Genomic DNA, 461,373 nt, shown 5'->3' on the forward strand with positions numbered 1-461,373 from the left:
ACCACCTTCACCAGACTCACTTTGCTCCAATCACCCACATTGAGTGTCAGGCTTTGCGAAGCGCTTACAGGGTTAGGGTAAGCCAATGCGAGCGCTTTGAAGTTCAGGTTTTCGATGCTGCTGTAAGAGTACGTTTCGTCGAGATCCACCATTTTCAGACGGTAGAGGTTCTGGCCTCTCAGTGGAGTTGCGTCCACGAATGAATAGTATTGATTCACGGTGCTCTCTTTGTGAGAAGCTAATGAACCGATCTTCGCCCAGTTTTTACCGTTCTGGCTGCGTTCGATATCAAAACGGTCGCTGTTGGTTTCTTCCGAAGTAGACCACGACAAAGAGGCTGTTTGGCCTTCCGCCAGGGCCTTGAAGCTAATCAGGGTTACTGGCAACGCTTTTTCGATCAACATTGTGAAAGATGCAACCGCGGTTTGGCCGAACTGGTTGGTGGCCTGTACGTCGAACGTATAAGTACCGTCTTGTCCGGTAGCAGGAGTACCTGCGAAATTACCGTCAGGATTAAGCGTAATAGTGTTTGGCAACGTACCGGCCAGGGTACGTCCGCCAGGTGCCGACACCTCGAACAAAGCATAAGTAAACTCCGTAGGCAGGCCGCACTGGATGCTGAAACTTGGTATGTCGTTGGTTTCTGCTTCAAATAGGTTGGATGCGACCGGGTCGAACACTCGGCCAGCGCTTACTGTTCCGCCTGTAAACGTTACAGGAGGGCGTGAGCTTAATTCGTGAATGCGCAAACCGTTAAATACCCCCGCAGTCGCAGTCGCCGTGATTACAATTCTGTCGAAGCTGCCACCCGGAACAAAGGACAACGTCACCAGATTGTTGTTCTCAAAGGGCGTGAGTAAGTTCAAACTCAACAGACCTCCACCTACGTTCTGCGTACTAACGAGCGTTGTGCCTAAATAGGCGCGGATATTAATGTTATTCAATAATGCCAAGTTTAAAAGTCCCCCTGGTCTGGAAATCGTCGCCAGAACCTGGTTCGTACCTGGGGATGGTGTGCCGAGGTAAACAGTTTGCGAAACTGACGATGCAACCCCTACGGTACCATTTTGCAAAAAGGCATAGTTGGTTGGCGTTACAACGCCGTCGATCGCCTTTTCAGGGTCTTGCAATGGATTGACCAACGAAAGATCGATACCCGTTGCATCCGGGTCGACGCCGGCAAAGGCGAATCCTGCCGCCTCGCATGGCGTGAACACCTGATTCGCATAGGTGGAAATAGCATCCACATCCATGTGAACCGTACCAATCGCTACCCCAAGGATTCCTGTGAAACCGGAGAAGTTCAGTCGGACGGTTACAGCATTATAACTTGCGGTCGACGTAACGGCCAGGTATAGATTGTTGTCCTTATCTTTCACTAATTCAGCCGATGCAGTACCCGCGTTGGTTGTCGTAACGATACCATCAGCTTGAAGAATTCCCAGCAAATTCACCAGACTTCCCAGATCCAGAGAAAGCCCTTCGGCAACTGGTGCTTTTATTTTTACATACGATTTCTGGCCCGCCGCAACATTCGCAGGCAAGTTTAGCGTCACGCTGGCCCAGCTCGCATACGTTACAACTGCAATTTTCAATCCAGAAGCATTGAGCCTTCCGTATTTCCCGTCTGGGGCACCGGTAACGCTGTCGATTTTTGTTACGGAAGCGGGTGCGAGGTTACTGGAGGTAGCACTGCTTGCTGACGTGGCATGTTCTGCCGCAAACGATAGCTGCGAAGATAGCACTGTCGCGGCAAGCACAGCGGCGACCTTCAGCGCACTGAGTTTTCTAATTAAAGAGCCGATAGAACTTTTCATAATGATAGAAATTTTAGAATAGTAACAAATCGTTATGTGAATAAAGGAACATGAATACTTGACAATCAATTAGTTATGATCAAACCAAAAATTCCGGAAACCCGCCGGCATGATTAATTCCTGAGTGGTGTCCCATTAGCGCGTTCGCTTACATATATACGCGAACACTCCCGACGGACTTCTGTGAAGGTGTCATTTAACGAATAACCGGGTGCCGGTCAAGAGAGATGAGTAAAAGTTTTTCTGTTACCGTACTATTAAAATTGGTTTAAATATGTTGATGAATGATGAAAGTGCGTCAAATTTAGCAGGTTAACTAGTTATACTATTTTACTCAAAGTAGATAGTACTTATTTGCAAATGTATTTATAAATGGATCAAAATAAACCCACATATTATTAGTATGAATATACCCCCCAAAAATTAGGGTAGTAAAATTAATTTTATCCACATAATAGTTGTAAATTCACCCAGGGTAGTCGCCGAAAAATAATCCATGCTTGACGTTTAATGGTAATTTTCAGCACTTTCCGAGTATTTAGCGCAGCACGATCCACTCTATCACACAACGGCGCATATGCCCCTGTTCCTTTGTTCATTACCCAAAAAAGCATGCTGGTGTAATTGTACAAAACAGGGCTCTTAAACTAGCCGTACAACCGTAAAAGTAATTCTATGAACATAGTTTTAGTCGACGAACAACTTCTTTTAGCCGATGCCCTCCAAAGCCTTCTGAGAATGTTGCCTGAAGTGCAAGCCGTGGAAACCTACATTGACGGCAAGCATTTTCTGAGTGAAAGAAGCACTACTCCGCCTGATATCCTCGTCATGGATCTCGCCCTGAACGGGCTGAACGGACTCGAACTGCTGGACGTCTGCCGTTCGACGCTACCCAGGGAAATGAAAGTGATCGTGCTATCGACAGTGACCGACGTGCAAACAATCAAACACACGGTCAGGAGGGGCGCCAATGGCTTCCTTTCTAAATCTACTCCCTTCGAAGAATTCAAGGAATCCATTTTCCAGGTTGCGCTGGGCAAGCAGTATATTAGCCGAGGCATTCGCGACAGCTTGATTAACAGCGTATTTACAGAAGAAGAAGTTGTAATGCACCTTTCCCCTCGCGAAAAGGAAGTACTGCAAAAGGTTTGTGGCGGCCATACGATCAAGGAAATCGCCTACGAATTGAAACTGAGCGCCCATACCGTTCAGTATTACCACCGCAGCGTGATGGACAAACTCAAAGTCCGGCGCACCACCGACCTCATCGTATATGCTATGCAGCACGGCCTCTATATCCCGTAGGCCGGGCCTTACCCGGCCTACGGCCGCTATTTATGGCCGGCCCGTGAGTCGTCCATAGAAGTCCGGAAGGGGATTCAGAACGGTATTCTTCCGTTGGTGCCAGTAAGGATACACAGGTGATTTTTCACTCGCTTCATCCAAACGTTTTACCTGTTCCAAAGTCAGGTTCCAGCCAACCGCGCCCAGATTTTGCTTCAATTGCTCCTCATTGCGCGCGCCTATCACAATGTTACTCACCGTAGGCCGTTGCAAAAGCCAGTTCAGCGCCACCTGTGCAACGGTTTTTTCAGTCTCGGCCGCCACTTCGTCCAGCACGTCGATCAGGTTAAAGAAGAAGTCCTCGGGTATGGCAGGCCCCTCGCCGCCGCCCTGCGCAATACGCCCCTCGGGCGGAAGCGGCTGGTTTCTGCGGTATTTACCTCCCAGGCGGCCAGCCGATAGCGGGCTCCAAACGATCGTACCCACCTTCTGGTCGACGCCGAGAGGCATCAGTTCCCATTCGAACTCCCTGCTCAGCAACGAATAATGCGCCTGGTGGGCAATGTATTTCGCCCAGCCGTACCGTTCCGAAACTGAAAGAGACTTCATCAGATGCCAGCCCGAAAAGTTGGAACAGGCAATGTACCGCACCTTTCCGTCGCGGATCAGGTCGTTCAATGCACTGAGCGTTTCTTCAACGGGCGTAGTGCCGTCGAAGCCATGCATATGGTAAACGTCGATATAATCTGTTTGCAGCCTACGCAAACTATCCTCGCAGGCCTTGATCAGGTGGAAACGGCCGGAGCCCGATTGGTTGGGCTTGTCGCCCATTCGGAACGTAGCTTTTGTGGAAAGAATGATCTTGTCACGCAGTCCGATAAGTGCTTTCCCCAGGATTTCTTCGGACAGGCCCTGCGAATAGACATTAGCTGTATCGAAGAAATTGAGGCCCGCATCCATGCACAAGCCTACCAGCCTTGCCGCCTCGTCCACTTGTGTATTGCCCCATGCCTTGAAGAAATCGCCGGTGCCGCCGAAAGTACCAGTTCCGAAACTAAGTACCGGCACCTTCAAGCCCGATCCTCCCAGTTGTCTGTATTCCATTTGCGTCTATGTTAAAAATGAACAGACCGAATTAAGGGATAAAATCCTCAAACATCAAGTCAGAAACGGTATTTGGGGCGCGGTCAGTACATAAAAAGGCCGGACGTATCCGGCCCTTTGCCTCAATCGTACAATCGGGAATCCGCCAGTCTCCCCAAATTGCCACAATCTCCGCAGTTCGTCTAGTTAGGTTATCTATACACTATGAAATTGTACTTTCTCTTTCATGTTTAGCTTCAAAAAAATATCTTCCCTGAAATTTCAGGGAAGATATCTGCATTATTTACTCAACGTTCCTCTATTACTTAACCTTCAAACCGCGCAACAGAAGCTCTAAATTGCTGTTGACTAGCCCCCAGTTTAATAATATGATTCAAATATCATCACTAGCATCGGACCTCACGAAATCTGATGTGCAAATGGTATTTTTGAGTGAATATTCGGAAAAAAGGGGCTGTTTTGATGCCCAAATCCGCCGTCTTAATTATCTTTAAAAGATATTTTTTATAGCTATTTGAATTTCCTGACTTAATAACCTAACCATGAACCGTAGAGAAGCTGTTCAAAGAATAACCTTCCTGCTTGGCGGCGCGATTTCTGCCCCGTTAATGGCCGGCATTGCAGGCGAACGTCTGAATTTCGGCCCGTCCCTCGCCGTGTCCGATCAGCAGGAAGCCCTGCTCGCAGAAGTTGCCGATGTGATTATCCCTACTACCGGCACACCAGGCGCCAAAGCAGCCGGGGCCGAGAAATTTATCGTGCGCGTCATGCGCGATTGCTATGTGATGGAAGATCAGAAAAAATTCTACGATGGTCTTGCCAAAGTAGATGCACTCGCTAAAGAAACCTATTCCAAAGACTTCGCCGCCCTGGACGCCACTCAGAAGAACGACATCATTAAAAAGACCACCGTTTCCGATAAGCCTTTTTTCCTGCAAATGAAAGGACTGACCGTCACCGGCTATTTTACCTCTGAAATCGGGGCAACACAGGCACTCGACTACCTGCCGATCCCCGGTCGGTTCGAAGGCAGCTGGCCCATGCCCAAAGGACAAAAAAGCTGGGCACTTTAATCCGGAAACATTCAAAGGGATAGCACCGGGCAATGCATGACCTCCTGGCTACTCCTGACAATCCCAAACTCTTTAAGAAAAATGGCGAACCTTAATATTGACGCAAAAAAAGATATCACTTACGACGCCATCGTGATCGGCTCTGGAGTTTCCGGCGGCTGGGCGGCGAAAGAACTGACCGAAAAAGGCCTGAAAGTGCTCATGCTCGAAAAGGGCAAGAACCTCGAACACGTTACAGGCTATGAAAATGCATTGAAGGCTCCCTGGGAGACCCAATACAATGGCCGCCTGACGGTCAAACAAAAGGAAACACACCCGTTCCTGTCACGCGATTATCCGTACAACGAAATGACTGAGAAGTACTGGATGAACGACATGGACCAGCCTTACGAAGAAAAAAAGCGCTTCGACTGGTTCCGCCCCAATATCGTAGGCGGAAAATCCATCATGTGGGGACGGCAGTCATACCGTTTAAGCGACCTCGATTTTGAGGCCAACCTCAAAGACGGCATCGCAGTCGATTGGCCGATCCGCTACAAAGACATTGCCCCCTGGTATTCTTACGTTGAAAAACACGTAGGTATTTCCGGTGAAAAACTGGGACTGCCGCAGTTGCCCGACAGCGATTTCATCCCGCCGATGGAAATGTATCATGTTGAAAAAGAAGTGCGCAAGCGGCTTGAAAAGGAATTCCCTGGCCGCACCATGACCATCGGGCGCGTCGCTAACCTTTCGCAACCCACAAAAATCCAGCTCGACGGCGGCCGCGGACCTTGCCAGTACCGCAACCGTTGTTCTTATGGCTGCCCTTACGGCGCCTATTTCAGCACCCAGTCGTCGACATTGCCACCTGCAATGAAAACCGGCCGGCTCACGCTCCGTCCCGATTCGGTTGTTCGCGAGATTATTTACGACGGCAAGAAACAAGGCGGGCGTGCTACCGGCGTGCGCGTGATCGATTCGGTAACCTTGCAGGAACGCGAGTTTTTTGCAAACATCATATTCGTATGTGCGAGCGCATTGGCGTCGACGGCATTGCTCCTCAACTCTACTTCCGATCGTTTCCCGAACGGCATGGGCAACGACTCAGGCGAGCTGGGCCATAACCTGATGGACCACCACTTCCGCACGGGCGCAAGCGGTACCTGGGAAGGCGACCTCGACAAATACTACTTCGGCCGCCGCGCGAACGGAATATATGTACCACGTTATCGCAACATTGGCTCCGACAAACGTGATTACCTGCGCGGCTTCGGTTACCAGGGTGGTGGTGGCCGCCAGGGCTGGCAGCGTAATGTAGCCGAACTCGCATTCGGCGCGGATTTCAAGGAAGAACTGACAACGCCGGGCAATTGGACAATGGGCTTCGGAGGTTTCGGCGAGACATTGCCTTACCACGAAAACCGCATGTACCTCAATAAGGACAATAAGGACAAATTCGGAATACCGGCAGTGGTGTTCGACGCAGACCTTCGCGAAAACGAGAAGAAAATGCGTAAGGATATGATGAACGACGCGGCTGAAATGCTCGAAAAGTCGGGCGTCAAAAATGTCCGGACCTACGATAATGGCTCATACCTGGGTATGGCAATCCACGAAATGGGTACCGCGCGCATGGGACGCGATCCCAAAACGTCGGTATTGAACGGAAACAACCAGCTCCACGCGGTGAAAAACGTATTCGTTACGGACGGCGCGGCAATGACTTCGGCCTCGTGCGTGAACCCGTCGCTCACCTATATGGCGCTTACTGCGCGAGCCGTAGATTTCGCCGTCAAGGAATCAAAAAAGAAAAGCATCTGATGGTAATTACCGAGGCCAGGTCGCAAAACCTGGCCTCTCTTTTTTTAGAGCAAGCGCATAACAGTTTGCAAAAAAGCTTTGCTATTTTTTGCAATATTTTGCAATTTTCTGCAAAACTGTATTTCTTTGCACAAAATTCACACCGACATTAATGGAAGAGAAACTGAGGATTAGCGCCGCCAGAAGGGCAACATTATTGATATTTCTTGTTTGCGGCATTGGCCTGTCCTGCTGGGCACCTATGGTACCTTTTGCCAAGATCAAACTGGGTCTCAACGACGCCGATCTGGGTGTGGTATTGCTTGCATTGGGTGCGGGTGCCATTCTTACGATGCCGCTTACCGGCCTGCTGATCAATAAATATGGCAGCCGCACGGTAGCAATTGTTTCGGCGCTCGTGATTGCCTCTCTCCTGCCGCTTCTGCTGCTTGCCAGCTCGCCCTACCAGCTTGCGGCTGCATTGTTCGTGTTTGGTGCAGGAATCGGATCTATTGATGTCTCCATGAATGCGCAGGCTGTGGTGGTGCAGGAACGGCACGGGAGCCATATCATGTCTTCTTTCCACGGGATGTTCAGCCTTGGCGGGCTCATCGGTTCGATGGGCCTTGGCTTCCTGATCAAGGCAGGGCTTTCACCAACCTACGCCGCGGTGGCGATTTCTGCATTGCTGGTATTTATCACCGTAACGCAGTCGCGGTACCTGCTGCCGCATTCGGAAGAAGCGAAAATGGATGGAACCAGCTTCGTACTGCCCAAGGGACCGGTTATACTGCTGGGTATTATGTGCTTCATTCTTTTCCTAGCCGAAGGTTCATTGTTGGATTGGAGCGCAGTTTTCCTGCAATTTTCGCGCGGCTTCGACCCTTCATTCTCCGGACTCGGCTATGCGGCATTTTCAGTGGCAATGGCCATCATGCGGCTTACCGGCGACGGTATCATCCATCGGCTGGGACCTGCGAAAGTGGTGTTTTACGGCACCATGCTTGCCGGTGCCGGGTTCCTCGTTGCGGTCATGATCCCTTCCGCCATCGCAGCACTGGTTGGTTTCGTCATGGTGGGACTGGGCGCTGCCAATGTGGTACCTATATTTTTCACCGCCGCGGGGCGGATTCCGAATATTCCACCGTCCATCGCATTGTCGGCAGTGACCATTCTGGGTTATTCCGGCCAGCTCGCAGGGCCCGCTGTGATTGGCGTACTTGCCGAAATCACCTCGCTGTCGTGGGCCCTCGGATTAGTTGGCTTACTGCTGTTCTTCGTCGCATTCGGCTACAAGCACCGCGATTAGAATGCCTCGCCTGTAAAGAGATAAAAGCCGGGTCCGTCCCCGGTAAAACCGACATCCAGCCGCAGGTAAATGTCTTTTTTGCGAAATAACAAATAACGGAGCCCCACGCCGCCCGAAAGTCTCGCGCGTGCAGGTACGAGCGAACTGATTTTAGGCCCTACGACCGCCGCTCCCGCAAATACCACGCCACCAAACCGCTTGCTGAATCCGAAAGGCAACCAACGATGCTCCACCTGCGTGGCCAGCATATTCTTGTCGCGGTACCGGCCATAATAATAGCCGCGCATGATCATTTCGCCACCCATCAGTGCCATTTGATTGAATGGCACATTGCCCGTGAAAAAGTTACCGTAAATCTGCCAGGCGAGCACGTTACGCCGGGTCAGCGGGTGCGAACTGCGTACGTCCAGGTTAAACCCCTGGAAGTTGTAGTGGCTGCCTACCGATTGATTGTATTTCAAAAAAGACAATTCCCCGAAAAGGCCCTTACGGACATTGAGCACATTATGCCGGTTATCGTAAACCAGTGCGGCTCCCAGCCCGATGTTCCGGGTGCCGTCGCTCCCGGCGGGCTCGTCGTAAAAATGGTCATCGGGCTGCCTGAACTCCGCATTATAAAGTTGCTGATAATCGATTTCAGGTCCTATGAAAAAGTTGGGCATGACCCGCCGTAAAACCCGCTGCCGGAAGAGCAGATAATTGGCGTCGATCAACGCCGGTTCTTTATCCGGTGTGGTATGCCCTATTCCATAATATAACAATGGAAAACGCTGAAAACGCGTCCTTCCGAGGAAAAACCACTTATCCTTATCACCATAGATCGCATTATCAAGCCAAATGCCGTACTGCCCTTCCAGTGTTACGAATGTAAATGCCGCTACCTCGCTCAGCCGGTTCAGGGTATCGCCTTTGGCCTGGAAAAGAAGGAGTGACGACAGCCCGATTTCAAGGCTGGTTTCCGGGGCATAACCCAATGTCGGGTATATGCGAAAACTGGACTTCCCTTCGCCGGTCGTGTCTGAAATCGTCTTTTGTACAAATCGTTTGAACCACCCGTTCTGCGCAGACACATGCGTAGCCCGCACGGTCACGATCAGGGCCAGCATGAAAACATATCTTCCGCTCAATATGCTACTGTGTTAGTTGAGAGTTTTATTTCAACCATTTATTAAAAAAATCAATCCGCGGGCATCAAGTAGATGCGGCGCAACCCGTCTCTTTTCCTTCAAACCATTAATTACGGAATGAGAACCCGCATTTTGCTCCTTTATCTTTTTTTTAATACCAGCTGTCTTCTGGCACAAAACAAACCGGAACTCTGGTGGAAGAGAAACAATCTGAGAGTTATCCAGATGAACCTTCCAGCCTACGAGGCCGCGACGATCAACGCCGATTCCATTGTGACCGACCTCGTTGCCTGCTCCGCTAACACACTACTGATCAATGCGGGGGGCATTATGGCTTTCTATCCTACCAAACTCGATTTTCATTACCGGAACCCATACCTCAAAGACAATAATGTACTAGCCGACGTAATCCGCAAGTGCCATGAGAAGGGGATTAAAGTAATCGTCCGCTTCGATTTCAGTCGCGTGAACGAGCGCATTTTTAAGGCACATCCCGACTGGTGCTACATTTCCCCAAAGGGCGAACGGATTATCAACACGGATATGTATGTCGTGTCAATCAACGCGCCATATGTCCAAGAAAAGGCGTTCAGGATCATCGAAGAAGTGATCGACACTTTCCCGATCGACGGAATTTTCCTGAATATGCCCGGTTACCAGGTTAATAATCCCTATGAAGGCAAATATCATGGGATAGATCAAAATGACTATGACAAAAAGCGTTTTGCGGAATTCAGCGGCGGCGACGCACTACCTACCGAGGAGAACAAGGCTGACCCGCTTTTTCAGAAATACCTCGAATTTAAAAAGGTAACCGTCGAAGACTGGTCGGAGCGGCTTCGCAAACTGGTGAAATCCAAAAATGAGCAAATCGCGATCTGTACTTACTCCGACAAGTTTGTGGACATCATCCGCCATGAATCGCAGAGCATGACTACCCTGCCCTATTGGCCTTATACTGCTTCGGACAACGTCGGCAATGCGGTCAATTCATTTCCGGAGCATATTATCAGCAATGCCAGCATTCAGCAAATCTCCTTCCAGTCACGATACAATGCCGTGGAGCCGGAAGAAACGCGGATCAGGCTATGCGAGAATATCGCCAACGGATCGGGACTGGATATGAGCATGATGGGCGATATGCGCGGGTATGAGGACGAACGAAGCTACCCCGTTTTCAGGAAGGTTTATGGTTTTCATAAAAACAATGAGGCCTATTTTGGCAAATACAAATCGGTTGCGAAAGTGGCCGTAATTGCACCCGGAGCCTGGCCAAATGGCGAACCGATGCAGGAATACCGCGGCATTCAGCTAATGCTCCGCGAGGCACATATTCCGTTCGATATCGTAGAGGACGGTCAAATTGCCCATTTAGAACAAAAAGTGAAAGGATATAAACTGATCATTCTGCCCGAAATCTCCTACCTGAAACCGGAAGCCCTTCGCGTGCTGAAAGAAGCCAGCCAGCAAGGCACCAACCTGATCGCCACCAACCGGACGTTTTTTGATAGCCCGGAGACATTGGAAACACTTTTCGGTGCAAAAATCGACAAGAAGGACAACGACGGCGCCGGTAACTACCTTGTGCCCGACGACCGGAGCGTTTTCAGGAGCTTTAAAGGGCAAAACATGCTTTTCTGGAAATTCAATCTTGGCCTTTACGACCTTTCTGGTGCCCACCGCCGACTGCTTCCCGTGCTCGCCAAAGGCCGTCCCGGTCCTCCCGAGATCATCGGCGGCCATGACGCCACCGGATATTATGCATTGGGCATCAAGAACCACCCGAAAAGTAAGGCAGCACTTTTTCCTATTAACCTGGGGAGGATCTATTACATGCACGGTTATGAGGAACACAAGTACCTCTTGCTGGATGTGATCTACCACATGCTACCCGAAATCGCACAAGATTTCGAGACAAACGCGCCCGCCAGGGTCGAAACCGTATTAAAGGAATTCACCAGGAATACCCACGAAAACCGGGCCAAAAACACCTCTGACGGCCAAATTCTGCACCTGATCAACCTCACCGGTTTCAGCGGGAACACCTATTTCGAACCGCTGCCCGTCCACGATTTGCAATTCAAAATCAGGCTGGCGAAAAAACCGCAAAAAGTATTTACATTAACGAATCACAAGCCTTTGAATTTCACCTGGAAAGACGGCACAATCAGTGTCTCGCTCACGCGCCTCGCGGAGTTCGAAAGCATTGTGATGGAATGGTAAATTAATCAAACGCTCCCTTATGAAACCCAGACTCTTCCTGCGCATTGCTGCGCTTTGCATCCTTGTTCACTTGATCGGCCATTTTTTCGGCCATTTCTCGTGGAGAGAAACCCCCGATCCCGTTAAGCAGGAGGTCATCAGGCAGATGACCGGGCCGAAGTTCGAATTTATGGGCGTAATGCGAAGTATGGGCGACTATTTTGAAGGTTACGGCCTGATCCTCTTCATCGTATATGGTATGTCGATAGCGCTTATCCTGTCAGCTATGCGGTATGCCGACAGTAATCACGACATTGCCCGCAAAGTGCTCACACCTATCGGAATCGGCTTCGTCGCAATGGGCGCCATCGAATTTGTTTATTTCTTTCCATTCGCCGCATCGCTGAGCCTCGGCGCGGGCATATTTATCATCCTCGCCATATTTTTGAACGGATAGGCTATAACCTGGGAGCGTCTGGCTTGTTGGGCGCTTCTCCTGGATTTATGCCGCGGGTTTTCAGTCTGCGGCCATAACTTTTACCATTGACTTTCACGTATAACACGTCAAAATTGCTTCCGCCAAATGTTAATTTGGTAGGATTACCATTTGGTAAAGGCAAAATAGCATTCACACGGCCAGTCTGATCGAGGACTTGTACACCCAAGTTCGTAGCAATATAAATCCGGCCATCACGGTCGCAAACAATGCCGGAGGCCCCCGCTTTATTTTCGGTATCAGACACATGCAACCATCCGAAGCGCTGCCTGTACGCCAATTTCCGATTCGATTGAATCTGGTAGGAATATACCCAATGTGAGGTCGAGTCAACGGTATAAACCAATGTCTGATCGGGAGAAAGCGCAGCGCCAACGGCTTTGAGTGTTTTCAAAGAATTCTCGCTTGACGGTGTCGGTTTTCCCTTAATTGGAAAAGCATCCGCTGCTTCCGTCCATTCCTCCCCCGGAACCAACAATGCCGACAGAAAAGCATTTTGCGATTGCCCTCTCTTGACTTCCCCGGGCCAGCCTTTCCACAAATAGCGCATCGCCTCAGGGAACAGCGAAGTGCCTTGTTTGCCATTATGGCCGCCCTCGCCCCATTGATGTTTCACCTCGTAACCGGCGAATGTCAAAGCACGAAGCATCGTTTGATTGGCCATCCACCAGTCGCCTGCGTAGATATTCAGATCGTTGGCGCCGTCCTGCATATAAATGCGGATGGGTTTGGGCTCATACTTCCTTATCAAAGTCGGGTAGCGATCTGCGCCGCGCAGGCCAACGTAAGTTCCTATGGCACTAAAAACGCGTGAGAATGCCTCAGGACGCTCCCATGCGGCAGTGAATGCGCATACGGCACCGCTGCTCGAACCACCGATGGCCCGGTCATTACCGTTTTTCGACAGCCGGATCTGCCGACCGTCGCTGGTTTTTTGCTTTTCCACCTCGGGCAGGATTTCATCCAGGATAAACCGCACATAGGCATCGCCCAGCCCGTCGTATTCAAAACTACGGTTGAAACGGTCATTCGCGGCACTAGGGTCCGCCGCTTTCACGCGGCCATGCATCACGAACACACCGATCGTTACGGGCATTTCCTTTTGGTGGATAAGGTTATCGAAAACCGTTGGCGCCTTCCATTGAATGCCGTCCTGATTCACATACACGCACGCCGGTGTATCGGGTTTATATTGCGCAGGCACATACACCCAGTACTCGCGCCATGTGCCGGGGAATATGCTGGATTTATCAAAAATAAATTTCAATACCTCGCCCTTGGGTACATCCGCGTGCTCTTCTGAGGCCGGGTCGACCGGATAGGCCTCTTCCGGGCTTTGGGCTGCTGTAAAAAACGGTGCAAAAAGGCAAAGCAAGAGCAAAAAACGCTTCATACTGGTGTGTATTTTAATTAAGAACAATCATTTACAAATAACTCAACCACCACGTCCGCTTCCGCGCCCGATACTCGCCGTACCATTTGCAGGGCCAATAAAGTGCTATGACAATCAATATCCAGATAATGTAAGTCTGCCCCAGGGAGTATCCGAAATCGTTCGGCCTGAACTTAAAAAACAGGCTGTCGTCCGTTGCTTGTTGCCAGGTGTAGCCGGAAAGGAACACTGCCACGAGGGTCATGATGTGAATGAGGTAGAAATGCACGATAAAAAAGAAAAACGGCACCCGACCGTACACCGTGCAAATGCGGCTGAATGCGTTGTCTGTCTGCTCGGTGAAGGCCAGCAGAATGAGTATCGGGCCTTGCGTCATGCAAGTAAAAAAAAGCGACGGCGGGTATTTGGTCACATTAAGGAAGGACATAAAAGTTTTGATACCCGTATCCTGAGCCGACCAGGGGGCCGGATCGCCGTAGCCATTAATCAATCTCAAAACCACAAAAAGAACCGTAAGCACCGACCCAATGAGCAACAACAGCTTCTTGCGCCGCGCGGGATCCGCATTGCGGTTAAAGAGCATGCCTAATCCGTAACCCGACATCATAATGCCCGCCCAGGGAAATAGCACATACAGGAAGATCACCGCCCCACCGTCGGGACGTGGCAGGAATGTTCCCCTACCGGTGAAGAATATGCGCAGCAGCGTGTCCGATAACGTGTTTTCCTGCAACTGCACATAATCCAGCAGGTTATGCCCCAGCACCAAGGCCAGTCCGAGGATCAGGATCGTTTTCGGCGAGACAAACCGCACGGCTATACCGAGCACGATCATCGCCCCACCCAAAGCCCAGAATACGGCAAAAAAGAGTGTTTTGTAATAAATATCAAATGTGAATGCGAACGTGATAAAGACCATTTCTACCAAAATAAGCCAGAAACCGCGCTTGATCAGGAAGGCCGACTTCTCGGCTGCGGTTTTGTTCACTCCGGACAAATAGGCCGATAAACCCGACAGCATCATGAACGACGGCGCGCAGTAATGCGTGATCCATCGCGTGAAAAACAATGCAGGTGTGGTGGTAGCAAGGTCGGTAGGATCGCCGGTGGCACCTGCGATATGGAAAAAATCACGCACATGGTCGAGCGCCATGATAATGATAATCAAACCGCGAACAGTGTCGATCGACCGGATCCGGCTGGTGAGGGTGGTGGTGGTCGTGTACATGACTAATAAGAGTTGAAAACAACTGACCTAAGAAGCCACATAAATTACTGATTTACTGCCTATATCCCTCAAACAAAAGGCAACAAAAATCCCGGCAATTTTCAACAAAACGCTGAGAAATACCGGGACCTAAAAGCGGAAAGCGGATTATAGCAATGCGGCACCGAAAACGCCGGCGCTATCGCCCAGCTTCGGCTTCACGATCGGTGTAGTAACGATTCCTTTATTGAAAATATACTTGCGGATGCGCTCGTAACCCGCGGTATAAAGCAGGTCGATGTTGCCGACGCCGCCCCCGATCACGATCAGATTCGGATCGATCACGTTGATAAGCGTAGAGATTGCCCGGCCGTAGTATTCCAGCAGGCGTTCGATCGTCGCTTTGGCATGCTCGTCGTTCCCTTCGTGGTAACGTTCCAGCACGATTTTCATCGACACCTTTTCTCCACTCAGTTTTTCGTAATGGCGTTCCAATGCGGGCCCGGCGATCACCTGCTCTACGCAGCCTGCTTTACCGCAATAGCATGCCTCACCGCCTTCTTCAAGGATATTGTGCCCCCACTCGCCGCCAATACCGTGGTGCCCGCCGATGATCTTGTTGTTCACGACCAGTCCGCCGCCTACACCGGTACCCATAATCACCCCGAAAACTACTTCGGCGCCGTGGTAATCCTTACCCGCACCCATCAACGCCTCAGCCAACGCAAAACAGTTCGCGTCGTTGGCCAACTGGCAGGGCACGCCAAGTATCTTTTCCAGATCGGCCTTCAACGGCATTCCGTTGAGGCAGGTCGTGTTAGAATTTTTCATTAATTGAGAATCCGGTTCGAGCACGCCCGGCGTGGCAAAACCAACCTTACGGGGTTGCTCTCCCACCTGCTCCGCCACCATGTCGATCAGCTTCTTGATTTGCGACAGAATGTGGTCATAGCCATTCACTGATTCCGTCGGCACGCGCATACGCACCACCACTTCCAGATTCCTTTCCGAATCCAGTACAGCACATTCTATTTTGGTACCTCCTAAGTCGATTCCCCAGAGTTTCATTATTGGTTTTTTGAACTTTGTTTTTGAATTGTTAAAATGACCGCCGACCATGGACCGCCGACCGCCGATTGTTGTCACTGCCGATCGCTGACGCTAATTGCCGATATTCTCAATGTGATTAATAAAATTTATAACCCAAAAAAACACGGCGGTCAGCGGTCGGCCGTCAATCAATGCGCCTTGTAAAATTTGTAGCCGAACAGGAAGATCACCGTGTAGCAAATGATCGGCAGGTAATAGGCATGCGCCACGTTGGTTTCTGCCACCGCGCCCATCAGGAACGGGAAGAATGCACCACCGGCAACCCCCATCGCGATGAACGACGAGCCCTGCTGCGTATGAGGGCCCAGGTTTTTAAGACCGAGACTGAAAATCGTCGGGAACATGATGCTGAAAAAGAAGTTGAGCATCATGAGTGCGATGAACGAGGGCCATCCCCATGCCTGTGCCACGATAAGGCACATGATGATGTTGCTAAATGCAAAGATTGCCAGCAATGTATGCGGAGCGATGAAGCGCATCAGGAAAGTACCAACGAAACGTCCGGCCAGCATGAGTGCCATAAAGGCGATCATATAGTTAGCTGCCACCGCGTCGGTAAAGCCCATTTTTTCGTGTCCGTAGTTAATGAAAAATGCCCAGGTGCCGCCTTGCGCTGCTACGTTGAACGTCTGCGCTAGGACCGCCCAAACGAAATGGCGATGCTGGAACAATGTCTTTCCGGGCTCCGAATCCACGTTTACCGCGTCGGGGTCCACATCAGCGGCATGCGGGTCAATAAGTGCCGGTACTTTCACAAAGGAAAATGCCAGGGCGATCAACGCAATCACCGAACCAATGGCGATATAGAGGTTCTTCACGGATGTAAGGTCAGTACTGCCTTCGGTATGGCCGCGGAACAGGAAATAGCCACCAATTGCAGGCCCCAAAATCGCGCCCAATGCATTAAATGCCTGTGCGAAGTTGATGCGCTGATCACTGGTACGCTGATCACCCAGCGACGCTACAAATGGGTGCGCTACGGTTTCAAGCGTAGCCAGTCCGCAACCCAGGATAAAGAGTGCCACACCGAAAAAAGGAAAAGAGGCTGTACTTGCCGCCGGAACGAAGAGGAATGCGCCCAATGCAAACAGCGACAAGCCGAGTAATACACCGTTTTTATATCCGAAGCGCTTCATGAACAAACCCGCCGGGATACCCATGATGAAGTAAGCGCCGAAAATCGCAAACTGTACGAATGCGGATTGTGTCTTAGTCAGGCTCAGTACGTGTTGGAAATGTTTGTTGAGCACGTCACCCATCGTAATAGCGATCCCCCAGCACATGAAAAGGGATGTTACGAAGACCAGGGTAACAAGGTATTTTTTGTCAGTAAACTTAGGCGGGGAGGCGTGGGTAGTGCCGGCAGACGGATGGTTGCTCATTTAGCTGAATAGTAAAATTAAATATTGGGTTCGGTCTATTTTTGCAAATGTATATCAGAGAAATTTAAAAACTGTATCCAGTCGAACATTTTAACGTCGTGCCCGCCCGGCCGGATATGAAAGCCTATTTGGCCCATCAGAGGCCGATTCAGTGCTGGGAAAGGCACATCGGGAAAACCGTTTGTCCCTAAAAACCGGTACACTGCATCCACAGCTCGCGCGGTGGCAAACTCACCCTGCGGATCCGCATTCTTGTCGTCCTCGGCCGTTGCCAGGTACACCGGTCGCGGGGCGATCAGCGCCAGGACGAAATGCTGGTCGAATGGCAGTTCCGTGTCTTTTCCCTTGTATTTGGCCAGACTACGTGCATACCAGTGCGGAAATACCGTACAAAGCCGGTTAATATCCTCTCCGACCCCGCGCCGGAACTGCTTCCCGCCACCTGCACCCGATTCATTGCTCAGTACGGCAGCAAACCGGCGATCTGTTGCACCAGCCCAAAGCGCCGCCTTTCCCAGCCTCGAAAAACCGAATACCGCTACGCGCCCGGCATCGATATCCTTGTCGGTTTCGAGGTAATCCATCCCGCGACTCAAAGCCCAGGCCCAGGCTGCGATGGTGCTAAAATTATCCTCACGCTGCTGCAATTCCGGGTACAAAGTGTGAACACCCGTTCGGAATGCCTGGTCTTTGCGGTCCGAGGCAATTTCTTCTCGGTAAAGCGTTACAAGTGCATACCCGCGTGCGAGAATGCTGTCCACCGCCCATTGCGAAGCGTTCACGCCCCGGCATGCATCGCCTGCTTTGCCGTCGGCCGAGCACGGAAACATACCGCTGTTCTCAACCCAGGCGGTCGTGAGTTTAATGCCCGGGTCGGCATGGATGGCCTGGTTACCAATGAAATTAATCCCGATAATGGCCGGCACCGGATGCTTGGTCTGATTTGGAATATAAATCAACAGGTCAAAACGGGCTTCCTTACCTTTTTCGGAGATGTGAACCGTTACCTGCTTACGCGTCGCCTTGCCGCCCAATGCATTCTTATCCAGGTCAAAAACTTCGAAACGCATATTCTGAGGGCGCTTCGGAGCCGTGCCATACATTTCGCGCGTCATCGTTTCAAGTATCTCCTTCCGTCTGCGTTCCCATTCCTTTACCGATTTCACCTTTTGCCCGCTGTTAAAGGTAAATGGATCGGGCAATGCCTGATTACCCTCCTGGGCATGTATTATTTGCGGCAAAACAGCCAGGCAAAACGTCAGCACGAAAAGAAAACACCTCATAATGAGCCGCATCATACAGGTTTTATTTATTTTTTATTGAAATAAGTATTCATAAAAAGCAGTTGGTGCTGCACTGCATTCTCCCAATACTGCCAGTTATGGGCACCCGGGCGGGCAATGTAATCGTGCGGGATCTTGCGGTATTCAAGCTGCTTGTGCAGGTTCTCGTTTACGCCGTAGAAGAAGTCTTCGGTACCACAATCGATAATGAGGGAAAGTGTATTGGGAGTTAGCAAATGGAGCATATTAATGACCGTATTCTTCTCCCATCTTTCGGGCTGGTCTGCATAGCTACCCAGGCGTTTGGCCATGTCCCAGTTGTTGGGGAAAGGGCGAATATCCACGCCACCGCTCATGCTTCCGGCTGTGCCGTATACATCCTGGTGCTTTAACGCGAGGTACAATGCGCCGTGCCCACCCATGCTCAGCCCGGTAATGCCACGTCCCTTCCGGTCCTTGATGGTTTTATAGTTTTTATCGACGTAGGAGACCAGTTCTTTGGAAACATAGGTCTCGAACTGCGACTGCGGGTCAACCGGACTATCCCAATACCAACTGCTGAAACCGCCGTCGGGGCAAACGATAATCATATTATACAAGTCGGCGGCTTGCTGTATACCGGGAGCTTTCGTGACCCAGTTGGAATGGTTGCCGCTGTAACCGTGCAGCAGGTACACTACCGGGAACTCCTTCCCCGAACTATACCCCGCAGGCCGTACCACGACCACTTTGAGGTTCCTTTTCATAACCGCGCTGTTGACCTCCACGGTATCGACCTGTGCGGCGGCAACTTGCGTAGCATTTACCTGACAGAGTGCAAACAGCGCAAATGCCAGTAGTGATAAAAATGATTTTTTCATTCTAAGAAACTCAAAACAGATTAGGAAAATGACGATAAAGAAGCAGCTCTTACCGTAGCTTTTGAGAAAATTTTCTACAACTGCACGGGGGAAAAGCCTTGAACCCCGCAAATATTGTGGAAACCGGGGAAATATCTCGTTTTAGCGCATGATAATATGCCTGGCATCTAAATTGATATACTCCTGATATCTCTAAAATAACTCTAACTCAAAATTTTACAACAATGGGAAATCTCCTGTATACCATAGCCGTGATCCTGGTGATTCTGTGGCTGATCGGCTATTTCGGCTTTGCAAGTTTTGGATTAGGAAATATCATTCATATTCTGCTGGTGATCGCCGTGGTCGCCATCATTCTCCGCCTGATACGTGGCGACAGGGTGGTGTAGCGCAAACTCCATCAGATGTACGAGGCCCGGTGCGTTTGTAAAACAACGTCCCGGGCTTTTGTTTGCCCGGCTCCGGGCACAGTTATTTCTGATCTCGCGCAAAGATTTTTAACCAAAACACGATTTCATGGAAACGGCAATTGAATATAACTACCCATCGCTAGTCAATGCAGCATTTACCAGCCGTGTTGATGCCCAAAAAGCCTACGACGAGCTGATTTACCGGGGTTACAAACCCGAAGACATCAACGTGATCGTCTCGGATGAAACGCGTCGGGTGCATCATGAAGAGTCGGCAAACGAAAAACCGGCCCACTCTACAATGGAAAACGCCGGCATAGGCTCGGCCATTGGCGGCACGGCCGGCGCGATTGCCGGGGCGATCATTGCGATTGGCACAACCGTTGCAATCCCCGGACTTGGGATCGCGGTGGCCGGTCCGTTGCTTGCGGCTCTTACTGGCGCGGGAGCGGGCGGGCTTACGGGCGGCATTGTAGGCGCTTTACATCACCGCGGCGTACCCAAAGAGCATGCGGAAATATTCGAATCCAGTATTCGCGAGGGCGGAGTCATCATCTCATTCACACCCCGCACCATTGAGGACCGGATGGAGATTATAGAGGCCTGGAACCGCTACGGCGCCCGGCAGCTGCACGGCAATGAAACATACTCGCCCTGAAACAAAAAGAACCCGCCATCGAGCGGGTTCTTTCATTACAATAAGTCTTTAATCCTTATCCAGACGTTCTCGGCGAGGATTTTATGCCCTTCGGCAGTGGGGTGGATGCCATCTGCCTGGTTCAGTCGGGATTCCCCCCCTACCCCTTCGAGCAGGAACGGAATGAGTGTCACATCATTCTTTTTAGCCAGATCGGCGTAAACGTCCTTGAATTCGGTAGCGTATTTCCGACCCATATTCGGCGGGATTTGCATTCCTGCGAGCACCCGCTTGGCATCCGGGTATTTGGCTTTCACCTTATCGAGAATTTCTTGCAGGTTCTTTCTGGTTTCGGAAACAGGAATGCCCCGCAGGCCGTCGTTTCCGCCCAATTCGAGGACAAAAACATCGAGGGGTTGTTTGAGCAACCAATCGATACGGCTGTTACCGCCCGAGGTGGTCTCGCCGCTCACCCCCGCGTTGACGACCTTGTAGCTAAGCCCCAGCGAATCGATCCGCTTCTGAATAAGCCCCGCAAAGCCCTGCGATGGGTCGTCTAGGCCGTAAGCCGCGGTAAGGCTGTTGCCGAAAAACACGATGATCTTCTTTTGAGCAGCGGGTTCTTTGGCTTCTTTATGTGTAGAATCGGCTTTTTGCCCCGATTCTTCCTTTTTCCCGCCGCTGCACGAGAACAGCGCGGCTGCCAGAAAGGACAATGTTAAAAATGTCTTGAAACAACGCATATCAATCATAATCAATATCGAAAGGGAACGAATTTTATGGTTATAAAACGCATACCGGGCCTTTCATTCTCATTTAAAAACCGTTTAAACTATATTTATGAGAAACAATAGCCGAAAAGAGCCAAATTAGGTCTTTCGCGATTGCCTGCACGGCACCACGCAAACATAAAAGAAAAACGATTGATGAATACCATACTCGATCTGCACGACGTCAGTAAAATATATAAAAGCGGCGACCGCACACTCAAAGTCCTCGACAATATCAGCTTTTCTATCGAAACAGGCTCCACAGTCTCGATCGTGGGCCCTTCCGGCAGCGGCAAAACGACGCTCCTCGGCCTCTGCGCCGGGCTCGACCGTTCGACGACCGGTACTGTGGAGCTGCACAGCACCCGGCTGAACGGCCTCACCGAAGATCAGCTCGCCGCCGTTCGCAATCAATACGTAGGCTTTATTTTCCAAAACTTCCAACTCCTGCCGACGCTCACCGCATTGGAAAATGTGATGGTACCTATGGAACTGCGTGGTGAAAAGAACGTAAAGTCCCGCGCGCTCGACCTGCTCGACAAAGTGGGCCTCGCCGAACGCAGCCACCACTACCCTACTCAGCTCAGCGGCGGCGAACAGCAGCGCGTATCACTGGCACGCGCGTTTTCCAACCAGCCCCAGATCCTGTTTGCCGACGAGCCAACCGGTAACCTCGACGCCGAAACGAGCGAGAAAGTTGTAAAACTGCTTTTCGACCTCAACCGCGAGGCAGGTACAACGCTTGTGGTCGTTACCCACGACCTTGAACTCGCTGCCAAAACCCAGCGCATTATCCGCATCAAAGGCGGCAAAATTGTGGAGGCCAGCTAACCATGAATTCCTGATGAACCCCAATACTTTCAATCTTTCGTGGTTACTGCAAATGGCCTGGCGCGACAGTCGCAAAAACCGCGCGCGGCTGGCCCTATTTATATCATCTATTATCCTGGGTATCGCCGCCCTTGTAGCCATTTACTCGCTCGGCGACAACCTGCGCGACAATATCGATAACCAGGCGGCCACGCTCATCGGCGCGGACCTTTCCATTTACAGCGGAAAAAAAATCGAAGGGAAAGCGATGACGTTCGTCGATTCGCTGGGCAAAGTGCGCTCCGAGGAGCGGGCATTTGCTTCGATGGTTTACTTTAACAAAGGAGGGGGCAGCCGCCTGACGCAGGTAAAAGCACTCTCCGGCGATTTTCCCTATTACGGAAAGTTGGAAACCATTCCTGTTACGGCTGAAAAGACATTCCGGGACCGGCAGGAAGCGTTGGTCGATCAGACGCTCATGCTGCAATACCGCGCGCAGGTCGGGGATTCGATCAGGATCGGTGAAGTAACCTTTGCCATAGCGGGTGTGCTCGAAAAAGCGCCGGGCGCAACAGGCATCGCCGCTTCGGTGGCGCCGGTTGTGTACATTCCAATGCGTTTTCTGGATCGGACGGGCCTCATGCAAAAAGGCAGCCGTGTCGGTTACAGGTACTATTTCAAATATCCCGCGAAAACGGATGTCGAAAAAATGGTTAAAACGCTGGAACCGAAGTTCGAGCGCTACGACCTCGATTATAACACCGTTCAAAGCCAGAAAGAGGATACCGGCCGGGAGTTCCGCGACCTTACGCGCTTCATGTCGCTGGTAGGTTTCGTCGCGCTCCTGCTCGGGTGCATCGGCGTGGCGAGCGCCATACATATATATGTGCGCGAAAAGCTGAATTCCATCGCGATACTCCGCTGCCTGGGCGTAAAAGCGTCTCAGGCGTTTTTGATCTACCTTATCCAGATAGCAGGCATAGGACTGATCGGCACTGTGCTCGGTACCATTCTTGGAACAATAATCCAGCAGTTTTTACCGGTGGTATTGAAAGACCTGCTGCCATTTGAACTTAATACAGACATTTCCTGGCAGGCTATCGGGCAAGGGCTGGCCATCGGGGTACTTATTTCCATACTTTTTGCTTTACCTCCACTCGTATCGATCCGCAAGGTGTCGCCGCTGAATGTGCTCCGTTCGGCCTCGGACGCTTCCCACCCCGAGCGCGACGCCGTAAGCTGGGCCTTATATGGGCTGATTGTTCTGTTCATTTTCGGCTTCTCGTTCCTGCAAATGCAAACCTGGTTGCAGGCATTGATTTTTACCGTCAGCATTTTGGCCTCATTCCTGATCCTGTACGGCATTGCCACCCTGCTGATGTGGCTCGTGCGCCGGTTCTTCCCTACTTCATGGAGTTACCTCTGGCGGCAGGGACTGGCGAATTTGTACCGACCCAATAATCAGACTACCATACTCATTGTATCTGTCGGCCTGGGTACTTCGCTGATCTGCACGCTCTTTTTTATACAAACCATCTTGCTCACCCGCGTCAAGTTGTCGAGCAGCGGCAACCAGCCCAATATGGTGCTTTTCGATATTCAAAGCCATCAAAAAGACGGTGTGCTGGCGATCGCGAAGGCGCAAAACGTGCCTATTAACCAGAGCGTACCTATTGTGAATATGCGTCTGGAAGAAATTAACGGTAAAACTGCCTCCGATTTCGAAGGCGACACGACAGCCGAGCAGTCGCGCCGCGTTTTCGGGCGGGAATACCGCGTTACATTCCGCGACTCGGTTACCTCTTCCGAGAAGATCACCAAAGGCAAATGGCAGGGCAAATACGACAAATCGGCCCAGCTGATCCCCGTTTCACTGGAACAGGGCTTTGCTGAAAGAAGTCGACTGGAACTGGGCGACACGCTCGTTTTCAACGTACAGGGCACCATTATGCCAACTACTATCACGAGTTTCCGGGAGGTAAACTGGAGTGAAGTGCGCACCAACTTCCTGGTCGTATTCCCTACCGGCGTACTCGAACAAGCCCCGCAGTTCCACGCAATGCTCACGCACGTGCCCAACCCGGCCGTTTCGGCCCGGTTTCAGCAGGCATTGGTGAGGCAATATCCCAATATTTCCATCATCGACCTGGCACTCGTGCTGCGCGTATTGGATGATATTTTCAACAAAATAGGCTTCGTAATTCGCTTCATGGCCGGTTTCAGCATTCTCACCGGGCTGATCGTCCTTATTGCGTCCGTCATGATCAGCAAATACCAGCGCATCCAGGAGAGCGTGCTCCTGCGGACTTTGGGCGCAAGCCGGAAACAGATATTTGTCATCACCGCTTTGGAATACTTCTTCCTCGGCGCGTTCGCCGCATTCACCGGCATCCTTATTGCCATGATTGGAAGCTTTTGCCTCGCAAAATTCAACTTCGAATCCGAATTCAACCCGGAGCCCGGGCCGGTAGTGCTGATTTTCCTTTTTGTCTCTTTGCTAACTGTAATCATCGGTTTGCTCAACAGCCGCGGCATCCTGTCCCGGCCGCCATTAGAGGTATTGCGGCAGGATGTTTAGCGTTTTATTTTTGGTATATTTAAACTAAAAATAAAACCGCACACGGGAAATTGACTTTCCACGAGACTATCAGCGAAATCACAAGACAGGAGTAGATGAGTATTTTGTAAAACAATATCCAGAAACGCACCGAAAGTACGCCTTCTATCACACAGATTTAGCCCATTGGCGCAATACATTCTCCACTTCGCGCGCCCGAAAATCAAAAGGCTTTATACAAATAAATTTTTAGATCATGGATACTAAAACATCAGCAGAACTCCACGAACTTCTGAAAGCCTATGGCTTAACCGTCAAACTTATGCCGGAAGAGAGCGTAGCCTGACCGGCCATGCATTTCACTTTCTTTCTTTTCGCCCCGTTTCCCTCTTCGGACCACTCCTCCGATCCTGCCCCTATCGCAATCCAACGCTACCTCTCCAATCGAGGATTTAACAATTCCTTAAAACCCATTCCTTCATTTATTCTTCTTCACAATGCCATTTTTGGCATGAAATGTCGCTTTAATGCAACTTTCCAGATCCCAATTAGACTTTGGGACGATTTAGAATCACTATTCCTACACCACAGAAAGCAATATTAATTTCATCCAATTTAATCTTCATATTTTTTCAAACGTTTGCACAGAATTTCAAACGTTTGCATTACCTATAAAGTTATTGCTATTAATTATTTTAAAAATACAACTGTAATCTTGTAACTTATTACTATCAAATTTTCCTCTATGATTAAAATTCCCTTCTGCTCCAACATTCTATTCACTGTAAAATCCAATAATCCACGACTATGAGAAAGACTTCGACTCTATCAGTCAGGACCGGGATAATCCGAAACTGCCTTATGCAGGTTACGGCCGTTTGCGGCCTTCATACCATTGCCGCAGCCGAAATACCGGTTCCCAAAGACCAGCCCAGAAAGCATGTTGAAACCAACATGAACACCATGCAGGAAGTTACCCTCATCGGAAAAGTCACCACAGAAGGTTCGTCCGAGGGGTTACCCGGTGTTACCGTCGTGATTTCCGATGCCAACGGCAATAACAAGCAAGGCGCAACTACCAATGAATCAGGATCATTCAGTTTCGCAAACTTGCAAACCGGCCAGCGGTACAATCTTGAATTCAGCTACATCGGCTTTGAAAAGCAATCGTTAAAAGACTTTCTTTTGACTGAAAGCAATGCCAGTTCAATCCAAATTAAGTTAAAAGAATCGGCATCGAACCTCAGCGAAGTGGTGGTTGTCGGTTACGGCAGCACTACCAAAAAGGACATCACGGGTTCGGTGAAGTCGCTGAAAAGTGCGGAATTCAACCAGGGGATCATCAACTCCCCCGAGCAATTGCTGCAAGGAAAGGTTTCCGGTGTGAATATTACGTCGGCGACAGGTGAGCCGGGCGGTAAGACCAACATTACTGTTCGCGGTCCGGGCGGTGTGCGTACCGGCAGTACACCATTGTTCGTCGTGGATGGTATGGCGCTCGATAACAGCGGTACCGGTGGCGACGCCAACCCGCTCAACTTCCTGAATCCGCAGGATATCGAGTCTATCGATGTTTTGAAAGACGCCTCTGCAACAGCCATTTATGGTGCACGGGGTGCAAATGGGGTCATTCTGATTACCACTAAAAAAGGCAAATCGGGCCAGGCGAGCGTTACGTACTCGGGAAGCCTGGGTATCTCTAATGTGGCCCGCCCGCTGGATGTGCTCTCCGGGCCAGAGTTCTTGACGGAGGCTGCCAAACTCGGCGCTACTGTGGCCGACGGCAAAGCCAACACAGACTGGCAAAAAGAAATCTTCCGGACCGCCACTACGCACAACCATAATGTATCGATTGGCGGCGGTAGCGAAAAAATGACCTATTACGCGTCGTTTGGTTCGCAGAAACAGCAAGGTATCCTGAAAAACAGTCAGCAGAACCGTTACACCGGTCGTGTAAACCTTTCTCAGAAATTATTTGAGGACCGCGTGACACTGGATTTCAACCTGAATGCTACGAATACCAAGAACCAACGCCCGAATATCCAGGGTGTGATCGGCAGTGCCCTGACAATCAACCCTACCTATGCGCCTTACGACGCAAACGGGAAACTGGTTCAATACCAGGATTTCACGAACCCGCTGTTCACTTTGCAGCAATACAAAGAAATCCTCACCACCAACAGGGTACTGGCAAGCATATCGCCATCGGTGAAGATTATCGACGGGCTCGTTTATAAGCTGAACTTCGGCATTGATAATTCAACGGCTACCCAGGATAAACAAACCTTGCCTAGCACTATTCCGGCCGAGGTAGGACGTTTGGAAAACTATGGCCTGCGCAATACCAACCGGCTGATCGAAAATTACCTGACCTACACGTTGAACACGAAAGTACACAGCCTCAATGCGTTGCTCGGTCATTCCTACCAGCGCATTTTCATTCAGAGCCGCAATTTCAGCATCAACAAATTCCCGATCTCTGACATCGAGCCGATTTACAATCCCGGCCTCGGACAAGATCTTTCGCTCGTGCTGAACCAGCCAGGCGGTTTCGCGACGATCAATGAGCTGCAATCGTTCTTCGGCCGCGCGAGCTACGGTTTCAAAGACAAGTACCTGCTCACCGCGACATTGCGTATCGACGGTTCTTCGAAATTCGGTTCTAACAACAAATACGGATCTTTCCCTTCATTCTCGGCAGGTTGGAGGATTTCCGAAGAACCTTTCATGAAGTCGTCGCCTTTCTCGGAGCTGAAACTTCGCGCAGGCTGGGGATTGACGGGTAACCAGGAGATCCCTTCGAAAATTACCCAGGCACGGTTTACGTCGGTCGTTTCAGGAACAGCCAGCTACCCCCTCGACGGCGGGACCACCTATCCGGGCGGAACTACCTATACGCGTCTGGCCAACCCCAACATTCAATGGGAGGTTTCCAAACAGACCGACTTAGGGCTTGATTTCGGTTTGTTCAAAGGCGCTTTGAGCGGAGAAATCGACTATTTCAGAAAGGTATCTGAAAAGATGCTGCTCGAAGTGATCCCCGCCGACCCCGTTCAGCCGGCCGGTACTTTCTGGACAAATGTCCCTGATATGCAAATCATTAACCAAGGTCTGGAATTTGACCTGAATTACCGCAAGACGCTCGAAAACGGTTTGAGATACGCGGTAGGCGGAAATATCACATTTATCAAGAACCGCGTGGAGCACTCGCCTTACACGGTAATCCCGTCGGGTTCGGCGCAAGGATCGGGTTTGACCTCGGCGACGATCAACGGTTATATCAATGGCGAAGCCATCGGCTCGTTCTATCTGAAAGAGTTCATCGGTTTTGACGAGAATGGCATCAGCAAGTTCCGCGACGTGGACGGCAATGGCATTGTCAACGACGCCGACCGCATCGTGGCCGGTACAGCATTGCCAACCCGCATGTACAACTTCAACGGAAACATCAGTTTCAAAGGCTTTGACCTGAGCGCCAACTTCAATGGGGTTGCTGGTAACAAGGTGTACGACAACACGGCGAACTCGAACTTCTACAAGCTGAAATTATCGAAAGGCGTGAACGTAACGCCGGAAGCACTTGAAGCGCCTTCGGAATCTGTGAACAACGCGGCGGGTGTATCCACGAGGTATCTCAAAAGCGGTGCTTATCTGAGGTTGAACAACCTGGTTTTAGGCTATAATCTCAATACGACGAAGTTGGGCATCAACAGATGGTTACCGACAGCCCGCATTTCGGTAACCGGCCAGAATCTGGCGTTGTGGACCAAGTACAATGGCTACGACCCGGAAGTTAACAACGACCGTTCGATCGCCGGCATTACCTCTTACGGTATCGATTACCTGAGCTATCCGAAAGCGAAAACTGTCATTTTCTCGATCAATCTTGGCTTTTAATTATTGACCCATGAAGAAGAAACTATCAACCATATTTACGGTCGCAGGCTTGCTCATGCTCAGCAACGCTTGTACCGACCTGAAAGAACAAGTGCTGGACGAAACGCTCACCGCAAATCTTTCGGAAGAAGAGACCGTCAACGGGCTGCTGGCACCTACTTATGCCTTGCTGCCCAACCTTTTCCAGCATACCACGTATTTTGCATTGCAGGAAATTTCTACTGACGAGGCGATTCTGCCGTACCGCGGCGGAACCGACTGGGGCGATAACGGCATTTACCTGGCGTTACACGCACACAACACCACCAGCACCGATCCGAACGTGAACAACACCTGGAACCAGCTGGTGCAGTCTATTTCGAGGTGTATCACGGCGATTGAAGGCCTAAAAAGCGCTAAGTCGCCCAACGCGGCACTTTACACCGCTGAGGCCCGCGGTATGCGCGCCTATTACAATATGGTGATGCTCGACCTGTTCGGTATTGTATTTGTAAAGGACGATCCCGGGACTACTTCGACGATCATCCGTGGCGACGAAGCGGTAAAATACATCGAAAGCGAACTGCTGGCTGTTGAACCAACTTTGCAGCCGAAGTCGGTAGTTGGCCCTGGCCGTCTTAACCAGGCTGCTGTATGGAGCTTGCTGGCCCGGCTGAACCTGAATGCCGCCGTGTATCGCAACATTTACGGTACTACATTCGATTTCAAAGCCGAGGATATGGATAAAGTGATCCAGTACACCGACAAGGTGATCAACTCAGGCCAGGCGAAGCTGTCGGCGGACTATTTCGCGATCTTCGGCAACGCCAACCATACCAACGAGGAAATCATTTTCGCGGTAGATCAGCGCGCCGAATTGAACGGGCATAACCGTATGGCCTACTTCTCGATCTCCGGCGACCAGTTCCCACTGGCCGAATTCCCTACGGCGAACGGTACCGACGGTCCTGGTATCACTTCCGATTTTTACCAGAGCTGGGTACAGGCCTACGGCGCTGTCGACCCATCGCGTGACCCGCGTTTTTATCAGCAGAACCTGTCTATTTACTCGAATGCAGCCGATACCTGCGTAGCCGACGCCGATTACAAAATCAACCGCGGTATCCTCAGAGGTCAGCAATATGGCGCATTGCGTGTGAATGGTGCATTCCTCCGCTGTCCCGACGGCAAGTTGAAAGTAGGAAAACTGAGTTACGTGACACGCAACCGCGCCGATTTGCCCGTAAGTTTCTCCGAACTGATCGACTTTACCACCGCGGGAAGCAACTACAATACCGGCTACCGTGTGGAAAAATACGAGTTCAGCAGCAAGTCGAACACGGGCCGTAACCGTGGCGAGGCGGATATCGTTATCGCACGTCTGGCGGACATTTACCTTATGCGCGCAGAAGCGAAACTCCGCAAAAGCAACGATGCCGCCGGTGCCCTCGCCGATGTAAACCTTGTGCGTGCTTCACGCACGAAAACGCTCGCGCCTCCCGCATTGAACAGCATCACCCTCGACCTGTTGTTCCGTGAGCGCGGCTTCGAATTCTACTGGGAAATGCTCCGCCGCCCGGACATGATCCGTTTCGGCAAGTATGAAGGCAAATGGACCGAAAAAACCAATTCCGACGTGAAGAAACGCATCTTCCCGATCCCGCAAACCGCCATCGACGGCGCATCAAACCTCCCGGGATATTTGAAGCAGAATGATGGATATTGATTTTTGAAATTTTAGATAAAAAAAGCCGGTCGGAGCATGTTCCGACCGGCTTTTTTATATCCACACACAACCTAAATCCGCAGCGACGACTCCCTGATCACCAGCTCGGATGGCAGCACAATGCTCTCGGGCGCGAAATCGCCCGAGCCATTCAACTGATTGAGAAACAGACGAGAAGCTTCCATACCGATCTTCCGGCCGGGTCGGTGGACGGTGGTGAGCGACGGGAATGTGTAAGCCGAAATAGGCGAGTTGTCAAACCCCACAAGCCCGATATCCTGGGGAATACGAAGGCCTTTATCCTTGGCCACGCGCATGGCACCGATGGCAACCTGGTCGTTCACGCCGAAGATCGCGTCGGGCGGCGATGCCAGTTCGAGCAGGCGCTTGGTAGGAAGAATGGCGCTTTCTACATTGAAATTGGTATTCAGAATCAGGTCCTCACGAATAGGCATATTGTATTTTTTGAGACAATTGATATACCCCTTGAAACGCTGTTCGGAAACGGTGAGGCCGTTAGGACCTTTCAAATGCGCTATTTGCTTATAACCTATTGAAATCAAATGCTCTACCGCCGCGAATGCCCCGTGGTAATCGTCGACCGTGGCGCGGCTTGTTTCAAAATCCTCATATTCGCGATCGATGAAGATCAGCGGCGTTTTACGCTGGATCACGTTTTCCAAATGCTCGTAGTAACCTGCGTCGTATGTCTCTTGCGAAACCGACAGAAATATCCCTTCTGTGCGGTTGGATAGGAGCTTTGAGAGCGATTCCTTTTCAAGCAGGTAACTTTCATTCGTCACGCAGATATTGAGCGTGTAACCCATTGGCTGTAACACCGTGTGAAGGCCTTCGATCACCGCGGTTTCGTAGTAATTGCTGATTGTCGGCACTACTACGCCCAGCGACGCAGTCTTTTTGTTCAGCAGGCTCAGCGAGACTTCGTTACGCTGGTAACCTACCTCTTTGGCATATTCCTGGATGTTTTTCCGGGTATCTTCATTGATGGCCGGATGGTCGTTCAGCGCGCGGGAAACCGTGGATGGAGAGCACCGGAAACGGCGTGCAATGTCTTTGATCGTAACAGGACGTGAGGAATTCATGAGTTGGAATATGGCAATTAAATCTTTGAAATTTTTTCAAACGTTTGCATTCAATATTAACATATTTACATTTTGTGTTTAATTTATACAACACTATCATTGTGCAAATGTAATGGATTTACCACAATGAGTGACCTGCTGATCAAGCCCCGAACACACGACAAGACCTATCATTCCCTCACCGCCGAACAGGCAGGCTGGACGTACCTGAACTTCGAAGCTAAAATACTGGAAGCGGGCGAACAAATTGTGGGTGATACGGGTGATTATGAATATTGCTTCGCATTACTGGGCGGAAATTTCAAGGTGGAGGCCGCCGGGCAGGTCTGGGAAACGGGTAATGGCCGCAAGGACGTGTTCAGCGGGATAGGCCATGCGATGTACCTCTCGCGCCGGACGCCGTTTATACTCACGGCCCAGTCGCCTGGTACCGACATTGCAATTTGCAAAGTGCTGTCCGACGAAGACCATCCGCCGCGCATGAAGCGCCCGGAGGAAGCTGCTATCGAATACCGCGGCGGCGATAACGCCAACCGCCAGATCAACAGCCTGCTGGAACCAGGCTTTGGCTGCCACAAGATCGTTTGCGTGGAAGTCTATACTCCTTCCGGAAATTGGAGCTCATTCCCCGCGCACAAGCACGACGAGCGCAAGGTAGATGCGGAAGGCAACCTGCTCGAAGCGAATCTAGAAGAAATCTATTTCTATAAAATCGACAAACCACAAGGCTACGCGATCCAGCAAGTTTATACAGAAGACCGTTCGCTGGATGAAATTGTTCGGGTGAAAAACAATGAGGCGGTATTGGTCCCCAAGGGCTATCACCCGGTGGTGGCCGGCCATGGTTACAATGTATATTACCTCAATTTCCTTGCCGGTAGCGACCAGTCGCTCGCCAACACATCCGATCCCGACCACGACTGGATTTACGGAAGCTGGAAAGGCACCGATCCCAGATTACCGATCGTCACCGCTGAAATGAACGGATAGGCGTTTCAAATAACCATTAACATGCGCAAATACGATCTTCTAACCCTTGGCCGCTCGTCCATTGACCTCTATTCGGCCAACGTGGGTAGCCCTTTTGAAAAAATCGAGGCATTCAATGCTTTTGTGGGCGGCTGTCCGCTCAATATCGCCACGGGTAGTCGGCGGCTTGGCCTGGAAACAGCTATCCTGACCGGCATAGGAAATGACCAGGTCGGAAATTTCATCAAACATTTCCTCGACAATGAAGGCATTGCTACCGAATGGGTTCCGGTCATCGAAGGCACCCGCAGCTCGGCCGTGGTGCTGGGAATCGAGCCACCCGACCGCTTCCCGCTCGTTTATTACCGCGAAAACTGCGCGGATATCAACTTGAATATCGATCACGTATCCGCGATACCGTTCCAGGATTTCAAAGCCGCGGCGTTTTCGGGAACCGCATTCAGCAAAGATCCAAGCCGGACGGCCATGTTCTATGCGCTGGAATTAGCGAAAAAGAGCGGTGTTACCCGGCTGCTGGACATCGATTTTCGCGCCGACCAGTGGTTCGACCCCCGTGCATTCGGGGTTACGATCCGCGCGGCTTTGGGAAGCTTCAATATTGTGGTAGGAACGGAGGAAGAAATTCTCGCCACATTCCTGACCGATAAGGAGCAGCTTTTAATCAAACACCAGCAAATATCAGCGCCGGAAATCCGGGGGAATATTGAGAATGCGATTAGCGAAATCCTGCATTCTGGGGTAGAAACGCTGGTCGTGAAACGGGGCAAGGACGGCGCGTCGATTTTCCAACCCGGTAAGGAGGAAGTAAAAGTACCCGGTTTCCCGGTCGAGGTTTTAAATGTATTAGGGGCGGGCGACGCATTCTGCGCTGGCTTCTCGTTCGGGCTGCTGCGTGGCTGGGATTTGTACCAGAGTGTGAGAATGGGCAATGCATGCGGTGCAATCATCGTCACCCGCGAAGGTTGCGCGAATTTCATGCCTACCTATGATGAAGTAATGGAGTTCGTGAAAGGATACGGAGGATTATAAGTTTAAAATACAAATGGAAAAATTACAGAATTACATCAACGGCCGCTGGGTCGACAGCCATTCCGACAACTACGTGGATGTGCTGAACCCCGCCAATCAGGAAGTGTTGGCGAAAGTACCGTATGGCACCGCACAAGACGTTGCCGATGCCGCAGCGGCTGCCCAGGAAGGTTTTCAGGAGTGGAGAAATACGCCCGTTTCGAAGCGCGTGCAATATTTGTTTAAGCTAAAAACAATCCTCGAAGACAACGCCGACGATATTGCACGGACTATCGTGCTGGAATCCGGAAAAACGTTCATCGAGGCGAGAGCTGAAATGGTACGCGCGATCGAGAACGTGGAGAATGCCTGCGGTATGCCCACGCTGATCCAGGGTGAATTTTCGGAGGATATTGCCAAAGGGATCGACGAATATATGATCCGCCAGCCGCTGGGCCCGTGCGCGTGCATTGCGCCGTTCAACTTCCCGGGCATGATTACGTTCTGGTTCCTCCCCTACGCACTCGCTTGCGGAAATAGCTACATTATCAAACCGTCGGAAAAAGTGCCGCTAACGATGACCAAGATCGTCGGATTGATGGAGCAGCTTGACCTTCCCAAAGGCGTGCTGAACCTCGTGCAAGGCGCTCGCGAGACGGTGGATGCCATTCTCGAACACCCGGTAATCAAGGGGATCAGCTTTGTAGGATCTTCCAATGTGGCCCGTTATGTGTATGCCAAAGGCTCGGCCAACGGCAAGCGCGTGCAAGCGCAGGGTGGTGCTAAAAACCCCGTGATCGTGCTCCCGGATGCGGATATCGATATGACTTCCCAAATCGTGATCGACAGCGTTTACGGCTGCGCGGGACAGCGCTGCCTCGCCGCTTCAACCATCATCACCGTGGGCGAGCACAAAGACATTACCGAAAGCCTGGTAGAATCAGCTAAAAATCGCAAAACCGGCTTCGGGCTCGACTCTGATGTGCTGATGGGGCCAGTAATCACCGCCGAAAGCAAAAACCGCGTCAATAGCCTGATTGAAAAGGGTTTGCACGAAGGAGGCCGCCTACTGGTGGATGGTAGAAACACCCAAGTCAGTGGCTACGAAAACGGTAACTTCATCGCCCCGACTATCATTGAAGATATTCCGCTTGACGGCGAACTGGCAGCGACCGAAATTTTCGGACCTGTATTAAGTCTGGTGCATATCAATACGATCGACGAGGCGATCCGCTTTATCAATTCGGGGAGATACGGCAATATGGCCTGCATTTTCACAAGCAGCGGTTTGAATGCGCGTCGCTTCCGTCACGAAGCCGAGGCTGGTAATATTGGTATTAACATCGGTGTAGCCGCCCCTGTGGCGCAGTTTCCGTTCTCGGGCTGGAAGGATAGCTTCTATGGCGACCTCCACGGCCAGGGCAAGCACGCAGTCGAATTCTTCACCCAAACGAAAGTGGTGATCGAGCGCTGGCTGAAAGAATGGAACAGGAAGTTTTAAAACTCAATATTTAATAATCTTTTCCCGTCGACTTAAGTCGACGGCTAGAAATTTAATCTTTTCTAAATCTTTTACCGTCGACTTGAGTCGACGGATGCAACTCGCTCGCAATACTATAAGATGACAAAAAAACTTAAAACCGGTGTGATCGGACTGGGCCGGATTGGCCAGATCCACCTTAGCAACCTTGTGCACCATATGCCTGACGCGGAAGTAATCATCGCCTCCGACCTCTCGCCTGCCGCACATGCATTCGCTCGTGACCTGGGAGTTCCGGAGGTCGTTACGGATGCTTATGACGTGATCAACCACCCCGATGTGGAAGCGGTGATCATTTGCTCTCCTACCCCTTTTCACGTGCCTTATACCGTGGCGGCGGCTGAAAAAGGGAAGCATATTTTCTGTGAAAAACCCCTTGATGTAACCCTGGAAGCCATCCAGGCAGCGGAAAAGGCAGTTTCTGACAACAATGTGAAGCTAATGCTCGGCTTTAACCGCCGGTTCGATGCCAACTTCAACAATGTAAGGCATCTGGTCGCAAACGATAAGATCGGTGAGCCGCATATCCTGCGCATTACCAGCCGCGACCCGGCGCCGCCGCCAGTGGAATACCTGAAAGTTTCGGGCGGAATTTTCCTCGACATGTCCATTCACGACTTCGATATGGCACGCTACATCGTAGGCAGCGAAGTGAAAGAGGTATTTGTGAAAGGCGATGCGCTAATTCACCCGGAGATTAAGGAATTCGGCGATATCGATACAGCTGTAATCGTGTTAACCTTCGAAAACGGCGCAATAGGCGTCATCGACAACAGCCGCAAGGCGGTGTACGGCTACGACCAGCGCCTGGAAATCTTTGGTTCGAAAGGAATGGCGAAAGCGGAAAACAATACAACGGACACCCTCATCCATTTCGACAGCAGTGGAGGCCACAGCTCGCTGCCACTGCATTTCTTCCTCGAAAGGTACGAAACAGCCTACCGCGTCTGCCTTAAAACGTTCATCGATTGCGTGTTGAAAGACACTCCGTCGCCTGTGGATGCGCATGACGGCCTGATGGCAACCGCTATCGGTATCGCGGCCATGAAGTCACTCACCGAAGGCAGGAACGTGAAGCTGGACGAGGTGCTGCAATATGCGACCGTTCAGGTGTAAGCAGGAACTGTTTAAAAATTCATAAGTTTGAGCCTTCTACAAACAGTTCGAATCCCGATCTAACCAACTAACCCTTTTTCAAGAATGTCCACAACCGGTCTGCAATCGCTGGATTATGTAGTTTTTTTCATCTATCTGATAGGCGTTTCCGCTTACGGTTACTGGATTTATAAAAAGAAAAGCTCGAAAGAGGTCAGTTCAACTGATTACTTCCTCGCAGAAGGCTCGCTGACGTTCTGGGCGATCGGAGCTTCGATCATCGCCTCGAACATTTCTGCCGAGCACTTTATCGGGATGTCGGGGTCGGGATTTGCGATTGGCCTGGCCATTTCTTCGTACGAATGGATGGCTGCGGCTTCGCTCATCGTCGTGGCGTTGTTTATTCTGCCGGTGTATCTGAAAAACAAGATCTACACCATGCCGCAATTCTTGCGGCAGCGGTACAACCCGACGGTCGCGACGATCATGGCGGTTTTCTGGCTCTTATTATATGTGTTTGTGAACCTGACATCGATCTTGTACCTCGGTGCGCTCGCACTGGAAGTGACGGCGGGGCTGGATTTCAATTACGGTATCGTGGGCCTGGGGATTTTCGCGGTTGTGATTACGATCGGCGGGATGAAAGTGATCGGATATACGGATGTCGTACAGGTAATTGTGCTTGTACTCGGGGGCTTGGCGACTACTTACCTTGCATTGGACCTTGTATCACAGCATTTCAACCGGCCGGGCCTTTTTAACGCGCTCGCATTGCTGAAAGAGCAAGCCGATTCGCATTTCCATATGATCCTGCCGAAAGATAACCCGTTCTATAAAGACCTGCCGGGATTATCGGTGATCATCGGCGCAATGTGGATCAATAACCTGGCCTATTTCGGTTGTAACCAGTATATTATCCAGCGCAGCCTCGGAGCCAGTTTGCCCACCGCCCGTAAAGGCATCCTTTTCGCTGCATTGCTCAAACTGCTCATCCCGATTATCGTGGTTATTCCGGGCATTGCCGCATTTGTTTTATACCAAAATGGCATGTTCCAACAGGAAATGCTCGACGGCGGTGTAGTGAAACCTGATCACGCTTATCCGGTTCTGCTCAATTTATTACCTGCCGGATTAAAAGGAATGGCATTTGCGGCGCTTACAGCTGCCATAGTTGCCTCGCTTGCTGGTAAAGCAAACAGTATCTCAACGATATTTACATTAGACATTTATAAACAGTACATTGCCCCGCACGCCTCAGAACGCCAGCTCGTACGCATAGGCCGCTACACGATCTACGTCGCGATGGGTATCGGTATTCTCATCGCCCCGCAGCTCCGCGTGCTCGACCAGGCCTACCAGTTCATTCAGGAATACAGCAGCTTTATTACCCCGGGTGTATTTGCGATATTCATTCTCGGTATGTTCTGGAAAAGGACCACATCGGCCGCTGCATTAACGGCTGCATTGCTGACGATCCCACTCTCGACGGCCGGCAAGTTTTTGTATCCCGAAGTCCCGTTCCTCGACCGGATGGGCTACATTTTCCTGATCCTCTGTGCCGTTATCGCCGCCATTTCCCTTGCCGATCCAAAAAGCGGAAACAATCCGAAGAGTCTCGATATCGAGGCTTCGATGTTCCAGCCCGGCAAGAGCTTTGTGGTAGGCTCGGTGCTGATATGCGGTGTGCTGGCAGCTTTATACACGATATTCTGGTAACCATTCCAATGCTACTGACAACTCGCCAACTCTTTGATAAATGCTATGGCCGCTATGCGATACCGGCTGTGAATGTGTTTTTCATGGAAGAAATCCATGGACTTTTCGCTGCTGCCCAAGAAGCTGATGCGCCATTTATCGTACAAACAACGCCCTTTGCACGCGATTATGCCAACGCAGACATGCTCCTGTCCATGATAGGCGCTGCGGCGCGCATTTACCCGCGGGTTACGTATGCGATCCATATGGACCATGGTTACGAAGAACATATTTTCGACGCCATCGGAAAAGGCGGCTATACTTCCGTGATGATCGATGCCTCGCACGACAGTTTTGAAAAAAATGTAGCCCGTACCAAAGCCGTGGTGACTGCCGCGCATGCCAAAGGGATGAGCGTGGAAGCCGAGCTCGGCGTACTGGCCGGGGTGGAAGACGACCTGACGGTGGATGCGGCTCATTCATTTTATACCAATCCACAGCAAGTCGAGGATTTTGTGAAAGCCACAGATTGCGACAGCCTGGCCATTGCGGTAGGAACCAGCCACGGAGCCTATAAATTTTCGGGCGGGCAAGGGTTACAATTTCATATTCTCGAAGAAATCCAGCAGCGCCTGCCAGGCTTCCCGCTCGTACTGCATGGTGGCTCGAATGTGGTTCCCGAAGTGATCGAACGCATTAACGCAGCCGGCGGCCAATTGAAAACCGATGCCAAAGGCGTACAGGAAGAAGAGGTAAAGAGAGCGATCCCGCTGGGTATTTGCAAGATCAACATTGCTACCGACACCCGGCTGCTTTGGACGATGGTGAACCGGGAGTTCTTTCGCGACCGCCCCGACGAATTTGCCCCAACAACCCCGGGGAAGATTTTTATGGAGGAATACAAAAAATTTATGCTGAAAAAGTTCGAACTGTTTGGTTGCACGGGCAAGGCGATCGACTTCAGCACCTTATCAGCTGACTCTGTTTCGAACAGTAAATAATCAAAGACATGACAAGACGACTCACGGTGGCGCAGGCTACCATCATGTTTCTAAAAAATCAATACATCGAGCGCGACGGCGTTGAGGAGCCCTATTTTGGCGGTTGCTTCGGCATTTTCGGGCACGGTAATGTGGCAGGACTTGGCCAGGCGTTGCAAGAAAACCCGGATTTCCGGTATTACCAATGCCGAAACGAGCAATCGATGGTGCATACTGCGGTGGCTTATGCCAAGGTCAAAAACCGGCTGGGCGCATTCGTTTGTACGACGTCGATCGGTCCGGGTGCTACCAATATGATCACCGGCGCCGCATTGGCGACCATTAACCGGTTACCTGTGCTGCTTCTGCCGGGCGATATCTTCGCTACCCGTGAGCCTAACCCGGTTTTGCAGCAGCTCGAAAGTGCTTCTACACAAGATATTTCAGTAAATGACTGTTTCAAACCGGTTTCCAAATACTGGGACCGTATTAACCGGCCGGAACAACTCATTTACTCGCTCCCCGAAGTTATGCGCGTACTCACCTCACAGGCGGAGATGGGCGCTGTAACGCTTTCGATGCCGCAGGATGTGCAGACGCACGCTTACGATTTTCCTGAATCATTATTCCAAAAACGTGTGTGGCATGTAGGCCGCCCCCGCCCGGATCTTGTAACATTACAAAAAGCGGCGGAGTGGATCAAAGCAGCTAAAAATCCCGTAATCGTGGCAGGCGGCGGGGCAATTTACAGCGGCGCATCCGAAACGCTCCACGAATTTGCTTCAAAAACGGGCATTCCGGTCGGCGAAACTTTCGCCGGCAAAGGAGCGGTGCGCTATGATGCGCCTTACAGCATTGGCGGTCTCGGGGCGACCGGTACAAAATATGCAATTGATGTTGCCAACCAGGCCGACCTCGTCATCGGAATCGGAACGCGATACAGCGATTTTACAACGGCCTCCAAGTCGATCTTCAAAAACCCGGATGTCCGTTTTGTCAATATTAATATCAGCGAATTTGATGCCTTCAAACACGCTGCCTTGCCGGTGATCGGGGATGCGAAGGCAGTATTGGAGGAACTGGCCGGACTTTTGGATAACCATGAAGTTGCGCCGGACTACCGCCAGCATATTGCCGGCATCAACAAGGCCTGGGACGACGAGGTAACGCAAATCTACGCAGAAGGCAACAGCACAGTCCCTCCGATCGACCAGGCGGTGGTGATCGGTACGCTAAACAGCTTTATGGACGACCGCGATGTGATGATCAATGCATCGGGCAGTGCTCCCGGCGATCTGCACAAACTCTGGCGTGCCACCGACCCGAAAAACTTCCACCTCGAATACGGCTTCTCCTGCATGGGCTACGAGATTGCCGCGGGCCTTGGTGCCAAAATTGCCGATCCAACGCGTGAAGTATATGTGCTCTGCGGTGACGGCGGTTATTTAATGAATAACCATGAGATCGTCACTGCGATCCAGGAGGGCGTCCGCTTTACGATCCTGCTTTTAAACAACAACGGCTACGCGAGTATCGGCGGGCTATCTGAAAGCATTGGTAGCGAGCGATTTGGTACCATGTACAAATACCGGGAAAATGAAACGGGCCAGCTATCGGGTGGATTCCTACCGGTGGACCTTGCCAAAAATGCCGAAAGCCTCGGCGCAAACGTCATTCGTGCTACCGACCGCCAATCGCTGGAAAATGCATTGGCACAAGCCAAAACTGCTGATCGCACCACCGTCATTTACATTGAAACAAGCCTGTACCGCACCGTGAAGGGCTACCACGCATGGTGGGAGGTGCCTGTGGCAGAGGTGTCGACCTCCGCATCAGTGCATAAGGCATTTGAAACTTATCGCGAGAACAAAAAAACACAACGTATTTTCTTATAGGGATGAAAGGGAGGAAGGAGAGAAGGGAGGAAAGGAAAAAGTTTAGCCCCCTTCCTCCCTCCTCCCCTTCTTCCCTTTTCTCCCTTCAATCCCTTTCAAAAAAATGAACTTCGAAAACATCAAACTGGGCGTTGCTCCTATTAACTGGACCAACGACGATATGCCGGAGCTCGGCGGCGAGAATACATTTGAGCAATGCGTGAGCGAAATGGCACTGGCCGGATTTACGGGTTGCGAGGTGGGCAACAAGTTTCCCCGCGATACCAATGTGTTGAAAAAAGCATTGGAACTTCGCGGGTTGCAGATTTGCAACCAGTGGAACAGCTATGAGCTGACGACCAAATCCTTCGCCGAAAACCGCGAAAATTTCAGCAAACTGCTCGATTTCCTGGAAATTATGGGTGCGAAAGTCATTGGCGGCGGTGAAACCGGGAATAGCTGCCAGGGAAAAATGGATGTACCTGTATTTGAAGGTAAGGGAATGCTGAACACCAAGGATGAATGGGACAGCTTCACCTTCGGCCTCAACGAATTGGGCAAAATCGCCAGCGACCGTGGTATGAAACTGGCTTTTCATCACCATATGGGCACTTGCATTCAAACTATCGAAGAGACAGACCGGCTGCTCAACGAAACAAACCCCGACCACGTGTATCTCAATTACGACTGCGGGCATTTCCACTTTGCAGGTGAAGACCCCGTGGCCGCATTGCAGAAATACATTGGCCGCACGGCTCATATTCACCTGAAAGACGTGCGTCCGAACGTGCTGCAACGTGTGCACGACGAGCGTCTGAGCTTCCTGACGGCCGTCAAAAACGGCGTATTCACCGTACCCGGCGATTCTGAGGGCTGTATTGATTTCCCATCACTTTTCGCCATCATCAAAGAAAGCAACTACGCCGGCTGGATCGTCCTCGAAGCAGAACAAGACCCTGCCAAAGCGAACCCGCTGGAATACGCGATTATCGCGAGGAATTTTTTCAGAGGATTAACGGGGATTTAAGCACCCATTCCATTGTAAATCGCCATTGGTCCGGCAGGTAGTTTTGGATTTTTCAGAACCCGCCGAATCAATGGCGAAAGTTTTGTTAGTTCAAAATAGGTATTGCTTGGCATATTCAGGATCAGAACTGTAATAGTTGAAATAGAAAAATTCTGTTGATACCGGATGTTTTTGTCAAATGTCAGTAGAACCCGGAATCCCGCAGTGTTTGCCAGAGAAAGCAACGCAAAGTCCTTCAAACCATTCTAACCCATTTCCCTCACCGTACGAACTTTGTGTTCTGGGGATCCTGCTTTAATCTTTTGGGCAAATTTTCATCCAGTAACAGCTTCAAACAACTGCTCGATGTGCTTCGATGACAGTAGCTTGTTCGCTGCTTCGAGTAACGCTACCGCTTGATCCCTCGTAACAGACGGGAAGTCATCCAGAAAATCATCGAGCGACACACCTGCTTCAAGGTGATCGAAAAGCGAGTCGATAGACACCCTGGTGCCGCTGAAAACGGGCTGCCCACTCAATATCTCCGGGTCGATCGTGACAATCTCATTGATTCCCATATTCTTTTTACGTTCCATCTTGAAAAAGGTAACGACGTTGTAGTAACAAATTAGCAAATTTTTCGCGTTAAGCATTCCCGCCACCGCCACATTTCCCTCCCTGCCAACGTAACAGCATTATATTACCGAGTAACCAATATTGAAATACGGCCTATGGCAAATCAGTTTACGCTTTACTTTTAAACTGAACACTATGTTAAATTTCAAACGATTATATCTTCTCTATGTCCTGATCTTTGCGGTGGTGGCGGTGGGTTGTAAGGACAAGGACGTCGCCCCGGCCGTCCAAACCCTCGATTCTACCACCACGGCGGATAATCCCGATATTAACAGCTGGCTTTACGACGTCATGGACGACGCCTATTTCTGGTACAAAAACCTTCCGGCCAAAACCAGCCTCGACAACAGCATTGATCCGCATGACTATTTTGAAAAACTGGTATACCAGCGTGCTACTGTCGACCGTTTTTCGGCGGTTACCGACGATATCGATGCATTGCAGGACGAGTTCGATGGTATCAGCAAGATTTTCGGGATCAGCTATTCGCTGTCTTTTACTGATAACGGCAAGTCCAACATTGCCGCTTTCCTGAATTACGTGGTCAAGGGCAGCCCGGCCGAAATTGCGGGGCTAAAACGCGGTGATATTCTCATGAAAGTAAATGGGACACAGCTCACTTCGACCAACTACACATCACTCCTTAGTGGTAACGAAACCGCCACATTCACGTTGGGAGAACTTTCCGGTTCGGCTATTGTGGCAGGTAGCAAGACTGTTACTATGACCAAGGCACAGGTAAGCGAAGACCCCGTCCTGTTCTCGACAGTCATTTCAAAGCCAGCTTTGGGAAAAACGGTTGGTTACCTGGTTTATACCCAGTTTGTACCTGGAACCGACACGGATAAGTCGAAATATGACAATGAATTGCGCCAGGTCTTTGCGGATTTCAAAAGCAAGGGAGTGAATGAGCTCGTACTCGATTTGCGGTTTAATCCGGGAGGTTATCTCAGTTCGGCCGAAACGCTCGCGTCGCTGATCGGCCCGGGTGTTTCGAGTTCCAAAGTATTTTACAAAGAACAATGGAACGACAAATACACCGCCTACTGGCAAAAAACGCAAGGGGCCGGTGCATTGAATTACACCTTTCTGAACGAGCCGAATAATATCGGTGGAAATTTAAGTCGGGTATTCGTGCTGACGTCCAATGGGACGGCATCTGCCAGTGAGTTGGTAATCAATGGCTTGAAGCCCTATACGAGTGTGATCAGGATCGGGGAGCATACTGCCGGCAAAAATTTATTCGGTCAGCTGATCAGCGATGACCAGAAACGTTGGAAATGGGGTGTTTACATCATGCTGGGTCAAACTGCCAATGCTAATGGCGAATCTGACTACGGCACTATAAACGGCATGACGCCCGATTATGAAGTCGAGGATTCGACCGTGCCCTATCTGCCTTTTGGTGATGAAAATGAAACACTGCTCCGCAAGGCATTGGACGTCATGGGCATTCCGGCCCCGGACGGCCAGCGCCTGGCTGCGACCACGAGCGTCGAGACGTTCCGCAAAATGCTTCACGACGACCTTCAAACGAAAGAAAACCGCATGATCCGCCGCGGAAACGTAAGAGCAATCCCTCAATAACTCTCACATACATATGGTTGTCTGGACCGGGCCTGCATTTGCGGGCCCGGTCCGTTTCGTGGCCGTTCCATCAAAAAAGCGGTCAGCTGGCATCGTTTTAGTTGCTTTTACTGTAATTTTGATTCCAATTTTTACTCACGTTCGGCACGCAGGCATGATATGAAGTTGAATGCTTTACATATCCTTTTAATTTTCTTCTCTTTCCTGCATTTTGCCCACGCGCAGACCGGCAGACACACTTATCGTTTTAAAAACGAATTCACCGTAGCGCAGCCCGAATGCGGCCCGAACCTTGTACAGGCGCAAGCGGCGGGCTCATGTGCAAGCGGGACCACGGCAGGCCGGTTTCTCGAAGAGGTGTTGCCTTGTGGCGGAAGACGGGCGGTGTATCACAACAATAGAAACTGGGGGCTGATGTATCCGAACACCGAAGGCCTCGTTTCCGAATCCTACACGATCCAGCTTTACCTGAGAGTAATAGACTGGGGTGAAAAGTGGGCCAGGATCATCGATTTCTCGAATGGTACCCGTGACGATGGTATCTATTTTAAAAATACTCCCGGAAGTACCGATCGCTGTCTGGGTTTTTATCCGAACGGCATCATCGGAACCTGTCCCTATTTCAACACTTCCACCTACTATTTGCTGACTTTCACCCGTGATGGCGCGACAGGGCAAATGGAGGTTTATGTTGGTAATAACCTTTTTGCAACGTATATCGACAATAACAAAAATTATGTCGGCAAAGCCGGGGTACCCATTTACCTCTTCCGTGATGATAATGCTGTGACCTGCGAGTCGGGGGAGGCAAATTTTGCCTACTTGGCCTTTCATGGCAAACACTTTTCAAAGGTCGATGTCGATAAGTCCGTCTCGGACATCTGCTTCGAGGCCAGTATCAACTCATATGCTGATTTTTCCATTTCCCCTAGTCCGGTCTGCGGCCCCGATAGAAATGTGGAAGTGAGATATACAGGGTCTATTCCTTCACCCGGCACAGGTTACGATTTTAAATGGGACTGGAATGGAGCAAGGGTTATTTCGGGCTCCGGGATGGGGCCCTATCTGTTGAACTGGGCGGATGGTGGTACGAAGAATGTTACGCTTACCGTCATCAGTCAGGCTTGCGGTAACAAGCTGGACAACCGCAAACAGATTGTCATTAGTAATCCTTCTCTCACGACCGAGGTCACCTCCGGCACCTGCGATACCGGGACTGACGGCACGATTACCCTTACAGCTTCGGATGGCGTCTTACCCTATCAGTATTCCATCGATTCGGTCAGTTACCAGGCATCCAACATATTTTATGCACCGGCAGGTCATTACAGGGTGTTTGTAAAAGATGGCAATGGCTGTACCACCGCGCAAAATGCCGATGTGTCGTTCACCAGCGATATTACCGTTCGGACAATGCCTGACACCACTATTTGTGTCGGCCAATCGGTGACGCTGGCCACTACGAGCAACGGTCGGACGTTTTCCTGGGTACCACAAAACGGACTGGATAATCCCGGCGCGCTGGAACCGGTTGCCGCACCGGAAGCTACCACGCAATATATCATTACCGCTACCAAAGGTTTTTGTACTCAGACGGACACCGTTCAGGTACGTGTTTCACCCAAAATTGACGTGAATGTGACGCCCGACGCTCTGATAGAGTATAATGTACCTTTTCAGCTGAATGCGACTTCACCTCAGATCCGCAATTACGCGGGCGCCACGTTCCTATGGACTCCAGCCGACGGACTCAGCGACGCCAGTATTCAAAGCCCTATCGCCGTTTTGAGGGAAAATCAGCAGTATACGGTCGACGTGACGTCCGAGCAGGGCTGCAAGGGCTCCGGCCAGGTGAAACTTTCCATCAAACGCCAGGAGAGTATTATTATTCCAACTGCATTTTCGCCCAATGGCGACGGCAAGAATGAAATGCTGGTACCGGTAGTGAACGATATCGCTACGATCCGGTATTTCCGTATTTACAATCGCTGGGGGCAGCTGGTGTTCTTCACCGACCAGCTAAACACCGGCTGGGATGGTACTTTCAAAGGCAGCACCGCCGTTTCAGGGACTTATGTGTGGCAAATCGAAGGTGTTTCGACAAAAGGGAAGGTGATCAGCAAGCAGGGGGCTGTGGCGTTGTTGCAGTAAAGAGGTGACGCCAAATGGTCCATGGTCTATGGTCATCTTGCAAATCGACCGCAGACCATGGACCATCGACCATGGATTGTATTGTATTGCTTTACCGACTTATCCAGCTAAACTCATATTCCAGATCCGGAATGCGGGTACGGTCGGCTATTCTTCTGAGACGTGCAGGAAGCGCCATGAGGTAATCTCTTGCTTTTTCCGCTTTTTCATTGATGTCACGCACAGAACCTATATTCCATTCGTTGAGCAGATCTTCGAGAATATCGATATAGTCCAGCGTTGTGTAAACGCCCAGGCGTTGCGCGGCGTCTGAGAAATGGGAGAATGTTTCGCCCATTTTCACACCGGTTTCCCGCATAAAATGCGCCGGCATCACGATTTTTTTCCTCATCATATCCTCCAAAGCCAGCAACAGCTCCGATGGATCGACTTCCAGAATCCGGTTTACAAAAGTTTTGTAAGCCTTTGCATGGCGCATTTCGTCGGAAGCAATTACCCCACATATTTTCGACAAATGCGGGTTACCAAATTTCTTCGCGAGTGTGGCCGTACGGCGGTGCGAGACATTGGTGGCAAGTTCCTGAAACGAAGTGTAAATGAAGTTTCGGTAAGGATCACGGTCGGTGCCGATATCGAAACCGTCGGCGATCAGGTATTGGGTAGAAACTTCCATAGCGCGCATGTTCACGCGGCCGGAAAGGTACAGGTATTTGTTGAGCAGGTCGCCGTGGCGATTTTCCTCGGCTGTCCAGGCACGTACCCATTTCACCCAGCCCGATTCAGGCTCGCCGACCTGGTTGACACCGATCACGTCCATCAGCCAGGATTCGTAAGTTGGCAATGCCTCTTCCGTAATCGTGTCCCCGATCAGCACGGCAATGTAGTCATAAGGCAGATCACGGCAACTTTCCTGCAAAAGCTTCACTTCATGTAAAAAACTCTCCCTTGTCGCATCAGGCAGAAAGTCAGAAGGTTGCCAGTTTTCATCGATCGGTTTCAGGTATTCCGCAATAAGGCCGTCGAGGTCCTTGCCTATATGTTTCATTACTTCAAGCCTTTCGGCTGAAAGCGTAATATCCATTTGTATGTTGATTTAAACACTATTGACTATTTTACAAATAACGTGAATTATACGTAAGTTTTGAATGACAATTGTCATTTCACGCCCTAGAATTTGGAGTAACCAAAACAGATTTCGACTATTTTTGCAAAAAAAATAAGAATGAAAAAAATCCTCGATTACGTTCTGAGTACCCTCTACCTGATCCATTTCGGCCTCACACTTTTAGTTTTTCATGTCATACAGGTCATCGCATTCAACGTCTTTGGCAAAAAGGCGCACAAAGTGTCGGTCGACTGGCTTAATTTTTCTCTCACTTTCGGGCTTTATCTGACCGGTGCAAGTATCAAGCTCAAAAACCTTGCCCGGCTACCCGACGGCCGGCCTCTGATATTCATCGCCAACCATCAGAGCAGTTACGACATCTCGCCTGTTTACTGGTATATGCGAAAATATAGCCCTCGATTTGTTTCCAAAATTGAGCTGGCTAATGGTGTTCCCAGCATTTCCTACAACCTGCGCAAAAGCGGCGCGGCGCTCATCAACCGCAAAGACGGGAAGCAGGCTATTACCGAAATCGCCCGCCTCGGCAAACTGATCCAGGATGAAAAGGCATCGGCAATCATATTCCCCGAGGGTACCCGCACCGCCAGTGGTAACATGAAACCATTTCAGCCTGGCGGCGTCGCTACGCTCTTGAAAAGAGCTCCCGATGCGCTCATCGTGCCCGTGGCCATTAACGGCACCGGCGCATTCAACCCCAAAGGGATATTCCCGCTGAAATCTTTCGCGAAGCTCAGTTTCACCGTGCTGCCGGGTATCGAGCCGGCTGGCAGGAAGGCGGAAGAAATATTGAATGAAGCTCAGGAAGCCATTCGTGTGGCGATCGCTGGCTGATTTTCAAATGGTTGAAAACACTTCATTTTCGCTTAACAATCGTTAACAATCCCCATTTAAACCTCTGCGCCAGGTAGCCCTCTAACCCACGAAACTTAAAACTTTTGGGTTATGAAAAAGATACTTTTTGCCGCAGTGGTTCTCGCATTAGGATTCACCAATGCTTCCGCCCAATATGGTCCGCGTTACGATCGTGACGGCTACCACGACGGTTACAGTCGTGAAAGAATGTCGGACATCAACAGACTTCAAAGAGAAGCACGACAAAATATAGCCAATGGTGTACAATGGGGCACGCTCACTTCCCGTGAGGCCAACATGCTCATGAACCGTTACGAGAACATCCAGGACAAAGAACGGCATTTCGCCCGTCGGGGCCACCTGTCGAACCGTGAGGAAAGAATACTTCGCAACGACCTGCACGAGCTGATGTCGGATACCCGCCGCCTCAGCCGCGACCGTGATCGCTGGTCACGCGATGGTCGTCACAGAGGCCGATTCTAAGATATTGAAGGTTATAGTTGAAGGTTTAGGGTAATGCAAAAAGCACCGGGACGTTGGCCCGGTGCTTTTTTATTCGTTTTTGAAATACCTTACCAGTTTCACATGCGATTTTTCGAACCCTTCGCGCTGGTAGAACCTGTGCGCCTGCTCACGTGTAGCGCGCGAAGTGACCTCCATTTGAATAGCCCCCTCCTTTTTCGCGAATGCGGTAACATGCTCCATTAATACATTTCCAACTTTTTGCGAGCGGTACTCGGGCTCTACATACATTTCCTGTATTTCTGAAACCAACGCGGCATGATGCAGCAGCGGCTGAATATGACAGCTCACCATGCCAATCGGCTTCCCCTCGTGTTCGGCAAGGAAATAGGTAATGTTCGGGCTTGCCATGTTACGGTTGAAGGCCGCATCGAATCCCAGCCGGTCGAGGATCATGTTTTCGAGGCTGCATATCATTTGATAAATGACCTCACGATCGGCCAGGGATGCGCGACGGATAATTACTGGTGCCTGCACGTGGATAACGGGTTGAGTTGAGCGGCGCAAATTACGCCGGGCGACGGGCAAAGGCAAGTGTATGGGTTATTTGACTGGTCATATTAGCGGCCCTCGATCATTTGCCCGATCCTGATATTTATATTATTTTAATATTCGGTTACAAAATTTAAATTAGATTTGAAAAAACATCAATCCAGATAACTATGAGGCAAATTGTGCTGGCATTTGCGCTGATCATTTCTTTTCAAAGCCACGGTCAAATTACATTCATCGACAGTAATACTTCGTGGAGCCAGCTTTCAAAACAAGCAAAAGAACAGGACAAGCTTGTTTTTATTCACTTTGAAAACAGCGAATGCGTTCAATGCAACGAGGTCGCTTCCATGGGTTTTGGTAAGGAAATTCTTAAAAAGACATTTGACGAAGAATTTATCGCTATCCGCTGCAATGTAGGCACTGCCAACGGGCGAAATCTTGCACAAAAATTTAGGATTATGAGCTCGCTAATGTCGCTGTATGTGGATTCGGACGGCAACATACTGCATGTAAATAATGGTTCCACCGGCGATTCCTATACCTATCTGAATGGCGCCAAACTTGCACTCGACCGGAAAGGTAAAAAGCAGTTGCCCGATTATGAAAGAGAATACAAAGCGGGCGTCCGTGCTTCGGCATTTATGAGGGAATATATGGTTAAAAAGCAGGAATCGTCTATGGCGATCGATGATTTGCTCGACGAATATGTCTCCTCGCTGCCCACCGATTCACTTAGTAATTTCCAGACTGTCAAAGGCATATTTGAGTTTTTTCCTGCTGTAAACAGTCTAGCCTATCAAACCATAAAAACCAAAACCCCGAAATCAATAACCGACAGCATATTCAACTCTGCCAAACCCAACGACCGCAAAGCAATGAATGAGGGTATCATTGAAAATTCTTTCCGGATTGCGGTGCAGAAGCGGGACAATGAAATGGCTCAACAAATCGCTGAGTTTGCGAGGGAATCACAAGGCAAAGACCGGTCGAAAGGTGAAATCGATTCTGCGAAATGGATGACTAAATATTACCACCGAACCGGCGACACGCGAAAGTATTTTGAAAGCGCTATAAAGCTCGTTGAAACCAAATACATGCCACTAACCATCGATTCGCTCGACGCAATGGACGACGCTGCATTTAAGGCGCAGCAGCACTTTTTCATATCCAAACGTGGCAAGTCGGACCGCGGCGCAGTGGTAAGATCCATGGCAATCGCGCCGCCTTCTCAGTTCATTTATCTCGAGATGAATGAACATGCCTATCAATTTTACGAATTAACACGAGACAAAGAATTGCTTGAAAAAGCATTGGCGTGGTCGAAAAGATCGATGGATTTATCAAACGAAAAAAGGAAAAACGGCCATACTCCATATCGGTTAGGCGACCCGAACTTTATTGACACTTACGCACACATCCTTTACAAACTGGGCAGAAAAGACGAGGCCATCGAGTGGCAAACCAAAGCCGTGGAAGCACAGAAAGTTTCCGGTATGGCCTATGAGTCCTTTGAAATACGCCTCAACAAAATGAAAGAGGGCAAATTGTAGGGCACGTGTACCTGTTTTTCACACTACACAAACGCACTTTCACCCGTAATAGCCCGCCCGACGATCAGCGAATTGATTTCTTTCGTGCCTTCGTAGGAATAAATGGCTTCGGCATCCGCTACGAAACGGGCAATGTCATATTCGAGTAATATACCGTTGCCCCCGAAAAGCTCGCGCGCATGATCGACGATCGAGCGCATGCGCAGGGTGCAGAACACTTTGGCGAGCGAAGCATGTTCATCGGCCAGATCGCCCGCGTCCTGTAATTGGGATAACCTGTAAACCATCGTTTGCATGGCGGTAAGGTCGCCCAGCATCGTTACCAACAGGTCTTGTACTAATTGAAAACCGGCAATCGGGCGTCCGAACTGTTTTCTTTCCATCGTATATTTCAAGGCCAGCTCATACGCGCCGCGCCCACATCCTACCGCCTGCCAAGCTACGCCCGCACGCGTCATCCGCAGAACGTTGGCGGTATCCTTGAAAGAATTCGCATTTTGAAGGCGGTCGGCCTCCGGTACCCGGCAATCCGTCAGGGTGATCAATGCATTCTGCACCGTGCGCAGCGCCATTTTATCCTCCATTTTCTCCGCTTTGAAACCCGAATTTTGCTTCCTAACGATAAAGCCTTTCACTTGGTTGTCGTCCAGATTCCGCGCCCAGATAATTGTAATATCCGAGAAGGTGGCATTACCGATCCATTTCTTCTGACCGTTGATCACCCATTCGTCTCCTTCCCGTTTGCAGGTGGTGGTGAGTCCGCCCGCAACGCCCGAGCCAACTTCCGGCTCGGTAAGCCCGAACGCACCGATCAGCTCCATACGTTGCATTACAGGTAACCATTGCTGTTTCTGTTCCTCCGACCCACAGAGATAGATAGAGCCCATCGCCAGGCCGCTGTGGACACCGAAGAATGTTGAGACAGAAGAATCGATACGTGCCATTTCCATCGCTATGAACCCTTCCAGCAATGCCGAACGTCCGGCGCAACCATATCCGTGGTAAGTAAGGCCGCAGATATTCAGCTTGGCCATCAACGGAATGATATGCATCGGAAACTGTGCATTGTTCCAGTAGTAGTTAGCGATCGGCTTGATTTCCGTTTCCATGAACTCCCGCACTTTGAGCTGTATTTCGCGTTCCTCCGGGCCGAGGGTCGATGTTAGTTCATAGAAATCTCCATTCACAACCGGCGGTGCTTTCTTCTTGCCTGAACCAGCCTGCATGAATTTCAGCATTTTACCAAGGTCCTCTTCACTCATTTTGGAAACGATACCCATCAGCTGGTTGAGATCAACTTTCCGGGACAACCTGGCAACGGCTTCGATATCGATGGATTGCAGGAGGTTGCGTATTTGTGAAATGGATTTGAAAAGGTTCATACCGTTTGCTGGATTGTGATTTGATAAAGAGTCGGCCCATGACGGGGTTCTACTGCACCAATCTAAAAAAGTAGAGCTGCCGGGAATGAAATTTGCAGGTATCGACCTAAACCTGAAAATCCATGAAAACACAACTCAATAATGTGGAAGGCGGCTCACCAAGCCAGGGCGGACCGAAAAGCAAATCGAAACAAAAAGATGATAGCCGGAAACCTTCCGGAGTCCTCAAACAGGAATCCATCGAGAAATCCGAAAAGGTTAACATGACCCAGAAGAAGGGCTACAACGAGACGCCGGAAACTGTTCCGGTGAAGGGCAAAAAGGCCTGATCGTACTTTATTTCATAGATGCTTCCAATGCGGCTGCCAGGTACACAAAAGGTGCATTCCAGTTGATGGCGATCTCATTGGAAGCGTAAGAGCATTCATTGTCGGTAAATGATTCGTCCGCAAACTTGTTGGGATAACCGGCGCATTTGTCCTGCTGCCCGGGGTTGGGCCCGCCGGAAAGCAAGCCGGGAATCGGGTCTACGATTCCATCGGCAATGGAGAGTCGCTGGTGTGGGTGCATTACCCTCTTAGATCCCGAACCTGTCAGGAAACAATAGCCTGTCGCATTGCGGCCGAGCAGGTAATCGAGGTTGCCGAGCGCTGCGTTAATATATTTCTGGTCTTTGGTCAATCGGTGGGCTTTCAGCAATGCAATACCCTGATTTGCAGCAACCGAGCTGCTACCCCAGGCATAGTCCTTTGCAATTTTGCCCATCACCGTGTTATAAGGCTGTTTTTCCAGATCGACGAGAAGCTGATCGGAATAATTCAAGACACTTTTCCGCAAAAGGCCAGACTGCTCAGCAGGCAACTTTAATTTTTTAGCGGAGCGAAGCAATGTATAGTAACCCAATGTTTTCACCTGACTCCAGGTAGGCAGCGCCATTGGTTGCTGTAATTCCAGGTCGATATCTTTGATATACTCCGGCTTGCCTGTGCTCGCATACATTTCACAGGCGGCCCAAATCCATTCGTCTTTTACCGAACGGTCACCATAGGCTCCCGTAACCACATCCGGATCGAACTGCTTGTTCATTGCATCCTGATTGTACATCACCGCCGGATGCTTTTCAGCCCATCGCCAACCCTTCACTGCGGCAGTGGTGCATGAATCGGACAGGCCGGGAAATTTATTGTTGAAATTTTTGAATATACGTGAAGCCTGCGCCATTACTGCCACCAGATCGAGCGTCGCTGCGGTGCCTTTCTGCACCACATAACGGGGATTTTTCGCAGCAACAGGCATTATCATTCCGTCAAAGCGAGGGTTGGTGAGCTTGTGATACACGCCTCCATCGACCGGGTCCTGCATCGTAAGCATCCAGCGTAGGTTCCAAACCACCTCGTCCAGCAAATCGGGAACACCATTGTCGCTCTCCGGGATATTCGTATTGAAATCTTCGAAATAAAGGGGATAATCCTCGTACAACGACAGCAGGGTACCCATGGTAATGCCCGAATTGACAATGTATTTATTATAGTCTCCGGCGTCGTACCAGCCCCGGGTGGAAGCTATCAAGGTATTTTCGGGCCGTCCATCCGAAACTGCCGAAGCGTGGACCAGCACTTTGTTGTCGGGATGGCCGGCTAGCCTCGCCCACTTTCCAGCATACTTTTCGGGGAGATCAATGGAAGCGCGCTGATAGTAGAAGCCTTTCAGGGCAGCCTTCGCTACATCCCTATGGACTTGCTTACCGATATTTAACCTGGCCGATCTCCCCAATCCCGCTATTTCAATAACATAGGAACCGGGCTTCCTAAGACCACTAAAATCAGCAAGGCGGGTGTGCTTCCCTGAATGCTGACTGGTACGAACATTGCCCAGCTTGCCTTTTAAAACCGTTTTCCCGGTTTTGGCGTCTTTCACTTCAAATGCATCGGCTTCATCCGACACAACAACAGCCACTTTCGGCGCTGCCGGGTAAAACCCGATCTGATTCAATCGTATGGCGTCCGAATGCTGCTGCGCCCGCACGGGCGAGAAATACAAACCAAAGGCCGCGAGCGACACGGCCACATGCAGGAATAACTTCATGTATTCTTTTAAATGTTTACCTCAATCCTGCAATTCTTTTACAGGATGTTCAATGTTGGTGCCAGTGATCACCAGGCGATGATACTCGCCCCACCGGCGGAGTTCCTCAATCAGCGGTTCAAGCGAATGGGCATGTCCCGTGCGCTCGTACTCGATTATCGGTGGAAACGAATCGTATACTTTTCGCTCCACCAGCAGGTTCATTTCCAATTCTTTCAGCTCCTTCGACAGCATCCGCGGCGTAATGTTCGGAATAGCATTCTGTAATTCCATAAACCGCTTGTGCCCGAGGCTCATCGCGATGAGGATCGAAATTTTCCATTTCCCGCTGATCACATCCAGTGCATCCCGCACCGGCAATATCATTTCCCGGCATTCCGGGTGATTTTCCTTGAAATTCTCTTTCATATTGTCACTCCTTCAAAACATAAACGATGTCCGTCAAAGGCATTTTAGCCGACGTTCTTCGGCCCCACGGCGTCGTAAACCACTACTTTTTCCCACAGATGGGAATATTGCTCAATGAATTCGAGATGGATCGGGTGCGTCTGGTAGATTTCTTCCTCAATGATATTTTTGAAAAAACACATCCAGGAAATCGTGTAATCTTTGACGATCACTGAGCGATTGGTAACCGCCGGCTTTCCGATATGTACATACTGTATCGTCGGAACCTTGGCCAGCTTGTGCAATCCTTCCAGTAACTGTGCCTCATGCTGGGCATTGTTAGGTTCTTTGAGGTAAAAGAAAACATGGTGGATAAACAGCTCCTTCACTCTTTCCGGCCCGGCGGTAATACCAGAAACAGAGGCGAATGAAGCCAATCCCGCATTTTGCAGGAACGTTCTTCTTGATTGTTCTTCCATGAATTGAGAGCAAAAACAGACAACGGAGGTTTTTCCGCATTTCAACTTCAAGGATAACGCTTATTTACCCATTATCAAAATAGTTAACATGTCCTAAAATCCATCTTGAACTAATCTAATAAAAGTTAAAATTATTTACACATTTCAGTTCAGGTAAACCATTTAAGTAAGAGTCTTTCTACTTGAAACTATTCCATTTGACCTATTATGAAAATCACAAAACGAGACCTTGTCGTCGCCTCAATATCTGTTTGCTGCACATTGAGTTGCATCGTTGCACGCCCTACGGCCAGTATGCTCGAATCATCAATTTTCGACTGGAACAACATCGCCGTCAGGGCGACGGCCACCGGATCCGTAAGAACCTTTTTTCGTTCTCAAACAGCTACGACAGACGAACTCGAATGCCACGTAACGACATTGAACCCCGGAGAAGCATCGCATCCGCCTCACAAACATCCGGAAGAAGAACTGATTATTGTTAAGGAAGGCACCGTAGAGGCGCTCGTAAACGGAGATAAAAAGAAGGTAGGGCCCGGCTCCGTCATTTTCCAGGCGTCCGATCAAATGCACTCGATACGCAACGCGGGCAAAACACCAGCGACTTACCATGTGATCAGTTGGCATTCGCCCGGGACGATGGTGAAGTAGTTATTTCTTTTTGAAGAGGTGCTCGGAGACGGGCTGTTTTTCGAGAAGCCAAATACGCCATTCGTACTTCTGCTGGAAAAGCGATAAGCCAATTCATCAAGCTGGTCATACTCATAACGTTCAAGATTCATACCGACAGATTTCAGGGTAAAAAAATAGCCAGCGAAAAGTCGCTGGCTACCCTTTCAATCTGCTATGATACAAACTATTCCGTCTTCGCGTACGCAGCTGCGAGGTCGTTCAGGGTTGCATCTTTCAAATGCTCTGACGCAATTACCAGGCGGTAACGGAACGTCGTCGATTCACCTTTTTTCAGTTTGAAATTGAGTGTTTCCTTTCCGTCACTGAGTGCTTTCATTCCCAGCGGATTCACGGCGAACAGTCCGTAACCTCTCGCATGCCAGTAAGCCGGGTAACCGACGTTCTTAGGATGGTCGATCATCGCGACGCTGATGTTTTCGTCCTTGATCTTGCCCGTGAGGTTACACCAGATCGCACGTTTGCCCCAAACTGTTTCACCTTCTATCCCATTGCTGTTGCGGTAGTTGCCGGTAATGCCCTCATTGTTCAATGCAGGTACTTTGGTAGCAATACCGCTCGCGTCGGTGAAGATTTCAGGCTTGTTCGAAGGCAGTTCGAGCTCGCGCGCTACGCGGATAGCGTACATCCCATCTTTCACGTCGGGCATGCTCACTTCCGGTAAAACAGCTGTCAACGTCGTCGAACGGTCGATAATGCGGGTTTCGCCTTTGCCGCTGAAAGTGTATTTGGTTACTTCTTTCAGGGTTAGCGTACCGTCTTTATCCACCCAGTCGGCGGTTACGGTGAGCTCACCTTTGTCTTTTCCGCTTTTTACGGAAGTAATGCCGGTATGGATAATCGTTCCGTAAGCACGTTTTTCGTGGTTCACGGCATCGGAATTGTTCCAATAGTCGTTCCCGTTCACATCTTCATAGTTGAGCCAGATACCCACGTGGTGCGGGTGATCTACGCGCTCGCCTGCACGAGGGTCCAGTGGCCAGCCACGGGTGATCACCGTGCCCCTGGCCGTCGCTACCGGGTACAGGACGGCCTTTTTCAGCGTTTTTTCGCCGGGGTAATAGTAAGCCGTAAATGGATTCCCGTCGATTTTCACTTCCACTTTTTTGTCCTTGTCATTCCGGACGAGATCAACCTTCTGCGCAAAAGCACTGCCAGTGCCTACAAATGCGGCAGCTGTCAATACCAAAGCAGTATGTTTTAAATTCACTGTCTGATCTTTTAAAATGTTAGCTAAGCACGATTTCCTTTTTCTTCGGATCCCAGTTCACACGTTTTCCGGTATGCAACGCCTGGGTAGCCATAATGTTCGCTACCGAGTGGTTGAAACCTACGCGGGCAGGTGCATTCGTTTCCTTGCGGCTGCGGATACACTCCATCCAGTTGCGCATGTGCAGCGACGTCATCGGATCGGCACCGGTGTTGGCGTCGGTCGCGATTTTATCGCCGGTTTTCAGGGACATTTCAGGAAGCAAGTTTGCCTGCAAGCCCATTCCTTTCGCATCTTTTTCCTTTAAGCCGCCTTCGGAAGTGATCTTGTTCGTGTCGAGGTTGATCATCCCGCCATTTGAGTAGTAGTATTCCTTCACGCCGCCTGCTTCGTTGTTGAAACGGGAAGAGTAGATCACCTGGAAACCTTTGCTCTTGTCGTCCACGGGACCGTACTCGAATGCCGCACTGAAAGTATCGACATTGGTGCGGCCGTCTTTCCAGGTGTAGATACCACCGTTGGCAACCACATTACGCGGCGCGTCAAGGCCTGAGAACCAGTGTACGGTGTCGATCTGGTGGGCCATCCATTGTCCCGGAATACCCGATGAATATGGGTAGAATAACCGGAATTCAAGGTAGTAGCGTGGGTTCCATCCTACTTTCGGACGGTTCATCAGGAAGCGGTCCCAGTCGGTATCCTCTTTGCGGATTTGTGAAACGAGCTCCTTCCGTCTCCAACGGCCTGGCTGGTTCACATTCCAGGTCATTTCAACCGTAGTAATATCCCCGAATTTACCCGATTTGATATATTCGTAAGCCGCCCAATAGTTGGGAGCACTGCGGCGCTGCGAACCTACCTGTACAATCTGTTTGGAACCTTCCACCGCTTTCAAAGCTACTTTTGCATCTTCAAGGGTTTCCGCAAACGGTTTTTCAACGTACACGTCACGCCCCGATTTTACAGCTTCCGCGCAATGCAAAGCATGCTGAAAATCGGCGGTACTGATGATCACCGCGTCCACATCCTTGCGTGCGAGCAGCTCTTCGTTGTTTCTTGCCTTTACAAATTCACTGGCTGCATAGGGTTTCCCCTTCATGAATGCCTCCGCTTCGTCGCGGCGACGGTTCCACAGGTCGGAAACGCCCATAAACTCAAAGTTCAGTTCCTTGGCGTGATCCGAGAAGGAAGGTGCCAGCGAGCTGCGGAAACGGTCCGAGAAACCGATGATACCTACCCTGACGCGATCATTAGCTCCCACGATACGGCGGTAGCTGGCCGCACTGAAAGCATTGGTGCCTACTGCGACACCCGCAGAAGCCAGTGCTGCATTTTTAAGAAAATCCCTTCTACTGGTCATGATATTGGATTTGAATAATGTTGACTTTTTGACTGCTTTTGAGGCCGATTTACGGGCAATCGTTTCTAAATGTCGAACGCCCGTCTATCTACTGTATTTTTTTACGCTTTTTCCGCCGATTCGGGCTATTTGATTTCCTTCACTTTCAAACTGCGGAAAAACACATTATCCCCGTGATCCTGCAACAGCAGGTTACCCTGTTGCGACAAGCCGAAACCCTCGAATTTCGCAAATTTCGACCCTGCCACGAATTCTTTAAACTGCGGGGAGCCACGCACATATTCCACTACTTTATAGCCGTTCAGAAAATGCTGCACGGTGCCATCTTTCTGCACGACAATACGGCCCTGGTTCCATTCGCCGATTTTTTTAACTGCATTCCTCGGCCGATCCGCCGGGATCACGTCGTAAAACGAAGCAATGGTACGGTTGCCATTTTTGCCGAGTTTCGCATCCGGGTGACGCTCGTCGTCGAGCACCTGATATTCGCAGCCGATACCCGATTTGCCATTGGAATTGAATTTCTGGTCTACAAAATATTTCACGCCGCTGTTGGCACCTTCGGTAAGCTTAAATTCAAATTCATATTCGAATGCGGGGCCATAGAGCTTGCGGGTAACAATATCGTTACCGGTTTCGGAGCCGTCCGACTTGGAAATCTGAATGGTACCGTCCTGATAGTTCCATCTTTTGGCAGGAAAATCGGTGCCACCGTAAGAACGCCACTGGTCCACCGATTTACCATCATACAGTAATGAATAGCCCTGTGCTTTTTCCGAAGCGTCGAGGTTGTTGGGGATCAGGTTCACAATGCGCACGCTCGTCGCCGGGCTCGGTTTAAGCTTAGTAGTTTTGATACGCACATTCTTCCAGCTCACCTGCGTGCCTTCCATTTCCTTGCTACCGATCGCGTGCACTTGCAGACAAATGAAACCCGAGGGTGTCATATCGTCGATTACATGTGCAACCGGAACACCATTCAGGAAAGTGCGTATCGAATTGCCGATCGCTTCGATGCGGTACTTGTTCCATGCGTCTCTTTTAAATGCTTTTTTGCCTTCCGGGTTCAAATCGAGCGGGTAAAGCCAACCGCGGCGTGCTTCGTCGTAAATCCCTGCTGAATATGCGCGGTCGCTCGGGTCGATCTCGACCTGGTAGCCATGCACGCGGCCATTCATGTATTCGGGTTTGGACAGGCTGCGGATCTGAATACCGGAGTTCAGTTTATTATCGACCTTTACATCCAGTTCCAGGATAAAATCGCCGTAATCTTTTTCGGTCGTCAGGAATGAGTTAGGTGTACCCATCACGGAAGTCCCCACGATAGCCCCATCTTTTACTTCATATTTGGCCTGGCCATTAAGCTGTTTCCAGCCGGTAAGGTCCTTGCCATTGAAGAGGTCCTGCCAGCCGTCTTTCGACTTCTGTGCTTGAAGCGGCGCGGTAAAGAGGAACGCGGCCATTGCGACCAGCGGTAATCGAAATTTTCTCATTGTGTTGAATAAAGATGATGAATAACTGAAAAATGCGAAAGGGCATCCTATCTAATATCAGCTATTGCCATAATAACGAAATATTAATAAGAATACCCTTACAAATCCAGTTGAGGCTACACCGGATATTTTAAAACCTCGGTGATGTACTTTTTATTGATTTCGGCACAGATCAATGGCGATTTCTCGGGATCGGGGACGCCGTCGAGTTCTACCACCGCCCATCCTTTGAACCTGATCTTGTCCAATGCCTTGAAAACCGCCGGCACATCCACCCTGCCCTGCCCCAGTTCCACAAATTTGTAACCGCTTTTGGTATCCGCCGGTTTGGTATCTTTCAAATGCAGTGAATGCAGAATGTCCTTGTATTTAACGATCGCCTCATGTGGCTCGCCTCCGCCCTGCTTGTAATGTGCAATGTCAAGCAGCAGTTTAATGTACCGCGGGTCCATTGCCTGTACGATCACGTCTACCTCCTCGGGCGTCTCACCGAGTTGGTTCATATGGTTGTGATAAACCACCTGCACACCCTGATCGGCCGTTTGCTTACCAATCTCGTTCATTACCTGCGCCAGCTTTTTCAGCTCTTCCACGGATGGTGCACGGTCTTTCGGGCGTAAACTATTGGTAAGCTGCATGGCGTTACCCCCCAGTGCTTTCACAAAACTCGCGTGCGCAACGTGCGTGTCCACGGTACTTTCAAATTTTGCAGGATCTATTTCTACATTCCCGCTCGAAAACATGCAGAGCGTCAAATTGTTCTTCAATAATGCATCTTTCAGTTCGGAAGGCTTATTGCGGTAAGGACCAAAGGTATTGGCCCGCAGTTGAATGCCTTTGAAGCCCAGCCCGGTCAGATCGGCCATGGCCTGTTCGTCCTTTCCGCCCCAGGTAATGGCCGAATAGCCGATTTTTATATCTCCTTTCTTTACTGCGGCTTCCAGCCAACCGGCGCCTGCGGCAGTAGCGGCCACAGCGACTGAAGTGTTTTGTAGAAAATTCCGTCTGTTCATTTCAGGTTTAGATTAATGTAAAATCTATAACTCCCAGACGATATAAAACAACAATGACCCGCTATCTACGGGCCATTGCGTGTAAATTTATTTCGGGATTTCCGTTAGCGGCGGTACATTTCGCTCATAGCCCGCATATCCCTTGTTCTGATTGATCCTCGCCTGTGTGTTCCCATCGATCGCCGATTGCGGAATAGGCCACAAAACATGGTACGGGCTCATGGTGTATTCGTCGGCGTGGCGCGTTTTTACACCTTTGTTATAAAAATCATTTTTCTCCATCACCCTGTCATAGAAGTAATTATCATCGGAAAACTTATCAAGACTGTATGTCTTGCCGTTGGGCGCCGGCTTTCCGGTTTGAGCAAAAATATAGGCAATGCGGGTCAGCTCGGTCTTACGAGGCTCTTCAAAATAAAGTTCACGCGCGCGCTCGTCGAGGATGGTGCCAATATTGATTTTACCGGCAGCAAGCGGCGCGCAATTGGCGCGGGTGCGGACAGCATTGACATCATCGGCGGCTTTGGCCAGATCACTTTTCCACGCGTAGGCTTCCGCACGCAGGAGGTAGGTTTCGGCCAACCTGAAAACATACCAATCCGAGTTCCCGCCCTGAGGTTGTACGCGCAACGGATCTTCAACGAAGAGCTTATAGTTCGGCCAGTCGAACCAGCAGCGTATGGTATCGATCGTCAGAACAACCCCTTCTGCGTTTTTGAGTTGCAGGTTTTTACCATAGTAGCTATCATCGCCTTTCAATGCAGGATTGTTGTACAAAATATCCTCCATGCGTGTCCAGTTGCCGGGCGCGTGGCGCAGGTCGTTTTTATCATCCCAGATCTGGTTCTGTGCGTAATCGGTTGGGCGCAAACGTCCGATCCCGCGGCCATACTTCACAACCTGGTCGATCTCAATCCCATAAGTGTCGATCGTGCCCCGTTTTCCATTCGGCGTGTTGATATTGTTGAACCAAAGCGGCACACAGTTCCGCATGATGAGCATCCCACCGTCGACATTGCCTTCGATATTCAGCCGGTCGATAACCAGCATTAACCCTTCGGTATTAGCCGCGATTGCCTTGTTCTGCGGCCGGTGCAAATCCCATACCACATTCCGGCTGGCGTCATTGGCATTCACGCCGAAACGAGAGGTCATCAGCTTGTGTGTACCGCCCTCAATCACATTTGTTGCCGATTTGATCGCATCGTCAAACAATCCCAACGCGAGGTTGACCTTTGTAAGCAAATGACTTACCGAACCTTTGTTCACCATTCCCTTGTCCGTCACGACAGGCACCCATTGCTCGGCAAATTCGAGGTCTTCCTTCATCTTTTTAAGGATTACTTCGCGTTTTGTAGTCTGAAAATCAAGTTTCGGGCCGTTGATTTCATTCAAAATTAATGGAACATCTCCAAACTGCTGCGTCAGCCGATAATAGCGTGCCGCACGATGGAAGTAAGCTGCGCCCAGCACTTCGTTCCTTTCCTGCTCATTTTTATAAGTAGGCAAATCAATACGGGAAATGGCTGTATTGGCATATTTAATACCCTTGTAGCCTTCCAGCCAATACCAGCCGATTCGGTTATAATCGATATGGTTCAATTGGGCATCGGGTGTGATGAGCAGATTCAGGTTCTGTGCCGGCCCCGATTTATCGGTCGTCCCCTCCACGGCAATGTCGGAAAAGACCGATTCGGTAATCATCGGCATCGCGTCTCCATACCATTCCAGTCGTAGATTGCGCTCACACGCAACGAGTGTTGCTTTCAACCCGGCTAGGTCTTTAAAGGTCAGGTCGGGTTCGTAAAATGAAAGTGGTTCGGGTTTCAACCACGTTTCCTTGCAGGAGGTAATCGCCCCCACTGTGCCGAGCAGACCCAATGCGAGTATATATTTTAATGTTTGGTTAAACATGATCCTTACAGTTTTGTGTGATAGTGATTACAAGGTGATATCCAGCCCGATCGTGTAAATCCGTGGGCTCGGTACCGATGTGGCTATGCTGGCATTCGTAGCGCCGTTTGTCCCGTTCTCTGGATCCCAATAGTTCCATTGCGGTGCCCAGAAGCCGATATTGCGGACATTACCATAGATCCGCAGGTTTTGCACGGCCACTTTTTGTGAAACGGCCTTGGGTACCGTGTAAGCCACCGACAAGTTTTCGAATCGCACGAAAGATTTGCTTCTGTAAACTGCATACCCCGTCGCCGACCCTTCGCTGGAATAGAGCCTCGCCCATTCATTCGAGCGGTTTCCTTCGGTCCAGTAAGGAAACACATACGAACTGGTGCGATCCACGAAACCGTCGCGATTCTTCATCTGGTTAAATGTCGCTTTCTGTCCCCAGTAGGAGTAGATCATGAACGATACGTCCAGGCCCTTAAAGAGTTTGAACTCATTCCGCAAAGTCCATCTGAAACGTGGTGAAGTGTATCCGAGAAACTCCTTGTCGTCATTGGTGAACTTGCCATCATTATTCACATCTTTCAATTTAAAATCACCCGGTTTGACACCGTACTTCGCAGCTTCGGCTTCCTCTTCTTTCTGCCAGACGCCCAGGATCCGGTAGTTCCATATTTCGTCGAGCGCATGACCGATAAACCATCGGTTGGTTACATCGTCGGCCTCTTTACGGCCTGTCACCTTACCTGAGCCGTCTTTGATATCGACATAGTTGCCATACAAATGCACGATTTTATTGCGGTTCATCTGGAAGTTGAATGTACTGCGCCACGTGAAGTTTTCGCGGCGCATATTGTTGGAATTCAAACTGATTTCGAGTCCCTTGTTCTGCACTTCGCCGAGGTTGTCCCAAACGTTGTCAAAACCCAGCACATTCGGAAGCGCGCGTTTCACCAGCAAATCCTTTGTCGTCGATTTGTAAAATTCAATACTGCCGTCCACCACATTGTTGAATAATCCAAAGTCAAGACCGACATTCAGCGCATTTGTTTTCTCCCATTTCAAATTCGGATTTGCCATACGGCTCACGTACAGCTGGCTTACCTGATACACGGTGCCGTCGGGTTTCACATGCAGGTATTTGCCGCTTGCAAGATCGGCCAGGGCGTCGTAGCGTGGGATATCGCGATTACCGTTGTTACCATACGAAACCCGTAACTTTCCATAATTCAGCCACTTGGAACTCAGAAAGCTTTCATCGGTAAACACCCAGCCCAATGCCGCCGATGAAAACACAGCCCGCGGGTTCTTCTGCCCGAAAGCGGAATAACCATCCCGCCGGCTCGATAGCGTGAGCATGTATTTGTCCTTGAATGAATAGAACAACCGGGCCATTAATGCGTCGGCGGTGCTGGTCTGGTCGTCGGTGTAGACCACCGGCAACCCGCCTGCCTGGATATTGTGGTAACCCAAAACGTCCGTAGGCGCGAAGCCCTTGTTAGAAATGCTGTCACGCCAGCTTTTAAAGCGTTCGGCATTGGCCAGGAAGGTGAGGTCAATCTGATGTTTTCCGGCAATGGTTTTGTTCCATTTCAGAATGTTATCGACCTGCCAGTTGAAAACAGTCGAATCCTTGCGTGAGGCCCGGCCGCCCTCAGCAGCCCATTCGGCGTGCTTGGCAGATTCGGCATTATAGCGGTGTGTATAGTCGAAACGGGGCGTAAAATTGATTTGATAAGTAAACCCAAGAGGCAAACTGACCTTGGCAAAAAGAACGGAATTCAATGTCTGGGCTCCCTGATCCCGTTTGATGAATTGGCGGGCATAATAGGGATGGTTACCACCGCTGGCTTCGCCGTTGGGCCGCCAGGCGTAGTTGCCGTTCGCATCGAACTCCGAGCCCCAGGGCGAAATGGTCCGCGCCAAATCGTAGTTTACCGGCACCTGGCTTTCATCTCGTCGGGCAAACTGCGTGTTCATGCCTACCGACAAATACTTGTTCACTTTACCTTCAAGATTCAGACGCGCGCGGACGGTGCTGTATTTGTCGCCTACCACGATCCCTTCGTTATTGAGGTATCCCAAAGACATATAATAGGAAATGCGGTCGTTACGCCCCGAAAGGCTTACCGTATGATCTTGCCTGAAACCTTTCTGGAATACTTTGGAATACCAATCCACACTCTTGCCGTCCTTGTAATTCTGAATCTCGGCGGGCTGCATACCCAGGCGTTGGAGCCAGACGGTCGTCGGGTCGCCCTTGGAACCGTCGAAGGCCAGCCACTGGTCAAGGGTTACGCCGGTAGGAAGGTGGTTGGGGTCGGCAAAGCGAGCAGGGTCGGCGGTGGCATTAATGTTTCGCATTACCTCTTGCCGCCAGCTGATGAAACCTTGCGGGCTGAGTACCGGCTGGTTTCTGGCCACTTCTGCCAAGCCGAAGTTACTGTTGATGTTGATAACCGGCTTACCTTCCTTACCTTTTTTAGTGGTAATCAAAATGACGCCGCTCGCTGCTTTGGCGCCGAAAACGGCCGACGAACTCGCGTCTTTTAGCACATCGATCGTCTCGATATCATTGGGATTGATATCTTCCATCCCGCCATAGTAGATCGTACCGTCGAGTACGATCAATGGGCTGGAACCTGCATTGATCGAGTTCTGCCCCCGCACAGAAACACTTCCCCCGCCCTTTGCGGAGGCTGAAAAACCGACATTCATTCCCGGCACGTTGCCGCGCAGCACATCTTGTACCGACTGAGGGTTTTCATTTTCTAGCCGGGTCGCATTCACCTGTGATACCGCGCCGGTGAGGTCACGTTTCTTTTGGGTTCCGTAGCCGACAACTACTACTTCATTGAGCGTTTTCAAGTCGGTTACAAGCAAAATATCGACTATACTCGCATTACCCATTTGCTGCTCCTGCGTGACATACCCGACGGCCGAAAATACCAGCACCCCTGTATCTCCGGGAATCTCGATGGTGAACTTGCCCTCCGCATTGGTTGTCGTACCCTGGTTTGTTCCTTTGACAACCACCGTTACACCCGGAACAGGCGTATTTCCGTCTTTGGCCAGTACGGTGCCGGTAATAGTTCTGTCGGCTTGCATTACATGGCCAACCCTTGCGAGCGGACTCGCGACGACACTGGCGGGCACCGGCGGGTGCAGGCATATCGCACATATGCATACCCCGCTCATGCGCCGCAAAGAGGTAAAAAGTCCTTTTGTGATGTGCATAGGTTAGTGAATTAAGATGATGTTTTAGGTGAAATATAACACCCTGACGCCACCCATTCCAGCCTGTCTACGCTCACAAGTAGTCCTAATTTTTAACCGGATAGTACCAATGATTCACCGGCAATATTTTTTTATTTTCCCCTCTCCTAAAACAAAAAAGGATGGCTGCACATGGCAACCATCCTCTTGATTTTATTACTCCGGGAACCGATCAGTACCCTGGGTTCTGCGGGAATACCGATTTACCATCGGATGTTTTCGCACTGCGGTCGATCTGTGTTTGAGGGATAGGTCTCACCACATGATGCGCCGCGATAGCCGAAGCCTGTGGGTTGTATTTTTTAACCCTTTCCACGAGGAGGCCCCAGCGTTTCAGGTCCAGCCAGCGGGTTTGCTCGCCGGCCAGCTCCCTTGCACGTTCCTCAATAATCGTCTCCATCGTAAGGTCTTTCGCGTCAATGAGCATTTTGTCCTTTTTACCAGGCCAGCCCGCACGGTATCTCACCATATTAATGGCTTCGGCAGCACCGGCTTTATCGCCCGATTGAAACAGCGCTTCTGCAAGCATCAGGTAGACATCCGCCAGACGCACCACGTAATAATCGCGGCTGCCCGGTTCGTAAGTCATATCAGGACGTTTTGAATCGAAAAACTTCTGCAAGGTCGGGAACAAAGCTTCCGAATACTTGCTAGGCACGAGTACCTGGTATTTTTTCGTCGCACGCACCTCTTTCGTCATTTCGTAACCTGGAATGAAGATGGCCGTATCGCCCGCCGCAAACGTCACTTTTGTTTTGGAATCATCAAACGAAGCCGCGTTATAAGTACCCGGGTTGTTGGAAAGCCACGTATCGCGGAATGTCTTTTTGTAACGCGAGTCGTTGACACGTTCAGCGAAAACGGTGTTGATCAGGTACTCGGTCGGTCTCAAGCGTTTGAAAGGCCGTCCCCAATAAGTATCCCGTTTCATACCCGGTTGTACGTCGTACTGCATCCCGAAATAGAGGTGCAAACTGTTACCGGTACCGTTCGTCAATGCATCGCTGGTGTATTGCACGGCAAAAACTACCTCGGAGTGGTTCTGGTTGTTTTCATCGAACACAGCCGAGAAATCGTCTAGCAACTTATAGCCATATTTGGTTGAAACTTCTTTCAGAAGATCGGCTGCTTTGGTGAAATCGTCCGCTGCTTTTTGAGTTGAATATCCTTTTGCCAGGTACACTTTCGCCAGCAACGCCTGCGCGTGAGGCTTGGTAGCGCGGCCGTAGTCGCTCGACTGTGCCTTTGCTTCAAGATCGGTAACCGCCTCGCTCAGGTCTTTGATGATCGCCGTGTACATTTCGGCATCGGTCGCACGTTTGGTTTCTTTGGTTGGTGTCAAAGTCTCGTTAAAGTAAAGGTCTACGCCACCGTACTGCTGATGCAGGAGATAGTAGTAATGACCACGCAAAAACTTGGCTTCTGCAATGCGCAGCTTTTTGACATTATCGGCAATACCCGTCACATTCGGTGCCCGCTCGATTACCGCATTACAGGTATTGATACCCCGATAGAGCTCGTCCCATGTTGTTGCCAGATAATCCACGGTCGGGTTCAGCTGGCCATCATAAAAATGGAAACCCTTGTAACCGCCATCTGCACCGGTAGCGTAAATATCAGTACCATATTCGGTTAGGGTCAAGCCCTGTTGGGTCGCATAGTAGAAGCGGAGCGATGAATAAGCTGCTTTCACGCCGTCTTCAAAACCTTTGGCGGTGTTCATGTAGTCGGTACCAACCCCCGAGATGATCTTTTCGTCCAGCACATCCTTGCACCCCTGCCCCGCGAGCATCAGCGCCGCCATGCCGTACACCACAATCGATTTTCTTATATTTTTCATTTGTCAGTATCTTTTAAAAAATTTCAAAACCAAGCCATTAGAATTTCGCGTTCAAGCCGAATGTGATCACCATCGTAGCTGGGGTTATACCTGTACCACCCGCTGCAAGGCCGGTAGTTTCTGGGTCAACACCGTTGTATTTGCTCCGGTATTTCGCCCAGATGAAAGGCTGCTGGATGCTCGAATACAAGCGCAATGATTCCATTCCCAGCTTTTTAGACAGTTCCGGTGTGAATGTGTAACCCACGTTCACGTTTCTCAGCTTCACAAATGTTCCGTCAAAATAAGTAAGCGTGCTTCCGTAAACCGGGAACTCCTGGTTGCTTTTCGGACGTGGGAACTCGTTGGTAGGGTTGTTTGGCGTCCAGTAATCTACTTTCATCTGCTGATAGCGGCCTGCCAATGCGTTGTTGTTTCTGTGGAACTCGCTGCGAATCAGGTTACCTACGCGGGCAAAGAAGAAGAATGAAAGGTCGAAGCCTTTGTAGCTGAGACGGTTGGTGATTCCACCGCTGAAATCAGGCACATCGGAACCGATGATCTCGCGGTCGTCCGCATTGATTTTTCCATCTCCGTTGTTATCCTTGATTTTGATCTGCCCCACTTCGCTGGCGAATGATTTCGCAGCATCAGCCTCATTGGTTTGCCAAATACCCACTTTTCTGTAATCGTACACCGTGCTAAGCGGGCGTCCGATAAACCAGCCGTTACCCAGGTCATCCACTTTTCCATTGTAGAGCGACAGGATAGCTTCTGTATTTTTGGTGAACGTGAAATCAGTGGTCCATTTGAAACCGCCGGCTGTGTTGACATTATTAGTAGTCAAACTCAACTCGATACCACGGTTGCGGGTTTCACCCACATTGCGGGTAACGGCCGCATAGCCCCTGGATCCAGGCAGCTGATCAGACAGCAGCAAATCAGTGGTATTGGTTTGATAAAATTCCAAAGAACCCTGAATCTTTCCACGGATAAAGCTGAAATCTAACCCTACGTTGGAAGTAGCGGACGATTCCCAACGCAAATCAGGGTTTCCAATCCTGTCGCCACGATAACCATAAGCCGGCGTCGTGTTCCATGCGTAGCTTGTACGTCCCAAAAACGCCTGTGTCTGATAAGGAGCCAAACCGGTATTACCCACTTTACCCCAGCCGGCGCGGATTTTAAGCAGGTCGATCCAGCTAACGCTTTTCAGAAAGTTTTCATTGGCCACGTTCCAACCTAACGCGATACCGGGGAAGTTACCGTACTTGCTGTTTTCCCCGAAACGGCTTGAACCATCACGACGCATCGTCACTGTTACCAGGTATTTGTCATTATAGTCGTAGTTCACACGAGCCATGTACGAGTTGATCTGCCATGGAATGTAGCCGCTTGTAGGAGAGAATATGGTCGTTGCCGCTCCGAGATTGTAAAACGATTGTGTCTCCACCGGAACACCCTGAACGCTCGCACCATAAATTTCTGCACGATCTTTCTGGAAGGAATGTAGTAATGTCACATTCAAATTATGCTTTCCTCCAAAGGTCTTACTATAATTGATAATATTCTCCAAAGTCCAATTGAAGGCGAACCCTTGCCATACTTTTGCCTGGGAATCTCCTCCTTTTCGAGCGTTCGTTTGGGAGCCAATAAACCGTCCATAACGGCTGAGGGTAAAATCAGGACCAAAGTTGACACGGTATTTTAACCCGGGCAGAATACTGAACTCTGTGTAAATGCTGTTGAAAATACGGTAACGTTTGAGCTCGGCAACCTGCGCGCCCGGAACCAGTTCCGCAAGCGGGTTGGTCAGCAACGCATCATTGGTAGGTGAAAAAATCAGCTTTCCATTATCGTCATAAGGTACGGCCAACGGATTTTGGTTAATCGTCATTCCGTAAGTGTTCAGGGAGTCACCGTTGCGGATGCTGTTCATCATATAGGACGACAAACCTACCTTCAACCATTTATTTACCTGATGATCAATGTTCGAACGCAGCGAAAGACGGGTAAAATTCGCTTCTTTTACTACACCCTTGTCGCGGAAAAAACCTCCCGAAATGTAAAACTGTGTGCGGTCGTTTCCGCCCTGGACACCCACCGAATGATTCTGCATCACGCCCGTTTTCACAATCAGGTCCTGCCAGTCGGTGCTGGTGCCGTTCGCGATACCTTTCGCAACATTGGGATCACCACCAAGGACAGCCACTTTGGCGTCGGCCTCTGCATTGATCACACCAGTGGGGATCGCGTTGCCGGCTGCATCTTTATACCCACCCGTGGCACGATAAGCCTCACGCACAAATTCCGCAAATTCGGGCCCACTGAATAACTCCACTTTATCGAGCGCTTTGGAAACACCTACATAACCGTCGTAGCTGATCGTCGTTTTACCTTTCGGGGCACCTCGCTTGGTCGTAACGAGCACAACCCCGTTGGCACCGCGCGAACCGTAGATCGCCGTAGCGGTAGCATCCTTCAAAACCTCCATCGACTGGATGTCGTTGGGGTTCATATCTTCATAACCGGCTGCCAACGGGATACCGTCCACTACATATAGCGGATCGTTACCTGCATTGAACGACCGACGGCCGCGGATCAGGATCTTCGGCACCGTTCCCGGCTTGGAGCCCGATTGCGTCACGTCTACCCCTGCGGCACGGCCCTGTAAGGCCTGCCCCAGGTTGGTAATAGGCATTTCATTAATTTCTTTCGAACCGACCGAAGAAATTGCGCCGGTCAGCTGGCTTTTCTTTTGCGTACCATAACCTACAACCACAACCTCCGTCAGTATTTTCTGATCGCTGGCGAGCACTATATCCACCACACTTTTATTACCAACAGCCACTTCCTGCGTCACGAAACCTACTGCTGAAAACACGAGGACCGCGTTATCTTCCGGAATGCTCATCTTGAAAGCGCCGTCGGCATCGGTATTGGTACCACTTTTGCTTCCTTTCAGTACTACCGAAACACCGGGAACCGGAAGGTTATCTTCCACTGAAGTCACCTTTCCTGAAACTGTCCTGTCGATAACCCTGATGGTCGGGTTTGAAGGCCTCATTGCATAGACCTGCCCTGTAAAACCCGTCATCACCGCACCAGCCATTGCCCAACGCATCATACAGTGGCTAATACTTGTAAAGTTTCTTTTCATACGCATTGATTGTTTAACCATTAATAGTTCACCATAAACTGTCAATTCTGACGACCACTTGATAGATCTCCCCTTACAAATAATTATATTTTTCCCATCAATAGTTATAATACACACGCAGTTACTTGGCGCAGATTTGTAACCAATCTGTTGAAATATTTTATCTGGAAAGAGGTTCAGGGATGATAAGTATTTTTGATTTCCTGTAGTATGCCTTTTTGAACAATTCCAATAAGCATATTTATTGTACTTATTATACCATTTGAAAATCAATTTGAGAATAGAGATTCGGGGAGAAAATTGAAAACGATCCGCGAAGTTTATTTATGCAATCGTTATCGGGAACGTTGCCAAAATAGACTCGTTCCAATATTTTATTATAAGATATTTACACAAAGAAATACAAAAATGCCATATCCACTAGGCAGGCACTCTCCGAATATTGTATTTAAACAATATTAAGTAAGAGCTATTCCCAGCAGATATGGCAAGGCAGGTTATTGATGAAGCAGTAATCTGACACTTATTTATAATGGTCCGGATTCTCGTCCTGCCACTCGTTGACACCGTCGCGGATACGGTTCCGGAAGGTCAGCGTGTCCTGGGCAAAAGAGGTTGTACCATCCTCATTTTCATATTTATAGCTTAAAAATAACTTACGATCCTGCAACAGTTTGGGCCGATTGAAAGTGCTGGGACCATCGGGTTTTACCTGGATCGCGGAGCCGTCGGCTTTGCTGATCCTGACGGCATTTCCATCGAGCGTAATCTTGAATGAGCCTTCCTGATCGCTGATCTTGTTGGTTACGAGTGCATCTGGAGCTACTGTTTTTAGCTTGAAAACCTTGGCTTCCGGCGACGGAATCGTGGTGTAGTACTTCACCGTTTTCACCACCTTGCCCGTAGCGTCCTTTACCGTCGTAACGCCACCGTGCCAGTAGTTCCCAAAAAGCATGTTCTCGTATTTGAGCGCCACCACAGCCGAGCGCTTCGCGTTAATGACCGAATCGGCGTCGGCGGAAGTGATGTAGAACGGTATGGCATATCCGGCGCGGATCGTGGCGGCGTCTTTCAGGAACCGCGCCGAATCGGCTTTGATCACCACGGCGCCCATGTGCGTACCGGCCTTGATCACCATCCTGGAATTGTCCGAGATGGTGAAATAGTCGGTCGGCAGCGGTTTGAGCGTATCGACGCCATTTACTGCCTCACGGATGTAGCCTGCACCGGCTTTCATCGCCTCCAATGCATCGCGATTGATCAGTGCGTCATCCAATTGGAAGCCTACGATGCGGTCCTGCCGGTTCTCGCGGACACCCGCGAGCGCAGCCCCTACCTCGATGCTCATCCCCTCACCCACCACGAAGGTCCGCACGTTGGTCTGGTACATAAAATACACCGAGGTATAGTCGAAATCCTTGATGTAGTCGTCATAGCAGGCGCTCAGGCCCATTGTCAGCCCAAGGGCCAAAGCAATTCTCTTTTTCATAGCATTCATGTTTATTTCCAGGCTTCCCAGCCATCGTTCTGTACCAGATTAGACATTCTCAGCATTTCGTCGTAGGGAATCGGCAGAAATGGCGAGGCGTACGACCGCGATTCCACTACTTTGTCGAGCTCGTATTGAAAACTACCGTCTGCATTACGGGTAATTTTCGCCATTCTTACCGGCTTGTTCAGGTCGGCGAGGTTGGTAGTCCAGCGTCGCAGATCGAAGAAGCGCTGGCCTTCGAAGCACATTTCGAGCCTTCTTTCATTTTTGATAAATTCGTTAAAGGCTGCCTTTCCCTTGCCGGCCACCTCGGTGAAATATGGGTCTGTGTCAAAGCCTTTTCCGCCGTCCGTATTTTCCTTTTTACGAAGATATTCCATCGCCTCTTTGGCCGACATACCATATTTACCTCCATCGGGGCCCTCCACCTGGTTGGCAGCCTCCGCGAACGTAAGCAGCATTTGCTCCCATCGTATAAAGAATTTCGAGTGCGGCTGACGGTTAATGGAGTTGTCCGACCAGTTGAGTCCCATAAACACCATTTTCTTGATGTGATAATTGGTACGGCTGTTCACCGCGGGCCCGGCGGCATCCTTTGCATTCTGCCAGTTTTCGAAGGTATACATCGTCTTGTCGCTGTTGATTTTCATGGCCTTCGCATTATTATGGAAGATCGTCGCATAAAAGCGAGGATCGCGGTCGGCATAAGGGTTGGCCGGGTCGTACTTGCTGCGCGGGTCGGTAATAGGATAACCATTCTTCATAGGGAACGCATCCACCAGGTCCTGCGTAGCCCCTACCGAGCCGGTTCCCTGAAAGCCGCCCGGATAGAACATCCGCTCCATCGCGTCGTTCGCATTGTTGTAGCGCGACGACCAGACAATGCCCGGAAAGTTGGGATCGAACCAGTTGACGGCCTTCTTCACATTGAAACCATTGGTAACGGCATCGGTCTTCATTTTAAAATCGATCACCTCCTTCGCATTCTGTGCAGCGAGGTCCCAGCGGCTCACATCGTTCGATGGATTGAAGCGCGGGCTGGCCCAGGTGAGGTACACCAACGCTTTGATTGCCCTGGTGGTGATGCCATCCATGCGTCCCCAGTACCGACCGCCGGCATATGCCCGATCGTTGACGTTCTTGACGAGAAAATCGCGGTGCGCGACAGGCAGGTATTTATAAGCCGAGTCACAATCGGCGACGATCTGTTTCACGCATTCGTTGTAGGTGTTCCGTTTGAGATTTGTTTCCGCTTTCACATCGAGTGGCTCCAGCACGATCGGAAAGCCAAGCAGCTGTCCGCCGGCCATTCCGCCGAATTTTTGCAGCAAATCCCATTGGAACCACGCCCGCAGCGCATAAGCTTCGCCCTGCAAACGGTTTTTGACCAGACTATCCAGGTGTTTATCCACCAGGAAACGGGTGTTGTAACCGCGGCGGTCTTTCAAAAACAGGTTTACGAGGTATATCGACCGGTAGTTTCGGTCCCAATAGGTACGGAAAGGGTCCTGGCTGGTGGGCAATGAGCCCAGGGCAAGGCGCGTCAATGCGTGCGTAGTGCTGGTAATGACCACGTCGTCGGTAGCGCCGTCGAGGTACACACCCTCGTTGTCGTTGTAATTACGGGGCATCACGTCGTAGCATTGCCCCACGAGGCCCTGCACCATGTCCTGGTATTTCCAGATGTCGTCGGTGGTCCTGTTACCGTTCGGGTAAGGTTCGAGGTAATCGACGCAGGAGGCCAATGCAAATGCGGCAAGCGCCAGCGACAGGATGTTTTTGATATAAAATGATTTCAAATGCATAGCTCTGGCTTTAAAATGTCAGTTTAACCCCTCCGGAAAAAGTACGGAACAGCGGATAGCTGGTAATCCCCGAATTGACCGACTCGGGATCGACGTTTTTGATCTTCGAGAAAGTGAGCACGTTGGCCCCGCGCACATACACACGGATACCGCGCGCGGCGATGATGTTACCCACACGCACCGGCACATTATAAGCCAGCTCCACATTCTGAATCTTGAAAAACCCACCATCGCGGAGCCAGAAATCCGACGCCACGAAATTGTTGTTTACTTTGTAGTAGGTCAGCCGCGGATATTGCCCTCCGACGTTTTCCTTCACGAAATCAGAATAATTGTTATCACCCCAGCCATTCCAGAAATACTTGTTGGTGAAAGGTATCTGGTAAAATGCACGGCCGTTTCCGATGGCGGTCAGTTCGAGGTTGCGGAATGCGAGTTTCAGGTTCAATGCGTAAATCAAACGCGGAGACCCGTACCCGATCTGGCTCTGGTCGTTGTCGTCGACGATGCCGTCGCCGTTCCGGTCCAGGTATTTGAGGTCGCCGGCTTTCAGCTCATCGTCGTATACCTGCGGGACGACACCGGTTTCGGCATCCGTAGCAAATTTGCCGAGGTAGGTCTGTCCCCAGAAAGCATCCGTAGGCCTTCCAACGCGGGATTGGTAGCCAAAGCGGTAATTGGATTCGTCCCATTTGAGGATTTTGCTGGTCTGCACGGTGGCATTACCGCCGATAGAAAATCGGACATCGCCCAAACGCTCGGTAAATTGCAATGCAGTCTCAACCCCCACATACCTGATTTTGTTATAGTTATACCATGGACGTGCAGTCGACACGCCTATTACCAACGGCAGCGTGTTCGCTAGCTGCGAGACGATGCCGTCGCGCAGGTTATTGAAATAGTTTATCTCAACGGACAACCTGCGTTTGAGGAACAATCCGTCGATCCCGATATTGAACTCTTTGCGTTTCTCCCAGGTCAGGTCCGGATTACCGATGCGCCCGGGCGTGGTGCGGTAAACCGAGTTGTCGGTATTACTGCCAAACCATTGTCCGGTCGAATACGGGCCGAATGCCGAACCCGTCGAATTCACGGCCCAGCGATCGAGGTAATAGAAAGGCGGAAGGAAGCTCTCATAGCCCAGCATACCCGCTTCGGCCCTGATTTTCAGGTAATCAATTCCCTTCAATCCAGAGAAAAAACCTTCTTCTGAAATCACCCAGCTAAACCCGGCGGCCGGAAAGAGCGCATAGCGCTTGCCTTTGTCGAAACTGTAAGTACCCGCATAGTTGAGCACGCCCTGGAACACATAGCGGTCTTTTAGCGAATACACGCCGTTAAAAACCGCATTCTGCTGCCGCTGTGGCTCTTCGATCCCGTTCCGTGACGATTTGCCTATATAATAAGTAAGGCCCGCCTGGATGCTGTGGACATTCCAGCTTTTTTCGTAGCTGAGGCTTTCATAGATCACGAATCGCTGCGAATAGTAATCATGCAGCTTCGCCTGCCCGGCCATATCCACGCCGTCGTGTACTTTGGAAAGCCTGATCGTGTCCTGGCCCCCATCGGTTTTCCCCGGGGTCGCAATGTAGGCAATGTAATCCTCGGCCTTACCGATCCGCAGGCTATTGAAAAGGTTAAACCCTGCATAGGTGGTCGATTTCAGCCCCGGTACCAGCTCTTTCAGGTCATAGTCAAAAGTCAGATTGGAAGCGCCCGTCCGCCCCGTTTCGGTGTAATAGCCATTGTGCATGAGGTTACCGATCGGATTGGTCTTGTAATTGGAACTTACCCCGTACCATGGCGCCACCGCATTGTCGCCGAAAGCCGCATACACCGGAAATGCAATCGGCGGTGTATTGGTAATGTCGTTGATAACGCTACTGAATTCCACGAGATCCAATGCGGTGTTTGTGTTACCATCATCACTGGAGAAGTTGGAATTGTAACCATAGTTTGGCGACCGGCGCAAGGTAAGCCCACCGAAAAAGTCGAACTTCACTTTAATGAGCGGGTTGATCCTGATATCGATGTTCGACCGCACATTAACCCGGTTGTAATCCGATTTCGCCCCGATATTGTAAATGTCCCCTTCCCCGTTGTAGCCCAGGTAGGCATTGTATTGCACCGTTTCGTTCCCGCCCGTCGACGACAGGTTTACCCGTGTGAAAGGTTTGGAATTTTTCAGCATCATCCGCCGGAAATCCACGCTCGAGCGATAGAGATTATACGGGTCGTTCTTTCCGTATTCGGCAATGTCGTTTTCGTTGTAAAGGGGCGACAGGGCGCTGTTCGTTCGCGCGACGTTATTGAGCTGGGCATATTCCCTGCCCGACGCCCAGCCCGGGAACCTGTCGACCACGCTTACACCTTGCTCGGCATTCACGCTCATTACCCGTTCGTGGACCTTCCCTCTTTTTGTTTTAATGTAAATAATGCCATCCGCTCCTCTCGGCCCGAGCATCGCTTTACCCACAATATCTTTAATGATCGTCACCGACTCGATTTCCTGCGGGTCTATCGGCATTTCCGTGATGTCGGTCGGAATATCGTCGATAATAAAGATAGGATTGCGCCCGCGTGTGGCTATACCGATCTTTTCGGTTATTCTGAAATTCCCCAGTTCCTCTTCTGCGGTAAGGCCCGGGGAACCATCATGTTCCACTACTTCCAGACCGTTAACGAGCCCGGCAAATGCATTACGGAGGTCGTTGGTGGGGTATTTTTCAAGATCGGCGGTTTTCAAAGTCACATAGCTGCCTGTCGCCAGCCGCTTTGGCAAACTCATAAACGGCAAGGGAACGGCATCGTCGGACGTGGCAAAGAGCTTCGCTTTTTTCAGTTCCACCACGCTATTGGTTACGATATCGCCCACCAGCGATACCGATTTACTGTAACCATACGACGAAACCGTCACGAAGTCTCCCGGCAGCGCTTCAAAATCGAAATCACCGGTTGCATTGGTCTCTGCGTGGATCTGCCCCTCACCTACAATCACCGAGGCGTTGGGGATCGGGTTGCCGTTTTCGTCGGTCACTTTCAGGCTCACATTCACCGGTTTCGGCTTTGTGGCCGGTTTGTCCTGGGCCAGTGTGTCACCGCCCCACAGCAGGCAAAGCATTATCACTCCGATAATCGCCTGCCCTATATAATGGATAATTTTGTTCATCATTCGTTTGAGCGTTACGGTCACCAGACTTCGTTAGGGACGAAATTTTTCATTTTGTACATATCCTCGGTATTGAACGGCAGATAGTACATGGCTTCTTTCCAGCGTGTCTGGCGATCGGCCGAGAGTGGCATGCGCGTATACTTGAAGCCCGTCGGGTAGGCGGTGCTCACCGGCACTTTTTCTACATCCATACGGTAAAGCGTGCCGCCCATTACTTTCGGGGCATCTTTCCAGCGGCGGATATCGTGGTAATAATGCCCGCCCTCGAAGCACAACTCGATGGTGCGCTCATTCTTGATTCGTTCGCGGAGCTTGTCCTTCGAGCCCGCGTACGCCTGCATCACATTGGGCATGCCCGCACGCGTACGTATGCGGTTTAGCGCCTGCAAGGCAGTCATGGACGCGCCCGGAGCCATACCGTTCGGGCCATATGCTTCGTTGGCGGCCTCGGCGTAGTTCAGGTACAGTTCCCCCAGCCGGATCAGTGGATCGGTGTATTGGGGGGAGGTTTTGTTATTGACACTCTGCTCACCCCAGGTTTTACGTTCGTAGTAGCCGGTGCGCGTAATACCCGCATACGACTGGTCCAGAAGCTGCCCGTACGTGGCGACGCCGTCTTTGGTTTCGTAGTAAATTTTGGCATTGCCGTAACCCGGCACCGGCGCGCTGTTGTAAATAATATCAATATAAAAGCGCGGGTCACGGTCTTTGTAAGGATCTTGCTCACTGTAATGGCCTGCCGCAGCAGCGGCCTGGCGATCGGCAGGTGTATTTAAAGGTTCGCCCCATTTGGTTTCAAATTTGTCCACGGTATTCTGCGTGGGACATTCACCCGACCAGCCTGTTTTACCCCCACCGAAAACGCCATTCATCTGACCATTCAGATCGCCGTTGTTATAGACCTTTGTGCCCGCATACCAGGCCCAGAGTTGTTCATTCGAATAGGTTGTACCGATGTAATTCTTCTTGTAGTCGGCCAGTGAAAGTAAATCGTAGCCATATTTTTCAGCAATCTGAATGGCTTCCCAATTGGCTTTTGCGGCCGCTTCCCAGTCGGTATTACCTTGCTCGTTGTTTAGCGGGCTGGCAGCATACAGCAATGCCCGCGCCTTGAACGCCTTCGCAGCAACGCCGGTAGGGCGCTTTTGCTCGGGGTTATTGAGGTGCCCTGTCACACCCGGCCCGGGGTCACGGCGCATGAGGTCGGCCTTGTCGAAATAGGCGGCGGCGGAGTCCATATCCATAGCGATCCGGATCAGCGTTTCGCGCTTCGAAAGCCTTGGAATGTCCCATTCATCGCCCTGGCCAAGCACTTTGTTGATATAAGGCATGGGGCCCCACAGCCTGAACAGTTCGAAATGCGCGAAAGCACGGATGAAATGCGCCTGTCCTTTGAAATCGTTGATATCCACCGGACTGGCATCTTTGAGCATCCCGATGTTTTTCAGGGTCATATTACATTTCCGAATGATAGAAAACATGGCACCCAAAATAGGCCGACGGGCCGGATCATAGGTCATTTTATTAATAATGGCCGAAATCTGACCACTTTTAATCACCTGTGCATCCATCACCCGCCCCATATCGCTCATATCCGTGAGCGACTCCATCGTATATTTCTGGTCCCAGAAATCGAAGTAGAGCGAATAGCCCGTTTTAATATTGTAAGGGCGCCAGTTGGTACCGTCCAGCTTGTTCCCTTCGTAAATGCCATCGAAAAAATTTTTGAAGTTCTCGTATTTCGAAAAAACATCCGCATCCGTCAGCCCCGACTCCGGCGCCTTGTCGAGATAATCTTCCACGCACGAAGCCAAAAGCAAAATGAACAGCACCGGTACACAGAGTATCGTAATTAATCTTTTCATCGTCTGTTGGTTTGGGTTAGAATGCAGCCCTGATGGCAAACTTTACACTGGTCATTTGGGGATAGAATCCCTGGTTGAAATCTTTCCTTTCCGGGTCGCCCTCAATGAGTTTTGTAAAGGTCCAGAGGTTATTGCCGGTCACGAAGAACACCAGGTTGGAGGTGCCGATCACACGCCGCAGAAATTTGGAATTGAATGTATACGACGCATATACTTCCCTCAATCTCAAATAATTGGACTTGCGCCAGAACCGGTTTTCGATCATGATATCAAACCCTCTGTCGGCCTCGCCTCCGCCCCAGAAAAGATTGTCGGTACTGCCGCCGCCGGAGTAATGCAAAGTAGCATGGTTCGCACCCGGATTGGTCGGTGTCCAGTAGTCGAGCTGCGATGCATGGACCCGCCAGTCACCCTTGATGAATTCCACTTCATAGGGCTGGTTGAATTCCACATATTTGCCCATATTGCCCTGGAACATGAGGTTGAAATCGAACTTTTTCCAGGAGAAACCGGCTGAAAATGAATAGGTAATGGGCGGGTAATCCGAGCCGGGAATCGGGTATTTGTCGAGGTTGGTCACCTTTCCGTCACCGTTGAAGTCCAGGAATTTGTAATCGCCTACATTCAGTTTTTGCAGGTCGATGGCCGCGACATTGTTATGAATGTCGTCTACCGAGGTGTAATATCCGCTCCCCGTCAATTCCACTCCGCTCAGCTGTGCGCCCAATGGCTTGCCGGCCGATTTCTGATAATCGGAAGCGTAAGGCAGGTCATCTTTGAAAAGAATACGGTTTTCATTGAACCCGAACAGCCCTTTTACAAAATAGTTGAGACCCGACGCAGTGTTGTTGCGATACTCCGCTTCCAGCTCGATACCATGCTTTTTAAGGCGACCAAGGTTGAGCTCCTTAAATGAATTACCTACAACCATCGTCACGCTTCGCGGGTCGAGCAGCATTTTCTTACGGTTTTCGTCGAAAAGATCGACACCGAATGTGAAAGTGTCATTCCAAAAGCCGAGTTCAATACCAAAGTCCCGTTTCCGTGCTTCTTCCCACTGTGACACGAGGTTCGGGCCGAGATCCTCGTGAATGTATCCGGAATTATCTTTAAAATAGTCGCTCAGGTACAGCCACCGGTTCGTAGCGATATCGCTTCCCACCTTGCCATCCGAGTACCGCAGTTTCAACTTGCTGATCCAGGGAAGGCGGTCTTTAAAAAATTTCTCCTCCGATACGACCCAGCCAATGGCCCCCGACGGAAAGAAGCCATACCTTTTGCCCGGCGCGAACCGTTCCGAACCCGTGTATCCTACATTCACTTCAAGCAGATATTTCCCCGAATAATCGTAAGTACCCCGGCTCACCAACCCCTGGTTGAAATAGGGAAAACTGACTTCCCTGTCGCGTTGCTGGCGGTTCACCAGCACCAGCCCGGAGATGTTGTGTTTTCCGAACGAACGGTTATAGCTCGCCGACAATTCATAATATAAGTCTTTATAATAGCCCCCTTCCAGTGCACCGACGTTGATATCCAACGGCGCTTGCTCGAATACCTCATTCCCCTGCCCTGCCCTGAACCACGGATTTTCCTCGGTTCCTATTTTATCATAATTCAACTGATATTCAGGAAACGTGTACCGGCCCGTCAGCGACTGGTTTTTATAATACGTACTCAGCGAAACCTTTCCTTTCATGGCCAATCCCTGCGTTACAAAATCCAGTTTCTGATCGAGGATCAGGTCGGTAAAGAGCTTCGAATCCAGATAACGATCGAAGGAACCCTGGTTCATGGAGGTGTAAGGGTTACCTGTAAACTCACCGAAGTTCATCGCCAGGCGGTCGCCCTGGGCGTTGGGATAATCGGGATCTGGCACCTGTGCGAGCACCCAGGCCGGGAAATAGGCCGGGTAGCGCGACGGCCCCGTCGAATAAAGATTGCGCCAGGGACTGCCGCTGGGCTGGTTTTTGATACCGGTCTCGCCGCCTACGTTCAACGACAACGTCGTAGAGCGGGTGAGGTTAAAATCGATATTGGTACGGTAGTTGAACCGGTTGTACCAATAGCGGGTGTCGTCGTAGCCTTCGTGGTAAGCTTTGAAAAAATCGCCCTGGTAGGAATAGCCCAGCGACGTAAAATACTTGATGAAATTCGTCCCGCCCGATACGTTGAAATTAGCATTGGCATTGGAAGCGAACGGTTTGGTCATCAGATCGAACCAGTTTACATCCGGGTAACGCAGACTGTTCAGCGGCGTGGACGGGCTCCTGTATTCATTCAGCGCGTATTGCGGGATAAGGTCGGTAAACTGCTGGCCATTCATCAGTGCCTGGTTGTACATCGACATCGTTTGGTAGGAGCTAATGTGATCCGGAATGCGCGTGGCCTTCGCCAGACCGTAGGAGGCCGTGAAGTCAAGCTTTGGTTTACCGATCGCGCCGCGTTTGGTCGTGACGATAATCACCCCATTCGCTCCTTTTGCACCAAAAACCGCCGTGGCAGATGCATCTTTCAATACCGATATCGTCGCGATTTCATTCGGGTCCATATCGCGGAAATCGCGCTCCACGCCGTCGACCATTACCAGCGGCTGCGAACCATTCCAGCTCGAAAGCCCGCGTATGACGATCTCCGAATGATCGCTGCCCGGCTCGCCGCTTTGCTGCATTGTGAGCACGCCCGAGAGCTTGCCCGCGAGCGCATTGGTGACGTTGGACGTACCCGAGCGCATGAGCGCCTTATTGTCGACCTGCGAAATGGCGCCGACTACGCTCTCCTTCCGCTGGGTGCCGTAGCCTACCACCACTACCTCTTCCAACGCTTTGTTTTCGGGTATCAGCTTTACGTCCAATGACCGGCGGCCTACCACTTGTATTTCCTGAGAAATATATCCTATATAACTGAATACCAGTACCGAAGCATTATTGGTAACCGTAATTTTGTATTTACCGTCGGTATCGGTCGAGAGCCCGTTAAGTGTTCCTTTCTCGACTACGTTCACCCCCGGCAGGCCATTGCCGTTTTCATCTTTGATCACCCCGGTTACCGTCACCGTAAGCGAAGCGATCGCATTTTCCATTACCTCGCGCAGGCGCCGGGCATGATAAGCCTCCGCCGATCCGGTGAATGCTTCCGGTTTGCCGGTAGCCGATGCCTTAAATACCGAAGTGCCGTTCAGTACCTCGGTGACAGCATGCTTTTTGGCATTGGAAACGTAAATGGTTTCGTTGACTCTGCTGAAACTGAGGCTTGTTTCCCGCGAAATGTGCCTGAGCAATTTGCCCACGCTTGCCTGCGGGAAGCTGAGGTCCACGGTCTTATCCCGCACGAGTTTGTGATCGTACTGGAAATTAAAATTGGTTTTGTCGTTGATCACCACAAAGGCATCTTCCAGCGGCACGTTGTGCAGATCGATGGAAATGTAGATTTTCTCAATGCTCTGTTCCTGGGCTTTGCCGTCGGAAGCCGATAGCAAACCAGCAAAAATGCATTGCAAAACCGTCCCGATAAGCGCATACCTAGACATCGCTACAATTTGTCGTAGTAGTTTATATTGCATATTTTTGATCGTTTTGAATTTCACGTTCATTACACGTGGCTTTCTCCGTTACCTGATTGAGCGCCAACTCTTAGCACGGGAAAGTCACACGGACCGGTAATCAGCGATGGTTACCGGTTCTTTTTTAGCTGGTGTCAGACTGCATAGGCTGCTTTGGTTATTGAAGGTTTACAATGCTGTTGTTGACTTTGTATGAAAACCGGTTGGGGTAGCTCATTACGCCGAGAATATAATCCAGCGGCTTGTCCTGGAACTTGCCGCTGAACCGCCAGTCGGTATCCATGCGTACGCCCGGCGCGACCTCGAATTTCACACCATACCAGCGTTCCAGTTTGAGGATGGTTGAATGAAAATCTGATTTCTGGAAGTAAAGCATACCGTCCTTCCAGCCAATCTGCTCCTTTTCGTCGTAGATACTCACAATGAGCTCGCCGGCCTCCTTCTGAAAGGTTGCCATTTCGCTTTTGCTCAGGAAAACACACGCATTCTGGTCTTCCGAGCCTATTTTGGCGTTCACCTTTACTTTCCCCTCCACCACCGCCACTTGTACCGCCTTGTTTTCGGGATAGGCGCGGATGTTGAACGAGGTGCCCAGTACCTTCGTCACCACTTCACCGGTAGTGATCACGAACGGGGCTTTTTCGTTTCTGGTTACGTCGAAAAACGCCTCGCCGGACAGGCTTACTTTCCGGATTTTTTCTTCAAATTCTTCGGGATAAGAAATCGACGACCCGGCATTGAGCGTTACGCGGGTGCCGTCAGGGAGCACGAGTTTCCGCTGCTGCCCGTTCGCCGCCTTGTGCTCCACTGGTACAAAAGCCGAAGCCGGGGCATGGTGATAGGCCAGGTAGCGATTTACCAGGAAAAAAGCGCCCACGAGCACACAGGCTGCGGCCAGCAACCTGAACACCCTACGAAGCGCAATGCGCCGGGGCTGGTCAACGGAAGGGCTCCTGACGTCAGGCGCAGCAATGGACGATTCCAACCGTTTCCATTGTTGTTCGATGTCATAGCTGGGCACCGGTCTCCCCTGGAAATGCAGGGCATAGACGATCTTCCGGGCTTTTTCGATTTCGGGGCGGTGGGACGGGTTGGCGAGGAGCCATTTTTCCCACAAATGATCATTTTCGGGGGCGGTGCCGTTGAGCCACGCACGGAAATCGTCGTCGAGAACGAAATCCTTGTAGCCGAACCGGTCGTATTTATGCGCTTCCAATAGGATAATATTTATTCTTTACTTTGATAAAGCCAGAACAAATACCAAGTGACCCTCGACCAGTCAATTTTTTTATAAAAATTTTTACATTTATTTCAAATACCTTCTAATCAGCCCCGGATCAAATCATTAATAACTTCTACACCCTCTACCATCGTCCCACCGGAGGCCAAGAGCGACAGGTAAACACCGAGTACGAACCGCACATCCTTTCCTTGCGGCGCGAGTTCTTCATTGAGTGCGTCCAACGCTTTGTAAATAAGCTTATAAACGGCCCGTGTAGAGATATTCATGATCAGGGCGATCTCGCCAAACGACTGATCGTTGTAGAATCTGAGATACAATGCCTCTTTCTGGCGGGCGGGGAGATTTTGAATGGCTCTTTGAAGCGAAATCACATTTTCTTTCAGCGTCTGATCATGGATCATCTTCGTTTCCGTGGATAGTTCGACATGGAACAGCGAATCGTCGTCGTCCAATGCGATCGTTAACAGGCTTGCTTTCGCCCTTTTAAGGACCAGCCTGCGGAGCGAAGCGAGCAGGTAATTCCGGATGGAATCTGAACTGCCCAGGAATGCTTTTCGCTCCCAGATATTCATGAACAGGATCTGAATGCAGTCCTTAACCTCCTCCTGATCCTTATTGAAGCGCAGGCCGTAATTGAGCAGCGAGGGATAGTAATGCCGGAATATCTGTTCAAAAGCTTCGCCGCTTCCCGCTCGCAGCATGTTCCAGAGTGGTGAGGCCGACCCAGGCACGGCCGGTCCTGTCCCTTGCGGTTTCTGGTTGTTCGTCAGGTCAATAGCTTCCATGTTCGCTGAGATTGGCTAATTTCGGTCCGGGAAAAGCCATTGGCAGTATGTCACCGCACAATGATTTTTAGGTGACGCAGAATATGCCGATCACCCTTAAAAAGTCAATATTTTTCACGAAATAATAAAATCAGCGGCGGGGCAGTGGGCTCAATGGTTGCCCAATATAAAGTAAAAGATAAATAGCAGAAATGTAACCGACATCAGGATCAGGACTATATTGCCTGCCGAAAGTCTGCTAGCCGGCTGATCCAGGGCATTTTTTCTCGAATCGCGGTCGCCCATTATATCCAGCGAGCTCATAATGCGGCCCCAGATAGAGTTCACTTCCTGACTGGAAAGGTTGTCGGGCTTCCAGTCAGAGGCGATCAGCACCAGTTCACGCGCTTTGGCGACGGTGTCCTTCCGAGCGGGATATTTAAGGATCCAGTTTTCCCAAAAAGAGCGGATAGGCGGATCATCAGGAAACCGGACCCATCTTATGAAGAGGTTTTCCATTGCCAACTCCTCAGCCGATAACTCTGAAAACGGTTTCATCGATATTAGTAGATTGAATTTTAGGGCTCTTCACATTTAAACCGGGATTCTGACCATCTCCGGTATTATATGTTTGTTAAGCTTTATGTGTAAAAAAGGAGGCGTTTGCGGGTTTATACTCACTTTGCCGGCATCGAAGGAATTATTTCAAAAATAGCCATCCTGTACTATGGGGTATCCCGAAATTTGGAATATGCACAGGCGTAGTAACTTAATTTCAAAGCAACTGTGTACCTTTGCGGCAAATTTCATGATGATATAAGTACCAAAACAGACACAATGACCTCGCATCAAATACGTCAGGCTTTTCTTGATTTTTTCCGCAGCAAAGAACATTTAATAGTACCCTCGGCCCCGCTGGTAGCCAAGAACGACCCCACGCTGATGTTCAACAACTCGGGGATGGCGCAGTTCAAGGACTTTTTCCTCGGGAACGGCACGCCGCCATCGCGCCGGATCGCGGATACCCAGAAATGTCTGCGCGTTTCAGGAAAGCACAACGACCTGGAAGATGTGGGTTTTGATACCTATCACCACACGATGTTCGAAATGCTCGGCAACTGGTCGTTTGGTGATTACTTCAAAAAAGAGGCGATCGCCTGGGCTTGGGAGTTGCTGACAGACGTTTACAAACTGCCGAAAGACAGACTGTATGTGTCGGTATTTGAAGGAAATGAGGCCGATGGTGTGCCGTTCGACCAGGAGGCGTGGGATCTATGGAAGGGCATCGTTGGCGAAGACCGCATTATCCTCGGAAACAAAAAAGACAACTTCTGGGAAATGGGCGATACAGGCCCTTGTGGCCCTTGTTCCGAAATACACGTCGACCTCCGCACACCTGCGGAAGTGGCAGCAGTTTCGGGTAAATCGCTCGTGAACAACGACCACCCGCAAGTGGTGGAAATATGGAACCTGGTATTCATGCAGTTCGAGCGCAAGGCCGATGGTTCACTGATCCCGCTCCCATCGACGCACGTCGATACCGGAATGGGTTTCGAGCGCCTTTGCATGGCTATCCAGCAAAAAACATCGAACTACGATACCGACGTTTTCCAAAACACAATTCAGGTGCTGGAAACGCTTTCGGGCAAAAAATACGGACAGAACGACGAGCCGTTCGCCGACATCGCCATGCGTGTGATCTCCGACCACATCCGCGCGGTTTCGTTCGCGATCACCGATGGTCAGCTGCCTTCGAACGTAAAGGCCGGCTATGTGATCCGTCGCATTCTCCGCCGCGCTGTGCGTTACGGATATTCCTACCTGGGCTTTCAGGAGCCATTCTTCCACAAGCTGGTGCCGGTATTGGCCGAGCAGTTTAAGGATGTGTTTACCGAACTGAGAGATCAGGAAGAATTTGTGACCCGCGTGATCCTGGAAGAAGAAAAGAGCTTCCTCCGCACACTCGAATCGGGTTTGAAAAGATTGGACAGCATTACTTCCGGCTTAAAAGAGAAAGGTATCAATACCATCCCTGGGGATGAGGTATTCGAACTGAGCGACACTTTTGGTTTCCCGGTGGACCTTACCGCGCTGATCGCCCGCGAGAAAAACTTCCAGATCGATGAAACCGGTTACCAGGATGCATTGGCCGAGCAGAAAAAACGCTCGCGCCAGGACGCTGCCAAAGAGGCTACCGACTGGATCGAGCTTCGCGAGTACGACGGCGTTGAATTCCTGGGCTATGATTTTGAAGAAACACACAGCCACATTGTCAAATACCGCAAGGTGAAAACCAAAACTGGCGAAGAATACCACATCGTACTCGACCGTACGCCTTTCTATGCCGAAATGGGCGGACAAGTCGGGGACACTGGCGAACTTCTTTTAAATGGGGAGAAAAAGGAGGAAGGAGGAAGGAGGATTGCGATTGTTGATACTAAGAAGGAAAATGACCTTTTTGTACATGTTTCCCGTGATAAGGATTTGGACGAGGCATTGTCCGGAGCAGGCATTATTACTGCCAAAATTGATATCGACCGGCGCAATAAAATCAAATCGAACCACACGGCTACGCACCTGATGCTCTCGTCTATGCGCGAGGTGCTGGGCACGCACGTGAGCCAGAAAGGTTCTTTTCTGAACGACGAAGTACTGCGTTTCGACTTTGCCCATTTCTCGAAAGTGACCGACGAGGAACTGCGGAAGATCGAAGACCGCGTGAACGAAAAGATCCGCGAAAATATCGCACTCGACGAAAGAAGAAACGTACCCATTCAGCAGGCGCTGGATGCAGGTGCTACGGCTACATTTGGTGAGAAATATGGTGATTTTGTCCGTCTGATTATCTTCGATCCTCAATTCTCTTTTGAGCTTTGCGGGGGTACGCACGTACCTTCAACGGGGGAGATCGGCGTGTTCAAGTTTATTTCCGAAGGCTCGGTGTCAGCCGGCGTTCGTCGTGTTGAAGCTGTGACAGGTGAAAAAGCCCTCGAACTGATGCGCCAGCAGGAAGAGACTTTAAATAAAATTAAAGACCTGCTCAAAAGCCCGACCGACCTGATCAAAGCCGTTGAAGGCCTGATCGAAGAACGTTCGGCATTGCAGAAGAAGATTGCAGCACTCGAAAACGAGAAGATCCAGGCATTGAAAACGATATTGATGGAGAATATGGAAACCCACAGCACATTCAATCTGATCGTGCAGAAAGTGGACGTGCCGAGTGCCGATTCTTTGAAACAGCTCTCCTACGAGCTTCGCGACCAGGTCGAGAACCTGATCGCCGTATTTGGCGCTGAAATCGGCGGTAAGCCACAACTTTCGGTGTTCATTGCCGAGAATATCGTTCAGGAAACCGGACTGAATGCCGGCAAGATCGTGAAAGACCTGGCGAAAGATATCCGCGGCGGCGGTGGCGGGCAGCCTTTCTTTGCCACAGCGGGTGGTTCCGATGCAAGCGGACTGGATACTGCGCTGGAAAAAGCCAAAGACCTGTTTTAAACGGCCATCACTGCTTCTTATATAAAAAACAAGAGCGGCATCCTCCCGGAGCCGCTCTTGTTTTTTGCACTTCGTAAGTGCCAAATCAGTAGGTTATTCCTCAGCTTTCAACTGTCCTCTGATCTCACCGGTCGGATACTTGGCTGTATGAATGTTTACATAATACAAACCTGCCTTCAGATCGGCCACTTGTGCCTCGGTAAGGGTGTCTTTAAATGCGAAGGGTGTTTTGAAATCGGTGCCGAAGTCGATTACCACTGCACCTGTCGAATCGGGCGACCCCTTGTGGATGTGCCAGCCCGTTGGTAAGAACAAAGAGTCTGTCGACGCCGAATCTGACGCCGCCGAGTCGCTGTAAACGATGTTGAGACTCAAAATCCTCGACTCCTGGTCTAATGTACCATCTACTGAACCAGTAGCTGTTGATGGATTAGCGGGTACTTCGTTTGCTCCGGAAAGCGTTGTGGACACTTTCAGTTCGGGCAATACGGGAGTTGGGTCTGCTGTCTCGTCGTCGTCATTACATGCAGCCACCATCCCGGCGATCACAAACACACCCATGAATGCTAATTTTCTCATAATGCTTTGTTTTAGTAAATAATTGGTTTGACCGCGCCGCCGTAAAATTATGGTTCCCGGCAAAACCAACCTTACCCAAAACACTCATCTTCAATTATTTACAAAAACCATTTAAAGATCGCGGTTTGGGGAAAAGACCTACCCTTTGCTGAATATTACAACAATTTCAGGGCATTGACCGGCTTTTGGCCGTCCCGCGAGTGGAACTTCCAGCGGTTATGCGACCACAGCCAGAGCTCCGGCTGCCGTTCTATCGTGTTTTCCAGGGCCTTATAATAATGTTCCATAATCCCCGCTTCGCCGAGCTCCCGCGCCTGTGAGGTAATGAGCCGGAATCTAAAATCGTATGAGTTCCGTTCCTTTTTGGTCACATCGAGGTACACGACCGGACAATTTCGCTGGACGGCAATGCGCGCCGCACCCGACTGCACGAAGGTTTTCCGGTTCATGAAATTGAGATAATATTTGCCCGACTCCGGGGGCCGTTGATCGGCAATGGTGACGAAAATGGCCGAAGAATCGGTATTCCAGCCCAATGTCCGGCGGTACCATTCCGATTTGGGGATCAGCACTACTCCGAAACGGCCTCTCAATTTCAACAACCAGCTATTCAACCATCTATTCGATACCGGTGAATAAGCGGCCAGTATCTGGCTCTCGGTTTGAAGGGGAAGCGAAAGCAGGTATTCCCAGCTTCCGTAATGCGACGCCATGAGTACAATGTGTTTATTTTCTTGCAAAAGCCGGTCGATCAATGCGGTGTTCTCGAAGTTGACCAGTTTCCCGAGGCTCCCCCGTGTTATTCCGCTGATTATGAACGGCTCGACGATCAGGTCGGCCAGGTGGCGGAAATAGGCTGTGACCATTTGGCGGATCTCCTTTTCGGAGCGTGTCGGGAAGCAGCGGGCCATATTCAGCAGCACCATATGGCGGCGATAGGGCCATAGTTTGAACAGTACCAGGAAAATCAGGTCCGAAAGGGAACGCCAGCCCCATAGGGCCAGCCTGAACCGCAGCGCTCGCATCAGAACAAGAACTGCACGCCTGCGTTAACCCCTACGAAAAGCCCCTGAAAATCTTTGGAACTGTTGTTTTTCCAGATATACTTTTTGATAAAATCATAGTCATTCTCGCGCTCGTAGGATACATAATTGAGCGTCGGTCCTGCGAATGCTTCGAAGCCGTTACCTAACTTCAATGCAGGCAGGATGCGTAGTGAATTCTTGTTGTAATGCCCTCCGTCAAAGTCGGTAAGCGTATGGCTTATGGCTTCCAGGTTAATGCGTAAGGGACCGCCCAACCGGATGTGTGCGCCCAGGCCCCCTTCGGCAGCGTACATCGCTTTGGCATTGTTCCTGAAATTGTATCCTATGCCTGCGATCCCGTAAAGCACACGCCCTCCCGAGCGGAAGGAAACAATGCCGGTCATCGTTTCGTCGATCGTGACGGCAACCGATTTTTCCCCGTTTTTGATAAAGTTGAAGATTGCGATCGGGTAATCGCTGCTATCGGCAATGTTGATGAGCCCTGCGAGCTGGACTCCCCTCACCTTTTTCGCTACGTTGGCAAAACCGCCGATCTGGACATTTACATCGCCGGCTTTGTTCAGAAACCCGGCCACCTGGGCTCCTTTCACGTTTTTACGGGCAATGTTGGTAAAGCCGGCAAGCTGGACCGCACCTGCGTTTTCGGCCAGGTTCATAAATCCTGCCACCTGCGCGCCTTTGGCCTCATGCCCTACAATATTCGCAAAGCCCGCCAGTTGCGCACCGTCCGCGTTGTTGCCTGTTACGTTGGCCAGCCCAGCCAGCTGCGCCCCACCGGCATCGTTGCCGATTACATTCGCTACGCCGGCCATGTGTACACCGTGGGCATTTTCCTTTACTACGTTGGCGACACCCGCCAGAGCAACGCCCGTCTCTCCCTTTGAAAGTCCGGCAATTACGTGAAGGGAAAACCGGTTGGTAATTGAAGCGGCCTGTTTACCATTAGAACTTATCGGGTAGATAAAACCAATATGCGCCGGAGCTGTATCGCGCTGGGCGGCACCCTGCTGGGCGACAGAACGGAACGAAAGGGCTAGTAACAGTATGCTGAGGATGGCTAGTCTGGATGGAATAAAGCGCAAATTTTTCATGGGTAATGCATTTAAAAGAATTGGAAGTTGAATTGCACACGCTCCCGGCTTCCCTGCAGGCCTTCAATTCGACCGGTTCAATCCGTATGCATCTAACCGACAACCAGAATGCTGCTTACCCTAATTTTTTGCCAAAAAAATAAACACCCATAGCGCCGTTTCGACATATCAACATACCTCTACAAACTACATTCGCCATCTAGACAGATTTATAGAAATAATTTTAATGAAATACCCGTAACTCTTTAAATATTTATATACATTTAGCCAAATTGTCACATTTCTCACACTCAACCCCAATCTCTATGACTAAACGTTATCTGCTTTTTTGTCAGTTGGCATTACTTCCAACTCTGGCCGCACAAGCTCAGTTTACAGTAGGAGCCGATGGTTTCTTTATTGGACAGAATACTCAGGTCTTTATCGACAGCCTTACGCTAAACCCGAGCGTCGACTTTTCGCTTGTGTCGCAAACACTCACGATCACGCCGACACCCATTCCCGGAGCCCCGCCCAGCATCGCGAGAGTTTACAACCTTACCACACCTGTTAATTTCACAGGCGTGGCAGGCTTCTTCTACCGGGCTTCGGAGCTCAATGGTAACACCGAGAGCACATTGCAGGTCAACCACGGCAATGCAAATTTCGTTTCGACCACCGGAAGCACCGTCAACGTAATTCAGCACTACATTTCCAACACCCTGCCGCTCACCAATTTTACATCACTCACCGCCGCGCAGGAAGGTGCATTACCGGTAAACCTGGTAGACTTCAAGGTAAAACGTGTGGAGAATGCGACAGTGCTTTACTGGCAAACTTCGGAGGAAAAAAACAGCGATCATTTCGAAGTCCAGCAAAGCGAAGATTTACGAAAATGGAATGCATTGGGTACTGTCAACGCGGCGAACGAGAGCTCGCAGCAGAAAGATTACTCCTTCCCGGATATCGCGGAGCGGTACGGAACGCAGTATTACCGGCTGAAAATGGTGGATGCTGACGGCAGCTTTGCTTTCAGCAAAATCGAGTCCATCCGGCTGGGTTCTTCCGGGCTGATCAGTGCTTATCCCAATCCTGTGGTGGACAAACTTCGTATTGGTTCCAAAGAAGCGCTCGCGAGCGTGAAAGTGACCGATCTGGCGGGCCGTTCGTTCCTGGAACTATCGAAGCCTAAGCCCGGGCAGGAGTTCAGCATGAAAAACTATCCGGCCGGTACCTATTTCGTGAAGGTTGAAACGGCGGACGGTAAAGTTCAGGTTGTAAAAATCATTAAACAGTAAACCTCGCATCCTTATGAAAAACATATATTTAGTCCCTATCTCTTTCCAAAGCATCAAAAGAGGCCTGCTAAGTTGCCTCCTGGCCCTGTTTGCATTCACTGTTCAAGCACAGGTAGGTATTGGAACCATCAGTCCTCATCCCAGCGCACAACTTGAAATTCAAGCCCCGCTCAAAGGTTTATTGATTCCCAGAATGCCCGAAGCCTTCCGTATACTTATCCCAACCCCAGCCACGGGTCTATTAGTGTATCAAACAGACGGAGCAGCACCTGGCTTCTATTATTTTGACGGGGTTATCTGGCAGCCTTTGAAATCCGCAGCCTCGTCTGGCGGAGGTGCGATCATTCCTTACGCATCCGGTGCACCGATCGTGATGACCACCATTCTGGGAGGTCTGGTTGGTACAACCTCGGTACTTGGTTTCGGAACGTCTGCAACAGGCATATCGCTGATTGGAGGCACAATCGACGCGACAGCGCTTACCAACTTTGCGTATTCGGTACCACGTAACGGAACCATCACGTCTATCTCGGGCTTCTTTAGTAATACCGTAGCTCTGGCACTTATAGGTTCCACGCTGACCATCCAGGCGGAGTTGTATGCCGCCCCCGCAGGAAGTAATGTGTTTTTGCCTGTGCCGGGAGCAGTTGTGACCCTCGCACCGGGCCTTACCGGTATTGCGTCGATCGGAACCACTGCTACCGGAACTACTACCGGGCTTAGTATCCCGGTACTTGCGGGTTCGAGATTATTGTTGGTTTACTCCACGACAGCAACAGGAATTGGCCTGATTAACACCGTGACAGGCTACGCCAGCGCCGGTGTAGGTATCGATTAACCAAATCGCAAAACGAACACAGAAAGGCCCGGAACCTATGTTCCGGGCCTTTCTCATTCCCCGCACTCGGCGCATTTACAGCTTACCGTATCGCCAGCTGATGCCCGCCTGAAAGCCGATCCAGGACGAAACTTTGTTGCTACCCAGATCGATTTTCGGGTAGCCCGATGGTGGAAATTGCTTGTAACCTCTTCCGGTTTCAACACCGTCATGGTCATAAATCGAGTAGGAAGGCCCGCCGAAAAGCATGAAATGTTTATTGAACTTGTAAGTAGCAGCAATCTGCAAGCGGTACAACGACGGCATGGTCTCCCAATTCCCCAGATAAAGATTCTGATTGAGTATCTCTACGAAGAAACCTGCCTTTTTGAAAGGAAAAAACTCACGACCGAAACCGGCACCGAAGGTTCGTATTTTTTTATCGCCGTTCAAACCCGTACCGGCCATCAGCAGGCTGTAAAAACGGTGCGTCCCCATTTTCCAGGCCACATTAAACGGCGCCACGTCGGTCGCATACACCGAAATATTGGAAGTACTTTTCCTGACGATATTGACAAGGCCGATACTTGCGCCGGAAGAGCTGTCGGCGATATTGACAATGCCTATTTGTACGCCCCGCATTATTTTGGCATAATTGAATGGCGCAAGCTGCACTCCCCTGATATTCCTGGCCATGTTGAGCCCGCCGGAAATCTGCGTCGCACGGACCGAATCGCGCGCGTTGTTGGCTGCACCGGCAATTTGTACTCCCTCAAAAATACCGCGTACCTGGTTGTAGCCACCGGATATCTGCGCGCCGTGGCCTCCGTTGCGGATCAGGCTGATAGTCCCTGAAACCTGTGCTCCTGCAATCCCGCCTCCGGCCCTGCTCAAAAAACCGCTTATCTGCACACCGTCGACGCGTTTTCGCACCATCCCGCTAAAACCGGAGATTTGCACGCCATTCAGCGAATCCAGCACATTATTGCTAAAACCGGCTATCTGCACACCATTGACATGCCCCGATACCACATTGAATGCTCCCGCAAGCTGCACATAGCGCACGTTCTCTTTTGAAATATTAAATCCACCCGCAATCTCGACCCCATTTACCCCCGCCGTATAGCCACCCGCGACATTTAGCGAAAACTTGTTGACCACCTGCGCACTCATACGCCCGTGCGTGCCCAGCCCGGGCGTAAGCGATGCCTGGTAGGGCAATGCGACAAAAAACTGGCCGATATTACGGCTCTGCGCGCGGAGGCGCTGAGAAAGGAAAAGGCGCCCCAGCCAGGTAGATTCGCCTTCGGAATAACGAACGATAAGCGGGTCGAGGTCCACGGCCTTTTGCTGGATACGCATTGTCCGCGCCGATTCGTCGGTGCTGTTGATGACCATGGTCGTATCGCCGTAACCTACCTTACTGACGGTCAGATAAATGGGAAAGGACCGTTCTTTAATACGCAGCCTGAAACCGCCGTCATCTTCCGAAAGCGTCGACACAAGCAGTTGCCGCGAGTAGACGCTCGCGTAATCGACCGGCTTCCCGGTTTCATCGTCCAGAATGAGCCCGCTGATATGAAAGGATTTTTCCCTGGGCACCGGCAGGATGATCAGGTAATCGCCTTTTTCCTTGTACTGAAATCTGTTTTGAAAAAGTTGGTCGAGCACTTGCCGTACAGGTTCCCGGGCGGCATTTAATGTAACAAGGCTGTCGCCCGCGATCAGGTTACTATTGTAGGAAAAATAGAATTTCCCTTGCTCGCTTATGGATTTCAAAACAGCAGAAACCGGCTGCCCCTTTACAGAGATATCAACCGGTTTATTCAAAATTTGCTGCGCAAAACATCCGCTCGGGACCACTACCAATATCACAGCCAGCCTTAAAATACTTCGTAATATAGAATTCTGATTCATCCCGAAAGATAAGGCTATTTCAAAATGATCTGGTCGCCATGGTGTTCAACTTTGAGTGAAAGGGTTTCGCTGACGACACCGAGGATACTTTCAAGTGAATGCTGGTCAAAAGTAGTATTGATCGGCAGGTTCTTCAATCGCTGGTTGCCGATCACGATGTCCGCATCGTAGGCTTCATTCAGGATTTCAACCAGTCGCCAGAGGGGTGTACCGTCGCAAAACAGCCTGCGGGTTCGGTAGTAATTATGGAATTGGTCCGCGGCAATACCTTTGCGCATCTCAGCATTAGCCTTCACGATCGTCGCTTCCTCGCGGGGTGTAATGCGTACCCGCTGCGTGTCCCTCGAAACCTCGACAACGCCCGTCTCCACGATCACCTCCGTTTTCTCGGCATTATCCTTCACATTAAAAGAAGTACCCACCACTTTCACCGTCACATCATTGACTGAAATCAGAAACGGCTTCGATTTATCAGGTTTTACGTCAAAAAATGCTTCTCCTGTAAGTGTTACCGGGCGAGTTGTTCCTGCAAATTCCTGCGGGTAGCTAATGCTCGATTTTCGGTTCAGGGTTACGATCGAACCATCCGGCAGTGTGTCGGTGAGCGTCTGCATCCCGGAACTGATCGTCAGCATTTCATGGGAAGAACTACGCGTCGCAAGGAGATAGCTCAGCCAGCCTACGCCGGCTGTCATGAGCACCATCGCCACCATCCGCAAGACCCGGAATACCGGTTTGGGGTACATCGGTATTACCTCTGTTTCCCGCTGTTTGACCGTACGGGCTTTGAACCGTTCCCAGGCCGCATTTTCGTCCACGGTACTCCTGCGCGCGAGGCGTTTGCTCTCCGTCCAGATGAGTTCGAAATGCTCGAAATACCGCTGGTTATCATCATCGTCGAGCAGCCATTGTTTGATCTCGATCTGCTCCGCAACGCTGGCCTCGTCTAGCATCGACTTCACCAGCAATTCATCTATGTTCGGGTTGTGTTCTGTTTTCATGACTGATCAGCTGAGGAAAAAAAGTAAAAAGGAAGCCGGAAGAAAATCGGCCAGTTTGCCCCGCAATAGCCGCAATGCTTTGCCCATTTGGTTCTCGACCGTTTTGACGGGCATTTGAAGTCGGTCTGCGATTTCCTGGTATTTCAATTCTTCGAACCGGCTCATCTGGAAAATCGTCCGGCATTTCTCGGGCAGCTCCCGCAATGCAATGTCCAGGCGCGTTTCGAGCTCCGACAGTTCGAGGGCATGGGAAGCGCTGGCAGTCTGCTGCTCCTGATGCATCGTATAATCGCGGTGGGCCTCACGCACTTTCAGGTGTTTGAGATAATTCAAACTTTCGTGGTATACCGACCGGTAGAGGTATCCGCTGACCGACTCGCGGATATCGATATGGTCTGTTTTCTCCCACAACCTGCAAAACACATTCTGGACCATCTCCTCGGCCATGATATCGTCCTTCAAAATGGTGCAGGCATAGGCGTGCAGTCCTTTGAAATGCTTTTTGAAAACTTTCTCGAACTCCGATTCCCTGTCCCTGCTCAAAACCGTTACGTGGTCATCCGCGAAGGCTGCATTCATTGCATCGACTGGTTTATGTAAAAAATAAGCGCCCGACTCGGGTTGTACAATGAATTGACAACCGGCCGGGCGCTTACCCTAAATTTTCCCCAAAAAATATTCGGGCTTATGTTCTCAGCTTGTTACTTTTTCTTCGCTGCCTTGGTGGTATCTGCTTTGCTTGTTTTATAACGTTTGTCGGGTGTACCGTCTTTTTTGAGGTGTTTGTTTTCCTTATAACGTTTGTCGGGCGTACCATCCTTTTTCAGTTTCGCTTCTGTCTTCTGTTTTTCTGCCGTCGTTTGCGCAAAAATCGGCGTCGCCACCGCCATCAACGCCAGCAACATCCAAGCTTTCAGGTTTTTCATAGTTGACCGTATTTATGTGATTGATAGTTTAAAGTGGGTCTAAGTTACAATTCCTGAGGAAAATGCAAGCGGCAAAAGTCTCGAAAAAAGGAAGTTTAATGAGGATTTAATACTACTACAAGCTGTTACCTTTTTAGGAAGAGTACGTACCAAGAGGAATGTTAACGCAAAACATTCTTCAAAATGAAAAATCAAAGACTTATTGTTAGTGATCAGGAGATTAGCGTGCTGGGCAAGGAGAACGGGGATTTTATTTCCCTGACGGACATCGCACGACAGAAAAATGCGGCGACGGGGCTTGTGATCTCGCACTGGCTCAGTACGAGGTTTACCGTCGAGTTCATCGGGTTATGGGAGCAGCTGTACAATCCCGATTTTAATGTTACTGAATTCGGTAACATTAAAAATACGGCTGGGGCTAACGGATTTGTTTTGAGCGCCAAACAGTGGATCGAGAAGACCAATTCGATAGGGCTGGTCTCTAAGCCGGGTCGATACAACGGCGGTACATTCGCACACCGGGACATTGCCTTCGAATTTGCGTCCTGGATCTCAGCATCCTTCAAGCTTTACCTGATTAAAGAATTTCAACGACTTAAAGAAGAGGAAAACAAACGACTGGAGCTCGACTGGAACTTGCGGCGGAGCCTTGCGAAAATCAATTACACCATTCACACAGATGCCGTCAAAGAGAATCTGATCCCCAAAGAGCTTGATCCTATTGCAATAAGCAAGATTTATGCGGAAGAAGCTGATATTCTGAATCTGGCATTGTTCGGTATCACTGCGCGAGATTGGGCTAAAATCAATCCGGCGCGAGGTAATCTGCGCGATTCGGCGACGCTGGAACAGCTCGTTGTGCTCTCCAACCTGGAAAGTATTAATGCCATGCCGATTGGCCAGAGCAAGCTGGCCACAGAGCGGGTGATAGCGCTCAACCGGGTTGCAATTATTCAGATGAAATCGCTGGTCGGAAATCAGTCATTGCAAAAAGCCGCTCCGTTATTAAATCAACCAAAATGATAATTATTACTTTTGCATAAATGAAATTTATACAACATTCAAAATGAACATCCAGCAACTGGAATATATCGTCGCCGTCGACAACCACCGCCACTTCATCCAGGCCGCCGAGCATTGCAATGTCACCCAGCCTACCCTCTCGATGATGATCCGGAAACTGGAAGAAGAATTATCCGTTAAAATCTTTGATAGGACAAAGCAGCCAATTGTCCCTACCGGCATCGGGCGCGAGATCATCGACCAAGCCAAAACGATTTTACGCGAAACGTCCCGGATCAATGAAATAGCGAAGCATTTCAACGGCGACCTGTCAGGAGCATTGCACGTCGGCGTGATACCAACCATTGCGCCCTATTTGCTTCCGCATTTTGTGAATCCGTTTATTTCAAACTTCCCGGATATCAAGCTCCACGTCTCGGAAATGATCACCGACCGGATCATTACCGAGCTTAAAATGGGCAACCTCGATGTAGGTATTATCGCTTCCCTTTCAGAGGAGAACAGTTTACAGGAAATTCCGCTGTACAAGGAACGGTTTTACGCCTACGTTTCGGAAAAAACGGATTTGTATTCCAAACAATACATTCTCCCCACAGATATCGAGCCTAACGAGCTCTGGCTTCTGGAAGAGGGCCATTGCTTCCGGACGCAAATCCAAAAGCTGTGCGAACTAAGCCGCAGCAGCCAGTTCGGCAGCAGTTTTAGTTACCGTTCGGGCAGCATTGAAACGCTCATCCGAATGGTCGAACGGAACGGTGGCATCACCATTTTGCCCGAAATGGCGGTGATGGAGCTATCCGAGGAGCGGCAGAAGCATATCCGCCACTTTCGCTTCCCCGAGCCCGCGCGCGAGGTATGCCTGGTCGTCAACCGCGAGCAGATGAAAGCACGGCTCATCGATGCGTTGCGTGAAGGCATTACGGCGCATTTACCGGAAGGGATATTGAATAAGGAGGTGGAAGTGAAGGTTTTGTGATCGCAAACGTTACTATTTTGCAAGTGCGCTACTGAAATAGTTATACTATTTTACTAGCGCACCCTCAAAATAGTATAGCCACTTTAAAAGTACATTTTAAGAACAGTTAACTTTTTTTACTTGCCCGCCCTCTCAAATACTCCTCCATCTGCCCCAAATTCAGCGCATTAAAGGTCATATCCTTCGTCAAACCGCCCTTCCTTGCATTCGCTACACCATAATGCATATCCAGGTAGCCTTCCATTGCGTGCGCGTCAGGGTTAATGCTGAGCAAAACGCCCTTTTCCATGCAGTAGGCAATCCAGCGCCAGTCGAGGTCGAGGCGCCAGGGAGAGGCGTTGATTTCGATAACGACACCGTTGGCGGCGCAGGCGTCGATGATCACCTGGTGGTCGATAGGGTAACCTTCGCGGGAAAGAAGCAAACGACCGGTCGGGTGGCCTAAAATGGTTGTGTAGGGGTTCTCGATCGCTTTCAACAGGCGTGTGGTTGCCTTTTCGAGCGTCATCGTGAGGTTGCTGTGCACGGAAGCCACAATATAGTCGAACGAAGCCAGTACATCCGTTGGATAATCGAGCGAACCGTCGCCGAGGATGTCCGATTCTATTCCTTTGAGTATTTTGAATGGCTTTTCCGGGTTTTCTGTGGCGAAGCGTGCATTGAGTCTTGCAATTTCTTCGTGCTGGCGGATCACATCCTCCACTTTCAGTCCCTGCGCGTAAGTGGCGGTTTGGGAATGGTCGGCGATGCCGAGGTACTCGAAACCGAGGTCACGGCAGTGGAGCGCCATTTGTTCAAGGGTATGCTGCCCATCGGAATAGGTGCTGTGGTTATGCAAAATCCCCCTGAGATCATCCCAGGTAACGAGCTGGTCGGGCGTGCGGGTTTCGGCCCAGACAAGCTCTCCTGCACCCTCGCGCATTTCAGGAACTATATAAGGCAAGCCCGCTTTTTCGTAGATGGCGTGCTCGGTAACCGCATTCTCATAATAGGCATGTCGCCAGATGGTACTGCCCGATGTCCCCGCCAGGCCCAGGTGGTCTTCACCCGCTGTTTCGAGGAAAAGCTCATTTACCAACCGCTCGGGCTTTACGGCCACAATTTCAATGGCAACAGCGACATCCTGCACATGACCGCGCCATACGAACGGCGACGATATTTTCTCATCCTGGACCAGCAGCTCTATTTCCCCAATCGTATTTTGTAAAAGCGCCGGAGAATCCGTGCCGACAACGATACGGATCGTTTCCACAACCTCCGATTTCCTTCGTATCTCACCGGCCGCTTCCACCTGATCGAATGTCTTCTTCAATTCATTTACAATCAATCCCGCTACCGCCTCGGCTTTGTCCATACGCAGTTTCCCGGCCTGGTCTTTCAGGAACGCCAGCGAGTCGAGGATCTTTTGCTGGGTGTTTCCACCAAAGCCTTTGACTTTGGCCACAGTACCGTTCAAACATGCCAGTTCCAGTTCATGCAGGTTATCAATACCCAGTTCCTGCCATAAAACAGCGATCTTTTTAGGCCCGATACCTTTGATATTGAACATTTCCATCACCCCTAGCGGCGTGTTGGCGATCAGTTCTTCCAGCTCCGGGAATGTTCCGGTTTTCGCAATCTGCGCGATTTTTGCGGCGGTACTTTTCCCAACCCCCTGCAATTTGGTCAGCTCCTGCTCGGTCATGAACTGCAGTTCGCCTTCCTTGTATTTATCCAGGTAAAAAGCAGCCACGGAGTATCCCTTGATTTTAAAAGGGTCGGCATTGTGCAGTTCCAGCAGCTTGGCAGTTAGTTCGAGGACTTCTACGATTTCAGAATTACTCATGGGGATCGGGATTGATGAATTCATTGCGAATTACGAAGTATGGATCAGCATTTGCAAATCACACGCCCTTGCTGGGGGTGCCCAGAGAGTAAATATTCCAGAAAAAAATATTTATAGTGATAATGGCCCTGCCGATAGTCGGGACGGCGACCGGCGAAGTAATATCCAACAACCATTTCAAAAACTCTGACCATATTATAATCCAATGAATGTAGATCAATTGAAAAGCTACCGCGAAGAGATCCGCCAGCATTTGACCAACGAATTACTCCCATTCTGGGAAAATCGCGCTGTGGATAAGGAAAACGGCGGTTTTATAACTCATTTCGACAATGCAGGCAACGATTCGGGCGAGGACGAAAAGTCGCTGATTGCGCAGACGCGCACGGTTTATACTTTCTCCTCCGCGCACCGCGCGGGCTATGGCGAAGGCCGCTATGCCGAAATTGCCCGGCACGGGGTAGATTTTCTGATCAACAGGATGTGGGACAACGAGTATGGTGGGTTTTACTGGCTGATGGATCGCAAAGGCGACGTCAAAATCGATGAAAAGATCGTCTACGGACACAGTTTCGCGATTTACAGTCTGGCAGAATACACGTTGGCCACCGGCGATCCCCGCGGTTTGGAATACGCGGAAAAGGTTTTTGATTTGCTACAAAAACACGGTGCGGACACCTATTATGGTGGCTATTTCGAAATGTTCCACCGCAACTGGGACCTCAAAGGCCCAGGCGCTGCCGGAGGCGACCGCAAGACGCTCGACGCCCATATGCACCTCATGGAAGCGTTCACTACATTATATGAAGCATCGGGCAAGCAGGTTCACCGTCGCAAACTCGTTGAAATAATCAATTTGCTGATTAACAAAATCATGCACCCGCAATACAGAACGGGTATCCCGCAGTTCTGGGAAGACTGGACCGTGGCTCCGCAGATCAAATTCGATATTATCTGGGGTTGGGACCGTTTCACCGAAGATGGACTGAAAAGTGCTGCCGAAGACAATACCAGCTACGGCCACAACGTCGAGTTCGCGTGGTTGCTCATGCATGCGCTCGATATCGCGGGCATCCCCTACGACGAATACCATGACCAATTGAAAGCATCTTATGACCACGCCGTAGCGTACGGCATCGACTGGGAGTTTGGGGGCGTGTACGTGGAAGGCTCACATGCAGGCGAAGTGTACGACCGCGAGAAGGAATTCTGGCAACAGGCCGAGGTCATCATCGGGATGCTCGACGCTTACCGGGTTTATGGCGATGAAAAGTATTTGAAAGCCTATGACGCCACCCATCGTTTCGTATTTGATAAAATGATCCACCATTCGGTAGGTGAATGGCTGCCGCTGCTCACGCGCCAGGGCGAACCGATCTGGAAGCATATGAGCCATTCGTGGAAGGTAAATTACCACTCGGTGCGTTCGATGGTGCAGGGTGTGGTGCGGCTGAACAAACTGATTGCGTGATGTCAGTCTGAGCGCACGTTTTTGGACGTTTCGTGTAAATTTTTGCTCATGGGTTAATACCAAATGCGGCCAGAGAGCCGGTTTTCGCGTTGGAATGGTTGTTTAAATTGATCATGTACCAAGCGCTTGAAAAAAGCGCCATTATCAAACTAAAAACCACACAATCATGAGCTCATTCACACAGCAAGTAAAAGGTAACTGGAACGAACTCAAAGGAAAGTTCAAGCAACAATACGCTGACTTGACCGACGACGACCTGCTTTATGAAGAAGGAAAAGAAGACGAACTTCTTGGAAAAATTCAGAAGAAGATCGGCAAAACCAGAGAAGAGGTGGAAAGTGAAGTTGAAAGCTGGTCCCGCTAGATCTTAAAACAGGTCGATATAAGCCCCGTAACCATTGGTTTCGGGGCTTTTTTTGTAGTAACCGGCCTTCGCGATGCGCTTTTAACATTATATTACCCGCATCAAATCCTAAATCCGTTTTCTGAAATGAATCCAAATGAAATCCCTGTCGGCATTGTTGGCCTTGGCTTAATGGGTTGCAGCATCGTAACCTGCCTGCTCATCGCCGGACATCCGGTGGCGGCCGTAGCGCCCATCCCCGCCGACCTCGACCACGCCGAGCGCCGCATTCGCGAACATTTGCAAAATGCCTGGGAAAACGGCATGATCGATAACGAACCGGAGTTTTACCTTCGGAAACTGATCATTACAGAAGATTATTCAGTGCTCTATCCATGCAAGCTCGTGAACGAATGCACGATCGAAAACATCGATATTAAGAAGGCAGTATACCAAAAGATCGAAAAGGAGATTGCTCCGGACGCGCTGCTGACCAGCAATACTTCCGCTATTCCCATCAGCCAGCTTCAAAAACTCACGCAGTACCCATCGCGCTTCCTCGGCCTGCACTGGACCGAGCCCGCGCATACGACCCGCTTTCTGGAAATCATTTGCGGAGACGACACAGATATTCAAAACGGCGAATACCTGTACGAACTTTCGCATTTGTGGGGCAAAGAGCCTATTCTGGTACGAAAAGACATCGCCGGGTTTATCACCAACCGCCTGATGTACGCCATGTACCGCGAGGCGATCAGCCTCGTCGAGAATGGTTATGCGACTATCGAGGATGTCGACCGATCGTGCCGCAACAATGCGGGCTACTTCATGACGCTCGTCGGCATATTCCGCTGGATGGACCTCACCGGCGTCCCGGCCTATCATACCGTGATGAAAAACCTCCTTCCTACCCTCAACAACAGCACCGAAGTACCTGAGCTGATCGACAAAGTGGTGCGGGAAGGTGGCAAAGGCGTGCTCAACTCACATGGTTTTTATGAATATGAGCCCGGCGAAGCAGAGGTTTGGGAGGAGACTTTCAAGGAATTCACCTACGATATTCGTGAGCTGGCACTGAAATATCCGGGGAATATCGTGAAACAGCGGCTAGCTGAGAAGCGGGAGGCGGGTTCTTCGGAAAACAGCTGACGAGCTTTGAGGCATTAAGTGTAACCGTTCAAAAAAAATTAGCAAAAAACCGCGAAAGCGTGATCATTTTGCGGGAAATGATGGTTGTTCTGGAAAGCGTTCGTTAGTTTTGAAATATCCTTTGGCAGGCTGTTCCTAACCCGGAAAATGGTATTTTTTCAGTAAATCTATTCCCATGAACGACTTCATAGCCGCCAGATCCCAAATGGCCCTCTCGCTGGGCTTTCACATCATATTTTCCTGCATCGGAATGGTCATGCCTTTCTTTATGGCCGTTGCCCATTACTACTATCTCAAAACCGGACAAACGGTCTATAAAAACGTTACCCAGGCATGGAGCAAAGGTGTTGCCATTTTTTTCGCGACGGGCGCGGTATCGGGCACGGTGCTTTCGTTTGAGCTTGGGCTTTTATGGCCGGAGTTTATGAAACATGCCGGACCGATTTTCGGAATGCCGTTTTCCCTCGAAGGAACGGCATTTTTTATTGAAGCGATCGCACTGGGCTTCTTCCTCTACGGTTGGGACCGGTTCAATCCGTGGTTTCACTGGTTCACGGGTGTGGTCGTGGGTGTGAGCGGGCTCGCGTCGGGCATACTTGTGGTCGCTGCCAATGCATGGATGAACAGCCCGGCAGGTTTTGAATATATAAATGGTCAATACGTTAATATCGACCCTATTGCGGCGATGTTCAACGAGGCTTGGTTCTCCCAGGCATTGCACATGACGATCGCCGCATTCGCCGCCACCGGGTTTGCGGTTGCTGGCGTACACGCGCTCATGATCCTGCACGGGAGCAATGTGGCTTTCCATACCAAATCCTTCACCATCGCGGCGGTCTTCGGCTGCGTGGCGGCGCTGGTGCAGCCATTGAGCGGGGACATTTCCGCAAAGGACGTCGCCATTCGCCAGCCGGCCAAATTAGCAGCGATGGAAGCCCATTTTCTCACCGAAAAATCGGCGTCGCTGATTGTAGGCGGTATCCCGAATGTGAAAGAGAAAAAGGTCGATTTCGCGCTCAAACTACCCGGATTCCTCAGTTTTCTGGCGCATGGCGACTTTAAATCCGAAGTTACTGGCCTCGACCGCATTCCGGAAGAAAACCATCCGCCCGTGGCAATAACCCATTACGCATTTCAGATCATGGTGGGGATGGGCATGGCGATGATGGCGGTTTCAGTACTCTACTTCGCAGCATTGTGGAAAAAACGAAAGTGGCTGCAAGAACCCTGGCTCCTCAAAATCTTTGCATTAGCGACGCCGCTCGGCTTTATCGCCGTGGAAGCCGGCTGGACCGTCACCGAAGTTGGCCGCCAGCCCTGGATCATATACGGCGTCATGCGGACCGCCGACGCCGTAACCCCTATGCCGGGCATTGCCTATTCATTTTACCTTTTTACCGCCATCTACGCCTCCCTGGCCGCATTTGTAGCTTTCATGCTTTACCGGCAGATTAAGATGGTTGGGAAGTTGTACGATGTTCAATCATTCAATCATTAAAAATGCTCTACATCGTCATCACATACCTCTGGGCGTCGATTCTACTTTACCTGCTGCTGGGCGGAGCGGATTTTGGTGCGGGGATTATCGAACTTTTTACCTCGCAAAAGAACAAGCAAGTTACCCGAAAGACGCTTTACTCGGCCATCGGGCCTATTTGGGAGGCTAATCACATGTGGCTTATTATCGCCATTGTGATCCTGTTCGTCGGTTTCCCCGTCATTTATTCGACCATGTCGGTGAATATGCACATCCCGCTCACCGTCATGCTGATCGGCATTATTGCACGCGGTACGGCATTCACGTTCCGGCATTACGATGCGGTTGTGGACGATATGCAGCATCTTTACAATTCCATATTCGCGATTTCCAGCTTCACGACGCCCCTTTTTCTGGGTATTATCGCAGGAAGCGCGGTTTCCGGGCGTATCGATCCGCAGGCCGATACCTTCGCCGACGCCTATATTTTCAGCTGGCTGCATTGGTTCGCCATCACGGTCGGGCTGTTTACGGTTTCGATATGCGGCTTTCTGGCGTCGGTTTACCTCATTGGCGAAACCCAGGTCGAGCACGAGCGGCTCCGCTTTGCGCACAAAGCGCAGTTTTTTAACATCGCCGCCGTGGTATGCGGCTCGCTGGTGTTTGTGGCGGCCTGGTTCGAACATATCCCGCTGTTCGACTGGGTATTCGGTAATTGGGTCGGGCGCATTGCCATTCTTTCGGCTACGCTCTCGCTTATCTGGATGTGGACGTTGCTTTACAAGGGGAAAATCGGCCTGCTAAGACCGCTGGCTGGTTTCCAGGTGACGATGATCCTCCTTACCACAACTTTCAAACACTTTCCGAACATCGTGATCCTGAAAGGCGGCGGCTATTTGTCCCTCACCGAACATGCCGGCCACGAAAAAACCATCGGAGCGCTGGGCTGGGCGCTGCTTTTGGGCAGTATTCTCATATTACCGACCCTTTTCTACCTCATTTACAGCTTCCAGAAAAAGCCATTGTCTTACGGAGGCGAAACGCATTAGACCAACCTCCCTTACCAGTACGAAACAGGGTTCATTCGGCGCTCCCACTCCTTTCAATAACCGTTTGGTACCACACGGACATTGGAATGAGTTGGGTTGTGCCCATTATCATACTTTGTGAAAAAATCGCAGCCGGGTTAGCTGCCATTCACAAGGGATTTTAACACTATACCCACTATGATAAAAGCGCTGATCATCGACGACGAGCCACGAGCCCGTAATGTTTTGCACCAGTTTATCATCAGTTTCGCGCCCGAAATCTCGGAGGTACGAACTGCCGCATCGGTAGAAGAAGCCAAAGAAGTGCTGGAATTCTTTCAGCCAGACCTTGTTTTCCTCGACGTGGAAATGCCCCATCAGAACGGATTTGACTTCCTGCTGCTCCCCAACAATCCCGATTTCGATGTCATTTTCACCACGGCCCATAATCAGTACGCCATCCAGGCGATACGGTTCAGTGCGTTGGACTACCTGCTGAAACCCATTAATCCGGATGAACTCCGCGACGCGGTGAAACGGCATTTCACGAAAAGTGAGAGTTTCAAGCAACGCAAAATGCTTTTTGACAATCTCGCCGTGAACATCGACAAACGGGACATTAAAGATTTCCGCCTGGCGGTGCCTTCGAGTGAGGGGGTTTTCTTTTTTATGATACACGAAATCCTCCGCCTCGAAGCAGACCGCAACTACACGATCATCCACCTGATCAATAAACGGCCGTTTATCGCGAGCAAGACATTGAAACATTTCGAGGACATGCTGGATAAGTTCCGCTTTGTTCGAACACACAAATCCCACCTGGTCAATCTCGACCATATTATACGGATCAGCAACAACAACGAGTTCATTATCCTCTCGGACGGGTCACGTATAGAGGTGTCGCGTAGGAAAAAAGATGAAGTCCAGCGGCAACTGAATATCTGAAAGCCAGGCTTCGCAAAACAATGTATTGGAATATTTTAGGAGGCAAGAAGCATTTCCCCCTAAAAAAATATTATTCCTTTGCATTGTTTTGTTTTACTTTACAGCCGTTCCTGAATCTACTAATATTTAACCTTTATGACCGATCGTAAGACGCGGCTGGCTGTCATCCTCATCACGTCACTGTTTTTTCTCTGGGGTTTTGCCCTCAATCTCAACCCAATCCTGATCCCGCATTTAAAGAAAGCCTGTCAGCTCAGCGACTTTCAATCCGCGCTGATCGATTCCGCCTCCTACATCGCCTACTTCCTGATCGCATTACCGGCCGGGCTTTTCATGAAAAAGTATGGATACAAGGCCGGTATCGCCTTTGGCCTATTACTTTTTGCCACCGGCTCATTTCTATTTTACCCAGCGGCCGAAATGCGGCATTTCGGATTCTTTTTATTCGCATTGTTTGTCATCGCAAGCGGGCTGACTATGCTTGAAACAGCTGCTAACCCGTATATTACTGTACTTGGCGACGCCGATTCCGCTACACAGCGGCTCAATTTTGCGCAGTCTTTCAATGGACTAGCGGCATTTCTGGCACCGTTAATGGGAGGAAAATTCATTCTTTCAGGCAAAACGCTTAGCGAAGCCGAGCACCAGGCCATGTCTCCCGACCAGCTGAATGCCTATCTGAATGAAGAAGCATCTTCGGTACAAATTCCGTTTATTCTCATCGGTTTGGTGGTGTTGCTCGTTGCCGTGATGATCTGGCGAACTTCTTTGCCGGAAATCAAGGAGGAAGAAGAAGAAGTTGAACAAAAACCGAGCGGCTCCATCTGGGGCGAAAAAAACCTTATTCTGGGCACTACCGCCCAGTTCTTCTATGTGGGCGCGCAGGTATGCATCAGAAGCTTCTTCATCCGTTTCGCCGACCATGTGGCGGGTATTGATGAAAAAACGGCTGCCTACTTACTGTCGGGGGCATTGCTTGCCTTCATGGTCGGCCGGTTCATTGGTACCTATCTGATGCGTTTCGTAGCGCCGCCGCGTTTGCTGGCCATTTATAGCATTGCCAACATTGTATTGCTCATCATTGCCGTGATTACAGATGGAATGTTCTCGGTTTACGCGCTGGTAGGCGTCGAATTTTTCATGTCGATCATGTTCCCGACCATATTCGCATTGAGTATCCGCGGATTGGGTGAAAAAACCAAAATTGGATCATCGCTGGTCATTATGTCGATCGTGGGCGGCGCTTTTTTCCCCGTGATTATGGGTCAGGTGTCGGATATTTCGTCCATTCAAACGGCTTACATAGTCCCTGCGGTGTGTTTCCTTGTAGTATTATACTTCGCGATCCGTAACAGCTCGGTGAAGAGCGTGACATTGGGCACTTCGCATTAATAGGAAAGCAATTCATTTATAAGCATTTATTAAATTAATAATGGATTTAAAACTTCAAAATAAGGTAATCGTCGTGACTGGCGGGGCGAAAGGTATTGGCGAGGGAATCGTGCAAGTGCTGGCATCAGAAGGCGCAATACCGGTGATCGTCGGCAGAAATGCAGATGACAACCAAAAAGTAGTTGACGCGCTGGCGGCGCAAGGAAAAGAATCATTTCAGGTAGCGGCTGAGCTTACCCGCCCCGAAGAGTCGGAAAAAGCGGTGAATGCGGTGCTCGAAAAATATGGCCGGATCGACGGTCTGATCAATAATGCAGGGGTAAATGATGGTGTAGGGCTTGAAAACGGCACGTATGACGGCTTTATCGCTTCACTGCACAAGAATGTGGTACATTACTACCTGATGGCGCATTATGCATTGCCGGCATTGAAGGTTTCCAAAGGTTCCATCGTTAATATCAGTTCAAAAACGGCCGATACCGGCCAGGGCGGAACCTCCGCTTATGCTGCTTCCAATGGCGGACGCAATGCATTGACACGCGAATGGGCCGTGGAATTACTGAAATATGGCATCCGCGTGAATTCGGTGATTGTAGCCGAATGCTGGACGCCGCTTTATGAAAAATGGATTGAAACCCTACCCAATCCGCAGGAAAAACTGGCATCGATCACGGCGAATATTCCATTGGAAAACCGCATGACAACAGCCGAGGAAATCGCTAACATGACTGTTTTCCTACTTTCTGAAAAATCCAGTCACACTACCGGGCAGCTTATTTACGTCGACGGCGGGTATGTCCACCTCGACCGTGCGCTGGCCAATTCCTGATAACGATCAATGGAAATACTAGTTTGTACCACACCCGGCTCATTCTCCTACGAACAGGCCGATGCGCCCGTAGCGACACCAGGCCATAGTATACTGAAAATCAAAAGAATAGGTATTTGCGGAACCGACTTGCACGCCTTCGAGGGAACCCAACCTTTCTTTAATTATCCAAGAATCCTCGGTCACGAGCTGGCCGGGGAGATCGTCGAAACCGACGCGCCGGGTTTTGTGAAGGGCGAGGCGGTAACGTTTGTTCCCTACTTCAATTGCGGCAAATGTGTGGCCTGCCGCAATGGCAAGCCCAACTGCTGTACCACCCTGAAAGTATCGGGCGTGCACATCGACGGCGGGATGGTGGAGTACCTGTCTGTCCCCTCCTACTCGCTCGTGCACGGCGATGGCCTGAGCTTCGACGAGCTTGCGCTGGTGGAACCGCTTGCGATAGGCGCCCATGGCGTGCGCCGTGCGGATGTACGCAAGGACGAGTTCGTGCTCGTGGTAGGTGCCGGCCCCATCGGACTTGGTGCGATGGAATTTGCCCGTATTGCCGGCGGCAAGGTTATAGCGCTGGATATCAACGACCAGCGTCTTGCATTTTGCCGCGATCGCATTGGTGTGGAGCATACCATTAACGGGCTGACAGAAAACGTTACCGAACGCCTGGCCGAAATCACCAACGGCGATATGCCGACAACCGTCATCGATGCAACGGGCAACCTGCGGGCCATTAATACGGCATTCGCTTACCTCGCGCACGGTGGCAAATATGTGCTGGTAGGCCTGCAAAAAGGTGAAATCGCATTCAGCCATCCCGAATTCCACAAACGGGAAGCGACATTGATGAGCAGCCGCAACGCAACCCGCGCCGATTTCGAACATGTGATCCACAGCATGAAAAACGGGTTGGTTGACCCAAAAACATACATCACCCACCGCGTCGCATTCGGGCAGGTGAAGGATGAATTCGAAAGTTGGCTCGACCCGGCGAATGGGGTTATCAAGGCGATGGTGGAGCTGGATTGACCGACGCGATCCCCTAATTCGTTTTTTTGTAGTTCAAAATGGCCCAACCGTTCAGTACGACGGCCATTAATGATACTATTCCTACATGGGGCAGGACATCGATGAAACTGCTGCCTTTGAGAATGACCATTCGCATCACCTCGATCATATAACGCACCGGATTGACGCGCGTGATCAGCTTGGCCCACTCGGGCATGCTGTCGATCGAAGTGAACAGACCGCCCAGCAGTATGAAAAGCATCATAAAAAAGAACATGATGAACATGGCCTGCTGCTGGGTGTCGCAAAACGTCGATACGAGTAAACCGAAACCTAAAACGGCCAGTAAATACACCGAAATAAAGGCGTAGAGCGTCAGCAAACTCCCTAACGGCACGATCCCGTACATAAACCGCGCCACGAGCAGCCCTATTGTGAAAACAATATTGGCCAGCACCCAGAAGGGGATCAGTTTACCCAAAATAAATATGTGCTTCTTAATAGGCGTCACGTTGATTTGCTCAATCGTGCCTATCTCCTTTTCCCTGACAATATTCAACGCCGACAAAAAGCCTCCCACCATCGTTACGAGGATGGCAAGAATGCCGGGCACGATAAATACCTTATAATTCAAAACCGGGTTGAACCAGTTTGAAGCTACCACCTCGATCACGGGAAACTGACTCTGCCGCGGCGGGGTGACGAGCTGCATGCGAACGTCCGCATTAAAATCGCCGATAATGCTGCCCAGATACGAACCGCCGAGACTGGCCTTCGTACCATTGATGGCATTCACAGCCACATAAAGCTGTTCGTGGTCTTCACGGATCAGGTTTCTTTCAAAATGATGCGGGATTTCGAGGATCAAATCCGCTTTGTCGGCTTCAATAAGGCCGAACGCCTCTTTGAACGACGCATTGTAGCCCGTAAGCCGGAAATAGCCCGATGCCACGATCTTCGAGATCAGTTTCTGCGAATAGGGCGATTTATCGTGGTCGACAACCGATAAATTGATGTTCCTCACCTCATAATCGGCGGCGAGCGGCATGAGTATCAGCTGCACCATCGGCATGAAAAAGATCATCGCTACGATGGCTTTGTCCCTAAAAATCTGCCGGAATTCTTTGCGTAACAAAAATCGTAATATCCTCATTGCAAACGGATTTTAAAGCTTTTCAAACTCACAAGCAACAGAAACAGGGTCATTCCCAGCAAAATCAGCGTTTCTTTCCAAAGCGCAGTGATCCCTAACCCTTTGATCATTATCGACTTTACGATAATGTAAAACCATTTGGAGGGAACGATGTTCGAGATGATCTGCAACGGTATGGGCATATTTTCGATCGGGAACAGAAAGCCGCTGAACATCATCGTCGGAAGCAGCATACCCATCAATGAAATGAGCATCGCTATTTGTTGGGAATCTGTTTTAATGGATATAAAAATACCCAGTGCCAAACAAGTGATGATGAACAATGTGCTTTCGGCAAATAGCAGCACAACGCTCCCTTTCACAGGCAAATCGAGCACAAAAACGCTTAGCAGCAATATCGCCGTCACATTCACCAGCGACAATGCGAGGTAGGGGAATGCTTTCGCAAAAATCACCAGCACCGGTTTGAACGGTGATACGAGTAGGATTTCCATGGTGCCGGATTCTTTTTCACGCACGATGGAAATAGCAGTCATCATCACCGAAACAAGCAATAGCACCAGTGCCATCACGCCCGGCACGAAGCCGTGCGCACCTTTGAGCTGAGGATTATAGAGCATGCGGACTTCCGGCGTAATGCGGTAAGGGATTTCCAGATTTTGGTTGATCTGATTCTGATAATCCACGATGATCGACGACAGGTAATTCGTGATCATATTCGCAGTATTCACATCGGTGGCATCGGTAATGATCTGAATCTGGGCCTTGTTCTGATGAAGCAGGTCCTCATTAAAATCTGCCGGAAATACCACCACCGCCTTGATTTTCCCCTTCTTAAATGCCCCCAATATTTCACTGTGGCTCAGTGCTGCCTGCCGGATGTTGAAATACCGGCTGGAACCGATCTTCGTCAGCAACTCCTGCGAAGCATTATCTCTGGCATAATCGACGACCAAGATTTCGGAGTCTTTCACCTCGTTGGTCAATGCGAAACCGAAGATCAATATCTGCGCGATGGGCATTCCAAAGAGAATCAGCAGCGTACGCCGGTCGCGCAGCACGTGGTAAAATTCCTTTCTGACAAATGCGAGAAATTGTTTCATGGCTAATCCCCTCTTTTTGCGCCGCGCGCAAGTTGGTAAAACACTTCGTCCATCGACCGCGCGCGAAAGCTGCTTTTCAGGTTGGTAGGCGTGTCGAGGACCTCCATTCTGCCATCCACCATAATGGATATACGGTTGCAATACTCGGCCTCATCCATATAATGCGTGGTCACGAAAACGGTAATGCCGCTGTCGGCCGCCTGGTAAATCATATCCCAAAACTGTCTCCGCGTCACCGGGTCTACCCCGCCGGTAGGCTCGTCGAGAAATACGATTTTCGGCTCGTGCAGTACGGCTACGGAAAAAGACAGCTTCTGTTTCCAGCCCAAAGGCAAGGACCCTACGAGCTTGTTAGCTTCGGTTTTCAAGCCCAGCCTTTGGAGCAGCTCCTCGGTTTTGGATTGAATACGCTCATCGGAAAGGCCGTAAATGCCTCCGAAAAACTCGATATTTTCCCGTACCGTCAGGTTTTCATAAAGCGAAAATTTCTGGCTCATGTAACCGATATTCTTCTTGATCTGCTCGGTTTGCGTGTACACATCGTAACCTGCGATAGTCGCTTTGCCCGAACTGGGCGACGAAAGGCCGCAGAGCATCCGCATGGCGGTGGTTTTCCCGGCGCCATTCGCGCCGAGGAAGCCGAAAATCTCCCCTCTGTGAACGTCGAATGTAATTTCGTTGGTGGCTATAAAATCTCCGAACCGCTTGGTGAGCTTTTCGCAGACAATCACTTTGTCGTCCTGCATCATGGCTATGACGGTTTTAATGTAATAATTTAATAAATGAATCCTCGATCGTCACCTCGGCGTCCTTCACTTCCACGCCCGTGAGGCCGTGTTCGCGCAAGTAGACCTGCAGTGCGTGCGTATCCGTGTGTGCGTCGCGAAACGTGGCGTGTGCGTACTCGCCAAATGCGTAGCTGTTCAGAATGCCTGGGTGGCCTTCCAGGACTTTCAGCAGCTTATACATTTCATTGGCTTTAATGGCCAGCAGCCGGTCGGGATAGGTATTTACAATGTTTTGCGGCGTGTCGATCGACAGTATTTTGCCGCTCTGGATCAATGCAATGCGGTCGCAGAGCGAAGCTTCGTCCATGTAAGGCGTCGAAACGAGAATCGTAATATGCTGCTCCCTCAGTCTTCTGAGCATTTCCCAAAACTCCTTCCGCGAAACCGGGTCGACGCCCGTTGTAGGCTCGTCGAGAAACAGCGTGGTCGGTTTATGGATCAATGCGCAGCACAATGCGAGTTTCTGCTTCATACCGCCCGACAGCTTTCCCGCCCGCCGGTTTTTGAACGGCTCGATCTGCACGTAAATGTCTTTGATCAAATGGTAGTTCTCGTCTATCGTCGTACCGAAAACGGTGGCGAAGAAATGCAGGTTTTCTTCAATGGTAAGATCCTGATACAGCGAGAACTTACCGGGCATATACCCTACCGAACTACGTATGGCCCTGAAATCCTGCACAATGTCATGCCCGTCTACGTGCGCGGAACCGCCATCCGGCAGGAGCAGCGTGGTGAGCATCCTAAAAATGCTCGTCTTGCCCGCCCCGTCCGGCCCTATCAACCCAAAAAGCTCGCCCTGGTTTACGGAAAACGATACATTGTCTACCGCCACGGTCTTCTCTTTGCCGTAGGTTTTGGTCAGATTTTTGACAACAACCGCTTCCATTATCTCAGCGCTACTTCACCGTACATGCCTATTTTCAGATATCCGTCATTCTTCACCCTGATCTTCACGGCGTACACCAGGTTGGCGCGCTCGTCTTTTGTCTGGATGGTTTTGGGAGTAAATTCCGCCTTGTTGCTGATCCACTCGATAATGCCCGGCAGCTGGCGGTATTGGCTGTCGGCACTGTCTACCAGCACTTTAACTTGCTGATTCAGCTTGATGCCCGTCAGTTGATCACCAGTAACATAAGCACGGAGGATGATTGTCGACAAGTCGGCGATTTTATACAATGGCTTGCCCGCGGCTGTCACTTCGTTGGCCTCGGCATATTTGGTAAGCACAGTGCCATTCACTTCGTTAACAATCCTCGACTTCGAGATCTGGTCATTAATCTGCTCGATCTGAACAACTAATGGCTGTACATCTGCCCGTAAGCCGGAAGTTTGCGTCTTCAAAACCGAGGTCTGCGCGGCGTCTTGTTTACGTATTACATCCAGTTGCTTTTGCAGCTCCTCGACCTGCGCATTAATATCGTCGAGTTGTTTCGGCGTCGCGGCATCGGCTTTCAGCAGATTTTGGACCCGTTTCTGCTCGTGGAGCAGGTTGTCGAGGCGTACTTGCGAAACCGCGATCTGCTGTTTGTAAACATTTGTCTGCGCTACAATGTCAGGTACGCGGCTTCCCGTGGCCCTAATCTGTGCTTCAAGTTGCTTTCGGCGCAGCGAAAGTTGCAAACTATCGATGTAACCTACCGTCTGCCCGGCTTTTAACAGCTGGCCTTCTTGCAGGTCCAGCGCCATAATGCGACCCGTCGCCTCGGCGGACACGATCGTTTCTACGGCCTCGAAAGTGCCGGAAGCGTCATAAGGGTTCTTTTTTCCATCGCATGCCGCTACCGCCACGGCCAATAGGATCAGATAAGAATATGTTTTCATGTGTTTGTATTTAAATGCTTATTCGATGTCGCTTGCCAGGGTGTTGTCGAGGTTATATTCCGACATCAGCAGCTGTATGCCATGCAGGATCTTGTTCTGCCGCGCCTGATCTTCTGCATTCACCTCACGCAGGAAATCGTTGGTATTGATCACGCCGTTTTCGAGCTGTGCCGCCGAGCTGGTCTTAATGCTTTCCCGGAGCATAATTATCTCGTCATCGGTCCTCAGCAATTGCCGGAAACGATCGAGTTCTGCATTTTGCTGCCTGGCTACGAGGTTGGTGTTGAAAAGAAATGTCTCTTTTTGGAGCTGAATGGCTTCCCGGTTGTTCCGTATCAGTTCACGGTCTTTCTTCACAGTATACAACCCTGAAAGTGACCAGTTAAGCCGCACACCGGTAATGTAATACGGGTCAAAGCCGTTGCTGAGAATGTTCAGTGCCGGCCTGCCGTAACCTCCCTGGAAGAAAAAGTTGAGTTTCGGGCGATTGCGAACGTCGATCAGCTGCGATTGAATATCCAGACTGCGGTTCTGGGCATCGTAAAGTTTCAGCTCCGGGCGGTTAATGTCCCTCCCAGTCGCCAATTCCACCGGCTTTTCCAGCATAGCCGAATCCCCCATCGGCTGCCCCGTCAGCAAACCCAGCATTTCCAGGTAAGCTTTCCGGCTGGCATTCAGGTCGATGGTACGCTGGTCGGCTTTCAACAGTTCCGCTTTCAGGGTATTAGCATTGCTTTTGAATGCAGTGCCATTGGCTACGAGCGCCTGTACCTTTTGGATCCCCAGGCTAATATCTTTTTTCAGCAACTCGCTCTGTATCAACTGTTCTTCCAGCATTAAAACTCCAAAAAACAGTTGGTTGACCCGCTCATTCAGCTTATAAAGTTCCACTTCCAGCTTCTGTACCTCCACCTGCGCATTCGCTTCGTGCGAGCGTACCTGTGTGCGGATGCTGCCACCGTCGTAGATAGTCTGGTTCACCTCACCATAAACCTTGTACTGATCCTTATTGATAGTCGGAAATTCCACGCCGGGGATCGACACAGGCAGTTTAAACTCCGTCACCGCCGACTGGTACGTAGCCTGTCCCTGCACTGTGAGTTGCGGCAGATATCCCTTTGCCGCATTGGCCACCGAATAATCGCGTGTCTTTTCAATCAGTCCTTGCTGCCGGATCATAGGATAGTTTTTCCGCGCGAGCCGATAAGCCTCCCCGATCGTCAGCGGTTTGGTCTGCGCCAGCAGTTGCGCCGTCGGGAACGCCAAACAGCTGATTATCATTATTATTTTCAATCCATTAATCATTTTATTTATTCGTTTTATTTAATCATTTGATTAATTTATGAGTAAAAAAATAGGGCTGTTAACCATGATCCAGCATTAGCTTCATCCAGACCGGGATGAGTTTCTTGCGCTGCTCCATCAGTTGCCGGTATTGTTCCTCATTCCCCAGAATCGGTTGCAGAACCGGTTTAGCGACAAATGGAAACAGGTTCATTCCCAGCAAATTCATCAAAAAATGAAACGGATTAATATCGCTCCTGCGCTCCGCGATTTGTTTCACAAAAACGGATTCTTTCAAAAGCTTCGGCGCTTGCAGGCGGTTGGAAAGCTGATCAGGGTTGTTGCGGATCTCGCTGAGCACGAAAATCGGCAAGTCCGGATGTTCGAGAAGCATATCGATGTAGTTCTCCGTGATCTTTTCCAGCTTTCCCTCCAATGTAGTCGACGCATCATTCAGGATCGGCGCCAGCACGCCGAACAGCTTGTCGATCCGATCCGCCATGACGATCTGGAAAAGTTTTTCCTTGCTGCGGAAATAATAGTTCAGCAACGCCAGGTTAATGCCCGCTTCCTCCGCAATGTCCCTCGTACGTGCGTTGCCGTACCCCTTTTTAGTAAATACAATGCTCGCCGCCTCTTTGATCTTTTCCTCCGTGCTCAGATCCAACTCCGCTTTTTTCACTTTCGCCATTAGCCAATTTACTTTTGATGCGTCAAAGATAAAGGCGATTTTCGGTTTAACCAAAATATTTAATCAAATGATTAAATATTTTGGTTAACACATTCAAAAAACTTACTCTATTTACAATTTCCAATCAACCGTTTTTTTTGCCGGTCCATTTTTTTCTTAACTTTTACAAAAAAACGATTACCCCGTGACAGCGATGTGATTTTGTAAATTTACCAGGCACCAGTGACCTCCCTATTCCTCCGAAAATGGCTTCCAGGGCTGCTTTTTTTGTCGGCTCAGGTTATTAACACGCTGTACGAACTTACGCAAGACACCCGGACACTCTCCTGGGCGCCGCATACCACGCAGGTATTTTACCGGATCGAAGCCTTTGACAATGGGCTGACTTGGGAAAGAAAGGCCGTCGAAGCACGTTACGGGATAGCCCAAGCCCACTGGGAGGCCCATGCGCCGGGCAATTTACTGCGACTGGTTGCATCGGTCGAAGCAAAAACGCCTGGCGGTCCCGATAGCGTCAGAATCTCCTATCGGCGCAATGCGGCGCCGGAACGAACTTATTTGTGGAAAGCCAGCCGTTAACGCCTATGCGTCACCTCAATCCTTTCTATGTTACCGGAAAGGCCATCGTTCCCGAACTCGTGCTGGCGGTGAGGCTATTGGCCGTGTACCTGCTATTAACCCGGGAATCCCCTTTCTACGGTATCCAGGGTGGCGGCAGGTTCTACCCTGTCTTTGACCTGGTCGACCAGCTGGGCACCGACGAGCAGTTCAATATGACCGTCAGGTTGTTGTTCCTGACCGGCATCGGCATGCTCCTATTTTCCCGCTTTGTACGGCTTGGCGCACTGTTTGCGGGCCTGGCGTTTATTGCCGGGCCGATTTCCTGTCAAATATGCATTTCCGTAGCCCACCTTTTTACCGGCTGTATTTTCCTTTGCACTGCACTCAGCAACCACGTCACCGGGACCGACATTATCCGGTTCCAACTCGTTGTGCTCTACATCGGTGCCGATCTGAACAAGATATCCGACACCGATTGGTGGACCGGCGCCAGCATCGAAACGCTACTTGTGACCAAGCACCATATAGCACACTACATGCGCGCAGCCAGCCTTTTTAGCCCCGGTTTTTTATCCCAAATGACGGGTATAGGGGTAATTGTACTGCAAATGGGCATCCCGGTCCTTCTGCTCAAACGCAGGACAATCGTTTATGCAATGCTGCTGGCTGTGGCCTTGCATTTGCCTATGGTGGTGTTAATGCGCATGACCTTCGGGCCTTTTCTTTTCGCGCTTGTTGCAGCCTATGGTTCACTGCTTGGGTGGCCGAAGCATTTGGTTTGCGACAGTCGGTTGCACAGCAGCCTGCTCGTCAAATGGCTGCGACGGCTGGATTTTAATGGACAGGTGAGTCTCTGTGCAGGTAGCGAAAGGGGCTCACCCATGCGCTGGCTAAGAACCGTACTCCACTTTTTGCCTCATCCCGCCATCCTGCTATTACTGACCATCCTAACCGCCGCCATGGTCAATTACGGCAAATTACGGCCTCTGACAATGCTGACGATCGCGACATTCACGCTCCACGTCTGGCCACAGCGAAAGGACACCGGAAGGGTACCCCGCCTGGGAGCTGATGGACAGGCTTCTCATTTTTAGTTTGAAGTTCTGTTTGAAAACATCTTGAAATATTAATTACCCTCGTAATTTTGTGGTTGCTTTGACCTGAACTATATATTCAAAGCATTTGAATAGGAACTACCTTCATGAAGAAAATCCGTAATTTTTGCATTATTGCCCATATTGACCACGGGAAAAGTACCCTGGCGGACCGTCTGCTGGAATTTACAAAAACTGTATCGCAGCGCGAAATGCAAGCGCAATTGCTCGATAATATGGATCTGGAACGTGAACGCGGCATTACCATCAAGAGCCACGCGATCCAGATGAACTACATTTATAAAGGAGAAGAATATATACTGAACCTGATCGACACCCCGGGGCACGTGGACTTTTCCTACGAGGTATCCCGCTCGATCGCCGCCTGCGAGGGCGCGTTGCTGCTCGTGGACGCCTCACAAGGTACCGAAGCACAAACGATCTCCAACCTTTACCTGGCGATCAATCACGATCTGGTAATTATCCCCGTTTTAAACAAAATCGACCTTCCCGGGGCTATGCCCGAGGAGATTAAGGATGAAATGGTGGATCTGCTGGGCTGCGAGCGGGCAGATATTATCCCTGCCAGCGGTAAGGAAGGTATCGGTATCGAAGATATCCTGAATGCAATCGTGGAGCGTATCCCTGCCCCTGTCGGCAACCCGGAAGGACCGCTGCAAGCGCTGATCTTCGACTCGGTTTTCAACTCCTACCGGGGTATCGAAGTTATCTTCCGAGTAAAAAACGGCAGTATCAGGAAAGGCGACAGGGTTAAGTTCATGGCGACCGGCAAGGAATACATCGCCGACGAAATCGGTACGCTCGGTTTGCAGCAAATACCCAAACAAGTGGTGGAATGCGGCGACGTAGGTTACCTGATTTCCGGTATCAAGGTTGCCAAAGAAGTGAAGGTGGGTGATACTTTTACGCATATCGACCGTCCTGCGAGCGAAGCGATCGTGGGTTTCTCCGAGGTTAAACCCATGGTTTTTGCAGGCATTTACCCTGTGGACACGAGCGAGTTCGAAGAGCTTCGCGAGGCTATGGAAAAGCTGCAACTGAACGACGCGGCACTGGTTTGGGAACCCGAAACGTCGGCGGCACTTGGTTTCGGTTTCCGTTGCGGATTCCTTGGAATGCTGCATATGGAGATTGTCCAGGAACGCCTGGAGCGCGAATTCGATATGACCGTGATTACGACGGTGCCATCAGTACAGTTCCGTGTTTTGACTACCAAAGACAAGCTGCTCAATATCAGTGCTCCTTCGGAAATGCCGGAGCCTAACCATATCAAATACATCGAGGAACCTTATATCAACGCGCAGATCATCACCAAATCGGACTACATCGGCCCGATCCTGAACCTGTGTATGGACAAGCGTGGTATCCTTAAAAACCAAATATACCTTACTTCCGAGCGCGTGGAGCTGCAATTCGTGATCCCGCTCGCCGAAGTAGTATTTGACTTTTTTGACAAACTCAAAACTATATCAAGAGGTTACGCTTCGCTCGACTACGAACTGGCAGGTTACCAGGAGTCGGATATGGTGAAGCTCGACGTCATGCTGAATGGGGAAGCGGTGGATGCGTTGTCGGCCATCGTGCACCGTTCGAAGTCCTATGAATGGGGCAAAAAACTTTGCGAAAAGCTCCGCGAACTGATTCCGCGGCAAATGTTCGAGATCGCTATCCAGGCCGCCATCGGTCAGAAAATCATTGCCCGCGAGACCGTAAAAGCCATGCGAAAAGACGTTTTGGCCAAATGTTACGGGGGGGATATTTCCCGTAAGCGCAAGCTCCTCGAAAAACAGAAGAAAGGTAAGAAACGGATGCGCCAGGTGGGTAATGTAGAAATCCCCCAGGAAGCATTTATGGCTGTTTTGAAGATCAACTAATCATAATTTCATGGGCGCGAAATACCGGCAATATTGCCTTCCAGGGATGTTGTCGGTATTTTTTCTTTATCATGCGCCTGTCATTTTTCTGGGCCAGCGCGCATTTTTCAACGCGTTCGATTCGCTGGACTCCTTTGTTGTTTGGTACCGGGTCGTTACACGTCAGGGCTATGCCTGGGCTCCCCCTTACGCCATAGTAGAACCCTTCCTGGGCGGAGTTCCAAAGTTTACGCTGGTAACTTCCTATAACATTTATTATTGGTTAAACCTCGTTCTGCCGACCTTCGAGGCTTACCAGTTCTACATCATATTTATCAGTGCTTTTGCGCTGATCGGTATGTGGCTGCTTTGCAGGCACCACCTTGCGCTAAATGAGTGGGCATCAGCCTTTCTGGCACTTTCATTTGCATTCACGCCTTTTTTACCCACCTGGGGCCTTAGCATTGCCGGGCAACCGTTATTGCTCTTTGCCCTTCTCAATATCCGTAACGGCAAACCTGCCAAATGGAACTGGCTGATCGTTGGCGCATTTCCGTTTGCGTCCAATTTCCAGTCGGCAGGTGTTTTCATTCTTTTCGCGTTGGGCGCTCTGATAGCGCATGATATGGTATTGAAGTTACCATATCGCCGCCTGTTGCTTGCTTTCTGCGTTTTGTTAGCGGTTTATATCGTAACGAAAATAGATCTGGTCCAAAATCTCCTGGGAGGCGAGGGCTTTGAATCGCACCGAATGGAAATGCGTCGGTTCCCGGCTTCCCGTTTGAAAGTATTTGCAAGATATTTTTTGCTGGGCAACGTCGATGTTGCATTGTCGCTGCACACATTGGTGCTGCTGCCGCTCGTCTGCACAGCCTTCACAATCTTTGCTATACGCGAAAAGCGTCTTCCCAAAGGCCTGACCGGCACCTTGGCCGCCATCACACTAATTTGCCTGTACATAGCCGCATTACAATGCGAATTTATTGTAAACCTGCGCAATCAATCAGACCTGCTGCGGATGTTTAGTATGGACAGGTTTCATATTTTCCTGCAATTGCTGTGGCATATCGCGGCAGCACAGGCAATCCTTCTGATTTCAACCCGCTATCGTAATCGCGTTATTGCCGTCGTCGCCTTTGCGCAGCTTATCGTCTGCTTTGCCTACCAGCCTACTTACTACGAGCGGCTCATAAAGCCATTCGTGAAGATTGTGCCCTACCATTATATCTTTACATACGAAGATTACTATGCCGAACGCATGTTCGGCGAAATTAAATCGTACATTAAAAAACCGGTGCAATCTTACCGCGTGGCGAGCATTGGCATGCCTCCCGCAATTGCTCAATACAACGGGATGTGGACCATCGATGGCTATTCCAGTAACTACCCTCTTTCCTATAAGAGGAAATTCAGGAAGATCATCGCAGCAGAACTTGAAAAAAGCGATGGTAATCGGGGGTTCTTTGACTTTTGGGGTAGTTTGTGCGCGATCTTGTACGACCAGGGACTTTCCTACTATGAACCGTATATTACCCGCGGCACGGCGCCACTTACCCGCAATATCGTCCTTTCGCACCAGGCTTTGAAAGACATGCATTGCGACTACATTTTATCAACCGAAAACATTCTCAACCCCGAAAAATCGGGTTTGAAAAAGCTGGCGATATTCAGCTCCACGATTTGGCGCGTCAATTTATACGAAGTTACTAGCAATCAATGACGTGCGCCTAACCGTTATTTTTAACGGCCGGCAGAAAAAGTCGATGCCTGCCGGTTGCTCACTAGGGACATTTTTGCGTATATTCACCACCAAAAGGAACCCCATTGTTTATGAGCATCGTCGTCTCCAATATCAAATTCCACAACAACCAGCAACTCGACTACTTCGGGCAGAAAATCAAAAAAACGATGATCCCGGTTTCTTCGCCTTATGTGCGCAGGCATGTAAAAGAGGTGATCGACTTTGCGGGGATCAAAAAATCCGACCGGATCATCGATGTGGCCTGTGGTATGGGGAAATACACCCTGAATTTCCTCGCGCAGGGTTACCGGGTGGAAGGGCTCGATCTCTCACCCTTTCTGTTGCAGCAGTTGTTGGTGTACAACGACAACAAGTTTCCCGTAAAGCTCCATGCCGCCGACATTCTGGATGCACCTGAGGAGCTCAACGACCAGTTCGATGTGGTGATGGGCTTCATGGCTTTGCATCATTTCCACAGCTTACACGCTTGCTTCCAGGCCATGTACCGGATAGCGAAACCAGGCGGAAAACTGGTGTTTCTCGAACCAAACGCATACAACCCGCTCTATTACCTTCAAATTGCGCTGACGCCAGGGATGTCGTGGGAGGGAGATAAAGGAGTGGCGGACATGACCAAAAAGAAGCTGTTCGACGCGATGGATTACGCCGGTTGGAAGAATTTAAAAATTAAAAGATTTGGCTTTTACCCGCCTTTCCTGTCCAATACGGCATTAGGCCAGAAAAGTGAACCTGTCCTCGAAAAAATTCCGGGATTGAACACGTTTCTGCCTTTCCAGATCATCACAGCGGAAAAAAGATGATAGGAGAAAAAAGAGAGAAGTGGCTTGTTTCCTATCCCGACGACGGGAATTCGGTGTGCTTTGAGATGGAAGACATGTCGTTCTGGTATCAGCACCGGAATGAATGCCTTGTAGCAACCATGAAGGCCAACGCTTTTCCCAAAGAATTTCTCGATATCGGCGGTGGAAACGGCATTACCGCGTTGGCCATGCAAAACGCAGGCTACGAAGTAACGTTGGTGGAACCCTACCCCAGCGGAATCGAAAACGCAAAGAAAAGAGGGATACGGTCGACGATTCAAAGCACGCTGGAAGAATATGTGGTGCAAGGAATTGGAACGGCCCCCGCGGCCGGATTCTTCGACGTAATGGAACATATTGAAGACGACAAGTCTTTCCTCAACAATATCAACCGGCTACTTACCCCTGACGGACAAATCATGCTGACCGTACCCGCTTTCCAGAGCTTATGGTCCGAAAACGACGTTCAGCTCGGGCATTTCAGGCGCTATACACTCGCACAGCTTTCCGGCCGGCTCGCAGAAGCGGGTTTCAAGGTTACCTATGCCACCTATTTCTTTTCGCTCGTGTGGGCACCAATGTGGTTTGCGCGGGTATTGCCGGAAAAATTCGGGATTAAAAAAGATAACACCCCGAACAAAAAACGGAACGAGCATATGGCCGGTCGCCCAACCACTGCGCGTTTACTGAGACGTTTGCTCGGCTGGGAGATAAATGCCATTCGAAGCAAAACAAAAATCCCTTTTGGTACCAGCTGCCTGATCGTTGCACAGAAAACAAGAGCCTTGTGAATCAAAATTTACCCGTTACCAACCATTTTCAGCTCTTTTTATTCTCGAATGACCCGACGGTCGTCCGAACGGCCATCGCGGCAGGCGTGGACGGGATCATTGTCGACTGGGAAAATCAGGGGAAGAAGCTCAGGCAGGAAAACTTTGATACGCAGGTCAATTACGACACCTACGAAGACCTCTGCCGGATACGCGAAGTGACGCCGGAAGGCAAACTCATATGCAGGATCAACGGTTTCTCAGTTGAATATACACGGGAAGAAGTAGAGCTCGCGCTGCGTGCCGGTGCCGATGAAATTTTTCTCCCGATGGTCCGGACCGTTGCCGAGGCGCGCGACACGCTGCAAATGATCAACGGGCGGGCCGGGTTCAATATACTGATTGAAACGACCTCGGCCCTCGACTGCTTGGCAGAACTCGGCAAACTGCCGCTCCGCCGGGCTTATATCGGGCTGAACGACCTCCATATTCAACAAAACAGCAGGAACATTTTCGTTCCGCTTATGAACGAAACAGTAACCGACATCCGCAGACATTTCGAAATACCGCTCGGCGCCGGCGGTGTGACCTACCCGCCCAACGGCTTCCCTATCGCCAGCAAATACCTGATTAACGAATACGCCCGCCTGGGTATCGATTTCAGCTTTCTCCGGCGCACGTTCATCAAAGACCACGCCAACCACAGTATGGAGCACATGGTGTACCACATCAGGAACGCCTACGACGAAGCCCGCAGGCGATCGCACGAACAAGTATCCGCAGATTTCCGGGCATTCCGCGAGCAAGTCGAAAGCTGGACCACCAATCCGCATCACGCATGATCCTTTTGATGTATGAACCGGTACCAGCACATTTGCAGCGCCTGCAAAAAGCCGCACCGGATCGCGAAATAGCAATTGCACACTCACTGGAAGAAGCTTGCCGACTGATCGAAAAGGCCGAAATAGTTTTGGGTAACCGCTATTTCATTCAGAGTCTGCCGTTTGCAGAAAGGCTTCGCTGGATGCAGTCCAATTCTGTGGGTGTGGATATCATACTGGAAGAAAAGCAGCGGCTTCTCGACAAAGGCATTATCCTTACCTGCGCCCGTGGCGTATATGACGCAGAGCTGGCCGAGCACACCGTCACATTGCTCCTCACGCTGTTCCGCGGTATTCATCTGCTTCGGGACGAACAGCGGGAACGCTCCTGGCAGCGGCACAGGTTGCGCACGTTAAACGGCAGTCGCTGCCTGATCCTGGGATGGGGCAGCCTCGCCCAGGCGATCGCACGGTTGATCACCGCTCTGGGAGGCCGCGTTTCGGCGGTAAGGAATAGTCCCGACGATTCGGTTGACCATGGTATCGCCCTGTTCGGGCAGCAAAACTGGCAGTTGCAATTACCCGAAACAGATGCATTGATCAATTGCCTCCCTAAAACCGTGGAAACGCGGCACTTGGTAAACAGCCATGTCCTGGATCAACTTCCCCACGACGCATTTGTGGTCAACATCGGCAGGGGCGGAACGCTCGATGACCAGGCATTGCTGGAAAGGGTACAGGCAGGTCGTTTGGCAGGGGCCGCCCTGGATGTGTTCGAAGAAGAGCCATTGCCCCTTTCCCACCCGATGTGGTCCGAGCCGCGGATCATGATCACCCCACACGTAGGCCGCAGCCTCGAAGGGCCTGAATACAAGTGGCAATCTCTATTTGAAGAGAACCTCGCACGCTATGTGCGCGGGGAAACGCTGTTGAATATCGTCAATTATGAAAAGGGTTATTGATGCTCAGTATCGTTATTCCCGTATATAAAAGTGCTTCGACACTCGTGGCTTTGCACGAGCGGATCACCCACGTGGCAGCATCGCTCTCTATTCCGTGCGAGGTCGTGTATGTCAACGATGCTTCTCCCGACCATTCACTGGCCATTCTGCGCGAACTTCCGGCCAGCATTTCTTTTCATATTGTTAATTTGAAAAAGAATACCGGCCAAAGCAATGCGCTGATAGCCGGCATGACATTCGCCAGAGGAGAACTCATCGCCACGATGGACGCCGATTTACAGGACGAGCCGGAAAACCTGGCAGCGATGATCGGGGCGATGAAGCCGGGCATTGACGTTGTTTTTGCAAAACGGCAAGGGCAATATGAATCGCCCGGGCGACTGCTTACTTCCTTTCTTTTCAAAGGTATGGTGCATTGGTTTTCGGCCAGGAAAATACCGATGAATGCAGGCTTGTTTATGGTGCTGCGAAGCGACGCTACTGCCGGTTTTATCCCCTATTTACCACATTACCCCTATCTGATCGGCCTGATCGCCAAAACCGGCTTACGATGTGCGACTGTAACGGTGGAGCGGCAAGGCAATGCCTTTGGTGAGACCTCATATACATTCCGGAAGCGGTTGCGCGTCGCAAGGAGTTTTTTTCGGACGCTTCGCCTCCCATCTCCAAAATCACATCAGGAAGCTGCCGGATGGCTTAATTCACATCTTTTGGCCGATCATTCATATATCGCCGGAAAACAATGAAAGCGTCCTTTTGGTATGGCGTTTCGCCCGCCGTATCCTGATAAACCCACTACAAATACCTATACAACACTGATTATCAAGCATTACAAGAAAGGTTCCTACCCAAAACCGGGAACGCACCGATAGCAGGGGGCAATTTTATAATGTCAAACACCTCTCCTATTCACCTTTTATTGTAATTTTGACCAAAGTCTGAATTTCGACCAAGAACAAAAATACCTTAACAAGCGATATGGCAGAAGTAATTCGTATGCCCAAGATGAGCGACACCATGGAAGAAGGTGTTATCGCGGAATGGCACAAAAAAGTAGGTGATAAAATTAAATCCGGTGAAGTGATTGCTGAGGTGGAAACCGACAAGGCAACCATGGACCTTGAATCTTACTGGGACGGTACCCTTCTTTATATAGGCGTTAAAAAAGGCGACGCAGTACCTATCGATGGCGTTATGGCGATCGTTGGCGCTGAGGGTGAGGATTACCAGTCGCTGCTTGATGGTGCCAGCAACGGAAATGGCGCTCCGTCTGCCGGAGCTCCGAAGGAAGCCCCCGCTGTGGCAGCCAACGCTGCGGCAGCCCCCGCTGTTGAAACAGTCACTCCCGCAACAGCTGCGAAACCTGCTTCGGCAGCCGCTGCTACCGAGAAAATCAATGCTGCGGTAGTCCGCATGCCGAAAATGAGCGATACCATGGAAGAAGGGACGCTGGTTTCATGGCAGAAAAAAGTAGGCGATAAAGTAAAATCAGGCGATATCCTGGCCGAAGTCGAAACCGACAAGGCTACAATGGAACTGGAAGCATACGAAGACGGTACGCTGCTTTATGTAGGCATTAAAGAAGGCGACGCGGTTCCTGTTGACGCGATCATCGCAGTAATAGGTGAAGAAGGCGCTAATGTAGAAGGCCTACTTGCACGTGAAAACGGCGAGGCTCCAGCTGAGGCGGCCGCTCCATCGGCACAAGCGGCACCAACGCCGGCTGTGAATGGTTCCGAGAAAGCCGTTTCAGTGGCAGATTCCGGCGACCGCGTAAAAGCATCCCCATTGGCAAAACGCCTGGCCGACGAAAAAGGCATTAACCTGAGCGAAGTGGCCGGAAGCGGCGACAACGGACGCATCGTAAAACGTGATGTGGACGAGTTCAAACCAGCTGCTCAGGCATCGGCTACCTCTGCTGCTCAGCCTGCACCCGCTGCCAAAGCAGAACCGGCTCCCGCAGTGGGAGCTCCTGCACAAGCGGCACCAGCCTCCGGCGATTTCGTCGACACGCCAATTTCGCAAATGCGTAAAACCATCGCGCGCCGCCTGAGCGAAAGCTTGTTCACTGCGCCTCACTTCTACGTGACGATGGAAATCACAATGGACAAAGCGATGGCATTGCGCCCGCAGCTGAATGAAGTGGCTACTGCTAAGATTTCGTTCAACGACATGGTGATCAAAGCCTGCGCCATAGCATTGAAGCAACATCCTGCCGTGAACTCCGCATGGCTGGGCGACAAAATCAGAAAATACAATTATGTCAATATTGGCGTCGCGGTAGCGGTAGACGAAGGTCTGCTCGTGCCTGTGATCCGTGAGGCTGATAAGAAAACGCTTTCTGCCATTTCGGGTGAGGTAAAAGACCTGGCTGGCAAAGCGAAAGATAAAAAACTGCAACCGAAAGACTGGGAAGGCAACACATTCTCGGTATCCAACCTGGGTATGTTCGGTGTAGACGAGTTTACAGCGATCATCAACCCGCCGGATTCTTGTATCCTCGCGATCGGTACGATCAAAAAAGTAGCTGCTTTCAAGGAAGATGGAACGGTTTACCCGACCAACATCATGAAAGTAACGCTTTCGGCTGACCACCGCGTGGTAGACGGCGCAACCGCAGCACAATTCCTGCTGACAGTGAAAAAGCTGTTGGAAGAGCCAATGAGCATGCTGGTTTAAGCAAAACACAAATACATGAAAAAGTGTCAGGCCCGCAAGGTCTGGCACTTTTGTTTTCAAAGGGTTTTTGTTTCAAACGCGACTAACATTTGCATTAAAATATCAATATGGAGAAAATACACGCTACTACCGTCCTCGGGGTACTACACAACGGAACTGTCGCCCTGGGCGCGGACGGTCAGGCTACAATGGGCAACACGGTTGCCAAGAGCAATGTCAAAAAGATCCGGACGCTGCAAGGCGGCAAAATCCTGGTCGGCTTTGCCGGTTCGACGGCCGATGCATTTACATTGCTGGATCGTTTTGAGGAGAAACTGAATGGCTACGGCGGCAATATGAAACGTGCCGCCATTGAACTGGCCAAGGACTGGCGTACGGACCGCTATCTGCGCAAGCTGGAAGCCATGATGATTACCGCCAATAAGGATGAAATCCTGGTTATCTCAGGAACCGGCGATGTTTTGGAGCCGGAGAACGGCATTGCATCAATTGGTTCGGGCGGGAACTTTGCATTATCGGCAGCACAGGCGTTGAAGAAACATGCTGCGCATTTGAGTGCCGAGGAAATGGTGCGGGAAGGGCTGACAATCGCGGCCGACCTTTGCATTTATACCAACCATAATCTGGTGATCGAGAAAGTGGTTCAGTAGTGAAACGAATGGCGCGAAGCTCTGGCTTCGCGCTATCCTACTCACAACTCCGCCATCAGCGTCATCAGCTTCACTAGCGAATCAGAAATCACCCGGTTACTCCCCGGCACGTATTTATTCGCAATGATCGTAAAGCTCAGCAACGCGCCCGATTTGGCATTCACATAACCTGCAAACGCCCGTGTGCCTTCAATAGACCCGCTCTTCGCGTGCACATTGCCCGCCGCGCGCGAGCCTTTCCCCAGATTACGGACAGTCCCGTTTTGCCCCAGCGTGGCAATGCTTTGGTAAAAATCCTTAAAACTGACATCCCTATTCGTCAGATTCAAAATATCAGTCAGGCTACCCGCGGTGATGGAGCCGGAGGGCGACAAGCCGCTCCCGTCTTTGATATAAAAACCCCGCAAATCGGCTCCCCTCCCCGACCAGTAGCCTGTAATGGCCGTAGCGGCGGTGTCAAACCCGGAACTGCCTGAAAGCCGCTTGCCAGACTGCTTGAAAAAGGCATCTGCAAAGAGGTTAATGCTCCAAAAATTGGCTTGCTGGCACAGTTCGCGCAATGGCGGCGATTTGTATTCGTCGATGATCTTCTTCGGGTTCGTTGTCATAACGATAGAACTTCCGTCAAGCTGATCGGCTTCCGCCACCACCACGCCATTCCCCGATAATGAATTTTTCAATGCGTAGGCCGTGTACCATGCGGGGTCCGGGATGGAGCCTTTTACCGTAAAAACCGCATTACCAGCCGGTACAGTGCCGGTAAGCAGCACATTATTCCCGAGTGGGCTACTGTAAATGATCGTTTTGTCGCCCGAGCCGCGTTCGCCGGTGGTGACCTGGTTGGTAAAGGACAAATACGGAATCGCAGGCTCAGTACCGAGCACCGTTGTAGGATCTCCGGGATCGGCGCCAGGCTTGAATTTAATGCGATAGAGGTTTTCATTGAAGTTGAGCCCCTGCACACCGGCGCCGTAGTAATTGCCCATATCGCCCCAAATCCAAGTGCTGGCGATGGCTTCTTTATCGAAAAACGAAGCGTCGGCGATGACCTTCCCTTTGATGTATTTGATACCCGTCCGCTTCACGGCGGCCACCCACCGGCTGATCATTTCCGGGGCCGTTGGATAACCTTTGAACCGGTCGCTTCCGAGTGACGGATCCCCCGTACCGTGAATATAAAGGTTACCCGCGAGCGTATCCCCGCGAAGGGTGCCGTCGTATTCGAGGAAAGTCTGGAATTTAAAATCACCGCCAAAAAGCGCAAGGACGGTTGCGGTGGAGACGAGTTTTAATGTAGACGCTGAAGGCAACGAACGCTCCGCATTCAATGCAAATACTTTTGTGCCTTCCTTTACGGCCTTGACACTCACTGCCAGCGAGCCGCTGCGCATGAATTCGTTGTTTTGCAGTTCGAGCACGGCATCGCTGAAACGCACCAGCCCCGTACTATCGATGGTTTGCGCCGACACCATGCAGCCCGTCAGGAGTATACAAAAGAAAAGAAGGGTGGTTCTCATCATATTAAATATTCGCCGGGCACAAAATTCATGCCGCTTTGCCTAAACTAGTAACTAATGTCCGCATCTCAGGCTGTTTTTTGGTACTTTTGTAAGATATTAGACAATTGATTAGTAGTTTACAAAGAAAAGATACAATAGTGATATTGATTTTTCCGCCAGACGAAAAATACAATATAGCTTTCACCCCATACTATTTATATGAAATTGACATTTTGGGGGGCTTCACAGCAGGTCACAGGTAGTATGTTCCTTTTAGAATCGGACGACTATCGCATCCTGATCGACTGTGGCTCCGATTTTGATCTGGATGAGATCGGCAAGAAAACAAGATACGAACAGCAGAAAAGCGTTTTCCCGTTTGAACCCAGCCTGATCAACACCGTACTGCTCACACACGCGCACATCGACCACTCTGGTAACATTCCCAACCTGTACAAGGAGGGTTTCGAAGGACGGGTGGTTTGTACCGAGCCTACCATGGCGCTGACCTCGCTTTTGCTGAAAGACGCGGCCAATCTGCACCAGAAGCGACTTAATTCGCGGGTTAACTCCAAGAAACGAAGCGGTAAGAAAAAGCGCGAAGTGCCCATGGATTATTATGTTGAAAAACATGTGATCGAGGCATTGGACAACTTCGTGCCCGTGGCATTCGGACAGCGTTACCGTATTGCCGACAATGTGACGGTCATTTATTATGCCGCCGGCCACTTGCTTGGTGCTGCACATATTGTACTGGAAGTGTACGAAGATGGCGAGAAAAAGCGGCTCTGCTTCTCGGGTGACATTGGCCGGAAGAACTATCCGCTGCTGACCGACCCCCAGGAAATCCCTCAGGTGGATTACCTGATTTGTGAATCTACTTATGGAAACCGCCTGCACGAAGACCAGCGCGGGACTGTGGAAACGCTGGCCGACGTCATCAAACGTACCTGCATCGATATTCCGGGCAGGCTCATTATCCCATCGTTCAGCGTTGGACGCACACAGGCATTGCTTTATACGCTCAATAAGCTTTACCTCGATCGCTCATTCCCTTATATTAAAGTATTCTCCGACAGCCCTTTGGCACATAGCAGCACCAAGGTTTACCAGAAACATTCCCGGATGCTCAACAAGGAGGCGCGCGACTTTAAGGAAGAAAATGACATGCTTTTCGACTTCGAAAACCTGATCTACCTCGAAAGCTCCGAAGCCAGCCGCGCCGTTTCGAACTATAACGAGCCTTGCATTATCATTTCCTCGTCGGGCATGGTACAGGGCGGACGCGTGGAGGCGCACGTGGAGGCTAATATCGGCAATCCTTATGCTACGATCCTGATGATCGGCTATGCCTCGGAAGGGACCCTCGGCTGGCGGCTTTTGAACGGCCAGGACACGATCTCTATTCGCGGAAAGCAGTATCCGGTCTTGGCTAATATTGAAAAAATTGACGTATTTAGCGGCCACGGAGACCAAAACGACTTAATTAATTTTGTAAAAATGCAGGATCCGGAAAAACTGAAACGCATTTTCCTCGTCCACGGAGAGCAGCAAAGTATGGCTGAATTCCAAAGTAAAATTCAAGAAATCGGCTATCATTCGGTGGAAACGCCGTTAAGGGGCACTACGTACGAACTCTGACTGCCCCCGATTCCCGCCCACTAATCACCAGAACCTGAATTATGAGAACATACCTGGATTTTGAAAAGCCTATGGCCGAGCTCGAACGCAAGCTCGAAGAAATGAAAGCGCTGGCGCAAGAAAACAATGTAGATTTTTCGGATGCCATTGCGTTGCTGGAAGGCAACATCACCAACCTTCGAAAAGAAATATTTGAAAACCTCACGCGCTGGCAGCGTGTGCAGCTTTCACGTCACCCCGACCGTCCCTACACGCTTGACTACATCGAACTGATCTGCGACGAATTTATCGAACTGCACGGCGACCGCCAGGTTCGCGACGATCCGGCTATTATCGGTGGCTTGGCCAATGTCGGCGGACAGTCGTTCATGCTGATCGGGCAACAAAAAGGCCGCAACACCAAGCAACGCCAGCACCGGAATTTCGGTATGCCTAACCCGGAAGGTTATCGCAAGGCATTACGCCTGATGAAACTGGCTGAAAAGTTCAACAAGCCTATCGTAACCCTGATCGACACACCGGGTGCATTCCCAGGCATGGAAGCAGAAGAGCGCGGACAAGGCGAGGCGATCGCGCGCAACCTGAAAGAAATGTTTATGCTGAAAGTGCCTGTGATCTGTATCGTGATCGGCGAAGGCGCTTCCGGCGGTGCATTGGGGATTGCTATCGGCGACCGCGTACTGATGCTTGAGAACACCTGGTATTCTGTAATTTCCCCCGAAAACTGCTCTGCGATCCTTTGGAGAAGCTGGGATTTCAAAGAGCAGGCTGCCGAAGCGATGAAGATCACGGCCAAGGATATGACCAACTACAAACTGGTAGACGGTATCATCGCCGAGCCGCTGGGTGGTGCCCACCTCGACCACAAGTGGATGGCCGACGAGCTGAAAAGAACAATTCTCGAAAATATTGCCGAACTGGCAGCAATCGGTGAGCAAGACCGGATCGATCAGCGTATCGATAAATTCTGTGCAATGGGTGTGGTAGTTGAAGCGTAACAATATCCATGAAAAACGACAAGATCAAGAATATCATTTTCGACCTCGGTGACGTCATTCTCAATATCGACGTGCCCATTGCCTCCAAGTCATTCGCCGATTTGAGCGGGCTGGAACAGAGCGAGATCATCACCATATTCAAAGAGAATGAACTTTTCCGCCAGTTTGAAACCGGATCGATGGACGAATCCACCTTCCGGAATTATGTGCGCGAAATTTTGAACTTTCCTGATCTATCGGACGAAGCCATCGACACCGCATGGAACAGTCTCCTGCTCGACCTCCCGCCCGAGCGCGTGGAGCTGCTCAGAAAGCTGGCTACCCAATACCGGCTGTTCCTGCTCAGCAACACGAGTTCGATCCACATTACCCAGGTCAACAAGATCCTGGAAGCATCGACGGGCGTCGAAAAGCTTGAAGATTTGTTCGAAACCGTCTTTCTTTCTTACGAAATGGGCTTGATGAAGCCCGATACCCGTATTTACCAGGACGTACTCGATCAAGCCGGGCTGAAAGCGGAGGAAACGCTTTTCCTCGACGACAACGCGGATAATATCCGCGGCGCGGCACAACTCGGTATCGAAACCATCCACGTCCAAAAGCCGGTCACCATTCTGGAATACCTCAAAGACTATGCAGTCTAACACACGGACCCACATCATTCAGGCAGCATTATTTATCATCACCATCATCACCACGACGATGGCCGGTGCCGAATGGATGTTCGGGAACATTTTTGGTTTTGTTTACGACATTTTCTTTTTCCTGATCGGCAAGCAGGAAGGCAAGGAAGTACCTATTCCCACCAAGCCAATGGGCTGGACGGAGTTTGTGCAGGGCTTTCATTTTTCGATCCCTTTCTTGCTGATCCTGACGATACACGAATTCGGGCATTATTTTGTGGCTAAGGCGCATAAAGTGAAGGTCACACTGCCATTCTACATTCCGCTCTGGTTTGGTATTTCGCAAAGCATTGGAACACTCGGCGCGTTTATCAGGATTAAAGAGGCTGTTAAATCACGTGTGAAATTCTTCGACATCGGCATTGCGGGGCCGCTGGCGGGCTTTGTGGCAGCACTCGCTGTGCTTTGGTACGGCTTCACCCATTTGCCTCCGCCGGATTATATTTTCAAAATACATCCCGAGTATGAGCGCTTTGGGCTGAATTACCCGCAATTCGCCTACGAAAATCCAGCCGGTAACCTGATACTTGGCGACAATATCCTGTTCTGGTTTTTCAAAAACTACGTAGCCGATCCCGCCCGCCTGCCGCATGCCTACGAGATTATCCATTATCCATACCTTTTCGCAGGTTACCTCGCATTGTTTTTCACTTCGCTGAACCTGATCCCCATCGGCCAGCTGGATGGAGGGCACATTCTCTACGGTATGATCGGCAAGAAACGCTTTAACTTCGTTGCTCCGGTACTGTTCGGAATTTTCGCGTTTTACGCAGGATTGGGGATGTTCCGCACCGAATCCTTCGCTACCGGCAGTGATGCTGTGTTTTACGAGCGGCTGTTCTACCTTGCGATCTACGTTTATTTCCTCTATATCTGTTTCAAACGCGCATTCGATAACTCCTCGACGGCGCTGATGATCAGTCTGCTGATCGTAGTCGGCCAGTTCGCCGTGACCTACATTCGCCCGGATTGGGACGGCTCGGTCAATTTGCTACCGTTTGTACTCATCCTCGGCCGCTTCCTCGGCATCCGCCATCCTGATACGGAAGACAACACCCCGCTGGACTCCCGCCGGATGATTTTGGGGGTAATCGCGTTTATTATTTTCGTGATTTCGTTTAGTCCTACGCCGTTTGTTATCATTGAGTAAAGGAGATAGGCCGTTGCCAGCCCTTTTAGGTTGACTATGGCCATCCACATCTCACGCCGACATTTCCTGGCAACACTAGGAGCAGCCCCCATTATAACGGGCGTCGCCCTCGCCGAGCCTCCCTACACGTATTCCGTCCAGGGCAAAATCGCCGTTTCCAAACTCGGTCCTGCATTAGTCCACGAACACGTGTTAGTCGATTTCATCGGTGCAGACAAAATTTCACCAGATCGATGGAGGCACGATGAGGTAATACGGAAGGTCCTGCCCTATTTGCTGAAAATCAAACAGCGAGGCATTCAAACGCTTGTTGAATGCACGCCCGCATTCATTGGCAGGGATGTAATTTTGCTGAAAAAGCTTTCCGAGCTATCCGGGCTGAATATTCTGACCAATACCGGATATTACGGCGCTTCGGATAATAAGTATTTACCTAAGTGGGCATTCACAGAAACAGCAGAACAACTCGCGGCACGCTGGATCACGGAGTTTGAAAAAGGAATTGAAGGAACTGGCATTCGCCCCGGGTTTATCAAAACCGGCGTCAATAACGGCAAGTTGTCGGAGCTTCATCAAAAGCTGATCAGGGCGGCAGCGCTTACGCATCTGAAAACCGGGCTTACCATATGCTCGCATACGGGTCCCGCATTACCTGCGCGTGAGGAAATTGAGATATTAATGCAATCGGGCGTGCATCCGTCCGCGTTCGTGTGGGTACACGCGAGCGGGAGCGCAGAAGAGCTGGAAAATGTAGGCCAAAGTGGCTGTTGGATCAGCCTCGATGGCGTGAATACGGAGAATATCGGCAAACATGTGGAATGGATTTCTTTCCTAAAAAACAAGCGCAGGCTGGGCCAGGTGCTGATTTCACACGACGCCGGCTGGTACCGACCCGGAGAGCCTGATGGCGGAGCGTTTCGCGGCTTCACGACGATTTCCGACAAGCTGGTTCCCGCATTGAAAGAACACGGATTTACCGACACCGATATTCACACATTAATGGTCACTAACCCGGCGAAAGCTTTTGCCATTCGCATTCGCAAGCGCTAATTGCCTATTTCTCGATAAGGAACTCCGTCCAGCCGTCGGGACCTGTTTCCAATGCAAAATCAAAGCCGTGGTTACCGAGTATTTCACGGGTTAACGTGAGACCGATGCCCTGACCGTCGCGTTTGGTGCTGAAAAAAGGGTTAAATAGCTTGGAACTCACCTCCTGATCGATCGGCTTACCGTTGTTTCGTATCACAACACGGGAAGAGGTTGCGGAGATATGCACTTCCTGCCCGCTTTCGCAAGCCTCCACCGCATTCTTGATCACGTTGATCAGTACCTGCTCCATTTGGCCTTTGTCGACCATCCAAAACACATTTTCCTGCGATTCGCTCATCACTTTTACATTGCGGACGGAAGCCGCATTCTGCATAAACACGGTCACATCACGCACGAGCGCACCCATATCCGTGCGTTCGGGCATAGGCGACGGCAGGCGCACTACATCCGCGAAGTTGCGCATGAAGCGCGTGAGCTGCTGGTTTCGCTCCGACGCGATATGCAATGCGTCCTTAATGTCGCCGTAATCGGCATCGGGCAGCAGATGCGTCGTAGTCTGCAAAATCGAATCAGTGGCGCCCAGGGTGTTATTCACCTCATGGGCCATCATTCTGATCACCTTACCATAAGCATTCTTCTCCGATTCCAGAATCTCATTGGTTAACTCCTCAATCATCAAAAATGAACGCCGGAAGCCACGGTCCATGAAATGCGAGCGCTGTGCCTTGAATGTGGTAATACCGTTGGTCTTGACCATCCTGGACTCTCCATCGAGAATCCCCGCCAGTTCGGTGAGCAGCGGAAGGTCGGTTTCTGTCAGCTTTTTACCGATCAACGCGTTGTTATCCTGCTCTAACTGGCTCTTCCCTTTGCTATTGAGCGACTCGATCCGGTCGTCGTAGTCGAGGATAATGATGGAAATGGGTGATGCTTCAATGAGTTTTTCCAAAAAGAAATGCTGCTCGTTGAGCTTGATACGTTCCTCTCGCAACTGATCGATCATCATATTGTAAACCTCGATCAGCACATCGACTTCCCCTTTGCCCGTCGGGACGAACTTGATCGAAAAGTCTTTGTCCTTAATGGCCTCGATTCCGGACTTCACAAATTGGATAGGTTGCATAAAATTGTTGTAAAGAACGACTGACGCACCCGCCGACAGCAGCAGAAAAACTTCTGACGCAATAAAAAGCGCCTTGTTTTCAAAAAGTAATTTGTAAACCAGCAGGATCAGCACCAGGTGCAGGATCGCGATGTAGGCAATGTATTTCGTCCTGGTAGATAACCTCATACCTCTTCCGAATCAAAGGATATGCCAAATTTCTCCAACCGCCTGTACAATGCAAAACGGGTGATGCCCAGCGAGCGGGCAACCTTGCTTACCTTGTTCTGATGGTGTTGCATCGCCCTGACGATCATCTGATACTCCATTTCTTCCAATGTTATGCTGCCTACTTCCGGGACCTGCTTCTGCGCCGAGGCGGCATTACCTGCGTTGAGGTTGCGCTGGAAATCGTCGACGTCGAGTACGCTGTTTCCGGCCAGCAGTACCGTGCGTTCCACCAAGTTTTTGAGCTGACGGATATTACCTTGTAACGGCAGTGTTCCAAGCCATTTCAAAGCTGCATTGCTGATTTTCAGCTCGGGCCGGTTGTAAATCGTTTTCAGGTTATTTGCAAAAAACGCCGACAATAATGGAATATCGTCCGGCCGCTCTCGCAACGCGGGAAGTTTGACGGTAATAAGGTTAATGCGGTAATAAAGATCCTCCCGGAACGTCCCTTGCGCCACCATTTCTTCCAGGTTACGGTTGGTAGCACAGATAACCCGCACATCCACGGTGCGGCTTTTGCTGCTGCCCAACGGCTCGAATGTACGCTCCTGCAACACGCGCAACAACTTCACCTGGCTAGCAAGATCCAGCTCCCCGATCTCATCCAGGAAAATCGTCCCCCTGTGGGCCATTTCAAAACGGCCCATGCGGTCGGTTTTGGCATCCGTGAATGCACCCCGTACGTGGCCGAACAGCTCGCTCTCAAACAATGTCGAAGAAATCCCGCCGAGGTTCACTTTTACAAATGGCCGCACTTTCCGTCGGCTATTCAAATGGATGGCTTCGGCGACCAGCTCCTTTCCCGTGCCGCTCTCGCCCGTAATGAGTACTGGTGCATCCGTAGGCGCAACCCGGCCTATTGTTTCAAGGATATCAAGCAGCTTCGGATCTTCTCCTACAATGTTTTCAAAATGATATTGCTGGTCTAATTTCCGCCGGCTTCCCGCCTGCTGAGCTGGTTTGGCCAGGTTGAGGATCGTACGGATGGACTGGATCAGGTAATCGTTCTGCCAGGGTTTGGTCACGAAATCGGCGGCGCCTTCCTTCATACCCCGCACAGCCAGGTCGATCGTCCCCCATCCGGTAATCAAAATCACTGGAATCGTTGCATTATGCTTCTTAATGCGCTGCAACAGGTGCATTCCCTCCTTTCCTGATGTTTCGATCGAAAAATTAAGGTCGAGCAAAACAAGTTCGGGAGTTGCCGCTTTCAGTATTTCAAAAGTTTCCTCCGGTGAACCGGCCCCGCGCACCTCAAACCCTTCCTTCTTCAAAAGGAGCATCAGGGAAGTGCGGATAGCAAGGTCGTCGTCTACGATAAGGAGCATTGGCGGTGTTAATTTTGAATGACTGAATCATTACTCCTCATGCAATGCCACCGCCGGATGTATCTTCGCGGCTTGCTTGCTGGGGAACCAGGCGCATAGGGTTACAATGATATAAATTACTGCGACGGCGGCCAAGATCGCTATGATGTAAATTTCTTTATCGAGGTCAAAAACGTTCATGAGCGGGAACTGGACGGCAAACATAAGGCCAATAACAAGGCTGAAAGTAGCCAGTACCCATATTTCGCCCAGAAACTGGCCGGTAACCTTGGCTTCCGTGGCTCCCATGGCGCGGCGCAGCCCGATTTCGCCTTTGCGTTTCGAGATATTCAGGTTGAGCACACCGAAGAGGCCCAATGCAACATTTGTCAGCAAAAACCCGCTGACTATCAGAAATATCAGCACCGGCACGAGCGTCAAGTTCTCCCGATTTTTACGCGAATCTTTGAGGTAACCTACTTCCACACCCCAGCCGGGTAACATCATCGCGACGTCCTTCACGAGCCGCGCTTCGAAGTTCGCGTCCGTACCCGCTTTGGTTTTGATAAGGATATTCGAATTCCAGCGGTCGTTTTTTTCCAGGAGCTGAAAAAGCCCGGGTGTATCCGACATAAACTGCCCCTTAGCCTTGAACCTATCGACAACGCCTACCACCTTATAGAAAGTCTTATCGTCACGTTTGACGACCTTATTCAGCCCCGATTCATTTTGAAACAGCTTGTCTTCCATCGCCTGGTTAATCACGATCGGGACATATTTTCCTACCAGGTCGGCGTCGGTATACCACCGGCCTTTTTTAAGCGGCAGATTCAGCACTTTGGCAAGCTCACTGTCGGTATAGTAAAAATCAGCGCCCACATCGACCTTATTATAAGTTACCGAATTGCCGATCTGATTGGCCGAGAAGGGTGTATTGCTGCTCATACGGCTGGCCACCGTTACTTCGGAATACGACCGCACGCGTTGTAGGACACGTTGTAACTTTGGAGCCAGTTCGGTAGTATCCTGGTTGGAGGATAGTTCAAGGTTCCATACCTGTTCGTATTGGAAGCCGATGGGTTGCAGGTAGTTGCGCAGGTTGAAAACAATGAGCGTGAGCACGCCGAAAAGCACCATAAAGGCAGCCCATATCTCGATGATAAGCAGGGAATGCGTGCCTTTTTTATTCCATATCAATTTAAAAAGATGTCGTAGCATGGCTATTGCAGGGTTAAAATGAGAGAATCAACGTCACGCTTTCAGCGCTTCCGCTATTTTCAGTCGCGACATTCTGAAAGCCGGTAAAACGCCCGACAGTAACCCGAAAACAAGGCATACTAAAATGCTGATCAGGAACACCGGCAGATTGATCGTGAGATCCGCATAGGCGATCCAGCCGCTGGAATTGATGAATTGGATGACCAGGAAAGTGAGTATCAGGGCAAATGCGCCTCCGATGAAGGTAATGAACACGTTTTCGATGATAAACTGCCACAAAAGCGCTTTCGAAGGCGCCCCGAATGCCTTCCTGACGCCGATCTCCGACGCGCGTTCGAGAATGCGACTTACATTGACATTGACCAGGTTCACAGCCGGCAATCCCATGATCATCAGCAGCACCAGCCCAACGATCGCATAAAGTGTAATGCGGTCTTTGTCGCTGCGTGTGAACATAGTAACGAAATGATCGAAATAGGTATCAGCCTTGACGATCAGGACGTTGAACTGATTATTGTTGGAATAATCGGAGCGCGGAATGCGGGCAATGTAGCTATCGAATTCTGCCTGCACGGTCGGAAGATCGGACGGTTTTTTGGCCAGCACAATAGCCACGAACCGTCCACGCATACCCTTTCCTTCGTAATTGCTTTTAGGGGCGGTATAAGGGAAATACACATCCGAATAGGTGTAAACCCGCGTCGGAGGACTGCCCTTCACGACCCCGATCACCCGGAAGTTAATATTCTCGATGTCAATCGTCTTTCCCACCACCGTTTCCGCATCATTTCCAAAATATTGGTCGCGCAACGCATCTGTAATAACCGCCACATGGTCGGCATTTCGGATATTTGTTTCATCATAAGGCTTACCTTCGAGGAATTCAAAGTCGGTCACGGACCAGAAATCGACATCGGTGTATTTGGTATTCAACTTGATCCGCTTTCCATTCGCGTAAGCGTTGGAGAAGCTAAAATTGCTCATTATCGCCACGCGTTCCACCGATTTGAGCGACTTTGCATACTTCATCAGAAACTCGAAGGAAGCGGGCCCCGACGACATCGTTGTATTGGCCGAATCGGTCTGTATTACGGAGGCAATGTATAACGACCGTGCGCGTTTGTTCTCGGGATAATGCGGGCCGAAAAGGTGGTCGAGGAACGAGGTGACTACCATCAGCACCGTCAGCGTTAGCGTAATGCCGAAAAGCGTGATGAAAGTATAGAAAGGATGCCGCAGCAGTACCTTCCAGGCGATTTTGATGTAGTTTGATAGCATTGTTCAATGATTGAATGAGTGAATGAGTGAATGACTGAGTGACCAGGTCGCCGGAGCGATCATTCATAATTTAACTCACCTGCGTCCCGTCAAACAGCCTGATGAGCCTGTCCGTCTTTTTCGCCATCGCTTCGTCGTGGGTCACCATGACGATCGTTGCGCCGTCGGTGTTCAGCTTTTGCAGGATGCCGAGAATTTCGTTGCCCATGGCGCTGTCGAGGTTACCCGTAGGTTCGTCGGCGAGTATGATTTCGGGCTTGCCTACAATCGCCCGCGCGATAGCGACGCGCTGCTTCTGCCCGCCCGAGAGTTGCTTCGGAAAATGCTTCATCCGGTTGCTCAACCCCACCTTTTCCAATGCTTCCTGCGCCAACTCGCGGCGTTGCTTAGCCGACGTATTCCTGTAAAGCAGCGGAATTTCGACGTTATCTATCACCGATAGATCGTTTATCAGGTGAAAGCTCTGAAAAATGAAGCCCAGCTTGCGGTTGCGTAGTTCGGCCAGATGCTTGTCGGTATATCGCTCCACCGGGGAGCCGTCAATCTCGATCTGTCCCTTCGAAGGCGCGTCGAGCAGGCCAATAATGTTCAGCAATGTACTCTTCCCGCACCCTGACGGTCCCATGATCGAAACAAACTCTCCTTTCCTGACATCGATATTGATGTTGTTCAAAGCCAGCGTCTCGATGGAACTGGTACGGTAAACTTTTTCTACGTTTTGTAATTTGATCATGGCGCGTTGCTTGTATGTTGGACGTTTTGTTTTTTTGACGGCCGATGACCGACCACCGACTGGTTGTTTACGATGAGACTGAGTCTCTTGTTTTATATTTATATGCAATCAAAATCAATAACATTAATCGGCGTTCCGCGGTCGGCGGTCCGCGGTCAATAGCTAATCTTTCGCCCCCGCTCAAAATCATAAAGCGTCAGCAGCCGCAGGCTGTAATACGCCTGCCAGTAATCCCGCAATGCGAGGATATAATCGCGTCGGGCGATGTCTTTTTCCTGGGTGGCAATGCCGAGGTCGGTTACGCTGAGGTCGCTGAGAATGAAACGCTCCTTGGCGATCTGATAGCGGTCGGCGGCAATGCCGTCGGCCACCCGCGTGAGTTTTACCTGCTTTTGCAGCATTTGTAAAAGGGTTACCTGTGTGAATATTTCCTGTTCAAAAGTAAGCTTATCCTGTTCTACCGACTGCTGGGCAAACTCCCGGGCCGCGCGGGCTACCTCTGTCCGTGCCTTGTTGCGGCCCCATGTCATAATAGGTAATGTGAGTTGCAGCTCCACAAACTCGCGATCCTGCGGGCTCACGTACACATCGCGCGGGAGGTTTCCCTGGTTCGACAGCCCGAACGTGGCATTCAAAGTTGCATTCAAGCCGTTGTTTTTCCTCGCCTCCTGCACATCGCGTTCGGCTTCGAGCAGCCTGCGCCGGAATGCTACCGATGCCGATCGGTTCGCAAACGCTTCGTCGAGCGCCATTTGCGGATCGATCGCAAACTCTCCGGCTTCGGAAGGAATACCCAATTCCAGCTCACGCTCGTCACGCGAGCTCATGTACATTTTCAGTTTCAGCGATGCCACAGCGGCACTTTGCTGGGCCGACGCCAGGTCTTTTTGCGCAGTAAGCAGCCCCATTTGCAGTTGCAAAAGGTCGTTTTGAGAGATTTTACCCAATTCCAGCTTATGCCTTGCGATCTTGAACAAAGTATCGTTGTTACTCCGGTTCTTCTCCGCGATCTGCAAATTCACCTGTGCCACCAGCAGGTCAAAATAGAAGCCTGTCGCATCCAATGCAATCTGTTCAAGCGACTGGATGTATTGCTGGTTGCCTTCCTGGTATTTCAATGGTGATATTTTTCTGTCCCATTTCAGCGGATTGTACTGAAATAACGGCTGCTTGATGCCTATCTCAAAAGGGATGCCATTGTAACGCGTCACATCGCGCTGAAAATCATCAAAGCGCTGCATTTGCTGCTGCACATACACGGTACCGCCTGTCATCGCGATACTCTGGCTGAGCGACAGGTTAAGCGTCGAGTTGTTATTCGAAACCGGCTGGAACGAAACGGTACCGTCGGGCTGCACGACCTGAATGTACGAGCGCGTAAATCCAGGAACTGTGCCCAGCAGGCTCAATTGCGGCTTATAGTCGGCCTGGAACGAGCGGTACTGCCAGTAATTAGTCTTTTTCTGCGTCACGGCCTGTTTGGAGGCAATGGATTGTTCTTTAGATTGCTGCACCACTTCTTCGAGCGTCAGCTTGCGGATTTGCGCTGAAACAGTACCGGAAAGTATGACGAAAATCCAGATGAAAAGCTTTCTCATAGTCATTGAATGGTAAGCTCTTCGAGGTGTTCGTAATCATTCATGTTGATCAGGATAACCTTTTCACCCGGTTTCAACCCGCTTTTAATCTCAACATAATCAAAATTGGAAAGGCCGGTCTCTATCGCCCGCCTGCGCGCCGATCCGTTTTCGAGGACGTATACATACTGTTTCCGCTTACCCGTAAACGCAGGACCATTGGCGACCCGCAATGTTTTGGCGCTTTTGCTCGTCACCACGTACACTTCCACCTTCATATTGGGCCTGAGCGATTCATTACGCGCATTATCGAGTTGGATCGTGAAGCCGATCACACCATCCTTCACAGCCGGCTTCACCTGCGTGATCACGCCGCGCAACTGGGCATCATTGATTTTGATAATAGCTTCAAGCCCGGCCTTTACCTGTTCGGCATACACGTCCGAGCAACTCCCTTCTACCCGAAAACTACCGAGGTCGGCCACTTTCGCCAGCATTTCCCCCTCGTTCACCGATGAACCGATATTCTCATTGACCCACGTGAGCACACCCGGGCGATCGGCGATGATGTCGGCCATTTTGAGTTTATGCTGCAATTCCTGCAAATTCTTGCCCTCGATCTGTGCGCCCAGCTCGGTTTCGCGCAAGCTTGCGCTCATCGATTCGCGGTTGTATTTCAGGTCGTTTTCGAGTTGTTGCTTTTCAAGTTCCGCGATTTTCAATGCATTCTCTGCACGGGTAATGTCCTCGACTGTGCCCCCTCCGACCTTTTGCAGCCTTTTGGCGTCCTCAAAATCGGCTTTCAGCTTATTGATATTCAGCGATTTAATTTTGTCGCTAATTTCGGCATCATACAAGTCCTTATTGAGCTTCATCCGCAACTGATCGATGCTGTTCTTTTTCAGTTCGAGCTGGTCTTCATAACGTTCGGATTCGATCTCAGTCAGGGATTTATCGAGCTCTATAATGGCCTGCCCGGGCCGAACGCGGGTGCCCGGTGTGAGCAGAATGCGTTTGATACTCGCGCGGATAGGGCTGGTGAAAATCTGCTCATAGGCCGGGATGATCTCCCCCGAAGCCGTGAGCGTGTTTTCAACATCGCCGGTTTCGACAGTCCCCGTTCTAACGCGTGCGCTTTCAAGCGTGCTGGAAAGCGATTTTTTGAAAAAATAAAACAGGGATGCCAGCACCAATACCACGGCGCCGATGATCAGCCATCGGCGGTTTCTGGTTTGCTTGACATATTCCGGTGCGATTTCCCGATCCATGTGGGTTTGATTGGAGGTTTTCAATGGAAAAAATTCATGGCTAATACACCACTATTTATCCGAAACCCGTGCCAATACTTAACCAGCTATATATCAATCATTTACATTAAAATACAAAAACAAAAAACCGTGCGATAACGCACGGTCGGTGTGATTTCAAACGTATTTCTTCCGCTGTTAACTTTCCGGTCAGGTCTTCAATTTTTTCTTTTTCGCGGCTGGAAAAAGGATGTTGTTCAGAATCAAACGGTACCCTGCTGAATTCGGGTGGAGGTTCAGATCGGTGGGCTCCTCGCCTACCCGGTGCTGGTAATCCTCCGGATCATGCCCGCCGTAGAATGTAAAGAAGCCTTTGCCATGCGTACTGTGAATGTAGCGCGCCTCTTTGGCATTTTTGTTCTCTGCGAGGATAATTACCTCCGGTTTGATGAGGCGGTTTTTAAATGCAGTAGTTTGTCCCAGAAAACCTTTGATCATGGTCTGATGGTTCTGTGTCAGCATGCTGGGTACCGGGTCCCATTTGGCCGAAAACTGGAACAGCGAGAAAAAATCATTTGCTTCGATCATCCCCCGCTCGTCGGGCTGGTTATCGATATCCGAGAACTCGATTTCATAGGGATATGGAATCGTTTTGAAGTCCTGGAATGCAAATGAATTATTGTAGTTCAGCTTTCCGTTCGCAGAGGGGTCGGCGGGTGTACCGTCGTACATTGCGTCCACAATATCGACGCCGTCGGCCGCGAGTGCGATATCGAATGTATCCGTAGCATTGCACATCGCGAACATGTACCCGCCCCCGGATACAAACTCGGAGATCCTTTTCGCTACCGCCAGTTTCATTTGCGGCACGTTATTAAACTGGAATTTAGCAGCGGTTTCTTCCGCCTCCTTTTTCTGCTCGCGGTACCAGGGATAATCTTTATACTGGAAGAATTTACCAAACTGACCGGTAAAGTCCTCGTGATGTAGGTGCAGCCAATCGTATTCCGGGAGCTTGTTATTCAATACCTCATCATCATAAACAACGTCGTATGGAATCTCGGCATAGGTAAGCACGAGCGTCACGGCATCGTCCCACGGAAGTTTGGATTTGGGAGAATACACCGCAATCCGGGGTGCTTTTTGTAGCTTCACAGCGTCCATGTTCACGTCCGGCGCACTGATCTGGTTCAGAATCTGTCCGGCCTGGCCCTCCGAGATGACCTCGAAACTCACGCCGCGCACCGTCATTTCCGATGCAAACTGCTGATTGTACGCAACCATAAAACTGCCGCCCCGGTAATTGAGGAGCCAGTCCATTTCCATTTCATAATTTTTCAGTATCCAGTAAGATATGCCGTAAGCCTTCAAATGGTTTTTTTGCGACTCGTCCATCGGGATCAGCAGGCGGTTTGCCATAGCATTCAATGAGCCGATCAAAAAAATGACGAGCGGGATGTAGAGGCGTATCACTGGTTTGATTCTTTCGACTTTCATGCGCAGTTTTACATTCAGGTAAAGATTAAAGATAATAAAGAAACCGTCACGTTCCGAAATCTACCACAAAACCCGTACCGGTTTCCGACGTACGGTGCTCTTCGGACTCCATAACTAACGACCAAAACTTGTTTCTGGTGCACCAGCTCTAAATGCCATGATAATACGCGAAAATATCGAAGAAGGCCTGCGTTCGATCCAGAGTAACCTGCTCCGGACGGTGCTTACTGCTATGATCATCGCCATCGGCATTACTTCCCTGGTGGGAATACTCACGGCCATCGATGGCATTCAGGGGTCTGTCAACAGCAGCTTCGCCGACCTGGGCGCCAATACATTCACGGTCCGCAACCGCGACGACGACAACTTTCGCCGGGGAGGCCGCCGGAGTAAACAATACCCGGCCGTTACCTACCGCCAGGCACAAACCTTTGCCGAGAAATTTAAAGCCTCTTATGCGGCCACCGCGTCACTTTCAGCTGACATTGCCGGCGCAGTACAGGTCAATTACCGGAGCGTTAAAACCAACCCGAACAGCAACGTCGTCGGCTCCGATGATCAATACCTGGGCATTAACGGCTACAAGATCGACCTCGGCCGTAATCTTGACAAGAATGACCTCGAAAAATCGCTCAATGTTGCAGTATTGGGCCAAGAAATAGCGCGCAAACTTTTCCAGCAAAACGACCCGCTCAACAAGGAGATCACGTTCATGGGCAGCCGGTATAAGGTAATAGGTGTTTTGGGCAAAAAAGGCTCGCTTGGCGGCGACAGTAACTCCGACAGACTCATCCTCATCCCGCTTGAAAGCGGTCGTGGCCTGGCCGCCAACCGCACGCTTACCTACAATATCACCGCCTCGGCACCTAACGCCACCGACGGCGATCTGATCGTGGAAGAAGCCCGCGGCATGATGCGCCGCATCCGCAACGACGAGCTTGGCAAGGAGGATTCGTTTACCATCGATCGCGCCGATGCTATGGTGAAAGATTTTGCGGAAGTCAGCGGTTACCTCCGCGTCGGCGGCTTTGTGATCGGCACCGTTACACTGCTCGGCGCTGCCATTGCATTGATGAACATCATGCTGGTATCAGTTACCGAACGGACGCGCGAAATAGGCATACGGAAATCACTTGGCGCCACCCCGCGCGTGATCCGCATGCAATTCTTGATCGAAGCCATCGTGGTATGCATCCTGGGCGGCATTGGCGGTTTGATCCTGGGAATCATTGTCGGCAATTCCATTACCGGCGTCATCAGCGAAAACAGCACTTTCGTGGTCCCATGGCTATGGATGGCAGTGGGTATTGCAATATGCGTGATGGTAGGCGTGCTCTCGGGGATCTACCCTGCCATCAAAGCCTCGCGTCTCGACCCGATCGAAGCATTGCGTTATGAATAAGCCGGTTAGCACTTGCTCACTCATTTTCCATTAAAAATCTATCGAAATTTTGCATGTAACGCTTGCTTAATACCTTTTTCTGCCTACTTTTGCACTCCCAACAAGTAAGAGAATGCCCAGATGGCGGAATCGGTAGACGCGTTGGTCTCAAACACCAATGAGGTTACACTCGTGCCGGTTCGACTCCGGCTCTGGGTACGGAAGCCCTTCAACGCAAGTTGAAGGGCTTTTTTTGTTTTTAGATCTTTCGAAAAAGCCCTTTCCGGTGTTTTTTCAGTACATTACTGGTACGACTTCGGCTTAGCCAACAGAGCCGGACTTTTGAATGATACCGCCAAAAATCCAACACACAAAATACTTAGAAACAACTGAATGACAATTACTTAATTAACAGAAATCCTTCACATTTACCTACTGGAGATTCACTGTGATTAAATTTCACGTACCACCGAACTCTACTGCTAACGGGCCGATTTCAGTATGGGAGTGACAGTCAGGGCAGTTGTAATCAGTCGGCCGCTGCAAACGTCGACGAGTGCTTTGGCCTTGATAACGGTTAATTTGTCTTGGGCACTGACATCCACAAGGACGGTCAAGCAAATCAAAATTGTGTAGATGCGAATTGTCATGAAAAAAATTTAGTGTGATCCCTCCGAAAGGAAGTCAACTATCATACCAAGGGTAGAAACCGGCTCTGCTGCTCATAATGGCCCCTTTTTTTGGACTTTGTCGTGCTATTCACTACGTAAACTTTTGACAGGATTCATCATAGCAGCTTTAATGCTCTGAAAACTCACAGTCAGCAAGGCAATCCCAATCGCCAGCAACCCTGCCAGGGCGAAAATCCACCAGTCGATTGTGATCTTGTACGCAAAATCATTCAGCCATTGGGTCAAACTCCACCAGGCGATCGGGGAAGCCAGCACCAGGGCTATCAGAATGAGTTTGATAAAGTCCTTTGAGAGCAATGCCACCACACTGCTAATGGATGCGCCCAGCACCTTCCGGACACCAATCTCTTTTGTACGTTGTTCGGCGGTGTAGGTAGCCAATCCAAATAATCCTAAACAAGCGATGAAGATAGTCAGGCTTGAAAAAAGGGTTAATACCTTTTCTATTTTTTGCTCGCTGACATAGACCTGCTCAAACCGGTCATCTAAAAACGAATAGCTGAAAGGGGCTGCGGGAGAAAACGACTCCCACTTCTGCTTCAGCGAAGCGAGAAACTGCGGAAGCTTATTAGTACGGGTTTTGATCAGGATATTGCCTGAATTCCGCCCCAAAAACATGACTAGAGGCCCGATCTTCTGCTTCAGGGATTCAAAATGAAAGTCTTCCACAACACCAATTACCCGGTAATAGGTCTTTACACCATTGTCATCCGTGTGGCCGATCAGCTCTCTTCCAATCGGATTCTTTTGCCAGCCTAACGTCCGTACTGCCGTCTCATTGAGAATAACGGCGGAGGCATCGGTAGAAAAGCTCTTTGAAAAATTACGACCCTGCACCACACGCATCCCTAGGGTAGGGATATACGCATCATCCACATAATAAAAACGGCTCATGACGCTTTGATCAGGATTTTCTTTGGACATGATAGGGGAAGTATCCATGGCTGAATTTCCAACGGGTACCTGGCCCGAAATACTACCCATGACGATCAGCGGAGACTGAATGATATTGCCGCGAAATACGGCTTCGTTGTTGCGAAGCATATGCGTATCGTGGATAACCAGCACCTGTTCGCGGTCATAGCCCAGTTTCTGGCTTCGCATATAACGCAACTGCCGATCCGCGGTAATGGTAGCAATGATCATTGCAATAGTGACAAAAAATTGGAACACCACTAAACCACTTCGGAGGTTAAGGCTTCCACGTCCGGCTGTAACACGCCCTTTTAATACCAAAACAGGCTTGAAGGAAGACAGGTAAAAAGCCGGGTAACTGCCTGCCAGCACCCCTACCAACACAGTACCCGCTACTAAACCGGCCGCTATAAGTGAATTGGCCAATAAGTTTAAGGTAAGAAACTTGCCTGTCAACTGATTAAAGAATGGCAGGGCCACGCCCACCAATAGCAATCCAACCATCAATGCCACAACCGCCAGCAAGACCGACTCAATTAGAAACTGCTGCTGCAATTGACCTTTTACCGAACCCAGCACTTTTCGTACCCCAACCTCTCGCGACCGCCCAACCGCAGTGGCCGTCGAAAGGTTCATGAAGTTCACACAGGCTATCAGCAACATAAATGCAGCAATAGCCGCAAGCACATATACATATCGAATATCTCCCCCCGGCATTAATTCGCCCCTGCTGGACAGGGGATACAAATGAATATCGGTGAGCGGCTGGAGAAAAACCCCGAAATCATCGCCCTTCTCACGAAACTGTTTCGGGGTGAGTTTCAGCCAACTCTGCAATTCACCTCCAATCTGGTTCTCAGCGAGTCGGGTAATTTTAGCCTCCAATTTTTTGTAATCGTATTTCTCGGGCAGAAGCAGATAGGTATAGAAGTTTATGCTATATATCCATCCGGTATGCTGCTCGTCATAACCGGCTAACGAAGTCAGCATATTGAACCGAAAATGAGAGTTCACTGGTACATTTCTGACCACTCCGGTAATCCGATAGGGAGTTTTTTCACTACCAAATACCAATACTTTCCCGATCGGCTCTTGATCACCGAAGTATTTCCGGGCGGTTTCCTCGGTCAATACCAAGGTGTTTGGCTCGGTCAGCGCCCGCTTCGGGTCCCCTTTCAGAAACGGAATGGTGAATATTTCAAAAAAAGAGGAGTCGACACTCAGCAGATACTCTTCTTTAAATGAGGTAGTTCCGTAGCTGACAAACTCACCTCCCTGATTCCGGATACGCGTTGCTTTTAATACTTCCGGAAACTCCTGCTGTAAGTCCCGGGCAGCACTAATGCCTAACATAGGTCCGCCAACGTCCTCACCGTTTAGCCGCACCTTGAGTCCGACCCGGAAAATCCGGTCCGCTTTCTCATTATAGCGATCAAACGACAATTCATCCTGCACATACAGCATGATCAGTATGCAGGTAGCCAATCCGATGGCTAAACCAATTACATTAATGCTGGTGGAGACTTTTTGTCTCCTCAGGTTGCGAAGCGCGATTTTGAAATAGTTTCGTATCATATCATGGCTATAAATAGAAGCGGATCGCCGCCCGGTTGAAGGATATTCCGTTTTTTTTCTCTTGATAAACGCCGGGCGCATGTAGGCCAGCGATTCCAGCCAGTACCTTCTCCTGGCTTTTGAGGCTCCCTGCAGCTGCACCCGCCGCGCATAGCGCTCCTGCAAATCACCTAATATTTCTTCACGCTGGTGTGGAGCAACAAGCATTTTTATAACGCTTGTAAGATACCGGGGTGGCTGATCTGTCGTAGACTGTTCTGATTTCATGGCAATAGAGGATGATCAGTTCCATTCCAGACGGATCGTAGGCAGGATCCGGTCCCATAACCGGTTGCGGACCGCCCTTGCCTCTTCCAGAATTCGGCCGCCCAGGCCTGTTACTGCATACAGCCGCTTCCTCCGACCTCCCCTTTCCGCAGTTGCTTCGCCCCAGACAGATTTTAGATAGCCTTTTTGTTCAAGGCGCTGCATGGCTGCGTGCACGGCACCGGATGTCACCATATTACCCGTTTCGCGTTCCAGTTCCTCCGCAATGGCGACCGTGTAAGCGTTTGGCGACAATGCTGCAACCGCTAGCAGAACGACCTCTTCAAATTCACCCAGATCACTCCTTCTCATTTATAAAACAGGGCTTAATCAGTTCCAATATATAATCTGTTTCGGTATAACAAATTGAGTGCCAAAAAAGTGAATAAGCCCAAAACCAGTAGGATCAGTCATTTAACAAACAAGACCGAACCGTAATCGTCCGAATTTGGACAATCAGTGTTCAGCCCTGGACAGCGGATGAAAATAGAAGACATGATCACCTTTGAAAGCTCATTGAAGTTTGTTGCATTCAAGAAATTGCCCCTGCTAGGCATCATCTCGTAATAATTGTTGTATGTTGATAGTAAAAACAATCCTTTTCACGGCAGAGCAATGTCGAAATCAAGTCTGAGAAATTCCTCGTTCTGGGATACCTTTTATAAGTCCAAACAACAGAACTTAAATCACTGATAGACAGAAATCAATCAACAAATTGCATCCCACCCCTGTTGACATCTTAGGACAATCCGTAAAATATCACAGGCTTGCCAATTCCGACAATCTTTGCAAATCAACAAGCAACCGGTTCGACATTTGTTCCGTTGCGGGAACCAAAGCTCCTCAGCTTGCGCTAAGGAGCTTTTTTTGTGTTTGGGAGTAAAAAAAAACAATTTTAACTCGATTTCGTATTATTCTATCGACATTTGGGTTGGCTAAGAGCCTAATATTACCTGTGTATTGGCTTCCTAACATTTGGCTTAACTCGGGCATGCCAGTGTAAAAAACCTTTGATGTTAGTAGTTTGGAAAGCTGTGCCAAGTTATTCACTGCGTTAATTCTCACAAAACCCTCCCATCTAAGACAAAGGCAGAAGTACCGCACCGGATATTTTTGCTTCCGAACGAATACCAGCAGTATAATCTCAAAGATTAACGCTTGACTTTAACACCATCCCATCACAAGGATGTATTAACTTCATTTCATTTAAACTAATCAAACAGTTATGGTAAAATTGGCAATTCTGGCAAGGCTTGAAGCTAAGCCAGGTAAAGAACAAGACGTCGCGGACTTTCTCAAAGGTGCCTTGCCTTTGGCGATGGAGGAAGCAGGTACCATCAACTGGTTTGCCCTGCAAATAGGTCCTTCCACATTCGGAATTTTCGATACATTCGAAACTCAGGAAGGCAGGGCGGCACATTTGGGAGGCGAGATCGCCAAAGCATTGATGGCAAATGCGCCGGACCTGCTTGCAGTTGATCCGGTCCTTGAAATGGTCGACTTACTGGCAGTCAAGTAGACATTGAGTACTACTACCCTTCATAATAATTGTGTTTAGGCTCTTCATCGAAAATCTAGACGCGGCAGTGATCCTATTTTTAAAATAAATAATTTGTAAGCATGTCCACTTTCAAGAATCTGTTAATCCTTGCTACACTCCTCTTTGGCGGTCTCGTTCACGCACAATCCAATTTTACAAGTAAATCCATCGGAGTCGGCGTAGTGGTAGCAGACATGCAACGTTCGTTGGATTTCTATATAAAAGGGATCGGCATGGTCAAAACCGGTAATTTCACAATCAATGCAGAATTCGGTAAACGAGGCGGTTTAACAGGTAGTGAAGCGGTCGACGTAAACATTCTTAAACTTGAAAACAACCCCGAAAGCACCGATTGGAAACTGATGAGTTTTGGCAAAAAGGCAGGTCATCCAAAGCCAAAATTCATTCAGGACGATACTGGTCTGCAGTATATCACCATTCAGGTCAAATCCTTACAGCCCATCATTGACAGGCTAAAGGAGCAAAACGTGACTTTCCTGGGCAACACACCTACGCCTCTGACAAAAGATTCACACTTCGTACTGGTCCAGGATCCGGACGGAACATTTGTGGAGCTGATCGGGCCCATGTAATCGTGAAGTTTTTCACGAAACGAACCCAAAAACTTTCATCCCTAATTCAGAAACAGCCCTTGGTTTTTACCGAAATGATTATTAATCAATGGTAAAAGAGGTTAGTTTCGATATTGATTTTAAATCATCAAGCAACCGGTTCGACATTTCTTTGATCTTTTAAATGGCGTTTTCTCATTAAAATGACCTGCCAAGATATTTTCCCGTTTGACTTGCTGGTTCACCGGCAACAGTTGCTGCCGGACCGCTTACAACGATTTGCCCACCTTCATCTCCGGCACCTGGTCCAACGTCGATCACCCAATCGCTGTTTGCGACAACGTGCATATCGTGTTCGATTACAATGACCGTATTTCCCTGATCAACCAACTTATTGAGCTGGACAAGTAAATTGTCCACATCGGAAGGATGCAGTCCTGTTGTGGGCTCATCAAGAATATATAACGTATTGCCATTCTGAGCCCGTTGCAACTCGGTGGCCAGCTTTATTCGCTGCGCCTCACCTCCTGAAAGTTCAGTAGCCGGTTGACCAAGACGCAAATATCCCAGACCAACCTGACGGACGACATCCAGCGCCCGGTTGATTTGAGGTTCAGACTCAAAAAAGTCAAATGCTTCATCCACCGTCAGGGCAAGTACCTGGGCAATATTTTTGTCGTGATATGTAATTTCCAGCGTCTTTTCATTGTAACGACTCCCATGACAGGTCGGGCAGGGTGTATAAACGCTTGGAAGAAACAAAAGCTCAACCATTACAAAGCCTTCGCCTTCGCAGTTCGGACAGCGTCCCTTTGCGACATTGAAAGAAAAACGACCTGCGTCGTACTTCCTTCCCTTTGCCATTTTGGTATTTGCAAACAATTTACGGACATAGTCAAACAGGCCTGTGTAGGTTGCCAGGTTTGACCGAGGCGTTCGTCCGATCGGTTTCTGATCGACTGGTATTAACCTGCGGATATGACTCATTCCTTCCAGGATATAGCCCGTCGTTGTTTTTGGGCTTTCTGTCTGAAGAAGATTATCATCCTGATCCTCTGTGCCAGGTATTTGTTGTCCTAATTTCTCCAAAACAAGCGCTACAAGCGCCTGACTGATCAAACTACTTTTCCCCGAACCCGATATGCCGGTGACACTGGTCAATACGCCCAATGGAAAGTCGGCATCAACGTGCTTTAAATTATTTCGGCTTACGTCCCTTAGCCGCAGCCATCCTTTCGCCTGTCTTTCAGACCTTTGGCTCCGATCCATATTAAACAGATATCGCCTTGTAACGGATCTGTCTATTTTTTCCAATCCCTGCAAGGGGCCACTGTAAAGTATTTCACCCCCCTTTTCACCCGCGCCCGGTCCTACATCGACAATCCAGTCCGCATGGCGTATGATTTCGACCTCATGTTCGACAACAAAAAGCGAATTTCCAGCTGCTTTTAACCGGCCCAGTGCCCGGAGCAATGATTGCGTATCTGCCGGATGAAGACCTGCCGATGGTTCGTCGAGCACATAGACGACGCCAAAAAGATTGGAATGTATCTGAGTCCCCAGCCGCAGGCGTTGCAATTCTCCCGGCGAAAGTGTGGGGGTACTCCTTTCAAGGGTCAGATACCCAAGCCCCAGATCGATAAGTACATCCAGGCGGGATAAAAGATCATGACCTATGCGTTGAAGCACCAATGCCTTTTCCGGATGTTTCTGGTCTAAGCTATCATTTTTGGTGTTTAGGCATGAAGATATAATATCACGTAAACTCTTGATATTTAGTTGATAAAATTCCGCAATATCCATCCCGGCAAATTTTACAGATAAAGGCTCAGGACGCAGGCGCTTTCCATGGCAGACGGGACATTGCGCGCTCAGCATAAATTTTGACACGCGCTTTTTCATTGCCTGGCTCTGCGAATTCGCGAATGTTTGCATCACATACCTTTTAACGCCGGTGAAGGTGCCCATATAGCTAGGTTCCATTTTTCGCGCCAGGGCTTGTTGGACTTGTGCCATAGTAAGTCCGGAATAAACCGGAACAACCGGCTGCTCCTCCGTAAACAAGATCCAATCCCTGTCTTTCTGCGGCAGATCACGCCAGGGTATGTCCACGTTGTAACCAAGTGTCATCAATATTTCCCGCAGGTTCTGCCCCTGCCAGGCGGTGGGCCAGGCTGCGATGGCTTTCTCCCTGATCGAGCGTGAATCATCGGGCACCATCGAATGCTCTGTCACTTCATAGACAACCCCCAGGCCGTGGCATTCCGGACAGGCGCCTTCCGGGGTATTTGGTGAAAACGATTCTGCATATACGATCGACTGACCCGCAGGATAGTCTCCCGCCCTCGAATACAGCATCCTGATCAGATTTGAAATCGTTGTGACGCTGCCCACTGAAGAGCGCGTGCTTGTGGCTCCCCGCTGCTGCTGCAGAGCGATAGCCGGAGGAAGACCATCTATACTGTCGACCTGAGGAATAGACATTTGATTAAAAAGCCGTCTTGCGTACGGAGAGACTGACTCCAGGTAACGACGTTGCGCTTCGGCATACAACGTCCCGAAAGCAAGTGATGATTTACCAGAACCCGAGACACCGGTAAATACTACCAGTGCACCTCTGGGAACTTCCAGATCGACATTCTTAAGATTATTCTCTTTGGCTCCTCGTACTTTAACGAAGTCAGAAGCAGGTAGCGATGGTGATTCTTTTGACATTAGATCTGGGATAAAAATTGACCATAAAAAATAGTCCCAGAGCTTTGGCAATAGTTTTCTGGAAGTTCGTGTTAAGCAAATCTCGTAACTTTATTTGATCCCTCGCAATCAAATCTTAAAGTCGTGAAGGTTGTGCGCAAATTGAAGAATGTGAAAGACCTGAAAAATTTAACATAAAAGGGAGAACGAAGAATAGGAATGAGAACCAACTTAAATTGAAAACGGTCACAATGGTTATTAGAATCATACCATTCACCGAGATTGCCCAACGCAATACTTGATAACCGCGAATATCTACCCTACTAACTTCAAATCTCCCGGTACCATTTTCTTCCGCCATATCTTACTTCATGCCAAAATTTTCCGCTCAGGTATTGGGTAATCCTGACCAAACCCCTGGCGTTGCACTCCCCAAGGTAAAGAGATTCCAAGGAATCGGCTCGTTTTGGGATACCTTTTATAAGTCCAAACAACGGAACTTAAATCACTGATAGACAGAAATCAATCACCAAAATTGCCTCCTACCCCTGTTGACATCCTAGGACAATCCGTAAAATATCATAGGCTTGCCAATTCCGACCGGCACCGGTTAGCATTAAAATTTAATGGTGGAAAAAAAAACAGAAGTTTTGTTAGAAAAATAAACTATTTGGTATATTTTTGTCAAAATAAATTCTTGCCAAGACATGCTTAGCAAAGCGGAAAGGACCAAACAATTCATATTAGAAACAGCAGCACCCCTTTACAATGAAAAAGGCATATCAGGTGTAAATATAGATGACGTGCTGGCAGCGACCCGGTTGACGAAGGGTTGTCTATACGGGCATTTTGAAAACAAGGAAGACCTTTCCGGACAAGTAGTTGATCTGTTATTGAAGAAAATATCTGACAAAATCCACTTGGCAGTAGCGGAAAAGAAAACGTCAAAAGGAAAAATTTTCGCGTTTCTGGACTTCTACAAAGACCCAATAGACACCTATATATCAGGCGGTTGCCCAATTTTCAATACTGCGGTGGATGCAGACGACAATTACCCGCTTATCAAAAAGAAGATAGCTGGCGTGTTCCGGGCTGGCCAGCAGGATCTTATAAATGTACTTACCGAAGGAATCAGTAACGGAGAATTCTCTTCGAATCTCGATGCCCCGGTGTTTGCTTTTAAATTAATGGCATCCATAGAAGGTGGTATCGTTATGTGCAGAACGATGGATACTGCAAAGCCGATGCAGTCACTAATTAAAAGCCTGAAGGCCGAACTGGAACAATACGAAATCTAATTTTTTTTGATATAAAATAGACCAAAAAGTATATTTATGCCGAGCATTAGATGAGAAATTCGTTAGCAGCTCGCACCCACAATCTCAAACTTTTAGTACTATGAATCTGAACAACAAAACAATCCTGATAACCGGCGGTGCATCAGGTATAGGTCTGGAAGCGGCAAAGCAGTTTTTGGACCTCGGGGCCAGGGTGATTATTACGGGCAGAAGCCAGCAGAAACTGGATACAGCAAAAAAATTGTATCCGAAACTAATTGCCATCCGAAGCGATGTGGGCAATGCCGCAGATTCCGCACTTCTCCTCGACAGGGTTAAAGAGCTGGGTGGTATTGATATCCTCTACAATAATGCAGCTGTCCTTGTCCCACCCTCAAATCTGGGGATCGCAAACGACAAGCATGCAGAAGGTGCAGCCTACGAAATGGAAGTTAATTACCTGGGTGTCATAAGGCTGAATAATCTCTTTATAGATATGCTGCAATCGAGAAAAGAAGCTGCGATTATAAATACAACATCGATATTGAGCGAAGCACCTTCCTTAATTGAGGCGACTTATTCGTCGTCCAAAACTGCGCTGGCCTTTTACACGACATCGCTTCGCGAGCACTTGAAGATTATCGGGAGCAACATAAAAATATTTGAACTTATCCCGCCGCTAGTCGCAACGGAAATGACAGCGGACAGAAACGACAAAAAAATATCTGCGGAAGAAATGGTCAAAGGCCTCATCGAAGGTTTACGAAAAGAGCACCGAACCATCCGCGTGGGCGACGCAAAAATCTTCAATCTAGTTAACAGGCTCTTCCCGAAAATTGGTTTTGGGATACTTAATCCGAAGAAAAGCCATCAGCTTTTGAGAAATTAAAGGTCTTACGTAAGACGATTCAAAGAACTCAGTCTCCTGAAAAAACATGAAAGCATTTCAAATCAAAAAATACGATAAAAAAGCAGCGCTTCTACTTGCGGAGGTACCCAGGCCATCTGTGAAAGACAATGAAGTTTTGGTAGAGGTACACGCCAGTGGCTTGAACCTTCTGGACTCGAAGATCAAGTCAGGTGAGCTTAAAACGATACTACCTTACCAGTTTCCATTAATCCTTGGGCATGATGCCGCCGGGACGGTGATCCAGGTTGGTAAAAATGTAAAACACTTCAAAGTCGGTGACCCCGTTTATGCACGTCCGGCCGATTTTTACATCGGAACATTTGCCGAATACATTGCCATCAATGAAAACGACCTGGCTTTAAAACCAAAGAACATTTCAATGGAAGAAGCGGCATCTATCCCACTCGTCGCTTTAACCGCCTGGCAGGCACTGGTTGAAATCGGCAATGTACAGAAAGGTCAGAAAGTCTTTATCCAGGCAGGATCCGGAGGTGTCGGCACGATTGCTATTCAGCTGGCTAAATACCTGGGAGCAACTGTGGCGACAACAGCCAGTGAAAAAAGCTTTGACATACTAAAAAGTCTTGGTGCGGATGTACTGATCGATTATAAGAAACAGGATTTTGAAAATGTATTGCAAGATTATGATCTTGTGCTTAACAGCCAGGACACGGCTACACTTAAAAAATCGCTCCATGTACTCAAACCGGGAGGCAAGCTAATTTCAATATCCGGGCCGCCAACACCTGATTTTGCAAGAGCGATCGGTGCTCCCTGGTACATAAAAATGATTCTCTCCCTAACCAGTTCAAGCGTACGGAAAAAAGCGGAAAAACTCGGTGTACAGTATTCGTTCTTGTTCATGAGCGCAAATGGTAAACAGCTGCACGAGATAACAAAACTGATCGAATCGGGAGATATCAAACCTGTTGTGGACAAGGTCTTTCCGTTCGCCCAAACCAATGAGGCACTTTCCTATGTAGAGAGCGGACGGGCGAAAGGGAAAATTGTGGTTAAGGTCAGGTAGAGGCGTGGCGATACCGCGCGGAACGTTACCCAGGCCTGCTCAACCGAAATGGTGTCATTGAAAGATAAGGTATATGTTTCCCGGCATCTTCACACTCCCAATCCGTATGAATTCAAAATCCATTTCAAAACCTTATCCCGCTCCTTCTCGGTTTCGAACCGCCACCGGCCTATCTCGACCAGTCCTCCCGCGCTTGCATTCGTTGGCAAGCGCTCGAAGATAATTTCAAAGCCGCTTGCATTGTCTTTGTTGATACTATCGATAAAATCCAGGTTGATCGCGCGCTGCTGTTTTTCGTTGTGTATGAAGGTTGGCATAGCTGAATAGTTTGAGTTTGTAATAGTTACCCAACATACCCCAATCCCCACATACATCCAAGCGATTGTCATGGAAGGAAGTTTATCCGGGATGAACCGTTCAAATCCATGATGGTATTAACCCAAAAAATTCACCAGTACCAACGGCGATTCCTGGTATTTAATTCGACCCGGCTGTTATCGGTCAACATCGCAACGCCGTTTTTCACCGGTTTATGCTAAAAACCCTGGCCGCGGCACAAGCTGGAGCCGGGTCGGTATCCGTAAAGTTGAGTAGCTGTTTCACTGCGTACACCCGGATGCAAGATAATAAGTGCGCTGCCTATGGGAGGTATTGCTGGAAGAGCAATGCCGTGCGACGGATCGCACGGCGCCCGGTACTTCACTTTAACAGCCCTTCGACCAGCGCTTGCCATTGAATTTTGGAAAACACTTTTTCACCAAACAGCCCTGTGATGGCATTTCTAACCTTGTCGATCAACGAGTCTGATTCGGTGTTAGGATTGATATTGCGGTCGTAAATGGCCGCTGTTACGAGCGTGTCCTCCCGTGTAATAGTGAATGTGCTGGTCGAATTTTCGTCGTAGAAATGGGTAGGCTTATCCTCCCCCGACCCCGGCGCTGCAATCGGGCGTACCCGCAGCGCTGTGCTTTGTGCCTCTGTGGAATTAACCCTTTTGATTTCCTCAATTTTCACCCAGTCGTACCCCTCGCCCGATTTTGAGCCAGGACCGGGGATATCGATTTTAATCAGTAATCCCTGCTGCGCCATACCGTCGACAGGGTTCCCGGCAGAATCGGCCAAGATGAAGCGGGCAAGCGCCTCTCCGGCCTCGTCATGCCATTGATTGACGTTGAGCAACCTTCCTTCGGCTTGAAAAAAGAAGGCCTTCGCTGTGGTAATATCATCAAAATCGCGGCTTCCCTCGGCTGTTACCGATTCGCCGTGATGCTGTCCGGGTACAGTGCCCGTATAAGTTTTGTCCTCCATGATTGTGTACGGTTAAAGTCGATTGGCATTGAAATTTAAAAGACGTAACAACAGCCAGGCAGCGTCGCCATTCGAAAACATGCGCGTCAAAATAAATAAACATGCCAGACCAAATCTGCCGCGAAACTTTAACCGAGCGCATTTGTGGAAAAACCTCAACTAGGCGCGTGTTTTGATGCTGGTTCGGTTTTTTCGTGTCAATAGCTCATCACAAGCAGCCTGCAAGGCTGCTGATGTATTTCTTCATCCAAACCATAAACATCTATGAAACCAGAGATCAGAAACATGCTGGGAGGGATCACAGGGGCTGTCGTGCTTAACCTGGTCCATGAAGTGGCCAAACGCGTTTCCCATAAAGCCCCGCGGGTTGACCTGCTCGGGGAAGAGGCCGTTACTAAAACCGTCGAGGCGATGGGCCTGGAAGCCCCCACCGGCGAGGTCCTGACCGCCTCCACATTTGTGGCCGACCTTGCCAGTAATGCGGGTTATTATGCCATGATCGGTAAAGGTGATGACGACACCATCCTGCTCCGCGGCGCTGGGTATGGCCTTATTGCCGGATTGGGCGCAATAGGGCTCGCCAAGCCGCTGGGTCTCAATGAAAGCACGGTCGCCAGAACCGGTGAAACCAAGTTGCTCACAGTAACCTTCTATCTGCTGGGCGGGCTGGCGGCGGCGCTGGCGATGAAGAGCCTTCGGTAAGGAACGCCATCGCGCCGTGCCATTGCGGCAATTCATTGAGGCAATCCTATTGCGATAAGGCGGCCCATCAGATGAATAAGCAGCAAAAAACTGGTGAAAAGGCGGTGCGCTCCGCTAATCGCTTAGCGGAAATAATTACAAATAGCACATAGAACAACCTAGGAGAAATTGGGGAGCGAGAGTATTTCGTTCCGCGAACGCTGACGCGAAAAATACACACATCCTAATGCGATCACAGCCACACTGCTCAACAATGCCCGGCGCCCTGCTTTTTCGGGACCATGGGTAGCGACACTACACCATCGCGGTTCGTCACTACCGGTTCGGCTACATACCGGCCGTAGCGCGGCACAGCGCGATCAGCAAAATTGAGGGCCAGGTCTGCTGGCGCATTTCCCGCCCCTCCATCAGTTTCCCATGCCCTGTGGCGACGATTTCAGGAGAAAGATCGGCAAGTGCATTGACCGACTTATCGGCCTGGTACCAGTTGTAAGTGAAATATTTAGGCGGCCCGGAAATCACCTTCCGTTCGTTTTTGATTTTGAGTTTCTGGCGTTAAAAATTATGCCATCCGCCTTCCCTGGCATGGATTTGTTTGCCTTTTAATATCTACGATTTCTATTAGCCATTAGCAGACAAAATGAAGACTATTTATCTTGCCGATGACGACGAAGACGACCGCATGCTGATCCGTCTTGCGGTGCAGGAGGTCATCGCCCCGGTGCGGATCGTCGAGCTGGACTCGGGCGACGACCTTATCAAACTTATCGGGAATCAAGGCATATCGGATGACCCCACGGTGATCATCATGGACATGAACATGCCCCGGTTGAGTGGGCTCGAAACGCTCGGCATCCTGAAACTGAGCGATGCCTCCCGCCATATTCCGGTCGTAATGCTATCGACAACTTCAAACCGCGCGCTGGTGCGCGATGCTTATGAGCGCGGGGTCAACGCGTTTCTTGAAAAACCGGTGCACGAAGCGGATTTTGTGAAGCTGGCTAAGGCGGTCGATACCTGTTTTATGAATGCGAGCCACGTCACCGATGAAACGCCTGCTCACGCTGGATTTGCTCGTAAATATCCATCAGCTCCTGGTGGGTAAAATTTGTCGACATTTTCTCTACTGCCCATGACACGACCGGCGAGGAGATGCACGGAAAACAACACACATTCTAACAATTACCATGAGCAAAAAAGAAATTTACCTTGTCGAAGATTCAAGCGACTTTCGCCAACTCCTAAGGGGGATTTTCACCAAATTCCTGCCTGAATACCACGTCAGATTTTTCCAGGGTGGCCAGGAACTTTATCAGTATATGGTATTCCAATCGGCCGAGCAGTTCCAGGGCCGACGCCCCGCACTGATTATTCTCGACCTGCAATTGCCTAATATCAATGGGGTTGAACTCCTGAAACTCATCCGGCAGACGCCGGGTAATAGCGAAACAGAGTGGAAAACGATCCCGGCTGTGATCCTCAGCGGCAGCACCAGTCAGGACGACATCAACCATTGTTACCAGGCCGGTGCCAATTCATATTTTGTTAAACCGATTGATTTTGAAGAGCTTCAAACCTTGCTGAAAACGCTGTGCCGCTACTGGATCGACTATAACCGTCTTGCTAAGGCTGGTGTTCCCAAGCAGATCCTGCGTTAATTATGTAAGCTTCGGTTCATTTGTTCGGGGTCTGTACAAAAAAATCCACAGTGCCCAAAACGGCACTATGCAGCCTATACCAACAACCTTGCCGCTTCTTACTCCTCAATTCCTTCTCCCGCGGGTGCCCGATCTGCAAAGTCCTGCAATACTACTTCCCGGTCGGCCAGGTCACGCCGCATGGTCTCGTCGACTACGAAGCTTATTTTACTTCCAAACAGGCGCTCTCCCGTGTAGAAACGGCTGTCCTGGTAAACATTCTGATCCGAAGGCAGATAGCCGTACGCCAGGTTGTAGCGCTCTATAAATGAAACGAGCGCATGGAACATTCGCTCCCACCAGGCAATGTCCTCTTGGGGACTTCCCATTCCGGGGACGTGTGTACCCGTATATTTTTGCTTGGTAATGTGAACCCGGTACACATAGAGCCGGCCGGACTCTATGTGAAGCATTTTAAAGCGTCCCGAAAAACCGGCGGGCACGCCGTCCAATGCAACTTTCGTTGAAAAAACCAAAGTTTTAATCGTCTCTGACATCGCATTATTGTGGTAGTTGGTGAGGTTGTGCAATAACGCCGCCCTCTGAAACCGATGCGACAGCAACTTGTATACCAGTCTTAAATGCGCTGGAACATGTTTTGCTGAAATGCTCCGATTTTAAACCATGTAACTATGAAAGAGCAAACAAACTCAGAACCTAAATTCAAGACAAAAACCTCGACTACCGCTGAACCGGCCCTATATGAATTATTTCTGGACTGCCTCCGGGATATTTACTGGGCTGAAAACCACCTGGTGAAAACCCTACCCAAAATGAGCCAGGCCGCCAGCTCGAAACAGCTGGTGGGTGCGATTGAACAGCACCTTGCCGAAACAGTGGGACACGTGTCGCGTATTGAGCAGATTTTCGGGCTTTTGGAACAGAAAACCATTGCCAAGAAATGCGACGCGATGGAAGGGCTTACCAAAGAAGGGGAAGGGGTGATCGAAGGTACCGATGCCGGTACTGCCACGCGGGATGTGGGCATAATCCTTTCATCACAAAAAGTTGAGCATTATGAAATTGCCTCCTACCTGGGCCTGATACAGCTCGCAACCACCCTCGGATTAGAAGAAGTGGCTGATATCCTGGCACAAACCCTTGCAGAAGAGCAGGCTAGCGACGAGCTGCTGGCTTCGATCGCGGAAAATGACATTGCATACCAGGCTTCGCAGGAAGCTTAATTTAACCATCAACAACTATGGCGAAAAGAAAAGCGCAACAAAATCCGGAAGTTGACCAGCCGGAAAACGACAAGGTCAGGAGCCTTGCCCAGCATATGGAAGATTCCACAGGCGAGCTGATGAATACCAATACGGGCGTCCGTGTCAACGACGACCAGAATTCCCTTAAAGCAGGCGACCGTGGCGCTTCCCTGCTCGAAGATTTCATTCTCCGCGAAAAAATAACCCATTTCGACCACGAGCGGATACCCGAGCGGGTAGTACACGCACGTGGCTCGGGCGCGCACGGGGTTTTCAAACTCTATGAACCGCTCGCGCAATATACCAAAGCGCAATTTCTCAACGATGCCTCCATTGAAACACCGGTTTTTGTCCGGTTTTCAACCGTTGCGGGGTCGAGGGGCTCTACTGACCTCGCCCGCGATGTGCGGGGGTTCGCTGTTAAATTTTATACACAGGAAGGCAATTTCGACCTCGTCGGGAACAACATGCCAGTGTTCTTCATCCAGGATGCCATCAAGTTCCCCGACCTTGTACATGCCGTAAAGCCCGAACCCGACAACGAGATCCCGCAGGCCGCCTCCGCGCACGACACTTTCTGGGATTTCATATCGGTTATGCCCGAGTCGGCTCACATGATCATGTGGTTAATGAGCGACCGAGCCATTCCGCGCAGCTACCGCATGATGGAGGGTTTCGGTGTTCACACATTCAGGCTCATTAATGCGGAGGGGGTGAGTCATTTTATAAAATTCCATTGGAAACCGTTACTGGGAGTCCACTCGGTGGCATGGGACGAGGCTCAGAATATTTCGGGTAAAGACCCCGACTTCCACCGCCGCGACCTTTGGGACGCGATCGAGCGTGGTAACTTTCCTGAATGGGAGCTGGGCTTGCAGATTGTGCCGGAAGAAGACGAATTTAAATTTGAATTCGATCTGCTTGATCCCACGAAAATCATCCCCGAAGAGCTCGTTCCGGTTGTCAGGATCGGAAAAATGACGCTCAACCGTAATCCCGAGAACTTCTTCGCCGAAACCGAACAGTCGGCCTTCCATATCGGACATGTGGTACCGGGTATTGATTTTACCAATGACCCATTGCTGCAAGGCAGGCTGTTTTCCTACACCGATACCCAGCTGATCCGCCTCGGTGGGCCCAACTTTCAGGAAATCCCTATTAACCGGCCTATTGTTCCCGTTCACAACAACCAGCGCGACGGCTATATGCGCCAGACGATCAACCGCGGCAAGGTCAGCTACGGGCCCAACTCCCTGGGTGATAACTATCCGTTGCAGGCCAAAGCGTCGGAAGGCGGGTTTACTTCCTACCCCGAAAGGATCGATGCGAGGAAAATAAGGGCACGGAGCAAAAGCTTCCTGGATCATTTCAGTCAGGCAAAACTGTTCTTCAACAGCCAGTCTGACCCGGAAAAGAACCATATAATTGAAGCATTCAGCTTTGAATTAGGTAAAGTGCAGTCTAACGATGTACGCCGCCGGATGCTCGGTATTCTTTCAATGGTTGACAAAAGCCTGGCAGCGGCAGTAGCATTTGCACTTCGGCTTTCCGTTCCCGAAGATCCAGAGCTCCCTATGAACCGCAGCATTCCCGCCGACGCCGACCCGGCCGATTACGACCCTATTATTGTCGAAGGCTCGCTCACTGCCTCATCCGCGTTGAGTATGGCTAACAGCCCGAAAGACAGCATTAAAACACGGAAAATAGCATTTCTGGCGGCTGATGGCGTGGATAGCAATTCCCTTAATTCAGTAAAAACGGCCTTGGAAGCAGAAGGCGCTATTGTGGAAGTGATCGCCCCAAGGCTGAATTACATCTTGTCCACAACCGATGAGGAAATCCATGTGCACCACAGCTTCCTCACGGCTGCGTCCGTGCTTTATGACGCAGTGTATGTGCCGGGAGGCACCAATAGTGTGGCAACCGTAGAGGCCGATGCGGACGCCGTCCATTTCCTGAACGAGGCATTCAAGCATTGCAAGGCCATTGCGGCGGATGCCGGCGCAATGCAGGTAATCGAATCGACCTACTTCGCCAGAAAAATTCCGGCGGATTTCTCGGACGATTCGGTGCTGTTGGACGGCATCGTCATCAGCGATGATACGGCTAAACTCGCAAAGCAATTTATCACCGCTATTGCCCAACACAGGTTCTGGGAGCGGGAGAAACCCAGAAAAATCCCTGCATAAAGGAGCTTGGAATCAAATCAGTTTGCCGTCGGTTCAAACCGACGGCATTTTTTTATGCAAGTAAGGTGATGGCTTCCTGGTTGCCTTGTTGCATCGCCAGGTCGAATGCGGATTGGCCCCTGACATCCAGAACACCAGCATCCGCTCCGCTTTCGAGCAGCAATTTCACCAATTCATTACGGCCAAACATCGTAGCGAACATCAGTGCCGTGCCGCCGTTACCGTGCTGGCTGTTCAGGTTTGCGCCATGGCGGATCAACAGGGACGCCACGTCCGGAAGTCCTTTGAATGCGGCGCCCATCAATGCGGTGTTTCCGCCATTATCTCCCGCGTTCACATCCGCACCCGATTCCAGCAGGAGCTCCGCGGCTTCCGGGCGGTTGTTATAACATGCTATCAGCAATGGCGTAAAGCCCTTTTCATCCCGCACATTTACGTCGACACCCCGGCTAAGCAGCTCACGGATCACTTCCAGGTTCCCTACCCGCGCCGCATGTATCAATACATTTGTGTAGTCTTCCATTATCAACTGGTTTTGGTTTCAATGCGCTTGCTACGGATCTAAATCTATACCAGCGATGAAGTCAGGATATTTCGAAGCGCGGGCTCTGCCGTTTTTTCGCTGGATGGGGGCGTAAATTCCACAAGCATTTTCAGGATAAGGGAAATGAACGGGAAACAGAAAAAGCAAGCCTCCCGTAAGATTGTCAATGTTCCGAAACCATTTTCAACCCGGCGATGGAGAGGATTAATGAGGAAATAAAAAATATCCGCCAGAAGCTGACCGGATCTTTAAATACCAATATACCCACAAGCACAGTTCCCACGGCGCCGATACCCGTCCAAACCGCATAAGCAGTACCGATCGGAAGCGTTTGGGTCGCTTTGAGCAGCAACGCCATGCTCACAGTCATGGAAATGAGAAATCCTGTAAACCATAAATACATTTCGTTTCCGCTTGTTTCACGGACTTTTCCTAAACAAGAGGCGAATACGACCTCGAACAGGCCTGCAACGATCAAAATAATCCAGTTCATAACATTTTGTTTTTTTAACAAAGGTCCCGCTCCGGATCGACAAAAAATTTTACAAATGATAAAAAACAAACCTTTACCTGATATCCGCACGGATCCGGCTAAGGCTGACCTGCGTGATCCCCAGGAAGGAGGCGATATGGCACAATTGCACGCGGTGAAGCAAATCGGGGGTGGCCGACATTAAATCGAGATACCTTTCCTGTGCTGTTTTGAACTGCATGGAAATGAGCCGCTCCTCGGTTTTGATCAGCTCCTGCCCTATCAGCTTGCGGCCCCAGTTGGCAATGTGAATATCGTTCGCGAAAAGTTCTTCCAGGTCCTGCGCTCTCATCTGGTAGAGCTCGCAGGCTTCCAGCGTTTCGATGTGCTCGTAACCCGGCTGTCCCGAAACGTAGCTTTTCATCGAAACCACCACATCGCCTTCTTTTCCAAACCAGAACGTGACATCGCCACGGTCCGCGTCCGAATATGCGCGAACAATGCCGCTGCGGATGAAATAGAGCATCTTTTCGACCCTGCCTGTGCGCATGAGCATATGACCTTTGGGATACCGGACTTCGGAGATGCGTGCTTTCAAAGCCTCTCTCGACTGCGGCGGTAGCGGGTGGAAGTGTTCCAGGATTTCATCTATTTCCATCACGCATCATATTGATAGTTTCGCGACAGCTTCCTCTACCGAAGACAAAAAGTTGATTTGCCTTCCTTTATTGCTTTCAAAAATGAAATCGCGGAGGCTTTTGCTTTCATAGCGGGCAAAATCACCTACAATGGCGAGCCGGACGCGGTATGTGGCAAATTTTTGTAAAATTTCGCCCGCCATACCGGTTTTGAGATCGAAGAAGTCCGGCGTGATGTTGGGTTCGTGCAGGATCATCTCACCGTAGCCCTGGTAATACAAGTCTACCATTAGTTGCAGGCTGTCGTCGGGTGTGCGGATGAGAACTTTTTCAGAAGTGACCTCTGCAATCGTAGTTCCGTTCTGTTGATGGAGTTGAATATTCATAACGAAAATATAGCCATGCGGTTTATACGTGGCGGTGTGCTAAGATAGTCAAAAAGCACTCCGTGAGGCATATTTAGCAATTGAACTTTTTCTACATTGAAAAATATTTATTCTATTCGTCGTTTTGTTTTAAAGCGATGAATAATACAAGTAGCGCTTACAATCAGCATTGGCTCGCTGCTCTGTATCTGATGCACCGAAGGCATTATTACCATACAATCGGCCATTAATTGCGGCCTCAATCTCAGGACAACCCACAGCCCCAAATCCACACCGCGGGGGCTTCGCGACAACCTCTCCGATACATTAAAACTATTTTTACAAACTAGACCGAATAGTATTTTTACGGCACTGGCCGGGCTAATTTGCAAAACAAATCAGCGGTTGTTTAGCACGAAATTTATCATTAATATTCGAATTACACCCCCCGCTAATAATGATTCATGACCCTCGAAGATGCAAACCTGCAAGCAATTTCAAATGACCGTATTCCGCTTTGCCGTACGGGCACGGGACCGCTGAAAGCAAACCAGGCAGGGCTGGCCGAGCAGGTGCAGGAGTTTTTCCGGGGACTATTCAACAAATCTGAATGGCCTGCCCGCTGGTACTGCGGTTCCTGGTCGGATTTTCACGGCTGGCTTTACATTATCTCGGACATTCTCATCTGGACAGCCTATTTCCTGATACCTATTTTCCTTATCCGGTTCATTCAGAGCCGAAAAGATTTCCCTTTCCCAAAAACGATCTGGCTTTTCGTCGCATTCATCCTCTTGTGCGGCACCACGCATTTGATCGACGCACTCATATTCTGGCTGCCCGTGTACCGTGTCAGCGCGTTGGTCAGGTTCGGCACGGCCATCATATCGCTGATAACCGTTTATTATTTATTCAAAATATTTCCCAATGTGCTGTTACTAAGGTCTGTGTCTGATCTGCAACGGGAAATAGACGAGCGGACTTCGGTGGAAGAAAAGATGGCACAGAAGAATAGTCAACTGCAAAGTTTTACCCACATTTTGTCCCATAATCTGCGCAACCATTCAAGCAATATTGCGCTGCTCGCGGATTTTGTCGATGAATCCACGCTTACCAAAGACAATGAGGAGCTGTTCCAGAAGATCAAAATCGTGTCGAAACACCTGAATGGAACGCTCGACGATCTTTCGCAAGTGATCAAAATCCGCGATAACCATCTGGAAGGCGAATTATTGAATATCAGAGAGGTTACCCAGCAGGTGCTGGGTGTGCTCGACGAGAGCCTTCACGCGAGTCAGGCGCAGATCGAGATGGACTTTCAGGAAACGGAGATTACATTCCCGCACATTTACCTGGAAAGCATTCTGATGAACCTGATATCCAACGGTATTAAATACAAGAAAGATGGTGAGCACCCGGTAATCAAACTTCGGTTCTACCGCGATGAAAGGGGTTTTAAAACACTGGAATATAGCGATGAGGGTAAGGGTATTGACCTGACCCTGCATGCCGACAAGGTTTTCGGCTTATACAAAACTTTCCATAAACACGAAGATGCTCATGGAGTTGGCTTGTTTTTAATTAAAAATCAAATAGAAGCCCAGGGCGGAGACATTCAGGTTTTCAGTGAGGTCGACGCGGGAATTACATTTAAAATTACTTTCAACGAAAATGCTTGAAATCCTCTGCGTAATTGATGACGACAAAATCTTCACTTACCTGCTAAAACGAATTATTGAAAAAGCCAAAATAGCCCGGGAGATCATTTTTTTCGAGAATGGCCGTGATGCCCTCGATTACATTTCCCTCAACCGCGAAAACACGCTGAAACTCCCGCAATTGATATTGCTCGACATTAATATGCCTATTCTCGACGGTTGGCAATTTCTGAACGAATATGGAAAACTGAAACCGGACGTGCCTCAGCCAATATCGATTTGCATGATGAGTTCTTCGGTCGAGGTGGACGATTACAACCGGGCGATGGGTTCGGGACATGTGATGGATTACCTGCAAAAGCCTGTCCAGATACCTTCGCTGAAACAAGTTACCGATCGCGTACTGCTATTCCTTGGCCCGAAATAGCGGCAGACTTGCTACTTTTGCCTTATTACTAAAAATCTACCGAACTGCCATTCCGTATCCTTATAGCGCCGCTGGACTGGGGACTGGGACATGCCACGCGCTGCATCCCTGTCATCCGGTACCTTATTGACGAAGGATGCGAGGTCACCATTGCCGCTTCGGGTGCTACGGCGGCATTATTGCAAAGCAATTTTCCCGATCTGCCGCAGTTGCCCCTTGCCGGTTACAACATCACGTACAGTCGTAGCGGCGGCACTTTCGTTGCGAAAATAGTAGCTCAAATCCCCAAAATCCTGGGAGCGATCGGGCGCGAGCGCCAGTGGCTTCGCGAAATGCAAGCCAGGCACCGGTTCGATCTGGTCATCTCCGACAACCGGTACGGATTGAAAATAAAAGGGTTGAGATCGATTATCATGACCCATCAGCTGAATATTATTACCGGTTTAGGGATGGGCACCGACTGGCTGATGCGGAAACTGCATTACCGCATCCTCGAAAAATTCGACGCATGCTGGATCGTTGATGTACAGGAAAACGGCGGACTGGCCGGCAAGCTATCGCACCCGCCTCGCATTCCCTCGAATGCACGTTATATTGGCCTGCTATCGCAATTGCGGTCTTCGGCTACGCCCCCGCCAGTTCAAAATAACAGCATACTGATCTTGCTATCAGGGCCGGAACCCATGCGGGAGATGTTGGAAGAAAAGTTGTTTCGGCAAGCCGCGTCTGCCACCGATTACCATTTTCACATCGTGGCCGGTAATCCCTCGGGCGCGGCACGAACCAGGCTGCCTGCGCACATTACGTACGTTACGCACGCCAACGCGGAGGAACTTGCAACAACACTCGCTGACGCCCGACTTGTCATTTGCCGAAGCGGTTATTCCACGTTGATGGATCTGGCGATGCTCGGAAAAAAGGCATTGCTGATCCCTACACCCGGGCAGTCGGAGCAGGAATATCTGGCTCGGCATTTACAGTCGCAGGGAATCGCTTTGAGCAGGCAGCAAGCCGCTCTCGATCTAAAACAGGATATTCCGGAAGCATTGGGTTACAATGGTTTCAGACTGCAAGGCTATCAGAGCCAACCCAATGAGCTGCGAGAGGCGATCGATAGCATACTCAGGCAGCCGGGACACCAGTCGGCCTAGTGCCCCGGCTTGCTGTTAACGGGTACCAGCCACTGCAGAACCGGCTCTGTGCGCCCGCATTACGTGCAGCATTTGCAATACCACCGATAATATGATCAGGGCCAGGCCGAGGTAAAACGACCAGCGGAGTTCCTTGTTCTCATGATAGATGAGTATGGCCAGTATAATCGTGTAAACGGGTTCCAGGTTCAGGCTAAGGTTGACTGTGAATGCCGAAATGCGGCGCAGCACCTGGGTTTGCAACATATACAACACCACCGTGCAGAAAAAAGCCAGCAATAGCAGGTAACCCAGGTCCGACCATGAAGGTATGAGTGTTTCGACCGGAAAAAAATAGCCATACAGCGGCATTAGCGGAGTCAGCGCAATGCCTCCGCCGAGCATCGCATACATAGTGGCAGTCTCGCTTTTGAAAGAATGCGCCAGCCGCTCGTTGGAGATCATATAGAGTGACCCGAGCGCCGAAGAAATCACGCCGAGTGTGATACCGATGCGGTACCGGGCATCGAAACTAAAAATCAAAGCAATGCCCAGAAGCGTGAGCAGGCTAAGCAGCAACTCGGAAAGCACGAAGGCCCTACGGTTGATCAGCGGCGAAAAAATAGCCGTGAAAAAACCAGCCAGCGAGAAGCAAACCACACCTACCGAAATATTGGAATACTTGATACTACCGTAAAAGAAGATCCAGTGCATTCCGAGAAAAAGCCCAGTCAATGAAATGCGGGCAAAGTCGCGGAATGCTATGCGTTCGAGCTTTTTGGTTGCGGCGAGGATCAGCAGCATCAGAATTCCCGCGAGCCAAATGCGGTACCACGACAGCAGGCCCTCATTGACGGTGATCAGTTTTCCGAAAATACCGGTAAATCCGGCGAGCACGATGGCTATATGCAGCTTGATGAAAGCTTGTTTCATTGTAATGCTTGTTCAAAAGGTATAAAATGGACATCGGACGCTGCGAAAACAGCGCAAACCGGTTAAGCGTAACCCACAACGGGGCTAAGGCTCAACAACCCTCATGAACAATGGTAATAGCAACATTGCCTCCCGAAGAAACGGGAAGTACCAAAATAGATTCCGGTCGTTAAGCCGTTCAGGCTACCGGAGGAGGCGAAATGCAGAAAAGAAGTCTGTTCTCGGACATGGTATTTGAAATTATCCTGCAAAAATAGGGCAATTTATATGAAGACCAACCCCGGGCTTCATTTTCCTTTTCAACCGGGAAATATTGTACGATATTCTCATTTTTTTACACTTATTTTACCATTCAGGAAAATTCACCAAATCACTTATGAAAAGACAATTACAACTATCAATCGCATTGTTATTGGCACTTTGCGTTGCTCAACGTACATTTTCTCAAGGCTGCGTGGCCATTCGTGGCACGGGTAACGCCTGCATGATCGCCCATGCCGACAGCAACGACCATGCACAATGGGTAGTCACGACGAGCGGACGCTATTTCAAGTCGTTCCGCCATTTTTCAGGTAAAACTGAGAATAAGGAGCGCCTCGTACAGCACACCGAGGTGATTAACCACACGGCTTCGATCGACATTAACATCATGCGCGTTCTCAACGATCGCTGGTCATTAATGGTCGACCTCCCGATCATTTCAAATGCGCGTTCGTCACTCTACGAGCACGGCCTGGTCGCTGGTGCCAATAAATTCAACGAGCGGCACAGCATGCATTCTTTCGGCATCGGCGACCTGCGTATTGCAGCCTACCGCTGGCTTTTAGATCCCAAGAAGAGCACTCGCGGGAATATTCAACTGGGTCTGGGCATTAAATTACCGACCGGGGACTATGACTACCAGGATTATTGGTACAATGTCGGCCCGAATGGTGCGAAAGAGCTTCGTACCGTCGACCAGTCGATTCAGCTCGGCGACGGCGGAACCGGCGTTACAGTGGAATTGAATACATTTTATAACATATTCCACAATTTCGGCGTGTATGGCAATTTCTATTACCTCGTAAACCCACGCGAGCAGAATGGCGTACGTACCTACCGTGAGACCTTGTCGCCCCGCCTGGCCAACGAGGCCATCATGAGCGTTCCCGACCAGTACATGGCACGCGGCGGTTTCAGTTATTCCCTTAACCCGGTGTTGAAAGGCTGGGCTGTTGCGGTGGGAGCGCGTCTGGAAGGTATTCCGGTACACGACCTCGTAGGCGGCAGCGGCGATTTCCGCCGACCTGGCTACGTGTGGGCCGCAGAGCCTGGCATCACTTATTCCGGCGAGAAATTCAGTTTCTTCGCGACGGTACCGGTTGCATTCGTCAGAAACCGCACACAAAGCGTGACCGACAAGGAGTATTCCGACAAATCGGGCACATTTGTACGTGGCGATGCCGCATTTGCAGATTACTCGGTCAATGCGGGCGTTTCGTTTAAATTCTAATTCGTTTTTGAATACAAAATAAAATGGCCAGACCTGCGAATCGCATAGGTCTGGCCATTTTATTTTTAAATACAACCTTTCTTAAAGGCCGCTGATCTGAACGCCCAGCAACTTGTAAAACTCTTTCAGAATTGCCGGGTGGCCGGGCCATGCAGGTGAAGTAACGAGGTTACCATCCACAACGGCCTGATCGGCCGGGATATTCTTCCAGGTACCGCCAGCCAGCTCGATGTCCGGCCCTATCGCGACATAGGCCGTCAGTGTGCGGCCCTCCAATACTCTCGCGGCGGTCAATATCTGGATTCCATGACAGATCGCGGCTACCGGTTTGTTTGCTTCAAAGAAATGCCGGGTGATTTCGAGCACCCGCTTGTTGAGGCGCGTGTACTCGGGCGCACGGCCGCCCGCGATGTACAATCCGTCGTATTCTACCGGGTTAATACCTTCAAAATCAGCAGTAATTGCGAAACGGTGACCTGGGGTTTCCTTGTACGTCTGATCGCCAACGAAATCATGGACGGCCGTTGGCACGGTGTCGCCTTTCTTGCGGTCAGGCGCCAGGGTATCGACCTCAAATCCAACGGAAAGCAAAGCCTGGTATGGCACCATAGCTTCATAATCTTCGACATAATCCCCTGCCAGCAACAGAATTTTCTTTGACATAACGGTTTAAGTTTAGTGATTTAAGAATTGCTTAAAGCTACGCGAAAAACGGCCTTCTGGTTCCTGCCAAGAGCCATTTCTCTATTCATATTCTTTGAGCAAAGTCCGGATATCGCGGATGAGCTCGTAGGTCCCTTCGTCGGTGGTGCCGTCGTACATACCGCGGATGTGGCGATCCTTGTCGAGCAGCACGAAATGTCCGCTGTGGAGAAATCCGCCGGGCGATTTGGCATCTTCGGCCGCGGTAATGAGGTAATGCTTTTGTCCAATTTCGTAAATCTTCCCGCGGTCGCCTGTTACAAACTGCCATGTTGCATTGCGCACGCCAAGGTCGTTTGCATAGGTTTTGAGCACTGCGGGCGTGTCGTGTTCCGGGTCAATGGTATGGGATAGAATGCGTACGGTCGGATTGTCCTTCACTTCGTCGTACACTTTGAGCATGTTCTTTTTCATAACGGGACAAATCGTCGGGCAGGTGGTAAAAAAGAAATCGGCGATGTAGATTTTGTCTTTAAAATCCAGCTCGGTTACCGGCCGGTTATCCTGGTTGGTAAACGAAAAGGCGGGGATCGAAGGGTAGCTCTTTTCTCTGATGGATTTTCCCGCAACCGTCCTGGTAATGGTTTCGGGTTCGCCCAGGTAGGGCAGTTTACGGTCTTCGCAGGCAAGCAGCAATGCCGCTGCCAGCAGACCGGCGATCAATCGTCGGGTATGCATGGTAATTGTGATATTAGAATAAAGGAAATAGAATTGAAGGCGCTGCAACAGAGAGCGCATAGAGATTGACCCGGCTCAAAAACCCCGTATTAAGCCGGAATTCGAGCCTGAAAACGTCGCTAATTAGCCCAAAGGTGGATGAAATATCTCCGAAGCAACGGAGGGCGGAAGGAACGGCGAAATATAGCTGAATGTGACCGCCAAATTCGTTTCAAAGTACTCAGGCGATTGGAAAATGAACGGCTTGCCCGTATCCATTACCTGGAAGAGCAGGTTAGCCATATAGCTTTGCTCCGCCCGGCGCTCTTCCTGTTTTTTAGCCTCGACCACCTTTTCGGCAAGGTAGCATTTGCCCTCGCAGACCACGATAGGATTGTCGCGGTTTATGCAGAGGTTGGCAATAATATATTCCTTCCGCAGCTCGTAGTCGAGGTAAACCAAAGGAATAACCCACGCTTTGACAAGCATAAGGAGCACAAAGCCCAGGGTGATCCATTGTTTAACAGAGGCCTTCAAGCGTAAGGAAAGCGATTTTGATACAAACGAACTGCCCGGCAAAGCTAACGCCCAATCACTGAGATAACAAATCCGAGCGTATTCATTCCCCTTCCTCCCCTTCTCCCACCTCATTCCTTCAAAAAAAATCTCAAAAAAAAATCACTTTTATTTTGTACCAATTAGTAAAGTATTATACATTTGTAACATCAAACAAAAAGAGCAATGGCAGGCAGACCCAAAATATATGACGAAACAACGATCCTCGACAAGGCGGTGGAAGTCTTTTGGGAGAAAGGGTACACCAACGCCACTGCCGACGACCTGCTCCTGGCTATGGGCATCGGCAAAGGAAGTTTCTATTTCGCATTCAAAGGCGGGAAAGAAGAATTGTTCCGGAAGTCGATGGAACGGGTTGTCGAACTGAATTTTAATGCGATCCGCGAGTCGCTGGCGACTTGTGAAAATCCGGTCCAATTCATTAGGGATTTCTTTTTGTCGCTTGCTGGCAACGATTCGCCGGTCGGCAATAAGGGCTGCTACTTTGGTAACGCATTGATACAGGTATCCGCCGACGATTCAGGCTTGAAAATGATTGCAGCAAAGTACCTGCATCTGCTCGAAGAAATATTTACCGAAGCCATTCAGAAAAGCAAGGATCTGGGATTGCTTCAAACAAATGAACCAGCCGGGGCACTCGGTACTTACCTTGTAAATCTTTGGAACGGCCTCAACGTAACGCGCAGAATGGAACCCGACCAGCGAAAACTTGCCGAACTGGTGCGGATGAATCTCAATATCCTTAACTAATTTTTTTGACCAATTTTGTACTATTTAGTACAGTTTATTTAAATCATTTTCAATTTCAAACTCCAAGATCATGAAACGCAAAGCAACAGCAGTATGGAATGGTGACATCAAAACAGGCGCAGGACATATCACAACCGGAAGCACCGTCCTAAACAAAACACAATATTCGTTCAACAGCCGCTTCGCCGACGGCATCGGCACTAATCCTGAGGAGCTGCTTGCCGCGGCTCACGCAGGCTGTTTCACCATGAAACTCGACCTCGACCTGACCCAGGCCGGCTACACCGTCGAATCACTCGAAACGCAATCCGTTGTTACACTGGATAATGGTAAAATCACGAAATCGGAACTGACGCTAGTAGCCAAAGTGCCTAACATTTCGGACGAAGAATTTCAGGTCATCGCCAAAGGTGCCGAAGAAACATGTCCCGTCAGCCAGGGATTTAGTTTTGAAATCGTTTTGACTGCGACTTTGGTGTAGCCCGAAGCGACACAAACGAACGGCATCCTGGCCTCAGTCCGGATGCCGTTCGTTACGTAGCAGCAATAGTCAGAACCAATAAAATCCATTTTTTTGTTGCTAGGTGACAACATGCAGCGAATCATGGATATTTTCTTTAAAAGAATGGCTTCGCCGACAGGCACACTGACGCTGATTGCCTCAGACAATGGTCTAAGAGCTGTGCTTTGGGATTATGACGATACGGAAAAGTCGAGCATCGACAGTGGCATCGAAAATCCGGATCATCCGTTACTGCTCGAAGCCGAGAAACAATTAAACGAGTATTTTGCCAGGAAACGCAAAACTTTTTCCCTGCCACTCGATTTTATCGGCAGCGACTTTCAAAAACAGGTCTGGGAAGCTTTACTAACCATTCCATTTGGTGAAACGCGGTCGTATGGCCAGATAGCCCGCCAGATTGGCAACCCCGATTCCGTGAGGGCCGTGGGCGGGGCAGCTAACAAGAATCCGATCCCTATTATCGCTCCCTGCCATCGCATGGTAGGAGCCAATGGCAAGCTCGTGGGCTTTGGGGGCGGATTGGCAAACAAAGCACTGCTGCTGGAACTAGAAGCGCCATTCCGTCAGACCACGCTCTTCGAGTGAGGCGGCGAAAACAGGTAACCGAAAGTTAACCTATTTCACTTTCGGGATTTATTCTTACCTTTGCAACATTAATCACCAACCGGAACACCAGGTGTAAGAAACCATTTCTTTCAGGAAAATAGACGCACGCGGCCGTTATGGCGGCTGCTATTATTCATTCTTAAAAGAAAGTTTCTATGCTTTTTCTTCAAGGTGTTACCTATGCACACCCCAACCGGGATGTGCTATTCTCCGATATTAATTTAACTGTAAATAAGCAGGACAAAATCGCGCTCATCGGCAATAATGGCGCGGGGAAATCTACATTGCTGGCGATCCTCGCCGGAAAGCTGAAACCAGCATCCGGAGCGGCCGGGGCAGATTCCAGACCCTATTTCGTACCGCAGCATTTCGGACAATATAACGGGCGAACCGTTGCGGAAGCGTTGGGTATCCACGACAAGTTGCTGGCCCTGAAAGAGATCCTGGAAGGACATTTGACGGACATTAACCTCGAATTGCTCGACGATGACTGGGGTATCGAAGAACGTTGCCAGGAGGCTTTCGCGCATTGGCAACTGAATGGGATAGCCCTCTGCCAGCCTATGGCTATGCTGAGCGGCGGGCAAAAGACGAAGGTTTTCCTCGCAGGAATCCTCATCCATGAACCACAAATTGTGTTGCTTGACGAGCCCAGCAACCACCTGGATGCGGCCGGCAGGGCATTGCTGTACGACTACATACGGTCGACGGGCAATACGCTGGTTATCGTAAGCCACGACAGGGCGCTGCTAAACCTCCTCGATACCGTCTGCGAGCTGGGTAAGCGCGGAATAACCATCTACGGCGGTAACTATGACTTTTACGCCGAACAAAAAGCGATTGAAAATGAGGCATTGAACCTCGATGTGAAAGCGAAGGAAAAAGCGCTTCGCAAGGCCAGAGAAATCGAGCGGGAATCGGTGGAGCGGCAACATAAACTGGATGCGCGTGGGAAAAAGAAGCAGGAAAAGGCGGGGCTTCCGGCGATCGTCCAGCATGCGTTCAGAAACAATGCGGAACGAAGCACGGCTCGAATGAAGGGAGTGCATGCCGAGAAAGTGGGGGGGTATTGCACAGGAACTAAGTCATTTGCGCGGCGAATTACCTTCGTTAGACAAAATGAAAGTCGATTTCGACAATTCATTGCTTCACAAAGGGAAGATTCTCGTAACCGCCTCCCGGGCTAACTTTGCTTACAGTGACCAACAGCTTTGGCGTGAAACCCTCGATTTTCAGATCACGAGCGGAGAACGCATTGCGATCAAGGGCGCCAATGGATCGGGCAAGACGACGTTGATACGCATGATCCTGGGAGATTTGCAACCCAGCGCGGGATCCATCGAGCGAGCCGATTTCAAGTCTATTTACATCGATCAGGATTATTCCCTGATCGATAACAGTTCCACCGTCTATTCCCAGGCCTGGAAATACAACTCCGGCGGGTTGCCGGAGCATGATATCAAAACCCGCCTGAACCGTTTTTTGTTTACCCGGGAATATTGGGACAAACCGTGCATTAACCTCAGCGGGGGTGAAAAAATGCGGCTGGCGCTGTGCTCATTGGCGATAGCTACCCAGGCGCCCGACATGATTATACTCGACGAACCTACCAACAACCTCGATATCCAGAACATCGGCATACTTACCGCAGCGATCAACGAATACCGGGGAACATTGCTGGTCATCTCGCACGACTTGCATTTTTTACAGGAGATTGGTGTTGACAGGGAGTTGACGCTGGGATGATTGCCTATATTTAACCCAAAAATTTGCTCCATGCTGGATATCGTAATCGAAGCCCGGAAGGCTGCTATCAGTGAATCGGTGATGGTGAAGCGGATTCTTCCTTTCCGTCTCAGAAGAATGGTCGGCCCGTTCATATTTATGGATCACGCCGGACCGCTGGGCACTGTGCCGGTCAACCCGTCGGCGATGGATGTGCTGCCGCACCCGCATATCGGGCTTTCTACGGTCAGTTATCTGTTTGATGGCCAGGTTACGCACCGCGATAGCACAGGTGTGCAGCAGATCATACGTCCCGGAGAAGTGAATTGGATGACGGCCGGCAGCGGGATTGCGCATTCGGAGCGTTTCGAAGATCCTGCCGCCTTGGCAGGTGGCCTAGAAATGATCCAGACCTGGGTCGCTCTTCCCGAAAAGGACGAAGAAGCCACGCCTTCTTTCAGAAATTATGCTAAAAATGAACTGCCGGTGTTTACCGACAAGGGGGTATGGATGCGGCTCATAGCTGGCGATGCGTTTGGGTTATCCAACGGCGTCGAAACTCTTTCTCCCCTGTTTTATCTGCACGCGGTCGTCGAAGCCGGAGCGACGTTCAGGATTCCCGATGGTTATTCCGAACGCGCCGTTTACCTGGTGAAAGGATCTGTTGAAACAGGCGGTCATTTCTACCAGCCTGGCCAGATGCTTGTTTTTAACAAAAATGCAGAGCCAACTATCAAAGCCACGGAAAACACGACATTAATGCTCCTGGGTGGCGAACCGCTGAGTGAACGATTTATCTGGTGGAACTTCGTGTCGTCGAGGAAAGAACGTATCGAACAGGCGAAAGAAGATTGGAAACAAGGCCGCATTCAGCTCCCGCCTGCCGATGATCATGAGTTTATCCCATTGCCCGAGGACTACTCACGGCCAGCCGGAACCCCTCCCCGGCCGGAACCGCTGTCCTGAGCCGCTTAGCCGGCGAGCCTGGACGGCGGTATGCCAAATGCTTTTTTAAATGCGAATGAGAAATGTGAAAGGTCTTCGAAGCCGATTTCCAGATACACATCTGAAGGTGCCCGGCCTTTTTCCTTAATCAGGTAATGCGCCTCCTGCAAGCGCCTCTGCTGCAACCAGCGGCTGGGCGATGTGTGGAATATGTGTTCAAAATCACGTTTGAATGTCGCCAGGCTGCGTCCGGTCAGGTAAGCGAAACGGTTTATCTGCACATTGAAATGAAAGTTCTCATTCATAAATGCTTCCAGATCGATCTTCCCCGGCTCGCTAAAATCGAACAATATGTCTTTCATAACCGATGACGAGCGCAGCAGGATCATAATGGCCTCCCGCACTTTCAATGCCTGTAAATTAGCATCTATCATTTGGTCGTCCTCACTATATGGCATCAACGAATCCATAAAGCCCTTTACCAGACTTCCGCCTTTCAATGCGATAATGGACCCGGCATCCTTACTTTGCGAATGATCTGCATGATAACCATGCTCCATCGCGAAACTTCGCAGGGTTCCCTGGTCCAGGTAAACCGAAATAGATTTAAAAACACCATTTACCGGCGGCTGCTTGATGAATTTGAGCAGCTGATTGCGCCGGGTAAACCGGAAATCCCCTTCCTTGAAAACATACTCTTTTTCCCCATTGTTGATCGTGAGCGTCCCGGAGATCTGGTAACTGAACACGTGCTCGGATGAAAACTGCTCCCCCTCGCGGTTCCGCGTGAAATAGCACGAATACGCGATGGGAGATGCTTGCTTCTTGGATTTCAGATCAGCCATGAACAAAGTTAGAAATTATGCGTCCTTTTTGCCGCGTGTGTACCATTTGCCCATTGATGTTTCGAGAAAATCTTCCGATTCGTGATGGTCGGTAGAGATACTCACATGCTCCCATTCCTCCATTTCCGCCTTGCGGGCTTGGTCGGCATTTTTGAGTATTCCAATGGCCTCGCTGCCGAGCACGAGATGTATCGGCGGTGCGGGATGAGCGGCCAATGCCACCATCACATCCGCAGCTTTTTCAGGATCACCCACAGGCACGAATTTGCCGGATTTGAAATAATCGGTACGCTGATTGACCATCTCGTAACCCTCGATCTCACGGGCGTAGGTCATCGAAGCACCGGCCCAGTCGGTGCGAAAACCACCCGGTTCAACGCTGGTAACGTAAATACCCAGCGACGCTACTTCTTTGGCTAACGCCTCGGTGAAACCGGCCAGACCGAACTTGGCTGCCTGGTACATTGTCAACCCGGCATTGCCAACGCGGCCGCCAATCGAGCTGATCTGCAAAATGCGACCACTACCCTGCTTGCGCATATAAGGCAATACGGCGCGGGTAATTTCGATCGGGGCGGAAAGGTTTGTATCCAACTGGCTGCGTACCTGCTCTTCGGTGTATGCCTCCGCCGCGCCGATGATGCCAAAACCTGCATTATTGACCAGCACATCGATACTTCCGAAATGCGCTACGGCGTCGGCTACCACATAATAGACCTGTTCGTAATTGGTGACGTCGAGCGCTACCGGGTAAATCTGCTCCCCAAATTCGTTGACCAGATCTTCCAGCTGACCAATATTCCGGGCGGTTGCGACTACCTTATCTCCACTTTTTAAAACCGCTTCTGTAAGGCTGCGTCCTAATCCGCGGGCACTGCCTGTAATAAACCATACTTTTGTCATTGTCTTTGTGTTTTAAGTACAATACAAAAGTACCCGCTCCCAGTCTGCCCAGCTTTGTTGAAAAGCTCAAAGTTAATTTGTTGAAAAGCTCATTTCTTCAATACATAAAAGAAAATCTGGGTGCGGATCTTAAAACCCAGCGACTCATACACGCCTATTGCACGCGCATTATCCGCTTTCACGTGCAGGAAAGGCTGTTCACCGTTCTGCTGAATGCGATTTACCTGACGAAGCAGCAAATGCCGCGCATAGCCCTTGCCCAGATGATCGGGATGGGTACAAACAGCGCTGATTTCGGCGTAATCACCGGGATGCATGCGCTGGCCAGCCATGGCGACGAGCTTGTTATTGTCAAAAATCCCTTCATAATGACCGAAACGGATCGTTTCAGTCGAAAACGGCCCGGGAACGGTTAGGCTCGTCAATGCGATCATTTCAGGAACGTGCTCCGTTGTAAGCGGGGTGATTACCGCGCCATCCGACCCTGGGTGCACGGGGCCGTTGTAAATCATCTGGTAACCGGGTATTGCCGCTAAAAGTTGCCAGGGACGAGGGATTTCAACGTTTTCGTTGCTTACAAATATGACGTTATGGTCGAATGGTATAGCTTCATGCAATGCCGGCAGGCCCGCGAGCGCTTCGCCTTCCACTGCTGCAAAGGGCGAAACTTCCGGCAGAAAATACGCACATTCTCCCTGCACGGTCCCGAGCGCGCGGTTGTGCGTGCGTAGCGCATGCCAGGCGGGGTTGTCAAGGATTTCTTTCATCTCAGATAGTCAGTGTTTCTGCTTGTTATGTCAACGCGCCGGGGGATCCCCATGCACATTGCGCAAATCTACATATGAGAAACTGCTCCGCCACTTTTTGACCATTACTTTATAGCCCATTATGGCATATTTGCATGGCATGGTTTTCGTAATAGTGATTGGCGATTTTAACACCTGTATAAGCCATGTCAAAAAATAAAACTGATCGCTTTTTCTACCGCAACAGTCTCTCAATCGTCTTCATATCGTTGTTTGTAGTGGCGTTGATCGCTCAGATCGTTTTCGGTTTGAAAAAGCACAACCAAGAGCTTGAAGAGCTGGGCGGTTCGCCACTCGCATTGGGCGAGTACCTTACCAGCGGTCACTTTTTCTCTGCAACATTCGAAAACTTCCAAAGCGAGTTTCTCCAAATGGCGCTCTACGTCGTGTTGACTATTTCACTGCGGCAAATCGGGTCAGCGGAATCCAAAGATCTGATCAAACCGGAGGAAGTGGACCGCGAACCGGACCCTGGCAAGAAGGATGCGCCGGGCCCGGTGAAGCGCGGCGGGTGGCGGCTGCGGCTTTACCAGCATTCGCTTTCTATCGCATTCGTGATGTTATTCCTGCTAAGCTGGATTGGCCACCTCTATGGCAGTTTCACAGACTTCAACGACCAGCAAATGCTCCACGGACAACCGCAAAAAGATCTGGCCGCATTTCTTACGGAGCCCGACTTTTGGTTCGAAACCTTTCAAAACTGGCAGAGTGAATTTTTGTCCGTCGCTTCGATAGTGGTTCTGTCTATTTTCCTAAGACAAAAAGGCTCTCCCGAATCGAAACCCGTGGATGCACCGCATATGGAAACCGGCAAGTAGGTTTATCACTATCATCTTACTTCTGATCGAACTTTTGATATGACTGATCAACGACTATACCTTGGAACCAGCGGCCTGGTCCTGCCCTACAAAAACAGCCAGGCCTATCCCGCGGCATTTGAAGGATGGAGCCGGCTGCGCATTTACGGCACACTTTTTAACTCCATCGAGATCAATTCTACTTTTTACAAGCTTCCAAAGGCCTCTACCATCACCCAATGGAGCAGTTCTGTGGGCGACCATTTCCAGTTCACATTCAAGCTCTGGAAACAAATCACGCACAACAAGTCGCTCCAATTTGAACAACCCGATCTTGAAAAATTTTTCGAGGTTATCGACGGAGCCAACGACAAACAGGGATGCATTCTCGTGCAGTTTCCGGCGTCTGTCAAGCAGGTATTATTCGGGAAGGTCGAATCGCTGCTGAACGGTATACAGAAAGTTAACCAACGCAATTGGCCGATAGCTGTCGAATTCAGGGATCATTCCTGGTACAACGAGCAGACATATGAACTATTGAATGCATACAGCGCTACGATCGTGTATCATGATAAGGCCGGTAGCACGTCGCCACAGCCCACGCTGGATGCGGGACACATATATTTGCGTTTTCACGGACCCGGGGGCAACTACAAGGGGAGCTACGATCAAGGTCTGCTGTTCGAATATGCCGGTTATATATCCGAATGGCTAAATGAGGGAAAAACTGTTTATGTATATTTCAATAATACGATGGGAGCTGCGCTGGAAAATTTGAGGACACTGGAAAAATTCCTGAAAGAGGAGTTTCTCACTGATCAACTTACTGTTTCCACTAATTAAGGTTCAGGCCGACCGTCAAACCTATATAAGGCTTACCCTGGTAAATCCAGTATTGTCTGTTGTGATCAAGCAAATGGTCTATACCCAGCGCCAGTCCGAAATTCAGTTTCTCGATGGCCATCAGAATGCAAGCGGCCTTCGACCAGATAAAGCCATCGTATTCTACACTGATATTGTCGTCCGTTACCCAGGGGTTCATCGGTGTGACGCCTATGCCTGTTGCCAAACCAGCTGAAAATCCCAGATGCGTCACCCTTTGACTGACTTTCCCGATCGGGTTCCTTTGGTAAGACAACTCGTAGGTATCATTTCGGTAACCTACGTACACTGCTCCGTTGAGGTGATTGCTCAACTGGGGTGTGAACGAGTTGGTGGAAGGACGGTATTTGAAGGGCACTGTAAGTATGTCCAGATCGAACGTGTTCTTCCAGTATTTGCTCGCAGCGATTTCCTTCTCAACAGCACCCGACGGATATACTTTGGGTTTGAGGTCCTTTCGGTCCGGCTTGGCCGTTTTCCAGCCGGCTTGTAGGCGGTACACAAGCACTGAATCTTCCGCATTCTCGATATAGACCAAGGCGCTCCGGTCGCCCTCCTTCGTTTTGTAAATGCCGTCGGTCAGCTTGTATTTGGGGCTATCTTTCAACGCATGACAGGAAGATAGCATCACCAATGCGAGTAAGTACGGTAGCGTTTTGTTCATGCGATGGGTTCCGGATGAAAATTGTTCAGCTAAATTCGGACAAACGTGTCCGAAAGTGTACACCAAAAAACGGATTTCCTTCGAGTAACGGGCCAAACGGATATGTTTTTAAACTGGCATATTAATTTGGCAATAGCGATTGATCACGCAAATAGCGTCACTCTATGCTCCAAAACTACTTCAAAATTGCCTGGCGGAATCTTATTCGCAATAAAACTTACAGCCTGCTGATACTATCCGGCCTCGCCACTGGCATGACCTGCGCGCTCGCGTTATGGCTCTACGTGCACGATGAGCTGAGCTTTGACCGCTATCATCGTAATACCGACCGCATTTACCGGCTCAACCTTCATATTAAATGGAGCGAAAACGAATACAAGCTTAGCATGGCTTCGGCACCATTCGGACCCGTTTTGCGTGATGAATATCCTGAGATTGAAAAGACTTTGCGAGTAAAAAAAGGCGCTCAATTATTCAGGGTGGGCGAAAAGTCATTAAATGTGAAGGAGCTTATCTGTGCAGATTCTACGTTATTCACGTTTTTTGACTACGAGTTTGTTGAAGGTAGTGCGCAAAATGCGCTGAAAGGCAAAAACAGTGTGGTACTCACCGAGAAACTGGCCATGAACCTATTTGGCCGTACTACCGGCATCATCGGGAACTTCGTAACTGTAAAGGACAGCATTCCTTTTAGCGTTACCGGTGTAATCAGGGAAGCCCCTACGAATCATCATCTGAAATTTGAAGCCATCCTGCCTTACACCAACGAGGCCGTGAGCCGGGTACAGCTCGATAAATGGGACGGCTTCAATACGTTCACGTACCTTCTTCTAAACGATGCAAAGGCAGCAGCGAAACTGGAAGATAAACTACCGGCATTTTATAAAAAATACATTGCAGAGCGAATCGGCGACACAGACGGGACCAAGGTGAAGTTTGCGATCAGCTTGCAGCCACTTGGCGACATCCACCTGCATTCATCCCATCTGATGGGAGAAGAAAATGGTAGCACCATGGCCTACGTGTACACATTTTCAATCATCGGGCTTTTCATCCTGCTTATAGCGATCGTCAACTACATCAACCTCGCGACGGCCAGATCGGCTGGCAGGGCGACGGAAATCGGTATCAGGAAAGCCGTCGGCTCACAGTGGTCGCAACTCATTGGTCAGTTTTTGTCAGAGTCGTTGCTCATGGCATTTTTAGCTCTGTTGACGAGCATACTGCTTTTGAATTTGCTCCTTCCATTCTTTAACGACATCTCCGGAAAATCGCTGACGATCAAGTTTTTCGACTTTAAGACATGGACTTTTTGCTTAGGCTTCACATTGTTGACCGGGCTGGCGAGCGGTGTGTATCCGGCATTTATTTTGTCGCGCTTCCGTCCGGAGCAAGTATTAAAAGGTACACCCGGCCGCAATTCCTCGGGTGTGATATTCCGGCAGTCTCTGGTTGTTTTACAGTTTTTTATTTCAATGGTGATGATCGCCGGAACCATTACCGTGTATCGGCAGCTGAATTTTATGCGTACAACACAGCTGGGTTTTAACCAACGGCTAGTAATTAGAATGCCATTGCAAAGTCCATTGCTGCAAGAAAATGCAAATGTGTTGAAAGAAAGGATTTTACAAAATCCACTTGTCGAGAACGCAGCATTGACCAACGGCTCCATTGGCGATCAGCTCAATAATAAAACGACTTTCAGCTTTTACAAAAATGGCTCCGAGGAGTCTGTTAGTGCTGAATATTTTAATGTGGACGCCGACTTCACCGACGTGCTGCAAATCCCCATCGCCGACGGCAGGAGCTTTTCCGACAGACTGGACCACGACAGTTCCAATGCAGTCCTGATCAACCAGGCAATGCTGGAACGCCTGGGATGGAAAAGCTACCGTGATGGCCTTATCGAGCTTAATACCAGAAAAGTCCTGGTCACGGGCGTGATAAGTGATTTTCACCTGCGCTCGCTTCACAATCAGATTGAACCATTGGTACTTGTTCTGAAAAAAGAAAAAACAGACAATTTGCTGGTAAAGGTTTCGGGCGCCGATCTCCCGAAGACAATAGCCGCACTCAGAAAAACATTTAACGATGTGAATGGCAACCAGCCGTTCGAATACCACTTTCTCGATCAGGCATTTGCAAAGCAGTACCGCACCGACGAACAAAAAGGACAGCTATTCCTAGCGTTTTCAACGATTGCCATCATCATCGCCTGTCTGGGACTCTTTGGACTTGCTACTTTTATGGCTGAACAGCGTAAAAAAGAAATCGGCATAAGAAAGGTGTTAGGTGCATCTATCACGAGCATCGTCTCCATGCTTTCAGGCGATTTCCTGAAACTCGTGCTGGTTGCTATGGTTATCGCATTTCCTGTCGGGTTGTATTTAATGGAGAAATGGCTGGGAAACTTCGCCTACAAAATAACGCCTGATTGGTGGATCTTTCCTTTGGCAGCCGGCCTCTCCATTCTCATTGCCATCATCACGGTCAGCTTTCAAAGCGTCAGAGCAGCACTGACAAACCCTGTAAAAAGTTTGCGTTCTGAATAACGGCCCGGCAAAGACCTGCTGCTTAGAAGGCGTCCCAACAAAAAAGCACTCACGAACTATCGCAAGTGCTTGACATTTCACGTGATCCCGTTTGGATTCGAACCGCCCGGCGGCCCGACAAAGACCTACTGCTTAGAAGGCCGCTCAACAAAAAAGCACTTACGAATATTCGCAAGTGCTTGGCATTTCGCGTGATCCCGTTTGGATTCGAACCGCCCGGCGGCCCGGCAAAGACCTACTGCTTAGAAGGCCGCTCAACAAAAAAAGCACTTACGAATAATCGCAAGTGCTTAATAATCAAGTGATCCCGTTTGGATTCGAACCGCCCGGCGGCCCGGCAAAGACCTACTGCTTAGAAGGCCACCCAACAAAAAAGCACTCACGAACCATCGCAAGTGCTTGGCATTTCACGTGATCCCGTTTGGATTCGAACCAAAGACCTACTGCTTAGAAGGCAGTTGCTCTATCCAACTGAGCTACGGGACCGGATATTGGAGACCTACTGCCTTCTAAGCAGTTGGTCGATTAACTTCAAAAAAAACAGGCAGTCAGCAGTGCAGTGAAACTGCATACGGCTTACTGCCTGTTTTTGCTTTTCGTCGGGGAGACAGGATTCGAACCTGCGACCCTCTGGTCCCAAACCAGATGCGCTACCGGGCTGCGCCACTCCCCGAATTTTTCTCTTTCTACTTTTAAAAGAGCCTTACTTTCAGACGTTCAGAAAAGGTGTAGAGGAAGCGGGATTCGAACCCGCGGTACCCTTGCGAGTACGGCAGTTTAGCAAACTACTGGTTTCAGCCACTCACCCATCCCTCCTTCTTCCGTCGTTCCGGGATGCAAATATAGCGGGTTCGTTTTCAGAAAAGCAAACATTTCAAGAAAAAAAACTTCACCAGAAGCCTGAAATCCCTATTTTTGGCAAAGTTTAAATTACACAATACGTTCATTATGAACTGGAATTACCCCTTTGAGAGCACTGAATATTTTTTTATATTTTTTTTCATTTTCGCTTATACAGCCTACATCATACGCACCGTTCGCATCGCCCGGCAGCTTCAAACCACGGCGCGGACGCTTATCATCAAACTCTTTTTACGCAGCATCACCTTCTCGCTTTTGATCATTAGCCTCCTCGGGCCATCGTTCGGCGAGGCCGAGCGTGATATTCAGGCGAAAGGAAAGGACATATTCATGGTGGTCGATCTATCGAAGTCAATGGACGCGGCGGATGTTACGCCTTCGCGCCTGGAAAAGGTGAAATTTGAATTGAACCGGTTTGTGGAGAATGAGCGGGCGAACCGGATCGGCATTATCATTTTCTCAAACGACGCGTACATCCACGTCCCGCTTACGTACGACGCGGCCGCGCTCGAACTTTTCATCCAGTCGCTGCAAACAGACCTGCTGCCTACGAACGGTACGAACGTCTGCGGCGCAATGGAAATGGCTTACAACAAACTCATGAATACCGCCGACCCGACGAGCCGCTCGAAAGTAATGGTGCTTTTTACCGATGGTGAGAACGGTTCGGGTTGCAGTAATGCGCTCTTCAACAATCTCAGGCGGTTCGGCATCGGGGTGTACGCAGTGGCGGTGGGCACAAAGGTCGGCATCAGCATCCAGGAAAACGGCAAGCCGCTGATGGACAAAAACGACAAGCTGGTCATCAGCAAACTGGACGAGAACTTCCTGCGCGGGGTCACCAATTCATCGCGCGGGACGTATTATGAGCTCAACAATTCGAAGAATGATATTCAGAAGCTGATCAGCGACGTAAACCAGGCCGAAGGCGCGCTGGTGGATTCGCGGACGATTACGGTTGTTAGTAACAAGTATTACTATTTTCTGGGGGCAGCACTCGTACTGATCCTGCTCGACGTACTAATTACCATTGGAACGTTTCGACTGTAAGCAGCAATTCCCTATTTTTGCACCCAAATGTGAACCGATATGACGTCTCTGATCCTTTATGTCCTGCTTTGGCTTTGGGATAACCGTACGTTCGATTCCATTACCAAGGCGAACCAGAGAAAGCTGGATGCCGAGCGAGCTTTTCAGAAAAAAGAGTTTACGAAATCGGCCGAGCTGTACCGGCAAATCACCTATGGCTCGCTCTTTTCCGACCCTGCCGCAAGGTTGAATTTAGCCCATTCACTATACAAAACGGGCGACTACAAACAGGCTTTGAAACATTACAGGCTACTAGGTGACATTGAAAATAACAGTATTGCATCGGTAGCCAATGCACAAATCGCATTGATTCTCGTAAACAAAAAAGACACAGCCAGCGCGCTGACGCACCTTAGAACCGCATTACGTCTAGAACCGGGCAATGCACTTGCGAGGGTTAACTATATTATCCTCAAAAAGAGCTTCTCGGGCGTGGAGCAGCCATCGGACCTCACTACGAAAAAAAGAAGGTCGAACCAGCAACAAACCGCCCAGAACCAGCCACAAACGCCGCCCGAACCGCCGCAAGAATCACGGGAGGCTACTGAGGACTTAAAAAAAGAGGAACTTCTGAAAAGTCTTAAAGCGATGAACATGTCGGAAGAGCAGGCCAGGGCCATTCTTGATGCCATGAAATCGAACGAATCCCAATATATTTACCAGCTCCGACGCAAACAGTACAACCAAAAGCCCGGACAAAAGAGCGAAATCGAATGGTAATTTTACCAATAATCTAATGAACAGTATACCAGCAACCAACTTCCAGTTCCCCGGCCAGACAGGCTTTTACAAAGGGAAAGTCCGTGACGTTTACTCGTTTGAAAAACGTCTGGTGATGATCGCCACCGACCGTATTTCGGCATTTGACGTGATCCTGCCCCGTGCTATCCCTTATAAAGGCCAGGTTTTGAACCAGATCGCCGCCCACTTCCTGAACGCCACTTCCGATATCGTGCCTAACTGGCTCGAAGAAGTGCCGGATCCGAACGTGAGCATCGGTATCAAATGCCAGGCCTACCCGGTGGAAATGGTAGTAAGAGGTTATCTGGCCGGTCATGCGTGGCGTGAATACAAGTCAGGAAAACGCGAAGTATGCGGCGTGGCATTGCCCGAGGGTTTGAAAGAGAACGACAAGCTCCCTCAGCCCATCATTACGCCTACTACCAAGGCCCACGAAGGCCACGACGAGGACATTTCAAGGGAACAAATCCTCGCGCAGGGGCTCGTGAGCGAAGACGAGTACGAGCATTTGGAACGTTACACGCTCGCATTGTTTGCAAAAGGAACCGAAATGGCCGCCGATCAGGGATTGATATTGGTGGATACCAAATATGAATTCGGACAATTGGATGGCACGATTTATTTGATCGACGAAATCCACACTCCCGATTCATCAAGATACTTTTATAAAGATACTTATGAGGAAAATCAGCGCGCCGGAGTGTCCCAAAAACAGCTTAGCAAGGAATTTGTAAGAGAATGGCTCATCGAGAACGGCTTCCAGGGTAAAGACGGCCAGACCGTACCTGAAATGACAGACGAAAAAATACTGTCGATCTCCGAACGCTACATCGAGCTTTTCGAAAAGGTTACCGGCATGAAGTTCCAGAAAAACAACCTGGACCACCCGTTGGAAAGAATTGAAAAAGCCATTCTGCGTGCAATGGCCTGAGGCGAACTACTCACTTAACAAAATAATTGTTCGACAAAACGACAACCGAAATGGATTTTAAACTGGAAAAGAAAGAACAATACGTCTATATCGAAACGGATGCAGCCGCTTTCGCCGGTGATGTACCAGCGTCTTTCGAAGAAACAGCCCGCTCGCTTTTCAGGGAGGGCTATCACAGCCTGATCGTGAATATGCAAACGGTGAAATCACTTGACGCGACGGGAATCGCCACATTGAAAAAAGTAAACCGCCTGTGTGCGAACGATCTGGGCATGCTCGCGATCGTCACACGCGACGACGATTTCATGGATACTTTGGAAGACCTGCATATTCCCGATCTCACGGTTTTGCCTACCAAAGAGGAGGCAATCGACGCCGTTTTCATGCACAGTCTTGAAAATGAGTTCGGTGCGGGCGATGACGATTACGACGATGAAGATTACGAAGGCGTAAGTGAATCGAAAGAGCCTTGATATTTGAATAATATAATTTCCAGCCATTTACGACAACGTCCCGCCAAGCCCCGGCGGGACGTTTTTTGATGTCTTTGCCACACTTTTTATATTTTCCTTAGGCACTTTTTGTAATCCTCCAAGGAAGCGAAAATGGCGTTTCCAGCTTAGCAAAATGGTAACCAATACGGGTATTCGTTACACGATTATCAATATTTCGATAATAATTGTAATTAATCGGCCAAATGTATATTGGTGATATAAAATTTTGCCATTCCCATTATAAGCCAAATATTTTTTATGATTATCTTGCGTGGCTTTACCCAAATCATCACACACTGGCGTTTTCGCTTTCCTTTTAAAGTGCTTATTTAAACAGATTCTAATTACGAATTTGTTAATTACCTACAATTCGATAAATGTCGCAAATGTCTGAACAAATGGTAGAAAATCAGGGACTGTACCGCCCGGAATTTGAGCATGATGCATGTGGAATCGGTTTCCGGGCTAACATCAAGGGTCGTAAGTCGCACCAGATCGTGGCTGATGCCATTCATATGCTCGAAAGGATGGAGCATAGGGGTGCTACTGGTTTTGACCCTAACACCGGTGACGGTGCTGGTATTTTAATTCAGATCCCTCACGAGTTCTTTGTAGAAGAATCTACCAAGTTGGGCTTCCATCTGCCGCCGGCAGGTGAGTATGGTGTAGGGATGATCTTTTTCCCGGGCGACGAGCTTGCCAGGGAGGAAAGCAGGGATATCCTGAACCGAAAGATCAAGAAGCTGGGCCTGCAACTGCTCGGCTACCGCGAGGTTCCTACCCTGAACAATACCCTCGGTGAAGGCTCTCTCTCTGTTGAACCATCAGTAGAGCAGGTTTTCATTAAACGTCCGGACGACATTACGGACGATATGGCGTTTGAACGCAAGCTGTTCATTCTCCGCCAGGTATCGGCAAGACTGATTAAAGACACGGTAAAAGGCGCGAAGAATTTCTATTACTCGTCGCTTTCATGCCGCACGATCTCATATAAAGGACAGCTTACCACTGCCCAGTTAAAATATTACTTCCCGGATCTGGAAAACGAATCGGTTGTATCTGCATTGGCAGTCGTACACTCGCGTTTCTCGACCAACACATTCCCTTCATGGGAGCTGGCCCAGCCATTCCGCTACATCGCGCACAATGGTGAGATCAACACCGTGAAAGGTAACGTGAACTGGATCCGCGCCGGGGAAAAATCATTCGAGTCCAAATTCTTCTCGAAAGAAGAAATGGATATGCTCCTGCCGATTTGCGACAGGAACCAGTCCGACTCCGCCAACCTCGACAATGCCATTGAATTACTGCACCTTTCGGGCCGCTCATTGCCACACGTGATGATGATGCTGATCCCCGAAGCATGGGACGGCAACGAGCAGATGGATCCTGAGCGCAAGGCATTCTACGAATACCATGCCGCGATTATGGAGCCTTGGGACGGTCCTGCGTCGATCTCGTTCACCGACGGTAAAATGGTAGGCGCTACGCTCGACCGTAACGGTCTGCGCCCTTCACGCTACTGGGTACTCGACGATGATACCATCATCATGGGCTCGGAAGCGGGTGTGTTGGAGGTGGATCAATCAAGAGTAGTTACCAAAGGCCGCCTGCAACCCGGACGTATGTTCGTGGTGGATATGGAGCAAGGACGCATTGTTCCCGACGAAGAAATCAAATCGCAAATCTGCTCGGCGCAGCCTTACCAGCAATGGCTGGATGATAACAAACTGCACGTGGACGCGCTCGATCACCCGATTCGCACGTACCGCGCGTATGACGAGAACGCATTGCTGAAACGCCAGGTAGCATTCGGTTATACGTCGGAAGATTTGCGCATGATCCTCGGACCCATGGCGCAAACTGGTATGGAAGCGATCGGTTCAATGGGTACCGACTCTCCGCTTGCCGTTCTTTCCGAGCAGAGCCAGCATTTGTCTACCTATTTCAAACAGCTTTTCGCACAGGTTACCAACCCGCCGATCGACTCGATCCGCGAACGTGCGATCATGTCCCTGATCTCTTTCGTAGGCAGCACCGAGAACATTCTCACTGAAACACCAAAACACTGCCGCCAGATCGCATTACCGCACCCGATCCTTTCGGTGCAGGAATTCGACAAGCTGCGTTTTGTAGATAAAGACGGCTTCCAGGCCAAAACAATCAATACCTACTTCCGCGCCGACGAAGGTGGAAAAGCACTGGAAAGAGCATTGGAAAGAATCTGCCGTTACGCGGTAGACGCTATCGACGACGGTTTCGAGATCCTGATCCTCTCCGACCGCGCCATCGACTCCGACCATGCGCCGATCCCTTCATTGCTCGCAACGGCAACCATCCACCACCACCTGATCCGCGAAGGATTGAGAGGACGTGTAGGATTGCTCGTTGAAGCGGGAGACGTTTGGGAAACCCACCACGTAGCGACATTGATCGGCTACGGTGCGGCGGGTATCTGCCCTTACATGGCGTTCGAAACGCTTTCGTACATGAACCGCAAAGGCATGATCGAAGGCGAGTTCACCGATGAAAAACTGCATTACAACTATATCAAGGCCGTTAACAAGGAGCTTTTGAAGATATTCTCGAAAATGGGAATCTCTACCCTGCAATCCTACCAGGGTGCGCAGATCTTCGAATGCGTGGGCTTGAACAAGGATGTAATCGACAAATATTTCACAGGAACCATCTCGCGAATCAGCGGTATGGGCATTCCTGAGATTGCCCGCGAAATCCTGGTGCGTCACAAAGTGGCTTACCACGAAAGCGCGGAGCAAAAGCCACGACTCGAAGTGGGTGGTGTTTACCAATGGAAACAACGTGGTGAAGCACACATCTTTAACCCGCAGTCGGTGCATTTGCTGCAACAATCAACCCGCAATGCGAGCTACGAGCAGTTTAAGAAATACTCTAAACTGATCGACGACCAGAGCCACAAAGCGCTGACGCTCCGCGGATTATTGCGTTTTAAGAAAGGCAATGCGATTCCTCTGGAAGAAGTGGAGCCTGTTGAAAATATCTTCAAACGCTTCGCTACCGGTGCAATGTCCTTCGGATCGATTTCGTGGGAAGCGCACACTACCCTGGCGATTGCGATGAACCGCATTGGCGGCAAATCCAACTCCGGTGAAGGTGGCGAAGACGAACTGCGTTACAACCGCCTGCCAAACGGTGACAGCATGAATTCGCAGATCAAACAAGTTGCCTCGGGACGTTTTGGTGTAACAAGCCATTACCTGAGCAATGCGGGCGAGCTGCAAATCAAAACAGCACAAGGTGCAAAACCGGGCGAAGGCGGTCAGCTTCCGGGCTTCAAAGTGGACGACTGGATCGGACGTACCCGTCACTCGACGCCGGGTGTAGGGCTTATCTCCCCTCCTCCTCACCACGATATTTATTCGATCGAGGATTTGGCGCAGCTGATCTTCGACCTTAAAAACGCCAACCGTGCCGCACGTATCAGCGTGAAGCTGGTATCCGAAGCCGGTGTAGGAACCGTAGCATCCGGTGTAGCGAAAGCACACGCCGACCACATCCTGATCTCGGGTTACGACGGTGGTACGGGCGCCTCTCCATTGAGCTCGATCCGGCACGCGGGTCTGCCCTGGGAGCTTGGCCTCGCTGAGACGCACCAGACATTGGTAAGAAACAAATTGCGCGGACGGGTAACCGTTCAGGCCGACGGACAGCTCCGTACCGGCCGCGACCTCGCGATCGCCGCATTGCTCGGTGCCGAAGAATGGGGTGTAGCAACCGCCGCGCTGGTAGCAGCCGGCTGTATCATGATGCGTAAATGCCACCTGAACACCTGCCCTGTGGGTGTGGCTACACAGCGCAAAGAACTCCGCGCATTGTTCTCGGGCAAGCCTGAGCATGTTGTGAATATGTTCACCTACATGGCGGAAGAGCTGCGCGAGATCATGGCACAATTGGGTTTCAGAACTGTTAATGAAATGGTTGGTCAGGCCCAGTACCTCGAACTGCGCAATGATATCAAACATTGGAAATACAAAAACCTGAACTTCGACGCGATCCTGTACAAAGAAGGCGACCTTTCGGTAGCCCAGTTCAAGCAGGAAGAGCAAGATCACGGTATCGACGCCATTCTCGACCTCGACCTGATCCGTTCGGCTAAACCGGCGCTCGACAGCAAGGAAGAGATTTACGCGGAATTCCCGATCAACAACCTGAACCGGTCGGTGGGAACGATGCTTTCGAATGAAATCTCGAAGAAATACGGCGGTGTGGGCTTGCCAAACGGCAATATCCACTTCAAATTCCGCGGTACTGCGGGCCAGAGCTTCGGTGCATTCAACACATTGGGTGTGCGCCTCGAACTGGAAGGTGACGCGAACGATTACTTCGGAAAAGGCCTCTGCGGCGCCGAACTGATCGTGTACCCCGACCGCGACGCGAAGTTTAAGCCGGAAGAGAACATTATCATCGGTAATGTGGCATTCTACGGTGCTACTTCGGGTGACGCCTACATCCGCGGAACAGCGGGCGAGCGCTTCTGCGTACGTAACTCGGGCGCGAAAGTGGTTGTGGAGGGTGTCGGCGACCACGGTCTGGAATACATGACGGGCGGTCTGGCGATCATCCTCGGCGAAACAGGACGCAACTTCGCGGCGGGTATGTCCGGCGGTGTGGCTTATGTCCTCGACAAGAACGGAACCTTCGAAGAGAAAGTAAATAAAGAAATGGTGACGCTGGAACCATTGAACGAAGAGGATAAAAGCATCCTGCGCGAGTATCTGGACAAGCACTTCCAATACACAACCAGCAATATTGCTTTCCAATTGATCCAGAACTGGGAAGAATCTGTGAAGAAGTTTGTGAAAGTAATGCCATCCGATTTCCGCAAAGCGTTGGAAGGACGTGGTATCACACTTGCACAGCAGATTGCAGACAAAAATGTGGTGTACAAAGACATCGTCGTAGACGTAGTACACCAGTAATTTTCAGTTTCAAGATCAACTATCAGAATTTTTTAAATCAGTAATAAGAATGGGAAAACCAACCGGATTTTTAGAGTTTGAAAGGGAGTTGCCGAAAAAGAGAAGCATTGACGAGCGTCTGAAAGACTACCGTGAGATCGAAACCGCACCGACCGACTCTAATTCCAAACAGCAGGCAGCCCGTTGTATGGACTGCGGAATTCCTTTTTGCCATAATGGTTGTCCGCTAGGCAACATCATCCCGGAGTTCAACGACGCGGTGTATGATGAAAACTGGGGACTGGCCTACGAAATATTAGCGTCTACCAACAACTTCCCTGAATTCACAGGCCGTATTTGCCCCGCTCCTTGCGAAGCATCCTGCGTACTGGGGATCAACAAGCCGCCGGTAGCGATCGAGTACATCGAGAAATCGATCATCGAAAAAGCATTTGAATTAGGTTTGGTTAAACCGCGCATTCCTAAAACCCGCACCGGCAAAAAAGTGGCGGTGGTAGGTTCCGGACCTGCGGGTATGGCAGCTGCTTACCAGCTCAACCAGGCCGGTCACTCAGTAGTGTTGCTGGAAAGAGCGGATAAAATCGGTGGTCTGGTACGTTACGGTATCCCCGATTTCAAACTTGACAAAGGCATTATCGACCGCCGCATGGCTGTAATGGAAGCGGAAGGCGTGGAGTTCCGTACCGGCGTGAATGTGGGTGTGGATATCAAAGCCGAAGAGCTTCAAAATGAATTCGACGCGGTGTTGCTGACCGTTGGATCGACTGTTCCCCGTGACGTAAAAATCCAGGGCCGTCAGTTCAAAGGCGTACACTTCGCGATGGAATTCCTCAGCCAGCAAAACAAGCGCGTGGCCGGTATCGACCGTGTGGTAGATCACCGTGGCGCGACTTACACCAATGGCGAAATCCTCGCTACCGACAAGCACGTGGTGGTAATCGGTGGTGGTGATACGGGTTCCGACTGTGTGGGCACTTCGGGCCGTCACGGTGCGAAATCCGTAACGCAGATCGAGCTGATGCCTATCCCTCCGAAAGAGCGCGATGCGAGCACGCCATGGCCGAACTGGCCGATGATGCTCCGCACGTCGACTTCGCACGAGGAAGGCTGCGACAGACATTGGTCTATCAACACCAAAGAATTCGTCGGTGATGAAAACGGCAACCTGACCGCATTGAAGATCGTCGACCTCGATTGGCAGAAAGACCCTGAAACTGGCCGTATGCAAATGAGAGAAGTAGAAGGCAGCGAACGCACTATTCCCTGCGACCTGGCGTTCCTGGCAGCCGGCTTCCTGCACCCGCAGCAAGAAGGCCTGCTGAGCGACCTCGACCTGGAATTCGACGAGCGTGGTAATATCAAAACCAACGGGTACCAATCGACTTCTAACGAGAAAGTATTTGCAGCAGGTGACTGCCGCCGCGGACAATCACTCGTGGTATGGGCGATCAGCGAAGGCCGTGAAGCAGCACGTTCGGTGGACGAGTACCTGATGGGCGAGTCATTCCTCGAAGCGAAGGCTGTATCGATGCTGAATCCTGTATTTGCGCACGCATAAGCGGTACAGGTTTAAGCCAGCCTCTATATAATGTATTGCAAGAAAGCTGCCCCACCCGGCAGCTTTCTTGTTATATGATTCATATATAAACATCCATAAAGGTTATATTTGAGTCATATCTGTTATTGACAGCATGTTCTTGCACCATTCTCCATTCTGGCTGAAAGCATTTTTTCCCGGTTTTACCTGGCATATTCCCACGAAGGAAAAAATCATTTTCCTCACTTTCGACGACGGACCTATTCCGGATATTACTGAAAATGTGCTCGATATCCTGGCCAGATTCAATGCCAAAGCCACCTTTTTCAGCATTGGCAACAACGTACAGAAACATCCCGACGTATATGAAATGGTAAAAACCGACGGACATTCCATTGGTAACCACACATTCAACCATATGAACGGTTGGAAAACCGAGGACGCTGTTTATCTGGAAAACATTCAGCAATGCACAGCGCAACTGAACCTCGAAACCAAACTCTTCCGTCCGCCCTATGGACGTATTAAGAAGAGCCAGTCGAGGCTTGTTCTCCGCGACAAGCAGATCATCATGTGGGACGTTCTCAGTGGCGATTTTTCCGCCGAGATTACCCCCGAAATTTGTTTAAAAAAATCCCTTCAATATACCCGGCCCGGCTCCATCGTGCTTTTTCACGACAGCATCAAAGCCGCCAAAAACATGCTTCACACGCTCCCCCGCTACCTCGAACATTTCAGCGAGAAGGGCTACCGCTTTGAAGCATTACCCATGTAATATGATTGAAACCCACGCCCACATATATAGCGACGATTTCGCCGAGGACCGTACCGCAATGCTCGACCGCGCCTGGAATGCCGGAATTGAGCAGATATGGATGCCCAACTGCGACCACGAAACGATTGACGGCATGCTCGAACTCGCCGAAAAATATCCCGGCAAATGCCTTCCGATGATCGGCCTCCACCCCACTTATGTGAAGAAGGATTTTGAAAAGGAGCTGCAGATCATGGAAGAATGGCTGGCCAAATACGAGTTTATAGCCATTGGGGAAATCGGAATGGATTTATTCTGGGACGTTACCTTCAAAGAGCAGCAGGAAAAAGCATTTCTATACCAATGCGGCCTCGCGCGCAAGCATAACCTCTGGATCGACATTCACAGCCGGAGCGCGTTTTGGGAAACCGTAAAGCTCATTGAAGATTTCGCCGATCCGGCATTAACCGGCATTTTCCATTGCTTCACCGGCACGTTGGAAGAAGCGCAGAAGGCCATTGAACTAGGTTTCAAACTCGGCATTGGCGGTGTGGCTACATTTAAGAATGGTGGTTTGGACAAAGTAATCCCGCACGTCGGCCTGGAACACCTGGTACTCGAAACCGACGCGCCCTACCTGGCACCTGTCCCCTACCGCGGCAAACGCAATGAAGTCGCTTATATTGACCTCGTAGCTCAGCGCGTGGCCGACCTCAAAGAAATGGCCAAAGCCGACGTGATCGCCGCCACCACCGCCAATGCGAAAAGCATGCTCAACAAAGTAGCACAATGAGTTATACCAAAATACACATCAACCCCATTTCGCCCGAACCGACCGTTGGTTCTGTGCTAGTGATCTACACCGGAGGCACGCTTGGAATGGTATACGAAACCAAAGGCAAACAACTCGTCCCATTCGATTTCCAGCAGATCATTGAAAAGGTCCCCGAGATAAGCCGTCTGGACTTCGATATTACCTTCCTGTCACTGCCGGAGCCGATCGATTCATCCAACATGAACCCGTCGATCTGGACCGAATTGGCTGAAATCATCGAAGAGCATTATGAGCAGTTCGACAGCTTTGTGATTTTGCACGGGACGGATACGATGGCCTACACCGCCTCCGCATTGAGTTACCTGCTCGAAAACCTGAATAAGCCCGTCATCCTTACGGGCGCGCAGCTACCCATAGGCGTGGCGCGCTCGGATGCGCGCGAGAACGTAATTACGGCATTGGAACTCGCGGCCGCCAAGAACGCGGAAGGCCATCCTATTATCACCGAGGTTTGCATTTACTTTAATTCTAACCTGCTGCGCGGTAACCGCTCCAAAAAACAGGAAAGCTCCGATTTCAATGCATTTCATTCAGAAAACTATCCAGCACTAGCGAACGCAGGCGTGAATATCGAATACAATTTTCCTTATATCAGGTCTTACCAACCCGGTTTGAAGCTGAAAGTCCACAAAAGCTTTGATCGTAATGTTGCATTCCTGAAAATGTTCCCTGGCATCAGCCAGCCAGTGGTGGAATCCATTTTAAATATTGAAGGATTAAGAGGCATTGTCCTGGAAACCTACGGCGCAGGCAACGCCACCACCGAGCCTTGGTTCCTGAATGCGATCAGCAATGCCATCGAGCGAGGCATCGTCATTTTCAACGTCTCCCAATGCGACGGAGGCCGCGTCTCCCAAGGCCAGTACCAAACCAGCAAATTCCTGCAACAGACCGGCGTCATCAGCGGCTCGGACATCACAGCCGAAGCGGCCATCACCAAAATGATGTACGTTTTCGCCTGCGAACAGCCTGGCGGCGCCTGCATAGACATGCTCGGCAAGCCGCTGCGAGGAGAAATGAGCATTTGATTTCACCGTGGATTTGGAAACAACAATCTCTTCACTATCTTTGCACCCCATAACCACGAAATAGAGAGGTGCCCGAGTGGTTGAAGGGGCTACCCTGGAAAGGTAGTATGTGGGTAACTGCATCGAGAGTTCGAATCTCTTCCTCTCTGCTGATAAGCGTAACAAAAAGCAACAAAAGCCTGTAAATGAGTCATTTACAGGCTTTTTCTTTTTTAAGCCTCTGCCAGAATATTCAATTTTACCCAATATTCTGGTGAGCATTTGGTGAGCATTGTCAAAGTAAAAAATCTGCTCACCAGAACCGATATAACACACTGAATTACAACCTGTTTACGAAGGAAACATCTTGATTTTTTGACGGCATTGATAGTAGATTTAATTCACTTAAAACTATCATTATGTTATCTAGAAACCTCACAACGCTCTTTTATCTAAAAAAAAGAAGCGGCTATGTTAAGGGCCCATTACCGATATATCTGCGGATAACAACCAATGGCGAACGATTTGAGATTTCCACAAAGAGAGAATGCGAGCCCGAAAAATGGAATTCGGTTACCGGGCGCAAAAACGGGACACGGGAAGATGCACGAGTTTTGAATAGCTATCTTGACGCCATGCAACTGAAAGTGTATGACATCCAAAAACAGATGCTGGAAGCGAACATCGATCTGAGTGCTGAAAAACTTCGGAACAGAATTAATGGAGTGTCGGACAAATCGAAAGATATCCTTGAAATTTTTCGGGATCACAATGAGAAATTGGCGCGGATGGTAGGCAGTGACTATGCCTTGGGAACGCTTGGACGGTACAAAACCTCGTTCGACCACACAAAGGCATTCATTGAATGGAAATATAAAACGACTGAATTTGATATCAACAAGCTCAACTACGATTTCATATCAGAATATGCGTTCTGGTTGAAGACGGAAAAGCAGCTGGGCCACAACACAGCGATGAAATATCTGACGAATTTCAAAAAAATCGTCATCATTTGTGTCAAGAAGGGTTGGCTAGTGCGAGATCCATTCGCAAACTACCAAATAACGTTGAAAGAGGTCAATAGGGAGGCGCTCACTCCGGCTGAGCTTCAGACGATTTCAAACAGGGATTTCGATAATCAGCGACTTGAGCACGTCCGAGACATCTTCATTTTCTGCTGCTACACTGGATTGGCGTATGCCGATGTCTACAAGCTCAAACGTTCCGAGATTGTTGACGGCGTAGACGGCGAAAAGTGGCTTTCAATAAAAAGGCAGAAAACAGATACTCCGTCGCGTATTCCAATTTTGCCGATGGCTCAAATTGTGCTCGACAAATACGTCGGCTTCGCTGAGTGCATTGCAAAAGACAGGTTACTCCCCGTTCTGTCGAACCAGAAAATGAATTCTTATCTGAAAGAGATTGGAGATGTTTGCCGGATAAAGAAAGTCATCACATTCCATTTGGCGCGACATACGTTTGCCACTACTGTTACTCTTACCAATGGAGTTCCGATAGAAAGTGTTTCTAAAATGCTTGGGCATCGAAACATCAAAACGACTCAGCAATATGCCAAAGTTGTCGACAAGAAGATTGCTGACGACATGGCTAAATTAAAAGGTATACTAGTCAAGCAATGCCAGCCTTCTTGACTTGCATTCTAGGAATGCCCGAGCTCCCGTGCCAGGAGCTCAGGCATTCCTAGCATCGTCAATCCGTCACGGAATAAGGCGGTCTGTGGCACCATATTTTCCACCCACGCGCTGACTGCGGCATACAGGGTTCTCACACCTGGTGTTGAGATTTAGCCTAACCACTAGGCATGAATTCGCAGGACTACTATATTTACAGCCAGATAAACACAACTGTTATGGGGTTCGCTGACGAGATCATGCGGGAGTTTCTCGACGCACACCCCGATGCGGCCAGGGGGCGTTGGTCACAAGAGGAGCTCAACCAAAAGTTGAGCGCTTTTATGCAAAATCGCAACCGAAAACCGGTTGCCCGATTTGATGGGCTGTCCGCCGAGCAGATGCATCTGCTCCTTAATGACCCCTTCGGCCACGGATCCATTATCCGTCGGCATCCAAAACCAGCTGACGCGACCATAGACCAGGTCCCTTTCTTTGTTCTAATAGAAATTCTTTACGGGATGCTTTCAAATGGGCCAATTAAGCTGACCCCCAAAGGAAATTTACCCGTGTCGGTTTGTCGTGAACTGTATGAGCGCAAGCTTTTAATACAAGACGATATACAGAAAGGTTATACGAAAAAGATCTCCGAGGATAATGTGGCTTTCATACAAGCTTTGAAAGCCTGCATCCTAATAAGCCCCGATGTCAAAAAGCGAGGCAACGCATTGTCGCTTACTCAATCAGGCCAAAAATCGTTGTCCAAAGAGCGCAATATTCTATTTTGGGAGGTATTTGACACGTATACCACGCAATTTAATTGGGCTTATTTGGATCACGCCGGTGCCCAAATCGGCCAGTTCGGCTGGGCGTATTCGATTTATCTGCTGCACCGGTATGGAGCCCAAGAAAAAGAGGCAGGTTTCTACGCCTCCAAAGTCATTCAGGCATTTCCCCATTTGCAGGAACCAGTTCCCTCAACACGGTTTGAAGGTATTAACCTGGAACCAGCACTGATCCACAGATGGCGCTTTGTTGAGCATTTTGCTGGGTGGTTCGGGCTTATAGAAATTCGCAAAGGCACCAATGATGTTTTTGACCGGCAGGCAATTATACAAAAAGCGGCCGTCTTTAGTGAGCTTTTCCAAGTTAGTGTGAACCGTTGACCAACATCGCTGAATCTGAGATGAAATGTTATCAGCTCAACCGTTGAATTATTAAAGTCCAGCCTCATTATGGTAGCCTTGCGTACAATGTGTAATTTGTAAGGCTTCAACTGTCGGGCTTTCAGAGCAGATCCGCAGCAACCAGCAAAGCAGTCGGCAGAGCTATGAGCGGATTATGGCCGGGATCTTCGATAAATTCAAAGGTAGTGCCCCACAGGTGTCGACGTACCTGAAAAGCCTGGCGGAAGACGATATCGGGCTGATCTGCCGGAGCATTGCCCAGGACAGTGGGCCGGCCGGCGCGAATCACGCCCGGAAATGGCTGGAAAGGGGCACTGCTAAAAATGCCATGGAGCTGGCCGGGTATCGGCAGCAGCTGCGCAGGCAGGGATTGAATACAGGAAAAGACAGGGGAATGAATATGGGAATTTAAGTATTTAATAAGTCGCTTAAATAGGTTCCTTGCAGGACAAAAGTCAGAATAATGAGGCCATAATAGAACGAGCCTACCCTGTAATCATGAAACTTTTGTACCAGTTATACAGGATACCCCATTTTTCTAAATGGAAAAAGCGAAATATTTTCGCTGATATCAATACAGCTCTTAATAAGTTGGATAGGAAAATTATTGGTAGAGATGAGAATCCTGCGATATTGAGTATTGATAGCCAATCAAGCTATTTCCGATGATTTACGAAAATCGAGGTCTAGATGCAAATAAAAAGGTGAACGGCAGGAAAAGACAACTCTTAGTCGATAGCGGTGGCAGGTTATGGTTCGCTCATGTGCATGCGGCAAACCACCCGGATGGATCTGCTGCACTAGCATTCTTGCCAGATATCATTTGTCAGGATGAGCGACTGACTAGAATATACGGAGATCAGGCCTATAATGGCATTTTTGCAAAAGAGATTGAAAAACTTGGCATCGATTTTGAGAAAGCATCCAAACCAGAATCGTCCAGAGGATTTGTGCCTGTTGCCAAGAGATGGGTTGTTGAACGGACTATTTCTTGGTCAAATTTTCAGACGAATTGTCAAAGATTATGAATATACCACCTCATCAGCAACAGGATGGCTGTATTTGACAAATATTCAAGTGATGCTGCAAAGAGTCTACCCAGCTAACCAAATTTAATTCCCAAACACGCTCTAATATGAGAAAACAGGAAGGCCCAAAATCAAGGTGATATTCTCACCAGGGTTTTGGGCCTACGGGTAATTAATTAATCATTTAAATAGTTACTCATTTTAACCCCCATTTTCTCAAGTGAAAGATCATACATATATCTAACTACTACTCGGTTAACATTTTTGTGAATGCCAATAGTTAATTTATTATTAACCGTTAAGAAATCATACGCAAAATTTTTCTGGTCTTCGTTCATAGTAATTCCAGCCGGAATATCTTTAACTCCTTTGGTTAAAATAAATTTTTTATTATACCTTGTTTCTAGAAGGGTTCTCAGTGAGTCATAAGTTTCCTGTTTACTTGGAAATCTAAAAATGTAACCGTTTACTGTGTTTCCATATAGCGATTCCTTAGGTTGGTATTCGTTATCGACATCGCCAAACCCTAGATTTGGGCTTAATATGACCTCGGTATCTTCATTAAAATTTTTGTAATAAAATGCTGGCGGCTTATAGTCTAATTTATGATCTATAACCGCTTTACCAACAGTCGATGGAAATTCCCAGTTCTCTCCAGCAAATTCAACCACCTGAGTTTCTTTTTTTGAAAAAAAACTACATGAGGCGCAAATTAGGACAATATAAATAAATTTTATTAGCATATTTTATCCGATTAAGTACCATTAACTTAGTGAGTTTTATTACCGTTTATATCAACAAATTGACCATTTGTGTAGCCTTTATGCAATTCGTTTAATAAATTATCACGATTTCCGCAGCCAACTGATTTTGCTATTTCTAAGCCTGCTTTATTATTGGCTCGATCCATTTTTAGTTCTGGTTCCGGCATTAATAAGTTCTGATTTATACCGTTACACATTTCATGTATTTCGGCTAATGTTGACGCATGCTGCTCGCCAAATGAACAGTAATTCAAAGCAGTAATGATACCATGCTTTAGCGCATTTGGCATGCTGGCGCCATTTTCATTTGCAATACCCATGCCATGGCTATTCATATAATCTTCCGCAGATTTTCTATTAGCAAGGAGCAAAACGCCCATCTGTGGGACATCGGTTAAGTGATATAATACATAACGGACTTCGCAGCCATTAGCACCCAATTCATTAAATTGTCTGTTCATCCCTTTTGCTTCTGCTGACGGCTCTCCCGTAGCGTCTCCGCCACCGCTGCCACCTCCGTCCCCACTTCCATCAGAGCCACCAGATAGGTATTCGGATTGTGCCTGCCACTGCTTGCTCAGCATAGTACCTCGGTATGAGTAAAAATAGTATACCTGATTTGTGGCATGATCGGTAACGGTTGCAGCATCAAAAGTGCCTCCGTGATAGTCATAAATGTCGTCACTACTTCCAGTATCGCCATCAATGGGAGGATCAGTGTTGACCCTTGCTGTAGTGTGGGTACCACTATAACTTAAATTCAGTTCCTTACGCCCGGTGTTTGTCATTGAAACCGTTACATAGCCATCCTGGGAGGCTTGATTTACAAAGCTATAAAGAAAGTTTCCTTTGTGTCTGGAAACCGGCAGATATTTAGATTTGATCAATTCATGGTTTGCAGAATATTCATCGACCTGGATCATTAGACTGGATGGCTTTTTGGCAGGGAAAAAGTTGAATGCGGCCAGCGAGGAGAACAGAGAAACTTTCAATGGGATATTCCTGGATGGCCGGGGCTGGTCAACAGCGGACGGTTGGTCATCGATGATTGAGCCTGCCAGGTAACCCGCACCTGCAACAGTCCCAATTTTCAGAGCCTTGGTGAACTTACGCTTATATAAATAGAGGTTAAAATTAAGCCTATCCTCCTTCATTACCGGATAGCGCAAGGTCAGCTTTCCACTTGGCAAAAGCGTTGTGGTTTGCTCATTTTGCCCTTTTGCAGGCATAATGACGGCCATCATGGACAGCGCGAAAATGTGAATTTTTAAAGATAATTTCATACATTACAATGGTTTAATTGAGAAATAGTTAAACTGACTTATGAGCCTACCTGAATGGTGTCCAGCCCCAGGTAGGTTTTTTTGTCTATTGATGAAGAGAATCATCCCCCCGATCCCGAGAGGGTGATTAAGCAATATCTTACTACAACGTTTAATCTAACGGATAAAACGTTGGGTCAATTCTAGCGATTCTGTACTGGTCTTGAAAGATTTGGGCTATCCGCGGGAAGATATTTTCGACCGGTTAGGTGCACTTTATTGACAAATGGGCACATATTTTCGACAAATGTGCCCAACGATTGATTATTCGGCATTGATCGATGCAAATCGGAAAAGTCCAACGCTTTTCTTTTCCCCAGCGAGAACCAAAAAGAGCACAAAACCCAGAAAATGCCGACCGTTCTGGCAACGGCTTACAGTCCGACAGACAAAAGAGGATCAGGAAGGGAAGAGCCATTTTATACTTTTTTTTAATTAAGCTAATTTTCGAGAAATACTAGCACCTTAGCTAGTATATTAACATATCCGAATCGCTGTTCGTCCCGCACAGAATTTGTTCAAAATCGAACACCAATATTTACAAAAGAGGCATTTAAATCAAAATAGAAGTACTAAAATGTACTGGCACGTAATTTACCCTACATTATCGGAACAAATAGTAACATATATGAAACGAACCTTTTTGGGAGAGTTTGAAGAAGTGATTTTGCTCACGGTCGCCGTTTTAGATGAAGATGCCTATGCGGTATCTGTCACCCAGCAACTGGAACAGAAAACCGGCAGGTCGGTTGGTTTTAGTGCGGTACATACCACCCTGCAACGTTTGGAAGGAAAGGGATTTCTCACTTCCACAATGGGCGGTGCCACGGCGGAAAGAGGCGGACGCCGCAAACGCTTTTTTACTGTTACTCCTTTTGGCAGGAAGGCTTTACAAGAAGCCAGACAGGTTCGGGAAGAACTTTGGAATGCGTTGCCAATACTTCAACTGATGGAAAGATGAGATGTGTCATAATCACATTACAGAACAGACTATGAGCAACAAAGAACCAGCACGCCATGATGGAAATATCGAACCACCTACCTGGGCCAGCAAGCTATTAAGCCGTTTGTCTGATCCCAACTCACGAGAAGAAGTACAGGGCGATCTGCTGGAAATGTATGCGTATTGGTCCACAACATTGGGTGAACGAAAAGCCAGATGGAAATATATTGCTAATGTTTGCAAATTAATGAGACCATTTGCTCGGAGTAAACGATCAAACAGTTACCAGAAAACCAATTTATTTAGTCATGATATGATACGTAATTATTTTAAAATCGGAATTCGGAATGTTGTAAAAAACAAGGGTTACTCTGCTATCAACATTTTTGGACTTGCCATTGGTGTAAGTGCTTGCATTGTCATTTACCTTTTGGTCAACTTCGAATTGAGTTACGAAAATTTTCAAGCAGACCGAGACAGGATTTACCGGATTTCCTCCGGTTTTCAAAACGCGGAAGGTGTTGAAAGCAAAAACGCGGGTTTGTCGGCACCGATGCCGGCCAGTATCAGGCAGGACGTTACTGCCTTGGAGAGTCTTGCAGCATGCCATGTGTGGTCGGCCAAAGCGACCGTAACTTCTGTTGACGATAAGAAAGAAATTCGCAGAAGCTGGAAAAATGATGACGCTGAAATATTGATCTGCGAGCCGGAATACTTTCAGATATTTGAATACAACTGGCTGGTTGGAAGCGCCGGCACCGCACTAAAAATGCCTAATGAAGTTGTCCTGACTCGGCAAGAAGCAGAAAAATATTTTGGAAAGGTCCCTTTGCAACAGGTATTGGGTAAGCGGGTTTATTTCAGTGATTCGTTGGTTACTACGGTAACAGGAGTAGTTAAAGACTTGCCTGCTAACTCAGATTTCAGGTTCAAAAATTTCATTTCTTTCAAAAGTATTGAGAGCGGCAACTGGCGTAAGGAATTCCAGCTGGATGAATGGACAAACACAAATTCGAGTTCCATGGCTTTCGTCAAAGTTGCAAAGAATACGATTTCCAGCCAGATTAACATGCAATTTCCAGTTTTCCTGAAAAAGCATCTTGACCAAAAAGATGAGTGGAACAAAGGAAGATCACTGAGCTTACAACCGCTTGCCGACATTCATTTTAATCAAAGTATCAGGGATAATTTTTCCAGACAAGTGCACCTCCCTTCTTTGTACGCGCTCATGGGTATTGCGGTGTTTTTGCTGCTAATTGCCGCCATCAACTTCATTAATTTAGCAACAGCTCAATCCATTACCCGGGTCAAAGAAATTGGGGTACGGAAAGTTTTGGGTAGCAGTAGGAAAAGCCTTATACTTCAATTTTTGTGTGAAACCTTTATCATTACTGTGGTTGCCGTGCTTCTCTCGATTTGTTTTATACATCCGATACTGAAAATGTCTGAAGCATTTGTTCCAAAGCAATTCGTGTTTAACATTTTCGATCCTAAACTGCTGGGATTTATAATGCTCATCGCTTTTTTGACCAGTTTGCTATCAGGTCTATATCCGGCCTGGGTAATCTCATCATACACGCCAGTTTCTTCACTGAAAAGTCAGTTTTCAACAGGACAAAGCCGCACTGTTTTGCTTCGCAAGTCATTGATTACCTTTCAGTTTTCAGCCTCTCAGATTTTCATCTTGGGGACAATCATCATGGCTGCCCAGTCCCAGTATATGCTTAATAAGGATCTGGGCTTTAAAAAGGATGCCATCATTCATTTTTACACAGACTGGCATGACTATGACATTGACAAAAAAGAAGTTCTATTAAGTAAGCTGCGGCAATTTCCCGAGATTGAGCGTGTGAGCATCGGATCCACTCCTGCACGAAATGGCTATACAACCAATCGCCTCAGTTATTTTGATGGTAAAAAAGAAATCAAACTCGACGTACACAAACGATCGGTAGACGACAATTACATATCATTGTTTGGGTTAAAACTCGTTGCTGGTCGGAATATTACAAATAGTGATACCGCCAAAGAATTTATAATAAATGAAACATATGCTAAAACGCTAGGTTTCAAAAAACCGGAAGATGCGGTTGGGAAACTACTGACTTATTCCGGCGAGAAAGGTGAATTATTACTACCAATCGTAGGTGTAATCGCAGACTTCCACTTGCAATCTCTGCACACTTCGATTCAGCCTCTCTACCTTTTATCCGAAAAAAAGTACGAAAGAGCAGTCAATGTCAAGATCCGGAGCAGTGGAAAATCGGCTACCGAGTTTAAGGCAGTTTTGGCGAAAATAGAGAAAACTTATAAGGAAGTGTATCCGACCAGCTCGCAGGATTTTTCGCCTTCGTTTTTCGATGATACACTTGCTAAATTCTACGAGAAAGAAGCACGTCAGGCTCAGATTTTGAACACGTCTACGGGCATTGCAATCTTGATTTCTTGTATGGGGTTGTTTGGTCTTTCTGCCTTTGTTACGCAGCAACGGACCAAGGAAATAGGAATCCGTAAAGTACTTGGATCAACCATTTATCAAATCGTAGGTCTTTTATCCAAAGATTTTTTAAGGCTGGTTGTTTTAAGCTTTGTTATCGCCTCTCCTATTGCCTATTGGCTTATGAAAAAGTGGCTGGAAGACTTTGCCTACCGTGTAGATATTTCCATTTGGATTTTTGTAGTGGCAGGTGTTGCCTCAATTGTGATTGCGATCCTGACGGTCAGTTACCAGTCCATTCGTGCAGCTTTGCTCAATCCCGCGAAATCACTCAAGGTAGAATAGGCAGTGGCAAACCGCATTAGGTAAAAGATTATCATTAAAAAAAATAAAAACGGATTGGCTTCCATCAGTTATATGGACTAAACAAACCAAGTAAGCTACTAGTTCATGGGAAGTTTCGTACGAATGTTGTTTTGGCCCATCGACTTCCGTTTTCAGAAGCTCCGACCAATTCTCACTCGAAGGACTGGCTCATCCCCACTTTTGGTGGTAGATGCGTGAAAAATGGAAGGCATTCGTTGTGCTATTAATGAGTGCTTCCAAGATAATTTTTGATTCTGACGATATTTTAAACGTGATTTCAGTTGACAGCCATGGAAACCAGCTTAATATTCATGTTCAGGGAAAACAGAAAACAGGACGGGTCAATCATTTTAAATTACAGTTTAACCCTTATGGGAGCAATATAATGTAATTAGATTTTCTGTACCACTAAATTGAACTCTTTTTCGGCCAATCGTAGGTTAAAAATGATCACTTGGCGAAAAGTCGGAATAGTACATAAAAACGACCGAATTTTCGAAACGCTCATAGCGGTTACAAAATGAATCTATTCGTGAGGTTAGGTAGTATCTACATAGTAGTTTTAAACTAACCCCAAGATGGATAGCATTAATTTTGTGAATTCCTTCAAGTCAACTTTGTATTTTATTTTTTTATCTTCAATACCTTTTGTCATTTACAGATAGTATACCGCTGCCCGGTTGGCCACTAAATTCAATTTCTGATGATCTGTCAAGAATTTATTCCGCAGCCACAATTACGCCCCTTCGTGCAGAACTATCAACTACGGCATTTTACTTTTGGTGACGGCGGTTCAATTCCCTTCAAACCTTATGCTCCACGCCCGGAACAGACGCTGGCATTTTTTCCTCGGGGAAGTGAATCAGAAGAAAATCTGGTTACCAATACGATGATAGAGCGTCCACGCTCAGCCATTATCGGCCAATACTCACAGCGAACCAACCGTCACCTGAATGGTCCGGAATTCTGTGTGCTGCTGGTCAATTTGAAGCCAGGCATGCTCTATCGTTTGATAGGGATGCCATTTACAGAACTAACCAATACATTTATTGATGCAGAAGATATTTTACCAAAAGAAATAAGACGGGTTAATGAAAGACTTAGCAGTGCGGAGTCTCCACAGGAAATGATTGGCATTGTCGAAAAGCTCTTGTTAGATCTGACCACCAACATGTCCAGGGGTGATCATCATCCTATTGATGCTGTAACTAATCTCTTGATTCGGCATCCTGAAGATTCATCTGTACTCGCACTAGCTGAATCCAGCTGTTTCAGCCCTCGCCAATTCGAACGTTTGTTCAAGGAACGAATGGGTATTAGCCCTAAGCTTTTCACCCGGATCGCCAGGATGGCGAAAGCATTCAGCATGAAATATAATCATCCTGACCTTGATTGGTTTAGTATTGCGCTTTATTGCAAATACCATGATTACCAGCATTTGGCCAAGGACTTTAAAGATTTGGCGGGAGTTGCGCCGACGACTTATATGATGGAGGAAAAGGACGCGCCTGAACATCACTTTGGCTTGCGAGATTCGTCATTGACCGCCGAACTTGTCGCGTTTTTACCACCAACCAAAGTTGTAAATGCCCCACATTTACAAAAAAACTGGAAGGATGAAAACGTTAGTCCCCTTAATTCTGGCATTTAGTTTCTCTCTTTGTGCTGTTCAAGCGCAAACCTGCAACACCGGACGGCTCGACCCACGCGTAGCTCTCGCATTGAAAACGGTCCTGCGCGACTTGCCAGGCTCAGCGACAGTCTCCGTCGAGCAAATACGTGACGTACGGATTCCTGCGGTGCCATTTCCGCAGGCAGATTTGCAAATGATGAAAGTAACTGCTGATAGTATTCCAATTCAGATCTTCAATCCATTGCATGCGACCGGTTTGCCAATCATTATTTACTACCATCCAGGCGGTTTTGTAACCCCTTTGTTGCCATTCATGCAATACGAGTGCTGGAGGCAAGCAAAGATTTTCGAGGCTATCGTTGTTGCAGTCGACTACCGGATTGCGCCGGAACATCCCTTCCCCGCTGCTGTTAATGATTCTTATAACGCTTTCCTCTGGATAAGTAATAATGGCCAAACATTTGGCGGCGATACGGCGAAGATTATTGTGGAAGGATTAAGTGCCGGAGGAAACTTAGCAGCCGTGGTTTGCCAAAAAGCGTTGATTGCCGGTATATCCGGGCATATAAAACTGCAAGTTTTGAATTGCCCTTCCACCGACAATGCGGGAAACAGTTCTCGGTACGAATCATTCCAGCAATACGCTTCCGGATATTTCCAGACAAAAGCGTTTAGTGAATACACGATCCGAGCTTACGCACCGAACGAAAACATAAATAACCCGGAAATCGGCCCCATTAACCGGCAGGATTTGCGCGGTTTGCCACCCGCGTTAGTACTCACGGCGGAATTTGACCCGCTTCGAGATGAAGGCCAAAGATATGCGGAGAGGTTGCGAAAATCCGGGGTTCAGGTCTGGCGCCATTGTTTTGCAGGACAGATCCATTGTCTATTAGGATTACCTCCCGGCTCCCAAGAACTGAAACTTGCTGATGAATTATTATTCAACACTATGCGAAATGTGTTGAACCGGTGAGCTTTACAGCAACAAGAATTTTCTTGTAAGATTTGGTTGTAAATCACTTGCCCAACATGCAATTCAGTACAGAAAAACCACCGAATAATTTCTGGCAGAATGCAATAGACAAAATCTATATTATGTTTCAGCATCTGCGCCTACTTGTTCTTTTTCCAGATAAGCTTTCACACCATATACGGACTTCGGGATTGGCATACAGTCAGCCAACTGCATGGAGATAGATTATTAATAAATCGTTGCCTTTCTTTCTTTGCCTAGGAATCATATTCAATTAAATGAATATTTATTCCAAATACTGAAAATTCTTTCTAAAACGATTGGTATGTCAAACTATGGCTTCGAAGTCCTAATAAATGGAGAGCATTTATGCAAAGCAGGTATCGATACTGATCGCCACGTCGTTACGTGCATACTCACTGCATTGCGCCGACTAAACGAACCTGATGAATTGGACCTTACAGTTTCTGGACTTAATTCACTAACAGGCGAACATCCTGAGTGGGTAAATAAGGAGTTGAAAGAAGGGGATACTATCACGATTAAAGTGATTACCGCAGATTTTGAACCAGCTCGCCGAATTCGGCCAAAAGTTTCAAAAGAGAAGACGCTTAATGACAAGTTGCGATATTATCACCAATTGCGAGAGGAATTGAAAGAGCATCTGGGATGAAAGCCAAAGCTTAAATTTGTAGTTACTGGCTTTTGTGTGGATTTTGACATTGATTTGCACAGATACCACAATTAAATGCAATTAGGCATCCACTTTAACAGCCGGTGCGTCCTGTTTAACAACCCTTCATGCTTCATTGGGTATCGCTCAACTATGGTTAGTCGGGGAGCACCACCTCCATTATATCCTGAATTCAGAAAAATTTCAATCTATTTGTGTGAATGTGCCGACTTGGCGGCCGACCCGCAGAGTACAGAAAAACGACCGAATAAATCGAAAGGATAAGATTCTACAATAGCGGCAAAATTCATGTGGACGTCTAGGCGATGCCAGACAAGCTGCCTGAAAAGCTTTGGGGAAGACGATACCGGGCTGATTTGCCGGAGTGTTGCCTAGGACAGTCGTCCGGCTAGCGCGCATCTCGCCCGGATATGGTTAGAAAAGGATACGGCTAAAAATGCCATGGAGCTGGCCAGGTATCGGCAGCAGCTGCAAAGGCATGCTTAGATACAGGAAAGGAGAAAGGAATGAGCTGGGATGGTAAAGACTTTTATTTTAACCCTACCTAGGAGTTCCGTTAGTTTTTATACTGGCGTCGAATGGATCATTAACCATTAGCGTAGCTTTATACAGCGTATCTAATCTGTTTTCTCTTTTAGGTAAAAGAAGCTCATCGAAGGTGACTTCATCATCAACCAATTTTTTCAAAAAGGCTTCGTCAAAATTTTTGTATTGGCCAGACCATCCACTTCCTTGATCTCCACATAGTGACAATAGCTTTCTGGTTGGGCTGAAATTTAATATAATCCCAGCTTTTTGCACTACTTCGTAATATTCCTTGTCTTTACTACTTTCATTATAAAAGCCGTATAGCTTTTTTATCGCATCTCTCTCTGTTTGCGCTTGTGGCATTTTACGATCAAAATATGAAGTGTCCACAGCGGGATCTAAATCGTCATTACAAGCAGCAAAAAATACAATAAACATGACGGATAGCATAATTTTTATTACATTTTTCATGATATGGCTGAAATAACTTGTTCGTGACAAAAGTATGTTATAAATGGTTACATTCAACGCATCTATGTTATCGTAATTTTATTTTCGTCCAATAGGTAGGCGGGAATACCCTTTTCTAAAAAGATCTTCCAATACAAAAAGCAAATTGGGGGAATAACACGTCTCCATTAGTGTCACCTTGCAGGCCGGTATGAAGACCAAACGAAATTTTTCTATTTGGGGAATAATTCATGAATAATCGAATTAATCCGCCAAGTGAATAGGTGCTTTGAGGCGTGGTATTTTCGGCTAGCATTACAGGGAAAGGCAAACCGGTTCCAGCGGGATAGTAAGTTGCCAAACTGTTAGGCATAGATGACGACTGGTAGCGAAAGAGAACACCAGTCTTGATACCAAGGGTTATGTATTCGGAGCGTACAAAACTATATCCCGCTATTCCAGCGAGTTGAATCCCTGCAACTGTGTACCTGTATGAAATGTCATGTTTTTTCTGATTTTGATCAACATAAGCCTCCGGATACTCTCCGTTGTGAATACTGCTTCCGGCTTCGATTGACCAAAGAAGCCTTTTCCTTATATACTTTTCAAACTCGAAGCCTTGAATTACCCCATTTAAATCTCCTGTGCCGTGGCCAGAAAATCCAAATGAAGCCCTCACTGTTCTATTTGGTAAATTGACTTCCTGTGTAAGTACCCATTTGTTCAGGCAATTTTTCAGATAGCGATTTGGTCATTTAGCAGGTCCTCTGCGAAAGCTCTTTCTGCAGGCTCCTGGTATTCGCGCTTACAGGCTGAAACCTGATTTGGCTCCACTCTTTTACATCCCCCAAAAACTCATTTCCCTGTCCTTTCCTCTATCCAATCCCTGCCCGCACAGCTGTTTCCGGTTCCCGGCCCTACCGCTTTTTTGCCGGTGTCACTTTCCAGTCATTTCCGCGCATGACTAACGCCGGTCGGGCCACTGGCCTGGACAATATTTCGACAGATCAGCTCAATACCATCTTCCAAGCTTTTCGGGTAAGCGGGCACCCTAGGGTTGGATAATGCGATAAATAAGGCCGAGCCGATTAATGGTAGATTTTCAAGCAAAAGGGTGATGCCAGTTCTTCAGAATACTCCAACTAGTGAAAATACAAAGATAGTCCAAGCCGAAAACGATTGTCTCTAATCATACCATTTGTTTGTGAATCTACAATGATCGGCAAGTTATATTGCGCCTGCAATCCCATGTATTTTCCGATTCGCAGGCTTAAGCCAAGGGCTCCAAACATGACGTAATTATTGGTGTTGATAGAAATGTTGTCACCTGAAAATCCATCACTTGCTTTAAATTCTCCAAAGTTATAACCTGATGACAATTGCAAAAATGGAGTAAAACGAAACGGCAACACATAATACCGGGCATACACCTCTGGTGTGAAAGCATATTCCCTTATCCCTCCACGTTTCAGGCTCCCCCAACTATTTCTCTGCTTAGAAAATCGACTTGCCACAGACAACTGGACCCCAACCGCCATGCGGTCAGCGACTAAATACCCCGCTTGGGGTGTCAGAGACCAACCTGCTTTTTGCCTACTATTGTTCGCAGAACCGTTTAGTGAAAAAGTAAAAGCTCCTTTCTTTAAGTTTTTATAAGTAGGAGTGTCTATGGATTCACCAATGTTATTGGAATCTCCGCTCCGCTGTGCGAATAAATTGCCGGAAAATATCAAGATAGTAGCAAGAAAGAAAATGGATGTTCTTTTCATAATCAATATAAGTAACTGTTGAGAATACTTTTAAGTTAAAATCTTAGCGTGTAGCCAATATAAGGCAGTATTGGTAAAAATGAAACTTGCTTTACAGTAATCCCGATTGGTACAAAATCCTTATTCCGTTCGGTCTTTAGATCAAGATATAGAGGATTTCTTCTATTATATGCATTGTACAGGCCCAACCGTAGGTCGGCATTCCGCTTGTGAGGAGTTACTAGCGATTTGCTTGCGCCAATGTCCAGCCGGTGAAACGCAGGCATTCTCCCGTTGTTCCTTTTATCATATATAAACCTGGGGCCGCCGCTGTCCTCAGTAATAAAAGCTCCTTCGGGCAAAGTAACAGCATGTCCTGTCTGGTAAACAAAGCTGGCACTTAATTTCCATTTTGCCCCGATGGCATAGTTTGTTGTTATGGCTAAATTGTGCCGTCTGTCATATTTCATGGGATACCACGTCGCGTTGTTGATTTCTGAAAACTTCCTTTCTGATTTCGACAGGGTGTACGAAACCCATCCATTGAGCTTCCCAGCCTTTTTACGGAGCATTAATTCCAATCCTTTCGCGCGCCCTACGCCGTTTTTTATGACAATATCATCCCAGGATCCAGCTAATAAACCTGTGAAATTGGTGCCATCAGGGTAATCTATCAGGTTTTTCATCTTTGTTGTATAAACTTCAAGCGAAAAATCCAGGCCCTGGAGAGGGAAGGTTTTATAAACTCCGACTGATATCTGATTGCTTCTCGACGGCACTACCTTGGCTGTAGAAGGAAGCCACGCGTCATAACCAAACCCAAAGCCGTTATTGGTGAGCAGGTGAACATATTGATTCATAATCGTGTATCCGCCCTTGACTGACCAGTTTGCTGGAAGTGTCCAGTTTAATCCCAAGCGCGGTTCTGGATTAGAAAACGTACGATCTCCCACATGATATATGCTATACCGAAGACCCGGATTAAGGCGCAATGCTGGCGTAATGGCTATAAAAGCATCAATATAGAAGTCCAATTGCGTCGCTGAAAATCTTTCCTTTTTGGCGTTATACAGAGAGTCATTGTAATTGCTTTCAGTAACAAAGGGGCTAAAGCAGTGTCTGGTTAGGTCCATACCGAACTTCAGATTTGTACGATTATTCAGGAAGTAGTCAAATTGAACCTTACTACCTAAATCCGTTATCCCAGCATTGGTGTTTCGATATAGATTAACAGTTTCAATATTCGGGTTGATGTCTTCAAAGTTATTAGTCAATTCACTAGTATACTTGGAATAGAGCAAAATAAATCTGGCAAAAATCTTTTCAGAGAAAACCTTGCTGTAGCGAAGGGTCGCGGTGGTGTTTCCCCAATTATTTCCCATCGCTGATTCGGTCTCGCGCCCGGCATTAGCGCTCCATTCGCTGTAAGTAAAGTGGTCAAATCCATTATAGAGGCTCAGATACACTTGGTCCGTTTTGTTAATCTGATAGTTGAGTTTTGCGTTCAGATCGTAAAAACGATACTTCCGGGTTTCGCCGTGTCCGTTTGATTTCTTTGACTGCAACAAGGAAGAAAGCCCCAGTGTAGAAACTCTTCCCGATACAATAAATGAAGCTTTGTTCTTGATGATCGGTCCTTCTAATGTCAGATTTTGATTGAGGATGCCGATGCCCACTTCCCCACCAAACTTTTGGTTGTTCCCATCTTTCATGGTAAGGTCGATCACCGACGCAAGCCGGCCGCCATATCTGGCTGGAAATGCGCCTTTGTATAAATCAACTGATCTCAAAGAACTTGGGTTGAAGACCGAAAAGAATCCTCCCAAGTGCGTAACATTGTAAACGGGGGCTTCATCCAGCAAAATCAAATTTTGATCGGGTGTCCCACCCCGAACATATAAGCCTGCACTACCCTCCGTGCCCGTAGATACGCCAGGTGTAAAGCTTAACGCCTTTAGTATGTCCACTTCCCCCAACAAAGCAGGTATCAACTTTAATTTATCCATCGAAATTGATAAACTCCCGATCGGCGCATCTATGTTTCTATTTTCTTTCACCGTTACTTCTTCTAGCTCATTGGCCTGCTTGAGTCTGATCTCCAGAGGAAATTTATGCCCTGTAAAATTCTTGATGTACAGGGAGGTGTATCCAACAAAGCTGACCTTGAGGGAGTGATTACCTGATGGCACTTCCAGACTGAAAAAGCCATAGGAATTTGTTTGTACTCCAGTTTGAGACAAACTGTCTTTTATCGTAGCGCCGACAAGGAGTTCACCGTTCGCTTCATCACGCACGGTTCCACTGACAATAATTTTCTGAGAAAAGGTGGCATACGTACTTGCAACGAAGAGAATGAACATTAAAAAATACTTTGTCATGGTATTTCTATCGTCTTTTCGTTGGAAGCAAAAATTAGCCCATAGCCATTTTTAATATTAGTTAAAGCTCTTTGCGGAGGAAGCACGAGATGATCGACGCCTTCGGGTTGGTCGTGTTCTATTTTAGCATAATCAAATGCTTCTTTTGTAACGGCTTGAACTCTCATAGTAACCTTTGAAGCCCACTGCGGATTATTTAGAGCTCCTTTGCCCGTTTGGATATAGAATTTTATTGGAATTTTAGGATCAGGTAAGCATGTATTTTTCATCAAAAAGGCAGACGCGAAACGATCGAAAGTAATTCCCGCAACTTCACTGTAGTAAGTTGAGATTTTCTCATCAGCCCAAGTATGGCAATCCTCTTCCTTGGCAGGTATATTGTCTGTTGCACCGTACAGATTAGCCGATACGGTATCTTTCTCGTAATAAGATAAAAATAGTAGCGAGAAGTATTTTTCAACATCGCGATCCTGTTCAGTAAAGTGCAAGCTTATTAAATCCTGAGGCGTCTGCTGGTTGATTTCACCAGGAACATTTCGGATTCTTACTACTGAGACATCTGGTAGATCCAAAGGAACCGTTATTGGAGCTGATTCTGCGGTTGGTAGCATCGGGGCTGATGCTTTTACCACGTAGGTCGCTCCCGCTTCTATCATAAGATCTGATACGTAAACACCCTTCTCTTCAGCCAATGGAGACAATTCAATATATTCGTTGCCATTCTTTAATAACACTACGTTTGCATTCGCAACCCTGACCTCCTTCGGGATAGCTCCAACAGGATTGAAGGTTTTGGTTACCTGTATTTTAATGGGGGATCCAGCCCTAAGTTTGCCCCATAAAACCAGCTTGTCGCCTGAGTAGGGGATATGAAGATCAAGGTTCGTCTCTTTGCAACCAGCTACAAACAGTAACAGTAAAAAGCATACAAACTTCATGTATCAAAATATTTAACTAGACGAATATTAGATATTATAATCAGGGCATTTATATAACTCGCTGTGCAATTGAAATTTAAAGAAAAGAAGATTGTACATTATCCTGTATTCGATAAGTTAATATAGGTTTAAATCAGTACTACAATTCGCATCTCGGAGCCAATTTCAGTAAATTTTTGGCTATTGCCAAATCAGTTTCTCGGGACGAAAGCAATGCTGATGCCATTTCAAATTTCATCTCAATAATCCTAAAATGTCTGATACGCAGATCTTTACTTTTATGTTTGGCCGAATCCATGTCGCTAGATTCACAAAACTGGTTGTTTCATAAGCTTCGTTCCGGATATTCAAGCCTAGTTGTAGTTCGAAAGAGGTTTAGGTGCGTTTCAACAGATATTGCTAATCCCTTAGAGATTCCGTAGGTGACTCCAAAAAAAGGTGATAGGCCGTATGCTGAAACATTTTCGTTTTTGTTGGTTTTCTGGGCGCCTGAATTTGTAAACACGCCCGCTTTGTCATGGTATAATTTGTATACCGCGTCGGAGCCGAAGATGATCTTCGCCCTTTTGGAAAGTATTGTTTTACTCCATTCCTTACCAATCCTTGTCTCAATTGCAAAGTTATGGCTATCGTTGTAATCTGAACTATCAGCAAGTCCAGTAGTTTGGGCCTTGGAGATAGTATTGCTATAAAAAGATAGTTTTAGACGATGCGCATTTAGACCCATCTTTCCGTACTTTTTTGCCAAAAAACTTGCACCCGCACTGCCGTCTAGAATGTTTTTAATATTTGGAAAGATAATATAGCCAATTTCCCATTTTGCCGTTGTATCGAGTTTCGTTTGAGCGATTGCTGTGAGAAACTACTAAGGCATGCTACAAGAACAAATGGATTCCAGAATTGGACTTTGTTTTTTTGAAAAATAAAAGTCTTATCTGATTTTTTGAGATAGATTTTTGAAAAAAAATTCACAGTTTGGAATTTTAAAAGTGTCTATTTAAAGCTATGACAGAAACCTTCGTTTATGTTGCGGTATGAGCAACTGAGACCAATTTGGCCCAAGTGTCCAGTTGATTTACACTACATTAGTGACTGCTAGGATGCAGTACCGGTGCTTTGTGTATAGAAGTATTGATGTTGGGTGCTGAAGAACTTTTGCAAAAAAATAGAAATAGTTTGAATTTGTTAAAATCGGTGACATATTTTTGAAAAAAATATGCTGGATCGCTATTTGTCTGATTTGCAACGTGTTGTATTTTGCTCATGCTTGTGTGACCACTCAAATCTAACGAGAAGAGCCTAAAACGTAGTGACTACATTGGGCTGAGCACGGTACTGCGGGTGTCACTCTAGTACGATCTAGGTTAATGATGAGGATGTTTGTTATTGTCAAACGACGCGGGGCTAGTTGATAGGCGAAAAGGTGTCGAATAACTAAGGTTCGTAACGAATGCAGATAGACCCGTTAATACAGTTCTTACCCGTATTCTTGTTAAGTGGTGTTTGTGTGTAAATTGATGAATTTTTGTCAGCCTAACATTGTAATCTTAAATTTAATTCGGTCCATTAAGGCGACATCCCTTTTGTTTTTTTCCAATATCGATCAATAAGTTGAGTGGGGCTTCTTCCGTCACCGATTTCTAAATACAGATCTATTTCTTCAATCACATCTACTTTTCTTTGAAGAGATAAAATACAGTAGAGGACGCAATCCACATGTCTTGGCCAAATCTAGGCGTTTTCTTAAAATTAATTTTTTAGAAGTCGCCCAACATTGATATTGTATCGTCGAGCGATGCTATCACGGCCGTGTTAATTTTATTGTAGTCGGAATGTTGTTGCCTATGTTATCATAATCGACAATTATTTTGACAGTCAACGTATCGTCGTTTATTTGTCCGGTAGCATCGTATGACACAGTTTGCCCATTAGCCAAGATACGAGAAGATTTCACTTTGACAAATCTGTCTTCCGAAACTCTTGCACTATCGAGGACATACCTGTCAGCGTAGTCGTCAAAGTCTCCTTGCACTGATTCAAATTTTTGGGCAACCTCGATTCGTAGAAGATTATTTGAGATTCTTTTAAAATCATAGGTAGACGAAACGATCTCGTGACTGCTTTTTTGAATGTCTGTTTTCCAAGTGCCTACAAACTCTTGAGTTAAGTCTGGGTCAGCTTCGTTTTTTGAGCACGATATTAGAGACAATAAGGCAAATGCAGTGGCAAGTTTGGTTTTCATGTTGAGATGATAGTTACTGTGAATCAATTTATTATCGAGTAAATGAATATCGATTCTTACCAATTTCTGGTGATTAGAAGCGCTAACACGGCTGCTAAGCTACTGAATTTCTTCGTAGTGCCGATGAGACGTTTTATTACATGAATAGATTGCTGTGTCCGACCATTGCTTTTTAGGCGGCATAGCATGTGTCTTCCTGCCTATAACTAGTGTAGGCATCCATGTCGTTAGAAGATTGATATTTGAGTGTTTAGCGCTTGATCGTTTCCCAGTGGCGGCAAGTTTTCATATCGCCAAAACTCAAACTTAGGCTTCCTATCCGGCCGCGGCTTGGTTCCCCTGATGCTGAAAACCGTACTTTGCCTTTTTTTGCCAGCTGGTCCAATCGACTCGATGACCTGAAAAAGCCCAGGCAGAAACTGCGTCTTGCGGTCTTTCAGCCAGATGTAGGCAAAGATGTAGAGCACTACCTCTATGATTCCCAGGGGAAGCGCGTGCTGGTGCCGCTTGGCAGCAAGTAAAGGCCGTCTGTATTGCAATTTTTCGAACGGAAGCGCACAACTTCTGCTGCTTTCGAATACTTTCAAACAATCTCGATTTTCTTAAGACGATTGCAAACACTTGCAAACGGTTACGAACATGGGCTGTGGTTTTCTCCCTAGCCAGCTATCGCCGGTACGTCGCAAAATGCGACTCCCCGGCGGGCTGGCCATGGGAAAACCCCTGGACCCCTGCTATTCGCCTATCGGCTCATAGCTAAACCAATTAGAGAGATGAAAAATCAAATCAAAAAAGGTAGGCCGCCCAAGGAAAAGGGCGCTGCCAAACGGGAGCATTTTTCGGTCTGGGTAAGCTCAGATCAGAAAAACCAGATCAATCAGCTCATCGAGAAAAGCGGGCTTTCTGCCAGCCAGTTCTTTCTGACGTTGGCGCTGGATGTCCCTTTTAAAAGACCCCAGAAAAGAACGCTGCCAAAGGTCACTGCCGAAACAATCCGGATTCTCGAGCAGCTGGCCGGAATACTATCGCTCGCTATTTTAAAGACCAAAGACCATCAGATGCTCTCAGCGCAGTGGCAACAAAGCAGCCAGCGGGTACGGCTGCTTGCAGACCTTATCACGCGCTGGGTTTTTGAAAGCTTTGAGATCCGCAGCTTTCAAAAGACGATTACTGAAATCGGTGCATGGATTCAGTCCCTGCCCGATTATCTGGGCCAGGTACTGGGCGCGGAAGAAAGCAAAGAGCAAATCCTTCGGGAAGCCTGGGGAATGGCCCGGTCGGCGCGCGAGCTGCTTTCAAAATACGAAAGCTACTACGCAGGGCCCTTCCAGGATCTTGCGTCTACCTGGAAAACCGAGGCGGCAGATATCGCCTCTGTCCACTACGAGATTGAAAACGCCATCAAAGAATTGATTCGGCAAACCAGCAAATGATCGGAAAAGCAGGACTGGGCAGCTACGCCAAAGGAATTTTGGAGTACTGCTATTATCAGAAAAATCAGCAAACCACGGTAAGCGAGCAAAGTAAGCAGCAAAGCGTCAGAGGGGAGCTGGTTTATATTCAGAACCTTGCCCTTAAAACAGGGCCGGATGGGACGCTGGATCTGGACTATCTTGCCCGGCAGTACACAGACAACCACTCTAAAAACAAGAAGCTGACCAAATACGTCTGGCATCAATCGTTCAGCTTTTCGCCCGGCGAAAAGCCCGGCAACGACAAGATCATGCGGATCTGCAGAGAATTTGCCAAGGAGTTTGGCTTCGAGCAGAACCAGATGGTTGTCTTTAAACACGAGGATTCAGCCAATGAGCACTTTCATATTATCGCCAACCGCATCAATTATAACGGAAAGAATACGGCCGATCATTTTAAAAACTATGCACGGACCGGAAAGTTCTGCCGCAGGATGGAAAATGAGCTTAGTCTTGTGCCTACGCGCGACATGCGGATCAACCGCGCGCTGGGCCAGCAGATTCATTTAGCGGACAAGGCGAATTTGAAGCTTAAATCCCTGATTGATCATTTGATGCCCCAGATCTCTTCAATCCAGGAGTTGAAAGAGCATTTACTTCGGCACGGATACAAAACCTATGTGGGGCGGGGCATTGCATTTTTTCATATGCACAGCAAAATAAAGATAAAGGGTTCTGATATCGGCAGGGATTACTCGCTGGGCCTGCTGGAAAACCGGATTGGTTTTAACGCGACGACAACCCAGAATCCGGAGCTTAAAAAGAGGAAAAGGAAGCGAAAAGGCTTAGGGCTTCATTTGTAAATGATAGGCTAAACCAAACCGTTGCCTTATTTTAGCCTAAAATAACCCATAACACCATGAAGCTAAAAGCAATTAAGTTCTTTTCCCCAGAGGAAAATCTACCTAAGACCCAGCAGGCCAAGGCTGCGCCGCTGCCAGCTGGCTACATTTCTAATTCCGGCAAGCTAGTTTTCCCGGCTGTCGCATTACGAGATCTGGGAATTGACCCTGAGTCTACAAATTTCAAAATCGGTACCCAGGATGGAAAGCGAAAAATCAAATCCTTATATCTTGTTCCGGCTGCAAGTTCGGATCAAACCTTTTCCTTTGAGAAAAGTGGCAGGGGCCATGTAATTCCGTTGGCTGTCATATTGAAAAGGGGAGGCCTCAATTTCGAGGGTGAAAAACTGATCTTCAAGATCTCTACTTTTGATTTTGACAAGGCTACCAAAGGCTATGAGCTGACCATTGAAAGCGAAACGCCAAAACCGGAGTACACCGGAAAACCGCGTGGCAGAAAGCCTAAGGCTGCGGTTGACGGCGAATAAAACATAATTAAAAAATGCAGGTAACCGGTTCCGGTTACCTGCTTGATTCGGGTCACATTTGCTTTACTGATCAAATTAAGCTAACCCAGTTGTATGTGCCCCTAGGCACTTAATGAAACCGCTGGTGGTTTCATCCTGCGGCTGTACAAGCAGCCTCTGTGAAAATTCATTCGATCAGCACGGCGATGCCCATCTTTTCTGCTTTGCGCTCTATCTTTTGTTTAAGGCCGTAATATCCCCAGTTCCGAAAAAGGAAAGGATCTTCTTTGGCCTGCTGCTCCTTCTCTGTCTGGTCTACAAGCAGCAAAGTTGCTGCCTTGTTTTTCAGGCATATATCGATTAACCTCTTACTGTATACGTGCTGCTTGTGGGAGACATACCGCTTCTCTGATTGCATCAGATTATCGATGCTCGATTTTCTGAGTCGCTTTCGGCTATTTTGGTTCATGAAAGCCATTGCTTTCTTTTTGCGCCGGATGGCGGCCTGGATAGCAAGTCTCTTATAGAGATACTCGTCCTTGTTTCCGATCGTATAACGTTTGTTGCCGACTGAAACGATGATTGGATAATCCAGTGACAAACTCGCCTCGGCGATAACATCCTGATCAAGCTGTTGTTCAGCTGGTTCAGTCTGAAAAACAGCAAGCATAAAAATCTTTCCTTTGTCTAGCGCCAGCGAGCTGCTGCAAAGCTTAACCTGGCCAACAGCTAAGCGTTGGAGCATTTCCCGCTTGTCATGGCCTGTTTTTCCCAGGTATGTCCTGAACGGGATATCGAATAGGGAGAAATGAAATACCGCTGTATCCCTACTACTTCTAAGCTTTTTTATATCCGTCCCTTTAAACGGGATCGGGATTTCTTTTCGGAAATTAGGCATTGCGCTTTCACCGCTAGCCAGTGCTTTACTCATCTTGTTGAAACTGGCGACCAGATTGCCATTCAAAGTGCTCATGACGTGCATCGGGATACTGCCTTTATAGTTTTGAGCAAGTACCTGGTAGCTGGTATTCATTCTGGATGTCGAGAGCATCCCATACTCGTCTTTTTTAATATCAGACAGCCTTGCCCTTACGCCTTCGGTCAGATAGAGCATTTCCCTGAGCTGCTGTTGTACGTAGTGATGGGTGTAGATCTGGTTGGCTGCTTTGAAACAGATGTAGCGCCACTGGTAGAGCGTATCCAGAATCTTGTTTTTCTGATCGATGTCATCCGAATCAATCAGAAGACGGATTTTCCGGGTGGTGAAAAGCTTTTCCATGATCTAACGCCCATTTTGTTTCCGGTGATTTTTAATAAGCTGATATGCTTTGATATAATGCTGCTGTACTTGGGTTTGCGGGTAGCCCAGCATTGAGGCGATATCGGCGAAAGATTTCTTCTGATCTTGCCTGAGCTCGAACACCGCAGCCTGCTCGCCACTCAGAATATGATCGTAGGAATAGGGACGCTTTGCTTGCCTTATAGGCACAGTCGCGCGGGGTGCAACAATCCTTTTAAGCTCCTCTACGGCTTTTTGGATTTCGCTGGTGACGTGCAGCGTACTGGCTCCTATTCTTTGTGCTACCTCGCGCGGACTGTGCCCATCTTGGAAATGTAGGCTTGCGATCAACTGGCGTTGTTTGGGCAGAAAAGAGATCGCTCTGGCGATTTCTTCCCATCTTTTCCCTTCGCTGTTCTCCCTGAAATAACCTTCCACATCTGGGTTCTCCCCCAGGAAGGATTCCAAGTGGTCTATTTCAGTTATTTTCCGGTATATCTGATATGCTGGCTTTTGGACCTGTTTCAAGAGTTGCCAACGGAGATTGAGGCGAATAAACCGGTATGCATGAGGGAGGCTTTCAATCTTTTCGCGGTGTGTCCAGGCCTTCAGGTAACATTCGTGGAGAATGCAGCTTACCAGAAACTCGTCATTGACCAGCCCTCTGCCAATGTGGAAAAGGCTAGAAAATGACTTCTGGTAGAAACCTGTAAATGCTCGTTCATCACCGTCCTTAAACCGGTCGAACATATCGACTTTTCCACCAGAATTGGTATGCAGATTTAGAATTCCCATATCATACATTATAGACTTAGTAATACATCACCTCATCATCTATTTAGGCGTCTGAAATTGTGGAAGCAGACACGTTGAATCATTTGCTTAGCTATAACTAAGCACAAAAATAGCAATGTTTTTGGTTCTTGCAACCCATGCCCGAAAAAACAGATTTCGAAATTGCGGTGATAAATCAAGTGAGGAAAGTCCGAAAAGCTAAGGGCTATACTCAGGACGATCTCGCTATGTTTCTAAATCTGACCAGGGGATTTATTGGACAAATCGAAAGCCCCAAATTTCCGAGTAAGTACAATATTGAACATATTGGAATACTAGCCCGTGAAATGAACTGTTCTCCCAAAGACTTAATGCCTGAAGAAGCATAGCAAAGGGTACAGATGCCCCCAAGATAGCACAGAAAGCCTCTGAGCTCCGCGAAACAACGTAGTATGGTCTACTATTCGGATATGTCAATTAAATAAATGACCAAGGAGCCGTCTGAAAGGTTAGTTACCTGTAACTCGGTCATCTTATCCCTCCAAAACGACACGCCGTCTTTTACCTGTGGGGCGCCGAATAAAGATCGATAGTCGTCAATTTTTGATTGCCTACTGATTCCGGAGTCGTATAAAAATTCAAATCTCTCAATTTTGCCTTCCCTGGAAACATGAATGAGTATACTGTTCGCATCTCCATAGCCTTTACCCGGCAGTTTGTATCCATCTCCTACCGGTTCAAGGATAGCTAAATGTTTCTCAATTTTATCTCCGAGTAAGAGTCGGTAGTTATTCCCGATATCGATATACCTGAAAATATCTCCCTTCGCTTTGTTTAGCACCGGCGCACATGAAAGCATTCCCAGGAGCATAAAGCTGATTACAAAGGCGTAATTTCTCACCGATATTAATGGCTGAAAGATATTTATCATTAGCTGGAATCCATATTGTCCTGTGATACTAGAACTAGGCTAAGCTTTAAAGCTTTACTCAGACCGAGCAAATATGGCTGATTCTATTTGCAAGATAACGCAGGTTACCCATATTCAAAGTCCATGAATGAACTATCAAGATTTAGTCTACGGTCAAGCCAACGTTGATGAGCCGGTTTTGGTTGAGCCGATGAGTATCGCTGCCATGTGCTGGCTCAAGGGTATTTTGTAGCACGGGATTTCGAGCTTTTTTTCAAATCATTGATTTACAGGTACTTTATTTGACTTTAAATTGACTTCACGGGAGGGAGGCGGGGCTAAGTCGCTGGCCCCGCAAAGGACATCAGCTAGATCGTGATCAGTGCAAACGAAAGTTACAAAGCAAAAAATGACGGTTGCAAGCCTGCACTCCGTCATCCGGCTTTTTAGCTGATCGCTCGGCAGCCAGCCGCACCTTAAACCGCCGGATGGGCTTGCGACCAAGGGGACGAGCCCCGTCATTTTTTCATTGATTGGAAGGCAGCGATTGCCCTGAGCACAAAGCCGGGCCTTAGCTACCCAAATGCCCTTCAATCATGAGAAATCTCGAAAATGCTCCAAGAATCTATGCAGGAACCTATGGCCAGTACAACAATGGATCGCTGTTCGGTAAATGGTTTGACCTAACAGACTACTCAGATCTAAAAGATTTCCTACAAGATTGCCACGAGTTTCATCGTAATGAATTCGATCCGGAGCTTATGTTCCAAGACTGGGAAAACATCCCGGATTTTTTGATATCGGAATGCAGCCTTCACAAAGAAGCGTTCGCCTACTTTGAGGCCACATGTGATATGGACGATGAGACTGCCGAAGCATTTGAGATTTACTGCAAACAGATTAACTATTGGCCATCCAACGGGTACGAATTGGACGACCAAGTTGAAAGTTTTCGGGAATGCTATCGGGGATTCTTCGGCGGCTCAATGAAGGACGCTACACTTGAATACCCCTGCCAATACGTCGAAGAGACGGACTGCTTTCAGGCGTGCCGTCCACGCTGGAAAAATATTTCGACTATGAAGCCTTCGCCAACGACCTGTTTTTAGAGGGATACAGCGAATATGAAGGTCATGTTTTCGTAGACTACTAATGATTTCTTTGATGGAGTAACTATCTGTTTATCTTACTCCATCGATTTTGAGACACAAACGATTACAGATGAGTAGTTGGTAGTTTTCTGTTTGCGATTTGAAAACAGAAAACTACTTTGAGGTATGATGGATATTCCTCTCCAAAGTGGTTCAGGAACGCGGGCTTACTTTCGCAGAAGTATCTAGTATTTAATAACATAACGGTATGAGATCACAGGGCATGGTGAATGGATCGGACGCCACCTGGAATTCTCAGATCAAAGGCGGGGCGCTTACATTATTGGATCACTTTCGGAATTTATAACCCTGACAACGATTTAAAACTTGCACAAAAAATTGTAACTTCGAACAATCAATTGCCAATCAAAAATCTGGGTGAGCAATTCGGGAGCAGGCAAAAACAAGCTTCACAAACAACTCATTATAAGCGAGTTACAAGAGAGTTCGAATCTCTTCCTCTCTGCAAAATGCCTCTGCTGGTAACAGCAGGGGCGTTTTTCGTTTTCGGGACAATTAGCGGGACAAATTTATTTTCCGAGCTGATGAAAGATCACACACACCCTCCCTTCAAATTGGCGGTTCTCCGCGACCGCAAAGGCGACCTAACAAAAGAATGGTATGTTGAATTTTATACGATGGACGACTGCAAGGGCGAGCTTGTTCGGAAACGAATCGTAATTTCCCCGCACTTCCGGGACAAGCGGAGCCGGACGGAAACCGGATCGTGGCCCTTGCAAATGACCTCATATCAAAACAGCTTTCATCTGACCATATTCTCCGAAGCGAAGTTTGCGACGGAGGGAAGGCATGAGAAAACCGACCGCGCTGACCATCAGCGAAGGTCGGAAGAAGGCAGATATGATCATTAAAAAGAAGGTTATTTTCAGCTTGGAAGTCAGCGGTGTTGGTGATGAGATCCATTGGCGACTGGATTGTATACAAACGCTTACAACTCTACAACTCTCATTTCAACACGTCGATTCTTCTTCCGATTTTCTTCACTACTATTTTCGGCTATCGGCTTCCTCCCTCCCATCGAACGACAATAAATTCTATGAGCACTAATCTTGTTGCCGACTAAGTAACCTTTGATAGCATTCACTCTGTCACCAGATAGACGAAAGTTCTTTACAGGATCTCCAACATTATCGGTGTGACCTATAAGCTCGACTTTTGCTGAAGGATGTTCAATTAGGAACCGTAGAACTTTCTCCAATTCAGGTTCGCTGTCCGGCAAAAGAACTGCACTGCTCTGCTCAAAATGTAGCAATAATTGCAATGTATCGCCGGCTTTGAGCTCAGTGGCGCCTACGGGAGACATTTGTTTGGCGCGCTTTTTAAGACTTGGGATTATGAGGATTTGCTTTGACATATGTGCTTTATCGACTTTCACAACTTCATTGAAAGATTCATAACCAAGCCCGTAAACGGTTATCTGTACAGTTTCCCCGGTAGTTGTTTCGAAAATGTAGTGGCCCCCTACACGTTTCAACGGCATACGCATTCTTCCTTTTGAAACCGAAATATTCAAGTCGGAATTGATTGGTTGCAAAGTGTTTTTGTCCAACACCCGAAGCGTGAGGAACGCATTTTTCCCCTTTTTGGGGGCTTCAACAGGTTTGGCTAATGATATCTGGAACGTTCCACCTGAATATCTTGCAGGAACATAGGCGTTAAATTGATATGCTTGTTGACTATTCCACGTACCATAGATAATCATCTTATTAGCATCCACTACAAGTCGTCCCCTCAATCGCTTCAAATACCAATCTAGGTTACCCACCTCTTTCAATACTTTTCTTTCGTTTATAAGAATTTCGCCATTTATCCTAGAACCAGTAAATTCTTGAACGATGAAGTTGTTCTTTACGATAGTTTTAATCTCTCCTGAAATCGCGTTACCATTTTGCAGCATCTTAATCTGAATTAAAATATTTCCATACCTACTTCCAGTCTGGGTTATCTGTCCGGACCACTCACCTGATAAACTTTGGCATACACCAGGAAAATAGATGCAGAGACAAATACCTGAAATGCAGTAAAAGTCTTTCAAAAGTTTATTCACGGTAGAAAATTTTGTATTTAAAACAACCAAGGCATGAGAATTTGATGGAATATGGACAAATTCCTTTTCTACTTTTGACCAAATTAAGCAACTCGCCAGTATTTCTAGGCCATCTTTTATTCGAAACCAAAAATATCATTGGGACAAAATCACTTCTACAATGTATTTCGCGGTAGTTATCCGAGAGTCGATCACCAGGTGCTCTAAATTATTCCCGCAATTTCCAACGGCTAGGTGCCCGATTGTGTCCAAGAAATATCCACTACACCAAACAGCAGCATGGATACTAGAATCTCCATCGTATGCCTTATATCATTTTTAGCAATATCGCTATCCGCCTGCGAGAACGGGCAACCCTATCAAGGTGTGATTTGTACGGAGGAATTTCGGTCCACGACACTTTACGTGCCGGGAACCCCGTTAACAGAATCGTTCACAATTCGGTTGTCAAATTCAGATACGATTCGCATTAAAGGAAATGCCGATTTCCGCCAGGGATACTACGTCGTCCTGGATGACAACTACCAGGCCAAGCTGGAAAATCAACAAGATAATTTTCGGTTTATTGGCAAACGCGGCCGTGAAGTGGTCGTCCGGGAGGACTATATTTTCAAAGCTGATCAATGCCATATAACCCAGGTTAGCGGCAAGAACAAGCTTTAATGTACTTTTCAACCAGATCGCAAATATGATCGCCCGATTCACCTTGATGTCTGTGATTGTATGTTTCTTTAACTTTCAGTGTAAGGATCCTGATAAACAGGCGGGTCCATGCGATTGCCATAATAAAACAGCTAAAAAAGAAATGAAAAACATAGAGGCTGTTGTGGTTTATCGTATCGGCAACCAACCTGCTGGTGGTAACCAAGGTCCTGATCAATATATATTAAGTACTGAACCAAAGGATTTTGACGGAGCATCATACAGTATTGGTGAGAATTTATTAGCTCCTTGCCAGGAGTCAATGTCTGTACCAGTTGATTTCCGGAAACCGGGTTTAAGGGTCATGGTGTCTTATAAGCGTAAGGAATGTTACGGTGCCCTAACCTCACCAGACATGCACGGAGCCTATGGCTACTATATCGATTTGACTGCGATTCGGGTGAAAACTCCATAGATAAAGCCCTTTCAACAGTGGCCCTCTATTGGCGAAAAGGATACGGACTAAGTGCACGAACGTGCTGGCGGCTATATTTTAGGCATCTCCAACAACAGAAAAAGCCGCCATTATAGAGGCTGAAATTCCCACCGCCTTGAGCTTGATCCCTTTAGGCATTATCGGCAATTCACGGCTTGAAGGAGCAGTTTTCCAGAAATGTAGTCATCGGCGCCTGAATTTCGAACATTACATACCGGTAACGCTTTCGAAGATTTTTGAAGCTACAACGGACGGCCCGTTCTTTTATCTAACTTGTCGGCAATAGTGCAAAGCGATTTGTACATTAGCCCTGAAAACCAACAACTATTTGAACGATGAGCAATTACTCGTTAACGGCGCTCCTTTCAATTCCGCAGGACGCGGGCTATTTTTTTCCAAACCGACACTTCGAATACATCTCCGGCAAGCCTCTCTACAACTTGATGATCGATAAACTCGAAGCATTTCCCCAGATTGGTAAAATCATTATCAACACCGATTCCAAAGGGATCAGGAATTACTACGACCGCTCTGGCAAGATAAAAGTGATCAATGCCTACCAGGCAAGCCTGGACGAGATAGAGTTGGAGCTCACTTCCGACAAGGTAACCGCTGCATTGCTCGACCATACCGAAGGCGATCATTTCCTTCAACTCGGGCCGATTTTCCCGTTTCTGAAACATCAGACCATCGAATACCTAATCGAAACCTACGACAAGTATGTGGTCAATCCCGAAGGCCAAAGCTATGATTCCGCTTTTACCATCAGAACGTTGAACCGCAGATATTACGACAGCGACACGGATTTCATACGCGAAGACCGGCCCAATACGTTTGTCGAAGACGGTATATTACATGCATTTAACCGCACAGGATTCCGTAGCGCCGGGAAACGAAAGGTAGGTCAAAAGCCGTTTCCGTGCGGCGTCGACGAGATCGAAAACCTGGCGATCGATTCCGAGGAAAATTACCGGATAGCTGTTTTTATCGACGAAAACCGTTATCGCTTTCCTCGTGTTTTCGGCAGGTGACTCACGTTTTGTCTCCTGTCTAGGAAACCGACATGACACCTACCTTCTTTTGTGCATCAACCTCTGCCGGCAACCTTAATAATTACAGCATCATCACGATCTTTGAATATCCCAGTCTGAAAGTCATGATTCCCGGCAACAATGAATTCACATCACGGGCCTCGCTAATGCTACGAGAGGCCTTCCGAACCCATTAGGAACACCTTGGTCTTATTTCTCGACTGTATGAAAGGCCAGTATGATCGTTGTGCAGTGCTCCTCCTGCACAATCACCTTGATGCTGATGCCCAGCAACACACACAAATCCTTGACGATCACCAGGCCCATCCCTTTCTGATCGGGACGTTGGGAGGCGCGAAGCCAGTCTTCGTAGGACCGGTAATCCCTGTTTAGCCAGTTGGCCTGATCCTGCGGTATCCCACCGCCGTCATCTGCGACTATGATACGCGTTTGCCCGTTTTCAATATCCGCGGACACCGTTATTTCCGACTGACTTGCCTTCAATGCGTTGTCGATCAGGTTGTGTACAATGATGGAAACCAGGTTGCGGTCGCTATGGATGGTAAGATCCGGATCGATTGTGTTCCTGATAGTTATGCCCCTGAATGTTGCGATCGCGGCAAAGAGCCCTGAAATATTACCGACCAGCTCCGAGACGGGGAAAATACTCGTTTCGGTCCGCGATGATGCGGTTTTACTTTGCAGTTTGATATAGTCCAGAAAGTTTTTGGTAAGCGCACCAAGCCTTTCGGACGTGTTGAGGGATTCCTCGCTCATACGGGTAATGAGTGGATCGGTTGCGCTTTGTTTATGCAGGTAGGCATTAATTTGTTTGAGTGAATAACCGATATAATGCAAAGGCGTCTGAATATCGTGGTTCACAGCGGCGATGATCTGGCTGATGACCCGGTAGTGGCGTATCAGGTTAGCCTCACGTTCTTTCCTGACAAGACTTTCTGTCCTCAATCTCACAGAAATAAAGAACAGCCCCGCCATGGCCGCAACCAGCAGCGACTGAAACCACCAGGTTTCGTACCAGGCACGCGGAATATGGAGTTTTATCGTCTTATAAGTGTAATCATTAGCCCCGAACCCGCTAACCTTGCGAATTTTCAACACGTAGTTACCATACGGGATCTTCAATATGGGAATTATAAAATCCGGATTGACCGGCGTCCATTTCTCGGTGCGCCCTTGCCCGGATAGTGAATAGTACATTTGAATGTTCCGGCTGTTGCCCATATAAGGCGTGGCAATCGTCAGGCGTAACTGCTCGAAGTCGCGGGAGATTTCCAAGCTGTCCCGTACAGGCAGTTCTTTTCCATCTTCAAGAATTGCATTGATAAAAATACCTTTATCGGGAAGTACAGGAGTAATTGTTTCCGGCTTGTACCAAACCAGCCCGTCCATCGAAGGAAGTGAGACGGTTCCATCAGCCAGTGTAAGGGCACAGGGCTTGCAGCCGCCGTTGAACTCATTGGTTTCAAACCCGCTTTGCTTGTCGTAATACAAGTAAAATACCTGATTCCGGTTGTCAGTTGCGTAATCCAGTAGCCTCTTTTTAGCAACCTGAAAAAGACCGCGATTGGTAGTAATCCAGAAAAAACCATTCTTGTCTTCAATGATGCAATGGGAGGTCGCCAAAAACCGGTCTTTGTCAAGTGGGAACCGAACAAGTTTGTTTTTATTAAGAAGGTAAAAACCATTACCATAGGTCGTGATCCAGGTACCTTCCGGGGTTGTATAAAAGCTGCGGATGGCGACGTTTTCAAGTGGTATGACGAGTTGGGAAATACCTGTGCGGATGTCGAGCCTGTAAATACCCGTCAACGTGCCCAGCAACATGGTGTTGGCATTTTTCATGTCAATGATCATCACCCCTTTTGAAGCCAGCGTGAACTTCCGTCGCGGCGTATATTTACCCTGCGACTCTTCGAGAATATATAAAACATCGCTATCGCAGCCGATCCACAATTTGCCGGTTGGGTCGACGTAAAGTGAACTCGCCGAATCGGGCATTTTTACATGAGCGAGGATTTTTTGTCCGGTCTGGTCGAGTTTGTACAAATTTGATCCGATGCCAAACCAGAACGAACTATCCCGGTTCTGGGCCATGGCGAATTTGTAGCCGAACTTCTCCATAAACGGGGAGACTTTTTTTGCAGTGACATGCGAGTCGTCAGGTTTGGCGCTAAATAAGTATCCTTGTGCCGTTAACACCGCTCTGTTTCGGGCGGGCAGCTGCGCATAATAGACATTGTCGGCATTATCGGAAGGTAATTTGTGTGTTTGAAAAATCTCCCTCTTAAGTAAGAACAGTCCTTTTGTTATACTTCCAAGAAAAAGGAAACGATTGCTTTCGTCAAAATAGATCGCGGCTATGCTAAGGTTATCAAAATCGAAATCGCTCAAAATCAGCCTCGTTTCAAGGTTTCCATTTCCGGTTGGATTGAGCAGGTACAGGCTGTTATTCAGGTAAAGAAATGCCTGCCGGGAGATATTGTTCCAGAACAGCCGGGAATGGTTTGCGCTGGTACGGTAATGGGGGTTCGAAGTGATGTCCCCGGTGATGACAGCTTCGCGGGTAATCCGCTCGATCACTTTGAAATTGCCGCTGCTATCGATTCCGTATGGCTTGTTCCCGATCAAAATAAGGTGCCGTAACGATGCATGCGTGGTAAAGACATGTTTGCCAAGTTGAAAATACGCGACCTGGCCGTTTTGCCAGATATAATGTGTTTGATCGTCCACCGCCAGAAAGTGGTGTTTCGCGAACGGATCAGGAAGGGGTGGAACGGGAATGCTGGCGACTATGGTGTTGGGCCCGTTGTCCCCGCGCGCAAGTGGGTTGTGATCTAGATAATCCCGGTAAAAGGTTGTATCGACGGACACCAGGCCGTTCGCAAGCACACCAACATAATCGTTCCTTTCGGACAGCGCATAAAATTCATGTTGCCCGTGCCCACTGACGACGGACGGAATGAACCCACGGAGACGGTTTGTAGAAATAGGGATTACGGATCTGTCAAATGTCACAAAACGATGGCCGTCGAATCGGACCACGCCAGCTTCGGTAGTCAGCCAGATAAACCCGTTTTTGTCTTGGGCGATGGCTTTGACGCTATTTTGGGGAAGGCCATTCTCGTCGGTAAAATGCTGTAACCAGTATCCCGCCGGAGCCTGTTGCTGACTTATCGCGCGTTCAGTGGTCAATAGCCCGGTTAAACACGCCAGAATAAGGTGGAACAGCAGAGCTCTCATGGTCAGGCTTAAAACATTTAAATCGGGAAGCTATTTGCGAACGGCAACTAACCATTCAGTTCGAAATAGGTTGTCAACTGGATTACATTCTCTACGCCGAGCTTTTCGAATATCTTGGATTTATAAATGCTGACCGATGAAGGCGAAAGATTTAACTGCTCGCCGATAGACTTGGCCGGTACGCCCTTTACCAGGAGCTGCGCTACTTCGAGCTCTCTCTCCGAAAGCTTGTCGGTAGCCGATTCTTCCGAGCCTTTTGCGTTGAATAGCTGTCGGAATGCGTTTTGCATAACTTCCGCGCTCGCATAGGTTTGCCCGCTCAGCACCTTATCGACCGCCTGGGTGAAGTCGTCATTGATGGCAGTTTTGGAAATATAGCCGTTTGCGCCTGCTTTCAGGAACGGTAACGCATATAGCTGCTCGTCGTAGCTGGAACAGACCAGTATGGGTATATCAGGCTGTTTTAACCTGACCGAATGCACCATCCCCACCTTATCGCCGCCCGGGAGGTTGATGTCCATGATCAGCAGGTCAAACTTTTGCTTTTCGAGCATTGCTATTGTTTTCCGAAAGTCTGTGGTGCTGGTGATGACCGCGTCCGGCTTATGATCCATCAACAGAAACTGAATTCCCGCTAAAACTAACGGATGATCCTCAGCGATGATAATCTGAATGCTCATTATGATGGAGTCTGAAAAAAGTGCCGGGGAGGTATTCCTGACATTAATATAGAAAAATCATTCATAGTACTACTTCTATCTAGCATTAAATTTCTTTAATAAGTTATTCAATTTCTTAAATCAACGATTCAATTTATTGTAATGCCGGGTCCGCCTATACGAAATACATTTGTTCATGCCGAATCCGTGATACATACCATGGATTCCGGCAAGTGGACCATGCGAAGGGGACTGCGAAGATAAATTTCATGACGTTGAGTGGATCAATCACCTCCCGGCGCTGTCGGGAGAAATGATTTAAACGCAACCCCTCCCATCTAAAAATTAACTACCGAAATTATGAACGTAGCACTCATTGACAGGCACCCGATCTTCCGTACAGGCATCCGCGTGATGTTAAATAGTCAGCTTAACAACATCAATACCCTCGAAACCGGCTCAATGAATAGCCTTGCCAAGGTCAACAAGCTGGGGGACATCGACATCGTGATCATCGGACTGTCCGAAGAGCAACCCGAAATAGACAAGGCCGTCCTAAAAAGGGTGATGCGAAAAAATCCCCTTGCATCATTCATCGTGTGTGCCGCAATACCATGCTATGAGTCGGTGGGATCGCTGATGCGCATGGGGGTGAAGGGTTACCTCAATAAAAATAGTAGTCCTGACGATCTGATGACGTGCGTAAATGCGGTTATCGCGGGGGAGCCATTTGTTTGTCATCAGGTTTAGGAGGGAGTTTTGCAGATGAAAAAAGTACTTCTACGGGCATTAAACTTATTCAGGCCACAGACCAATTTGTTCAATCAACAAGACATGAACGTAGCACTCGTCGACGAGCATCCGGTATTTCGAACTGGCATCCGCGGTATGCTCAAAAGCCAGTTCGAAAAACTCGGTACCCTGGAAGCCGGGTGTATGGAAGATCTGGAAAAGATTATTCAGCTAGACATTTTTGATGTTATCATCATCGGTCTGTCTGAGGAGCATCCCGAGATAGATTATGCCCTCTTGAAAAGGGTTATGAAAAAAAATCCGCTCACCTCGTTCATCGTCTACGCCAGCGCGCCGGACCATAAACTGGCACGCTCTCTGGTTCGCATGGGCGTGAGAGGGATACTTACGAAACACGCCTGCGCCGACGAACTTGTGACCTGTGTACGTTCGGTGCTCTCAGGCAATCCCTACCTCAGTCCCGAGATGCTTGCAGGGATTCATAAGAAAGCAAAACGCACTGTTAACGAAGCTAACCCGACGTAGGTTGAAACTGGTCATAGATATGAGTTGGACAGTTATTTCTAACATTCGCCGGGCGTTTGGCGATAACGCTCAGGCAGGTATCCACACAATAACTATCCTGGGTCCAGCCTCAACCACGGGAAATTTAGTTCAGACAACAAGCAACGGCTGGGGCGAATACTCCGGAACATGGACCAATACAACGGGTAGTGCGCAAGTTTGGAGGAAAACAGTGACCATTTTGATGTAGAAAATAGCCTGGATGCTCGAAAGCCCCCTCTACCCTACCTGCCAATTGCCACCTGCCTGCTTGTTGCATTGCCGTCTCGCCTGGTGATCTGCAGAATATACATACCGGCACGCAAATGACCAATGCTAATGACCGGAGACGGCTTGGAACTTTTGAAAACCGCCCTACCCGATTGATCCAGCAACTCCACTGATATTGCATTTTTCAGAATAGCTTCGCTTAGCTGCAAATGGTCGGCAGCGGGGTTGGGATAGAATGAAAACAATTCGGGGTTTTCGAAAACCACACGCGCTATTTTGCTGTACGCGAATGTACTATCACGGTCCACCATTTTTAGCCGGTAAAGATTGGTGCCGGCCAGGGGTGCTTTGTCAATGGCGTCGTATTCAATGGTCGCCTGGCTGTTACTTGCGGCTTTTGTGGTTCCAATGACACCCCAGTTGCGTCCATTTTCGCTGCGTTGTATCTCGAAATGGCTGGAATTGGCTTCATCGGCAGTTGACCAGTCGAGATACACATGGTTCTCCCGGGCAGCAGCGTTAAAGTCGATAAGCGTCACCGGCAGCACATCCGTGACGTTTACAACCATTTCATATGTTTTCGCACAGCCGGTCTGGCCTGCGGTTACCGAATAGGTGTATGCTCCCGGAACCGAAGGAACGGTTATTTCGGTTAGATTAGCCGTCGTCCCGATTGTATTTCCGTTTAGCTCCCAGCGGTAGCTAAGTCCGGAGCAATCTCCTGCGCAGGCGGAAGACAGGTTGATGACGGTTCCTATCCGCGGGTTATTAACGCTCGCCGAACCTGTCAGTGTGAGCTCGCAGTCTATTTTCAGGTCGTTTTTAATAAAGATATTGACCGGTTCGCCGGCAGCGGCATTGCGCGCGGCCATCCACGTTTTATAAGCGTCACAATCGTCGGAGTAGCTGTTGCGATTGGTCACGCAGCCATTTTGCTGGATAATACCCGACAGGGTAAAATTGTCCTGATTTGCCGGCGCGGGTGTCGCAACGGGCTGACTGACCCAGGTTTGGGCCAGTTGCTGAATGGCGGGGCCTCCGCCGGCACTCAATAAATTTTCGAAAAACATACAACTCACCATCTGTGCGCCATGGAGGTAGCTCTCGGTAGCGTAGGAGACAAAATTGGAAATCCCAAAATTCGCATTGTAGGCCGCCTCGTTGATGTACAGTTTACCGGGAAGGTTGCTACGGAGAAGGTCAATAGCGAACCGGTGGTCGTAATAGTTATCGTCATTGATTTTGATCCCATCCAGTTCCTCTGCGATCTCGTTAAATGCAAATGTGGTTCTTCCCAACGATAATTTATCATAGGATGAGCCATGATGCGATATGACTTTGATACGACTGTCCACGGCCTTTACCGTGTTCTTGAAGATGTTATTAACTTCCTTCAACACCTGCGTCCGGTAGAGATACCAATCGGTACCGTCGGGCTGCGTAAACATTGTCCCTGATGGCCTTTTGGGAGTTATCTCACTGAAAGAATTGTAATCTGTTCCCCACACGAAATTGAGTGACTGGATCTTTTCATATTTACCCGCAAGCCACGCCCTGTAACCGCTTCTCATCGGTTGCGAGTAATCCGTGAGACTGTTGTTGTCCCGTAGGTTCAGTGGCTGGTCAAAATGGTATTTATCTGTTCCGGCCTCGAATTCCGCCTCACCCTGACGTGAATAGATGAGGTCCATATAGAGTAGTTCGTTTGTATCCTGAAGGTGGCCATAACGCTGCAATACTTTTTGAGTAAAATCGACTATTCTGTTACGGGTTGACTGAGCGGCCAGGGAGGTCATCACAAATTGCACGTGAACGCCATTGATCCTGCCGCCGTATTTCTGGAAAACAGCCTCCGTTCCGTCGTACCCCACGTTCAATATTCGCTCTTCTTTGAGCCACCCGTCGCCTGTATTGATGCCGTACCGATCCGAATAACTGTGGGTGACGTCATCACCCGTACTGACAGCAACATTGATCCCGACTTTCATTCCCAGCGAGCGGGCTTTCGCTATCTGGTCGTCGTACATCTGCCATACATTGTAATCCTGCCCATATTGTTGCTTCATCGACCGGGAAATGTATCCTTCGATTGCCCCCCACTGGATACTCAGAAAAACCGCATTACAACCCACAGCATGCGCATCCTCAATGAGTTTCAAATTGCTCCAGTTCCCTTCGTTTACCAGGCTGAGTCCCAGGTAACGTTGCTGGGCAAATGCGATCGGGCCAAGACTAACAACGTTGAGAAGACTAAATACCAGAACAAACTTTCTGACTAGCGCGGAACTGCTTCTGTTGGCCCGAAGAGTTAGCAACATTTTTTGCATAGAAACATTTTTTTGTGGTGTTACCGGTTCTGGCCAAAGTGCCAAAACCAATACGAAATTATTCTTTAAGTGGTCGCTCAATACTAATTTTATAAAAAAATTAAAAAAAATTCTACTTATCATCTAAGTGTTTCTATGGCCGAAAACGACCTTATGGTAATAGGCCTGATAAACCGGCCTTTTGTCGGCACTTTAACCCGCTAATAATGGATAGTATGGAATTGCCCGATCATCAAGAGGATGATCACAGCCAGCCCGCTCCCCCTGGCGGCGGCCCGGAGCGTCTTTCACATCGGCCTGCGTTTCCCGCCGAATCGGAGATGTTGCTGAAAAAGGCATTCGAATCGGATACGAATACCGGGATCGAACTGCTATTCCGTTGGTACTACCGCCCGTTGTGCAGCCATGTGGTCCGGTATGTTTCATCAAAAGAAATTGCCGAAGACATTGTATCCGAGGTTTTCTACAAATTTCACAAAGACGGGGTTTTTGCAACCGTCGAAACGTCATTCCGGAACTACCTGTTTTCGGCCGTGCGGTATAGTGCATTCGATTATGCCCGGCGCGAGATGAAGCGGAACACCTCGCTGGAATACGCCGAATATGTGACACTGCAACCCGAGCATCAACCCGACCATATTACCCAGTATGAAGACCTGTACAATGACGTACAGAACGCCATCAACACGCTCCCGCAAAAGCAACGCCGTGTGTACCTCATGCATCGGTATGAGGGGAAGAAATACAGCGAAATCGCGGCCGAGCTGGGCATATCTTACCGCACGGTGGAATCGCAAATGTACAGTGCGATGCAGGAACTGAGGAGGATCATCAAAGCCAAATGGCTGTTCACCTTACTCGCCCTATTCCATTAGCGCTTCACCTCAATGGTACGACACAGTATTTGCAAAAAATTAACCATGAAAAACGCAATAAACAAAGAGCTGATTTTCAATTACTTTTCAGGTAATGCGACTGCTCTTGAAAAGGATTTGATCGAACAGTGGAGCGCAGATGCCTCGGCCAGGGAGCAACTATTCATTTGGTTGCTCGAATGGGAAAATCAGAACATCCAGTACAGCGCCGATGTTGACCGCGCTATTACACGCCATTTCTCCCGCCTCGACGAACTTCCTGCCGAAACCGAAAGCACTACGATGCGGCCGATGCTGGCCTTCGCGGTAAAGGGAAAGTCATGGCTTGTTGCGGCAGCTGTGACATTAATGCTGCTATCGGGCGGTTGGCTGGCGCGCGAACATGTACGCTACGAAATCTACACGACCAGTTTCGGCCAGATCCAACGCCTGGTATTACCCGACGGAAGCAAAGTAGTGCTCAATGCCAACTCCACGCTCCGGGTCCCGCGCTTTGGCTTCGGAAAAACCACGCGGGAAGTGTACATGACCGGAGAGGCGGATTTCTCCATTACACATACGACAACCCATCAAAAATTCATCGTTCACACCGAAAAGAATTTCGACGTTGAGGTGCTGGGCACCGAATTTAACGTATATGCACGACCTCGGCGCTCCCGTGTAGTATTGAATAAGGGTAAAGTGAAACTGCATTACCTGAAGGGTTCCGAAACCGACCAGATCGTGATGAGACCCGGAGACCTCGTGACGTTCGATGCGCCCGGGCATGCTTCCGTAAAGCAAACGGCAAACCCGGCCAATTATTCGGCATGGAAAGCCCATCGCTTTGTCTTTGAAAATGAGAGCCTGCGAGAGATATGCAATCTTTTTGAAGACAATTTCGGTATGGAAATCCGCATCCCCGATTCGACCCTTGCCGCGCAGACCATCTCGGGCTCCTTTACCGCGCTTAATGCCGAGGAGCTTTTTGAAATACTGGCCGACGACTCCGGGCTTTCGTACTCCCGCTCGGAAGACGGAAAGGTCATCACCCTGGATTATTAAACCCCTTTGCCCCTAACCTTTTCTTACCTGCTTAAAAACCCATTTCTATGAAAAAACCGTTACGATCCCTTCTATTCGTGCTGGCTGCCGCTAGTGCCGGTTCTCCCGGCCAGGCGCAGTTGCTCGCGGCCATCGGGCAGCGGCAACATCCGTTCGTAGCCGAGCAGTCCACCAGGAGCCTCAAATCAGTATTGCAGGATTTCAAAACCCATTACAAAGTCGATATCCTGTATTTTGACAGTGTAGTACAAGGCTATGAAGTTCCCGTAAGTGCCGTCGATTTTCAACCCAATGCAGAAAAATCTCTTTCCAGGATACTGAAACCCCTCGGCCTGCAATACAGGAGATCCAAAACAGGGGGTTATGTCGTGATCAAACCGGTGAAGGGAGATAAGAAGTCACAACAGGCTCCTGTATCGAGCACCACTGACCAACCGGCCGACAGTCCGCTCCGGCAGTTCGCTCTCACCGCCTCGTCAGCCAGCGGGCAAGCCACCGATCCGACAGTAGAAATCGGCTTGAACGGAAAAGTTTCGGACGAGAAAGGCCAGGGCCTGCCTGGCGTGAGCGTGGTGGTAAAAGGCTCCCAGCGCGGGACGATCACCGACGAACATGGCGAATTCAAGGTCGAGGTGGCCGACAAGAATGCAATACTGGTGTTTTCGTTCGTGGGATTTTTGTCACAGGAAGTGAATGTAGGAAACAGGACCCGCATCGACGTTACACTTGCATCCGACACCAAAGCCCTCGAAGAGCTCGTAGTCACGGGTTACAGTTCACAGAAAAGGTCGCTGATGACCGGTTCTGTGGCTACAATGAATGTCACGGAAGAAATGCAGAATATCCCGACAACATCCACAGGGAACCTGCTCTCGGGTAAACTTGCGGGTGTTTACATCGGCACCCCCAACGGTATACCGGGCACCAACCCGCAAATCAGCATCAGAACGGGCTCTTCCCTCAACGCCCAGCCCATTACATTCGTGATCGACGGGATCATCCGGACGGCCGATGATTTCAACAACCTTAGTCCCAACGAGGTAGAGACCATTTCGGTATTGAAAGACGCCGCTTCGGCAGCTGTCTACGGATCGCGTTCTGCCGGCGGTGTGATCCTGATCACTACTAAAAGAGGGAAATCGGGTAAACCGACTTTCAACTATTCCTTCAACACGGGCTTCGATACCCGGACCAAAAACGCACCGCTCACGAGCGCGGTGCAGGCCGGCGAGCTGTATAACCGCATCAACGGTAATAGCGATCCCGCGGGCTGGGCCTGGTCGCAGGAAGAGATTGACCATTATAAAACCATTAACAACGGCTGGGGCTACGATCAGCTGGAATCGGTCTGGCGTAACCCGTCCACGTCGCAGCACAATCTGAACGTCGCTGGCGGCACCGAGAAAGTAAAATACTTCGCAGGTGCCTCGTACGTGAAGCAGAACGGCTTTCTGAAACCGCTGACTTACGACAAATACAACATCCGTCTGAATACGACGGTCGATGCCACCAAAGACCTGCAATTTTTCGTCGGACTAGGCCTAAGCAACAACCTTCAGGGTAATGTCACTTGGGAAGGATCGCAATCGCTGTACCGCAAATTGCTCGTATGGCAGCCCGATCAGCCGGTTTACACCGATGGCGGAAAACTGCTCGACTACGGCTGGATCGCCAACGTCGGCGGGACGGTGAATGGGAATGGCGGCTACGATAAAATCAATTTCCTGAAACCACAGGTCGTGCTGAATGCGACATACAATATCCCGGTCATCAAAGGGCTTAGCGCGAAGGCTGTATTCAGCAAAAATTTTGGATATAGCCGCCGGAAAGTCTTCCAGAAAAGCTATCTGATGAATATCATGAAGCGTGAGGGTGCCAACAAGCACATTATCCATACCGACGACGCCAGCATTATCGGTACGAAGGCCTCGACCAATATTTCGAAGGACTACCTGCGCACCGATGTGTCATGGGGCCAGGATTACCAGCTCGATCTCCAACTGAATTACGAAAACACTTTCAACAACGTGCATCACGTGCAGGGTATCCTCGTATATGAGAAAGCAGAAACCAGCGGAAGCGGCATTTTTGCAGGCCGGGAAACATTCCCCGTGTACACTACCGACCAGTGGTGGGCCGCAAGTGGTGCCCGTGCCGACGATTATGCGGGAGGAAGCAGCGATTACATCAACGGCCGCGCTTCATACATCGGGCAGTTCAACTACGACTACGATGGTAAGTATCTCGCAACGTTCTCTTTCCGGAAAGACGGGTCGATGAACTTCGCACCCGAGAAAAGATGGGGGCTTTTTCCTGCGGGAGCACTTGGATGGGTTGTATCCAAAGAATCTTTCTTCCCGGCTGCTTCGGGGATCGATCAGCTGAAACTGCGCGTATCGGCCGGGCTTACCGGAAACGACGCAATAGGCTGGCTGAACGGGAGCCCGGTACTGACCAGCTTTTTATGGCAGGAATCCTATAAACAAAATGTTCCGGCATTCTTTGGCACCGAACCTAAAACCGCTGCCGGTGTTACGTACGGATCGGTCGTGAACCGGAACCTCACCTGGGAAAAAGCACTGACTTATAATGCAGGCGCAGATATCTCTTTCCTCAAAAACTGGACGGCGACCGCCGAATACTGGAACCGGAAATCGTATGATATCCTCGGACCGAGATCGCTCTCCACACCGCCTACGTTCAGCCTTAGTCTGCCAGCGGAAAATTATGGAGTGATCAAGGCACAGGGATTCGATTTGAGCCTGGGTTTTGAGAATAAAAAGAAAGCATTTACCTATTATGGCAACCTCACCGCCTCGTATGGCTGGAACAAGGTCGTCACGCAGGATTACGCCCAGAATGCACAGGCAATAGACATTACGATGGGCAGATCCATGACCGTCATCCGCGGATTGCAGTTCGACCGGATCATCCGCTCTCAATCCGACCTTGACCAGTTTAACGGCGAACATCCCAACTACTCTTACAGCGGCCTTAAACCCGAACTCGGGATGATGACCTACAAAGACATGAGCGGCCCGCAAGGTACTCCCGACGGGATCATCGACACGTACGACCGGGTGGTGATCAAAGCGAGCAACTTTCCGATCGTGTACGGGCTCAACCTCGGCGGAAGCTGGAAAGGGTTCAGTGTGGACCTGATGTTCAACGGGAACCTCAAATACAAGAAATCGTTCCGCGACCTGTCGGGTGGTGTAGAATGGAACCGGATGTACTCCGCGTGGTATAACGACAGCTGGACGCCCGAGAACCCTAATGCGACCCTGCCCAAACGAATCTCGGCAAGCCAGTCCAACACTTATGGAGCTGAGTCGACCTACTGGTACCGCAATGCCGGCTTTGCCCGCCTGAAATACCTTACCGTGGGGTACACCGTGCCGCCCCGGTTGTACAACAAGGCACTGCAAAGCGTGAAGTTCTATTTCTCGGGAACCAACCTGTTCAACCTTACCGGTTTCAAGTACTACGATCCCGAAATCCAGGACGGTACGGCATATCCCATTATGCGGAATTTCAACTTCGGTGTAAACGTCACATTCTGATCAATCTAAAAGGATTTAATAATGCGTAAACATTTAAAAAACCTTCCGTTCTCCCTGCTCTGCCTGGCAGTGATGCTGCTGCCACAGGCTTGTGAGCCCAACCTCGATTATATCAATACGAATGCGATCAATCCGGACAACGTGTGGAACGACGAAAAGCTGATCAGCGCGTTTTTGACCGACATCCATGGCAATTCGATCCCTTCCTGGCCGGTGAATGGCAACAGCAGCGACGAAGCCATGAATGCCCCGGGCTCGATGGGCACTTACCTCAGAGGCATCATCAGCGTAGCTTCCGACGGGCAGAGCCTGAGTTATAACAATATCGACAAGATCAACTTTTTCCTGGCCCGGCTCGCGGATGTCTCGCCAGCCGTACTTTCCGATGAGAAAAAGAAACAGATGACCGGGCAGGCGCTTTTCTGGCGTGGATGGGATTATTTTTCCAAGGTCGCAACATTCGGCGGGGTGCCGCTGATATTGAAGCCGCAGGACCCAGCCAATAAGGAAAGTCTTTTCGTTGCCCGGAGCAAAACATCCGAATGCATAACGCAGATCCTCTCCGACCTGGATGCGGCCATTGCATCCCTGCCCGATCAATGGGATAATGCCAACTACGGGCGTATCGACAAGGGAACCGCTATGGCTTTCAAAGGCAGGGTATTGCTTTGGTACGCGAGCCCTTTATTCAACCCGTCGAACGACCAGGCGAGATGGCAAAAAGCCTACGAAGCCAACAAAGCGGCCGTGGATTACCTGAAAGCCCAAGGAAAAGGCCTCCTCGGCGCGTATGGGCAGCTCTGGAAGCAGGAACGTAACAAGGAAGTGATCATGGTGAACCAGTTTACCTACCCTGACCACCCTTTCAACCAGGCGGGCATCCGCCCGCAGCCACTGACCCAGGGCGACGCGAACAGAAACCAGCCGTTACTTCCGCTGCTGAATGCCTATCCGAAAAAGGATGGCTCGCCAATGCAGTTCGACGCAGCAAAACTGGCGACCGACCCGGCTTATAACGAGCAGTACATGACCGATTTCGTCACCAATCGCGACGACCGGTTCTACGCAACGATATTTACCGGCGGAACGCCCTACCCCACCCCTGACCTTCCGACCGGCACGCGGTACTGGAGCGCATGGCGGAAAATAGCAGATGCCGGCTCTCCCGGCGGCTTCAAGTATGTTTCGCTGGCCAGCGACCAGAAGTCGGTCACGATCGGGGCGGGTGTTTCGGGCTTCTTTGAAATCAAAGGGCTCGATAATACGCTCACCAGCACGCTAATAGGCAATGCCGCAACCGACTGGGTGGAAATACGCTTCGCGGAAGTACTCATGAACTATGGCGAAGCCGCCAATGAGGCCGGTAAGCCGGAAGAAGCGTTGCAGGTGTTGAAGGACATCCGTGCGCGAGCGGGCATTACGCCGGGCGCGGCCGGCAAGTATGGCATTACGGCCACGACCCAGGCGGGCATCCGCGAGGCATATATGGGTGAGCGTTTTGTAGAATTTGCGTTCGAGAACAAGCGCTGGGGCGATCTGCGGAGATGGAAGCGTTTTGATATCGTGAATAAGACAGCGTTTCGCCAGGGGATCTATTTTGTGTTGAAGGATGGTGCGAAAATCGAATGGACCGATGATATTTCTGACGCGGCGGTCCGCAAGAAATTCACGGCTGTGTTCATCGAAAACCTCGACGGCGATCCCCAATATAAATTCAACCTCGATCAGAACCACTGGTTTTATCCGATCAGCCAGGGAAACCTGGAGGCCAGCTCCGTGTTGAAGCAAAATGCAGAATGGGGCGGTACTTTCAATCCGCTGGATTAAAATAAAGTAGGTATGACGGGCGATGATGCTTACTCTGAAAGAATAGGCATCATCGCTTTCTATGAAGATTACCACCGGTCAGCGTTTTCAATAAATTACATCAAATATGCGATTTCGGATTCTCCCAATACTTCTCCTAAACCTCATTGCCGTTTTTCTGGCACCGTATGCGCGTGCCCAGCACGATTTCAGTACCAATTATTTTAAAATCCACATCAACAATAAAGGTTGGATCACGAGCATGAAAAATAGCACGGCTAATCACCGTGAGTTCAGCCCGACCGACAAGCCCTCCCCGTTGCTATCCCTGTTCGACAGTAAGAAACAACATTATTATCAACCGGTTAAGGCCATTTTTAACAAAACCAAACAGGTATACACATTGCATTATGCCAATGGCTCGGTGGCAACGGTTTCGCTGGCTGTTTATCCCAAATATTTCAAAATGAAGCTATTGTCGCTGCATCCGCGCAAGGGCATCGACAACGTCCAATGGGGGGCCTATCACACCAATATTACCAACCTTTTTGGCGAGATCATCGGTGTGGCGCGCGATACGAGCGAGGCAGTCAACTACGCTATCGGAATGCTGGCACTCAACGACAACACGCTCGGGGGAACATCCGAAACAGTTGCCGATGCGGCGCCATTCCAGTACATCATCCACAGCCCGGACAAAAAACGCTTCCCGCTTCCTGCAAACCTGCACGAAGGTCAGGTTTTCCCCATCGGGGGCGACGGGATCAGCGATGTGGCATTTTACGCGCACAAGGAGCCCTATTACAGGATTTTATATGGCAATGCGGCCCAGATCGACACCCAGGGCAGGATCTCTATTGCGTACAATTCGAGAGACAGGGCTCCGAAGCGGACGGTATTCTTTTCGTTGATACCCAACATGACCGCCAACATCCCCAACCACCTGGACGTACAGCCGCTGCCGGGTATCGACTACCTGGGCTCTTCGGTAGCCCTCTGGGGAAGCCCCGACAGCACAGCATTGCTGGATGTGGTCCAGAATATCGTGCGGTCTGAAGGCCTTCCCTATCCTACTTTCAACGGTAAATGGGTTAAAGATCCTGCCGCTTACGTGCCCGACGTGCTCACAAGCGGGGGCGTGTACGACAGCATTGTGCCTTACACGCATCAACTGGGTTTCAAGGCTATCAGCCTCTACGACCAGGGGTTCATCCGTCCCGATCGCGGTAACGGGGGCTATATCGACGGCAGGAATTTTGAGAAGAAACCGTTGAAAATGGCCTCGGGCGACAAGTCGCACAAGGAATTTTCTGAAATCGCGGCTCGGCTCGGCATTATCATCGGCCGGACGCCCATAACCACCGCACTCGCGCCCGGCACCAAGGATGCCAGTCCCGTTCCGGGTGATAGCCTTTGCTACCAGCAAAAACGCATTCTGACCAAAAGTATCGCGGCTAACGATACGCTGATATTCGTCAACGACCCACAATACCTGGATGAAATAGCAAGCTGGGAGGGCCATTGCAAGAACCTGAATATGATCAAGATCGGGAAGGAGCTTATTCATTACCTGGGTGTTTCCAAAGAAGCGCCATACCGCCTCCTGAACGTCAAACGCGGCTATTGGAACACGACAACCGCGAGCCATACGGCAGGAGATACCATTTACAAGCTGCAAGTGACCATCAACTACGGTTACGACGGGCTGATCCCCAATATGCAGTTACAGGACCAGATCGCTCAGTATTATGCGTCGGTTGCCAAGGTCAATGGGCTGGCGTATTATGACTTCGATGGGCAGGAGTTTTTGTTCAACAATGGCCATGGGTACTATTCGGTCAAACGCTTCTTCCGCAACATGTTTGAAAAAGGCAAAGAGCTTGGCGTTCCCTACATCCGTTTCACCGGGTCGACACTATCGGAAGGCTCATGGCATTATCAGAGTATCTGGAACGTCGGTGGCGGCAAAAACCTGTACGACGTCGAGCGACGGGAATGGGGCAGCGCTACGAGCCAGGGAAAAGACCTCCGGGACGTAACCTACGCGAATTTCTTCCCCTCCGGAATGGGTGGCAATTTCCCGGTTAAAGCAGGCTCGACCGTGGCGCAATATGAGCACATTCAGGCTGTTTCGGTCGGCATAGGTTCTACATACAGCCTGCAAATCAACCAGAAAGACGTGGAGGCCTGTACCGAGAAATATGCCATTTTTAAAGCCATCAGAACATGGGAAAACGCTCGTGCCGCCAACGCATTTCCAAGGTGGGTCAAGAAGCAATTGGCCGACCCGGCCAACCAGTTTCACCTCGAAGAACTGGATCAGAATACATGGAAACTCTACAAAACCGACCTGGACGGCAGAAATGCCAAGCCGTTTTGTGTGCTTGCACGACCGGTTCAATAACCAGTAAGACCTGGCAATAGCTGTCGGGGTCATTTTCGGTATGCAAAAGCCCGCGAATCTATGGTTCGCGGGCTTTTGCATATACCGCTAATTTAACGGTGCTCAATAAACGCAAACAGGCTATTCCCTCACACTTTCGACGGTGTAGATAAAGCTGTCGGCGCGATAGTAGCCCAGATTATACTCGATTGGCCGTTCGCCCTGATCAAACACAAAACGTTTTCGGAACAAAATCGGACTTCCCGGTTCGACTTCCAGTTTCGCCGCGGTAAATTTATCGGCAGATATCGCACTGATTTCCTCCTTGGACAACGTGGCGATCACCAGATGGTCCCTTTCGAGGATGTCGTACAAGGGCCGTTTGAAATCCTCCTCGCCCGTGAGGCCTACCCTGGGATGGAAGTAGGAAATGAAATAGACAAACGGCCCTTCGGCCTTGCCCCTGAGCCGCTCCAATTTGAGCACTTTTTTATCTGTGCCTATTTCAAAAAAGTTGGCAATTTTCTCATCGGGGGTAACCCAGGTTACATGCAGCTCGAAATTCTTGACGATGATTCCCCGCGCATTCATCTCCTGCGTAAAACTCAGCCAATTTTTTGATTTAGAGCTAATTATAGGCTCCGCAACCTTTGTACCGACCCCTTTTTTCCGGATAAGCAACCCTTCATAAACCAGCTTGTTGAGCGCCTGGCGCAACGTCGACCGGGAAATGGCCAGCCGCTTTGCAAGTTCAACTTCATTGGGCAAGAACTTGCCATCCAAGTGCTCCGGGGAGCTGATCATGCTACGCAATAGGTTCTCGGCCTGAATATGCAACGGAACAGGGCTTTTATGATCTATACTAAATTTCATATGGACGGATTGCAGTAGAGAAAAGCAAAAATAGTAAAAACGTGTTGAGCTACAACTTACCGAAATATTACGATCCTTTGAAACGGTTATCCGGGCAGCAGGCGTACTAAATTTAAACGGTACCGGTGGCTTTGATGCTCCCTGACCGTCCCCGGGCGAACGGCGCTGTTCGTTACCGGACAATTATTTCGCCCAAACGATCTACCAAAATATTGATTACCAATTAATTAATTATTTGGCAGGCTATTTGAGTCAATAATTTCAGACTTACGAGGAAGAACATAGAAAATGCTAAAAAACTATCTCAAAATTGCATTCAGGAACCTGCTCCGGAACAAGGCTTTTTCGGCGATCAATATCCTGGGCTTGTCCGTGGGCATGGCAAGCGCGTTGCTCATCCTTTTTTGGATGCACAATGAACTAAGCTACGACCGCTTCCATAAGAACAAGGACTATTTGTACGAAGCCTGGAACCGTGGAACGTTCGATGGCAAACTGCAATGCTGGAATTCGACGCCACAGGTGCTTGGCCCTGCCCTGAAAGCGGAATATCCAGAGGTAAGCAACATTGCACGCAACTATGGGCGGTGGTTTGTGGCACGCGTCGGTGATAAGAAAATTTCAAGCGAGGCAATCATCACGGACGCGGCGTTCCTCAGCATGTTCGACTTCCCACTCATACAGGGGAATCCGAAAACAGCGCTTAACTCGGTCAGTTCGATGGTAGTTACTCAGAAAATGGCCATCAAAATGTTCGGTACCGAGGATGTGCTGGGCAAAGTTATAGCGATAGACAAGGACAATTTCACGATCACCGGCGTAATGCGGAACCTGCAGCCCAATACTGCATTCAGATTCGAATACATTCTTCCCTTTGAATACCTGAAAAGGATAGGCTCGGTAGACGATACCTGGACTTTCAATACCGTAAACACCTATGTGCAACTCAAACCGGGCACCAATCCCGAGCGGTTTGCCGAAAAGATCAAGGACGTCACGATCCGGCATTCCAATAAAACCGAAGAACACGAGGTATTCCTCCACCCTATCTCCCTGTGGCATTTGTATTCCAATTTTGAGAATGGCAAGGTAGTGGGCGGGCGGATCGCCATTGTGCGGATGTTTGGTATTATCGCGGCATTCATTCTGCTGATCGCATGTATTAATTTTATGAACCTTAGCACCGCGCGGAGCGAAAAACGCGCCAAGGAAGTGGGGATCCGCAAAACGGCCGGAGCAAACAAGAGGCTTCTGGTCGGTCAGTTCATCGGCGAATCGATCCTGATCTCGATGATTGCCGGTATTATCGCGCTACTGGCCGTTTACCTTTCCTTGCCGGCATTCAATACGCTCATCGGTAAGGAATTGGAAGTACCGGTACAAAATCCTCGGTTCTGGGCTGCCGCGCTCGCATTCATTCTTTTTACCGGCATTATTGCCGGAAGCTACCCCGCATTCTACTTGTCGTCGTTCAAGCCGATCGGTGTGCTGAAAGGTGCATTTAAAAGAACGCAATCCACATTCAGTCCACGAAAAGTGCTGGTTGTGGTACAGTTCAGCTTCGCCATTGTGCTGATCATTTCCACGCTCATCGTCGTAGAGCAAATCCGCCATGCACAGAACCGCGATCCTGGTTACGACCGTGGACAGGTTGCCTATCACTGGATTACAGGCGATTTGGGCAAGCATTATGCGCAGATTAAACGTGAATTGCTTGCTACGGGCATTGCTACCTCCGTTACCAAAACCTCATCCCCGCTGAGCAGCGTTGCCAACGATACCTGGGGCATCGAATGGCACGGCAAAAACATGGCCGAAAAAATCGATTTCGACATTTTCACCGAAGACGAGGGCCTTGTAAAAACTGCCGGCCTGCAACTGATCCAGGGCCGCGATATGGATCTCACCAAATTCCCGTCCGACTCAGCGGCAGTGCTGCTCAATGAATCCGCGGCCAAAATCATGGGTTTTAAGGAGCCGGTCGGCCAGACGATCAAGGACAATGGCGCTACCTACCACGTCGTGGGTGTTGTGAAGGACTTTGTGATCAGGTCGCCCTATGATCGCCAGAGCCCGCTGATTATCGAAGGGGCACAGAGCTATTTCAATGTAATCCATTTCAAACTGAATGCGGAGAGGCCGGCTGCCGACCTCATACCCGCGGTGGAAGCGATTTTCCGCCGCTACAACCCCGAATACCCCTTCGAATATCACTTTGTGGATGAGGACTATGCCCTGAAATTTGAAGACACGCGCCGGGTCGCGAAGCTGACCGGTATTTTCGCTGGTCTCACTATCTTCATATCATGTCTCGGGCTGTTCGGCCTTGCCGCCTACATGGCCGAAAACCGCGTGAAAGAAATCGGGGTGCGTAAAGTGCTCGGCGCGTCGGTCATGAGCATTGCCGCGTTGCTTTCCGGGGAATTCATGGCGTTGGTTATCATATCGATTGTTATAGCTGTACCGGTAGCCTGGTACGTCATGGATCTGTGGCTTCACGATTTTGAATACCGGATCGGCATCCAGTGGTGGGTATTCGCGGTATCAGGCATTCTTGCGATCGTGGTATCGTTGGCGACGGTGAGCTATCAGGCAATACGCGCGGCGCTGCTCAATCCAGTAAAAAGTCTTCGCAGCGAGTAAAAAGAGTACAGAAAGCTCACGAAACGCATTACTCAGGGCTGGTCTTCCCCTTCAGGGCGATGATCAGCTCTTGTTGTGTCTGGATCAGCTGATGCAGTACCTGACTATCCCCCTGCTGAAATCCGGCCTTCGAAAACTTCACTTTATGGAGGCATATGAGCGTCTCGATATCCGTTTCGAGAATAAAAGCGATCTCCGAAAGACGGCCCATTGTAATGGAATCCTGCTCCTCGTTTTCCAGCTGCCGATAGCGCTGCTTTGAAATCCCCAACCTCCCGGCTACATATTCCTGCGAATAGCCCAGCCGGTTACGTACCAAACGTATATTTTCTCCGATAGGGATTTTGTCTTCTTTCATAGGGTGCCACTGACATGTGTTTTCAGGACAAAGCCGTTTGTTACCCAAGATTCCTATTCCCACTTTTCAATCGGCAACCGATTGATTAGCCTGCGCATTCTGCTATTCCTACTGTCTTACCCAACTAGTTAAAAGTACCGCCAGACTGGTTCTTAACCACTTGAAAAATGAGCGCAATGCAGCTTTTTTTCAGGCTATTTGCAATTGTATTTAGTACAAAAACTACACGCATTATGAAGAGAAGACTATTATTGGCTTTGGGCTGTCTTGCTTGCTTTTTGAACCCGTCGACCGTCACAAACGCTCAGCAGATCTACAACAAGACGAATGTTACGCAAAATCTTCTAACCGATTACTACGATGACTCGCAGCCCGTGCGTGTGATGGAGTACACGACGGATCAGGCTGGGACTATGATTGAACGACGATTGGAAGTGTTGCCTGAAAATGATCTGCCGTCAATGCGGGTCAGGGTGGTTAATGAAAGTTTTGAGGAAATTCCGTTTGTCAACCAACCGCCATTCGACGCTTTCTTCGACAATGGGTTTCCGGACATTAAACTCGTTGTGAGCGCCGCTAGCTTACTGCACGGAACCGAAGTTGCATTGAAGGTAATCAAGGACAAATTCGGCTGGATAGGCATCGATAACGATGCCGTCAATGGCAAGCCCATTATCTGGAATATAGTGAAGCCTGAAAAGTCATTGTTTATCGCGTCACCAAAGTATGGTGTAGTCACCAAAGAATTTTTCCTACCTATGGATGGAAGTGAGCCCGAAAAATTAACCAAAATCGATGCGGTTTGTCACGAAATGATCCATGCGATTGTGCATTTCAAAATTGGTAGCGCAACTGGTTCCGGAGTAGATCCTTGCAGTGAAAGAAAGGTACTGGAAGAAGCGCTGGGAGATATTATTGGTTTATACGTATTGAATGAATATGAGCAAAACTCTCCCGCACTTTACCAGTGGACCTGGTCGCAAGGATTGATTTACCCGGGCAGACCTTTTGACAACCCCAACACCCTCCAACTACCGGATACCTACTTCGGAAACTTTTATGCTAACGCTTGCCCCGCAGATGGCAGCTACCTCGTCCACCAGAATGCAACGGTAATAGATCACTGGTATTACCTTTTGGCGGCCGGCACAACAGGAACAGAAATAAATGACCTGGGATACTCCTATAAACTCAATGGCATCGGTGTTAACAAGGCTGTTCAGATCGTATGGAAATGTATTGACTTCATTACCCTGAAATCTGATTTTAAAGATCTAAAAGATGCCACGCTTAAAGCGGCCGAACAGCTCTACGGCCTTCACTCAACCGAATACCTTGCCGTTATGGATGCCTGGTGTGCGGTGGGTATTTGCGAAAACAATCTTGGCCCGTTTTCAATGTCGCCTGCTCACGGTACGACCGGTGTCGAGCCCTGGCCTGGGGTGAACGTAAATGTTACCTGGGAAGGCTTGCCCGTTGATGAATGGGAAGCTCAAATGGCAACCAATGCCGCTTTCACGGAGAACGTACAGAATGTTCTGATCAAAAACTTTAACGTTGTAATCAAACCGGGAGGTGGAAGCGCTTACTCGGGCTTTGCAACAGGCTATTACCGCCCCGGCGAGCGCGTATATGCCCGTGTACGCATTACGAAGGCTGGTGCAAATTTTTGTAAGGGGTATAATCCGCTTTGCGTACTCTACCAGCAATATGGCCCGGCTCATTCTTTTATACTTGATGATAAACAAGCCAAATTCTGGCATGCCGTGCCCGGTAATAGCTGGACAGTCAACCCCTGGAACGATCCTTCCGTTGAATGGAAAACGGTCAACAATGCCCATCAATATACCTACGAGGTTGCCGAAGACGACGCATTTACAAAAATTACCTACTCAGGAGTTACTCCCTTTACCGGGAATTTTTCTGAATCGGGCACTATCAACACGATTCTGGACGCAGGTAAAACTTACTACACCCGCGCAAGAGCTGAAAGGTCTAATTCTCCCAACCTGACAGATAATTTCGGGACATGGTCCGATACTGAGGCTATTCAGGTGATGATCCCACAAACTTCCGTCACACAGGGATTAAACCAGAAACCGGGTGATCCGGCAAGCACAGTCAGTAGTCTCGGCTGTTGGGTTACCTGGTATCCCTATCCCGGCACAAGCCATTACATTATTCAGATAGCGGGCGATGCAGCATTCGCTAACATTATGCGATCGCAAACCGTGGCGGGCAACCTAAACACATTAGAGGTAGAACTACCCGCGGTTCCTGACCAAACAAACTTGTTCATACGCGTATTGCCTCAGAAAGGCGGTGTATTGGGTATCTGCAACAATGTCTGGCGGGTAAAAACAAACAAAAACGCTACAACTCCGGCTATGAAAAGCCCTGCCGACAATTCTGTTTTCCCGTTCAAGGCATTCCTGGGAACCTTCGTCTGGAAGGGAGGAACTCTCAGCATGAACCTGGTTGATCACTTTGAAGTACACATCACGGAAAAATCCTCCAATCTCACCTCGATTTTCTCGACTCAGGGAAAAGTCTTTGATTTCCTGGTGAAGGACCCGCTGCTGTTCGATGACAAACAGGGCTTCAAAGTGCAGGTCCTGGGTGTAAACTCATTGGGTGCCAAATCGGCCTTGTCACTGCCATTCAATTATACCGTATGCCCCGACCACCCGGGTGTTTCATTCCCCGGAGACCTGGGCAAAGTTGATCCCACCAAAGACTTCAATATCGAATGGTATCCCAGCGCCTGGTTGGATGCAGGCAGCCAATATCTGGTAACGATTATGGACGGGGCAAATCCATTGCCCGGGTTTAACAACAAGCCCACAACGAACAACTTCATGCTGGTCCCGGCAGGAACACTCGTCAATGGCAAAAGCTACACTGTTACGGTGAAGAATTCCGCGTCCTGCCCCGGTATCACCCTGCCCAGCACCTTTTTCAATGCCGTCGGTGCAGGCGGTTCAAACCAACCCCAGCCTCCCAAACTGGTCAATTTCAACATCGAACTGAAAGGCTTCCGCAACGATCCCGACGGAACAAAGTTCCCGCCCGAATATGGCACCTCCAATTACGTCCTCGGCATTGAGCTTATCGACCCCGACGGCAAGCTGTTGCCACTGGTCGACCCGGCCGACCCTAATGGAAATCCGGTAACGCAACTGGATGTGGATTCCGAAAATTCAGGCGTCGTCATGGTGGGTAGCAACAAACCGGAAGGTAAATACAAGCTAAGACTTAAAATGCTCAATATTTTCGACCCGCTCCTCTATTACCCCTTTGATCAGCCACGGTTTTCTGTTTTGCTCAACGGGCAGACCGTCGTCAATAACCATGTCATCACAGCTGATTTTATTAACCCGGCCTCCCCTTTTAATGAATGGCAAAATGGATTTCAATTCGCTGATATTCTTCTGGATATTAAATAATTTCAAACACACTTTACTTATGAAACAAAGGGTATTCGCTTTACTGTTTGGCTTGCTATCCTGCCACCTGGCGATTTCACAGAACGAATACAATAAAAAGAATGTGGACCGGACCGCCATGAGCCGGGCAATCAAACCAACGCGCTGGTGACCCTGCCCGCACTTGCTGATCAGACAAACCTGTTCGTCAGGGTATTGCCTCAAAAAGGGGTTACCTATGCCGCATGCACCAACGTTTGGAGGATCAAGACGGACAAAAATGCAACATTGCTCACGATGACCGGGCCAGACCCCAAGCTACCTATACCTTATAAAACATATTTTGGCAAGATATTTAAATGGAACGCGGGAACGGTGAACCTGGCCCTGGTCGACCATTTTAAAGTCCGTGTCGAAGAAAAGGAATCCGGTCAGGTCGCCTTTTTCAACACGGTGGGAAAAACCCTCGAAAAGGAAATCGTTGACCAGCTTATATACGACGATCATCTTGGTATAGAACTAAGCGTGCTGGCCGTAGGCCCACAGGGCGCAGAAACAGGATTATCATCCGTTTTTAGCTACACAATATGTCAGGATCAGCCGATTCCCAAGTTCCCGAACGATAATGACAAAATAGACCCTGCACTGCCCGTAACGATCACATGGGAACCGAGCCTCTGGCAGGAGCCAGGTGAGCAATATCTGGTAACCATATTAAGTAATGGAATTCCTGTAAACGGTTTTAACAATACTCCCACCATGTCGACTTCGATGTTGCTGCCGGCAGGTACGCTTGGCAATGGGAAAAATTACACGCTGATCATCAAAAATTCCGGAAGCTGCGTCGGGCTCGATCCCTGGACTGTGTTATTCTCAACCATCGCTGGTGCAAATAATAACCCACCAGCCACGCCTAAGAAAGATTTAAGTATTCAGCTCAGTGCTTTTAGAAATGAATTGGATCCCGCCGATCCATTCTCGTTTGAAAATGCCGACTACACATTGGGATTTGAAGTTTTGGATCCCGACGGCAACAAAGTCGAGGTGGTGGACGGGAATGGAATTACAGTGTCCGAGCTTCTGGTCGATTCCGAAAATGCTGTTCTGGGGATGTTTGCCAAAGATCAACCGGTCGGTAAATACACCCTGAAATTAAAAATGCAGGCCATTTCTGATCCTCCCGTCTATTACCCCTTTGATCAGCCACGGTTTTCAGTAATCCTGAACGGGCAGACCGTGATAAATGAACATATCATCACAATTAATCCCTTTGACCCCATTTACGACGAATGGAAGGTAAATTTTCAATTCACCGACATCACACTGGACCACAAGTAATTACATCACACTTAATCAATTAAATCATGAAACGAAGTATCAAACTTTTGATTTTCGCACTGGCAGCTTCAACTGTTGGTATGGCAAATGCGCAGGAACTGCAACACTCACAACTTGATTTCGTCAGAAACGGCTCCTTGCTCACCGTCCGGAGCCCGTCTGGCAAAGACATTGGTACTGTCGATCTCGAGAAACCGGCTGTAAAGGGGAAAGTAATCGCATTTACTTACTCGGCTAAAAAGAAGCAGAAGATTGAAAGTGTCGCAAGTTCAATTAATATCTTCCCTAACCCTGCCTCCAAAGAGGTAAACCTGCAATTTAAAGGCTCGTGGAAATACCCGGTCGACGTTCAGATATTCGACAAAAGTGGCAACACGTTGCAAGCCACCCAGCTGAAATCTGCCGAACAGCCATTAAATGTGGAGTCGCTCGCACAGGGGTTTTATATTCTGAAAGCACAATCAGGTAATGCCAGCGCGATGGAAAAGCTCGTTGTGCAATAACAAGGAAGGGAGCATGAAAAACACCCACGCTCCCTTCCTTTTGGAATAGGTGTAGTGACTGATTTAAGGCAAAAATTTCCTATTTTTAGTCGTTATCAATTCGCCACGACACCATGAGGTACACCGCTTCCATCGACAAACCCACCAAAATTATTACTATCGGATTGACGGCGTTATTCGTCGCCATCAGCGTTTTTGAGTTTTTGACCTTTTCGGCTGACGCGAAAATCGGGGCATTTGTTTCAACCGCGATTTTGATAGCCGTCTACGCTGCCGGTTACATCTACCGGCCGTTAGCCTACACGCTGACAGAAGACGGACTGACCGTACATCGCCCCATCAACGATGTCACTTATTCCCTTCAAGCACTTGATTCCGTACGAATCGTCACGAAGGAACAACTCAAATTCACGATTCGTACATTCGGCGTTGGCGGCTTTTGGGGCTATTTTGGCAAGTTTTACAACTCGGTTTACGGCAAAATGACCTGGTATGTCACTCGCCGCGATCAGATGGTGCTTATTAAAACCGACAACAAGACAATCCTGCTCTCGCCAGACGATATCGACTCCTTTACCGGCGAGTTAAATTCCTTCGCACCCATCAAGAGTTGATCACTAAATCGCCGGATGCTATTTCGTTGCCAGATTTTTCGAAAAGAAAGGCAGCATCTTCGTCTCGATCCGCTCGCCTATCTTATTGATATGATCGCCCTGATATTCTTCATAAGTATGCTCGATCTTGTAATTATCGAGGACCTGGTGCAGGATCTTTATATTGGAAGCAATAGGCTGGTCGCGATCACCTGCGTCAAAACCAATGCCCTTCATTTGTTTTAAATTAGTAATGTACTGATCGATATTGGAAAGCGGCATATTGGCATTCCACTTGATTTCAGAGGCGGGATTTAGCTTCCCATTTTCAACGATCGGATCGGTGTAGAAAGGTGGACGAGCGGGATTCGGCGACCACGCAGCGGCATAAGCCAGGGCAGCTTTGGTCATAAAATCCGCCTTCGCAATGTCGTCAGGCATTTTCACCGCCTCTATCTTGGCGAGTGCATCGGCAGACCGCGGATTGCCCGGTGCCAGGCAACATGGGCTCAGAAGATAAATGCTCGAAAATATTTCGGGATGCCTTTCGCCGATACGGATCGTGCCGTAGCCACCCATCGAATGGCCCGCCAGGCCGCGGCTTGCGGCTTTAGAAATGGTCCTGTAATGCTGGTCGATATACGCGACGAGTTCCCTGGACACAAAATCCTCCCAGTTCCCCGCGGTGATCGAATTGGAATAATAACTGCCGCCACTGCGCGTAAAAGCATTCGGCGTTACGATGATCATCTCCTGAGCCTGACCGGATTCGAATACTTTGTCAACAATCACAGGCAGGTTGATCCAGTGTTTCACAAACCCATACCATTGCGCGTCGGTATCCGTAAAGCCGTGCAGCAAATACACTACCGGGTAGCGGCGCTTCGACTCCTTTTTATAGCTGGGCGGCAAATACACCGACACATCCGGATCGGCAGGGTTACCTTCCAGATTGCCTTCCAACGATTTTCCATGGACTTTAAACCGCTCCACCGATCCTTTCAATGAAGATTGCGCAAATCCAACAACAGGCGCGAGCAGGATCACAAACAAAAGGGCGGCTAATCTTTCTCTTTTCATTACAGGTCAGGTTTGAATGTGCCCCAAATTAAGAAAGATTAGCCACCCGTTAAAGCGCATTGGATACGGATCAGTAACTAAACCGTTGTCCTTCCGGCAAAGTCGACACGTGCCTCATTTTCCCATGGCGGAAATCACTGTAAAGCTCCTTGATTTCCTCCTGATGGTCTGAAATGAAAGGGCCGTGCGAGACAATCTCGTCGTGCTGCGGCTCGCCCGCGTACAACACCACGCGTGCACCTTCCGCGCCCGCCGCGAGGGTCAGCTCGCTTGCCTCTCTCGCCGAACCCCTGCTCAACCAACCTATCTGATTGGCTGTCAACATCTTCCCTTCATCACCAACCATCACATCGCCCTCAATCACATATAAAAACGCATTGTACGATGCTGGCAACGATTCGGTAAGCTTTGCGCCTGGCTGCAACCGGATGTCGGCAACGATGAGCGGCACATGGTTTTTGACGGGCGAATGCAGGCCTGCAAACGCGCCGCTGTACAAAACCGTTTTCACACCTTTCTTTTCAGATACCGGCGCATTTTCAAATGACAGGTCTTGCACCCTCGGTGCCGTCCAGCGATCCGCTTTCGGCAGGTTCAACCACATTTGCAGCAGCCGCATTCTTGACCTCCCTTCAATCGTCTCCGTATGTACGATGCCGCTACCGGCGGTCATTATTTGAAAATCCCCCTGCTTCATCATATGCGTTTCGTCCCCGATTTCGCCTTCAAGCAACAGCGAAACGGTTTCAAAGCCGGCGTGCGGATGCGGCCCTCCTACCGGCTCGTCGTCCTTTTTATCCAAAAAATCGTCCATCAGCAGAATGAACGGGTCACTATGTTCGAATTCGTGGTAAATCACCGCCCGGGCCGTGTGGTCAGGACCCAGAAATCCTGGTTGTGCAGGCGGTGTTTTGATACTGACTATATTTCTGATAAGGCCTTGATTTTCCATGATCTGTTTTTGCTTTCCATTTGACGAGACCATTTGCGGTCCCATTTAGTAAACAATAACAGTCCGTCTACCATCCATTTTATCCCGCTATACATTTGGTTAGTGGTACAGCAGAATGGCAAATTGTTACTCCGTCACAGACGAATAAATTGGCAAAAACTTGTCCACAAACGCAAAAATCTGGCAAACGGCCAAATTCTTTCTGTCAACTTTTTGTTAAAATGAGTGACAGGGCTGTAAAATCCGGCTGCACAGCCCCAGGCCATGTATCCGATTAAGAATCCAATTACACTTCACAATGCAATTTTATTCAGAACGTTTACGATACGAAAAATTCACTCCCGACCATTTTGAAGACTATTTCCGGCTGGTATCGCAGCAGGATGTGATGGTGCACATCAGCGGCACCGGGCTCGACGTGGAAGGTGCCCGCAAAAGATTTGAAAGGTCCCTCCGCGCCGACGGGCAGCAGAGCGAGATGGGTTTTGTGGCGGTTTATGAAAAGGCCAGCGATTCATATGTAGGTTTGGGCAAAATCGTGCCTTTCGAGGATGGTTTTACCGAAATCGGCTATGCATTACTGCCCGACTTCTGGGGGAAAGGCTACGCCTCGGAAATCACCCGCAGGCTCGTCGCTTACGCTCGTGAATGTGGCAGTGTCGAATCGCTCGTGGCGCTGGTTGCGCCCGAAAACCAGGCTTCCATCAACGTCCTCACCAAGCAACAATTCCGCTTTTTCAGAGAAGTACCCGAGGGCGACGTGGTGCGCCATGATTACATCCTGGATTTGTAGCGATACAAATAGCCGTGCGCTATTTTCTCGTTTTTTGCTTCTTGCTCGTATTAGTATATACGTTCATACCGCCCGTTTGGTAAGTCCCGGCAGGTAGTTTGTTCAAAAAAGCAAGGAAAGAAGTCGCTAGTTCGAGCTTGGCTTCTACCTCTTTTACGAAATTGTCGACCGCTTCGGCTTGCTTCAATCTGTACCGTTGCGACGATGGTTCCCAATAGCTTTTGAATGAATAAGTAGAAGGGCCACTGTGTTCGATGAGGTAACTGACACCATCGGCACCAAGCGGCCATCCGGCAATATCCCGTTCGCTCGGGATCGACGCAACGGAGTACTTTTTAAATGCCTCATAAACAGCCAGTGCCTGGGATTGACTCATGGGTTTTGTCTTGAATAGCAACTCCTTACCCTCCGGCCCACCCGACGGCACAACCTGTTTTGTGAAAAAGTATTGCTGTCCCCCGAAAGTTTTGAGATCTGCGGAAATTACTTCCACTGACCAGCTTTCATTTGAAATCCGGAGCAAAAAACTGTCCCTGAAAACCAGCGGATCTCTCATTTTCATACGGACAATCCGTTCGCGCTGGATCTTGTAATGGCCTGTCGTATCGCCGGATTTGTGAAGTGGAACCGACACTGATTTCACCTGCCCGTTGACGTCGATGGCGAATAACAATGCAAGCAAACCCGATAGTAATCCAAGCTTCATATATTCCGAATATTTTTCAACAAATTCGAAAACATCGGTTACAAAAGCAATTCTTGCCTGCAATAAAAAACTTGACCACGACAACGCGGCAGATGCCGGTTGAAAAGTCATGTCAGACGGTCGAACGACCACGGAAAGGCCAATACCTCTCCTTTTCTATTTCGGTTGGCATAATTGTTTCTGCATACCTAATCAATTTCCAACCATCATACACATGCACAGAAATTGACATCAAATGACTGTACAACAACACATTACACACCAAACCATCGTAGTTGCCGGGGCGACGGGGCACTTGGGAACGTTAATCATAAAAGAACTCCTCTCACGGCATGCGCATGTGAAGGCGCTCGTGCGAAGGGACACACCTTTTTCGAAAACGGCGCCGCTGGAAAAAGCGGGGGCGGTCATTATTCCAGTCGATTATCAGAACACCGTCACCCTCACCGAGGCACTCCGGGACGCACAATGCGTGGTTTCGGCCTTGTCGGGTTTGCGCGATGTGATCGTGGGAGCCCAATCCGATCTGTTGATAGCCGCCCTGAATGCAGGCGTACCACGGTTTATCCCCTCTGATTATTGCATTGATTATTTCAAACTTCCCGATGGCTCCAACCGTAACCTCGACCTGCGCCGAGAGTTCGCTTTGATGCTCGACAACACGCCAATCCACGCTACGTCCATTCTGAACGGCATGTTTACCGACCTGCTGAAAAACCAGGCCCCGCTGATCCTCCCCAACTTGAACCGCGTGATTTACTGGGGTAATGCCGACCAGCCCATGGATTTTACAACAATGGCCAACACAGCAGCATTCACCGCCGCTGCTGCGCTCGACTCGCAGGCGCCGCGCTTTTTGCGCATTGCGGGCGAAGTAGCGACGATTCGCAACTTGCAGCGAGCCGCCAGCCAGGCTTATGGGAAAGAGTTTCGTTTATGGAGGCTCGGCGGATTGGGGATGCTGGCGACGATGATTGGCATCATCCGCACCATAGCACCTGCCAGGGACGAAGTGTTTCCGCCCTGGCAGGGTATGCAGTACCTTCACAACATGCTCAGCGGCTTGCCGAAGTTGGAACCATTGGATAACGCGCGCTATCCGGAAATTAAATGGACAAGGGTTCGGGAGGTGTTGGGGTAATTAGTTTCCTTCCAGGAATTCCTTTACGAGCTTCGCCGTGATTTCCGGCTGCTTGCTACCGGCTTTCACAGTGCAGATTTCACCCAGTAATGCGCCGTGCACGCCGGGAAGGACCACCAGTTCCGCGTTCGGGATCAGCCTGGATATTTCGACAATATGCTCGGTTTTGATCACATCTTTGTCGCCCGTCATGATGAGCGCGGGGGCTTGTATGCGCGTGAGGTCGCTTTGAGGCCAGTCGGCGAAGGTGCGCCGGCGTTCACGATCTTTGTTGAACATCGTTTGCAGGCCCTTCGGATCAGGATTTACTTTGAGATAATGCTCCTTCAACGGTGCAGGCATATTGTCGAGCGAAGCATTATCCATCATTTCAAAAAAGCCGTCGATCATCCCTGAGCGGGTGTAGTTGGAGGCTACGACGATAATCTTGTTGATCAGTTCCGGATGGCGCCCGGCCAGCTGCATTGTCGTGCAACCACCGTCGCTGAAACCGAGGACATTGGCTTTTTTTACTTTCAAATGCGTAAGCAATGCTGCCACGTCGTCCGCATCCTGCTGAAACGATTCGGGCGCGTCACGGTCGCTCGTGCGCCCGTGAGCCTGCAATTCGACGGCGATGATCTTGCTGAATGCCGCGAGTTGGGGCAGGATATTACCAAACGACGTCTCGATCGTCGAGCCACCGCCGTGAATGAGCACCAGCGGAAGATCGCCGCTTCCGTAAATCTCATAATACATTTTCAGTCCATTCACGGGCGCATACCCGGTTGTTTTTAGCTGCTCCATTTTCGTTTGTTGTGCTTGAACGGATAAATTCAGCATTGCAAAGAGCAATGCGGCGACCAGCGCCCTCACGACTGCCGGGCCGTTTTCCGGCCTTCCAGGTATACCGACAGCTTTTCGACATTTTGTTTCAAGCCTTCGGATGCATTGTTCGATTTCACGATCCGGATCATCTGTTCCGCCGATTCGAACAGCATATGCCATCTCAAAAACGTCTCCTCGCCCTGCGCTTCAAACTCAACAGTAGTCAAGAAGCTGGGCGCAAAATGCTGATATACAATCTTCTTCAAGGGAACAACCTCCTTAAATATACTTCTGTTCTGATAATCTTTACCGTCGGGGCCGTGCATAACAAGCTCCCAAACGCCATCCGGCACGAGGTCCATCGTGGTGATCGTGTTGGTGAAACCATTGGGTCCCCACCATTTGGCAATATGTTCCGGCTGGGTCCACACTTCCCACACCAGCTCCACGGGTGCGTTCAGTTTACGGGTAATGATCAGTTCACGGTCGTGCGTGCTGCTTTTTTCATTTTCCATATCGCTCTTTTTTTAGTTGTTCCAAATAGGTTTCCAATGAATCCAGTTTGCTTTCCCAATGCTTTTTGTATTGTTCCACCCAGACCGACACCTCGTTGAGGCTATCCAACCGGGCTTCGCAAATGTGGTCCCGACCTTCTCTCCGGATAAAAATCAGCCCGCAGTCGCTCAGGATTTTGACGTGTAGGGAAATGGCCTGCCGTGTAACATCAAATTGCTCGGCAATCGCATTTACATTCTGGGGCTGCTCAGCCAGCATACCGATGATCGCCCGGCGGGTAGGATCGGCAATGGCCTGATATACATCTCTTCGTGCTTTCATAACATGCAAGTATTTACTTGCAAATATATATGCAAGTATTTACTTGCGCAATATTTATTTGTTAATTTTGAAGTCTGGAAAAAAGCGTTTCAATTTGTCGCACCAGCCCCCTATGAATGTCCTTTTTAGGGAGCATACATCATGCCGCAAGGGTATACATTTGCATCAGTCAACAAATCTAAAAATCAAGTCCAATCACCTTTTTAAATCTTTTAGCTATGCCTAAAATCAATCCTTACCTCAACTTCGACGGAACTGCCGAAGAGGCCTTCACTTTCTACAAATCCGTTTTTGGCGGTGAATTTCGCGGCGTTCACAAAATGGACGGCACACCAGGCTCAGAAAATTTGCCCGAAAACGAAAGAAACCGGATTATGCACATCGCTTTGCCCGTCGGCGACGAATTGCTGATGGCCTCGGACATTATGCCTTCCATGGGCCATACCCTCGCCGTAGGCAACAACAATTATATTTCCATTTTCACCGACAGCCGCGAGCAGGCCGACGAGTATTTTAACGGCCTCTCGGCAGGCGGCGCTATCGAAATGCCGATGGAAGACCAGTTCTGGGGCGACTACTTCGGTGCTTTTAAAGATAAATTCGGTGTAAACTGGATGATCAACTTCCCGGCGCAACAAGGCGCATAATGTACAGTTGTAATGACGAAAGGCCGGTTTCCGAAGCTACGGACCGGCCTTTTTCTATTTAAATCTCTTATTTACTTTACTGCATTGTCCCTTTTGGCGTAGTAGCGCTGTACAAACCTTACCCAATCCTTCTCGCTCGCGGGAATGCGCACATCGGGCGCAAAGCCCACATGATCGATGCGAAACTCCCTTACCCACCCATTGCGGCCCCAAGGCACAGCCAGGTTGAACGTCCCGTCGCAGAGATCGAAATTCTGATCCGAGCCGTAATCCATCACACCATGCGAGTTGGTCCCGAAAAGGGTTACTTTTTTGCTTTGTTTGCCTTCATAAATAAAAAACTCCGTAGCGCTGCCGCAGCCTTTGTCGATCAGGAAGGCGATGTGCTGTGGATAGGCATTCGGAGCAATATCATAGGCACGCTGCAAATCTTCACCGTCGTTCATAAGCTTGCCTGGATTCTCCTTCACAGCCTTCAACAGCCGCTTTGCTCTTCCATAGTAAGGGTTAGCCGTATCCTTTTGTGATTTCAGCTCTTTTTCCATAGAGGCAATGTATTCGGTGCTCGACCGGTAATCCCAGGACGGATAGACAATCGGATTTGTATAAATCAGCTTAGCCATTTCGTCGGACGTACTTGTGTTGCCGCCGCCGTTACCGCGCAGGTCGAAGATTAAATGCGGTGTTTTAGCGAGTAATGCCTTATTAGCAATCAGGATACTATCGATTTTACCTACCTCCCGCTGATCGAACGCGGCGAGTTTCAGGTACAAAAAATCCTTATTCAATTGTTTGAATTCAACCAGGTCTGTACGCCCGGCATTCGCTTGCATTGCGCTGACGCCCTTTTTTCTCCATCCCTGCCAGATGATAAAAACGTGGCTGTCCTTGAAGAATGACGTATAATCTTGCAGGATTTTGAGGCATTCGCCTTCCGTTTTGGCTCTGGGTGCACGGGCACGGACGTCTTTCAACAACTTATCATATTGCGGGCGGTTTCCGGTGGTAACCTTGTCGTCGAAGCCGGCGTAGATGCGGGTTACCTTGTCGATAGCCTGCTCGACCGCTCCCTGGCAGCCGCATTCGGCGTTCAGCGGCTTCTGTTCCCCGTTATCACTTTGCGCGAAAGCCGTTTGGCACAGCAGGACGAGGATGCAAATTTTGATGAGATGCATAGATTTGATAGCGTTCTAATGATGTAACTGTTTTTGATTAAAAAGAAAAGGTTTGCTACTTTCATGCGGTTACCGTCGGCCGTGATCGGTAACAAAACCTGATTTCAACATGTCTAACACGCTTCGCTGCGCCATTATCGAGGATGAACCACTGGCGCAGGAACTGCTCGAAAAGTATGTCCGCCGCATTTCGTTCCTGGAATTGGCCGGAACGTTCGACGACGCCGTTACCGCATTCACGGAGCTGCCCGCTTTGGCCCCGCAGATTGTTTTTCTGGACATCAACATGCCCGAAATGAACGGCATCGAGTTCCTGAAAGCATTGCCCGCTCCGCATCCGGTGGTGGTGATGACCACCGCCAATCCCAACCACGCCCTCGATGGCTTCGACCTCGGCGTGGCCGATTACTTGATGAAACCCATTACTTTCGACCGGTTCCTGAAAGCGATCGGCCGCATTCGTGAACGATTTCCCGTGTCCGTCAATGCGCCGGCTCCGGCCGCTGTTGCGGCGACTCTTCCGCAGCGGGAGGCTCTCATGGCAGAACCTGGCTTTGCCTACTTCAAAACCGACAAGCGCACGGAGCAGGTACTTTACGCGGACATTGAATACGCGGAAGCATTGGGAGACTACCTGCGCATTTTTCTGCCCGGCCGCAACATTGTGACCCACCTGACGATCAAGAAACTGCTCGAAATCCTTCCCGCGGAACATTTTATTCGCACCCATCGATCGCATATCGTCCAAATCCGGCATATCCGTAGTACCGAGGGCAACATGCTGTTTCTTTCTTCCGGCAAAGAACTTCTCATCGGCCCCAGCTACCGCGACGAGGTCCGGAATGTGATGCGAAAGTGGCTGGCGAATGGCTGACATCGTTGCGTGCTGTTTGTGTCGATTGAATACAGCAGCGAAAATAGGCGACCGTCATGCGGCCGCTAAATTTATTCGGTGAAGTCACACAGGTTTTCGGTAAACATGTGTTTTGCATTTTCATCGAAAATCGTGCAGTGTTTGTCGAAACAAAGCAACGGATCGTTTCAAAACCGGGTATTTTAGTTTGGCATTCAAAAATTCACTCATGGTACAACGCCTGCTGGCCATTCTTACCGACGAAAAACGTTACCGGGGTTTCACCCGCCTGGCATTCCACGGCCTACTGATCGTCGGGATATTCCTGCTGATATTTTCCGCTTATATTCCCTGGTTCCTTTATCCGGCCGCCCCGCTGAATTTCGAATTCATGACCTATGCGGGTCCGATCCTACGGGATTCGCTTTGCGTGATCGTGCAGTATTATATGCTCGTGTACCTCGTGAAGCATTACGCGCCCAGGCCGCTTGTGCTCGTACCGGGGCTGGCGGTCTATTACTTCGTGCTTTTCACATGCTACTATTATGCATCGTATGCTGTAAAGCACTATTTCGGCCTGCCCGACGATTATACGGGTTCCCTTAACCATTTCGAAAGGATGCCATTCTGGAAAGCGCTGTCCCATCCGGCTACCTTTTTCCATTTGATGTTTATCATTGAAAGAGCATTTTACCCGCTCGCGGCACGGCTACTCATTGAAATCTACCGCAGGCAAGTCCGAAACCTTCGTTTGGAAAAACAATACACGCGCCTTGAACTCGATTTCCTGAAAAGCCAGATCAACCCGCATTTCCTTTTTAATGTACTGAACAGCGTTTACGCGCTCACAGAGGAGGATAACCCACGTGCGGCGCGCATTGTGGAGCAGCTGTCGGGTATGATGCGCTATTCATTATACGAAACCTCAGGCACGCTCGTTCAGCTTGACAAGGAGTTGACGTTCATCCGGGATTACATCGGGCTGGAACAGCTGCGGACCGCCAAACGGCTCCAACTGGAAGCAGTTTTCCCCGAACAGGTTGATGACCGCCTGCAAATTGCACCGTTCATTCTCATCACTTTTGTAGAAAACGCTTTCAAACACGGCGTGCATAATACGACACGAAAATCGTGGGTAAAACTGGATTTGACCTTGACTAACGATTCATTAACGATGATCATCAGCAACCAGAAAACAGAGAATGCACCGGAACAAACTGGCGGAATTGGCCTCGTGAATGTGAGAAAACGCCTTGGAGCATTGTACCCCGGCCACGAACTCACCGTTCGCGAGGAGGCTGGGGCCTATCATATTTATTTAAAAATCAGACTTACAAAAACCGTCCGGGCAAGTGACACACAGCGACACCCGCATGCGGTCGCCTGACAATGCTATTCCTTATGCTGGGCGAACATCCATTCCATGATGTCCTCCCGCTTGACATTATCCCATATTCCATGCCCGGCATACTCATACTCGGTGTATTTGGGATGGCCGCCGGCTTTGCGGATCGCAGCGATCATATCGCGTGAATGCGCGACGGGTGCCAGCTTATCGCGCGCGCCGTGGAAAGCCCATATCGGCACATTAACAAGTCTCGGCCCGTATTGGGGATCGCCTCCGCCACAAATGGGGATCGCCGCGGCGAACATTTCGGGATGCGCGCTGATAAAATGCCAGGAACCATAACCACCCCCGGAAATGCCCGTGACATATATACGTTTACGGTCGATCGGCAAACGGCCCTGCAACTGCCGGATCGTCCTGAAAACGAGCGAATCCACACTGGCGTTACCATATGCGCCACTAAAACCCATTCCCTTCGGGCATTGCGGCATGAATACAAATGCAGGGTACTTCGTCCTGGTGGGCAACTCCATCAGAAACGGCGCAGGATCGGCCGATAGCTGCTGCATATTGTCCTTCCCATGCGCGCCCCCGTGATGCAGGCACACGATCAGCGGATATTGTTTGGTGGAATCGTAATCGAGCGGGTTGAGCAGACGGTAATGCAGCGAATCACCACTTTTATCTACAAAATGATAGGACTCCATGGCCTTCGAGCGACGTAAGTCGGTTATCGACGGCTTAAAAGGCATACTGTACCGAAACGCTTCCACCGAAAAGTTGAACCCCAAAAACAGCAACCCAACGAATGCCGCCAGCTTAACAAGCGCGGGAATGGTTTGGGCCGGCACATTATCGGTAACTGTGAGCCGTTTGTTTTCAAGCCGAAAATGAATGACAAAACAAACCGGCGCGAGGCTTCCAAGGAGTGAAATCCACCTGCTAACCTTGTCGATCAACAGTTTTGTGCTGCCTTCGCTTGTCTGAAAATAGAGAACGAACGTTGCGGCCAACAAAACCTCGATGAATACCGTAACGATACCACTTAGCCGCAACCATCGCTTCTCCCCAGCTTTTGTGAACACGAGGCTCAACCCCCAAAGCATAGCCGTCCCAAAAAGGAAAAAAGCTACCGCATGATAATGCTCCTGATAGAATACCCGCAACTCACGGTTCAGGATCAACGCATAGTGGAAAAATACAGCCAGGGTCGAAACCACACACGCGACCGCCGCCAGCCGGTAACTGTTGTGCCAAAGGTAACGGACCAACGCCGCATTGGTAACCGCGATCACGAACAGAACCAGCCACATCCACGAATTAAACGATTCCAGACCCATCATCTGAGATCCGATAATCACCAGCGCCCCGGACTGAATGAGCGCCATGATGCATGAGATGGACAGGAAGAAAATCATGAAGGAATAAAATTCCCTACTCAGTGGCTTGGTATTCATGAGCGCAGGCGTTTCGTGAAGGATCAATTATCGGTATTCCAATAAAGAAAACTTCCGCAACGATTCCCTTTCCTGTTACACGATCGGCTGCTTCCCCGTTTGGATGGCAATTGGTTTATTAACAATAAATCACCTTTTAATAATGCAACTGCAACGGTTTTGCCATTTAATTACGTAATTGATTTTATATACATTCCCAACAATCGTTCACCTTAAAACATATTGACAGCTATGAAAAATACCGGTCTAAAAATATTTCAATTGATTTTAATAGCTGTTGGTTTTCTACCGGCAAAGTCGTTGGCCCAAACATCTTTTACCGATACGCCGGCTGATTACTATAACCGTTTTACCAATTCTACCCAGGGAGATCTGAACGAAGCCTCTGCATTATTCTGTATCCGGAAACTCGCTGCGGATAAGAAGGCCATCCAGTTACTGGAAGATCTCATACACAATAGTTATGCACAGGCGGTGATCAACAGTCCTTTTCCTTCCGGGACGGACAGTGCGGCAAGCAGGCAACAACGGAGGGTACACGACTTTAACAAGAGCCTTTTGATCAAGATCATAGCCGACACGAACAAAGTCCTTACACATACAATCCAGCCACTTTTTCTCTATTCAAATATCGAAAGTGCGGCCGGCGACAACGCCAAACTTGCCAGCTTGACTGAGCGATTTATCGCGGAAGAATTGTCGGCCCAGGACATCTATTCAAACCGCGCCGGGCGATATGGCTTAATGATTTATGGAAAGATCAGTTCAATTCCCGAGTTAAAACCACTATCCGAAAAGCTTTTGCAGGTTTTATATAATCACCTCGAAAAAGGACAGATTGCGGATCTGGAAGCGCCCGATCTCTACAAAGCGGAAAAGCGTGCCTGGTTCAGGTATCTTTATGCGTATGCAAATTATGTTCGATCAGAAAACGAAAGTGATTTCAATAAAAAGAAGGCGCACCTTAAAAAAGCATTTGAGTATAGCCCCGATTTGGCAGACAACAATCACAAATCAGCTTATTTCTATGATATGCATTTTGTTTTAAATGAAAATAAAGAATCGTTCCGTGAAGACTACCTTGAATTCCTAACCAACCATACTTCCGATCAGAACGATGTACTTTCTACTTTGCTACAAATCACATTACAACAGCCGGAATATAAAGAAAAGCTCAAAACGGCTTACGGCAAAGCAAAAGGTAATGATGAAGGTTTTGCGAAATACTGGATAGAAAATGTGAATCAATATGGAAAAACGGCGCCTCCAATTTCCCTATCTATGCTCGACAAATCGAAATTTTTGAGCAAAGCAGGAACCGGGAAATGGCTTTTGGTCGATTTTTGGGGAACCTGGTGTGGCCCGTGCCGTTCCGAGCACCCGGCTTTGCAGAAATTCTATGACTCCATTATCAAAACCAATCCCGATAAAATTACGCTGCTGACCATCGCATGCCGTGATACGGAAGCAGAAGTGAACAGTTACATAAATGAGAAGAAATTTTCGTTCCCGGTTGCGATGTCCGACAATCAGATCGAAAAAACTTATAAAGTGCCCGGCTACCCTACGAAGCTGCTCGTGACCCCGGAGGGGAAATACATTCCTGTTCCTTTCGGCTCGGATTGGATCAGTTTCGTGAAGCATTACACCGATCTCTGACGCATTTCGGGCATTACTTGCCGACTAGTTTCTTCGCCTGGGCTTCCAGGATCAGTTGCAGGTCCGCGCTTGAATCCGTTACGTGCGCGTAGGAGCCCATGCCAAGTTCGCTCAGTTTTTTCAGCTTTTGCCCGGTATGCTCATTGCGCCCGAAGGTGAAAACACTGAGGTACACATCCTGACGCGCATTCTGGCGGATCATGTCCACCACCTCGTCGCTTACGGGAAACTCCCCGTCGGTGGCGAGCACGATGCGGTTGTTACCAGCGCGGATATATTGTTTGTTGGCGGTTTTGTAGGCGAGTTTAATGCCCTCGTTGCCGTCCGTATCGCCATCAGATTGCAGCAGATCGATCATTCTGGAAATTTCCGATGCTTTCGCGCCCGAAGTTGGTTTGAGTACCACCCTGGCCTTGCCGGAATAGAGCACGATCGAAATCATGTCCTCAGGCCGAACCAGCGTCAGCAGCGACTTAATAGAGCGTTTTAGCAGCGGCAGTTTATAAGGCGAGTTCATCGACGACGACACATCGAGCAGCAGCACCATATTGTTCGGTGCGAAACCGTCGAGCGAGCGGGTAACGTTCTGCAACTGCGTATTACGGTCGACGTACACCGTATCCACGCGCACGCGCTCCACGTATACAGTGTCACGCGCCGCTTGTGCAACGGGGGCGCCTGTGGGTACAGGCCCGGGGGCGCCTTCGTTAGTGAGCGGGCGCACATCCTCACGCGCGGGAGGCTGGGGCACGGCTGCCACCTCAGCATTGTTTGTTTGAATTTGCGCCGTGTTTTCGACCGGCTTCTCCACCTTCGGTTTTTCGACTTTCGGCTCTTCCACTTTCGTCGGCGACGCGACAGGTTTCTGGATCGTCGTGCGCCGGAACGCGAAGACATCGGGTTGGTTAATGGTTTTCAAAAGCCCGGCCTTCGATAGCTCTATAAAATTGTTGTATTCGTAAACCAGCTCATTGTTATAGAAGTAGTAAAACGATTCGTAGGGATGCGCCGCATAACCCGAAGTTTCCGGCTTGTATTGCTGTATTTTCTCCGCAAACCTCCCCGCATTGGCACCCAGATCTTCATAAGGCGTGTACGGACAAAGCCCGTTGTTCCGGCCATAGCGTTGGAGCCCCTTCATATTTTTGTACTCATCGGCGATCAATTGACGGCTGTGGGCTTCCAGCTCACCCGTTTCGGGGAGTTTGGATGCTTCGCCTTTCAGGAAGTCGCGCATGCCGAACATTGCATCGTGGCCATTGTCCATGGTTTTCAGCATGGCATTTCCGGCAATGTACCAGGAACTGGCCGGTGTTGCATTGGGGTAGCTTTCGTAGATGTGGCGAATGTCGTTATAGAGTTGCTCTTTCTTTTGATCGAGTATATCAAACAGCACGAGGTAACGGTTGAGAATGGCGTCTGAGCGTTTGAGCTGGTCTTGCAGGTATTGCTTTTCGGAGGTATAGCGGATCAGCTCGATGCTAAGACCGTCCATTTCCTGTAAAATATTCATCAAAACCTCCGTCTGACCGGTTACCGACTTGCGGTAAGGCTCCGGAATGGTCGTACTGGCGCTCAGCAGCAAGGTATACTCGGAAGTAGGAAGTTTAAATTCCTCGTGCGAATAGCTGAGATTGGCCCGCTTTTGCGCCTTCGCGGGATCGCGGTAGTACTCCGCCGAGCCCTGGTAATTCCGAACGATCATTTGCAGCAAATGCATTTGCCGAAGCGATTGGTTGATCCAGTCTACATATTGATTCAAGGTCCTGATCAATGCCGCATTTGCCGGTGCCGATGCCTTTTTCACATTCAGCGGCTGAAAAGATTTGTCCTGAAAAGGCGGCGTTGTTTTGGGAGAAACAGCCACATCATCGCGGCGCACAGCCTTCATGACCGGGCTGAAAAACGGATAATTCAGCAGCAAATGTCCTGGCTTGCTATACCCGACAAATGCCTTGTAGAATTCCAGCATATCATGGTTAAACTGCTCCACCAGCGATAAATACACCGCGTTGCCATGCGCTGCCGACTGCTGCGCGGCAAAATTATGATCGTCCAGCGCGCGCCGTTTGATGTCCTGCATCGAAGCCAGCGCCGATTTGAATGTGCCCACCATATCCGAAGCCGGATATTGCAGCTGCGAAGCCGTATTGCCAATCGTTGCCAATGCTTTTTCGTCGTCGAGCATACTTTGGCGAACCAGGGCTACCGGCCATTCCGTTTTTGTCTCTTCATTTAAATAGTATGGCAATGCGTCCAGCAAACGCTGCTGGGCAGCGATTACCTCGCCCATCGCTTTTTCAGTTATTAAGTATGGATCGGTCGCCGGGCGATTTTGAACGCCCGTATAAACCTGCCTGACTTGCGTATACAATGCATTTTTATCCTGTGCATAGCGTTCAAAAAGCGACTGCATTTCCGCAACGAGCGCCTCCGATTTTTTCAGGTTATCGCGTTCGTAGTCCTTCAAACGCACGTAAGTTTCGAGTGCTTTGCAGGTTTCATCGAGCTTATTGAGCACTTGCCAGACGTTTTCCAGGCCGGTATTCAATTGCTTCCGTTTCCCCGCCTCCACGCCGAGGCCGCCGAGCGCCTTTTTGTAATAATATTCTTCCAATGGCCCCGACGACGGCAAACGCAATCCATAATCCGCGTTTTTACGGTAGCGGGTCACGTCTTCCTGATAGGCAGCGAGCATTTTGAACCGGTGGATCACCATCTCCGACGACTCGCTCAGAAATTCGATGTAATGGTTCAGTGAAGTCTGCGGCGCCTCCTGCTGGGCGGCAACCGGACTGATAATGAATGCGAAAAGGATGATCAGGATGGAGAATCGCCTCATACGTATCTTCTTGGAAGTATGTGTATTACCAGCTGCGAAGGTCGGGATTTTACCCGAAAATTGACAGCACACATACTTCCGTAAAATAAGTCATGGCGTGGAGCGACGTTTTAAATAGACAAGTAGCTGGTAATTTCCGAAATATCGACTTTCAGCATCCGGCTTTTGAAAAGATCGGCCTTGTATTTAAAAATGAAGTTCCGAAGTGACATGCCGGTGATATTGAGCACGCAAAGGTTGGCGACATCTTCCGAAATATTGAAACGCATCAGCAGCTCCGGCACGCGGATGCTTTTGTTCTGATGCAGCTCGTCCCGTAAATAACCGATAATCGCCTCGGCCAGGTTCTGGCGACTGGCCTTTTCGTCCACCTTCTTGCATTCAAAATTGTTCCTTGCCAGGATCGTGACGATCAGATCGATACTGCCGCGAATGAGCTTGTTATGCGACGTCGGCTGCTGGGTTACTTCAAAGAGTATCTGATTAATTAAATAGCTAATGGTCTGCGCGTCGCGCTCATTTTGCACGGGTTTACCCTGGGTAAGGCGCACGCTGCTGCAGAGGTGTTCCGCTTGTTTATAAATGTCGGCAAAATCGGGACTGAACTCTTTTTTCTGCAAGAAATCGTCGGAAAGCCAGGTATCGAATGCGAGGACGAAAATTTCGGCGCTGACGTCCTCCTGAAAGATCGGATGATGGCCGGGCCCCAGCAGGATAATGCCTTGCTCGCCATATTCATAGAGTTTCCCATCCAGACTGAAATGCCCCTCCCCGTTGCGGATGAATATAATGCGGTAATGCGGGGTCAGATCATTGTGGGTTTCCCAAACGCGCGTCTTACTTTGAAGCACATGGTACTTTTTGTGGGCATTAAATTGAATTACAGACATAACACAAACCTCCTCCTGTTTGACCCCAATTTGAGCAAGGAGCATTTGGAATGAAAATGCAAATCGCGGAACGCCCGTTTTCGGGGGCTGAAACGGCAATTTTAAATGCAGAAGTAAACCAGGGGTTATTTGCCCAACCAGCTTTTAAACTCCGTCATGCGTTCGGAGCTCACATAAATTTCCTGCGCGGCGGGAGGATTAACATCGATTTTGAGCCTCCCGGCTGAGATCGCATGCATTTCACGAATGGCGTGGACCGATAAAAGCATATTTCGATTAATACGGAAGAAACCGTCGGGATCGAGCATTTGTGAGAGCTTTTCGAGACTGTACTCCACCGCGAAGTGCCGCCCATCGAACAACCGCAGAAAAGTAGCGCGCTCTTCGATGATAAAATAGGCTATTTCAGAGGTTTTAAAAGTAAATATCCGCGACCCGGCAGTTACCAGGAAGCGGTCTTTGTATTTCTCCACCGCCGAATGGGCGGTTGCCTCCGCCTGCTGCTCGCCATAAACCCTGAGCTTCCTGAATTTATTCAAAGAAGCCTGCAATTCGAGCGGATTAATGGGTTTAAGAAGATAGTCGATGGAGTGCACTTTGAATGCGCGGAGCAGGTAATCGTCGTATGCAGTCGTAAAGATGACCGGGATCAACAACTCCTGGCTTTCGATGATTTTGAAACCGTTGTCGTCTTCGAGATGAATGTCGAGAAAGATAAGGTCGGGTTGTGTATTGGCCTTATTTTGCAACCAGGCAATGGTTTCAAAAACGGACGGGATAATGCCGAGTACATGAATGGAAGGGTCGATATTACGGATCAGGTTTTGTAATCGCTCTGCACTCAGCTCCTCGTCCTCGACAATCAGTACATTCATGATAGCAATGGTATTTTCACTGTAAAATGGGTAGCCGTCTTCTCGATCACCACATCCTTATCCTGCAACAGTTTATAACGGCTGATAATGTTTTTTAACCCGAGACGCGTAGTAGGCTGGTCTTGTTGCCTCAGTTGCAAAGGATTGTTCACAACAAGCATCTGATCGATAATTTCAATGCTGATGATCAATGGGTTTGCCAAAGACATCGTATTATGCTTCACCGCATTCTCGACCAATAGTTGCAATGTAAGCGGAATAACGGAATACCGCTCCTCATCCGCCGCGGAAAGCGCCGAATCGAGCACGACCTTTTCTTTGAAACGCGTCCGCAGCAGGTACATATAAGTATCCAGAAACTTCATCTCCTCCTTCAAACTGATCTTGTCCAGCTCCGATTGTTCCAGAATGTAACGGTAAGCCAGCGACAGCTCCTGTATAAACTCTCCTGATTGCTCCGGCCGCGACTCTACCAGCGACGACAGCACGCTGAGGTTATTAAACAAAAAATGCGGGCTGACCTGGTTTTTCAATGCCAGGAAACGTGCGTGTATGTTCTCCTTTTCCAGCCTTTCGGAATTGACAAGCAGTTTTTTCATCTTTTCCTGCACCTGATTGCTCACACAGAGGTAATAGGCGGCAATGAGTGCGAGGATCGTGAGTGCCTGCCCTGCCCGCCACCGCGTATGCATGAGGTCGCGCGTGCGGAAATCGCCGAGCATAGGCCTGGGGAACGGGTTCCACCATTGGCTCATAAGCCCCCAGGTACGCACCAGGATCATATTGAACAAAACAGCTAGCAGAACGGCGGGTATTAATGCAATGAGCTGATCGCGGATGCTGAATGCAGGCGATTTGTCGGCGCCGGTGAGTGCTGCCTGTTTTCTTAAAAACCAATCCATCAGATAGATCCACGCCGTGTAAAAAACGGTGCTGATCACGATTTCCAGCCCAAACAGCGGCAGGTTGCGTGGAATCGTGTACCAATATTGTTGAGGGACGTTTATGTACGTTCGGAGCGGAATGTAAACCAGTGCAAGGGCGAAACCCAGCAGCCATTTTTGCCCGAAAAGATAAGGCCGCATAGTTAAGAGGTCAGTTAGGATACCCAAAAATAAGGTAATTTCATGAAAATTTATCAGTATTTTGCAGGACTTAAACCAAGCGAAAACACTTAAATCTGCCACTATGACCCGTTTTTTCGTTACCGCACTCGCCGCATTGATTTCCCTGAATGCCTACTCGCAGGCACTCAATACCCTCACCGCCGCAGAGAAGAAAGAAGGTTGGAAATTGTTGTTCGACGGTAAAGACCTGAAAGGCTGGCATGCCTACAACGGCAACGCTCCCGGTTCGGCCTGGCTGATCGAGGACGGCGCCATTAAATTAAATGTGCCTGAAAGGGCCGGTAACAAAGCTAAAAACGGCGGCGACATCGTGATCGACGATGTCGTGAATGGCGATTTTGAATTCAAAGCCGAATGGAAAGTGAGCAAATATGCCAACAGCGGCATTTTCTTTTTTGTACAGGAATCTCCGAGCAACAAAAACATGCACGACACCGGGCTGGAATTGCAGGTGATCGACGATAAGATTTATGAGGGCGCCAAAGAAAATACGCACCGCGCGAGCGACTTTTTCGGTGTTGCGAACGCCCGTCTACGCGAAGGCAACCCGCAGGGAGAATGGAACAAGATCCATTTTATTGTCAAAAAAGGCAAACTCACGGTGTATCAGAACGAGTTTATGGTACAGGAGCACGACCTCAACGGTGCCGACTGGAAACAGCGCATCGCCAACAGTGGCTTAAAAGCCGCACCTATCTCCAAAAGCAACTACAACGGACGCATCGGTTTGCAGGATTGGGGCAGCACGGTTTGGTACCGTAATATCAAGTTGAGGAAACTTTAAAAATCGGGCGCTGTCGCGTTGTCCCCCTTTGGTTGTCCCGTTAGCACCCGCGGCGATACTTTGCGCACGGTTACCTTTGTGTTGTTACACTATTCAACCACCATATTATATCGAAAACACAATGGAAAAAGCCGTATTGCACCCGTATCTGATGTTCGAAGGCAATTGCCGCGAAGCGATGGAATTTTACAAAGGCATTTTTGGCGGCGAGCTGAACATGATGACCTTCGGGCAAGTGGATAACAGCTGCCCGGCCGCCATACGCGACCATATCATGCACGCGTCGCTGATGGGTGGAGAAATCGATTTCATGGGCTGCGACACCCCAAAACCGGGCCCGTTGGCTGGCGACAAGATCCAGCTTTCGCTCAGCGGTTTCGACGAGGCCGGTCTCCGCAAAAAATTCACGCAGCTCAGCGAAGGCGGTACCATTACCGTACCGATGGATAAGCAGGTTTGGGGCGACATTTTCGGCGCATTCAAAGACCAATACGGGATCGACTGGATGATCGACGTACGAGCGCAGTAATCAATGCAATAACATTTCGAAAGCCGGGGCCACGCTCCGGCTTTTTTAGTCGCCTTTCAAAAAGCGCTCCTGCAAATACCAGCGGGCGCACGAATCGCCGCCCATTCTGCGGACGAAGCTGAAATACATATCGGAAGGACATCCATAAGCGCCCACAAACATGACCCCTATTTTCGGGTATTTCCGCACGATGCTATCCGGCACCACTAGTTGGTTTGAAGTCGTGGTCGCGTAGTAGGGCACGTATGTCTGCGCGCCCGAAGTATCCTTCAACGGGGCAATTACCCAGTCGAGGGCTATGGAAGAAGGCGAATCCGCCGTAAGCAAAAGCCCGCCGGAGCCCTTGTAGCAATCCGTCGAAACCGCCACCTGCTCCACCGGCACGCAATCGTCACGTTTATCGACTTTCTTTTCGGAACAGGCCAATGCAATAGCGGCCAGGGCAAGGAATTTCTTCATGAGGATAGCAGTTTAAACGCATGACACTGTTTCCCATGCGATGGTTGCTATCCCTAAAAGCCACTACCCCATCACCCTTACCTATTCAGGATCGCCCGGATCTGTTGCAGATGATTAATGTCATGCCCTGCATAGTACAATGCAATATCACGGATGCTTTCCTTGCCCCGCTCAGCATGGATACCAAAATAATCCCATTGCTCGGGTTCCAGCAGATGAAATAATTGCAGATTTGTGTGGCGCAGCCTCGTGAACAACGCCAGCGAATCTTCAATCGGAATTTGTTCATATTTTCCCCGCACTGCCCATTCGGCCTGATCGAATGCCTGAATATCTGTTCCTGGCACACTTAAAATCATACGGATACGATAAGCACCAACCAGCTCATCATCAGCCATGTGTGCTACTATTTCATTAATTGACCACTTGCCTGATGCAGTCCGAAACTGCAATTGGCTCGGCGAAGCTTCTCTCACCAACGCCTCCAGAATGCCAGGCATTTTTCCCAGCAGCGTCATTGGCTCCTGCGATTCCACATAGCCGACTATCCGTTTTTTGTATGCTTCAAAAGATTCAGTCATGGTATTCAAGCTTGATCATCGCTTCAAGTTCGTGCTTTCGGTCGACAAAAAGTGGTTGGGTCGACATAATGCAGTGTACAGGAGACAAACAAACAGCCGGCTGCATAGCGCTGCATTTAAACCTGGCCATTTTATTGCACGAAATACAATAAAATGCTATTTTTGAAACCCAAATATTGATATTTAAAATATCAATAACTACTCAAAAACGTTCCTTATGGCTCTCCCGCTCCTGAAAAACGGCATGTTCGACAGGCTGCAAGAAGATATTCTTGCATTGCAGGGGTTTCGAACGCCCGTGGGGGCCCGAAAGATCGATTTCGGCTTGGGAGAGATGAATGCCTCTTTTCCGAACCGCACCTTTCCGACCGGTGCTGTGCATGAATTTATTAGTAACGACCCCGAAAGCGCTGCTGCTACGACGGGATTTATGGCGGGGTTATTAGGGAAATTAATGGGGGAACATGGCATATGCCTATGGATTGGCATTCGGCCCATTGTGTTCGCTACGGCGCTTAAAGCATTCGGCGTTGAGCCGCACCGGGTAATTTTCATTGATCTGGTCAAAGAAAAAGACGTGATCTGGGCTGTGGAAGAGGCTCTGAAGTGCGAATCACTGGCAGCAGTGGTCGGAGAACTTCGTGAAATTACTTTTACGGAATCGCGGCGGCTGCAACTGGCGGTGGAGCAGAGCCGCGTTACCGGTTTTCTGCACCGTACCAATCCACGTGCAGTGAATACCCTTGCCTGTGTGTCGCGCTGGCAGGTAACCCCTATGGCCAGCCAATTGGAAGAAGGCATGCCGGGCGTCGGTCATCCGTGCTGGCGGGTGCAGCTGCAAAAAATAAGGAATGGCGAGCCGGGGGAATGGGAAATGCAATGGGCGGCCGGGCGGTTTGCATATCTGCAAAAAGAAATTGCCGATCAGACCACAGATATTTTAAAGGGCTCTTCGGTGTATATCGCACAAAGAGCTTAAACATTACATGAGCATTACCACTTATCATTTTATCACAGCCTTCATCCAGAACGATTCGCATTCCTTTGTCCACAGTCTTATATTAGGACACATTCGATCGCTAATCATTAATAATCACCGTATGAAAGCATCATTACGCCTCCTGATCCCCGCTTTGCTATTTGCTGTGAGCGTTCAATCCGCGAAATGCCAGACTCCCCGCATAGCAGCCAAAGTGGATTCACTATTTGCTGAATGGAACAAACCCGGAATGCCCGGCGCGGCCGTAGGTGTTGTGCATGGTGGCAAGCTTGTGTATGCCAAGGGATTCGGCGAGGCAGATGTGGAAACGGGTGCTAAAATAGGCTTCGGAACGATTTTTCATGTGGCCTCGGTGTCCAAACAGTTCACGGCGTACGCCATCGTACTCCTCGCTGAGCAAGGCAAGCTCTCACTCGACGACGATATCCGCAAACACATTCCGGAAGTTCCCGATTTTGGCAAAACCATTACCATCCGGCACCTCCTCAACCACACCAGCGGCCTACGCGACCAGTGGAATTTGCTGGCAATGGCAGGTTGGCAACTCGACGACGTGATCACCAAACAGCACGTGATGAACCTCGTCACCCGCCAAAAAGAGCTGAATTTCGAACCCGGAAGTGCCTTTGCCTATTGCAATACGGGCTACACTTTACTGGCCGAAGCCGCCAGCCGGGTGACGAAGCAACCTTTTGCCTATTGGATGGAGCGTAATGTATTCAAGCCGTTGGGCATGAAAAACACACAGTTTTTTGATAATCAGGAAGGTGTAGTAAAGGGTCGCGCCTACTCGTTTCACCGTACACCCGGTGCAATCGGGTCTACCATGTTCAGCAAGAGCATATTGAGCTATGGCAACGTCGGCGCTACGAGCCTTTTTACAACCGTCGACGACCTGGCGCTCTGGATCAACAATTTCCGCAACCCGCAAGTAGGCAGCCCTGCGATCATGAAGCAAATGCTGGAACGCGGCCGGCTCACCAAAGGCGACACGCTTCCCTATGCATCGGGGCTCATTCACGGAAAATACAAGAGCCTCGCCTATTACGGCCACGACGGTGCCGACGCAGGTTTCCGCTCGTCGCTGTTATATTTTCCGAAGGAAGATTACGGCTTCATCGTACTGAGCAATCAGGCCGAATTCAACCCACCTAAAAAGAACCTCGAGATGGCTGATTTGTATTTATCCTCTTTTATAAAAGAAGATAAACCTGCCTCTGAAACTCCAAAACCGGCCACATCCGGCAACTACGCATTCGACTCGACCCTCTTCCGCGCCTATGCCGGCTCCTACTCATTGGATGAGGCACCGGGCTTTGTATTAAAATTCTGGCGCGATGGTGCCAACTATTATACCCAGGCCTCGGGACAGCCATCGGCAGCGATATTCCCGTCGTCAGACTCGACCTTTTTCCTCAAAGTCGTGGAGGCGTCTGTTGTGTTTCACAAGGCCAAAGATGGCAAGGTTAGCCGCATTACTTTAAAACAAAACGGAGACCACCCAGGTACGAGGGTCGATACCCAGGATTCTGCGGTAATTGATCCTGCCCAACTCGCTGGCCAATATTACAGCCCCGAACTTGAAACCATCTACACCATTTCCAAAAAGGGTGATGCGTTGAAGCTCATCCATGTACACCACGGCGAGGTTGATCTGAAAACTGTGGGTAAAGACAAGCTTAATGCACCCTGGTGGTTTGTTCAGAATATCGACGTTGTCCGCAATCCCTCCGGTACCATCACCGGCATCAAAATGTCGAATGGCCGGGTGGTGAACTTATGGTTTAAAAAGCTACCGGACGACTTTGCTGCAAACGGCAGGTAATGTGCAAGGGGTTGCTATTTACCTATTTGTCTTTTAAAGAAGTTCCACGATTCCTCGAACATATCGAAATCAGTCACAAACTCATGCTTGCCATTGACCACTTTTAACAGCGTCACTTCCGGCTTGCCTTTTCTTCGATAGGTATATTTTTCGACCGTGATATTGTTGGAAGTATCGCCATCCGGCATGACAGACATCGCAGGTTCTCCGGCATAGCCATCCAGTTTCGCCCAATACTGGAACGACTGGTCCGTGGACCGTACTGTTCCCAATGTAACGCCAGGCGTTTTCACCTCGCCGCCATTGTAGGGATTGGTCTGATCGGCCGTCCCGTTCGTGATCATGACCGGAATCGGCATATTCATCGGCGAACAATCCATATTATCATCGGTTGGCAGGTTCGCTACCACCGCCGAAACCGCACGGATTTTCCCAGGCATCGTGAGTGCAAGCTTGTACGACATATGCCCACCGCCCGAAAAACCTGTTGCAAAAACCTGTTTCTTATTGATCTTATATTTGGAAACAAAAAGGCTGATCAGCGCTTCAAAAAATGCTTCTTCATTTAGGTTCTGGACATTAGCTACGGCCGTGGAAGCCTTACGGCACTCATTCCAATACCTCTTATATCCGCCGGGGTACACTACTACCACATTATCCGACTCCGAATGCGATTCCAGCTTCGCTCCCCTACGCACCAACCCCAGCGGCTCCCCACCCGAGCCATGCATCACAAACACCAGACTAGCGCCAGGCTTTACTTTAACAGTCGGGTTATAGGCATACACACGGTAATGGCCTTCGATCAACAACGAATCGAGGACGTGTTGCGCATCGGCTGCTAATGCGGAAAGGATAAATAATGCGGAAAGAAACTGCTTGAACATGGATCGTAAAATTGGATTTTGTTCTTGCAAGTTACATTGTGTGCGGGAGATTCAGGATTAAAAATGGTTGTAAAATACTTTCCCGAATGCAAGCCCGTCAAATCCGGCTTTCAAACATCCACACATGCCCGAACGGATCCTCCACATCGCCTTGCCGGTAGCCGTAATCATAGTCCTGGGCCGGTGAAATAACTTTTGCCCCTGCCGCAACAGCGCTTGTCATATACGCATCGACATTCTGGACAAACAACCCGATCGTCACAGTAGAGCCCTGATGGCGCAGCGGGCTGAATGACGTTCGGCTACGCGTCTCTTCGTGCAAATGGAAAATAGCGCCGTTGATGGAAAGCTCCGAAACGTGGATCGTTCCATCATCATTGCTATAACGACGAAGTTCCACGGCGCCAAGCCCGTTGATATAAAAATCGACATCCCTAATGCCATTGGGAATATAAAGTTGTGGTGCAAAAGTTGGAGTAGCTGTTTCCATAGCCTGAATTTTACTTATACAATATGCCGTATTTTCCCTTCATGCCTTATTATTCGGGATACTCACCTCAATCGGCGCGCTGCTTTTGCGCATTTCGGACACCCCATCCAAAACTCCTTCGCATACGCGCAGCGCGTTGTCGGTGGGTTTCGTAACGATCCGGTTCGCTTTCCATGTCGCTCGTTCAGGTTTCACTTTTTAATGGTAATCTCAGGTATCGCTGCCTTTGCCACATCCGCGACAAGCGTCTTGCGTTCTGCTTTCAGCCGTGCCAAAAATGGCTGTATATCTTTGCCATATGCACGGTTACTGAGTGCATAAAGCACGACTCCCTTTTGCCCCGACTTGGCTGTAACTGCCTTAAAACGATACAAATCGTGCTCATAAATACTTTTTGCATCATCGGCAGCTGTCTGCCCGAGCAGGCAATCGATGATCTTTTCGCCGGTGGCGGCGTTGGCTATCACTTCATAGTTGACGTCCAGCGTCTTTTTCAACTGTTCCAATTCACGAAGCTTAGTCCGAACGGCGTCATCAACGCTTGCCGCCGCGATCACAAAATCGATGGTAATCATTGATTTGTAATTGGGAAAACCATCGCCGGCCACCAGGTATTCCTGTTTATAAAGCGAAGCATCGGGATGAGAGGCCCAGATTAGCTGGTAACTTTTCTTTTGGAACGCGATAGGTCCCGGAATGCCCAGATAATTGACCACCGGCTTATTATTTTGCCCAAAACCCTGAACAGAAGCCAGCAGAGACGCTACTACCAGCGGAATCAATCGAATCATTGTTTTCATGCGTGTATGGATGGATGTACCAATGAAGAATGTGAAGTCGGCCCGTCCGGCGCGAACCGTCTCGCAAACTTATCATGTCCTTTGCCCAAACACAAAGCCCGAAAGTCTACAATGGCCTGCTAACCTCCCTGAACCACAATATTTTGAGTTAACGGCACATTCAAAGTACACTACCCCTGAACCTTGGCCAGGAAAGTATCCAGCTGTCTCCATGTACCTTCATAGCCCTGGTTCATGCTTGCATTAAGTTCTGCAAAGGTTTTCTCCTGTTCGGTCGTTGCATTTACCGGCTCGGCATACAGCGTCAAAGTGGTAATGCCATCAGCTTCGCTCAAAGTGATGTGGTTATACACTTCCAGGGGAAAATCGAACGGGAATGGCGACGAAGTGATATTACCCTCGGGATCCGTAAAAGAGCTCAGAAATTCAATAGAATCCGGTTGTTGGATTTTCTGGTAACGGAAAAGCGCCCACATAAGCATACCGCCACTGTCGAGCTTGTAGTGGGTTCTTCCGCCTTCACGGAAATCAAAACTTAGAAGCGTGAGCGCCGACCCTGCCGGCCCCCACCACTCCGCAAACGCCTCCTCGGAAGCGTAGGCATCGAATACAAGTGATTTCGGCGCTTTAAACTGGCGCACGATTTTAAGTTCTGCTTTTTTTGATACCTGGTTTTCCATTTTTACTGATCGGATTGATTGTTGTTTTGAATTCGGTTCAGATAATGATCAAGCGAGTCGAACTGCGTATTCCAGAACTGCCGGTACTGATCGACCCAGTTAGAAACCTCTTTTAAGGTATCCAGCTTGGCCTCACAATACCGCTCCCGCCCTTCCTGCCGTACCAGTACTATCCCGCACTCCATTAAAATTTTAATGTGCTGGGAAACAGCCGGCCTGCTAATCGAAAAGTTTTCTGCGATGGCATTCAGGTTCATGGATTGATAGGCGATCAAATTGATAATCTGCCGGCGGGTAGGATCTGCAATCGCCTGAAAAACATCTCTTCTTGCTTCAACGGACATATATGTAAGTATTTGCTTACGCAATATTATATGTAAGCAAATACTTACGCAAATTTTTGAAGCGGAATTTTTCCAAAACTTTTACAATCAATAGAAACCGGGCTATTTGAGCCGTTTTTTGCCTCTGTCCAGCTTCTTGATATTCTCTACAATCGGAAGGTGCTCGGGCATTGTACCGCCAAGCTCTTGAATAGTCTGCCGTACCTTGGCACCAACCTCGAAATGTGTTTGATTCGCTTTGTCTCTGCCGACGATATTTTCACGCCTCAACTTATCGTCAGTCTGCGTGGCGCGAAAAACATTGGCAGCCAATTCGGAACTACCCATGTGATCAGGCAGGTTCTGGCTCTTTTTCAAGCCCTTCTTCTCCCGAATCGATTTCGCATCGAGCCCTCCATACAAGCCCATGTAGCCATGGTTCTGGAATATCGCATAGTCGATCGGTTCAATAACGCCGGCCGTTTTAGCAGCTTCTGCCAGAAGGAGATTATTCCTGGTTAGCTCACCTCGAAGAAAAATGCGCTTTTCGTACTCGGTATTCAACTGATTGTACTCCTCCATTTGCCTGATTTCCTGCAAACGGGTTTGTACTGCGAAATACGTTTGCCCCAATGCAACCACTTCTTTCGCCGGATCTGCATTCTGGACGATGAGGTAACAGGCATAACGGGATAGTTTCGCACTTTCCAGTTCGCGGTTTGCTCCTGAACCAATGACAACCATTTCGTGCAAATGCACGAAATGGTTGTCGACTAGTTGACCACTTTGTTGACAGGCCTCTTTCGCCTTCTTAATAACTGGTTTAAAATTCCGGTACTCCGTGTATTCCAGCACTTTTGCCAAATCTCTGGCACTCCAGAACTCGTTACCGTTGTCGTCTGATTTTCTGATTTGCTCGAAGAGCGAGGGACCTTGTTGTGAAGTCATAACATTCAATTTTTAAGTGTGTAAAATGATTTCAACAAAGCAAAAAAATTGCTGGCACTTTTCAAATAATTTTGATATTATTGTTACCTATTTTAAGATATTAATAATATCAATAATTCACAACAACTTCATCCACAATACGTATAAATGCTTGCGCGATTCATTTCCATATGGTTCCCAAACCTTGCTACGGATCACCAGATCCGCGTCAGGCCGGAGCTGTACGGTCTCGAATTTGCCCTTTCGGTGCCCGAACGTGGCCGCATGCTGGTAAGGGCGGTGAGTGCCGAGGCCGGGGCATTGGGTATCGAAACGGGTATGGTTGTAGCGGATGCCCGGGCTATTTTACCTTCTCTTATTGTGCTGGACCATGAAGCGGAAGTTACCCGGCTAGCATTGCAGGCGCTGGCCGAATGGTGCCTGCGCTACACGCCGACCGTCGCATTGCATGCGCCCGATGGGCTGGTCCTGGATGTGACAGGTTGCGCATATCTTTGGGGTGGCGAGCACGCATATATGCATGACCTCACCGCCAGGCTTACCCAAGCCGGATACACAGTACGTGCCGCAATGGCGGATACGGTCGGGCTGGCGTGGGCTCATGCACATTTCGGGCGTCCCGGGGCCATTGTGCCAAGTGGTGAGCAGCATAATGCACTGCTAAAACTTCCTCCCGCAGCTCTGCGCCTTGCACCCGAAACGCTGGAAAAAATGCAAAAGCTGGGTTTTTATCATATCAACAATTTCATCGGAATACCCCCCAGAATGCTTCGCCGGCGTTTTGGGGATGACATGCTGGATAAGCTGAACAAGGCGCTGGGATACTCCCAGGAATTTATCGAACCGATCCGTCAGGCTGTCCCTTACCAGGAACGGCTTCCCTGCCTGGAACCCATCGTGACGGCCACAGGTATTGAAATAGCACTGCAAAAACTGTTGGAAACGCTTTGTGGCCGCCTCATGAAAGAGGGCAAGGGGCTTCGCAAGAGCATTTTGAGCTGCTTCCGTGTGGATGGGAAAATGCAGCAAATCGACATTGTGACTAACCGGGCCTCGCATCACGTCAAACACCTTTTCAGGCTTTTTGAACTCAAAATCAAGACCATTGCCCCGGGTTTTGGTATCGAGTTGTTCCTGCTCGAAGCACCTGAGGTAGAGGATATGACCGCTACGCAGGAAACGATGTGGGACACCGCCGGCGGTTTTGAAAATGCCGCCATTACCGAATTACTCGATGCCGTAGCCGGGCGTGCGGGCACCGAAACCATTCAGCGGTATTTGCCCGACGAACACCACTGGCCGGAAAGGTCTGTAAAAGTGGTTGCCTCCCTACGTCAGAAGCCGGAAACCAGCTGGCGTACCGACCGGCAAAGGCCCGTTTTTCTGCTTCCCAAACCCGAAATCATAGAAGTGACCGCCCCGGTTCCCGATTACCCTCCAACCGGTTTCCGGTACAAGGGGAAAGTGCATTATATCAAAAAGTCGGAAGGCCCCGAGCGCATCGAGCAGGAATGGTGGCTGCAACGAGGCCTCCATCGCGACTATTATACATTGGAAAATCAGGAAGGGCAACGTTACTGGGTTTTCAGGCTGGGTCCGTATTCGGAAGAAAAGGAAGAAGACCTTCCCAAATGGTTTATACATGGCTTCTTTGCCTGAATACAGTCTGTTAGGCCAGATTACACTTCATCATCATGAATTATACTGAATTACAAGTCACCACCAATTTCAGCTTCCTCCGCGGCGGGTCGCACCCTGAGGAGCTGGTGGAGCATGCGATGGAACTGGGCTACAAATCCATCGCCATCACCGATCGCAACACGCTCGCGGGCATCGTACGCGCGCATGCAGCCACGAAAGGCAAGGATTTCCGTATTATCCCGGCCTGCCGCCTCGATTTGCTCGACGGCCCCAGCCTGCTTGCCTACCCTACTGACCGGGAGGCATACAGCCGCCTATCCGCATTGCTTACAGAAGGGAACCTCCGCACGGAAAAGGGTAAATGCGACCTTTACAAGGCCGATATTTACCGTCATGCAAAAGGTATCAAATTCATAGCAGTAGCGCCATCCGCTTTAAATGAATCTTTCGATTTCGACCCTTCCTTTGCTCAAAACCTGAAAGAATACCGCGAGGAGCTCGGTACCAATCTATACCTCGGCTCCATACGCTCCTACCAGGGCGATGATATGAAAAAACTCTACCGCCTCGACCAGCTTTCACAGCGCTTCCATATCCCACTGGTGGCGACCAACGATGTACATTACCACAACCTGCAAAGACGTGAATTGCAGGACGTGCTCACGTGCGTCCGCGAGAAATGCACCATTTACAACGCTGGTTTCCGCTTGCACGAAAATGCCGAAAGGTATCTGAAACCGGCTGCCGAAATGCAACGGCTCTTCATGAAATTCCCGGAAGCCATCGAACGCACGCAGGAAATCGTGGATGCCTGTCAGTTTTCGCTGAGTAGTTTGAAATATGTGTATCCGGAGGAGTTGACTACGGAGGGTAGGACGCCTTTGCGGGAACTTGAAATTTTGGCCTGGCAGGGAGCAGTTCAACGATTTGGAGCATGCATTCCCCAAAAAGTAGAAGATGCCATTGAATATGAGCTGACATTTATTGAAGAAATGAATTATGCTCCATATTTCCTTACCGTTTACGACCTTGTAAGGTTCGCCAGGTCTCAAAATATTCTTTGCCAGGGAAGAGGCTCGGCAGCCAATTCAACCATATGCTACTGCCTTGGCGTTACCTCGGTAGATCCTGTTAAAATTGATCTGCTTTTCGAACGCTTCATTTCTTCCTCCCGAAACGAACCGCCTGACATCGATGTGGATTTCGAACATGAGCGGCGGGAAGAGGTGATGCAATACATTTATAATAAATATGGCCGGGATCGTGCAGGTATTGTAGCGACTGTCACACAGGTACATCAAAAAGGCGCCGTCCGTGATGTCGCAAAAGCTATGGGAATGTCAATGGACGCTGTTAACCGGCTTTCAAGCTCGTTGTGGGAATTTACAGACGAATGGTTCGACGGCAAACTTATAACCGAGCACGGATTTAATCCCAATGACCCGCATTTAATTAAAATCCTCGATTTGACTAAGCAATACATGGGCTTTCCACGCCAGCTCGGCCAACATACGGGTGGTTTTGTCATTACACAAGGTAAGCTTTCGGATCTCTGTCCAATTCTTAATGCAAGAATGGAAGACCGCACGTGTATTGAATGGAACAAGGATGACATTGATGTATTGGGTTTTCTCAAAATAGATGTGCTGGCATTGGGTATGCTTACTTGTTTGCGCAAAGCTTTTGATTTACTTAAAGAACACTACAATATCATCCATGATCTTGCGAGTATTCCTCCGGATGACGAGGCTGTCTATGATATGATCTGCAAAGCCGATACAATCGGTGTTTTTCAAATTGAAAGTCGGGCCCAACAGTCCATGTTACCCCGGTTAAAACCAAGGTGTTTCTACGATTTGGTAATAGAGGTCGCCATCGTCAGGCCCGGACCTATTCAAGGTGATATGGTACATCCCTATTTAAGGCGACGAGATAAGATTGAAGAAGAAGAATATCCTAGTGAAGAATTGAGGAAAATTTTGGAAAAGACCAAAGGAGTTCCCCTTTTCCAGGAGCAAGCGATGAATATTGCGATTGTTGCCGCCAAATTTACCCCAACAGAAGCAGATGAGCTAAGAAGGAGTATGGCAACTTTTAAGGCCAAAGGAGTTGTATCCAGATTGAGGGATAAGCTGGTATCAGGTATGGTAAAAAAAGGCTATAAGCAAGACTTCGCCGAGCGGATTTTCAAACAACTCGAAGGCTTCGGAAGCTACGGCTTCCCCGAAAGCCATGCCGCCAGTTTCGCGTTGCTGGTGTATGTTTCTTCGTGGATCAAATGCCACCATCCAGATGTGTTTGCGGCGGCACTGCTCAACAGTCAGCCCATGGGTTTTTACCGCCCGGCACAGATCGTGATCGATGCACAGAACCATCAAGTGGAAGTAAGGCCAATCGATATTAATCATTCTTTTTGGGATAATACCCTTGAAAATATTCCTGGTAAGCCATGCGCATTAAGGCTTGGTTTCAGACAGGTGAAAGGATTGAAAGAGACAGAAATGCAGATTCTGACCAACGCCCGCACCCGGCCGTTTACGCATATTCATCAACTCCTCGAAGCCGGCATTTCCCATACCGCATTGGAAAAACTGGCAGATGCCGATGCATTCCGGTCCATCGGCTTCGACCGTCGGCAGGCATTTTGGGAGGCTTCGGCTATGGCCGACCGGCCGATCGGGCTTTTCGAAGGACAAGGTCCTGCCAGCGAGGCGAATGTGGTGTTACCGGAAATGACGCTGTCGGAGCACGTCATTCATGATTATGCGGCGACGTCGCTTTCGTTGAAACAACATCCGGTGAGTTTTGTGCGCGAACAGTTGAATGCGCTTGGTGCAGTGTCCAGCAAAGAACTGGAACATATTAACGACGGTAAAATAGTGAAAGTGGCCGGTTTGGTACTTGTACGGCAAAGGCCCGGAACCGCCAGCGGCATTTGTTTTATCACCGTTGAAGACGAAACCGGTACGGCAAACCTGGTCGTTTTTCAAAACCTTTTTGATACCTATCGCAAAGAAGTGCTCCGCTCCAAATTGCTGATGGTTGAGGGCAAGGTGCAAAAGGAAGGCAGCGTGATACACGTGGTGGTGAGCAAATGCATGAATGCCTCCGGCTTATTGCGGAAACTAGGCCCCACCGAGAATCAGGAACCGGACCTGCTGACGTTGTCGCGGGCCGATGAAAAAGATGAGTACGAGTCCCAGGCCAAAGTCCGGAAGTTGCAGCCCCGCAAAAACGTACAAGCCGAGATTTTCCCGGCCTCCCGGGATTTCCGGTGATTAATGCAGGGTCATATCGAGGTCAATAACCTGCATTTTGTAGTTTTCAGGCAGGAGCATGTTGCGTAGAAATGCGCCCACGCCCATTCGGCGGCTTATTTTATAAACAGGAAGTATCAAATCAAGAAACCAGCCTCGTCCCAGCCCAAGCAATTCATTTACACGGTCGGGCACAATCCGCATCTGGACACTACGCAGCAAATGATACCGGTACCAGCCTAGATGCTTCCTGTATTGTTTGTACAAATCAATTGTAAAGTCACTCTCGATCAGGTTCTCTTGCAAATGCTCCGCACGCATACGCTCCCACGCACGCAGGTTCGCGGGTAGGCCAGGTACGCCCATACCCTCTCCCACCGCACGGAAGACGGTGAATAGCTCTTCCTTTTCTGCGGTTGTGAGCTTTCTTTCGAGCAATTCGAATGACCGAACTGAATAATCAATGAGCATGAAAAGCACATCGCGGTAGGCGCTGTCGGGAATGCGGGCATTGCGGCTGCGCTCCACGCCTTGGTGGATCGAGGCGATCTGATGAATGGCCCGCATGGCATCGTCATGTTCAGAGAACACAATTTGCCTCGCATAACCGACTGTCGAAAAAAGCCTTCCCAGTGGGTCAGCAGGCAGTTTTCCGGTAAAGTAAAGCCAGTCGACCGATTTATTCAATGCAAATTCAGCCGACGCTCCCGCAAAAATAAACAGGATCGTATCAGCCTTCCCCCAGATCTCACGCACTATTGAACCTTCATTCACAAACCATTTCATAATGCATGCCTTTTACCTATCACTATTTCAACTCCCACGACAAACACGATGCCCAATGTGTAAGCAACGATATCCAACCACGAAAAGGTCGTCCCGATGATCGTTCGGGCAACCGCATTGGCTTCCAAACCGAGTATTCTGACGATTTGCAGGTATTGCAACGCCTCTATAAACCAGGAAAACACGAGAACCAACAACGCCGCCGAAAGTATATCCAACCTGGTAACACTCCGCACAATGCAATACAGCAACACAACCACCAGCACATCGCCTCCCCAGGGCCTTACGAAATCGTCATGAACATACACCGCTATCAATACTTCTATAATGAAAATCAGCAGAGCGGCTATCAAATAATATATTCTACGCATTTCAATTCAGGATCAGCGGTTCAGACTTGGTTACTTCGGGATAGTTTGGTTCTCTTTCCCCGCTATTAAACGTTTTGACCTTCGATAAGATAGATTCCAACAACGGTAGCATAGCATTCAATCCCCCTGTTTTAATGATAAAATTCCAAAGCGGTTCAAATTTTTTCCAGCCACCCGAGTATAAAAAATGTTTGGCAATATGCTTCACCGAGTCGTGGTGCAAGCTTGATTTGACGATATTCCTCCAACTGTAAAATGCATCATAGGCCCACCAGTAGCCTTCCTCCAATGCCCCGGCGCTAAGCCCCATTGTTTTATATACTACATGCCGGGTATCGTACCGATCCCAGTCGCGGGTCAGTATCCGTCCGCCAGCCTCCATGTTTTTGTACAATTCCGTACCCGGATACGGTGTCAATATGTGATAAGTCGAAGTAGTAATGCCGTGCTTCACGCCCCAGTCAACCGTTCGTTTGAACACGTCGTTATCGTCTTCGTCCAAACCAAAGACAAAGCTGCCGTTGATCATAATCCCCAGTGAATGCAATCGGTTCACAGCCTTCGCATAATCCATTTCCAGATTTTGTTTTTTGTTGCTTTGCTTCAAATTTTCGGGCGAGAAAGTTTCAAAACCTACAAAAAGACTCCTCAAACCCGCATCCGCCGCCTTTTCGATCAAATTACCTCTTAATATGGCATCCACCGTCGAGGCTCCCTGAAACACGCGGTTCATTCCCCGCATTCCCTCAAAAAGCGATTCCGCGAACTTCGCATTGCCCAGCAAATGATCGTCCAGAAAATACAAATGCCTCCCCGGCAGACGGTCGATCTCCGCGAGGGCGTCATCAACCAGCTGCGTGTAAAAAGTTTTTCCTCCTTCGAAAAACGCGTCTTTGTAACAAAAACTGCAATGATGCGGGCAACCCCTAGTTACAACAATGGAATTGGGTACCAGGTAAAGATGGCGCTTGATCAGGTCTCTGCGAATGGGCGGTATGCCCGCCAAAGTACGAATCGTGGAAGTATAGATTTTCTGAGGCATGCGGTTTTTAAAATCAGCCAGAAAGCGCGGAAACGTATCCTCGCCCGGGCCAATAAAAATACTGTCGGCGTGCGGCATCGCCTCGTACGGAAGCGAGGTTACATGCAAGCCTCCCAAAATAACATAGCAGCCCTTCCGCCTGTATTGATCGGCTATGTCGTATGCCCGAAATGCATTGGTAATGTAAACCTGTATCACCACCAAATCAGGCACGTCGTCGACCAGCAACGTCTCCACGTGCTGGTCTTGCAGGTCGATTTCATCCTCCGGCGACAGGTAAGCGGCCAGCGTAGCAAGCCCCAGCGGCGGAAATAAGGAGTACTTGATTGGCCTCCACAACGGGCTCTCAGCTTCGGTTAATGCCGGCAGGATCATCTTGACTTTCATACCTACTCCTTAATTTTAAAAGTACTTTGTATTGCAAAGTAAAATGAAAATTTTGAATCAAACAAAAAAATGGCCCCGGAAAAACCGAAGGCCATTTACTATTCACAAACCTGACTAAAACATCATTTCAAATCTTCCAGCCGATAACCGAGGTAATCATCGATGATGAGTTTATAATTCAATTTCTTTCTCGGACTGCTGATATGCACGCTATAAGAGCCCTGCCCAAGCTTCGACATGTCGAACCAACGCCCGTAAGCCATGTCCTTGACCTGCTCGTGATAAATTGTGCGTAATTCGCTGTCGACAATGCGGATATCGTAGTTTTCCTGTGCAGGGTTTTTAAGAATCACCTTCATTTTTCCTTTTTGCACAACATACACATTCGACATGGCCGTTTTCAAGTTTACGCTCGGCGCCGCGCCCGGCGCCAACCATTCCGGCTCAGACGAGCCCCGGTAATCTGTCCGGCTATCGGCTACGATATCGTACGCCTTCACTTTTTCAGACAACAATTCGCGAGCCATCAATTTCGCCAGCAGGTTGTCAAAAAGCTGTACATTCCGCTTCGTCAGCTTAACATACTTTCGCGCCATCGATTCCTGGTACAACAAATTGTTATCGCCGTCGAAGAATTGTACCACGGTGTTGCGGGAATTCGGGTCGGTGTGAACCTGCCAGTAACCTTTATCGGATTCTACGTAAGCTTGCGCGGCTGCGTAATGCGCGTCGGCGGACTGCGCGTCGGCGGACACAAAGCTGGCGAGCCAGAGGGCGGGTGCCAGCAAAATAGCAAAATGGATTCTTTTCGTTTTCATGGCTATCAAGGGGTGGAATATTTTTTGAAAAAACACAAAAAGCACTCAATGGGAAGAGCTATCCCATTCCTTATATTGATGGCCATCAATTTGTTTCAAAGAGGATGCTTTAAGTAGTAAAGTTGCAGCGAATGTAAATTCTTTTCGAGATTGGGGCACAAAACAAACCGACAACCATGGTAACGATCACACAATTTGTTTATGTCAAAGAAGGTAAGGAGGAAATCTTTCAGCAATTTGAGTCGCTGGTACTGCCACTGATACCTCAATATAACGGAAAACTGCTCCTGAGGCTGCGTACAGGCCCGGAGCAGTTGATCGAAGGCGAACTCGAGGTGCCTTATGAAGTGCATTTGGTCAGTTTCGAATCGGAGGCGGATTTGGCCGCATACATGACCGACCAGACCCGCGAGCAGTATCTCTATCTGAAAGAAGATTCAGTCCTGAAAGTAATGACCGTAAAACAGTAGCAACGCAGTTCAGGGAGCCGGCGGAATGTACGATGGTACCACATTTGAAACCGGTTTGATGGATTTCAGATAGGCAAAAATGGCCCGCATATCGTCGTCGGCCATATTTACGTAGTTGAACCACGGCATCGGTGGCATGAGCGGACGGCTGTTTTCGAGTCCTTTGAACTTCCCTTTGCGCATAGCGGTGTTGAACTGCTCGAACGACCAGTTGCCAATTCCCGTTTCATCGGGCGTCAGATTGGCAGCAAACGACATACCCCATGGCCCTGCAAATGCAGTGCTCTGCCCGTTGAAAACCACCCATTCTCCCGTTTTGAGGATGCTTTTATCAAACGTGCCCAGCGGCTGGGTGCTGTTGTGCCCCGATAGAAAACGGTCCATATCCGGCGCAGGGCCTTTCGGTGTCATTTTTTTGGGCGCGTGGCAATCCGCACAACCCATAATCGTAACAAGGTACTCTCCCCTTTTCACGGCGTCGTCTTTCGACGCGACAACGACGCTTTCGTGCTTGGTGCTGGTTTCCGACGAGGTAAACGTAACGCCTTTGGGCGCTTCGGATTGCTTTGTAAAGGCACAAATAGACCATACGGCGACCGAAGCAGCCAGGTAAACAAGTTTCATGGTGAATAGATTTAAAGTTTAAAACCGGATCAGGCGAACCTCACTTGCTTTTCGGGTAACCTGAAATATTGATATTGATCCAGGAATATGCTGGTCGGCACTTCCCGGGTAAATTCCTTGAAATCGCGGATAAAATGTGCCTGGTCGGAATAGCCGAATTTATACGAAACGTCGGCCCAATTCGGCGTGGAAGACATGCCGCGAAATGATTCGTAGGCGTTCCTGAACCGGATAATGCGCTGATACATTTTGGGCGTGGTGCCGTAATGGTCTTTAAAAATCCTTTCCAGCTGCCTTTTGCCGATGTACAAATTTTCACTCAAAGCATCGATCGACAACCGGCCCTGCGTTTGACGGATCAGCCGCGTGGCTTCTGAAATGTGGGGTTGTTTCGAATGCGCATTTTTCAAAAGCCCGAGCAGGAACGCTTCCGTAATGCGCACAACCTCACCTATGTCCCGTAGCCCATATACGTTGTCGACAAGCCGGTTTATTTCTTTTCCGAAATAGCTTTCGACGTCGGTGAACTGGTTAAACAGCGGTGCTATCGGCACATTGAACAGTTCCATCGCGCTTTCCGGCCGCAACCGTATCCCGAATTTCCTGCACGAGCCTACTGTTTTCCATTGCACGGCGTCGCGATACAATCCTACGAGAAACGCAGGCGGCAACTTTTCCCATTGTCCGTTAAAAAACGCATCGCAACGATTATCATCCAGATGAAGAATAAGCTCCAACGTCCCGAACGGCATGCAGCGCTGCACCGGCGACTCACGCTCACCCACCGTTTCGAAGCGGTGCAACCAGTAGCACTCCACATATTGCTGTAATTCGGCAGATGGTTTAAATTCCTGATAACCTGAGTTCATCGTTCGCGAAAAGGGCTTTTTGTATTGACGCTACAAAACTAGGGTTATTCTGAAAGCGTGTATTGTAAAAAAGCGACATCCAAAACCTAATTACTTAAAAATGAGGGTATTACTGGGTATTTGAGTTAGTAAGCGGCGATAAAAATGCCCTACGAGCGCCAATCATCGCTCGCAAAGGCATGTGAGAGCAACGCAGCTACGGGTGAATGGAAAGGCCAGGGTTTCAGGATCGGTTTTTTTTGCTTCAATCGACCACGTCAAACCCTTTCCCGTGGTTCAGCACCACGTGCGTACTGACTTTCCTGCCTTCGAGTTCTATAATGCGGTAGCCGTAATACCGGCTGTGAATTACAATCTCCAACGGATTCTTCTCCATTTGTACCGACGCCGCGGGGCTTACGTATTGCGTAATATTTTCTTCTTTGGTAAAATCATCGGTATGATAATGCCCGCTGAAAACTGTGATCTCGCGCCCGCTGCGTACGAGGACATTTTTCACCGCCTCACGATTGAGTAATGGATATTTAAAATCAACTGCCGTGAGAACCTGCAACACAGGGTGGTGAATAAAAAGCAGCACATGCTTAGTGGTAACCAGTTCATTTTCCAGCCATTGCAGTTGCATTTCACTGATTGAATCCGACGAAGAATCGAGGAAAATGTATTTGAAATGTTCATCCTCGGTAGCATGGAACATTTCACTTTTTGTTTTCAGGTATTCCGGAAGATAATGCGGCCGGATATCGGCAAACTGGTCGTGGTTACCGGGTATGACTGTAAAGTCAAAATCTTTAAGCAATGCAAAAAAGCGCTGATACGCGTCGGAATGACCGATATCGCCGGTAAAAATCACTTCCCTGATCCCGCGCGCGCCTACGTCCTGCAAGATCAGTTTCAGATTGGTGTCGGTATCCGAGCCATGTTTCTCCGACCACTCTTCCATTAAATGAATATCCGTTATCTGCGCAATCCGTTTCATAGCCGCTAGTTTGTTTCTATTCAAATTACGCAGAAAATCGCTGCAATAACTGATCCAATTGGACGATTCGGACGGTGCCAATATTGTGGTGCCTTCTAATCGCACCAGTAATAGCGCCTATCCTCGCGATTTGTAGCGAAACTCGCGTAAGCGCCTTTTACGAAAGGACTCGATCGCGCCTCCAACTTGCGGACACCCTTCCATACATAATGGCAAAACAGCCCCACAAGCGACGAGGCTGCGATCCCAGCACACGTCGGTGCGTTCCTACCCCTTTCGTACGATCCCGGAAATCCATAAGCAACCAAAGCAGCCCCCTCCGGCGCTAATACCACCCCAAAAAATGCCGCAGACTGCGCCAGCGCCGACAGTCCGACAACCAGCCGGTTCGGTGGGCCGGGCAAAAACGAGGACACAATCAGTAAAACCAGTAAAATATTTTCGAATGATTGCTTTGCGTTCACACGAGCAACAATTGATTTTTATCTCTAACTTTCACACCCTTTAATACCTAAAAAATTTATGAAGAAATTATTCCAAACCAACCTGTACCGGATTTCCCGGAACTTCATGCTTTCGGCGGGTGCCCTGCTGATGGCAACCTTTTCGACAAAAGCCGACACCGCTCCCCTCGCTTCCTCTCTCGAAGGCCGCTGGGACATTAGCGTGGATGCAAACGGCAAGACGCTGCCATCCTGGCTGGAAGTGCGCCATTCGGGTACCAAAACGCTCGTAGGCCAGTTTACCGGCTTCTCGGGCAGTGCCCGCCCTATTTCCGTGGTACATTTTAACGAAGGCAAATTCGATTTCGCGATCCCGCCACAATGGGAACGCGGCGAGAGCGATCTCAAAGTAGAAGGCACGGTGTCCGGGGATGCCATTACCGGATCATTGACCACGCCCGACGGCAAAACTTACAGCTACAAAGGCGTGCGCGCCCCGGCATTGCGCGGGAAAGCCACACCTGCATGGGGGGCGCCAATCAAACTGACAGCTGGGAATGAGATTAAAGGATGGCACGCGACTGGGGAAAACCAGTGGATCGCAGAAAATGGTATCCTCCGCAGCCCTAAGTCCGGTGCTAACCTGGTTACAGACCAGAAATTCGGCGATTTCAAACTGCATATCGAGTTCCGGATTCCGAAAGGCAGCAACAGCGGCGTGTACCTGCGCGGTCGTTACGAAGTGCAGATCACCGACGGTAAAGGCATGGAACCCGCGCTCGACCAGATGGGCGCAATCTACGGTTTCATTACCCCGAGCGAAATGGTAGCCAAAGAAGCCGGCGAATGGAACACATTCGACATTACGTTGGTGGGCAGAATGCTTACACTCGTCGCGAACGGCAAAACGGTGATCAGCAACCAGGAGATCCCAGGCATTACCGGCGGCGCATTGGACAGCAACGAAGGCGAAGCCGGCCCGCTCTACATCCAGGGCGACCACGGCCCGGTGGAATACCGCAACATCGTGATCACACCCGCGAAATAACCGCTTAGCAATCGCTTAAAAGGCCGCTACCCTGCCCTTTTCAACCCCATATAATGGCTGCGCAAAGGTTTATCGAAATGCTCAATCGAGTACCGCAGCAAGGTCCGGGGCATGGTAGCGGCATATTTATCCAGAAATTTCTGCAACTGCGGCCGGTTGATCTGCCCGGCGCTGCGCAGCATCCAGCCGGTGGCTTTGTGAATGAGGTCTTCCTTATTATCTAAAAGCAGCTCGGCGATCCGGAAAGTATCTTCAATATCCCCTTTTCGGATGAAATACCCGGTAGCAACAATCGCCGTCCGGCGTTCCCAGATGCTGTCGGAAGCGGCCAATTCAAAAAGCACATCCCGCGGCTTGCCTGAAATGTACAAATACCCGCCTACCACATGCGGCGCACAGATATCGACCAGATCCCAATTGTTGATCCTGTGCGTATTTCGCAAATAGAACTCATAAAGCAGTTTCCGCTGATCAAGCGTCGTCTTTTTATTTCTGGCCTGCTTATCGATAATACTCAGCGCCCCTGTTCGGATCTCATGGATGGGGCTTTGCAGCAACAGTTCCAGCTCTTCCAGGGGCATATCAATGTAAGCTTTCGCCATTTCGAAAATCTGCCCCATGCGCACACCCATAAACACATCACCCTCCCCATATTGCCCTTCCCCGGTTTTGAAATAGCGCATGAGTTTCATCGCTTCGACCGGTGAGCGGAATTTTTCGATGTGCTCCACAAATTGCCGGGCCGTCGGATTCAGTGGCTTTTCCTTAATTAATTCAATGGCTGCCATAGAACTGTTGTAATAAGTGCTTTTTCCAAATATAGTGATATAAAAATGATCAAATGATAACCCACGGGTAACAGCCGGTAAAGCCCTCCGCAATAATTTTAACGTCCTAAACTCACCAGCATTCATGGATTCAAGAAGAGATTTCCTTAGAAAAGCTGCCCTGCTCGCGGGTACGGGCGCCATGGCAAATACACTCCCACCCGTGATACAAAAGGCCCTGGCCATCGACCCTGCACCAGGCAGTACATTTTACGATGCCGAGCATATTGTATTCCTCATGCAGGAAAACCGCTCGTTCGATCACCAGCTGGGCATGTTGCAGGGCGTACGAGGCTTCAACGACCCGCGCGCGATCGAGCTCCCCGATAAAAACAAGGTTTGGTTCCAAACCAACAAGGCCGGTGAAACCTATGGCCCTTTCCGCCTCAATGTAAAAGACACGAAGGTCGCCTGGATGGGCTCCATTCCCCACGGCTGGACCGACCAAACCGACGCCATGAACAATGGCAAATACGACCGCTGGCTCGACGTAAAAGCACCTCGCAACAAGCAGTATGCGCACATCCCGCTCACAATGGGCTATTGCGACCGTAACGATTTCCCGTTCTACTACTCCCTTGCCGACGCATTCACCGTCTGCGATCATAACTTCTGTTCGAGCATTACCGGCACGCATCCCAACCGCTATTATTGGATGACCGGCACCGTCCGCGAGAAAAACGAGCCTTCCGGCATTGCGCATTTGTGGAATATCAGCAATTACGAGTATCCCGAACTCACCTGGAAAACATACCCGGAACGTCTGGAAGAAAACGGCGTCAGCTGGAAGGTTTACCAGAATGAGCTCACAATGGGTTACGGTCTCAAAGGCGAGGAAAGCGAGTGGCTGAGCAACTTTGGTACCAATGTTCTGGAATATTTCAAAGCTTACAACGTGCGGTTCCACGAAGGCGGGATCGCCAATCTCGAAAATAAAAGGCAGACCGTCGTGCAGACAATTTCCGATCTTGAAAAGGAATCGGCAACCGACCCGCGGGCAGCGACAAGAGCCGAAGCTGCAAAAAGGCTATTGAAAAACATCGAAACAGCGCAAACGAAGTTCAATAAGGAAACGCTGGCCAACCTTTCGGGCAAAGACAAAAAACTGAATGACAAGGCCTTTACCACCAACATCAGCGACCCGCACTTCCATGAACTGACGGCTATGCAGTACTCGGATAATGGCACGGACCGGACTCTGAATGTTCCCAAAGGCGATATTTTCCATCAGTTCCGCGAGGATGTTAAAAACGGCACATTACCGACGGTTTCGTGGCTGATGTCGCCCGCACGCTTCTCGGATCACCCCGGCGAGCCCTGGTTTGGCCCCTGGTATGTGAGCGAGGCAATGGAGATTTTGCTGCAAAATCCCGAGGTTTGGAAAAAGACGATTTTCATTGTGACTTATGATGAGAATGACGGGTATTTCGATCATTTGCCCCCATTTACAGTTCCAAATCCTTATAAAGAGAACACAGGAAAAGTATCCGCAGGCATCGATCCGAAAATGGATTTCGCATTGGCCGACCAGCAAACGAATCCTTCCGCCAATCCCGCTGGTATCCGTGAAGGTTCAATCGGCCTGGGCTACCGCGTGCCGATGATCATTGCTTCGCCCTGGTCAAGAGGCGGTTATGTCAATTCAGAGGTGTTTGACCATACTTCTTCGCTGCAATTCCTGGAAAATTTCCTTCAAAAGAAATTTAACAAAAACGTGTATGAAGAGAATATTACGCAATGGCGCCGGACGATTTGCGGCGACCTGACCTCGGTGTTCCGGCCCTATAATGGCGAAAAAATCGAGAAGCCGGTTTTCCTGCAGCAAAAACCATTTATCGAAAGCATTCACCAGGCCCAGTTCAAGCAAGCTCCGGAAAATTTCAAAAAGCTCGGGACTACGGAACTGGCGGATCTTAACAAGGACCGCACAAACTCGCCGCTATTCCCAACTCAGGAAAAAGGCGTGCGCCCGGCCTGTGCATTGCCTTATGAGCCATTTGTGAATGCACAAACAGGCAAGTCCGGCAATACGCTTCAATTATCTTTCAAGGCAGGCAACCAGCTTTTCGGAGCCAAATCGAGCGGTATCCCCTTCCGCGTATATGCCATGCGGCCCTACCGCAACGAAACACTCCGCTCCTGGGATTACAGCGTAGCAGCCGGCGATACACTTACGGACGAATTCCAACTCACCGATTTTGAAAACAACACCTACCATATGCGCGTATACGGGCCTAACGGCTTTTACCGCGAATTCATCGGAGGGGCCTCCAATCCGAAACTGAAAGTAAGTTGCGAACATGAGGTAAAATCTTCGAAACCAACGGGTAATGTGCTCGTGAGGATCGAAAACCTGGATTCGAAGCCGCATAGCGTAGTCATCGAAGACAACAGCTATAAAACCGCTGCCAAGAACAAGACGTTCGCTGTTGGCGGCAAGGCTTCGCTTGTGATGGATTTGGGCAAATCATTCCAATGGTACGATTTCAGCGTGAAAGTGAAAGGGCATGAGGGTTATGAAGAGCGGTTTGCAGGACATGTCGAAACCGGTGCCGTTACGAAAACCGATCCGTTGATGGGAGGCGTCGTGTAAGGCCGGGAACGATCATGTTCCCGGCCTGCCAATGCGGTTGATGAAATGTAATCTGACTGTTATTTGGTGAATGGAATTAACGCACGCACCTTCTCATTACGCAAATACAATCCCGCCCACACCAGCACACCAAACACCGAGGCGAAATACAACGGCTGCCCGGCACGTACCATGACCGCAATCGCTCCCCCGAGGTAACCGGTAATCAGAATAGCTCCCAGAATGGATGTGCGCGGGATAATGTAAAGGATCGTCGAAATGAGCAATGCGATCCCGATGCTTTGTACCTGGTCCACAGGCCAGCCCAGTGCGGCCGAACCTTCGACATGATGTGATTCCTTGATCACTTTCCCAACGGCATCAAATAGCAGGAACAGAATGCACAATGCGCTGATGATTTTACCAACGAGAGCGGCTTTGTCGGTACGAGATTTTGCGCCTGGGGTAACAAATGTAGCTTCCATGATTTCTTTTGGTTTATATAGTTTTTGTGACTGATTGGTTGATACAAAACTAATGGGTACCAAAAGGATGGGCGCTGTGTAAATACGGCATTGTTGGGGGGCGTTTGCGCCACCAGCAAAATGTTCTACGCTCTATCAGGCGCAATTGAAGCGTTTGTATTGCGTTTTAGGTTACAAAAAGTAGAAATTATTAGTAACTTGCTTATAACTCAAATTCAAACGTAGCCCGCAGAAACTGAAATATGAAAGAACCGATCATGCAGGATCACATCCTTGCAGCAAGTATCCGCAATGGCGACATCCCCTCATTTACAAGGGTGTACGAAACATATCACGCCTATTTGTTCCGCTTTGCACTACGGTTTTTGAAATCCACAGAACATGCCGAAGAAGCCGTACACGATGTGTTCCTGAAATTGTGGGAAAACCGCGATGGACTGAATAATGAATCTTCCCTGAAATGTTACCTGCTCAAAATCTGCAAAAGCCACATTTTACATACGCTCACACGCGCAAGTAAAAGCCAGGCCATGCTGCAATTGTGATCAATCCGAACCGGGCCAGATAAATGGATAAAGAAATTCATATCAGGAACCTCGTTTACAAATACATCTCGAACCAATGCGATGGTCACGAGCAGGATGAGCTGCTCAGGCACCTGCAAACCCCTGCCGGGAAATGGGTTTTTGATGAAGTAATGACTTCGGAAGCCGGTAAAATCTTTACAAAAAGCGAAGAAATAGAACCGGCCGTTTCCAGTCGGCTGCTCGGACGTTTGCACCGGAGCATGTTACCGGAAGAAACCGCCAACGAACATCGGCTGCCATTTTATCGAAAAAGCGGTTTCATGCTAATAAGCGCCATCGTACTGGTATTGCTGGTTGCGTTGGCCGTCTACTGGTTTACAGTGTGAGCGAAACCTCCCTTATTTTTTAATATACTCGTCCGTAAAGTGCTTCCTGGCCTTGGGCTGTGCGAATTTATCGTCGTTATAATTCTGCGATTTGCCTCTGGGAATGGATAGCGATGACCATTTTTCATCCAGTGCCATTTTGCCGATAAATACGATTTGCCCCACATGGTAGGGATAATGCGCCAGCTGCCGGTTAATGGATTCTAGCACCGAGTGCCCTTGGTTTCGGATGTAAACAATTGTATTCCAATTAGATTCATTCAGTGAATCGAGCGCATTGAAAAGGCAACTCCAACCTTCGTTCCATTTCGCAAGAAGATCGTCCCGGCCATTGATATCGTTTTCGAATTCAGCGTCGCGGTTACGCCACTCCTTTTCCCCGTCCGTCGTCAGAAAATCGGTCCAGCGGGAGAGCATATTGCCCCACAAGTGCTTCACAATGCTGGCAATGCTGTTGCTTTCGTCATTGTATTTCCAGAAAAGCTGCTCGTCGCTCAGCTGCGCGATCGTCTTTTCACCCAGCATTTTGTAATATTCAAATTGCTTCCTGACGCTGTCGATGTATTCCTGGCTCATAGCTTTATGATTTGGGATTGATTCTCTGATTATCCAAATTACAAATTGCTGCCCGTAAAATGAACCCGAATCACTTCCCCGTATGCTATTTTAATATCAAAAATGCTGGTCAGTGCTATTTCGTTGACGATCGACAGGATCAAGCGGATCACGCCGGCATGGGTCACAATAGCCACCTTCCCGTATCCCGTTTGCCCGATTTCCTCCCAAAACTCACGCACGCGTGCATACATCTGCACCATGCTCTCGCCCCCGGGCGTGCACACGTTCACGTAGTCGTCCATCCACAACTGTAATGCCTGCTGGTCGACCGTATCCCAGGTTTTACCCTCCCATTCCCCGAAATCCAACTCCTGCAAGCGATAATCTGTCGAAAATGCGGGCGAAATCGCGCGGGCCAGTTCGGTACAACGCAGTGCGGGGCTGGAAAAGATTACATCAAAATCGTCATCCAATTGGGAACACACCGCATCCCGTTCCGACGGAAAATCAGCATGCAGCAGAAGCTCCTTTCGCCCGTAAATCAGACCCGCCTCGAAAACAGGCGTCGTGTGGCGGATCAGACAAATTTCCATAACACGACTACGAAAAAGTAAAATGCGACCTCACATACCTGCTGAATCGCACCCAGGCAATCGCCGGTATAGCCTCCGATCCATTTTTTAAAATAGTTCGCCAGCAGCAGCGTGACCAGCCCCAATAGTGGAATCCCCGCCAATACCAATGGCTGTCGCACATATACGGCCATTCCAAACAGTGGCAATACACCGAAAACGATAGCCATTACCAGTACCCAAAAAGGTGGCTTCCCGGCGACCGGCTTCGCTTTACTGTCGGTATCGCGCGCGTATGGGAGCATGTAAATGACGAAAACCGGCATGAGCCTGCTTAATGCATGGCCGCTAACCAATATCCCGAATATCCCGCTCTCCCACCCCGCGATAGATTGCAAAAGCGCGAATTTCAACGCAAGAATCAATATCAAACCTACCGAGGCATAGGTACCGACCCGGCTGTCCTTCATGATTTCCAGGATCTTTTCGCGCGTCCATCCGCCTCCGAAACCATCGCAAACATCGGCAAAACCATCTTCATGGAAAGCGCCGGTCAATAGTATGGAAATGATCATGGAGCACAAAACAGCTATCGAAGGGTTTGTGAGATAGGCTGCCCCAAGCCACGCTCCACCCGCAACTAAGCCCGCAATCCAGCCCACAAACGGCAAATAGCCCGTCGCCAAACTGAGGTTTTCAGGCCGGTAAACTACCCATTTAGGTGCCGGCAAGCGCGTGTAAAACTGTAATGCCGTAAAAACAAGGGTGAGATGGTGACGTATTGGGAGCATCTGCCTGCGGTTTAGTTCTCTGTTTTCTGACTTACCCCAGCACTTTCAAAACTTGCCATTTCGTTCAGGAATGCGACCGCGCTTTGCAGGAGCGGGTACGCGAGCGCGCAGCCTGTGCCCTCGCCCAAGCGCATATCGAGCTTCAACAACGCTTCCGATTCCAGTGATTCGAGTAGCAAGCGATGGCCTTTTTCGTTGGATTGATGGCAGAAAATCGCATTTCGCTGAACGCCCGGGTCCATTTTTAATGCAACTAAATAGCTAACGGAAGCGATGAAGCCGTCGACCAGCACCAGCATACCCAGCCGCGCGGCTTCGCGCATGGCGCCGCACATCATCGCAATTTCAAATCCGCCAAATGTCGCCAGCACCGATTCGGGATCATTACCTGTATTTTGATGGTATTCCAATGCCTGGGTTAATACCGCTATTTTTTTGGCAAGCTGGTCGTCGTCGAGGCCTGTTCCCTTGCCTGCGCATTCAGATATCGGCCTGTTGAGTAACCGGCTCATAATCACCGATGCCGAAGAAGTGTTACCAATACCCATCTCGCCAAAACCGATCACGTTACAGCCGGTCTCTTGCACCTGCCGGACCAATTCGGCACCCTTTTCCAGGGATTGCCTGCACTCGGCGCCCGTCATAGCAGGCTGCTGCAAAAAGCTTTTAGTCCCAAAACCCACCTTCGCGTCGACCAATTTTTCATTTTTACCAAAATCATAGTCTACACCGGCATCCACCAGCAAGAGACCAATGCCGTGCTGCCGCGTAAAAACGTTGATCGCTGCACCTCCACCGATGAAGTTAAGCACCATTTGCGGCGTAACTTCCGATGGATAGGCGCTTACGCCCTCCGAAGCAATCCCATGGCTGGCTGCAAAAACGATGATATGCGGGCTCACAAGTTGCGGCGACAAGGTGTCCTGCACCGACGCAATTTGAAATGCCAACTTTTCAAGCGCTCCCAAAGCACCCAAAGGCTTCGTTTTCAGATCAATTTTCGCCTGAATTTCCTGTTTGGTAATAGTGGCAGTATGCATAAAGTTATTGGAGAGATTTTAATACCAATGGAAGTCCCGAAACGATCAAAATCGCCTCTTGTGCCGCAGCGGCCACATATTGGTTGGCCCAACCCTGCAAATCGGCAAATTTCCGGCCCGCTTCCGTTTCAGCATGAACGCCCATGCCTATTTCATTGGATATGATAATTAATGTAGCGTCGATATTCGCCAGCATGTCGAGTTCGGCTTTAAATGCGGCCAGCGACTTTTCGACATCATATTCAAAAGCAACAAACAAATTTGTAAGCCACAATGTAACGCAGTCGATCACCGCCACCTTTCCTGCGAGCGGCAGCAAATGAATATTCCGCTCACTTTCCAGCGATGTCCATTCCGGCCCGCGCTCTTCCTGATGCCGTTTTACACGCCTGGCAAAATCCTCGTCCCAAACCCTCGACGTAGCCACATATACCGGATTGGCACTTTTTTGCAATGCCAGATCCATCGCAAACCTGCTTTTTCCGCTGCGGACACCGCCCGTAACGTAAATGATCATGACGGCTCCGCACTTTTAAAGCGTTTATACAAAAAGAGCTGCCATTTTTCCTCCGCAACGCCTGCCTTGTCCATTTCGGCTCGTGCGAGGGTAAAAAACAGGTCCGACAGCCGGTTGACATAAGCCGGGATAGCCTCATTTACCTCATCGGTTTTGATCAGCGACACCAACCTTCGCTCGCCCCTGCGCATTTGCGTCCGCGCAACATGGCATAGCGCCGACACCTCGTTCCCGCCCGGTAGCAAAAAGTAATCGGACGGCGAGGTCATAGCAGCTTCAAGCGCATCGATCCACTCCTCACAAAAAGCCGCACCATCGACCGGCATCGGGTTTTTGTTCTCTTTTTTTGCGTCCGAAGGGCGAGCCAGGTGGGACATCATGTCCATCAGATCCTTTTGTATTTTGTGCAGATTAGCCTGCCATTCATGCCCCGTGCCCAACTTTACGCGCAGCAATCCGATCGTCGAATTGGCTTCATCAAGCGTGCCGATGCATTCAATGCGGACGTCGTCCTTGCTTACCCGGCTTCCACCAAACAACCCGGTGGTACCCTTATCGCCCTTTTTGGTGTATATTTTCATTTAATTGATTGATTTATAGTATATCAACTCGTGCTGTGGCAACAGCTCCGGGTGAAGAATGCGGATCAGGTCGGCCAGCACCAGATGCGGGTTCACCGCACCGGATTCCCAGTAATCGTTCGCGCCCTGCGCATTCATGCGGTTGTTGTAGCTGTAAATACGGTTGGTTTTGAATGATTTGAAGTCGGCATAACGGATGTCGCGCGCCAGAACATCTTTCCTGGTTTGTACATTTCCAATGCTCACATTCAGCCAAAAGTCGGCCTGCAGCGCAACCGGATAAACCGTTTCAAAGCTTAGCGGCAAACTTCCCGTCGCTTTTGTGTTCGCCCAATGGTACGAGGCTCCCGCGTCCCGGAAAAAGCAGCTCACGTAGCTATCGCCATTCGGAACATTCCAGGCGTCTTTCGAATTCATCCCCGTAATCAGGCTGGGGCGTAAGGCAACTTTGGCTGTCAGTTTCACCAACTGTTTATATTCCTCCTCCACACGCGCGAACTTTTTGTTCACTTCTCCTTCCTTATTGATCAATGCAGCGAGCAGTTTCACCCATTCCGCCCGTCCCAGCGGTGTGGTTTCCACCCACTCCGAATTGACCATCACCGGAATCCCCGCCTGATGCAACGACTCATACCGGCTCACCTTCGAAACCGGACTGCCCGTAGCCATAATCAGATCGGGATGCATGCTCACCAACAATTCTTCATTAAGCCCCTGATCTTTGCCTACTTCCACAATCCGGCCGGATTTGATCCGGTCCAGCACTTTGGCGGAAGAAACATATTTGAGATTTCCCATACCTGTGAGAATATCCTCACAGCCCAGGAACCCGATCAAGCCGATGTGCAGCGACGACATCGCGACCATGCTCCTAACGGGGATCTCGATCACCTGGCTGTCGTTGTACCCGATCGGGCGTGGCGTACCGCGTTGTACCAGCACATACGTGAGCGTATCCGTCGCTTTCTCGAACGGGCTCATGATCCTGACGACCTTATGGTGCTTGTGATAGCTGATTTTGAAGCCCTTGGCATAAACCACTTTGGCCTTTTCGGGGAAGAGGTCACGACCAGCGTAATGAGAATCGCCTTTTTCGTAAAGCGATGAAGAAGTGCTGCAACCGGCCAGCAAGCCGCACAGCAGCATGGCTGCAAGTATTTTTCTAATAGTCATGAGTCACCGGCCTTTCTTCCGAAAGCCATATTAACAGCGTTTGCAGGCAGGTCTTCTGACTCGTTCAACCCTTGTGCCTTCCCGGGGTAACCCCAGTGACATCATACAAGAGCCTCGTTGTGAACTCACAGCAGCGGAGACTGTTCCGGACTTTCACCGGATTCCCTTTTAATCACGCGAAATGCGTGTACCTGGATGGCCGCAAAACTAGCGATATTTTATTGCTTATCATTGTAAAGATTCATTTGCACACTCCCAACATGAAACGAGACGACATCCTACGGAAATCGATCCTGGAAGATATTTCCGAAGATGGGCAGGCACTTCGCCAGCGTTGGTTCAGAAAATCAAGGAAGACAGAGACCTGAACTAATCAACAGAAGAATCATCAATACCATCAACACGCAAGTCCGGTGATTAACATTTGCCGCGCTTGTAATTTCGCCCGGCTTGATGACCCGGTCGTTCTCACCAATAAAAGGCTTCTCAACCACATTCCCCTGATACACGTTCGGGCCTCCGAAGCAGCAATCCAAAATTCCCGCCAGGGCTGCCTCGGGGTAACCGGCATTCGGGCTTTTGTGCTTCCCACCAAATTTGAAGATAAATAGTAACCCTCGTTTGCTCCCGGTCACCAAAACCATCAGCAACGCTGTCAAACGCGCCGGGATAAAGTTGGCCACGTCGTCCAGCCGCGCGGCAAATTTCCCAAACCATTCATAGCGTTCATTCCTGTACCCCAGCATCGAATCCATCGTGTTGACCATTTTATAAGCCATCATGCCCGGTACCCCTGCTATCGCATAGTAGAAAAGGGGCGCTACGACTCCGTCGCTCAGGTTTTCGGACATTGTTTCCAACACCGCGATGCGTATCTGCTGCGCATTCAGCTTTGACGTATCCCTGCCAACAATTCTCGAAAGCTGTTGCCTACCCGCGTCCAGCCCTTCATTTTCCAACACACTGAACACCTTTTTACCTTCCGCAATGAGGGAATGGTTGGCCAGGCCGTAATAAACCCAAATAGTATTGACCAACACCAGCAAAACAGGAAGCTGCATCAGTATTACATTGGTCCAATAAAAAAATGCAAACACTGAAACCACCAGGAGTACGCTTAGTACCGTCCCCTTCAAAAACCGGAACCGGCCATGGTTCAAGAGTTTTTCGCCCTTCGCAATGGCATTACCGAACACCCGGACCGGATGTGGCCAGCTGTCGGGATCGCCCAGCCATAAATCCAGCAAATACCCCGCAGCCAGCGGAAGAATTAATAATAGAGCGTCTGCCATTCTTTCAATGCATCGAGCATTTTCTGATTATCATTCGGCCGTTGCGTGGCAAGGCGGAAATGTTGCCGTGACAGGCCACGGAAGTTGCCGGCGTCGCGGATAAGCAGGCCGTGTTTGTCGACCAGGAATTCTTTGAGTTGAGCCGCATTGCGCACCAAAGTTCTTGCTAAAAAGAAATGCGTATCACTTTCCAGCACTTCCAGACATTCCAGTTTTTGCAATTCTTGAACGAACGTTCTTTTATCCTCCAAAAGCTGTGAAACCGGTGGCTGAATATCCTTGAAATGATCAAAGATGTAATGTCCGGCCGTCATGGCTATGCTATTAACAGTCCAGGGCTGTTTGATATTCATCAGCGAATCAATCAATTCCTCGCGTGCGAGCAGATAACCCAACCGCAATCCGGGAATAGCGTAAGTTTTTGTCAACGAACGCATGATCAGCAAATTCGGAAACTTCGACATCAACGAAATAACTGACCCGGCTCCCTCTGTGAAATCGATAAACGCCTCATCGACTACGAACAAGCACTGCGGGTTTAGTTTAAGCCAGTATTGCAAATCTCTAAAAATCAACCCAGTTGGATTGTTCGGACTACAAATAAATGCCAAATCACTCCTCAACCTCGGCAATTCCAGTGCATCGTGCCAGGTCAAACCAGCAATCTCATGATCGAATAACAGGCAGGCATCCTCATATTCAGCAAATGAAGGAATCACGACCGTTGTGCGCTTTCCCGAGAACAATTGAGCAACCAGGTAGATGCTTTCGGTAGTTCCGCTACATACGAGCACCTGCCCTGCCTGCACCTGATGGTGCCTTGCTACCTTTTCGCGCAAACTCTCGGCAAGTACCTCCGGGTAACGGTTTATCTCATTCCATTTTGCAAAAACATGCTCCTTCAAACCCGCTGGTTCGCCTCCGTACCAGACATTCGTGCTGAAATCTGCGATGATCCTGCTTCCATACCTGTAACCATCGTCGCCGTGCCCGTGTAACATAATCTATTCAGCTATACTCTTATAAATCAATTCCATATCAATGTGTGTGCGCAGCAAATCCGCCAGCTTGTCATATTGCTGTTCTCTAAATTCATGATAATCATATTGCACGCCTTCTTCATTTGTGTACGGCGCTAAAATGGCATCGATTACAATCTGATTATCCAGAATGCCGTGCAGATAAGTCCCCCATGTGTACGCGTCCAGATAATATCCGTCCTTACGCCCATTTGAAAATGTGGCAACTGACTCTCCGGGTTCCAATGCAGCGGTTTCACCCATATGAATCTCGTAGCCGGAGCATTCATCCGCAGCTTCCCTAAACCGAAATGTGCATTGCAATGTCGTCTTTTCAGGCTGCAAAACCGTCCTTACCGGCAAAAGCCCCAATCCCGGTAATTCCTCTATTTCTCCTTCGATATGTTGCGGATCCAGAATGCTTTCACCCAACATCTGATACCCGCCACAAATCCCGATCACCGTCTTCCCGGCTTTATGCGCGTCGTAAATTGCCTTCGCTACACCACTGTTTTTGATCGCCAGCATATCCCCGATCGTGTTTTTACTCCCGGGAATGATCACGATCGAAGCTTTGGCAATTTCGGATGGCTCGTTGGTATAATACAAATTAACACGTGGATCCTTTTCCAGTCGGTCGAAGTCGGTAAAGTTGGAAAGCCTTTTCAGAAGTATCACCGCTACATTCACCTTGCCTTCCACAGCCGAGCGGTATTTGAGTTCCAGCGAGACCGAATCTTCCTGTTCGATGTGAATGTCACGAAAATAAGGCAAAATACCCACTACCGGCAATCCGGTGAGTTCTTCCAGCATTCTTTTACCCTCTTCAAACAACCGCCCATCCCCCCGGAATTTGTTGACAATAATCCCTTTCATACACGCACGTTCCTCAGGCGTAAGCAAAGCAATAGTACCATAAACACTGCCAAAGACCCCTCCTTTATCGATATCGGCGATCAGGTAAGTAGCCGCACCGGCATGTGCTGCCATTCTTAGATTAGTAATATCCCGGTGTTTCAGGTTCAGCTCCGAAATACTACCTGCTCCTTCCATTACAATAGGCGAATACCTGGCTGCGAGGCGGTCGAATGCATCCTTTACAGCCGAGAACAATTCGCGCCGGTCGTTGGCCATAAAATATTCGTAGGCAGACTGGTTTCCTACCGGTTTCCCGTTCAACACCACCTGAGAAGTTCTATCATTGGTAGGTTTCAGCAGGACCGGGTTCATGTCCGATTCGCATGGTATTTGAGCGGCTTCGGCCTGAACAGCTTGTGCGCGCCCGAGTTCAAGCCCGTCGGTCGTCACAAAACTATTGAGCGACATATTCTGGGCTTTGAATGGCGCCGGCTGGTAGCCATCCTGTTTGAATATCCTGCAAAAACCGGCTGTGATCACACTTTTGCCCACATCCGAGCCCGTCCCGACAAACATAATCGGACGCAATTTTTTAGTATTCATTTCATTTAAATATCTATCCGCTCCGAAATCGTCTCTGTGATTTCATTAGCCGAAAGTTCGTGTAACGACAAATACTCCGCGCCAAGCGCCGCGGCCAGCTCCCTTGCCTTTCCATAGCGCACATATCCGCTCTCCGTATCCAATACCAGCGCCGGATATTTCAGGTTTTCAGCCAATTTCAGCGACTGCCGCCATGCATCTCCGCCTGCACCCGGCAAAGGCACATTTGCTTTTCCATCGCTCAATATTACGAGAAATGGCTGCGCATGATCACCTTTTACGAAAGAGGCCAGCATTTTTTCCGCCAATTGCAATGCATGCGGCAACGGGGTTCGTCCGCCTGTCGGCAGCGTTTCCAGCGCCTGTTCGGCCTGTTCAGTACTCCGGGTTGGTTCTAGCAAAACGGATGCTTCTACCCCACGGAAGGCAATCACAGCCACCATATTACGCTTTTGATAGGCATCTTGAAGCAAATTCAGCACGCTGCTCTTTACGGCTTCCATTCGCTTGCCCGCCGCCATCGACCCCGATGCATCCACAATGAACATGATAAGGTGACCCGCTTTCCCATTTCTGACCTTTTCGTGCAGGTCCCGTCTCCCTACGCTCAACTGATCCGGATCCCGTGCCAATGCATGCAGCACAGTTTCTGTCAATGCAATGTCGGTAGCAGTCTCACTTTTGACAGTCCTCACCTGAAAGCCTTTCTCTGTCTGTCTCGCTTTTACCCCGCGCCCGTTCGACGAATTCGGCAAAACAACGGGCTTGTTTTCAGCTAATTCTGGAATGTTTATTCTAAAATCCACTCCAGAAACGTTTTCATCCGCCTCTGTATCGCAATTTCCTTCGCCACATTCTCCTTCACCTCGCTCGTCTCCCGTCGTTTGCCCGATGGCGGGAGGCTGCGTACCATTCTGTGCAGCATTATCCTGGCCAGCATTATCCTGATCATCCTTCAACGACTGACCTGCCTGTGGCGGCGTTACCTTTTTACCCTTCCTGTGTGTCAACACCAACACGGCCCCCTCGCGTATATCTTCCGGGGTTACCATCGTGCGCCCGTTCAATGCCGCGATGGTGATCGCTGTTTTGTATAACACAATATCAGCGCGAAGACTGCCCACGCCCCATTCAATGCAAAGCCGGCTGATCATGTTGAGCAATCCGTCCGGCATTTGAACCAGCGGAAGCAATTCTTTTGCCCTGGCGATTTGCCCCCTGACCATTTCCTGACTACTAATCCAACGGTTTTTAAAGGTCGCCGGATCACTTTCAAATCCAATCCTCCTCCGCACCACCTCGGTCCTCGTCTGCACATCGGTTTGAGCTTCCACTTCCACCATTAACCCAAAACGGTCGAGAAACTGCGGGCGCAGGTTTCCTTCCTCCGGGTTCATCGTACCGATCAGCACAAAACGCGCCGGATGGCTCGCCGACAACCCTTCCCGCTGGACTGTATTGATGCCCGACGCTGCCACATCCAGTAAAACATCCACCAGATGGTCGGCCAAAAGGTTCACTTCATCGATATACAAAACCCCCTCGTGCGCGCTCGCGAGCAGGCCAGGCAGCAGCTTTTTAGTTTTACTGGAAAGAATGGCCTCGATATCCAGGCTTCCCAGCACGCGGTCTTCCGAAGCACCCAGCGGCAAGTCAACAAACGGGACCGGCTCCCCGGTGTGCGTCGCGGGAGGCATCACCTCCGCCAATCCGCGTACCGCAGTACTTTTTGCAGTACCTTTTTCGCCTTTAATAAGCACCCCGCCAATGCCGGGATTGACCGCACATAACAACAGTGCCTTTTTCAGTTCATCTTGTCCGACGATCGCGGAAAACGGGTATAAAGTCATTTCAATATTTATTTCAGCACCCCCTAATCGGTTCTCGATTCCAGCAGGGTTTCACTTTTGAGATATAGATTTTTCAAACCTTCCAATGTCTCTTCCGAAGGCTTTTCCCAAAGCCCCCGCTGCGCAGCTTCTAGCAGGCGCTCGGCAATTGCATGAAGTGCCCAGGGGCTGTTTTCTTCAAAAAACTGCTGCATAGCGACGTCCAGTGCATAAGTTTCAGCCACTTTCTCGTACATCCAGTCGTCGACGACATGCGCGGTCGCGTCATAGCCAAACAGGTAATCCGCCGTGGCCGTCAGTTCCAGAGCCCCTTTGTAACCATGCTTTTTAATGCTCTCGATCCATTTCGGATTCACGACCCGCGAGCGGAAAACGCGCAGGGTTTCTTCTTTCAAATCCCTCACCACCGGCCGGGACGGATCCTGTGAATCTCCGAAATAATGCTTCGGTTGCTGACCCGTCAGATTCCGGATTGTGGCGATCATACCGCCATGAAATTGCAGGTAATCGTCGCTGTCGAACAAGTCGTGCTCCCGGTTGTCCTGGTTGTGCAATGCCACTTCCACGCTGGCAAGCCGCTGGGTAAATTCCTTGCGGGCGTCGACACCCTGCGCATTACGCGAATACGCATAGCCGCCCCAATTGACATAAGCCTGTGCAAAATCACCGTCGGTTTGCCAGTTCTTCTCATTGATCAAGGGTAAAATACCTGCCCCGTAACTCCCGGGCGCTGCGCCGAATATCCGGTAAGCAGCACGCTCCTCCGCGTCTTCAATGGATAATGCATCGTCTTTTTGCAGTTCGGCCAGGTCTTTCAAGTAATGTTTTCTAATAAAATTCTCCTCAAAAGGCTCATCCGCGGTGATTACCATTTGCACAGCCTCGTCCATGAGCTCGATCAGGTGTGGAAACGCGTCCCTGAAAAACCCGCTGATGCGCGTTGTTACGTCGATACGGGGCCGGGCGAGCTCGGCTAACGAAATGATTTCCAACCCATTGATCCGCCGGCTCTCCTCTTGCCATATCGGTCTTACGCCCAGCAATGCCAACACTTCGGCCACGTCGTCGCCATGCGTACGCATGGCGCTGGTACCCCAAATGCTTATCCCTACACTTTCGGGATAACGGCCGGTTTCTTTCCAATGGCGATCAAGCACCTCTTTGGCAAGTTGCTGCCCTACCTCCCAGGCCGCTTTGGAAGGCAATACCCTCGGGTCGACGGCGTAGAAATTCCTTCCCGTGGGCAGGATATGCGCCATCCCGCGCGTAGGCGCGCCGCTCGGTCCCGCAGGCACGTACCCGCCCGAGAGCCCATGCAGCAGATTGGTGATTTCGTCGCCGGTGCGGGCGAGGTTAGGTACGAGGTTTTCCGATATGAAAGTCAATATACTGCGCAAACCCGCTAGTTCAGGCAAGCCGGGATTCCGATCGATCGATTCAAATATGACCTCGTCAATGGCGGTTCTATCGAATCTGTAATGTTCGAAAAGCCTCACGACGTGCGCCGCCATTTCGTCCAGGGCTTCCAGCACATCCGCTGCAGTTACGAGCGTCCGACCTGCCCAGGTCGACAGATTCTCCGCCGGCGCGGGCAGTTTTTGTCCTTTTTGTTGATGGAGTGTTTCAATATCAAAACCATATAAATATGCCAAAACAGCCTGCATTCCTGGCACTGGCCCGTTAGGGAGCCGCGTGAGTGATTGCAGCATATCCATCAATGCCTCTCCTTCCGGCATTTCGCCCAACGTATGCAAACCGTTACGGATCTGCGCGGCGCCGAGTTCGCACAAATAGCCGTCGATATCCTCGATCAAATGCGCAATATCTTTCCCGTCCATTTCCGTGAGGCTTACAGGCACACCTTCGGGCGTCATATCCTCATCCCAGTCATGTTTGTGGTCGCCATGGTCGCGGTTTAGCATAGCCGAAAGGTCGGCATCGAGATTGGTCTGTTTAATCAAATCCCATATTTGCCTTTGAAGCAATGGTAACTTGGACGGATCGAGGCTTTCTACCTGATAATATTCGTCGACCAGTTGTGTAAGCTGAGCCAATTCGCCATAAGTGTCGGCTGAGGTCATCGGAGGCGTCAAATGGTCGACGACCACGGCGTGCGCGCGGCGTTTGGCTTGCGAACCCTCTCCGGGATCGTTGATAATAAATGGGTAAAATAATGGCAAATCGGCCAGAAAAGCATCGGGAAAGCAGTTTTCTGATAGCCCTATGCCTTTCCCAGGCAACCATTCCAAGGTGCCGTGCTTGCCCACGTGCACGATGGCATCGGCGCCCCAGCCGTCGCGCAGCCATCGGTACAATGCATAGTAATGATGTGTAGGAGGCAGATCGGGCTGGTGATAGATTGCATCGGGGTCCATGCCATACCCCCGGGGCGGCTGCAATGCCACAAATGCGTTGCCAAGATCGAGCCCGGCCAGTGCGATATGACCGTCGTGCACATAAGTTTGCCCTGGTGCCGGCCCCCATTGTTTCAGCATCTTTTGCCGGGCAGCTTCGGGCAATTCGTCAAACCAGCCCGCATATTGCGCGGCAGAAACCCGCGCCGCAGCCTGCGCAAGCTGGCCGGGCGTCAGGAAGTCTTCATCATAGGCGCAACGGTCTATCAAGGAATGGATCAGCTCCGTGCCGTTTGCGGGCAAGTTGTTTATCCGGTATCCCTCGGCCTGCATTGCCCACAGGATATTCATCAGCGAAGCCGGCGAGTCAAGCCCCACGGCGTTCCCTATCTGAGACGCTTTCGTATTGGAATTGGTAAAAATGAAAGCAATCTTCTTATCTGCATTTTTCAAATGTCTCAGACGTGCAAACCGGATGGCTAAACCAGCAACACGATCTATCCGGTTATCCAGCGGCTCATACCCCCGCGTATCTTTTCCTTTCTCCTTGAAAGAAACCGGTACCGTGATAATGCGCCCGTCAAACTCGGGAATAGCCACATTCATGGCCGTATCCAGCGGATTGAGCCCTCGCGAAGACGATTCCCACGGCCCGCGGCCCATTCCGCTTGTGATAGCCTGCAAAACCGGCACATTCAAAGCCAGCAACGCTTCGGAAGGCGCACTGCTCTGCCCCGACGGCTGAATATCGCTCATCGCGAATGAGATTGTATTCACAAGCACATCAATTCCCATTCCCGCTTCCGTATCGAAATAACTGAATGCTTCCGGCTTGCCGATCTCCGCATGCACGGATTTGAGTGAGGAAGTAAATACCGGCAGCACATTTACGCCACGGTCTTCGAGGGAGCGGATCATCGCATCCACGAAATTGGTATTCCCGCTCAGCCAATGCGCCCGGTAAAATGTAATGCCTACCGTCGCCAGCGCAGGATTACGGTATTTCAGCCAGTCGGCTTTGTCGGCAAATTCGGGCAAATCCGGATGGTAAATGCCGTGTTCGGGTAAATGAAAGGGTGCTTCGGCACCGAACCCGGTCATCAGTAAATGATCGGAAAGGTAGCTCAGCAGCGAAATCAGGTTGCTGTAACCGCCGGCCTGCAAATAGGCCAGCGTTTCGTGCAAAATGGCAGGTGAAACCGTCGATACCGCCGCAAATTCAGGGTTCAACTCCCCGGTGCCGCTGATCACTACCAAATGCTGACCCCGTTGCCCCGCCAGTTTTACAAGCTCATTAAATCCCGGAATGCCACTTAGCCTGCCGTGAATACGGACCATGATAATCTTTGCCTCTGCAATTTCCCTTTGCAAAAGCTGCTGCATTTGCTCTTCGCTTTTGATCGCCATCAGGCTGATGCCCGTTGTTTTGGGAAAATCCTCCGGCAGGAGTTGCATCGCTCGGTCGAGCGTGAGCAAGTCCGTGTCCGCATGCGTGAGGAACACGATACCGTCGGTCGGAATAGCCGTTTGACCGAGCTCCGTCGATTTCTCAGACCCTTTCCAGGTATAAAATTGAAATACATATTCGGCCAGGTCCGAAGGCGGGACAAGGTACCTGTCGGCCTTGACCATACTTTCGATATAGTCAAAAATCGCGATGATCTGCCAGTCGTAATTGATGGAATGGAACCACACCGAATGGCCGTCGAAGAGCAAGGTAACCACATTCGCCAGCGTACAGGGCCCCAGGCAGCCGCCTTTGGTCATATGCACGACATTCCGTAGCTTCCGGCGCAGCCACTCACTCTTATATAACTCCACCGGAATGGGTGCATAACCGCGGTCGACGCGTCCGCAGCAGCAGGCGTTGTAGCAATACGAAAGGTGCCCGCGCCGCTGCACGAGGTTAATGGCTTTTCCGTCTGGCCGGGTGATGCGCTGGCGTTTCATGGTAGGCTATCGGCTTTCGGCACTTGGCTTTCGGCGTTTTTTGTGGTTTTGTTGATGAGGTGTTGAATGAATTCGGGTTTGTCGGCCCAGTAGAAATGAGTATAGCCAGCAAATGTATTTTGCACTCTAAAAAACTGTGTATCAACCGGCACCCCTCTTGCATTGGTCATTTGTGCAAACGGCATTTGCATCAATTGCTCCTTCAATGCGGAATAATGGAATTCATGGCCTTTGATTTCCAGGCCTTCCCAACGCATTACCCGGTAGCCGAGCGTCATTTTCGAACGTTGCAGCGTCGTTTCGCAATCGAGCACTCCGGCCATCGGGAAGGAAGTGCCTCTGCCGTCGGTGATCGCCTTACCGAGGTACATCAGCCCGCCGCATTCCGCGTACGCCAGCCCTCCGTTCCCGCAATAACTCCGAATGCTTTCCAGCATCGGCAGGTTACCGGACAACTCCCTCGCAAACAGTTCGGGATAGCCGCCGGGCAGGTAAAGCAGGTCGGTTTCCGGCAAAGTGGCGTCTTTTAAAGGGCTAAACCACTGCACCTCACCGAATGCACGCAGGCATTCAATATTCTGGTGGTATAAAAAGGAAAATGCCTCATCGTAAGCAACCGTTATGCGCAGGTTTGGAGGTTTTCTATCTGTTTTAACTAAATGATTTTGCTGACTCAAAATCTCCGCATTTTCGTCGGGATAGCTCACAGAAGTAATTTCCAGCAACCGGTCAAGATTCACCGTTTGCGGGATAATCTCGGCCAGCCTCTGGATAATCTCTTCATAATCTGTTTCAACTGAAATATGCAATCCCAAATGCCGGGAAGGGATGTGCAGCGCTTCATTTTTAGGCAAATAGCCCAATGCCTCCACACCGGCGTCGACACAGGCATCTTGCAAAAACCGGTAGTGCGATTCGGTGTTCACAAAATTGAAGATCGCCCCCACCACGCGGATTCCGGGATAGAAATTTTTCAAACCATAAATTAGCGGGGCCGCCGAATACGCCATTGACTGTGCATTGATCACCAGTACGACCGGCATATCCAACAGTGCCGCTATCTCTGCGCTGCTACCTTTCATTTTATCGGCCCCATCAAACAAACCCATCACACCCTCGGCCACGCTCACATCCGCACGCGAGGCGTAATGCGCGTACACGGCCCGCATGTGTGCCTCCGAAGCCATAAAAGTATCCAGGTTCAGGCCCGGTCTTCCTGCCGCAGTGGCGTGGTGGATCGTATCAATGTAATCCGGCCCGCATTTGAAAGGCTGCACTCCTAACCCCCTCTCCCGCAGCGCGCGCAGCAATGCCAGGGTCACGGTAGTCTTGCCCGAATTACTCGACGGCGCTGCGATCAGGAAACTGGATTTTGGAAGAGACATCTTTAAGCCATCGATAATTTGAAAGTCATGAAAACTTCAAATGCATTCGACAGCAGAAAACAGAAAGGCATTCCCAGGCAGCGACGCCACCGGGCAATCGAAACGGGCGAAAACCCGACGAATATCCAAACCAGACCCTGCTTCATACCGCGAAAGCATTGTCAACAAGGAAAGGTCAGGTGCTCTGGCTTGGGTTAATTTTGAATGATTGACCCTTCACAGTTGCGCGACAGCTCGTGATTCTCACACGATTCCCCTGGAATGCGTTGATACGCAATACCTTTTCCTGTTGGAGAAGTAAGTTAAAGAACTTTTTGTGATGTAAAGTTAGCGGTATTCGGCTATTAATCTGGTTTATCTCCCACAAAAACACATAGCTTTGCATATTCATTGGTTTGCGCCTCCGGGCGCGATTAAAAGGGAATCCGGTTTAAATCCGGAGCAGTACCCGCTGCTGTAAGTTCACTAACGATGTTCTTGGAAGATGTCACTGGGGTTACCCCGGGAAGGCGCAAGAACTTGAACGAGCCAGAAGACCTGCCATTGAATCATCCGGTTTTGCTTTCGGGAAGAAAGGCAAGAGGAAACGGCAGGCTGCGTTGCGGTTGAGCCACTCCCTGCATTCTCCCATAAGTTAATTTCTAATTTATGCGGAAATCCAAATGATTCATTATCTGCTTATTGACTCCCTGCTCCTCGGCGTGCAGCATTCCTTTGAGCCCGACCATATGGCTGCCGTTTCGGTGTTAGCCACGGAGGAAAAGAAAAATTATGATCCACGGGGCGCGGCGCACCGGGGCCCGGCCGACCGTTGGAAGCTCATCTGGCGGTCGTCGCATTGGGCGCTAGGGCACTCGCTTACTTTGATTTTATTCGCGGTACTGGTGCTCCTACTTAAATCAACGATGTCGCTTCACATCGCGGACAGGGTCGAGCTGCTTGTCGGCCCGTTGATGATCTGGCTGGGAATACTGGCGATCCGGCGGAATTTTAGCAAAAAAAAACCAGAGGTCGCCCCTGCTGACCACAAAGTTAGTCGCTCGTTCTGGGTCGGAATGGTGCATGGCCTCGCAGGTACGGGCGGTGCATGCGCCGTGGCGCTTACGCTAGCCGCCAGCGATGCTATGACGGCGGTTTGGATCATCGTTCTACAAAGTCTGGGCATTATCCTTTCGATGTCGGCCTACGGCTATTTTTTCGCCTTCTCTATCGGGCGCTTTGCCGAAAAACGCGAGCGCTTTCTGACAATCGTCAACTATCTCGTTGGGACATTCTCGATCCTGATCGGCGCGACTACACTCTATGAATCATTTCAATTTTAACCAATGCATACCCACTTTTACCAAACCGCCCGCACTTTCATCAGCGGATCAATGCTCTCAATATTAGCCATTTCGGGTGCATCAGCACAAGAAAGCAGTGCAGATACTTCGGCCCGGCAGCTCCTCGACCCGATAGTCGTGACAGCTACCCGTTTTGAAACCAAAAAAGAAAAGATCGCTCAAAAGCTGGACATTATTTCCAAAGAGGATATTCAAATGACGCCGTCCAGCGACCTGACAGACATTGTCAGGAAAACAGCGTCCGTGGATGTGATTCAGTATCCCAATTTATCTTCCGGCATCGGGATTCGCGGGTTTCGTCCACAATTCTCGGGGTTAAACCAAAGGACGTTACTGCTTATCGATGGCCGCCCTGCCGGTGCCACCAACCTGTCGCAAATCAATTTAAATGGTATTGAAAGAATTGAAGTTTTAAAAGGACCAGCATCCTCTTTGTATGGCTCACAGGCGATGGGCGGTGTGATCAATGTCATCACGCAACGCTCCAAGGGTACGCCAGGGGGCAATGCTTTTCTGGAATATGGTAGCTTTAAAACATTGCAGGCGGGGCTTAACACAGGTGGAAATATCACATCAAAACTAGACTACGATCTATCTTTCAGCTACTTAGAAAGATCCAAAGATTACAAAATTGGAGAAGACAATTGGCTCCGTAATGCATTCGGCTACAAACACGCGAAGAAAAATTACACCGACCGTCCTGCCGTCCAAACCGACGAAACGACCGGCGATGGTACCCGGCGGCCTTTTACAAAATTGCATTATTTCACCGGTGCATTGAGGCTGGGCTATCAGATCAGCGAGCGTTGGCGTGTGGATATACGCGGGGAGCAATTCCAGGCAAGAGATGTGGAATCGCCGGGTGAACTGTCGTCAGGGAGTACGGAGGCGAGTACCAAAGATGTAGATAGGCAGGCACTTGATATTTCCCTAACGGGGCAGATCGGGCAGCACAGCCCGAGTGTGAAAGTGTATGCTTCGGAAGAAAACACGAGGAATTATACCCAAAATGTATCCGGTAAGGCCGTAATACCTTTCCGCTCCGCGCAGGGACATAATGCGTGGAAAGGAATCCAGGTAAAAGACGTCTGGAAGCTCGGCCGGCATTCGGTGATATTGGGCTACGATTACCTCAATGCCTCCACCAACAGCCGCCGCTGGACCAACGACACCACTGAGCGTGCCCCGACACAACCCGAATACGCATTGATTTCCAGCGCATTTTTCGGACAAGCATTGCTGAATTTCGGTCAGCTCACGCTGCAACCGGGTATCCGCCTGGACCACATTACCTTCGACGTCCGCCAAACGCCATTGTTGCCCACCTACAAGGCTGGCAGGAAAACGACGCCGTTCACCAGCCCCAGCCTCGGCATTACGTATGCATTGCTGCCATCGCTCCGCGTAAAAGCCAACATCGGCCGCGCATTCGTCACTACCGACGCTTATAGTGTTGCCGGATACAACGAAATCCGCGATTCGAAAGGCCGCATTGCCGTCACAGCTGGCAACCCAGACCTAAAAAACGAAAGCAGCGTGAACTGGGATTTGGGTCTGGATTTCAACAAACCGCAGTCAGGGTTCGCGGCCAATGCAACTTTTTATAGCACGAAAGTTGAAAACCGCATCGCGAAGATCATCAAAGTCGTGAACGAACCTTTGGACAATGGGGATGTGATTACCTCACGGGCCACGTTTGTCAATGCCGCCGACGCCGAAATTACCGGTCTGGAAACTGAGCTGTCGTATGATTTTGGAGCAAAAACCGATTACCAATATTCATTGAAAGCATTTTGGAACGGCAATTCCATAATTAAGGCCAGAGAACTTATCGTTGGCACCGATGCATCCGAAATGCGCCGTGACATTCAGAATGTCGCCCGCAATACATTCAATTTTGGCTTGGCTTATGATAATTTAAAATGGCTGCAACTGCGGCTATCCGGCAGGTCAGTCGGAACGAGAAAGGATATTGATTACACCGACCCTATCAATCCTGAAATAGAATATCCAAAATACATGGTGCTGGATTTCGTCGCACAGTTCAAAATCTCGGGCGGCCATACCATCGCTTTGAAAATGAACAATATAACCGATGAAAATTACTACGAAAAACGTGGTTATAACCTACCTGGAAGGGCATTGTCGGTGCGGTATTTGAAGAGTTTTTAGGAGGACGGCCAGGCGTTGAAACCTGGCCGTTCTGCATTAGTATTTATCCCACCAATTCTTCACCCCTTTACTATTTCGACCTCCCAGTTTCTCCACTGCCGTTCGGTAATGCGTGCCGTTGAGAGAGGCTTCTACGAGCGGGTAGCTCATGCGTTTTGAAATGTCGGTAACGTCCGGGTCCAGCGAGCCATCGGCAGGAAGGGCGAAAATAGCCTTGCCGGTGATCGGGTCCTTAAAATCGAGGCGGAGGCGTTCGAGCCAGCCCTGAATGCCCTGGGTGTACATCGCGATCCATTTCTGGGAACCGATGCTATCTTTCCATTTGGCGGCATTGTAAGGCACTTTTTTAAGGTATGCGTTGATGTTCTCTTCCCGCACACCCGCGAAGCGCATAGACGCGGCGATACCTTCCTGATAATATTGCGCGGCGGTTCCGGTAAGCCCTACTTTCAGTTCGCGGGCCTGGATTTCGGCGAGCATGAATTTCACTTCAGCCAGGTCGAGCCAGATCGTCGGTGCGGTGGCTCCTACGGCATAGTCGGCAGGCAGGCTCACGAGTGTAGGGTCGCCGTTGGAGCTGGCGTTGCTGTTTTCCCGACCATACACTTCCCCCACATAATTGTTGGTATTAAGCAACGGCTGAGCGAAAACAGGCAGCCGCGGGTCAGCATATTGTTTGAGGTAATCGATAAACGGCTTCGACATCGAGAAATCTACACGCACCTTGAACGACTGGTTCATCGGGTTGTTGTTCGGAGGCGAAGGCAGCCAGCGGAACAACGCGCTATGCTCCTGGGTGCTGATAATGCCGCCATTGGCCGGATCGAGGGCTTTCCTGATGGCTTCGGTAGCTTCGGCAGGTTTCACGTCGATCATCCGCAAAGCAATGCGAAGGCGCAGCGAGTTGGCGAAGCGCTTCCAGGCATTCACATTACCTCCATACAAAACATCACCCGTGGCGTAGCTCGGTGCGGCTGCGTCCAGGGTCTTAACCTGCTCGTCGAGCGTGGCCAGCAGCCCGGCATAGACTTCCTCGCCCGTATTGTATACAGGCGTGACGTCATCCGCATTCAATGCTTCCGCATACGGGATCGGGCCACCGTAAATGTCTGTCAGGAAATGATAGGTATACGCCTTCATGATTTCCGAAATCGCAAGCCGGTTTTGATGGCCGGGCCATTGCGAGTCCTTTTCTATCTTCTGCGCTTCGTGGAGCTCATTCAGCACATCGGTGTAAAATGTGTTCCACATGATTTGGTTGGTATTCTCGCGGATCTGGTAGCGGCTCTCGTCGGAATAGTAGGTCGACGACCAGTACTGGGCATAATACATCCCAAAACGGCCGTTGTTCCATTCGTCGGTAATATTGGTGGAGAAATTGTATTGCGCATTGGTAAGCAGCTGCGCCGATGTGGCCTGGTCGGCACGGTTAGGGTCCGTATTTATTTCCTCAAAACCGTTGGTGCAAGCCAAACTCGACGCAAGCAGCATTACTGTGGTTATTTTCCTGATATTTTTCATCGCTGTTTTCATTTAAAATCCGAAAGAGACATTCACACCCATCGAGCGGACGGACGGCAATGCGCCGCCTTCCAGCCCCTGCCAGTTGGAGATGGAGTTAGTAACTGCGGTGGGGTCGACATGTTTGGAGTTTGATTTGATCAACCACAGGTTCCGGCCTGTGAGCGAAACGCGTACTTTGCTGAAAGGCGTTTTGGAAACCCATCCAGCCGGAAAACTGTAACCCAGACTGATTTCACGCAGATAAATGTAGCCCGCGTCGATCACATCGATCGAATTGATATTATAGCCGCCATTTCCATTGCTGCTGTAATGGGTGCGTGCCGGAATAACCACATCGTTGGGCGTACCGTCCTCTTTCACGCCCTCGGCAATCAGGCCATCCTCGCGGATGCTTCCGGTTGCGGTTTCTTCCAGGATTCCCGTCTCACGGCCAAACATTTGAGTGGTGGAAAAGAAGCTGCCGCCTTTCTGGAAGTCGATCAGTGCCGAGAGGTTGAAGCCTTTGTACCGGAATGCGTTGGTAAGCCCGCCGGTAAACGACGGCAGCACCGAGCCGAGTACCTTCTGATCGTCGGAGCGCAGGTAGACGCCCTGTTCGTTCACGACCTTCTGGCCTTTTTCATTATATACAAAATCATACCCTACAATGGAGCCGAACGATTCGCCTTCACGCGCTTCCAGCTGCACCGCGAAAGACGCATTGGCCAATACCATGGTTTTCTGGTCGGTGGTCAGGCTTACGATCTTGTTGTTGTTCTTCGCCCAGTTGAACGTGACGTCCCATTTGAAATGCTCCGTCGAAACCGGCGATGCATTCAGGCTGATTTCGATGCCTTTGTTTTCGAGCAAGCCAGCATTCACGTATTTGTAAGTGGCGCCCGTTGCTGCGGACCGGCTCAGCGGAATGATCTGGTTCCGCGTGCGGCGGTTGTAATACGACAAGTTCAGTCCCAACCGGTTGCTGAACAACTTCATTTCAGTACCAAATTCATATTCCGAAGTGATTTCTGGTTTCAAATCCGGGTTAGGTAATGTATTGGGTACCGAAACACGCGAATCCGTCCCAAACGGCTGGTAAAGCAGGTATGCGAGCATCACATTATAAGGGTCTGTGTCGTTACCCACTTGCGCGAGCGCCGCGCGGAGTTTCAGGAAATTCAACCAATTAACATCGATCAGACTCGACGCGATCCATGACACGGAACCCGAAGGATAGAAATACGAATTGTTCTTCAAAGGCAATGTCGACGACCAGTCATTCCGCGCACCCAGATCGAGGAAGAGCATATCCTTATATCCCAGGGACGAGCTTGCGAACACCGAATTAATGCGCTTTTTGGTCTTCAGATCCGTAATATCCGGACGACCCATCGATGCTTCGAGGCTGAATACATCGGAACTCAGCCCGTCGACCGTCTTCGAAATGAGTGTCGTGCCGGTACGGGTCATACGGTTCACGCCGAGGTTTGCATTCCATGAAAAGTCTTTCGTAAAAAACCTGTTATAGGATAGCAGCCCCTGGAAATTGTTTTCGAGATGGCCGTACTTGCTGAGCCAGTATTGCGAAGTGTACTGCGAGCCGTTGGCAACCCTTTCCTCCTGCGTCTCAAAATAGGTATCGGTCATGTATTTCAGTTCCGCGGTGAGCCCGTCGGTCAGCTTGTAGCTTGCGCCAAGATTGCCAAAAACCCGCGTGCGGCCGTCGGTTTCGTAGTTTTTATGCCTTACCCAATAAGGGTTATTGGAGTACCGTGGCGTAGGGTTGAACCATGAGCTGCGGTTCCAGGTGAGCTGTGTGCCGTCGGGGAGTTCATACTCCTTCATTTTGGTAAAATCCACCTGTCGCTGGCCCCATTGGGTAAACTGCACCATCACATTGCCGCCGTCGTCGCCATAGCCGGTGCCCGGCCTGCCTTTGGCCGAGTGCGTCACAAAATTCGCGGAGCCCGAGATCGTCAGGTTTTTAATCGCCTCGTAGCTCGCATTAATGCCCGCATTATGACGCACGAGTTTGGAATTGGGGAGGATAAACTTCTGGTCGAAGTTTGAATAGGAAATGCGGTAGGAACCTTTGTCGGTAGCACCATCGAGCGAGACGTTATGGTTAAATGTGCCTCCGGTTTCGAAAAAGCTTCTGATATTGTTCGGCTGCGCCTGCCAGGGTACTACTTTCCCAAAATCGGGGTTACCACTGTCCTTGTCCCAGCTCCAATAGGGCCTGTAAAGCTGCCCTTCAAACTTCGGCCCCCACGATTCGTCGGTGGCATATTCAGGAAGCAGGTCGTATGACCCCAGGCCGTCGTTATCGTCGTAGCTGCCCTTTCTGTCGGCCGGGAATGCCTCGGGGTTTTCATTGTAATAGAGCTTTTCAAAATCATAGCCTCCGCCATATTTGTTTTGATAACGCGGCAGCTTGTACACTTTATCGATATTGTATCCAAATGTGTAGCTCAGGTTGGGTTTCCGGGATTTGCCGCCCTTTTTGGTAGTGATCACGATTACCCCGTTCGAGCCGCGACTTCCGTACAACGCTGTTGCCGCAGCACCTTTGAGCACGGTCACATTTTCGACGTCGTTCGGGTTCAGATCCTGGATAGAATTCCCGAAATCATAACCGCCCGCACCCCGCTGCTGTTCGAGCGAATTCGTGTTCCGGTTTTCCATCGGCATTCCATCCACGACAAAAAGTGGATTATTGTTACCGTAAATCGAGTTGATGCCCCGGATGTTGATCTTCGCAGAGCCGCCCATCGAACCGGTGTTACCTGCCACTTGCACACCCGCGAGCTTACCCGAAAGGGAATGGACGAGGTTGGCTTCCCGCACATTGCTCAGCTCTCCTCCATCCAGCTTCTGCGCCCCGAAACCGATCGATTTTTCCTCGCGCCGGATGCCCAATGCGGTTACCACCACTTCGCCCAGCTGCCGGGTGTCCTCCGTAAGCGCAACGTCAAGCTGTGACCGATTGCCCACTTTAATTTCCTGTGTTTCAAAACCGATGTAACTAAAAACCAGAACGGTCGTATCGCTTCCCACCCTGATCGAATACGCCCCGCTCCCGTCGGTCTGCGTGCCCACATTCGCGTGCTTAATCTTGACATTGACACCCGCCAGCGCGGTACCGTCATCTCTGGTGGTGATCGAGCCCGTCACCGCCCTCTCCTGTGCGATCGCATGCATTGCCGGCAGCAAAAGCATGCACCCTATTGAATAGATATTTTTCATGGTATATATGGATTGGTAAAAAATACGCATGTGCTGCCAGCGGGAGGGACGCGGCAAGTGGGTGAAGCGATGCAGTGGGCACAATGCTTCCATTCACCGGCTATACGGCCGGCGTGACAAGGAATGCGTTAATTGTTAACGAAACAGGCTAACCTGCTCGGCAACGATCTTCCAGCCTTCGGGCCGGTGTTGCCAGACGCGGGTAAAGAATCCCTCCACAGTTTTGCCGCCTGTTACGGCCTTTGTTTTGCCGAAACAATAGGCAAGATCGCCTGCTTTGGAAATACCTTGTCCTGACCTGATAAATTGGTATGATTGAATTTGCTGCTGAGCTAATGTACCAAGCGCATCCGCCTTGGTTTTGCCGAATGGCCGGTCGCTTCTCAGCAACACGACTTCATCGGCCAAGTACTGCTTGTAGGCCTGATCGGCATCCTTTCCGGCAACTGCCGAAAATGCGTCTTCGGCTTTCCAGGGCTGCGGATCGCCGTCATTTATTTTGGGTATCGGTAAAATATAGTCATACGCAGTGTTGCTTTGCGGTTCGGGATCGCGCCTGAATACCTCTGTTGCGTTCTGTGAGTGGATCACCCCACCATCCAGCATTACCTTGAACTGCCCCGCCGCATTCTTTTTCCAGACCGAAAAGAAATAGCCCGAGCCTACCGCCGCCTGTGTTCGATCGGCAAAAAACTGAAACGGACCGGAGGTAAACCCCATATCGCCACCCTGGGAAACATGGCCGATCAGCGGGTACCATTTCAAAAGATCTTTCCCATCTTTCGGCGCCTGGCTGTATTGCAAAATACCGTTCACTGCGCCTTCACCATTAAATATTACCCCCGCACTGTCCAGATAAGCCAAAAACGCCGTTGGTACGTCTGTTTCGACGGCCTTTGCTGCAAATGCCTGCTCTTCGCGGATCAACAATGCCAGATCGGGGTCAATCTGCTGTGACCACCCACTATATACGCAACCCAGGCACAATGCAATGCAAAGCATCCCGCTTTTGTAAAAATGCAGGGCAGTATCACGCAGGATATGTACAATTCGGGACATGCGGAACGATTTAGTTAGGAGTTAGTACACAATAATACAGGATCTTACAGAATTGTAAAAGCGTGCGTACCGGCTCGTCGACGAACGACCGCTGGTATCGGCCAAATGCATTCGTAGAATAAAACCGTCGTATAAATGTTGTGCTATGCCGTTTGTCTACAATATTCTTCCTTCCAAAAAAACAATCCCGCCCCCAGGCAAGGCGGGCGGGATTGTTTTAATATATTGAATGGGTCAGAATTCGATCTGCCCGCGGATTTCTCCAGCCGGATGGAGAATGTTATGGATGTTGAAATAGTAGAGCCCGTTGAGCAGTTCCGTTTCCTTAATCTTCACACCATCCACCATCACCGAGTTGGAATATTCACCCGATAAGGTTTTGGGGAAATTGGTAAAAAAATCGTGCTGAATACCTGCATTGGCGCCGCGGGCGGCCGTTCCGTGAATATGCGAGCCGGTGGGCGTGGCTTCCAGGTCTTTCCATTTGATAAAATAGCTCAGCAACTTCGTCGATTTGTTGTACATCACATCCACTGTTCCCGTAGCGGCGGAAACGACAGGCGGCATCTGTTGCGATCCTTCGAGCAGCAACCCTTTTGCAACAACAATATGCGGCTGGTTGTAAAACTCGATCTGCCCGCGGATCTCACCGCCGGGGTTCGTCGGAGTGTGAATGTTGAAATAATACAGCCCATTCAACAAATCGCTTTCATTGATACTTGTTCCGTCCACAAGTACCGACGACGAGAAAGTGCCGGTCTGGGTTTTCGGGATCAAAGCAAAGAAATCGAATTTGATACCCGCATTGGTACCACGCGCCGCAGTCCCGTGTACGTGCGCACCCGTAGGAATACCCGTGAGGTTGGCCCAGTTGAGGGTAAATGTGAGCATATGCGTGGTTTTGTTATACGAAACATCGGCCCAGCCGGTTGCCTGCGTCTGTTTTGCCGGTAACTCCTGCGAACCGCTCAATGGTAAACCATTTTGCATGACAACATCCTGCGGGGTATCGTGGTCGGCGCATCCCGCAAACAGCGCGACGAGCAACCATACCGCTCCAAACTTGCATAGAACTTTCATCATTTGGTTTATGGGGTTGAGTTGAAAGATTTGTATAAGGTATTCTACTAAAATTACAATTAATTAAGCATACTTCCTGAAAATCTAGATCAATAAAAAGTTAAGAAATCGAGATTTACGGATTCTGGCCTTTCCTCTACTTTTTCGCGCGTTGGTCGATATAATTTCATCGGCAGCGATCTTTTCCATTCATTTACTACATCATTTCAAAACGCGCCTATGGAAACGCCCTTTCTGGAAAGACAAATGCGGTTTCCGCTCTTAAACCGCACCGTTACAGTCAAATATGCACTGGTGCATGCCTGCTATTGGCTGCTGGTCACGGGGTTCTTCCTTTACGAAAAGCGCTACCTGATTTACAAGGCCAGTCTCAATTATTTCACGATCTGTGTGATTGCCCGGGTGGCGCTGCTGATCGTCATCGCCTATCTGAACCTGCATTATTTCTTACCCAAATACCTTTTAAGAAAGAGATATGGGCGGTACTTCGGGCTGGTCCTGCTATCGATCCTGGGCTATCTGCTCGTCCAATGCCTTTTCGACTATTATTTATATGGCTACGTGATCGGCCCGTTGCGGAACAGCAATCTGATAGAGGCAATTTCTTACAATTTTTTCAGCACACTCTGGTACCTGGCACTAATGGTGGCGCTCAAACTGAGCATCGACTGGTATGAGCAGCAGCGTATCCTGCAAAAGATAGTCGTCGAGAAGCTCAATGCAGAGGTTAATTTCCTCCGTTCGCAGGTGAACCCGCATTTTCTCTTCAACATCCTGAATAACCTGTATGCGCTGACTTTGAAGAAATCGGACCTGGCACCGGAAGTGGTGCTGAAATTGTCCGAGATGATGGAATACATGCTCTACGACAGCGACGACAGCACGGTTTCGCTCGACAAGGAAATCAGCTATCTAAATAACTATATCGAGCTCGAAAGAATCCGTTACGACAACAATCCGGATATTTCGCTGGAAGTTGCCGGCAACCCCGACGGCAAGGAAATCGCTCCGCTGCTGCTGCTACCGCTGCTCGAAAACGCATTCAAACACGGCGTAAGCCGAAAGTCGGACAAAGGCTGGCTGCATGGGAAGATACATGTGGGGCCTTCGGCGCTGGAAGTGACGATCGAAAATAGCAAATCCAATACCGCGTGGAGTGCCACGGCGAAGGATGGCAAAGGCGGTATTGGTCTTGTCAACCTCAGGAAGCGCCTGGAATTGCTGTACCCGTCGCGCCATAGCCTGCGGATCGATGATCAACAGGAGCGTTTCAGTGTTTTTATGGAAATTAATTTAGCCAATGCATAATCAGAATTTGTCATGAAAAAATCCGTCTGGCTTCCGCTTTTACTCCTTGCAGGGTGGACCGCGCCCGATCTCGTATCGCCTGAACCTGAAATATTTGTTGCCGCCACACCTTGCGATGCCGTACCGAGGCACCTGCTTGCCATTTCCGCCAACGTTGATTGTGAAATGATCAAATGGCGCCTCACACTCCGCCGCGACCCGCGCAACCTCGGTCGCGACGACTTCAAACTGCAATACACCTACGGCATGACCAAGCCCGGCACGCAGGGATTTATGAATGATGGTTTCAGCAAGGAGATTTCAGGTAAATGGGTTATTTCAAAAAACACCGGCAAGACTCCTGGCAAACAGATTTTCACGTTACAATCAACTTCCTCCCAAAGTGCCATCAATCTCCTGCAAATGAATGACCGCATGCTGCATTTACTGGACACACAAGGAAATTTAATGATCGGCAATGCGGGTTTTAGTTACACTTTCAACAAACAGAACGCTAATCTGTAACAACCATCTGTTAGCCATGAAAACACTATTGTTCATTACTGCTTGTTTCATTGTGCTGCAAAACGCGGTGGCGCAATCGGCTTCACCGGCTAATATCCCTTCCAAAACGACCACCCGCCAGCCCATTGCAGAAGGTGCGAATGTGTGGGGCGTGTTTCACGGGCGCGTACCGTGCCAGACGATGGCGGAGGTCATGCACATTTCCGTCCACGCCAATTGCGAAAAACTAAAATGGGGCTTTACATTCTTTCAGGACCCGCAAACCCAAAAACCGACGACCTACGCATGGGACGGCTCGCTTTTCCGTGACAAACCACGGACGGGCAAATGGACGCTCGTTAAAGGTACCGCCGAAAATCCCGAAGCCACCGTCATCCAGCTCGACCCCGACCAACCCGAAAAGTCGATCTATTTGTTGAAGGGCGATGAAAATGTGTTATTTATACTCGACGGTTCGAAAAAACTCATGGTGGGCGGCGACTATCTCAGCTATACTTTCAACCGGGTTTCCAACCGGGTAACAAACTAATTTTCGCGGGACTAAAATAACGACGTATGTTGCAGTGCGTGATTGTCGACGATGAACCTCTTGCGAGAGAGATACTGGAAGAATACCTGCAAAAATCGGGCATTACGGGCGCCGCTCAGTTCAGTAACGCACGCGAGGCGCTCGCCTACCTGCAAGCGCACGAACCCGACGTCCTGTTTCTCGATATTGAAATGCCGGAAATCAACGGCATCGACTTCCTGAAATCACTCACACAACCACCTGTAACTGTCTTCACCACCGCCTATCGCGATTATGCATTTGAAGGTTACGAGCTCGGCGTCATTGATTTTCTGCTGAAACCCATTTCCTACCCCCGTTTCCAGCACGCGCTCGAAAAAGTACGCGACTTCCTGCAACTCAAGGAACAGAACGCTAATCTCGAACAGAATCTATCAGAAGAAAAGCCCGACTTCATATTTGTCAAAAGCGGCGTCCAGCGCGTGCGCCTCGCCTTTGACGATATTTCGCACATCCAGGGCCTGAAAGACTATGCCATCATCCACACTGCCGCCGGCAAAGTCGTCATCAAAGGCTCTGTGAAGGCCATGTTGGATATCTTCCCGCCTGCCCGTTTCTTGCGTGTGCATAAGTCGTTTATCGTGGCCATTGATAAAATCCTTCGCATTGAGCGGAACCGGATTATCTGGGGGAGTTACCATATTCCAATCGGACGGAGTTATCGGGAGGAGGTGATGCGGGTGATTGAGCGTTAACTCTATTCGCCGGCCAAATGTAAGATCTGCTCGAAATTTTTTTGGGAATACCTGAAATTCGTCAACTGAATTTTACCAAGCAGAGGTTTAACTGAGCTGATGGTATTGGCAAGCATTGTCATATTGCACGCTACACTTCTTGTATCTAGGCATTACCTCACTGAGGCTGCCCAAGCACGCTTAACAATTGCAGCGCAGCCTCATTACGCGCGTTCAGCCTCAGCACCTTCCTCGCATACCGCAACGCCCCATCCCGATTGTCCATCCGGTAATAGGTCGAAGCAATGCGGTTCAACACCGAAACATCCGACGAATCGGCCGGCAAACGAGCCCGGAGCGCTACTACTTCCTGCACCAGCGCACGCATAGGTGTTAGATTGAAGCCGGACGCATTGTTCTGAATCGCATAGTCGAGGTATGGAATAGCCTTTTCAGGCTCATCCATTTTTAAAAACAGCACAAATAAGTACCGTGCAGTTTCAAATGACGGTGCGATACCGAATGCCTTTTGAAAACTGAACAAAGCACGTCGCTCATCGCCGAGTTGGCCGCTGAGCATGGCCGATTTGGAATACAACGCATTGTCGAAGGGCTTTTCCAAAATGAGTGCCTCCACAATCTCCCGGGCTTCGAGATAGCTTTTGCTTTCGATATAACTGCTATAAGCCTGATCCATCGCATTTTCCCACGAAATACGCCGGTAAGCCAGGTCAAATGCGACGCGTTCTTCGAAGGTCTCCGTTTTCACCGAATCCTGGGCCAGCGCCGCATTGAAAGGCCAGCTTCTTTTCAGGTTCGCGACTTTATACGCGCCGGCAAGTGAATCGATGATTGGAATTGGCATATCCCTTTTTAACATAGCGAGAGATATTTCCCTTGTTGGTTCCGGGCGGATAAATTTTGCTTTTTTCAGTTCCTCGTAAAACGCATTGGACATTAATGCATAGCCTTCCAGATTCGGATGGACATGTTCAAGAATAAGCTCATTGCCGATAATTCCTCCCGGCGAATGTGCTTCAAAAACGCCCTGCATGTCTACGAGATGCGTATTCGCGTGATCGGCAGCCAGTTGGCTGAGAATCGTATTAAACTCCCCCGGCGCCCGGAAACGCAGGCCATCCAGATCCCGTGCCTTGGAAAAATACTTACGTGAGGCATTTGCATGGGCGAGGGCAAACTCCTGCATCCCAAGGTTATAGTTCGAAAGTGCATTACCCTCGTAATCTTCGGGGTAGCGGGTATTATTTTCAGAAAAACTCACAAACGGTTTCAAATCACGCTCGTTGCTGACGAGGTTACTGATAAAAACCGGCACATTGTGCTCCGTAAAAATATCCAGCACCTTACCTATATTGGCTTTGAACTGCTCCAAACCACGTTGGTACAGCTCCGATTGATAAGGAATCTGCTGCTCGGCCACCATCCGCTGCATGCGCGTGCCGTCATTTTCAGCTTTGCCGGAAGTTACTGATCCCAAAGCCTTGTGATACAAATCAGTGGCCAGCTGCAAGGTTTTCAAAGCCCTCAACCTCAATATACCATTTACCAACGCCGGGCTACCGCCAAGCTTCTCCGTCGAACCCACGCCCATTGCGCCGTAATACTCATTATGCCCGGTGTAGATCAAAACGGCATCGGGCTGAAAATCGACCACTTCGCGCGCGAAGCCCAGCACGGTGTAAGAATTCACGGCGGTCAGGGCGATGTTGATGATCTCAAAATGCTGGTCAGGGAAAGTGTGTGCGAGCCGGTATTGCAGCCAGCGGTGGAAGGAGCCATTATGAAAATAGGGATAACCGATCGTGGTAGATTCTCCCAAAACGAAAATCCGACGGGTGCCGGGAGCCTTCTCTTTGCGAAAAGGCTCCACGTTACCGGTCGTCGCATTCTTCTGGTCGATGAAATACCGTTTGGAAGCGTCAGGGTTTAGGAACAGGTAATTTTTGTCCGGAGGGTATTCGATGAAAAGGTCCAGGTCGTAACCATAATGAAACAGCCGCAGGCCGCATTCAAGCAGTAACATCGACAATAATGGCAATGCCATGCTGATCAGTCGGAACAGCCAAACTCGCTTCCTGCTCTCGGTTACCGCCGACGGTACATATACCTGCATATCTCTCATAAGGTCACACACACAACCCAAGGCTTCGCCTTGGGACTCCGTAGTCTGTCCGTACCGGCCTTAGACAATCCGGCATCCTATCTCTCGGCCCTGCTATGGCTAAAGCCGGAGGATCGTACGGCGCCTGGGCCCGAGGCTGAAGCCTCGGGTTGGGGCTAGCCATACATATCACTAGCTCACCCAAACCCAAGGCTTAAGCCTTGGGTTATCACATCTGCCTCGCACCGGCTTTAGCCACAGTCTGGCGTCGCATCTGGCGACTACGCTGTGGCCAGTGCCCGGGGGGCACAGGCACTCGACCCCTGGCTGAAGCCCCGGGTTGGAGCCAGCCATACATCTCACTAGCTCACTCAACCCAAGGCTTAAGCCTTGGGTTATCACATCTGCCTCGCACCGGCTTTAGCCACAGTCTGGCGTCGCATCTGGCGACTACGCTGTGGCCAGTGCCCGGGGGGCACAGGCACTCGACCCCTGGCTGAAGCCCCGGGTTGGAGCCAGCCATACATCTCACTAGCTCACTCAACCCAAGGCTTAAGCCTTGGGTTACCGCATCTGCCTCGCACCGGCTTTAGCCACAGTCTGGCGTCGCATCTGGCGACTACGCTATGGCCAGTGCCGGGGAGCACAGGCACTCGACCCCTGGCTGAAGCCCCGGGTTGGAGCCAGCCATACATCTCACTAGCTCACTCAACCCAAGGCTTAAGCCTTGGGTTATCACATCTGCCTCGCACCGGCTTTAGCCACAGTCTGGCGTCGCATCTGGCGACTACGCTATGGCCAGTGCCAGGGAGCACAGGCACTGGCCCCGAGGCTGAAGCCTCGGGTTGGGGCTAGCCATACATCTCACTAGCTCACTCAACCCAAGGCTTAAGCCTTGGGTTACCACATCTGCCTCGCACCGGCTTTAGCCACAGTCAGGCGTCGCATCTGGCGACTACGCTGTGGCCAGTGCCAGGGAGCCAGGCGTGCGGCGCCCGAGGCTGAAGCCTCGGGTTAGTACCCCTCATTCTGCTTCCATTTCGGGTTCCGGGCCATCTCGTTGACGGGTATTGGCGCGAGGTATTTTTGTGCAAAATTGGTATTGGCCGGAATCGGGTTTTCTTCGGCGCTGCGCTCGGCTACGATCTTCGGCAGAAGTTGCAAACGGACGATATCGAACCAGCGAACCCCGAATTCTCCCGCAAACTCATATGCACGCTCGTACACGACCGAATCGCGGAAAGCATTCGCCGAGAGCCCGGGCGTGAGGTTGGGCAATCCGGCACGCTTCCGTACCTCGTTGATAGCTGCATAACTGGCAGCGGTTGGCCCGCCTCCTGACATGGCCGATGCTTCGGCATAAGCCAGCAATACAAGCGGGTAACGAATAATGTCGTACACCTTGTTGGTACTCGGGTTGATCGAATTAATCGTCGTCTCCGTTTCCGAAACCCCGTCGCCGTTCAAGCCGGCGCGGAATTTCTTGTAATAGGGATGGCGCGCATGTGTTTCGGGCGAATCCCAGGACACCAGTTTGAACGTCTTGCCGTCGGGCTGGCGGAGTTTCAAAGTAGTGTAGAAGGTGTCATCGGTACGTTTGCATTTCGGGGCCTTCTTGTAAAAATTGATTTCGGGATAATAATCATCCCAGCCACTCGAGCCGTTCGTCGCCACTTCGTCCAGAGGTACGCTTGAAGAGCCCGCGCTGCGTAGCGGCAGGCCGCCATTGACATTGTATTGCAGTCCAAAAATCGATTCAGGGCCATTGTTGGTGGTAAATACCTGTGCATAAGGCGTATTCAGATTGAACTGTCCCGATTTGATCACCGCATCGGCTTCGGATGCCGCCTGGGCATAGTTACTGGCCTGGTTCAATGGCCAGCCCGTCATCGTAAGATACACGTCGGCCAATAGCGAGCGGGCAGCCATTTGATCCGCCTTTCCCGGCGCGTTGTCGAATTTGACAGGCAACAATTCTTTTGCTTTCTGCAAATCGGCGATAATGGCCTCGTACACCTTCTCGATCGGATCGCGGTCGGGACGATCGTCGACATCGATCGGCGTGAGGATCACCGGCACGGGACCGAATGTGCGCACGAGGTAATAGTAGCCCAATGCACGCAGGAAATAGGCCTGCCCGGCCGATTGGTTTTTCTGCTCTTCCGTCGAATTTACTTTGGTATAATTCGCAATCACATTGTTCGCCTGGTAAATCCCCTGCCACGGCCCCTGCCATTGCGCTACCATGCTCCCGTTGCCGCTGCCGCCGCTGAGCCGGTCGAACAGGCGGAAATCTTCTTTATTCAAACCCGGATCGGTCGTAAAGTCATCGGAACCGAAATAGGACGTGCTCCGGTTGGTGAAGCCCCAGGCACCGTCGCGGGCAAACTGAATATAAATTGCCGACACGGCGCCATCCAGGTCCGATTGCGTTTTGAAATACGTGCCGGGCGTCAGGTTCGCCTTGGGGTCCTCTGTCAGGTTCTGGCAACCCGGGAATACCGCCGCGGCCATCAGAATAGATAGTATTGAATATTTGATTTTCATAATGCTCTTTTTAATGTCGTGAAACCATTACAAGCCTAGCCGCAGACCCACCGTGTAAGTCTTCGCGTTGGGGATCACACCCATTTCCAACCCCTGTGTAATAGCATTGAAACCATTCGAAACCTCCGGATCGTAGCCCGGGTACTTGGTAATCATAAACAGGTTCTGGCTGCTCAGGTACACTTCCACGTTGCGGGTTTTGATTTTATTCAAAACCACGGCCGGCAATTTGTACGTCAGCGACACGTTTTTCAGCTTGATATAGCTCGCATTGTAAACATACCGGCTGCTGTTGTTAAAGTTCTTGCTGGTGTTGCTGAATGCCGGATTGTCCGTTTCATTTTGCGGTGTCCAGATGTTGAGCGCATCCTGCGTGGTGGCATTACGCTGGTCACCCAGCCCGCCCCAAAGGTAAGCGAGGGTTTGCGAGTAGATCTGATTCCCGTGCGTGCCCTGGAACATAAAGCTTAATGTGAAATCACCATAGCTCACATCGTTGATAAAACCGAAGGAATATTTCGGCGTTCCGTTTCCGATCGGCATACGGTCGGCAGCGGTGTAGGCGTGGTCGCCGTTCACGTCGGTGTATTTGGCGTCGCCGGGTTTCATACCGAATTTGGTCGCTTCTTCGGCTTCATTGGTTTTCCAGGTTCCGAGGAATTGATAACCGTAAAACTCGCCCAAAGGCCTTCCTACGCGCAGGATCGACGCGCTGTTACCGGCCGAACCAATCCCGTTCACGATCACATTATCCAGGCCGCCCAGGTCGGTCACCTTGTTACGGTTGAATGAAATGTTGAAATTGGTCGTCCAGCGTAGTTTACCCGAACTAACCGGCGTTCCGCCCACCGAGAACTCGATCCCGCGGTTCTCCACGCTACCGATATTGCGCAGGTAGTCGCCGCCGCCCATGTAAAATGGCGCCTGGTAATTATAAAGCAGGTCGGAAATGTTCTTTTTGTAGGCATCGGCTGTGAATGTCAACCGGCCGCGCAGAAAGGAGGCATCCAAACCGACGTCAAACTGCTCGGTACGCTCCCATTTGAGGTTTTTGGAAACCGGCGCGCCCAGTGGCGTAGCTACGCTCGGCGTGGAGCCATCGTAGTAATAAGCTGGTTGCGGACCGCCCGTGGAGATCTGCGCAATAGTAGCGTAAGCTCCCACGGCCTGGTTGCCGGTTTGCCCGTAGCTCGCACGCACTTTCAGGTCGGAAAACACGCGGGAATCCTTCATGAAATTCTCGTTGGCCACATTCCAACCCAATGCCAGCGAAGGAAAAGTGCTGTATTTCTGGGTCAAATGGGAGGAACCGTCTGTACGGACCGCGGCAGTAAGCAGGTATTTCTCTTTATAAGAATAATTTACCCGCCCCATGTACGACTGCAACGCATCCTGCGAATAGCCCGAACTGGTCTGCTGGGTAGCGCCGAGGCTCAGGTTATAATATCCCAACGCATAGGACGACAGGTTGTTGGCACGCGCATTCAGCGATGTGTTATTGCCATTCTGCTGCTCGTACAAGGCCGTAACCGTAACCGAGTGGTCGCCGAAAGTATTTTTGTAGGTCAAAAAATTGCTATTTTGGAAAAAACCACCGCGTGACGCATTGCCTTCCGCGTACAAAACCCCATTGCTGGTACCCGGCCCAAACAGGTTTTGTGTGAAGCCCGTGCGTATCTCGTAGGTATTAATGGTCGTAAACGAAAGTCCTTTCAGAATGCGGTAAGTCAGAATAGCCGTTCCGGTAACATTCGCCTGGCGGTTATCAAACTGCTGGTTGGTAGCTCTTGAAATAGGATTGTATTGAATAGAACCATAAGGTGCCGTGTAAATGAACTGCCCGGTAGCCGGATCGCGCACGGGCGAGGTCGGGTCCCATTCAGTGGCCTGGGTGAACGGATCGACCAGGTCACCCGAATAGCCATTGTTACGGCTCTTTGGCAGCATTGCCGCCACGTTGAATTTCAAATCGATTTTGTCGTTCAGCTTCGCATCGATATTCGCGCGCAGCGTCGTCCTTTTATAATATTGGTTTAAAATCAAACCCGGCTGATCGAGATAATTGGCCGAAAACAAATAGCGGACATTGGAAGAACCGCCCGACACATCGAGCTGGTAATTCTGGATCCACGGTTCCTGGTGCAGCTCGTCCTGCCAGTCGGTACCGCCATTCGCCTTCAGCTCCGCCAAACGCTGATCCGAAAATGCAGCCGCATTGCCGGTTGATGCAAACTGCGCATTCACGGTTCTTGCAAAGTCATAGGCATTCATCAAATCCAACTTCCTGGGAATGCTCGCCTTGCTGAACCACGTGCTGAAATTGACGCGTGCCTTACCTTCTTTGCCCGTTTTAGTCGTGATCAAAACCACGCCGTTCGATCCCCTCGAACCATAAATAGCAGCCGACGAAGCATCTTTGAGAATTTCCAGCGACTCGATATCGTTCGGGTTGATGGATTCGATATTACCGCCCACAAACCCATCGATTACGTATAATGGCTCGTTGGAACCGGTAATCGAATTGGCCCCGCGGATGCGGACATTCAACCCCCTGCCCGGCTGCCCGCTCGAACTGGAAACCGTCACGCCCGAAGTGGTACCTTGCAATGCCTGCTCCACGCGCACCAGCGGGCGCTTTGCAATTTCTTTTGCCGAAACGCTGCTCGATGCCCCGGTAACGTCGCTTTTACGCTGTTCGCCATACCCTACGACGACGATCTCGTCCAGCCCGCGCTCACTTACCTGCATCCCCACATCAATGCTCGTGCGCCCGCCTACGACCACCTCCTGGCTCGCATACCCCACAAAACTGTATACCAGCACCGCGCCGGACGCCGACTCATCGGGGATTTCCAGCTCATACCGGCCTTCCGCATTCGTGGTAGTACCGCGTTGGGTTCCTTTGAGCACAATGCTCACACCAGGTAATGCGTCGTTCTTTTCGTCGGTCACCTTGCCTCGAATGTTGATCACCTTCGGAGCATTTTCCGGGCTGATCGTGCTGGCGCCCGGCTGGTTGTCCAACGATGATTCCGCGCCGGCCGGCACGCTACTGGCCGGTGGCAGCTGGGTGTGCCGCAGGCTTTGTTTCAACTCGCGCACCGAATTTGCGTCGGCGTCTTTCGGGAAAATGGCGTAGATCTTGCCATGTTTTTTATATTCCAAACCATTGGTTTTCAGGATGCGGTCGAGGGTTTCCTCGATGCTTTCGCCATTCCGCCCCTGATACTGCACCTGCAACGACTTGATCTTGTCATTGTGATACATAAAATATACGGAATGCCGCTTTTCGAGGTCGTGCAGAACCTGGTCGAGGGTTCGATAGGACGGCTGCTCGCTGCGTTGGGGTTGCGGGACCTGCCCGCGGGCGAACGTCTGGGCATTGGCCACAGAACCGCCAACACATAGCAATCCCATCATGAGTAAGTTGATCTTTTTCATGTGCATTGGTTGAAGGTTTCGATAAAAATTTTAGCTGCTAGTTAGGGCGGCCCCGGATCGTCACCCGGTGCTCGTGTTGTGAAATGGTAATGGGAAGAATGCTTTCAAGCGCACTCAGAAGATCGTCCATATTATCGGTCGGGACGATTCCGTTCACCGTTTGGCTTTTCAAAGAATCATTTTCAATACTAACGGTCACTCCATACGTTTCCTGGATCAGCACGGCTATTTCCGCCAGCGACGCGTCGTTCAAAGTCCAGCGGTTGTTCTTCCAGGAATACATCGGGCTCGCGTCGGGCAGGTGACGGATGTGCAACCGCTGTTTACTCCGCGAAAAATCGACCAGGTCACCGGGTTTCATCCGAATTTCCTTTTCCGAAGGGTCATTGAGCCGCAAATGCACCAGGCCTTCGCTCAGTACTACCTGCGTCTGGTACTGCCGGGTATTGACATTGAACTCCGTCCCACGCACTTCCACATTCAAGTCGCGGGTATGAACTGTGAATTTGACCGCCTGACCCCCTTTTTTCAATTTGCTTACACTAAAAAAGGCCTCCCCTTCCAGCCAAACCTCACGCTCGGTGCGCCTGCCCCATCGGTCAGCAACGCGCAAACTCGAATTTGCATTGAGCGTCACCAGGGTCCCGTCGGGCAGCAGCACCCGCCGCGATTCGCCGAACGCCGTGTGGTAGGTATGCTTCTGACCCGTCCGGTAGAAATAGCCTCCAAATGCGACCAGCAGCAGTACCACCGCGGCCGCGGCTTTCAACCATATCATCCGGTTTCTGAAAACGATAACTTCCCCGCTTTTACCTTCCTCGATTCCCTGCCAGATCCGGTCGACGGTTTCAGAGCTTGGAGCCGTGCCTTCATCGGACGAAGCGAGCAACACCATTTGCCGTGCCAGTTCAATGTCGCGGGCCTTAGAAGGATTGTTGCGCAGCCAGTCGAGCCAGAAGCGTTCCGTTTCGGGAGTAGGATGAAGCACCCAGCTGCAAAAAAATGCATCGGTCGCAAAATCCTCCGGCTCAAATGACAAATAATTCATGGAAAAATCTGGTTTTTCATCCTTCAAAAACAAATGGAGAAAAGGTCGGTAGATTACCCCCGGAAAAAGAGAATTATTTTAAAAAAATCCGATGCGCCCTCCCGCCATTTAAAAATGACGAAAATATATCTATGACCGTCGTTTTTAAACGACGGAAACGAGCGGGCAGGGGTTAGTGAAAAATCAGGAGAATCAATGCAGTTAAAATGATTTCAGAATAGCCCGATAGCAACTCGCGGAGCCCCTTCATAGACTTTTGCAGCGTATTATGCACCGATTGCAGCGAGATATTCATGATCTCGGCGATCTGCTGGTGGTTGAACTCGTGATAGTAGCGAAGATTCACCACCTCCTGCTGGCGTGGAGGCAGTTGCGTGAGCGCACGGCCAAGTGCGCGCGAGCGGCCCTGTTTGCTCTCGGTATCGATGAGTTCACTTTCTGTCGAAACGGAAAAAAACCGGTGCTCGAAAGCGGAAATCTCCGCCCCGGCACCGGCTACGTTTCGGTTTAGCGGGTGCTGCGTGATCTTGCGGCGCAACACCCGGAAAAGGTAATATTTGATGCTATCGGTGTTTGAAAGCCTTTTGCGGCTGTTCCAAAGCTCGATGAATATGTCCTGGATCGAGTCTTCGACCAACTGCGTATCGGCAGTCAATTTATGGCCATACCGGTAAAGGACGTCGATATGGGATTTGTAAAGCATTGAAAAGGCCGTTTCATCCCCGCTTCGGAAACTTCTCCACAAGTCTGAATCATTCATAGGAAATGGTGCCGGAAAATGGATCGATAAGTCCGGCAAACCTAAAATCCCACCCTTAAAAAAAGCTTAACAAAGCATTAACAAGTCCCGTTTTTGGTCATTTTTTTAAACAATTTCAATAAAAAATAGGTCATTAACATTTCAAATACTGATTATCAGGGTTTTAAAAGCGTTCCGTCGCTCTTCCGTACCGTCCACCGCGACTTGGTTCCGATCGGATATTTGGCGGCTTCCTTTTCGTTAATGTCAATGCCGAGGCCTGGGGTTTCGTTCACATAATAGTAACCGTTCTTGATGGTCGGGCAACCCGGGAAAACTTCCTGGACCTTCTCGCTGAACCGCTGGGATTCCTGGATACCGAAGTTCCACACGGCGATATCAATATTGTTGTTGGCCGAATGCCCTACCGGCGAAGTGTCGCCCGGCCCATGCCATGCAGTCTTCACATTGAACCATTCGCCGAGTCGCGCCACTTTTATGGCAGGCGTAATACCGCCGATCTGCGAAATATGGCAGCGGATGTAGTCGAACAGCTGGTTTGCCATCGGGTCGCGGAACTCGTTGATATTGTTAAAAAGCTCTCCCATCGCGATCGGCACGGTCGTACTCTGGCGCAGCTGTTTGAACCAACCCATATTCTCGGGAGAAAACGGATCTTCGATGAAATACGGGCGATATTCTTCCAAACCTTTGATCATATTGATGGCATCCATAGGCTCCACGAGCTCGTGCATATCGTGCAGCAGCTCAATGTCCTCGCCGCATCTTTTACGCACCATTTCGAACATTTTCGGAACGCGTTTCAGGTAGGTGCGCTGGTCGCTGAAATCGTCAGTAGCCCGGCCGAAACCCGCAGCTTTAAAATCGGGCTTGATCTCTTCCATGGCCCCTACCCCTCCGTAACCGCCCTGCTGGATGCGGATGTGACGGAAACCTTCGGACATATATTGCTGTACTTTATCGGCGATGGCCTCTGGCGTAGGCCCGCTCGCGTGTGTGTAAGTATCCACCGCAATGCGCGCCTTCCCGCCAAGCAACTGATGTACAGGCACATTGGCGCGTTTCCCTTTAATATCCCAAAGAGCTTGATCCAGGCCCGATAATGCATTGTTCAGCACGGCGTCGTTGCGCCAGTATGAACTCACATAGGCCGACTGCCACATATCCTCGATATTATCGACGTCCTTTCCCACACAAAACTCATCCAGGTAAATATCCACCGCCGGTACCACCACCTTCGCGCGTTGTGTGAACGTGGCGCAACCGAGGCCGTAAAGTCCTGGTTCGGAGGTTTCAACTTTCACAATCACGAGGTTGGAGCCGCCCGGCGCGGTAGTGATGGCTCGCACTTTTTTGATCGTCACAGGCGCCGCGCCTTTGGCATATTGCGGCGTTACGTAGCGCTCGGCGCGGGCTCTGGGGCTGTCGAAAAGCGATAGCAGACCGGCCGCAGAACCTGTCGCGAGCATTCTCATCGCGTTTCGGCGGCTGGTTTCGGTGGAGTTTTCTTTCTTGTTCATGCTGTACAGGTTTAGTGTTATTTCAATGCAAAAGCGATGTAATTCCCGCCGATCCTCTGTCCGCGGCCACCACCGGCTGCGATCACAATGTATTGCTTCCCGTCGATCTGGTAGCTGATCGGCGTTGCGAACCCTCCGGCTGGCAGCTGGTATTCCCAGACGGTTTTACCCGTTTTCTTATCGAATGCGCGGATTTTCTCGTCTTTGGTACCGGCTATGAATACTAATCCGCCGGCCGTTACAAGCGGGCCACCGTAGCTATCGGTGCCAGTGATCGGGATGCCTTTTTTACTCAGCTCCGGGTATTCGCCGAGCGGCACGCGCCAGAGGTATTCTCCGGTATTCAAATCGATTGCATTCAATGTGCCCCATGGTGGTTTTACACCGGGATAACCGTCCTGATCGGTGAAGCGCTGCCAGGTTTTGCTCACATAGGCGGGCATGTACGGGAAGCCGTCCTTATTAGCGGGCCTATTAGTCGCGTTAGCCGTTTTCAAGGGCAGTGAACTTGCTTTTTCACGGTTCAAAAGAAAGTCAATCAATGCATCGTGCTCCTTGTCCGACAAATGCCCGAACGACGGCATTCGGCCGCTACCGGTTTTGAGAACGCCTTTGATCTGCGCGGGACTTAGTTTTTTACCAATATCTGCCAATGCAGGCAGTTCCGGTCCGCTGCCTTTCCGGTCCTGACCATGACAGGCGGCGCAGTTTGCCAGATACAGCGAGTTACCCAATGTGCGTGGCGCCTCCGATTTCTTTTGTGCCGCATCCACCATAATCAGTTCCCAGGGCTCTTCATTTACATTCTGGTAAAAAACGCCGTCGGGATCGACCGCATTACCGCCCCATTCGGCACCGCCACTGTAACCGAACAGCAATGTGCCCGTCGTGCTGGGGGGAGCGAATTTGTGGTCTGTTTTGATTTTGGAATAACGCTCCTTCACGTAGGCATGCGCCTCCGGGGAAATATCTGTAATATCCGCTTCGGTAAACACCTGCCGGGAAAGCGGCGCGGGTTTTAACGGAAATTTTTGCGTCTGGTAAGGATGCTCACCGGGGAGGCCATTAACCGGTACTTTGCGCTCTTCCACAGGAAAAATGGAGATGCCCTTATCGCGGTCGAGCACGTAAACGAGGCCGTCTTTCGTGCTTTGAACTACCACATCTACCTTTTTGCCATTGTGCGAGATAGTGGTCAAATTCGGCGGGCTTGGGTGGTCGCGGTCCCAAAGGTCGTGGTGGATGGTTTGGTAATGCCATTTCCGTTTGCCGGTTTCCGCATCGAGGGCCATAATACAGTTGGCAAACAGGTTGCTGCCCTTGCGGGCGCCGCCGTAGAAGTCGGAGGCCGGGGATCCTGTACCAAAATACACCACACCCCGCTTTTCATCGAGGCTCATGCCGCTCCAATTGTTGGTAGCGCCGATCTTTTTGTAAGCGTCCCTGGGCCAGGTCTCGTAGCCATATTCACCGGGCTGAGGTATTGTATGAAAAACCCATTTCAATTTCCCCGTTACCACGTCAAATGCACGAACGTGCCCCGGCGCAGCGTCGCCGGATTCGGAAACCGCCGAGCCAAGGATCAATGTATTTTTAAAAACAATCCCCGGGCTTGTCGCATTCACCGAGAGTTTGCTCACATCGTGGTCCAGGCCCGTTTGCAAACCGGCATGAATATCCGTTCTGCCTTCTTTTCCGAAACGCTTGACAATCTCGCCCGTAACCGCATTCACCGCGTACAGGCTCGATCCGACCGTATAGAGTATACATTTATCGTTCCCATTTTCCCAATAAACCACGCCCCTGTTGGAATTGAGGCGGTCATCCTTCAATGGCTCGAATTTCCAGATCTGCTCACCGGTACCGGCTTTCAATGCAAACAGTTTCAACTCCGGCGTCGTACCGTACAAAATGCCATTCACAACGATCGGCTGACATTGAATGGCGCGGTTGCGCTGGCGGCCGGGGTTCGCAGGATCCGGCTTCTCGGAAGCGTCGTACATCCAGGCTACCTGCAAGTTCTGAACGTTACCAACATTGATCTGGTCTAGCGGCGAGTAGCGGTTACCTGCCTTGTTACCGCCATAATTCGGCCAGTCGGAATCCGGAGCCCCCAACATCATGGCTACACACAATGCACCCACCGACAAGCCAATGCCCTTTTTCCAAAGCGCCGACCACAAAAACTGCTCGCTTCCCATTAATTTCAGTGTTTCGGTTTAAAGTTTCAGTTACTGAATCGACAGCTCGTTCAGCGTATATGCCTTGTCGCGCGATACCGTTTGTTCACGGATCGTTTTCACGTCCGCAGGACGCACGGGCGGTGAATTGGTGAACTCATGGCGCACATAGCTGAGCACCGAAGCGATCCATTCGTCGTCGTTATCCTTCATGGAAGGCATTTCCGTTGGATAACTATTGCCTTCGATCGGCCCCGACAAGCCGTGAAGCAGGATACGCACCGAGGCATTGGTATTGTTTCTGTTCAGCCTTCGCGAACCGGTCAGCGGCGGGGCGGTTTTGCTCATCAGCCCCTTTCCGTCGGCCCCGTGGCAAGTCGCGCAAAGCGATTTATAGATCACCGAGCCGTTCACCACAAGCGCCCTGTCGGGGGCATCCAGCCGTCCCAGCTTCATCCCGAATTTCTTGGCATCTTCATTCTTTTCGACGCTCCGTTGCGCCCGCGCCAGCACCTCCGCGCCGTTTGCATTCCTTACAATATCACCAGCTAATGCCTTCGCTTTGGGTGACTCGCTGTATGCCAGTGAGAATATCAGCTGCATGCGCACATCGGCCACAGGATCGGACTTTAATGCCGCCAGCGTTTCGATCATCGCGTCGTTCTTTTTCAAATAGGGCTCCATCATACGAACAGCGGCTTTTCTGATCTCGAAGTCGCTATCTTTCAACGCACGGCTAATGCTCGTTTGATCCAATGCATTCAACCCTTCGAGCGTCCATAATGCGTGCAATCGCGCGAGCGCCGAAGGTGACGGGATCGCCTCGTTACCTTCACCCGCCGCAATGGCTTTGAGCAGTGGTACCACCGATTGGTCATTGCGCACGATCAGTTCCTTCTGCGCATTGTCACGCCACCAACCGTTGGCATGCCCCAGATAGCTCACCAGTTTTTTGGAATTTTCGTCCAGCATTTTGGGCTTGGGGCCAGGTGCCATTCCATCGTATACAAGTCGGTAAATGCGTCCATGCTGGATGTTTTTATCAAGGCCCAGCCGCTTGATCTGCGGGCGCAGGTAGCTTTTCGGTCCGGTCCAGTTGCCTTCCTGAATGATCCCCCGGTTCATATCGACGATGTACAGGCAGCCATCCGGTCCGGTGTACATATTCACCGCGCGGAAGTTCATGTCGGTAGAAGCAATGAATTCTTCGTTCTGATAGGCATTTTCCAACGTGATTTTACCATTTCTGTTGGTCACTTTCGCACGCCGGATAAGCCGTCCTACCGGCTCGCTGATCAGCAAGTCGCCTTGCAAATCGGCGGGAAGCCGGTCACCGCGGAATACCACCTGCCCGCAACTGGCTGTAAAATGGTTCAGCGTCGTATCGGGCCTCAGGCGCTTCAAGCCGCCTTCTACGTCAGGGGTTTTGATGATCGGCCAAACTTCATTGAATTCTTCTTTGTACTGGTCATTAAACTCCATCCGGCCATAGATTGGGTTGATCTGAAAGCCTAAGGCAGGTGTTTCGCCTCCTGCCGACGAGAAATACAAACGGCCATAATTGTCGTGGGTAAGCCCCCATTGCCCGCTGGAACCGCTGGGAATGGAGTCGGGTTTTAAAATCCCGTTGGCATACCGGAAACGCACCGCATCGACGGCCATGTAAATCCAGTTATCTACGTTCCAGTCGAGACCGCTGCGCTGGTGTTCCAGGTTTCCAGGTGCTTTCTTGTCGGGAGTGTAAACCGGGCGCCTCTCGTCGGCAATGCCATCTCTGTTGGTGTCTTTATAACTATAAACATTGTAGGTATCCGTCTCGTTGACCAGCAATTCATTGCCTACACACAGCAACATTCTAGGCAGAAGCATTTTATCGATAAACACCGAACTCTTGTCCATTTTGCCGTCATTATCGGTGTCTTCGAGCAGCATTACCCGGCTTGTGGGGGCGTGCTCGTCGGTGCCCTCCACGTCCTGCATATACGTATTGAGCTCGGCCACGTACATGCGCGCATTGCCATCCCACGCAATCGCCACCGGTTCGTGGATCATCGGCTCGCTTGCCACCAGTTCGAGATGGTAGCCTTTGGGCAATTTGAATGTTTTGATACTCTGCTCGGGTGTGAGGTGCGCGGGTGAAGGGTTGTCGGTAAATGCCGGAATCGCGCCAACCGATGCGTCGGTTGTGCGCAGCATTTCGTTTTTGGAACCGTTTTGCTTCGATACCTGGCAGGTAACCAGTGTAGCGGCGAGCAATCCGGCGATCCATATCTTCTTGTTCATGATGAGAGGTTTAATAGGGGTTAGGATTAGCGGGTAAATGTGTAAGTTTTCCCTTTTTCAGTCTTGAAATCATACAAAGCCGTTTCTGGTAGCTTTGTAGGAGCCATTTTCGCATCCGGAGAGACTATTGGCTTTGGAATATCAAGCATTTGATAAAATGGATTGCTGTTTGTGCTCCCGTCAGTGGCGAGCGCCAGGGCATTGCCTTTCAGCACATTCGGGAGCCTTAACCGGCAATTTCCGCCGAGGTTTGACTTGATCACCAGTTTTGAAACTTTTCCTTCCTTCCATTCCAATGACACGATTTCAAAACCGCCGCGTGCACGCAAGCCGCTGATCGACCCGTTTTTCCAGCTATCGGGAATCGCGGGGAGCAAATGAATGGCACCATCATGGCTTTGCAGGAGCATTTCGGCAATACCGGCCGTGCAACCGAAGTTACCGTCGATCTGGAACGGCGGGTGGGCATCGAAAAGGTTGGTATAGGTTCCGCCACCGCCTTTTTTCCCGGGGGCATTTACAGGTGACAGCTGATCGGTAATGAGCTTATAGGCACGGTTGCCGTCGAGGAGGCGGGCCCACCAGTTCACCTTCCAGCCCATCGACCAACCGGTAGAAACATCGCCGCGGTGTTCCAGGGAGGTCCTGGCGGCACTGAAAAGCTCCGGCGTACGGTATGCCGAAAGCTGGTGCGAGGGATACAATCCATATAAATGCGAAATATGGCGGTGCTTATCCTCGGGGCTGTCGAGGTCTTCGAGCCACTCCTGCAACTGCCCGAACTTCCCTACCTGCATCGGCGGCAACTGGGAACGTTTGGCTTTCAATGTATTTACAAAATCGGCATCCGTTCCCAATGCTTCCGCGGCGCGGATAGTGGCTGTGAAAATATCATACACGATCTGGTTATCCATGGTATTCCCCGCCCCGATCGTCGTTTTCGGGCGGCTAGCCGGAGCATTCTCCGGCGACATACCAGGCACCACCACCAACCACTGATGTGTGGGCTCGGGCACCAGGAAATCGACAAAGAATTGCGCTGATCCCTTCAAAGCCGGATACACCGATTTGAGGTATTCCTTATCACCCGAATAGCAATATTTTTCCCACAAATGCGTGCTTAACCACGCTCCGCCCATCGGCCACATGGCGTAGAAAATCGGGTCTACCGGGCCCGTAATGCGCCACAAATCGGTATTATGGTGTGCCAGCCAGCCCTTCGCTCCGTACATGACACGTGCCGTCTCCTGCCCGGTAACAGACAACTCCTTCACCATTTTTACCAATGGCTCGTGCAGCTCCGTCAGGTTGGTGACCTCGGCGGGCCAGTAATTCATTTCGGTGTTGATATTGATGGTATACTTGCTGCCCCACGGCGGGTTCATTTGCTGGTTCCAGATACCCTGCAAATTGGCCGGTTGCCCAACAGGCATTCCGTTTCCGCCCGGCTGCGATGAAGAGATCAGCAAATACCGGCCGAACTGGAAGTATAACGCCACCAGCTGCGGATCGTGCCCGGCTGAAAACTTTTCAACGCGCTCGTCCGTTGGCAGCTGCATCGCCTCGGATCTCCCCAAATCGAGCTTTACGCGGTTGAAATAGTGCTGATAGGCGGCAATATGGCTTTTGAGGATTGTGGCAAAAGGCTTCGCCGCCGCTTTGTTCAGATACTGGTCCGCTTTGATCTGCGGATCAGCCGTGAGCGTTTTATAATCGACAAAATTGGTCGCAATGGAAATGTAAATCGTAGCTGCATTGGCCTTGCTGACCGTCAGCGAAGTATCTCCTGCGCTCAATTGCCCGCCCTCGTGCGCTACATGCACGTGCGCACGAAACACGACCTGCCCTTTGACGCCTTCCTTATCTCCGCTAACCCCCGCAAAAATCATCCTTCCTCCTTTCTCCATCTTCCTTTCTCCCTTCTGCGGACTGTTCAGAAACGAGGTAAATGTCAGTTTCCCAGGCTTATCCGCCGTGAGACGGATCGCGATGATCTGGTCGGGCACCGAGGCAATGACTTGCCGGGTGTACTTTACACCGTCGACGGTGTAGGAAGTGGTGGTAACGGCCTTCTCGATATCCAGTTCACGATAGTAATCCGCGAACTTGTCGTGGCCGGGGAAATCGATATTCAAATTACCGACGGGCTGGTACATCATCCCGTTCGTGGTTTTCGACTCGATTTTCTCTGCGGCGAGATTGGCGGCCTCATTGTGTTTCCCTTCGAAAATCAGTTTTCGTACCTCTGGCAATGCAGCGAGGGCGTTGGGGTTGTCGTTGCGGTTGGGGCCACCTGCCCATACCGTCGATTCGTTGAGTTTGACGACCTCGTTTTCAGGGTTACCGTATACCATTGCACCCAGCCGGCCATTCCCGACAGGCAACGCGTCGGTCCAGGTCTTGCCGGCTGGTTTTTTATACCAGAGTTTCAAGGTACCCGGCGAGGCGACGCCCGGCGAGGCGACGCCCGGCGTTTGTGCAAAAGTTTGATTGGTGAAAACAAAAAGGGTCAGGCTTAGGAATAGGCGTTTCATGAAAAATTTGTTCGTGTCCATTGCGTTAAGAGGACAGAAACGAGGATTTTTAATGCTTTGGGTTGTTAAAGTTTGGTTAATCGGTGATGCCGCTGCACCAATTCAGCTCCCGTCCCGGGAGCAGCAGGGCGGCTGATTTGGCATAACGATGAGCAAATTAGGCAGGCAGGATTAACAGGGGCATTAATAAAAGCTTAATGCCGCTAGGAATTTTTGAAAAAGGTTGATCTAATCTAAAATCTTGCTGGTAACATCCGGATCAGCGCTCAGATACGCTTCACTCACCACGGAAAAGCAGCAGTTATCGATATGCATTAAAATAGATGTGTGCTTGGCTTTCCCCTCGAACATCACATCCTCATCAAGCTTGATCACACCGCTGTCTCGTTGCAGCAGATACCAGCCGTTAAACTTGCGGCGCCGACTCATCTGCTTTTTGTCATCGTCATCGCATACAAATGTGAGAATGCTATCGCGGTACAATTCAAAATGATCTTTGATGATTTTTGCTAAAGTATCCATCACGCGCGGGTCGCGTCGTCCGGTACAGCTTGACCAAAATCCAAATGTGTAGATTTCATCGGAAAGTTCCGGGAACAGAGGAAACCACGAGGCGTCGAGTACAAAATAGACGGTAAAGTCTACATCATGGTCAGTGTCAAAGTGGTAAGTTCCCGAAGCGGGATTGTGAAAATAGCTATATGGTCTTAATAAATTTGATCCCACGTGCATTCAACTCCTGGATTGTGATTTCACCTCTGAAATAGGCGTTGATCAACTCTTTGGTATTTAGAGCGTGACCAATAATGCGCCGAAACTGAACTTTCGTCGTATCTGCCTTTTGAGGAACCTCCGTATCTGTTGGCCGTGAATCTATCATAACATTCAATCCTTGACATTCAAATATACCGAATTTTGATGGATTAGAAATACCAGCTTTCCCAAGAGCAGTTCTAAACCATCCAACTCCTGTAAATAGAAATCAAACGGTAAAAACTGCGCGTTAACAAGTTTCACCAATCCTCCGAATCTTTTCCGCCAACAAAAGTCTGTCGGCTCTCGATTTTGCTAAGGATAGCGATGCATTAAAACATTCCAGCGCCTTCCTATCATCAATACCCAAATACAACTCCCCGAGCAGCGAGTGGTACAGATGGTTACCGGCCAGGTTAAGCTTCTCGGCTTCGCAGATGGCTTCGCGTTTGGAGCGGGCTTTGGCAAGGGCGTAGGTACGGTTCAGAGCCGCGATGGGTGAATATTCGAGGATGAGCAGCTGGTTGTAATATTGAAGAATATGCTCCCATTTTTCGGGCGTATCGGCTTTGATGGTGTGCCAGTACCCGATTGCGGCTTCGAGGTGATAGCGGGAGAGCTGCTGGCCGACGGAGGCGCGGTTGAGATAATTTTCGCCGCGACAGATCAGCGTGGCGTCCCAAAGGCTCTCGTCCTGGTCCTGGTACAGTACGGTTTCGCCTTGCGGATTGGTGCGCGCCTCGAAACGCGACGCGTGAAAACACATCAATGCAAGCAATGCGTTTACGGGCGGGCTGTCGGTACCAGCGTTTTCTGTCAGCATTTTCGTAAGCCACATTGCTTCGATACAAACGTCTTTGCGCAGCGTAATATCCTTTCCAGCCGAATAGAAACCTTCGTTAAAAAGCAGGTATAAGGTCTTCAAAACCGCCTCCAACCGGGATTCAATGTCGCTTTCGGCAGGGAACTCCATTTTCACCTCCTCGGTCCGCAGCTTTTCCCGGGCGCGGTAAAGCCGTTTGTTGATCGTCTCCTTGCTGGTCAGGAATGCACTGGCAATCTCGCTGATCCCGAACCCGCACAGTACATTGAGCGCCAGGCCGATCTGCGACTCGACCGGAAGGGACGGATGACAAATGGCAAACATCATCTGCAACTGGCTGTCGGTGATATTCCGGGCTGATAAGTCGATGTCGATTTCTTCCCCCGGCGGACTGCTCCTCACCACCTGACCTGTCACTTTTTCCTTAAACAGCTTGTCGCGCCGCAGGTAATCCAGCGTTTTGTTGCGTGCGACGGTATAAAGCCAGGCCACCGGGTTGTCGGGAACACCCTTGATCCCCCACATTTCGGATGCCTGCAAAAAAGTATCGCTGGCGATGTCCTGGGCGATTTCAATGTGTTCGAGGCCAAAAGTTTTGCTTAGGACGGCGGTAATCTTCCGGTATTCGGTCCTGAACAAATGCGGTATCAATTCCTGGTTTTCCATGGCATTAAAGTAAATAAGCCTTTGCTGGTTACAAAGGCTTATCGGCGTTTGGGCAAAAAACTACATCCGGATAATGGGTCTGACTTCGACATTACCGCCTGCAAACAGGATCGGACAGCCTTTTGCCATTTCGGTTGCTTCATCCAGCGACCCGGCCCTGACCATAATAAAACCGCCTACCGATTCTTTGGTCTCGATGTATGGGCCATCTGTAACGACCTGTGAGGGCCTTACCACGTTACCTTCGTTGGCAAGCCGGTTGCCGCGATCGACCAGCTTACCCTGTGCAGCGATTCCGCCGATCCAATCCATCCATTTCTGCATACTGTTTTGCAATGCTTCTGGCGACATGCCCGGCATTACCGCGGGATCATTTCTGAAAACAAACAAGAAGTCATTCATTTTGATATAAGTTTTAAGTTTTAAAGCCTGTTGACGAACAGCCTACGCGGGACTGGACAGAAGTCTGGTTTTTTTTCTAAAAAATACGAAACCTGCAAAAGCGCGCAGTTGCTTTGGTACGATTGTTTAAATGAGCCGCATGAAAAATCAAACTGGTTCATCGCAAAATATACCCTAAATGACCGACACACGCACCCATTCAAAAAAAAGGCGCACCGTCAAAATCCTGATCGGGATACTTGTCGCCATTGTGGTGATCCGGCTGATACTGCCCTATGTTATCCTTCATTTTGCAAACCGGAGCCTGGCTAATATGAACGGTTATTACGGGCATATCAACGACATTGATCTCGCTATTATCCGCGGCGCCTACAAAATCGACAGTATTTACATTAATAAAAAAGATACTGTTACCAGCAAGCAAACGCCCTTTTTTGCTTCAAAAGTAATCGATCTGTCGATAGAATGGAAGGCGTTGCTCAAAGGATCCATTGCCGGTGAGCTGGTGTTCCAGGGGCCTTTTTTGTTGTTTACCAAAGATATCGTCGAACCGAAGGAGGTCGTGAGAGACTCGGCTGATTTCCGGAAGGTACTCGACAAGTTTATGCCGCTGAATATCAACCGGTGCGAGTTGCGTGACGGCAAAATCCAGTACAAGGACTTCGGATCGACGCCCAAAGTGGATATCGCCATGACCAACCTGCATTTGCTCGCCCAGAACTTGCGGAATAGTTACGATTCGACGGCCGTCCTTCCCGCGAGCATTCACGCTACCGCAGACGTGTACGAGGGCAAGCTGCGGTTCGACGCAAAGCTCAATCCGCTCGCCGACGCTCCGACCTTCGATATGAGCGCCGAACTAAACAATACGAACCTCGTCAAACTGAATGATTTCTTTCAGGCCTATGCCAAAGTGGATGTCAACGACGGCCGCTTCGGGCTGTATACGGAAGTGGCGGCAAAGGATATGGAATTTAAAGGCTACGTGAAGCCGGTGATCAAAAACCTGGATGTTTTGGGAAAGGAAGACCGGAAAGATAATTTGCTCCAAAAACTATGGGAAGCGGTTGCCGGCGGGGCAGGTAAGCTGTTTGAAAATAAAAATAACGACCAGGTTGCCACCAAAGTACCATTCCAGGGCCGGCTCGACGATCCCAGGACGAATATTTGGGCGGCAATTACCAACATTCTTCAAAATGCGTTCATCCACGCTATCCAGCCCTCCATCGACAATGAGATTAGCATCGCGTCGGTGAAGGAGGATAAGAAAGAGAAGAAGACCTTTTTTCAAAAGATCTTCTCCAAGGATGATGATAAGGACAGGAAGGATAAAAAAAAGGATCAGAAAAAAGACAAATAGCTATTCCTGAGAGCCGGTATCGCCTTGTGTCAGTCCGGAAATTCCGCTGGTTTTGTGCCTGTGCAACCTCTGGGCTGCATCAATGGAATGTGACTTGTGGATATCGCTATCCTCCTCAGACATTTCGGCCAGTTTACGATAGAATTTACGCAGCACATCGAGTTCCGCTTCGCTAAGGTCTTCGATATCGACCATCCTGTTACTCGCGAATCGGCTGGCGGCAATCAGCTCGTTGAGCTTCAATTGAATGGCCTTCGAATCTTTGTTCTGTGATTTCTGGATGAGAAAAACCATCAGGAAGGTAACGATCGTAGTGCCGGTGTTGATCACCAGCTGCCAGGTATCGGAATATTTAAAGACCGGCCCGGTTACACTCCAAACCAGTATGATACCCAATGCTACGCCGAAGGCCATTGAACTACCTGTCCAGGCAGTGATGCGGGTAGCCATTCTTTCGAATAAATTGATTTTCCCTCTTTCCATAAAAAACAGTGTTGAAAAAGCAATCTCCGACCTTTGAAACTGAAAAGCTACTTCTTTATCTGATTTTCAAATAAAAAAACGCCGTTCTTGTTCGCTATGACGATATCCGGTTTATGGTCGCCATTCATATCGTGTACGGTAATGTTGAGTCCCGCGCCCGAGTCGTTGTCGATCAGGTGTTCCTTGAAATAGGGCTCTTTCTTTGATATGATTTCAAAATATAACAGCATGGCTGGATCGCTGTCGCCCGGGTCGCGGCCGTGGTGTGCGAGAAAACGCTTGCCCGTGATATATTCCTTTTTGCCGTCGCCGTTCAGGTCTGCCATGGCCGACGAATGCGTTTGCGCAGTGGTGTTGCTAATGAGGTGTGTTTTGAAGTCAATCTTACCTTCGGCCGTTTGGAGTTGCTCGTGCCACCAGATCCCTAATGCGTGCGCGGACGCGCTTAAAACGTCATTTTTACCATCCGCATTGATATCCAGCACCTGCATATGCGAACAGGGCTCGCCCAGGTTGGCGGGGTAAAAATCCCAGTTGCCCGATTTGTTGTCTTTCCGGCCTTTGAACCAACCCTCCCTCACCACGACGTCGGCAATGCCGTCCTTGTCGATATCGCCGTAACCGATGCCGTGGGAGAAGTTCTCAGTACCCGGCACATTCTCTTTGCTTAATGCGAAGCGCTGCCAACGTGTTTCGCCCTTTTTGACGGGTGCTTTTAGCCAGATGATCTGCTTTTTAGCCGGGTCGCCGCAAAGAATATCCAACCGTCCGTCACCGTCGATATCTATAAAACCGGGCGATTCATTGGAAACGCCCACCGAATCGGCGATGTAATGCTTGGACCAAACGCCTGGTTTGTTGTGCGGATTCTCGAACCAGAAAGCAGCCTTGCCGGGAAAATCGATGATAACAACGTCATCCCAGCCATCTAAATCCACATCCATTCCCAGGTTCAGGAATGAGTTGCTATATTCTTTCCTTGGATCGAACACGCGTGATGGAGCAAGTTCGTGCCTGGCCCAGGATGGGGCCTCAAACCAATAATAGCCGGCAATGATATCAACTTTCCCGTCTTTGTTCAGATCTGCAACGGCGGCTCCTTCAGAAATAAAGTCGCCCGTCAGTTTTGTCCGCTTAAAACTCCCCTCGGGTTGTGCGGCGGCAGGCACACCTGCTGTAAACAGAAGTATCAAGCAAGCATAAATACCTGAATTTGTCATGACTATCTGCTATTTAGGAGTAAAACATCATGTTTTTACAAAGCCTTACAAAACATGACTTCCGTCATATTTTCAAGTAAACTAATTCGCTTTTTTGTAGAAATATTTCATTTATTTTACTCAACGTTATTAACAAAAAGGGCTTCAATATGAAGCCCTTTTTGTTAATGGCTCATGGCCGTTCCGGTGCCGTGGTTTTCGTGCTGACCTTCAACTTTACCTACCTTGTTATAGTCTTTCAACACCTTTTTCGATTCCTCTGTCCCGATCGCTTCAACGCGCTGGATCATGTAAGGCAGCATTTTGGGGAACTGGGACTTCCCGGCAAGTTGCAAAGCACGTTTCGCATCGAGCGGTGCCAATGGTTCGGCGGCATACCACTCCAAAAGCGGCAGGTTGTGGTCGTCTTTGTCTTCGGCCTTTTGCACGAGTGCATCGAGCACATCCCAACGCTGGGCAGGATCGAGACGAAGCATTCCGGAAGTGAGATAGAGCCGCACCAGCTTCGAGTTATCCTTTTGCGCCAGGTCAACAAACTTTTTCAAAGTTTCGGGCGAAACTGATTTGTTCTCGGTCAGCAGCTGTACCGACCAGCTCCGAATGTATTCACTGTCACTTGAAAGCAAATCCGCAAGTTCTATCTCCGAGAGTCCCCTGGTAACGTGAAGTGTCCATAATGCACGGAGCTTGCGGGTTTCGTCGGGGTTTTTCGCCAGAATTTCTTTCAATGCCTTGTGTACTTTCTTATTAGGGCCACGTTCCTGTAAAATTGTACGCGCCTGACGTACGTACCACTCGTTGGGATTCAACTGGTAATTGACCAGCTCCATATCCGAGGCTTTGGACAAGTCTACCTGCACCCATTTGTCGTTGTCGTGGGTTATTTTAAATATCCGGCCCATGGTTTTGTTGTGCACATCGGGATTGGGGCTGTGGCACTGGTTTTTGTCGTACCAGTCGATCGCCCAAACTGATCCGCTTGCGTCGTATTTAAAGTTCAGCCACTGCGACCACGAATCGTTCATTGCCATGAAGTCGTTTTTATGGGTGGCTTCGTAACCGGATCCCGAGCGGGTCAAATGGTCTACATTGAGGCGTGCGCCGTTGATATTGTTCATAAAAATATCGTTGCGGTATTCCTTTGGCCAGCTGTTGCCGAGGTAAATCATCGCTCCCGCATGCGCATGTCCGCCGCCTGCCGAAGCCGAGCGGAAGTTACCCGCGTGCGGCCCCCGCTCGCCTACCCAATGCACGTGGTCGGCAATGGTTTTGATGTCGTCGTAAGTATAGGGGTTGAAATGCTTACCTGCCTGCCGCTGATAGCGCGCGCCCTGAATGATATGGTACATGTGGGGGATCACGCACACAGTAATAAACGGGTGTCCGTAATCATTAAAATCGATGCCCCACGGGTTGCTCGATCCTTCGGCAAATACCTCAAATTTGTGCGAAGTCGGGTGGTACCGCCATACGCCCGCATTGATTTTGGTCCGCTCCGAATCCGGGGCACCGGGCTTGCCTACATTCGAATGGGTAAATACACCGTGTGTGCCATAAAGCCAGCCATCCGGGCCCCAACGAAGGTTATTGAGTACTTCATGCGTGTCTTCCAATCCCCATCCGTCGAGCAGAATCTGCGGCGGCCCGGTGGGTTTGTCGTTTTTGAAATCGGCAGGGATAAACAGCAGGTTGGGCGCCGAACCCAGCCATACACCTCCCATTCCCACTTCGATACCGCTGATCAGGTTCAGGTTTTCAGCAAATACCTTGCGTTTGTCCAGCGTTCCGTCGCCATTCGTGTCTTCAAAAATCAGGATCTTGTCCCTTCCCTGGCCTTCCGGGGCGCGCACCGGGTAAGTATGGCCTTCTACGACCCAAAGCCTGCCGCGTGAATCCAAAGTGAAGCTGATCGGCCTGATAATGTCAGGTTCTGCGGCGGCAAGCGTGATTTTGAAGCCCGTCGGCGGGGTCATTGCCTTCGCCGCTTCTGTACCCGATAAACCTGCATTTAAAACAGGGTCCAGAGGGGGAAGGATAATGATATCTTTCTGTTTCAGCTCATTGGGAAAATCGGGCCGGGTTGCGTAAAAACGGAAATCATCAAAGTTGATATGGGCCCATTTGTCGTTGGCTATGTAGGGAATTTGCGAAATGCCGGTCTCATTATCGACGATCCGTATAAAAATCTCCTTGTTTAGGTAAGGTTGAAGGTCCACTACCGCTGGCTGCAATGTAGCCCTGCCCTGGCCGGTAATATGATAGATAACCTTGTTATCACCCGCCGTCACGATCTCGACACGGGTATCCTGCAATGCACCTCCCGACACGCGAAATGCGGCGAAAGGCTGTGCTACCTGGAAAGGCACGGATGTCAGCGTACCTGTTTGTTTGTAATTGAGCGTGCCGCCACTGCTCAGGAAATATTTTCCTTCGTATCCGATATTCATTTCTTTTTCATGAACCGGAGAAGGATCTGAACTGAAAAGCGCATTCGCGAATGCGTCGCCCGTTGCTGTCCAGTTTTTGAGGTCACCCGTTTCAAAACCCAGGTTTAGCTGCTGGCCGTCCTTCACCGGCAACTGACCAGCCACGGTTTCATTTGAAATAACCCCTTCTACAACCTCAAAACTACCCACCATCCCCGCAGCGCGATGCCCTGGTACGGAGCAGAAATAAGTGTCGCTCTGCTCGGCCTTGAAAGTAACGCTCGTGCTGGTACCTTTTTCGATGATCACTTTGCTTTTGATTCCGAGCTTTTCCAGCGCGATATCGTGCGTCATCAGTTCGCCATTCGTGATCGTAATCCGCACCCGATCGCCTTTATTGGCCTTCAACGTGGGGTTTCGGGAACCGTCTTTGGCAAAGAAACCCAGCATAGTCGCTTCCAGCGCGTAATCCCGATCGAATTTTTCGGCGGTCTGTGCGGTATTCGTTTTCTGCGCAAAGGTATCCTGCGCGGGGACGGTCACCATGGCCAATGCCAGTGGGACGAGCATGTGTGTCAACCTTATCATACTCATTTGTTTAGGAATTTCGGTTTCAAAAGTTGAGGAGTAAAGGAAGGCTACACTATGTTTATACTTATTGGGGTCCGGCTCGCTGTTGAAGAAAAAATTCGTCTTTATTTTTGAAAAAATTCATATATTTGAGTACTCAATCTCCTTCGTTATGAAAACCGTTGCTCAACCCGGTTCAAATTTGAAATCCAAATTCAATCACATTGACATGGACAGCAATTTTGCTATTGTGCTTTCTGCCCGGAAAGGCCTGCACACCAAAGTTTTCTACGATTTCGCGGAGGCCATCAAGATGCCTGAGAGGAGGTTGGCGGCGATCATGAACGTCTCCGCGCGTACGATCAGCAACTATAAAGAGGCGCAAAAGACTTTGGAGCCGCTTTATGGTGAGCATCTTCTGAAACTGATCGCGCTATTTGAAAAAGGCGAAGAGGTATTCGGCACCATCGACGAATTCAATTACTGGCTGCAAAAGCCTATCTGGAATTCTGCTGAAAAGCCTGCTGACTGGCTGACGACCGGCGGCGGTGTGGACTTTTTGAGTGAAGAGCTCGATAAAATGGCAGAGGGTTATCCGGCGTAAAAGATGTTGGTATTCCGGATCGTCCACAAGCTCTATGCCAATACTTTGTTCGCTTCCGGAATACGCGGGAGATGGAACAGCGCGGGCAACAAAGTGATCTACACTTCCGAAACGATCCCGCTCGCATTGCTTGAAAACCTCGTAAGACGGCAGGGCATCGGGTTCAATACGGACTTTAAAATCATGTTCATTGAAATACCCGACGACGCTATTATCGAGTCGGTCTCTGAAAGCGATCTCGAAGCCGGCTGGCGCGATCCCAACGACTATTCGCAATGTCAGCCGCCGGGGGACCGGTGGTTTACTGCATGCAAAGCGCTCGCTCTCAAAGTACCCTCCGCGGTAATGCCCCTTGCATTCAATTTTGTGATCAATACCAACCATCCCGACTACCCACGCGTGGAGCTTGTAGAGGTCACCGACCTCGTACCTGACAGCCGGATTGACGATCTTTTGAAGAAATATGCCTTCACAAAAGGCACTTAAACTTAGCTCCCCACCGCTTGACGTTCCACAATCAGCTGTTCGACGATCTTCCTGATCATCTCCACCGGTATAGGCTTGTTTAAAGGGAAATGTACCGAGCCTTTTGTCCCCTTGTAACCTGAAAGTTCACCTGAGAACAGCTGAAAGATCTTTTCGGTAACCGGGTAAAGTGCAATATGCTTTTTCCATCCGGCGAAATAAACAAGGTATTTCCCGTCTAAATTAAAAGTCGGCATATCATAGGAAATCGTCTCCACGGCCTCCGGCGCGGTGTTCCTGATCACCATGCGGACTTCCTGCAATATCTTTTGCACATTTTCCGGAAAACCGGCAATGTATTCGTCTATTGAACTGGGTTTTACGGCAGCCATGTTCTGGAATTTAGTGTCATGAAATGGATTTTATTGCTCTCTGCTTTGCTTGCCTGGCTGGCAACCGTCGTTGTGAATGCGCTGAGTTATCTCAAAGCACCAGCTTATACCCTCTTCCCCTGATATTAATAATCTGAATCTTAGGATCCTCCCGTAGGTACCGCCGCAGTTTGGTGATGAAAACATCGAGGCTCCTGCCATTGAAGAAGGAATCGTCGCCCCAGAGTTCATTGAGGACTTCGCTGCGACCGAGGACTTCGTTGCGTTGCTGGTAGAGCCGGCGGAGGAGCTCGGCTTCGCGATGAGATAACGTTACCTCCCGGTCGTCAACCGAGAGTTTTTGTTTGGCAGGGTCGAACATGTAGCGGCCGATTTTCAACGTTCCATTGGCTACTGCGCGGGAAGCGCCTACGCGCAGAAGCGCATTGATGCGCGCTATGAGTTCATCCAGACTGAATGGTTTTTTAAGATAATCGTTTCCTCCTAACTCAAAGCCACGTACCACATCGGCCGTTTGGGAACGTGCCGTCAGGAATATGATCGGTGTGATCGGGTCGTCGCGGCGGATATGCTCGGCCATCGTAAAACCGTCCATGTCAGGCATCATGATATCGGCCACGACGATATCGGGCTGGTGTTGCCGGAATTGTTCGAGCCCTTCGATCCCATTCGCGGCATAAAGCACGTCGAACCCTCTGTAAACCAGGCTATCTTTCACAATCATGCCCAGCGCGGGTTCGTCCTCTATGAATAGTACCTTGGCCATTTCTCAGAATTTTAAAACAAAAGCACTTCCTTTTCCCAGTTCACTTGCCAGGCTGATACTACCTCCGTGCTTCTCCACCACTTGCCGGACATAGGCCAGCCCGAGGCCGAAACCTTTTATCTGATGCAGGTCGCCGGTCGGGACACGGAAGAACCGGTCGAAAACCGAGGCCTGGTAAGCTTTGGGGATGCCGATCCCGTTGTCGGTGACCGTAAGCTGCCAGCCATGCGGCTCCTGTTCGTAATTGAACGATATCGTTACGCGCTCATAGGAATACTTGATCGCATTGTCGATCAGGTTGTTAATCACATTTCCAAAATGCATCCGGTCCACCTGCACCGTCGTTCCGAATGGGATATGCATGTTAAATATCACTGTTTTTGCAGCCTTGATCCTGTGGTTGGCAGCCAGTTCGCATAACATTTCGGCCAGGCTCACCGGCTCTGTCTGGAATTCAAATTCCTGCTTCTCTTCCACAGCCAGGTTCAATACTTTCTCGACCAGGTCCGACAGTCTCTGGAGGTTGTTCTGAGAAATATGGAGGTATTCTTCGGTTTTGCGGGGATCGTTCAACGCTCCGAAATGCAGCAATGCTTCCACAGCCGCCGTAACCGTCGAAATAGGCGTTTTCAGCTCGTGGGTCATGTTGTTGATGAAATCGTTCTTGATATCGGATAGCTTCTTCTGCCGCAGTATCGTTCGCAGCATGAAGACAAAACAACCAGATGTAAGCAGCAAAAGCAGCAGCGAACAACCCAGCAGCCAGCCCATTCGCCTCAGCAAATAGGGCACGGGCATCTCGAATGTAGCCTGCACAAAAATATGCCGGACCGGATTGACCGGCAGCGGTAGCGTCCTGAAACGGCCATCGTTTTCTGCATTCAGGCCATTACCGTTATAAATGATCAGGTTATCGCCTCCGGGCCTGGGGTGAATAGACAGGGTATCGATTGTGAAAGCTACGTCGATGTTTCTCCTTAACAATTCCGCACGATAGACGGAATAGATCTTGCGCAAATCCACCCGTCCGCCTTCCCTCCATTCCTGTACCACAAACCTCGAAATGCGCTGTGCGAGGGTGTCGGTCGGCGCAACAGTCACGAGGTCATTGTTGTATTGGTAATAAAAACGCGACCCGGCGCCGGCATCCGACCGCCTGACCAGTACGCGCGCTTCTTTGGGTGCTCCCCCCGGGGCTCTCCTGGCGATCCGTGGAGGTGTGTCAGGAACACGTCCGGAAGAATCATTGGAAGTAGCCTTGCCGGGACGGCCAGGACGATGTCGGCCAAGCAGGATTCGCGCATTGTCAACCTGATGCCCTTCGATAACCTGGAACAACGCATCCTGGACGGTGTTCCCAAACTGCTGCCGGTTGAGCTGATACGTGGTAAAAAGCCAATATCCCTGAAATGCATTGATCGCGACAATGCAGGCAGTCATGAGCCAGAAAATCGAGCGGATACGGCGGTTCGTCATACCGCAAAGCTAAACTTTACCGGCGGATGATTTCCTGCTCCTTAACACTATTTAACACAAAATAGTATTGATTAATAAGGCATTCTATCGAAGTAGGGAAACGGTTGGTGTTTCTTTCCGGTGGAAGATCCTGACCCCATCCAGTTCCCTCACAAACCGGTAATGCCGCCGCACATATTCCCGCACCACCGGCACTTTGTCGTGGGGCAGAAAAAGGTGGCCGCGCTCCGAGTATTCGGGGATCATCGCCTCGACGAAGATTTTGGGCTTGTTCTCCTCCATATCTTCCAGAAAATCACGTGTCCAGTTCGGAACAAGCGGCGATTTCATCGAAAAGTGAAAGGTGTGTACATCCCGGTAACCCATCGGACGCTGCGCGCGCACGAGTAACCCGTCGCGCCAGCCCCAAACAACCACCGGGTCCGACGAGCGAGTGTGTTTAACTATATGTCCCGCTACTTTTCTATCAATATCTGTCCGCTTATCGTACGCAATCTCGCCATCGAGGTATTTAAGGCTGACGGCTGTTTGCAGGATGCCTCCGAGCAACAGTATGCCTACTGCGTATTTCCGTACCATTGGCTGGCTCATCGACAGGAATAGTGCATTGAAGAGCAGCAACGGGACGAAAAGAAAGAGTTTGTAATGCTCAAAATTATTGCCCGACTGCAATACGGCGTAAATGCTCAAAAGCAGGAACAAGAAGGTAAAAACAAATGGTATCCAGTTGATTTTAAACTCGGAAATCCATCTTTTGAAGGACAAAACCGGTAATGCAATGGCCAATGTAACGAGTGTGGTAACATAAATACCGGAGCTCGTAGCATAGAAAATAAACCGAATGGCCCGGGCCGGGCTGAACCGCTCCGCAATGGGCATGGAGGAGAACTGCGTAGTGAAAGAGTAATAGAAATAGTTCCAGAAATAGTTATTCCAAAATACATCCAACTTCCCCCTCAACCCATAAAAAACATTGACAAAAATGGTCGGAAAAAGGCAGCCTGCAAGCAATGCAACTACATTCCGCCAGTCTTTCCGCTGTGCCATGGCGAATAGCAGAAATGCTCCTGTGAGCAAACCCATGGGGGCATTCTGAAATTTGGCGTAAATGAGGCTACCCAGCAATGTGCCCGTAGCTGCCGCAACTGCCGGGCTCGCCCACCGGCGGTAGAGGTACAAAAAGAACAACGCAACCCCCGCGGTGACCATGAAAATGCTGTTGTGCTCGGAATTGTATGCGGCGAAAATATGGCAAATTGTTGCGAGAAAAAGAGCTAGGCTCCAAGAAAGTGCTAAACTGATGCTTTCCCCGGCAAATAGCTTACATACCTGATACAGAAGCAATACAGTACCTGTCCAAAGAAGCAGCCCGATAATTTCGGCGCTACTGTAATCGACCGGCATACCGACCAACGAACCGACCAGCAGCGGGAATACGGTCAATGGTCGGGCATCGGTGTAGTTAAGCAACGTCCAAAGCTTATCGGGGTAATGGTTGATGGCAATGACGGAACTTAGCCAGGTACTTGTGTCGATATCATATTCTCTGCCCCGTAAAAATGGCATCCTCACGGCCCATACCAGCAGCAGCATGGCGGCGATCATAAATGCAGCGCCTTTGCCGGAAACCTTACGGTAGGGATCAGTTATACAAACCCTATAAATCCACAAAGTCGATAGGAAAAAGACAATAAACAGAAATAATTTAAAGTAGAGGCTATAAATCATTAGTTAATAGAGGGTTACTAGATTGAGTTTGCAAAACCAATATACGACCGGCCCCGCCGCAATACAATACGGAATGTGATTTTTTTTAGTTTGCGGTCCCGAAATAGCGCTTAAAAAGCCTTTTATAGAACTCTAACAGGATTTGAGGTTAACACTACTTAACATTAAATAGCAGAACCTTACAAACCGTCGCCTGACCTTTGATCCATCAAAAATCAAAACCAAGGTGACATTATGAAAAAGCTTCTTTCAATCATCCTGCTGCTCGTCGCAGCGGCCCCGGACATTCTCGCACAAGCCTCCGGACAAATCAGCTACGAAGTTGTACGCAAGATCGACCAGTCACGGTTACGCTTCATGGTCAATGGCGAGGAGGTGAAGCAAGGCGACCCCAACTTCCCGACGGACGTGCCGGACACCCGCACAATCGGGCAGAAGGTGCTCTTTGCAGGAAATTTTGTCCGGGAAAACCGCGATGAGGAGAACATGATGATAAGGGTTACACAAGAGCCCGGCGGCATCCCGCAAACGACCAATGCGGGGCGTCCGTTTGAAGAATATGCGGTCATCGACATTGCCAGCCAGAAAATCCTGACGTTCGTAACTGTCGGCAAAGATAAAGAGGCCCGTACCTACAAAAGCGAGGCGCCGATTGAAGCAGCCGGAGGTTGGCAGCTAACACAGCAAACGAAGAAAATTGCAGGCTATTTGTGCCAAAAGGCGGTTGTCAACTATCATAAGGAACCTTACTCCGTATGGTTTACGACCGAATTGCCGTTCCGATACTCGCCAGTACCTGCTCTTACCCCCGAAAAAGGCGTCGTATTACTGGTAGAGGGAAGTCGCGAACAGTTCAGGGCCACCAAAGTGAGCCTGGGGAAAGTCGAAGACAAATCCGTTGTGCCCGACAGCCGGGCGGAAAGCGTGAGTGCGGAACAACTGACCGACATTCGTCAGAAAGCAATGGCAGATTTTCACCAAAAAATGGGACCCGGCGGTGGAGGCATTTAAATTTGTAATATGCCTGCTGCTGCTTTGGCTTCCTCCCCTGTATGCACAAAAAATTACCCCGGCAGGCGAAATAAGCGGTACCGTGCTCGACTCGGCGTCGCGAAAACCATTGAGGATGGCTTCTGTGTCCCTCCTGCATGCACGCGACTCTGCATACGTAAGCGCAACGACCACCGGCGGAGAAGGCAATTTCCACTTCCGAAAGGTAGCGCCCGGCTCCTACCGGCTGCTGATCACTTTTGTGGGGTACAAAAACCTGTCTTTGTCCATTAATGTAAACCGCGATGTGCCTGCGAACCTGGGGACACTGCTTATGGCCGAGCAGGGTACGCAGCTGAACGAGGTGGTGATCAAGCAGGAACGCGCGCCGGTGACGATCAAACAGGATACCATCGAATTCAATGCAGGCTCATTCAAAACGCAGCCGAATGCGCAGGTGGAGGAATTGCTGCGCAAGTTGCCGGGGGTCGAAGTAGGTCGGGACGGCTCCATTAAGGCCAACGGCCAGGCGGTAAACAAGGTTCTGGTAGATGGTAAACCGTTTTTTGGCAATGACCCTAAAATGGCAACCCGCAACCTCCCCGCGGATATCGTCGATAAAGTTCAAATGTATGACCAGTCCTCGGACCAGTCGCAGTTTTCGGGGGTGGACGACGGCGACCGCGAGCGGACGATTAACATTACCATCAAGAAGGATAAAGGAAAGGGGTATTTCGGGCAAAATTCGCTGGGCGCTGGGCCCTCCAATGGTGACCAATCGGCACGGTACGAAGCCAGGCTGAATGTGAACCGTTTCAACAACCACAATGGCGGGCCTAACAGGCAGCTTTCGGTGATCGGGCAGGCCAACAACCTGAACCAGCAGAATTTCAGCATGACCGACGGGGGTGGCGGACCGCAATTGGTGGGCCAGCCTGGCGGCGGCGGTGAAGGCCAGATGGCACCTTCCAACGTTACCGAAGTAGCGGCGTTGGGGGTCAACTACCGGACAGAAAGCAAGGCGGTGAAATGGGGCAAACGCGCCGAAATGGCGGCCAGCTATTTCGCCAATCGGGCCGTAACCACCACCGACCAGCAAAGCCGGCGCGAAAATATCCTGCCCGGCCAGTCGTTCCTCACCGACCAAAGCAATTATTCCAAAAACAGCCTGCTCACGCACCGCATCAACGGCCGCTTCGACCTGCCGATCGATTCGCTGACCAGCCTGCGGTTTACACCAAACATTAGTTTTCAAACGAAAGACCTGCTTAGCAAAAACAGCAGTTACTCGTATCGGTCACTGGCTGACTCCCTCAACAAGGGCCTGAACCAATACGACCTGAATGGTACCGGCGTGAATGGCTACAACAATCTGCTGTTAATGCGGAAATTCAAAAAGGAAGGCAGGTCTCTGTCAGCCAACCTCAACACATTGCTGACCACAGGAAATACAACAGCCTACAACCGGTCGGCCAATACGTTCTTCGATACGCTGACGACGATTCCCGGACGGGAAAGGGTCGACCAGCGGAATGCGCAGGACCAGCTTGCATTGCAAAACACAGTGACTGTTTCTTTTACGGAACCAATTTCTTTTACCAAGAAACTGGAATTCAGGTATGCTTACAGCAACAATTTTGGCAAACTGCTTCGGAATATCGCCGACAAAAGCGAAGAAACGGGTCAATATGACAAACCTGATGCCTTGCTAAGCAGAAATTTCGCAAACACCTTTGAAACGAACCGCCTGGGTGCCACTTTTCAGACCCGAAGGTTGCGCTACACGTTCGCATTAGGGGCGGATGCCCAGCTGGCATCCCTGCGGCCAATCGATAGATCGACAGACGCAGGCTACCGCTCTCAATACGCTTACTTGATGCCTAATGCACTTTTTTCCTACACATTTCGGGGGAATAAAAATCTGCGGCTCCAATACCGGACACGCGTCGTATCGCCCGGCATTACCCAGCTCATACCTGTTGCCGACAATTCCAATCCGCTCAATATCAACATCGGAAACCCGGCATTGCGGCCGGAGTACTATCATAATGTAACGCTTACATTCAGCGCGTCGCGCCGGGGTGGAAACGATAACCTGTTTGTATTCGGCAGTTTCAATCAGAGCAACAACCGTATTGGCGTTTCCACGCGTACCGACGAATCGGGGGTACAGGTTACTACGCCGATCAATACAAGAGGGTTTATGTCGGGAACCGGGTTTGTTTCACTTAGCAAGAAAATCGAGCCCTTGCATTTATCCGTCAACCTGAGCACGCAGGGAAGCCTTGCCCGCAACACCAACATGATCAATGCGTCAGACAACGTTACGACATCGACCTCTCTCGGCCAGGGTATCCGACTACAATCCGATTACAATGGACGGATCGACTACGGCCTGAGTGCCCGCGTTACCTACCAGCAAGCCCGGTATTCCCTTTTATCCCAACAAAATATGCAGTACTGGTCGCAGTACGCAACTGCCGATGTACATGTACAACTGCCCGGAAATGTGGCCGTTACAACCGACCTTACCTACACCGGCAATACCGGCCGGGCCGAGGGGTACAATCAGCGTTTCCTACTCTGGAATGCCTCTCTCTCCAAGCAGTTCCTGCGAACCCGGCAAGCCGAGGTCCGGTTGCAGGTATTCGACCTCCTCAACCAGAACCGTAGCCTGGTCCGGAATACGGGCGACGCCTATATAGAGGACGTCCGCAGCCGCGTTTTGAAGCGTTATTTCCTGATCAGCCTTATGTATAATCTCAGGAAATTCGGCGTGTGACGCTAGGGTTTTCCCATTACCAGCCGACCGCTTTTCTGGCCTGTACCGCCGCTTGTACACAATGGCCGAGGAAATGGTTTGCAGGGGTTGAGTGAACGGTAGAAGTTGTTGCATTTGAAACAACAAAAAGCGTGTCATAGCAGCCCATGGCACGCTTCTACACTACTGTTCGTTTATCGGCTTATTATTCTTGTTTTAAATCTGCGGGATTGATACTGTTGGAGAACACCAAGCGATTTCCCTAACCATTGGGAATCTGAGAGTGCCACGTGCTTTGCAATAAGTAAAATTAATTCTATAATACTAACAACAAATATTTCGAGGCATATTTTTTAATAAAAGCGGACAGAAATTCTTATTGTCGGTATCGCAAATTAAAGCGCCTGTTTTCGGGTGCAGAGTGGTGATTTAATCCTAGTTTGCAGCGCGAAGAAATAAACCATTTTAAAAATTGCTGCATGGAAAGACACGTCGAGATACGGCTCCGGCATTGGGTGTTTGTGGATGAGGTCAAATTTTTCGGTCCCGGGCGATATGAATTGCTGGAACGCATCGCCGAAACAGGCTCGATATCCCAGGCTGCCAAAGATATGGGATTATCGTACAAAAAGGCCTGGGCGATGATCGACGCGCTCAATACGACGGGTAAAGGACCGTACGTGGTAACGCAAAAAGGCGGTACCAAAGGCGGCGGCACCGTGCTCACCGACACCGCCCGGAACGTAATGGCCGCCTACAAACGCCTGAACGACAAGCTGCTCGCCGCCTTGGCCGAAGAACAGGAGCTTTTGTCACTCGTTTGACGCAGCGCTTTCTGGTGGGAAAGCCTTCGATACTGCTGCGTGAATGATCGCGAGTAAGGGTCAAGATTGGTTTTACCAAATAGCCAATCCACATGCATAATCACGTACACCGATCCTTTCAGCGGGCTGGTGTACGTTCTGTTTTAGCATAATTGAAATATTGGTAACCGCCCAGAACAGACAGTTCAGCCGATAATTTGTAGGTCCCCCAGGGATAAGTCGCTTCGGTTTTAACGAGCTGTTTTTGGGAAGTACCATTCGCTTTCTGAGACTTTTTCAAAAGCTCGGCCACTGCCCTGCCATCCATTGCGGCCGGTTTTGGCAGATTATAAATACTAAGAATTGTTGGAACAATATCGATGTTGGAAGTCGGTAATTCAGTGATCGAGCCATTCTTAAAATCTGGCCCCGCAGCGAGCAATGCAATATTGATTTCATACGGACTCGAACCGCCGTGCCCTGCTACTCCACCCGAAAAACCCGTCCCGGCATAACCCTTATCATTTTTGGCATCATTCCAATTCGGAGCTACCAGAATATCCCCCGAGCGGTTCGGGTGGTCATAATGGATCAGGTCAAAGGAAAGCGTTCCTTTTACCCTGCCGCGCGCATCTCCCCTCTTTGCCGCCTTTGTAAAAACCGCCCCTGCCCACTCCTGCTTATGCAATGCAACCACAATAGATTGAATGGTTTTTACATCATGGTTTTTGACATAAATCGCTCCCTCGGCAACGACGACATCATCCGATTCCTTGTCCTTCTTGAAACCTTCCTTAATCAGAAAATCCGCCAGTCCCGGCTTTTCCGTGTGCGTCACAAAGCCGTGATCTGTGGAAATGATTACATTATATTGCTCGTCGGCACCCTTCGCCTGCAATGCCGCCATGATCCTGCCAAACTGTGCGTCGACGTATTTGATCGCTGCCACAGCCTGCTCCGATCCGATCCCGTGCTCGTGCGCCGCACCGTCGGGGTCCGAAAACCAGACGGCGCTCACCAGCGGGCCATTTTTGATTAAACCGTATTTTAATAATGCATCGGTGATCCACTTGTGCCTACCCATTTCTTCCGACTCCACTTCGGAAACCACGCCTTTTTCGCCGAGCACTTTCGCTTTAAGTGATTCGGGCAAAATAAGGTCTGGATTTACAACTGCTCCGTTCACCGTGTGGTTTTGCAAAAAAGCCTGCCCAGTCGTCCCCGAGCTGAAAACCATCATCTTCTGGTCGGCATCCGCCAATACTTCGCCGAGCGACCGGGCTGTCAGCAACGGACCGGAGGTAGCCGCCGGAACTTTGATCAGATCGTCGTAAGTAGTCCCGATAGGCTTCCTGGGATTGACTTCGGGAATGTAAATTGAATTACCCAGCAGACCGTGCGTTTGCGGATAGGAACCTGTCGCATAGGAAGCCGAATTTACCCGGGTAACCGTAGGAAAAACGCTGTGGTGATGCTTTCCACGGGCCGCTTTCTTACTAAATTCGAACAAATTGGGCATTTGCTCCGCTGTAATGTAATCCGGGCGCAAACCGTCAAAAAAGACGATCAGCGTTTTGACTGCGAAACGGCGATCGCCCTTGCTTGCACTCTGTGCATGAGCAGATTGCAGGTAAATCAGCAGAGAAAGGCAAAGCAGGCAGCGAAAAAGTAACTTCATTAATACAACAATTTTATCTGATTTCTGAAACGGTCACTATGTGCTTGCTCCGCTGAATACCATAGAGCAACGTTTTCCCAGCCACCGAGCGGTCCATAGCGATGCCCTGTCCCTCGATCGGCGCCGGCAATGTGCCCGTATGGCTGAGTGTATAGCCCGATTTGGGCAGTTTCAAAACATATACCTCGCCGCGGTCGTGGCCGGTACAATAAAGCAGTCCGTCGGCGCCCCATGCGCCCCCCGAATTGCTTTTGGGCGTAAACAAATCGACCAGGTTCTTTGGAAAAACCCAGGCCTCTACCTGCCGCCATTCCATATCGTATTTCACCAGCGACGTCCACCGTACATCCCTGCCCTCGCTCGATTCCTTACCCGCATAATGCGCGAAACCGATGAACCAGTGGCCATCCTTTTGGTCCAGCCACGTAAGCGAGCCGTGCTGCGCGATCCCGAAACTGTGGGTATCGACGTGCTTCAACGTCTTAACGTCAAAAATCTCCACCGAACTCGTCATCGGAATTTCGGGATAATTGGAATTGGCGCAATACAGCTTCCCTTTAATTACGACCCCGCTATTCAAATGGACTATCCCTTCCTTCGTTCCGTCCCAGGTCGCGACGAGCTTGCCATCGGCCTTGGCATGCTTCGTGATCGTGCTGTTGTTGATCACATAAAAATGTTGCGCGTCCACAGCCACGGCCTGTTTGGCCTCCTTCACGTCAAACTCCTTCAGGGGCGTGAGCGTCTGCGACGATGCAGGTGAAAGTACCAGTAAAAGCAGTGAAAAAGTGCAGAAAGACAGGGATTTGAAAAGATGCATAGGGGTTAAAAATGTTTTCCATCCTAAAAGTAGCGAAAGGGGGAGTTTTCTACTTTACGCGAATGTTACCAGCGCAAAATCGTTCGAACGTAAACGTTCGGACGCTCTATTCACCAAATCATGGCCTGAAACGCCGCAATCCTAGTAATGCAAATACAACACATCGATTTGTATTTGTTATGCATCCTCAAACCCGCTTCAAAGCATCGCTTACCGGCCGACTAGTGCCATTGTTTACAATCCTGCTCTTCTCGGCAACCTATTTCCCATGCGCCGCGCAGGTGATCGGCCTGAAAAACGCAGCCTGGATCATCTCTCCGAGTGTCCCTTCGCCTATGAAAGAAACAGCTCCGGCTGTACTGACGGAGGAAATCGCGAAACGGACAGGAATAACGCTCAAAAATGCTTCGGCTTGGCCGAAAGGCAACACGCCTGTCATCGCATTGGCATTATCATCCGATAAAACGCTGCTCTCCCGCGCATTGCCTGCATCGGCGGGGACAAACGGACCCGAGTTCAAAGCGGAGGGATACCGGATCGTGACGGAAACTGCCGCCGGAAATACGACCGTCTGGGTCATCGGTGCCGACACACGCGGTATCCTGTTCGGAACGGGTTGGTTATTAAGGCATTTAAAAATGAGCAAGGCATTTATGGGCAAGCCTCTTTTGGAACTGCCGGAACCGGTGAACGTAGCTTCTTCCCCTGCCTACCCGATCCGCGGGCATCAGTTGGGCTATCGCTCCACCGCAAACACCTACGACGCCTGGACGGTCGGCCAATTTGATCAGTACATCCGCGAACTGGCCGTTTTTGGAAGCAATGCCGTGGAAGGTATTCCTTTTCACGAAGACGACAATCCCAGCCCCCATTTCAAAATTCCGGCAAGGGAAATGCGGATTAAAATGAGCGAGATTTGCCAGAAATACGATATGGATTACTGGGTATGGACACCGGCGACTTTTGAGCTGACGGACAAGGGCAAACGACAAGCCGAACTGGATTTACACGAGCAGTTTTACAAAGAATGCCCCCGCATCGACCACATATTCTTTCCCGGCGGCGACCCGGGCGACAATCATCCCACGGAAGTGCTGCCTTTCCTGAAAGAATTGCAGGCAAAACTGGTTAAGTACCATCCGAACGCGAAAATGTGGATTTCCCTGCAAGGTTTTAACACCGAACAGATCGATTATTTTTACAAATTCCTCGAATCCGAAAAACCCGCCTGGCTGCAAGGCGTGGTGTCCGGGCCGGGGAGTCCGCCGATGGCCGAAACGCGCTACCGGCTTCCGAAACAATACCAGCACCGCCAGTACCCCGACATTACCCATTCCGTACGCTGCGAATTCCCGGTTGAGAAGTTCGATCAGGCATTTGCATTGACGCTCGGCAGGGAGTCGGTGAACCCACGGCCGTTTGCATTTGCCAAAATCCACGCGAAATATGCGCCTTTTACGGATGGGTTTGTTTCTTACTCCGATGGTAGCCACGACGATGTGAACAAGGTACTGTGGAGTATGCGCGCCTGGGATCCGCAAATGGATGTGCACGGCATTATGGAAGAATACACCGCTTTTTTCTTCAATCATACCGTCGCCTCGGCAGCTGCAAGTGCGATCGAGGGACTGGAACAGAATTGGAAAGGGCCATTAGCAGAAAACGGTGGAGTGGAGATGACCTACATCAACTGGCGGATTCTTGAAAAGACGGAAGAAACGCTCGTAAATAACTGGCGTTGGCAAATGCTTTTGTTGAGGGCATACTATGACCAATACACGCGCCTGCGCCTGATTCGCGAACAAGAACTTGAAAAGCAGGCCAATGCGGTCCTGTCGTCGGCGAGCCTGAATACCATTACAAAGTCCATGGATGCGGCGTTGGCGATCGTCAACAAGGCCGATGAGGAACTCATCAGTCGCGATATTTACAAGCATATCGTCGATTTAAGCGATGCGCTGTACGCTTCAATTGGCCTGCAAACAAGCACGGAAAAGCACAAGCCGCGCAATCCGGAACGCGGCGTCGTAATGGATTTTGTTAACTATCCCCTTAATAACCGCTGGTGGCTGGCCGATGAATTTGAAAAGATTAAAAAAATGACGGATCCCGAACAGCAGCTCGCCAGATTGAAAACCATTGCATTCTGGGAAAATCCAGGGCAGGGAAGCTATTATGACGGCATTTCCAGTGTAGCCAAAGGACCTCGCGTGAAAACGATCTCCGAAGATGCCACCGACGTGGCGTGGTGGGATAGCGGAAAAAGCCGCAAACGTCTTTCGTCGCAGCTATTCCAGCGGGAGCCTGCACTGGATTACGACAACCTCGACCCACGTGCGCGCTACACCATACGCGTAGTGGGCGAAGGCGACGCACTCCTGCGCGTAGACGGGCGAAGGCTCTCGCCGGTCATTTACAACAAGGAACCTGAAACGTTCAAAGAATGGATTGTACCGCTAAGCCTTACACAGGATGGCAAAATTTCAGTCACATTCGATGGCCCCGAGGAATCGCAGCTCAACTGGCGTAAGCAGTCGAAGATTTCGGATATATGGCTATTGAAACAGCCATAATGCCGAAATGACGATGCTCCTGGGGAACGCCCTAATTGCAGAAGTCATCCATTGGTTTGCGATCCCGGCTCCGCAGGAAATCCCTGCGGAGCCGGGATCGCTTGGTTAAAACCCAAATGATTGAGCAGGGCGAGTTCAGGGTCCTGGATTGAAATCGTTTTCGAAATACATCCAGTCAATATGGAACATCGGTCCTTTGAGCTTCTCATTTCTGAAAACCAAATACAGATTGTGGACGCCTGTACCGCCATTTACCGGCAACAGCACTTCTTTCCAACCAGTTTTGAGATCGTTCAGATGTCCACCCGGCACGTCGATTTTGCTCAGCAGCTGACCTTCCCGACCATCCTGCCGGAGCTCGATAGTCCCGCCGGCGCCGTGTTCCTGAATGCGCAAACGGATATTCTTAATGTGTGAAAGGTCTATCTGATCGAACCTCGCGTATTTTCCAGTGGTAATATTTGCGATGTAAGAAACATACCCTGTGTTTTGCGTAGCGATAACTACTCCTACATTACCCTCCTGATAATCCTCCATCTGGATTAGTGGATTGCGCAGGACAATATGGCTGGCCGTTTTCTGGGGCTCGATGCCGTTTGCACCGTTGTCGGTGTAGGAGGCCTGCAGAACATAAGCGCCGTCGTTGCCTTTGCCGATATGTTCCGTCAGTTTCATCCGGGCAGAAAGCGGCGTTTGCCCGGCTTTCCGGCTCAGTGAAAGAATGTACCCCGCCAACTCCTTCGCATCCTTTTCGGGCAGGTCTGCGTGTGGAGGCATTGGGTAAGAACCCCAGTTACCGCTTCCGCCGGTAACGATCTTCCGGGCAAGCATATCCCCTGCGCCTGCATTACCCGCGTATTTTTTTGAAATATCCTTCAACGCCGGGCCTATCGACTTGGTTTCTATGGTGTGGCAGGCCTTGCAGTCCAGCGATGCATACAATTTAGCAGTCGCCGCATATGTGATACTCTCTCCTTCCGAGCCCGACAAAGCCCCGGCCAGGTCCTTCCCAAATGCCAGGTAGTTGAACCCCGCATGAATCTTTTCCCGGGGAATTTGCCTGTCTTCTTTGTCCGTAACCTGAATATTGTAGTCAAAAGATGCATTATCCCAATAGAAACTGCGGTTTGCTTTGGTCGTGATCCTAACATCCGGTGGGGTGTTCCCGATCTTGAATTCGGTTGTAGCCGTCCCCTTTCCGCCATTCTGGTCTGTAACAGTCAATACCACATTATAAACGCCTGGTTTGGTAAAAGTATGCTTGATTTCCTCGCCCGGTATCTTTTTCGTCCCGATCTTCCATTCATAACTGAGCTTATCGCCGGCATCGTAGTCCTTCGAACCCTTAGCCGAAAGCACGGCGGTAAATGGCGCGGCAGCAATGGTCTTGCCCGTAGAAACGGCGGCTACCGGATTGCGGTTACCCTCGGCATACTCGATACGGATAATGCCCGAATCGGTATTGCGGGCAAACCAGTTGGTACCGTAGGCGAGCAGGTAAACGGCCCCGTCGGGAGCGATCTGCATGTCCATCGGTGCAACGACTTTCAGCTGCGGCAGGAACGGCTCCATACTTACGTAATTGCCATTGGCATCCATCGTCACAGCCATGATCCACTTCCTGATCCATTCAAAAATAAACAGCTTGCCATTGTAATACGCGGGAAGCTTGTAGGGTGCATTGGGATACAAATCGCTGTAATACACCGGTCCGGCCATTGCACTCGCGCCGCCCTTGCCTACCAAAGGGTATTTCCGGGAAGGCCCCTTCCCGTACCAGATGAATGCAGGCTGCGCGGCAGGCAACTCGCGAATGCCCGTATTGTTCGGTGAGTCGTTGACCGGCTTTTGCGGGTCTTTACCCGGCCCCTCTTTTTTTGTAGCGAAATCATAATCAGGGAATACCTCGTTATCCCCCAGAAAATAGGGATACCCGAAGAAACCCGGCTTGCGAGCCTGATTGATCTCGTCATAACTCATTTTGCCCTCACTTCCGGGCACCTCGGTGTCCGGACCCACATCCCCCCAGTACACATATTTCGTCTTCGGATCGACGGAGATGCGAAACGGGTTTCGCACACCCATGGCATAGATTTCCGGCTTTCCCTGTGAGCCGTCTTTCGGGAAAAGATTACCGTCGGGGATGGTGTACGTGCCGTCCGCTTCCGGCTTAATGCGCAGGATTTTACCCCGGTAATCATTGCTGTTGGCAGTGGCAGCCTGGTCGTCCGAGAGCGCGCGGCCGGGACGTTCGTCAATCGGCGTGTGCCCTTCGATTTCCTCGGCATTGGTATTATCACCGATTGAGAGATGTAGTAATCCGCCCGAAAACGTGAGGTAACCCGCCGAATGGCAGCAATATTTACGCTGGGTAGGAACTTCCAAAAGCACTTTTTTCGAGTCCTGAACCAACTTTTGCCCCTTTAGTTCAAAACGGGCCAACTGACTGACGCTCTTCTCGCCGCCTACGCCATAATAGAAGTAAATCCAATTATTATTCTTGAAGTCCGGATCGGCCGCCACGCCAAGCAGCCCATCCTCAATCCCGCTGAATACATTGAACTGCGCGATGGTAGAGAGCTCTTTGGTCGTATTGTTGAAATAGCGTACCGCACCTTTCCGCTCGGCGATCACCATATCGTAATTCGGAAGGATCGCCATTTCCATCGGCTCGTCGAGGCCGGAAACGAGCTTGGTGTAAGTAAATCGACTTGAATCGGGGCCGTCGGAAATGCTCGCCATATGCATTGGCACCGGATGCTCGACCTGTCTGAACAAGGGCTTGTCGTGACGTGTAACCGATGCCAGGCAAAGGCCACCGCCCATCAGTAAGCCGATTATAGATTTCAATTTTTTCACAGAAAAAGGGGAATAGGGATTAATGCTTTATTAAAAGGCCGTGAGGTGACTTTTTTAATATTACGCCTTTGAAGAGAATTCATGCAGCCGGTCTGATTATCGAGTGGTCGAATGTCTGCCGTTAATTCGGAACGGGCAATTCGTGGCGGAAAAAGTGTTCCCATCCAGGCTCAATGGCTACCGTCAACCTGATTTCGGCAAAATCGGAAACATGATCGCATTCTTTCAGGTATTAAAGAAGATTTCACTGTTCAAGACCAAGTTAAACAAACTTCTCTTTTACGCCGACTTCAATGCATACCGACTGACAGGATATTCCATCACGGGACTGGAATACAGGGCAATACAGTTTGGCCCGGTTCCCTCGCAGTTTCAGAAAATGTATGTAGATCTTTCGGAACAAGGGCATATCAGCATTGAGGAACAATATTTCGGCAATGGCGCTTATGGTGACGAAATCAAGGCAAATATTCCGTTTGATGAAACGCTGTTTTCGCAGCATGAACTGGTAGTCTTGCAATTTGTGGCTAAGCAATATGGTAAACTCTCAACCGATGAGCTTGTGAAACTCAGCCACGAGGAAGCCGGCTGGCATGACAACGCGGAACAAAATGCATTCATCAACTACCGGTATGCATTCCAGCTCAATCAAGGGATTGGCTACAATTCCTGACCAAAGTCAGTTTTTCCCACGTCTTTTCGTCATCCGTTACGCTGGTCGTATGCTCCAATTTTGGGTAAGGTTTCACCCAAACCATGACCATGAGCATATTGACGGCCCCGGAGGCCATTTCCGATACAAAACAGGTTTGCTATCACTGCGGCGAGGAGTGCCGCGATGAAGTGCTGCATACCGACGAACACGATTTCTGCTGCGACGGCTGCGTGACGGTTTACAGCCTGCTGAAAGAGCGCGACCTTTGCCAGTATTACGCGATCGACGGCGCGCAGGGCATTTCGCCGGACCCGACGTTTTACAAAGGCAAATACGACCACCTCGATCAGCCGGAAGTATATGAAAAAATGATCGAGTTTACGGACGGGCGCTTGACCACCGTTTACTGGTACCTGCCGAAAATGCACTGCAGCTCGTGTATCTGGCTGCTCGAACACCTTTATCGCCTCAATCCGGCGGTACGGAGCTCGGTGGTGAATTTTCCTGAAAAAAAAGCCAGGATTACGTTTGATACCGGGGCGTTGCGACTGAGCGAATTGGCTGCGCTGCTCACGCGCATCGGGTACGAGCCCTATTTGAGCATGGACGATTTGTCGGGTAAAAAAGCCGGTAAATGGAACCGGACGCGGCTTTACAAAATCGGCATCGCGGGTTTTGCATTCGGCAATATCATGATGCTGAGCTTTCCCGAATACTTTCATTTGGGACAAAACGCGTCGGATCAAAATCTTCGGACGCTTTTCGGTATCCTGAACCTCGCATTGAGCTTGCCGGTGTTGTTTTACTGTGCGGCAGATTTCTACAAATCGGCTTGGGCGGCGCTGAAAGGGCGTTACCTGAACATCGATGCGCCCATTGCGCTTGCATTGAGCTGCGTTTTTCTGATCAGCATTTACCAGCTCGCAACACAAACCGGCCCGGGTTACCTCGATTCCTTTGCCGGAGCCGTCTTTTTCATGCTTGTGGGCCGCTATTTTCAAGACAAAACCTACGCCGGCGTTTCGTTTGACCGCGATTACAAATCCTACTTCCCGATCGCCATTTCGGTGATCGAGCATGGTAAGGAAACACGCAAACCCATTACCGGCCTCCAAAAAGGCGACCATATGCTCGTCCGTAACGAGGAGCTCATTCCCGCCGACGCCGTACTGCAAAGCGCGGTTGCGCTGATCGATTACAGCTTCGTGTCGGGAGAGTCGCAGCCGGTTGAGAGGCAAAAAGGGGATACCATTTATGCGGGCGGCAAGCAGAAAGGAGCGGCTATCGAACTGGAAGTGCTTCGGGAAGTATCGCAAAGCTACCTCACCCAACTCTGGAATAATGAAGCATTCACCCATGAGAAGGACGACGCCGGCAAATCACTGGCGGCACGCATTAACCGCTACTTCTCACTGACAGTGCTCGGCATTGCCGCCGTTACTTTTGCGATATGGTTTTTTGTATATAAAAATCCTGAAACCGCCTTTCTCGCATTCACTACCACGCTGCTGGTGGCCTGCCCTTGCGCATTACTGCTTTCGTCTACCTTCACGAACGGCAACTTGCTAAGCGTTTTCAGCCGGAACCGTTTTTACCCTAAAAACGCGCACAGCATCGAACGGCTGGCACATATCGATGTAGTCGTTTTTGATAAAACAGGTACCATTACTTTGCCCGATGACGCAAAAATTGACTTTATAGGTGAACCATCGACGCGTGACGAAATCGTGATGATCAAAACGCTGGTGGAGCAGTCGTCGCACCCGCTCAGCCGGCAGATCACGAAGCATTTGTCCGATGCGCCTATTAGTCGGCGTGTGCTGACCGGCTTTTCTGAAACAAGTGGCAAAGGTATGTCCGCGCAATGGGGTGCAAGAGTGGTAAAGATGGGCTCTGCAAGCTGGACCGGTGCCGCGGGTAGTGACGACGACGATCGGCAGTCGAGCCGGGTGTATGTGGCTATCGACGACGTTGTGAAGGGCTATTTCACGATCCGCAGCAAATACCGGCCGGAACTCGCGGAAACTTTGACTGCATTACGTCGGGCTGGTATCGGCACCTGCCTCCTCTCCGGCGACCGCCCTACCGACCGCGACTTGCTTACTCCGCTTTTCGGAGAGAATGCATTGCTTCTTTTTAACCAAAAACCCGAGGAAAAACTGGATTTTGTGCGAGAACTGCAACACAAAGGCCGCCATGTACTGATGGTCGGTGACGGACTGAATGACGCCGGTGCTTTACGTCAAAGCGACGTCGGACTGGCCGTTTCGGATGATATCAACAACTTTTCGCCGTCCTGCGACGCCATTGTGGAAGGAAACCGGCTCAGCCTGCTGCCCGGCTACATTTCCCTCGCGCGGAGCGGACAGCGTATTATCCGGCAGAGTTTCGCTATTTCATTGATCTACAATATCCTGGGACTGTCGTTTGCAGTTACGGGCCACCTGTCGCCGGTGATCGCGGCAATCCTCATGCCCGTCAGTTCTATTACCATCGTGGCATTCACGACCCTTGCCAGCAATGCCGCTGCCCGACGATGTCTTAAAAAACTGACCAATGTCATAAACTGACCATAGCACTCATCATCCTTTACCTGCCATGCCGCAGGTAGTTTTGACCTATCAAAAACACTAATCTGATCCTCATCATGAGCGCATTGTACCTGCTGATCATTGCCAGTCTGCTGGTGGCGCTGGGATTCCTGGGCGCATTCATCTGGTCGGTCCGCAAGGGTCACTACGACGACGATTACACGCCCTCCGTAAGGATCCTGCTGGACGATTCCGAAAAGCCATAACCGCCAGAAACTGAACTGATTTTTACCACTTATCCTCACTAAGTTATGTCAAACGTTCCCCATCCTACGCTCGCATCCGTTGAGTTGGATGAATTTCAATACGACAACCGCATTGTCCGGGACTTCGCCATCGCGACCATCCTCTTTGGGCTCATCGGCATGCTCGTTGGCTTGCTGGCGGCCATGCAGCTGGTTTTCCCGAACCTGAATTTCGACCTGCCGTTCCTGACATTCAGCCGCATCCGGCCCTTGCATACCAATGCGGTGATTTTCGCATTTGTGGGTAATGGCTTTTTTACGGGGCTTTATTACTCGGTTCCGCGCGTGTTGCGGACGCCCATTTGGAGCCCTGTCCTTAGCCGGTTTCATTTCTGGGCGTGGCAGGCTATCATCCTCGGCGCGGCGATATCCCTGCCCATGGGCTTTACCACTTCCAAAGAATATGCCGAGCTGGAATGGCCTTTCGACATCGCTATCGCGGTGGTGTGGGTTTCTGCATTGGTCAATATCATCATGACTACCATCAATCGCCGCGTGGAGCACATTTATGCCGCGGTTTGGTTCTACATCGCCTCTTTTGTGACCGTTGCCATGCTGCACGTCGTGAACAGCATCGAGCTGCCGATCTCCTTCATGAAAAGCTACTCTGTGTACGCAGGCGTGCAGGACGCACTCGTGCAATGGTGGTACGGGCATAATGCGGTCGCTTTTTTCCTGACAACACCTTACCTGGGTTTAATGTATTACTTTCTGCCCAAAGCAGCCAACCGGCCCATTTATTCTTACCGGCTTTCGATCGTACACTTCTGGGCGCTGATCTTCCTGTATATCTGGGCGGGCCCCCACCATTTGCTCTACACCGCATTGCCCGAATGGGCGCAGACGCTCGGTACCGTATTCTCCGTCATGCTGATTGCACCGTCGTGGGGCGGTATGATGAACGGCCTGATGACGCTGCGCGGTGCATGGGACAAGGTTCGCGAAGATGTGGTGTTGAAATTCATGGTGGTTGCGATTACCGCTTATGGTATGGCCACTTTCGAAGGGCCGATGCTTTCTTTGAAAAATGTAAATGCCATCGCCCACTACACCGACTGGATCGTAGCGCACGTACACGTAGGAGCACTTGGCTGGAACGGTTTCCTTACATTTGGTATTCTCTACTGGCTGTTCCCACGCCTTTATAACCGCCCGTTGTACTCCACCAAAGCGGCCAACTTCCACTTCTGGATCGGTACGCTGGGTATTATTTTCTATACCATTCCCATGTACTGGGCGGGCTGGGTGCAGAGCTCGATGTGGAAAGAGTTTACACAGGAAGGTCTTTTAAAATACCCCAACTTCCTTGAAACCGTAACGGCCCTCAAACCACTGTATTTCCTCCGCGGTGTAGGCGGCTCGTTGTACCTGGTAGGATTTGTGGTGATGATCTATAACCTCTGGATGACGGCCATTAAAGGCAAGTTCGTGGCTACCGAAACCGCCAAAGCCATGCCGTTGAATGCCATCTGGCATCCCGAGAAAAGCGAGTACTGGCACCGCAGGCTCATGGAGCGCAAGCCTTTGGCATTAACCATATTCTCTCTGATAGCCGTGGCAATCGGCGGGATGATCGAAATGATCCCGACGTTCCTGGTCGAATCCAATGTGCCCACCATTGCGAGCGTGAAGCCATACACGCCGCTGGAATTGCAGGGCCGCGATATTTACGTCCGCGAGGGCTGCTACGTGTGCCATACGCAGATGATCCGTCCGTTCAGGTCCGAAATCGAGCGGTTCGGGGAATATTCCAAGTCGGGGGAATTTGTATATGACCACCCACACCAATGGGGCTCCAAACGCACCGGGCCGGATTTGCACCGGATAGGCGGCAAATACCCCGACTCCTGGCACTACAACCACATGGAAGATCCCACCTCGATGTCGCCCGGCTCCATTATGCCACGTTATGGCTGGCTGCTGGAAGACGACCTGGATACGACCACAACCAAAGCCAAGATTGAAGCCATGCAGACGCTGGGCGTGCCTTACGAAAAGGGTTACGAACACCAGGCCAATGCCGATCTCGTGAAGCAGGAAAAGGCAATCCAGGAGCGTCTGAAACAAAGCGGCATCAAAACGGCGGCGAATAAAGAGATTATCGCGCTGATTGCCTACATGCAGCGACTTGGTACTGATATCAAAAATTGACTTCTATGAAATTCCGTAACTACCTCGAAACCATAGCGGGAGTGGGCATTTACCCGCTCATTTCCCTCCTGATATTCTTTGCTTTCTTCGTCGGCCTGCTCTTTTATGTGTGGGGGCTGGATAAAAAAAAGCTCGACAAAATGCGCAGCATTCCGTTGAATGACGGTGTGGCGAAAAAGACGGTACTATCGCTTCTCTTGCTCGGGTGCATTGCATTACCGGCCGCGGCACAGGAAACTACCGAAAAAGTCCGGGCTATTACCGAACTGGACCTTATCCTCTACGTACTACTCGGCGCACTGGTGTTCATCATTATCCAGCTCGCGATCCTGCTCGGTTCGGCGATGAATTTGCTCAACAAAACCGCGCACGCTTCTCATAATGAGCCTACCCACGTTTTCAGCGCGCATTGGTGGAAGAAGTTCAGGGGCATTAGTGTGGCTTTGAAGGATGAGAAAGATATCCTGATCGACGGGCACGACTACGACGGTATCCAGGAGCTCGACAACCGGATGCCCCCCTGGCTGCAATTCCTTTTCTACACCACCGTTTTCATCGCTGTGGTTTACTCGGCCTACTATTTCAGCGGCCTGGGCGATCTGCAAATAGCGGAGCTCGATAAGGAAATAGCCACTGCCGAAGCAGAGAAAAAGGCTTATATGGAGAAAGTAGGTGCGAGCATGGACGAAAACTCCGTGACACTCCTCACGGACAAGGCGGCCGTGGAGGCCGGGATGAAAATCTTTCAGGAAAAATGTACCGCCTGCCACGGAACCGAAGGCGGCGGCTCGGTAGGCCCCAACCTCACCGACACATACTGGCTGCATGGCGGAGGCATTCACAATGTGTTTAAAGTCATTAAATACGGTGTGCCGGAGAAAGGGATGATCTCCTGGGAGAAACAACTCTCTCCTACCGACATCCAGAAAGTCGCGAGCTTCGTGCTTTCACTCAAAGGCACCAAACCGGCGAATGCCAAAGAACCGCAAGGGGAGCTTGTTAGTGAAGAGGCGGTAGCAGAGAAATAGTTGAATCATGAAAACGAGTAACGAAACACGGCCCCTCTACCCTCAGCGCCCAACCGGCAAATGGCATAACCGTCGTGTGGTGTTCAGCATAGCCATCATTGCTTTGCTGTTTGTTACGCCGTTCATCCGGCTCGATGGGCAGCCGCTGGTCTTGCTCAATGTGATTGAAAGGAAGATCATTCTTTTCGGCATTTTCATCGGACCGCAGGATTACTGGCTTTTCGGGCTTACCACACTTTCGTTCTTTGTGTTTATCGTGTTGTTCACGACGGTTTTCGGCCGGTTATGGTGTGGCTGGGCATGCCCGCAGACAGTTTTCATGGAAATGGTGTTCCGTAAAATCGAATATGCAATCGAAGGCGACGCCGGCAAACAAAAATTGCTCGACAAAGCGCCCTGGACATCGGACAAAATCCTGAAAAAGGGTTTGAAATACACCATTTTCCTGATAGTATCCTTTGTCATCGCCAACTTGCTTCTGGCCTACGTACTGGGTACCGACGAGCTTTACAAAATTATTTCCGAGCCTGTTGAAGACCATATCGGCCTGTTTTCTGGCATTGTTATATTCACGGCCATATTCTACTGGAACTTTGCATGGCTGCGCGAACAAGCCTGCACGGTGGTATGCCCGTACGGTCGCCTGCAAAGCGTGCTGCTCGACGGCAACTCAATCAACGTCGCCTACGACCATGTACGCGGGGAGCCACGGGGTAAGCTGCACAAAGGGACCGACCGTACCGAAGGCGACTGCGTCAGCTGCTTTCAATGCGTGGCCGTGTGCCCGACCGGCATTGATATCCGCAATGGCACCCAAATGGAATGTGTAAACTGCACAGCCTGCGTGGATGCCTGCGACTCGATCATGGACAAAGTCGGGTTTGAGAGGGGTCTCATCCGCTATACTTCCGAGAATGCGATCGTGCGGAAAACCTCCAAGGTCCTGACGTCCCGCACCTGGGGTTATGCGGCGGTATTGGTACTGCTGTGGTCGGCGTTGGGTTTCGTTGTGGCTACCCGCACCGACACCCAAACGACCCTTTTCCGTGCTCCCGGCAGCCGCTATATCGAGAACAGCGACGGCACGATCAGCAACCTGTACACTTTCAAGATATTCAATAAGACTAACCGCATCATTAAACCCTCCTTACACCTCGACACCCCGCACGGAAAGCTTCTATTCGCCGGATCACCCGATTTGACGCTCGAAGCTGCGGGGATGTCCGAGGGAACGGTGTTCGTAATCATTCCAAAATCGGAGTTGAAGGGCCGCAAAATGGTACTAAAACTTTCTGTTTCGCAGGGAAACCGGCAGCTGGAAAGTTTTGAAACCACCTTCATCGCACCTGAAGAATAATGTATTAACCTATTTTCAAATACTATGAAAATCAATTGGAAAGCATTTATTGCCGCTGTTTATGTCAGTTTTATATCGATGATACTACTGCTTGTGGGAATGAGCGCCGGGCAGAAGATCGATCTCGTGACCGACCATTATTACGAGGAAGAACTGAAATTTCAGGGCAAGATCGACAAGACCCAGCGCGCTACCGCATTGGCAGTGCCGCTGTCGTGGAAGATTACTGAAAGCGGTCTGCAAATCCAATACCCCGCAACTTTCGCAGATTCGGCCATTTCAGGCCATATCCGCATGTACTGCCCGTCCGATAACCGTAATGACCGCCAGTTTGCGATCGAAGTAAAAGATAGCCGGCAGACCGTCGCATTGTCGCAAATCCTGGCGGGGCGCTACAAAATTCAGGTCGACTGGAAAGGCGGAAACGAAACGTACTGGAACGAAGGCGTGGTCGTGATCGGCAACCAAAACCTTTGACCGATGATCACCGTCCTGCCCTACCTCGCCATTTCAATGGGGCTCATCAGCAGCTTCCATTGCGTGGGCATGTGCGGGCCTATCGCGCTCGCATTACCCGTGCATAAGGGCACGCGCACGCAGCAGATCGCGGGCGTGCTCGCCTATAATGCGGGGCGTACACTTACATACGCGACGTTCGGAATAGTTATAGGGACGCTGGGCGCCTCGCTGGCATGGCTTGGTGTGTTGCGCTATGCTTCCATGGGGATAGGCGTGGCAATGCTGCTTTATGTGCTCTGGCCGTCGGGATTGGAGCGCACGCTGCATATGCCTTTGTTCTGGCAAAAAATAGTAGGCCTGCTACGGCAAAAAATGGGTTTGCGCCTTAAAAGAACAGATTTGTTCGGCATGCTGACGCTCGGGACGCTCAATGGGGCAGTCCCATGCGGAATGGTATATATGGCCCTGATGAGTTCCGTCGCCACGGGCAGCGCCTGGAGTGGAGGGGCGTTTATGGCGCTTTTCGGGCTTGGTACTATGCCGGCCATGCTCGCATTGGGTATTGCCAGGCAACAATTCACCCCGGCATTGCGCACGCGCATTCGCAAACTTACGCCGGTTCTCGTTGCCATAGCGGGCATCTGGCTCGTTGCGCGTGGCATAGCCACTTCCTATCCAAATCCCACCAAATCATCCTCCGGCATTACCATCTGCCGTTAGCAGGCTTGAAAGTCTGTTTTTCACATGACATAAATCATGTTTTTCCCTTCGGCAGGTGGGTAGTTTTGATTAATCATCCAGATTAAAACTTCAACCAATGGACAAGGACCTGCTATTCAAATATAATATTCCGGGGCCACGCTATACCAGCTACCCGACCGTTCCGTACTGGCAGAAAACACCTCCCTCCATCGATAAATGGAAAGAGCTCGTGCAGGATGCATTCACGGTTTCGAACCAGAAAGAAGGAATCAGTTTGTACGTCCATCTTCCGTTTTGCGAGAGCCTTTGTACCTATTGCGGCTGCAACACCCGTATCACAATCAACCATGCAGTAGAAAACAAATATATTCAGGCCGTTTTGAAGGAATGGAAAATGTATTGTGCGTTGCTTGGGGAAGAAAAACCGCTGATTCGGGAACTGCATTTGGGCGGTGGTACACCCACTTTTTTCAGTCCGGGGAATCTGGTAAAGCTGGTGAAAGGCTTACTTGAAAATGCCCAGGTGCATACCGACGCCCGTTTTGGCTTCGAGGCACATCCGGGCAATACCACCGACGAGCATTTGGAGGCATTGTATTCCGTTGGTTTCCGCAGGATCAGTATTGGCGTGCAGGATTTCAACCCGGTAGTGCTCGCGATGATCAACCGGCACCAGACTTTTGAACAGGTAAAACACCTGACATTAAAAGCCCGCGAAATAGGCTACACGTCCGTCAACTACGACATCGTATATGGCCTGCCGCAACAGAAAAATTGCTCGATGATGCAGACGATGTTGCGCGTAATTCAGCTCAAACCCGATCGCATTGCATTTTACAGCTACGCCCATGTTCCGTGGATTAAGCCCGGCCAGCGCAGCTATACCGAAAAAGACCTGCCCGATGCCGACCATAAAATCGCCATCTACGAAACCGGCCGCAATGCATTGGAACTGGCCGGCTATGAGGACATTGGCATGGACCATTTCGCCCTCCGGTCCGACGAACTGTACAAAGCCGCTACCCAGGAACGTCTTCACCGGAATTTCATGGGTTACACCGACACCCGCACGCAACTGCTGATCGGCCTCGGCGCATCGTCCATTTCCGACTCGTGGTGGGGTTATGCCCAAAATGAGAAAAAGGTGGAAGATTATTACAAAAAACTCGCTGCCGACGAGCTCCCCGTGTTTCGTGGCCACGAGCTGAGCCGCGAAGACCTCATCATGAGAAAGCATATACTCCGGCTGATGACCTCCTTCGAAACCTCCTGGGCCAGCAGTTCGGAAGTTTGTGCGGAGCTGTATCAGGCACTTGAGAGACTCTCCGAAATGGAGGTCGACGAGTTGGTAGAGCTAGAACCTTTCCGACTGAGGATTACGGAAAAAGGCAAGGCATTTGTGCGCAACGTCTGCATGGCATTCGATGCGCGCCTCTGGGCCGACCTGCCACAGACTACGCTTTTCAGCCAAACAGTTTAATGATAAATTCTTGCGGTCTTCACCTGTGTCCTGTACTTTGGTATGTTTGATACGGATATTTTAATTCATACGCAGGTGATGACACGGCATATTGAAATGCTGGATGCCCTGTTCAAGCACGCGACCGAGGGGATCGTGGTGGTGGACAAACAGGCAAACATTGTAATGCTCAACCCCAAGGCAAAGGAACTTTTTGGCTACACAGATCGCGAGCTGATCGGCAGGAAAGTGGAAACACTGATTCCCCAGCGGTTCAACAAAAACCATGTGGGCTACCGCGACGAGTACCTCGAAGCCCCGCGTGCCCGTGGGATGGGCCATATGATGGACCTGTTTGCCCGGCGCAAGGATGGCAGCGAGTTTCCTGTGGAAGTGAGCCTCAGCCCTTTCAAAACGAGCGACGGCGAGTTTGTCGTGAGTTTTGTCATTGACATTACCGAGCGAAAAAAGCAGGAAAGCCGCATTATCGAGGCCAATCTTGAAATACAAAAATTAAATGCGGAGCTTGAAGAGCGTGTGCAACAGCGAACCGAAGAACTGGCCGCGGCAATCAAGCGCATCGAGCAGTCGCAGGAGGAAGTGGTGCGGGCATTAACGAAAGAGCGCGAACTGAACAATATGAAGAGCCAGTTCGTAACCATCGCCTCCCACGAGTTCCGGACGCCGCTCGCTACCATTCTGTCGTCGGCTTCGCTCATAGGCCGGTATTCGCACACGGAGGACGAAGAAAAGCGCCAAAAACACGTCCAGCGCATTAAATCGACGGTTAGCAACCTTACCGAGATCCTGAATGACTTCCTTTCCATCGGGAAGCTGGAAGAAGGCCGCATTCACTGCATACCGGTCCTTACCAATCTTAACGAGTTTTGTAAAAACCTGATTGAAGAGATCCGGGGACTTTGCAAGGAAGGTCAGGAGATGTTTGTAAGCTACGACGGCGAAGCCAATGCCTGGCTCGACAAGCAACTGCTGCGCAACGTGCTTTTCAACTTGCTTTCGAATGCGATCAAGTACTCGGAACCGGGAAAGACGATTTCTCTGCGAGTCAAAAATTGGAGCGGGCTGATCCGCATCGAAGTACAAGACCAGGGTATCGGTATTCCCGAGCAAGACCAGGGGCATATTTTCGACCGGTTTTTCCGTGCCAACAATGCAGGTAACGCGCAAGGTACCGGACTGGGCCTGAATATTGTGCAAAACTATATTGAACTCATGGGCGGTACCGTGCGCTTCCACAGCGAAGTCGGGCTGGGCAGCACATTTTTCGTGGAATTGCCCAACCGGGAGCCGGCATCCGTTAAACTCTAACCCTGACAACAAACGTACCAGACTTGGAAGCGAGAAAAATACTTTTGATAGAAGATAACCCCGAAATGCGGGAAAATACGGCTGAGATCCTTGAACTCGCCAGCTACGAGGTCATCACCGCCCGAAACGGCAAGGAAGGTGTGCAGCAAGCCGCCCACCACCACCCCGACCTGATCATTTGCGATATTATGATGCCCGAACTCGACGGCTACGGCGTGCTGCATATGCTCGGCAAGGACGAGCGCACGGCCTCTATTCCATTCATTTTCCTCACAGCCAAAGCCGAAAAGGAAGATTACCGTAAGGGAATGACTATGGGTGCGGACGACTACCTTACCAAGCCTTACGACGATGTGGAGCTACTCAATGCCGTTGAAATGCGCCTTAAAAAGAGCGACCGGCTGAAAAAGCAGTTCGAACGCTCTGCCGATGGCTTCGACCAGTTCATTAAGGAAGCACAGGCATTCGACCCGATCGTGAAGCTGGCGGAGGACAAGAAGGTGAAGGTTTTAAGAAAAAAAGAGACGATCTACACCGAAGGCAGCTTTCCGTCCCATGTATTTTTTCTGCAAAAAGGGAAGGTTAAGGCCTATAAATCGAATGAGAATGGCAAGGAATACATTACCGATCTTCTGAAAGAGGGCGAATTCTTCGGTTACCTCGATCTGCTCCAAGGCGCACCCTATGAAGAAACAGCCATCGCGTTGGAAGTATCGGAAGTGGCGATGATCCCCAAGGATGATTTTTTCAACCTGCTGCAAGGCAACCGGGAAGTTGCATCGAAATTTATCCGGATGCTTTCCAATGAAATTAAAGACCGGGAAGAGCGACTCCTTCAATTGGCTTACAATTCGGTGCGAAAACGCGTGGCGCAGGCCTTGGTAATGCTTGTGCAACGCTACCAGGAAGACCGTTCGAAACCGTTTTCAATGGCCGTTACGCGCGAAGACATTGCCTCGATGGTGGGGACCGCCACCGAAACCGTGATCCGGACGCTTTCGGATTTCAAGGACGAACGCCTCGTAGATATGAAAGGCAGCCATATCACTGTGCTGGAATATGAAAAACTGGCTCGGATGCGGAATTAGTACTCGTTATATTACCGGTAATGTATTCATCAGTTCCGTCTGATCATTGGTCAAGTTTAAACGGCCTAGAGTTCATAGGGGTTTTCTAGTTTTGATAAGAACTTCACAAAAATCTTTCAAACTATGGAACAAACAACGACACCTGCGACCACTCCAGAAAGTGAGGAAGTTGCGCCTGAAAATCGTCCGGGACTTGTACTTAATAATATTGCTGCAAGAATGATGCAATCAAGGAGGGATATAGACGCTTACCGCCGGGGAGAAATGTCACAAGCCGAATTTGACGCACTTGGAATCAAATTCTACTGAAGTTTATCCCAACGAGCGTTTTGGCAGCTACTTCTTATTCACGACGGTGCAAGACATCGTCGTGAAAGTAAATCTATTCCAGGATCCAAGATTTTTCCCCGATAATCCTGAAATAGAGGAAGCCTTTAACTTCTTTATCGAAACGAATAAGCATTCTATGGGCCTTGATGCCCGGCTCAGAAATACTGTAATAGCTATTCTGGCCAATTTCCTAAAAGAGAATAACCCGATTATCATTTACTATTGTGATCCACTCGACGGTAGGGGGCACTTGCGATATGCGAAGTTCAACAGGTGGTTCTATATGGTTGGTGATCCATCCGTCGAAAAACATGACCGGGAATTCATTGTCAACGACTTGAAGATCGACGAGAGCGGCAATGTTTTTAGAACAAAACTAACAGTCTACGCCTCCATTCTTCTGCGAAAAAACCATCCTGATTACGACTCTGCTATTAGTCTCTTCCATTCCGGAGAATTGGACAAGACCGGCAAGCTATGAAAGCCCGGCCTCAATCGCCTCCAATTGCGCCATCATCTCCTGGCGGTAGGCCACGGTCTGATTGGTAATTTCCGGGATCAGCTTTTTGTAATAATTGACCCCTTCGAGCAGGTTTGCACGGAATTTGGAGAAGTATTTGGCCTTCTTGTCGTTCAGTGCGGCAGTATGCCGTTCTACATCCTTTTTGAGATAATCGACATAGAGATTCAATTCGTTGATGAACATATTGGGCCGGAGTTGCCTCGCCAGCAGGTCTATTTTTCCATAAATGTGCCCCACCATTTCGTCCAGCGAATAAACCCCCGAGAACCAAGCCAGATTCGGGCCCGGACAAATTGCTACTGCACGATTTTCCCTTGGTTTGATCAGATTATTCTTAACGAGCGCTGCTGTACTCAGTCCGTCGCAAAGGCAAAGCTTTTCGGTAACTGCGCTGATTTGCATTTGAAGGTCGGCCGGCTGCGGATCGAGCGCTTGCAGTTGCCTGATTTTCAATTGCTGATATTGGCGAGAAGCCGTGCAGATCGGTTCTTTGGTGAATTCAGTGTTTGAAACGAGATAACGTTTGTGACACGGGCTGCCGGGACGTCCTTTCGCAATGCGTTCGAGCCGCTGTTTCTCGGCAGTGCTGTCTTTAAAGTTGTTAAAAAGCACACCCAAGGGAGACGAATCGCTTACATAGTATGCATCGCTGTCGGCATTGGCCAATGCATCCAAAGTGGTCTTGTCGACATTCGTAACTTCCGGTACGAGCAGGAATGGGCTTCCCCAGCCCGTAGCTTCGATTCCGTAATATTCCAGCAAGAATGCGTTTTCAGCCGCGGTACCAATGCCACCTTGCACGGATATGCGTGTACGCGGCGTTCGTGTGAGCGTAATACGCTTGTTTTCCAATGCAGGCTCGTAGAGCGCTAGCAACTCGGTAAGCATTTCGGCGCGGCGGCTTTTGAATTCTTCCAAAACCGGCCCCAGAAGGTTCCCCTCCGTGGCAAATGCATGCCCGCCGCAGTTCAGTCCCGACTCAATGCGGAATTCGGAAACCCAGATGCCTTTCTTGGCTAAGAACTTCGCCTGGATTAATGCCGAGCGATAATCACTTACTTTAAGAATCAGTTTTTTGCGAAAGTTGCCTTCCTGGTCCGGAAAGAAATCGGGAAAAACTTCGAGATAACTGTACAAACGTGGATTCATGCCCGCAGAGAGGATAATTGAAGATGATAATTTGCTCAATGCGAAGCCGCGGAGCGCGGCCAATGCGTCCGTATAAATTTCATCAAGCACATTCCCGTCGCTATCCACATTCATTTTATCGACTTTCGACATGATATTCACGTCGATGCTCCCTGCTACCATTTGCTCACGTAAAGCAGCCGCTTGTGCATCCCGTTCGGCGCCTTCGGCCAACGCAAGCATTGTATCATACAGAAGTTTCATGTCGGAAGTCGGAGGTAAAAGGGTGAAATAGCGATCGATATCATTATCGCCACCGAACGGCTGACTTCTCAATCTTTCAAATTCTTCCGTCACCATGCGGTGCATCAGGTCGAGGTAAGCCGTGATCCTGCGGCTGCGGTAGTCCGGCTCCGACTTGACAATAGGCGAGTCGTCCTCCCCGCGCTGGCGGGCATAATGTACGCGCATTCGCTCGATCAGTTCGTCGTCGACGATGGACGCGACGGAAGAAATGCCATACTGGGCGACTTTAATGGGGGTATCGATGGAGTATCCCAGTCCGAGGACGGGTATATGAAAAGTATGCGGCATTGTTTTCTGGATGAGGTCTTGATAGTTCATCCAAAAGTACTCGGCCACCGCCGCAGGAAAACTGACGCCGCTTAGCTATGATACTGAGAAACGTCATACAGCCCCCACAGCTTCATTTTTTCTTCGCCTTCTGGGGCTTCGAAGCCGCCGCCAGTTCATTCTCCTTCATCCGATAGGCCACAATGCGTTTAATTAAGTCGAGCGGCAGCGGGTCCTTATCCGGCAATTGAAGCGCCGACTTGCTCATTTTGTAACCGGAAAGCTCCGTTTTGAACTCCGCCAGCAAAGCCTCACTGTAAGGATAAGACAACGAAATGTGGTTTGTCGCAGCCGAATAATAGATCAGAAATCCAAAATGCTTGTAAGCCGGAATCTGGTAACTGATTACTTCCTCGGCATCCGGTGCCGTCTCCCTGATCGCATTCCGGATTGCTGCCAGCCGCTCCTTCTTCTCGCTGCCAAATGTATCCTGATATTCGTCGACGGATTTAAAGTCTGTTTTTGCCATGCTGATCGAGTTCTTTGATGAGTAATTTTGAGAGCGAGTTGCCTGTCGTCCCCGCACTGAAAACTGACGTCAATACCGACAAAAACTCCTTCTCCGAAAATGGCTTGCCCAGCACACCGTTGATGCCCAGATCCGCGTAAAAATCCTTGTCGCGGTCGGACAGATCGCCGGTAAAACCTACTACCGGCGTGGATGCTTTCAGCGGATCAGCATTGCTGCGGATTTGCCGGGTTAGCTCGGAGCCATCCATGCCGGGCATATTGATATCAGTGATCACGAGGTCGTATGAATGCTTCTCGAAAAGTTCGAGGGCGTCGTCCCCTGAGCCTACCAAATTGTAGGAGAGCCCGTACTTTTCAAGCAACCTGCTCATCAGTACGAGGTTCAGTCTGGTATCGTCGGCGACGAGCACTTTTTTGCCCTGCAATACTACTTGCTTCGTCACAGGAGATTGGCTCTGGGCGGATTTCCGCTTTTCGGCCACCTCCATCGGGATCGCTACTTTGAACTCCGATCCTTGCCCCAACACACTTTCAACTGAGATTTTGCCCCCGTGCAATTGTACAATCCGCTTGCATATCGCCAGCCCGAGCCCTGTGCCCTGCTTCCCTACCGAGGCGCCGTCAATCTGGCTGAAATCTTCGAATATTTCCTTTAAATGTTCCTGTGCGATACCGATTCCAGAATCCTTAACCCTGATTTTCAGGCGTTTCTTCTGTCCCTCGACACTTTCCAGACTGGCTTCTACCAACACCTTTCCATGTGTCGGCGTAAACTTTACCGCATTGCTCAGCAGGTTAATCAACACTTGCTTGACTCGGAACTCGTCGCCTAAGAGGCATATTTCCCGCCCTACGTTGATTTTAGATACAATTTCGATATCCTTTTCACCCGCGAGTACACTCATCAACGCCAGCACCTCATTGACGAGCTCTACCGGACTGAAAGCCTGATATTGCAGTGTCAGTTTACCGCGTTCCAATTTAGAAAAATCCAGCAGATCGTTCACCAGCGTTTGCAAAATCCGTGACGAACTTTGAATGGCTTCTACGCTTTCCTTCATCTGGCCGTCAAGGCGATCGGAGTCCATGAGCTGGGAAAATCCGATGATTGCATTGAGCGGCGTCCTGATTTCATGCGTAACCTGCGCCAGGAATTCCCCTTTATTCCGCGCAGCTTCGGTGGCCAGCGCTGCATATTTGACGATCGTTTCGTCGTTGTGGTACAGTTTTACCAGGTTGCGGATGATAATGATTGTCATCAGCAAGACCACAAGCGCGCCAGCCCAAAATAGGTGATTTACTTCTTCAAACTCATTCGATGTTTCGGTCAGCAGCAGGCGCCTGAAATTCCTCGCTTTTTCTTCCTCGGTCGCTTTCAGCGATTTAAGGGTCAATTGCAGATTGGCAAACAGCTCTCCATTCAGGAAGAGTAATTTTTGCTCCGCCTCGTTAAGTTGTCTTTTTACCCGGTTATACTCGTCGTAACGGCTCAAATCCAGCTCGCGGGCAAGCAGATAAGGCATTACCAGCGAATCGCGCTGGATAATCACCTTCGTTTTCTCTTTGGCAGCACCGTCGTCGTGCTTGTTCGTAATAGCGTCGGCCAGCCTTTTGAAAAGACCGCGTTTCTTCTTTTGTATATCCTCAGACACCACCGAATCGACCTTGGATGTCCTTTTCACACGAATGGGCGAAGGCTTCGGTTGGGATTGTTCGTGCTGGATTTGCTCACTGCGTTGTACCGAGAGGGCAAAAAGGCTGTCGACCAGGATCTTCATCCGGATAAATTCCGCATTGCTTTCCCGCTTGCTTTGAATGAGGCCAGACAATGCCGAAGGCCGGTCGGCATGCTCGGTTTCGAACTTGTTGAGAATGTTGGAAACATCCTGAAGCTGGCCCGAAAATGCCGTAAGGTAAGCTGAATCCTGTGTAATAATAAAGAGCCGGCTGTTGTTCTCTGCCACATAGAGGAGCGAAATACAACTATCTATCTTCTGGTAGCCATTCATATCCTTTCGGAGTTCCTGGATATTCTCGCGGATCGTCTGCGATTTTGTGCGCGTCAGCAAAAGCGTAAAAACGAACGATCCGAGTATAACAACCAGTAGAATGGTCCAGACAAAGAACGCCCTGGATAAGGTGCGGAAAGGAATTTTCATCTGGGAAAACCTATGTTTCGAGGGTTGGTTTGAGACAAAGGTAAACAAGCAGATACAAAACACTGCCATACCGGTCATCTATTATTTAATCTACCAAACCACCAGATCAGTTACATGCCAATGCATTGGCTAAGTTTCCAGCCACGCTTTAAACGCCGGTGCCTTTTCCCTGCTAACAACCACTTCCTGAGAAGTCTGCGGCCGCAGCTCCACTTTAAGTTTGCCATTAAAATAGGTGTGGATCTTCTGAATAGCGTCGATACGGGCAATGAACTGCCGGTTGAGCCTGAAAAAATTCAGAGGGTCTATCAACGATTCCAGCTCTTCCAGCTTATAATCGACCAGGTATTGCCGGCCGTCGCTGGCGACCAGGCATGCCATTTCGTTAGCTGTATAAAAGTAGGCGACGTGCTCCTGGTTGACAGGGATTAGTTGTTCTCCGTTTTTAACCAGAAACCGTGTTTTAAAAGGCCGCTTGGTCATTTCAAGGCTATCCAGCAGCGTTTCCACCTTTCTCGCATAAGCTTTGGGAGAAAAATCTTCCCGAATATTCTCGTATTTCCGGATCGCTTCCGCCAATTCGGGCGCTTTAATCGGTTTCAGGAGGTAATCGATGCTTTTGACGCGGAATGCCTTGATCGCGTACTCGTCGTAAGAGGTCGTGAAAATGATCGGGCTGTGCGCGGGAAATTCTTCGAATATCTGAAAACTCAGACCATCGGCGAGCTGGATGTCTGAAAAAATAAGGTCCACCGGTTCCGCGTTCGCAAACCATTTCCGGCCGGCCTCGACGCTGTCCAGCACCGCAGTCACTTCCATCCGCGGATCGAGTTTTTTAATCAACTTTTCCAGCCGTTCCGCTGCCGGATATTCGTCTTCAATGATCAGTATTTTCATAGCTATCGGGCGGAACCCGCCCTGGTGTCGTCATCTATCCCGCTAACTGGTCCAGTAGCGGTATCTTTACGGTAAATCGCTCCCCATCGCTGATTATTTCCACTTCCCGGTCGGTCAACAGGCTATACCGGTTGATAATGTTCTGCAACCCTACCCGGGTCGATTTTTCCAGAATGGTCTTCTCCGAAATATTGTTCTCCACCACCAGATATTCGGAGGCCTCCTCGCGGATCACAATCCGCAACGGGTGTTCGCGCGAGGCCACATTATGTTTAATTGCATTCTCAATCAGCATTTGCAGGCTCAGCGGCGTGACATGCTGCGCTAATGTGGCTGTCGAAAGCTGCTTTTCTACCTGCAAGTTTTCCCTGAACCGAATCTTGTTCAAATACACATAAGCATCCACGAAAGTGATTTCGTCGCTCAGTAATACCGTGTTTTTGTTCCGGCTTACGAGCACATACCGGTACACGTCCGACAATCTTTCGAGGTAATCCTGCGCGGCGGTGTTCTCATCGTCAATGAGTGCCGCCAGCGTATTCATGCTATTGAACAAAAAATGCGGATCCAGCTGGTTTTTAAGCACTTCCAGCTGGGATTGTACATTTTCACGCATCAGCGCTTCCGTTTTCCGTACATTCATTTTCCAGGCATCAAAAAAATAAACCGCCTCATAAACCAGGTACACGATCACCGTCGGCACGATGCTGATCCGGAAACCCATCGCCAGCGCGCTCACGTGATAAACCGGCTTGTAATAAACTTCATCGAGTAGCAGCGACACCACGAAAACATAGGCCACCGCCAGCACCGCCTCCGCAACCACCCTTCTGCCGGTTTGGTTATATTCCGGAAAAATGCGGCGCATCCAAATGATAATGTACCGGTTCCCCTCCCAGAATGTAAGCGTGAGCAACGTAGAAAAAAGCACACTGAGGAAGAAATGCTGGCTCAGTTTCAGGAATTCGTCAAAGGCGATCATCACGGCAATAACCATTCCCATGAACGGGATACCGATGATCCGCCAATTCCTGTCGTTGAGCGTATAAGCCTTTTCTTTCATCGCAAGTGAATATCGGCGGGCAAACTACTCGTTTACACGCCAATTTTCAATTAAAATGTATACCGGAAATAAGGTACCGGAAAAAACGGTTGCTGATACTGGTTCACCAGCTCGTTGGTACGCGGGTTGTAGGTCTGCTGGAAAATGTTTTTGCGGGCCGTCACGTTCTGCAAATCCATCGAAAACTCCATGGTGCTCCGGCGCATCTCGCGACGGTAGGAAAAACGGATGTCGGTGCGAAAATAGGCGCTTTGCCGGAACGAATAAGCGCGGTTTTCGTCGTAAACGGCTACACCTCGCGCCCGTGACGCAGCCAGGTTCAATGGCGTAATGTATTTACCACCCACCAACGAAGTTTTGATATTGGCGCTCAGGACATTGTTGTTACCCAGGCGGAATTCCTTACCTCCCAGCACATTGAGCACATATTTCGTATTAAAAGCAGTGTTACGCTCCACTTTATCGCTGCCTTTGTATTTCGAATCGAAGAATGAAGTCGTGAGCAGGAAGTAATAGCCTTTGTTGAAATACTTTTCCAAAGTAAGCTCGACGCCCATATTATGGCCGCTGCCCTCATTCACCAGGCTATCGCGGTCCGAAGGCCCAAACGAGGCGCCCATATTCAAAGCCGAATAGGTAGACGCCCGCTGCTCAACCGGCACATTGTAAAGCTTTTGGTAATAAGGCTCGATTTTCAATAACAGGTTTTCGGTCAGCCGATTCTGATAGCTGAACACAAAGTGATGGCTTTTGGTAAAACCAAGATCCTTGTTAGTCCGCACCGGCCCCGACTCGTCCGGCGTTTGTACAAAATAGGTATAGATATTCTGTGCCTGACTATTCAACCCGTACCCCACGCTCACGGATTGCCCTTTACCAAACACGTATTGCAAACCGGCCCGCGGCTCCACGGCGACATTGTTGTTCAGGTTATAATGCTGGAAATGGATTCCTGTTGTGAAGATCAGTCCCTGTGAAAGCCGGTATTTCCATTGCCCGTAAGCTTGCGTGAGCACTGTATTCTCGCCACTTACATTCGCGCGAACGGTGTCGATCTTCCCGCCCTGGTAAATCGAGCGACTGTACAGATCGAAATCGAGCACATCTACGGTAATGCCTCCGTAAAGGCTGCTTTTTGCATTCATTTTATGTCTCACATTCAAAACCGCGGAGTATTTGGAGGTATTGTATTTCGCTTCGCCGCTCAGGAAAGCTTCACGCGCCGGATTGCTGATAGAATCGCCGCTGAACCGCTCTCGTGTTGTACTCATACCCAGGGTAAGTTTGGCGAAAGTTTTGGCAGTTAGGTTGTGTTCGTAGGCCAGTCCAAAAATGTTTGTACCGTATTTCACACGGGTGTTGGTGTTTTCGGTGCCGTACATATTCGAAAGTGTTGTATCAACCTCATTTCCCAGGAAATTCACGTCACTGCTTCCTGTTATGCCAAAAAACGTCAACTTGCCTTTGTTACCGGTTGGCACGGCCACTTTAAAATTCAGATCCTGGTAATCGGGAATAGCAGTGCCGGTTCCGAATTGCAAACCGAGCGCTTTGAAAAGCCCGAGCGTCGAGTAACGGTAATTCAAAAGGAAGGATGACTTGGAATTCCTGGAAAAGGGCCCTTCCGCACCGAGTTCAAAACCGTTGAAGCCGACCTGGCCCATTAGTTCATGTTTCTGATTATTGCCTTCGCGAAGTTGCAGGTCGAACACCGCCGCCAGGGCATTTCCGTATTGGGCAGGAAAGGCGCCGGTAAGAAAGTCGGATTTACCGAGGACGTTGTTGTTCAGCATGCTCACCGGCCCACCGGTAGCCGCGAATGAGCCGAAGTGGTTAGGATTAGGGATATTAAGGCCTTCCAACTGCCACAGCGTACCCGACGGCGAGTTTCCGCGGACCACGATGTCATTCCGCGAATCGTCCCCGGACACTACCCCTGCGAAATTGGCCGCCATCCTCGACGGATCGCCCAATGCGCCGGCATACCTTTTCGTATCGTCCACATTAAACGACCGGCCGCTTACGAGCGACAGTTCATTATTGGTTTTAGACTTATCGCTTTTGCGGTCGGCTGTAATTGCTACCTCATTTAGGTTTTCTACCGCCTCAGTCATGGTTACATTCAAAACCACTTCCTTGCCCGCCGTCACAACGATGTTCGACAGGCGCTGCGGCTCGTAGCCCACCGTTGTGATCTGGAAAGACTGGCGACCCACAGGCACACCCGGAATGCTGAACTCGCCCCGAAGATCGGTTACAGCACCAACCGGACTTGTCCCGGCCTCGCGGACGAGTAGTATCGACGCCCCGATTACCGGCGATTTGGAAACTTCGTCGCGGATTGTCCCGCGAATCGTTTGCGTACCTTCCTGTGCGTATAGGCTGGTAGCGAAAAGAAATGTCATGGCTAATAGTAATGCTTTCATTGGCTAAATTTTGAATTGATAACCAAATTTCTCCATAACACGCTGTGTTTGAAATCAGGTGGGCGGTCAACCGTACGGATCCGGGGGCGAAGCGGCGGGAGCATTCGGGGAATCGTCCGGGGATGTAAGGCGCAAGCGCACCAAACTTATTTGGACTTATTATAAACAAAGGCCTATATTTGCCTATCGAACCTGCTCGCGCCCCGATTGCATGACTGCCCATACTACCGATAACGCTCCTTTCCGGATAGACGAAACGTCTTTCAAGCAGATATATCTGGCTCATTGGGAGAAGGTTTACGCGGTTTGCTATCATACTGTCCGCGACCCGGAACCTGCGAAAGGGATGGTGCAGGAAATCTTCAAATCGCTCTGGGAACGGAAAGACGAGCTGGAAATTACGACCTCCGTGGAGCGTTACCTGCTTCGTTCAGCCAAATTCAAGGTATTTGAATACCTTCGGAATACCAAATCCCGCAAGGAGCATAACCAGATCGCATTTGCAGACTATTGCGACCGCACGCATTGCACCGAGAACGACATTCTCTATAACAACCTCAAAAACAAAGTCGATGACCTCGTGGACACCCTGCCCTGCCAGTGCCGGCGCGTCTACAAAATGAGTCGCGAGGAAGGACTAAGCAACAAGGAAATCGCCTCGTCGCTGCTGATCTCCGAAAGGGCTGTCGAATACCACATTACCCGGGCGCTGACGACACTTCGCGCCAACCTTGCCGAATATATGCACTAGAATCGCGGGTGCTGCTTACGGCTAAACTCAATTTATGCTACTTTTACTTTCAGGAAGCGTCACCAACCGAACTGTGTAGTATTTGAATGAAGATCAGTAAAGAACTTATTGAAAAATACCATCATGGCCGCTGCACCGACGAAGAAAACGCTGCGGTGGAAGAATGGTTGCTAAGCGACGGTGCCGACGAAACCATGGAATGGACCTTGCCCGAAGAAAAAGCGGTGCTGCAATCCGAAATGTGGAATGAAATCTCAAGTGTGCTACCCTCTTCGCAAGAAACGCCGGCTCCCAAGGTAAAGCACGGCCTGACGCGCCTGCTATGGAAACCCGCGGTGGCTGCGTGCCTGCTCGCCATATTGGGATCGGTCCTTTATAGTCGGAAGCACGAATCCATCACGCGGGAAGTAATTGCGCTCAACAATAGCTCGGGCACGGAAAACAGGGATCTTCACGAGAAAGATTTTACACTTTCCATCGCCCCCAAAAGCAATGTAGCCCTCAATAGCAAAACCGGCATCATGGATTTCTGCGGGGCTGTGCTGATCAGCCCTAAGGAGGACATCGAACTCATCTTTCAGGGCACCTGTGCCAACCCTGCCCAGAACCGGGAAAAGGTTTCTCTAAAAAAAGGGCAAAATTACATTGCCCTCAACTATGGAGGCAACGCAAAGACGGGCGAAGTGATCGTCGTCGAGGAAGGGGCCATGGTAAGCCTCCCGCCGCTTGTTTTAAAGCAGCTCATGCATCAGTTCAATATTTAACCTAACTCATGGCACATTGTTACCGGGGTTTTGTTCACCTCGTTCTCTTCGTTTTGCTTTGCGTGGCTCTGCTGCCCGGCTGCCGGGAACAATCCAGGGAAAAAGAACTTATCGCCGGAAAGAAGTACAGCGTGTATGCTATGATGAAAAACGGCAAAGAATATATCCTTCAAATCGATTCGCTTGCTTCGGGTGAAATTAACCCCGAAAAATCTGGTGCGAGCGTCGTTCCTGCGCCACTTTACTATGACCTTATCGTGCGCGACGGCAAATACTACAGCGTCGATCGCCGGACCGGGTCTTTCGTGCGATACAAGATTAGAAAAGGGGAATTTGTGAGGGACACGGCCATTGCTGTAACGGGCTTTTCGTCAGTTGAAAACTACAACTGGCTATCGCAAGACTCCTTAATGATCCTCGGCTACGACGACGAAGCCCGGAAAGTGCGTTATGTAAAAATTGATGTCCGTGACCTGAGTATTACACAGGGCACGGTACCCATACCTGCGCCTTTCGGCAACTACAACTGGCTCTCCATCGGTTTTTCGCAGTTTCTTGAAAACAAATTATACGTTGGCTACTGCTACCACTCCTCCTCGCTCGACAACTATACCACTGGCGACACCATTTACACCGCCATCCTCGATTATCCTCAGCTCAAAACGCTCAAAACGCTCAAAGACACTCGTTCTGTTTACCCGGGTGGGGTGAATACGCGGCAAACCCACTCATTTGTGACTGAAAACGGGGATTTCTACTTCATTGCCTGCCCGGGGATAGCATCCGGAAATTATCCGGAAAAACCGACCGGCATCTTCCGCATTAAAAAGTCAAGGGATGAAATCGACCCGGGATACTTCTTCAATATCTCAACGTCTGCGATTAAAAATCACGGCTATGGATTTTGGTACGTGGGAAATGGCAAGGCCATCGTCAGAACCGAACGCAAAGGGCTTTACACCGGCATGAAAGACCACTACAAAGTCCCTCATTTCGACTTCTTTCTGCTCGATCTTGAAAATCAAACCACCAGCCGCCTCGCTCTTCCACTCGACAAGGGGACTTCGCGCCAATGCGTGCTCGTTGAAATTGCGACAGTGTATATTACTGTTAATTCAGGAAAAGAGGGGTGTTATGTATGGATGCTCAATGCAGAAACCGGGTCTTTAAAAAAGGGGCTGAAACTCAGTGACGACACCGAATATATCTTGCGGTTGGAGCGGCTGAAGTGAGTAGCGTTCCCTAACCATTCGTCACCTCTTGAGGAGTAAGGCCAAGCAGGTCTACGATCATTTGGATATCGACACCTTGCTCTTCATTTGTCGGGCTGTAATTATCTTCCGCTCGGGATTTCATCCATTTCCATAGTGTGTCCTGACAGAGGTTAATGTGTTTCCAATTTACACGAAAGCGCCGCGGCCGCATTTCGCGATGACCTTCCCAAAAGCCATTTTTCACCAAACGGCCTTCGGGAAATGAGCAGTTGGGCTACTTATTTCAAAAGATTGGCGAAATAAGAATCAGTATCCAATGAATATCTTTAAAAAAATCAATGCATGGCTGCACCTTTGGCTCGGGCTGGCTTCCGGCATTGTAGTTGTGATAGTGGGCTTCACGGGTTGCATCCTCGTTTTTGAAAGCGAGTTGGAAGCCCTGACACTAAAACATCTGCACGCCCCGAATCCCAAAAACAGAGCCATGCTACCACCATCCGCATTGTGGAAATCAGTCAAACAGGCGCTGCCCGATAAAGAGATTCACAGCGTTTGGTACCATGGCAAAGACCAGACGGCCCATTTCAGCCTCAACTCCGATTCGCTCGTTTACGTAAACCCCTATACAGCTGAGATCGTGGCGATGGTAGATCATGAGGATTTCTTTCATTTTATCCTCGATGGCCATACCAGTCTGTGGATCGAAGGAAAAATCGGAACGGGAATTGTCAGCTACGCTACTCTGATATTTTTCATACTGTTAATCACCGGAATAGTACTCTGGTGGCCCAGGAAGTGGACAAAATCGGAAAAAGACAAGGCGTTGACGATCAGATGGCGGGCGAAGTTCAAGCGTGTCAATTACGATTTGCACAACGTGCTGGGCTTTTATTCGCTCACCATCGCATTGATATTGGCGATTACCGGGTTGATCATGGGTTTTCAATGGTTCAATAAAAGCTTCTATTGGCTTGTTTCTGGTGGACAAGCGCCTCAGCGCTACGAACGCGCGTTTTCAGATACTACGCAAAACGTGCCATTGACGAGTGTGGCAAACATAGATGCGGCATGGCGAAAGGGTGTTACGGAAATCGGGGTGCTGAACAAAGATGCGATCATCGTTTCGTTTCCTGAAAAGCCTTCCGAGCCCATCGACCTGTGTACGGATATGCATAATGGCTCCTGGCGCTACGTGTACCTCGACCAACATACCCTGGAAGTACTACCTGCAAGCCAGCCGCAAATCTCGGAGCTGGATGTGGCCCAATGGCTCCGCCGGACGAATTATGCCATGCACGTAGGCGCGGTCGGCGGAATGCCCACCAAAATCCTGTTCTTCATAGTCAGCCTGATCTGCACAAGCTTACCTATCACCGGATTTTACATCTGGTGGGGTAAAAAGGCTAAAACCAAAAAGCGCCCCCTCCGTTCTCCGGCATTCATCCGCAATACGCTTTCTTCCTTATGAAATTTCAATATAGCTACCGCTTCTTCTCGTCGGTTCTGATTAGTCTATTGATCGCTCAAACCAGCTTTTCTCAAACATTGCCCGGTTATCTGATCAAAGGGACGCTCATAGATTCTGCTTCTTCCAAAGCCATTGAGTTTGGCACAATCAGCATTCTCGACGACCAGCAGCAGATAGTGGCGCTTACCTATTCCGATGAAAATGGCTTTTTCAAATCCACGGATATTAAAACTGGTTCGTATTTTCTCAACTTATCGTTTGTAGGTTACCGCCAGAAACGGATCGCTTTCACAATCTCCTCCGCAGCACCGTTTGATTTCGGAAGCATAAAACTGATTTCCGACGTAAAGCAACTGGATGCCATAACGGTTACGGGTATGAAACAACTCGTTGAGCAACAGCCGGGGATGCTTATTTACAATGCTGAAAAGGACATCAGCAATACCGGCGGAACAGCGGCAGACGTACTCAGAAAAGCCCCCATCCTCAATGTGGATGCAGCTGGGAATGTCACCATGCGGGGAAATTCCAACCTGCGCATTCTCATCAATGGAAAGTACTCCGGCCAAATGGCCCGCAATGCAGCCGACGCCTTGAATATGATGCCTGCGGGATCAATCAAGTCCGTAGAGGTGATCACGAGCCCTTCTGCCCGATACGACGCGGAAGGTGCGGCGGGGGTTATTAATATCATCACCAAAAAAGGGAACCAGAGCACGAGCGGCACTATCGAAGTAGTGGGTGGGAACCTGGAACAGGCAATTAATCCTCGCATCGCGATAAACCGAGATAGGTGGAACGTCAGTTCAACGCTTCATTTGCACCGGTTCCGCAACAAGGAATTGTCAAGCATCCACCGTACCACATTCCAGAATGGTGCGGAGACAGGTAAAGTCCGTCAGGAGATCCTGCGCGACAATGCCAAACCACACAGCTCGGGGGATGTCCAAATCGAATACCTGGCCGATAGCGCCAATGCTTTCAATTTCTCGGCAAACGGCTGGCTTGGCAACTGGCCGCAAAACGGCGATCAGCATAATAGCAGGCTTACCCCGGATAGACAGATCATCGACCAGTTCTATCAATCCGTCAAAACCAAAGCGCCCAATAAAGGGATGGACCTGAATTTGGGTTATACCAAAAAATTCAGAAAACCGGGCGAAGAGCTGTACCTGATGGCGCAGTATAATCGCTCGATCGATGATTTCAATTACAATGCTAAGCAGTTCGACGATGAGCAATCACTCGTGTACCGGGAAATCAACGACAACACCACGCACAACCGCGAATGGACGTTCCAGGGAGACTATATCCTGCCGCTCACAACGTCGGGTAAACATGCGCTGGAAAGCGGCGTGAAAGCCATTTTACGTAACGTAGGAAGCGACTACCAGGTGCAAGCCAGCGAAAACGGCACACCCGAAAACCTCGGTACTATTCCGTCCCGCACCGACCGCTTCGATTACCGCCAGGACGTGCTGGCAGCTTATACCCAAATCAAATTTAAATGGAGCAACGGCTGGGCCCTGCACGCGGGTGCACGTATGGAAGGCACTTTCCTCGAAGGCCACCAGCGCGATGCGGGCGTACATTTCACGAGCAATTTCTCGAATTTCGTGCCGAGTGCGACTATTTTCAAGAAGCTCGATGCGAACAATAATCTTACATTAAGCTATACCAAACGCATTTCCCGCCCCTCGATCTGGGACCTCAACCCCAATCGCGAAAGCCAGGACCCTAAAAATGTCGTTGTTGGCAACCCCTCGCTCAAACCGGAGGAAGTGAACCAAATGGAGCTCACCTACGCATTGCAGACGAACTCCGACCTGTTTCTGAACATCTCGGCATTTGGCAGAAAAACCAATAATTCCATCGAAAGCATTGTAACCATGGACGCCGCGGGTGCGGCCACTACCACCAAGCAGAACCTTGCCTCCAATGCGCAATATGGTCTTAATTTCTCGACGTCGTTCTCGGTCCTGCCCGACTGGAAGATCAACAGCAACGCCAACATTCGTCGGGCGCACTTCAAAAGCGGCGTACTCGGGATCGACAACAAGGGCGCTGCCTGGGGAATCAATGTCAATACAAGCGTGAAACTACCCGGAAATTACAGTGTACAGGCATACGGCGACTATGATGCCCGCAGTATCGAGCTGCAAGGCTTCGAAGGCGCTTGGTTTTATTATAGCTTTTCAGCAAAGAAAGAGTTTCCCGCACGCAAGTTATCGGTCACGCTCACGACTGTGAGCCCCTTTGGCTCGTATCGATCTCAAAAGGAGGTCGTAAGTTCACCGGAATTCTATTCGATCATGCGCAACCAATACCTGATGCGCTCGGTAAAACTATCGATCAACTGGGAGTTCGGCGGGCTATTCAAGCAAGGCTCGGGACGCAAGATCAATAACGACGACCTTAAAAACGTCAAACAAGGCGGATGATACCTAAGGGTTAATCGGCCGTCATCTGCCTCGTATCAATGACAGGCTTGTCGATATTCAGCTACAAAAACGGATGCGATACTTTCCCAAATCCGAATTAATTGACCGTATGATTTCGCGCAATGGAAAACAAAAAAGCCCCTGACAAAATGCCAGGAGCTTTTCAATTTTTAAGCACCCATTTTACTTATAAAAGTTATCATTTTCCAGTACAAGCCCGGATTGTTGTTTTCTTAGATAAAAGTTGTCATTTTCCAGCTTAAATCCAAATCAAAACAACATATTCAATACCCGGGAGTACCTGGACGTGAGAGATCACCTGTTTAATTTCGCTAAAATCAAACCGTGGAATGCCGGATTACCGGCAAAGTTTGCAAATGAAGTATAATAGTGGTTAGTATGAAACAGAGACGGGTATTCTTTAAACCCTCCTTTAAATGCAATTCCTGTATGTTTTTTATCATGGCCAATAGCTTCTTTAATTCTTCCGGAAAGCATCTTTTCCTTAGCGGGTTTAAAGTAATCCTAAATCGGTGGCGAACTAAAATAATTTCGCCGAATTATGCATTAATTTCGACCAATACCTATATTATTGCAGACGAATGAAATTTAGTATAGTAGTTAAGGTCAGAGTATGTTGTCTCCCGGCAGGTTGCGGTGTATAATTGTAGACGATGAGGCTGATGCACGCCGATTGATTGAAAAATATGTGCAGAAAGTTCCCTTTCTCGAATTGGTCGGCTCTACCGAGAGTGCTACCGATGCCCTGTTCCTGATCAGGGATGTGAAGCCGGAAATAGTATTCCTTGACATTGAAATGCCCGAAATGACCGGATTTGAGCTCTTAAAGCTCCTTCCTGCCACCCGTCCCGCCGTGATCATGATTACGGCCGACCCCTCCTACGCGCTGGAAGGCTACGAGCACGAACTGACCGATTACCTTCTCAAACCAGTCTCTTTTGAAAGGTTTTTAAAGGCCGTCAACAAGGTGGACAGCGTGCGTTTCCAGAAACATTTGCCGGGCGGTTCCGAGACGACCCATGAATCTGTTTCATCCCGCAAAGAATCGCTGGAACACCTACCGGATACCGCGTTCTCCGGCACCCGAAATGACTTTCTTTTATTGAAAGAGAATAAAAAACTCATTAAAGTAGCACCCAGTGAAATACATTTCATTGAGGGCATGCGTGATTATCTCAAATTATATTGGGCGGACCGCGTTGCGGTGATTCATATGACAATGGCCAAGATCGAAGAAGCATTGCCTCCTGCGCAGTTTCTGAGGGTTAACCGATCCTATATCGTCAATAAAAAAGTGATACGAGAAATTGAAGGCAATGAGATTACCACGAACAGCGGGCGGAAAATTCCGATAGGCGTAACCTATCGCGCTAATGTGCTAGCGGCGTTACAGAAGAACAGAATCTGACAGGTTATGCGTTTCAATCCTATTTCTTCTGAAAAAAGGGCAAAAATAACGAGAATAATTTATCATTTACTGGCATGGATAGCGCTCTGGTGCATCGTGCGGTATTATAGTATTCCTGCACTCACCAGGGACAATCTGCAAGTAGTATGGCATGCTTCTGTTGTAGTTTTCCTGCAATCCATTTCAGTATTCTACCTGCTTGGCTATGTAGTGTTCCCACGCTTTTTGTACACCAGAAAAATAATCTCTCTGATTATAAGCATACTTATCATATGTCTGCTGGTGCACCTTACCAATTATTATGAGATCATGTACCTGGCTTCTATAACGAACGGATCTGCAGATAATCCTATTTATGTGAGCAAATTATGGGGCTTTTATCAAACCCGCAGCCATTGGGCTAGCTGTTTCGTAAATTTCGACATTGCATACGCCGACTATACGTGGAGTTTATATTATATCACACCCCTCCTTGCGATCAAGGTTATGCGCGATATTATTAATTCCAGAACAAAAAATATGCAGCTGGAAATGGAACGGCTACAACTTGAAAAAACCAATCTCAATCTCCAAACGCAAAGTTTACAATTACAAAAAAATAATCTCAATCTCGAACTGAGTTTTCTCAAATCACAGATCAACCCGCATTTCCTATTCAATACGCTCAATGCTATTTATACCAAAACGGTAGATGTGGATGAACAAGCTGCCGACCTAGTTCTTAAATTATCCGATCTGATGCGGTATAGTCTTTACGAATCGAGCAAGGAAAGTGTGGTACTATCCAGTGAAGTCGGTTACATCGAAAATTACCTGGACCTCGAGCGTACTCGTTTCTCCGACAAGGTGACGATTAATTATCAGTTAAAAGGCAACCCCGGCGAGTACCTCATCGCCCCGCTCCTGCTGGTATCATTCGTCGAAAATGCGTTCAAACATGGCACCGCCAAAAGCAAGTATGCATCCTACGTAGACCTTTCTATAATACTCGATGGCAACACTTTATATTTCAAAATAAAAAATAATATCCCCCAAAATGTCCGACTACAAAAGCGGGTGCAGAACGACAAGGTGGGAGGCTTCGGTTTGAGCAATACTTCGAAACGACTCCAATTACTTTATCCCGACAGACACAAATTGTCGGTGCAGCAGACCGATTCCGAATTCAGTGTGGACCTCGAACTGGTGCTGGACCCGGCTAATGTGATCCAGTACTTCACATCCTGATCACCGTTCATCCCGCTTCCGTATATACGCGAACGTCAGACACAATAAGTCGGGAAAGGTGGTACGACTTTTGTCAGAATACTTTATTAGAAATCAAATTACTTTTATTTTCAGAATTTCCTTTTGATATTGAAACGGCCGTGTGAAAATGCTTATCTGAATTTGAAAATGTCCGGATGAAAAACATTTTGATCGTAGAAGATTATCAGATTATCAGGCTTGCAACAAAACTACTCGTACTGGATTTATTCAAAACAGCTGCCATTCATGAAACAGGGTCTTTCAATGCAGCTTTGGCCGAGCTTGAAAGGCAACCGCAGGATCTTATTATCCTTGATATTCAGATTCCTGACGGACAGGGATTTGAGATGATAGCAATGATGCGTGCGATTCAGAAAAATGTCCCCATATTGGTCTTCTCGGCTGTCGAAGAGCGTATTTACGGCATCCATTATCTGCGGTCGGGCGCAAATGGTTTTGTGTCAAAAAATTCGTGTACCGAAGAAGTACAAACTGCCATTATATCTGTGGCGGATACCGGCAGGTACGTAAGTCCGAGAATCAAAGTGGAACTGCTGAACCAGCTCGACAAGCATCATTACCAGGCAGATAATCCGCTCCTGGAACTGTCAGCCAGGGAAATCACGATCATGGATATGCTGATCGAAGGCTTCTGGGTCAAGGAGATAGCCTCGCAACTACATCTTACCGAAAGTTCTGTAAGCACCTATAAGGCACGGATATTTGAAAAACTTCATGTATCCACGCTCATCGAAATGTTCCAGAAGGTAAGGCATTACAAGGACATGGATTGAAGATCTACCTCCCTCAAGAGCTCCTTGTGCATAAGCCCCCATTCATTTATTCGATCGATAACCGGCATAATGCTCCGTCCAATGTCTGTCAGCGTGTATTCGGTGTAGAGCGGAAAACCCGCCGACTGCCGCTTTTCGACGATCCCGCTCACTTCGAGTTCACGCAACTGCATGTCGAGCACGCGCGGGGTGGCCCCCCTGATCTCGCGATGCATTTCGCTGGGCCGGCGAAAACCCCGCTGGATCGCATCTAGCAGGCATGGTTTCCACTTTGCACCGAACACTTTCATGGCAATGGTGATGCCGCATTGGAGGTCTTCGGGTGTTTTCCGCTGGTACATATCGCTGATGAATAGGTTGGTCATGATCGTTTTATTCACTCCCAATTTAGTTAATACCGAATAAATTTTCGGTTACCGAATCTTTTTTCGGTAATTGATGGCGGCCCTGCAAAACCCGAATTTTGTGTCCGTCAAATTATAACGAACAGAAAATGAACACAAAACAAATCACCATCATAGGTTTAGGACAAATGGGTACAAAGCTTGCCGAATTGCTGGTTGCGAAAGGTTATACCGTGTCGGTCTGGAACCGCACCCGCGCGAAGGGCGACAGTATTGCGGGCGTAAAAGTGTTTGAGGACGTCGAAGAAGTAGTCCGCCAGAGCCCGCTGATCGTCATATGCGTGCTGGATTATGCGGCAGTAGACCGTGTTCTCGATCATATCAGTGACAAATCCATTCTGGGCGGCAAAACGCTCATCAACTTCACTACCGCTGATCCGCAGGAGGCCGAAACACTGGAAACGACGCTTGCGCACATAAATGCGGGTTATATCAATGGAGCTATCCAGGTTGGGCCGGACCAGATGGGCCTGCCCGAAACCACCATTATTGTTTCAGGCAATCAGGATCATTTCCAACGCAGCTGGGACGCATTGGCCGTTTTTGGAGGAAATATCAAATACCTGGGTAACCGGGCGGCATTGGCTTCGGCCATGGACCTCGCTACACTGACCTGGCTCTATGGCTCCTACACCGGCCTGATCCATGGAATTGTGCTCGCACAAAAAACAGGCTTACCGCTCGATGCATTCAGTGAAATACTGGGCGAGATCACACCCGGGTTTACGGAGTTTTTCAAACACCAGATCGGTGTGGTGGAAAAGGGCGATTTTAGGGTCAGCCAAAGTCCGCTGTCGATCAGCATCGCCGCCACACAGCGCATTCACCATGCATTCAGGAAAGCGGGTGCGCAGGAGGATTTTGTTAAAGCGATCAGCGACTTGCTGCAGAAAGCGGAATCCCTCGGGCTGGCTGACCAGGAAGTTGCCGCGCTTGTGAAAGTGGTGGGATAGATTGCTATTAAATGTTTGCCCGCTGACTGATCCCTCAGAACAGCAGGCAAACGTTGATGAAGTGCTTAATGTGCAGCAAACTGGCCCGGCTCGTAGCTTCCGGCTTCGGTGCGGAATGCGATGTTGAAGCGGTTGTAGGAGTTGATGGTGGTGATGGCCAGCGTGAGATCGATGATCTCTTCGTCGGTAAACTGGGCATTGATGGCGTCGAATACTTCGTCAGTCACTTCGCGGTCTTTCAGGACGGTCACGGCTTCGGCATATGCCAATGCTGCTTGTTCGCGTTCGGAGTAAAAGGGGGCCTCCCGCCAGGCATTCAGCAAATATAGCCGCTGTTCGGTTTCGCCTTCTGCCCGCAAGTCTTTGGAGTGCATGTCAAGGCAGAATGCGCAGCCGTTGATCTGCGATACGCGAAAGTAAATCAGATTTAATAGCCGTCTCTCGACCTGTGATTTGGCAAGATAACCGCTCAGTCCGTACATGGCTTTGATTGCTTTTTGTCCTTTCTCCAGAAGATTGATTCGTTGTTCCATGGGTAATATCGTTTGAATGAATTTTGATAATCGAATGCGTTGATCGTGCATTCATGGTTATGACGGACGGGCTTTCTGATATTGGACAACAGAGCGAAAAAAAATCTAAACTTTTTTTCGGGGCGCTCATGGACGGTAGAATCGCATGTATCTGCGACTTTACAATTATATAATATTCTAATAACACCCTGGACAAGTAGATCCTCTTCTTTTGCGGCAAATTTTGTTTAACCAACAACATGCTCATGCATAAGAGATTTTTACTTCCTATCATCCTGACATTGCTTTGCTGCTTTGGCAACATCGTATTGTTGAGGGCTCAAACCACGCAGGCGTCGATTTCTGGTACTATTGCCGACGATCAGAATGCAGCACTGGCGGGCGCTACCGTTCAGGTGAAAAACGAATCAACAGGCTTCACAACGGGAACCGTTACCAACGCAAAAGGCGAATATGCCTTCAAGGAACTTCCATTGGGTGGTCCTTACACCGTCACGGCTACTTACATTGGTTTTGGCGAACAAAAACTGACTGGTTACCTACTCCACCAGGGTGACGCGGTGAAGGTTAAAATGAGTATGAAAGAGGCCGGCCAGACGCTGGAGGTTGTAAGCGTAGTAGCTTCGGGTATCAAGAACAAGATCGAAAACCTGGGTGCTTCCACAGCCATTTCGGCCAGAGATATTACCCGTCTGCCCGTAAACGGACGTAATTTTACCTCCCTGATGGATCTTTCGCCATTGAGCCGCGGTGGTAATATTTCGGGTCAACTGGGTTCTTCAACGGGTTATACCATCGATGGTATGAGCTCCAAAAACCCTACTTCTGCTGGTGCCACTACCAGTCGAAGCGGTGCACCCTACTCTATTTCGATTGAAGCCGTACGCGAGTTTCAGGTAATCACCAACCAGTATGACGTTACCTATGGCCGTAGCGGCGGCGGTACCATCAGCGCGGTGACCAAATCCGGCACCAACCAACTGAGCGGTAGCGCATTCAACTACACGCGCGCCGACTGGCTGTCGAGCCCTTATGATATTCGTGGAAACAGGATCAATAACAAGTTTTCTACGAACCAGTTTGGATTCTCCCTCGGCGGACCGATATTGAAAGATAAGCTGCATTTCTTCATGGCATGGGACCATCAGCAGGACAGCCGTCCACTGATTATCGCCGACATTCTCAGCCCGGTTGACGAAAACCGCTTCAACGTTACCCGCGCTACGCTCGACCAGTTCGTGAGCATCGCCCGCAGCAAATATGGCATGTCCGATACTCCGCAATTTGGATCATTTGACAAGAAACGCGGTTCCGACGCAGCATTTTTGCGGCTCGACTGGCAGCTGAACAACAGAAACCTTTTGACGATCCGCAACAACTACACCAATGACCGTAACAAGCTCGGTCTGGCAGATAACACGACGATCAACGCTTACGAATCTTACGGAAACGACTTCAACCAGGATAACAGCTTGCTGGCGTCGCTTCGCTCTACGCTTAATTCTAAAGTGACCAACGAGCTGAAAGTGCAGCACTTGTTTGTCAAACAAAAAAGTGCTCCCGGCGACCAGCTTCCCGCAGCCAACATTCCGAGAGCCATCGTGGAGAATGTCAACTCGGTATTGAGCGACGGCAATTCGCGTTCAACAAACATCCAGATGGGCGGCCACCGTTTCGCACAGGAGCGTTTTACCAACAATGTGGTGCAATTGGTGGATAACCTGTATTATAACACCGACAAGGTGGAGTATACCTTCGGCGTAGATATGATGATGACCCGCTCGCACTCTACTTATGGTTCGGAGGTGAACGGTCGTTTTCACTACAACGTGGACGCTGCCGCGGGCAAAACTTCCCTCGACCAGTTCAATGACCTCAAACCTTACCGTTATTACCGCGAAGTACCTTTGATGGACGACTGGTCGGTAAAAGGTACGATCTGGAACGCAGGTGTTTACGGTCAGTTAAAAACAAGCCTTGCAACGGGCCTGGATGTGGTGGCTGGTTTACGTCTCGACTATGCGCATTACCCGAGCTCGCCTTTAAACCAGACTTTGTATGACGCACTGAAAATCCGCACCGACAATAAGATCAAGTCATTCGTGGTGCAGCCGCGTGTACAATTCACCTGGGATGTGAACGACAAGCATACCGACATTTTCCGCATTGGCGGTGGTGTATTCGCTTCGGACATCAACAACTATGTGGTGATCAACAACCTGACATTCGATGGAAAGCACCTCGCGACCGTCGATGTCCGCAGCCCGAACATCCCTACTCCGGATTTTGCAGCTTACCGCGCCAATTACAACAGCATTCCGACTTTGGCACAATTCCAGCTGCCGACGATCAATACCAATGCGAAAGATGCGCGCGTCCCCATCATTTACAAGGCCAACATTTCCTACGCTAAGTACCTGACCGACAAACTAAAAGTGGGTATTGCTGGTTACATGAGCCTGGGCCGCAACAACTATATGTACGTGGACAGAAACATGGTTGACGAGCCTTTCTTCCGCCTGGCAAATGAAGGAAACCGCGGCGTATTCGTACCTGGTGGGGAAAGTATGCCAACCAATGGTGCCGGCGACTGGTTGAAAGGACGTAAATCCACGCAATTCGGCCGTGTACTGGAACTGAACAGCGACGGAAAAGTCAATGCATTCTCTTTTGTGGCTGATGTGAAATACCAGTATTTCCGCGACGGAGAGATCACTTTGAGCTATACTTACAATGATGTGAAGGACAACACCTCTTTCAACGGTAACGTTGCGAACAGCGCGACGCTTTCATTGCCGGTAAGGGACGATCCGCGCAACCTGAGCCTGATGTCGTATTCCGACAACCAGTTCCGCCACAAAATCGTATTCTACGGCTCCCTGCCCAGCTTCTGGGGTGTAAATGTAGGCGTTCGCTATTCAGGCATCGGTGGCACCCGCTACACTTTGCTTTCGGGTGGCAATACCAATGGCGACTTCGTAGGGACGAACGACCTTGCATACGTTTTCGACAGAAACGACCCGAGCGTCCCTGAAAACGTGAGAAAGGGCCTTCAAGCCATTCTCGACAACCCGGACGCAAGCCAAAGCATTAAGGATTATATCACCAAGAACTCCGGTAAAATCGCTGAAAGAAACGGTGGTATCAACGGCTTCTATGGTGTGTTCGACATCCGTGCTTCGAAGCGTATCAAGATCGCCGGAACACATGCCATTGAAGTTTCTGCCGATGTATTCAACTTTGCCAACTTCCTCAACAAGGATTGGGGCCGCAACAAGTCGCTGGGTACTCAGGCGCTCTATGCATTGGGTATCCCTGCTGCAAATGGTCAGCCTGCGCAGCCAAACTTCGACAGAACAAAAAACCAGTTTGTTTACCGTGTGAACACTGCCGGTGTCGTAACGCCGTCGGGTAACCCATACCAGGTGCAGATTGGCTTGCGGTATAGCTTCTAAGTTATCGCATATTTAATGGTTAATACAAAATCCCGGTCGCGTCAGCAGCCGGGATTTTTTGAGCGTTCCTTCCATTGATTATGAGCAGGTTGCCTTTGTTTCATTGCTGATTAATTCAAATTTCCTGCAACTTATTGACAACTTTCTGCGAAATGGTCGTTAAGCAGGGAACAGACTACACCAATTTTGGGATGGTTTAACCCCTGGTTTCGGCAGTTCATCACATTGGTGTTCTGCATATGGAATCCCCAGCACTAATTTAGAGCATGTTTCATCCATTGGAAGCACGTCTTCCGGAACATTAACTTCAATTTAGCCATGAATACTATTGAAATTGAACAAGAGCAGGAAATTACCCCGGTGAACATTATCCGGATCGGAACTGGATTCTGGTCTGCGAAACCCTTGATGACGGCTGTCAGGCTGGGCCTATTTACCGAGCTTGCCTCCGGCCCGCTGTTTGTATCCGAAATCCGGCAAAAACTAGGCCTTCAAAGCCACAGTTCCCTCGACTTCCTCGACACACTCGTCACATGGGGCATTATCGAACGTCACGGCAAAGGTTTCACTGCCATCTACTGCAACTCGCCCGAAGCCGACACATTCCTTAATCGCCGCAAGCCGGACTACCTCGGTGATCTGCTCGAAATGGTGAACGATGAACAATCGTCGTTAGCTAACAATCTGAAAGAAATCGTCAGTGGGTCAGGCTTTCGGAAGCGATTAGATCTGAATAGGCTGTTTACGATGGTTGCCTAGTAAATTGCGAATGAATTATACTACTCTTAGGGAGCGGACTCTACCGCTCCCTAAGTTTTTGTGCGGCCAACCAACTCGCCGCATTCTTCGTTTTTGTCGTTACTTTTTTGTTTCCATTTGATTATTTTTAACGCCCCCTAAGCCTACGCAGTTGTTCCCGCAATTCCGGAGTCGAGGTAGCACCGATACGATTTACTTTCTCTTTTGCAGCCTTCCAGAGTTTCGGATAACGTTGCCTTAATTCTTCATCTGTTATCCAGTTCTCTGGCACATTTCCTTTGCGGTTAACATTTAGTTCCGTCATAATTGGTTTTGGTTAAACTAGTTACCTTTTATCGATACAGCAAAGCTCAAATAGCTTCTTCCTTGCTGAAAAACTTCATAACCATCGGCCGTCAACCCATAGATATCAAGATAGCTACCAATGTCTCTCAGCTCCCGCACAATTGCTATTTGATATAAACGGGTTCGGGCATGTGTGGAACCTTCAATCAACACTTCTGCTTCGGGATGGTCGCTAAGAAAAAACGCTATGGCTTTTGCCACAGTCGCCAGTATAAGTTCTGTATTTCCATTACCACTTGTGGCGGCCACATCGACGCTTCCATCGTTCTGCAGATCGCCAAGTATGACAGTGTACGAATCCGGGATCGCCGTCGGCACAAAAAGCACAATCTTATCCATCACTTTGTTTCCAATGCTGGAAAAGCTAAAAATTTGACCCGAATTGTCAAATAAGTATTGGTAGAATAATCTGTCCATTGAGAATGGTAGTGCTATTTCTTCTCAATTTGTAATGACTGATAGACTTACCCATAATCCGATGTTCATGCGGCAAGAACGAATTATCAAGCGAAGGCCTGATCGCGATAAATTTACTTTTTCTCAAGGCGCATTCACACGACGCCAATTTACAGATTTCCACAATTTGTGTTAATGGACTCATTCATCCCTCATCCAATATCCAACCGGCAGGAACCAATTATCAAAACCCGCATTTCATCCCTCCAAACCAACACCTCGTCAATCTGATTTGCGCTCCCAGGGCACCCGCTTTACATTCGAAGCAACAAACTCTCAACCCAACCGCCTATGCCATCCTACCAGCTTTCTGTGAACGGCAAGCCCTATACTGTCGAAGCCGATGCGCAAATGCCGTTGCTTTGGGTGATACGCGATCTGATCGGACTTACTGGCACCAAATACGGGTGCGGGATTGCGCAGTGCGGTGCCTGCACGGTGCATTTGAGCGGAGCGCCGGTGCGCTCTTGCTCTTTTCCTGTGTCGGCGGTGGGTGAGCAGGCGGTAACGACGATCGAAGGGCTTTCCGAAGATAATTCGCATCCGGTGCAGCGCGCGTGGATCGCCGAACAGGTGCCGCAATGTGGTTACTGCCAGAGCGGGCAGATCATGTCGGCGGTAGCATTGCTTGCAGGAAATGCTAACCCCGATGACGAGGCCATTAACGCCGCAATGAATGGTAATATATGCCGTTGCGGGACGTATCCACGCATTCGCAAGGCGATCAAAACAGCTGCCAGCTATTCTCGTTAATCTTCACTATGAAGCCACAGCACATATCCCGTCGCGATTTTCTTAGTCAGGTTGCCTGGTCGGGGACGGCGCTGACGCTTGCTGCATACCTGCCTGCGAGCGGGCGAACACTCCCGGAAATCATAAATCCGGTAACAAACGGAATCTTGCCGGGCACGGAGCTGATGTCCTGGATTTCGATTGCCCCGACCGGGAGGGTAACGCTAATGTGCAACCGCTCTGAAATGGGCCAGGGCACTTTCCAGGCGTTGCCGCAAATGCTCGCCGAAGAACTGGAAGTCCGGCTCGATGACGTAGAGATTCTTTTTGCACCGGCTAATCCTGAAAAATATGGCCCGCAACCCCAGGAAGGCAGCTTTTCTGTCCGTGGATGGGCGCCGCGGCTGCTACGCACAGGTGCCTGTGCACGCGAGATGCTGATCGAAGCCGCAGCCACGGAGTGGAACATTCCCCGGCACGATTGCTACGCTGAAAATGGAACGGTTATCAACAGGGCTACCCAAACGAAACTGACTTACGGTGCACTAGCGGAAAAGGCTTCCAAACTCAAACCACCCACCGAGGTCATACTCAAAAAGCGGGCCGACTATAAAATCATTGGCAAGCCTGCACCACGGAAGGATATTCCTTTGAAAACCAACGGCTCAGCCATTTTTGGGCTGGACAAAAAACTACCCGGGATGAAATATGCCGTGATCGAGCGCAGCAGGCGATTCCGGGAAACGGTAAAGGGTTTTGACGATTCGGAAACCAGAAAAATACCGGGGGTCTCGCATGTATTTAAGGTAAAAAGACCTGTATTTTCCCAGTACTGCGAAGGTGTCGCCGTCGTCGCTGATTCGCTCTGGGCAGCCATGCAAGGCCGCAAAGTGTTAAAAGTGAATTGGAACGAACCCGATTTTGAATGTCCCGACACTACTTCACTCGAAAAACAAATGCGGGAAAACCTCCAAAAGATCGGCGGGCAACCCAAATTTGAAACTGAATACAACCATTGCGCGCAAAAGCTGGAAGCGGTTTATGAAACGCCCTACCAGTCGCACAGCTGCATGGAACCGCTCAACTGCATTGCCGACGCCCGTGCCGACAGCATTGAAATATGGGGGCCTATCCAGGAAGCCAACTGGATACAGGCCGACCTGAGCCAGCGATTTAACATTCCCATTGACCACGTGGCGGTGCATATGACCTTCCTTGGAGGTGGTTTCGGCCGAAAAGCTTTCCCCGATTACCCCTATGAGGCTGCATTGATTTCCAAAGAGATACAAGCCCCCATACAGGTAGTCTGGACGCGTGAAGACGACATGACAGCCGGCCCTTTCCGCCCGGGTGCCTTTTACGCATTGAAAGGCGGATTGAATGCTGATGGCGGCATACACGCATTTCAAGCCAATACTGCTACCCAATGGATCGGCCAGGAATGGTCGCCTACGCCACCGGGGCCACCCGACGCAGCTGGTTACAATACGGGCGATTTCGAGGGATTACTACATCCCTACCGGCAGGGAATACCGCATTACAGCTTCGGAGGGGTGGGTACGCACTCGCCCATACCTGTGATGTGGTGGCGGTCCGTGTCCGCATCCACGCAAGGGTTCGCGTGCGAGAGCTTTATAGACGAGCTGGCGCATCTGGCAGGCAAAGATCCACTTGTATTCCGGCGCCAGCATTTGCCGAGCCCGCGCTACCAGGCGCTGATCGACCGGATGGCAGAACTGACCCAATGGCAGTCCCGGGGCAAAAATCCGGGCTGGGGCGTTGCATTTACCGAATGCTTCACGGGCATTTGCGGGCATGCCGTGAAAGTGGCGCGTAATGCAGAAGGAAAAATCAGGATTGAGAAAGTAATTGCACTAATGGATTGCGGATGGTATGTAAACCCGGACATTATCCGCGCCCAGGTCGAAGGCAGTATTGTTATGGCCCTGGGCGCAGCCACTACGCACGCAACCACATTTGAAGACGGCAGGGCCGCTCAGCAGAATTTTGACACCTACCCTATGCCGCGCATCGCCGACATTCCGCCCATTGAAGTACATATTATGGAAAATGACGAAAAACCCGGCGGCGTGGGTGAGCCGGGGCTGCCTCCATTCGCCCCGGCCCTCGCCAATGCCATTTTCGACCTCACAGGCCAGCGAGTCCGCCGGCTTCCGTTCAGCCTGGATGGAATTTCGTAGTGGCTGCTCTACAGCGGCTGTGGAGCAGCCAGAGCGGTTATTTACCTGAAAGTGATTTAATAAACAAAATCACCGATTCGATATCGTTATCCGAAAGCACGCCCACAAACGACGGCATTTCTTCATTATAACCTTTTATGATGCGTTTCGAAGGCGTAAGGATCGATTCGCGCAGGTAAGCCTCGTCCGCGATCACCTTGCTGCCATCGTCGAAAGTGCGCTCCGATTTGTACAGGTTCTGGAACGGCGGGCCGTACATGCCTTTTGTGCGGGTACCTTCGGAGTGGCAGCCCGCGCAGGCCATTTTTTGGAATATTTCCCGTCCTTTTTCCGCCGTCGCCGCTGTTTCCGCCACTGCTACGGTTGCCGTTTCCGGACGTTTTGCTGTCAGCAATGCGAGATCGACACCTTCAAAGCCTTTCAAATCCACGTCTGTCGACTGGTTAATGGTAAACCAGAACTGGTCGTTCACTTTTTTGCCGTCTGCGGCTTGCAAATGGTAGGTTACTTCCATTTGCATCACCTCGGTCATTTCGGGTACGAGTAAGAACACACTTTTACGATCTGCCGACGGGTACGACGCAGCCACGTACATGGTTTCCTGCCCCGTTGAACCGTCCAATTTGAAATGGCCCGAGCCGTATTCTTCGGTGCGTTTGTAATTCCATCTTTTTACTTCGAAATTCTTAGGATCGCTGGCTGTCGCTTTATCTAACGGCGAATCGAAACGGAGTACAATACCTTGCTTACCAGCCCTGAAATGGTTGGGCAAATAGCTGGGCTTGCCCGTATAGCGAAGCCTCAGTAATGCGCTGATACCATTAGAACTGGAACCCCAGAGATTAAAACCGGCCACATACAATTGTTCATCAACGGGGTTCATCGCCCCTTTGGAAGTTGGTGCCGGGTAATTGGCATTAATCACTGAAACACCACCCTGAACAACGCTCGTAGTGCTATCGATCAGCACGCGGAATAAGCCGGGCCTGCCGAAAGAAAAGTGGATCAGATTACCATTCAATGGCCCCATTTTGGAACTGGTGGCCCAAACCTGGCTGATCGCCGAACGGTCGACGCTGTGGGGAATCCAGGTCAATGGCGGGGTCACGGCCGGATTATCTTTCCTGTGCAATGTGGGTTCTACACCGAAATAATCACCTTGTTTAATAACAAAAATAGGTGTAGAAGGCACGTAGTTGCCTTGCTGGTCGGAAGCGGTGAGAATGCCTTTGGTTGGGTGAATCCCTAAATAAGGGCCGCGTAAACCGGTCGCTACCACTTCCGCGCCGCGGCCGTCCGGCGAGATTTTCAGAATAGCCCCGTTCTGGTCTGAACCCGCACGGAAACCTTTACCGGTAACCTTCGTCATACCCGGCCCATTGCTCAAACTGCCGCCTTTTGCAATGTAAAAACTACCATCCGGCGCAGTAACAAGGTCGCCCGCCCACTCGCGCGACTCCGGCGACTGCCCCATCACATTCGAAAAGTTCTCATAATAATCGGCCGTGCCGTCGTTGTTCAGATCGTGAAAATGGACAATGCCGTTTCTGTCGAAAACGTAAATTTGCTCCTTCACGATCTCGATGCTCATCGGCTCATGGAGACCCGATGCAAAGCGCCGCCATTTCAGGTTTTGGAGGTTTTTATCAATGCCCTCAACCGTCCAGACGTCACCTTCAAAAGTTACAACCGCTGCTCTGCCATCCTTAAAAAAAGCCACATCAGCCACACGCACATTTCTTTTCCACGGATTGCTCAAAGGCAAAGTAAGTTGATCGGTCACAAATGCAGCTGTGTCGGGGGCCAACTTTCCTTGCGTCACCACCGTTTCCTTCCATAATGCAGGGCCGCCTTTTTTGAAATCAGGCAGCGGGATATGCTTGGTTTTTACAAACTTCTCAAATGCCTTTTTGTTCTTCGAAAGACCTTTCCAAATGGCGATCGTCGCTTCTCCTGATGCCGATACGGTTACGGTCAGATATTTCCCTTCTTCCACCCCTGCCTGCCAGTTCGGTTTGCCTTTGCCCAAAACGGCCACTGCGGTAACGGTGTCCTTGCCCACGCCCTGGTACACATACGCAATGCGGCCTTTTACTTCGCTGCCAGTTGCATTATCGATTTCAGCGGCAGTCAGAAACAATTCCGTAGAAACATCCCCGGCCTGGATCGCACGGGTAAACGCGACGCCTCCATCGAAATGCGCACTTCCGGGTAGCTCGTAAATACGCGCCTTCCCTACCGAATAGTCGAGTATCGAGCGATTTCCGTAGACATACACGCCATTATACCGCCCACGTTCTGCCGGAAGCGGCTTCCAGGTCGGCGGCAACGATTGATCGGTGCGGTAGGCAGGCTTTCCTGTCGACCATCCCGCGTAGGCGCCTGTTGCGAGCACTGGCGAGCCCGGAACGGTGGCTATGTTGTTGTTCTTGTTAAAAAAATCCTTGTACGAAACCTGCGCCATGAGGACCATCGGCAGGAACTTGCCCGTCCACGCTACCGACCACCGCAGCAGATCGGTATCGAAACACGCATAAGCACTGTCGCCCAGCTGCAAAGCAAGGGTACGCGCGGCCTGGTTATCTTTCGGAAAACCGCCGCCCAGTTTGCGGGCGTCCACGGATGTCGAAATATAAGGGAAGCCAGGTTCTACAAACGAAGCCAGTTGCAGCGAATCAGGGCGGTCGGAAGCGGTGTTGCGGGTATAGGTGTAGCCGGTCATCAGCACGGATGCCAGGGTAATGCCTCCAAGCAGGGCAATGCCCCACCGTTTGCCCCGGTACTTAGGAATGTTAAGCATGTATGGTTCAGGTGATAAAAGAACAATTTTTAAATCTATGCAAAATAGGAACTTACTGGAATACTAATGACCAATTTTCGGCCCCTTATCCCTTACAGCTTGTGAAAAAGCCTTCCCATTGAATATTAAATCAATATATTTGAAATAAACCTGAACGATATGACCTTATTTTCCGGGCTTCGCAAAGAGCAGATCTCCACCGAAATCCTGGCCGGGATTTCCTCATTCCTGGCAACGGCGTATATCATCGTCGTCAACCCGTCGATCCTCAGCCAAACCGGCATGCCGTTCCCTGCCGTGCTTACAGCAACGATCCTCGTGTCGTTTTTTAGCAGTCTGATGATGGGCCTTTACGCCAACAACCCTATCCTGGTCGCGCCGGGAATGGGCCTCAACGCGTTTTTCACCTACACGGCCGTGCTCACCGACGGGCTGTCGTGGCAAGTGGCGCTCGGGACGGTATTCTGGTCGGGGATCTTCTTCCTTATTTTATCTGCATTCAACATCAGGGCCTACATTGTCAAGGCCATTCCAAAACCGTTACGCTTCGGCATCGCGGCGGGAATAGGGCTGTTTATCACGCTTATAGGTTTTGCCAATGCCAAATTCATCGTGCCCAATCCGGCGACGATGATCAGCCTGGGCAACCTCAATGCGCCCACGCTCACATTCATCGCCGGTTTGCTTGTGACGGTGATCCTGCTGATCCGCAATGTAAAGGGCAGCATCCTGATCGGCATTGTCATCACAAGCCTGCTCGCCTGGCCGATCGGTCGCTGGTGGGGTGGCACAGAAACCGTTATCACCATCGATCATCTCGTTTCGAAACCCGATTTCAGCCTGCTTTTTCAGCTCGACCTCGTCCATTCGCTTCGATGGAGCCTGGCACCTATCATTCTTGCGTTCGTATTTACCGATATGTTCGACAGCCTTTCCACGTTCGTCGGGCTGGCAGAAGCCTCCAATCTACTCGACGAAAACGGCGAGCCCCGCAATATCCGACGCTCGCTGATGGTGGACGCCATTTCAACGACCATCGCCGGGCTCACGGGCAGCAGTCCCGGTACGGCTTACATTGAATCGGCAGTAGGGATCGAGCAGGGTGGCAAAACGGGTCTCACCGCGGTTACCGGCGCCATTTTGTTCCTGCCATTTCTGTTCCTTTCGCCTTTGCTGAGCGCGGTACCCTCTATCGCCACCGCGCCTGCTTTGGTGCTGGTAGGTGTTTTTATGATGAAACCCGTGATCCGCATCAGCTGGAATGATCTTTCAGAAGCATTTCCGGCTTTCCTCGCCATGGTTCTGATCCCCTTTACCTACTCCATTACCCAGGGCATTATCTGGGGATTCCTGAGCTGGACGGCCCTGAAATTGCTCTCGGGACGGGCCAAGGACATTAGTATTGCCCTCATTATCATTGATATTTTCGCCATACTGGCCCTGATTTTTTAAACTCAACATGAAGAAAAATTCACTGCTCACATTCCTCTTTCTACTCATCGTTCTTTCTGTTAAATCCCAAAGCGTTACCGGTATTCTCGGCGCATTTCCGCCTGAACTGGTATTGCTGGAAAGCGAAATGACACAGAAAAAAGATACGATTATCAGCCAGATCCGGTTCATTAAGGGCGAGCTGCGAGGCCGGCGCGTCGTGCTCGCGGAAACGGGGGTCGGGAAGGTCAATGCCGCCATTACCACCGTCGTGATGATCCAGCATTTTAAACCGCGAGAAATCGTGTTTTCAGGTATTGCGGGCGGTGTGGATCCCACGCTGGCGCCGGGCGATCTGGTGATCGGGACGCAGATCGCCTACCATGATTTCGGGCAGATCGACGACGCCGGAATGCATTATTGGGCTACGAAAAACCCTTTTACCAAGAAGGAAAACCCGCTGAAATTCCTCTGCGATTCCGCATTGATCAGCAAGGCCCTTTCGGTTTCCAAAAACCTGAAACTGGCGAAGGTGGAGCGGGGCAACGGCAGCTTTGTCCCCGCTGTAAAAAAAGGCATTATCGTCACGGGCGACCAGTTTGTCTCCTCCGAAAAAACCACTCAGCGGCTACTGAAAGACCTGCATGCAGCCGCTACGGAAATGGAAGGGGCAGCCATCGCGCAAACCTGCTACCAACAGAATACGCCGTTTCTGATCATCCGGAGCCTCAGCGACAAAGCCGATGGCAAAGCCAAGGCGGATATGGACCAGTTCTACCATGTAGCAGCACATAATGCAGCGACGCTCGTTATGGCCGTGGTTGCGGAACAGTAGCTACCTGCCCGCCAGTCGCTTGTTTGACCTGATAAGTGTAAACCGAGTACGGGAAAATCGCCGCAGCTACCCATTTAGAAACGAGGCTCGCGATCACGATCGGGATAAAGAGAATATAGTTGTCGGCTAACGCGCACACCAGGAAAATAGAGGTAAACGGCGCGTGAATGCTGCCACTGAGCACAGCCGCCATGCCTATCAGCACAAAATTGACAGGTATCAGGCCGAGTCCGAAATAGTGGTTTAATACAACACAGACAATCAATCCGAGAAATGCGCCGATGAACAGGCTCGGCGCAAAAACGCCTCCATCACCACCTGCGCCAAGTGTAACCGACGTCGCGACAGGTTTGAGTAGCAGTACCACGAGCAACGGCAGTATGACGGCCAATGTAGGCGCGTCGGCCTGACGGAATACATGCTTGATCCCTTCATAACCTTCGCCGTAAAGGTTCGGTACGAAGAAAATCATCGTTGAAATCAGCAGCGAGCCACCAATAATACGGGCATAATCGTTTTGCAGCGAACCGAAAAACTTCTTGCAAAACAGCACGCATTTGGTAAGATAAACCGAATTGAGCCCTGCCAGCACACCCAGCAGGATCATGTAAGGCAGTGCCTCCGTGCGCCAGTTGGTGACGCTGAAATGGAAGACTTGTTTGTAAAAAAAGAAGCGGGTAATCAGGTACGACGAAAGCACGGCGGTAACCACCGCTGCGGTGTGCAGTTTGCTTTTTCTTCTTGTAAACACCTCAAAGGCAAATAGAAACCCGGCAACAGGTGCATTGAAAAGGGCCGTTACCCCCGCGGCCAGCCCCGCGCACACGAGATCCGTACGGTACTTGCGCAGATAGCTCACTTTCCGGCTCGACAATGCGCCAATAGCCGCCGTTGAAACCACAGTGGAGACTTCGATGCCCGTGGAGCCGCCGAAAATTACTGTCAGCAGGCCATTGAAATAATGAGAGGGAATTTTGTAAGCAGGCAATGTGTGGGCATTTTTATTGATCGTATCCAGCACTTCCTTGATCCCTTTATTGGCTTTGTTATGAAATAGGAAATAGCGCAGCAAATGAATGGTAGTGAGGCCGATGAGCGGAATAATGAAGATCAGATAACGATTGTGCCGCAAGTTTTCCAGGAAAGCCTCCTCGTAATGCTCTGTAATGACTTTGAGGGTATCGGCTACCAATGCTGAAAAAACGCCGGTTACAGCTGCCGCGAGCACTACCGCGATCACCCTTTGGGATTTTTTTACTTTATATGAATTCAGTTCCATGTCTTATCTTAAATCGGAGAAACCCAGCCCCACATTCAAAGATAACGCCGGTCAAAGGTTTTTTGTCTACGCTAACCATGGTTACATCTTAATTTAATCCAATTTCATCGATAAATAAAAAATGATATCCGATCGTTACCATTCGATAATTTATGCGACTGCCAATAACAGATTAAATACGCCGCCGACGCGCTGAAAATTTACATGCAAACCCATCGCTTCAACCGGTAGGTTTGCCGCATCCGCTACTTTATAATACGCTGGACATATTATGCTGGCCGTTCATTGTCAACTCATTAAACGCACATAAACGATGAAGAAGGTTTATTTTTTGTTGGCCGCACTTGCCGGGCTCGTGTTCCTGGCCAACACTTCGCGCGTGAGGCCTGCCAAATACGGCATGGCAGTCGGTACGCCGGAGATCCGATCGATCAGCGGGCTGGCTTTCGGGCCGGACGGGGTGCTTCTTGTGGGCGATTCCAAAAGTGCGACGGTTTTCGCGATCGACACGAAAGACGCGACCGCCAATGTAAGTACACAACCTGTTGAAATAAAGAACATTGACCAGAAAATAGCTGCATTACTGGGAACAGATGCCGCTAACATCAGTATTCAGGACATTGCCGTAAACCCTGTTTCCAAAAACATTTACTGCGCCGTGCAAAGTGCCGATGGTACACCAGTCCTGCTCAAAATCACCGGCGACAAAATCGAAGCGGTAAGTACTAAAAATATACCGTTTTCGAGCCTCGCGCTTAATAATGCACCTGCGGAAGACGCGAAAGACAAACGTGGTAATTCTGTGAGGGTTGCGGCGATTTCGGATATTGGTTTTGCCGATGGGAAAGTGCTGGTGAGCGGGCTCTCCGGTCAGGAATTCAACTCAACTTTCCGCAGCATTCCTTTCCCTTTTACCAACAAACAGGACCAATCAACGCTGGAAATCTATCATGCCGCGCATGGCAAATATGAAACACTGGCGCCGATCCGCACATTTACAACGGCTGAAATCAAGGGTAAAAAGTACCTGGTAGCGAGCTACACCTGCACGCCGCTGGTCCTTTTCCCGATGGACGAGCTCAAACCCGGTACGCATGTAAAAGGCCGCACCGTCGCCGAAATGGGTAGCGGTAATTCGCCGATCGATATGGTGACGGTAAGCAAAGGCGGAGAGTCGTTCCTGATGATGTCCAACTCTGCCCGGCCCGTTTTCAAGGTAAAATACAAAAGCATCGAAGCCTACCAGGGCGCGCTGACGACCCCTGTTGAGGAAAGTTTCGCGACGGCGGGCGTCGATTTCGTGTCTCTGCCGGTGACGAATGTGATTCAGATGGACAAGCTGGACGATTCGCGCATGATCATCCTGCAACGCCGGTCCAACGGCAGCCTCGACCTCTGGACTTCGAGTGAAAGGTATTTGTAAGATTTCGACAAACCGATTGGTCAGGCTGGCGTACATCCCCGGCCTGACTTTTTTTGTATGCCTTATCGCCTGTCTTCCTGAGAGCGCGAATCAGTCGATCGACATTCAATGGAAAAACGGGCAGGCCTTCGCCATCCGAATTCCTGGCGCCCTTGCAGCGGACATTCCGGAAGATTCCATTTTTTCTCTGGTAACAGTCAATATAGCCGGCCAACAAAATCCCGTAGGCATTCTGGGCTCGTTCGAACAAAAAGAAAGCGGGCTGCTGTTCACGCCGATGATTCCCTTCACGCGCGGCATGCATTATGACGTACGTGTACGCGACACGCGCGTGGGAGGCTTTGAAGTCCCTGAAAATAATGCTGGTAATGCGCCAAGGGTTATTGCCATTTATCCTTCGGCCGACACGCTGCCTGAAAACCTGCTGAAAATCTACCTGCATTTCAACCAACCGATGCGCGAGGGGCTTTCAGCGAAATATATAAAACTCATTAAAAACAAGCGCGATACCATCGACGGCGCATTCCTGGACCTGCAACCGGAATTGTGGAACCCGGAGCGGACGGTTCTGACACTCTGGCTCGACCCTGGTCGCATCAAACGTGATTTACAGCCTAATAAGCGACTCGGCGCGCCCATGCAGCGCGGCACGCATTACGAGATTGCGATATCGCAGGCCTGGACCGACGCGCGCGGGAAACGTCTCGCCAAAGCCTACCAAAAGGCGTTTGTTACCATCGCGAAGGACTCGCTCTCGCCGCAACCTTCGCAATGGACATTGGTACCACCCACAGCCGCCACGAAGCAAGCATTGAAGATCGATTTTAAAGAACCGCTCGATCATGGCCTTTTACAAGAAGTATTTACTGTACAAGACGGCGCGGGCGAGAAGATCTCGGGTCAATGGCAAATTGGCAAGGCTGAAATACAATGTCATTTTATTCCGGATGCAAACTGGAAAGCCGGTTCTTATAAAGTTCTGATCGAACCCAGGTTAGAAGATTTGGCAGGGAATAACCTCGTTCGCCCCTTCGATAGGGATATTACAAAAACGTCGGAGGCTGTCACCGGCGAAATCGCTTTACTGCACTTCAATGTCAAGTGACTAACGGTTCTTATCCATTAGCCTCCGGTTTACCACCTGTTCAATTACCTGCTCACGGTAATTCCGGCTGATGGGAATACGATGCGGCTGAATAAAGATCTCATTTCCGTCGATCCCCTCGATTTTCCCGATCGAGACAATATAGGATTTATGAATGCGGATAAAATGCCGGCTATCAAGGTTTTGTTCGAGGTGTTTGAGGTTGAGCAGCGTAATGTACTTGCCTTTTCGAGTATGGATCGTGACGTAGTTTTGAAGGCCCTCGATATACAGAATATCATCGAAGAAAATCTTCTCGTATTTGCTGCCGCATTTGATAAAAAAATAGTCTTCCTCGGTCTTCGATGTTGCGGATTTGGTCAGCAGTTTGTGATAATCCCTTGCCTTGCCCGCCGATTTGAAAAAACGCTCGAAAGTGATCGGTTTCAGCAGGTAATCCATCACATTGAGCTGAAATCCTTCCAGCGCGTAACTCGGGTAAGCCGTGGTTATGATGGCCATCGGCGGGTTCTGCACGATTTTCAGGAAGTCGATACCGCTCATTTTGGGCATTTGAATGTCCAGGAAAATCAGGTCGACAGGCTCGCGGTCCATAAGACTGATGAGTTCGACCGGGTTTTCGCAAACGCCTGTCAGTTTCAAAAAATCCACTTCCTTCACATAATCAGCCAGCCCTTCCCGCGCCAGCGGTTCATCATCTATTATCGCACAATTGATCATCTAACCGGCATGATTTAAAGACATTGGAGAAATTTCTGTCGATTCCAATTTTTCAAGTTCAGCCTCAAAATGAACGACAAACCGGTCAGCATCGCGCCGGATATCCAGCTCGTATTTTCCCGGATAAATCAGATCCAACCTGCGCCGGACATTTTTTAGGCCGATTCCCCCGTAATTCACCACTTCCGCATTCTGCTCCTCCGAAACCGTGTTGATGAGATTAAATACCAGATTTGCATTGTCCAACCGCAGATCGCCTCGGATCCAGTTGGGCTGGTCGTGGTGCCTTGAAACGTGCTTAAATGCGTTTTCCATGAACGTCATGAGCACAAAAGGCGCAATGCCCGGCTGCTCGTCAAAGTGTTCCTCCACCTTGAAAACCACATCCAGGTTGTCGCTCTGACGCAGCTTTTCCAGTTCGATAAAGTTTTCGAGATAAGCAATTTCCTTAACCAGTGGGATCTGGTGGTCGTTGCATTCATACAACTGATGCCGGAGTAGCTCCGAGAACTTCGCAAGCGACGCCGACGCCATATCGGGGTTTTTATGGATCAGGAAAAAGATCGAATTGATACTGTTGAAAAGGAAATGTGGGTTGAACTGGTATTTCAGAAAATTCAATTCGGTTTCCAGCTTTTCTTTTTCCAGAATTTGTTGTCTTTGCTGCGTTTGAAGCCAGTTTTTGGCTAATTTGATACTCATCGCAAATGTCGTTGCGGCAACAGTCGACGATAACGGTCCTCCGAGCATCATGTGAAAAAACTCGTAGTTTCCAGGTCCGAAGAATTCTTCCAGCGTTTTTCCTGCGGCCCAGGCGCCGATGTAGTAGCCCGGCACGATCATCGCGGCGGTAGCGAGGATGGTTAACAGCAAAAACGTCAGAAACTGGACATACCTGCCTTTTTCCAGGAACCGCGGGATAAGAAAATACAGGTTGAAATACACCGCCAGCGCCTGCCATATCACGTAAAATAGGAACTTGATCACGGAGGTTGTAAACAGTGCTTCCACCACCTTGACCGGATTGCCAAGCGCCACCACCCACCATATATAATGATAGACGATCCAGAATGGAATATGGTAGAGCTTGTACCTAAAAAACCAATGCGCCCGGGGGGGCGAAGCGGCAAAATCAGGGTCGAAATGCGGTTGGGCGGTCATGCGGAAACAAGAGGCTATTCTATTCCCAATTTACGGGAATAAGCGCAGAATAGGAGCCGTCGGGATGAACTGGCCCAAATAATTGATAAACTGTCGGCGCCGCTATACAACAAGACCCGGTGGATTTGGATCGTCCGCCAGGCCTGTACCGAAGTTATTCACTAAAAAGCTATGTCAGCGTTACACCACACGGGCATGCCGTGCTGCGTTTGACGGCGTTATTATATTCCAATTTCAGCTTCTTACCTTTCTCATCCGCCTCTTCAAGGAGCTCGAAAGTGCGGCGCTCGCCAAGCATCAGAAGCGATTGGAAAAGAATGCCGGCATATTTACTTTCTTCGCTACCAGGGCCTTTTTCCTTGGCGAGATCATTGTAGTGCCCGAAAAGATCTTTCCCTTTCCCCATCGTTTTATGTTTTGCGTTGAATTTCAGAACCTTAGTTTCCACGCTAAAAAGCGCTTCGAATCTCCCTTTTGCCAATTTAGGAAAATAATTATAAAAAATCTCAAAAAACACATGCCAATTTGAATAGATAGCGATGGATATCAGACTGGCGATCACCGTCCCACTAACCTCCGCGACGCTTCCGCAGCACCTTCCGCATGTTTTGAAACGTTTCGATAGGTGCCCGGCAAGCGAACATGTTGACGACATGCGCAGGAATGTGACCGCCGGGGTCGACTTGCAGCAGGTATTCCACCCACACCTTCCCGTCCGGCAACGGGCGGATTAGCCAGCGGTTTATTGAAGCGTTGATTCGTACAACACCCTCCCGCAACGGCACGATCCCCGGTACGGCTGGTGCTTCAACAGTCACAACACCGCTCCTTTCGTGTTTTATGACGCGCAAATGCGTCACAAAATCGCGATTATCCAACGGCCACGGCAAACTTACCTCCGTATGATAAAGCAGCTCCGTATCGGAAACTCTTCGAATCAGTCGGCACGATTTGGTATGGCACACCCATTGCTCGGTGGCTTTCACATCCAGCAATAATGCAATCACCTCATCCAGGCCTGCATCCAGCGTACATTCCGCTTTCATGGCTTTGATCTTCGAATCGGGGACCGTTTTGGCATACACTTTTATCCCGTCGCGCATAGCCACGCGCCTCCATTCCGCCTGCGCGACCGCATGCGTAATACACAGGTAAAGAGACAGTAAAGCGAGTATCAGGCACCTCATAGCGGCACAAAATTCTCACTTCAACACCCATTAGCGAAGCCCATTTCTCCCCTGATGCCGGAAAGCATGTTTGAACTGACAGAATGCATGTTTGAACTGATGAAAGTTTGCAGGCACTGGTGGGTCATTCGATTGCAGCGAATCGGTTTTCCAGGAATATTATTGAAAACAGACTTCGGCGGTGTGCTGCAAATACTTGTTAATCCGGGAATATTCGTTGAAAGGCGTTCAGCAGCCCTAAAAGTTGACCGAAGCCGACACTTTATACATATTCTTCAAGGGACTGCCCGAATCGGTCGGGATCAGATATGCGAAGTCGAGGGAATAGTGTTTCAGAATGCGTACACCGGCTCCGGTAGTGAAGAATTTGCGGTTGCCTTTCACTTTGTTTTCGGCGTGGTAGCCGCCCCGGAGTGCGAATACATTTTTGTACCAGTATTCAGCACCCATAGCCACAACTATTTCCTGCATTTCTTCTTTAAAACCACCGGGCGCGTCAGAAAAGGATTGGAGAATACCTTCCAAATACGGTTTCTGATTCACATTGCTGCCGGGAACAGGCGTTGGTACCAACAGTTTTCCCGCCTCGGCGGTCACGTTCAGCTTGTGTTGCCCGTTGGCAGTATACGAAAGACCTCCGCCCAACCTCAGGGTTGTCGGCAAAAAGTATTCATAACCCGACCCATAGTCCATCTTGGGGCCGATATTGGTCAGTGCGGCACCGACCGTCCATACCATATTTTCATTCCCCTCGGCATCAGACGAAAGACTTTTGTAATAAACCCCGATGTCGCCGGCTACTGCGCGTGCAGGCTTCAATACATTGCCCTGCACGACACTGCTTCCAATGTCCGATGACACATATTTGAGCGTCATCCCTGCTGAAAAATGGCTTCCCAATTGTTTGGCATACGATCCGCTGAACGCGATATCTCCACCGGCGGAAAGTGACGGAGCCGAAACGATTGCCGGATCACTGAAATATTGAACGGATGCGCCCACCACCTGCCCATTGTTCAGCTTCTTGTAACCGGCGGCGTAACCCAGCCAGGCACCATTAATAAGGGAGGACAGCCAGGGCGAGTAAGTCGCAGAAACTCCAAAACTTCCCGGCGCATCGGCGAGCTTACCGACGTTCCAGAATGCCGAATTCGCGTCGCCACTTGTGGCAGTCCCGGCGTAGCCCATCCCTCCTGCCCGGGCATCCGGCGCGATGGTAAGAAAATCGGCGGCGGTCTCGGCAATGCGGTAGCTTGTCTGGGCAAGTACGTTCGTCATCGTGCATGACAAGCATGCCAGCGTGAGCAGATTCGCTTTCATAGGGGTCTGATTTACGTTAAAAAAGTTTGTTAGCGGTTACAAACCCAAAACGTACCCCATTTTATATTATTACGTGACTCGCCGACATTCTTAAATATCTCAATTCCAGCGATCCAGCCCTAGCAATTTGCGTCCCAGTTCGCTCAAATCCGCCGTTTGATAACGGGTTTGTTCCCAATTCCGGGGATCGCCCGGGAAAGCGTAACCCTGCGGCGCCTCACGTTCCCGCCAGGAGCGGATCCGCCATTGCCGCAATGCCTCATCTTCTTCCTGCGCCGGCATCATCGAAATATATTGCGCGAGGCGAACTTTGTCCTCGCTCCGGTTGGCGCGGATCCCGTGCGGCTGGGAACTATTAAAGATCAGCAGGTCACCGGCATTCATTTTTACCTTAACGATCTCAAAACCTGTCACGTCCGGCTGAAAATGATTCCTGTCCTTCGGCTGCGTCAATTTCCAGGTGTCGTAGGTCCTGAACAGCTCCGGCACGCATTGAAACCCGCCCATATTCTCGTCGTCCTGGTCGGCCAGCGCGAGTACGCCCTGCACATTTTGCGGTTTGGTTTCCGGGTCGTAGTCCCAATGAATAAAGCCTTTATATTCGAAACCGGGACGGAGCGGCAGGTTCAAATTGGCCCGGTCGATGGTCACCCAAAGTTTTTCGGTGCCCCAAATGTCGGAGAATGCCTCATGCACCTTCGGGTATTGTCGGTTATCCCACAGGTATTGATGGTTGTACACCTCGACCATCCCGGTATTGGTCAGTTCTTTCATCTTCATTTCGGCACGTGGCGGCGCGTACCATGTTTCCGGGTCATCCGGGTCCTTTTCTTCAAATTCCCACAAAAAATCGGCCAGCTTTTTGACCTGCTCTTTCGGTACCGCATTCGGGATCACGATATAACCATTGGTTGTCCAGAAATCCCAGTCTTCTTCGGTCAGTAATTTGAGCGGTTTGCCGTTACTTCTATCGTTTAGCCTCACATTGCTCGATTTGGCCGTCGAAGGATTACCAGGAATGTCCTGATGAGCATTCGCAGGTGCCATAGTGGCCATTGTTTTCGCTTCCATATCAATACTATTTTTTCATGATTGAATAAAACAAAACTAATTATCCGCTATAACCTCCACTACCGCTACAATTGCCTATTTTTGCTCTATATTAACAAGACCAGGAAATTACGCCTGTCATAGTGGCAAACCAGGGACAATTACAGGCATTTTAATATGAAAATTATCCGCGAAGACATCCACCCGGACCAGGGAAGTTCCTTCAAAATCCTGCTAACCCCTGGCCTGAACGACACATTTCTGTGGCACCTCCACCCTGAGTATGAGATCGTATATGTGGAAGGATCAAGCGGCACGCGGCACGTGGGCTCGCATACGTCCGTGTACGAGGGCAGCGACCTGGTGTTTATCGGCCCGAATATACCGCACCTGAATTTCGATTATGGGGTTCGTACAAGCTGCGAGCAGGTAATTGTCCAGATGCGGGAAGATTTTTTGGGCAAAGATTTTCTGCTTGCACCCGAGCTCCAAAACATCCGGAAGTTGTTCGAAAACTCGCATCACGGTCTCTCATTTTCCGGCGAAACCAAGCGTATTATAGGTGAAAAGCTCAAACAAATCCCCGCGCTGGCCCCGTTCGACCAACTACTGACGCTTCTTAGCATTTTAAGGCTTATGGCCGAGTCGACCGAAGCGATCGTATTGAATCCCAAGCCGATCGGCAGTAAATCATTCCGGAAAGAACATCTGCGCATGCAGCATGTATATGCGTACGTAGAAGCCCATTTCGACCGCACACCCGACGTGAATGCAGTTGCGGCCGCGGTAAACCTTACCACTCCTGCTTTCTGCCGGTTTTTCAAAGCGAATACCCGCATGACTTTCACCGATTTCGTGAACCAGTTCCGGATCAATCAGGCGAAGAATCTCTTGCTTCAAGACCGCTCAGTTTCAGAGGCATGCTTTGCTGTCGGGTTCGAAAGCCTCTCCTATTTCAATAAGCTTTTCAGAAAAGTAGTCGGCGAAAACCCTTCTGAATTCAAGAAACGGCATTTACGATAAATTTATTGATATTTTTAAGATCAATAGTTTGGTATTTAAAATACCTTTACTATTTTTACAAGTGAAAATTACACTTCATCAACATGAAATCTATTCACATCAACAACAACGATTTGAGTACGATCAGGAACATCCGGGAGCATCTCTATGAGTACCTCCTGGTTTTTTCCTGTGATCCGGTCACCGAAGCCGCGATCGGAAGCGTCAAGCAGTATTTTCAAAAGGCTTATGGCTGCGAACAGGCTGCGAATCTCCGCCCGCATCTGACGCTTTTCAACTGCATTATCCATGAATATAAACTCGACAGGGTAATTCAGGGGTTTGAAAAAGTGGCGCGCCATGTCGCGCCATTCCGTATTGAATTGGATGGTTTCAACCGGTACGAAGGCGGTACGTTTTACGTCGATCTGGACGCAAGCTCCTCTCTTCAGGTAAACGGGTTGACCAAGAACCTTAAAACCGAGACGATTGAGCACCTGTCCAAATGGGCTTCGGGGGAATTCAGGTTCTGCACCGATCCGCATGTTACCATCGCCCGCAGGATGACACCGGCACAGATGAACAGCGCAGCCAAGGAATGGATGTACAAGAAATTCCACTCATCGTTCCGCGTCACGGAAATGATCTTGCTGAAAAGATCCCTGGTAAGCGGCTCGAAGTGCAGGGAAATCGCGCGCATGCCATTGTTGGGTTTGCCGGACCAGACGTTTGTGCAGGCGAGTTTGTTCTGATCGCAGTAAGACGTATAGGGACATACGACTAAGAAAATGATTAGGAGCTATGTAAAGTTAGGCCGATCCGGTTATTTCGTATCTTCGGCTATCGGTGAGCGGTATTTCGAGTGTAATAATCGACCGCTGCCGACCGACGGACCAATTTCCTAACGACCTTTTTATGAAGCCAAAATTCCTTTTATGCTCAACGATCGGGCTGATGCTTTGTGGACTGAGTGCCTTTTCACAGTCTTTCAACAACTTCCCTGTTACAACCCAAAAACCGCCGCTGCATGGCAAGCACTGGATGGGGATTACCGGCAAGCCGCTCGCGGCGACAGCCGGCGCGATGATTTTCAGCAAAGGCGGTAACGCTATTGATGCTTCATGCGCGATGCTAGCGGCTACCTGCACGATGTGGGATGTACTGAGTTGGGGTGGAGAAACGCAGGCGTTGATCTACAATCCCAAAACCAAGAAAGTGATCGCCATCAACGCAATGGGCGTCGCGCCGACAGGGGCTACGGCGGCCTTTTTCAAAAATAAGGGCATGAAATATCCGCCGGAATATGGCCCACTGGCTGCCACAACACCCGGAACGCCCGGCGGCTTGATGACCATGCTCGCGGAATACGGAACGATGAGCCTCAAGGAGGTGCTCGCGCCAGCAATGCAGATGGCCGAGGGCTACCCTATCGAAGCACAGACCGCTAATTCCATTGAAAAAGGTAAGGACGAAATCAAGAAATGGCCGTATTCGACCAAGGTATTCCTGCCCCATTTAGGGCAGAAGCGCGAGGCTCCGGATGCGGGGGAGATATTTGTCCAGAAGGATTTGCGTGAGACATTACAGAAACTGGTGGATACCGAGCAACAAGCGCTAAAAAGCGGCAAAAACCGTAAGGAAGCCATTTATGCGGCTTATGACCGGTTTTACAAAGGCGACATTGCCGAAGAGATCGCGCGCGGTTGCCAGGAACAGGGAGGCCTCATCACCGAGCAGGATATGGCCAACTGGAAGGTTAAGATCGAAGAGCCTTTGATGACCAACTACAAAGGTATTGAAGTGTACAAAATGCAGCAATGGACGCAGGGGCCGGTCATGTTACAGGCGCTCAACATGCTGGAAAACTTCGATCTGAAGAGTATGGGATACAATTCCTCGCGCTATGTGCATACTTTGTATCAGGTCATGAACCTGGCATTTGCCGATCGTGACTTCTATTATGGTGATCCGGCATTTGCTCCTGAAGAGCCGATGAAAGGGTTACTGTCCAAAGAATATGCGAAACAAAGGATCAAGCAGATCAATTGGGAGCAGAACGACGCGAAAATAATGCCCGGAGACCCCTACCCTTTTGAGGGAAAAAAGAATCCTTTTACTGAACAGATCAAAAACTGGGGCAATTTTCAAGCGTCGTTGAACCGCAATGCAAATGGGCTCGACGAAAAGTTTATGGAGGAATTCACTGCGGGAACGACTTCCGTTGAAGCCACCGACGAAGAAGGCTGGGTGGTTAGTATTACGCCCAGCGGCGGTTGGGTGCCTGCGTGTATCGCGGGTAACACCGGCGTGGGCCTGAGCCAGCGCATGCAATCGTTCGTGCTCGATGCCCGCGAGAATCCCTTTAATGTGGTAGAACCAGGCAAACGACCAAGGGTTACTTTGACACCCAGCCTCGCCATGAAGGACGGAAAGCCGTTCCTTTCCTTTGCCAAGCAGGCAGGCGACGAGCAAGACCAGCTTCTTTTGCAATTCTTTTTAAATGTGGCCGAATTCGGAATGACGGTGCAGGAAGCGACGGAGGCTCCGAGCTTCAAGACATTGCAAATGTATGCCAGCTTCGGTGAGCATGAAAAAGATCCGGGAGGGCTGATTTTAAATCAATCCATGCCCGACTGGACACGCAAAGAACTCTCCCGCATGGGCTACAAACTCAGCTACCAGCCCCGCACCAGCGGCCCGATTAACGCCATTTATTTCGATTGGCAGCACGGCAGCTTTTGGGGAGGATCGAGCAACCATGGTGAAGATTACGGCTTCGGTTGGTGATCATTCGCAAAGCCACCTTAATGCCATAACTCGATGTTATAGGATTGTTTTAACTAACAATCCTATAACAATTGTGAACGGTCGATGATGCGGATCATGCCAAAAGCCGGGCCAAAGCCGGTTTGCTGGTAAAACGGCGCCAGTCCCTCGCCCGTAAAAAGTCCGATCAAAGCGCCGTCGGGCGCATGCACGTCGAGCCATTGCTTCACCTCCCGCATCACAGCCGAACCAACCTGCTTACGTTGCCAATCACGGTGCACCATTACATCTTTAATATAGAAAAAGCTAAGGCCGTCGCCGAGCACAAGCGCACAGCCGATCGCCTCGCCGGTTGCGCTGTTTTCGGCAACTGCCACAAAAACCGTCGCGTCGAGCTTCTCTCGGAGCAACTCGTCGGATTGGGTGTTTGTCCATCCCACAGAGTTAATGAGATTACGGTATTCGGCGACAGTAAGCATCCGCCCGAGGGTCCGAACGGTGGCCGGCATAGGCTCCGATTTGCTTTCACCAGCCGAGGTAGCAAGAGCAGCGAAAGTAACGTAATTCCCATTGAGATCCTTGACAACATATTCCTCAAAACCCCAGGGCTGCCTTTCCAAATGCATCACAATCTGCGCATTCCGGTCCTGATGCATTTGATACAGCTCACGGATATTTTTGACCCTGATCCACACACATTGTCCGCGTAACCGCTCCGCTCCTTCGCTATCCCGTGAAAACTGAATAAAAGCCCCGTGCCAGGTGACCCCTCCATGGTTGGGCGGCGTACCCCACGTCCAATGGCCGGGAAAGCCCAGCACTTCATGCCAGTACTTTACGGTTTCGCCCACATCGTTAACCGCCAATACCGGTTCGGCATGAGATATGAACGGTTCGGGTTTTACGTTGTTGTTTTCCATGTTTGATTTAATTTACAACTCAGGCAAGGCGAGGACGGTATTATGCCCGCGTCTCTCCGCCCACGCTCTCGGGCGCGCCCACGGTTTACCGACCGGCAAATGCGCGTTGGCACCCTTTTCGAGCAAGAATTGCACCATTTTTGTTTTGCCGGCTTTGGCAGCCCAGCCGAGCGGCGTGGTACAAAACTGCTCGTCGATCGCATCAATATCGGCACCGTGTTCCAGAAACAGCGCTGCGTTATGGATATCGCCACGCTCCGCAAACCGATGCAAAGGTGTAATGCCCAGCCAATTCTTGAAATTGGCGTTCATACCGCGTTGGAAGAGGTATTCGGTTAGCTCGCGACTCTTGATCGCGTCTTGCGGGCCGCGGCTCTCCACTCCCACTCCAATGTCTTTCGCAAGATCGGGTTGGTAGCGGAGTATCAGGCGGACGAAATCTTCGTTTCCCTGTCCAGAGGCTGTTTCCAATGCGGATACATTAGCTGCAAGGGCCGGGTTCGCATTTAAAACAGCTGCGGCCGTCTGGATATCGCCGTAGTACGCAAGCAAATCCAACGATCGGGCCGCGCCGTAGGAACACAGCAGGTTGATCATAGCTTTGTCCCCACGTTCCAAAGCCGCCGTGAGCGTATCCGCAGAACTCTCGATCGGTACATTGGGGTGTGCACCGTGTTGCAGGAGTAGTTTTACGATTTCAATATGGTTGTACACCACCGCCGAATGCAAAGCATGGCCCATCGGCGCTATACCTTCTTCCGGCAGATTAGGATCAGCCCCCTTTTCAAGCAATAGTCTTACGATCGCCATTCGGCCCGCCATCGCTGCATTTTTCAACGGCGCGCCGGAGCCCGCATAATAGGTAACGTATTCAGACGGCTTGTTAGCCAGCGACGGATCCAGGTCGAGCAACGCCCTCACCCTTGCCTCATCGCCTTTCAATGCGGCCATACAAATATCCACGTACGCACCTCTGCTTACCAGATGCAGGTAAATATCGTTGGGCTTCCATTTCCATTCGTCGGGCACATCGCGCCAACCGCGATAGGAATAGTCGCCGTTCGTAAGCTGGACAGGCCGTGCTCCATCCGGCCGCCTGGCATCGATATCGGCCCCGCGGGCGAGCAATGCGTCAATCATTTCAGGCTGGCGCGACATGGTCGCCCAATGAATAGGTTGGTTACCTTCATCATCGGTAGCGTGTGTGTATTCGTCGGAGCTAGCCAGTAATGTATTAAACGCCTTAAAGTCTCGATTTCGGATAGCGGCGGCAATCAGTTTCCCGGCCTCGGAGCCCTTGTGGCGGTTTAACGCACGTTCGAGGAGTTCTTCCGTCGCCGTAAAACCGCGGTCACGTGCCATTTGAATGAGCGGATCGCCGGTACCGGAATCCACGGGGCTTGCGCCGTGTTGTAGGAGATACTCCGCCACTTCCAACCGGTCGTTGGCCACGGCGAACGACATAGGTGTACGGTAATCGTAGGCCCCGCGCACAAGGGTAGCGTCTTTTGCCAACAGGTTCTTTACTTTTTCAAGATCGCCGTCACGGGCGGCGCAGAACATTTGCCATACATCGGTTCCCAGTCCGGTCGACCAGAATAATGGTTCTTCTTTTTGAAGTGCGGCGGGCTGGGTCATGGTGACGTAAATTGAATTAGGCTTATTTTTGTGCGATGCGTCGTGTAGTTAGGTATTTTTTGTATTAAATAAAAGGAAGAGATTTGATTGAAATTCAAAAAGTTAATGCGGATGATCTGCTGGAAATCCGGCACATGGTACTATGGCCCGACATGCCAATCGAATTTGTAAAAGTGCCCGAAGATGAAAGCGGCACCCATTTTGGTTTATACCTCGATGGCTCTCTTGTATCTGTCATTTCGCTCTTTGGCGAGGGCGAGAACATCAGGTTCAGGAAATTTGCGACGCTGCCCGGCTTCCAGGGCAAAGGGCTGGGTTCCAGGCTTCTGCAACATGCCATAGCGTACGCGCAAACGCAAGGCTACACACGCATGTGGTGCGACGCTCGCGCCGACGCCCTCGGTTTTTACGAACGTTTTCAGTTCAAAAAGTTCTCCGAACCTTTTTTCAAGGAACATATCAGTTATTACAAAATCGAACGGATGCTTTGAATACAATATTCATTGAAATACTGCACTCTTTTTCCCGATAAACCGGGCATAAGCGGTACCGGCGGTTTGCAGGGATTTTTCGGCGGCAGCGGACATTTTGGATAAAGGCGAGATCTCTATATTTACAGAATCCTTCTTCTCCGTCCGCCGCCAAACGGCCACGATCTTGCCCTTTACCATCACAAGCGGTTTAAAAATACCATTACCCGAATCCGGATTTTGTGCCACAATATCGTCCATGGCCGCACTCCGGTCGGCATATCCGATTGTGAGCTCATCGAACGGAGGAATGAGCATTGCATTTGCGGGTACTTTGGGCAGTTCCGTCGCCGCTCTGAACAGATATTCCCGTCCACCGACAAGGGCCGATTCAAAATCCCCACGAACGGCTTCGAAACCGCGCTTCGAATCGGTTAACGACAAACCGCTCCACCAGGCAAAGTCCTGGACAGTAGCCGGCCCGTGGCTCAGGAAATAGCGCTTGGCCAATGCAGCCAATGCCTCATCCCGATTCAGCGGCGCCGCAGAGGGGACCTTTTTGTCGAATAATGCATAAGTAAACTTTTTCCCGCGGCGTGCGCCATTACAGATAATCTTGTCGAGCTCGGCCTGGAACATAATGTGTGTCGCACGGAGGTTGTCCGTTTCGATGCCGGCCTTATTTACCTCGGCGATTACTTCTTCGCGCGTCAGCTCGTTGCCATCGGCCAGTAGCTTGCCGATCAGGTCGTTGGTTATTTTAAAAACAGAATCGTCCAATTTTAGCTGACGATACATGGTGCCGGCGAGCTTGTAAACATGCGGTGCCGTGAGATCCATGATCCAGCGGGCATCTTCTTTTGCCACAAAATGCCAGGTAGGCCTCATAATATGTGTACGGATAATGCCGCCTGCGTCGATGGCTTGTTCTATGCTGGCGTCCGTTCCCTTTTTCAGGCGCAGGCCTACCGCCCATTTCGCCATGGCAAAATCCTGTGATTGTACAGCACCCATCCAGGCGACCAATTCGGCCGGATTGGTAAAACTGGTATTCAGAATTTGTTGGTTAGCAAGACGTATTGCCGCAATGTCGGATAGATTCATGGCTGGATAGTCGTTTTCTGACAAAGGTTTGAATCTTGCTAAAATGAGGATTTAAATACAAAAAAGAAAACCCTGCCGACCGTGGTGGTGACAGGGTACAATACAAACTGGCCAGGGTCTATTTTGAAACAGCCATTTGTTTAAGACCGTCAGATTGCAGATAGGCCATAGCGGCAACCCAGAGTGCTACCGCTCCGATGAACACATAGCCAATGACTGAAATAGGGAATGGCTGAAATAGTACTATCGCCGCGCTGCCTACTACCCAAAGGGTGTCCAGCACAATGACCAGCCTGACAGCCCGGGCATTCAGCGGATTGCCGCGACTTACCGAAAAGACCAAAGCCGCAAATACGACCAAGAAAATTCCGACTTCGACAAAGGGCATCGTGGCCGTCGTATCGAACAGCCCTGCGACCGCTTTTGGGAAAATCGCAAGCCCCAAACCTGTTGCACCTGAACTGATTGCATTAATGAGCATTACATTTTTGAGCGTTTTCATATGTCAATTGGTTAGTTGTTTTTGGATGCAACAAAGGTATTGCAGCACCTCCGCCTGCGGCTTACCCGCAGACGCCAATGACTTATCATTTCGTGACAAGCTCAAAAAAGTAGTACTACGTCAAGTTTGGTCAGGTATTTGTAAACTAATCGCTTGACATTACCTGACCACCCTTGACTAAATGACTCAATGAATACCACGGCAACGGCTCCGCTATTCAATGGGTTGCGAGACGCATCTCGGTCAGCATTTTTTTAAAACCTACTTTTTCATAGGCCGCGACGGCCGGTGTGTTGTCGGCATAAACCTGTAAACGCACCTCATCCAGACCTTTTTTACGGGCCCATTCCACGAGCGCGTCAATAATCAGCTTGTTAATCCCCCGACCGCGCATATCGGGTTCGGTGTACATGAAACCCAGGAATGCATAACGTTCGAAGCTGTTATACGGCTTTGCTTCGAGGATACGTGCGTGACCGCTGGCAATCAACCGGTCGCCCAGAACGGCCACGAGTACCTCAGCTTCGTCGCTGCGGATCATTGTTTCGAGATCGTAATAATGGAATTTCTCGCTGATGAGGGTGTCGTCGAGCGGACGTTCGGCCATGATCAGGTTTTGCTCGAATGCGAGAAGGGTGGGAAGCTCGTCGGGCCGCGCCGGCCTGATGTGAATATTGTCCATGGAAATGTTGATGTGGTGATTCCGCAAATCTACCATTTCGCAGACAAGCGTGTCAATTCTCAATACATAAAATAGCGCTATTTCACGATTTCTTCGCTTTTTTCAAGACCTGGCACGGCACTTTCCAGGATTACCACAGCCTTTTCCGCTAGTTCGGAGCCCGAGAAAGCCGTTAATGCAAAGCTGTTGATAACCAATCCTGAATCGTTCAGTTCCAGGTTGAGATGTTCGGCGAAATGCATATTGAATGCCAGCAACGCCTGCTCCCAGGCCGGCAATGGATGCGGGCAGTGCCATAGATCGATCACCCTTGCGTGTGCATGAAGCAGCAGATTGGGCAACAGCTGATGCAGGTACAGGATTCCGCTCGCGTGATTGGTTTTCAACTTCCTGTCCAGCGAGCGGATGTCGTAATCTTCCAGCCGCCGGTGAAACCCCGTTTCAGCATAATTGATCAAAAGATCCACTTCAAAACGGTCGTTGATCTTTTCACAGGCATTGATAATGCTCCCGGTATCGGCATCGTCGGCGACGAGGTAATACACCAGCACCCGGTGTTTTTGCACGATTTCGCGTACCAGCGCTTCCAATGCGGCTTCATTTGCACCGATCAGGATCAAATGCCGGTTACCGGCCGCCAATGCTTTTGCGAAGGCTTTTCCCCACGGCGTATCGGCGCCACGGACTGCTGAAAAATTCATAGAGTTGATGATTTTAACAAAATAATGAGGGCAAACCTAGGTGAAGTGCCCCCGGAGTTGTCCTTTCTACATACCTGCAAAGAAAATCCGGACGCCGATGAGAGGAAATACTGATTTATCATTACAAAACCTGCCGGGAAGGTCGGCGCGACTTGCTCCCGATTACCTGCAATTGCTGAACAAATACTATGATTTTGACGGTTTTGAGCCCGATCGGCTCGACAAGCAATTAGCGCTCATCCGGGCCATGGCTCAACTTTGCAGCAGCGGCGTAACCGTGTATGACCTGCAAAAGCAGGCGCATGTATACGTCTCGCGCAACTTTTATCAGCTCTACGGTTACGATTTTGGCGAAATTGGATCCTGTATTCCCAACGAGCTGTTCGACCGGAAAATACATCCCGGCGACCGGCAGGCACTGGCCCGGAATGGTTATGAGGCCATGAAGTTTATGATGGCCCAGCCCGTGCATACGCGCAAGCAATTTAAAATGGTAACGGAATACCGGATCATGTCGGATGACCAAACCGCCATCCGCGTATCGGAACAACACCAGGTGCTCGAACTGGACGCATCCGGGAATATCTGGCTTTCGCTGGGAGTCATCGATATTTCGCCGAATCAGGCACTTACCGATGTGAAGAGCCAGGTCATCAATTTCCACACAGGCGAACTGATCAAACTGGAATACAACGATATTACAGGGGGCGTGAAACTGACGACGCGCGAAAAAGAGATCCTCGGGATGATCGGCACGGGCAAACTGAGTAAAGAAATTTCCGCACTACTGGACATTAGCGTCCACACTGTCAACACGCACAGGCAACGGATACTCGAAAAGCTGCAAGCCGACAATTCTATCGAAGCATTACAAAGCGCAAAAATGATCGGATTAATCGCCTAAGGATCATTCAAGACAACCTTATGATAATCACAACCGCTTTGTGAGTTAATTTGATAGATTTCTACGAAAAACTGGTACAGTTTTAATAGTGACATCGGTTACAATTTTCAACTCATCCGAAAAGTTAAACCTAATAGCTATGGAAGGCGAAAATGAAAAACAGAAAGTGATCACGCTGAACGACGAAAGTTTCAAGCATTATCTGATCGAACGCTACGGCAACCCTGCCGAAAATTCTAATTGGGGACGATTCAAGAACGCATCACAAGACCTCATCTTACCGGAGACGTGGGTTCATTTGTATAATCAGGCCAAACAGGACATCTCCCAAAAAGGGGGATCGCTGATCGGCTATGAACTGGTGAACAATGTATTATTGAGCCACGACGGCATCAATTCCCACTGGCCTATCAATTGGATGTGGGTAATGAGATTTGGGCGGGACTAATTATTCAGTACGCTGACGGAGGAAGCTATTGATTCTGGCGGCCGTTTCTTGCAGGCTGTCGTTTTTGTTCTATTTTTCTGCCATTGTCCAGCCGACCTTTGAAAGAAAAAAAGACATGACGACAATCAACCTATTCCTGCTCGTGACGGCCCTTGCCAGCGGCCTTATTGCAGGACTGTTTTACAGCTATTCCTGCTCGGTCAACCCCGGCCTCGGGACGCTTTCTGATGCCGGCTACCTCGCTGCCATGCAATCCATCAATCGTGCTATACTCAATCCCGTATTCTTCTTCAGCTTCATGGGGACGTTTTTACTGCTGCCTCTGAGCACCTACCAGCATTTTGGGACGGGAAGCCGTTTCTATTTGTTGCTGGCCGCGGCGGTGGTGTATGCGATCGGCACTTTCGGAGTAACCATGCTGGGCAATGTGCCGTTGAACGAGGCTTTGGATAAAATCAACCTGTCCAACTCCTCCGCGCAGGAACTGACGGCACATCGCCTACGGTTCGAAGTTTCCTGGAATAGGCTGCATGCAATCCGTACCTACGCTTCGATCATTTCGTTTGTACTGGTACTCCTGGCCTGCCTGACGGCATTTGACAAAAACTGACTATCATGACACTCACTCTACCCTACCCTTTTCGTCGTCGGAGGCATTGTTATTATGGCGACGTTTACGGGTGAAGGTATCCTTGCCGAATTTGTAATTTAAAGCAATGCTGATGCGCTGGGTATCCGTTCTGCCCACCTGGTAATAATCCGATTGCCGGATACTGAACGACCGGTTGTGATAAACCCAGGAATGGAACAAGTCTTCGAAGTTCATGGCGACGGTGCCTTTCCCCTTCCATATTTTTTTCTGGATGCCGCCATTAACCCGGAACATCCCCGAAGTCTGCGCCTGGCCATTTACATCACGACTCGCATAGTAGCCGCCCACCTCCGCATTCCAGCCGTTACCGAGGTTGAAATAGTTATTGAGTTCCAGACGCGCCACGTTTGTCGCATAATTCAGCGCTTCGGTGTATAACGGGCCTTTCAGCGTAATCCGCGACAGCCGCAATGTAGTGTTGTTATACCACCAACTCGTGAGCTGGCCCGATACGCTGGTATTCAGCAATACCATATAACCCCTTGCGATATTGTCGGGGCGGCTGGTAAAGGTGTCGCCCTGGGCCTGGATAGTCGTAAAAATCCCGTTGGTGAAGCGGTTGTAGCTTAATCCCATGTTCAGGAAGTTCTTGTGCTGGTATTTCAGCTCCAAACGATCCTGGTATTGCGGTATTAAATGAGGGTTTCCAGCGCTGTAAGTATATTGATCCCTGTAAAAAACAAAAGGGTTTAGCATCTGGTAATTCGGCCGGTTGATCCTCCTAACGGCCATCAGCACTAACGCATTCTGCTCATTCAGTTTATAATTCAGGAAAATGCTGGGGAAAAGTTTAGTGTAATTTTTGGTAAAATGCATGGCTGCAACCGAGTCGTTACCCAGCTGATGTCCTTTGGCGGCGGTATTTTCGAGGCGTAACCCCAACTGCATGCCAAAGCGTTTCCACCTTTTTTCTCCACTTATATATGCCGCATTGATATTTTCCCGGTATTGAAAATGGTTTGAGCGGCGGTTGTCGATTACCGCATTGCCGTCGTTAGTATTGTAATAATTGAAAACAAAATCATTGTCTACGTAACTCGACTTGAATCCTCCTTCCAGGCGCGCTTTGTTCTTCAATGGATGGACATAATCGGCTTTGAAAGTGTAAATATTGATCTCCGAAGGGGTGCGGTACCGGAACAGTTCCCGGCTCGTCAGTGACCCTTCCGCGTCGAAGAGGCGGTTTTCAAGATCCTGCCTTCCCTGGGTGTGATAGTTCAGATAATTCGCGTCCACCGTCAATTCACGTCCCTGATCATTGAATTTGTGCAACATATTGCCATTGATACTGGTGTTATTGCGGATATCCTTTGAAACCGTGCTACCGTTCCCGGAGCCGGCCAACTGATACAATGCATTCTGCTGCGTGCTTTGGTAGTTAAAGTTGCCTTTCCGGGAAGAGCCATTGAGGTTGACAATAGCGCCGAAAATGGTTTTGGACGTAGCTGTCAAATCCATCCCAAGGTTTACATTATAGCCATTTGAAGCGTTTTTCTGGTCATTTTTTAACTCAACACGGGATTTCACCGCACCCGTTTCGTCATAATATCTCCGGTTGAAATCGTCCTCGCTGTAATTTTTGTCGTAGCTGTAACCCAAATTAGCAAACAGGTTTAGTTTCCGTCGATTGTAATTAAGGTTTACCGCGTCGTTGCTTCGCGCATACCTGCCCTGGCTGCCGCCCAGCGCGAGGCTGCCTGTAAGCCCGCCTGCGCGTGTTTTTTTCAAACGGATGTTGATCAGCGCATTTCCGGCTGCATCATACCTGGCAGGCGGGTTGTCCATCAGCTCAATCTTGTCGAGCACGCCGCCCGGCAGCGATTTCAGGTAAGCAGCCAGGTCGGCCCCCGACATGTAAGTGCTGCGCCCGTCGATCAGCACCATTACCCCACTCCTTCCGTTCAGGCTGATATCTCCGGCAGCATTCAAGCTGACGCCCGGCGTCTTACTCAGCACATCGAATGTGTTGCTGGTGGCACTCCCGATCATCGAACCTACATTCACGATCGTACGGTCCATTTCCTGTTCGATCAGCGGCTTCTGGGCCTTTATTACCACTTCGCCCAGTTCGATACTTTTGGCCGGAAGCAGGATAATCGCCGGCAGTGTAATGGCGGAATGCCCGGCATCGATCGTCAGGGCCGCACTCCTGAAGTCCTTTTGCCCCATTGCACCGATTGCCAGCTCGTAGGCGCCGGCTTGAAGATTTACAAAACGAAAATTGCCGTTGACGTCCGTTACCTCGCCCGTTACGAGCGTGGAATCAGATATTTTGAGCAGGCGTACGGTTGCCCCGGGCAAACTTTGGTTCGTGGCGTCTTTGACTGTCCCGGAAATGACGTTGCCTGACTGGGCAAGTGCATTCAGGCCTATCAGGCAGGATGTAAGCAGGACGAAAAGCGTTTTCATGGCGATTATTTTACATGGATCAAGTAATGAGGCAAATATTGCCCGGACCTCTAACCCTGTGAAATAAATGTGTTGTAACTTCCCCGAGCCATGACGGAAATCAGTTTCGGGCTGACGAACCAGTTCGACCTACCCTAGCGGCTTTCCGTCATACAATCGGGCCTTTATGGCGCCTACAATCGCAATCCCGGCGTTGGTCAGGCATATTTGCATCAAGGCATTAACCGGGTGAACCCATGAGCAGTATTTTCAACAACAATAACAAAGAGGCGACCCTGGTAGGCATTTACGTGGTGCTCACCGCGGCAGCCAGTGTGCCCGTTTTTTTCGGGATCGACGCCTACCTCAACATGATAGGTGCCGCGCACGATGAGGCCGTCGCCACAGCGGCGACCCTTGTACTTTTCGGCTGCATTTACATTGGTCGACATCTGGCCACGATTTGGTCGGCAAGGCAGCGGGAAATACCGAAAAATGTATTGAATGGCCTGGCAGCCACCATTGCCGTCTGTTTCGTCTGGCTTTTTGTCCATGCCGATTTGCAGTTTCAGGGCTTCCCGGGCATTAATCTGCTATTCTACTGGATACCTTTTCTGACGATCGGGATGTGCACGGGCGCACTTATTAAACTGTTCAGAATGAGCACACGGAAGGAGCTCGAAGCTGCCAAAACGCAGGCTGCGCAAAGTCAAAGTGAGCTGCATATGTTGCAATCCCAGTTGAGCCCTCATTTCTTGTTTAATACATTAAATAACATGTACGGTCTCTCGATCACCCAGCACGAAAAAATCCCGCCGCTGATATTGAAACTGTCGGATCTGCTACGATACTCTGTGTACGAAGCCACGGAAACTTATGTTCCGCTTCGAGATGAGCTGGCTTACATTCTCAATTATATCGACTTCGAACAGCTCCGGATCGGCGACCGACTAGAACTGAAAATGGACATTGAAAGCATTGCCAGCAGCGACATCCGCATTGCACCGATGCTACTCATTGTATTCATTGAAAATGCTTTCAAACATTCCAAAAATACGGCAGAGCCAAAAGTGTTTATCGAAATCCGCTTGAAAGTATGGGGAAACTCTATCCTGTTTTACCTAAAAAATTCGCACAGCGGCGCCGATATAAATGAGCCAACGGTGGAAAAGCACAGCGGTTTCGGTCTTGCAAACGTCAGGAAAAGACTGCAACTGCTGTATCCCAATCAGAACGACCTGGTAATTGAGAACGGAGAAAAACATTATACCGTCAATTTACGCCTCAACCTTCGATAATATGACGCAAACCGACTGCCTGATCGTCGACGACGAACCTATTGCACGGCAAATCATACGTACCTATTGCGCACACCTGCCCTACCTGCGCGTGGCGGGCGAATGCGGGAGCGCACTCGAGGCCAGAACTGTGCTCATGCAGCAAAAAGTAGATATCGTGTTCCTGGATATCAATATGCCCGTAATGGATGGGATTTCTTTCCTTAAAACACTCAAAACGCCGCCTCAAATCATATTCACTACTGCATATAAGGAATACGCAGTCGACGCATTCGACCTAGCAGCCTGCGATTATTTACTCAAACCTTTTTCACTCGAAAGATTCATAGTAGCCGTAGACAAGGCCATGGAAAAATTGCTGCCAACCGGAAACACATTTATGGACGCCGGTGAATCAAAAGGTGATGATTTTCTCTTCCTCAAATCCGATGGCAAGATTTACAAGGTCATGCACGAGGACTTGTTGTATGCCGAAGCGAACGGTAACTACACGAAGGTAAGGACTGTGCAACATACGCTATTGCCGGCAATGACATTTTCAGGCTTTGAAGGTCTGGTTCCCAAATCAAAGTTCCTGCGCATTCACCGGTCGTTTATCATCAATAAGTCAAAAATAGACCATATCGAGGGCAACCGTGTCTTTATTCAAAATACAGAAATACCGATCGGCAGCAATTACCGTGAGCAGTTCCTGAAACAAATCGGGCTTTCTTCCTGAGTTGTAAATGAAAAAAGCAGGGTTTCCCCTGCTCTTAAATGTCATGGCAAATAAAGTCAAATCCCTATTTGTGGGCCGGAATGGCAAAGAACAAGCTGAACTGGATCACACTGTTTTTGAAATCGGGGTCCATTGCCGCGCTCTTGTCAAAGTCGCCTACTTTCGAGAATCCCGCAATGTAGCGCGCCCCGATACCTAGTCCGAAATTGGCCTGATAACCCAATCCGACAGCTCCTGCCAGGTCGAGGTTTTTGGCAAAATGGTCGATCGTCTGATCCGGCACGTCTTCTCCTGTTTTAAACGACGCCTGCGGGCCGAATTCAAAGTAAAACCCGCCTTTCGAGCGGAATTTCAGCATTACCGGCACTGTAACGTAACTCGTTTTGAACTCGTTTTTCCCTGCATTTTTAAACTTAGCGCCTTGCGTCGAGAAAAGCACCTCCGGCTGAATCGAAAACACCTGCCCGATCCCGAAATTCAGAATACCTCCCAAATGATAGCCAACTAGTGCATCGGATTCGACGTCACTACCGGTATAGTTGCTGATGTTGACCCCAGCTTTCGGGCCGATAGAAAACGACTGTGCAAACGCCGCACTGCTGAATACCGACAGAAGGACGAGCAAAGAAATTTTTTTCATGGTTTTTAAATTTGAAGTGGTTTAATAGGTGGATTGCTAGCCACCAAGCAAAAACCATACCACCTATCTTGAAAAATTCGGAACGGTCATTAGCGTGCTACGGCATTGCCGATTAAATGCACGATGCTTTAAGAGTAACCAATTCACCCGGCCCGCCGAAGCCAGTCAGCCAGACAATTGCCTGGAATTCGGCGATTTTAACGATTTGGAATAAGAAAGTTGAGGGGAGAGAGGGATTCGAACGGTTGTATTAATGTTCTGAAAATCAGCTTGATACTGATTTTTTAAAATTTCCTTCCATGATGCGCGACGCGTCCAAAATCCCGATAAATGCTATTCTCTTAACTGTCTGACTATCAATAAGTAACAACTCTGTGCTTTTGTAAAGTTAATACCTTGATTTTTGACTTCAAAAGGCCTTGCGTGATACATGGAAATTTTCCCTGGATGGTTTAATATTATTCGCCACTGCAAGCCGTGAACGAGTGATTTTAGCCCAATTTAAAGTACTCGGCCAGACCGCATAGGTGAGAGCACAATTTCCACCGATGGCAGAGAAGTGACACGATCGGATGTTAGAAAGGTACCGATAGTTATCTTAGGCAAAAGGGAAGGATCAACAATATGTTGATAAGGCTGGTAACCCGGGATAAAGAATGTTGTGCAGAAGATGTGGAATGATAAGTAGTACTTATGTGCTCAGAGGCCTTATGCTGGGTATTACATTTCAGGAGCTTTTAAGCGGTTGATCGTCGGCCGCTGTGGGGATCGGTGCCTTAGTACGTAGAGTAGTTGCGGACCGCCTGTTAAGATCACTTTGATTCTCGTACATATTAATCCGTTGGTTTTGAGGTAAATAACAGGAATGAAACTTGATGGATCAAAATCAGGTAAGGTTTTAACCCATCAAGTCACGAAATTCAAATTGAAGGTAAGTGCCCCCTAGCACTAGTCTTCGCTGGGACCACGAGGTTTACCACGACTTTCAACGAATCGGATCAGTTCTAGTAATTCTTCGGACTGACCCGGTTCCGGTGTAGCGGAGATTAAGTGCTTGCCTTCGTGGTTTTCCAGCGTAACATTTACAGTCGATTCGTTAGTCGGTATTTTCGGAAGCGTATTTTGCGTCCCTGCTGCATTGTTTTTTTTTACCAACTCCATAAGTTGGTGGCGGTCATCTTGACCCAGGTCGTCCGAGTCGACCTGGAATCTGCTGAACCCAACGAAGCCGCCGATTCTATCTATTGTAACTTTCATGATGTTCAAATCAGAGTTTAACGGGAGCTGCTGCTAGAAAGCAGAAACACTTTTGTCTCTAAACCTTATTCAATTGAAGTCCATCCCATTTAACGAAGAACTTCGGAAGTTTAGGTTTCGGGGCAGTGATATTTTTGGCAATCACATTTGCCTGGGATGCTACATGTATACCTACGCCCTTCCACCCCTCTTCCACGGCTAACTGCTCATTACTCCCCTGTCCAAATAACTCACCGGCAATGCGATAACTGTTTTCCGCTGCGTCCTGGAACTGACTGTCCCTGTGAAGGCTTTTCATGGTTTCGTACCAGATCTTGGCTGTTGTCCCCCAAATATTACCGCCGATTTTTAAGGCAATCAGGTAAAAGGCGTGATTTGGAATTCCGGAGTTGAAATGCACGCCGCCATTATCGTCATTGCCTGTAAAAATATCTCGCATGTGCTTGGGCTGGGGGTCTGTTCCAAATAGCGGATTGTTGATGTAGGCCTTGTCCGCCGTAAAAGTTCGGATACCCTTTACATTGGCAATGGGCTGGATGATCTCACCTCCAATGAACCAGTCAACGTTAGGGGCGTTTACAGGTTGGTTTTTATGCCATTGTTCGATAATAATACCGAAAGCATCGGCAAAATGTTCGTTCAATGCGCCGGACTGGCCCTGGTAAACAAGGTTGCACGTATGTTGAATCACGCCATGCGTAAGTTCGTGGGCCACTACTTCGAGTGACCGCGTGAAGCGCAGAAAGCGGTCAGCTCCATCCCCGTACATCATCTGCCTGCCGTCCCATTGTGCATTTTCGAATCTACTTCCAAAATGAACGCTGGAAATAAGCGGCATTCCGCGATCGTCTATCGAATTCCGATTGAGAATATTTTTGTAGAAGTCATAAGTTATACCTGAATTGTCAAAAGCTTCGTTTACGGCCGGATCGCTTGTCATCGGACTATTTTCAGCTCTTGCGAGGACGCCCGGAAGGGGGAAAGGCTTATTTTTCATGTCATAAATCAATCTTTGCTTCGTCCCATCGGAAGGCAGTGCGGCAACGACAGGCAATTCGGCTAGCAGGCTTCGGGTTGCGCGTGCTTTGGCAGTTTCTTCGATTGTCTCTACAATCTCCTTACGAACTTTTGGATCAGTTGATTTTGCGAGTTCGTCCAGCACGTACGGCGGGATAAAGCAATGCAGTGAGCAGCAATCGGAATGTTCGTTCGCTAAATGCGGTTCGGGTTTCAAAAGTGACTTTTTCATTTTAGTAACATTAGGTTGGGGTAAAATCTATATCACAAATTTCGCTCGCTCTTCACTCTCACATCAGGTGAAATAGACCTCTTCTCTCACCGTAGAAATACCCGAAACATCTGCGGTTGACATCAGTGTTTTCCCCGGCCCAAAACCGTGAAAGCCACATTTTACGCCACTTCCTAAGACGCTAATTTTGCCATTATCAACCCTTTAAATTCAAAACAATATGCCATTTATCATTAGAAAAAATGCTCAAATCGTTAAGACAGCCGGTGATTGGCAACCTATCCCGATCGATGAAGTAAGACGTTACCGTAAGCTCTTTGTCCAGCGGCACCAAGACTTGCTGACGGGGCCAACCCCGATGAATTTGCAACGTGACTTTTTGTCATTGACTATCGACTTTAAGTTTTTTAATACGCTGGTTCAGCAGGCCACAATCGGGCATTACCTGGTGGCACATTTTGTGTGCGATCCTGTCGATAACGGTTTTGAGAATATCAATCTGGCCTTTTGCATTAAGGAAAAAGATACGGCTGGCGTGAAAGACAGGATTGTTGGAAAGATTTATAACTCGCAAGGCCTGATAATTACCGAGGATGCGTTTTGCAAGGCGAGAGGTAACTATAATGGAAGACTGCAGCAAATTCTAAAAAGCTCAACCCAATTTGCAAATGACCGGAAAGGGCGTGCTCACGAGATCACCGAAGAAATGAAAACAAGGGTGAATGAGATGGGTTTGGTTGACGATAAAGTGTATATTTATTTTATCGTCGACGATCATTTACCGGGTGCCGATTCGATTAGTGTGTTATACTCGGATTCAGAAATTAATTTTGAAACAATTGAAGCGCTTGTCGAGAAGGGCGTTGTCATGTCCGGTCTAAGTATCATTTTCGACGCATATGATCACGGTACTGCCTGCTGTCCAATAGGCTAGTTTTTATGATTTTACACATCTATCTGGCTGTACTTCTTATCTGCTTTGTGACAGGAATATCCGTTCGGAAAAGCCTGTCACAACCTTTGATTTATATGCTTTGGCTGATCATCGTTACGGTGCCGGTAGAGGCGATAGGTTATTACTTCCAGGGGCTGAGAGAGCGACCTCCCGGGTGGCTATTCCCAAGTTATCAGATTTTAGAGTGTACGTTGTTGGGCGGGTACTTTGCTAGCTTGGCAGTTCTGCGGAAATATAGAAACCTCATATTTTTTGCGGTTCCGCCGGTCGTGATATTGAACGTCGTTTATCTTCTGAACCGTGCGGGCTACAAGATTCTTGCAACATACTCTTTCTTGCTGTCAGCCTTTCTGACAACCTGCTGGTGCATCACATATTTCTTTCAGCTTTTCAAGGAAAGGGATGCCCAAGACCCCGCACATAACCCAAACTTCTGGATATGTGCGGGCCTTTTGTTTTTTTATGCCGGCACCTTCTTTCAGATGGGCTTCACCAATGTCATTTACGACAAAAATCCCGATCTTGCAAAAGAGCTATATGTCATTAATCATTTGCTCAACTGCTTTCTCTACGGAATGATTACCTACGGGTTTATATGTCAATCGAAATATCGGAAGTAGTGGTTATCGTCGCGGCCGGGACTGTCCTCCTGTTTCTGCTGATTATCTTTTTGCTTACCCTCTTCTTCATATTTCAGCGCAGGCAGCTCGCCACCCAGCAGGAAAAAGCAGCGTTGCACGCCCAGTATGCACGAGAGATTTTGCAGACGCAACTCGAAGTACAGAACAATACATTACAGCAAATTGCAGGAGAGTTGCACGACAACATAGGACAGCTCCTTTTTGTAGCCAAAATAAACCTGGATGTTTTTGCCGACTCCTTGCAGCCAGGAGAGGACCAAGAAAAAATTGTGGAGGCGAATGAAATAGTCGGGCAATCTATTGCAGAATTAAGAAGCCTCGTGAAGAGTTTCGATGGTGATTTTGTAAAAGATTTTGGTCTGTTTGACAGCCTCTCTAATGTTATTGTCCGTATCAGGAAGACAAAAAAGTGCCAGGTGGAAATAAACCTAGCCGGCGAGCCCTATTCTTTGGGGTACGATAAGGAAATAGTATTGTTTCGTATAGGGCAGGAGGTGCTTAATAATTCGCTGAAACATGCGCAGGCTAAGAATATTTTGATTCGGATTGAGTATAGACCGGAAAAAATTATATTTTGTATCAAAGATGACGGATGTGGATTTGATTTCGAACCTGCTGCAGGCGGAGATATTTTACACTCCGGCGCGGGCCTGAGAAATATGCAGCGCAGAACGACGCTTATCGGCGCAACATTCTCAATTAAAACAGCAATCGGACAGGGGACGGAAATAGAAATTACACTCCCAAATCAGGTAGAAAAGTAAACCCTTTACCCATACTCATGAAAACCACTGTTGCTATTGTCGATGACCATGAACTCATGGCCAAAGCGCTGTCGGGGCTGATTCAGAAATTTGATGATTACGAAGTGATTTTTGAATGTTTCGGTGGTGAAGACCTCATTCGGAAATTTACTTTGGGGATGATCCCGGAGATTGTCCTGCTGGATATTCACATGCCAAACATGGACGGCTACGAGGTTGCGCAATGGCTAAGTGCCAACAGGCCGTCGGTCAAGATTCTCGCGCTTTCGATGAACGACAAGGAGGATTCCATCATAAAAATGTTGAGAAATGGCGCCAAAGGCTATTTGCTGAAAGGCTGTAAAACCTACGAACTCAAAGAAGCACTTGATGCAATGCGTTTAAAGGGTGTTTACTATTCAGAGTTTGTGACGGGGCAGTTAGTAAAAAGCCTTAGCCCGGGCGCCGTAAAGGAACCTGCCGAAATCCTGAGCCTCAATGACCGGGAGAAGACCTTCATTAAACTTGCTAGCAGCGACCTCACCTATGTAGAGATCGCCGACAAGATGTGCGTTAGCCCGCGAACTGTCGACGGCTACAGAGAATCAGTTTTCGTCAAAATGGACGTGAAGAGCAGGGTTGGAATGGTGATCAAGGCAATTAAACTCAAATTGGTAGATGTGGTTTAAAAGTTTCGGATAGTAAAAAATAGCAATCTAAACCTTCAAAATATGCCGTTCATTATCAATCGCAACAAATACGTTGAGACACCAACGCCAGCATGGGTTGAGTTAGACCGTGAAGACTTTATGTAATACCTAGAGTTTATCCGGTAGGCGACATAAGGGATTAGCAGGATGCGCAGCAATAGACCATATTCTCGAGTCAGAGGGTTTTGAAATAGCCCCGGCAGCAATGAGTGCTTTGATAACCAAGATCCGAGCGAATAAAGGGAAATATTTTGTTACCCAATTTATTTGTAATGAGAAAGGGTTGGCGTCCAACCCGGATTTTGCAGAACTAAGGCTAGGTTTCTGCGTCAAGACAAGGAGGAAAAACAAGGGGAAGCATGATTCTATCGTTAG

At 49.7% G+C, this 461,373-nt stretch carries 389 protein-coding genes, 5 tRNA genes, 1 pseudogene and 3 riboswitches (2 of these 398 only partly in view); of the genes and pseudogenes, 197 read left to right on the top strand and 198 right to left on the bottom strand.

Going from position 1 to position 461,373, the window contains the following annotated elements:
* Positions 1–1,817: the 5' portion of a T9SS type A sorting domain-containing protein gene (locus tag IEY24_RS12615; protein ID WP_188932562.1), read on the bottom strand. Its footprint begins 145 nt before the window's first position; the window shows 1,817 of its 1,962 coding nt (coding positions 1–1,817); the start codon lies at positions 1,815–1,817; its stop codon lies off the left edge, out of view.
* 675 nt (positions 1,818–2,492) lie between these two features.
* Here IEY24_RS12615 and IEY24_RS12620 point away from each other — a divergent pair.
* The gene (locus tag IEY24_RS12620; protein ID WP_188932564.1) at positions 2,493–3,122 is read left to right on the top strand and encodes a LuxR C-terminal-related transcriptional regulator; all 630 of its coding nucleotides are present in this window, start codon (positions 2,493–2,495) and stop codon (positions 3,120–3,122) included.
* A gap of 30 nt (positions 3,123–3,152) precedes the next feature.
* On the opposite strand, the gene IEY24_RS12625 is transcribed toward IEY24_RS12620, so the two are convergent.
* The gene (locus IEY24_RS12625; protein ID WP_188932566.1) at positions 3,153–4,205 is read right to left on the bottom strand and encodes an aldo/keto reductase; all 1,053 of its coding nucleotides are present in this window, start codon (positions 4,203–4,205) and stop codon (positions 3,153–3,155) included.
* 542 nt (positions 4,206–4,747) lie between these two features.
* Here IEY24_RS12625 and IEY24_RS12630 point away from each other — a divergent pair.
* The 3 genes from IEY24_RS12630 (at position 4,748) to IEY24_RS12640 (ending at position 8,369) form a co-directional block, all read left to right on the top strand.
* On the top strand, positions 4,748–5,278 hold the full coding sequence (locus IEY24_RS12630; RefSeq protein ID WP_188932568.1) for a gluconate 2-dehydrogenase subunit 3 family protein: 531 nt from the start codon (positions 4,748–4,750) through the stop codon (positions 5,276–5,278).
* Positions 5,279–5,359: 81 nt separating this feature from the next.
* Entirely contained in the window at positions 5,360–7,081 is a 1,722-nt protein-coding gene (locus IEY24_RS12635; RefSeq protein ID WP_188932570.1) for a GMC oxidoreductase, read from the top strand.
* A 151-nt stretch (positions 7,082–7,232) separates the two neighbouring features.
* On the top strand, positions 7,233–8,369 hold the full coding sequence (locus IEY24_RS12640) for an MFS transporter (RefSeq protein ID WP_188932572.1): 1,137 nt from the start codon (positions 7,233–7,235) through the stop codon (positions 8,367–8,369).
* Here IEY24_RS12640 and IEY24_RS12645 read toward each other — a convergent pair.
* On the bottom strand, positions 8,366–9,475 hold the full coding sequence (locus IEY24_RS12645; RefSeq protein ID WP_188935149.1) for a BamA/TamA family outer membrane protein: 1,110 nt from the start codon (positions 9,473–9,475) through the stop codon (positions 8,366–8,368). The genes IEY24_RS12640 and IEY24_RS12645 overlap by 4 nt on opposite strands.
* A 138-nt stretch (positions 9,476–9,613) precedes the next feature.
* On the opposite strand from IEY24_RS12645, the gene IEY24_RS12650 reads away from it, so the two are divergent.
* Both IEY24_RS12650 and IEY24_RS12655 read left to right on the top strand, forming a co-directional pair.
* On the top strand, positions 9,614–11,719 hold the full coding sequence (locus IEY24_RS12650; protein WP_188932574.1) for an alpha-amylase family protein: 2,106 nt from the start codon (positions 9,614–9,616) through the stop codon (positions 11,717–11,719).
* A 19-nt stretch (positions 11,720–11,738) separates the two neighbouring features.
* Entirely contained in the window at positions 11,739–12,155 is a 417-nt protein-coding gene (locus tag IEY24_RS12655) for an LIC_13387 family protein (protein WP_188932576.1), read from the top strand.
* A 1-nt stretch (position 12,156) separates the two neighbouring features.
* On the opposite strand, the gene IEY24_RS12660 is transcribed toward IEY24_RS12655, so the two are convergent.
* From IEY24_RS12660 to IEY24_RS12685, 6 genes are all read right to left on the bottom strand, one after another.
* On the bottom strand, positions 12,157–13,587 hold the full coding sequence (locus IEY24_RS12660; protein WP_188932578.1) for an SMP-30/gluconolactonase/LRE family protein: 1,431 nt from the start codon (positions 13,585–13,587) through the stop codon (positions 12,157–12,159).
* Between the two features lie 31 nt (positions 13,588–13,618).
* The gene (locus tag IEY24_RS12665) at positions 13,619–14,815 is read right to left on the bottom strand and encodes an acetyltransferase domain-containing protein (protein WP_188932580.1); all 1,197 of its coding nucleotides are present in this window, start codon (positions 14,813–14,815) and stop codon (positions 13,619–13,621) included.
* Positions 14,816–14,962: 147 nt separating this feature from the next.
* Positions 14,963–15,862, bottom strand: coding sequence for an ROK family protein (locus IEY24_RS12670; RefSeq protein WP_438821071.1), 900 nt, complete (start codon positions 15,860–15,862; stop codon positions 14,963–14,965).
* Between the two features lie 170 nt (positions 15,863–16,032).
* The gene (locus tag IEY24_RS12675) at positions 16,033–17,286 is read right to left on the bottom strand and encodes a sugar MFS transporter (protein ID WP_188932582.1); all 1,254 of its coding nucleotides are present in this window, start codon (positions 17,284–17,286) and stop codon (positions 16,033–16,035) included.
* A gap of 35 nt (positions 17,287–17,321) precedes the next feature.
* Positions 17,322–18,584, bottom strand: coding sequence for a glucuronyl esterase domain-containing protein (locus tag IEY24_RS12680; protein ID WP_229222191.1), 1,263 nt, complete (start codon positions 18,582–18,584; stop codon positions 17,322–17,324).
* A gap of 11 nt (positions 18,585–18,595) precedes the next feature.
* Positions 18,596–19,429, bottom strand: coding sequence for an alpha/beta hydrolase (locus IEY24_RS12685; protein ID WP_188932584.1), 834 nt, complete (start codon positions 19,427–19,429; stop codon positions 18,596–18,598).
* Positions 19,430–19,653: 224 nt separating this feature from the next.
* Between IEY24_RS12685 and IEY24_RS12690 the strand changes: the two genes are divergently transcribed.
* Together IEY24_RS12690 and IEY24_RS12695 are read left to right on the top strand one after the other, a co-directional pair.
* Positions 19,654–19,818: a lmo0937 family membrane protein gene (locus tag IEY24_RS12690; protein WP_082489155.1), complete on the top strand. Its 165-nt coding sequence runs from the start codon at positions 19,654–19,656 to the stop codon at positions 19,816–19,818.
* A 127-nt stretch (positions 19,819–19,945) separates the two neighbouring features.
* The gene (locus tag IEY24_RS12695) at positions 19,946–20,497 is read left to right on the top strand and encodes a hypothetical protein (RefSeq protein WP_188932586.1); all 552 of its coding nucleotides are present in this window, start codon (positions 19,946–19,948) and stop codon (positions 20,495–20,497) included.
* Between the two features lie 35 nt (positions 20,498–20,532).
* On the opposite strand, the gene IEY24_RS12700 is transcribed toward IEY24_RS12695, so the two are convergent.
* Complete coding sequence (locus tag IEY24_RS12700) at positions 20,533–21,228, bottom strand: arylesterase (protein WP_188932588.1); 696 nt, start codon at positions 21,226–21,228, stop codon at positions 20,533–20,535.
* A 174-nt stretch (positions 21,229–21,402) separates the two neighbouring features.
* Between IEY24_RS12700 and IEY24_RS12705 the strand changes: the two genes are divergently transcribed.
* The 4 genes from IEY24_RS12705 to IEY24_RS12720 all read left to right on the top strand — a co-directional run bounded on the left by IEY24_RS12705 (position 21,403) and on the right by IEY24_RS12720 (position 30,215).
* Positions 21,403–22,077: an ABC transporter ATP-binding protein gene (locus IEY24_RS12705; RefSeq protein WP_188932590.1), complete on the top strand. Its 675-nt coding sequence runs from the start codon at positions 21,403–21,405 to the stop codon at positions 22,075–22,077.
* A 13-nt stretch (positions 22,078–22,090) separates the two neighbouring features.
* Entirely contained in the window at positions 22,091–24,634 is a 2,544-nt protein-coding gene (locus IEY24_RS12710; RefSeq protein ID WP_188932592.1) for an ABC transporter permease, read from the top strand.
* Between the two features lie 840 nt (positions 24,635–25,474).
* Entirely contained in the window at positions 25,475–28,510 is a 3,036-nt protein-coding gene (locus IEY24_RS12715; RefSeq protein WP_188935155.1) for a SusC/RagA family TonB-linked outer membrane protein, read from the top strand.
* A gap of 10 nt (positions 28,511–28,520) precedes the next feature.
* Positions 28,521–30,215 (top strand): RagB/SusD family nutrient uptake outer membrane protein, encoded by a 1,695-nt coding sequence (locus tag IEY24_RS12720; protein ID WP_188932597.1) that lies wholly within the window; start codon positions 28,521–28,523, stop codon positions 30,213–30,215.
* Between the two features lie 71 nt (positions 30,216–30,286).
* Here IEY24_RS12720 and IEY24_RS12725 read toward each other — a convergent pair whose 3' ends face one another.
* Complete coding sequence (locus IEY24_RS12725; protein ID WP_188932599.1) at positions 30,287–31,318, bottom strand: LacI family DNA-binding transcriptional regulator; 1,032 nt, start codon at positions 31,316–31,318, stop codon at positions 30,287–30,289.
* Positions 31,319–31,444: 126 nt separating this feature from the next.
* Here IEY24_RS12725 and iolB point away from each other — a divergent pair, with 126 nt between their 5' ends.
* The 8 genes from iolB to iolE all read left to right on the top strand — a co-directional run bounded on the left by iolB (position 31,445) and on the right by iolE (position 41,527).
* Positions 31,445–32,308: a 5-deoxy-glucuronate isomerase gene (gene iolB / locus IEY24_RS12730; protein WP_188932603.1), complete on the top strand. Its 864-nt coding sequence runs from the start codon at positions 31,445–31,447 to the stop codon at positions 32,306–32,308.
* A 21-nt stretch (positions 32,309–32,329) separates the two neighbouring features.
* Positions 32,330–33,337, top strand: a complete 1,008-nt coding sequence (gene iolC / locus IEY24_RS12735; RefSeq protein WP_188932605.1) for a 5-dehydro-2-deoxygluconokinase — start codon at positions 32,330–32,332, stop codon at positions 33,335–33,337.
* Positions 33,338–33,350: 13 nt separating this feature from the next.
* The gene (locus IEY24_RS12740; RefSeq protein ID WP_188932606.1) at positions 33,351–34,817 is read left to right on the top strand and encodes a CoA-acylating methylmalonate-semialdehyde dehydrogenase; all 1,467 of its coding nucleotides are present in this window, start codon (positions 33,351–33,353) and stop codon (positions 34,815–34,817) included.
* A gap of 120 nt (positions 34,818–34,937) precedes the next feature.
* Complete coding sequence (gene iolG, locus IEY24_RS12745; RefSeq protein WP_188932607.1) at positions 34,938–35,972, top strand: inositol 2-dehydrogenase; 1,035 nt, start codon at positions 34,938–34,940, stop codon at positions 35,970–35,972.
* 84 nt (positions 35,973–36,056) lie between these two features.
* A complete protein-coding gene (locus tag IEY24_RS12750; RefSeq protein ID WP_188932608.1) occupies positions 36,057–37,667 on the top strand; it encodes a sodium:solute symporter family transporter in 1,611 nt (536 codons plus the stop codon).
* A gap of 8 nt (positions 37,668–37,675) precedes the next feature.
* Positions 37,676–38,647 carry a class II fructose-bisphosphate aldolase gene (locus IEY24_RS12755; RefSeq protein WP_188932609.1) on the top strand — a complete coding sequence of 324 codons (972 nt, stop codon included), beginning with the start codon at positions 37,676–37,678 and terminating at the stop codon, positions 38,645–38,647.
* A gap of 8 nt (positions 38,648–38,655) precedes the next feature.
* Positions 38,656–40,521, top strand: a complete 1,866-nt coding sequence (gene iolD, locus IEY24_RS12760; protein WP_188932610.1) for a 3D-(3,5/4)-trihydroxycyclohexane-1,2-dione acylhydrolase (decyclizing) — start codon at positions 38,656–38,658, stop codon at positions 40,519–40,521.
* A 103-nt stretch (positions 40,522–40,624) separates the two neighbouring features.
* On the top strand, positions 40,625–41,527 hold the full coding sequence (iolE, locus tag IEY24_RS12765; RefSeq protein WP_188932612.1) for a myo-inosose-2 dehydratase: 903 nt from the start codon (positions 40,625–40,627) through the stop codon (positions 41,525–41,527).
* Between the two features lie 314 nt (positions 41,528–41,841).
* Here the strand turns inward: iolE and IEY24_RS12770 are convergent, their stop codons facing one another.
* Positions 41,842–42,102: a DUF433 domain-containing protein gene (locus tag IEY24_RS12770; RefSeq protein WP_188932614.1), complete on the bottom strand. Its 261-nt coding sequence runs from the start codon at positions 42,100–42,102 to the stop codon at positions 41,842–41,844.
* A gap of 175 nt (positions 42,103–42,277) precedes the next feature.
* On the opposite strand from IEY24_RS12770, the gene IEY24_RS12775 reads away from it, so the two are divergent.
* Both IEY24_RS12775 and IEY24_RS12780 read left to right on the top strand, forming a co-directional pair.
* Positions 42,278–43,729 carry a S41 family peptidase gene (locus tag IEY24_RS12775; RefSeq protein ID WP_229222200.1) on the top strand — a complete coding sequence of 484 codons (1,452 nt, stop codon included), beginning with the start codon at positions 42,278–42,280 and terminating at the stop codon, positions 43,727–43,729.
* 159 nt (positions 43,730–43,888) lie between these two features.
* Complete coding sequence (locus IEY24_RS12780; RefSeq protein ID WP_188932616.1) at positions 43,889–45,880, top strand: T9SS type B sorting domain-containing protein; 1,992 nt, start codon at positions 43,889–43,891, stop codon at positions 45,878–45,880.
* Positions 45,881–45,971: 91 nt separating this feature from the next.
* Here IEY24_RS12780 and IEY24_RS12785 read toward each other — a convergent pair whose 3' ends face one another.
* Positions 45,972–46,961, bottom strand: coding sequence for an acyl-ACP desaturase (locus IEY24_RS12785; protein ID WP_188932617.1), 990 nt, complete (start codon positions 46,959–46,961; stop codon positions 45,972–45,974).
* 141 nt (positions 46,962–47,102) lie between these two features.
* On the opposite strand from IEY24_RS12785, the gene IEY24_RS12790 reads away from it, so the two are divergent.
* Together IEY24_RS12790 and IEY24_RS12795 are read left to right on the top strand one after the other, a co-directional pair.
* On the top strand, positions 47,103–47,837 hold the full coding sequence (locus IEY24_RS12790; protein ID WP_188932618.1) for a lysophospholipid acyltransferase family protein: 735 nt from the start codon (positions 47,103–47,105) through the stop codon (positions 47,835–47,837).
* A 111-nt stretch (positions 47,838–47,948) separates the two neighbouring features.
* A complete protein-coding gene (locus IEY24_RS12795) occupies positions 47,949–48,341 on the top strand; it encodes a hypothetical protein (protein ID WP_188932619.1) in 393 nt (130 codons plus the stop codon).
* Between the two features lie 69 nt (positions 48,342–48,410).
* On the opposite strand, the gene IEY24_RS12800 is transcribed toward IEY24_RS12795, so the two are convergent.
* Complete coding sequence (locus tag IEY24_RS12800) at positions 48,411–48,857, bottom strand: GNAT family N-acetyltransferase (RefSeq protein WP_188932623.1); 447 nt, start codon at positions 48,855–48,857, stop codon at positions 48,411–48,413.
* Between the two features lie 185 nt (positions 48,858–49,042).
* On the opposite strand from IEY24_RS12800, the gene IEY24_RS12805 reads away from it, so the two are divergent.
* Entirely contained in the window at positions 49,043–50,425 is a 1,383-nt protein-coding gene (locus IEY24_RS12805) for a thioredoxin domain-containing protein (protein WP_188932625.1), read from the top strand.
* A 23-nt stretch (positions 50,426–50,448) separates the two neighbouring features.
* Here IEY24_RS12805 and IEY24_RS12810 read toward each other — a convergent pair whose 3' ends face one another.
* A complete protein-coding gene (locus IEY24_RS12810; protein ID WP_188932627.1) occupies positions 50,449–51,807 on the bottom strand; it encodes an acyl-CoA dehydrogenase family protein in 1,359 nt (452 codons plus the stop codon).
* 122 nt (positions 51,808–51,929) lie between these two features.
* On the opposite strand from IEY24_RS12810, the gene IEY24_RS12815 reads away from it, so the two are divergent.
* Positions 51,930–52,136: a hypothetical protein gene (locus IEY24_RS12815; protein ID WP_188932630.1), complete on the top strand. Its 207-nt coding sequence runs from the start codon at positions 51,930–51,932 to the stop codon at positions 52,134–52,136.
* A gap of 7 nt (positions 52,137–52,143) precedes the next feature.
* Here the strand turns inward: IEY24_RS12815 and IEY24_RS12820 are convergent, their stop codons facing one another.
* From IEY24_RS12820 to IEY24_RS12830, 3 genes are read right to left on the bottom strand one after another with little or no spacing between them, the layout of a single operon-like run.
* Positions 52,144–53,892 carry a glycoside hydrolase family 9 protein gene (locus IEY24_RS12820; RefSeq protein ID WP_188932632.1) on the bottom strand — a complete coding sequence of 583 codons (1,749 nt, stop codon included), beginning with the start codon at positions 53,890–53,892 and terminating at the stop codon, positions 52,144–52,146.
* A 21-nt stretch (positions 53,893–53,913) separates the two neighbouring features.
* Positions 53,914–54,300, bottom strand: coding sequence for a winged helix-turn-helix transcriptional regulator (locus IEY24_RS12825; RefSeq protein WP_188932634.1), 387 nt, complete (start codon positions 54,298–54,300; stop codon positions 53,914–53,916).
* A gap of 44 nt (positions 54,301–54,344) precedes the next feature.
* Positions 54,345–54,758: a Dabb family protein gene (locus IEY24_RS12830; RefSeq protein ID WP_188932636.1), complete on the bottom strand. Its 414-nt coding sequence runs from the start codon at positions 54,756–54,758 to the stop codon at positions 54,345–54,347.
* Between the two features lie 207 nt (positions 54,759–54,965).
* On the opposite strand from IEY24_RS12830, the gene IEY24_RS12835 reads away from it, so the two are divergent.
* Positions 54,966–55,409 (top strand): cupin domain-containing protein, encoded by a 444-nt coding sequence (locus IEY24_RS12835; protein ID WP_188932638.1) that lies wholly within the window; start codon positions 54,966–54,968, stop codon positions 55,407–55,409.
* 205 nt (positions 55,410–55,614) lie between these two features.
* Here the strand turns inward: IEY24_RS12835 and IEY24_RS12840 are convergent, their stop codons facing one another.
* The 16 genes from IEY24_RS12840 to IEY24_RS12915 all read right to left on the bottom strand — a co-directional run bounded on the left by IEY24_RS12840 (position 55,615) and on the right by IEY24_RS12915 (position 85,139).
* Entirely contained in the window at positions 55,615–56,637 is a 1,023-nt protein-coding gene (locus IEY24_RS12840) for a DUF6807 domain-containing protein (protein ID WP_188935160.1), read from the bottom strand.
* A gap of 40 nt (positions 56,638–56,677) precedes the next feature.
* Positions 56,678–58,018 carry a Gfo/Idh/MocA family oxidoreductase gene (locus tag IEY24_RS12845; protein ID WP_188932640.1) on the bottom strand — a complete coding sequence of 447 codons (1,341 nt, stop codon included), beginning with the start codon at positions 58,016–58,018 and terminating at the stop codon, positions 56,678–56,680.
* A 125-nt stretch (positions 58,019–58,143) separates the two neighbouring features.
* On the bottom strand, positions 58,144–59,511 hold the full coding sequence (locus IEY24_RS12850; RefSeq protein WP_188932642.1) for a 3-keto-disaccharide hydrolase: 1,368 nt from the start codon (positions 59,509–59,511) through the stop codon (positions 58,144–58,146).
* A 116-nt stretch (positions 59,512–59,627) separates the two neighbouring features.
* Positions 59,628–60,524 (bottom strand): sugar phosphate isomerase/epimerase family protein, encoded by an 897-nt coding sequence (locus IEY24_RS12855; protein ID WP_188932644.1) that lies wholly within the window; start codon positions 60,522–60,524, stop codon positions 59,628–59,630.
* 87 nt (positions 60,525–60,611) lie between these two features.
* Positions 60,612–62,438, bottom strand: a complete 1,827-nt coding sequence (locus tag IEY24_RS12860; protein ID WP_188932646.1) for a RagB/SusD family nutrient uptake outer membrane protein — start codon at positions 62,436–62,438, stop codon at positions 60,612–60,614.
* Between the two features lie 27 nt (positions 62,439–62,465).
* Positions 62,466–65,663 carry a SusC/RagA family TonB-linked outer membrane protein gene (locus tag IEY24_RS12865; RefSeq protein ID WP_188932649.1) on the bottom strand — a complete coding sequence of 1,066 codons (3,198 nt, stop codon included), beginning with the start codon at positions 65,661–65,663 and terminating at the stop codon, positions 62,466–62,468.
* A gap of 211 nt (positions 65,664–65,874) precedes the next feature.
* Positions 65,875–67,542, bottom strand: coding sequence for a RagB/SusD family nutrient uptake outer membrane protein (locus IEY24_RS12870; protein ID WP_188932650.1), 1,668 nt, complete (start codon positions 67,540–67,542; stop codon positions 65,875–65,877).
* Between the two features lie 37 nt (positions 67,543–67,579).
* A complete protein-coding gene (locus tag IEY24_RS12875; protein ID WP_188935161.1) occupies positions 67,580–70,633 on the bottom strand; it encodes a SusC/RagA family TonB-linked outer membrane protein in 3,054 nt (1,017 codons plus the stop codon).
* A 571-nt stretch (positions 70,634–71,204) separates the two neighbouring features.
* Complete coding sequence (locus tag IEY24_RS12880; RefSeq protein ID WP_188932652.1) at positions 71,205–72,170, bottom strand: DUF1735 domain-containing protein; 966 nt, start codon at positions 72,168–72,170, stop codon at positions 71,205–71,207.
* An 11-nt stretch (positions 72,171–72,181) separates the two neighbouring features.
* Positions 72,182–73,978 carry a RagB/SusD family nutrient uptake outer membrane protein gene (locus tag IEY24_RS12885; RefSeq protein WP_188932654.1) on the bottom strand — a complete coding sequence of 599 codons (1,797 nt, stop codon included), beginning with the start codon at positions 73,976–73,978 and terminating at the stop codon, positions 72,182–72,184.
* A 10-nt stretch (positions 73,979–73,988) separates the two neighbouring features.
* Positions 73,989–77,150 (bottom strand): SusC/RagA family TonB-linked outer membrane protein, encoded by a 3,162-nt coding sequence (locus tag IEY24_RS12890; RefSeq protein ID WP_229222209.1) that lies wholly within the window; start codon positions 77,148–77,150, stop codon positions 73,989–73,991.
* Positions 77,151–77,167: 17 nt separating this feature from the next.
* Positions 77,168–79,015 (bottom strand): RagB/SusD family nutrient uptake outer membrane protein, encoded by a 1,848-nt coding sequence (locus IEY24_RS12895; protein ID WP_188932656.1) that lies wholly within the window; start codon positions 79,013–79,015, stop codon positions 77,168–77,170.
* A gap of 16 nt (positions 79,016–79,031) precedes the next feature.
* Positions 79,032–82,574 (bottom strand): SusC/RagA family TonB-linked outer membrane protein, encoded by a 3,543-nt coding sequence (locus IEY24_RS12900; RefSeq protein WP_229222211.1) that lies wholly within the window; start codon positions 82,572–82,574, stop codon positions 79,032–79,034.
* Positions 82,575–82,731: 157 nt separating this feature from the next.
* On the bottom strand, positions 82,732–83,790 hold the full coding sequence (locus IEY24_RS12905; RefSeq protein ID WP_188932658.1) for a FecR family protein: 1,059 nt from the start codon (positions 83,788–83,790) through the stop codon (positions 82,732–82,734).
* A 110-nt stretch (positions 83,791–83,900) separates the two neighbouring features.
* Entirely contained in the window at positions 83,901–84,602 is a 702-nt protein-coding gene (locus IEY24_RS12910) for an RNA polymerase sigma factor (protein WP_188932660.1), read from the bottom strand.
* Between the two features lie 150 nt (positions 84,603–84,752).
* Complete coding sequence (locus tag IEY24_RS12915; protein WP_188932662.1) at positions 84,753–85,139, bottom strand: hypothetical protein; 387 nt, start codon at positions 85,137–85,139, stop codon at positions 84,753–84,755.
* A 279-nt stretch (positions 85,140–85,418) separates the two neighbouring features.
* On the opposite strand from IEY24_RS12915, the gene alaS reads away from it, so the two are divergent.
* A complete protein-coding gene (gene alaS / locus IEY24_RS12920) occupies positions 85,419–88,079 on the top strand; it encodes an alanine--tRNA ligase (protein ID WP_188932664.1) in 2,661 nt (886 codons plus the stop codon).
* A gap of 93 nt (positions 88,080–88,172) precedes the next feature.
* Here the strand turns inward: alaS and IEY24_RS12925 are convergent, their stop codons facing one another.
* From IEY24_RS12925 to IEY24_RS12935, 3 genes are all read right to left on the bottom strand, one after another.
* Positions 88,173–88,658 carry a CHRD domain-containing protein gene (locus IEY24_RS12925; protein ID WP_188932666.1) on the bottom strand — a complete coding sequence of 162 codons (486 nt, stop codon included), beginning with the start codon at positions 88,656–88,658 and terminating at the stop codon, positions 88,173–88,175.
* A 155-nt stretch (positions 88,659–88,813) separates the two neighbouring features.
* Positions 88,814–89,683 (bottom strand): lysophospholipid acyltransferase family protein, encoded by an 870-nt coding sequence (locus IEY24_RS12930; RefSeq protein WP_188932668.1) that lies wholly within the window; start codon positions 89,681–89,683, stop codon positions 88,814–88,816.
* A complete protein-coding gene (locus IEY24_RS12935) occupies positions 89,683–90,795 on the bottom strand; it encodes a hypothetical protein (RefSeq protein WP_188932669.1) in 1,113 nt (370 codons plus the stop codon). Before IEY24_RS12935 ends, IEY24_RS12930 begins: the two co-directional genes overlap by 1 nt.
* A 305-nt stretch (positions 90,796–91,100) precedes the next feature.
* On the opposite strand from IEY24_RS12935, the gene IEY24_RS12940 reads away from it, so the two are divergent.
* Together IEY24_RS12940 and IEY24_RS33010 are read left to right on the top strand one after the other, a co-directional pair.
* Positions 91,101–92,072 carry a T9SS type A sorting domain-containing protein gene (locus IEY24_RS12940; protein WP_188932671.1) on the top strand — a complete coding sequence of 324 codons (972 nt, stop codon included), beginning with the start codon at positions 91,101–91,103 and terminating at the stop codon, positions 92,070–92,072.
* Between the two features lie 13 nt (positions 92,073–92,085).
* Positions 92,086–92,910 carry an exosporium glycoprotein BclB-related protein gene (locus IEY24_RS33010; protein WP_188932672.1) on the top strand — a complete coding sequence of 275 codons (825 nt, stop codon included), beginning with the start codon at positions 92,086–92,088 and terminating at the stop codon, positions 92,908–92,910.
* A gap of 75 nt (positions 92,911–92,985) precedes the next feature.
* Here the strand turns inward: IEY24_RS33010 and IEY24_RS12950 are convergent, their stop codons facing one another.
* The 4 genes from IEY24_RS12950 to IEY24_RS12965 form a co-directional block, all read right to left on the bottom strand.
* Entirely contained in the window at positions 92,986–94,719 is a 1,734-nt protein-coding gene (locus tag IEY24_RS12950) for an STN and carboxypeptidase regulatory-like domain-containing protein (RefSeq protein WP_229222221.1), read from the bottom strand.
* Between the two features lie 101 nt (positions 94,720–94,820).
* Positions 94,821–95,807 (bottom strand): FecR family protein, encoded by a 987-nt coding sequence (locus tag IEY24_RS12955; RefSeq protein WP_188932673.1) that lies wholly within the window; start codon positions 95,805–95,807, stop codon positions 94,821–94,823.
* Between the two features lie 6 nt (positions 95,808–95,813).
* Entirely contained in the window at positions 95,814–96,386 is a 573-nt protein-coding gene (locus IEY24_RS12960) for an RNA polymerase sigma-70 factor (protein WP_188932674.1), read from the bottom strand.
* 122 nt (positions 96,387–96,508) lie between these two features.
* A complete protein-coding gene (locus IEY24_RS12965; protein WP_188932676.1) occupies positions 96,509–96,733 on the bottom strand; it encodes a hypothetical protein in 225 nt (74 codons plus the stop codon).
* 183 nt (positions 96,734–96,916) lie between these two features.
* On the opposite strand from IEY24_RS12965, the gene IEY24_RS12970 reads away from it, so the two are divergent.
* The gene (locus tag IEY24_RS12970) at positions 96,917–97,756 is read left to right on the top strand and encodes a KilA-N domain-containing protein (protein ID WP_188932678.1); all 840 of its coding nucleotides are present in this window, start codon (positions 96,917–96,919) and stop codon (positions 97,754–97,756) included.
* Between the two features lie 43 nt (positions 97,757–97,799).
* Positions 97,800–98,732, top strand: coding sequence for a hydrogen peroxide-inducible genes activator (locus IEY24_RS12975; protein ID WP_188932680.1), 933 nt, complete (start codon positions 97,800–97,802; stop codon positions 98,730–98,732).
* Positions 98,733–98,838: 106 nt separating this feature from the next.
* Here IEY24_RS12975 and IEY24_RS12980 read toward each other — a convergent pair whose 3' ends face one another.
* Positions 98,839–100,557: a DNA polymerase/3'-5' exonuclease PolX gene (locus tag IEY24_RS12980; protein WP_188932682.1), complete on the bottom strand. Its 1,719-nt coding sequence runs from the start codon at positions 100,555–100,557 to the stop codon at positions 98,839–98,841.
* A 205-nt stretch (positions 100,558–100,762) separates the two neighbouring features.
* Between IEY24_RS12980 and IEY24_RS12985 the strand changes: the two genes are divergently transcribed.
* From IEY24_RS12985 to IEY24_RS13025, 9 genes are all read left to right on the top strand, one after another.
* Positions 100,763–102,028, top strand: a complete 1,266-nt coding sequence (locus IEY24_RS12985) for an AGE family epimerase/isomerase (RefSeq protein WP_188932684.1) — start codon at positions 100,763–100,765, stop codon at positions 102,026–102,028.
* Positions 102,029–102,194: 166 nt separating this feature from the next.
* Entirely contained in the window at positions 102,195–102,392 is a 198-nt protein-coding gene (locus IEY24_RS12990) for a CsbD family protein (protein ID WP_188932686.1), read from the top strand.
* A gap of 126 nt (positions 102,393–102,518) precedes the next feature.
* Positions 102,519–103,520 (top strand): 3-hydroxyacyl-CoA dehydrogenase family protein, encoded by a 1,002-nt coding sequence (locus tag IEY24_RS12995; protein WP_188932688.1) that lies wholly within the window; start codon positions 102,519–102,521, stop codon positions 103,518–103,520.
* Positions 103,521–103,695: 175 nt separating this feature from the next.
* Positions 103,696–105,018 (top strand): cytochrome ubiquinol oxidase subunit I, encoded by a 1,323-nt coding sequence (locus IEY24_RS13000; RefSeq protein ID WP_188932690.1) that lies wholly within the window; start codon positions 103,696–103,698, stop codon positions 105,016–105,018.
* A gap of 2 nt (positions 105,019–105,020) precedes the next feature.
* Positions 105,021–106,046: a cytochrome d ubiquinol oxidase subunit II gene (locus IEY24_RS13005; protein WP_188932692.1), complete on the top strand. Its 1,026-nt coding sequence runs from the start codon at positions 105,021–105,023 to the stop codon at positions 106,044–106,046.
* A gap of 177 nt (positions 106,047–106,223) precedes the next feature.
* Positions 106,224–106,970 carry a LytR/AlgR family response regulator transcription factor gene (locus IEY24_RS13010; RefSeq protein WP_188932694.1) on the top strand — a complete coding sequence of 249 codons (747 nt, stop codon included), beginning with the start codon at positions 106,224–106,226 and terminating at the stop codon, positions 106,968–106,970.
* 135 nt (positions 106,971–107,105) lie between these two features.
* Entirely contained in the window at positions 107,106–108,362 is a 1,257-nt protein-coding gene (fucP, locus tag IEY24_RS13015; RefSeq protein WP_188932696.1) for an L-fucose:H+ symporter permease, read from the top strand.
* A 40-nt stretch (positions 108,363–108,402) separates the two neighbouring features.
* On the top strand, positions 108,403–109,191 hold the full coding sequence (locus tag IEY24_RS13020) for an L-fucose dehydrogenase (RefSeq protein ID WP_188932698.1): 789 nt from the start codon (positions 108,403–108,405) through the stop codon (positions 109,189–109,191).
* Between the two features lie 9 nt (positions 109,192–109,200).
* On the top strand, positions 109,201–110,214 hold the full coding sequence (locus IEY24_RS13025; RefSeq protein ID WP_188932699.1) for a zinc-binding alcohol dehydrogenase family protein: 1,014 nt from the start codon (positions 109,201–109,203) through the stop codon (positions 110,212–110,214).
* A gap of 13 nt (positions 110,215–110,227) precedes the next feature.
* Here IEY24_RS13025 and IEY24_RS13030 read toward each other — a convergent pair whose 3' ends face one another.
* The 7 genes from IEY24_RS13030 to IEY24_RS13060 form a co-directional block, all read right to left on the bottom strand.
* On the bottom strand, positions 110,228–111,346 hold the full coding sequence (locus IEY24_RS13030; protein WP_188932701.1) for an ABC transporter permease: 1,119 nt from the start codon (positions 111,344–111,346) through the stop codon (positions 110,228–110,230).
* Positions 111,343–112,449 (bottom strand): ABC transporter permease, encoded by a 1,107-nt coding sequence (locus IEY24_RS13035; protein WP_188932703.1) that lies wholly within the window; start codon positions 112,447–112,449, stop codon positions 111,343–111,345. The genes IEY24_RS13030 and IEY24_RS13035 overlap by 4 nt, the downstream gene beginning before the upstream one ends.
* A 2-nt stretch (positions 112,450–112,451) precedes the next feature.
* Positions 112,452–113,198, bottom strand: a complete 747-nt coding sequence (locus IEY24_RS13040) for an ABC transporter ATP-binding protein (RefSeq protein WP_188932706.1) — start codon at positions 113,196–113,198, stop codon at positions 112,452–112,454.
* A gap of 13 nt (positions 113,199–113,211) precedes the next feature.
* Positions 113,212–114,123, bottom strand: coding sequence for an ABC transporter ATP-binding protein (locus IEY24_RS13045; RefSeq protein WP_188932708.1), 912 nt, complete (start codon positions 114,121–114,123; stop codon positions 113,212–113,214).
* Positions 114,123–115,058, bottom strand: a complete 936-nt coding sequence (locus IEY24_RS13050) for an HlyD family secretion protein (RefSeq protein ID WP_188932709.1) — start codon at positions 115,056–115,058, stop codon at positions 114,123–114,125. The genes IEY24_RS13045 and IEY24_RS13050 overlap by 1 nt, the downstream gene beginning before the upstream one ends.
* A gap of 18 nt (positions 115,059–115,076) precedes the next feature.
* On the bottom strand, positions 115,077–116,339 hold the full coding sequence (locus IEY24_RS13055) for a TolC family protein (RefSeq protein WP_229222223.1): 1,263 nt from the start codon (positions 116,337–116,339) through the stop codon (positions 115,077–115,079).
* Positions 116,340–116,421: 82 nt separating this feature from the next.
* Complete coding sequence (locus IEY24_RS13060; RefSeq protein ID WP_188932713.1) at positions 116,422–117,033, bottom strand: TetR/AcrR family transcriptional regulator; 612 nt, start codon at positions 117,031–117,033, stop codon at positions 116,422–116,424.
* Between the two features lie 222 nt (positions 117,034–117,255).
* On the opposite strand from IEY24_RS13060, the gene IEY24_RS13065 reads away from it, so the two are divergent.
* From IEY24_RS13065 to hslV, 11 genes are all read left to right on the top strand, one after another.
* Positions 117,256–117,612 carry a hypothetical protein gene (locus IEY24_RS13065; protein WP_188932714.1) on the top strand — a complete coding sequence of 119 codons (357 nt, stop codon included), beginning with the start codon at positions 117,256–117,258 and terminating at the stop codon, positions 117,610–117,612.
* A gap of 5 nt (positions 117,613–117,617) precedes the next feature.
* The gene (locus tag IEY24_RS13070; RefSeq protein ID WP_188932720.1) at positions 117,618–118,688 is read left to right on the top strand and encodes an HTTM domain-containing protein; all 1,071 of its coding nucleotides are present in this window, start codon (positions 117,618–117,620) and stop codon (positions 118,686–118,688) included.
* 107 nt (positions 118,689–118,795) lie between these two features.
* Positions 118,796–120,583: a translation elongation factor 4 gene (gene lepA, locus IEY24_RS13075; RefSeq protein ID WP_188932722.1), complete on the top strand. Its 1,788-nt coding sequence runs from the start codon at positions 118,796–118,798 to the stop codon at positions 120,581–120,583.
* 10 nt (positions 120,584–120,593) lie between these two features.
* The gene (locus tag IEY24_RS13080) at positions 120,594–122,282 is read left to right on the top strand and encodes a DUF6044 family protein (RefSeq protein WP_188932724.1); all 1,689 of its coding nucleotides are present in this window, start codon (positions 120,594–120,596) and stop codon (positions 122,280–122,282) included.
* A 110-nt stretch (positions 122,283–122,392) separates the two neighbouring features.
* Positions 122,393–123,124: a class I SAM-dependent methyltransferase gene (locus IEY24_RS13085; RefSeq protein ID WP_188932726.1), complete on the top strand. Its 732-nt coding sequence runs from the start codon at positions 122,393–122,395 to the stop codon at positions 123,122–123,124.
* Positions 123,121–123,915 carry a class I SAM-dependent methyltransferase gene (locus IEY24_RS13090; RefSeq protein ID WP_188932728.1) on the top strand — a complete coding sequence of 265 codons (795 nt, stop codon included), beginning with the start codon at positions 123,121–123,123 and terminating at the stop codon, positions 123,913–123,915. The genes IEY24_RS13085 and IEY24_RS13090 overlap by 4 nt, the downstream gene beginning before the upstream one ends.
* Entirely contained in the window at positions 123,912–124,736 is an 825-nt protein-coding gene (locus IEY24_RS13095) for an aldolase/citrate lyase family protein (protein WP_188932730.1), read from the top strand. Before IEY24_RS13090 ends, IEY24_RS13095 begins: the two co-directional genes overlap by 4 nt.
* Positions 124,733–125,677: a D-2-hydroxyacid dehydrogenase gene (locus IEY24_RS13100; protein ID WP_188932732.1), complete on the top strand. Its 945-nt coding sequence runs from the start codon at positions 124,733–124,735 to the stop codon at positions 125,675–125,677. The genes IEY24_RS13095 and IEY24_RS13100 overlap by 4 nt, the downstream gene beginning before the upstream one ends.
* Positions 125,677–126,423: a glycosyltransferase family 2 protein gene (locus IEY24_RS13105; RefSeq protein WP_188932734.1), complete on the top strand. Its 747-nt coding sequence runs from the start codon at positions 125,677–125,679 to the stop codon at positions 126,421–126,423. Before IEY24_RS13100 ends, IEY24_RS13105 begins: the two co-directional genes overlap by 1 nt.
* Positions 126,424–126,655: 232 nt before the next feature.
* Complete coding sequence (locus tag IEY24_RS13110; RefSeq protein ID WP_188932737.1) at positions 126,656–128,356, top strand: pyruvate dehydrogenase complex dihydrolipoamide acetyltransferase; 1,701 nt, start codon at positions 126,656–126,658, stop codon at positions 128,354–128,356.
* Positions 128,357–128,463: 107 nt separating this feature from the next.
* Positions 128,464–129,006, top strand: a complete 543-nt coding sequence (hslV, locus tag IEY24_RS13115; protein ID WP_188932739.1) for an ATP-dependent protease subunit HslV — start codon at positions 128,464–128,466, stop codon at positions 129,004–129,006.
* A gap of 41 nt (positions 129,007–129,047) precedes the next feature.
* On the opposite strand, the gene dacB is transcribed toward hslV, so the two are convergent.
* Positions 129,048–130,526: a D-alanyl-D-alanine carboxypeptidase/D-alanyl-D-alanine endopeptidase gene (gene dacB, locus IEY24_RS13120; protein ID WP_188932741.1), complete on the bottom strand. Its 1,479-nt coding sequence runs from the start codon at positions 130,524–130,526 to the stop codon at positions 129,048–129,050.
* 198 nt (positions 130,527–130,724) lie between these two features.
* Here dacB and IEY24_RS13125 point away from each other — a divergent pair, with 198 nt between their 5' ends.
* From IEY24_RS13125 to IEY24_RS13145, 5 genes are read left to right on the top strand one after another with little or no spacing between them, the layout of a single operon-like run.
* Positions 130,725–132,146 (top strand): MBL fold metallo-hydrolase RNA specificity domain-containing protein, encoded by a 1,422-nt coding sequence (locus IEY24_RS13125; protein WP_188932743.1) that lies wholly within the window; start codon positions 130,725–130,727, stop codon positions 132,144–132,146.
* 41 nt (positions 132,147–132,187) lie between these two features.
* On the top strand, positions 132,188–133,144 hold the full coding sequence (locus IEY24_RS13130; protein ID WP_188932744.1) for an acetyl-CoA carboxylase carboxyltransferase subunit alpha: 957 nt from the start codon (positions 132,188–132,190) through the stop codon (positions 133,142–133,144).
* A gap of 8 nt (positions 133,145–133,152) precedes the next feature.
* Positions 133,153–133,788, top strand: a complete 636-nt coding sequence (locus IEY24_RS13135) for an HAD family hydrolase (protein WP_188932745.1) — start codon at positions 133,153–133,155, stop codon at positions 133,786–133,788.
* Entirely contained in the window at positions 133,778–134,977 is a 1,200-nt protein-coding gene (locus tag IEY24_RS13140; RefSeq protein ID WP_188932746.1) for a site-2 protease family protein, read from the top strand. The genes IEY24_RS13135 and IEY24_RS13140 overlap by 11 nt, the downstream gene beginning before the upstream one ends.
* A 36-nt stretch (positions 134,978–135,013) precedes the next feature.
* Positions 135,014–136,027 (top strand): phosphotriesterase family protein, encoded by a 1,014-nt coding sequence (locus IEY24_RS13145; RefSeq protein WP_188932748.1) that lies wholly within the window; start codon positions 135,014–135,016, stop codon positions 136,025–136,027.
* A gap of 4 nt (positions 136,028–136,031) precedes the next feature.
* On the opposite strand, the gene IEY24_RS13150 is transcribed toward IEY24_RS13145, so the two are convergent.
* The 8 genes from IEY24_RS13150 to IEY24_RS13185 all read right to left on the bottom strand — a co-directional run bounded on the left by IEY24_RS13150 (position 136,032) and on the right by IEY24_RS13185 (position 146,217).
* A complete protein-coding gene (locus IEY24_RS13150) occupies positions 136,032–137,318 on the bottom strand; it encodes a sensor histidine kinase (RefSeq protein WP_188932749.1) in 1,287 nt (428 codons plus the stop codon).
* Positions 137,315–138,688 (bottom strand): sigma-54-dependent transcriptional regulator, encoded by a 1,374-nt coding sequence (locus tag IEY24_RS13155; RefSeq protein ID WP_188932750.1) that lies wholly within the window; start codon positions 138,686–138,688, stop codon positions 137,315–137,317. Before IEY24_RS13155 ends, IEY24_RS13150 begins: the two co-directional genes overlap by 4 nt.
* Before the next feature lie 30 nt (positions 138,689–138,718).
* Positions 138,719–139,885, bottom strand: coding sequence for an ABC transporter permease (locus tag IEY24_RS13160; RefSeq protein WP_188932751.1), 1,167 nt, complete (start codon positions 139,883–139,885; stop codon positions 138,719–138,721).
* A 33-nt stretch (positions 139,886–139,918) separates the two neighbouring features.
* Positions 139,919–141,163, bottom strand: coding sequence for an ABC transporter permease (locus tag IEY24_RS13165; protein ID WP_188932752.1), 1,245 nt, complete (start codon positions 141,161–141,163; stop codon positions 139,919–139,921).
* Between the two features lie 70 nt (positions 141,164–141,233).
* Positions 141,234–141,896, bottom strand: coding sequence for an ABC transporter ATP-binding protein (locus IEY24_RS13170; RefSeq protein ID WP_188932753.1), 663 nt, complete (start codon positions 141,894–141,896; stop codon positions 141,234–141,236).
* Positions 141,897–142,051: 155 nt separating this feature from the next.
* Positions 142,052–143,500, bottom strand: coding sequence for a TolC family protein (locus IEY24_RS13175; protein WP_188932755.1), 1,449 nt, complete (start codon positions 143,498–143,500; stop codon positions 142,052–142,054).
* Positions 143,497–144,741, bottom strand: a complete 1,245-nt coding sequence (locus IEY24_RS13180) for an efflux RND transporter periplasmic adaptor subunit (protein WP_188932757.1) — start codon at positions 144,739–144,741, stop codon at positions 143,497–143,499. Before IEY24_RS13180 ends, IEY24_RS13175 begins: the two co-directional genes overlap by 4 nt.
* 189 nt (positions 144,742–144,930) lie before the next feature.
* Positions 144,931–146,217 carry an asparagine synthetase B gene (locus IEY24_RS13185; RefSeq protein ID WP_229222226.1) on the bottom strand — a complete coding sequence of 429 codons (1,287 nt, stop codon included), beginning with the start codon at positions 146,215–146,217 and terminating at the stop codon, positions 144,931–144,933.
* A 157-nt stretch (positions 146,218–146,374) separates the two neighbouring features.
* On the opposite strand from IEY24_RS13185, the gene IEY24_RS13190 reads away from it, so the two are divergent.
* A complete protein-coding gene (locus IEY24_RS13190; RefSeq protein ID WP_188932759.1) occupies positions 146,375–147,619 on the top strand; it encodes an ABC transporter permease in 1,245 nt (414 codons plus the stop codon).
* Positions 147,620–147,733: 114 nt separating this feature from the next.
* Positions 147,734–147,817: transfer RNA gene (locus IEY24_RS13195), tRNA-Leu, on the top strand.
* Positions 147,818–148,353: 536 nt separating this feature from the next.
* Here IEY24_RS13195 and IEY24_RS13200 read toward each other — a convergent pair.
* Together IEY24_RS13200 and IEY24_RS13205 are read right to left on the bottom strand one after the other, a co-directional pair.
* Complete coding sequence (locus tag IEY24_RS13200) at positions 148,354–151,047, bottom strand: ABC transporter permease (RefSeq protein ID WP_262892408.1); 2,694 nt, start codon at positions 151,045–151,047, stop codon at positions 148,354–148,356.
* Between the two features lie 15 nt (positions 151,048–151,062).
* A complete protein-coding gene (locus IEY24_RS13205; protein ID WP_188932761.1) occupies positions 151,063–151,398 on the bottom strand; it encodes a PadR family transcriptional regulator in 336 nt (111 codons plus the stop codon).
* 913 nt (positions 151,399–152,311) lie between these two features.
* Here IEY24_RS13205 and IEY24_RS13210 point away from each other — a divergent pair.
* Together IEY24_RS13210 and IEY24_RS13215 are read left to right on the top strand one after the other, a co-directional pair.
* Entirely contained in the window at positions 152,312–152,605 is a 294-nt protein-coding gene (locus IEY24_RS13210; RefSeq protein ID WP_138484097.1) for a putative quinol monooxygenase, read from the top strand.
* A gap of 101 nt (positions 152,606–152,706) precedes the next feature.
* On the top strand, positions 152,707–153,219 hold the full coding sequence (locus IEY24_RS13215; RefSeq protein WP_188932763.1) for a VOC family protein: 513 nt from the start codon (positions 152,707–152,709) through the stop codon (positions 153,217–153,219).
* 177 nt (positions 153,220–153,396) lie between these two features.
* On the opposite strand, the gene uvrA is transcribed toward IEY24_RS13215, so the two are convergent.
* Entirely contained in the window at positions 153,397–155,913 is a 2,517-nt protein-coding gene (gene uvrA / locus IEY24_RS13220) for an excinuclease ABC subunit UvrA (protein ID WP_188932765.1), read from the bottom strand.
* A 686-nt stretch (positions 155,914–156,599) separates the two neighbouring features.
* Here uvrA and IEY24_RS13225 point away from each other — a divergent pair.
* The 3 genes from IEY24_RS13225 to IEY24_RS13235 all read left to right on the top strand — a co-directional run bounded on the left by IEY24_RS13225 (position 156,600) and on the right by IEY24_RS13235 (position 159,106).
* A complete protein-coding gene (locus tag IEY24_RS13225; protein WP_188932767.1) occupies positions 156,600–157,190 on the top strand; it encodes a TetR/AcrR family transcriptional regulator in 591 nt (196 codons plus the stop codon).
* A gap of 100 nt (positions 157,191–157,290) precedes the next feature.
* Positions 157,291–158,058, top strand: coding sequence for an SDR family oxidoreductase (locus IEY24_RS13230; RefSeq protein WP_188932769.1), 768 nt, complete (start codon positions 157,291–157,293; stop codon positions 158,056–158,058).
* Positions 158,059–158,104: 46 nt separating this feature from the next.
* Positions 158,105–159,106, top strand: a complete 1,002-nt coding sequence (locus IEY24_RS13235) for an NADP-dependent oxidoreductase (protein ID WP_188932771.1) — start codon at positions 158,105–158,107, stop codon at positions 159,104–159,106.
* An 89-nt stretch (positions 159,107–159,195) separates the two neighbouring features.
* Here IEY24_RS13235 and IEY24_RS13240 read toward each other — a convergent pair whose 3' ends face one another.
* Both IEY24_RS13240 and IEY24_RS13245 read right to left on the bottom strand, forming a co-directional pair.
* Entirely contained in the window at positions 159,196–159,423 is a 228-nt protein-coding gene (locus IEY24_RS13240) for a hypothetical protein (RefSeq protein ID WP_188932773.1), read from the bottom strand.
* A 382-nt stretch (positions 159,424–159,805) separates the two neighbouring features.
* Positions 159,806–160,414: a hypothetical protein gene (locus tag IEY24_RS13245; RefSeq protein ID WP_188932775.1), complete on the bottom strand. Its 609-nt coding sequence runs from the start codon at positions 160,412–160,414 to the stop codon at positions 159,806–159,808.
* A gap of 264 nt (positions 160,415–160,678) precedes the next feature.
* Between IEY24_RS13245 and IEY24_RS13250 the strand changes: the two genes are divergently transcribed.
* Positions 160,679–161,116, top strand: a complete 438-nt coding sequence (locus IEY24_RS13250) for a hypothetical protein (RefSeq protein WP_188932777.1) — start codon at positions 160,679–160,681, stop codon at positions 161,114–161,116.
* Between the two features lie 327 nt (positions 161,117–161,443).
* On the opposite strand, the gene IEY24_RS13255 is transcribed toward IEY24_RS13250, so the two are convergent.
* Complete coding sequence (locus tag IEY24_RS13255) at positions 161,444–161,638, bottom strand: hypothetical protein (protein ID WP_188932779.1); 195 nt, start codon at positions 161,636–161,638, stop codon at positions 161,444–161,446.
* 118 nt (positions 161,639–161,756) lie between these two features.
* Here IEY24_RS13255 and IEY24_RS13260 point away from each other — a divergent pair, with 118 nt between their 5' ends.
* Together IEY24_RS13260 and IEY24_RS13265 are read left to right on the top strand one after the other, a co-directional pair.
* Positions 161,757–162,221 (top strand): response regulator, encoded by a 465-nt coding sequence (locus IEY24_RS13260; RefSeq protein WP_188932785.1) that lies wholly within the window; start codon positions 161,757–161,759, stop codon positions 162,219–162,221.
* Between the two features lie 82 nt (positions 162,222–162,303).
* Positions 162,304–162,774, top strand: coding sequence for a response regulator (locus IEY24_RS13265; protein WP_188932787.1), 471 nt, complete (start codon positions 162,304–162,306; stop codon positions 162,772–162,774).
* 98 nt (positions 162,775–162,872) lie between these two features.
* On the opposite strand, the gene IEY24_RS13270 is transcribed toward IEY24_RS13265, so the two are convergent.
* Positions 162,873–163,310 carry a hypothetical protein gene (locus IEY24_RS13270; protein WP_188932789.1) on the bottom strand — a complete coding sequence of 146 codons (438 nt, stop codon included), beginning with the start codon at positions 163,308–163,310 and terminating at the stop codon, positions 162,873–162,875.
* Between the two features lie 135 nt (positions 163,311–163,445).
* Between IEY24_RS13270 and IEY24_RS13275 the strand changes: the two genes are divergently transcribed.
* Positions 163,446–163,997, top strand: coding sequence for a YciE/YciF ferroxidase family protein (locus IEY24_RS13275; RefSeq protein WP_188932791.1), 552 nt, complete (start codon positions 163,446–163,448; stop codon positions 163,995–163,997).
* 17 nt (positions 163,998–164,014) lie between these two features.
* A complete protein-coding gene (locus IEY24_RS13280; protein WP_188932793.1) occupies positions 164,015–166,207 on the top strand; it encodes a catalase in 2,193 nt (730 codons plus the stop codon).
* 52 nt (positions 166,208–166,259) lie between these two features.
* Here the strand turns inward: IEY24_RS13280 and IEY24_RS13285 are convergent, their stop codons facing one another.
* The 4 genes from IEY24_RS13285 to IEY24_RS13300 all read right to left on the bottom strand — a co-directional run bounded on the left by IEY24_RS13285 (position 166,260) and on the right by IEY24_RS13300 (position 168,247).
* The gene (locus IEY24_RS13285; RefSeq protein ID WP_188932795.1) at positions 166,260–166,730 is read right to left on the bottom strand and encodes an ankyrin repeat domain-containing protein; all 471 of its coding nucleotides are present in this window, start codon (positions 166,728–166,730) and stop codon (positions 166,260–166,262) included.
* A 184-nt stretch (positions 166,731–166,914) separates the two neighbouring features.
* Positions 166,915–167,244: a DMT family transporter gene (locus IEY24_RS13290; protein ID WP_188932797.1), complete on the bottom strand. Its 330-nt coding sequence runs from the start codon at positions 167,242–167,244 to the stop codon at positions 166,915–166,917.
* Positions 167,245–167,317: 73 nt separating this feature from the next.
* Positions 167,318–167,881, bottom strand: a complete 564-nt coding sequence (locus tag IEY24_RS13295) for a Crp/Fnr family transcriptional regulator (protein WP_188932799.1) — start codon at positions 167,879–167,881, stop codon at positions 167,318–167,320.
* Between the two features lie 6 nt (positions 167,882–167,887).
* Entirely contained in the window at positions 167,888–168,247 is a 360-nt protein-coding gene (locus IEY24_RS13300) for a DUF4180 domain-containing protein (protein ID WP_188932801.1), read from the bottom strand.
* 443 nt (positions 168,248–168,690) lie between these two features.
* Between IEY24_RS13300 and IEY24_RS13305 the strand changes: the two genes are divergently transcribed.
* The 3 genes from IEY24_RS13305 to IEY24_RS13315 all read left to right on the top strand — a co-directional run bounded on the left by IEY24_RS13305 (position 168,691) and on the right by IEY24_RS13315 (position 171,459).
* Positions 168,691–169,902, top strand: coding sequence for a sensor histidine kinase (locus IEY24_RS13305; RefSeq protein WP_188932803.1), 1,212 nt, complete (start codon positions 168,691–168,693; stop codon positions 169,900–169,902).
* Positions 169,895–170,308, top strand: a complete 414-nt coding sequence (locus tag IEY24_RS13310) for a response regulator (RefSeq protein WP_188932805.1) — start codon at positions 169,895–169,897, stop codon at positions 170,306–170,308. Before IEY24_RS13305 ends, IEY24_RS13310 begins: the two co-directional genes overlap by 8 nt.
* A gap of 179 nt (positions 170,309–170,487) precedes the next feature.
* On the top strand, positions 170,488–171,459 hold the full coding sequence (locus IEY24_RS13315) for a glycosyltransferase (protein ID WP_229222238.1): 972 nt from the start codon (positions 170,488–170,490) through the stop codon (positions 171,457–171,459).
* 15 nt (positions 171,460–171,474) lie between these two features.
* Here IEY24_RS13315 and IEY24_RS13320 read toward each other — a convergent pair whose 3' ends face one another.
* Entirely contained in the window at positions 171,475–172,371 is an 897-nt protein-coding gene (locus tag IEY24_RS13320) for a DMT family transporter (RefSeq protein WP_188932807.1), read from the bottom strand.
* Positions 172,372–172,747: 376 nt separating this feature from the next.
* On the opposite strand from IEY24_RS13320, the gene IEY24_RS13325 reads away from it, so the two are divergent.
* Entirely contained in the window at positions 172,748–173,863 is a 1,116-nt protein-coding gene (locus IEY24_RS13325) for a transporter (protein ID WP_229222240.1), read from the top strand.
* Positions 173,864–173,944: 81 nt separating this feature from the next.
* Here IEY24_RS13325 and IEY24_RS13330 read toward each other — a convergent pair whose 3' ends face one another.
* From IEY24_RS13330 to IEY24_RS13340, 3 genes are all read right to left on the bottom strand, one after another.
* A complete protein-coding gene (locus IEY24_RS13330; RefSeq protein ID WP_188932809.1) occupies positions 173,945–174,526 on the bottom strand; it encodes a DJ-1/PfpI family protein in 582 nt (193 codons plus the stop codon).
* A gap of 81 nt (positions 174,527–174,607) precedes the next feature.
* The gene (locus tag IEY24_RS13335; protein WP_188932811.1) at positions 174,608–175,243 is read right to left on the bottom strand and encodes an SCO family protein; all 636 of its coding nucleotides are present in this window, start codon (positions 175,241–175,243) and stop codon (positions 174,608–174,610) included.
* 123 nt (positions 175,244–175,366) lie between these two features.
* Entirely contained in the window at positions 175,367–175,759 is a 393-nt protein-coding gene (locus IEY24_RS13340; protein WP_229222242.1) for a hypothetical protein, read from the bottom strand.
* Between the two features lie 204 nt (positions 175,760–175,963).
* Here IEY24_RS13340 and IEY24_RS13345 point away from each other — a divergent pair, with 204 nt between their 5' ends.
* From IEY24_RS13345 to IEY24_RS13365, 6 genes are all read left to right on the top strand, one after another.
* Positions 175,964–176,548, top strand: coding sequence for a TetR/AcrR family transcriptional regulator (locus IEY24_RS13345; protein ID WP_188932813.1), 585 nt, complete (start codon positions 175,964–175,966; stop codon positions 176,546–176,548).
* A gap of 70 nt (positions 176,549–176,618) precedes the next feature.
* Positions 176,619–177,029 carry an OsmC family protein gene (locus IEY24_RS13350; protein WP_188932815.1) on the top strand — a complete coding sequence of 137 codons (411 nt, stop codon included), beginning with the start codon at positions 176,619–176,621 and terminating at the stop codon, positions 177,027–177,029.
* 123 nt (positions 177,030–177,152) lie between these two features.
* Positions 177,153–177,656, top strand: a complete 504-nt coding sequence (locus IEY24_RS13355) for a methylated-DNA--[protein]-cysteine S-methyltransferase (protein WP_188932816.1) — start codon at positions 177,153–177,155, stop codon at positions 177,654–177,656.
* Between the two features lie 176 nt (positions 177,657–177,832).
* Positions 177,833–178,864: an ATP-binding cassette domain-containing protein gene (locus IEY24_RS32785; RefSeq protein ID WP_229222250.1), complete on the top strand. Its 1,032-nt coding sequence runs from the start codon at positions 177,833–177,835 to the stop codon at positions 178,862–178,864.
* The gene (locus tag IEY24_RS32790; RefSeq protein WP_229222265.1) at positions 178,797–179,423 is read left to right on the top strand and encodes an ATP-binding cassette domain-containing protein; all 627 of its coding nucleotides are present in this window, start codon (positions 178,797–178,799) and stop codon (positions 179,421–179,423) included. Before IEY24_RS32785 ends, IEY24_RS32790 begins: the two co-directional genes overlap by 68 nt.
* A gap of 30 nt (positions 179,424–179,453) precedes the next feature.
* Complete coding sequence (locus tag IEY24_RS13365; protein ID WP_188932818.1) at positions 179,454–180,368, top strand: pirin family protein; 915 nt, start codon at positions 179,454–179,456, stop codon at positions 180,366–180,368.
* Between the two features lie 5 nt (positions 180,369–180,373).
* On the opposite strand, the gene IEY24_RS13370 is transcribed toward IEY24_RS13365, so the two are convergent.
* The 3 genes from IEY24_RS13370 to IEY24_RS13380 all read right to left on the bottom strand — a co-directional run bounded on the left by IEY24_RS13370 (position 180,374) and on the right by IEY24_RS13380 (position 182,862).
* Positions 180,374–181,192, bottom strand: a complete 819-nt coding sequence (locus tag IEY24_RS13370; RefSeq protein WP_188932820.1) for a helix-turn-helix domain-containing protein — start codon at positions 181,190–181,192, stop codon at positions 180,374–180,376.
* Positions 181,193–181,207: 15 nt separating this feature from the next.
* The gene (locus IEY24_RS13375; RefSeq protein WP_188932822.1) at positions 181,208–182,095 is read right to left on the bottom strand and encodes an SDR family NAD(P)-dependent oxidoreductase; all 888 of its coding nucleotides are present in this window, start codon (positions 182,093–182,095) and stop codon (positions 181,208–181,210) included.
* 89 nt (positions 182,096–182,184) lie between these two features.
* The gene (locus IEY24_RS13380) at positions 182,185–182,862 is read right to left on the bottom strand and encodes a GNAT family N-acetyltransferase (protein WP_188932824.1); all 678 of its coding nucleotides are present in this window, start codon (positions 182,860–182,862) and stop codon (positions 182,185–182,187) included.
* 185 nt (positions 182,863–183,047) lie between these two features.
* Between IEY24_RS13380 and IEY24_RS13385 the strand changes: the two genes are divergently transcribed.
* Positions 183,048–183,719, top strand: a complete 672-nt coding sequence (locus tag IEY24_RS13385; protein ID WP_188932826.1) for a DUF6766 family protein — start codon at positions 183,048–183,050, stop codon at positions 183,717–183,719.
* 39 nt (positions 183,720–183,758) lie between these two features.
* Positions 183,759–184,541: a DUF72 domain-containing protein gene (locus IEY24_RS13390; RefSeq protein ID WP_188932828.1), complete on the top strand. Its 783-nt coding sequence runs from the start codon at positions 183,759–183,761 to the stop codon at positions 184,539–184,541.
* On the opposite strand, the gene IEY24_RS13395 is transcribed toward IEY24_RS13390, so the two are convergent.
* Positions 184,534–185,244 carry a hypothetical protein gene (locus tag IEY24_RS13395; RefSeq protein WP_188932830.1) on the bottom strand — a complete coding sequence of 237 codons (711 nt, stop codon included), beginning with the start codon at positions 185,242–185,244 and terminating at the stop codon, positions 184,534–184,536. The two genes, IEY24_RS13390 and IEY24_RS13395, sit on opposite strands and share 8 nt — an antisense overlap.
* A gap of 164 nt (positions 185,245–185,408) precedes the next feature.
* On the opposite strand from IEY24_RS13395, the gene IEY24_RS13400 reads away from it, so the two are divergent.
* Entirely contained in the window at positions 185,409–187,796 is a 2,388-nt protein-coding gene (locus tag IEY24_RS13400) for an ABC transporter permease (RefSeq protein ID WP_188932832.1), read from the top strand.
* Positions 187,797–188,208: 412 nt separating this feature from the next.
* Here the strand turns inward: IEY24_RS13400 and IEY24_RS13405 are convergent.
* The 3 genes from IEY24_RS13405 to IEY24_RS13415 all read right to left on the bottom strand — a co-directional run bounded on the left by IEY24_RS13405 (position 188,209) and on the right by IEY24_RS13415 (position 188,612).
* A tRNA-Arg gene (locus IEY24_RS13405) sits at positions 188,209–188,282 on the bottom strand.
* 113 nt (positions 188,283–188,395) lie between these two features.
* Positions 188,396–188,469: transfer RNA gene (locus IEY24_RS13410), tRNA-Pro, on the bottom strand.
* A 56-nt stretch (positions 188,470–188,525) separates the two neighbouring features.
* Positions 188,526–188,612, bottom strand: a tRNA-Ser gene (locus IEY24_RS13415).
* A 132-nt stretch (positions 188,613–188,744) separates the two neighbouring features.
* Between IEY24_RS13415 and IEY24_RS13420 the strand changes: the two genes are divergently transcribed.
* From IEY24_RS13420 to IEY24_RS13470, 11 genes are all read left to right on the top strand, one after another.
* Entirely contained in the window at positions 188,745–189,707 is a 963-nt protein-coding gene (locus IEY24_RS13420) for a vWA domain-containing protein (protein WP_188932834.1), read from the top strand.
* A gap of 39 nt (positions 189,708–189,746) precedes the next feature.
* Complete coding sequence (locus IEY24_RS13425) at positions 189,747–190,466, top strand: tetratricopeptide repeat protein (RefSeq protein WP_188932836.1); 720 nt, start codon at positions 189,747–189,749, stop codon at positions 190,464–190,466.
* A 16-nt stretch (positions 190,467–190,482) separates the two neighbouring features.
* Entirely contained in the window at positions 190,483–191,418 is a 936-nt protein-coding gene (locus IEY24_RS13430) for a phosphoribosylaminoimidazolesuccinocarboxamide synthase (RefSeq protein WP_188932838.1), read from the top strand.
* Between the two features lie 50 nt (positions 191,419–191,468).
* A complete protein-coding gene (locus IEY24_RS13435; protein WP_188932840.1) occupies positions 191,469–191,891 on the top strand; it encodes an STAS domain-containing protein in 423 nt (140 codons plus the stop codon).
* A 398-nt stretch (positions 191,892–192,289) separates the two neighbouring features.
* The gene (gene gltB, locus IEY24_RS13440; protein ID WP_188932842.1) at positions 192,290–196,870 is read left to right on the top strand and encodes a glutamate synthase large subunit; all 4,581 of its coding nucleotides are present in this window, start codon (positions 192,290–192,292) and stop codon (positions 196,868–196,870) included.
* A 49-nt stretch (positions 196,871–196,919) separates the two neighbouring features.
* The gene (locus tag IEY24_RS13445; protein WP_188932844.1) at positions 196,920–198,428 is read left to right on the top strand and encodes a glutamate synthase subunit beta; all 1,509 of its coding nucleotides are present in this window, start codon (positions 196,920–196,922) and stop codon (positions 198,426–198,428) included.
* A 133-nt stretch (positions 198,429–198,561) separates the two neighbouring features.
* Positions 198,562–199,182 carry a polysaccharide deacetylase family protein gene (locus IEY24_RS13450; protein ID WP_188932846.1) on the top strand — a complete coding sequence of 207 codons (621 nt, stop codon included), beginning with the start codon at positions 198,562–198,564 and terminating at the stop codon, positions 199,180–199,182.
* A 1-nt stretch (position 199,183) separates the two neighbouring features.
* A complete protein-coding gene (locus IEY24_RS13455; RefSeq protein ID WP_188932848.1) occupies positions 199,184–199,954 on the top strand; it encodes a TatD family hydrolase in 771 nt (256 codons plus the stop codon).
* The gene (locus IEY24_RS13460) at positions 199,951–201,024 is read left to right on the top strand and encodes an asparaginase (protein ID WP_188932850.1); all 1,074 of its coding nucleotides are present in this window, start codon (positions 199,951–199,953) and stop codon (positions 201,022–201,024) included. The genes IEY24_RS13455 and IEY24_RS13460 overlap by 4 nt, the downstream gene beginning before the upstream one ends.
* 62 nt (positions 201,025–201,086) lie before the next feature.
* Positions 201,087–201,173, top strand: a tRNA-Ser gene (locus tag IEY24_RS13465).
* 249 nt (positions 201,174–201,422) lie between these two features.
* Positions 201,423–202,655 carry a site-specific integrase gene (locus tag IEY24_RS13470; RefSeq protein WP_188932852.1) on the top strand — a complete coding sequence of 411 codons (1,233 nt, stop codon included), beginning with the start codon at positions 201,423–201,425 and terminating at the stop codon, positions 202,653–202,655.
* Between the two features lie 8 nt (positions 202,656–202,663).
* On the opposite strand, the gene IEY24_RS32965 is transcribed toward IEY24_RS13470, so the two are convergent.
* The gene (locus tag IEY24_RS32965; protein WP_262892411.1) at positions 202,664–202,792 is read right to left on the bottom strand and encodes a hypothetical protein; all 129 of its coding nucleotides are present in this window, start codon (positions 202,790–202,792) and stop codon (positions 202,664–202,666) included.
* Between the two features lie 33 nt (positions 202,793–202,825).
* On the opposite strand from IEY24_RS32965, the gene IEY24_RS13475 reads away from it, so the two are divergent.
* The 3 genes from IEY24_RS13475 to IEY24_RS13485 all read left to right on the top strand — a co-directional run bounded on the left by IEY24_RS13475 (position 202,826) and on the right by IEY24_RS13485 (position 204,849).
* A complete protein-coding gene (locus IEY24_RS13475; RefSeq protein ID WP_188932854.1) occupies positions 202,826–203,800 on the top strand; it encodes a hypothetical protein in 975 nt (324 codons plus the stop codon).
* 175 nt (positions 203,801–203,975) lie between these two features.
* Positions 203,976–204,233: a hypothetical protein gene (locus IEY24_RS13480; protein WP_188932856.1), complete on the top strand. Its 258-nt coding sequence runs from the start codon at positions 203,976–203,978 to the stop codon at positions 204,231–204,233.
* 253 nt (positions 204,234–204,486) lie between these two features.
* Entirely contained in the window at positions 204,487–204,849 is a 363-nt protein-coding gene (locus IEY24_RS13485) for a transposase (protein ID WP_188932858.1), read from the top strand.
* Between the two features lie 176 nt (positions 204,850–205,025).
* Here IEY24_RS13485 and IEY24_RS13490 read toward each other — a convergent pair whose 3' ends face one another.
* Together IEY24_RS13490 and IEY24_RS13495 are read right to left on the bottom strand one after the other, a co-directional pair.
* The gene (locus IEY24_RS13490) at positions 205,026–205,592 is read right to left on the bottom strand and encodes a hypothetical protein (RefSeq protein ID WP_188932860.1); all 567 of its coding nucleotides are present in this window, start codon (positions 205,590–205,592) and stop codon (positions 205,026–205,028) included.
* Between the two features lie 26 nt (positions 205,593–205,618).
* The gene (locus IEY24_RS13495; RefSeq protein WP_188932862.1) at positions 205,619–206,896 is read right to left on the bottom strand and encodes a hypothetical protein; all 1,278 of its coding nucleotides are present in this window, start codon (positions 206,894–206,896) and stop codon (positions 205,619–205,621) included.
* A 667-nt stretch (positions 206,897–207,563) separates the two neighbouring features.
* On the opposite strand from IEY24_RS13495, the gene IEY24_RS13500 reads away from it, so the two are divergent.
* The 5 genes from IEY24_RS13500 (at position 207,564) to IEY24_RS13520 (ending at position 213,963) form a co-directional block, all read left to right on the top strand.
* A complete protein-coding gene (locus IEY24_RS13500) occupies positions 207,564–207,896 on the top strand; it encodes a PadR family transcriptional regulator (RefSeq protein ID WP_188932864.1) in 333 nt (110 codons plus the stop codon).
* Positions 207,897–207,927: 31 nt separating this feature from the next.
* Positions 207,928–210,660 carry an ABC transporter permease gene (locus tag IEY24_RS13505; protein WP_188932866.1) on the top strand — a complete coding sequence of 911 codons (2,733 nt, stop codon included), beginning with the start codon at positions 207,928–207,930 and terminating at the stop codon, positions 210,658–210,660.
* A gap of 724 nt (positions 210,661–211,384) precedes the next feature.
* The gene (locus tag IEY24_RS13510) at positions 211,385–212,332 is read left to right on the top strand and encodes a helix-turn-helix domain-containing protein (protein ID WP_188932868.1); all 948 of its coding nucleotides are present in this window, start codon (positions 211,385–211,387) and stop codon (positions 212,330–212,332) included.
* Positions 212,298–213,290, top strand: coding sequence for an alpha/beta hydrolase (locus tag IEY24_RS13515; protein WP_188932870.1), 993 nt, complete (start codon positions 212,298–212,300; stop codon positions 213,288–213,290). The genes IEY24_RS13510 and IEY24_RS13515 overlap by 35 nt, the downstream gene beginning before the upstream one ends.
* A gap of 325 nt (positions 213,291–213,615) precedes the next feature.
* Entirely contained in the window at positions 213,616–213,963 is a 348-nt protein-coding gene (locus IEY24_RS13520) for a hypothetical protein (protein ID WP_188932872.1), read from the top strand.
* 561 nt (positions 213,964–214,524) lie between these two features.
* On the opposite strand, the gene IEY24_RS13525 is transcribed toward IEY24_RS13520, so the two are convergent.
* From IEY24_RS13525 to IEY24_RS13545, 5 genes are all read right to left on the bottom strand, one after another.
* On the bottom strand, positions 214,525–214,983 hold the full coding sequence (locus IEY24_RS13525) for a hypothetical protein (protein WP_188932874.1): 459 nt from the start codon (positions 214,981–214,983) through the stop codon (positions 214,525–214,527).
* 115 nt (positions 214,984–215,098) lie between these two features.
* On the bottom strand, positions 215,099–215,641 hold the full coding sequence (locus IEY24_RS13530; protein ID WP_188932876.1) for a hypothetical protein: 543 nt from the start codon (positions 215,639–215,641) through the stop codon (positions 215,099–215,101).
* Between the two features lie 463 nt (positions 215,642–216,104).
* Positions 216,105–216,731 (bottom strand): hypothetical protein, encoded by a 627-nt coding sequence (locus tag IEY24_RS13535; RefSeq protein WP_188932878.1) that lies wholly within the window; start codon positions 216,729–216,731, stop codon positions 216,105–216,107.
* Positions 216,732–216,766: 35 nt separating this feature from the next.
* Complete coding sequence (locus tag IEY24_RS13540; protein ID WP_188932880.1) at positions 216,767–219,088, bottom strand: TonB-dependent receptor; 2,322 nt, start codon at positions 219,086–219,088, stop codon at positions 216,767–216,769.
* A complete protein-coding gene (locus tag IEY24_RS13545) occupies positions 219,085–220,026 on the bottom strand; it encodes a DUF4249 domain-containing protein (RefSeq protein WP_188932882.1) in 942 nt (313 codons plus the stop codon). Before IEY24_RS13545 ends, IEY24_RS13540 begins: the two co-directional genes overlap by 4 nt.
* Positions 220,027–220,148: 122 nt before the next feature.
* Between IEY24_RS13545 and IEY24_RS33240 the strand changes: the two are divergent.
* Positions 220,149–220,382 (top strand): annotated as a pseudogene (locus IEY24_RS33240) (hypothetical protein); the annotation flags it as partial.
* Positions 220,383–221,827: 1,445 nt separating this feature from the next.
* Here IEY24_RS33240 and IEY24_RS13550 read toward each other — a convergent pair.
* Complete coding sequence (locus tag IEY24_RS13550; protein ID WP_188932884.1) at positions 221,828–222,268, bottom strand: hypothetical protein; 441 nt, start codon at positions 222,266–222,268, stop codon at positions 221,828–221,830.
* 773 nt (positions 222,269–223,041) lie between these two features.
* On the opposite strand from IEY24_RS13550, the gene IEY24_RS13555 reads away from it, so the two are divergent.
* The 3 genes from IEY24_RS13555 to IEY24_RS13565 are packed head-to-tail and all read left to right on the top strand — an operon-like array spanning position 223,042 to position 225,070.
* The gene (locus tag IEY24_RS13555; protein WP_188932885.1) at positions 223,042–223,701 is read left to right on the top strand and encodes a plasmid mobilization protein; all 660 of its coding nucleotides are present in this window, start codon (positions 223,042–223,044) and stop codon (positions 223,699–223,701) included.
* Positions 223,698–224,543, top strand: coding sequence for a relaxase/mobilization nuclease domain-containing protein (locus IEY24_RS13560; RefSeq protein WP_188932886.1), 846 nt, complete (start codon positions 223,698–223,700; stop codon positions 224,541–224,543). The genes IEY24_RS13555 and IEY24_RS13560 overlap by 4 nt, the downstream gene beginning before the upstream one ends.
* Positions 224,544–224,599: 56 nt before the next feature.
* Positions 224,600–225,070 (top strand): hypothetical protein, encoded by a 471-nt coding sequence (locus tag IEY24_RS13565; protein WP_188932887.1) that lies wholly within the window; start codon positions 224,600–224,602, stop codon positions 225,068–225,070.
* Between the two features lie 166 nt (positions 225,071–225,236).
* On the opposite strand, the gene IEY24_RS13570 is transcribed toward IEY24_RS13565, so the two are convergent.
* The gene (locus IEY24_RS13570) at positions 225,237–226,328 is read right to left on the bottom strand and encodes a hypothetical protein (protein ID WP_188932888.1); all 1,092 of its coding nucleotides are present in this window, start codon (positions 226,326–226,328) and stop codon (positions 225,237–225,239) included.
* Positions 226,329–226,331: 3 nt separating this feature from the next.
* Complete coding sequence (locus IEY24_RS13575; RefSeq protein WP_188932889.1) at positions 226,332–227,123, bottom strand: RNA polymerase sigma factor; 792 nt, start codon at positions 227,121–227,123, stop codon at positions 226,332–226,334.
* Between the two features lie 137 nt (positions 227,124–227,260).
* Between IEY24_RS13575 and IEY24_RS13580 the strand changes: the two genes are divergently transcribed.
* Complete coding sequence (locus IEY24_RS13580; protein ID WP_188932890.1) at positions 227,261–227,491, top strand: helix-turn-helix domain-containing protein; 231 nt, start codon at positions 227,261–227,263, stop codon at positions 227,489–227,491.
* Between the two features lie 71 nt (positions 227,492–227,562).
* On the opposite strand, the gene IEY24_RS13585 is transcribed toward IEY24_RS13580, so the two are convergent.
* The gene (locus IEY24_RS13585; RefSeq protein WP_188932892.1) at positions 227,563–228,003 is read right to left on the bottom strand and encodes a hypothetical protein; all 441 of its coding nucleotides are present in this window, start codon (positions 228,001–228,003) and stop codon (positions 227,563–227,565) included.
* Between the two features lie 605 nt (positions 228,004–228,608).
* Here IEY24_RS13585 and IEY24_RS13590 point away from each other — a divergent pair.
* Together IEY24_RS13590 and IEY24_RS13595 are read left to right on the top strand one after the other, a co-directional pair.
* Positions 228,609–229,121, top strand: coding sequence for an antirestriction protein ArdA (locus IEY24_RS13590; protein ID WP_438821072.1), 513 nt, complete (start codon positions 228,609–228,611; stop codon positions 229,119–229,121).
* Positions 229,122–229,708: 587 nt separating this feature from the next.
* Positions 229,709–230,035, top strand: coding sequence for a hypothetical protein (locus tag IEY24_RS13595; protein WP_188932895.1), 327 nt, complete (start codon positions 229,709–229,711; stop codon positions 230,033–230,035).
* Positions 230,036–230,112: 77 nt separating this feature from the next.
* On the opposite strand, the gene IEY24_RS13600 is transcribed toward IEY24_RS13595, so the two are convergent.
* Positions 230,113–231,231: an OmpA family protein gene (locus IEY24_RS13600; protein ID WP_188932897.1), complete on the bottom strand. Its 1,119-nt coding sequence runs from the start codon at positions 231,229–231,231 to the stop codon at positions 230,113–230,115.
* Positions 231,232–231,684: 453 nt separating this feature from the next.
* Positions 231,685–231,906, bottom strand: a complete 222-nt coding sequence (locus tag IEY24_RS13605) for a hypothetical protein (RefSeq protein WP_188932899.1) — start codon at positions 231,904–231,906, stop codon at positions 231,685–231,687.
* A gap of 13 nt (positions 231,907–231,919) precedes the next feature.
* Here IEY24_RS13605 and IEY24_RS13610 point away from each other — a divergent pair, with 13 nt between their 5' ends.
* Both IEY24_RS13610 and IEY24_RS13615 read left to right on the top strand, forming a co-directional pair.
* On the top strand, positions 231,920–232,348 hold the full coding sequence (locus IEY24_RS13610; RefSeq protein WP_188932901.1) for a hypothetical protein: 429 nt from the start codon (positions 231,920–231,922) through the stop codon (positions 232,346–232,348).
* Between the two features lie 356 nt (positions 232,349–232,704).
* Positions 232,705–233,400: a cytidylyltransferase domain-containing protein gene (locus tag IEY24_RS13615; protein WP_188932903.1), complete on the top strand. Its 696-nt coding sequence runs from the start codon at positions 232,705–232,707 to the stop codon at positions 233,398–233,400.
* A 210-nt stretch (positions 233,401–233,610) separates the two neighbouring features.
* Here the strand turns inward: IEY24_RS13615 and IEY24_RS13620 are convergent, their stop codons facing one another.
* Both IEY24_RS13620 and IEY24_RS13625 read right to left on the bottom strand, forming a co-directional pair.
* Positions 233,611–236,661 carry a sensor histidine kinase gene (locus IEY24_RS13620; protein ID WP_188932906.1) on the bottom strand — a complete coding sequence of 1,017 codons (3,051 nt, stop codon included), beginning with the start codon at positions 236,659–236,661 and terminating at the stop codon, positions 233,611–233,613.
* Positions 236,662–236,708: 47 nt separating this feature from the next.
* A complete protein-coding gene (locus IEY24_RS13625) occupies positions 236,709–237,341 on the bottom strand; it encodes a response regulator transcription factor (RefSeq protein ID WP_188932908.1) in 633 nt (210 codons plus the stop codon).
* Between the two features lie 339 nt (positions 237,342–237,680).
* Here IEY24_RS13625 and IEY24_RS13630 point away from each other — a divergent pair, with 339 nt between their 5' ends.
* The gene (locus IEY24_RS13630) at positions 237,681–238,070 is read left to right on the top strand and encodes a response regulator (RefSeq protein WP_188932910.1); all 390 of its coding nucleotides are present in this window, start codon (positions 237,681–237,683) and stop codon (positions 238,068–238,070) included.
* A gap of 84 nt (positions 238,071–238,154) precedes the next feature.
* Complete coding sequence (locus tag IEY24_RS13635) at positions 238,155–238,598, top strand: response regulator (protein WP_188932911.1); 444 nt, start codon at positions 238,155–238,157, stop codon at positions 238,596–238,598.
* A gap of 263 nt (positions 238,599–238,861) precedes the next feature.
* Here the strand turns inward: IEY24_RS13635 and IEY24_RS13640 are convergent, their stop codons facing one another.
* On the bottom strand, positions 238,862–241,165 hold the full coding sequence (locus tag IEY24_RS13640; protein WP_188932912.1) for a T9SS type A sorting domain-containing protein: 2,304 nt from the start codon (positions 241,163–241,165) through the stop codon (positions 238,862–238,864).
* Between the two features lie 215 nt (positions 241,166–241,380).
* Between IEY24_RS13640 and IEY24_RS13645 the strand changes: the two genes are divergently transcribed.
* From IEY24_RS13645 to IEY24_RS13665, 5 genes are all read left to right on the top strand, one after another.
* Positions 241,381–242,049, top strand: a complete 669-nt coding sequence (locus tag IEY24_RS13645) for an RNA polymerase sigma-70 factor (protein ID WP_188932913.1) — start codon at positions 241,381–241,383, stop codon at positions 242,047–242,049.
* 45 nt (positions 242,050–242,094) lie between these two features.
* The gene (locus tag IEY24_RS13650; protein ID WP_188932915.1) at positions 242,095–243,093 is read left to right on the top strand and encodes a FecR family protein; all 999 of its coding nucleotides are present in this window, start codon (positions 242,095–242,097) and stop codon (positions 243,091–243,093) included.
* A gap of 47 nt (positions 243,094–243,140) precedes the next feature.
* Positions 243,141–246,656, top strand: coding sequence for a SusC/RagA family TonB-linked outer membrane protein (locus IEY24_RS13655; protein WP_188932916.1), 3,516 nt, complete (start codon positions 243,141–243,143; stop codon positions 246,654–246,656).
* 21 nt (positions 246,657–246,677) lie between these two features.
* The gene (locus IEY24_RS13660) at positions 246,678–248,483 is read left to right on the top strand and encodes a RagB/SusD family nutrient uptake outer membrane protein (RefSeq protein ID WP_188932918.1); all 1,806 of its coding nucleotides are present in this window, start codon (positions 246,678–246,680) and stop codon (positions 248,481–248,483) included.
* A 106-nt stretch (positions 248,484–248,589) separates the two neighbouring features.
* Positions 248,590–250,866 carry a hypothetical protein gene (locus IEY24_RS13665; RefSeq protein WP_188932920.1) on the top strand — a complete coding sequence of 759 codons (2,277 nt, stop codon included), beginning with the start codon at positions 248,590–248,592 and terminating at the stop codon, positions 250,864–250,866.
* A 120-nt stretch (positions 250,867–250,986) separates the two neighbouring features.
* Here IEY24_RS13665 and IEY24_RS13670 read toward each other — a convergent pair whose 3' ends face one another.
* Positions 250,987–251,718 (bottom strand): GntR family transcriptional regulator, encoded by a 732-nt coding sequence (locus IEY24_RS13670; protein ID WP_188932922.1) that lies wholly within the window; start codon positions 251,716–251,718, stop codon positions 250,987–250,989.
* Between the two features lie 288 nt (positions 251,719–252,006).
* On the opposite strand from IEY24_RS13670, the gene IEY24_RS13675 reads away from it, so the two are divergent.
* Complete coding sequence (locus IEY24_RS13675; RefSeq protein ID WP_188932924.1) at positions 252,007–254,361, top strand: ABC transporter permease; 2,355 nt, start codon at positions 252,007–252,009, stop codon at positions 254,359–254,361.
* Positions 254,362–254,389: 28 nt separating this feature from the next.
* On the opposite strand, the gene IEY24_RS13680 is transcribed toward IEY24_RS13675, so the two are convergent.
* Entirely contained in the window at positions 254,390–254,719 is a 330-nt protein-coding gene (locus IEY24_RS13680) for a helix-turn-helix domain-containing protein (protein ID WP_188932926.1), read from the bottom strand.
* 233 nt (positions 254,720–254,952) lie between these two features.
* Here IEY24_RS13680 and IEY24_RS13685 point away from each other — a divergent pair, with 233 nt between their 5' ends.
* The 5 genes from IEY24_RS13685 (at position 254,953) to IEY24_RS13700 (ending at position 260,599) form a co-directional block, all read left to right on the top strand.
* A complete protein-coding gene (locus IEY24_RS13685; RefSeq protein ID WP_188932928.1) occupies positions 254,953–258,165 on the top strand; it encodes a M4 family metallopeptidase in 3,213 nt (1,070 codons plus the stop codon).
* A 19-nt stretch (positions 258,166–258,184) separates the two neighbouring features.
* Entirely contained in the window at positions 258,185–258,316 is a 132-nt protein-coding gene (locus IEY24_RS32970; protein ID WP_262892412.1) for a hypothetical protein, read from the top strand.
* A complete protein-coding gene (locus tag IEY24_RS13690; RefSeq protein ID WP_188932930.1) occupies positions 258,313–259,482 on the top strand; it encodes a hypothetical protein in 1,170 nt (389 codons plus the stop codon). The genes IEY24_RS32970 and IEY24_RS13690 overlap by 4 nt, the downstream gene beginning before the upstream one ends.
* A gap of 26 nt (positions 259,483–259,508) precedes the next feature.
* Positions 259,509–259,985, top strand: coding sequence for a T9SS type A sorting domain-containing protein (locus IEY24_RS13695; protein WP_188932932.1), 477 nt, complete (start codon positions 259,509–259,511; stop codon positions 259,983–259,985).
* A gap of 113 nt (positions 259,986–260,098) precedes the next feature.
* Positions 260,099–260,599 carry a PH domain-containing protein gene (locus IEY24_RS13700; protein WP_188932934.1) on the top strand — a complete coding sequence of 167 codons (501 nt, stop codon included), beginning with the start codon at positions 260,099–260,101 and terminating at the stop codon, positions 260,597–260,599.
* Between the two features lie 18 nt (positions 260,600–260,617).
* Here the strand turns inward: IEY24_RS13700 and IEY24_RS13705 are convergent, their stop codons facing one another.
* Both IEY24_RS13705 and IEY24_RS13710 read right to left on the bottom strand, forming a co-directional pair.
* Entirely contained in the window at positions 260,618–261,658 is a 1,041-nt protein-coding gene (locus IEY24_RS13705) for an alpha/beta hydrolase (RefSeq protein ID WP_188932936.1), read from the bottom strand.
* A 70-nt stretch (positions 261,659–261,728) separates the two neighbouring features.
* Positions 261,729–262,610 carry a pirin family protein gene (locus IEY24_RS13710; RefSeq protein ID WP_188932938.1) on the bottom strand — a complete coding sequence of 294 codons (882 nt, stop codon included), beginning with the start codon at positions 262,608–262,610 and terminating at the stop codon, positions 261,729–261,731.
* 298 nt (positions 262,611–262,908) lie between these two features.
* On the opposite strand from IEY24_RS13710, the gene IEY24_RS13715 reads away from it, so the two are divergent.
* Positions 262,909–263,403 carry a GNAT family N-acetyltransferase gene (locus IEY24_RS13715; RefSeq protein WP_188932940.1) on the top strand — a complete coding sequence of 165 codons (495 nt, stop codon included), beginning with the start codon at positions 262,909–262,911 and terminating at the stop codon, positions 263,401–263,403.
* 19 nt (positions 263,404–263,422) lie between these two features.
* Here IEY24_RS13715 and IEY24_RS13720 read toward each other — a convergent pair whose 3' ends face one another.
* Positions 263,423–264,109: a VirB8 family type IV secretion system protein gene (locus tag IEY24_RS13720; RefSeq protein WP_188932942.1), complete on the bottom strand. Its 687-nt coding sequence runs from the start codon at positions 264,107–264,109 to the stop codon at positions 263,423–263,425.
* A 235-nt stretch (positions 264,110–264,344) separates the two neighbouring features.
* Between IEY24_RS13720 and IEY24_RS13725 the strand changes: the two genes are divergently transcribed.
* The gene (locus IEY24_RS13725) at positions 264,345–265,250 is read left to right on the top strand and encodes an NmrA family NAD(P)-binding protein (RefSeq protein ID WP_188932944.1); all 906 of its coding nucleotides are present in this window, start codon (positions 264,345–264,347) and stop codon (positions 265,248–265,250) included.
* Here the strand turns inward: IEY24_RS13725 and IEY24_RS13730 are convergent, their stop codons facing one another.
* The 3 genes from IEY24_RS13730 to IEY24_RS13740 form a co-directional block, all read right to left on the bottom strand.
* On the bottom strand, positions 265,251–266,036 hold the full coding sequence (locus tag IEY24_RS13730) for an alpha/beta fold hydrolase (protein ID WP_188932946.1): 786 nt from the start codon (positions 266,034–266,036) through the stop codon (positions 265,251–265,253).
* Between the two features lie 65 nt (positions 266,037–266,101).
* Complete coding sequence (locus IEY24_RS13735; protein WP_188932952.1) at positions 266,102–266,572, bottom strand: SRPBCC domain-containing protein; 471 nt, start codon at positions 266,570–266,572, stop codon at positions 266,102–266,104.
* The gene (locus IEY24_RS13740; RefSeq protein ID WP_188932954.1) at positions 266,562–266,894 is read right to left on the bottom strand and encodes an ArsR/SmtB family transcription factor; all 333 of its coding nucleotides are present in this window, start codon (positions 266,892–266,894) and stop codon (positions 266,562–266,564) included. Before IEY24_RS13740 ends, IEY24_RS13735 begins: the two co-directional genes overlap by 11 nt.
* Before the next feature lie 218 nt (positions 266,895–267,112).
* Between IEY24_RS13740 and IEY24_RS13745 the strand changes: the two genes are divergently transcribed.
* Positions 267,113–267,541: a VOC family protein gene (locus tag IEY24_RS13745; protein ID WP_188932955.1), complete on the top strand. Its 429-nt coding sequence runs from the start codon at positions 267,113–267,115 to the stop codon at positions 267,539–267,541.
* 71 nt (positions 267,542–267,612) lie between these two features.
* Here IEY24_RS13745 and IEY24_RS13750 read toward each other — a convergent pair whose 3' ends face one another.
* On the bottom strand, positions 267,613–268,716 hold the full coding sequence (locus tag IEY24_RS13750; protein ID WP_188932956.1) for a S41 family peptidase: 1,104 nt from the start codon (positions 268,714–268,716) through the stop codon (positions 267,613–267,615).
* 109 nt (positions 268,717–268,825) lie between these two features.
* Here IEY24_RS13750 and IEY24_RS13755 point away from each other — a divergent pair, with 109 nt between their 5' ends.
* Positions 268,826–269,590 carry a LytR/AlgR family response regulator transcription factor gene (locus IEY24_RS13755; RefSeq protein ID WP_188932957.1) on the top strand — a complete coding sequence of 255 codons (765 nt, stop codon included), beginning with the start codon at positions 268,826–268,828 and terminating at the stop codon, positions 269,588–269,590.
* Positions 269,591–269,798: 208 nt separating this feature from the next.
* Positions 269,799–270,956 (top strand): sensor histidine kinase, encoded by a 1,158-nt coding sequence (locus IEY24_RS13760; RefSeq protein WP_188932958.1) that lies wholly within the window; start codon positions 269,799–269,801, stop codon positions 270,954–270,956.
* A gap of 5 nt (positions 270,957–270,961) precedes the next feature.
* Here the strand turns inward: IEY24_RS13760 and IEY24_RS13765 are convergent, their stop codons facing one another.
* On the bottom strand, positions 270,962–272,374 hold the full coding sequence (locus IEY24_RS13765; protein ID WP_188932959.1) for a carboxylesterase family protein: 1,413 nt from the start codon (positions 272,372–272,374) through the stop codon (positions 270,962–270,964).
* 231 nt (positions 272,375–272,605) lie between these two features.
* Here IEY24_RS13765 and IEY24_RS13770 point away from each other — a divergent pair, with 231 nt between their 5' ends.
* Positions 272,606–274,033 (top strand): TlpA family protein disulfide reductase, encoded by a 1,428-nt coding sequence (locus tag IEY24_RS13770; RefSeq protein ID WP_188932960.1) that lies wholly within the window; start codon positions 272,606–272,608, stop codon positions 274,031–274,033.
* Positions 274,034–274,046: 13 nt separating this feature from the next.
* Here the strand turns inward: IEY24_RS13770 and IEY24_RS13775 are convergent, their stop codons facing one another.
* The 4 genes from IEY24_RS13775 to IEY24_RS13790 all read right to left on the bottom strand — a co-directional run bounded on the left by IEY24_RS13775 (position 274,047) and on the right by IEY24_RS13790 (position 279,725).
* Positions 274,047–276,875, bottom strand: a complete 2,829-nt coding sequence (locus IEY24_RS13775; RefSeq protein WP_188932962.1) for a vWA domain-containing protein — start codon at positions 276,873–276,875, stop codon at positions 274,047–274,049.
* 110 nt (positions 276,876–276,985) lie between these two features.
* A complete protein-coding gene (locus IEY24_RS13780) occupies positions 276,986–277,726 on the bottom strand; it encodes a hypothetical protein (protein ID WP_229222267.1) in 741 nt (246 codons plus the stop codon).
* Between the two features lie 164 nt (positions 277,727–277,890).
* Positions 277,891–278,640 carry a LytR/AlgR family response regulator transcription factor gene (locus tag IEY24_RS13785; RefSeq protein WP_188932966.1) on the bottom strand — a complete coding sequence of 250 codons (750 nt, stop codon included), beginning with the start codon at positions 278,638–278,640 and terminating at the stop codon, positions 277,891–277,893.
* A complete protein-coding gene (locus IEY24_RS13790; protein ID WP_188932968.1) occupies positions 278,637–279,725 on the bottom strand; it encodes a sensor histidine kinase in 1,089 nt (362 codons plus the stop codon). Before IEY24_RS13790 ends, IEY24_RS13785 begins: the two co-directional genes overlap by 4 nt.
* 103 nt (positions 279,726–279,828) lie before the next feature.
* Between IEY24_RS13790 and IEY24_RS13795 the strand changes: the two genes are divergently transcribed.
* The gene (locus tag IEY24_RS13795; protein ID WP_188932970.1) at positions 279,829–280,551 is read left to right on the top strand and encodes a 3-keto-disaccharide hydrolase; all 723 of its coding nucleotides are present in this window, start codon (positions 279,829–279,831) and stop codon (positions 280,549–280,551) included.
* Positions 280,552–280,672: 121 nt separating this feature from the next.
* A complete protein-coding gene (locus IEY24_RS13800; RefSeq protein ID WP_188932972.1) occupies positions 280,673–281,080 on the top strand; it encodes a VOC family protein in 408 nt (135 codons plus the stop codon).
* A 45-nt stretch (positions 281,081–281,125) separates the two neighbouring features.
* Here the strand turns inward: IEY24_RS13800 and IEY24_RS13805 are convergent, their stop codons facing one another.
* Together IEY24_RS13805 and IEY24_RS13810 are read right to left on the bottom strand one after the other, a co-directional pair.
* Positions 281,126–281,539, bottom strand: coding sequence for a hypothetical protein (locus IEY24_RS13805; RefSeq protein ID WP_188932974.1), 414 nt, complete (start codon positions 281,537–281,539; stop codon positions 281,126–281,128).
* A gap of 77 nt (positions 281,540–281,616) precedes the next feature.
* Positions 281,617–282,120 carry a DinB family protein gene (locus IEY24_RS13810; protein WP_188932976.1) on the bottom strand — a complete coding sequence of 168 codons (504 nt, stop codon included), beginning with the start codon at positions 282,118–282,120 and terminating at the stop codon, positions 281,617–281,619.
* 217 nt (positions 282,121–282,337) lie between these two features.
* On the opposite strand from IEY24_RS13810, the gene IEY24_RS13815 reads away from it, so the two are divergent.
* Together IEY24_RS13815 and IEY24_RS13820 are read left to right on the top strand one after the other, a co-directional pair.
* Positions 282,338–283,099: an ImuA family protein gene (locus IEY24_RS13815; protein ID WP_188932978.1), complete on the top strand. Its 762-nt coding sequence runs from the start codon at positions 282,338–282,340 to the stop codon at positions 283,097–283,099.
* Between the two features lie 121 nt (positions 283,100–283,220).
* Entirely contained in the window at positions 283,221–284,945 is a 1,725-nt protein-coding gene (locus IEY24_RS13820) for a serine hydrolase domain-containing protein (protein ID WP_188932980.1), read from the top strand.
* 14 nt (positions 284,946–284,959) lie between these two features.
* Here the strand turns inward: IEY24_RS13820 and IEY24_RS13825 are convergent, their stop codons facing one another.
* The 7 genes from IEY24_RS13825 to dinD all read right to left on the bottom strand — a co-directional run bounded on the left by IEY24_RS13825 (position 284,960) and on the right by dinD (position 289,073).
* The gene (locus tag IEY24_RS13825) at positions 284,960–285,832 is read right to left on the bottom strand and encodes a CE1 family esterase (protein WP_188932982.1); all 873 of its coding nucleotides are present in this window, start codon (positions 285,830–285,832) and stop codon (positions 284,960–284,962) included.
* Between the two features lie 97 nt (positions 285,833–285,929).
* Complete coding sequence (locus IEY24_RS13830; RefSeq protein ID WP_188932984.1) at positions 285,930–286,322, bottom strand: VOC family protein; 393 nt, start codon at positions 286,320–286,322, stop codon at positions 285,930–285,932.
* Between the two features lie 39 nt (positions 286,323–286,361).
* Complete coding sequence (locus IEY24_RS13835; RefSeq protein ID WP_188932986.1) at positions 286,362–286,517, bottom strand: hypothetical protein; 156 nt, start codon at positions 286,515–286,517, stop codon at positions 286,362–286,364.
* Entirely contained in the window at positions 286,514–287,122 is a 609-nt protein-coding gene (locus IEY24_RS13840; RefSeq protein ID WP_188932988.1) for an HI_0983 family protein, read from the bottom strand. The genes IEY24_RS13835 and IEY24_RS13840 overlap by 4 nt, the downstream gene beginning before the upstream one ends.
* A 170-nt stretch (positions 287,123–287,292) precedes the next feature.
* The gene (locus IEY24_RS13845) at positions 287,293–287,802 is read right to left on the bottom strand and encodes an SRPBCC family protein (protein WP_188932990.1); all 510 of its coding nucleotides are present in this window, start codon (positions 287,800–287,802) and stop codon (positions 287,293–287,295) included.
* A gap of 2 nt (positions 287,803–287,804) precedes the next feature.
* The gene (locus IEY24_RS13850; protein WP_188932992.1) at positions 287,805–288,146 is read right to left on the bottom strand and encodes an ArsR/SmtB family transcription factor; all 342 of its coding nucleotides are present in this window, start codon (positions 288,144–288,146) and stop codon (positions 287,805–287,807) included.
* 102 nt (positions 288,147–288,248) lie between these two features.
* Positions 288,249–289,073: a DNA damage-inducible protein D gene (dinD, locus tag IEY24_RS13855; protein ID WP_188932994.1), complete on the bottom strand. Its 825-nt coding sequence runs from the start codon at positions 289,071–289,073 to the stop codon at positions 288,249–288,251.
* Between the two features lie 147 nt (positions 289,074–289,220).
* Here dinD and IEY24_RS13860 point away from each other — a divergent pair, with 147 nt between their 5' ends.
* Complete coding sequence (locus tag IEY24_RS13860; RefSeq protein WP_188932996.1) at positions 289,221–290,732, top strand: Y-family DNA polymerase; 1,512 nt, start codon at positions 289,221–289,223, stop codon at positions 290,730–290,732.
* 35 nt (positions 290,733–290,767) lie between these two features.
* Positions 290,768–293,992, top strand: coding sequence for an error-prone DNA polymerase (locus tag IEY24_RS13865; protein WP_188932998.1), 3,225 nt, complete (start codon positions 290,768–290,770; stop codon positions 293,990–293,992).
* Here IEY24_RS13865 and IEY24_RS13870 read toward each other — a convergent pair whose 3' ends face one another.
* The 4 genes from IEY24_RS13870 to IEY24_RS13885 form a co-directional block, all read right to left on the bottom strand.
* Positions 293,993–294,757, bottom strand: coding sequence for an oxygenase MpaB family protein (locus IEY24_RS13870; protein WP_188933000.1), 765 nt, complete (start codon positions 294,755–294,757; stop codon positions 293,993–293,995). It abuts the gene before it with no gap.
* The gene (locus IEY24_RS13875) at positions 294,754–295,128 is read right to left on the bottom strand and encodes a ribosomal maturation YjgA family protein (protein ID WP_188933001.1); all 375 of its coding nucleotides are present in this window, start codon (positions 295,126–295,128) and stop codon (positions 294,754–294,756) included. The genes IEY24_RS13870 and IEY24_RS13875 overlap by 4 nt, the downstream gene beginning before the upstream one ends.
* A 1-nt stretch (position 295,129) precedes the next feature.
* Positions 295,130–296,557 carry a B12-binding domain-containing radical SAM protein gene (locus tag IEY24_RS13880; RefSeq protein ID WP_229222269.1) on the bottom strand — a complete coding sequence of 476 codons (1,428 nt, stop codon included), beginning with the start codon at positions 296,555–296,557 and terminating at the stop codon, positions 295,130–295,132.
* 122 nt (positions 296,558–296,679) lie between these two features.
* On the bottom strand, positions 296,680–297,375 hold the full coding sequence (locus IEY24_RS13885) for a T9SS type A sorting domain-containing protein (protein ID WP_188933003.1): 696 nt from the start codon (positions 297,373–297,375) through the stop codon (positions 296,680–296,682).
* A 176-nt stretch (positions 297,376–297,551) separates the two neighbouring features.
* Between IEY24_RS13885 and IEY24_RS13890 the strand changes: the two genes are divergently transcribed.
* Complete coding sequence (locus IEY24_RS13890; RefSeq protein WP_188933005.1) at positions 297,552–297,845, top strand: DUF1330 domain-containing protein; 294 nt, start codon at positions 297,552–297,554, stop codon at positions 297,843–297,845.
* A 9-nt stretch (positions 297,846–297,854) separates the two neighbouring features.
* On the opposite strand, the gene IEY24_RS13895 is transcribed toward IEY24_RS13890, so the two are convergent.
* The 4 genes from IEY24_RS13895 to IEY24_RS13910 form a co-directional block, all read right to left on the bottom strand.
* A complete protein-coding gene (locus IEY24_RS13895) occupies positions 297,855–298,469 on the bottom strand; it encodes a c-type cytochrome (RefSeq protein ID WP_188933007.1) in 615 nt (204 codons plus the stop codon).
* A 29-nt stretch (positions 298,470–298,498) separates the two neighbouring features.
* Positions 298,499–299,338, bottom strand: coding sequence for a helix-turn-helix domain-containing protein (locus IEY24_RS13900; RefSeq protein WP_188933009.1), 840 nt, complete (start codon positions 299,336–299,338; stop codon positions 298,499–298,501).
* Positions 299,339–299,582: 244 nt separating this feature from the next.
* Positions 299,583–300,317, bottom strand: coding sequence for a metallophosphoesterase family protein (locus tag IEY24_RS13905; protein ID WP_188933011.1), 735 nt, complete (start codon positions 300,315–300,317; stop codon positions 299,583–299,585).
* Between the two features lie 95 nt (positions 300,318–300,412).
* Positions 300,413–300,781 (bottom strand): hypothetical protein, encoded by a 369-nt coding sequence (locus IEY24_RS13910; RefSeq protein WP_188933013.1) that lies wholly within the window; start codon positions 300,779–300,781, stop codon positions 300,413–300,415.
* A gap of 58 nt (positions 300,782–300,839) precedes the next feature.
* On the opposite strand from IEY24_RS13910, the gene IEY24_RS13915 reads away from it, so the two are divergent.
* Positions 300,840–301,808: a 3-keto-disaccharide hydrolase gene (locus IEY24_RS13915; protein ID WP_188933015.1), complete on the top strand. Its 969-nt coding sequence runs from the start codon at positions 300,840–300,842 to the stop codon at positions 301,806–301,808.
* Positions 301,809–301,834: 26 nt separating this feature from the next.
* On the opposite strand, the gene IEY24_RS13920 is transcribed toward IEY24_RS13915, so the two are convergent.
* On the bottom strand, positions 301,835–302,596 hold the full coding sequence (locus tag IEY24_RS13920) for a DNA alkylation repair protein (protein WP_188933017.1): 762 nt from the start codon (positions 302,594–302,596) through the stop codon (positions 301,835–301,837).
* Positions 302,597–302,720: 124 nt separating this feature from the next.
* On the opposite strand from IEY24_RS13920, the gene IEY24_RS13925 reads away from it, so the two are divergent.
* The gene (locus tag IEY24_RS13925; protein ID WP_188933018.1) at positions 302,721–305,228 is read left to right on the top strand and encodes a phosphocholine-specific phospholipase C; all 2,508 of its coding nucleotides are present in this window, start codon (positions 302,721–302,723) and stop codon (positions 305,226–305,228) included.
* A gap of 59 nt (positions 305,229–305,287) precedes the next feature.
* On the opposite strand, the gene IEY24_RS13930 is transcribed toward IEY24_RS13925, so the two are convergent.
* Entirely contained in the window at positions 305,288–305,692 is a 405-nt protein-coding gene (locus IEY24_RS13930; RefSeq protein ID WP_188933020.1) for a DoxX family protein, read from the bottom strand.
* Positions 305,693–305,934: 242 nt separating this feature from the next.
* On the opposite strand from IEY24_RS13930, the gene IEY24_RS13935 reads away from it, so the two are divergent.
* Together IEY24_RS13935 and IEY24_RS13940 are read left to right on the top strand one after the other, a co-directional pair.
* Positions 305,935–306,237: an RNA polymerase sigma factor gene (locus tag IEY24_RS13935; RefSeq protein WP_188933022.1), complete on the top strand. Its 303-nt coding sequence runs from the start codon at positions 305,935–305,937 to the stop codon at positions 306,235–306,237.
* A gap of 23 nt (positions 306,238–306,260) precedes the next feature.
* Entirely contained in the window at positions 306,261–306,605 is a 345-nt protein-coding gene (locus IEY24_RS13940; RefSeq protein WP_188933024.1) for a hypothetical protein, read from the top strand.
* A gap of 12 nt (positions 306,606–306,617) precedes the next feature.
* Here IEY24_RS13940 and IEY24_RS13945 read toward each other — a convergent pair whose 3' ends face one another.
* The 13 genes from IEY24_RS13945 to IEY24_RS14005 form a co-directional block, all read right to left on the bottom strand.
* The gene (locus IEY24_RS13945) at positions 306,618–307,181 is read right to left on the bottom strand and encodes a DUF1572 domain-containing protein (RefSeq protein WP_188933026.1); all 564 of its coding nucleotides are present in this window, start codon (positions 307,179–307,181) and stop codon (positions 306,618–306,620) included.
* Positions 307,182–307,219: 38 nt separating this feature from the next.
* Positions 307,220–307,756 (bottom strand): histidine phosphatase family protein, encoded by a 537-nt coding sequence (locus tag IEY24_RS13950; protein WP_188933028.1) that lies wholly within the window; start codon positions 307,754–307,756, stop codon positions 307,220–307,222.
* Complete coding sequence (locus IEY24_RS13955; RefSeq protein ID WP_188933030.1) at positions 307,741–308,526, bottom strand: adenosylcobinamide-GDP ribazoletransferase; 786 nt, start codon at positions 308,524–308,526, stop codon at positions 307,741–307,743. Before IEY24_RS13955 ends, IEY24_RS13950 begins: the two co-directional genes overlap by 16 nt.
* 11 nt (positions 308,527–308,537) lie before the next feature.
* Positions 308,538–309,566, bottom strand: coding sequence for a nicotinate-nucleotide--dimethylbenzimidazole phosphoribosyltransferase (gene cobT, locus IEY24_RS13960; protein WP_188933032.1), 1,029 nt, complete (start codon positions 309,564–309,566; stop codon positions 308,538–308,540).
* 4 nt (positions 309,567–309,570) lie between these two features.
* Complete coding sequence (locus tag IEY24_RS13965; RefSeq protein ID WP_188933034.1) at positions 309,571–310,083, bottom strand: bifunctional adenosylcobinamide kinase/adenosylcobinamide-phosphate guanylyltransferase; 513 nt, start codon at positions 310,081–310,083, stop codon at positions 309,571–309,573.
* Positions 310,080–310,664: a cob(I)yrinic acid a,c-diamide adenosyltransferase gene (locus IEY24_RS13970; protein ID WP_188933036.1), complete on the bottom strand. Its 585-nt coding sequence runs from the start codon at positions 310,662–310,664 to the stop codon at positions 310,080–310,082. The genes IEY24_RS13965 and IEY24_RS13970 overlap by 4 nt, the downstream gene beginning before the upstream one ends.
* Positions 310,665–311,837 carry an ABC transporter substrate-binding protein gene (locus tag IEY24_RS13975; RefSeq protein ID WP_188933038.1) on the bottom strand — a complete coding sequence of 391 codons (1,173 nt, stop codon included), beginning with the start codon at positions 311,835–311,837 and terminating at the stop codon, positions 310,665–310,667.
* A gap of 28 nt (positions 311,838–311,865) precedes the next feature.
* Positions 311,866–312,047, bottom strand: a riboswitch (cobalamin riboswitch).
* A 137-nt stretch (positions 312,048–312,184) separates the two neighbouring features.
* Complete coding sequence (gene cbiB / locus IEY24_RS13980) at positions 312,185–313,129, bottom strand: adenosylcobinamide-phosphate synthase CbiB (protein ID WP_188933039.1); 945 nt, start codon at positions 313,127–313,129, stop codon at positions 312,185–312,187.
* Positions 313,108–314,130 carry a pyridoxal phosphate-dependent aminotransferase gene (locus IEY24_RS13985; protein WP_188933040.1) on the bottom strand — a complete coding sequence of 341 codons (1,023 nt, stop codon included), beginning with the start codon at positions 314,128–314,130 and terminating at the stop codon, positions 313,108–313,110. Before IEY24_RS13985 ends, cbiB begins: the two co-directional genes overlap by 22 nt.
* A gap of 3 nt (positions 314,131–314,133) precedes the next feature.
* Entirely contained in the window at positions 314,134–315,609 is a 1,476-nt protein-coding gene (locus IEY24_RS13990; RefSeq protein WP_188933041.1) for a cobyric acid synthase, read from the bottom strand.
* A gap of 5 nt (positions 315,610–315,614) precedes the next feature.
* A complete protein-coding gene (locus IEY24_RS13995; RefSeq protein ID WP_188933042.1) occupies positions 315,615–317,459 on the bottom strand; it encodes a magnesium chelatase subunit D family protein in 1,845 nt (614 codons plus the stop codon).
* A gap of 23 nt (positions 317,460–317,482) precedes the next feature.
* Positions 317,483–321,763 carry a cobaltochelatase subunit CobN gene (gene cobN, locus IEY24_RS14000; protein WP_188933044.1) on the bottom strand — a complete coding sequence of 1,427 codons (4,281 nt, stop codon included), beginning with the start codon at positions 321,761–321,763 and terminating at the stop codon, positions 317,483–317,485.
* Positions 321,760–323,148, bottom strand: coding sequence for a cobyrinic acid a,c-diamide synthase CobB (locus IEY24_RS14005; RefSeq protein ID WP_188933046.1), 1,389 nt, complete (start codon positions 323,146–323,148; stop codon positions 321,760–321,762). Before IEY24_RS14005 ends, cobN begins: the two co-directional genes overlap by 4 nt.
* 156 nt (positions 323,149–323,304) lie before the next feature.
* Positions 323,305–323,447, bottom strand: a riboswitch (cobalamin riboswitch).
* A gap of 75 nt (positions 323,448–323,522) precedes the next feature.
* Positions 323,523–323,707: riboswitch (cobalamin riboswitch) on the top strand.
* A gap of 103 nt (positions 323,708–323,810) precedes the next feature.
* Between IEY24_RS14005 and IEY24_RS14010 the strand changes: the two genes are divergently transcribed.
* Together IEY24_RS14010 and IEY24_RS14015 are read left to right on the top strand one after the other, a co-directional pair.
* Positions 323,811–324,470: a hypothetical protein gene (locus IEY24_RS14010; protein WP_188933048.1), complete on the top strand. Its 660-nt coding sequence runs from the start codon at positions 323,811–323,813 to the stop codon at positions 324,468–324,470.
* Between the two features lie 51 nt (positions 324,471–324,521).
* Positions 324,522–326,663, top strand: a complete 2,142-nt coding sequence (locus IEY24_RS14015; protein WP_229222277.1) for a TonB-dependent receptor plug domain-containing protein — start codon at positions 324,522–324,524, stop codon at positions 326,661–326,663.
* Between the two features lie 36 nt (positions 326,664–326,699).
* On the opposite strand, the gene IEY24_RS14020 is transcribed toward IEY24_RS14015, so the two are convergent.
* The 4 genes from IEY24_RS14020 to IEY24_RS14035 form a co-directional block, all read right to left on the bottom strand.
* Positions 326,700–328,184: a SusD/RagB family nutrient-binding outer membrane lipoprotein gene (locus IEY24_RS14020; RefSeq protein WP_188933052.1), complete on the bottom strand. Its 1,485-nt coding sequence runs from the start codon at positions 328,182–328,184 to the stop codon at positions 326,700–326,702.
* A gap of 12 nt (positions 328,185–328,196) precedes the next feature.
* On the bottom strand, positions 328,197–331,412 hold the full coding sequence (locus IEY24_RS14025; protein ID WP_188933054.1) for a SusC/RagA family TonB-linked outer membrane protein: 3,216 nt from the start codon (positions 331,410–331,412) through the stop codon (positions 328,197–328,199).
* A 135-nt stretch (positions 331,413–331,547) separates the two neighbouring features.
* Positions 331,548–332,471, bottom strand: coding sequence for a nuclear transport factor 2 family protein (locus IEY24_RS14030; protein ID WP_188933056.1), 924 nt, complete (start codon positions 332,469–332,471; stop codon positions 331,548–331,550).
* 234 nt (positions 332,472–332,705) lie between these two features.
* Positions 332,706–333,554, bottom strand: coding sequence for a CHRD domain-containing protein (locus IEY24_RS14035; RefSeq protein WP_188933058.1), 849 nt, complete (start codon positions 333,552–333,554; stop codon positions 332,706–332,708).
* Positions 333,555–333,770: 216 nt separating this feature from the next.
* Between IEY24_RS14035 and IEY24_RS14040 the strand changes: the two genes are divergently transcribed.
* Genes IEY24_RS14040 through IEY24_RS14055 form a run of 4 tightly spaced genes read left to right on the top strand, consistent with a single transcriptional unit; the run spans position 333,771 to position 336,626 of the window.
* Positions 333,771–334,859: a sensor histidine kinase gene (locus tag IEY24_RS14040; RefSeq protein WP_188933060.1), complete on the top strand. Its 1,089-nt coding sequence runs from the start codon at positions 333,771–333,773 to the stop codon at positions 334,857–334,859.
* Positions 334,860–334,871: 12 nt separating this feature from the next.
* A complete protein-coding gene (locus IEY24_RS14045; protein ID WP_188933062.1) occupies positions 334,872–335,363 on the top strand; it encodes a copper resistance protein NlpE N-terminal domain-containing protein in 492 nt (163 codons plus the stop codon).
* A gap of 16 nt (positions 335,364–335,379) precedes the next feature.
* The gene (locus IEY24_RS14050; RefSeq protein WP_188933063.1) at positions 335,380–335,892 is read left to right on the top strand and encodes a copper resistance protein NlpE N-terminal domain-containing protein; all 513 of its coding nucleotides are present in this window, start codon (positions 335,380–335,382) and stop codon (positions 335,890–335,892) included.
* Positions 335,893–335,918: 26 nt separating this feature from the next.
* Positions 335,919–336,626, top strand: coding sequence for a LytR/AlgR family response regulator transcription factor (locus IEY24_RS14055; protein WP_188933065.1), 708 nt, complete (start codon positions 335,919–335,921; stop codon positions 336,624–336,626).
* Positions 336,627–336,783: 157 nt separating this feature from the next.
* Here IEY24_RS14055 and IEY24_RS14060 read toward each other — a convergent pair whose 3' ends face one another.
* The 12 genes from IEY24_RS14060 to IEY24_RS14115 all read right to left on the bottom strand — a co-directional run bounded on the left by IEY24_RS14060 (position 336,784) and on the right by IEY24_RS14115 (position 357,684).
* Positions 336,784–338,739, bottom strand: a complete 1,956-nt coding sequence (locus tag IEY24_RS14060) for an SGNH/GDSL hydrolase family protein (protein ID WP_188933067.1) — start codon at positions 338,737–338,739, stop codon at positions 336,784–336,786.
* Positions 338,740–339,741: 1,002 nt separating this feature from the next.
* Complete coding sequence (locus tag IEY24_RS14065; RefSeq protein WP_188933069.1) at positions 339,742–341,274, bottom strand: RagB/SusD family nutrient uptake outer membrane protein; 1,533 nt, start codon at positions 341,272–341,274, stop codon at positions 339,742–339,744.
* 27 nt (positions 341,275–341,301) lie between these two features.
* Positions 341,302–344,715, bottom strand: coding sequence for a SusC/RagA family TonB-linked outer membrane protein (locus IEY24_RS14070; RefSeq protein WP_188933071.1), 3,414 nt, complete (start codon positions 344,713–344,715; stop codon positions 341,302–341,304).
* 37 nt (positions 344,716–344,752) lie between these two features.
* Complete coding sequence (locus tag IEY24_RS14075) at positions 344,753–345,763, bottom strand: FecR family protein (protein ID WP_188933072.1); 1,011 nt, start codon at positions 345,761–345,763, stop codon at positions 344,753–344,755.
* Positions 345,764–345,935: 172 nt separating this feature from the next.
* Positions 345,936–346,466 (bottom strand): RNA polymerase sigma factor, encoded by a 531-nt coding sequence (locus IEY24_RS14080; protein WP_188933074.1) that lies wholly within the window; start codon positions 346,464–346,466, stop codon positions 345,936–345,938.
* Between the two features lie 212 nt (positions 346,467–346,678).
* On the bottom strand, positions 346,679–348,043 hold the full coding sequence (locus IEY24_RS14085; RefSeq protein WP_188933076.1) for an enolase C-terminal domain-like protein: 1,365 nt from the start codon (positions 348,041–348,043) through the stop codon (positions 346,679–346,681).
* Positions 348,044–348,060: 17 nt separating this feature from the next.
* Positions 348,061–350,244, bottom strand: coding sequence for an outer membrane protein assembly factor BamB family protein (locus IEY24_RS14090; RefSeq protein ID WP_188933079.1), 2,184 nt, complete (start codon positions 350,242–350,244; stop codon positions 348,061–348,063).
* Between the two features lie 30 nt (positions 350,245–350,274).
* Positions 350,275–352,506, bottom strand: a complete 2,232-nt coding sequence (locus IEY24_RS14095; RefSeq protein WP_188933081.1) for a DUF7133 domain-containing protein — start codon at positions 352,504–352,506, stop codon at positions 350,275–350,277.
* Between the two features lie 26 nt (positions 352,507–352,532).
* Entirely contained in the window at positions 352,533–355,040 is a 2,508-nt protein-coding gene (locus IEY24_RS14100) for a glycoside hydrolase family 95 protein (protein ID WP_188933083.1), read from the bottom strand.
* A 228-nt stretch (positions 355,041–355,268) separates the two neighbouring features.
* Positions 355,269–355,772, bottom strand: a complete 504-nt coding sequence (locus IEY24_RS14105; RefSeq protein ID WP_188933085.1) for a DUF6169 family protein — start codon at positions 355,770–355,772, stop codon at positions 355,269–355,271.
* A gap of 271 nt (positions 355,773–356,043) precedes the next feature.
* Positions 356,044–357,282, bottom strand: coding sequence for an RNA polymerase sigma factor (locus IEY24_RS14110; protein ID WP_188933086.1), 1,239 nt, complete (start codon positions 357,280–357,282; stop codon positions 356,044–356,046).
* A gap of 60 nt (positions 357,283–357,342) precedes the next feature.
* Positions 357,343–357,684: a YciI family protein gene (locus IEY24_RS14115; protein ID WP_188933088.1), complete on the bottom strand. Its 342-nt coding sequence runs from the start codon at positions 357,682–357,684 to the stop codon at positions 357,343–357,345.
* Between the two features lie 178 nt (positions 357,685–357,862).
* Here IEY24_RS14115 and IEY24_RS14120 point away from each other — a divergent pair, with 178 nt between their 5' ends.
* Positions 357,863–359,044, top strand: coding sequence for a DUF748 domain-containing protein (locus tag IEY24_RS14120; RefSeq protein ID WP_188933090.1), 1,182 nt, complete (start codon positions 357,863–357,865; stop codon positions 359,042–359,044).
* Here the strand turns inward: IEY24_RS14120 and IEY24_RS14125 are convergent, their stop codons facing one another.
* From IEY24_RS14125 to IEY24_RS14135, 3 genes are all read right to left on the bottom strand, one after another.
* Positions 359,045–359,527: a low affinity iron permease family protein gene (locus tag IEY24_RS14125; RefSeq protein WP_188933092.1), complete on the bottom strand. Its 483-nt coding sequence runs from the start codon at positions 359,525–359,527 to the stop codon at positions 359,045–359,047.
* Between the two features lie 47 nt (positions 359,528–359,574).
* Positions 359,575–360,747, bottom strand: a complete 1,173-nt coding sequence (locus IEY24_RS14130; RefSeq protein ID WP_188933094.1) for an FG-GAP repeat domain-containing protein — start codon at positions 360,745–360,747, stop codon at positions 359,575–359,577.
* 164 nt (positions 360,748–360,911) lie between these two features.
* Positions 360,912–363,767, bottom strand: coding sequence for a PVC-type heme-binding CxxCH protein (locus tag IEY24_RS14135; RefSeq protein WP_188933096.1), 2,856 nt, complete (start codon positions 363,765–363,767; stop codon positions 360,912–360,914).
* 205 nt (positions 363,768–363,972) lie between these two features.
* Between IEY24_RS14135 and IEY24_RS14140 the strand changes: the two genes are divergently transcribed.
* A complete protein-coding gene (locus IEY24_RS14140; RefSeq protein ID WP_229222279.1) occupies positions 363,973–364,347 on the top strand; it encodes an Xre family toxin-antitoxin system antitoxin in 375 nt (124 codons plus the stop codon).
* 3 nt (positions 364,348–364,350) lie between these two features.
* On the top strand, positions 364,351–364,833 hold the full coding sequence (locus IEY24_RS14145) for an RES family NAD+ phosphorylase (RefSeq protein ID WP_188933100.1): 483 nt from the start codon (positions 364,351–364,353) through the stop codon (positions 364,831–364,833).
* A gap of 2 nt (positions 364,834–364,835) precedes the next feature.
* On the opposite strand, the gene IEY24_RS14150 is transcribed toward IEY24_RS14145, so the two are convergent.
* The 4 genes from IEY24_RS14150 to IEY24_RS14165 all read right to left on the bottom strand — a co-directional run bounded on the left by IEY24_RS14150 (position 364,836) and on the right by IEY24_RS14165 (position 369,174).
* Positions 364,836–365,204: an iron chaperone gene (locus IEY24_RS14150; RefSeq protein WP_188933102.1), complete on the bottom strand. Its 369-nt coding sequence runs from the start codon at positions 365,202–365,204 to the stop codon at positions 364,836–364,838.
* 91 nt (positions 365,205–365,295) lie between these two features.
* Complete coding sequence (locus IEY24_RS14155) at positions 365,296–365,970, bottom strand: response regulator transcription factor (protein ID WP_188933104.1); 675 nt, start codon at positions 365,968–365,970, stop codon at positions 365,296–365,298.
* A gap of 3 nt (positions 365,971–365,973) precedes the next feature.
* Positions 365,974–367,446, bottom strand: a complete 1,473-nt coding sequence (locus IEY24_RS14160) for a sensor histidine kinase (RefSeq protein WP_188933106.1) — start codon at positions 367,444–367,446, stop codon at positions 365,974–365,976.
* Between the two features lie 84 nt (positions 367,447–367,530).
* Entirely contained in the window at positions 367,531–369,174 is a 1,644-nt protein-coding gene (locus IEY24_RS14165) for a hypothetical protein (RefSeq protein WP_188933108.1), read from the bottom strand.
* Between the two features lie 234 nt (positions 369,175–369,408).
* Here IEY24_RS14165 and IEY24_RS14170 point away from each other — a divergent pair, with 234 nt between their 5' ends.
* The 3 genes from IEY24_RS14170 (at position 369,409) to IEY24_RS14180 (ending at position 373,749) form a co-directional block, all read left to right on the top strand.
* Positions 369,409–370,185, top strand: a complete 777-nt coding sequence (locus IEY24_RS14170; protein WP_188933110.1) for a GLPGLI family protein — start codon at positions 369,409–369,411, stop codon at positions 370,183–370,185.
* Positions 370,172–372,946: a TonB-dependent receptor gene (locus IEY24_RS14175; RefSeq protein ID WP_188933111.1), complete on the top strand. Its 2,775-nt coding sequence runs from the start codon at positions 370,172–370,174 to the stop codon at positions 372,944–372,946. Before IEY24_RS14170 ends, IEY24_RS14175 begins: the two co-directional genes overlap by 14 nt.
* 458 nt (positions 372,947–373,404) lie before the next feature.
* Positions 373,405–373,749 carry a winged helix-turn-helix domain-containing protein gene (locus tag IEY24_RS14180; protein WP_188933113.1) on the top strand — a complete coding sequence of 115 codons (345 nt, stop codon included), beginning with the start codon at positions 373,405–373,407 and terminating at the stop codon, positions 373,747–373,749.
* A 118-nt stretch (positions 373,750–373,867) separates the two neighbouring features.
* Here the strand turns inward: IEY24_RS14180 and IEY24_RS14185 are convergent, their stop codons facing one another.
* Both IEY24_RS14185 and IEY24_RS14190 read right to left on the bottom strand, forming a co-directional pair.
* The gene (locus IEY24_RS14185) at positions 373,868–375,406 is read right to left on the bottom strand and encodes an alkaline phosphatase family protein (RefSeq protein WP_188933115.1); all 1,539 of its coding nucleotides are present in this window, start codon (positions 375,404–375,406) and stop codon (positions 373,868–373,870) included.
* Positions 375,407–375,419: 13 nt separating this feature from the next.
* Positions 375,420–376,226, bottom strand: coding sequence for a hypothetical protein (locus IEY24_RS14190; RefSeq protein WP_188933117.1), 807 nt, complete (start codon positions 376,224–376,226; stop codon positions 375,420–375,422).
* 335 nt (positions 376,227–376,561) lie between these two features.
* On the opposite strand from IEY24_RS14190, the gene IEY24_RS14195 reads away from it, so the two are divergent.
* Complete coding sequence (locus IEY24_RS14195) at positions 376,562–378,799, top strand: beta-N-acetylhexosaminidase family protein (protein WP_188935179.1); 2,238 nt, start codon at positions 376,562–376,564, stop codon at positions 378,797–378,799.
* 135 nt (positions 378,800–378,934) lie between these two features.
* Here the strand turns inward: IEY24_RS14195 and IEY24_RS14200 are convergent, their stop codons facing one another.
* Positions 378,935–381,649 (bottom strand): PQQ-dependent sugar dehydrogenase, encoded by a 2,715-nt coding sequence (locus tag IEY24_RS14200; protein ID WP_229222288.1) that lies wholly within the window; start codon positions 381,647–381,649, stop codon positions 378,935–378,937.
* A gap of 220 nt (positions 381,650–381,869) precedes the next feature.
* Here IEY24_RS14200 and IEY24_RS14205 point away from each other — a divergent pair, with 220 nt between their 5' ends.
* The 13 genes from IEY24_RS14205 (at position 381,870) to IEY24_RS14265 (ending at position 395,533) form a co-directional block, all read left to right on the top strand.
* A complete protein-coding gene (locus tag IEY24_RS14205; RefSeq protein WP_229222291.1) occupies positions 381,870–382,331 on the top strand; it encodes a Panacea domain-containing protein in 462 nt (153 codons plus the stop codon).
* 89 nt (positions 382,332–382,420) lie between these two features.
* The gene (locus IEY24_RS14210; RefSeq protein WP_229222301.1) at positions 382,421–384,883 is read left to right on the top strand and encodes a heavy metal translocating P-type ATPase; all 2,463 of its coding nucleotides are present in this window, start codon (positions 382,421–382,423) and stop codon (positions 384,881–384,883) included.
* Between the two features lie 77 nt (positions 384,884–384,960).
* Positions 384,961–385,110, top strand: a complete 150-nt coding sequence (gene ccoS, locus IEY24_RS14215) for a cbb3-type cytochrome oxidase assembly protein CcoS (RefSeq protein WP_106596734.1) — start codon at positions 384,961–384,963, stop codon at positions 385,108–385,110.
* 45 nt (positions 385,111–385,155) lie between these two features.
* A complete protein-coding gene (ccoN, locus tag IEY24_RS14220; protein ID WP_188933123.1) occupies positions 385,156–387,300 on the top strand; it encodes a cytochrome-c oxidase, cbb3-type subunit I in 2,145 nt (714 codons plus the stop codon).
* Between the two features lie 5 nt (positions 387,301–387,305).
* Positions 387,306–388,328 carry a cbb3-type cytochrome c oxidase N-terminal domain-containing protein gene (locus IEY24_RS14225; protein WP_188933125.1) on the top strand — a complete coding sequence of 341 codons (1,023 nt, stop codon included), beginning with the start codon at positions 387,306–387,308 and terminating at the stop codon, positions 388,326–388,328.
* Positions 388,329–388,335: 7 nt separating this feature from the next.
* Entirely contained in the window at positions 388,336–389,685 is a 1,350-nt protein-coding gene (gene ccoG, locus IEY24_RS14230) for a cytochrome c oxidase accessory protein CcoG (RefSeq protein ID WP_188933127.1), read from the top strand.
* A gap of 24 nt (positions 389,686–389,709) precedes the next feature.
* Positions 389,710–390,162 carry a FixH family protein gene (locus tag IEY24_RS14235; protein ID WP_188933129.1) on the top strand — a complete coding sequence of 151 codons (453 nt, stop codon included), beginning with the start codon at positions 389,710–389,712 and terminating at the stop codon, positions 390,160–390,162.
* Between the two features lie 3 nt (positions 390,163–390,165).
* Complete coding sequence (locus IEY24_RS14240) at positions 390,166–390,864, top strand: sulfite exporter TauE/SafE family protein (protein WP_229222303.1); 699 nt, start codon at positions 390,166–390,168, stop codon at positions 390,862–390,864.
* A 97-nt stretch (positions 390,865–390,961) separates the two neighbouring features.
* The gene (hemN, locus tag IEY24_RS14245; RefSeq protein WP_188933131.1) at positions 390,962–392,326 is read left to right on the top strand and encodes an oxygen-independent coproporphyrinogen III oxidase; all 1,365 of its coding nucleotides are present in this window, start codon (positions 390,962–390,964) and stop codon (positions 392,324–392,326) included.
* A gap of 78 nt (positions 392,327–392,404) precedes the next feature.
* On the top strand, positions 392,405–393,634 hold the full coding sequence (locus IEY24_RS14250; protein ID WP_229222305.1) for a PAS domain-containing sensor histidine kinase: 1,230 nt from the start codon (positions 392,405–392,407) through the stop codon (positions 393,632–393,634).
* A 23-nt stretch (positions 393,635–393,657) separates the two neighbouring features.
* On the top strand, positions 393,658–394,722 hold the full coding sequence (locus IEY24_RS14255; RefSeq protein ID WP_188933134.1) for a response regulator: 1,065 nt from the start codon (positions 393,658–393,660) through the stop codon (positions 394,720–394,722).
* A gap of 123 nt (positions 394,723–394,845) precedes the next feature.
* Positions 394,846–395,031 carry a hypothetical protein gene (locus IEY24_RS14260; protein ID WP_188933136.1) on the top strand — a complete coding sequence of 62 codons (186 nt, stop codon included), beginning with the start codon at positions 394,846–394,848 and terminating at the stop codon, positions 395,029–395,031.
* Positions 395,012–395,533 (top strand): DUF6169 family protein, encoded by a 522-nt coding sequence (locus tag IEY24_RS14265; RefSeq protein WP_188933138.1) that lies wholly within the window; start codon positions 395,012–395,014, stop codon positions 395,531–395,533. Before IEY24_RS14260 ends, IEY24_RS14265 begins: the two co-directional genes overlap by 20 nt.
* Here the strand turns inward: IEY24_RS14265 and IEY24_RS14270 are convergent.
* From IEY24_RS14270 to IEY24_RS14295, 6 genes are all read right to left on the bottom strand, one after another.
* Complete coding sequence (locus tag IEY24_RS14270) at positions 395,528–397,327, bottom strand: hypothetical protein (protein WP_188933140.1); 1,800 nt, start codon at positions 397,325–397,327, stop codon at positions 395,528–395,530. The genes IEY24_RS14265 and IEY24_RS14270 overlap by 6 nt on opposite strands.
* 82 nt (positions 397,328–397,409) lie before the next feature.
* A complete protein-coding gene (locus IEY24_RS14275) occupies positions 397,410–397,805 on the bottom strand; it encodes an iron chaperone (protein WP_188933142.1) in 396 nt (131 codons plus the stop codon).
* The gene (locus tag IEY24_RS14280; RefSeq protein WP_188933145.1) at positions 397,786–399,966 is read right to left on the bottom strand and encodes an ATP-binding protein; all 2,181 of its coding nucleotides are present in this window, start codon (positions 399,964–399,966) and stop codon (positions 397,786–397,788) included. Before IEY24_RS14280 ends, IEY24_RS14275 begins: the two co-directional genes overlap by 20 nt.
* A gap of 129 nt (positions 399,967–400,095) precedes the next feature.
* A complete protein-coding gene (locus tag IEY24_RS14285) occupies positions 400,096–400,863 on the bottom strand; it encodes a LytR/AlgR family response regulator transcription factor (protein WP_188933147.1) in 768 nt (255 codons plus the stop codon).
* Between the two features lie 34 nt (positions 400,864–400,897).
* Entirely contained in the window at positions 400,898–401,926 is a 1,029-nt protein-coding gene (locus IEY24_RS14290; RefSeq protein WP_188933149.1) for a sensor histidine kinase, read from the bottom strand.
* Between the two features lie 50 nt (positions 401,927–401,976).
* Positions 401,977–404,352 (bottom strand): TonB-dependent receptor, encoded by a 2,376-nt coding sequence (locus IEY24_RS14295; protein ID WP_188933150.1) that lies wholly within the window; start codon positions 404,350–404,352, stop codon positions 401,977–401,979.
* Between the two features lie 211 nt (positions 404,353–404,563).
* Between IEY24_RS14295 and IEY24_RS14300 the strand changes: the two genes are divergently transcribed.
* From IEY24_RS14300 to IEY24_RS14320, 5 genes are all read left to right on the top strand, one after another.
* Positions 404,564–405,103 (top strand): RNA polymerase sigma-70 factor, encoded by a 540-nt coding sequence (locus IEY24_RS14300; RefSeq protein ID WP_188933152.1) that lies wholly within the window; start codon positions 404,564–404,566, stop codon positions 405,101–405,103.
* 86 nt (positions 405,104–405,189) lie between these two features.
* Entirely contained in the window at positions 405,190–405,867 is a 678-nt protein-coding gene (locus IEY24_RS14305; protein WP_188933154.1) for a hypothetical protein, read from the top strand.
* An 8-nt stretch (positions 405,868–405,875) separates the two neighbouring features.
* Positions 405,876–407,099, top strand: coding sequence for a DUF4374 domain-containing protein (locus IEY24_RS14310; protein WP_188933156.1), 1,224 nt, complete (start codon positions 405,876–405,878; stop codon positions 407,097–407,099).
* 298 nt (positions 407,100–407,397) lie between these two features.
* Positions 407,398–408,549 carry a PepSY-associated TM helix domain-containing protein gene (locus IEY24_RS14315; RefSeq protein ID WP_188933158.1) on the top strand — a complete coding sequence of 384 codons (1,152 nt, stop codon included), beginning with the start codon at positions 407,398–407,400 and terminating at the stop codon, positions 408,547–408,549.
* Positions 408,546–410,990 (top strand): TonB-dependent receptor, encoded by a 2,445-nt coding sequence (locus IEY24_RS14320; RefSeq protein ID WP_188933160.1) that lies wholly within the window; start codon positions 408,546–408,548, stop codon positions 410,988–410,990. Before IEY24_RS14315 ends, IEY24_RS14320 begins: the two co-directional genes overlap by 4 nt.
* Positions 410,991–411,305: 315 nt before the next feature.
* Here IEY24_RS14320 and IEY24_RS14325 read toward each other — a convergent pair whose 3' ends face one another.
* A complete protein-coding gene (locus IEY24_RS14325) occupies positions 411,306–411,488 on the bottom strand; it encodes a hypothetical protein (protein WP_188933162.1) in 183 nt (60 codons plus the stop codon).
* Between the two features lie 211 nt (positions 411,489–411,699).
* Here IEY24_RS14325 and IEY24_RS14330 point away from each other — a divergent pair, with 211 nt between their 5' ends.
* The 3 genes from IEY24_RS14330 (at position 411,700) to IEY24_RS14340 (ending at position 414,461) form a co-directional block, all read left to right on the top strand.
* Positions 411,700–412,419, top strand: a complete 720-nt coding sequence (locus tag IEY24_RS14330) for a LytR/AlgR family response regulator transcription factor (protein ID WP_229222307.1) — start codon at positions 411,700–411,702, stop codon at positions 412,417–412,419.
* A 6-nt stretch (positions 412,420–412,425) separates the two neighbouring features.
* A complete protein-coding gene (locus IEY24_RS14335) occupies positions 412,426–413,646 on the top strand; it encodes a sensor histidine kinase (protein WP_188933166.1) in 1,221 nt (406 codons plus the stop codon).
* Positions 413,647–413,822: 176 nt separating this feature from the next.
* The gene (locus IEY24_RS14340; protein ID WP_188933168.1) at positions 413,823–414,461 is read left to right on the top strand and encodes a response regulator transcription factor; all 639 of its coding nucleotides are present in this window, start codon (positions 413,823–413,825) and stop codon (positions 414,459–414,461) included.
* On the opposite strand, the gene IEY24_RS14345 is transcribed toward IEY24_RS14340, so the two are convergent.
* Positions 414,443–414,826 carry a winged helix-turn-helix transcriptional regulator gene (locus tag IEY24_RS14345; protein ID WP_229222318.1) on the bottom strand — a complete coding sequence of 128 codons (384 nt, stop codon included), beginning with the start codon at positions 414,824–414,826 and terminating at the stop codon, positions 414,443–414,445. The two genes, IEY24_RS14340 and IEY24_RS14345, sit on opposite strands and share 19 nt — an antisense overlap.
* Before the next feature lie 98 nt (positions 414,827–414,924).
* On the opposite strand from IEY24_RS14345, the gene IEY24_RS14350 reads away from it, so the two are divergent.
* A complete protein-coding gene (locus IEY24_RS14350) occupies positions 414,925–415,818 on the top strand; it encodes an NAD(P)-dependent oxidoreductase (protein ID WP_262892413.1) in 894 nt (297 codons plus the stop codon).
* A gap of 65 nt (positions 415,819–415,883) precedes the next feature.
* Here IEY24_RS14350 and IEY24_RS14355 read toward each other — a convergent pair whose 3' ends face one another.
* Positions 415,884–416,351 (bottom strand): carboxymuconolactone decarboxylase family protein, encoded by a 468-nt coding sequence (locus tag IEY24_RS14355; protein WP_188933172.1) that lies wholly within the window; start codon positions 416,349–416,351, stop codon positions 415,884–415,886.
* Between the two features lie 245 nt (positions 416,352–416,596).
* On the opposite strand from IEY24_RS14355, the gene IEY24_RS14360 reads away from it, so the two are divergent.
* Together IEY24_RS14360 and IEY24_RS14365 are read left to right on the top strand one after the other, a co-directional pair.
* Entirely contained in the window at positions 416,597–419,806 is a 3,210-nt protein-coding gene (locus tag IEY24_RS14360; RefSeq protein ID WP_498067796.1) for a TonB-dependent receptor, read from the top strand.
* Positions 419,807–420,124: 318 nt separating this feature from the next.
* On the top strand, positions 420,125–420,565 hold the full coding sequence (locus IEY24_RS14365; protein WP_188933176.1) for a methyltransferase family protein: 441 nt from the start codon (positions 420,125–420,127) through the stop codon (positions 420,563–420,565).
* A gap of 127 nt (positions 420,566–420,692) precedes the next feature.
* On the opposite strand, the gene IEY24_RS14370 is transcribed toward IEY24_RS14365, so the two are convergent.
* Both IEY24_RS14370 and IEY24_RS14375 read right to left on the bottom strand, forming a co-directional pair.
* Positions 420,693–420,869 (bottom strand): hypothetical protein, encoded by a 177-nt coding sequence (locus tag IEY24_RS14370; protein WP_188933178.1) that lies wholly within the window; start codon positions 420,867–420,869, stop codon positions 420,693–420,695.
* Between the two features lie 17 nt (positions 420,870–420,886).
* Positions 420,887–421,327: a DUF6934 family protein gene (locus tag IEY24_RS14375; protein ID WP_188933180.1), complete on the bottom strand. Its 441-nt coding sequence runs from the start codon at positions 421,325–421,327 to the stop codon at positions 420,887–420,889.
* 330 nt (positions 421,328–421,657) lie between these two features.
* Here IEY24_RS14375 and IEY24_RS14380 point away from each other — a divergent pair, with 330 nt between their 5' ends.
* Positions 421,658–422,119 (top strand): (2Fe-2S)-binding protein, encoded by a 462-nt coding sequence (locus IEY24_RS14380; protein WP_188933182.1) that lies wholly within the window; start codon positions 421,658–421,660, stop codon positions 422,117–422,119.
* An 8-nt stretch (positions 422,120–422,127) separates the two neighbouring features.
* Entirely contained in the window at positions 422,128–424,299 is a 2,172-nt protein-coding gene (locus IEY24_RS14385; RefSeq protein WP_188933184.1) for a xanthine dehydrogenase family protein molybdopterin-binding subunit, read from the top strand.
* A 37-nt stretch (positions 424,300–424,336) separates the two neighbouring features.
* On the opposite strand, the gene IEY24_RS14390 is transcribed toward IEY24_RS14385, so the two are convergent.
* Complete coding sequence (locus IEY24_RS14390; protein ID WP_188933185.1) at positions 424,337–427,099, bottom strand: DUF6797 domain-containing protein; 2,763 nt, start codon at positions 427,097–427,099, stop codon at positions 424,337–424,339.
* Between the two features lie 159 nt (positions 427,100–427,258).
* On the opposite strand from IEY24_RS14390, the gene IEY24_RS14395 reads away from it, so the two are divergent.
* Together IEY24_RS14395 and IEY24_RS14400 are read left to right on the top strand one after the other, a co-directional pair.
* On the top strand, positions 427,259–428,551 hold the full coding sequence (locus tag IEY24_RS14395) for an NCS2 family permease (protein ID WP_188933187.1): 1,293 nt from the start codon (positions 427,259–427,261) through the stop codon (positions 428,549–428,551).
* Positions 428,552–428,558: 7 nt separating this feature from the next.
* Positions 428,559–429,365 carry a 5'-methylthioadenosine/adenosylhomocysteine nucleosidase gene (locus IEY24_RS14400; protein ID WP_188933189.1) on the top strand — a complete coding sequence of 269 codons (807 nt, stop codon included), beginning with the start codon at positions 428,559–428,561 and terminating at the stop codon, positions 429,363–429,365.
* Here IEY24_RS14400 and IEY24_RS14405 read toward each other — a convergent pair.
* Positions 429,340–430,644 (bottom strand): chloride channel protein, encoded by a 1,305-nt coding sequence (locus tag IEY24_RS14405; RefSeq protein ID WP_188933191.1) that lies wholly within the window; start codon positions 430,642–430,644, stop codon positions 429,340–429,342. The genes IEY24_RS14400 and IEY24_RS14405 overlap by 26 nt on opposite strands.
* A gap of 313 nt (positions 430,645–430,957) precedes the next feature.
* Here IEY24_RS14405 and IEY24_RS14410 point away from each other — a divergent pair, with 313 nt between their 5' ends.
* Both IEY24_RS14410 and IEY24_RS14415 read left to right on the top strand, forming a co-directional pair.
* A complete protein-coding gene (locus tag IEY24_RS14410) occupies positions 430,958–432,067 on the top strand; it encodes a hypothetical protein (protein ID WP_188933193.1) in 1,110 nt (369 codons plus the stop codon).
* The gene (locus tag IEY24_RS14415) at positions 432,051–433,172 is read left to right on the top strand and encodes an Ig-like domain-containing domain (protein ID WP_188933195.1); all 1,122 of its coding nucleotides are present in this window, start codon (positions 432,051–432,053) and stop codon (positions 433,170–433,172) included. The genes IEY24_RS14410 and IEY24_RS14415 overlap by 17 nt, the downstream gene beginning before the upstream one ends.
* Here IEY24_RS14415 and IEY24_RS14420 read toward each other — a convergent pair whose 3' ends face one another.
* The 6 genes from IEY24_RS14420 to IEY24_RS14445 form a co-directional block, all read right to left on the bottom strand.
* A complete protein-coding gene (locus IEY24_RS14420; protein ID WP_188933198.1) occupies positions 433,173–433,892 on the bottom strand; it encodes a LytR/AlgR family response regulator transcription factor in 720 nt (239 codons plus the stop codon).
* Positions 433,893–435,053 carry a sensor histidine kinase gene (locus IEY24_RS14425; protein WP_188933199.1) on the bottom strand — a complete coding sequence of 387 codons (1,161 nt, stop codon included), beginning with the start codon at positions 435,051–435,053 and terminating at the stop codon, positions 433,893–433,895.
* A 169-nt stretch (positions 435,054–435,222) separates the two neighbouring features.
* On the bottom strand, positions 435,223–435,501 hold the full coding sequence (locus IEY24_RS14430) for a hypothetical protein (protein ID WP_229222328.1): 279 nt from the start codon (positions 435,499–435,501) through the stop codon (positions 435,223–435,225).
* 121 nt (positions 435,502–435,622) lie between these two features.
* Positions 435,623–436,240: an START domain-containing protein gene (locus IEY24_RS14435; protein ID WP_188933201.1), complete on the bottom strand. Its 618-nt coding sequence runs from the start codon at positions 436,238–436,240 to the stop codon at positions 435,623–435,625.
* A gap of 237 nt (positions 436,241–436,477) precedes the next feature.
* Positions 436,478–437,560, bottom strand: coding sequence for a type IX secretion system outer membrane channel protein PorV (gene porV, locus IEY24_RS14440; RefSeq protein ID WP_188933203.1), 1,083 nt, complete (start codon positions 437,558–437,560; stop codon positions 436,478–436,480).
* Positions 437,561–437,659: 99 nt separating this feature from the next.
* Positions 437,660–438,631 carry a phytanoyl-CoA dioxygenase family protein gene (locus IEY24_RS14445; RefSeq protein WP_188933214.1) on the bottom strand — a complete coding sequence of 324 codons (972 nt, stop codon included), beginning with the start codon at positions 438,629–438,631 and terminating at the stop codon, positions 437,660–437,662.
* A gap of 156 nt (positions 438,632–438,787) precedes the next feature.
* Here IEY24_RS14445 and IEY24_RS14450 point away from each other — a divergent pair, with 156 nt between their 5' ends.
* From IEY24_RS14450 to IEY24_RS14460, 3 genes are all read left to right on the top strand, one after another.
* A complete protein-coding gene (locus IEY24_RS14450) occupies positions 438,788–439,633 on the top strand; it encodes an AraC family transcriptional regulator (RefSeq protein WP_188933216.1) in 846 nt (281 codons plus the stop codon).
* An 83-nt stretch (positions 439,634–439,716) separates the two neighbouring features.
* Complete coding sequence (locus IEY24_RS14455; RefSeq protein WP_188933218.1) at positions 439,717–440,364, top strand: 2'-5' RNA ligase family protein; 648 nt, start codon at positions 439,717–439,719, stop codon at positions 440,362–440,364.
* Between the two features lie 202 nt (positions 440,365–440,566).
* Entirely contained in the window at positions 440,567–442,399 is a 1,833-nt protein-coding gene (locus IEY24_RS14460) for a gamma-glutamyltransferase family protein (RefSeq protein ID WP_188935184.1), read from the top strand.
* A 62-nt stretch (positions 442,400–442,461) separates the two neighbouring features.
* Here IEY24_RS14460 and IEY24_RS14465 read toward each other — a convergent pair whose 3' ends face one another.
* Entirely contained in the window at positions 442,462–443,298 is an 837-nt protein-coding gene (locus IEY24_RS14465) for a GNAT family N-acetyltransferase (protein WP_188933220.1), read from the bottom strand.
* A gap of 12 nt (positions 443,299–443,310) precedes the next feature.
* Entirely contained in the window at positions 443,311–444,936 is a 1,626-nt protein-coding gene (locus tag IEY24_RS14470) for an ankyrin repeat domain-containing protein (RefSeq protein WP_188933222.1), read from the bottom strand.
* 83 nt (positions 444,937–445,019) lie between these two features.
* On the opposite strand from IEY24_RS14470, the gene IEY24_RS14475 reads away from it, so the two are divergent.
* Positions 445,020–445,427 (top strand): GNAT family N-acetyltransferase, encoded by a 408-nt coding sequence (locus tag IEY24_RS14475; RefSeq protein ID WP_229222336.1) that lies wholly within the window; start codon positions 445,020–445,022, stop codon positions 445,425–445,427.
* Positions 445,428–445,436: 9 nt separating this feature from the next.
* On the opposite strand, the gene IEY24_RS14480 is transcribed toward IEY24_RS14475, so the two are convergent.
* The 4 genes from IEY24_RS14480 to IEY24_RS14495 all read right to left on the bottom strand — a co-directional run bounded on the left by IEY24_RS14480 (position 445,437) and on the right by IEY24_RS14495 (position 448,395).
* Complete coding sequence (locus tag IEY24_RS14480) at positions 445,437–446,510, bottom strand: winged helix DNA-binding domain-containing protein (protein WP_188933224.1); 1,074 nt, start codon at positions 446,508–446,510, stop codon at positions 445,437–445,439.
* A 118-nt stretch (positions 446,511–446,628) separates the two neighbouring features.
* Positions 446,629–447,012 (bottom strand): hypothetical protein, encoded by a 384-nt coding sequence (locus tag IEY24_RS14485; protein ID WP_188933226.1) that lies wholly within the window; start codon positions 447,010–447,012, stop codon positions 446,629–446,631.
* A gap of 217 nt (positions 447,013–447,229) precedes the next feature.
* Complete coding sequence (locus IEY24_RS14490) at positions 447,230–447,694, bottom strand: GNAT family N-acetyltransferase (protein WP_188933228.1); 465 nt, start codon at positions 447,692–447,694, stop codon at positions 447,230–447,232.
* A 77-nt stretch (positions 447,695–447,771) separates the two neighbouring features.
* Positions 447,772–448,395 (bottom strand): SDR family NAD(P)-dependent oxidoreductase, encoded by a 624-nt coding sequence (locus tag IEY24_RS14495; protein WP_188933230.1) that lies wholly within the window; start codon positions 448,393–448,395, stop codon positions 447,772–447,774.
* Between the two features lie 97 nt (positions 448,396–448,492).
* Between IEY24_RS14495 and IEY24_RS14500 the strand changes: the two genes are divergently transcribed.
* The 3 genes from IEY24_RS14500 (at position 448,493) to IEY24_RS14510 (ending at position 450,357) form a co-directional block, all read left to right on the top strand.
* Positions 448,493–449,299 (top strand): LuxR C-terminal-related transcriptional regulator, encoded by an 807-nt coding sequence (locus IEY24_RS14500; RefSeq protein ID WP_188933237.1) that lies wholly within the window; start codon positions 448,493–448,495, stop codon positions 449,297–449,299.
* 139 nt (positions 449,300–449,438) lie between these two features.
* The gene (locus tag IEY24_RS14505; RefSeq protein ID WP_188933239.1) at positions 449,439–449,747 is read left to right on the top strand and encodes a hypothetical protein; all 309 of its coding nucleotides are present in this window, start codon (positions 449,439–449,441) and stop codon (positions 449,745–449,747) included.
* Positions 449,748–449,862: 115 nt separating this feature from the next.
* Entirely contained in the window at positions 449,863–450,357 is a 495-nt protein-coding gene (locus tag IEY24_RS14510; protein WP_188933241.1) for an anthrone oxygenase family protein, read from the top strand.
* 12 nt (positions 450,358–450,369) lie between these two features.
* On the opposite strand, the gene IEY24_RS14515 is transcribed toward IEY24_RS14510, so the two are convergent.
* On the bottom strand, positions 450,370–452,808 hold the full coding sequence (locus IEY24_RS14515; protein ID WP_188933243.1) for an outer membrane beta-barrel family protein: 2,439 nt from the start codon (positions 452,806–452,808) through the stop codon (positions 450,370–450,372).
* Positions 452,809–453,044: 236 nt separating this feature from the next.
* On the opposite strand from IEY24_RS14515, the gene IEY24_RS14520 reads away from it, so the two are divergent.
* Both IEY24_RS14520 and IEY24_RS14525 read left to right on the top strand, forming a co-directional pair.
* On the top strand, positions 453,045–454,085 hold the full coding sequence (locus IEY24_RS14520; protein ID WP_188933245.1) for a sensor histidine kinase: 1,041 nt from the start codon (positions 453,045–453,047) through the stop codon (positions 454,083–454,085).
* Position 454,086: 1 nt separating this feature from the next.
* Positions 454,087–454,803 carry a LytR/AlgR family response regulator transcription factor gene (locus IEY24_RS14525; RefSeq protein ID WP_188933247.1) on the top strand — a complete coding sequence of 239 codons (717 nt, stop codon included), beginning with the start codon at positions 454,087–454,089 and terminating at the stop codon, positions 454,801–454,803.
* A 64-nt stretch (positions 454,804–454,867) separates the two neighbouring features.
* Here IEY24_RS14525 and IEY24_RS14530 read toward each other — a convergent pair whose 3' ends face one another.
* From IEY24_RS14530 to IEY24_RS14540, 3 genes are all read right to left on the bottom strand, one after another.
* Positions 454,868–455,443: a porin family protein gene (locus tag IEY24_RS14530; RefSeq protein ID WP_188933249.1), complete on the bottom strand. Its 576-nt coding sequence runs from the start codon at positions 455,441–455,443 to the stop codon at positions 454,868–454,870.
* A 948-nt stretch (positions 455,444–456,391) separates the two neighbouring features.
* Entirely contained in the window at positions 456,392–456,700 is a 309-nt protein-coding gene (locus IEY24_RS14535; RefSeq protein WP_188933252.1) for a protealysin inhibitor emfourin, read from the bottom strand.
* Between the two features lie 58 nt (positions 456,701–456,758).
* Positions 456,759–457,949 (bottom strand): M4 family metallopeptidase, encoded by a 1,191-nt coding sequence (locus IEY24_RS14540; protein WP_188933254.1) that lies wholly within the window; start codon positions 457,947–457,949, stop codon positions 456,759–456,761.
* Between the two features lie 220 nt (positions 457,950–458,169).
* Here IEY24_RS14540 and IEY24_RS14545 point away from each other — a divergent pair, with 220 nt between their 5' ends.
* The 5 genes from IEY24_RS14545 to IEY24_RS14565 form a co-directional block, all read left to right on the top strand.
* Positions 458,170–458,883, top strand: coding sequence for a hypothetical protein (locus IEY24_RS14545; RefSeq protein WP_188933256.1), 714 nt, complete (start codon positions 458,170–458,172; stop codon positions 458,881–458,883).
* A 95-nt stretch (positions 458,884–458,978) separates the two neighbouring features.
* A complete protein-coding gene (locus IEY24_RS14550; RefSeq protein WP_188933258.1) occupies positions 458,979–459,524 on the top strand; it encodes a hypothetical protein in 546 nt (181 codons plus the stop codon).
* Complete coding sequence (locus tag IEY24_RS14555) at positions 459,500–460,309, top strand: sensor histidine kinase (RefSeq protein ID WP_188933260.1); 810 nt, start codon at positions 459,500–459,502, stop codon at positions 460,307–460,309. The genes IEY24_RS14550 and IEY24_RS14555 overlap by 25 nt, the downstream gene beginning before the upstream one ends.
* A gap of 17 nt (positions 460,310–460,326) precedes the next feature.
* On the top strand, positions 460,327–460,977 hold the full coding sequence (locus IEY24_RS14560; RefSeq protein ID WP_188933262.1) for a response regulator transcription factor: 651 nt from the start codon (positions 460,327–460,329) through the stop codon (positions 460,975–460,977).
* Between the two features lie 226 nt (positions 460,978–461,203).
* Positions 461,204–461,373, top strand: the beginning of a protein-coding gene (locus tag IEY24_RS14565; RefSeq protein ID WP_188933264.1) for a hypothetical protein. Its footprint extends 322 nt past the window's final position; only the first 170 of its 492 coding nucleotides appear in the window; it begins with the start codon at positions 461,204–461,206; its stop codon lies off the right edge, out of view.

The sequence above is a fragment of the Dyadobacter endophyticus genome (assembly GCF_014641595.1).
Classification (GTDB): Bacteria; Bacteroidota; Bacteroidia; order Cytophagales; family Spirosomataceae; genus Dyadobacter; species Dyadobacter endophyticus.

Coding starts and splice junctions, on each gene's coding strand:
- IEY24_RS12620 (WP_188932564.1), top strand. CDS start 2,493: ATGAACATAGTTTTAGTCGACGAACAACTTCTTTTAGCCGATGCCCTC.
- IEY24_RS12625 (WP_188932566.1), bottom strand. CDS start 4,205: ATGGAATACAGACAACTGGGAGGATCGGGCTTGAAGGTGCCGGTACTT.
- IEY24_RS12630 (WP_188932568.1), top strand. CDS start 4,748: ATGAACCGTAGAGAAGCTGTTCAAAGAATAACCTTCCTGCTTGGCGGC.
- IEY24_RS12635 (WP_188932570.1), top strand. CDS start 5,360: ATGGCGAACCTTAATATTGACGCAAAAAAAGATATCACTTACGACGCC.
- IEY24_RS12640 (WP_188932572.1), top strand. CDS start 7,233: ATGGAAGAGAAACTGAGGATTAGCGCCGCCAGAAGGGCAACATTATTG.
- IEY24_RS12645 (WP_188935149.1), bottom strand. CDS start 9,475: ATGCTGGCCCTGATCGTGACCGTGCGGGCTACGCATGTGTCTGCGCAG.
- IEY24_RS12650 (WP_188932574.1), top strand. CDS start 9,614: ATGAGAACCCGCATTTTGCTCCTTTATCTTTTTTTTAATACCAGCTGT.
- IEY24_RS12655 (WP_188932576.1), top strand. CDS start 11,739: ATGAAACCCAGACTCTTCCTGCGCATTGCTGCGCTTTGCATCCTTGTT.
- IEY24_RS12660 (WP_188932578.1), bottom strand. CDS start 13,587: ATGAAGCGTTTTTTGCTCTTGCTTTGCCTTTTTGCACCGTTTTTTACA.
- IEY24_RS12665 (WP_188932580.1), bottom strand. CDS start 14,815: ATGTACACGACCACCACCACCCTCACCAGCCGGATCCGGTCGATCGAC.
- IEY24_RS12670 (WP_438821071.1), bottom strand. CDS start 15,862: ATGAAACTCTGGGGAATCGACTTAGGAGGTACCAAAATAGAATGTGCT.
- IEY24_RS12675 (WP_188932582.1), bottom strand. CDS start 17,286: ATGAGCAACCATCCGTCTGCCGGCACTACCCACGCCTCCCCGCCTAAG.
- IEY24_RS12680 (WP_229222191.1), bottom strand. CDS start 18,584: ATGATGCGGCTCATTATGAGGTGTTTTCTTTTCGTGCTGACGTTTTGC.
- IEY24_RS12685 (WP_188932584.1), bottom strand. CDS start 19,429: ATGAAAAAATCATTTTTATCACTACTGGCATTTGCGCTGTTTGCACTC.
- IEY24_RS12690 (WP_082489155.1), top strand. CDS start 19,654: ATGGGAAATCTCCTGTATACCATAGCCGTGATCCTGGTGATTCTGTGG.
- IEY24_RS12695 (WP_188932586.1), top strand. CDS start 19,946: ATGGAAACGGCAATTGAATATAACTACCCATCGCTAGTCAATGCAGCA.
- IEY24_RS12700 (WP_188932588.1), bottom strand. CDS start 21,228: ATGATTGATATGCGTTGTTTCAAGACATTTTTAACATTGTCCTTTCTG.
- IEY24_RS12705 (WP_188932590.1), top strand. CDS start 21,403: ATGAATACCATACTCGATCTGCACGACGTCAGTAAAATATATAAAAGC.
- IEY24_RS12710 (WP_188932592.1), top strand. CDS start 22,091: ATGAACCCCAATACTTTCAATCTTTCGTGGTTACTGCAAATGGCCTGG.
- IEY24_RS12715 (WP_188935155.1), top strand. CDS start 25,475: ATGCAGGTTACGGCCGTTTGCGGCCTTCATACCATTGCCGCAGCCGAA.
- IEY24_RS12720 (WP_188932597.1), top strand. CDS start 28,521: ATGAAGAAGAAACTATCAACCATATTTACGGTCGCAGGCTTGCTCATG.
- IEY24_RS12725 (WP_188932599.1), bottom strand. CDS start 31,318: ATGAATTCCTCACGTCCTGTTACGATCAAAGACATTGCACGCCGTTTC.
- iolB (WP_188932603.1), top strand. CDS start 31,445: ATGAGTGACCTGCTGATCAAGCCCCGAACACACGACAAGACCTATCAT.
- iolC (WP_188932605.1), top strand. CDS start 32,330: ATGCGCAAATACGATCTTCTAACCCTTGGCCGCTCGTCCATTGACCTC.
- IEY24_RS12740 (WP_188932606.1), top strand. CDS start 33,351: ATGGAAAAATTACAGAATTACATCAACGGCCGCTGGGTCGACAGCCAT.
- iolG (WP_188932607.1), top strand. CDS start 34,938: ATGACAAAAAAACTTAAAACCGGTGTGATCGGACTGGGCCGGATTGGC.
- IEY24_RS12750 (WP_188932608.1), top strand. CDS start 36,057: ATGTCCACAACCGGTCTGCAATCGCTGGATTATGTAGTTTTTTTCATC.
- IEY24_RS12755 (WP_188932609.1), top strand. CDS start 37,676: ATGCTACTGACAACTCGCCAACTCTTTGATAAATGCTATGGCCGCTAT.
- iolD (WP_188932610.1), top strand. CDS start 38,656: ATGACAAGACGACTCACGGTGGCGCAGGCTACCATCATGTTTCTAAAA.
- iolE (WP_188932612.1), top strand. CDS start 40,625: ATGAACTTCGAAAACATCAAACTGGGCGTTGCTCCTATTAACTGGACC.
- IEY24_RS12770 (WP_188932614.1), bottom strand. CDS start 42,102: ATGGAACGTAAAAAGAATATGGGAATCAATGAGATTGTCACGATCGAC.
- IEY24_RS12775 (WP_229222200.1), top strand. CDS start 42,278: ATGTTAAATTTCAAACGATTATATCTTCTCTATGTCCTGATCTTTGCG.
- IEY24_RS12780 (WP_188932616.1), top strand. CDS start 43,889: ATGAAGTTGAATGCTTTACATATCCTTTTAATTTTCTTCTCTTTCCTG.
- IEY24_RS12785 (WP_188932617.1), bottom strand. CDS start 46,961: ATGGATATTACGCTTTCAGCCGAAAGGCTTGAAGTAATGAAACATATA.
- IEY24_RS12790 (WP_188932618.1), top strand. CDS start 47,103: ATGAAAAAAATCCTCGATTACGTTCTGAGTACCCTCTACCTGATCCAT.
- IEY24_RS12795 (WP_188932619.1), top strand. CDS start 47,949: ATGAAAAAGATACTTTTTGCCGCAGTGGTTCTCGCATTAGGATTCACC.
- IEY24_RS12805 (WP_188932625.1), top strand. CDS start 49,043: ATGAGGCAAATTGTGCTGGCATTTGCGCTGATCATTTCTTTTCAAAGC.
- IEY24_RS12810 (WP_188932627.1), bottom strand. CDS start 51,807: ATGAACCTTTTCAAATCCATTTCACAAATACGCAACCTCCTGCAATCC.
- IEY24_RS12815 (WP_188932630.1), top strand. CDS start 51,930: ATGAAAACACAACTCAATAATGTGGAAGGCGGCTCACCAAGCCAGGGC.
- IEY24_RS12820 (WP_188932632.1), bottom strand. CDS start 53,892: ATGAAGTTATTCCTGCATGTGGCCGTGTCGCTCGCGGCCTTTGGTTTG.
- IEY24_RS12825 (WP_188932634.1), bottom strand. CDS start 54,300: ATGAAAGAGAATTTCAAGGAAAATCACCCGGAATGCCGGGAAATGATA.
- IEY24_RS12830 (WP_188932636.1), bottom strand. CDS start 54,758: ATGGAAGAACAATCAAGAAGAACGTTCCTGCAAAATGCGGGATTGGCT.
- IEY24_RS12835 (WP_188932638.1), top strand. CDS start 54,966: ATGAAAATCACAAAACGAGACCTTGTCGTCGCCTCAATATCTGTTTGC.
- IEY24_RS12845 (WP_188932640.1), bottom strand. CDS start 58,018: ATGACCAGTAGAAGGGATTTTCTTAAAAATGCAGCACTGGCTTCTGCG.
- IEY24_RS12850 (WP_188932642.1), bottom strand. CDS start 59,511: ATGAGAAAATTTCGATTACCGCTGGTCGCAATGGCCGCGTTCCTCTTT.
- IEY24_RS12855 (WP_188932644.1), bottom strand. CDS start 60,524: ATGAACAGACGGAATTTTCTACAAAACACTTCAGTCGCTGTGGCCGCT.
- IEY24_RS12860 (WP_188932646.1), bottom strand. CDS start 62,438: ATGTTTAACCAAACATTAAAATATATACTCGCATTGGGTCTGCTCGGC.
- IEY24_RS12865 (WP_188932649.1), bottom strand. CDS start 65,663: ATGCACATCACAAAAGGACTTTTTACCTCTTTGCGGCGCATGAGCGGG.
- IEY24_RS12870 (WP_188932650.1), bottom strand. CDS start 67,542: ATGAAAAATATAAGAAAATCGATTGTGGTGTACGGCATGGCGGCGCTG.
- IEY24_RS12875 (WP_188935161.1), bottom strand. CDS start 70,633: ATGGCTGGTGCGGTGATGACGGGTTTTACAGGGCAGGTCTATGCAATG.
- IEY24_RS12880 (WP_188932652.1), bottom strand. CDS start 72,170: ATGAAAAAGAGAATTGCTTTGGCCCTTGGGCTGACAATGGGCCTGAGC.
- IEY24_RS12885 (WP_188932654.1), bottom strand. CDS start 73,978: ATGCATTTGAAATCATTTTATATCAAAAACATCCTGTCGCTGGCGCTT.
- IEY24_RS12890 (WP_229222209.1), bottom strand. CDS start 77,150: ATGATGAACAAAATTATCCATTATATAGGGCAGGCGATTATCGGAGTG.
- IEY24_RS12895 (WP_188932656.1), bottom strand. CDS start 79,015: ATGAAAAGATTAATTACGATACTCTGTGTACCGGTGCTGTTCATTTTG.
- IEY24_RS12900 (WP_229222211.1), bottom strand. CDS start 82,574: ATGCAATATAAACTACTACGACAAATTGTAGCGATGTCTAGGTATGCG.
- IEY24_RS12910 (WP_188932660.1), bottom strand. CDS start 84,602: ATGGAAGCTATTGACCTGACGAACAACCAGAAACCGCAAGGGACAGGA.
- IEY24_RS12915 (WP_188932662.1), bottom strand. CDS start 85,139: ATGAAACCGTTTTCAGAGTTATCGGCTGAGGAGTTGGCAATGGAAAAC.
- alaS (WP_188932664.1), top strand. CDS start 85,419: ATGACCTCGCATCAAATACGTCAGGCTTTTCTTGATTTTTTCCGCAGC.
- IEY24_RS12925 (WP_188932666.1), bottom strand. CDS start 88,658: ATGAGAAAATTAGCATTCATGGGTGTGTTTGTGATCGCCGGGATGGTG.
- IEY24_RS12930 (WP_188932668.1), bottom strand. CDS start 89,683: ATGCGAGCGCTGCGGTTCAGGCTGGCCCTATGGGGCTGGCGTTCCCTT.
- IEY24_RS12935 (WP_188932669.1), bottom strand. CDS start 90,795: ATGAAAAATTTGCGCTTTATTCCATCCAGACTAGCCATCCTCAGCATA.
- IEY24_RS12940 (WP_188932671.1), top strand. CDS start 91,101: ATGACTAAACGTTATCTGCTTTTTTGTCAGTTGGCATTACTTCCAACT.
- IEY24_RS33010 (WP_188932672.1), top strand. CDS start 92,086: ATGAAAAACATATATTTAGTCCCTATCTCTTTCCAAAGCATCAAAAGA.
- IEY24_RS12955 (WP_188932673.1), bottom strand. CDS start 95,807: ATGAAAACAGAACACAACCCGAACATAGATGAATTGCTGGTGAAGTCG.
- IEY24_RS12960 (WP_188932674.1), bottom strand. CDS start 96,386: ATGAATGCAGCCTTCGCGGATGACCACGTAACGGTTTTGAGCAGGGAC.
- IEY24_RS12965 (WP_188932676.1), bottom strand. CDS start 96,733: ATGAAAAACCTGAAAGCTTGGATGTTGCTGGCGTTGATGGCGGTGGCG.
- IEY24_RS12970 (WP_188932678.1), top strand. CDS start 96,917: ATGAAAAATCAAAGACTTATTGTTAGTGATCAGGAGATTAGCGTGCTG.
- IEY24_RS12975 (WP_188932680.1), top strand. CDS start 97,800: ATGAACATCCAGCAACTGGAATATATCGTCGCCGTCGACAACCACCGC.
- IEY24_RS12980 (WP_188932682.1), bottom strand. CDS start 100,557: ATGAGTAATTCTGAAATCGTAGAAGTCCTCGAACTAACTGCCAAGCTG.
- IEY24_RS12985 (WP_188932684.1), top strand. CDS start 100,763: ATGAATGTAGATCAATTGAAAAGCTACCGCGAAGAGATCCGCCAGCAT.
- IEY24_RS12990 (WP_188932686.1), top strand. CDS start 102,195: ATGAGCTCATTCACACAGCAAGTAAAAGGTAACTGGAACGAACTCAAA.
- IEY24_RS12995 (WP_188932688.1), top strand. CDS start 102,519: ATGAATCCAAATGAAATCCCTGTCGGCATTGTTGGCCTTGGCTTAATG.
- IEY24_RS13000 (WP_188932690.1), top strand. CDS start 103,696: ATGAACGACTTCATAGCCGCCAGATCCCAAATGGCCCTCTCGCTGGGC.
- IEY24_RS13005 (WP_188932692.1), top strand. CDS start 105,021: ATGCTCTACATCGTCATCACATACCTCTGGGCGTCGATTCTACTTTAC.
- IEY24_RS13010 (WP_188932694.1), top strand. CDS start 106,224: ATGATAAAAGCGCTGATCATCGACGACGAGCCACGAGCCCGTAATGTT.
- fucP (WP_188932696.1), top strand. CDS start 107,106: ATGACCGATCGTAAGACGCGGCTGGCTGTCATCCTCATCACGTCACTG.
- IEY24_RS13020 (WP_188932698.1), top strand. CDS start 108,403: ATGGATTTAAAACTTCAAAATAAGGTAATCGTCGTGACTGGCGGGGCG.
- IEY24_RS13025 (WP_188932699.1), top strand. CDS start 109,201: ATGGAAATACTAGTTTGTACCACACCCGGCTCATTCTCCTACGAACAG.
- IEY24_RS13030 (WP_188932701.1), bottom strand. CDS start 111,346: ATGAGGATATTACGATTTTTGTTACGCAAAGAATTCCGGCAGATTTTT.
- IEY24_RS13035 (WP_188932703.1), bottom strand. CDS start 112,449: ATGAAACAATTTCTCGCATTTGTCAGAAAGGAATTTTACCACGTGCTG.
- IEY24_RS13040 (WP_188932706.1), bottom strand. CDS start 113,198: ATGATGCAGGACGACAAAGTGATTGTCTGCGAAAAGCTCACCAAGCGG.
- IEY24_RS13045 (WP_188932708.1), bottom strand. CDS start 114,123: ATGGAAGCGGTTGTTGTCAAAAATCTGACCAAAACCTACGGCAAAGAG.
- IEY24_RS13050 (WP_188932709.1), bottom strand. CDS start 115,058: ATGAAAACATATTCTTATCTGATCCTATTGGCCGTGGCGGTAGCGGCA.
- IEY24_RS13055 (WP_229222223.1), bottom strand. CDS start 116,339: ATGATAATCAGCTGTTTGGCGTTCCCGACGGCGCAACTGCTGGCGCAG.
- IEY24_RS13060 (WP_188932713.1), bottom strand. CDS start 117,033: ATGGCGAAAGTGAAAAAAGCGGAGTTGGATCTGAGCACGGAGGAAAAG.
- IEY24_RS13070 (WP_188932720.1), top strand. CDS start 117,618: ATGCGTCACCTCAATCCTTTCTATGTTACCGGAAAGGCCATCGTTCCC.
- lepA (WP_188932722.1), top strand. CDS start 118,796: ATGAAGAAAATCCGTAATTTTTGCATTATTGCCCATATTGACCACGGG.
- IEY24_RS13080 (WP_188932724.1), top strand. CDS start 120,594: ATGGGCGCGAAATACCGGCAATATTGCCTTCCAGGGATGTTGTCGGTA.
- IEY24_RS13085 (WP_188932726.1), top strand. CDS start 122,393: ATGAGCATCGTCGTCTCCAATATCAAATTCCACAACAACCAGCAACTC.
- IEY24_RS13090 (WP_188932728.1), top strand. CDS start 123,121: ATGATAGGAGAAAAAAGAGAGAAGTGGCTTGTTTCCTATCCCGACGAC.
- IEY24_RS13100 (WP_188932732.1), top strand. CDS start 124,733: ATGATCCTTTTGATGTATGAACCGGTACCAGCACATTTGCAGCGCCTG.
- IEY24_RS13105 (WP_188932734.1), top strand. CDS start 125,677: ATGCTCAGTATCGTTATTCCCGTATATAAAAGTGCTTCGACACTCGTG.
- IEY24_RS13110 (WP_188932737.1), top strand. CDS start 126,656: ATGGCAGAAGTAATTCGTATGCCCAAGATGAGCGACACCATGGAAGAA.
- hslV (WP_188932739.1), top strand. CDS start 128,464: ATGGAGAAAATACACGCTACTACCGTCCTCGGGGTACTACACAACGGA.
- dacB (WP_188932741.1), bottom strand. CDS start 130,526: ATGATGAGAACCACCCTTCTTTTCTTTTGTATACTCCTGACGGGCTGC.
- IEY24_RS13125 (WP_188932743.1), top strand. CDS start 130,725: ATGAAATTGACATTTTGGGGGGCTTCACAGCAGGTCACAGGTAGTATG.
- IEY24_RS13130 (WP_188932744.1), top strand. CDS start 132,188: ATGAGAACATACCTGGATTTTGAAAAGCCTATGGCCGAGCTCGAACGC.
- IEY24_RS13135 (WP_188932745.1), top strand. CDS start 133,153: ATGAAAAACGACAAGATCAAGAATATCATTTTCGACCTCGGTGACGTC.
- IEY24_RS13140 (WP_188932746.1), top strand. CDS start 133,778: ATGCAGTCTAACACACGGACCCACATCATTCAGGCAGCATTATTTATC.
- IEY24_RS13145 (WP_188932748.1), top strand. CDS start 135,014: ATGGCCATCCACATCTCACGCCGACATTTCCTGGCAACACTAGGAGCA.
- IEY24_RS13150 (WP_188932749.1), bottom strand. CDS start 137,318: ATGAGGTTATCTACCAGGACGAAATACATTGCCTACATCGCGATCCTG.
- IEY24_RS13155 (WP_188932750.1), bottom strand. CDS start 138,688: ATGCTCCTTATCGTAGACGACGACCTTGCTATCCGCACTTCCCTGATG.
- IEY24_RS13160 (WP_188932751.1), bottom strand. CDS start 139,885: ATGCTACGACATCTTTTTAAATTGATATGGAATAAAAAAGGCACGCAT.
- IEY24_RS13165 (WP_188932752.1), bottom strand. CDS start 141,163: ATGCTATCAAACTACATCAAAATCGCCTGGAAGGTACTGCTGCGGCAT.
- IEY24_RS13170 (WP_188932753.1), bottom strand. CDS start 141,896: ATGATCAAATTACAAAACGTAGAAAAAGTTTACCGTACCAGTTCCATC.
- IEY24_RS13175 (WP_188932755.1), bottom strand. CDS start 143,500: ATGACTATGAGAAAGCTTTTCATCTGGATTTTCGTCATACTTTCCGGT.
- IEY24_RS13180 (WP_188932757.1), bottom strand. CDS start 144,741: ATGGATCGGGAAATCGCACCGGAATATGTCAAGCAAACCAGAAACCGC.
- IEY24_RS13185 (WP_229222226.1), bottom strand. CDS start 146,217: ATGAAAGTCGAAAGAATCAAACCAGTGATACGCCTCTACATCCCGCTC.
- IEY24_RS13190 (WP_188932759.1), top strand. CDS start 146,375: ATGATAATACGCGAAAATATCGAAGAAGGCCTGCGTTCGATCCAGAGT.
- IEY24_RS13200 (WP_262892408.1), bottom strand. CDS start 151,047: ATGAAATCAGAACAGTCTACGACAGATCAGCCACCCCGGTATCTTACA.
- IEY24_RS13205 (WP_188932761.1), bottom strand. CDS start 151,398: ATGAGAAGGAGTGATCTGGGTGAATTTGAAGAGGTCGTTCTGCTAGCG.
- IEY24_RS13210 (WP_138484097.1), top strand. CDS start 152,312: ATGGTAAAATTGGCAATTCTGGCAAGGCTTGAAGCTAAGCCAGGTAAA.
- IEY24_RS13215 (WP_188932763.1), top strand. CDS start 152,707: ATGTCCACTTTCAAGAATCTGTTAATCCTTGCTACACTCCTCTTTGGC.
- uvrA (WP_188932765.1), bottom strand. CDS start 155,913: ATGTCAAAAGAATCACCATCGCTACCTGCTTCTGACTTCGTTAAAGTA.
- IEY24_RS13225 (WP_188932767.1), top strand. CDS start 156,600: ATGCTTAGCAAAGCGGAAAGGACCAAACAATTCATATTAGAAACAGCA.
- IEY24_RS13230 (WP_188932769.1), top strand. CDS start 157,291: ATGAATCTGAACAACAAAACAATCCTGATAACCGGCGGTGCATCAGGT.
- IEY24_RS13235 (WP_188932771.1), top strand. CDS start 158,105: ATGAAAGCATTTCAAATCAAAAAATACGATAAAAAAGCAGCGCTTCTA.
- IEY24_RS13240 (WP_188932773.1), bottom strand. CDS start 159,423: ATGCCAACCTTCATACACAACGAAAAACAGCAGCGCGCGATCAACCTG.
- IEY24_RS13245 (WP_188932775.1), bottom strand. CDS start 160,414: ATGGAGGACAAAACTTATACGGGCACTGTACCCGGACAGCATCACGGC.
- IEY24_RS13250 (WP_188932777.1), top strand. CDS start 160,679: ATGAAACCAGAGATCAGAAACATGCTGGGAGGGATCACAGGGGCTGTC.
- IEY24_RS13260 (WP_188932785.1), top strand. CDS start 161,757: ATGAAGACTATTTATCTTGCCGATGACGACGAAGACGACCGCATGCTG.
- IEY24_RS13265 (WP_188932787.1), top strand. CDS start 162,304: ATGAGCAAAAAAGAAATTTACCTTGTCGAAGATTCAAGCGACTTTCGC.
- IEY24_RS13270 (WP_188932789.1), bottom strand. CDS start 163,310: ATGTCAGAGACGATTAAAACTTTGGTTTTTTCAACGAAAGTTGCATTG.
- IEY24_RS13275 (WP_188932791.1), top strand. CDS start 163,446: ATGAAAGAGCAAACAAACTCAGAACCTAAATTCAAGACAAAAACCTCG.
- IEY24_RS13280 (WP_188932793.1), top strand. CDS start 164,015: ATGGCGAAAAGAAAAGCGCAACAAAATCCGGAAGTTGACCAGCCGGAA.
- IEY24_RS13285 (WP_188932795.1), bottom strand. CDS start 166,730: ATGGAAGACTACACAAATGTATTGATACATGCGGCGCGGGTAGGGAAC.
- IEY24_RS13290 (WP_188932797.1), bottom strand. CDS start 167,244: ATGAACTGGATTATTTTGATCGTTGCAGGCCTGTTCGAGGTCGTATTC.
- IEY24_RS13295 (WP_188932799.1), bottom strand. CDS start 167,881: ATGGAAATAGATGAAATCCTGGAACACTTCCACCCGCTACCGCCGCAG.
- IEY24_RS13300 (WP_188932801.1), bottom strand. CDS start 168,247: ATGAATATTCAACTCCATCAACAGAACGGAACTACGATTGCAGAGGTC.
- IEY24_RS13305 (WP_188932803.1), top strand. CDS start 168,691: ATGACCCTCGAAGATGCAAACCTGCAAGCAATTTCAAATGACCGTATT.
- IEY24_RS13310 (WP_188932805.1), top strand. CDS start 169,895: ATGCTTGAAATCCTCTGCGTAATTGATGACGACAAAATCTTCACTTAC.
- IEY24_RS13320 (WP_188932807.1), bottom strand. CDS start 172,371: ATGAAACAAGCTTTCATCAAGCTGCATATAGCCATCGTGCTCGCCGGA.
- IEY24_RS13325 (WP_229222240.1), top strand. CDS start 172,748: ATGAAAAGACAATTACAACTATCAATCGCATTGTTATTGGCACTTTGC.
- IEY24_RS13330 (WP_188932809.1), bottom strand. CDS start 174,526: ATGTCAAAGAAAATTCTGTTGCTGGCAGGGGATTATGTCGAAGATTAT.
- IEY24_RS13335 (WP_188932811.1), bottom strand. CDS start 175,243: ATGCATACCCGACGATTGATCGCCGGTCTGCTGGCAGCGGCATTGCTG.
- IEY24_RS13345 (WP_188932813.1), top strand. CDS start 175,964: ATGGCAGGCAGACCCAAAATATATGACGAAACAACGATCCTCGACAAG.
- IEY24_RS13350 (WP_188932815.1), top strand. CDS start 176,619: ATGAAACGCAAAGCAACAGCAGTATGGAATGGTGACATCAAAACAGGC.
- IEY24_RS13355 (WP_188932816.1), top strand. CDS start 177,153: ATGGATATTTTCTTTAAAAGAATGGCTTCGCCGACAGGCACACTGACG.
- IEY24_RS32785 (WP_229222250.1), top strand. CDS start 177,833: ATGCTTTTTCTTCAAGGTGTTACCTATGCACACCCCAACCGGGATGTG.
- IEY24_RS32790 (WP_229222265.1), top strand. CDS start 178,797: ATGAAAGTCGATTTCGACAATTCATTGCTTCACAAAGGGAAGATTCTC.
- IEY24_RS13365 (WP_188932818.1), top strand. CDS start 179,454: ATGCTGGATATCGTAATCGAAGCCCGGAAGGCTGCTATCAGTGAATCG.
- IEY24_RS13370 (WP_188932820.1), bottom strand. CDS start 181,192: ATGGCTGATCTGAAATCCAAGAAGCAAGCATCTCCCATCGCGTATTCG.
- IEY24_RS13375 (WP_188932822.1), bottom strand. CDS start 182,095: ATGACAAAAGTATGGTTTATTACAGGCAGTGCCCGCGGATTAGGACGC.
- IEY24_RS13380 (WP_188932824.1), bottom strand. CDS start 182,862: ATGAAAGAAATCCTTGACAACCCCGCCTGGCATGCGCTACGCACGCAC.
- IEY24_RS13385 (WP_188932826.1), top strand. CDS start 183,048: ATGTCAAAAAATAAAACTGATCGCTTTTTCTACCGCAACAGTCTCTCA.
- IEY24_RS13390 (WP_188932828.1), top strand. CDS start 183,759: ATGACTGATCAACGACTATACCTTGGAACCAGCGGCCTGGTCCTGCCC.
- IEY24_RS13395 (WP_188932830.1), bottom strand. CDS start 185,244: ATGAACAAAACGCTACCGTACTTACTCGCATTGGTGATGCTATCTTCC.
- IEY24_RS13400 (WP_188932832.1), top strand. CDS start 185,409: ATGCTCCAAAACTACTTCAAAATTGCCTGGCGGAATCTTATTCGCAAT.
- IEY24_RS13420 (WP_188932834.1), top strand. CDS start 188,745: ATGAACTGGAATTACCCCTTTGAGAGCACTGAATATTTTTTTATATTT.
- IEY24_RS13425 (WP_188932836.1), top strand. CDS start 189,747: ATGACGTCTCTGATCCTTTATGTCCTGCTTTGGCTTTGGGATAACCGT.
- IEY24_RS13430 (WP_188932838.1), top strand. CDS start 190,483: ATGAACAGTATACCAGCAACCAACTTCCAGTTCCCCGGCCAGACAGGC.
- IEY24_RS13435 (WP_188932840.1), top strand. CDS start 191,469: ATGGATTTTAAACTGGAAAAGAAAGAACAATACGTCTATATCGAAACG.
- gltB (WP_188932842.1), top strand. CDS start 192,290: ATGTCGCAAATGTCTGAACAAATGGTAGAAAATCAGGGACTGTACCGC.
- IEY24_RS13445 (WP_188932844.1), top strand. CDS start 196,920: ATGGGAAAACCAACCGGATTTTTAGAGTTTGAAAGGGAGTTGCCGAAA.
- IEY24_RS13450 (WP_188932846.1), top strand. CDS start 198,562: ATGTTCTTGCACCATTCTCCATTCTGGCTGAAAGCATTTTTTCCCGGT.
- IEY24_RS13455 (WP_188932848.1), top strand. CDS start 199,184: ATGATTGAAACCCACGCCCACATATATAGCGACGATTTCGCCGAGGAC.
- IEY24_RS13460 (WP_188932850.1), top strand. CDS start 199,951: ATGAGTTATACCAAAATACACATCAACCCCATTTCGCCCGAACCGACC.
- IEY24_RS13470 (WP_188932852.1), top strand. CDS start 201,423: ATGTTATCTAGAAACCTCACAACGCTCTTTTATCTAAAAAAAAGAAGC.
- IEY24_RS13475 (WP_188932854.1), top strand. CDS start 202,826: ATGAATTCGCAGGACTACTATATTTACAGCCAGATAAACACAACTGTT.
- IEY24_RS13480 (WP_188932856.1), top strand. CDS start 203,976: ATGGCCGGGATCTTCGATAAATTCAAAGGTAGTGCCCCACAGGTGTCG.
- IEY24_RS13485 (WP_188932858.1), top strand. CDS start 204,487: ATGATTTACGAAAATCGAGGTCTAGATGCAAATAAAAAGGTGAACGGC.
- IEY24_RS13490 (WP_188932860.1), bottom strand. CDS start 205,592: ATGCTAATAAAATTTATTTATATTGTCCTAATTTGCGCCTCATGTAGT.
- IEY24_RS13495 (WP_188932862.1), bottom strand. CDS start 206,896: ATGAAATTATCTTTAAAAATTCACATTTTCGCGCTGTCCATGATGGCC.
- IEY24_RS13500 (WP_188932864.1), top strand. CDS start 207,564: ATGAAACGAACCTTTTTGGGAGAGTTTGAAGAAGTGATTTTGCTCACG.
- IEY24_RS13505 (WP_188932866.1), top strand. CDS start 207,928: ATGAGCAACAAAGAACCAGCACGCCATGATGGAAATATCGAACCACCT.
- IEY24_RS13510 (WP_188932868.1), top strand. CDS start 211,385: ATGATCTGTCAAGAATTTATTCCGCAGCCACAATTACGCCCCTTCGTG.
- IEY24_RS13515 (WP_188932870.1), top strand. CDS start 212,298: ATGAAAACGTTAGTCCCCTTAATTCTGGCATTTAGTTTCTCTCTTTGT.
- IEY24_RS13520 (WP_188932872.1), top strand. CDS start 213,616: ATGTCAAACTATGGCTTCGAAGTCCTAATAAATGGAGAGCATTTATGC.
- IEY24_RS13525 (WP_188932874.1), bottom strand. CDS start 214,983: ATGAAAAATGTAATAAAAATTATGCTATCCGTCATGTTTATTGTATTT.
- IEY24_RS13535 (WP_188932878.1), bottom strand. CDS start 216,731: ATGAAAAGAACATCCATTTTCTTTCTTGCTACTATCTTGATATTTTCC.
- IEY24_RS13540 (WP_188932880.1), bottom strand. CDS start 219,088: ATGACAAAGTATTTTTTAATGTTCATTCTCTTCGTTGCAAGTACGTAT.
- IEY24_RS13545 (WP_188932882.1), bottom strand. CDS start 220,026: ATGAAGTTTGTATGCTTTTTACTGTTACTGTTTGTAGCTGGTTGCAAA.
- IEY24_RS13550 (WP_188932884.1), bottom strand. CDS start 222,268: ATGAAAACCAAACTTGCCACTGCATTTGCCTTATTGTCTCTAATATCG.
- IEY24_RS13555 (WP_188932885.1), top strand. CDS start 223,042: ATGAAAAATCAAATCAAAAAAGGTAGGCCGCCCAAGGAAAAGGGCGCT.
- IEY24_RS13560 (WP_188932886.1), top strand. CDS start 223,698: ATGATCGGAAAAGCAGGACTGGGCAGCTACGCCAAAGGAATTTTGGAG.
- IEY24_RS13565 (WP_188932887.1), top strand. CDS start 224,600: ATGAAGCTAAAAGCAATTAAGTTCTTTTCCCCAGAGGAAAATCTACCT.
- IEY24_RS13570 (WP_188932888.1), bottom strand. CDS start 226,328: ATGGAAAAGCTTTTCACCACCCGGAAAATCCGTCTTCTGATTGATTCG.
- IEY24_RS13575 (WP_188932889.1), bottom strand. CDS start 227,123: ATGGGAATTCTAAATCTGCATACCAATTCTGGTGGAAAAGTCGATATG.
- IEY24_RS13580 (WP_188932890.1), top strand. CDS start 227,261: ATGCCCGAAAAAACAGATTTCGAAATTGCGGTGATAAATCAAGTGAGG.
- IEY24_RS13590 (WP_438821072.1), top strand. CDS start 228,609: ATGAGAAATCTCGAAAATGCTCCAAGAATCTATGCAGGAACCTATGGC.
- IEY24_RS13595 (WP_188932895.1), top strand. CDS start 229,709: ATGAAAGATCACACACACCCTCCCTTCAAATTGGCGGTTCTCCGCGAC.
- IEY24_RS13610 (WP_188932901.1), top strand. CDS start 231,920: ATGATCGCCCGATTCACCTTGATGTCTGTGATTGTATGTTTCTTTAAC.
- IEY24_RS13615 (WP_188932903.1), top strand. CDS start 232,705: ATGAGCAATTACTCGTTAACGGCGCTCCTTTCAATTCCGCAGGACGCG.
- IEY24_RS13620 (WP_188932906.1), bottom strand. CDS start 236,661: ATGAGAGCTCTGCTGTTCCACCTTATTCTGGCGTGTTTAACCGGGCTA.
- IEY24_RS13625 (WP_188932908.1), bottom strand. CDS start 237,341: ATGAGCATTCAGATTATCATCGCTGAGGATCATCCGTTAGTTTTAGCG.
- IEY24_RS13630 (WP_188932910.1), top strand. CDS start 237,681: ATGAACGTAGCACTCATTGACAGGCACCCGATCTTCCGTACAGGCATC.
- IEY24_RS13635 (WP_188932911.1), top strand. CDS start 238,155: ATGAACGTAGCACTCGTCGACGAGCATCCGGTATTTCGAACTGGCATC.
- IEY24_RS13640 (WP_188932912.1), bottom strand. CDS start 241,165: ATGTTGCTAACTCTTCGGGCCAACAGAAGCAGTTCCGCGCTAGTCAGA.
- IEY24_RS13645 (WP_188932913.1), top strand. CDS start 241,381: ATGGATAGTATGGAATTGCCCGATCATCAAGAGGATGATCACAGCCAG.
- IEY24_RS13650 (WP_188932915.1), top strand. CDS start 242,095: ATGAAAAACGCAATAAACAAAGAGCTGATTTTCAATTACTTTTCAGGT.
- IEY24_RS13655 (WP_188932916.1), top strand. CDS start 243,141: ATGAAAAAACCGTTACGATCCCTTCTATTCGTGCTGGCTGCCGCTAGT.
- IEY24_RS13660 (WP_188932918.1), top strand. CDS start 246,678: ATGCGTAAACATTTAAAAAACCTTCCGTTCTCCCTGCTCTGCCTGGCA.
- IEY24_RS13665 (WP_188932920.1), top strand. CDS start 248,590: ATGCGATTTCGGATTCTCCCAATACTTCTCCTAAACCTCATTGCCGTT.
- IEY24_RS13670 (WP_188932922.1), bottom strand. CDS start 251,718: ATGAAATTTAGTATAGATCATAAAAGCCCTGTTCCGTTGCATATTCAG.
- IEY24_RS13675 (WP_188932924.1), top strand. CDS start 252,007: ATGCTAAAAAACTATCTCAAAATTGCATTCAGGAACCTGCTCCGGAAC.
- IEY24_RS13680 (WP_188932926.1), bottom strand. CDS start 254,719: ATGAAAGAAGACAAAATCCCTATCGGAGAAAATATACGTTTGGTACGT.
- IEY24_RS13685 (WP_188932928.1), top strand. CDS start 254,953: ATGAAGAGAAGACTATTATTGGCTTTGGGCTGTCTTGCTTGCTTTTTG.
- IEY24_RS32970 (WP_262892412.1), top strand. CDS start 258,185: ATGAAACAAAGGGTATTCGCTTTACTGTTTGGCTTGCTATCCTGCCAC.
- IEY24_RS13695 (WP_188932932.1), top strand. CDS start 259,509: ATGAAACGAAGTATCAAACTTTTGATTTTCGCACTGGCAGCTTCAACT.
- IEY24_RS13700 (WP_188932934.1), top strand. CDS start 260,099: ATGAGGTACACCGCTTCCATCGACAAACCCACCAAAATTATTACTATC.
- IEY24_RS13705 (WP_188932936.1), bottom strand. CDS start 261,658: ATGAAAAGAGAAAGATTAGCCGCCCTTTTGTTTGTGATCCTGCTCGCG.
- IEY24_RS13710 (WP_188932938.1), bottom strand. CDS start 262,610: ATGGAAAATCAAGGCCTTATCAGAAATATAGTCAGTATCAAAACACCG.
- IEY24_RS13715 (WP_188932940.1), top strand. CDS start 262,909: ATGCAATTTTATTCAGAACGTTTACGATACGAAAAATTCACTCCCGAC.
- IEY24_RS13720 (WP_188932942.1), bottom strand. CDS start 264,109: ATGAAGCTTGGATTACTATCGGGTTTGCTTGCATTGTTATTCGCCATC.
- IEY24_RS13725 (WP_188932944.1), top strand. CDS start 264,345: ATGACTGTACAACAACACATTACACACCAAACCATCGTAGTTGCCGGG.
- IEY24_RS13730 (WP_188932946.1), bottom strand. CDS start 266,036: ATGGAGCAGCTAAAAACAACCGGGTATGCGCCCGTGAATGGACTGAAA.
- IEY24_RS13735 (WP_188932952.1), bottom strand. CDS start 266,572: ATGGAAAATGAAAAAAGCAGCACGCACGACCGTGAACTGATCATTACC.
- IEY24_RS13740 (WP_188932954.1), bottom strand. CDS start 266,894: ATGAAAGCACGAAGAGATGTATATCAGGCCATTGCCGATCCTACCCGC.
- IEY24_RS13745 (WP_188932955.1), top strand. CDS start 267,113: ATGCCTAAAATCAATCCTTACCTCAACTTCGACGGAACTGCCGAAGAG.
- IEY24_RS13750 (WP_188932956.1), bottom strand. CDS start 268,716: ATGCATCTCATCAAAATTTGCATCCTCGTCCTGCTGTGCCAAACGGCT.
- IEY24_RS13755 (WP_188932957.1), top strand. CDS start 268,826: ATGTCTAACACGCTTCGCTGCGCCATTATCGAGGATGAACCACTGGCG.
- IEY24_RS13760 (WP_188932958.1), top strand. CDS start 269,799: ATGGTACAACGCCTGCTGGCCATTCTTACCGACGAAAAACGTTACCGG.
- IEY24_RS13765 (WP_188932959.1), bottom strand. CDS start 272,374: ATGAATACCAAGCCACTGAGTAGGGAATTTTATTCCTTCATGATTTTC.
- IEY24_RS13770 (WP_188932960.1), top strand. CDS start 272,606: ATGAAAAATACCGGTCTAAAAATATTTCAATTGATTTTAATAGCTGTT.
- IEY24_RS13775 (WP_188932962.1), bottom strand. CDS start 276,875: ATGAGGCGATTCTCCATCCTGATCATCCTTTTCGCATTCATTATCAGT.
- IEY24_RS13785 (WP_188932966.1), bottom strand. CDS start 278,640: ATGAATGTACTGATTGTCGAGGACGAGGAGCTGAGTGCAGAGCGATTA.
- IEY24_RS13790 (WP_188932968.1), bottom strand. CDS start 279,725: ATGCGGCCTTATCTTTTCGGGCAAAAATGGCTGCTGGGTTTCGCCCTT.
- IEY24_RS13795 (WP_188932970.1), top strand. CDS start 279,829: ATGACCCGTTTTTTCGTTACCGCACTCGCCGCATTGATTTCCCTGAAT.
- IEY24_RS13800 (WP_188932972.1), top strand. CDS start 280,673: ATGGAAAAAGCCGTATTGCACCCGTATCTGATGTTCGAAGGCAATTGC.
- IEY24_RS13805 (WP_188932974.1), bottom strand. CDS start 281,539: ATGAAGAAATTCCTTGCCCTGGCCGCTATTGCATTGGCCTGTTCCGAA.
- IEY24_RS13810 (WP_188932976.1), bottom strand. CDS start 282,120: ATGACTGAATCTTTTGAAGCATACAAAAAACGGATAGTCGGCTATGTG.
- IEY24_RS13815 (WP_188932978.1), top strand. CDS start 282,338: ATGGCTCTCCCGCTCCTGAAAAACGGCATGTTCGACAGGCTGCAAGAA.
- IEY24_RS13820 (WP_188932980.1), top strand. CDS start 283,221: ATGAAAGCATCATTACGCCTCCTGATCCCCGCTTTGCTATTTGCTGTG.
- IEY24_RS13825 (WP_188932982.1), bottom strand. CDS start 285,832: ATGTTCAAGCAGTTTCTTTCCGCATTATTTATCCTTTCCGCATTAGCA.
- IEY24_RS13830 (WP_188932984.1), bottom strand. CDS start 286,322: ATGGAAACAGCTACTCCAACTTTTGCACCACAACTTTATATTCCCAAT.
- IEY24_RS13840 (WP_188932988.1), bottom strand. CDS start 287,122: ATGAAAACAATGATTCGATTGATTCCGCTGGTAGTAGCGTCTCTGCTG.
- IEY24_RS13845 (WP_188932990.1), bottom strand. CDS start 287,802: ATGGAAAACCAGGTATCAAAAAAAGCAGAACTTAAAATCGTGCGCCAG.
- IEY24_RS13850 (WP_188932992.1), bottom strand. CDS start 288,146: ATGTCCGTTGAAGCAAGAAGAGATGTTTTTCAGGCGATTGCAGATCCT.
- dinD (WP_188932994.1), bottom strand. CDS start 289,073: ATGACTTCACAACAAGGTCCCTCGCTCTTCGAGCAAATCAGAAAATCA.
- IEY24_RS13860 (WP_188932996.1), top strand. CDS start 289,221: ATGCTTGCGCGATTCATTTCCATATGGTTCCCAAACCTTGCTACGGAT.
- IEY24_RS13865 (WP_188932998.1), top strand. CDS start 290,768: ATGAATTATACTGAATTACAAGTCACCACCAATTTCAGCTTCCTCCGC.
- IEY24_RS13870 (WP_188933000.1), bottom strand. CDS start 294,757: ATGAAATGGTTTGTGAATGAAGGTTCAATAGTGCGTGAGATCTGGGGG.
- IEY24_RS13875 (WP_188933001.1), bottom strand. CDS start 295,128: ATGCGTAGAATATATTATTTGATAGCCGCTCTGCTGATTTTCATTATA.
- IEY24_RS13880 (WP_229222269.1), bottom strand. CDS start 296,557: ATGAAAGTCAAGATGATCCTGCCGGCATTAACCGAAGCTGAGAGCCCG.
- IEY24_RS13885 (WP_188933003.1), bottom strand. CDS start 297,375: ATGAAAACGAAAAGAATCCATTTTGCTATTTTGCTGGCACCCGCCCTC.
- IEY24_RS13890 (WP_188933005.1), top strand. CDS start 297,552: ATGGTAACGATCACACAATTTGTTTATGTCAAAGAAGGTAAGGAGGAA.
- IEY24_RS13895 (WP_188933007.1), bottom strand. CDS start 298,469: ATGAAACTTGTTTACCTGGCTGCTTCGGTCGCCGTATGGTCTATTTGT.
- IEY24_RS13900 (WP_188933009.1), bottom strand. CDS start 299,338: ATGAACTCAGGTTATCAGGAATTTAAACCATCTGCCGAATTACAGCAA.
- IEY24_RS13905 (WP_188933011.1), bottom strand. CDS start 300,317: ATGAAACGGATTGCGCAGATAACGGATATTCATTTAATGGAAGAGTGG.
- IEY24_RS13915 (WP_188933015.1), top strand. CDS start 300,840: ATGAAGAAATTATTCCAAACCAACCTGTACCGGATTTCCCGGAACTTC.
- IEY24_RS13920 (WP_188933017.1), bottom strand. CDS start 302,596: ATGGCAGCCATTGAATTAATTAAGGAAAAGCCACTGAATCCGACGGCC.
- IEY24_RS13925 (WP_188933018.1), top strand. CDS start 302,721: ATGGATTCAAGAAGAGATTTCCTTAGAAAAGCTGCCCTGCTCGCGGGT.
- IEY24_RS13930 (WP_188933020.1), bottom strand. CDS start 305,692: ATGGAAGCTACATTTGTTACCCCAGGCGCAAAATCTCGTACCGACAAA.
- IEY24_RS13935 (WP_188933022.1), top strand. CDS start 305,935: ATGAAAGAACCGATCATGCAGGATCACATCCTTGCAGCAAGTATCCGC.
- IEY24_RS13940 (WP_188933024.1), top strand. CDS start 306,261: ATGGATAAAGAAATTCATATCAGGAACCTCGTTTACAAATACATCTCG.
- IEY24_RS13945 (WP_188933026.1), bottom strand. CDS start 307,181: ATGAGCCAGGAATACATCGACAGCGTCAGGAAGCAATTTGAATATTAC.
- IEY24_RS13950 (WP_188933028.1), bottom strand. CDS start 307,756: ATGGAAATTTGTCTGATCCGCCACACGACGCCTGTTTTCGAGGCGGGT.
- IEY24_RS13955 (WP_188933030.1), bottom strand. CDS start 308,526: ATGCTCCCAATACGTCACCATCTCACCCTTGTTTTTACGGCATTACAG.
- cobT (WP_188933032.1), bottom strand. CDS start 309,566: ATGCATACTGCCACTATTACCAAACAGGAAATTCAGGCGAAAATTGAT.
- IEY24_RS13965 (WP_188933034.1), bottom strand. CDS start 310,083: ATGATCATTTACGTTACGGGCGGTGTCCGCAGCGGAAAAAGCAGGTTT.
- IEY24_RS13970 (WP_188933036.1), bottom strand. CDS start 310,664: ATGAAAATATACACCAAAAAGGGCGATAAGGGTACCACCGGGTTGTTT.
- IEY24_RS13975 (WP_188933038.1), bottom strand. CDS start 311,837: ATGACTATTAGAAAAATACTTGCAGCCATGCTGCTGTGCGGCTTGCTG.
- cbiB (WP_188933039.1), bottom strand. CDS start 313,129: ATGGCAGACGCTCTATTATTAATTCTTCCGCTGGCTGCGGGGTATTTG.
- IEY24_RS13985 (WP_188933040.1), bottom strand. CDS start 314,130: ATGTTACACGGGCACGGCGACGATGGTTACAGGTATGGAAGCAGGATC.
- IEY24_RS13990 (WP_188933041.1), bottom strand. CDS start 315,609: ATGAATACTAAAAAATTGCGTCCGATTATGTTTGTCGGGACGGGCTCG.
- IEY24_RS13995 (WP_188933042.1), bottom strand. CDS start 317,459: ATGACTTTATACCCGTTTTCCGCGATCGTCGGACAAGATGAACTGAAA.
- cobN (WP_188933044.1), bottom strand. CDS start 321,763: ATGAAACGCCAGCGCATCACCCGGCCAGACGGAAAAGCCATTAACCTC.
- IEY24_RS14005 (WP_188933046.1), bottom strand. CDS start 323,148: ATGTCTCTTCCAAAATCCAGTTTCCTGATCGCAGCGCCGTCGAGTAAT.
- IEY24_RS14010 (WP_188933048.1), top strand. CDS start 323,811: ATGATTCATTATCTGCTTATTGACTCCCTGCTCCTCGGCGTGCAGCAT.
- IEY24_RS14015 (WP_229222277.1), top strand. CDS start 324,522: ATGCTCTCAATATTAGCCATTTCGGGTGCATCAGCACAAGAAAGCAGT.
- IEY24_RS14020 (WP_188933052.1), bottom strand. CDS start 328,184: ATGAAAAATATCAGGAAAATAACCACAGTAATGCTGCTTGCGTCGAGT.
- IEY24_RS14025 (WP_188933054.1), bottom strand. CDS start 331,412: ATGAAAAATATCTATTCAATAGGGTGCATGCTTTTGCTGCCGGCAATG.
- IEY24_RS14030 (WP_188933056.1), bottom strand. CDS start 332,471: ATGTCCCGAATTGTACATATCCTGCGTGATACTGCCCTGCATTTTTAC.
- IEY24_RS14035 (WP_188933058.1), bottom strand. CDS start 333,554: ATGATGAAAGTTCTATGCAAGTTTGGAGCGGTATGGTTGCTCGTCGCG.
- IEY24_RS14040 (WP_188933060.1), top strand. CDS start 333,771: ATGGAAACGCCCTTTCTGGAAAGACAAATGCGGTTTCCGCTCTTAAAC.
- IEY24_RS14045 (WP_188933062.1), top strand. CDS start 334,872: ATGAAAAAATCCGTCTGGCTTCCGCTTTTACTCCTTGCAGGGTGGACC.
- IEY24_RS14050 (WP_188933063.1), top strand. CDS start 335,380: ATGAAAACACTATTGTTCATTACTGCTTGTTTCATTGTGCTGCAAAAC.
- IEY24_RS14055 (WP_188933065.1), top strand. CDS start 335,919: ATGTTGCAGTGCGTGATTGTCGACGATGAACCTCTTGCGAGAGAGATA.
- IEY24_RS14060 (WP_188933067.1), bottom strand. CDS start 338,739: ATGCAGGTATATGTACCGTCGGCGGTAACCGAGAGCAGGAAGCGAGTT.
- IEY24_RS14065 (WP_188933069.1), bottom strand. CDS start 341,274: ATGAAAATCAAATATTCAATACTATCTATTCTGATGGCCGCGGCGGTA.
- IEY24_RS14070 (WP_188933071.1), bottom strand. CDS start 344,715: ATGAAAAAGATCAACTTACTCATGATGGGATTGCTATGTGTTGGCGGT.
- IEY24_RS14075 (WP_188933072.1), bottom strand. CDS start 345,763: ATGAATTATTTGTCATTTGAGCCGGAGGATTTTGCGACCGATGCATTT.
- IEY24_RS14080 (WP_188933074.1), bottom strand. CDS start 346,466: ATGCTTTACAAATCCCATATCGACGTCCTTTACCGGTATGGCCATAAA.
- IEY24_RS14085 (WP_188933076.1), bottom strand. CDS start 348,043: ATGAACAAGAAAGAAAACTCCACCGAAACCAGCCGCCGAAACGCGATG.
- IEY24_RS14090 (WP_188933079.1), bottom strand. CDS start 350,244: ATGGGAAGCGAGCAGTTTTTGTGGTCGGCGCTTTGGAAAAAGGGCATT.
- IEY24_RS14095 (WP_188933081.1), bottom strand. CDS start 352,506: ATGAACAAGAAGATATGGATCGCCGGATTGCTCGCCGCTACACTGGTT.
- IEY24_RS14100 (WP_188933083.1), bottom strand. CDS start 355,040: ATGAAACGCCTATTCCTAAGCCTGACCCTTTTTGTTTTCACCAATCAA.
- IEY24_RS14105 (WP_188933085.1), bottom strand. CDS start 355,772: ATGCACGTGGGATCAAATTTATTAAGACCATATAGCTATTTTCACAAT.
- IEY24_RS14110 (WP_188933086.1), bottom strand. CDS start 357,282: ATGGAAAACCAGGAATTGATACCGCATTTGTTCAGGACCGAATACCGG.
- IEY24_RS14115 (WP_188933088.1), bottom strand. CDS start 357,684: ATGAATGACTTCTTGTTTGTTTTCAGAAATGATCCCGCGGTAATGCCG.
- IEY24_RS14120 (WP_188933090.1), top strand. CDS start 357,863: ATGACCGACACACGCACCCATTCAAAAAAAAGGCGCACCGTCAAAATC.
- IEY24_RS14125 (WP_188933092.1), bottom strand. CDS start 359,527: ATGGAAAGAGGGAAAATCAATTTATTCGAAAGAATGGCTACCCGCATC.
- IEY24_RS14130 (WP_188933094.1), bottom strand. CDS start 360,747: ATGACAAATTCAGGTATTTATGCTTGCTTGATACTTCTGTTTACAGCA.
- IEY24_RS14135 (WP_188933096.1), bottom strand. CDS start 363,767: ATGAGTATGATAAGGTTGACACACATGCTCGTCCCACTGGCATTGGCC.
- IEY24_RS14140 (WP_229222279.1), top strand. CDS start 363,973: ATGGACAGCAATTTTGCTATTGTGCTTTCTGCCCGGAAAGGCCTGCAC.
- IEY24_RS14145 (WP_188933100.1), top strand. CDS start 364,351: ATGTTGGTATTCCGGATCGTCCACAAGCTCTATGCCAATACTTTGTTC.
- IEY24_RS14150 (WP_188933102.1), bottom strand. CDS start 365,204: ATGGCTGCCGTAAAACCCAGTTCAATAGACGAATACATTGCCGGTTTT.
- IEY24_RS14155 (WP_188933104.1), bottom strand. CDS start 365,970: ATGGCCAAGGTACTATTCATAGAGGACGAACCCGCGCTGGGCATGATT.
- IEY24_RS14160 (WP_188933106.1), bottom strand. CDS start 367,446: ATGACGAACCGCCGTATCCGCTCGATTTTCTGGCTCATGACTGCCTGC.
- IEY24_RS14165 (WP_188933108.1), bottom strand. CDS start 369,174: ATGATTTATAGCCTCTACTTTAAATTATTTCTGTTTATTGTCTTTTTC.
- IEY24_RS14170 (WP_188933110.1), top strand. CDS start 369,409: ATGAAAAAGCTTCTTTCAATCATCCTGCTGCTCGTCGCAGCGGCCCCG.
- IEY24_RS14180 (WP_188933113.1), top strand. CDS start 373,405: ATGGAAAGACACGTCGAGATACGGCTCCGGCATTGGGTGTTTGTGGAT.
- IEY24_RS14185 (WP_188933115.1), bottom strand. CDS start 375,406: ATGAAGTTACTTTTTCGCTGCCTGCTTTGCCTTTCTCTGCTGATTTAC.
- IEY24_RS14190 (WP_188933117.1), bottom strand. CDS start 376,226: ATGCATCTTTTCAAATCCCTGTCTTTCTGCACTTTTTCACTGCTTTTA.
- IEY24_RS14195 (WP_188935179.1), top strand. CDS start 376,562: ATGAAAGAAACAGCTCCGGCTGTACTGACGGAGGAAATCGCGAAACGG.
- IEY24_RS14205 (WP_229222291.1), top strand. CDS start 381,870: ATGATCGCATTCTTTCAGGTATTAAAGAAGATTTCACTGTTCAAGACC.
- IEY24_RS14210 (WP_229222301.1), top strand. CDS start 382,421: ATGAGCATATTGACGGCCCCGGAGGCCATTTCCGATACAAAACAGGTT.
- ccoS (WP_106596734.1), top strand. CDS start 384,961: ATGAGCGCATTGTACCTGCTGATCATTGCCAGTCTGCTGGTGGCGCTG.
- ccoN (WP_188933123.1), top strand. CDS start 385,156: ATGTCAAACGTTCCCCATCCTACGCTCGCATCCGTTGAGTTGGATGAA.
- IEY24_RS14225 (WP_188933125.1), top strand. CDS start 387,306: ATGAAATTCCGTAACTACCTCGAAACCATAGCGGGAGTGGGCATTTAC.
- ccoG (WP_188933127.1), top strand. CDS start 388,336: ATGAAAACGAGTAACGAAACACGGCCCCTCTACCCTCAGCGCCCAACC.
- IEY24_RS14235 (WP_188933129.1), top strand. CDS start 389,710: ATGAAAATCAATTGGAAAGCATTTATTGCCGCTGTTTATGTCAGTTTT.
- IEY24_RS14240 (WP_229222303.1), top strand. CDS start 390,166: ATGATCACCGTCCTGCCCTACCTCGCCATTTCAATGGGGCTCATCAGC.
- hemN (WP_188933131.1), top strand. CDS start 390,962: ATGGACAAGGACCTGCTATTCAAATATAATATTCCGGGGCCACGCTAT.
- IEY24_RS14250 (WP_229222305.1), top strand. CDS start 392,405: ATGACACGGCATATTGAAATGCTGGATGCCCTGTTCAAGCACGCGACC.
- IEY24_RS14260 (WP_188933136.1), top strand. CDS start 394,846: ATGGAACAAACAACGACACCTGCGACCACTCCAGAAAGTGAGGAAGTT.
- IEY24_RS14270 (WP_188933140.1), bottom strand. CDS start 397,327: ATGAACTATCAAGACCTCATCCAGAAAACAATGCCGCATACTTTTCAT.
- IEY24_RS14275 (WP_188933142.1), bottom strand. CDS start 397,805: ATGGCAAAAACAGACTTTAAATCCGTCGACGAATATCAGGATACATTT.
- IEY24_RS14280 (WP_188933145.1), bottom strand. CDS start 399,966: ATGAAAATTCCTTTCCGCACCTTATCCAGGGCGTTCTTTGTCTGGACC.
- IEY24_RS14285 (WP_188933147.1), bottom strand. CDS start 400,863: ATGAAAATACTGATCATTGAAGACGAATATCCGGCAGCGGAACGGCTG.
- IEY24_RS14290 (WP_188933149.1), bottom strand. CDS start 401,926: ATGAAAGAAAAGGCTTATACGCTCAACGACAGGAATTGGCGGATCATC.
- IEY24_RS14295 (WP_188933150.1), bottom strand. CDS start 404,352: ATGAAAGCATTACTATTAGCCATGACATTTCTTTTCGCTACCAGCCTA.
- IEY24_RS14300 (WP_188933152.1), top strand. CDS start 404,564: ATGACTGCCCATACTACCGATAACGCTCCTTTCCGGATAGACGAAACG.
- IEY24_RS14305 (WP_188933154.1), top strand. CDS start 405,190: ATGAAGATCAGTAAAGAACTTATTGAAAAATACCATCATGGCCGCTGC.
- IEY24_RS14310 (WP_188933156.1), top strand. CDS start 405,876: ATGGCACATTGTTACCGGGGTTTTGTTCACCTCGTTCTCTTCGTTTTG.
- IEY24_RS14315 (WP_188933158.1), top strand. CDS start 407,398: ATGAATATCTTTAAAAAAATCAATGCATGGCTGCACCTTTGGCTCGGG.
- IEY24_RS14320 (WP_188933160.1), top strand. CDS start 408,546: ATGAAATTTCAATATAGCTACCGCTTCTTCTCGTCGGTTCTGATTAGT.
- IEY24_RS14325 (WP_188933162.1), bottom strand. CDS start 411,488: ATGCTTTCCGGAAGAATTAAAGAAGCTATTGGCCATGATAAAAAACAT.
- IEY24_RS14335 (WP_188933166.1), top strand. CDS start 412,426: ATGCGTTTCAATCCTATTTCTTCTGAAAAAAGGGCAAAAATAACGAGA.
- IEY24_RS14340 (WP_188933168.1), top strand. CDS start 413,823: ATGAAAAACATTTTGATCGTAGAAGATTATCAGATTATCAGGCTTGCA.
- IEY24_RS14345 (WP_229222318.1), bottom strand. CDS start 414,826: ATGACCAACCTATTCATCAGCGATATGTACCAGCGGAAAACACCCGAA.
- IEY24_RS14355 (WP_188933172.1), bottom strand. CDS start 416,351: ATGGAACAACGAATCAATCTTCTGGAGAAAGGACAAAAAGCAATCAAA.
- IEY24_RS14360 (WP_498067796.1), top strand. CDS start 416,597: ATGCATAAGAGATTTTTACTTCCTATCATCCTGACATTGCTTTGCTGC.
- IEY24_RS14365 (WP_188933176.1), top strand. CDS start 420,125: ATGAATACTATTGAAATTGAACAAGAGCAGGAAATTACCCCGGTGAAC.
- IEY24_RS14370 (WP_188933178.1), bottom strand. CDS start 420,869: ATGACGGAACTAAATGTTAACCGCAAAGGAAATGTGCCAGAGAACTGG.
- IEY24_RS14375 (WP_188933180.1), bottom strand. CDS start 421,327: ATGGACAGATTATTCTACCAATACTTATTTGACAATTCGGGTCAAATT.
- IEY24_RS14380 (WP_188933182.1), top strand. CDS start 421,658: ATGCCATCCTACCAGCTTTCTGTGAACGGCAAGCCCTATACTGTCGAA.
- IEY24_RS14385 (WP_188933184.1), top strand. CDS start 422,128: ATGAAGCCACAGCACATATCCCGTCGCGATTTTCTTAGTCAGGTTGCC.
- IEY24_RS14390 (WP_188933185.1), bottom strand. CDS start 427,099: ATGCTTAACATTCCTAAGTACCGGGGCAAACGGTGGGGCATTGCCCTG.
- IEY24_RS14395 (WP_188933187.1), top strand. CDS start 427,259: ATGACCTTATTTTCCGGGCTTCGCAAAGAGCAGATCTCCACCGAAATC.
- IEY24_RS14400 (WP_188933189.1), top strand. CDS start 428,559: ATGAAGAAAAATTCACTGCTCACATTCCTCTTTCTACTCATCGTTCTT.
- IEY24_RS14405 (WP_188933191.1), bottom strand. CDS start 430,644: ATGGAACTGAATTCATATAAAGTAAAAAAATCCCAAAGGGTGATCGCG.
- IEY24_RS14410 (WP_188933193.1), top strand. CDS start 430,958: ATGAAGAAGGTTTATTTTTTGTTGGCCGCACTTGCCGGGCTCGTGTTC.
- IEY24_RS14420 (WP_188933198.1), bottom strand. CDS start 433,892: ATGATCAATTGTGCGATAATAGATGATGAACCGCTGGCGCGGGAAGGG.
- IEY24_RS14425 (WP_188933199.1), bottom strand. CDS start 435,053: ATGACCGCCCAACCGCATTTCGACCCTGATTTTGCCGCTTCGCCCCCC.
- IEY24_RS14435 (WP_188933201.1), bottom strand. CDS start 436,240: ATGAGGTGCCTGATACTCGCTTTACTGTCTCTTTACCTGTGTATTACG.
- porV (WP_188933203.1), bottom strand. CDS start 437,560: ATGAAAGCGAATCTGCTCACGCTGGCATGCTTGTCATGCACGATGACG.
- IEY24_RS14445 (WP_188933214.1), bottom strand. CDS start 438,631: ATGGAAGCGAAAACAATGGCCACTATGGCACCTGCGAATGCTCATCAG.
- IEY24_RS14450 (WP_188933216.1), top strand. CDS start 438,788: ATGAAAATTATCCGCGAAGACATCCACCCGGACCAGGGAAGTTCCTTC.
- IEY24_RS14455 (WP_188933218.1), top strand. CDS start 439,717: ATGAAATCTATTCACATCAACAACAACGATTTGAGTACGATCAGGAAC.
- IEY24_RS14460 (WP_188935184.1), top strand. CDS start 440,567: ATGCTTTGTGGACTGAGTGCCTTTTCACAGTCTTTCAACAACTTCCCT.
- IEY24_RS14465 (WP_188933220.1), bottom strand. CDS start 443,298: ATGGAAAACAACAACGTAAAACCCGAACCGTTCATATCTCATGCCGAA.
- IEY24_RS14470 (WP_188933222.1), bottom strand. CDS start 444,936: ATGACCCAGCCCGCCGCACTTCAAAAAGAAGAACCATTATTCTGGTCG.
- IEY24_RS14480 (WP_188933224.1), bottom strand. CDS start 446,510: ATGAATCTATCCGACATTGCGGCAATACGTCTTGCTAACCAACAAATT.
- IEY24_RS14485 (WP_188933226.1), bottom strand. CDS start 447,012: ATGAAAACGCTCAAAAATGTAATGCTCATTAATGCAATCAGTTCAGGT.
- IEY24_RS14490 (WP_188933228.1), bottom strand. CDS start 447,694: ATGGACAATATTCACATCAGGCCGGCGCGGCCCGACGAGCTTCCCACC.
- IEY24_RS14495 (WP_188933230.1), bottom strand. CDS start 448,395: ATGAATTTTTCAGCAGTCCGTGGCGCCGATACGCCGTGGGGAAAAGCC.
- IEY24_RS14500 (WP_188933237.1), top strand. CDS start 448,493: ATGAGAGGAAATACTGATTTATCATTACAAAACCTGCCGGGAAGGTCG.
- IEY24_RS14505 (WP_188933239.1), top strand. CDS start 449,439: ATGGAAGGCGAAAATGAAAAACAGAAAGTGATCACGCTGAACGACGAA.
- IEY24_RS14510 (WP_188933241.1), top strand. CDS start 449,863: ATGACGACAATCAACCTATTCCTGCTCGTGACGGCCCTTGCCAGCGGC.
- IEY24_RS14515 (WP_188933243.1), bottom strand. CDS start 452,808: ATGAAAACGCTTTTCGTCCTGCTTACATCCTGCCTGATAGGCCTGAAT.
- IEY24_RS14520 (WP_188933245.1), top strand. CDS start 453,045: ATGAGCAGTATTTTCAACAACAATAACAAAGAGGCGACCCTGGTAGGC.
- IEY24_RS14525 (WP_188933247.1), top strand. CDS start 454,087: ATGACGCAAACCGACTGCCTGATCGTCGACGACGAACCTATTGCACGG.
- IEY24_RS14530 (WP_188933249.1), bottom strand. CDS start 455,443: ATGAAAAAAATTTCTTTGCTCGTCCTTCTGTCGGTATTCAGCAGTGCG.
- IEY24_RS14535 (WP_188933252.1), bottom strand. CDS start 456,700: ATGAAAGTTACAATAGATAGAATCGGCGGCTTCGTTGGGTTCAGCAGA.
- IEY24_RS14540 (WP_188933254.1), bottom strand. CDS start 457,949: ATGAAAAAGTCACTTTTGAAACCCGAACCGCATTTAGCGAACGAACAT.
- IEY24_RS14545 (WP_188933256.1), top strand. CDS start 458,170: ATGCCATTTATCATTAGAAAAAATGCTCAAATCGTTAAGACAGCCGGT.
- IEY24_RS14550 (WP_188933258.1), top strand. CDS start 458,979: ATGCTTTGGCTGATCATCGTTACGGTGCCGGTAGAGGCGATAGGTTAT.
- IEY24_RS14555 (WP_188933260.1), top strand. CDS start 459,500: ATGTCAATCGAAATATCGGAAGTAGTGGTTATCGTCGCGGCCGGGACT.
- IEY24_RS14560 (WP_188933262.1), top strand. CDS start 460,327: ATGAAAACCACTGTTGCTATTGTCGATGACCATGAACTCATGGCCAAA.